This is a genomic window from Sulfitobacter aestuariivivens (assembly GCF_014763045.1).
Classification (GTDB): domain Bacteria; phylum Pseudomonadota; class Alphaproteobacteria; order Rhodobacterales; family Rhodobacteraceae; genus Sulfitobacter; species Sulfitobacter aestuariivivens.
Window position 1 is genome coordinate 1,006,495 of the sequence record NZ_JACTAG010000001.1, and the last position, 455,643, is coordinate 1,462,137.

Here is a 455,643-nt window from a genome sequence, read left to right on the forward strand (position 1 = left end):
TTTGGCATGACGGCTTGATATCGGACATCGTATTCGCCGAAAACACAGACCGCCTACCATGTCATATGAGCCCCCAATCCTTCACATGCTCTGCGGCAAGCCAGCCTCTGGCAAATCAACACTTACGTCAAAACTTTCACGCGTGCCCGGAACTGTCTTGATCTCGGAAGATGTGTGGTTGAGCGGGCTATATTCTGATCAAATGCACACTGTCGCGGACTATGTGCAGTACGCAAGAAAACTGCGTGCGATCATGGGACCTCACGTCGGCGGGTTGTTGCAGGCGGGCGTATCTGTGGTCTTGGATTTTCCGGCCAATACTGTGGAGACCCGCAAATGGATGCACGGCATTCTGCAGCAGACAGACGCGGCCAACAAACTGCATGTTCTGGATGTACCCGATGAGGTCTGCCTTGAACGACTGCAGGCGCGCAACAAAAGTGGAAAACATCCGTTTTCGGTGACCGAAGACCAGTTCCGCCAGATCGTCCGGCACTATGCCCCCCCGACGGCTGACGAAGGGTTTGATATCGTTCTGCACAGGTGGGACGGCTGACATTATCTGTCGCGGCGCAAAGACGCGCCCGGGGCCGCATTGGCTGACATCTTCTCTATACGCGCCGAAGCGCCAGCACCGCATTCATCCCGCCAAACGCAAACGCATTGCTAAGAGCGACGGTCACCTTAGCCTCGCGCGCCTCGTTCGGAACCACGTCGAGCGCGCATTCGGGATCAGGTTCCTCGTATCCAATGGTTGGGGCCACGATCCCGTCGCGCAGCGCCATGATGCAGGCCAAAAGCTCAACCGCGCCGGTGCCGCCGATCAGATGACCATGCATGGACTTGGTTGACGATATCATCAACTGATCCGCGTGTGGCCCAAAGACATCGGCGACAGCGGCGCATTCGGTCTTGTCATTGGCCGCGGTGCCGGTGCCGTGTGCGTTGATATAGCCAACGTCATCACCGTTAATCCGTGCGTCTGCCAGCGCACCCGACATCGCGCGCGCGGCACCGGCCTTGGAGGGCATGACGATGTCCGCCGCATCCGAGGACATGGCGTAACCTGCCACTTCGCACAGAATTTCGGCACCGCGGGCGCGCGCATGCTCCATCTCTTCAAAGACGAAAATACCGGCCCCTTCGCCCTGGACCATGCCGTTGCGATTGGCAGAAAACGGGCGGCAGGCATCGCGGCTCATCACGCGCAGGCCTTCCCATGCCTTGACCCCGCCAAAGCACAGCATGCTTTCCGACCCCCCTGTGATCATCGCTGGGCTCATCCCGGATCGCACCATGGCAAAGGCCTGCGCCATCGCGTGATTGGACGAAGCGCAGGCGGTGGCCACGGTAAAGGACGGCCCTTTGAGGTTCCATTCCATGCTTACATGGCTTGCTGCGGCGTTGTTCATCAGCTTGGGGACCACAAAGGGATGCACCCGGTTTTTCCCCTCCTCGTAGACCAGCCGGTAATTGTCATCCCAGGTCGATACGCCACCGCCCGCGGTGCCCAGCACGACACCAGACCGCGCGGCCAGTTCCCCCGAGAAGGTGAGGCCTGATTGTTCGATCGCCTCCTTCGCTGCGGCCAGCGTAAACTGGGTGAAGCGGTCGTAGAGGGAGATCTGCTGCCGGTTATAGCGCCCTTCGGCCTCAAAACCGCGCACCTGGCCGCCGATCTGGATCTGCAGACGATCAACATCGCGAAAATCCAGTTGGCCTATGCCACAGACACCTTCGCGCATGGCCTGCAGCGTGTCGGGCACCGAATGTCCCAGCGCGTTGATTGTGCCCGCACCGGTGATGACGACGCGCTTCATTTGTCTTGCTCGGCCTTCAGTCGCTCGATCCCGGCGATGATGCTGGCGACATTAGTAATGTCAAAGTCTGACTCGGCCGGGTTGTTCGCGTTGAATGGCACATTGATGTCAAAGGCCTCTTCTATGGCGAAAATGCTTTCGACAAGGCCAAGGCTGTCGATTCCCAAATCCTCGGGCGTACTGTCCAGCGCGACATCCGCAGGCTCAAGCAAAGCCTGTTCGGCAATGATGGCGATGACCTGATCCTTGGTGTCCATGGCAACCTGCTCCGGCTTGGCTGAGTTGCGCTTGATTTAGTCATCCTTGTCGGATTTGAAAACAGCCTTTCGCAGGGCCGCGACATCGCGCAGCAACTTGGGCAAACGGCGCTGTGCCTTGTAGATGTCCATCTGCCGATCCATCGCAGTGGCCGGGTAGCCAAGCATGGTCCGGCCTGCCGGTACATTCGACAGCACTTTAGAGCCCCCTCCGACAATCACACCATCACCGACAAAGATATTGTCACTGACCCCGGTCTGGCCGCCCAGCACCACATTATTGCCAATGACCGATGACCCCGCGACCCCCGCTTGCGCGCATAGCAGCGTATTGTCACCAACAACGGCGTTGTGGCCCACTTGAACAAGGCTGTCGATCTTTGTGCCGTTGCCCACGCGCGTATCGCGCACGGTCCCGCAGTCGATGGTGGAATTCGCGCCGACTTCTACGTCGTCGCCGATTGTCACGGACCCCAGCGAGTGAATGCGATGCCAGCCTTGCGCCTTGGCGTCTCCCTGATCCCCGAGAGTGGCGCGCGCGGCCTCGACCGCACTTTTCTCGGGCGTGACGAAGGAAAAGCCATCCCCGGCGATACGCACACCGGGTTGCGCAATAAAGCGATCTCCGATGCTGACCCGGGCCCCGATGCTCACGTGTTCACGCAAGAACGCCTGCTGCCCTAGCGTGCTGTCCCATCCGATGAAACAATGAGGGCCAATGACACTGCCATCACCAATCCTGGCGCCAGCCGATATCACGCAGAAAGGACCGATGCTGACGTTGTCGCCGATGTCGACGGCGGCATCGACTACTGCTGAGGGATGTATGCCCGGCGCAAATCCCTGTCCCTGATCAAGCATCTCTGTCAGCGAAGACATCGCATAGCGGGGCCGTTCTGGCATGAGCGCCGCACGCAGTCCCAAGGCTTGCCAATCGGCCTCTGCCCATAAGAGCGCGGCACGCGCATCCCCTTCAGGAATGGCCTGCGCGAACTTGGGCGTCATGGCAAGTGCGAGATCATCCGGTCCCGCGCTTGCAGGCTCGGAAAGTCGGGTGATGCGCATGGCTGTGTCGCCCACCGCAGGGACACCCAGAGCTTTGCCGAGTTCAGCGATTGTGTAGGCCATGGTTGCATCCCCGGTTCAGACGGGGAAAGGATTAGCTGCCCAAGCCGCCCAAGACCACCCCTGCTTTGGTCAGCGCCGACCAGATCCGCGCATCCCGCCCGTAGATATCGGCACGATACTCAGTATGGCCACGCGCATTGGTTACCGCAGTGCGGTAGATCAAATGAACCGGAACAGGATCGACCAGGTTTATCTTGATCTCCCGCCCGGTGTTCAGGGCCGATTTGAAGGCGGCCTTGGGATCGGACTCTTGGACTGCCAGCAATGCATACGCAAAATCAAAGGGTTGCGCGAGGCGGATACAGCCGTGGCTGAACGCACGCACATCGCGGGAAAAGAGGCTCTTGGCGGGGGTGTCGTGCAGGTAAATGTTATATTTGTTGGGAAACATGAATTTGACCAGACCCAGCGCATTGGAACGACTGGGCGGCTGGTGCATCGCATAGGGAAAATTGCGTTCAGTGTACTGACTGAAATTGATCGATGACCGGCTGACCTTGCGGCCGCGGCGATCTGTTATCACCAGGTGGCTCGCCGCGTTCGGGTTCCGCTTCATCGATGGCAGGTATTCCTTGGTCACAATCGACCGTGGGACGAACCAGCTTGGGTTCACGATCATATGTTCCATCACGTCCGAAAATTCCGGTGTGACCCGGTCTGGGTCACGCGCACCGACAACGGAGCGGGTGTAGAACGTCACCTTGCCGTCATCTATGATCTTGGCCGAAAAGTCGGGGATATTCACAAGAATATGCCGTTTGCCACGGTCCGTATTGAACCAGCGTTCGCGTTCAAGCGCGACCATGACGGATTGCAGGCGCTTTTCGACGCTGGTGTTGATCTGCGCCATGGTTGCAGGGCCGACCTTGCCGTCCGGGTTCAGGCCGTGCGCAATCTGAAATTCGATGACCGCGTCTGTGATGGCCTGATCATAGACCATTGTGTTGGACCGCGGCAGATACGCCATCGCATAAAGGCGGTTGCGCAGGGCAATCACGGGTTGCCCTTTGTCGCCGCGCTCAAGCGATTTTCCAGGCACCTTCGGCCCCCAGCCGCCCCTGCTGAGCAGGGCTTCCATCTCGACCTTTTCCTTGAGAAGGGCGTTGTATTCCATGCTGCGTGGCGGCAGCGCACGGAAAAAAGCGGCAGGACGCGCATTTGCGAAATCGGTCAGATAGGCGGTGCGGTCTCGCTGCGGGATCTCGCGTTTGATGGCGCTGTCAATCCGCTTGGGATCGGCGATGATCCCGGTCTGCATATCGCGCGCGAACTGAACGAAAACGCGGCTCATCTCAACTTCGGCCAGTCCCCGGTCACGCGCGGTGCGCACGGCACTCAGGCGCGCGATCAGGGCGGCAGGGTCATAACGGCTGACCGGAAGGCCGTGATCCGCAGCACCCCTGATGGCCCGAAGTAGCTCAGCCCGACGCATGCGATCCGCCTCGCCCGGGCCAGTCCAGATCGGCGCAAATTTGTTGGCTCTGTAAAACGCCGCGATATCGTCATCCCGCGCGGCAGCCTCTGCCACCGCCTGTTTGAAGGCCGTGACCTCTGCGACAGCAGGTGTTGGGGCGACATAAAGCCAGACCCCCAGAACAAGTGAAGAAACGGCCAGAATGCTGCCACGTCTTGCCCGGATGCCTGTCATCGATTTCCCCTTAAATGCGCGATTTACTTGCTATGTCTCAAGTGTTCCGGACCATTGAACGCATGTCTAATCACAATGACGTCTGGCGGTGTTTCGGACCCCCATACACCGCAAACTGGTGCGAAAAAAGCACCCTATTTCCGAACCGGCGATTAACAACTCATCACGCATTGCGCAAAAATTCGCCGAAATTTGCATATTCATGGAACCTTTCTGATTCAGCACTTGGTTCAAGAATCACGCTATGCCATAAGAATGTTGCATCTGGGGATGAGATGAAGTGCCCGTGTAACATCACGGGTCACACAGGCAGACGACGGGACGAGAAACCATGGCAGGCAATAGCTCTTCGGGCATGACCCGGCGCGCCCTCTTGGGTGCATTCGCAGCAACAACCATCACGGCAGCTCCGACATTTTCCAACGCAGCAGGGTTCCTGCGCGGCGGCGGTGATATTCGCCGGATCCGGATGTATTCCGGTCGTACCGGTGAACGGATCGACATGATCTACTGGATCGAAGGCAAATACATCAAAGACGCGGTGAAGGAAGTGAACTACTTCATGCGCGACTGGCGCACGGATGGGGTCAAGTCTATCGACCTGCGCACAGTAGACATCATGGCAGCCGCCCATAACCTGCTGGATGTGAACGAGCCATATATGCTCTTGTCCGGCTATCGCAGCCCGAAGACAAACGCGATGCTGCGGTCACGGTCGCGTGGAGTCGCCAAGAATTCCCTTCATATGCGCGGTCAGGCTGCTGACCTTCGGCTTTCGTCGCGGTCTGTCGGTCAGATGGCCAAGGCCGCGGCGGCTTGCCGTGGCGGCGGTGTGGGCCGGTATTCCGGCTCCAACTTTGTCCACATGGATTGCGGTCAGGTGCGGACCTGGGGCGGATAACAGTCCGATACTCGGTCTCAGATTTTGATCTAAGCGCCGCCATGGCGCTTTTTTCTTTTGTACCTGCTTGGTCGCCGACCGCGTTCACGGCGCGGCAGACAGATTGAACTGTGCCAGCGCCTCCTCTGTTGAGATGACCTGCACATCCAGCACACCAGGCCCGTGACTGACCTGCGCCAGCAGATGCTGCCCAAGCCTGACTTCAGAGACCCCATCGCTTGTCTCGATTGTCACCTGCCCGCTAAGCTGAGCACCGGCTTCCAAGATCAGGGCAAGTGTATCTTCAGCCGGATCGAAGTCGGTGATCTCCGTCACCTGCGTGTCATTCAACGCGGTGTAAATGCTGATCTGATCCGCCCCCTCACCCCCGGTAATTGTGCTGCCGTTGTCCACAAAGATCGTATCATCACCCGGCCCGCCATCAACCTGGCTGATGTTGGCGCTTTGCAGGCCCGGCAAATCGAAATCGATGATCTCGTCATCCCCCGCGCCGCCGATATAGACGTCGTTCCCGCCATTGCCCCACATCACATCGTCACCAAGCCCGCCCAACAGGGTGTCATTGCCGTCATCCTTGAATCCAATCGCCGGATCAGCATCATCCCCGACAAGGGTGTCGTTCCCGCCATTTCCCGCGATAACGTCATTGCCGCCCAGACCATTGATGAATTCATCCGCCGACGCGCCCTGAAGGATGTCAGTTGCATCAGTTCCCTCGATCACGGTGGCGCCTGTTGTTTCTGGTGGCGTCTCTGCGTCTGGTCCATCCTCGTCACCGCTGTCGCCTGAGCCCATCAGTCCGGCCAGGCCGATGAATCCGGCCAATAGAACAAGAATTTCCATAACAACGCCTAATCACTAACAACGGGCGAACCGTCTCAGGAAACCACAATCGTGTCCAGTTTGACGGCAATTGGGGCGGGTATTCCTACACTTATGGTCGAAAATCCGCAGGAATGATACCTTCTGTCCAGCGATCGTGGTCAATCAAGGATGGGGTACAGGCTCAAAAATTAGGGGAATGGCGGACCATAGAGGATTCGAACCTCTGGCCTCTGCCTTCGGAGGGCAGCGCTCTATCCAGCTGAGCTAATGGTCCACGCCACCGCTACATAGCCAGAGCGTCCGCGTGCCGCAATGGCAAAGTCAGGCAAAAAGCTCGTGCGCAAGCTCAAGCGCGTCGACCAGCACATCAACCTCATCCGTGGTGTTATAAAGCCCAAAGGATGCGCGACACGTGGCGGTCACGCCGAAATGCTCCATCAACGGTTGGGCGCAGTGGTGCCCTGCCCGCACGGCCACCCCTTTCTTGTCAAGAATTGTAGAGATGTCATGGGCATGGGCCGCGCCATCCAGCGTAAAGCTGAATATCGCCGCCTTGTCCGGCGTTGTCCCCTGAACCTGCAGCCAGTTGAGACCGGCAAGCTTTTCGGTCGCATAGTCGCGCAGGCGATCCTCGTGGGCTGCAATGTTCTGCATCCCCAGATCCATCATGTAATCCAGCGCCACACCCAGCCCAATGGTCTGTACAATCCCTGGTGTTCCTGCTTCGAACTTCATCGGCGGGTCGTTATAGCTGATAGTGTTCTTTGCGACCTCGCGGATCATGTCGCCACCTCCAATAAACGGGCGCATTTCTGCCATACGTTCCTTGCGGATGTAGATCGCGCCCGAACCGGACGGACCATAGAGCTTGTGCCCGGTGATCGCATAAAAATCACAGCCAAGATCGGCCACATCCACCGGCATGTGCACTGCAGCCTGCGAGCCGTCAACCAGCACCGGAACGCCCTTCTCATGGGCCGCAGCGGTGATTGCCTTTACATCAACCTTTGTGCCTAACACGTTGGAAAGATGCGTGATTGCCACCAGCTTGGTTCTTGGACCAATGGCATCGATCACAGATTGCGTATCCAGCGCCCCGGTGCTGTCCACATCAACCCACTTGAGCACGACGCCCTGACGCTCGCGCAGAAAGTGCCAGGGGACGATGTTTGCGTGATGCTCCATCACACTAAGCAGGATCTCATCACCGGCTTGCATCCTGGGCATGGCCCACCCGTAGGCGACGGTATTGATGCCCTCGGTGGTGCCCGAGTTCAGGACAATCTCATCCTCAGACGCGGCCCCGAGAAAGCGAGCAATTGTGCCGCGTACGGCCTCATATTTGTCAGTTGCCAGATTAGAAAGGTAATGCAATCCCCTGTGAACATTGGCATATTCATAAGAATAGGCCTGCGTGATTGCATCAATCACGACCTGCGGTTTCTGTGCGGACGCGCCGTTGTCCAGATAGACCAACGGTTTGCCATTCACCTCGCGCGAGAGGATCGGAAACTGTGCCCGGATTGCATCAACATCATACATTAGCTTGTGTTCCCTGGGCCAACACCCCGATGAAGGCCAGCAATATGCCCAGCCCCAAGACAAGTCCGATCAACCCCACAACCACAACAACCAGCGCGTGCCCGTAAGACGTCAGATTGAGCGCGGTCATCAAGAATGTCAGCAGCACCCATACCCCCCACGCAAAGACCACCAAGGTTGCAAGGGCTGCAAGGGTGGGCGAGAATACGCTGAGAAGGATGATCACCAGCTGCAACCCGGTGCGCAGAACCTGCAACCAGACGACCAGTGCGAGTAGATCAATCAGCCGGCCATTGCCCCCCATCGCCATCCCGGCCCAGTAAAGCGCGTGGATATAGATGACCATCATGCCCGCGATCAGCACAAAGGCCGCAAGCGGTGTGCTGAAATAGCTTGGTAGTTGCTGATCCGGTCCGGCGGTTGCCATCAACAGCTGCAGGAACACCGCGTTGAAAGCTGCCACAAGGGCCAGCGCTGTCCACAGCACATCGCGACTGAACCCCAGAGCAAGGATCGCCTTGCCCGCGGCAGCAGGATCCCGAAAAGTCAGCTTTGCCAGATCGATGATATCCTGAGGTGTCATGCCGCCCCCCGGCCTGCGCCAATAAGCCCGGCGACCCAAAACCAGATGAACACGATCATCCAGAGCAATCCGACGCCGCTCATCTCAATGCCGGGCCCGATAAAGCCTGCGGTGAGACCCCAGAGCAGCATCAGTGGAGATGACGCCAAAAGCGCCCAGAAGAGCGCCAATCGTGCCCCAAAGGCACTTTGCTTGCGGCCAAAGGCACGCGCAATCAGGTGGCTGACAAGGCCAATAGCGTAGAAAATCAGGGGCGCGATGAAAAGCCACGCAAGCAACGTGGCGCCCAGCATCATTGGCAGATCCGTCTCCATCACATGTGCCTCACGCGCCAGACGCGGCATCTGTGCGACAAAGACCATCAAGCAACCGATCATCAGGTAGATCAGCGCACGGTCTTCGCGTTCCCCCTGCCCCAGAATACGACGCACGACGCGGCCGGGACCGCGATAGGTCGCAACGATGTCAGATGTCGCCGCCATTAGGTACTGTGCCGCTCCAACCAGCCAGCAAGGCGCGCGTTGATCTCGTCGCGCAGCTCTTCGGCGGCAATCTCCTCCACGGCTTCGGCAAGGAAAGCGAGCGTCAAAAGATCTGTTGCTTCACGGCGCGAAACACCACGCGCGCGCAGATAAAAGAGCGCCTCTTCATCGATTGCGCCAGAGGTCGAACCATGTGAACAGGCCACGTCATCGGCGTAGATCTCAAGTTCCGGCTTGGCCAGAAACTGGCTGTCGCCATCAAGAAGCAGCGACTGGCTGATCTGATACCCGTCCGTTTTCTGGGCGCCTTCCTTGACAAGGATTTTACCCTGAAACACGCCGGTTGCCCCGTTGCGCAAGACTTTCTTGAACACCTGACGGCTTTCGCAATTCACCGCATCATGGGTGATAAATACTGTGTCATCGTGGTGAAATGCGCCATCGCCGACACAGGCCCCGGCCACATGGGCAGAGGCGTCATCGCCCGTCAGTTCGATCACACATTCGTTCCGGGTCAGGATGCCGTTGACCGTGAGCGTGAAGCTCTTGAATTCCGATTCCGACCCAAGGCGTGCAAAGATGTGCGTGGCAGCACGGCGTTCGTGGTCGCGGCCCTGTGCGCGGACATGGGAAAAAGAGGCGCCATCTGCTACCTCGACTTCCATCACTTTGTTGAACCGCGCCGCTGCCGGGCCGTTCTCCACAACGGTCAGGTCGGTGCCGGGATCCATCTTAATCAGGTGATGCAGGATCGCATCAGAAATTTCTGATTCATGGCGATAAATCAGGCTGACAGGTTTGCTGGGCCTGCCGGTCACATGGATAAGCACGCCATCCGTTGCAAAGGCTGTATTCAACGCCGCAAGGGGTCTGACCACCGGGGTCTGTCCGTTCTTTTCCAATGCACCATAGAGGTCTTGCGCCCAGTGCAGATCGCTGGTTGCCTCAGCCAGACGTTCGATCTTGATCCCTTCAAGGGCCAGATCGTCAGAGGCGGTCGGATCAAAAACGCCGTCCACAAAGACGACCTTCAGCCGGTCCAGCGCATCAAAAAGTGGTGCCTCATCATGGACAAATACCGCAGCGGGTTCCGGCGCGGGCTGGGTCAATGTATCGGGGCGGGTGAATTTCCAATATTCGTCCCGACGATGCGGTATGCCCATTGTAATCAAGCGGTTAAGCGCGTCTTCTCGTGCGGTGACGGACCATCCCTCGCCGGGCATGGCGTGCCCTTTGATTAAGGCCTCGGTCGGCGTTTCCTGTGCGGCAGCTTCGCCCATTACGCGACCTCCGCAAGGATGTCGGCATAACCGTTATTCTCCACCTCAAGCGCCAGCTCCGGCCCGCCGGATTTGACGATCCTGCCGTCCGCCATGATGTGCACGACGTCCGGTTTGATGTGATCGAGAAGGCGCTGGTAATGGGTGATCACCAAAAAGCCGCGCCCACTTGAACGCAGTGCATTCACGCCTTCGGCCACCAATTTCATCGCGTCAACGTCCAGGCCGGAATCGGTCTCATCAAGGATGCACATCCTTGGCTCCAGCATGGCCATCTGCAGGATTTCATTGCGCTTTTTCTCGCCGCCGGAGAAACCCATGTTGACGGGTCGCTTGAGCATATCGGCGTCGATTTTCAGCTCCTTCGCTTTTGCACGGATCACCTTGAGAAAGTCAGCGGCAGACATTTCCTCTTCGCCGCGCGCCTTGCGCTGCGCATTCACGGCAGTGCGCAGGAACGTCATGTTGCCCACACCGGGGATCTCAACGGGATATTGGAACGCCAGAAAAAGACCCGCTGCTGCGCGCTCTTCGGGCTCAAGCTCCAACAGGTCCTTGCCCTCAAGCGACGCCGACCCTTCTGTCACCTCATATCCGTCCTTGCCGGACAGCACGTAAGACAGCGTGGACTTGCCAGAGCCGTTCGGCCCCATAATCGCATGTACCTTGCCTGCCTCGACCTCCAGATCGACGCCTTTGAGGATCTGCTTGTCCTCTTCTTCAAGTTTCACGTGCAGGTTCTTGATGCTCAGCATTTTTAGCTCCTAGGGGGTATTCTGTATCATTCGTTAACGCACCGAACGGGACGTCGGTATTGCGTCGGTATTTCATCGGTATCGCGTCAGTTTCAGGGTGTGGGTTCCGGGTCGCGTTAAGAATTTCGTTTGCAGAGTTCCAATCAATCCGTCGTCCGTCACCCCACGGACCCTTCCAATGAGATCGCAACCAGCGCCTGCGCTTCCATAGCAAACTCCATCGGCAACGCCTGCAAAACGTCCTTGCAGAACCCGTTCACGACCAGCGCCACGGCCTCTTCTTCGTCCATCCCGCGCGAGCGGCAATAGAACATTTGGTCGTCATCCACTTTGGAGGTCGTCGCCTCGTGTTCGACCCGTGAGGAGTTATTCTTGACCTCGATATATGGCACAGTATGCGCCCCGCATTTGTCGCCGATCAGCAGGCTGTCGCACTGCGTGTAATTGCGCGATTCCTTGGCCTTGGGGTGCATGGACACCAACCCGCGATAAGTGTTCTGCGCCTTGCCCGCCGAAATCCCCTTGGAAACGATGCGCGACTTGGTGCGCTTGCCCAAATGCACCATCTTGGTGCCGGTGTCGGCCTGCTGCATGTTGTTGGCAATGGCGATGGAATAGAATTCACCCTGACTGTCATCGCCCCGCAGGATGCAGCTGGGGTACTTCCACGTCACCGCAGAGCCGGTCTCAACCTGCGTCCACATGACCTTGGCGCGGTCGCCCCTGCAATCGGCACGTTTGGTGACAAAGTTATAGATGCCGCCCTTGCCGTTTTCATCGCCGGGATACCAGTTCTGCACTGTGGAGTATTTCACCTCTGCGTCTTCTTCGATGATGATCTCGACGACGGCCGCGTGCAATTGGCTCTCGTCGCGCTGGGGGGCGGTGCAGCCTTCAAGATAGCTGACGTATGATCCCTTGTCCGCGATGATGAGCGTCCGTTCGAACTGGCCCGTGTTTTCCGCGTTGATACGGAAATAGGTGGAAAGCTCCATCGGGCAGCGCACGCCTGGCGGGACGTAGACAAAGGAGCCATCCGAGAAAACGGCCGAGTTCAGCGTGGCGTAGAAGTTGTCAGAGACGGGCACGACGGTGCCTAGATACTTTTTCACCAGATCCGGGTGATCCTTGATCGCCTCGGAAATCGAACAAAAGATCACGCCAGCCTTCTTCAGCTCTTCCTGAAAGGTCGTGCCGACGGACACGCTGTCAAAAACCGCATCAACCGCAACCTTGCGGCCTTCTGCCGGCGCGTCTTCGGCCCCTTCAACCCCGGCAAGGATCATCTGTTCCTTCAGGGGAATACCCAGTTTCTTATACGTTTCCAGCAACTTGGGGTCGACGTCATCCAGCGACTTGGGCTTTTCCGCCATGCTGACGGGGCGGGCGTAATAATACTGATCCTGAAAATCGATTTCCGGATAGTCGACCATTGCCCAGTCGGGTTCTGTCTTGGTCAGCCAGCGCTCATAGGCCTCGAGCCGCCAGTCCGTCATCCACTGCGGTTCTTCGTTTTTCGACGAAATCAGCCGCACGATATCGGGGGTTAGGCCCTTGGGCGCATATTCCATCTCGATGTCCGTGGACCAGCCGTATTTGTACTTGCCCCCAACTTCACGCACGGCATCGACGGTGTCCTGATCGACGCCTTCCTTGACGACATTTCCTTCGACAATTGTATCCACGGTATCGATCCTCATGCTCAGGCCGCGCGGGCCTCGTGTTTCTTCAGCTTGGCGGCCCACGCATCGGCAAACCGCAAGACATCGTCTTGTGTCGTTTCCAGCCCCAGCGACACGCGAATGGCGCTGGAGGCTTCGCTCTCGTCATAGCCCATGGCCTGCAAAACCGTGCTTGCCTTCACCTTGCCAGATGAGCACGCCGACCCGGCAGAAATCGCAAACCCGGCGAGGTCCATTTGCATGACCTGCGTCTCGCCTTTCCAACCGGCGGTGACAAGACAGGAGGTATTGGGAAGACGCGGCGCATCTTTCCCTACTAAAATAGTCGTGTTTGACGCAGCCTCAAGGGCGCTTTCCATCAAATCGCGCTTTTCTGCAACAGCCTCCCAATGGCCTGCCGCAACGTCGTGTGCCGCGGCCTCAGCGGCGGCGCCAAAACCTGCAATGCCGATCACGTTTTCTGTCCCGGAACGGCGGCCCATTTCCTGACCGCCCCCTTTCAATCCGGCACTGATGTCCACCCCCTGCTTGACGACAAGCGCGCCAACGCCTTTGGGCCCGCCAATCTTGTGGGCAGAAACGCTGGCATATTCGCACGGCGTATCCCGATAGGAAAAAGGCACCTTGCCAAAGGCCTGCGTCGCATCACAAAACCGATGAGAGACCTCCATTTCGCCCGCGAATTCAGCAAAGACAGGATGAAGCGGCTGTAAAACGCCCGTCTCGGCATTTGCGGCCGTCAGGGCAAACAAGCCGCGCGCGGCGCGACCAAAGCCCGGTTCGCCACGCTTGGCGCGTTGTGCGTAGAATCCAAATCCGGACACCAGCGCCCCGTTGAAAACCCCATCGCGCCCGATAAGCGGTGCGCCGGTATGCGGGTCATCGTGCAATGCATAGGTCTGTCGCAGAACGGCATCATGCTCCAAAGGAGAGCAGGCCGCTTCGTCCCAAGGCTGGGCAAAAACAAGGTTGATGGCCTCGGTCGCGCCAGAGGTAAAGACGACCTCGGCGGGATCACACGCCAGGGCCGTCGCCACCTGCGCACGCGCACGTTCCACCAGTGCCTTGGCCGCGCGTCCTTCTGCATGCACCGACGACGGGTTGCCCACCACATCCATCGCCGCCAGCATGGCCACGCGCGCCTCTGCGCGCAGAGGCGTGGTCGCATTATGATCCAGATACACTCTCATCTGCAGGCCCGAAATATCCCGGGGTTTGGGGCAGCGCCCCAACAAGGAATAAAATCGTGCCGCGCGGCAGGCGCGCCCTTGGGATCACGCCTCATGCCTCGTCCACCACGTCAAAAAGCACGGGCACGGCGGGGCATGGCACCAGTTCGTTGGCAATGACATCCGACAGACGGGTCTGGTGCAGGAACACATAGACATGCGCACTCAGCCCCTCCCACAACCGGTTGGTCAGTGACTGCGCGCGACTGCCCGACAAGGCACCGGAAGCGCCGGCACCCTTGTGCATGGCGTCAACCGTCTCATCCACAGCGGCCAGAATATCAGACACCCGGATCTCCGCCGCGGGACGCGCCAGACGATATCCCCCGCCCGGTCCGCGCACGGATGTCACCAGTTCCGCGCGCCGCAGTTTGACAAACAGCTGCTCCAGATACGGTAGAGAGATCGACTGCCGCTCCGCAATATCGCCCAGCGATACCAGCCCCCCGCCCCGCTGCAGCGCGATGTCTGCAAGGGCGACCATGGCGTACCGGCCTTTGGTGCTGAGTTTCATCGCTTTTCACCCCGGGGCGCGCCGCGATTGATTGACGCGGGCGCACGAAATACGTACATGCAGGTCTCCGCCCCGGCGCAGTCCGGAGAGGAACAGATTAGAACCGTTCTAAAGTGCCTTAGCGAATAGGTCAACTATTCGCCGCAGGCCAGGAACCGCCACAGATGGAACCCGCATGCCAGAGGTAATCTTTCCCGGACCAGAAGGCCGCCTTGAAGGCCGCTATCACCCCCAGAAAGAGCGGGACGCGCCCATCGCCATCGTGCTTCATCCGCATCCCCAGTTCGGCGGGACGATGAACCACAAGGTTGTCTACAACCTGCACTATGCCTTTTATAACATGGGCTTCACCGTCCTGCGGTTCAATTTCCGCGGCGTGGGTCGCAGCCAGGGCGAATACGATCAGGGCATTGGTGAACTGAGCGACGCGGCCTCGGCACTCGATTACCTGCAGTCGATGAACAACAACTCCAAGCATTGCTGGGTTGCGGGCTTTTCGTTCGGGGCCTGGATCGGGATGCAGCTCTTGATGCGCCGGCCCGAGATCACCGGGTTCATCTCGGTCTCGCCGCCCGCAAACATGTATGACTTCAGTTTTCTCGCGCCCTGCCCCTCGTCAGGTCTGATCATCAACGGCACCGCAGACCGCGTCGCGCCGCCGCCCGATACGGTGAACCTTGTCAACAAGCTGCACGAGCAAAAGGGCATCACGATCACGCATCAGGAAGTCGAAGGGTCCGGACACTTCTTCGAAGAACCGCATATGGAAACGCTGATCGATTCGACAACCGAATACGTCAAGCGCCGCCTGACCGAGACCACGCGCTAAGGGGCACCGGACATGGCAGACACCCCACTGATCCAGATGGCCCACAAACTGGCGGAGGATTGCCTCAAGGTTCAGGCCGAGATTGGCGATGACCGTCTGTTCATGGAACTTGGCGAAGCCATCGGTACGTCATCCCAAACGCTGGAAGAAGCGTTCCTGACAGCCGTGCGGACCCAGATGGCGAATGAAAAAGCCCGGCATTTTCTGGCGGAGAAACTCAAGGCCCACCGGGACGGAAAGCCGACTGAGTGAGCACCCGGCTGGACCGCCAGATTGCCTTTCTCAACGAAGCGGACAAGCTGAAATCGGTCGTGCGGGGCACGACGCTGTGTGATGCCTCGCGCTATGAAAATTCGGCTGAGCATTCGTGGCATCTGACACTTTATGCGATGGTGTTAGCGGATCAGGCCGGACCGGATGTGCAGATTGACCGGGTGATAAAGATGCTGATCCTGCATGATCTGGTGGAGATTGACGCAGGCGATAATCCGATCTTTGGCTCTCATGATCCTGCGGCCGTCGAAGTGCAGGAGCAAGCGGCGGCAGATCGCATTTTCGGGCTTCTTCCGAATGACTTAGACAATGATCTTCGCGCGATCTGGGAAGAATTTGAAGCCGCAAAGACACCGTCTGCACAGTTTGCAAAATCGCTTGACCGGTTTCAGCCGCCAATGCAGAACCTGCAATCGGGTGGCGGCAGCTGGGTGACGTATGACGTCACCGAAGACAAGATTGCCGAAAAGGTTGGCGCCAAGATCAAGATCGGCGCGCCCCGCCTTTGGGACTATGCCCGCACCCGGATCGCCGCGTGGTTTTCGGCTCAGTCCTGACCGGCCATGTGCAGCGCCTCTGCGGCACCTTTGGGATTGATGAACAACGCTTCGTGCCCATCCATCACCTGGACCAGACGGAAAATACCCAGCCGCTCTGACAGGCGCGGGTGCCAGCCCAGTGAATGAGGCATCGCCGCGTCATTCAGCCCGTTGATGTAACTTTTCCCCACCTCCCAGTTGCCCGGCGCGGACTTCAGGCTGATCTTGTCTGCAAAGGTGGCATGCGGATGCGGGTTGAGCTTGTCATAGGCGTTTTGTGCCAGATTGCCGTCACCGTCGCTGAAGAACCCGTCGCGCCAGATTGGATAGGGCACCGAAAACCCGCCTGATCCGCCTGCCTGCGCAAGATCTGAAAAGAGCTGAGCAAACGGGGGCGGGACCAGATCGTCGAGGGATTCGCCATCGTGCGGAACAAAGGCATTCCAATAGACCAGCCGTTTGATCCGATCGGGCATCCGGTCATAGACGCCCGAGATGATCATCCCGCCGTAGCTGTGTCCCGCCAGAACGATGTCCGTCAGATCGTGGGCGGCGATATAGTCCGCTATCGATCCGATTGCCGCGTCCAGCCCGACGGATTTATCTTCCCCTGCCCCGTTGCCCAGAATTGTGGGTGTGTGAACGGACCATCCCATCCCTTCGAGATGTCCCGCGACGTCTGCCAGAAGGGATCCGTCATGCCACGCGCCATGTACCACTACGTAAGTCGCCATCTCATTCTCTCCTGTAACCTTCCGGCAGCGTGAGGAACTGTCAGGGACCTGTCAAATAGCACCCCTTTCGGTATGCAATTGTATACAGACTTTCCCTTGGCGATTGGATGGGATAGAGCGGGGCAAGCCAAACAGCCAAGCGAGTATCACGCATGTCCAAGATCAAGGTAGAGAACCCCATTGTCGAACTCGACGGGGACGAGATGACCCGCATCATGTGGGACTTCATCAAGAAAAAGCTGATCACGCCCTATCTTGATGTGGATCTCAAGTACTACGACCTTGGCATGGAGTCCCGCGATGCCACCGATGATCAGATCACCATCGACGCGGCAGAAGCGATCAAGACATATGGGGTCGGGGTGAAATGCGCAACGATCACCCCGGATGAGGCGCGGGTCGAGGAATTCGGTCTCAAGAAAATGTGGCGCAGCCCCAATGGCACCATCCGCAACATCCTGGGCGGCGTGATCTTTCGCCAGCCGATCATCTGCAAGAACGTGCCCCGACTTGTGCCGGGCTGGACCAAGCCCATCGTGGTGGGCCGCCATGCCTATGGGGATCAATACCGCGCGACGGATTTCAAATTTCCCGGCAAGGGCAAGCTGACGCTCAAGTTCGTTGGCGAGGACGGGACGGAGATCGAGGAAGAGGTTTTTGACGCGCCGGATTCGGGTGTGGTCATGGCGATGTACAACCTTGATAAATCCATCATCGACTTCGCCCGTGCCTCGCTCAATTATGGTCTGAATCTGGGCTGGCCAGTCTATCTGAGCACCAAGAACACGATCCTCAAGCAATACGATGGTCGGTTTCTTGAGCTGTTTCAGCAAGTGTTCGATGAAGAGTTCAAGGACAAGTTCGACGCCGCCGGCATCTGGTACGAACACCGGCTGATCGACGACATGGTTGCCTCTTCGCTCAAGTGGTCGGGCGGGTATGTCTGGGCGTGCAAGAACTATGACGGGGATGTGCAGTCCGACACGGTGGCGCAGGGTTTTGGATCACTTGGGTTGATGACCTCGATCCTGATGACGCCGGATGGCCAGACGGTCGAGGCCGAGGCGGCCCATGGCACCGTGACACGCCACTATCGCCAGCACCAAAAAGGCGAGGCGACATCGACCAATTCGATCGCGTCGATTTATGCCTGGACGGGCGGGCTGAAACATCGCGGCAAGCTTGACGGTAATGACGCGCTTATCAGCTTTGCCGAGACGCTGGAGAAGGTGGTCGTGGACACGGTCGAAAGTGGCCACATGACCAAGGACCTCGCCTTGCTGGTGGGCCCCGATCAAGGGTGGCTCACGACGATGGGTTTTCTGGAGAAGGTGGATGAGAACCTGAACAAGGCGTTGGCGGGCTAAGTTCAGGCCGCGCAAAGGGATGCTGCGGGCGCAAACGGCGTGATCTCGCAGTTTGTGGCGGTGAAGGTGCAGAAACTGCCCTTGGGCACTTCGATCCAGTCACCGCTGCTTGTGTCGTAGGGTTCAGACACCACGGCCCAGCCCTGCCAGTCCGGGTACCAGCGATAAAAGAGCGACGGCGCCAGCGTGTCAGAGGCGTATCGCACGGCATAGAGCACCTCACCATCCGACAGGGCGGCGGTGCAGCGCATGTGGGGTTCTTCGCCTGCCTCGCGTGAGAGATGTTCAAAGCGGGCAATGGCCGCGGCAAGCGCGCCCTTGGGATCGGTATCCAACCCCAGACCGCAGGCCACGAGAAAGAGCGCCTCGCTGTCGGAGGCCCCTTTGCGATCCGCATAAAGGCTGTCGGGGATCAGCATGTCGGCGGCCTTGCGGAACCGGCTGAAGCCGCCGACCTGACCGTTGTGCATAAAGCTCCACCGCCCCTGCACAAAGGGATGGCAGTTGTTGCGGCTGGTCGCGGATCCGGTCGAGGCGCGCACATGGGCCATGAAAAGACGCGCCTGTACCTGATCGGCAAGAGCAAGCAGGTTGGGATCTGACCAAGCAGGATAGACATCACGATAGAGCCCAGGGGTCGGGCGTTTGTCATACCACGCCAAACCAAAGCCATCGGCATTGATCGCCGTTTTGCACTTGTTGGCTTCGCGCGATTGCTGGATCAGCGAATGTTCGGGCGCTGAAATCATCTGGCTGAGAAACAATGGTGCGCCCTGCCACGCAGCCCAGCGACACATGCTTAGTGGCCCCGGTTATGGGTGCGCGCGTACAGGGTGGCGATGATCCGGCTGGCGGTCTTTTCGAAAAGACAGGGCACGATGGCGTGAACCAGCGCCGCACCCGCCGCTGCAAAAAGCAGGCCGGAGAATTTAAGAGCGAAGGCCATGTGCTGAAAAAAGGTCTCATCCACTTTTGCGGGATGGTCGAGGAAGATGCGTGCGATCATGTCGGGGCTCCAGTTTTGGTGGTGATGACAGAATGCCCTGAGCAGCGGGTGATTTTATCCCAAAAATGCTGAACGTTCTGTTGATTGCGGTACGTTGTCCCGCTAATTCTCTATTTATGTGGAACATTGATGATGCAGACCGCCGAATCCTGAACGCTTTGCAACGGGATGCGGCACAATCGCTGGACCAATTGGGCGAAACAGTGGGCTTGTCACGCAATGCGTGCTGGCGCCGCGTGCGCGCGCTGGAAGACGCGGGCGTGATTGCGGCGCGCGTTGCTTTGCTGGACCCGGCCAAACTGGGCTTGGGCCTGACGGTATTCATGCAAATCCGAACGAATGCCCACGCGCCGGACTGGCTTGCCAAATTTTCGACTGCGACCCGGTCGATGCCCGAGGTGTTGGGGGTCTACCGGATGACCGGCGATCTGGACTATCTTATCCGTGCCCGGGTGGCGGATATGGCAGATTATGATCGGCTGTATCAGCGGCTGATCAAGAAAGTCCCGTTGAGCGACGTGTCGGCAAGTTTTGTCATGGAAGAGATCAAGGAAACGACGCACCTGCCGTTGTAGGTTGACGGAACCCCAAGGGGTTCGACGCGTTGACGTCACATGAATGACTTTCTTAGCACGCTTTGGGGCAGACTGCCTGCCCCGCTCCGAGACCAGCTTGAAGGATATGCCACAGGGTTTTGGGAGGTGCTGCCTCAGCTGATCCTGTCGGTGTTTTTTCTGGTCTTCGTTTGGTTTGTGGTCCGGCTGGTCAATTGGCTGGTGCCAAAGACCCTGCGGCGTGCGCGGATGCGGCGGTCGCTGATCGATGTGGTCATGATGCTGTTGACGGTCAGCATTTGGCTGTTTGGCGTATTGGTCGCGGTGACAATCGCCTTTCCCACGATCACCCCGGGCCGCGCCTTGACGGCGCTTGGTGTGGGGGGCGTGGCCATCGGTTTTGCCTTCAAGGACGTTTTCGAGAATTTCCTTGCCGGTGTGCTTTTGCTGATCCGCGAGCCCTTTTCCATCGACGACTATATCGAATGCGAAGACATCGAAGGTCAGGTCGAAGAGATCACCATTCGCGACACCCACGTACGGCAAACCGATGGACAGCTGGTCGTGGCGCCCAACGCGATGTTTTTCAAGAACCCGGTGACCATCCGCACCGCAAAGGACGTGCGCCGCACCACCATCATTTGTGGCGTGGCCTACGGCGAGGACGTGGACGAAGCCCGCGACGTGATCGCAAAAGCCGTACGCGGCGTAGATACGGTGCGCGATGACATACGCGACGTAGAAATCTTTGCCCAGGAATTTGCCGACAGTTCGATCAATTTCGAGGTGACCTGGTGGACCGGTTCACGGCCCATCGACATCCGGTCGTCGCGCGACAAGGTGGTTTCAGCCGTGAAACGGGCACTGGATGATGCCGGGATCGAGATCCCCTTCCCCTATCGTACGCTGACGTTCAAAGAGCCGCTCACCATGAACAAGGGCAACGAAGGCCAAAGCGACCCGACGCCCGCTGATAGCGACTGACGCTTTCGGGGTGGCCTTTGCTGCGGCTGCACGGTATGGCCGCGACAAATCCTTACAAGGCTGAACCCATGGACCTGCGCAACATCGCAATCATCGCACACGTCGACCACGGCAAGACCACACTGGTGGACGAATTGCTTAAGCAATCGGGCACCTATCGCGAGGGTCAGGCGACCACCGAGCGTGCGCTTGACAGCAACGATCTGGAACGCGAGCGCGGGATCACCATCCTGGCCAAGGCGACATCCGTGGTCTGGAAAGACACGCGCATCAACATCGTTGATACCCCCGGCCATGCCGATTTCGGCGGCGAGGTGGAGCGTATTCTGAGCATGGTCGACGGCGTTGTGCTGCTGGTGGATGCCGCCGAAGGGCCGATGCCGCAGACCAAATTCGTGACCTCAAAGGCGCTGGCCCTGGGGCTGCGGCCGATTGTTGTCCTTAACAAGGTCGACAAGCCCGATGCGGAACCTGACCGCGCGCTCGATGAGTGCTTTGATCTTTTTGCCAATCTGGGTGCAGATGATGATCAGCTGGACTTTCCCGCGATGTATGCCTCAGGCCGCTCTGGTTGGGCCGATATGGAGTTGGACGGCCCGCGTGAGGATCTTTCAGCGTTGTTTGATCTGGTCGTCGAACACGTCCCTGCCCCGGCTCAAATTGCTGCGCGCGATGAACCGTTCCGGATGCTGGCGACCACACTGGGTGCGGACCCCTTTATTGGCCGGATTCTGACGGGCCGTGTCGAATCCGGCACCTTGAAAGCGGGTGAAAGCGTCAAGGCGCTAAGCCGTGACGGCACGCTGATAGAAAACTTTCGCTGCACCAAGATTCTTGCGTTTCGGGGTTTGTCGCAACAGGCCATCGATCTGGCCGAGGCAGGCGATATCGTCACACTGGCGGGCATGTCAAAAGCCACCGTGGCCGACAGCATCGTAGCCCCGCAGGTGACCGAGGCGCTGCCCGCGCAACCGATCGATCCTCCGACGATTTCTGTCACTTTCGGGATCAACGATTCCCCGCTTGCCGGGCGCGATGGCAAAAAGGTGCAGTCGCGCGTCATCCGTGAGCGGTTGATGAAAGAGGCCGAAAGCAACGTGGCAATCAAGATTGCCGATACGCCCGGCGGCGAGGCGTTTGAGGTCTCTGGCCGGGGCGAGCTGCAGATGGGCGTTTTGATCGAGAACATGCGCCGCGAGGGTTTTGAGCTGAGTATTTCGCGTCCGCAGGTTCTGTTTCAGGAAGACGAGCACGGCAATCGGTTGGAGCCTATCGAAGAGGCCACCATCGACGTGGATGACGAATATTCCGGCGCGGTGATCGAAAAGATCACCGGCGTCCGCAAGGGCGAACTGGCTGAGATGAAACCTGCCGGGGCGGGCAAGACGCGTATCGTGGCGCATGTGCCATCAAGGGGACTGATCGGATATCACGGCGAGTTCTTGACCGATACGCGGGGCACAGGCGTGCTGAACAGGGTGTTTCATGGATGGGCGCCACACAAGGGCCCGATCCCGGGGCGCCGTGCCGGTGTGTTGATTTCCATGGAAAACGGCACCTCGGTCGCCTACGCCCTTTGGAACCTCGAAGAGCGCGGCAGGATGATGATCGGCGCGCAGGCGGATGTGTATACCGGCATGATCATCGGGGAACATTCCCGGGAGAATGATCTGGAAGTGAACCCGCTGAAGGGCAAGAAGCTGACCAATGTGCGGGCATCTGGCACGGATGAGGCAGTGCGTCTGACCACGCCGATCACCTTGTCGCTGGAAGAGGCGATTGCGTATATCGACGATGATGAACTGGTTGAAGTGACGCCCAATGCAATCCGGCTGCGCAAGCGCTATCTCGATCCGCACGAGCGCAAGCGGATGGCGCGCGCCGGGTGATGCCGCTGGACTGAAGGGGCCAGCCCCTTCAGACTTCCCCGGGATATTTGGGGCCAACGGAAGATGAGGGTCAGTCGGTGGTCTCGACGATCATCAATTCGCGTTCGGACGCGCCGCGTGCATGGTTTAGGGCTGCCTGATAGGCGTCTGAATGATAGCACTTTTCTGCTGATTCAACGTCCGGGAAGCGGGCCACGACATTGCGCGGGCGATCCTTGCCCTCAAGTTGCACGTAGCGGCCGCCCCGGGCGATGAAGGTGCCGCCGTGGGCCGCGATGGCCTCAGTCGCGCCAGCGGCGTATCTGGCGTAGGCCTCTTCATCGGTCACGGTGACATGTGCAATCCAGAGTGCGCCCATTGGTTTATCCTTTCACGACGGTTTCGGCAGCCGCAATGGCGGCGTCAGCGTTTTCGGCGGACGGCCCGCCGCCCTGTGCCATGTCAGGCCTGCCGCCACCGCCCTTGCCGCCCAACTCTGCCACGGCGGCCTTGACGATGTCGACAGCTGAGAGCTGATCTTTTAGGTCATCGGTCACACCCGCAGCCACGGCGGCCTTGCCGCCGGTGTCCGCGATCAGCAGCACAGCACCGGAGCCGAGGTTAGACTTGTGTTCGTCCACCAGCGCGGGCAGATCCTTGCCAGTGACGCCTTGCAGAACCTGAGCGGTGAATCTGATGCCGCCGACGTCCTTGGCCTCGGGCGTAGACGTGCCGCCGCTCCCTGCCATTGCAAGCTCGCGACGCAATTGCGCCACCTCGTTGCTGAGCGACTTGCGCTCCTCCAGCAGTGCTTTCACCCGGTCGGGGACATCGGCCGCTGTGGCCTTGAGATCAAGCGCTGTTCTGGCAAGCAGGTGGTCTTGACGGCGCAGGTAGTCAAGCGCCGCCTGCCCGGTCAATGCTTCGATCCGGCGCACGCCCGCACTGCTGGCACTATCGCCCAAGGTGACGAAAGCCCCGATATCGCCTGTTCGGGTTACATGGGTGCCGCCGCAGAGCTCCAGCGAATAAGTGTTCTTGTCAGCGCCTTTGCCCGAACCATCCTGGCGGCCCATAGAGACTACCCGAACCTCATCACCGTATTTTTCACCGAACAGGGCCTGTGCGCCAAGCGCGCGTGCGTCATCAGGGGTCATGATGCGCGTCTCGACCGGGGCGTTCTGGCGGATGTAGGCGTTGACCTCGGCCTCGACCGCTTCCAGTTCCTGCAGGGACAGGGCTTTGGCGTGGCTGAAATCAAAGCGCAGGCGGTCTGACGCATTGAGCGAGCCGCGTTGTGCCACGTGATCGCCAAGGGCCTCGCGCAACGCCTCGTGCAGCAGGTGCGTGGCGGAGTGGTTGGCGCGAATGTCTGTGCGGCGCGCGTGGTCGACTTCCAGTACCGCCGCCTGGCCGGCTTCGATGGTGCCTTCTTCGACGGTGCCGATATGAGCGAATACGCCCGCTGTCTTGCGGGTATCGCGTACACGCAACAGGCCGGTTTCCGTGCGGATGGTGCCCGTATCACCAACTTGACCGCCGGATTCGGCATAGAAGGGTGTTTGGTTCATGGCAATGTGGACGTCGTCACCTTTTTGCGCGGAAGCCACCGAGGCGCCACCGGAAACGACCGCGACGATCTGGCCCTCTGCCGTTTCCAGCTCGTAGCCCAGAAAGTCGGTTGTCCCATGCTGATCGGCCACGTCAAACCAGACGGTGGCATCCGCCGCCTCGCCAGAACCGGCCCATGCCGCCCGCGCCTTGGCCTTTTGTTCGGCCATGGCTGCATCAAAGCCATCGGTATCCACGCCGCGGCCCTGTTCGCGCAGGGCGTCCTGGGTCAGATCGAGGGGGAAGCCATAGGTATCATAGAGTTTGAAGGCGGCGGCGCCGGGTAGATCTGCGCCTTCGGTCAGGCCGCTAACCTCGTCCTCCAGCAGCTTCAGGCCGCGTTCCAGCGTCTGCTTGAACCGGGTTTCCTCGAGGTGCAGGGTCTCCGTGATGAGAGGTTGGGCCTGGCCCAATTCCGGGTAGGCCGCGCCCATCTGACCCACAAGCGTGGGTACGAGCTTGTACATCATCGGATCTGTTGCGCCTAGTAGATGCGCGTGGCGCATGGCGCGGCGCATGATCCGGCGCAAAACATAGCCACGGCCCTCATTTGAGGGCATGACGCCATCGGCGATCAAGAACGACGTTGAGCGCAGGTGATCAGCAATCACGCGGTGATGCACGTTTTGATCTCCGTATGGGTCGACATTCGAGGCATCTGCCGACGCCTCGATCAGGCTGCGCATGAGGTCGGTGTCGTAGTTATCATGCTTGCCCTGCATCAATGCGCCGATGCGTTCGAGCCCCATACCGGTGTCGATGGACTGCATGTCCAGCGGGATCATGCTGCCGTCTTCGAACTGCTCATTTTGCATGAAGACGATGTTCCAGATCTCGATAAAACGATCGCCATCTTCGTCGGGGCTGCCAGGGGGGCCGCCGGGAATATGATCGCCATGGTCGTAGAAAATCTCAGTACAGGGGCCGCAGGGACCAGTGGGTCCCATGCGCCAGAAGTTATCGTCCGTTGGGATGCGAATGATGCGATCATCAGGCAGGCCTGCGACCTTTTTCCAGATGTCGGCGGCCTCATCATCGGTGTGATAGACGGTAACCAACAGGCGGTTGCCGTCGATGCCGAAGTCTTTTGTCAGCAGTTCCCAAGCAAAGGCGATCGCCTCGGCCTTGAAATAATCGCCAAAGCTGAAGTTGCCCAGCATTTCAAAGAACGTGTGGTGTCGCGCGGTGTAGCCGACGTTGTCCAGATCGTTGTGCTTGCCGCCTGCCCGCACACATTTCTGCGCAGTTGTCGCGCGCTTGTAATCGCGTGTCTCAACGCCTGTGAACAGGTTCTTGAACTGGACCATGCCGGAATTCGCGAACATCAGTGTCGGATCGTTGCGTGGCACAAGCGGGCCTGACGCCACAACCGCGTGATCCTGTTTGCCAAAATAGGACAAGAAGGTAGAGCGGATGTCATTGAGCGTCTTCATGGGGCAAGCCTTTCGGGGCATTGGTGTTCCGGTGAGATACCCCTGCGCGCCCGCGCTGTCCACAGGGTGCTGAATCGAAAAAGGACGCACGGGGTACATGCGTCCTTTGGAAGGTCTTTGGGAGGAAATCAGTGGCGGGTCAGGCCTCCAGAATGTCCACGTCGTCGTTGTCGGACCCGCCAAAATCCAGCCCGTGTGCGGCGCGGATCTTATCTTCGATCTCATGCGCCATGGCATCGTTGTCCGCGAGGAAAGCCTTGGCGTTTTCACGCCCCTGCCCGATACGTTCGTCGCCATAAGAGAACCACGAACCGGATTTGTCGACGATGCCAGCCTTGACACCCATATCCAGAAGTTCCCCCATCTTGGAGATGCCTTCGCCGTACATGATGTCAAACTCCACCTGCTTAAAGGGCGGTGCGACCTTGTTTTTCACGACCTTGACGCGGGTGGCGTTTCCGACGACCTCGTCGCGGTCCTTGAGCGCGCCGATGCGGCGGATATCAAGGCGGACGGAAGAGTAGAATTTCAGCGCGTTGCCGCCCGTGGTGGTTTCGGGAGAGCCGAACATGACGCCGATTTTCATGCGGATCTGGTTGATGAATATTACCATGCAGTTTGAGCGCGAGATGGAGCCGGTGAGCTTGCGCATGGCCTGGCTCATCAGGCGCGCCTGCACGCCCACAGAGCTGTCGCCCATGTCGCCTTCCAGTTCCGATTTCGGTGTCAGGGCCGCGACGCTGTCCACGACCACCATGTTCACGGCACCTGAGCGCACCAGTGTGTCGGTGATCTCAAGCGCCTGTTCGCCCGTGTCAGGCTGCGAGATCAGCAATTCATCGATGTCCACGCCCAGTTTGCGGGCATATTGCGGATCAAGCGCGTGTTCGGCATCGACAAAGGCACAAACGCCCCCCGACTTCTGCTGCTCAGCCACGCAATGCAATGTCAGCGTTGTTTTGCCGGAGGATTCCGGCCCGTAGATTTCAACGATCCGGCCCATGGGCAGGCCGCCGATTCCCAGCGCGATATCCAACCCCAAAGACCCGGTCGAACTTGCCGTGATATCCTGAACGGCCCCTTCCGCCCCCAGCTTCATGATCGAGCCCTTGCCAAACTGGCGTTCGATCTGTGCCAGCGCACTATCAAGCGCCTTTTGCTTTTCAGCTGATTTCTTATCGTTCATTTTCAAAAGCTCTGCCGTTGCCATGTGCCTATCCTTTAGTGTCATACCGCCCTTGCCTGCGCAATCGCGCATTGGGCTGCTCTGCTGTTTTGTTCCTCTAATGTTCTCTATGGGGTCAAAAGGGGAACATATCAATCATTTTATTTCATTGGGTATCTTTTGCCGCTGCCGGTTAAGAAGTAGTTTACGGCAGCGATACTCTTGCTCAGATCCGAAAGGCGTTTCTCAAGTGCTTGTTTTTTTTAAAGAACGCCTTGCCTTTTTGTCGGTGCCCAAGACCGGGACCACAGCTTACGAGGTGGCTTTGGCCGCGCGTGCGGATATGGTGATCTCAGAACCCCCGATGCTCAAGCACGCGCCGGTGTACCGGTACAACCGATTCCTGCGGCCGATGTTCAAGAATGTCTGCGATGCGGAGATGGAGCTGATGGCCGTCATGCGCGAGCCGGTCTCCTGGCTGAGCAGCTGGTATCGTTATCGCCGCCGGCCCTTCATGAAAGACAAACCCAACAACACCTACAACGTCAGCTTTGACGATTTTGTTCTGGCATACATGAAGGGGGACCGGCCCGGTTTTGCCGATGTCGGCAGTCAGCTGAACTTTATGAAGACGCAGCCAAACGGAACCGGCATCACGCACCACTTTCGATATGAAAATCAGGCACGGCTACAAGATTTTCTGCAAGATCGGCTGGACGTGGCGCTTTCTCTGACGCAGGAAAATGTATCGCCGCGGATGGATATCTCTCTGAGCCCTGACGTGGCGCATCGTTTTCGCCGCAAATTTGCAGATGAATTCGCGCTTTATGACAGCATTGAATGAAGCTCAGTGCAGCTGATCGTGCACGGTGTCCGTCAGATCGCTAAGCGAAAACGGTTTGGGCAGGAACACCGAATTGGGGATTTTTGTCTGCGCTTCATCAAAACTGCCCTCTGCATAGCCTGATACAAAGACGACGCGAACGTCGGGCCGATTTTTCAGGGCCTCGCGCACCCAACTGGGTCCATCCATGCCGGGCATGACCACATCCGTTACAAATACATCGATGGCAAGCGCGTCATCTTCAAGGGTCTTGAGCGCGGCTTCGGCAGACTCCGCTTCCAGAACCGTATAGCCGCGCAACCGCAGGGCCCGGCTCGCAAACGCCCGCACCGGCGCTTCATCTTCCACGAGCAGGATGACCCCATCGTCGTGCTTGGCGCGGGACGGCGCCGCCGCCTTGGGGATGCGGTTTTGCGCAGGTGCTGATACTTCAAGCGCAGGGAAATATAGGGTGAATACCGTTCCGGTGCCCAACTCCGAATCCATAAAGATAAAGCCGCCGGTCTGCTTGATGATCCCGTAAGCCGTGGACAGACCAAGGCCCGTCCCCTCACCCGTTCGTTTGGTCGTGTAGAAAGGTTCGAACACCTTCTGTCGTTTTTCGGGCGCGATCCCCGCACCGTCGTCCGACACTGTAACAGTGACATATTCACCCGGCGGCACACTGACCCTGTCGCGCGACATCGGCTTTTCCAGTGTCACGCATTCGGTGAGGATTTTGATCTCACCACCTGCAGGCATCGCATCACGTGCATTGACCACAAGGTTCATCAAGACCTGTTCCAGCTGACGCTTGTCCGCACGAATGGGTTTTAGCACCGGATCGTGGCTGAGGGTCAGTGTAATTTTCTCGCCCACGAGGCGGTTCAGCAAATGAGTGAGATCGGCCATCGTGTCGCGCATGTCCACCGTTTCGGGCCGCAAGGTCTGCTTGCGCGAGAAGGCCAGCAACTGACCAACCAAAGCCGCCGCGCGGTTGGCGTTCTGATTTATCTGGACAAGGTCCCCATAGTCCGGATCCCCCTGATCATGCCGCAGCAACAACAGATCGCAATGCCCCGCTATGGCCGTCAAAAGGTTGTTGAAGTCGTGTGCGACACCACCCGCAAGCTGACCGATGGCCTGCATTTTCTGACTTTGAACAAACTGCGCCTCAAGGGACTTCAGCTCTGTCGCGTCATTAAGAACCGCGATCAGAGAAGGTTCTCCTTCTTCGGTGATGCGGTTGAGGGTTACCTGAACGAAGACTTCCTTGTCCGTTCGCGTCAACCTGAGAAATTCGGATTTTTGCGCCAGACGTCCGGCAACCGTATCTGCAAGCCAATCCGCGATGGACCGCCCCAGCCCTTCCATCAATTGCGACAAATGCACCTCTTCGGCAAGCTGCACGCCAATCAATTTGGACGCCATGCGATTGTAAGACTGAACCGATCCATCCGGCGCGACCTTGATCAGCGGTACGGGCATGTCCTGAAAAACCTGCCATCCCTGTTGCAGATCGCCCCCAGCCGGTCCGGGCAGGAAATAGAGGGCGCGCCGTCCGGCCCCGCCGGGTGTCTCGGCCACAAGGACCTTTTGCCGCCCCTCGGCTGTGGTGATTTCATTCAGGCTGCCCTGCTGTACGGGCAGGGACGGAAAGATCTTTTCGAGCGACTTGGCCCGCGACCCGATCAGGGCACGCGCGCCGTCATTCATGTAAAGCACCGTGTCATTGCGCCCGACCATGACCATTGGCAAACCGTTCGTCTCTGGCCCGCGCGGCATCTGCCGACGCTCGACCTGCTCAATCCGCCAGACAAACGCGTCCTGCGCCATATTTTGCACCGAGATGCGCAGCGGCGGCCCACGCACGGCAATATCTTCCTGCGCGGACCCGGAGGCCTGAGCACGTTGTTGAAGGCGAAACAGAATGCTGCCCGGGTTGGCAAGAGTATCGCCAAGCGCCGCAGTCAGCGTTTCCGCCTCTGGCTTGGCGAAGGTGTCAAGCGAGGCTGCGTTGCGAGAGGTGATCGTGCCTTCCGACGTGGTGATAAATCCTGGCGTCGCATCCTTGGCCATGAAAAGCGCGACCGCATCAAGGCCCGCGGACCGGACCGCCCTTGCGCGCGCATTCAGGATCCAGAACGCGCCCGACATGACGAGAAGGGTCATCGCGACGCTCAACAAACCCAAAGTCAGGCTGCGATTGGGGCTGATCAGGGCAAAGACGGTGACGGCGAAAGCCACCAGCAATAAAAGACGCAGGCGGCCCTGCGCCTTGCCGGCCATGGCGCCCAGCCGATCTTGCTGATTTTCAATGTCTTCTGACAAACCAGTCCCCGCTTGCACGAATCGTCAGGCCATTACGCGCAATAAGGGTTAATCAGCCTTTAATCACGGCCGATCAGCACGCCTAAGTTGAAAATACAAAATACTACTCTCGCGTCAAGTGCGCTGTGAAAAAGCCGTCTCCTTGGGACGTGACCCCAAAGCGGCGTTGGAACGGCGATGCCCAGCCGGCATGCCTGTCAAGAAACGCGGCGACGCGGTCTTCATTCTCGGATGCGAGGACAGAACAAGTGGCATAGACCAGTGTTCCCCCGGACGAGAGCAGAGGCGCGGTCGCATCAAGAATGTCGTCCTGTATCTGCGTCAGGGCGGTCAAACGGTCAGGTGTCAAAAGCCATTTGCCTCCGGGCGCGCGCCGCCACGCACCGGAACCCGAACAGGGCGCATCGCATAAGATCACGTCGTAAGGCGCTGTTTTTAGAACCTGATCGTGATTCAGGATTGCAATCGAAGTACCTGCCCGATTTGCCCGCTCGGGCAGATCGGTCATGCGATTTGGGTCGGCATCATGGGCATACACGCGCCTGCTTGTCTGGGCGGCAAGCGCAAGTGCTTTGCCACCACCGCCAGCGCAATAATCCAGTACCTTTCGACCTGCAGGGATGGCATCCACCACGGCCTGGCTTGCGCCGTCCTGAAGCTCTACCAGGCCTTCCTTGAAGACACTTGTCTGCTTGATCCGGCGCGCGCCCTGCGTGACCGTCAACGCGGTCGGTGACAGCGAATTTCTTTCGGTATCAACGCCTTCCAAGGCGAGCTTTTCAGCCGCTTGCAAAACTGTGGTCCGTGCCACATTGACCCGCAAATGCACAGGAGCACGGGTTTGAAGGGCCTGCGCGGTCGCGGTTGTATCTGCGCCCAGCGAGGCCTCGAAGAGCGGCACAAGCCAATCGGGCAGGTTCAGCGCGGTTGACAGATCGGCAGGTGGGCCGGGAAAGGCGCGCTCTTTATCGCTGAGAGGGGGAGGCGCATGACCTGCGCCATCGAACAGGGCAGACAGGTCCGCGCCCTGCTGATGCAAAAGGCCGATCATCAGGGCGCGTCCGTCTTGCCCCTGGCCGAAATGCGCCGCCGTCCTGCGACAACGCAGGACATCAAAGACATGATCCCGCACCGCGGCCCGGTCCTTGGAGCCCGCAAATCGGCTGTTCCTTGCCCAGCGGGTCAACGCTTGTTCTGCGGCGCGGCCCTGGGACATATCGTCGAGAATTTCAATCGCTGCCGCGACCCGCGCACCGGGCGTCACGGCGTGTGAACCACTTTAATAAACGATCTTATCCCATTGATCATAATCCGTTATCCAACCCGGTAGTTTGGGCTTTCACGGGTGATCTGAACGTCATGGACATGGCTTTCCTTGAGACCGGCACCGGTGATTTTTACAAAATGGCAATTCTTGCGCATCTCTTCGACGGTTGCACAGCCGGTATAGCCCATCGCCGCGCGCAGACCGCCCACCATCTGATGCACGACGGCTGCCGCACTTCCCTTGTAGGCGACCTGCCCTTCGATGCCTTCCGGCACGAGCTTGTCAGAGGCTGCGTCTTTCTGGAAGTACCGATCGGCAGAGCCGCTTGCCATGGCACCGAGCGAGCCCATACCACGGTAGCTTTTGAAGCTACGGCCTTGATAAAGAATGACTTCGCCCGGGGATTCGTCGGTGCCCGCAATCATCGAGCCGACCATGGCGCAGGAAGCGCCAGCGGCAATCGCCTTGGCGAAATCGCCCGAGAACTTGATGCCGCCATCGGCAATGACGGGCGTGTCGCCTGCCGCTGAGGCGCAATCCATGATCGCAGTCAGTTGTGGCACGCCGACGCCCGCAACCATGCGTGTCGTGCAGATGGAGCCAGGGCCAATGCCCACCTTGATCGCGTCCGCGCCTGCGTCGATCAGCGCGCGCGTGGCTTCGCTTGTGGCGACGTTGCCGGCCACGACCTGCACCTCGTTGGATAGTTTCTTGGCGCGGGTCACAGCGTGAGCCACGCCTTCGGAATGTCCATGGGCGGTGTCGATGACAATCATATCGGCCCCCGCATCCACCAGGGCCTCCGAGCGCTCAAAGCCAGCGTCGCCCACCGTGGTGGCCGCCGCAACGCGCAGACGCCCCAGCATGTCCTTGCAGGCCGTCGGGTTCAGGACGGCTTGTTCGGTGTCCTTGAGGGTCAGAAGCCCGGTCAGTTTGCCGGACTTGTCGGTCACCAGCAGCTTTTCGATGCGGCGCGCCTTCATCAGGCTGATCGCCTCGTCCCGGTCGGCGGGTTCCATCAGAATGGCCAGATCATCGGAGGACATCATGACCGAGACCGGGGTCTTGTCGTCAGAGGCAAACCGCATGTCGCGGTTGGTGACGATGCCCACGACCCGGCCAGCGCCGTCTACCACCGGAAATCCGGTGACGTTATAGCGCGCCTGCAGCGCTTTGGCGTCAGCCAGCGTCTGATCGGCGGTCAGCGTGATAGGGTTATAGACGATGCCGGATTCAAAGCGTTTGACACGCCGGATCTCGCGCGCCTGTTCTTCGATGCTGAGATTGCGGTGGACCACGCCCATGCCGCCCGCCTGTGCCATCGCGATGGCCATACGCCCTTCGGTCACCGTGTCCATGGCCGAGCTGAGAAGCGGAATGTTCAACCCGATGCTTTTGGTCACGAAGGTGCGTGTGTCCGCCGTTGAGGGCAACACGGAAGAGGCCCCCGGCACCAGTAGTACATCATCAAAGGTGAAGGCCTCACGAATCTCCATTTTGCTCTCTCCGGCATGGGTTCATTTGGCAAGTTCCTATCTCACGGACGGCAGGAGATGGAAAGGGGGTTTGTCAGCGCGGTCTTGCGTTGCGCGAGGGGTTGCGGAAAGGTCGCTGCAAAGGGAGGCTTTGGATGATGGATCACGGGTATGAAAAAGGCAGACTGGACCTGCCATTTGTGGGCATCTCGACCTTCGGGAAAAGGCCCTATGTCGCCGATTGGGCGGCGCTGGATGCGGATGTGGCCATTTTGGGCGCGCCTTTTGATGCGGGCACCCAATGGCGCAGTGGTGCGCGGTTTGGGCCGCGTGGCGTGCGCGAGGCGTCAACGCTTTTCAGTTTTGGCCATGCGGGGGCCTATGACCATGAGGATGACGCGACCTATCTGCCGGGGGATGTGAACATTGTCGATATCGGTGATGCGGACATCGTTCATACCGATACCGATGCCAGCCATGCCAACATCGAAGCGGGGGTGCGCGCAATCCTGGACGCAGGCGCCCTACCCGTGGTGATCGGTGGCGATCATTCGGTGAATATTCCCTGCATTCGGGCGTTTGAGGGGCAAGGTGACATTCATATTCTGCAGATCGATGCGCATCTCGATTTTGTCGATGAACGCCATGGTGTGCGGCACGGGCATGGCAATCCGATGCGCCGTGCTGCTGAGCAGGATTTTGTAACCGGCCTGACGCAGGTGGGTATCCGCAATGTCAGCTCCACTGCCAAGGAAGGCTATTCAGATGCCCGTGCGATGGGGTCTGATATCATTTCCGTCCGCCAGGCGCGCGAGATGGGAACGCGCGGGGTATTGGAACATGTGCCGGTGGGCGCACGGGTGTATGTGACGATTGATATCGATGCGTTTTGCCCCTCGATCGCCCCGGGAACGGGCACCCCGTCGCATGGGGGGTTCTTGTATTACGAGGTGCTGGAGCTTTTGCAGGCTGTGTCCGAGCGGCACGAGGTGGTGGGCATTGATCTGGTGGAAGTGGCACCGGACTATGATCATAGCGGGTCCACAACGATTCTGGCGGCACAGATTCTGCTGAACTTTCTGGGTTTCATCTTTCACGCACGCGCGCAGTTGTGACCTTATTGAGCGGGCAAGCCCGCATTTGATTTATTTGGGAATGAAGGACGCTGTCCTTCAAACTACCTGGGAATATTCTGGCCAGAAAAAGAGCCCTTGGCGGCGCAGATGTTTGCTGGGGTGACGTTGTTGGGCTGTTGTCTTTCCCAACGCGCGTTATGGTGCGCGAAAGTGCATTGAGGACAAGACGATGAGCAGCGATCCTTTGGTGATATTCACCCCCTCCGGCAAGCGCGGCCATTTTGCCGTTGGCACGCCGATACTGACAGCCGCGCGGCAGCTTGGGGTCGATCTGGACAGTGTATGTGGCGGGCGAGGAATTTGTTCCAAGTGTCAGATCACGCCGGGGTTTGGTGAATTTCCAAAGCACAAGGTGACGGTCAGGGACGGGGCGCTGTCTGAGTGGAACAAGGTTGAGCAGCGCTATCAGGACAAACGCGGGTTGAAGGAAGGGCGGCGGCTGGGGTGTCAGGCCACGGTGCAGGGCGATGTGGTCATCGATGTCCCGCCTGAGAGCCAGGTGCACAAACAGGTCGTGCGCAAACGGGCTGAGGCGCGTGATATTGTGCTGAACCCATCCACCAGGCTGTTTTATGTTGAGGTTGCCGAACCTGACATGCACGACCCCTCAGGGGATCTGGAGCGGTTGCAGAATGCGTTGCGCGATCAGTGGGCGTTGGAGAATGTCACGGCTGATCTGCATATTTTTCAGCAGATGCAGCCTATTTTGCGCAAAGGGGCGTGGAAGGTGACCGTTGCGGTCAATCTGGGAGATGCCGAAAACCCGGCCCGGATTATGCATATCTGGCCGGGGTATTATGACGGTACGGTCTACGGGCTGGCGGTTGATCTGGGCTCCACCACCATTGCGGCGCACTTGTGTGATTTGCAGACCGGGGAGGTTGTCGCCTCTTCCGGGGTGATGAACCCGCAGATCCGCTTTGGTGAGGATCTGATGAGCCGGGTGAGCTATTCGATGATGAACGCCTCTGGCGCGGATGAAATGACCCGGGCAGTACGCGAGGGCATGTGTGCCTTATTCGAACAGATTGCCGAGGAAGGCGGGATTGACCGTGGGCTGATCGTGGATGCGGTCTTTGTGTGCAATCCGGTGATGCACCATCTGTTCTTAGGCATTGATCCTTTTGAGTTGGGGCAAGCGCCCTTTGCGCTGGCCACCTCCAATGCGCTGCGGTTGCGGGCCGTTGATCTTGATCTGAATATTCACCCTTCTGCGCGCGTCTATCTGTTGCCGTGTATTGCGGGCCATGTGGGGGCGGATGCGGCAGCGGTTGCACTGAGCGAGGCGCCGGATAAATCCGAGGATCTGGTGCTCGTGGTCGATGTCGGCACCAACGCGGAGATCTTGCTGGGGAACAAGGAAAAGGTGCTCGCCTGTTCCTCGCCCACCGGCCCGGCGTTTGAGGGGGCGCAGATTTCGTCCGGTCAACGGGCCGCACCCGGCGCGATTGAGCGGGTGGAGATTGACCCTGCCACCAAGGTTGCGCGATTCAAGGTGATCGGGTCGGATCTGTGGTCGGACGAAGACGGATTTGACGACGCGATCGCCACGACCGGGGTGACCGGTATTTGCGGATCAGGTATCATCGAGATGGTGGCCGAGATGCGCATGCAAGGCATCGTGGACGCGCCGGGGCTGATTGGCACGGCCGAGCAGACGGGCTCGGCCAATGTGTTCGCTGACGGGCGCACCAATTCCTACCTCGTTTACGACGGCACTGCCGCAGGCGGGCCGCGGATCACGGTCACGAACCGGGATATCCGTGAGATCCAGATGGCCAAGGCCGCGCTCTATTCCGGGGCGCGTCTGCTGATGGACAAGTTCGGCGTCGATAAGGTGGACCGAGTGGTTCTGGCGGGGGCCTTTGGCGCGCACATCTCGACCAAGCACGCGATGGTGCTGGGGATGATCCCGGATGCGCCACTGGATAAGGTCACCTCGGCCGGCAATGCAGCGGGTACAGGTGCGCGGATTGCGCTGCTCAATACCGCCGCACGGGGCGAGATTGAGCAAACCGTGCGACAAATTCACAAGATCGAAACCGCGATCGAGCCGCGCTTTCAGGAGCACTTTGTGAATGCCTCAGCCATCCCTAACGCGGTGGAGCCCTTTCCGATCCTCAACAGCATTGTTACCCTGCCAAATGAGACCTTCAACACAGGGGGCGGCGGTGAGGCCGAGGGCGGCGGGCGCAGAAGGCGGCGGGCGCGTTAACTTGTGATCCGGAGGCACTTTGGTCAGGATATGTGCAACACTACCCGAAAGGCCTTCTGAAATGAAACGATTGATCCCTTCCCTGCCAGAAACACCTGATCTGGGCGATGTGTTCAGAGCGTTCCCGACCAACGTGGTGCAGATCCTGCAACTGGACGATGCGATCATGTGTGACCCGGCGGCGATCAATCAGGGAGATCGTGAGCTGATTGCGGCCTATGTCTCAGCGCTTAATGCCTGCCAGTTCTGTGCAGGCGCGCATCTGAATGCGGCAGAAGCGTTCGGCATCGAACGCACGGTTCTGGACGAGTTGCTGAACGATGTGGAGACAGCGCGCGTCGACACGGCGCTGAAGCCTATCCTGCGATATGTCGGCAAGCTGACCCAGACACCCTCGCGGCTGACCGAGGCGGATGCGCAAGCGGTCTATGCCGCTGGCTGGTCCGAAGAGGCGCTATATGATGCGATCAAGGTGTGTGCGCTCTTTAACTTCATGAATCGGATCGTGGAGGGCACGGGCGTAAGCGCGGATGTCAGCGGCAGCAGGCCAGTCACCGAGGCGGACAAGAAAGAGCGGCGGGCACGGCGGTACACCGACTGGGCGCGTGCTGAAGGTTTGATGTCATGAGTGCGGATAACGCCGATCAGGTGGCCTTCTGGGGCGGCAACGCGGGTGAGAAGTGGGCGGCGTACCAGGGGCAGATGGATGCGCAATTGCAACCTGTTCTCGACGGGGTGCTTGACCGCGCAGACCTGCAGGCGGGACAAAATGTGCTTGATGTGGGCTGTGGCACCGGGGCGAGCACTTTGCAGGCCGCTTCGATGGTCGCACCGGGCGGACATGTGCTGGGCGCAGATGTATCAGAGCCGATGCTGGCACTGGCCAAGACGCGCGGCGATGGGGTGTCAAATGCGGCGTTTGCCGAAGCTGACGTAGCTGTCCATGATTTTAAAGCGGGGCATTTCGACCGGGTCATTTCCCGCTTTGGCGTCATGTTCTTTGCTGATTCCGTTGCGGCCTTTGCCAATATCGCCGGAGCCATGAAACCCGGTGCGACACTGACCTTCGCAAGCTGGGGACAGATTGACCGCAACCCCTATTTTACCGTGCCCGCGCAAGCCGCCAAAGCCCTGTTGGGACCTATGCCCAAATCCGACCCCGATGCGCCCGGCCCCTTTGCGTTTCGGGACATCGACAAGGTCGAGGGCATCCTGCGCGACGCAGGTTTTGCAGATGTGTCGGGCGCGGCGAATGATCTTGTGCTATCTCTGCCGGGTGGCGCATCCGAACTGGCGCAGTTGAGTTGCGAGATCGGATCGGGCGCGCGCGCGCTTGACTATTTCGAGAGCGACGCCGCCACCGCAGCCCGGCTGCAGGCCGACATTACCGAGATCTACGCGGGCTTCCCAAACGAGGCCATTCCAGCGGAAATCAACTATTTCACGGCGACCAAACCCTGATCCGCCTGGGCCGTTCTGCCCTTGACGCTGTCATGGCAGAGGCCTATCCCATGCAAGGCTCAGGCGGGTATGGTGAAAAGGTATCACGGCAGCTTCCCAAGCTTTAGTTACGGGTTCGATTCCCGTTACCCGCTCCAGCTACTCCCTTGTCTGATCCAGACCGGGGCGATGGCGCGCCAGCAGCGCTTTGATTGCGGGCCAGCGTGGCAGGACTGATGGGCATTGACGATGCCCCTACCCCAGTAACACATCCCCAAACTCTTCGCGCAGGTTGCGTTTGAGCACCTTGCCGGTTGCATTGCGAGGTAGTTCATCCTTCCAGACCACCTTGTCCGGCACCTGCCAAGTGGCGATCTTGCCGTCGAATATTTCCAGAATCTCCGCCTCGGTCGGGTTCTGACCGTCGGCATTGACCACAATCAGCACGGGGCGCTCGTCCCATTTTGCATGACGCGCCCCAATGACGGCGGCATCGGCCAGTTTCGGATGCGCAATGGCGATATTCTCCAACTCGACAGAGCTGATCCATTCACCGCCCGATTTGATGATATCCTTGGACCGGTCGCGAATGGTGACGTATCCGTCGGCGTCCATTGTCGCCACGTCTCCGGTGTCAAACCAGCCGTTGCGCAGTGTTTGGTCGCGGGTCTTGCGGAAATAGCTGTCGAGAATCCAGTGGCCGCGTGTGACCAGATCACCCTGTGTTTCGCCATCGTGAGGCAACGAATTGCCATCATCATCCCAGATGTCCAGATCCACGCCGAACACGGGCCGCCCCTGATTCTCGCGCAGACTGTGCTGTTCGTCGATAGGCAGGTCGAGGTGCTTGGCCAGAGGTTTGTTCACTGTGCCCAGCGGAGACATTTCCGTCATGCCCCAGGCGTGAATCAGCTCAACGTCGTACTCTTCACGGAAGGTCGTGATCATCGACGGCGGACAGGCAGAGCCACCCACTACCGTGCGCTGCAAAGTGGCCAGATCGCTGCCCGCCGCCTTGGCCGCGCCCAAAAGGCCCAGCCAGATCGTCGGAACACCCAGGGCCACTGTGACCTTGTAGGTGTCGATGTGTCCTACGAGGGACGGACCATCAAGGCCAGGTCCCGGCAACACGATCCGTGCGCCAACCATGGCGCAGGCATAGGGCGATCCCCAGGCATTGACGTGAAACATGGGCACGACCATCAGCACCACATCGGCTGCCGAAAAGGCAATCGCGTCTGCGAGATTTGAGGCAAAGCTGTGCAACAACGTGCTGCGGTGGGAATAAAGCACACCCTTTGGATTTCCCGTGGTTCCTGATGTATAACAGAGGCTTGAGGCGGTGTTCTCATCCAGTTCGGGCCACTGGTAGTCCGCATCACCCGTGGCGAGCAGATCGTCATACGCGCGGATGCCGGGCAGCGCATTTGCAGCATCACCCACCTCCGCCTCCATCAGCACGATATGTTCCAGATGCTCAAGCTTGTCGCGGATAGCGGCGACCAACGGCACAAAGGTTGCATCGATGAACAGCACTTTGTCTTCGGCGTGATTGAGGATGTAGACCAGCTGTTCGGGGAAAAGGCGCGGGTTGATCGTATGGCAGACAAAGCCCCCGCCCGAGGCGCCAAAGTAGATCTCAAGGTGGCGCCGGTTGTTCCAGGCGATCGTGCCACACCGCGCCTGTGGCTCAATCCCCAGATTGGTCAGCGCCGAGGCCAGCAGCCGCGCGTTGCGTCCGACCTGCCCCCAGGTTGTGTCTTCGACACCACCGCCGGTGTTGACTGAATGGATGGCCCCATCACCATGATAGGTTTCCGCGTGGGTTATGAGGCTGGAAATCAGCAGGGGTTGGGTCATCATTTGGCCAAGCATGGTCGGTCCTTCAATTGGGGGGCAGAGCATCTGACCAAACTGGACAAAGCGGCGCGGTCTTGCAAGCACTAGGCATCCCTTCTACGCAAGGGACATGACGTTACCCTACCACACCCCGTTGAGTGCCGATTTGCAGATATCGCTAGGGATTGACCCGCCGCAGCCGCTGGCGATGGCCGATCAGGTGCGCTTTTCTGAGCTAGACGTGCTGAACCACGTCAACAACGCGGTCTATATGGAATGGTTTGAACGCCTGCGCATCCGCTATACGCAGGACTGGGGGTTGTCTGGATATGATAGCCCTGACGATCCGCGGATCGTGATCCGGTCAGGCACCATTCACTACCGCCAGGAAATGCGGATGGATGAGGATTACGTGACCACCTGCGGCTGCACAGCCTTTCGCAACACTTCCTTTTCGCTGTGCCAACAGCTTTGGGCGGGGGGCACGCTGCGTGCAACATTTGACTGTGTACTGGTTCTGCTGATGCCGGATGGGTCGGGGCGATTTGTCATTCCCGACGGGCTGCGCGACCGGTTTCAGACAATCGATAAGGCGCGGCCTGAAGGCTGAGAAAGGAAACAGATCATGAGCACCACCATTCGCCCCCTCACAGCAGAGGATCGGTCCGACTGGGACCGACTTTATCAGGGCTATGCCACTTTCTACAAAGTTGATCAGACCGCTCAGATGCGCGACACCGTCTGGGGTTGGCTGATGGATCCCGCGCATGGCAGCAAGGGATTGGTCGCCGAAGACGCGCAGGGCGCGTTGATCGGGTTGACGCACTATCGTCCTTTCGTCAGCTGCCTCAAGGCCTGCATCAACTGCTTTCTGGATGATCTCTTTGTTGATCCGGCCGCACGCGGCAGCGGGGCGGCGGACGCGCTGATTGCGGCCGTAGGTGAAGTGGCGCGGGCCAACAACTGGAAGGTGGTGCGCTGGATCACGGCCGATGACAATTACCGCGGGCGCGGGGTGTACGACAAGATCGCAGATCGCACCATGTGGATCACCTATGACATGAATCCTGAATGAATTTTCTGCAGATCACGTCGCTGCTGATCGTTCTCGCGGGCGGCTTTGGGGCGATTAACTATCTGTTTTTGAAGCTGCCTTCGGCTATTGGTATTCTGGTGGTGTCGCTGGTGGCATCCTTTGGGTTGCTGGCGCTTGATCTGATCTGGCCCGGTTTGGCGATCGCGGACACGGTGCGAGGGATCGTGCTGGGCATTGATTTCTCAGAAGCCCTTCTGGAAGGGATGCTGGGCCTGTTGCTTTTTGCCGGAGCGCTGCACGTCAAGCTGAGAGATCTGCGGCGTGAGTGGATTGTGGTCTTTCTGATGGCGACGCTGGGAATTGCCCTGTCCACAATGATCGTCGGTTTGGCATTTTCATGGCTTACGGGCATGCCACTGCTGCTGGCGCTGGTCTTTGGCGCGTTGATATCGCCCACCGATCCGGTAGCGGTGTTGGGTGTCCTTCGCGAAGCGGATCTGCCCAAATCACTGGAAACCAAGATTGCCGGTGAGAGCCTGTTCAACGACGGCGTTGGCTATGTGGTGTTTCTGGTGCTGGTGGGCCTTGCCTTTCCCGGGGATGCACATCACGGCGAAGCCGACAGCCCGCTGGTGGGCGCGGCGACGCTTTTTGTGCAGGAAGCCGTTGGCGGGGCGGTGCTGGGGCTGGTGTTGGGCTGGCTCACCTTCCGGGTCATGCGGCGGATTGATGATTATTCGCTAGAGGTCTTGCTCACGCTCGGGCTGGCCTTTGGCGGCTATGAGCTGGCGGTCTGGCTGCACGTTTCTGCGCCTATCATGGCAGTTTGCGCGGGCTTGCTGATCGGAGATGTTGGCACGGCACAGGGTATGACGGAGGAGACCCGGCGTTATGTCGATGCCTTCTGGAAGCTGATCGATGAGATCCTCAACGCGGTGCTCTTTCTGTTGATCGGGTTCGAGGTTTTTGCGATCGCCTTTGAGGGGGATCTGCTGCTGACCGGGCTTGCGACCATTGTTATTGCCTTGGTGGCCCGCTTTGCTGCCGTGGCCATCCCTATCATCATGCTGCGCCCGTTCCGTACGTTCAATGACGGGGTGACGCGGATCATGACCTGGGGCGGGCTGAAGGGCGGAATATCGGTCGCACTGGCGTTGTCACTGCCCGAAGGGGAATTCAAGCCACTGATCCTGACTTGCACCTATATCGTGGTCGTCTTTTCGATCATCGTGCAGGGCTTGACGGTGGGCCGGCTGGCCAATCGTGTGGGCCGTGCGCCGGATCTGATGTGATCCGATAGGCCGGGCCGAGGCCCGGATTCTATTTGTTTTATTGAGGCGCTGCCTCAAACTCCGGGAATATTTTGGCCAGAAAAAGAAGCTATTCCCGGTGAGTGTGGATGTAGTTGACCAGCGCGGAGGTTGAGCTGTCCTTGCCAGTGGCGGGGGTCTCGCCTTCGACGATGGGTTGAAGGGATGTCGCAAGTTCCTTGCCGAGTTCAACGCCCCATTGGTCAAAAGAATTGATGCCCAGGATCACGCCTTCGACAAAGACCCGGTGTTCATAAAGGGCGATGATCTGGCCCAGCGTGTAGGGGTCAAGGCGCGGATACATCAGCGTGGTTGAGGGGCGGTTGCCGGGGAAAACGCGATGTCGGGCCTGGCGTTCGAGTTCTGAACCCGTCAGGCCTTTTGCCTGCATCAGTTTGCGGGCCTCTGTAAGGGACCGGCCCCGCATCAGGGCTTCGGACTGTGCCAGGCAATTGGCGATGAGCAGCGTGTGGTGATGGGCAAGTTCGGGTTCGTGACCATTGGCGGCGATCATGAATTCGCACGGGATGACGCGCGTGCCCTGATGGATCAACTGATAGAAGGCGTGCTGGCCGTTGGTGCCTGCAGCCCCCCAGACGACCGGGCCTGTGTGGGTGTCGGCATCGGCACCGTTCATCTGCACCGATTTGCCATTTGATTCCATTTCCAATTGCTGGAAGTAATCTGGCAGGTAGCGCAGGCGTTGATCATAGGGCAGCACAGCACGGGTGGCATGGCCGCAGATCTGGTTGTGCCAGATGCCCACGAGCGACAGCATTATCGGCATATTCTCTAGGGGTTCGGCCACTTGAAAATGGCGGTCCATCGCCTGCCCACCGCGCAGGAAGGCATCAAACCCTTTCGGTCCGATGGCGATCATCAGCGACAGCCCGATGGGCCCCCACATGGAATACCGCCCGCCGACCCAATCTTCGAACCCGAAGACCCGATCAGGGTCGATGCCGAAGGCTTCTGTCTTGTCTTCGGCGGTGCTGAGAGCGGCGAATTGCGTTTTAGGGTCACCGCCATGGTCCAGCATCCAAGCCTTGGCGGTGCGGGCGTTGGTCATCGTCTCAATCGTCGTGAATGTCTTGGAAGCCACGATCACCAAAGTGGTCTTTGCATCCAGCCCCTCCAGAGTGTCGGCGATATGTGCGCCATCCACGTTGGAGACGAAGTGGCAGCGCGGCCCGTCGTGGTAGGGATGCAGCGCGGCCACAGCCATTGCCGGACCGAGGTCAGAACCGCCGATGCCGATGTTGACGACATCCGTGACGCCACTGTCCCGCACCTGGTCGGCAAAGCTGCGCATCCGCGTCAGCGTGTTACGCACGCCGGGCATGACATCGACGCCCTCCACGATCACTGGCGCGCCGTCGAGATTGCGCAGGGCGGTGTGAAGAACCGCGCGGTCTTCGGTTTCGTTGATGCGGGCACCGCTGAACATGGCGTCGCGCTTGGCGGAGACACCGGTGGTTTCGGCCAGTTTGATCAGATCGGCGCGGGTGTCGCGGTCGATGTTGGTTTTGGAATAATCAAACCGCATGTCCTGCAGCTGGATCGAAAAAGCATCGGCCCGGTCCACGTCTTCGAACAGCGCGAGCAAGGGGCGGTCAGCGATGGCCTTGTGGCGGCTTTTGAGGGCGTCCCAGATCTCCATCAGGCGGCCCAGTGCACGTCGGCACCTCCCAGAACGGCGGCGATTGGGGCCTCAAATGCAGGCAGCCCCTGGGCACGTTCCAATGCCGCACGCTTGTCATCGCCAAAGATCACAAGGTGTTTCGACATCGCCCCGTCGAGCACATGCGCGGGCAAGGTCACGCGCGCGATCTCTTGTTGCGGGGCCGAGATTGGGCAAAGCAGCGGTGCATCCTGCGCCATTGCCGCCGCGAGTCCCTCAGCACCCGGGAACAGCGAGGCGGTATGCATGTCCGCCCCCATGCCGAGCATGAGAAGCGAAATGGGGATATTGGGGCCGAGCGTTGCGGCGACCTGTGCGCTGCCGTCAGCCGCATCTGCACCATCTTGATAGAAGGGCACGAATGTTGCCGCCGCGGCCGGCCCGGTCAACAGACGGTCCTTCACAAGGGCGGTATTGGACATCGGATGATCCTCGGGCACCCAGCGCTCATCGGTTAGCATCACATGGACCCGCGACCAGTCGAGATCGATGCCACTGAGCATGTCAAAGATGGGTCCGGGCGTGGTGCCCCCGGGCACGGCGAAAGAGGCAAAGTCATGCGCCAGAAGACACTTCTTGATCTCGCTGGCCAGAACGTTGGCAACGTTCAGGGCCAGCATCTCGCGATCTGCATATTCGATCAGGTTCATGGGCTGACCTCGCGCCAGTCGCGACCATCACGCCGCATCAGTTCAAATGCATCGGTCGGCCCGTCAGAGCCGCTGTCGTAGGGTTTGGGTACATCATGGCGCAATTCCCAGCCTTCGATGATGGGGTCGGTCCAGGCCCAGGCGGCCTCGACCTCGTCGCCTCGCATGAAAAGGGTCTGATTGCCCCGGATGACGTCCATGATCAGCCGCTCATAGGCGTCGACATGGTCAGCGCCGTCCTCGCCCAGGGCATCGGCAAATGTCATGTCCAGCGGTACATCGATCAGGCGCATACCGCCCGGTCCCGGTTCCTTGATCGTAACCCCAAGGGTGATCCCTTCGTTGGGCTGCAGGCGGATCGACAGCACGTTGCGGTGACGCCCGGCGTCTTCGGCAAAGATGGAATGGGGAGTGTCCTTGAAAACAACTGTGATCTCGGAGGACCGTGCAGACATGCGTTTGCCCGTGCGCAGATAGAACGGGGTGCCCGCCCAACGCCAGTTGCTGATGTGGGTCTTGAGCGCCAGAAAGCTTTCGGTGCGCGACTTGGCATCGCCAACGGCCGTCCGGTAGCCCGGATGTTCGGATTCTTCCATCGGCACTGCCTGATACTGGCCACGCACGATCTCGTAGGATTCGACAGGATCAAGCGCGCGAATGACCTTGAGCTTTTCGTCGCGCACCGCGTCGGGGTCGAACCGCGCAGGTGGTTCCATCGCAATGAGACACAAAAGCTGCATCAGGTGATTTTGCACCATGTCCCGCATCGCGCCTGATTTATCGTAATATTCACCCCTGCCCCCGACACCGACGGTTTCGGCCACAGTGATCTGGATGTGGTCGACATACTGGCTGTTCCACAAGGGCTCGAACAACATGTTGCCAAAGCGCACAGCCATCAGGTTCTGGACCGTTTCCTTGCCAAGATAATGATCAATCCGGTAAATCTGGTGTTCATCAAAATAGGCGGCCAGTGTGGCGTTCAGATCCCTTGCCGTCTCAAGGTCCCGGCCAAAGGGTTTTTCAACCACGATCCGCGCGTCTTCGTCCGCCATGCCCCATTGTTGCAGCCGTTCTGCGAGATCGCCGAAGAGTGCGGGGGATACGGAGAAGTAATAGGCCTCAACCCGGCCCTTGCCCTTCATCGCCTCCTGAAGATCGGCCCACCCGGTCTCGCCCCGGGCATCAATGGCGATGTAGCCAATCAGCTTGAGAAAGGCATCGCGGGCATCGCATTCTTTCGCCAGATCACCGCCAAATTCGTCAATCGCGTCGGACACCATTTGCCGATACGCATCCGTATCCATGTCAGAGCGCGCCGCGCCGATGATGCGCGCCGCGTCTGGCATTTGCCCCGCACAAAAGCGCCGGAACAGTCCCGGCAGGATTTTGCGGCGCGCCAGATCGCCCGTACCCCCGAAAATCACGAGGTCAAAGGGATCAACCGGTATGACGCGTGAAACCATGAAGACGATCCTGTTTTGCTGCCGATTGGCCAATGTTAGCGCAAACATACGGCTTTTTTGCCGGTTCACAAGAGTGTGCGTGGCTGCACTTGGGCTTTCCTTCAGTACAACACTAGCTTAGCACACTGGACAGCAATCACAGGCATCAGACAAGGACCAATCATGAAGGATATGGCCAGCACCAAAGCTTTGGCAAACCGAGGCAAATTCCGCGACCCGCTGGTCACTGCCCAGGGCGAGGCGCGGGCAACTGTCGCACTGAGCAATCCGCAAACGCTTTGGTTCAATACAGGCACCTTGTGCAACATCGAATGCGTCAACTGCTATATCGAAAGCAGCCCGACCAATGATGCGCTGGTCTATATCACCGCCGATGAGGTGCGGGATTATCTGGACCAGCTTGAGGTGCGTAACTGGGGCGTATCAGAGATTGCCTTCACGGGCGGTGAGCCGTTCATGAACCCGCAAATGATTGAAATTACAGAGGCTTCGCTGGCGCGGGGGTATGATGTATTGATCCTGACCAATGCCATGCGCCCGATGATGCGAAAGCCTATGCTGGAAGGGCTCAACAGGCTGAATGCTGCGTATCCCGGCAAGCTGACGCTGCGCATCTCGGTGGATCATCACCGGGCAGATGTGCACGATGCCGAACGGGGTGAAGGATCGTTCGAAAAAACCCTGACGGGCATGAAATGGCTGCGCGACAACGGGTTTCGCATGGCGGTTGCGGGACGGTCAGTTTTTGCAGACAGCGAAGCGGAAAGCCGGGCGGGGTATGCCGCATTTTTTGCCGAACACAACTTTAATATCGACGCGCAAAACCCTGGCATGACAGTTCTTTTCCCGGAGATGGACGAAGGCATCGAGGTGCCCGAAATTACCACTGCGTGTTGGGGAATACTTGATACATCACCCGATGCGGTCATGTGCTCAAGCTCGCGCATGGTGGTCAAGCGCAAGGGGGCTGAAAAGCCTGTGGTGCTGGCGTGCACCTTGCTGCCCTACGCGCCTGAGTTCGAGCTGGGATCGACGCTGGAAGAGGCCGAGCGCGACGTGGCCTTGAACCATCCGCATTGTGCAAAATTTTGCGTTCTGGGCGGGGCAAGCTGTTCGGCGTGAAATGCTGAAAATCCACGTCGGTGTTACATCGGTATTACGTCGGTATTTCGTCAGCGCTCAGGTCAGTGTGACGACATGCCCCTGTGCGGGGTCAGCCCTGCCTGCGGCCAGGGCCGCATAGACAGGTTCTGCTGCGGGCAGACCCTTGTGCACTGTGACATCCATCCAATCTGCGGCGTCTGCGGCGATGCGCTGCCAGGCGGTGGTGATCTCGCGCTCCACCACGCCGGGGCCCCATTCCTTGCGACGCTTGGCAATCTGGGCGGGGGCAAAGAAGAATTGGGGTTTGACGCCGGGCAAATCCTGCTTGGGCGCAAATTTGTCCCAATGGCTGATACCAACAGCAGCCGAATGTTTAAGGTGGTCCGCCAAGGCCGCGTGCAGCGCCAGTTTGACCTCTCCGTTGCCGGACATGTCGACATAGACCGAAGGCACCTTGGCGATGTCGTCAATCTGATCATAGCTCAGCACCTGATCGCAGGCGTTAAGGCCTTTCACGAAATCCAGATTTCCGGCTGAGGTGAGACCGACAATCTGGACCGGGTGGTCCTGATCTTCGGACAGATATTTGCACAGACCAAGCCCGGTTTTGGACGAAGCCGATCCGACGATGACCTGTTTGGCACCAAAAAAACCATTGTCCCGCAACCAATCCGCAAGCAGCCATGAGGTGGCCAGAAGCGGCTGCAACAGCGCGCGCAGGTGATCCTCACCCGGCGTGTTTTCCCTCACGGGCATATAGCGATTATAGACCGCCGGCAGTTGCGCGCGATGATCTGCCGTGTCCACAATTGCGCCACCGGAGGTCTGGCGCGGCGTGATGACCAGCTCTTCCGCCAGCGGATAGAATCCATATAGCCGCTTGCCCACCGGAAGATCCGAACAGTGGCTTTCGACGACTTCAGCAGTGCCCCAGACCGGTACCAGGCCGTGCCCTTCCGTACCGCTTGGAAAAAACTGCCAATAACCGATGGCAAAGCCGGACGCGGCATAAGTTACATTGTTGGCGGTCAGCGCAAAACTTTGCAGACGCAGTCGAGACTGCCCTTCGGCAAGAGCGGGCGGGGTCACATTCTCAAGCCGGGTGCGCGTGATGGCGTTCTGGTCGATCAGCAATTGTTGCATCGGCTTGGCGCTCCTTTGGACGGTTTTGGGGAGCGTCGACCAGATTGGCCCTCATCACAAGAGACACGCCACGTCACGGGCAGCTAGAAAGTCACCACGTCCTCGCAACGGCTCGACCTCGATGAGATCGATCACGCCTTGATAATAATGCCCGCAGGTTTTGGATCTCTGGTTGCCCGCCGAGGTATGCGCTGCCGTGGCTGAGGTGCTCCCTATTAATTCTGCAATATATCAGTGCAGCGTAAATTCGCCCACCTGATTGCGCCATTCACCGGGGCCGATCAATTTACGGTGGGTAAAGCGCACAGAATGCAGCGGCCCGTCCAGTTCCTTTTGCCAGAATTCGACAAACTCAAAGAGTTTCGGGTGGTCTGGTGCCAGATCGTAGTCTTGCCACACATAGCTGTTCAGCACGTGCGTATAGTCGGGCATATGGTAAAAGAATTCCGCTGTGGTCAGCCCGTATCCCTTCAGCATCAGCTCTGTTTCTGATTGGGGCATTTGCGCCTCCGTTTCTGCCTGCACTATCAACATCCTGTCACAGCAGAATTACTTTTCAATGAAAACAATATGTTGGCACTCTAACCCGTTGGCTGCCAATGCATTATGGTCACAGGCATTGCACCCGATATGGCGTTTCTGATAGAGTTTCAGACAACATATAGCGTGTCCAGAAAGACCGAGCAGATAACGTGAACGACACCCCTGAACCTCCTGAAAACGATGATGAAAACCGGCCCGAACGCCCTGTGTTCGATGGCCCGTCTGTCAGCATCGAACATGAGATGCGTACATCCTATCTGGATTACGCGATGTCCGTCATTGTCAGCCGGGCGATCCCCGATCTGCGTGACGGTCTGAAACCGGTCCACCGGCGCATCATATATTCGATGTATGAAAAGGGGATCACCCACGACAAGAGCTATCGCAAGTCGGCCAAATCGGTCGGTGATGTGATGGGGTCGTACCACCCGCATGGGGACAGCGCGATCTATGACGCGCTGGTTCGCATGGCGCAGGATTTCTCGATGTCGCTGCCGCTGATTGATGGTCAGGGCAACTTTGGCTCTATGGACGGCGATAGCGCGGCCGCGATGCGCTATACCGAATCCCGTCTGGCGCGCGTCACGCAGTTCATGACCAATGATCTGGACAAAGATACTGTTGATTTCATTGATAATTATGACGGTAAGGAAAAAGAGCCTGCCGTTTTGCCGGCGCGTTTTCCGAACATGCTGGTCAATGGCGCAGGCGGAATCGCCGTGGGCATGGCGACAAACATTCCACCCCACAATCTGGGCGAAGTGATCGATGCTACGCTGGCATTGATTGAAGAGCCTGATCTGACGTCCGAGCAGTTGATTGATTACATCCCCGGGCCTGATTTCCCCACGGGTGGCATCATGTTGGGCCGGTCCGGGGCGCGCAAAGCCTATCTTGAGGGCCGCGGCAGTGTGATCATGCGCGCCAAGACCCGGGTTGAGGAAATCCGCAAAGACCGCTGGGCCATCATCATTGATGAGATCCCCTATCAGGTGAACAAATCGGTCATGATCGAAAAGATCGCCGAGCAGGTGCGCGAGAAGAAGATCGACGGTATCGCCCATGTGCAGGACGAATCCGATCGCAACGGCGTGCGCGTGGTGGTCGAGCTCAAGCGCGATGCGACCGCAGAGGTGGTGATGAACCAGCTGTTCCGGTTCACGCCGATGCAGACCTACTTCGGGTGCAACATGCTGGCGCTGAACGGCGGTCGCCCCGAGACGCTGACGCTGCGCCGTTTTCTCACTGCTTTCATAGACTTCCGCGAGGATGTTGTCGCACGTCGGATGGCCCATCTGCTGCGCAAGGCGCGCGAGCGGAGCCATATTCTGTGTGGTCTGGCCGTGGCGGTGACCAATATTGATGAGATCGTACAGTCGATCCGGTCGTCAGCCGATGCGGCTGAGGCGCGCGAGAAACTGATGACCCGGCGCTGGCCTGCCGCCGACATTCTGCCCTACATCAAACTGATCGATGATCCGACCCATACGGCCAACGAGGACGGGACCTACAATCTGTCCGAGACCCAGGCGCGGGCGATCCTTGAGTTGCGCCTGCAGCGCCTCACGCAGATCGGCGTCAAGGAAGTCACGGACGAATTGGAAGAGTTGGCGGGCAAGATAAAGGAATACCTTGAGATCCTCGCAAGCCGCGAGCGGATCATGGCTATCATTGCCGATGAGCTGCAAGAAGTGAAAGACCAGTTTGCCGTGCCGCGCCGCACTGAGATTGTCGACTGGTCCGGTGACATGGACGACGAAGACCTGATTGCGCGCGAGGACATGGTCGTGACGGTCACATCGGGCGGCTATATCAAGCGCACGCCGTTGGCCGATTTCCGCAGCCAGCGGCGCGGGGGCAAGGGTCTGGCAGGGATGCAGACCAAGGAAGAGGACGTGGTCACCACCCTCTTTGTCGCCAATACGCACACGCAGCTGCTGTTCTTTTCGACCGATGGAATGGTGTACAAGCTCAAGACTTGGCGGTTGCCTCAGGGTGGGCGCACGGCCAAGGGCAAGGCCATCGTCAATATCCTGCCCATTCCGACGGGGGTCTCTGTTGCCGCGATCATGCCGGTCGACCGGGACGAGGAAGAATGGGACGATCTGCAGGTGGTCTTTGCGACATCGGCTGGCACGGTGCGTCGCAACAAGCTCAGCGATTTCACCAACGTTATGCGCAACGGCAAGATCGCGATGAAGTTCGAGGGCGAGCACGAGGGTACGACCCTGATCAACGCGCGGATTGCGTCCAACGATGATGACGTGATGCTGGTGACTGACGCGGGCCGCGCGATCCGTTTCCCGGCCACCGATGTACGGATTTTCAACAGCCGCAGTTCGGTCGGGGTGCGGGGCATTAAGCTGGGCGATGCCGATAAGGTCGTATCGATGTCTGTGATCCGTCACTTTGATGCGGAATCACCCGAGCGCGTTGCCTATCTCAAACAGCGTCGCCTGATGGCCGGTGTGACTGACGAAGAACCAGTGGATGACGACGAGGAAATCGTCGCCGCTGGTCAGCTGAACCCTGAACGCTACGCCGAGATGTCGGCGGCCGAAGATCTTATCCTGACGATCACCTCAGGTGGCGCGGGCAAGATCTCCTCCTCGCATGACTACCCTGTTCGCGGACGCGGCGGCTTGGGTGTGACAGCCTGGACCAAGGGAATGGCGCATGGCCCGATCATCGCCTGCTTCCCGGTTGAGATGTCGGATCAGATCATGCTGGCCACCTCAAAGGGCCAGTCGATCCGTGTGCCTGTCGATGGCATTTCTTTCCGCTCGCGCAGTGCGGGCGGTGTCAAGGTGTTCAACACCGGCAAGGCTGAGGAAGTGGTTAGCGTTGCCTGGATCGCCGATCAAGGCGAAGCCGATGGCGAGCCTGAGGCAGACGACGCCGACGCATAAGCGCACGATGTCTGGTAGAAATGTGAAACGCCCCGGGTACTCTCCGGGGCGTTTCTGTTTGGTGCGGGCGGTCTGTCCCTACCGGCGGGCCGCACCGTTTGTTGCGTTGTCCCCTTGTGATGAGACTGCGCAGGCAACGTGCGCACCTGCAAGCAACACGTATAACGGGAACCGAGTTCCAGCGGCAAAGCGCCTGCTGGCTGTCGGCGTCGGAGGAAATCCGCAAAGACCCGCAGCACCGCAGGCGGCAAGCCGCAGATTGCGCCCTGCCCCGTCGGCCAGCATCGGCCGACGATCAGAGGTTGTAGAGGGCTCCGAATTTTTCTGAGAGGTACGCCAGCAGGGGTTCTTCGCTTGGGGCCTGCCCGCTGGCGCGTTCGATCACCTCGCGCGGCTCATAGAGGCCGCCATGGGTTTGCAGGTTGTCGCGCAGCCAGTTGGTAGCTGTCGATGTATCCCCTGCCGCCAGATCTGCATCCAATGTCGGCACAGCGTCCCGCAAGGGGCCGTACAAACATCCGGCATAGACATTGCCCAGACTGTAGGTGGGGAAATACCCAAAGAGCCCGACCGACCAATGCACATCCTGCAACAAACCGTTGGCGGGTGTATCGACGGCAAAGCCAAAGTCCGCTTCGAAACGGTCGTTCCAGGCCGCTTCAAGATCAGTGACGGCAAGATCGCCCGCCATCAGCGCCCGTTCCAGATCAAAACGCAGCATGATGTGCATGTTATACTGCAGCTCGTCCGCTTCGGTTCGGATGTAGCCGTCCGAGACGCGGTTCACGATGGCATAGAAGGTATCGGCATCCGCCACACCAGAATCGCCAAAGGCGGCATTCATCTGATCAAACAGCCAGCCAGTGAAGGCGCGGCTGCGCCCCAACTGGTTTTCGTAGATGCGGCTTTGGCTTTCGTGAACGCCCATCGACACGCCGCGCCCGAGCGGGGTCAGCAGGTAGTCGCGGTTGATATTCTGCTCATAGCTGGCGTGGCCGACCTCGTGAATGGTGGAGTAAAAGCAGTTGAAGGGATCCGCAGGGTTGGTGCGCGTGGTGATGCGCACATCCAGCCCCGAGCCCGATGAAAACGGGTGCACGGCCTTGTCTACGCGGCCCATGGACATGTCATAGCCAAAGGTTTTGGCCAGTTGCCGGGTCAACTTCATCTGCGTCGCTTCGTCAAAGGTGCCTTCAAGCTGTGGCGGGGGCGTTGCCTCGCGCACGGCTGCGCGCAGTTCGGTCAGTTTGGGGCGCAGGGCGTTGAAGATCGTGGCAATATCATCACCTGTGGTGCCCGGCTCGTAATCCTGCAGCATGGCGTCATAGATATCGCCTTCGCCTGCCAGCGCCTGCCCCTCTTCGCGTTTCAGCGCAATCACGTCGGACAGCGTCGGCAGAAAGGCCGCGACATCGTTGTCACTGCGCGCTTCGGCCCAGATGCCCTGCGCCTCTGAGGTGACGCGCGCGATCCGCGCGGCCAGCGCGGCCGGAACCTTTGTGGCGCGGTCGAAATTGCGGCGGATATGGCGCAGGTTGGCATGGCCGACGGCATCGAGGGTGGTCTCGTCGATAAATTCAAGCCAATCGGCGATGCGTGGGTTCAGACGGCGGGCATGCAACACGCCTTCGATGGCGGCCATTTCCTCGCCCCGCTGGGGGGCGGCACCGCGTGGCATCATGGTTTCCTGATCCCAGCCCAGTCGGCCAGCGATCTGGCTCAGCGCTTCGGTGTCGCGCTGGTAGGCCATCAGTTCATCATATGCAGACATGTCAGGATCCTTTGATCGAGGTGGCAACGGGATAGCCCGCGAGGAACCGCGCACGGATGATCAGCACCCACAGCACGACGGCCAGCCCCTGATGCACCAGCGCGATGTGTACAGGGGCGGCATAAAGCACCGTGGTGATGCCCACGACGATCTGCAGAGCAAGAGCAGCCATCACCGCGTTGAAGGCAAAGCGGGTGGCGGCATGGGCAGATTTGCGCCCCCTGAGCCAGACCACCACGCCAAAGATCGCCAGCAGGTAGCCCGCGATGCGGTGGATGAACTGCACCAGTCCGGGGTTTTCAAAGAAATTGCGCCACAAAGGCTCGATGCTGAAGGCATCGGGGGGAAAGAACTGCCCTTGCATGAGCGGCCATTCGGGGAAATAGCGGCCCGCGTCGATGCCTGCAACCAAAGCGCCGATCAGGATTTGCAGGAAAGCAAAGTGCATAAGGCCCGTGGCCATCGAGAAAGGCTTGGCCTCCTTGGCGCGGCGGGCCTGCATCAAATCCGGCTCTGAGCGGCCCAGCAACAGGGTGTACCAGGTGATGAAGCCAAGGATGACAAAGGCGAGACCAAGGTGCGTGGCAAGGCGGTAGCTGGCCACATCTGTGGTGCCTTCGCCCACGGTCACGCCAGAGGCGACCATCCACCAGCCGATGGCCCCTTGCAGGCCGCCCAGCCCCCCGAGCAGCAGCAAGCGCCCGGTCCAGCCGACAGGGACCTGCTTGCGTACCCAGAACCACAGAAAGCCAAGGGCCCAGACCAGCCCAATGACGCGGCCCAGTTGGCGGTGGCCCCATTCCCACCAGTAAATCACCTTGAAATCAGAGAGTTGCATCCAAGAATTCTGCACCTGGAATTCGTCAATGGCCTTGTATTTGTCGAACTCTGATTGCCAGTCCGCCGCGTTCATCGGCGGCAAGGCACCCGTGATCGGGCGCCATTCGGTGATTGAGAGACCTGAATCGGTCAGGCGCGTCATGCCGCCCACCGCGATCATCACAAACACCAGCGCAAAGAGCACCATCAGCCAGATGCGGATGGCCCCGCGCGCGCCGCCCCGACCCCGGTCAATCAGGCCGGGCTGGGCAGCCGGACGCTGGTGTTCCTGGGCGGCGACTTCTTCAAAGATACTGCGTGGTTTTTGTGCCATGGGATGTCTCGTTGCAGGGTGCCCGATAGGTAGGACAAGTGGTGCGGAAGGTCTAGCGGGTTAGCGCGAGTGTATCTTCTGGCCGGAGATATCCCGGGGAGCGCGAGGGGCAGCGCCCCTCGCCCTGATCGGACGCCCCTTGGGGCGTTCGACATACAAAATCTCCGTACCCACGCGCTAGTCCCGCTCTTTCCAGCGCACCATCTGGCGCATCATGCCGTGCAGCATTTGCACGTCGGCACGTGTCAGCGGCAGGCGCGACCACATGTTGCGCAGATTAAGCTTCATCGAGGCGATTTTATGATCCGGAAAAAAGAACCCCGCTTCTTCGAGGCGTTCTTCATAGTGACGGCCAAGGGCTTCTATCTCTTGCCCGTTGGCCCAGTCGGTGCCGGCCATTTCAACGGTCTGGTGTACAATATCAGCCGTCGCGCGCCGCCATTCGTAGCCTGTCAGCAGCACGCATTGCGCAAGATTGAGAGAGGGAAAGGCCGGGTTCACCGGGACCGAGATGATCGCGTTGGCGCGGGCGATGTCGTCGTTTTCGAGCCCTGCGCGTTCGGGGCCGAAGAGGACCGCGACACGCTGACCTTCAGAGATGCGGCGCGCGGCCTCGGCCATGGCGGCTTCGGGTGCGAAGACCGGTTTGGTCAGATCGCGATCACGCGCGGTTGTCGCAAAGACAAAATCGCAATCGGCCACGGCGTCAGGCAGATCTGCACACAGCCGGGCCTCGTCCAGCAGGCGCCCGGCCCCCGATGCCATCGCGACCGCCGCCGGATTGGGCCAGCCGTCGCGGGGGGCGACGATGCGCATGTGATCAAGGCCGAAATTCCACATCGCACGGGCCGCAGCCCCGATGTTTTCACCCATCTGCGGGCGGACGAGCACAAAGGCGGGGATGGTGGGATGCAGCGCGGGATCAGTCATGGCGGCCTGATACGCCTGTGCTGCCAACGCCGCAAGTCGCGTCAAACGACGCCGCGTGCGCAGCAAGTGTTTTCCTTTGGCGCCGCCATCGGCTAGTCACCCTCAAAGACCGCCCGAAGGACGCGCCCATGGACGACCCAAACCAGCCCCCCGAACAGCCGCAGACCTATCTGATCACCCCGCCTGAAATCGGGCTCAGCACCTTTCCCGACCAGTTGGCGCGGGTGCTGGACGCCCACGAGGTCGCCTGCGTGCGCATGGCCCTGTCGAGCACGGATGTGGATGCGCTGGCGCGCGCCGGGGATGCCTTGCGCGAAGTCGCGCATGCGCGGGACGTGGCACTTGTCATCAGCGACCATCTGCTGATGGTGGATCGCCTGGGTCTGGACGGGGTGCACCTGAGCGACGGAGCGCGCACCGTGCGCCATGCCCGCAAAGAGCTGGGCGAGGATGCCATTGTCGGCACGTTCTGCGCAGGGTCGCGCCATGACGGTATGAATGCGGGCGAAGGTGGGGCGGATTACGTCAGCTTTGGCCCGGTGCAGGCCAGCCCGCTGGGCGATGGCAGTTTTGCCGAACTGGACCTCTTTCAGTGGTGGTCGGAAGTGATCGAAGTGCCTGTCGTCGCCGAAGGGGCGCTGGACGAGGCCATGATCCGCACTTTGGCCCCCTACACCGATTTCTTTGGCATCGGCGACGAAATCTGGCGCGCGGATGATCCGATTGTCGCGCTCAGCACCCTTTTGGCGGCAATGGACTAGGCGCGGGGCCTCAGAGGAACACCCGTTCGATCACCCACCAGGTGCCGATGATCGCGATGATCAGAGATCCCACGATCGAGATCGCGCGAAACATCACTGAATGTTCGCGCACCAGCACGTCTTCGCCGTCCAGTTCGGCATACCATGCCGCCCGCAGCGCCAGCCAGATCAGCAGCGCGGCCATGGCGATGACCGTGAGCTGACCCAGTTCCACGCCGATGTTGAAACCGATCAGCGCCGGAATGAACTGCCCTTCAGGCAGGCCAAAGTCGCCCAGCACTGACGCAAAGCCCAAACCATGCAGCAACCCGAAGCCGAAGATCACGAAGGGTCGCCATCGGCTGAGGTGCGACAGAAAGATGTTTTCGACCGCGACGTACACAATGGAGGCGGCAATCAGCGGCTCGACGATCGATCCCGGCACGTTGACCCACCCCAGCGCCCCCAGCGCCAGTGTGACCGTATGGGCCAGTGTAAAGGCGGACACCTGCCACAACAGCGGGCCCAGTTGGGTCGACAGCAGGAAAAGGCCCAGAACGAACAGGATGTGGTCGAGCCCCTTGGGCAGAATGTGATCGAACCCGACAGGGATATATTCAACAAATGCTTGCCAGCCGCTTTGCGCGCCGCCGCCGTCAAATGCGATTTCAGGCGAGGTGTCGCCGCCATCAAGATAGCCGGTGAAGGGGGCATCGACCCCTTGCTGGCGCACCACAATGGCCCCGGCCCCGTCAGGCCAGGTAACGGTCAGCGCGCGCGCATCTGCCGCCACATCCCCTTGCAGGGTCCAGGTGGAGATACGGGCCAGTTCGATATCCACATCGCCCGGTATCTCAAGATTGGAGGATTTCAATGCGACCGGCGCGCCGTCGACGCGAACCAGCGGCAGGGCATTCCATTGATCCAGCAAGGCAGGCGCGCGGTCGATGATCTCTTGCGCAGAGAGGGCGCGCAGGCTGTCGTAATCCGCGACGTTTTCGGCGTCATCGGTGTCTTCCAGCCCGTCAAGATCAATCCCTGCGAGCAACGCCTCAAGGTTCAGCCGCATGACCACATTCAACGTCTCGCCGTCTCGGGAAATATCCGCGATGGTGGGCTGCAGTTCGTGCGCCTGCGCGCGCGGTATCGTGAGCAGCAGCGCACTTGACAATGCCAGCAGCAACGTCAGCTTTGTGAGTACCCTTGAGAGAGTGTTCGTCATGAAATTTTCCCGCCTGTTTGCGCCTGTTTTCTGTGTCTTGGCAGCACTGCCTGCCGTTGCACATGAATTCTGGATCTCGCCAGAGAAATATCAAGTCGCACCGGGCGCTGCAATCCGCGCGCACTTTCGAAACGGGGAAAGTTTCAAGGGCAACACGTTGAGCTTTTTCGACCGCTCAAGCGCGCGGTATGAAGTGGTATTCAGTGGCAATCCGGAGCCTGTTCTTGCACGCGCAGGCGACTCCCCCGCTCTTGCTGTCGACGCGCCAGACAGCGACGGCTTGATGGTGGTGCTGCACGAGACGACGCCCTCCAAGATCACCTACAAGACCTGGGAGAAATTCGCCCGGTTCGCGGCGCACAAGGACTTCCCCCAAGCGGAGGCCGATCACGATGCCGCAGGATGGCCCCGGGAGAACTTCAAGGAAAGTTATACCCGTCACGTCAAGTCCCTGGTTGCCGTGGGGGATGGTGCGGGCAGTGATGCGCATTACAAGATGGCGACGGAATTCGTGGCGCTGACAAACCCATATGACGCGGGATTCGACGGCACCATGCACATCGCGCTTTATGATCAGGATGCACGGCGGCCCGATGCACAGGTCGAGGTGTTTGACCGTGCCCCGGGTGGGGCGGTCACGGTCACCCTACACCGTACCGATGCCGCAGGCGAGGCGCGCATTCCGGTGTCGCCGGGCCATGAGTATCTGTTTGACGCCGTCATTCTGCGCCCCTCGCCCGAGGCCGGCAATTATGACAACGCACCGGTCTGGGACACGCTTTGGGCAGCGCTGACCTTTCGCGTGCCTGAATAGGGCCCCGCCCTTTGTCAGGCTTGCACCTTCCCGCTTCAAAGGCGAAAAGGCGGGCCATGACATCCTCTCCAGATATTCTGTGCATCGGGTCAGTCCTGTGGGACATCATCGGCCGGGCTGAAACGCCGATGCGGCAGGGCTCTGACATGCCGGGGCGGATCACGCGCCTGCCGGGGGGCGTGGCGCTGAACATCGGGATGGCGATGGCGCGGTTCGGATTGACGCCTGCCCTGTTATCCGCCGTGGGGCGCGATGCAGAGGGGGATGATCTGATCAGGGCCTGCCAGATGCGTGGGTTGGTGACGGAATACATCTATCGCTCTGATGATCTGCCGACAGACCGTTACATGGCTGTAGAAGGATCAAATGGTCTGATTGCCGCCATTGCGGATGCGCATTCACTGGAAGCGGCGGGTGACAAGATCCTGCGTCCGCTGTCGGATGGCAGCCTGCCTGCCCCCTATACCGGGGCCGTGGCGCTGGACGGGAACCTGACGCTTGATCTGTTGGGGCAGATGGCGCGGTCACCGCTTTTGGCGGCAGCAGATTTGCGGGTGGCACCCGCCTCGCCCGGCAAGGCGCAACGATTGGCCCCGTTCATGCAGGCACGCCGCGGGACGCTTTATGTGAACCTCGAAGAGGCGGGATACCTGTGCCAGACGACCTTCGAGACCTCGGACGCCGCAGCGGCAGGATTGTTGCAGCGCGGGGCGGTGCGTGCGGTCGTGACAGATGGCGGCAATCCGGCGACGGTGGCGTATGACAAAACCATCGTCACGCAGACCCCGCCCCCTGTTATGGTTACCCGGGTCACGGGCGCGGGCGATACCTTTATGGCCGCCCATATCTCAGCCGAGATAAGGGGGGCGGCGCCGGATGCCGCATTGCGCCAGGCCTTGCAGGCCGCCGCCGCCTACGTTTCAGGAGAGACCAAGATATGACCACCCTGCCCCTGCATTTCAGCACCGAGGTCGCGAAAGCGCGCGACGCAGGCACGCCCATCGTCGCGCTGGAAAGCACGATCATTACCCATGGCATGCCCTATCCGCAGAACCTCGAGGTTGCCCTACAGGTGGAAAGGGATGTGCGGGATGCCGGTGCGGTCCCGGCCACGATCGCCGTGCTTGACGGGCGTCTTCACATCGGGCTGGACGACGATCAACTCAGCACTTTGGCGCAGGCCAGCGGCGTGGCCAAGCTCAGCCGGGCGGACATGGCCGTGTGCATCGCCTCGGGCGGGACCGGTGCCACAACCGTGGCCGCGACGATGATTGCGGCTGATCTGGCGGGTATTGCCGTTTTTGCCACCGGCGGGATTGGCGGCGTGCACAAGGGGGCCGAGGACAGTTTTGATATCTCTGCCGATCTGATGGAACTGGCCCAGACGCCTGTGACAGTGGTCGCCGCCGGGGCCAAGGCGATACTGGACGTGGCCAAGACACTGGAAGTGCTGGAAACGCAGGGCGTGCCGGTGATCACGGTCGGGCAAGACAGCTTTCCCGCGTTCTGGAGCGCGTCATCGCCGCTGAAATCCCCCCTGAGGATGGATCACCCTGCCGAGATCGCCGCGGCGCATCGCACGCGGGCCGCTCTGGGTCTGCCCGGTGGGCAGTTGGTCGCCAATCCGATCCCGGCTGAGGCCGAGATACCCGCCGCCGAAATGAACCCGGTGATCGCCCAGGCGCAGCGCGATGCGCAGGCCCATGGGATCGTCGGCAAGGGGGTGACTCCTTACCTGCTACAACGCATTTATGAGCTGACCAAAGGGGCGTCTTTGACCGCCAATATCGCGTTGGTGCGCCATAATGCCCGTCTGGGTGCTGAAATTGCGATCTCTTTAGCGGGTAATGCGCGCTAAATCAGCACCTTGCCATTGTCCCCTGAGGCCAAACCCCCTAGCTATACAGCGATATCTGTTGCGGAACCGCGCTTGCCATGAACACCCCCTTTGATCCCGAGACACCGCCCCGGCGCAGCCTGATCGGCGGCCTGCGTGCGTCCTTTCTGACAGGGCTGGTCGTGATCGCCCCGGTGGGGCTGACGATCTGGCTGATTTGGTCGGTCGTCGGCTGGATCGATGGTTTTGTGCTGCCGCTGGTGCCGCAGGCCTACCATCCCGACCGGCTGATACAGGATTTGCTAGGGTTAGATCCGTCCGTCCAGATCAATGTACGCGGCCTGGGCGTGGTGATTTTCCTGATCTTTACGATCATCGTGGGATGGTTGGCCAAAGGTCTTATTGGACGCAGCCTGATCCGCACGGCGGAAAGCGTGGTAGAGCGGACCCCGGTGGTGCGCACGATCTATTCCGGGATCAAGCAGATATCCGAGACTATCTTTGCCCAGTCCGAGCGTAGTTTCGAGACCGCCTGCCTGATCGAATACCCGCGTCGGGGGATCTGGGCGCTTGGCTTTATCTCGACCAGCGCGCGGGCCGAGATCGCCGCCAAGACCGACCCTTCGGGGGAGATGGCTTCGATTTTCTTGCCGACCACGCCAAACCCGACCTCCGGCTTTTTGCTTTTCGTGCCGCAAAAGGATGTGATTTTGCTGGACATGACCGTGGAAGACGCAGCCAAACTGGTGATCTCCGCTGGCCTTGTTTACCCACAAGAGCGAGAAGAGAACGGCGCGACGGAACCCACGTTGCTTGATATCGGGGCCAAGGACCGGCTGGTTGCGGCATCGAAAGAGCGCGCAGAGGCCGATGACGGTGTTGCAACGAAAGAACACGGGACCTGACCGGACAAAAGCTGTGCCTTAGCCGAACATCTCGTCCAGATCGATTGAGGATCGGACCCCCAGATCGCCGCCACTTTCTGCCAGAAATTTCTCCGCCGCTGCATATCCTGCGTCGTGCAGATGTTTGATGACAGCACCGTTGGGCACCAGTTTGGTCGCCACTGACAGTTTTGCCATCAACGCATCGTCGGCAATCATGTGTACCCGGACGCGGCTCATCCGTCCTTCGGGCATTGTGCCGTCATCAAGCAAGCGCTGCACGAACTCGATCGCACGCAGTTCCCGCAGCAGGCTGGAATTGAAGCTGATCTCGTTGATCCGGTTCTGGATCTGCTGCGGGGAGCGCGGCATATCTTCGCGCTCCAGCGGGTTGATGTTCACGATGACGATGTCGTCGGGCAGATCGTTGCCAAAAAGCGGGAATAGTGCCGGGTTTCCGGTATACCCCCCATCCCAGAATGCCTCGCGCTGACCTGTGTCCGGATCATCCAGTTCGACCGCCTGAAAAAGCGTCGGCAGGCAGGCCGAGGCCATGATCGCCTCTGCGCTGATCTCGTCACCCTTGAAGATCTTGATTTTGCCGTTGCGCACGCGCGTGGCACAGATGAACAGCAGAGGTGCCACCGAATTGCAGACACGGTCATAATCAAAGCGCGCGACGATGTCCTGCAGGGGATTGCGATAAAAAGGACCGTAGGCATAAGGCGATATCATCTGGCTGAGCGCATCGGCGGCTGAGAAATGCCAACTGTATTCCAGTGCCTTGCTGAACATCTCAGCACCAAAAGGGGCCAGCCAGTGGGTCATGCGCATGTCGTCGACACCCGCAACCTGCCCCCAGAGCCAACGCAGATTCTCCTGCGCGCCATCCCGGCCATTCTGGACCATCCCGGCCTTGAGCGCCGCCCCGTTCAGCGCGCCGGCCGACGTGCCGGAAATTCCGCAAATCTCGATGCTGTCATCCTGCAAGAGCCGCTCAAGCACGCCCCAGGTAAATGCCCCGTGCGCGCCGCCACCCTGCAGGGCCAGATTGATCCGTTTTTTCTTTTTTGCCATGAGGCAGAGCTAGCGCGCAACACTTCCAAAGCAAAGTGCAATCGCTCACACTGTTTGGTTGTGCTTGGGATTGTTTTCTCGCATTGCTAGAGCAAAAGCAGAGGCAAGGAAGAAATCATGACGGAACAGGTTGATGTATGCATTGTCGGTGCCGGACCTGCAGGATTGCAGGCGGCGTATCTTTTGCGCAAAGAAGGGCTGTCGGTCCGTCTTTTGGAGCGCGGCAAGGGCGTCAGCGGATTTTTCCGACGTTTTCCGCGCCATCGGACGTTTATCTCCATCAACAAAGTACATACCGGGCTGGCAGATGAAGGCGCGCGGATGCGTTATGACTGGAACAGCCTGATCAACGATGAAGGCCTCAAGGTTGGCGACCGCACGACGCGCTATTTCCCCAAGGCCGATGAATACGTCAGCTACCTCGAAGACTTTGCCGGCCCGCTGGAAGACTGCATTTCCTATGAGGCTGACGTGTCGCGGGTCAGCAAGGCGGGCGATACTTTCACTGTCGAGACAGCCGATGGACGTGCTTTCCGCGCCGGTCATGTGATTGTCAGTACCGGGGTGACGCGGCCCTGGCTGCCAGAGGTCGAAGGCATTGAACTGACCGAAAATTACATGACCTTTGACACCACACGGTCACGGTTTGACGGCAAGCGGGTGCTGATCCTGGGCAAAGGCAATGCGGCATTTGAAAGCGCGCAGAAAATGCTGGAGCACGCGGCGGCCATTCATGTGATGAGCCCGAACCCGATCAAGTTTTCGTGGAACACCCACTTTGTCGGTCACGTGCGCGCCGTGAATGTGGAGTTCATGGACACCTATCAGCTGAAATCGCAGAATGCGGTCGTCGATGCCGCCCCCCGGAAAATCGAGCGGGACGGAGACGAATATGTGGTGACGGCCACCATGACCGCCGCCGAAGGGCACGAGATTGTGCTGCGCTACGATCATGTCATCTGCTGCACGGGGTTCCGGTTCAACCCGGATATTTTTGATGCCGATATCCGCCCCGAGTTGCGCCATTTCGACAAATTCCCGGCCATGACCGCCCAGTGGGAAAGCGAAGAGACACCGAACCTGTGGTTTGCGGGCACCCTGATGCAAAGCCGGGACTTCAAAAAGACCATGTCGGGTTTTGTGCACGGGTTTCGCTACAACATCGCGGCCTTAGTGAAATTCATCGCCGGTCGCGAGGCACAAACATCCTTTCCCACGAGCACCGCACCCGTCGAGGGCACGCCGCTGATCGATCTGATCATCGACCGGATCAGCCTGTCACCTGCCCTGTTTCTCCAGCCGGGTTTTCTGGGCGATGTGATCCATTTGTCGGGTGCGACAAGCGGGACGCATTATCAGGACGTGCCGGTGCAGTGGGCCACGCAGGAAAGCGACGTCATGGGTCAGGACAGCCTGTTGATCACGCTTGAGTTTGGCAATTTCGGTCAAACCCCAACCCATGTGAAGCGCGCGCATTCCGCTTTCCAAGGTGATCCCGATCCGTTCATTCACCCGGTTCTGCGGCACTACCGCGACGGGGAATTGGTGGGCACGATGCACCTGTCGGATCACCTTGATTCCGATTGGCGGCGCGCGGCAGACAAGGAAGCCGGTGCCGGGACCGTTTCGGCAATGACCTTTGCCGATCTGGGGCAGACGCTGCCGATTCCGGAAGTTGCGCGACAGCAGATACAGTCGTTCCTGGCAGAACAGGGACTGGGCAGGCAGATGGCGGCGGAATAGCCGCCACCCCGTCTGTCAGAGCGCCGTCCAGCCGCCATCGACGCTGATTGCGGTGCCGGTGATCTGTGCGGCGGCGTCCGAGCACAAGAAGGCACAGGTGCCGCCCATCTGTTCGACGGTGGCAAATTCCTTGCTGGGCTGGCGCTTGAGCATGACGTTCTTGATCACGTCCTCGCGGGACATGTCGTATTCCTTCATTGTGTCAGGGATCTGTGCCTCGACCAGCGGGGTCAACACATAGCCCGGGCAGATGGTGTTGGCGGTGATCGGTTCTTCGGCTGTTTCAAGTGCGGTGGTCTTGGTGAGGCCAACGATGCCGTGTTTAGCCGCGATGTAAGCAGATTTGTAGGGCGACGCCGTCAGCCCATGGGCTGATGCGATGTTGATCACGCGGCCCCATCCAGCCTTGCGCATCTTGGGCAACGCGGCCGCGCTGGTGTGAAAGGCAGAGCTGAGGTTGATGGCGATGATGGCGTCCCACTTTTCGGGGGGAAAATCGGGGATCGCGGCAACGTGCTGGATCCCGGCGTTATTCACAAGGATATCGCAATCGCCCGCCTTTGCGATCAGTTCGCGGCATTCGCCCCCCTGAGACATGTCGGCCTTGATATAGCGCGCGTTGACCCCGGTTTCGCTGGCGATTTCGCTGGCGATCGCATGGTCCTCTTCCTTGTTGGTGAAGGAATTCAGCACGACATTTGCACCAGCCCGCGCAAGCTCCCACGCGATCCCCAGTCCGATGCCCGAGTTGGATCCGGTGATGATGGCGGTTTTTCCGCTGAGATCGATGGTGAAGGCCATTGGGTGCTCCTTTGCGAATTGCTGCGTGCGCATCATGACGTGCCGCACCTGCAAAGGAAACGCACAATCAGGTGTGATGGTTCAAAGATGACGTTTGCGCGGGGTACGCCCGCGTGCAATACAAGCCGACAGCCTGGCGCGCTGTGATCATCCGAATGGCCGCCCCACCGATAAGCACCGGGCACAAAGCCAAAAAAAACGCCCGCACGAAGCGGGCGTTAAGTTATTGAGGCAGGTTTCATACAGGCAAGAAACCTATCGAGCAGTGCCCTCTTTATAGAAGATGTCCGCCGATCCGCCAAGCTAAAAGTTTGAACTGGCTGGATTCCCCCGGTAACACTTGGCCCAATAAAACAAGGGCAGAGCAGGATTGTTGCGAAAATGGTGATAGATTTTTTCCAAATGGCACGGGGCGTTGCGGCCATTTCTTCACTGATTCTCTGTGGTGCGCTGGCCCAAGCGGAGCCTCAGCACGGGATATCTATGTATGGTGACCCTGCTCTGCCACCGGATTTTGTGTCGCTCCCTTATGTGAACCCCCAGGCGCCCAAGGGCGGTAACATCACCTTGGGCAACACCGGGACGTACGACAGTCTGAACCCATATGTGCGCAAAGGCAGCGTGCCGTGGCAGCTGCGGTTCTTCACACACGAGAGCCTGATGGGCCGCTCGTGGGACGAACCATTCACGTTATACGGGTTATTGGCCGAATCGATTGAGACCCCCGAAGACCGCAAATGGGTCGAATTCACGCTGCGCGAGGGTGCCCGATTCTCTGATGGGACGCCTGTCACGGTCGCGGATGTGATCTTTTCCTACGAACTTTTGGGCACCGAAGGGCACCCGCGTTACCTTGGCCTTTGGCAACAGATTGAGCGCATTGAGCAAACCGGGCCGCGGACCGTGCGGATCACCTTTAACACCGACAATCGCGAACTGGCGTTGCTGGCCGGCATGCGCCCGATCCTCAGCAAGGCGCAGTGGGAGGGCAAAGATTTCGCCAATGCGCCGCTGGGCGAGGTCCCGTTGGGCACCGGGCCCTATGTCGTTTCAGACTATCAGGCCGGGCGACAGGTGACGCTGACGCGCAATCCTGACTATTGGGGGGCGGATGTGCCCTATGCCAGGGGGCAGTACAATTTCGACAGTATAACCATCGACTTCTACGGCGATGCCAATGTGCTGTTCGAGGCCTTCAAGGCGGGTGAGATATCGGCTGTGCGGGAATTCAACGCGGAAACATGGGCCACGCAATACGATTTCCCCGCTATCGATGCCGGTGACGTCGTCAAATCAACCTTCCCGCACCAAAAGCCCTCGGGCATGACTGGTTTCGTGATGAACACACGCAAAGCACCGTTCGATGACTGGCGGGTACGCGATGCGCTGATCACCGCGTTCAATTTCGAGTACATCAACGAGACTCTGACAGGTGGCGCGCTGCCCCGGATCAGTTCGTATTTCTCGAACTCCGTGCTGGCGATGGAACCAGGGCCGGCGGAAGGCAAAGTGGCAGAGTTTTTGGCTCCTTTTACGGATATCCTGCCCCCCGGCGCGCGGGACGGATATGCGCTGCCGCAAAGCGACGGCACGGAACGCAACCGCAAGGGCATCCGCACAGCGATGGCGCGTTTGCAAGAGGCGGGGTTCAGCGCCGAAGGGGGAACGATGCGCGCTTCAGACGGCTCGCCCCTGGCCTTTACCATCCTGCTGGAAAAGGGCAGCCGCGAAAATCTTGCCATCGCCGAGTTGTATCAGCAGGGCCTCAAGCGCCTTGGCATCGAGGTCATCATCGAGACGGTGGACAATGCTCAATATCTTGCGCGCACGAATGCGTATGACTTTGAGATGACCTATTTCCGTCGCGCCCTGTCGCTGAGCCCGGGCAATGAACAGCGGTATTACTGGGGATCAGAGGCAGCGGATGCAGAGGGCTCGCGCAATCTGATGGGCGTGAAATCCGCCGCCATCGATCAGTTGATCACCGATATGCTGACGGCCACAGAATCCGAGGATTTCACCGCCGCAGTCCGCGCGCTTGACCGGGTATTGACGGCGGGCCGCTATGTCATCCCGTTCTGGCAATTCAACGAAGGGCTGATCGCCCATGACGCGGCCATGAGGTATCCCGACTACATTCCTATTTACGGCGATGGGTCGGAATACATGCCGCATGTCTGGTGGTACGAGACCCAATGATGTCACAAAACCGTAACGAAGCCTGAGTACGCGCAGATCATGAATATCCTTGTCCTGTGTACCGGCAACTCTGCCCGGTCGATCCTTCTTGAAGTCCTGCTGAATGAGCTGAGCGATGGCCGCGTGCGGGCCTATTCTGCGGGCAGTCAACCTGCCGGGCAGGTCAATCCGCACGCGCTGCGGCTGTTGGCCGAGAGGGGTCATGATACCCACGGTTTGCGCTCCAAGAGTTGGGATGTCTTTGGCGCGGCGGATGCGCCTGTAATGGATGTGGTGATCACCGTCTGCGGCTCTGCTGCGGCAGAGACCTGTCCGATCTGGCCCGGCGCACCTATGCAAGCGCATTGGGGGGTCGAGGATCCGGCAGCGGTGCCGGACAATGCAGCACCCGAGGCCTTTGCCACGGCCTACGGCATCCTGCGCCGCCGGGCAGCGGCTTTGCTTGCCAAACCGGTTGAGACGTTGGACAAGGCGGCCTTGAAAGCCCACCTTGCAACCGCAGGAGCGACCCCATGATCCGCCGTCTTGCCGCCGAAGGGCTGGGCACCGCCCTGCTGCTGATATCCGTGATCGGGTCGGGCATCATGGGTCAGACGCTGGCCGATGGGAACATTGCCATCGCGCTGCTGGCCAACGCGATTGCCACGGGGTGCATGCTTTATGTGATCATCACCACGCTTGGGCCCATTTCGGGGGCGCATTTCAATCCGGCGGTCAGCCTGGCCTTTGCGCTGCGCGGTGAACTGCCTTGGGACGAGGTGCCGGGCTATATCATCGTGCAGATTGTCGGGGGCGTTCTGGGGGTCTGGGCCACGCATCTGATGTTCGCGCAGCCGGTGCTGCAGCTTTCCGAGACCATGCACCGTACGGGCGGCGCGCAGTGGTTTTCCGAATTTTTCGCCACCTTCGGGTTGCTGATGGTGATCTTTGGGGGCCTGCGCGCCCGGCCCGAAGCCGTGCCGACATTGGTGGCGCTTTATATCACCGGGGCCTATTGGTTCACCGCCTCGACCAGTTTTGCCAACCCTGCTGTGACCGTTGCTCGGGGCTTTTCGGACACGTTTGCGGGCATCAATCCGGCGCATATCCCGGCCTTTATCATCGCGCAGCTGCTGGCAGTGGGCATTGGTCATTGGATCCTGCGGGAGCTTTTCGGCCGCGATCAGCCGTGATCTTGCGCGCGCCCTCGTGCTGAGGTAGCGCGGAGGCATGCCGATGGACGCCGACCCTTTCAACCTTGCCGCCTATGTGTTGGCTGCAGGTGCGGCACATCCCGACAAACCTGCATTGAGTCTGGTCGGGGGCGACAAACCCGAACACTGGACTTTCGGCGATCTGATCCAGGCAGTGCGCGGCACTGCGACGGGGCTTTTGCAGCGGGGTCTGACACCGGGGGATCTGGTGCTGATGCGGCTTGGCAATACGCCCGACTTTCCACTGGCCTATCTGGGGGCAATCGCCGCTGGGCTGGTGCCGGTGCCGACCGCCGCGGTGCTGACCGAAGCCGAAGTGGCGCGTATCATCGACACGCTGCGCCCGCGCTTCATTCTACGGGACCCGGATGTGGCCTGCCCGCCAGCAGCAAACGTGCTGTCGCTGGATGGGTTGCGCGCCATGCGCGATCTGCCGGCCGCCGCGTGGCATATGGGCGATCCCGAAAGGTTGGGGTATGTCATCTATACGTCTGGTACTTCGGGCAAGCCGACGGCGGTCATGCATGCCCATCGCGCGATCCGCGCGCGGCGGATGATGTTTGACGGCTGGTATGGTCTGCGACCGGATGACCGGGTGATGCATGCAGGCGCGTTCAACTGGACCTATACGCTGGGCACGGGTCTGCTGGACCCCTGGACAGTGGGGGCCACAGCCCTGATCCCTGAACCGGGTACGGCACCTGCCAATCTGCCCGCGATAATGGCCGCAGAGCAGGCCACGATCTTTGCCGCAGCGCCGGGTGTTTACCGACAAATGCTCGCGGCGCCGGGCACAATCGAAGTCCCTACCCTGCGACATGGTCTGAGTGCGGGCGAAAAGATGTCAGCCGCCCTGCGGGATCGCTGGCAAGACGCGACTGACACCCCTGTCTTTGAAGCGTTTGGCATGTCCGAATGTTCAACCTTTATCTCTGGCAGTCCCGACGCCCCTGCAGACGGGGATGCCGTGGGTCGTGCCCAACCGGGCCGCCGCGTGGCGATCCTTGGGCCGGAGGGGCCAGTGGCAGACGGCACGCACGGTACGATCGCCATCCACCGCAGTGATCCGGGCCTGATGCTGGGGTACTGGGGCGCACCTGATCAGACCGCCGATAGATTTCAGGGCGATTGGTTCCTGACCGGGGATCAGGGCGTCCGGGATGCGGCGGGCCAGATCACCTATCTGGGCCGCAACGACGACATGATGAACGCAGGCGGTTTTCGCGTCTCGCCATTGGAGGTTGAAGCGGCATTGGCCAGCATGCCAGGGATTGAGGCCATCGGTGTGACCGAGGTCGAGGTTAAGGCAGATGTGCGGGTGATCGCGGCTTTCTATGCGGCACCAGCCCCACTGGACGATGACGCGCTGCGCGGATATGCCCGAACCAAGCTTGCGCGGTACAAACAGCCGCGCCTTTACATTCACCTGCCCAAGCTGCCCACAGGCGCGAACGGCAAACTGCTGCGCCGCGCCCTGCGTGCCGCCTTTGAGGCTGAAAACCATGGCTGACCCGATCAAGCTTGATATCATGTCCGACCCGATCTGCCCCTGGTGCTTTATCGGCAAGGCGCATCTGGACCGGGCTCTTGGCGATCATCCGGACCATCCCTTTGTGATCGAATGGCATCCCTTTCAGCTGAACCCGGACATGCCCGCTGCCGGCATGGACAGGCGTGCCTATCTTGAGGGCAAGTTCGGAGGCAAGGACGGGGCTGTGCGCGCCTATGCCCCTGTGGTGGAACATGCCCGAAAAGCAGGCGTCGAGATCAACTTTGAAGACATGAAGCGCACGCCCAATACGCTGGATGCCCATCGCCTGATCCATTGGGCGGGCATCGAGGGGCGCCAGACAGCCGCCGTATCAGCGCTGTTCAAGGCCTATTTCACCGATGCGCGCGACATCGGCGACCCGGAAGTGCTGGCGGATATTGCCGACAGTATCGAGATGGACGCCGCTGTGGTCACACGTTTGCTGGCAACCGACGAAGACAGGCAAGCCATCCGCGACCGCGACGCCCACAGCCGCACGATGGGTATCAGTTCTGTCCCGACCTTTATCGTGGCCGGAAAACACGCTGTGCCGGGGGCCCAACCACCCGAGCTTTGGTCCTCTGTGATCGCTGATCTTGCCGGTGCAAACGCCGGATAGCGGCCTTTTGGCAACAGCTGCGCCCACCGGCGTGTCAGGGCTTTTGCCATGCTGCAGGTTATGACCTAGGGTCAGGATGTTACGGGACGTCAGATCCCGAATGAATAAAAATAAGCGCAGGCAGGTGCTCATGACACGCGACGACACATCACCCGATGCGGTGACATCCAAACCGATTCCACGCATCGCCAAGATCATTCTAGACGGGCCGTTGGGCTGGACCATATCTATGCCCCGCACTTCATTGGCCGAAGCCGACATTGTTCGCGCTGTGTGGCGCAACGAACAGGGCACCGCAGAATGAGCTTCATGTCCCCGATCCGCCACCGTGCCGTGCTGAGCTATGGCGCATTTGACACCTTCGGACTTCAAGACGTTGAATTTTTACGAAAACTGTCGCGGCTGGGCGATGATGTGATCATCGGATGCAATTCGGATGCGCTTTGCGATCTGCAGGGCCGGCCCGCAAGACGGTCATTTGAAACGCGCAAGGCGATGCTGGAAAGCTGCCGTTACGTCAGTCGCGTGATCTGTGCTGAAAGCCATTCTCAACGGCGAACGGACATCGTAAATTACAATGTATGCGTGTTCGCGATGGCGGATGTCTGGCAGGGAGCATTTGATGATCTCCTTGATATTACACAAGTTATTTATTTGCCAAGGGCCGAAAATCGCGATGACAGGCCCCCGGTCTCACTAATCGAAAATACATGCGCAGGTTGATCGTTTAACAATTGCAACATCCGCAACCATAGGTTACGACTGACGCCAGTCCGCGTCACATTATGACGCGCGAAGTCGGAGTTTTCGTGTCTTCTAAATCTGCTGAATATTCCATGAGCCGTGCGGAATTTGTCGCACTGGTCGCAATGATGTTTGCAACGGTCGCCTTTTCAATGGACGCCATGCTGCCGGCACTTCCTGAAATTGCCGCCGAATTGTCACCGCTGGATCCAGAGCGCGCGCCGCTGGTGCTGACAACATTCTTTTTTGGACTGGGTTTGGGGACGTTCCTTGCCGGACCTCTGTCGGATACTTTTGGGCGCAAGCCGGTGATGATATTTGGTGCCGGGCTTTACATTGCAGCCTCTGTGGTGGCCTGGGCCAGCACATCGCTTGAGCTGATGCTGGTGGCCCGTGCGGTGCAGGGATTGGGCGCATCCGGCCCCCGTGTGGTGGCAATGGCTGTCACGCGCGATTTGTTCTCGGGGCGTGAAATGGCGCGGATCGTGTCGTTTATCATGATGGTATTTGCGCTGGTGCCCGGATTTGCCCCGGCCATGGGTGTCGGGATTATCTCGGTGATGGGATGGCGCGGGATCTATGTGGCTTTTGTCATTTTTTCGTTCTTCACGGTGATCTGGATGGTGCTGCGGTTGCCAGAAACCCTGCCTGAAGAAAACCGGCGCCCTCTGTCCATTACAGCTATCTTCAGTGCTGCGCGCTATATCTTCGGATTGCCGGTCGTGCGCCTGTCTATCGTGGTTCAGACGCTGTCGATGGCGGTGCTGATTTCGATGTTGATGCTGGTCCAGCAAATCTATTCTGAGACCTATGGGCGGGCAGATACCTTTGCCTATTGGTTTGGCGCAACGGCGCTGATCTCGGCCAGTGCGAGCTGGATCAATGCGGTACTCGTCGTGCGGCTTGGCATGCGCCGTCTGGTGACCTTTGCCCTTGGCGCGCAAATCCTATTGTCGTCAGTTTTGCTGGGGTTTGGTCTGACCACCTTGCCTGAGCCCTATGGGTTTGCGGTCTTTGTTTTGTGGCAGATCAGTCTCTTTTTGCAGGCGGGTTTGACCCTTGGCAACCTCAATGCCATCGGAATGGAACCGCTGGGCCATGTGGCGGGCATTGCGGCCTCGATCATTGGCGGCGTGTCGACGATGTTTGCGGCGTTGATGGCCGCGCCCGTAGTGTTGCTGTTTGATGGCACTGTGATGCCGCTGGCGATGTTTGTGGTCACCCTGTCGCTGGCAGGTTTCGGATTGATGCTGATGCTGGCGCGGGTCGAGACGCGGCAAAAGACCTTCAGGCGCAGATGATCGTCACATCCACATCGGTGTAGATGACACCGGAAATGCGGCGCGTTACCTCGCCCGTGCGGCCAATTTCGCGGTAGCCAGTGGGGCAGATTTCTAACGCACGCGCCGCGATGGCGCCGGAAGAAACCGGGGTGATCCCCAGCGCGTTGCTGCGGGTCAGCCTGAACTGATAGACCGGTTTTCCCGTCTCTGTCTGGCCGATCTCGCGCGGGGCGCGGTCACTTGTCTGGGGCAGGTCACCGCAGGCGACAAGCCCTGCGCACAGTGGGATCATAAGATACTTCAACATAGCTAGCCCGCCTTTGCCTTGCGCTGCTTTTCCTTGGCAATGACGTGTTCGGCCAGATCGCGCGCGATGGCAAAGGCACCCTTGATCTTGTCGGCGTCTTTCTTCCAGTCGCGGCGCACGACGATCTTGTTGTCACGCACCTTGGCCAACCCGCGCTGATCTTCGATGAACTTCACCAGCCCTTCGGGGGAGGCGAATTTGTCATTGTGGAATTGAATGGTAGCGCCCTTTGGCCCGCCATCCAGTTTTGCAATGCCAGCGCGCTTGCACATCGCCTTGATGCGCACAACAAGCATCAGCGTGTTGACCTCACGCGGGAGCCTGCCGAACCGGTCGATCAGTTCGGCGGCAAAGCCTTCAAGCTCGACCTTGGTGCTAAGCTCGGACAGCCGGCGATAAAGACCCAGCCGCACATCGAGATCGGGCACGTAGTCTTCGGGGATCAGCACGGGAACACCCAGATTGATCTGCGGGGCCCATTGATCATCAGCGGCTGACAGCCCCTCCATCTCACCCGCCTTGATCTTGGCGATCGCCTCTTCCAGCATGCTTTGGTAAAGTTCGAACCCCACATCGCGCATCTGGCCCGATTGTTCTTCGCCCAGAAGGTTCCCTGCCCCGCGAATATCGAGGTCCTGCGAGGCCAGCGTAAATCCCGCCCCCAGCGTGTCGAGCGAGCCCAGAACACGCAGGCGTTTTTCGGCAGTAGGTGTCAGACGGGCGCGCGGTTTGGTGGTCAGATAAGCATAGGCACGGGTTTTGGAGCGGCCCACCCTGCCCCGGATCTGATAAAGCTGCGCCAGACCGAACATATCGGCCCGGTGCACCACCATGGTGTTGGCGGTGGGGATATCGAGGCCGGATTCAACAATCGTGGTGGCCAGCAGGATGTCGAACTTGCCATCGTAAAAGGCATTCATGCGTTCGTCCAACTCTCCGGCGGCAAGTTGACCGTGCGCAATGACATAAGAGAGTTCCGGCAGTTGGGATTTCAGAAAATCCTCAATCTCAGGAAGATCCGAGATGCGCGGGACCACATAGAACGACTGCCCGCCGCGATAATGTTCCCGCAGCAAGGCCTCGCGCAGGGTGACGGCGTCAAATTCGCTGACATAGGTGCGGATGGCCAGACGGTCGACGGGTGGCGTGCCGATGATCGACAGGTCGCGCACGCCCGTGAGCGATAGCTGCAGCGTGCGCGGGATGGGTGTGGCGGTCAGCGTGAGAACGTGAATGTCGGTGCGCAGCTGTTTGAGCCGCTCTTTGTGGGTCACACCGAAATGTTGTTCTTCGTCGATGACCAGCAGGCCGAGATTGTGAAAACGAATGCCCTTGGCCAGCAGCGCGTGGGTGCCGATCACGATGTCACAGGTGCCGCGTGCCATGCCATCACGTGTGGCGTTCGCCTCTTTCTGGGACACAAAGCGCGACAGTTGCCGCACCTCGATGGGAAAGCCGCGAAAGCGTTCGGCAAAGCTTTTGTAGTGTTGCCGGGCAAGCAGGGTCGTCGGTGCAATGACTGCAACCTGCACGCCGGACATGGCCGCCACAAAGGCCGCGCGCATGGCAACCTCGGTCTTGCCAAATCCCACATCGCCGCAGACCAGCCGGTCCATCGGGTTGCCTGATGTCAGATCCTCCATCACCTCGCTGATGGCGCGCAGTTGATCGTCCGTTTCCTGATAGGGAAAGCGGGCCGAAAACGCGTCCCACATGCCCGGGGGCGGCTCAAGGATCGGGGCCTTGCGCAGGGCCCGTTCGGCGGCGATGCGAATGAGCTTATCCGCCATCTCGCGGATGCGTTCCTTGAGCTTGGCCTTTTTGGACTGCCACGCGCCGCCACCCAAGCGGTCGAGCAGGCCTTCCTCGTGGCCGTACCGCGACAGCAGCTCGATATTCTCAACGGGCAGGTAGAGCTTTGACTTTTCGGCATATTCCAGCACGAGGCACTCGTGCGCGGCCCCGGCGGCGGTGATCACCTCAAGCCCGTGATAGCGCCCGATGCCGTGATCCACGTGCACGATCAGATCGCCGGGGCTGAGGCTTGTGGCTTCGGTCAGGAAATTCTCTGCCCGGCGTTTGCGTTTGGGCGCGCGGATCAGACGGTCGCCCAGCACGTCCTGCTCAGAGATCACAGTGAGACCTGGCGCTTCAAACCCGTGCTCCAGCGCCCAGACTGCCAGATGCAGGCCCCGTTTGCCGATGCGTATGGCGTCACGGATGGGGATCGCTTCGGCCAGTCCTTCGTCTTCGATCAATCCCGTCAGGCGTTCCCGCGCGCCCTCCGAATAGCTTGCGATCACCACCGGGCCAGCTTCAAGCTTTGCTTTCACATGGGTCGCCAAAGCGCCGAAAAGGCTGATATTTTCCTGCTGACGTTCAGGCGCAAAGTTGCGCCCGATCCGCGCACCTGCGTCCAGCACGCCCGGGCCTGTGGGTTGGGGCAATTGGTTGAACTGGACCATTCGGTGATCCACCGTCGCCTGCACCCAGGCGTCATCCGTCAGATACAGCCCTTCGGGCGGTGCGGGTTTATAAACCGTGTCCATTCTGGAGCGGCTGGTCATCGCCAGACGACGGGTTTCATACTGATCCGCCACGCTCTCCCACCGAGCCAGCCGCATCGGCGTCAATTGATCATCCTGGGTGATCGTGGCCTGCGGCAGATACTCAAAGAGAGTTTCCATTTCGGCATGAAAAAACGGCAGCCAGTGTTCCGCCCCCTGATGCTTGCGCCCGGCCGATATGGCCTCGTAAAGCGGATCATCGGTGCCGGCCGCGCCAAATTCGATGCGATAGTTTTGACGAAACCGCGTGATCGCGGCCTCATCAAGGATCACCTCGCTGACCGGCGCGAGTTCCACCAGATCAAGCTTTTCCGTGGTGCGCTGGGTGGCAGGATCAAAGCGGCGGGCGCCGTCCAGCACATCGCCGAAGAGGTCCAACCGCACAGGCCCCAGATCGCCGGGGGGATAGATGTCGATGATCCCACCCCGGATGGCATAGTCACCGGGTTCAGTCACTGTAGGGCTTTGCACGAAGCCCATGCGCACCAGAAACTGGCGCAGCGCATTTTCGTCGATGCGGCTGCCCACCCGCGCGCTGAAGGCGGCATCGCGCAGGATCGCGCGTGCAGGGACCCGTTGGGTCGCGGCATTGAGGGTGGTCAGCAGGACAAAGGTGTCGGGCATGCCGTGCACAAGGGCGGCAAGCGTCGCCATGCGCCGGGCAGATATGTCGGCGTTGGGTGACACCCGGTCATAGGGCAGGCAATCCCAGCCCGGAAAGGTCATCACCGGCATATCGGGGGCGAAGAAGGCCAGTGCTGCCTGAAGGGCGGCCATCCGCTTGTCATCACGCGCCACATGCAGCACAGGCGCATTGCGAGAGCCGATTTCGTTCAGGATTGCCTTGGCATCAAAGCCCTCTGGCACCCCGGAAAGGATCAACTGATCGGCCATTGCCGCCTCATGTGGCGCTTTGGGGGTTGGTGTCAATACGGCAGACCGCAAAGCCTTTGCTTTTTCGCTCAAGGGATGGGGCCGGGTTGACATTGGGCCGGCACTGGCGGCACAAAACCCTATGGGGCCTGCGACCGCCCCGTGAGGCCAAGGCCCAAGGATCGCATCCTGAACCTCTTGAAAGGATGCCTTGTCATGCCCGCTCCAAACGAAATTACCGTTCCCCAACTTCTGCGTCTGATCGGCACGCCGGAATGCCCGGTGATCGTGGATATTTCCATTGATCCCGACCACGACGAAGACCCCTATCTGATCCCCGGATCGTTTCGCCATCCGCACACGGATATTCCGGGTCTCAAGGCGCGGCTGGGGGGACGGGCCTGCGTCGTGACCTGCCAGCAGGGCATCAAGCTGAGCCAGGGTCTGGTCGCGCGTCTGCGCGCGGACGGGCTGGCGGCGGAATACCTGTCGGGCGGCATGTATGGCTGGCGGGATCATCCGCAGATGACGCGGATCCCGGCAGAAGCGATCCCTGCCCCGGTGGATGGCGCGACCCTGTGGGTCACACGGCACCGTCCCAAGATCGACCGCATCGCCTGTCCCTGGTTGATCCGGCGGTTTGTGGACCCCGAGGCGCGGTTTCTTTTCGTCTCACCCGAATGGGTGACAGGGGTTGCGGATCGCTATGCTGCCACGCCTTTTGATATCGAGGATGTGCCGTTCTCGCACAAGGGGCCCCAATGCACCTTCGACACGATGCTGGACACCTTCGCCCTGCACTCAGCGCCGCTGGACCGGCTGGCAACAGTGGTGCGCGCGGCAGATACCAATACCCATGACGCGTCACCGCAGGCGGCAGGGTTGTTGGCGATTTCCGTGGGCCTGTCACGTCAATACAAGGACGATCAGGCACAGCTGGAGGCGGGTATGGTACTTTACGATGCCCTCTATCGCTGGGCGCGCGATGGGGTGGATGAAGGGCATGACTGGCCCACGGGGCGCAGTTCATGAGCACACCGGGTTGGGATGAGATGACCCGCGTCTATGGCAAGATCGGGATGCTGTCCTTTGGCGGCCCGGCCGCGCAAATCGCACTGATGCACCGCGAGCTGGTAGAGGTGCGCGGCTGGCTCAGTGAACAGGCCTATCTGCGGGCGCTGTCGCTGTGCATGCTGTTGCCCGGACCCGAAGCGATGCAACTGGCAACCTATGCAGGCTGGCGCATGCGCGGCGTGCCAGGCGGGTTGCTGGCCGGGCTGTTGTTCGTGGTGCCGGGTGCGATTGTCATTGCCATTCTTGCATTGGGGTATGCCTATGTCGGTCAGGTCCCGCTGGTGCAGGCCGCGTTTCTGGGCATCAAGGCAGCGGTGATCGTGGTCGTCTTTCAGGCATTGCGCAAGGTTGCGGGCAACGCGCTGGTCGGGGGCACGGGCTGGGCGCTGGCGCTGGGGTCCTTCGTAGCACTTTTTGTCTTTGGGCTGCCTTTCCCGTTGATCATTCTGATCGCCGCCGGGATTGGTTTCGCACAGGTCCCGCGACAGGTCTCAGCCCCGGCGCATATCCCACAGCGCCCCGCAAATCCGCTTGCGACCGTTGCGGTATGGGCGGCACTTTGGGCGGCCCCCTTGGTGGGGGTCTGGGCCGCGGGTCAGGAGTTTCTGCTTCAGCTAGGGCTCTTCTTTTCCAAGCTGGCCATTGTGACCTTTGGCGGGGCTTACGCGGTACTTGCCTATATGACCCAGACCGTCGTTCAGGATTACGGGTGGATCACAACGGGCGAGATGATCGACGCCTTGGGCCTGGCTGAAACGACACCGGGGCCGCTTATTCTGGTGACAGAATTTGTGGCGCTGCTGGCCGGATTCGCGCACTCTGGCATCGCGGGAGCGATTGCCGCAGGAATGCTGGCGCTCTGGGTCACGTTCACGCCCTGCTTTTTGTGGATTTTCCTTGCGGGACCGTATCTTGAGCGTCTCGCAGCCCAGCCGCGCCTTTCTGGTGCGTTGCAGGGCATCACGGCAGCTGTGGTCGGGGTGATTGCAAATCTGTCGCTGTGGTTTGCGCTACACGTGCTTTTTGACCGCGTAGATCCGGCAGTCCTGCTGGCCCTGCCCGCCCCGGATCTGAGCAGTTTCAATCCGGTAGCGGCCCTTTTGACAGGGGGTGCGGTAGTCCTGATGCTGGGTTTCAATTGGGGGTTTGTCAGCACGATGGGCGTGCTGGCGCTGGCTGCATCGGGATTGGCGGCGCTTTAACCATTGCCCCCTTTTCACTCCCGGCAAAAGGCGTATGCTGAAACTGCCCAAGGGCCAACCCGGAGAACGCGATGAGCCGCAGCATTGACTATGGCAACCTGATGCATGACGCCATGCGCGGTCTGATCCGCAAGGTGCTTCAGGATGTTTCGGACAACGGGCTGCCGGGCAATCACCACTTTTTCATCACCTTTGACACGGCGCACCCGGATGCCGAACTGGCCGACTGGCTGTCGGACCGGTATCCCGGCGAAATGACCGTGGTCATGCAACACTGGTACGACAAGCTGGAAGTGGGCCAGGAAGGGTTTGCTGTCACGCTGAATTTCGGCGACGCGCCAGAGCCGCTTTATGTCCCCTACGATGCCATCCGTACCTTTGTGGATCCGTCTGTGGAATTCGGCCTGCGGTTTGAACAGCAGGAAGGCGATGGAGAAGACGCGGCAGTCACCGCAGCGCCAGAGCTGGCGCAGATAGATGAGGCAGAGCTGGAAGTCGCCGAAGAAAAGGCAGCGGAAGCTCAGATCGTTTCGCTCGATTCCTTTCGCAAATAGACCTGTTAGCGCCACCGCCTGATTGCACCCCTTTCGTCAGGGCGGTACACCGATTGCAATGCCACGTTCAGGAGCCCGCCCCATGGCCGATACCCGCACCGAAACCGACAGCTTTGGCCCTTTGGAGGTCCCCGCAGACAAGTATTGGGGCGCGCAGACGCAGCGGTCGATCATGAACTTCCCCATCGGTTGGGAGCGCCAGCCGACCGCGATCGTCCGCGCCTTGGGCGTGATCAAGAAGGCCGCGGCATCGGTCAATCTGGAATTCGGTGATCTGGATGCGGACCTGGCCCCAGCCATACAGCAAGCTGCACAGGAAGTGATCGATGGCAAGTTCGATGACAACTTTCCGCTGGTGGTCTGGCAGACCGGGTCCGGCACGCAATCGAACATGAACGCCAACGAGGTGATCTCGAACCGCGCAATCGAGATCATGGGCGGAGAGATGGCCAGCAAATCACCCGTACACCCCAATGATCACTGCAATATGGGGCAATCGTCCAACGATACCTTCCCGACGGCCATGCATGTAGGCATCGGCATGATGGCGCGCGATACGCTGTTGCCGGGCCTGCGCAAGCTGCACGCAGCCTTGGAAGCCAAGGCGGAAGAATTCAAGGACATCATCAAGATCGGCCGCACCCACACGCAGGACGCAACGCCCCTGACGCTGGGTCAGGAATTTGGCGGCTATGCCCACCAGATGGCCAAGGGTATCGCGCGCGTCGAATCCTGCTTGCCGGATATCTATGAACTGGCCCAGGGGGGGACAGCGGTGGGTACCGGGCTGAACACGCGCAAAGGGTTTGCAGAGAAGGTCGCGGCAGAGATTGCCGAGATCACCGGCCTACCCTTCGTGACCGCGCCCAACAAGTTCGAGGCACTGGCGGCCCATGACGCGATGGTGATGTTTTCGGGCGCGTTGAAGACGGTCGCGGCCTCCATGTTCAAGATCGCCAACGACATGCGGCTTTTGGGTTCTGGCCCCCGCTCCGGTCTGGGCGAGCTGATCTTGCCCGAGAATGAGCCGGGAAGTTCGATCATGCCGGGCAAGGTGAACCCCACGCAGGCCGAGGCGCTGACCATGGTATGCGCGCATGTGATGGGCAACGATGCCGCGGTCGGGTTTGCCGGCTCGCAGGGGCATTTTGAGCTGAACGTCTACAACCCGATGATGAGCTATAATGTGCTGCAATCGATGCAGCTGCTGGGGGATGCGGCGTCCAGTTTCACCGACAACATGGTTACCGGCACGCGCGCTAACGAAGAACGCATCGATAAGCTGATGAAGGAAAGCCTGATGCTGGTGACGGCGCTGGCACCAACCATCGGCTATGACAATGCGACCAAGGTCGCAAAGACCGCGCACAAGAATGGCACGACGCTGAAAGAAGAGGCGATTGCCCTGGGATTCGTAGACGCAGAGACCTTTGATCGCGTGGTACGGCCAGAGGATATGATCGGACCGAAGTGAGCGAGAAACCCATTAACCTCAACAAGGCGCGCAAGACCCGGGCAAGAGCTGCCCGATGCAAGCAGGCCGATGAGAATGCCATCAAGTTCGGCCAGTCAAAAGCCGAAAAAGCTACTGATAAATCCGACGCGGAGCGGGTGATGCGGCATCTGGACGGACACAAGCGCGAGACATGAGCGGGCGGCCGGTCAAACATTCGGTTACCCTGCACGGTCATCGCACATCGATCTCGCTTGAAGATGAATTCTGGCAGGTATTTCGCGATCTGGCCGCAGAAAGACGCATGCCAATCAATGCACTGGTGGCCGAGATTGACGCAGAGCGGGGCATCGAGATGGGGCTCGCCTCTGCCATACGGCTTTACGTGCTGCGCGCCTTAAGAGATCGTTTACCTTGATCGGATCGAATGGGGCATGCGATTTTCTGGCTCCCCTCTCACCTCGAATGAATGGCTGATTGACCTCTTTGGATCTCGCGCGGCAAAAAGCGGTGGCGTGGTCAGACGCAAAAGTCGGGACATCGAACGGTATGTGGGCGGCCGCGAATTCGAGCAGGAACTGGCAAGACGTGGGTTTCACGCCATCGAGAACGCGGGCCAAACAGTGATATTTTGCAATCAAGAATCCATTCGCCGGATCCGGTGATCGTTTTCTTTGAAAGAAAACGGTCGGAAACTTTGAAAGTTTCCGATCTTAGGTTTCAGAGGATGTGCCTTACGCCACCGATGCGCGGTAGATCTGGTCGATGTTTGCCCCTAGGGCCGCATTGAATGCGTCATCTGACATCGACACGTTCAATCCTTCGGTCAAGGCCCTGCTGAAGCTCGCAATCATCGATCCGTTCTGCGCCAGCTTTTTGCTTGCCTCATCCGTTGAATACCCCCCCGAAAGTGCCACCACGCGCACCACTTTGGCCTGGCTTGCGACGCTGTCGTAGAGGTTGGCCTGTTCCGGCAGGGTCAACTTGAGCATCACCAGCTCATCCTCGGCCAGCGTTTCGATCTGGCGCGCCAAAGCGTCTCGCAGCATGTCTTCGGCGGCCGACTTGGTGTCTGAATGAATGTTCACTTCAGGCTCTATGATCGGGACCAGCCCTGCCGCGCAAACCTGCCGCGCCACGTCGAACTGCTGGGCCACCACGTCGTTGATCCCGCCTTCATTGGCATCATGAATGACAGAACGTTCCTTGGTGCCAAAGATGCCCTTGCCCGCCGCGCGCGCCAGCAAAGCATCAAGATCGGGCATTGGTTTCATCAGCTGAACGCCATTGGCCGTCTCTTCCAGTCCCTTGTCGATCTTGAGAAACGGCACGATACCCCGGTCCCGCCACAGCAAATCTGCTGTCGGTGTGCCGTTGATCTCGCTGTCCATGGTGCGTTCAAACAAGATCGCGCCGATGACCTTCCGGGCGGTGAAGTCATCCGCAAGAATGATCCGCGCCCGCATCTCGTGCATCTTCTGAAACATCTCTGCGTCGCCGTCATAGTCTGTCGGCTCGACGCCATAAAGACCCAGCGCTTTGGGGGTGGAGCCACCGGATTGGTCCAGCGCAGCGATGAAACCCTTGCCGTCTTTCATTTGCGCCAGTTGCTCTGTGTTCCTTGCCATCCTGCGGCCCCCTTGTATTTTGATTCTGTTGATCCGGTTTTTAGTCGAAAGGCGCTAGCGATGCTACCGCCGGGTCAGTCTAAGCCAGATGCCGTCGGCTGCGCGCACTGTCAGATGAGCCACCGGTCGGGGCACCTTGTCGGTGACAGGTGCAACCCGGAAATCCCGCAAGATACGCGACAGGATCAATGGCCCCTCGACCATCGCAAATCCGGCCCCGGGACACACGCGCGCGCCAGCAGAAAACGGAATGTATGCCGTGCGCTGGCAGGTCTGGCCGTTCTCGGTCTGCCAGCGCGCAGGGTCAAATCCATCCGGGTTGTCCCACAGTCGTTCATGGCGGTGCAGATGCCAGGGGCTCAGCACCAACTGGCTGCCCCGTCTGATCCGCCGATCCCGAAAGTGTTCCGGGCAAGACGCCTGGCGTACCATCATCGGCACCGGCGGGTAGAGCCTGAGCGCCTCGCGGAAGACGTCACGGCTGATTTTGAGTTTGGCCATGACAGAAAAATCACAGGTCTCAAGCACCTGCGCCTCGTCGGCCAGCTGGTCCTGCCAGTGAGGATGCGTGGCCAGCAGATAGAGCGCCCAGGCCAGAGCCGAAGCGCTGGTCTCGTGCCCGGCCAGAAAGAAGATGGCGACCTGATCGACCATCTCTTGCGCGTCAAAACAGGCACCTGTTTCGGGGTCTTGCGTTGTCATGATCTTGGTGGCCAGATCATCTGGTGCCGTGCCATTCTCGATCGCGGCCCGGCGCGCCTGTGTCAATTCGGTGATCAGCGCCCGGATGCGGGCTGCACTGCGGGTCGTGTCTTTGCGAAAAAATCGCGGCATCCAGCGCGGTAACGGAACAAATGCGGCGAGGTTCAGGATCGGTTGCGTGCGTTGATACGTACGGAATTCCTCAAAGACAGCACGGGCGGTCGCGTGCCCGATCGGGATCGAAAACAGCGTCCGAAAGATCACATCCGCAGCGGCATGGCTTGTCTCTGCCTCGATCTCGATCACCTGGCCATTGTGATCGTTCAACCGCGCAACAGCGTCCTCAGCTGCATCCCACATGGCAGGGAAAACCGTGCGCAGGCGGCCACCCTCAAAGGCAGGGTCGATGATACGCCTTTGTCGATGCCACGTCGCGCCATTGGTCAGGAAAACCGAATTGCCCAGCAACGGCCTCAGCCCCTCGCCGATCCTGTCTGACTTGGGGAAATCCTCCGGGCGGTCTTTTAGCACCGTCTGCACCAGCTCGGGTTGATTGATCAGATAGCTTTGAAAGAACGGGGTCTTGAAGGCGGCCATCCATGCCCGGTAAAGTCGCGCAGGCTGCGCACTGAGGATATCTGCGCGAAAGAGGCGCGCATAGCGCCAAAGCGATACCTGATCGGGGCGGCTGGGGGGTTTGGGTGGCAGCAGGGTCATGCCGCCACAGAGGTGAATTTGCTGACCGCGTGATCTATGCGCGACCGCGAGGGCACGCGGCCTGCATAGCGCGCGCCCAGGGTCTGCGGGCCGGCGGTGATTTGAAAATAGTCGTAGTCCTTGGGCCGGTCGAAGGCGCAGAGGTACTGGAAATGCAGCCGGAAAAAGCGCCAGCGCAAGGCCTTCCAGCGGGCGGGGCTCAGCGTCTGGGTGAAGGCCGCAGAGAACACCAGGGGCCAGCGCTTGTCGGCGGGCGCGACGCCGGACACGGCGACGGGATCACACAGCGCAAAAGCGCAGCCGTCGCCAGGGGCAGTCACATCAACCCAAGCGAGGGTGTCCTGAGCCGACAGGTAACGCAGATCGGCGCGCAGCCGGTGTGCGTCGGGCAGGAACGACACCATCGGCACCACCTGCCCCAGGCTGAGAAAAGCCAGCGCAGGGCCGTTTGCGGGCACCCTGCCCGCGCGGATCAGATCGGCCAATATGCTGACACCCAGATGCGCGCCCGATGAATGGCCGACCACCAGCACCTCGTCGACGTCCGTCTCGAGCGCGGCGGCCACGGTATCTGTGAAAGCGGCGATGCGCGCCTCAAGCTCGGGTGAATTGGCCCCGCGCGATGCGGCGGAATAGGAATAATCGTGCATCAGGTAGTAGGCAAAAAATCTGCTGTCCTTGCCCTTGAACCACCGCAACAGCCAGATCGCCGCCGCGGCCCCAACCACAGAGCCCAGAACAGGGTGGACCGGTGACAGGAATGCATAGATCACTGCCAACAGGAGGAGTGCAAGCAGTGCTTGGCCCAGCAACATTCCCACCGGATAAAGGGCTGCGATGACCGGGCCTTTGCGCAGTTTCATCAACCGCCACAGCGTGCCAGAGGCGGCATAGATCCACGCGGTGCGGATCAGTTGCAGGTAGGTCGCGGGAATTGATGTGTCCATGCTGTCGCGGACGATATCCGACCAGACCAGCACGTCGACATCCGTAGTGACCTTTGTGCCGTCGATCTGCGCTTGGACATGCCAGCCGTAGTGCCCATCGCCCCGGCCCGGTGACAATGCGATGTCATAGCCCGAAATTGCAGCCTGAGCCGCGCCTTCCTTGCGGTAAAGTTCGCGGTAGCGGCGCGGATGAATTGGGTCGTAGCCGGGGATGTAGAACACCCGACGCCGTTTCACTGCGCTATCACTGCTCTTGCCCATGGTCTGTCCTCTGGACGCAGCATAGCTTTGGTTTCGGGCAAGAGTAAGGCTTAACTAGCCCAGCGTGGCGAGGGCCGGAAAGGTTTCCAGCAGCCAGAACGCAAACCACGAAAAGGCCCCTGTGACCATCGCCACACCCACGATCAACAAAAGCCCGCCCATGATCCGCTCAATCAGCTTCATGTGGCGTTTGATGCGATTCATCACGCCCATGGCGCGGGTGATGAACATCGCTGCCAGCAAAAACGGAATGCCAAGGCCCGCGGCATAGATGCCCAGCAACAATGTGCCACGTGTGACCGACGCCTCGGATGCGGCAAGCGACAGGATCGCGCCCAGTTGCGGGCCGATGCAGGGCGTCCAGCCAAAGGCAAAGGCAAGGCCCAGCACATAGGCACCAAAGCTTGATCCGCCCTTGTCGCCGGCATCCATCCGCGCTTCCTGATCCAGAAACGGGATGCGGAATACGCCCAGAAAATGCAGACCGAAGATGATGATCACGACACCTGAGATTTGTGCGAAAAGCGTCTGATTTTGCAGAAAAAAGGCGCCAAATGCAGAAGCCGTGAACCCGAGGATCAGAAAAACCGTGCTCAGCCCCATCACAAAGAAAAGCGCCGCAATCACCGCGCGCCGACGGGCGGCGCGTTCAGACGACATATCCTGAAGTGATACCCCCCCCATATAGGCCAGATAAGGCGGTACGATAGGCAACACACAGGGCGACAGGAATGATATCACCCCAGCCAAAAGGGCGACCAGCATGGCGGGCGCAAGGCTCGCGTCGATCAGTTCAATACCAAACATACTCTCCCCCTTAGACTGCCACGGGGCCCACGTCACCTGCTGGGTGGTCACAACCCTGTGGACGGGGTGTAACATCCACGATATGGCGCTGCCCATGACTGAGGAACTGGATGCCACCGGGCTGTTGTGCCCCCTGCCCGTGCTGAAGCTGCGTAAGCGGCTGCAGGGTGTTGCGGCAGGCGACTGCGTGCGGCTGCTTGCAGATGATCCGGCCGCGATTGTAGACGTGCCTCATTTCTGCGCTGAGAGCGGTCACCAATTGGTTGAGACCGGGGATCAGGGCACCGCACAGGTCTATCTGGTGCGCAAGGCAGGCTGAGACAGGCGAAGGGCGGACCGATGGCCGCCCCTGCACATGTCGAAATTTGTCAACGTGACCTGGGTCTAGCTGCCCAAAGACCACCATCCGCGACGCTTTTTCTTCGGCTTTTCAGACGACTCCTGCGCGGCAGGCGCCTCCTGCGCAACAGGTGCGACAGGCTCTGGTGCCGGTGCGGTGACCGCCTCTGGTGAGGCATCGGCCATCGCCTGCGGCTCTGCCGCGACGGCCTCTGGTACCGCCTCTTTCGCCTTGGGTTTTGCGCGGCTTCGGGTGGCCCTTTTCTTTGGCTTTTCCTCTGCTGGTGCGGCGTCATCGGCCTTGGCATCTTCAGCTGCCGGTGCTGCGTTATCGACCTTGGCGTCATCAACCTTGGCGTCTTCAGCTGCCGGCGCTTCCTCCGCGGCGGTCTCTGCTTCTTTCGGCTTGCGGCTGCGCGAACGCGTCCGCTTTTTCGGCGCATCTTCTTCTACCGGCGCATCCTCAACTGCCTCTGAGGTTTTGGCATCTGTGTCGCTGACCGCTTCGGCCTCTGCGTCGGCCTTGGGCTTTCGCGACCGGCTGCGGCTGCGCTTGGGCTTTTCCTCAGTCTTGGTCTCGCCTGTGTCCTCGGGCGTGGCGTCCTCTGCTGGCGCGTCCTGCACGGGGTCGCCGTCACCGGCATCATTCGTCTGGGTCTCGCCGTTTTGCTGATCGCCATTTTGCTGTTCACCGGCACCCTTGCCCCGACGCCGCCGACGACGACGACGTTTCTTGGGCTTGCCCTCGCCATCGGTGTGCTGGCGTTCTTCACTATCGCTCTCTGGTGGCAGGTTATCTACGGTCTCTGCCTCATCCTCGTCGATCTGATCCATGATCGATGTATCGACGGAAACCACATGTTCGACGGCCTTTACCACCCGTGTTGCGGTCTTGAACTTTTCAAGGCTGAAATCGGGGCTAATCAGCATTGGATCACCCTCAATCCGCACGGACATGCCATAGCGCGCTTCGATGTGCGCGATATGCTCGCGTTTCTGGTTCATCAGGAAGTTGGCGATGCCCACAGGCGCCTTGACCAGCACCTCGCGGGACCGTCGACGGGTGCCTTCCTCTTCGATCTGGCGGATGATCGACAGCGCGAGGTTGTCGTCAGACCGGATAAGCCCGGTACCGTGACAGGCATGACAGGGCTGTGTCGTCGCCTCGATCATGCCGGGACGCAGACGCTGGCGGGACATTTCCATCAGGCCAAAGCCGCTGATACGACCCACTTGAATGCGCGCGCGATCGGTCTTCAGCTTGTCCTTCATGCGCTTTTCAACAGCGGTGTTGTTCTTGCGCTCGTCCATGTCGATGAAGTCGATGACGATAAGGCCTGCAAGGTCGCGCAGACGCAGCTGGCGCGCGACCTCGTCAGCCGCCTCCAGATTGGTCTTGGTCGCAGTCTGCTCGATCGAGCCTTCCTTGGTTGCCCGGCCAGAGTTCACGTCAATCGCGACCAGCGCTTCGGTCACACCGATCACGATGTAGCCGCCCGAAGGAAGCTGCACGGTCGGATTGAACATTGCGCTGAGATAGCTCTCGACCTGATAGCGCGCGAAAAGCGGCAGCCCCTCTTCGTAGCGTTTCACGTTCTTAGCGTGGGACGGCATGATCATCTTCATGAAGTCCTTGGCGATGCGATAGCCGCGCTCGCCCTCCACCATGATCTCATCAATCTCGCGATTATAAAGATCGCGGATCGAGCGTTTGATCAGATCGCCTTCCTCGTAGATCTTCGCGGGCGCGATGGATTTCAGCGTCAGTTCGCGGATCTGCTCCCACAGGCGTTGCAGGTATTCATAATCGCGCTTGATTTCGGCCTTGGTGCGTTTGGCACCTGCCGTGCGCACGATCAGTCCAGCGCCCTGGGGCACTTTAATTTCGTTCGCTATCTCTTTGAGTTTCTTGCGATCCGCGGCGTTAGTAATCTTGCGAGAGATGCCGCCACCGCGCGCGGTGTTGGGCATCAGCACACAATAGCGACCGGCCAGTGACAGGTAGGTTGTCAGGGCTGCACCCTTGTTGCCGCGCTCTTCCTTGACGACCTGCACCAGCAGGATCTGGCGCACTTTGATAACTTCCTGGATCTTGTAGCGCTTGGGCCGGGGTTTGCGCGCAGGACGAATATCTTCGCTGTCGTCCTCATCGGCCACAGATTCGATCGTTTCGTCCTTGGCAGAGGCCTTGCTGCCTTTCTTGTCGCCGGTATCGTCGTCGTCGTCGTCCGCGCCGGCAGTGTCATCCGACGCAGATGCGTCTTCTGTCTCTGCGTCCGCGTCGTCTTCTTCGCCGACAGCTGGTGTGTCCACAGGGGTCTCTGGCACGCGTTCCATGGGAGAGGACGCTTCGTCTTCACTGACTTCGACTTCGTCGTCGTCGGTCAGGTCGACAGTTTCCATCCCGTTGATGTCAGATGTGGCGACAGCATCATCTGATGTCGTCTCTTCTGCCTTGGCCTTGGATCGGCTTCGGCCACGCCCGCGCGTCCGCTTGGGTTTGGGGTCTTCATCATCCTTGGCGGCCTGCGCTTCGGCATAGGCGCGATCTTCTTCCAGCAGCGCCTGCCGGTCAGCGACGGGGATCTGGTAGTAATCGGGGTGTATTTCCGAGAACGCGAGGAAGCCATGGCGGTTGCCGCCATAGTCCACAAACGCCGCCTGAAGCGACGGTTCAACCCGTGTTACTTTTGCGAGATAGATGTTGCCAGCAAGCTGGCGTTTGTTTTCGGATTCAAAGTCAAATTCCTCAACCTTGTTTCCGTCCACCACCACGACGCGGGTCTCTTCCGCGTGGGTGGCATCGATAAGCATTTTCTTGGCCATGTTTCCATATTGCACAATCGCCTCGACCCGCGGCGCCCTGGGGGTGCTGCGGCGTGAAACGTGTGACTTGTCAGGGCGATATGAGACGCGGGGCAAACGGGGCCGCATTGGGCCCTGGATCGTCTGCTCATGCATTCTGCGCGCGTCATCGCGGTTCTTCTCCGACGGTGAGCACATCTGTGCCCCCATCCGTTAATGTACTGACCGATCCAAGGGGCATGCCCCGGGATGGCATCAGCAGTTCTTTGGCCCAAAAGGGCCCAATCGGCCTGTCTGCGACCCATAATCGGACCTGTCAGACAGCGAAACTCTTGCGGCGATACGTGACGCAAATGCGCGTCACTATGCCTGTCTCCTAGTTAAGGGCTTTGGGGGGCAAATGACAATGGGCAATCGGGCACACGCGGCGGCAATTGCGTAAAAAGCAGCGCGCTCCGGTTGACAACGGTAAGGACTGCGAGGACATTCTGCGCTCCAAAGAGCCCCCGTGCCGATTGCTGCCGCTTTCGGCAGGTGGGTCGCCACCGATCCGAAGGATATTCAATGCCCGTTTTTCTGCGCTCTGCCTTGTGCCTGTCTTTGCTGGCTGTCGCTGCCTGTGATGAGATTGCCGTTGCAAACGATCCCGAAGCGCTGGCGGATCTGCGGGGTCAGAAAAGCTGTGTGCGGGCCGTGGTAGACGAGACCGGGGCGGACGGGGTGGCGATCAACACGACAATCCCGATCATCGAGACGAATTATTTCATCGTTGACGTTCCAAACGCCAAAAGCTGGTCCTGCGTGACAGATGAAAACGGCCGCGCGACGCAGATTGCTGAGATCAACCGCTAAGCGGCTTGGTTCCAGCGGTCACAGATAATCGGACCGCTGCAGCCCGTACTTGGCCATCTTTTCGTTAAGCGTGCGTCGCGGCAGGCAAAGTTCATCCATCACGCTGGCAATCGACCCCTTGTGCCGCCGCATGGTGTTGTCGATCAGCATGCGTTCGAATGCTTCGACATATTCCTTGAGCGGCTTGCCCTCGGTGGTCATCACCGGCTGCATCTCGTCATGATCGCTCATCAACAGGGACGCGATTGTGCCTGACCCGCGCCGGGACTGCAGCACGGCACGTTCGGCCACGTTGATCAGCTGGCGCACGTTACCCGGCCAGGGCGCCTGCAACAGCTGAGCGGCCTCTTGCGCCGACACCTGCGGCGCGTCGCAGCCATATTCATCGGCAAACTGATCGCTGAGCCGGGTAAACAGCGTCAGGATATCCTCACCCCGCTGCCGCAGCGGCGGCACCGTGATCCTGAGTGCGGCCAGCCGGTAGAACAGATCGGACCGCAGCGCGTCTTCTGATGTGCGCCCGGCTTCCTGCAGATTGGAGATCGCCACGATCCGCGTCTCGGCCGGGGTCCCCTGTTCGTTAATCACGGACAGTAACCGCGCCTGCAGTGTCTCACTCAGCGCTTCAACGTCTTCCAGCACCAGCGTCCCGCCGCGTGCTTCTTCGATGGCGGGCAGTTGTGCATCTTCGGGCATCATCGGGCCAAACAGACGCTTGCTCAGCGCGTCTTCCTCGAACGCACCGCAGCTGACCAGCACAAATTTCTTGCCCGCACGTGATCCAACAGCGTGCAGCGCATGCGCCACGAGGGTCTTGCCGGTGCCGGTTTCCCCATCAATCAGCACGTGACCATCGGCCTGCCCCAGATCAAGGATATCCTCGCGCAGCCGCTCCATCACCGGGGACTGCCCGATCAGCTTTTTCATCAGCTGCCCGCCATCGCTGAGCTCGCGCCGCAGCGCGCGGTTGTCCATGACCAGCCGCCGCGCGGTGGTGGCTTTCTTGGCCAGCTCCGACATCCGGTCAGGGTTGAAGGGTTTTTCCAGAAAATCAAACGCCCCCACGCGCATTGCCTCAACCGCCATGGGCACATCGCCATGCCCGGTGATCATGATCACCGGCAAAGCGCTGTCATTGCCCATCAGCTTCTTGAGAAACTGCATCCCGTCCATGCCCGGCATCTTGATGTCTGAAATGACGATCCCGGGATAATCGGGGCCGAGATTTTTAAGCGCGTCTTCCGCGCTGGCGAAAGTTTCGGTGTCGTAGCCCGACAGCGCCAGCCATTGGCTGATCGACTGCCGCATATCCTGTTCGTCATCGACGATCGCGATTTTCATTGCCTGAGCCATGTCTTACTCCGCCGCTTCAATGTTGGCGCCGTCCTGATGGATCGGCAGTTGCATTTCAAAGACCGCGCCACCGGTCGACCCGTTGCGCGCCCTCAGCCTGCCCCCAAGGTCGTTCACGATGCCCGAGGAAATGGCAAGCCCCAGCCCGACACCGTCGCCGGGCTGCTTGGTGGTATAAAACGGCTCAAAGAGCGCATCGAGGTCTTCGATACCCGGGCCGTTGTCGCGCACCGTGAGCGTCGCGGTTTCGCCAGCTGCTAACATAATGTCCACCTGAGGGTTTCGTTCCGATTTGGTGGCGTCCAGCGCGTTGCGCAAGAGGTTGACCATCACCTGTTCGATCCGCATCCGGTCGCCCATGACCAGCACGGGGTCCTCGGGAAGGATTCGGCTGATCTGGACCTGCCGCTGGCGTAACTGAGGCTCCATCATCGACAGGCTGGAAGCCAGCGCAGCTCCCATATCCACAGGCGATAGCGCCTCCTGCCCCTTGCGGGCGTAGGATTTCAGCTGCCGCGTGATTGCCCCCATCCGCTCAATCAGATCGTCAATGCGCCCAAAGGACGACAGGGCCTCGTCCGGGCGGTTGCGGCGTAGCAAAAGCCGCGCCCCGGCAAGGTAAGTTTTCATCGCCGCCAGTGGCTGGTTCAATTCGTGACTGACCGCCGCCGACATCTCGCCCAGAGCCGCCAGTTTGCTGGACTGCTCAAGCGTTTGTTCGGCCACGGCGAGCGTCTCTTGCACGCGTTTTCGTTCGGCAATTTCCCGCTGCAGGGCGACGTTCAATGCGCGAAGTTTGGCCGACTCGCGCTGGAAGATCGCCAACCGCCCCGCCGTGCGCCGGCTGAGGAAATAGAACGCCAGCGCCAGCAGAATCGCAAAGCCCATCATCTCGAGCGCCAGCACCGCATTCACCCGTTCGCGCACACTTTGATAGGTGGTGAAGCTCACCATCTTCCAACCCCGGAAGGGGATCCGGTTTTCCAGCCGCATCACCGCTTCACCCTGCAAATAGGCGTCGGGGGGGAGCGCGGTCCAGTCGGCGGTGGCTTTGATCGCCCGCTCGATGGCAGACTGCGGAGAGTCGCTGGCCAGCGCCTCAGGCTCCGTCATACCGCGCCAGCGTGGTGCTGTCGCAAGAATGATCTCGCCTGTGCTGTCCATGACGATGACCGCATCCGAGATCCCCGCCCAGGCCCGTTCAAACTTCTGCAGATCGACCTCAACCGCGATCACCCCCAGCGTCGTGCCCCTGTCCTGAATCCGGCGCGAGTAGACAAAGCTATAGCCGCCGGTGTCGCGCCGGATGGCCGTAAAGATCGTTGCACTGGACCGGATCGCATCCACGAAATAAGGCTCAGACCGGTGGCCTGATCCTAACCTGTTGCGATCGGTTGCGGCCACAGTGCGCCCGTCATTGTCAAACAGCATCAGCGACGCTGCTCCGATCTCGTCCACAAACGAAATCAACCGCTGGGTGGACAGGGAATAATCCGCCGACTCCAGCGCATTGATCAGCGTCGGGTCCCGCGCGAGAAGCTGCGGGACAATCGCGTTTTGACGCAATTCCGCCAGCAGATTGCCACTGTAAAGTGCGATGCGCAGTTCAGCCCTGTCGCGCGTGGTGTCCGTGAACCTGTCTGTCAGCAGCTTGTTAGTGACAGAGATGGTGACAACCGCCAGCGTGACAAGCACAGCCATGGCCAGTCGCAAACGCCACGAACTTCGCAATTCCGGTTTGGAGGGAGGGGGCGCGTCCATGCCGGTAATCTAGCCCGGCCTGCATCCACCCTCAAGTCACGCGGTCGTCAGCGCCCCTGCCAATGCGCGAAAGAGCGCCTGACCGTCCGTCCCGCCATGGCCAGCATCCGCCGCCCGTTCAGGATGCGGCATCATGCCCAGAACGCGCCGGTTCTCGCTGAGAATCCCCGCGATGTCGTCCTGCGCCCCGTTGGGATTGTCGGTGTAGGTAAAGGCAATCCGGTCGTCATCATGAAGCTGCTGGATCGTGGTTTGATCGGCAAAATAATTGCCATCGTGATGTGCGATCGGGATGTCGATCACATCGCCCGCATTGTAGCCGTTGGTATAATCGGACTGTGACGTCTCCACCTTCAGCCCGACAGTTTTGCAGATGTACTTCAGACCCGCATTGCGCAGCAGCGCGCCGGGCAAAAGTCCGGTCTCTGTCAAGACCTGAAACCCGTTGCAGATCCCCAGAACATAGCCACCGCGATCTGCATGGGCCGCGACCGACTTGCAGATCGGCGAATGTGCTGCAATCGCCCCGCAACGCAGATAATCACCATAAGAAAACCCACCGGGAATACCAACAATATCAATGCCCTGCGGCAAGGTGCTGTCCTTGTGCCAGACCATCTCCACATCCGCACCAGCGGCCTTGAAGGCCACCGCCAGATCGCGATCACAGTTGGAACCGGGAAAAACGACGACGGCCGCTTTCACGCGCCCATCTCCACCGAGTAGGATTCAATGACCGTGTTCGCCAGAAGCTTTTCGCACATGCGCGTCACGTCGGCCTCCGTGGCTCCGTCATCGAGATCAAGTTCGATCACCTTGCCCTGTCGCACGCCGTTCACACCGTCAAACCCCATTGCTCCCAGCGCATGGCGCACTGCCTCGCCCTGCGGATCCAGAACGCCGTTCTTCAGCATCACATGTACCCGTGCCTTCATGTTCCTGCCCCCTGCTTCATCTTTCCAATAAACTCAACACCAACGTCTGCCTCAGTTGATCAACGTCGGTTTGGTGATCGGCGTGGCCGTCTTGGGCATGACGCCCAACCGCTTTGCAACTTCCGTATAAGCATCCGTCAGCGACCCCAGATCGCGCCGGAACACATCCTTGTCGAGCTTCTCATTGGTCTCGATGTCCCACAGGCGGCAACTGTCCGGGCTGATCTCGTCAGCAACGATCAGCCGCTGAAAATCGCCGTCATACACCCGGCCCACCTCGATCTTGAAATCGACCAACCGAATGCCGACCCCGTACATCAGTCCGCTCAGGTAGTCGTTGACCCGCAGGGCAAGGCTGAGGATATCTTCCATGTCCTGCTGGCTGGCCCAGCCAAAGGCAGCGATATGCTCTTCGGTCACCAGCGGATCGCCAAGGCTGTCGTCCTTGTAGCAATATTCCACGATGGGTCGCGGCAATTGCGTGCCTTCCTCGATCCCCAGGCGCTGGGACATCGTCCCGGCGGCATAATTGCGCACGATCACTTCCAGCGGCACGATCTCGACCTGGCGCACAAGCTGTTCGCGCATGTTCAGCCGCTTGATGAAATGAGTAGGCACGCCGATATGGTTCAACCCGGTCATGAAAAACTCGCTCAGGCGATTGTTCAACACGCCCTTTCCGTCGATCACATCTTTTTTCTGCGCGTTGAAGGCAGTCGCATCGTCCTTGAAATACTGCACGATCGTGCCCGGTTCGGGGCCTTCGTACAGAATTTTCGCTTTGCCTTCGTAGATTTTCTTGCGCCGGGCCATGGGCGTCCTTTCGCATATGCCGGAAATGCCCCGGCACTTTGCGCTTCTCTTAGTCTATGCCCTATGCCGCTGCAAGCCGCACGACCCTTGCACAGACGCCACAGGGCGCGCATATCTATAGCCAACACCCTATCCCAACACGGAGCGAGCAGATGAGCACCTTTGACGACCGCGAAAACGCCTTTGAGAACAAATACGCCCACGACAGCCAGATGCAGTTCAAGGCCGAGGCGCGCCGCAACAAGCTTCTGGGTCTCTGGGCGGCCGACCTGATGGGCAAATCAGGCGACGATGCGGATGCTTATGCCCGGGAAGTCATCAAGGCCGATTTTGAGGAAGCGGGCGATGAAGACGTCTATCGCAAGGTTTCAGGTGATCTGGGCGATTTGGCGGATGAGTCCACGATCCGGTCCAAAATGATTGCATTGATGGCCGAAGCCAAAGCGCAGGTCATGTCAGAAGTAAAAGACTAACAAGGTATTACGCGCCTGTCTTCATGCACCACATGAAGCCGGGCGCGGAAACTTCCAAAGTTTCCGACCGTTTTCTTTCAAAGAAAACGATCCCCGGCGCGACGCACTGCGCCTGCCCTCATAATCATCTTGAAGATTATGAATTTGCCGATCCCATCTTGACGTGAAACGGGACAGTATCCCTACACGTCCGGAGCACGGCCCATGACCAACCCCTTCATCGACCTTTTGGCCCAAAAAGGCACGCTATTGGCCGACGGCGCCACAGGCACCAATCTTTTCAACATGGGCCTGATGTCGGGGGATGCACCTGAACTGTGGAACACGGATGAACCAGCCAAGATCACGACCCTCTACAAAGGAGCCGTGGATGCGGGCAGCGATCTGTTCCTGACCAACAGCTTTGGGGCCAATGCGTCGCGTCTCAAACTACACGGTGCCGAAAAGCGCGTGCATGAACTGGCCCGCGTCTCTGCCGAACTGGCCCGAAACGTAGCTGACAAGGCAGAGCGCAAGGTGATTGTCGCCGGTTCCGTCGGCCCTACCGGCGAAATAATGGAACCTGTCGGCACCCTTTCGCACGCCCTCGCGGTCGAGATGTTTCACGAGGCCGCCGATGGCCTCAAGGCGGGCGGCGCCGACATCGGCTGGCTGGAAACGATCTCAGCTCCAGAAGAGTACAGGGCGGCTGCCGAAGGGTTCGCACTGGCCGGTCTGCCCTGGTGCGGCACCATGAGCTTTGACACCGCCGGGCGCACGATGATGGGCCTTACCTCGGAAGGTATGGTCGATATGGTCGATGGCCTGGAAAACGCGCCGCTTGCTTTCGGCGCCAATTGCGGTACCGGCGCGTCCGATCTGCTGCGCACTGTGCTGGGGTTTGCCGCCAAAGACCCCGCGCGCCCGATCATCGCCAAGGGCAACGCAGGCATCCCCAAATACCACGATGGCCACATCCACTATGACGGCACGCCCGAACTGATGGGCGATTACGCCGTCATGGCCCGCGACTGCGGCGCGTCCGTTATTGGCGGATGCTGCGGCACCATGCCAGCGCATCTGGCGGTAATGCGCGACCGTCTCGACAGCACCGAAAAGGGCGAGGCCCCCTCGCTGGATCAAATCGTCGCCGCCTTGGGCGATTTCTCTTCAGCAGGGGATGGCACCGGCGAAGATGTTGCCCCCAAACGCGAGCGGCGTGGGCGGCGTCGGTCGTAAATCCCGCATCCGTCAACTATCAGGCAGATGCGCGGTCAATGCCGCACCGTATCTGCGCTTAAGTGCTTCCAGGTGAGCCTGGATATTGTCCGAAGGCGTAAGATCGAATGCATCCTTCATGTCGCGAAGCGCCGCTTCCGCCGGCTTTTCCAACTGAACACCGCCTTCCAGCTGGGCAATTGCGGTCGGCCGGTCGTAGACCAGTTGCTCGAGACCGAAGTAGCCTGCCCGCAGGCCAATTGACAAAAAATCCCTGAAGTCGTTCCCGATCAGAAGATTCGGCGCATCGAAGTGCATCGGCACGGTCATCACGACCGGCGTTCCGACATCACCCAAATCTGCCAGGCTGAAATGCACACCATTCCCCCCAGTCGATCCGAAGGTACGGCAACAGCGCGGCGTCGCATCATATCCCGACGGGTTGCCGTCCAAGGTCAGAAAAAGCCCCAGAAACTCGTCAGCATAGGGATGCCTGTCGAAAATTTCAGACAGAACGTGAAGGTCTGGATCAGTCATCATGGCCCCTGCCCCAATATGTTCAAGTGACTGATACTTTACCTTTTAGCGGCCAAGCATTCAAAAAAGTTCTGCCTGCATGTCGCTTCTCTGAAACGCAGTCTCGCGATCTTTGCGTCGCGCGCCGTCTGGGCATCATGCTTACCCTACCCAAAAAGCGACATCTGCGCCCCTTCCAGAACAGGCGCGCGAAACAAATCACACCGCATCGGTGGCGCGCTCTTACGCAGCCCCAGTCGCTTGGCGGACACGTCAAACCGTTGCGCTACCATCTCGGCATAAGGGCCCTCGCCGCGCATCCGGGCGTGCCAGCGCGCATCATATTCCTTGCCGCCATGCATCTCGCGCAAGCGCGACATGATCCGCCCGGCGCGGTCAGGATAATGCGCCGCCAGCCACTCCTGCACCAGCGGCGACACTTCCCGCGGCAGACGCAGCATGATCCAGCTGGCCGTGCGTGCGCCTGCGTTCCGGCCAGCGGCAAGAATCGCCTCAAGCTCCGGATCGGTCAAGGCCGGTATCATCGGCGAGGCCATGATGCGCACCGGCACCCCCGCGGCACTCAGCCGCCGGATCATCTGCAGGCGGCGCTCAGGCGCGGGCGCGCGCGGCTCCATCAGACGTGAAAGTTTCGCATCAAGCGTGGTGACAGACACCCCGACCCGCACCAGCCCCCGCCGCGCCATATCACCCAGAATATCAAGGTCGCGTTCTATCAGACTGCCTTTGGTGACAATCGCCACCGGGTGGCCTGCATCCGACAGCACCTGCAGACAGGCGCGCATGATCCCCTGATCCCGCTCAATCGGCTGATAAGGATCGGTGTTGGTCCCGATGGCAATTGGCGCGACCTTGTATTTCCGCGCCGCCAACTCGCGTCGCAGCACCGCAGGTGCCTCTGGCCGCGCCACAAGCCGCGTCTCGAAATCAAGCCCCGGCGACAGCCCCAGATAGGCATGCGTCGGGCGCGCAAAACAATAGACGCATCCATGCTCGCACCCTCTGTAGGGGTTGATCGACCGATCGAACGGCAAATCAGGCGACCTGTTGTAGGTAATCAGACTGCGCGGGCGCTCCACACTGATCTGCGTGCGCAGTACCGGCAACTCTTCCTCAACCGCCCAGCCATCATCTATCAGCGTTCGGGTATGCCGTTCAAACCGGCCCGCATGGTTGCTGCCTGCCGCACGCCCCTTGATCTGATATCGCCGTCTTTCATCGTCCATTCCTCAAACTAGAACAAATAGGGAACACTCACAAGGGCAACCCCCTAATCCCTTGTGGAGCCACCTGAAAAGTGCGTGGCAAATCTGCCAAACGCGTCGCGCAACAATCGGCCAGTGTCGCAAAAACCCTAACGTCAACGGGTGAACCGTGACAAAAGGAATCTAGTAAAGACACACCTGCGGCAAAAGCAGAAGGAAGACCCCATGTCAGATGAAGACGATATCATCCTGTCCGAACTTGATGACGAAGAGCTTGTCGCGCAGATGTTTGACGACCTCTACGATGGCCTCAAAGAGGAGATCGAAGAAGGGGTGAACATCCTGCTGGAACGCGAATGGGCACCCTACGATATCCTGACCAAGGCGCTTGTCGGCGGGATGACAATCGTGGGCCACGACTTCCGCGACGGGATCCTGTTTGTGCCCGAGGTGCTGCTGGCCGCCAACGCGATGAAGGGTGGCATGGCCATCCTCAAGCCGCTGCTGGCCGAAACCGGCGCGCCCCGCGTCGGCAAGATGGTGATCGGTACGGTCAAGGGCGACATCCACGACATCGGCAAGAACCTTGTCGGCATGATGATGGAAGGCGCGGGCTTTGAAGTGGTCGATCTCGGCATCAACAACGCGGTCGAAGCCTATCTTGAGGCGATGGAAGCCGAAGGGCCTGACATCCTCGGCATGTCCGCCCTACTGACAACCACGATGCCCTACATGAAGGTCGTGATCGACACGATGGTCGAACAGGGTATCCGCGATGATTATATCGTACTGGTCGGCGGCGCCCCCCTGAACGAAGAGTTTGGCAAGGCCATTGGCGCTGACGCCTATTGCCGGGATGCCGCTGTGGCGGTGGAAACCGCAAAGGAATGGATGGGGCGCAAACACAATTCCATGCAATCCGCCTGATCTGGTATCGCGCATCGTCGCAAGAGGCCCTGCGCGGACGTGCGGGGCCTTTTTTCGTGGGACACCATTGCCTATCTTGGCAGGGAAAGGACACCACATGCCATTCTTGAACCTCCTCGTGATCTGGCTGGCCGTCCTGATGGCCGCGGCAGCCACAGTCTGGCTCTTCACCCTGGGCGGGCCGGGGTTGATGGTCGCCGCCATCCCTGCGCTTCTGATCGCCGCTGTTGCCATTCGGGTATTGCGCCGATGACGCTGTCAGACACCGCCCTGACCGAAGACGGCCTGCCTCTGAAGACCCGACAGGGTCGCATTCTCCTGATTGCCTGTGGTGCGCTGGCGCGCGAAATTCTAGACCTCAAGCGCCTGAATGGCTGGGATCATCTCGATCTGACCTGCCTTCCCGCCAAATACCACCTCTACCCAGACAAGATCACCGATGCAGTGCGCGCAGCGGTGGCCAAACACCGCGCCACATATGACGATATCTTTGTTGTTTACGCAGATTGCGGTACCGGTGGTCAGCTTCAGACCGCCTGCGCCGAACTTGGCGTCAAGATGATAGCAGGCCCACACTGCTACAGCTTTTTCGAAGGCAACGGCCGGTTCGCCGCCCATGACGACGAAATCACGGCCTTCTACCTGACGGATTTTCTTGTCCGCCAGTTTGATGCGTTCATCATGAAGCCCATGGGCCTCGACCGGCACCCGGAACTGCGCGACATGTACTTTGGAAACTACGAAAAACTGGTCTACCAAGCCCAGACGAAAGACGACGATCTGCTTGAAAAGGCAAAAGCCTGCGCAGCAAAGCTCAACCTGACATTCGAATATCGCTTCACTGGATACGGCGATTTGGCCAACGCGCTGAAAACCCTCTGACAATATCTTCTGGCTGAAAATATCCCGGGGGTTTGGGGGCTGCCCCCCGATCAGGCCTGCGCTACAGCCAATTCCCTTATCCGTTCGATCATCGCCCGCAAACCATTTGACCGTTGCGCTGACAGATGATCATTCAACCCAAGGCGGCCCATCTCTGCCCTTGCATCGACGGCCAGCACCTCATCAGCCGTCAAACCGTTGTAAAGCGCGCGCAGGATGGCGATCAGGCCCGAGACGATCATCGCATCGCTGGCTCCGTCAAAGTGCAGCCGTCCGCCGGAAAAATCCGCATGCAGCCAAACCTGACTGGCACAGCCATCCACCTTGGTGGCCGGTACCCGCAACGCCTCGGTCAGCTGGTCCATGGCCTTGCCCTGATCAATCACATGCCGATAGCGGTCTTCCCAGTCCTCCAGGAACTCGAAATCCTCAACCAACTCTTCGAAGGCGTCTGTGGCCATGGGGCGTCCCGTCCTGCAGCAATCAGCCCGCCACACGTAAGAGCCTGATCTCAAAACGTCCAGCCCCCTTCCCAAGTCCCCCGTCATGAGGTAGTCAAATGGCATAAGAAAAAACGCGAGCGGACCTCATGCGCAGAACGTTATCCCTCCTTCTGGTCACATCGCTGACCCTGGCGGCCTGCGGGTCCATTCGGGACAGCCGCATTAACCCCCTAAATTGGTTCGGACGCGGACAGCCCGCGCCGGTCCAGCAACAGGCTGAGCATACCAATCCCCTGATCCCGGCACGCGGCGGACTTTTTGCCAATCGGCGCGCGGCGGTCGAAGATTACGCGGGCATTCCCTTCGAGCAGGTGACCGCTTTGACAGTTGAGCGGATCCCGGGCGGCGCGATTGTGCGCGCGACCGGACTTGCAGCACGCCAGGGCATCTACGCGGTGCAACTGACTCCTGCAAATGACGATGAAGAGCCGGTCAACGGTGTTCTGACCTACCGTTTGGAAGGGGTGCGACCCCAGCAACCCACCGCCGTCGGCGCGGTGCCCACGCGCGAGGTGATTGCAGCGCGCAGGCTCACCGATCAGCAACTGCGGGCGGTCAGCCAGATCCGTGTCGAAGGCCAGCTGAACGCGCAGGTCGCCCGCCGCTAAGCGGAACGCACCCCCTTGATACCGGCACATTTCGATTGGTCGGAATGCGTTTACTGAAGTTTTGCAGGCCGGGCGGCCCTAGTGTACTTGGCCCCTGGACGCATCATTCCCGATTCCGTAGATCAGGCAGCAGCGGTGACGATAATCTCAACCGTGAAGTCCGGGCGCGCAAGCTTCGCCTCACCACAGGCCCGTGCTGGTGCCGCACCCTCTGGCACCCAAGCGTCCCAGACCTCATTCATTTCAGCGAAATCAGTCATGTCGTCCAGCCAGATCACCGCCTGAAGAATGCGGGATTTGTCACTGCCTGCCTCGGCGAGCAGCGCGTCGATCTTATCAAGGCAATCCTGCGTTTGCTGGGCCACGCTTGCGCCGGCGGTTCCCACCTGCCCGGCCAGATAGATCGTGCCATTATGCATGACGATCTGGCTCATACGGGTGGTTGTGTGGTGACGTGTGATGTCGCTCATCGTGCTCTCCCTTGAATTCAAACCTCGACCACGGCAACATCGTTGCCGTTGGTGGTCAGCGCGATTTTTCCATCGCACAGCCGCAGCGCATCCTCGCCAAAGACATCGCGCCGCCAGCCCTTCAAGGCCGGCACATCGCGTAGCCCCGCCGAGATCCCGTCAAGGTCGGCCGCTGAAGCAATGAGTTTGGCGGCAACGCCGGTGCTTTCGGTCTTGGCCTTCAGCAGCACCCGCAAAAGATCCGCCAACGCAGGGTTAACCTGCAGCTTGTCGCGGCTGCGGTCGGGTTTGGGCATGTCCTCGGGTTGGCAGGCCACACCTGCCGCGATGGCCGCCAGAATGCCATCCGCCACGGGGCCTTTGCGGCCCTCGCGCAGCAACAGGCGCGCGCGGCCCAGTTCCTCGTGGGTCTTGGGTTTTAGGCTTGCCAACTCCACCAACGCGTCGTCCTTGAAGACCCGGTTGCGCGGCACATTGCGTTCTTGTGCATAGGCTTCGCGAAATGCCGCCAGTTCCCGCACGATGGCCAGAAACTTGGGGCTGTTGGTCCGCGTCTTGACCCGTTTCCAGGCATCCCGGGGGGCTGTGACATAGGTGTCTGGGTTGGTCAGGATCTCAAGCTCTTCCGCCACCCAGCGCGCGCGCCCGGTCTCTTCCAGCTTGTCACGCAGAAATTCGTAGATCTGGCGCAGGTGCGTGACATCGGCCAGCGCGTATGTCTTTTGCGCATCGCTCAGCGGGCGGCGGGACCAATCGGTAAAACGCGATGACTTATCAACACCTTCGCGCGCGATCTTGCGCACCAGCGTCTCATAACCCACCTGATCGCCAAAGCCACAGACCATCGCCGCGACCTGGGTGTCAAAGAGCGGCGCGGGGATCACATCTGCGTCGACACAAAAGATTTCGAGATCCTGCCGGGCGGCGTGGAACACCTTGACCACGCCGGTGTCCCGGTAAAGCGCATAGAGCGGATCAAGCGAGATGCCCTGCGCCAGCGGATCCACCAGAACCGCGCCGCTGTCATCCGACCCCGGCATGGCAAGCTGCACCAGGCACAGCTTGGAATAATACGTCCGTTCGCGCAGAAATTCGGTGTCCACGGTCACATAGGGATGGGTCGCGGCCTCTGCGCAGAAAGCAGCAAGATCGGCGGTTGTCGAGATGGTTTTCATGAAGGTCTAAGGAAATCTCTTGGGCCGGAATGGCATGGGGTCACCGTTACAGCACCAGCGCCGCTTTGACCAGTTATGCGTGCAAAAGAACCGGCGTTCTGTCGCCAGCGGCAAAGCGTCGCAAGACGGCAGGATACAGCCGGTGTTCAAGGGTCAGAACCCGCGCCGCAAGGCTATCGGGCGTATCGTCAGGGGCGACCTTAAGCACCGCCTGACCTAGCATCGGCCCGTTGTCCAGCGCGGCGGTCACCTCATGCACCGTGCAGCCATGCTGCGCATCCTGCGCCTCCAGAACCCGCGCATGGGTGTGCAGCCCTTTGTACTTGGGCAAGAGTGACGGATGAATGTTCAGCATACGCCCGGCCCATCCGTCGATGAACCCCGCGGTCAGGATGCGCATGAAGCCTGCCAGACAAATGATGTCGGGCGCGTGTGGTGCAAGGGCCGCGTTAAGGGCCGCCTCAAATGCCGGGCGATCTGCGCCGTAAGGGCGGTGGTCCACAACCTCTGTCGGGATACCTTGCGCGCGGGCCCAGGCAATGCCCCCCGCATCCGCATTGTTAGAAAGAACAACAGCCGGGCGTGCGGGGTGATCCTCCACCATGTCCGCCACCAGCGCACGCATGTTCGATCCGCCGCCAGAGACAAAGATCGCCACACCTTTGGTCAAATCAGCGCGCCCTTGTAGCGCACACCGTCACCCGGCACGATCTGGCCTATCTCAAAGGCCGCGTGATCGTCGGATGCAAAGGCCGCCTTGGCCTCCGCAACCCGGTCTGCGGGCACAACCGCGACCATGCCGACCCCTGCATTGAAGGTCTTGAGCATCTCCGCTTCGTCCATCCCCCCCGTTGAGGCGAGCCATCCGAACACTGGGGGCAGATCCCAGGCGCCAAGATCAATCTCAGCCCCCAGCCCCTCGGGCAGCACCCGCGGCAGGTTCTCTGTCAGGCCGCCACCGGTGATATGCGCCAGCGCGTTTACCGCCTCTGCGCGCAACGCCGCGACAGCACCTTTGACATAAAGCCGCGTCGGGGTCAGCAGCGCGGCCCCCAATGTACCGGCCCCCCACGGACACGCCGCGTCCCAGCCAAGACCACTGTTTTCGACAATCTTGCGCACCAGCGAATAGCCGTTGGAATGCACACCGTCACTGGGCAGCGCGAGCAAGACGTCGCCCGCCGTCACCGCGCGCGGCAATGCCGTGCCGCGCTCCATCGCCCCTACAGAGAACCCCGCCAGATCGAAATCACCTGCCGCATACATGCCCGGCATCTCTGCGGTCTCGCCCCCGATCAGGGCGCAACCAGACTGCGCGCACCCGGTCGCGATGCCCTCGATGATCGCAGTGGCCTCGTCAAGCTCCAGCTTGCCGGTGGCAAAGTAGTCGAGAAAAAACAGCGGCTCGGCCCCCTGACACACCAGATCATTGACGCACATGGCGACCAGATCAATCCCGATGGTCCCCAGATTGCCGGTATCAATGGCAATCCGCAGCTTGGTCCCCACCCCATCCGTGGCGGCCACCAGAACCGGATCGTCAAAACCGGCTGCCTTGAGATCAAAGAGCGCCCCAAAACCGCCCAGGCCCGCCATCGTGCCGGGGCGTGCCGTGCGCTTGGCCGCTGGTTTGATCCGTTCAACCAGCGCATTGCCTGCATCGATGTCCACGCCCGCGTCCGCGTAGGTGATGCCGTTTTTCGATGATGTCACGCCCTGCCCCCACTTGGCTTGGTTCCTGTCTGGCCGAGGGGTTAGTGCATCGCCGCAACCAGCGCAACGGTTTGGCTTGACGAAGACGCATGTGCCGCATACCCAAGCGCCGTGGCGGGCCTGTAGCTCAATTGGTTAGAGCAGAGCGCTCATAACGCTTTGGTTGCGGGTTCAAGTCCTGCCGGGCCTACCATATCCGCTCCCACCGCTGACCGCGCCGATTGACGGGTGCCCCAAAAGGTCGCGCACGATTGCCCTGCCCTGCCCAACTTTCAGGGGCGGACGTGCGGGTATACACCGACAGCCTGACTGGCGGGCCGCGCAAATCGCGCAAGCCACGGAATTCATGCGCGAATTGACGGCTTTGATAAGAAGTGCAAATGTTAACTAATTTTCAAGCCTCTGATCTCCTGCCAAAAGGAATTTGAAATGAAATACACCATCCTTCCCCTCTCGCTGATCAGCCTCGGACTGGCCACACCAGCCCTATCAGATATCGTACAGAACGATGATGTGATCATTCGTTCCGAACTTTGCGTCGGAAACAGCGACTGTGTGGATGGGGAGCAATTTGGAAGTGAAGAAATAAGGGTAAAAGGCACTACCCCCGAAATCCTCTTGTTCGACACGAGCCCTGACGCGGCCAATCAATGGAAAATTACAGGTGATAACGGAGTTGGAAACGGCTTTTCGATCGGTAACGCAGCCCAGTTCTCAACCCCCTTTTCCATTAATCAATTCGCTCCCTCCAACTCGATCTTCGTCGCGGGGAACGGTGATATCGGGTTCGGCACCAGCTTGCCCGGCGAGGAACTGCACGTGACCGGAACCAGCCCGAACGTGAGATTGGAAGACATCCTTAACACTCCATACACATGGGATGTTGGCGGGAACGACGGTAGTTTCTTCGTCGAGGACGTCATAGCAGGGTCTCTTCCCCTCCGCATATTTCCCGGTGCGTCAACCGGTAGCTTCACGTTGAGGAGCGACGGAAGTGTCGGCCTTGGCACCGAAAACCCAACCACCGCGCTGCACCTGCGCCGCTCCGACAACACGGCTGCCCTGTTGATCGAGGAAACGGGCGCAGGCACGCTGGGGCAAATGACGCTGCGCAACAACGGGATCACGTTTTTCTCGCTTGAAGACACCTCAATTGCCGACGCCCCCAACTCTGGCCGGGCATGGAATTTCCAGAACCAGGCTGGCACCTTCCGCGTGACCACGGCCCCCGGTGGCCCCGGTGACATCGAAATGATCCTGACCCCTGACGGCGACATGACGATCGAGGGCGAGCTGACCACCGCGGGTGGCACCTGCGGCGGCGGCTGCGATGCGGTGTTCTCGGAAGATTACGATCTGCCCAGCATCGCCGAACATGCCGAAGCGATGTTCACGCTTGGCCATCTGCCAAACGTCGGACCCACGATCGAAAACACACCGATCAACGTCTCGGACAAACTGGGCCGCATGCTGAACGAGCTCGAGCATGCGCATATCTATATCGCAGAGCAGGAAAACCGGATCGCTGCACAAGAGGATCGGATTGCAGCGCTTGAAGCGAAGTTGGATGCTTTGCTGTCAAAGTGACCATTTCGAGAGACTGACGGCGCGGCCAAGATAGGCCCGCCGGACCCTCAAACGTTCCGAACACAGGTGGACTGAGAATCCAATGCGCAAAGCCGCCCGAGAACAGCCGGGACGATGTTGCCAGGCTTTGTTCTGTCTTCTGGCGCGAGGCAGCGCGCGCCAAATGAAAGTTCTGAATGCCTATCGCATCACTGAGCACCAGATGGACCCGCTCGATCCGAGGCACCCAAAGTTAGACTTCAGCAGACTCTGGTTGGCAGACGTAAAAGTAGAATTTTCTATGCTGATAACAGCAGTAAGAACACTGATGCTCAAAGCGACCGTGGAAGGGCGTATCACCTCAAGAACAAGGCATCTGAATGATGAAAGAAGGTACATTTTTGTTCCAGCTCCTCTTGTGTGTGCATTCGTGCATTGGGGCACATTGATGTCACTCGGCAACAGATAGCGAATAGTGGCGCTCGGAACTGATGATTGCCCATATCTGAACAACACTTCCGCATTTGTTTGGCAGATTTGGGGTAATTTTGGGGCACGGCGTCAATTTCAAATAGCCGCCAGACGTTCCGGCTCCACAAGCTTTTGGCGGGACTGAAATTGATGCTGGCGGGTTTTTGACCCTGTATCGGCTGCTCACATGCAGTCGTCGCTCCCATCAGACGCGTTTTGCCGGGCACCCGCCTTGAAACCAGGCAATGCCGTTGTTGCTGGAGCGATGGCAGATCGACAGAGAATAGACCGTCCGTCGCAGCGGCTTGTAAGCGATGTGAACTTGGTCGCAGGTTGAAAATAGAAGGGCCAAACCGGGCCAGTCGGTCATGTCTTCGACCGCAATGTTATGCCCGGTTTCCGGACGATCATATATCCGCTGGCACTGTAAGTGATAATGTCGAGGGAACGAGCCAATGCCAAAAAAATTTGACCCATATTTAAAAGATGCGCATAATTTAACCAATTATTATTAAGAATTTTGATGCCCACCACCGATAGGAATTTGTCATGAAATGCACCGTTCTGCCGCTCTCACTGATCAGCCTCGGACTGGCCACACCAGCCTTATCAGACATCGTACAAAACGATGATGTAATCATTCGTTCCGAACTTTGCGTCGGAGGCTTATCCTGCGTGGATGGGGAGTCATTCGGAGCTGAAGAAATCAAAATCAAAAACCCAAGCCCGAACATCTTGTTCTTCGACACCACCACCGACGCCCCAAATCTATGGAGGTTGGATGGAGATAGCTCTGTTGGGAACACTGATTTCTTTTCGATCACAAACACAGCCGCGGGTGGCTCAATCCCCTTCTCCCTTGCCCCCACCGCTCCCCTTCACTCACTGTTCGTTTCAGCAAACGGTGATGTCGGGTTGGGCACGAGCTTGCCCGGCGAGGAACTGCACGTGACCGGAAACACCCCGAACGTGAGATTTGAAGACATCTTTAACACTCCATACACATGGGATGTTGGCGGGAACGACGGTAGTTTCTTTGTCCAGGACGTCACAGCAGCGTCTATTCCATTTCGCATACGAGCCGGTGCGCCAAACAATAGCGTTAGGATCATGAGCGACGGAAGTGTCGGACTTGGTACCGGATTTGCCGCCGCTGCCCTGCACGTGCGCCGCTCCGACAACACGGCTGCCCTGTTGATCGAGGAAACGGGCGCAGGCACCCTGGGTCAGCTGGCGCTGCGCAACAACGGGATCACCTTCTTTTCGCTTGAAGACACCTCAATTGCCGACGCCCCCAACTCGGGCCGGGCATGGAATTTCCAGAACCAGGCTGGCACCTTCCGCGTGACCACCGCACCCGGTGGCCCGGGCGAGATTGAAATGATCCTGACGCCCGCCGGCGACATGACGATCAAGGGCGAATTGACCACCTCTGGCGGGACCTGCGGCGGCGGCTGCGACGCGGTATTCTCGGAAGACTACGCGTTGCCCAGCATCGCCGAACATGCCGAAGCGATGTTCACCCTCGGCCACCTGCCGAATGTCGGCCCGACACTTGAGAACACACCGATCAACGTCTCGGACAAACTGGGCCGGATGCTGAACGAGCTCGAGCATGCGCATATCTATATCGATCAGCTGCATTCGGACATCGAAGACCTGAAAACGGCGATGGCCGAACGCGACGCGCTGCGCGAAGAACAACTGAACAAATTGCTTGCCCTTCTGGACAGATCTCAGAAAGATTGAGAAGTTAGTCTGGATTTCCTTACCATTCAGCATGGAGATACTCACGATGAAACGTTGTCTTATCGCAGCCGCCGCATTTGCACTGAGCCTGGCCCATCCCGCGCAGGCCGCCGATCTGGTTCAGACAAACAACACCAACGCGGTGTGGTTCGAAAACTGGACCGGGCTTTCCAAGGCGTTGATGCGGGTCGCCACGCCGGAGGGCGACATATCCGATGTGCGCGCTGACCGGGGCACTCCGGTCTACCAGCTGTCGGCGAATGCCGTCGACGGCGTCTATCGTTATGAGTTGCGCGCCGCCACCGAAGAGATGGTCAAGAACCGCGATTACCAGAGCGGCGACCTGAATGGCGGCGACGAGGAATATATACCCGAGCAATTGTACATCACCGGTCACTTCGTGGTAGAACGTGGCGCTATTATTGGTGAAATGGAAGAGGAAGAGGGGGATAACTGACAGATACCCCCGCTACTGCTTGCGCCTAGAAGCCGCGCGTTATCGCATCCAGAGAGGGTGCGCGCCCATCATGACCATGTCGCGCCTGGCGCGGTGAGAGCTTAGCGGTGTCAGATCGACGGCGTTGCAGAAGGCGCAATTGCACGTGACGTGCGCCCGCCTGCCTTTCCGACTATCAGAGCCATGGCGGGTCTGCATGCCATTGTCGATGGCGCGTCCGAGACTTGCGCTGTAGGCGCTGATCTGCCGGTCTGGCTGAGCGCTTGGCGCTGTGCCTCACCTGTTTGCAGGCCTCTACCGCTGCGGGCTCACATACCAGTTGACCGTCATGCCCACCACGCTATCGCCCGCCGCGTCGGTGATATCGACCGTGACGTCAAACGCCACCTTGCCGTCGTCCTTGATCGCCTGCATCAATTCGCCGCCGGGGCGGGAGGTTCTGGCCTGCGCGGTCAGTTTGCCTTTTGCAACCTTAAGGAACTTGATGTCAGCCGTCGCCGCGACTGGGCGCATTTCCAGGATGACCGGTGCCAGTGCCCCTGCAACGGCAGCCCCGGACGCGGCTTCGCCCAAGGCAAACATCGCAGCCGCATGCATGCTCTGGATGTGGTTCGAGGTCTCGTCACGCTGCTGCAACTCGGCGCTCGCCTGCCCATCTGAGATGTCCAGCAGGTCGACACCCACATAAGTCGCGAAGGGTACCGCAGTGCTGAGGTGGGCTTTGATCATGTCATAGGGGGTCATGCTGGCTCCTGTATTTGGTGGGCCAAGGGTCGCAACTCAATGATGCGGATGCAATGTGGACGCTGCGGCATACGGCGCGGGATCGTTCAGCCGGATCGGGGACACATCCTGCCGATCAGCGTCCGATCACGATATCGGCGCGCAAGCCGCCAAGCTCCGGCGCCTCGCCCAGACGCAAGACGCCGCCATGGGACCGCGCGATATCGGTCGCAATGGCCAGCCCCAGACCCACGCCGCCGCCCTTGTCCTGATTGCGCGCCTTGTCCAGCCGCGAAAACGGCCGGGTTGCCTCGTCACGGCGGGCCTCAGGGATACCGGGGCCATCATCCTCAACCCGGATGCGCAGGGTCTTGTCGCTCAGCATCACGGAAACTTCGGCCCGGCCGCCGTAGCGCACTGCGTTCGAAATAAGGTTATCGATCGCACGTCGCATCGCCACCTTGCGCAGTTTGACCGTGCCCTCTCCCTCGCCCTGCAGGGGTTTCAGCGTGACCAGCCTGCCCCCGCGCTGCGCTTCTTCGACGATTTCCCTGACGAATGCATAGGGCGCGACACGCTCAGGCTCCCCCTCTGCGGCACCGCGGGCGAAATCAAGGAATTCATCCAGCATCCGTTGCATATCGTCCACATCGCGCAGCAGGGGTTCCGCTTCATCCTCGTCCATCATCGACAGGCCCAGCCGCATGCGTGTCAGCGGGGTCCGCAAGTCATGGCTGACCCCCGACAGCATCAGGGTGCGCTGTTCAATATGCCGCTCAATCCGTTGGCGCATATCGATAAACGCGTTGCCTGCCGCGCGTATCTCAACAGCTCCTGAGGGGTTGAAGGGCTCGTGCCGGCCACGGCCAAATGCCTCAGCGGCGCGTGCAAGACGTTTGATCGGGCGCAGCTGGTTGCGCAAATAGATCGAGGCGATGAATGTCAGCAGGACGCCGAAAAAGACCGTATAAACAAACAGCTGGTGCGGGTTGGCCGCCGAGATGCGGCGGCGGTCGAATTCAAGCCGCAGCGGCCCCTTATCACTCTGTACGTAAAGCGCCACGCGACGGTTGTTGCTCAGATCCACCGCACGCAGTTCCCCAAGCACCTCAAACAGTCGGTCAGTCAGCACAATGCCGGAATAATCGTACCAGTACCGCTGGTTGCGCTGGGGCACCTCATCAGCGGTCACCGGCATCGCAGTGATCTCAAGCGGGCCTGTCTGGTCCACGACAGACTGCAGCACCGCGTCGCGCGACGGTGCGGCGTCAACAGCGGCCATCACCATGGACAGTTCGCGCAGAACCGTATTGGTCATCTGCAATGTAACGCCTTCGAAATGACGCTGCGCAAAGATCACCGTGACCACCAATTGCAGGAAGACCACCGGCAACAGTAGGATCAGGGCGGCACGGCCATAGATGCCGCGGGGCACATAACGTTTGAGCCAGACAAAGGACATGGGCTAAAGCGTAAGCCACAGCGCTTGCAAAAGGTCAAACCATGCTCCCCCCTGACGACTTTGATCCGCCGATCGGCGTGGCTCAGCAGCTCGAACCCGGCCTGCGCCGCGTTCTGGCCCCCAACCCGTCGCCCATGACCTATCGCGGCACAAACACCTATCTGCTGGGCACCAGCGACATCGCCGTAATCGACCCGGGCCCCGACAGCCCCGCGCATCTTGAGGCGATCCTGAACGCGCTGCAGCCCGGGCAGCGGATCAGCCACATTATCGTCACCCATACGCACCTCGATCATTCCCCATTGGCGCGCCCGCTGGCGCAGCGCTGCGGCGCCCCGGTGCTGGCCTTTGGCGACGCACAGGCAGGCCGGTCGCAGATCATGCAAAACCTGGCGGAACGCGGGCTCATGGGCGGTGGCGAAGGGGTGGATACCGCGTTCCGCCCGGATCAGCGGCTGGCTGATGGCGCGTGCATCACCGGCGCCGACTGGGAGCTGTCTGTCATCCACACGCCCGGCCACATCGGCAATCATATCTCGCTGGGTTGGGGCACCGCCTGTTTCACCGCCGATCACGTCATGGGCTGGGCATCCTCGCTTGTCTCGCCCCCTGACGGAGACCTCACGGACTTCATGGCCTCCTGCGCGCGGCTGCAGACGCACGACTGGCGGGTGTTCTACCCCGGTCATGGCGCCGCGGTCACCGATCCTGCAAAGCGGCTTGACTGGCTGATCTCACACCGCACCGCCCGCGAAGCCGCGTTGCTGGAGGCCCTCAGCCACGGCCCCGCAGACGCGGCAACGCTTGCCAAGGCGATCTATACCGACACCCCACCGGCCCTTCTGGGCGCGGCCACGCGCAATGTGCTCGCCCATCTGGTTGATCTGACAGGCAAATCCGTGGTCCGCCCGGACACAGAACTGCACGCAACCGCGACATTTCGATTGCGCTGAAATCCAACCGCCAAAAATACGCATTTCTGAGCCAAAACCCTCTGGACGCGCCAAAACCCCACTGCTATATCGCGCAAACCGTTCCGGCGTAGCTCAGCGGTAGAGCAGTTGACTGTTAATCAATTGGTCGTAGGTTCGATCCCTACCGCCGGAGCCATTTCCCCCGACCCGCCCATGCCAGCACCGCACACAAGCATGCGGCGCGCAATTCTGGATAATTCCTAATGATTGTCTCGTGGCAGGCTCTTTCGTGCGATATCGCGGTAGTTGGGGGCGTCGCGCAGGGTCATGCCCTTGTCAAAGGGTTGCACCAATTCGCGGAAATATTGTTGCCAGGGCGATTGGCTGTCGGGCACCTGATAGCCGCCCGCTTCCATCAGATCGCGGGCGCGTTCCTTGAGGATCTCGTCATCCACCAGAATGTCCGCGCTGCACTTGCGCAGATCGATGCGGATGCGGTCTCCGGTCTGTAGCAGCGCCAGACCTCCGTTGTCCGCGGCCTCAGGCGCCGCGTTCAGGATCGAGGGCGACCCAGAGGTGCCCGATTGCCGCCCGTCCCCGATGCACGGGAGCGCCTCAACCCCTTGTTTCAGCAGGTACGCGGGCGCCCGCATGTTCACGACCTCGGCCCCGCCGGGATAGCCCTTGGGCCCGGCCCCGCGCATCACGAGAACACAGCCCTCATCGATGTTTTCCGCCGGATCATCGATGCGGTGGTGATAGTCTTCGGGGCCGTCAAATACCACGGCCCGCCCCTCAAAGGCGTCCGGATCATCGGGATTGCTGAGATAGCTCTTGCGAAACGCCGGGCTGATCACTGAGGTTTTCATGATCGCACTGTCAAATAGCGTGCCCTTGAGGTTGATGAAACCCGCCGCCTTGACCAGCGGATCCTCCACCGGTTTGATCACATCCGGATTGCTGCTGCGCTGGTCCTCGCAATTGTCGCCCATCGTGTGCCCATTGGCCGTGACGACGTCGGGATGCGGCAACAACCCGGCCCCGATCAGATGCCCGGTGACGGCGGGCACCCCCCCCGCGCGGTGGAAGTCCTCGCCCAGATATTTCCCCGCTGGTTGCAGATTGACCAGCAAAGGCACGGCATGGCCATGTGCCTGCCAGTCATCGTTGGTCAGGTCGATATCCAGATGGCGTGCGATCGCGTTGAGGTGAATGGGCGCGTTCGTCGATCCCCCCAAGGCAGAGTTGATCACGATCGCATTCTCAAAGGCCTCGCGCGTCATGATGTCCGAGGGGCGCAGATCTTCCCACACCATGTCGACAATGCGCTTGCCCGTTTCATAGCTGATCTGCCCGCGTTCGCGGTAGGGTGCGGGGATCGCCGCGGCACCGGGCAATTGCATACCCAGAGCCTCAGCCAGAGAATTCATCGTGGTGGCCGTGCCCATGGTGTTGCAATACCCGACCGACGGCGCAGAAGCTGCGGCGATTTCCATGAACTGCGCATCGTCGATCTCGCCCGCCGCCAGCTTTTCCCGGGCCTTCCAGATCACTGTGCCGGACCCTGCCCGTTCGCCGTCGAACCAACCGTTCAGCATCGGCCCGACCGACAGCGCAATGGCCGGAATATTCACCGTCGCCGCCGCCATCAGCAAGGCCGGCGTGGTCTTGTCGCACCCAATCGTCAGTACGACGCCATCAATCGGATACCCAAACAGCGCCTCGACCAGCCCCAGATAGGCCAGGTTCCGGTCCAGCATGGCCGTCGGGCGCTTGCCGGTCTCCTGAATGGGATGGACAGGCAGTTCCATCGCGATCCCGCCTGCCGCAATGATGCCGTCACGGGTCCGTTTGGCCAATTCCAGATGATGCCGGTTGCAGGGCGACAAATCGCTGCCGGTCTGGGCAATTGCAATGATCGGTTTGCCCGATTGCAGCTCGTCGCGCGTCAGCCCGTAGTTCAGGTACCGTTCCAGATAGAGGGCCGTCATTTCCGGATTATCAGGGTTGTTGAACCAAAGGCGCGACCGCAGGTCGGAGGGGGTGATTTTGGCCAAGGCGTATGCCTCCTGAAACTGTCTGAGGGGTTCGGCTGCATTCAACCACCCTCTGCCCCGATTTGCCAGTGGCTCAGGCCCAGCACCGCCGCATTCTTTCGGGCGCGCGCCAATTGATCGCAAACGCGCCCGGCAGGGACACATTTCCCTTCAGGCGCGCAGATCAAACCACTAGGCTATACACACCCCCCTGCAAGAAGGCCCTTATGACCCCCGACACACCCATTCACCTGCACACCGACCCTCTGCACGTCACCATCCTGCCGAGGGGCGCGGCGCTTGTGGGCGTCCGCCTGTCGGGTCAGACGCGCAATCTGGTGCTTGGCTTTGCGGATCCGGCAGACCACAGCGCCTGCCTGATCTTTGCCGGGCCGCTTGTCGGGCCCGTCGCCAACCGGATACGCGACGGGCTGGTCCGGATCGACGGCACCACCCACCGGATGCCCCGCAATGAAAACGGGCGCACGACACTGCATTCCGGGCCGGATGGGCTGCACGCGCAAAACTGGCAGGTAACGGACCACCGGCCCGACATGGTAACACTGAAATGCACCCTCGCGGACAGGCACGGCGGCCTGCCGGGCAACCGACGGATCACCGCCCGCTATGCGCTGTCGGGCAGCACACTGCGCCTGACCATCACAGCGACCACCGATCAGACCACACCGATCAACATCGCCGCACACCCGTACTGGAACCTCGATGGCGCAGCGGATGTCTCGGGCCACAGGCTATCCGTCGCCGCGCAAAGCTATCTGCCGGTGGATGCAGATAACCTGCCCACCGGAGATACTGCACCGGTCGAGGGAACGCCGTTTGACTTTCGCCAGCCCTTCCCGGTGCCGCTGACCCCGGCTCTTGATGTGAACTACTGTCTGGCCGCGCAGATGTTGGACACCCCCCGCCCCGCCGCGGTCTTGCGTGGTGCAAACGGCCTCAGCCTGAGCATCGCGACCACAGCGCCGGGCCTGCAGGTCTATAACGGCGCGCACCTGCCTACCGGTGCGCCGGCCACGTCAGATTTCCCCGATCTTGCCCCCTTTGCCGGGATCGCGCTGGAACCACAGCACTGGCCCGATGCGATGCACCACGCCCACTTTCCGGATATCCTTCTGAAACCCGGCGGAACCTACCAACAGATCACCGAGTTCTCCTTCTCGACGGCATAATTCATCACCGAATCGCCATGATTGCGCCCTGCCCCCGGCAGGAATGCACGCAAGGCTCTCTGGTGGGGGATGTGCCAACCGGGCGTTCGCGTCCAGAGCCAAGGAGCAGGTCACATGACCGATGCCAACCAGACCCCAAGTCCGTCCAAACAGGCGGCCCAGGACGACGACAGCGCGCGCAAGGTGCAAGACACCCGCCCGCCAGAGCCTCAGCCTCTCATCACCGATTACGCCAGTTTGTAGGCGTGACAGACCCCACCTGAGGCCTTAGGTTCGGCCCATGACCGAACCGATCTCATCAATCCGAAACCTTGGCCCCGCCTACGAGGCTGCCTGCGCCAAGGCCGGGATCCATACCGCCGAAGAGCTTCGCACACTCGGGGCCGATCAAACCTACGCCCGCTTGCTGCGCACCGGTATGAAACCGCATTTCATCGGATACTACGTGTTGGTGATGGGCCTGCAGGGGCGGCCATGGAACGACTGCAAAGGCGCTGAAAAGACCGCCCTGCGCGCGCGCTTTGACGCGCTGAAGGCCGACAACCCCGCCAGCACCGACAGCGAATTCGAGCGCCTGATGAACGTGATCGGCGTGCGCGAGGCATGATCGTCAGGAACCCCCTGCACCCCCGCGCGTTGACCCGTCATGGATGAAACGCGCACAGACATTCCCGACGCTCTGAATGATCACCCCCATGCGCGCGACCTCGCCCGCTTGCGGCGGTTGGCGATGAATATGGACAGCGCCTTCAAATTGCCCATCGTGGACGTGCGCGTCGGCTGGGATGCGATCCTTGGCCTTGTGCCGGGCGTTGGGGATGCGCTGGCCCTCCTGCCATCGGCCTATATTATCCGGCAGGCCCACCGCATGGGCGCCCCGACACCGCTTTTGGCCCGCATGGGCATCAACACAGGGATCGACCTTGCGATTGGCGCCATCCCGGTTGTGGGTGACCTGTTCGACATCGGCTGGAAATCAAAACTGCGCAATGTCGGACTTCTTGAGGATCATCTGCAAAAAGAACTTGCGCGCGCGGGCCCTGCCTTTGGCATCAGCGACCAGCCTGCAGACGCGACCCCGGTACCGCCGCGTGACTGACCGGATCGTCACCATCTGAAACGCAAAAGCCGGGTCATCAGACCCGGCTTTTTCAGTCTAGGCGCGTGAACCGCGGGCGATCAGCCCACCAGTTCCAGACCTGAGAAGAAATACGCAATCTCAGTCTTGGCCGTCTCCGGCGCGTCAGAGCCGTGAACAGAGTTTTCACCAACGCTCTCGGCGAATTCTGCACGAATGGTGCCGGGTGCCGCATCTGCCGGGTTCGTTGCCCCCATCACTTCACGGTTCTTGGCAATGGCATCCTCGCCTTCCAGAACCTGAGCCACGATCGGTGCCGATGCCATGAACTCGCACAACTCATCATAAAACGGACGCTCTTTGTGCACGGCATAGAATTCGCCCGCCTGCGCCTTGGTGAGATGAATGCGCTTGGACGCAACCACCCGAAGGCCTGCATCTTCGAATTTCTTGACAATCGCACCGGTCAGGTTGCGCTTGGTGGCATCGGGTTTGATGATAGAAAACGTACGCTCAAGGGCCATGGGGCTTGCTCCTCTGGGGTGTTGAATTTGCGCCGCTCCTAACATGGGGTTTGCGCCATGAAAAGGCGCGACTTTGCCCGACCACAACCGCCGCCCCGAAGGCCAGGCATAGGCCCCGCCTTTCATCCCAACGCGCACAGCTGACACCGGGGCACATGATCCCCCTGCGCGCGCAAATCCCATGATTGACCTCCGCCCCGCGACAAGAGATACCGCGCGCATGTTGCAGATCACGAACATCAACTATTCCGTCGAAGGCCGCCCTCTCTTTGAGGAAGCCACCGCCGTGATCCCCGATGGCCATAAAGTCGGCCTCGTGGGCCGCAACGGTGCGGGCAAGACCACCCTTTTCCGCCTGATCCGCGAAGAACTGACGCTCGACGGCGGCACCATCTCGCTGCCCTCACGCGCCAAGATCGGCGGCGTCGCCCAAGAAGTTCCCTCCTCCGACACCTCGCTCCTCGACACCGTCCTGCAGGCCGATACCGAACGCGCCGCCCTGCTGGCCGAAGCGGACACGGCCACCGATCCCGCCCGCATCGCCGACATCCAGGCCCGTCTGGCGGATATCGACGCCTGGTCTGCCGAAGGTCGCGCCTCCTCGATCCTCAAGGGCCTCGGCTTTGAGGACAAAGAACAGCACATGCCCTGCTCCGCCTTTTCGGGCGGCTGGCGCATGCGCGTGGCGCTGGCCGGAGTGCTTTTTGCCCAGCCCGACCTGCTGCTGCTGGACGAACCCACCAACTACCTCGATCTGGAAGGCGCGCTCTGGCTCGAAAGCTATCTGGCCCGATACCCCCACACGGTGATCATCATCAGCCACGACCGCGGCTTGCTGAACCGCGCGGTGGGCGGCATCCTGCATCTGGAAGAAAAACAGCTCACCTACTACCAGGGCCCCTACGACCAGTTCGCCCGCCAACGCGCTGAACGGCGCGCCCAACAGGCGGCGATGGCTAAGAAACAACAGGCCCGCCGCGCCCATATGCAATCCTACGTGGACCGCTTTCGTTACAAGGCCGACAAGGCCAAACAGGCCCAGTCGCGCCTCAAGGCCATCGAAAAGATGGACATGATCACGCCCCCCGAAGAGGCCGCGCGCAAGGTTTTCACCTTCCCCGAGCCCGAGGAACTGTCCCCGCCCATCATCACCATAGAAGGCGGCGTCACGGGCTATGCAGAAGACGTCCCCGTCCTCAGCCGCCTCAACCTGCGCATCGATCAGGACGATCGCATCGCGCTGCTGGGCAAGAACGGTCAGGGTAAATCGACCCTGTCAAAATTGCTCTCGGACCGCCTGCCGCTCTTGGCGGGCAAGCAGGTCAAGTCCTCCAAGCTGCGCATCGGCTTTTTCGCCCAACACCAGGTCGAAGAGCTGATCGTCAACGAAACGCCGCTTCAGCACATGACGGCGGCGCGCCCCGGCATCATGCCTTCGAAACTCCGCGCCCAGCTGGCGGGCTTCGGCCTTGGCCCCGAACAGGCCGAAACCGAGGTGGGACGCCTCTCGGGCGGTCAAAAGGCGCGCCTTTCGCTCCTGTTGGCCACGCTGCACGCCCCGCACCTCCTCATTCTCGACGAACCGACCAACCACCTCGACATCGAAAGCCGCGAGGCGCTGGTCGAAGCGCTGACCGCCTACTCCGGTGCCGTCATTCTCGTCAGCCACGACATGCACTTGCTGTCGATGATCGCCGACCGGCTATGGCTTGTCTCGGACGGCACTGTCACGCCCTATGACGACGACCTCGAAGCCTACCGCACGATGCTGCTGAGCACGCCCAAACCGGCCTCCAGAGCCTCGAAGCCGAAAGCGGCCACAAAACCCAAGCGCGCCAGCCGCGAAGACGTGCTCGCCCTGCGCTCAGAGGCCCGAAAAGCCGAAGCACGGGTGGAAAAAATCAACGCGATGCGCGATAAACTGGCCAAGAAGCTCGCAGACCCTGCCCTCTACGAAGACACCAAGAACGGCGAACTCGACGTCTGGAATAAGAAATACGCCGAAGTTATGGACGCGCTGGAACGCGCCGAAGCCATCTGGATGACCACATTGGAAAAACTGGAAAAAGCCTCAGCCTGATCTTCACCCTTTGCAAAAATACCTCGGGGGAGTTTGAGGGGGCAGCGCCCCCTCATCAGCAAGAATAAAATCGAACGCGGGCCTGCCCGCACAACCGGATCCCTCAATGCCCCTTGATACCGCCTATATGATCACCGCCCTCGTCACCATGTTCGTGGTGGTCGATCCGATCGCAATCGCGCCGCTCTTTGTGGCCCTGACCCCCGGCATGACCGCCGCGCGCCGCCGCCGCATTGCTTGGCGCGCCTGCCTGATCTCCGGCATCGTGCTTTTGCTGTTCATTTTCACCGGCGAAACGGTCCTGCGCTTTATTGGTATCTCCATGCCCGCCTTCCGCGTCGCGGGTGGCATCCTGCTCTTCATCACGGCCCTCGACATGCTCTTTGAACGCCGCACCAAGCGCCGCGAGGACCGCGCGGAAGAAGACGAACATGATGATCCTTCCGTCTTCCCTCTGGCGATTCCCCTGATCGCGGGGCCGGGCGCCATCGCCTCTGTGATCCTGCTCACAAGCGAAAAGCCCGGCGTCGAGGGCCTGCTGACCGTCAGCGTCATCACCCTGCTGGTGTTGGTCGTCATGGCCCTGACCCTGCAGGCCAGCAGCTATCTTGAGCGTGTGATCAGCAAGACGGTAATCACCGTCATCACCCGGCTGCTGGGCATGTTGCTGGCTGCCCTGTCGGTGCAGTTTGTGCTTGACGGCCTGCGCGCCTACAGTTTCGGCGCCGCCCCCACCTGACAAGCGCGCCCCGCGTGCCTATATCGGCATCAGGAGGCCGCGACCCATCATGGAACCCTTTGAAAGCGATCGTCTGATCTATCTTATCGTGCTTCTGGCGATGGTGGCCGGCTGGTTCTTCATGAACAACCGCATCAGCATGAACAAGACCCTGCAATACGCTGCCATCTGGGGCATGATCTTTATTGGCGGCGCCGCTGCCGTAGGCCTGTGGGAAGACATCCGCCGCGACGCAGACCGCGCCCAGATCGGCGTGACGCGCGAAGGCACGATCATCGTGCCGCGCGCTTTTGACGGGCATTACTATCTCTCCGCCGCCGTGAACGGTGCCAATGTGCGCTTTGTGGTCGATACCGGTGCGACCGATCTGGTGCTGACCCAGGACGACGCCGCTCGCGCGGGCCTCAACCCCGAAACACTAGCCTACCAGGGCCGCGCCAATACCGCCAATGGCGAAGTGCGCACCGCCTATGTCCGCCTCGATGAGGTCCGGCTGGGCCCTGCGTCGGACTATGACGTGCCCGCCGTGGTGAACGCCGGTGAGATGAACCAGTCCTTGCTTGGCATGGGGTACCTGCAACGCTGGGGCCGGATCGAGATTGCCAATAACGAGCTGATCCTCAGCCGCTAGACCCCCCGCTCAGGTTTCCGCCTTCTTTTCCCAACTGCCACTCTCTTCGGACCAGTATTGCGCCGATGCGCCCGCGTCCTTGAGCACTCTCCACTGAGCCCGCGCCCCCTCCAATGCGGCCTCATCATTACCATCAAACAGAATGCACACCCGCTCATGGGCCGCGACCTCTTCGGCTGTGATCTCGGCCCCGCCAACCGACATCAGGCAATCGGGCGCATTGGGCGCCGCCGCCGATGTCGTCAGCAGGATTGGCTGATCCGCATCATGCGGCCCCCCCGCCAGCCCATGCGGCAAAAATCCGTCATCGGGCCCGCGCCACAGCGCCACATCCAGCGCCTGCATCTGCGCCATATCCTGCCCGCGCACGACAACGGTCCAACCATTGGCGCGCGATTTGCTCGCCAGCATCATCAGCGTCTCCGCCAGGGGCCGCCGAGTCAGATGATAAAAGAACGCAGCTCCCATCAGCCGCTCACGACGACTCGAAACGGTCTGAAATCAAACGGTTGAGCGTCGCCACACCCCAGCCGGTCGCGCCAACCGGGGCCAGCGTCGTCTCGGATTTGACCGACGCAACACCGGCGATATCTAGATGGATCCATGGCACCCCGTCCTTGACAAAACGCTGCAGGAACTGGGCCGCTGTGATCGACCCTGCCGCGCGCCCGCCAATGTTCTTCATATCCGCGATCCGGCTTTTCAACAGCTTGTCATAGCTTGGTCCCAGCGGCATCCGCCACGCGCCCTCGCCCTCTGCCGCCGCAGCTTTCAGGAAATCCTTGCACAGATCATCATCATTGGAAAAAACGCCCGCGTTCTCATGCCCCAGCGCAATGATCATTGCGCCCGTCAAGGTCGCCAGATCGATCATCGCCGCTGGCGCGAACCGATCTTGGGCGTACCACATTACGTCACACAGCACCAAACGCCCTTCGGCGTCCGTATTGATCACCTCAACCGTGTCCCCCTTCATTGACGTGATCACATCGCCCGGACGCACCGCATTACCTGACGGCATGTTCTCCACCAGCCCCACAAGGCCCACAACATTGGCCTGTGCCTTGCGCCGCGCCACCGCCCGCATGACCCCCGCCACGACGCCGGCGCCGCCCATATCCATCGTCATGTCTTCCATGCCCGCCCCGGGCTTGAGGCTGATGCCGCCGGTATCGAACACAACGCCTTTGCCAACCAACGCCAGCGGCGCGTCGCCCTTCTTGCCACCGTCCCAGCGCATGACCACCACCTTGGACGGGCTGTCAGACCCCTGCCCCACACATAAAAGCGTTCGCATTCCAAGTTTTGCGAGCTCTTCTTCATCCAATACGTCAACTTTGAGACCTAGTTCGGACATCGCCGACAGTTGATCGGCAAAGGCCGTCGTGGTCAGAACGTTGGCTGGCGCATTGGTCAGATCGCGGGTCATGAACGCGCCCTCCGCAATGGCCATCAAGGGACCTGCCTCCGCCTCCGCGGCGTCGGGTTTGCTGCACATGATCGTCACAGCCCCCTCCCGCGCAGATGGCGCGCTCTTGTGCGCGTTGAACTCATAGTCCCGCATCACCAGCCCGAAGGCCAGCTCAGCAGGCCGGCGCAACGTGCCGGCCAACGCCAGCACATCCGTGGTCCCGCGCACCCGCGCCAGGGCAACCCCGGCCCGCCGGGCCAGATCCACGTCCGCGTTGCGCGGCAAATGCACCACATCAACCGCCTCTGCCGCCAGACCGACAGGATAGGCCAGCGTGCGTACGTCACCGGGCTTTGTCTCGGCAAACCCATTGCCCTCCACCAGCCGCAGTAACGCGCCCTTTGTCAGCCGGTTCACCCGCCGCCCGGCCTTGTCCAGCTTGCCCCCCGGCTCTGCAAACACAGCAATGCGGCCTGGCTGATCCGCAATCGTGTCGATGTCTGTTTCGACAAATGTAACGGGGGTCAGTTCTGTCATCACGTGGGCTTCCTTTTCTGCTGATCCCAGACCTAGCCCGCGATGCCGCCTATGACCAGATATCAGTTTTCCCGCCGCGCAAATTGCAGTAAGTTATCCCCAATCGCCGCAAGGCCACGCCTCGAGGAACGACGTTGAGCAGAGTAGACCGCTACATGCTGGCACAGCTGCTGGTACTCTTCGGCTTTTTCGCGCTGGTTCTGGTCGCCCTGTTCTGGATCAACCGGGCCGTTGTCCTGTTTGATCGGCTGATCGGCGACGGTCAGTCTGCCTTTGTGTTTCTGGAGTTCACCGCCCTCGGCCTGCCCCGTCTGATCACAACCGTTCTGCCCATTGCGGCCTTTGCCGCAGCCGTCTACGTGACCAACCGGATGAGCAGCGAATCCGAACTGACGGTCCTGCAATCAACCGGCTCCGGCCCCTGGCGACTGGCGCGCCCGGTGCTGATTTTTGGCCTTTGTGTCGCGGTGATGATGACCCTGCTCAGCCATTTCCTTGTCCCGCTGGCCCAATCGCAACTGAACCAGCGCGAGACCGAGATCAGCCAGAACGTCACCGCCCGCCTGCTGACCGAAGGCACATTTCTCCATCCCACAGAACAGGTCACCTTCTACACCCGCCAGATTGATGCCGACGGCGTCTTGCGCGACGTCTTCCTGTCAGACCGCCGCGATCCGGCTGTGGGCGTGATCTATACCGCGGCTGAGGCGTATCTTGTGCGCAACGGCGAGGGCACGACGCTGATCATGGTCGACGGTCTGGCCCAGCGGCTCAACACCGATGACAAACGACTGGCTACGGCCAACTTTCGCGACTTCTCCTTTGATATCTCGGCGCTTGTAAACACTGATCCCGACAAGGATCTGAGCATCGCGCATATGACAACCCCCGCCCTGATCGGTGACTGGGACGCGCTGGCCGCGCGCACCGGTCAAAGCAAGGGGTTCATCGCCGAAGAAGTGCACGCCCGCTTCGCCCAGCCGCTCTTTTGCATCGTGGCGGCCATGGTCGGCTTTGCCACGCTGCTGCTGGGAGGGTTCTCACGCTTTGGTGTGTGGCGCGAGATCGTGATCGCTTTTGGCCTGTTGATCGCCATCGATGGCATGCGCGGTGTATTGGTCGATCCGGTGCGCGATGACGCAAGCCTCTGGCCGCTGATGTATGTGCCCACCACTTTGGGCGCGCTTCTGGTGCTTGGCATGCTGTACCAGGCCGCCAACCCCAACTGGATGCGCCGCTTGCGCCGGACAGAGGCCGCGCCATGATCCTGCATCTTTACTTTGCGCGCCGCTTTGCCATGACGTTCCTGATGATCACAGCCGTGCTCTTTGCGCTGGTCATGCTGGTAGATGCTGTCGATCAGGCCCGCCGGTTCAGCGACTTTGATGTCGGCTGGCAGGACATCCTGCGCCTGACGCTGCTGAACACCCCCCAGACCATCAACCTGATCCTGCCCCTGATCGTGATCCTTGCCACGGTAGCCCTCTTCATCTCGCTGGCGCGGTCCTCCGAACTGGTCGTGACGCGCGCGGCGGGGCGCTCCGGCCTGCGGACGCTGATCGCGCCCATCATCGTCGCCCTGATCATCGGCGTGCTGGCCGTTAGCATGCTGAACCCCATCGTCGCCGCAACCGGCAAGCGCTACCTGCAACTCTCAGAAGGATTCCGGGCCGGAGGCGCCTCTGCCCTGTCGATCAGCGATGAAGGGCTCTGGCTGCGTCAGGGCAGCGCAGAAGGCCAGACCGTCATCCGCGCATGGCGGTCCAACGCGGATGCGTCGGTGCTTTACGATGTTACCTTCATATCCTACGCGCCAGACGCGGGCCCCATCCGCCGGATCGAGGCCGCCAGCGCCGCCCTGCGCGACGGCGCATGGTCCCTGCGTGACGCCAAAAGCTGGCCACTTGAGGCTGGCGTGAACGCAGAAGGCACCGCAGAAAACTTCGAGACCTTGACGATTGCCTCGTCGCTGACACTGGACCGCATCCGCGAAAGCATTGGAGAACCGGCCGCCGTGTCGATCTATCTTTTGCCCGAATTCATCCGCCAGCTTGAACAGGCAGGCTTCAGCCCACGCCGCCACAAGGTCTGGCTGCAGGCCGAATTTGCCCGCCCCTTCTTTCTGGTGGCAATGGTGCTGATCGCCAGCGCCTTCACCATGCGCCACGCCCGCAGCGGCGGCACCGGTGTGGCGGTGCTGACGGCTGTGCTGTTGGGCTTTGGCCTCTACTTCATCCGCAGCTTTTCGCAAATCCTCGGCGAAAACGGGCAAATTCCGATCCTGCTGGCCGCCTGGTCTCCTCCGGTTGCCGCGACCCTGCTCGCCCTTGGCCTGCTCTTGCACATGGAGGACGGTTAAGCGATGCGGCTCATCTGGCTGATTTGTGCGCTTCTGATGGTGCCGCTCGCGGTGCTGGCACAGGACGTACCGCCGCGCCCGGCGGTGCTGGTGGCCGATCAGGTCTTTATCACGCGCGACCGCACGCTTGTGGCCCGCGGCAATGTCGAGGCGTTTCAGGGCGAAACCCGTCTACGCGCTCAGGCCATCCGCTACAACCAGCAGACCGGATCGTTGGAAATTGACGGTCCGATTGTCCTGCAGGACGGGGACGACCAGATCATTCTTGCGGATGCGGCCCAACTGGATCAGGGCCTGCGCAATGGCATCCTGACCGGCGCGCGGCTGGTTCTGAACCAACAGCTGCAACTGGCCGCACAGCAAATCAACCGCGTCGATGGCCGCTACAGTCAGCTTTACAAAACCGCCATAACCTCTTGCAAAGTCTGCGCGAACGGCAAACCACCACTGTGGCAAATCCGCGCCCGGCGCGTGGTGCACGATCAACGCGAACAACAGCTTTACTTTGACGAGGCACAGTTCCGCATCCGCAATGTGCCGGTCTTTTATCTGCCTCGCCTGCGCTTGCCGGATCCGACGCTCAAACGCGCGACGGGCTTTCTGACACCGTCGTTCCGCACCACGTCGCAACTGGGCACGGGCATCAAGATCCCCTATTTCATCAAGATCGGCGATCATCGCGATTTGACGCTCACACCTTACTTTTCCTCGGCCACCAGTACGCTGGAACTGCGCTACCGGCAGGCATTCGTGCATGGCCGGATCGAATTCAACGCCGCCATTTCGGACGACGACCAGCGCCCCGGCGAAACGCGCGGATACGTCTTTGGCTACGGCACCTTCGACCTGCAACGCGACTACAAGCTTTACTTCGCCATCGAAGCCGTGGGGGATCGGTCCTATCTCACCGAATACGGCTACTCCGACCGCGACCGCTTGCGCTCGGAACTCACTGTCAGCCGCGCGCGCCGCGACAAATGGGTGCGCGGCAGCCTGATCAATTTTGAGACCCTGCGCGATGGCGAAGTGAACGACAACCAGCCAACGCTGGTGCTTGTCGGGGAATACGAACGCCGGATGTTTCCTGAAACCGTCGGGGGCGAGCTGCGCTTTGCCTTGCAGGCTCACAGCCACCGCCGGGGATCGGACGTGGACAGCGATGCCGATGGCGACGGCGTGGTCGACGGGCGCGACGTGGCGCGGATCAATGGACAGGTGGAATGGCTGCGCCGCCACACCTTCGCCTCCGGACTGGTCGCCGATGCACGCGCTGGCATCAACTTTGATGTCTTCGATATCACGCAGGATGCCACCGTTGCGCAGAACCACTCGGATCTGTCGACCGAAGCCGCCATCGCCCTGCGATACCCGATGCTGCGGCGCACCGGGTCTGGCGTGGTCCAGATGCTGGAACCCGTGGTTCAGCTCGCCTTTATTGGCGGCAACCGCCTGCCTATTCCCAATGACGAAAGCACCCGCGTCGAATTTGACGAGGGCAACCTGCTGGCGCTCTCCCGCTTTCCGCGACCAGACCGGCGCGAACGCCACGGGGTGGCGGCCGTCGGGCTCAGCTGGGCCCGGTTCGACCCGGCGGGCTGGGACGCCCACCTGACCGTCGGTCAGGTTTTTCGTGAACGCGCTGATCCGGCCTTTACCGACAGCTCCGGCCTGGGGGGCAAGGCGTCTGATATCCTGCTCGCCGGTCAGATCGCGAACGCAGGTGGCCTGTCCCTGACCGGTCGCGGTCTTTTTGACGATCAGCTCAAGGCAACCAAGGCCGAACTGCGCGGCGACTGGAAATTCAGCCGTGGCCGACTGGGCGGCTCCTATGTCTGGCTCGATTCCGATCCGGCCGAAGATCGCCCCCAGGCGATCTCGGAATTCACCCTCGATGGCGCCTACAAGATCAATCGCCAATGGACCGCCAGCGCCGACTGGCGCTACGATACCGCCGATGATCGCGCGGCAACGGCGGGACTTGGCCTGACCTACAACAACGAATGCGTTTCGGTCGACCTTTCGGTGCGCCGCCGGTATTCCACATCAACAAGTGTTGAGCCCTCAACCAATATCGGGTTTAACATCGGCCTGAGGGGCTTTGCCGCCTCCAACGGAACAGAAAGATTCGAGCGCTCATGTCGGAATTAAAGCCAACGCCCTTCGCCCTGCTGATCCGGACCCTCGCGGTGCTGTCGATTGCGCTGCTTCTGGGGCACACGGCCGCAGCCCAAAACCTCTTCGCCCCGGTGGCGCGCGTCGACAGCGCGGTGGTGACCGAATACGAGGTGCAGCAGCGCCAGCGCTTCCTGCAGTTGCTCAATGCGCCCGGGTCCGACCGCGAAAGCGTCATCGACGCGCTCATTGATGACCGTCTGCGGATCGCGGAAACATCCCTGCTGGGCGTTGAGCTCCCTGCTGAGGCACAAGCCCAGGGTCTGGCCGAATTTGCTGCCCGTGCGAACCTGACAACCGAAGAGTTCGTGACCGCCCTCGGTCAGGCGGGCGTCGATCGGGAAACCTTTCGCGATTTCGTCTCAACCCAACTGATCTGGCGCGACCTGATCCGGGCACGTTATTCAAGCCGGGTCTCCATCACCGATGACGACATTGATCGCGCACTGGCCCAAAGCCAATCGGGGTCCGGCGTGCGGGTGCTGCTGTCCGAAATCATCATCCCCGCACCGCCCCAGAACGCCGCACGGGTCAACGCGCTGGCGGATCAGATCTCACAAACCCGCTCAACGGCTGAATTTTCCTCCTTCGCGCGCCGCTACTCTGCCACAGCATCGCGCGGGCGCGGCGGGCAACTGCCCTGGACCCCGCTTGAACAATTGCCCCCCTCTCTGCAGCCCCTGATCCTGCAACTGGCGGTGGGTCAGGTCACGCCTCCTCTGCCCATTCCCAACGCTGTCGCCTTGTTCCAACTGCGCGGGATCGAAGAAACCGGCGCACCCGCACGCGAATATTCAGAGATTGAATATGCCGCCTACTACATCGCGGGCGGACGCTCCGAGGCCGCCCTGGCCGAGGCCGCCAAAGTGCGCGCGCGCGTCGACACCTGCAATGATCTCTACGGCATTGCTCAGGGCCAGCCCGAAGAGGTGCTGGAACGGGGCACCAAAGCACCGGGCGACATCCCTCAGGACATCGCCATTGAGCTGTCGAAACTTGACCCCGGCGAAAGCTCAACCGCCCTCACGCGCTCAAACGGTGAGACGCTGGTGTTCCTGATGCTGTGCAAGCGCACCGCCGCTGCCAACGCAGAAGTTGATCGCGAAACGGTCGTGTCCTCCCTGCGCCAGCGCCAGTTGCAAGGCTACTCGGAACAGCTGCTGGAAAATCTCCGCGCCAACGCCCGCATCATTCGCCAATGACCCAAACCCCGTTGCCGGTGGTGATTTCCTGCGGGGAACCGGCAGGCATCGGCCCCGAAGTGGTCGCGCGCGCCTGGGCGGCCCTCGCAGATACAGTGCCAATGGTTTGGCTGGGCGATCCGCGCCATCTGCCCACAGACATCCCCCACCGGATCGTCGATACCTGCGCCGAGGCCCCGGCGATTTCCGCCACCGCGCTGCCGGTGCTGGCCACCGATTTTGGCAGCGCTGCCACCCCCGGTGTGCCAAACCACACCCACGCCCCGCATGTCATCGACGTCATCGCCAAGGGCGTCGCTCTGGTGCGCGACGGACAGGCCACAGCGCTCTGCACAGCCCCTATTCACAAAAAGGCGCTGATGGACGGCGCTGAATTCGCCTATCCCGGCCATACCGAATATCTTGCCGCCCTTGCCGGGGTCGATAACGTCGTGATGATGCTGGCCTCTGACCAATTGCGCGTCGTGCCTGCCACGATCCACATCGCGCTTGATCAGGTGCCAACAACGCTTACCTCCCAAAGCCTGCGCCGCACCATTGAGATGACCCATGCAGGCCTGCGTGATCTTTTCGGCATCGCCGTCCCACGCCTCGCCATTGCAGGGCTCAACCCCCATGCAGGCGAAGGCGGCGCCATGGGCCGTCAGGAACGGGACTGGATTGCGCCACTCATAGACCAGATGCGCAACGAGGGCTTTGATCTGCAAGGTCCACAGCCTGCCGACACGATGTTCCACGCCGCCGCCCGCGCGCGCTATGACGCGGCGATTGCCATGTATCACGATCAGGCCCTGATTCCGATCAAGACGCTCGATTTCGACCGCGGCGTGAACATCACCCTCGGGCTGCCCTTCATCCGTACCTCGCCTGACCACGGCACCGCCTTTGACATTGCCGGCAGCGGCGTGGCCAACCCCACCAGCATGATCGAGGCGATCCGCCTCGCCCACCGTCTGGCCCTGTCATGAGCGCCATCGACACCCTGCCGCCGCTGCGCGATGTCATCGCCACCCACGGCCTGTCAGCGCGCAAATCACTGGGTCAGAATTTCCTGCTGGATCTCAACCTCACAGCCAAGATTGCCCGGCAGGCCGGCGATCTGACACAGTGCGACGTGCTCGAAATCGGCCCCGGACCCGGCGGTCTGACCCGCGGCCTGCTGTCTGAGGGCGCGCGCCATGTGCTCTGCATCGAAAAAGACAGCCGCTGCCTGCCGGCCCTGCACGAGATTGCGCAGGCCTATCCGGGCAGGCTGACGGTTCTGGAAGGCGACGCGCTTGAGATCGACCCGCTGGCCCATCTGACACCCCCCATAAGGGTCGCCGCCAACCTGCCCTACAACGTGGGCACCGAATTGCTGGTGCGCTGGCTGACCCCGCCCGCATGGCCCCCTTTCTGGCAAAGCCTCACCCTGATGTTTCAGCGCGAAGTCGCGGAACGGATCGTGGCCGCCCCCGGCTCCAAAACCTACGGACGGCTTGCGATCCTTGCCCAATGGCGCGCGGACGCACAAATCGTGCTAAATCTGCCGCCCGGCGCCTTCACGCCACCGCCCAAGGTGTCCTCCGCCGTGGTCCACCTCAGCGCCCTGCCTGAGCCGCGCTTTCCGGCAGATGCCGCCATCCTCAGCCGCGTCGTCGCCGCCGCCTTCAACCAGCGCCGCAAGATGCTGCGCGCCGCCCTCAAGGGCGTGGCCCCCGATATTGAGGATCACCTGCACGCCGCTGGCATCGCCCCCACCGAACGCGCCGAACAGGTCCCGCTCGAAGCCTTCTGCGCCCTCGCCCGCAGCCTCGCGACCACATGAACCGCCGCCACATCCTGCTGGGGGTGCCCGCCCTCATCACCGCCTGTTCTCTGCGGGACGGCCCACCCAATCCCGGCACGCGGCAGGATATAGACGCGCTGGCCAGCGCCATCACAGACCTCAGCCCCGCGATCGATCCTGCCGAAGCCCGCCACGCCGCCGATCTGGCCTATGCCGAAACCCACAACCTTGCCGCGACTTACCAGATCACCGGCCCGCCGCTCTTGCATAACGCCCAGGTCAACGCCGGACAAAAACCCCGCGGCCTCTGTTGGCACTGGGCTGAAGATCTTGAAAAACGCCTCTCGACCGTGGGCTACCGCACCCTGCGCATGCACCGCGCCATCGCAAACGCGGACAATCCCCTGCGTATCGACCATTCCACCGCCATCATCGCTCCCACGGGCGCGCGCTGGCACGCTGGTATCGTGCTCGACCCCTGGCGCCACGGCGGCACCCTGCACTGGGTCCGCGTCGCCGATGACACCAAATACAACTGGCAAGACCGCGAAACGGTGCTCCGCCGCCACGGACGCATCCGATACGTCAAACAGGGCGCAGACACCTGACCCCGCCCTTCACCCTTGCAAAAATACCTCCGGGTGTCTGAGGGCAGGCAGCCCTCATCCGCCAGCCCCCGTGCTGGCGGCCCCGCCTCACCAGAACCACACCGGTTAAAGAAAAAAGGCCCCGCATCCGCGAGGCCCCTGTCCTATTCTGCCGCTTCGGGCTGGTCGTCGCTGCCACCACCGCCCTCTTGGTCAGCATCCGCCACCTTCGGCTTGCGACGTGGCTGACGCTTGGGCTTGGGTTTCGGCGCACTCTCGGGCGTCTCCACCAACCCGCTCTCCTCGTCGGGCGCATCCGCATCTGCGACATCGGGCTGCGGCTCAAGCGCGGGGTCATTGCGGCGGCGGTTGTTGTTGCCGCCCTGCTGGTTCCCGCCACCCTGATTGCTCTCCCGCTCCTGCCGCTCGGCCCGCTCGCGATCCCGCTCGGCCTGGCGCTCGCGGTTCTGACGCTCCTGTTCTTCGCGTTTCGCATCCATCTCGCGCTGTGCCTCTGACAACATGCGCAGATAATGCTCTGCGTGTTGCTGGAAGTTTTCCATCGCCACACGGTCATTTGAAAGCTGCGCATCCCGCGCCAGCTGGTTGTACTTGTCGATAACCTGCTGCGGCGTGCCGCGCACCTTGCCCTCGGGCCCGTTGCTGTCAAACACGCGATTGACGACATTGCCGCCCTGGTTCTGCCGGTTGCGGTTATTCTTAGACCGGCCCCGTGATCTGGTAGACTTCATGAAATACTGTCAGCCTTTGATGCTGTGGATTGGGTGACCCGAACCGGCGTAGCAGCGCCTTTGTTTATCCGGGCATTCAATATGTTGGGCTTAAAGCCGCGCGGGACCGCGTGAACGCATCCACCGCTGCAACACCCTTGATTAAGCATGGCGTGCAGCGCGCGGCAAGTGAAAATTCGTGCAGATGCGCGAAAAACGGCGCATTCCCGACCCTTTATGCCGGGTCTGAGGCCGTAATGACACGCGCACGGCCATCCAGATCCTGCGCCAAGGTCACGCGTCCCCAACCCGCATCGCGGAAAATCTGCTGAACCGCATCACCCTGCTGCCAGCCGATTTCCACCATCACGTGACCCGCTGCAGTCAGATAGCCCTGCGCCTGGCCCGCAATCACACGATAGGCAGACAACCCGTCCGCCCCATCGGTCAACGCCATCGCAGGCTCGTGACGGGCCAGTTCGGGGGCTACCTGCGCCATCTCTTCTGCCGCCAGATAGGGTGGGTTGGACACGATCAGATCAAAGCGCCCCTCGACGGCCTCGAACCAATCCGATTGCAGGATTTCCGCGCGTCCGGCCACCTGGTGCAACACGGCATTGGCACTGGCCTGCAGGCACGCGGCCTCTGACATATCAACACCCACGCCGCGCGCCTCCCCCCGCTCCGCCAAAAGCGTCACCAGAATGCACCCTGAACCCACACCAAGATCCAGCACACGCTCAAAAGGATCGGCAAGTGCCAGCTCAATCAGGGTCTCCGTCTCGGGTCGCGGGTCCAGCACGTCGGCACTGACCTTGAAGTCGCGCCCGTAAAACGCGCGCTGCCCCACCAGATGCGACACCGGCACCCGAATGGCCCGCAGCGCGATCAGATGCTCGAACCGCTCGGCAATCTCAGGCGCAATTTCCTCAGGTGCGATCAACGTAATGCGTGCCGCGTCCACCGACGCTGCATGGGCCAACAGCAACCGCGCGTCGCGCGCCGGGTCCGGCACCCCGGCCGCGCGCAACCGCGCGGCGGCAGCCGCCATCGCCTGCGCCGCCGTCGGCGCGCTCATGCGTTCATCTCGGCCAGCGCGCGCGCCTGCGCATCTGCCGTCAATGCGTCGACAATCTCGTCCAGGTCCCCCTGAAGGATCGCCTCCAGCCGGTATAGCGTCAGATTGATCCGATGATCTGTCATGCGCCCTTGCGGGAAATTATAGGTCCGGATCCGCTCCGACCGATCCCCCGATCCCACCTGCGACGCGCGATCAGCCGAACGTTCCTCGTCTACCCGGGACCGCTCCATGTCATAGAGCCGCGCCTTGAGCACCTGCATCGCCTTGTCGCGATTGCGGTGCTGGGATTTCTCGGACGATGTCACAACAATCCCGGTCGGCAAATGCGTGATCCGCACCGCAGAATCGGTCGTGTTCACATGCTGCCCGCCAGCACCGGAGGACCGCATGGTATCAATGCGCAGGTCATTTGCGTTGATCTCGATATCCACGTCCTCGGCCTCAGGCAGGACGGCAACGGTCGCGGCTGAGGTATGAATGCGCCCCCCGCTTTCGGTTGTCGGCACACGCTGAACCCGGTGCACGCCGCTCTCATACTTCAGCCGCGCAAACACATCTTTTCCGGTGATATGGGCCACCACCTCCTTGACCCCGCCAAGTTCGGTCATCTGCTCTTCGATCAGGTCAATCTTCCAGCCCTTGCTTTCCGCATAGCGCTGATACATCCGCAACAGATCAGCAGCAAAGAGCGCTGCCTCATCCCCGCCCGTACCGGGACGGATCTCAAGCATTGCAGGCTTTGCATCCGCCGCATCCTTGGGCAACAGCGCCAGTTGCAGGGCGTCTTCCACGCGCGGCAGGGCCTCTTTGATCTGCGGCAACTCCTCGCGCGCCAGCTCTGCCATTTCGGGATCGGCCAGCATCGCCTCGGCCTCTTCCAGATCGCTCAGCAACTGCTTGTAGGCGTCAATCTGTTCAACCACCGGCCTCAGGTCGGCGTATTCCTTGGCCAATGCCGCAAAATCCGCCCCGTCCGAGCCAGCCGACATCGACGCTTCCAGAAACTGAAAACGCTGCGAAATCTGCTCAAGACGGTCCATCGGGATCATGGCATTGCTGTCGCTGATGCCGGGGCTTTGGTCAAGGGCGAAACCCGTGCTATACTCGCCTCATGAAACGCATGATCGCCCTTTGCACTCTGATCGCCCTACCCGCTGCGGCAGATGTCACATCGCCTTCGGGCAAAACCGTCGATTGCTACTGCACCGATGCAAATCGCAACCGCATCGAACTGGGCGAAACCATCTGTCTGCAGGTCGATGGCCGCATGTTCATGGCGCAATGCCAGATGTCGCTGAACGTCCCGATGTGGCGCGAAGTGCAGGAAGGCTGTCTGTCCTCAGCGCTGGACGGCCCGCTTGAGCCGTTCCAGTCTGGCAGCATTGACGCCAAAATCCCGGCGTCCAAATCGTAAGCGCGCATGCATCTTGATCAGATCACCGTCCTGCTCGATGGTGGTGAAATCGGGAAAGCCCCACCATTTGGTGCGCGTGATATAGGTGATCCGCCCCTCCTCGACCGATCCTGCCAACCGCTTGGTGCCCGCATCGGCCATCATCAGGCCATCCAGCTTTTCCAGCAGCCCCTCTGACGCCGGGATGATCCGAATGGCGCGCCCGTCGCGGGTCTTGTCTTCGGTCGCTGTGACCGGCTGATGCTGCGCGTCTGCGTCCACCGGTTCCAGCCGCACATAGGCCGCCAGCGCCACCACAACGATCAACAAGATCCAAAGCCACATGCGCACGCCCTTCCATTTCACCCTTTTAAAAATACCTCTGCGCCTCGGCTCAGCGATATGAAACGCCCGGCAGGACACACAACATCTCGTAAAGGATGTTGGCCCCCGTCAGCGCCGTGTTCCCGGATGTATCATAGGGGGGCGAGACTTCAACCAGATCGCCCCCCACGATATTGAGCCCCCTGAGCGCGCGGATCAGCTCCATCGCCTGCGGCGTTGTCAGCCCACCAATTTCCGGTGTTCCGGTGCCGGGGGCATAGGCGGGATCAAGGCTGTCGATATCGTAAGTCACGTACACCGGCCGCTCCCCGATGTCCCGCCGGATCTCGGTGCCAAGCCCGCTCAGGCTCTTGCCCCAAAGCTCATGCGCCGGGAACTGCTGAAAGCCCCAGCCGGCCGCTTCGGCAAAATCCTCCGACCCATAGCCCGTGCCCCGCAGCCCGATCTGATAGGTCTTGTCGGGCTGAATCAACCCTTCCTCCCAGGCGCGGCGAAAGACCGTGCCATGCGCTTCCTTCTCGCCGAACATCGTGTCGTTCACATCCGCATGCGCATCGACATGAACAAGCGCCACAGGCCCGTGCCGCTGCGCCATCGCGCGCAAGATCGGCAGCGTGATCGAATGATCCCCCCCAATCGCCAGCGGCATCACGTCATAGGTCAGGATCTCGCTATAACTCTCTGCAACGATACGCAAACTATCCGAAAGCGAAAACGTGTTGATCGCCAGATCCCCAATGTCCGCCACCTGCAGACTGTCATAGGGTGCCGCCCCCGTGGCCAAATTATAGGGCCGGATCATCGCGGACTCAGCGCGCACTTGCTTGGGCCCGAACCGCGTGCCTGATCGCCAAGACGTGCCCACATCCAGCGGGATCCCCAGCACCGCCACATCCAGACCTTTCAGATCATTGGCCGAGGGCAGCCGCATGAACGTATTGGGCCCCGAAAACCGCGCCAGATCATTGCCGGAAATCGGCTGGTTCTTGTCGCTCATGAGGTGCGCATCCGGTGGCCCAGCAGACACAGCAGCTCCGTCGCCACATGCGCCCCCGCCACCGCCGTCGCCCCGGTGGTGTCATAGGGCGGCGAGACTTCGACCACATCAGCGCCGACGATGTTGATCCCCGCCAGATCCCGCAGCATGATCGCCGCCTGTGCCGACGTCAGCCCGCCCCAGACCGGCGTGCCCGTCCCCGGCGCATAGGCCGGATCCAGCGCATCGATATCCCAGGTCAGGTAGCAGGGCCTGTCGCCCAGAATGTCCTTGATCTGGCGCACCGTTTCTACCGGCCCCTGCTCGTGCACGCGCCGCGCGTCGATGATATTGACCCCCATCGTGTCCTCATTGGTGGTCCGGATGCCCACCTGAACAGAAGTCGCCGGGTCCACGATCCCTGTCTTGACCGCCTTGTAAAACATCGTGCCATGATCGATGCGATCCAGATCGTCATCTGCCCAGGTGTCCGTATGGGCGTCAAACTGCAGCAGACTGATGGGCCCGTATTTCTCTGCATAGGCTTTGAGAATGGGATAGGTGATATAGTGATCTCCCCCCAGAACCACGCTGGCCACATCCGCATCCAGAATGCCTTTGATATGCGCCGTCAGTGCATCAGGAAAGGCCGCGATATGCCCGTAATCAAACGCCAAATCGCCATAGTCGATGATAGCAAATTCGCTCAGGACGTCGAAATCCCACCCATAAGGCGGATCAGGGGCCTGCAGGCTGGACGCCTCGCGGATTGCCCGCGGCCCAAGGCGCGTGCCGGGCCGATTGGTCACCGCCTGATCAAACGGCACACCTGTGACAGCAATATCAACGCCGCTCAAATCCTTGGTGTACCTGCGCCGCAGGAACGACGTCGCCCCGCCAAATGTCAGCTCGAAACTCGGGCCCTTCAGATCATCGCGCGTAAACGCATGATCAATCTCGCGGCGCGCGTCCTCCAGCGCCATCAGCGGCCCCCGACGGGCTGCGCGATCTCCACCACGCGGGCAAAAAACGACGCGCCAACCGGGCTGATTTCATCGTTGAAGTTGTATTTGGGGTGGTGCAGGCCCCCTGTGCCCTCGCCGGTACCGACAAACAGATACGCGCCGGGCCGTTCCTCCAGCATATAGGCAAAGTCCTCGGATCCCGCGACCTTGGGAAAGGCCGCATCGACCTTGGCCTCGCCCACAACCTCCTGCGCAACCTGCGCTGCAAAGGCGGTCTCGGCCTCGGCATTCACGGTCGCCGGATAGCCAACCTCATAGTCCAGTTCAGCCTCAACCCCATAGCTGGCCGCCTGGCCTGCCACGACCTCTTCCATACGGCGGCGGATCAGCGCCTGCACGTCCTTGTCAAAAGTCCGTACGGTCCCGTTTATCATCGCGGTATCCGGGATGATATTGCTGGCCGTCCCCGTATGGACCTGCGTGACCGAAATCACCTTTTCCTGCGCCGAATGCACATTGCGCGAGCTGATCGTCTGGATCGCCTGCACCATGCCCGCGGCCGCGACCACCGGATCGGCCGTTTCATGCGGCATTGCCCCGTGCCCGCCGCGGCCCTTGATGTGGATTGTGAACATATCCACCGCCGCCATGATCGGGCCGGGGGTCGTCATGAACTTGCCAAACTCAAAATCCGGCACGTTATGAATGCCATAGACTTGGCTGATGCCAAAGGTGTCCATCATGCCTTCCTGACACATGACCTCGGCCCCGCCGCCGTCTTCCTCGGCGGGTTGGAAAATCAGCGCCACGCGCCCTGAAAAATTCCGTGTCTCCGCCAGATACTTGGCCGCCCCCAGCAGCATCGCCGTATGCCCGTCATGGCCGCAGGCATGCATCTTGCCCGGATGGGTCGAGGCATATTCAACCCCCGTCTCTTCGGGGATCGGCAGCGCATCGAAATCGGCGCGCAAGCCGATTGTATCGCCCGCACCCTGCCCGTTGATAATCGCCACCATCCCGGTTTGCGCGATCCCCTCATGCAGCTCATCCACGCCAATTTCTTCCAGCCGCTCCTTGATAAAGGCGGCGGTCTTGGGGCAATCGAAACTCAGCTCCGGGATGGTATGCAAGTGCCGCCGCCAGGCGGTCATGTCGTCGGCAAGGGCGGCAATTCGGTTGATGACGGGCATGGGGTGGACTCCTGACATGGGTTGCGGTCAGGTCACATCAGACACCACCAGAGGGCACACTGCAATGGCCGACGATCTGATCCATGACCAAAATGCCGGGATAGAACGCCTGCTGGAAATCATGCGCCGCCTGCGCGATCCCGACACCGGCTGCCCCTGGGACATCGAACAGGATTTTGACAGCATCGCGCCCTATACCATTGAAGAGGCATACGAAGTTGCCGACGCCATCCAGCGCCGCGACTGGTCAGAGCTTGAGGGGGAATTGGGCGATCTGCTGCTGCAATCGGTCTACCATACCGCCATGGGCGAAGAGGCCGGCCATTTCACCTTTCAGTCGGTGGTGCGCAACATCTCTGACAAGATGGTCGCACGGCATCCGCATGTCTTTGGCTCTGAGTCCCGCGACAAAAGCGCCGAACAGCAAACCGCCGACTGGGAGGCGATCAAGGCCGCAGAACGGGCAGACAAGGCACAGCGCGGCACCCTTGACGGCGTTGCAATTGGCCTGCCCGCCCTCTTGCGCGCGCTGAAGCTGCAAAAACGGGCGGCGCGCGTCGGTTTTGACTGGCCCTCGACAGATCAGGTCATCGACAAGATCACCGAAGAGGCCCGCGAACTGGTCGAGGCCCGTGATACCCTGTCCCAGACCGAGATCGAGGAAGAGTTTGGCGATCTGCTGTTTGTCATGGCCAACCTTGGCCGTCATCTGGGCCTCGACCCCGAAGCGGCCCTGCGGGCCGCCAACGCCAAGTTCACCCGCCGTTTTGAAGCGGTCGAGGCACGGCTGAAAAGCCTCGGCAAAACGCCGTCCGAGAGCGACCTTGCAGAAATGGATGCGCTTTGGGACGCTGTCAAAGCGGAAGAACGCGCATAGCGTTCGACACCGACGAAATACCGACGTAATACCGACGCAACACCGACGTGCCTATCAGCCCCTGACCGGAGCCCTCATGCCCCCTCGCAAAATCATTATCGACACCGACCCCGGACAGGACGACGCCGTCGCCATCCTGCTCGCCCTGGCCAGCCCCGAAGACCTCGACGTGGTGGGCATCACCTGTGTTGCAGGCAACGTGCCGCTTGATCTGACGTCTAAAAATGCACGTATTGTCTGCGAGTTAGCAGGCTTTCCTCATGTGCATGTTTACGCAGGTTGTGACCGCCCCCTTGGTCGCGAACTGGTCACAGCCGAGCACGTGCATGGCAAGACCGGCCTCGACGGCCCCACGCTGCCAGATCCCACGATGCCCCTGCAGGATCAGCCCGCCGTCGATTTCATTATCGAAACCCTCAATTCCGAACCCTCGGGCACCGTCACCCTTTGCCCGCTTGGCCCGCTTACGAATATTGCGACAGCCCTTCAAAAAGCACCTGAAATTGCCGACAAAGTGCAGGAGATCGTCCTCATGGGCGGCGGCTATTTCGAGGGGGGCAACATCACGCCGACAGCGGAATTCAACATCTACGTCGATCCGCAAGCCGCTGATATCGTATTTAAATCGGGCATTCCAATTGTTGTGATGCCGCTTGATGTCACCCACAAAGCACTGGTCACCAAACCTCGCAACGACGCTTTTCGTGCGCTGAATACGCCAGTGGGGACCGCCGTGGCCCAGATGACCGATTTTTTCGAACGTTTCGACAAGGAAAAATACGGCTCCGAAGGGGCACCGTTGCATGACCCCTGCGTCACCGCCTATCTGATTGATCCTTCTATGTTTTCTGGCCGTCACATCAATGTCGAGATTGAAACGAGTTCAGAGCTCACCATGGGCATGACCGTCGCCGACTGGTGGCGTGTCACCGACCGCGCCCCCAACGCCACCTTCATGGGCGACATCGACGCCGACGCCTTCTTTGCTCTGCTCACAGAAAGGCTGGCCCGCCTATGAGCGCCGCCCTCACCCTCGGCAAACCGGAGCACCTTGACAAGATCTTGCCCCTCATCACGGCCTTTCATGCCGAAGAAGGCATTGAAACTACTCACGAAGATCGCCAAGCGGGCATCGCGCCACTGCTTGATGGCATCCCTCACGGGGCTGCCTATCTGATCGGCCCGCCCCGAGCACCCATCGGCTATATCGTGGTCTGTTTCGGGTGGTCGGTCGAATTCGGTGGGCTCGATGCCATCATCGATGAACTCTACATCCGCCCCGGTGTGCGCGGGCGTGGCATTGCCTCCGAAGCCCTCATTGCTTTGCCCCGCGCGCTCTCGCAATATGGCCTGCGCGCGCTGCATCTCGAAGTCGACAAGACCAACACCGCCGCCATCAAACTTTACCGCCGCGCAGGCTTTCAACCACGCGACAATTACATGTTCATGTCACGCTCGTTATGAAAATACCCTTTGACAACAGCTATGCAGCGCTGCCGCCGGCCTTCTACACCCGTCTTAATCCGACGCCGGTGAAAGACCCCAAATTGATGGCCTGGAACGCCGATCTTGCCGCCGTGCTGGGCATTGAAACAGGCGATCTTGCGGAAGCCGCACAGGTCTTCGCGGGCAACACCATCCCAGACGGGGCCGCCCCGCTTGCGCAGCTTTACGCGGGCCACCAGTTTGGCAATTTCTCACCGCAACTGGGCGATGGCCGCGCGATCCTGCTCGGCGAGGTGGTTGGCGCGGATGGCATCCGCCGCGATATCCAGCTCAAAGGCTCCGGCCCCACGCCCTATTCCCGTATGGGCGACGGCCGCGCCTGGCTGGGCCCGGTGCTGCGCGAATATGTCGTTTCCGAGGCCATGCACGCCTTGCGCATCCCCACAACCCGCGCGCTCGCAGCAGTCACCACCGGTGAGCAAATCTGGCGCGAACAAGGGGCCCTGCCGGGCGCGATCGTCACCCGGGTCGCGCAAAGCCACCTGCGGGTCGGCACGTTTCAGGTCTTCGCCCATCGCGGCGAGACAGCGCATCTCAAAACCCTCACCAGCTACGCAATCCAGCGCCATTACCCCGACGCGGCGGGGCCCATGGATCTGCTGCGCGCCGTGTCCATCGCGCAGGCGGAACTTGTCGCAAAATGGCTCTCTGTCGGCTTTATCCACGGCGTGATGAACACCGACAACAGCAGCATCGCGGGTGAAACGATCGACTACGGCCCCTGCGCCTTCATGGATGCCTTCCACAACGGTCGCGTGTTCTCATCCATCGATCAACAGGGCCGTTATGCCTACGGGAACCAGCCCAACATTGCGGTCTGGAACATGGCCCAACTGGCGACCTCCCTGATCCAGCAGATGGACGACAAGGACGCCGCTGTCGAAGAAGCCACTGCAATCGTTCACGCCATGCCCGACCTGCTCGAAACCGCCTGGCTTGCCGCTTTTGCCAACAAAATCGGCATCGCCACGCCGCAAGACGGCGATCTGGCCCTGATCCAGCGGCTATTGGGCCTGATGCAAGAGGACGGCGCCGATTTCACCAACACCTTCCGCGCCCTTTCCACACCCCGAGCGCGCGATCACTTCACAAACCGGGACGCCTTTGATGCCTGGGCCACAGACTGGCAGGCGCGGTTGGCATCCGAGACCGGGACCCGCGCCCGGATGAACGCCGCGAACCCTGTTGTGATCCCGCGCAATCACCGCATCGAGCAGATGATCGAAGCCGCCGTGGCAGGGGACATCACCCCGTTCGAACGTCTGAACACAGCGCTGGCCACCCCCTTCACCGAAACCGACCCGGACCTGCACCGCGTGCCCACGACGGATGAAATCGTCCCCGCAACCTTCTGCGGCACCTGAATTTCACCCTTTTTCAAATACCTCTGCGCTTCGCAGGCTGCCGGGGCCTGCGGTTGATCAGGTAAATGCCCCCTGCCACCAACACCAGTGCCCCCCAGACCGACGGGGCCACATCTTCGGACAGCAGCAGCCACCCCAAGATCACGGAAAATACCGGCGACAGAAAACTGAACGAAGCGACAGAAGACGCAGGATAGATCGACAACAGCCAGAACCACGCCAAAAACCCCAAACTGGCCACCGCGATGATCTGAAACGCCATGCCCGCATAGTGAATCAGCTCAGGCTCGCGGATCAGCGGACCAAAAAGCGGCGACAGCAACAGCAAAATGGGGGCGGAAATCGTCACCTGAAAGATCAGTTGCTGCGCAGGCGGCACCTTGGACAGCGGGGTCAGACGCACACATAACACAATGCCCGCCCACAAGAATGAGGACGACAGCGCAAGCAGATCCCCGGTCCAGCTCGCCTGCCCGCTGTCGCGATCCATCAGGGCAACGGCAACGCCGGTCATCGCCATGACAAGGCCCGCGGTCTTTGTGCGGGTCAGCCCTTCCCCAGGAAAGACGAAATGCGCGATCAGGGCCATCCAGACCGGCATGGAATAAAAGATCACCGAGGCCCGGCTGACGGTCGTGATATCAAGTGCGATAAATAAGCATAAGAATTCTATGGCAAAAAGCACCCCGGACAGGATACCGCCAAACCACGCAGCCTTTGGGATCTGCAGGCTGACCCCGCGCAGATACATCCACAAAAGCAGCACAACCACCGCCCCGGCAGAGCGCATCCCAGCCGAAAACACCGGGCTGAACCCGCCGCCTGTGACCTTGATCACAACTTGATTGAACGCAAGATTCAGCGCGAACAGGATCAGGGCAACAGCCCCGAAAAGATCAATGTGCGATTTGCGGTCCATCCGCGCAGTCAGTCGGTCTTGGGCACCAGGGTCAATGCGCAAAAGCCTGCCAAGGGCAGAAAACACACCAAATTCCCCTGCGATCCGGAACAAAACCTGTCACTCTGCCCTTAATCCAATAGCAAACAGGGGATTTTCAGATGTCTTTGATGAAAACGTTGGCCAAAGTGGCCGTTGGCGTGGCCATGGCCAAAGGGGCCAAGTCCATGATGAACAAAAGCAGCAGAACAGGGTCAAGCGGCGGTGACCTGGGCGGCCTTTTGGGTGGTCTGGTCAAGAACGCGGGCGGTTCGCAGCGCCATGGTGGTGCCCACAGCCCGGGCGGCGGGCTGCAAGACATGCTTGGCGGTATTCTGGGCGGTGCCACGGGCAGCAGCCGCACAGGCGGTGCGGCAGGTGGGCTGGGCGGTCTGCTGGAACAGCTCGGCGGTGGTTCATCCGCAGCGGGGGCCGGTGCAGGTGGGCTTGGCGGTCTGCTGGGCGGTCTGGCTGGCGCTGTGGCGGGGGGCAACAATGACCTTCTGTCCGGCACCGACGAAACGTTGCGGCGCAGACCCGAAAAGCCCAACGCCGATTTCGGGGCGGTGCTGAATTCCCAGTTCGACGACACCCCGGTAGAGCCTATCGAGCCCTCCCGCGACCAGGAAGCGGCCGCAGCGCTGATGCTCGCGGCGATGATTCAGGCGGCCAAGTCGGATGGCACCTTCGACGAGGCTGAGCGTGACAAGCTACTGGGCCAACTTGGCGATGTGGATGCCGAAGAGGCGGCCTTTGTCAGAAAGCAGATGCAAACAGACGTCAGCGCAGATGACCTTGTTCGCCAGACGCCACAGGGCATGGGAAAGCAGATCTATGCGATGTCACTGCTGGGCATCGACCTCGATACTCAGGACGAGGCGCAGTATCTGCACAAACTGGCGCAGGGCTACGGGCTCCAGCCTGCCGAGGTGAACGATATTCATAAGGAAATGGGCGTGCCCAGCCTCTATACCTGAGGCGGCATTCCCCAGATCAGACAACTACGCGCGGCAGATCCACCTGCCGCGCGTCTTTTTTTGTCAGGCTGCTTTCTGACCGCCCGGTTTGCCGCCACCGCGTCTGCGGCGACGTCCTCCACCCGGCTTGCCATTATTGCCACCGCCGCCTTGCGGGCGATTGCCTCCGCCATCGGGGCGTCCGCCGCCACGACGGCCACCCCGCCCTTTCGGCTTGTCAGGGATTTCCGACGGCTCCCACGGACGGCCCGAGGTCACCGGGATTGATTTCCCCATCGTCTTTTGAATGTCCTTCAGCTCGCCCATCTCGTCAGGCGCACAAAAGGCAATCGCCGCCCCATCCTTGCCCGCCCGCGCCGTCCGGCCGATACGGTGGATGTATTGATCAGGCACATTCGGCAGCTCATAATTGTAGACGAATTTCACGTCCGGAATGTCCAGACCGCGCGCAGCCACATCTGTGGCAACCAGCACCGTGATCGCGCCAGACTTGAACCCTTCGATGGCGCGGTCGCGCTGACCCTGGCTTTTGTTGCCGTGGATCGATGCCGCATCAAAGCCAGCCTTTACCAGCACCTTCATCAGCTTTTCACAGCCATGTTTCGTGCGGCCAAAAACCAGCGCGCGTTCGCCCACGTGCTCGCCCAGCAGTTCGATCAGCAGATTGGTCTTTTCCGCCTTGGCGATGAAATGCAGCTCTTGCGTGACCTTGTCGGCCGCCTTGCCCGGTGGTGTGACTTCGACCCGGATCGGCCGATCAAGATAGCTGTTGGCAATCTCGTTCATCAGCTTGGGCATGGTCGCTGAAAAGAGCATTGTCTGCCGCTCTTTCGGGATCAGCGCCGAAATCTTGCGCAGGTCATGGATGAACCCCATGTCCAGCATCTGATCTGCCTCGTCCAGCACCAGAAAGGTGGTCTGATCCAGTCGTACGGCCTTGCGGTCCAACAGGTCCAAAAGCCGCCCCGGCGTGGCCACAAGCAGGTCGGTGCCGCGCTCAAGCCGCTTGATCTGCGGGTTGATGTTTTGCCCACCCACGACCATCAGCGCCTTCAAAGGGGTGTCCTGACAGTAGCCACGCAGGTTCTCCATGATCTGCTGGGCCAGTTCCCGCGTGGGCGCCAGCACCAATCCGCGCACAGTACGCGGCGCGGGTCGGCCTTCCATCTCCAGCATCTGCGCCACCAGCGGCACACCAAAGGCGGCGGTCTTGCCGGTGCCGGTCTGGGCCAGCCCCATCACGTCGCGCCCGTTCAGCGCGTGCGGGATGGCTTGTTTCTGAATCGGTGTAGGATCTTTGATCCCCATCTGAGTGAGCCGCGCCACCAGTTTCGGCGGCAGGTCCATCATTGTAAAATCGGTCATATTCTTCTTTCCGGCGCGACACCCCTTGGTCTCGCGCAAAATTCTCGCAACCCCAACATGGGGCGGCATCATGGGTCACGTGCAGCAGATCGCAGGAAAACGGCACAATGCCGCGAACCTGTCTGCCAACGTCTGGCCCCACGCGTGATTTTGGGAACAAGGGCGGCCTTGAAAGCCGGTATGCCTGGATCGGGGTGACCCATCGGCACCGGAACTGCTCACGCGGCAGAAGGCGTCGCCTGTTTGTGCACATGGGCCCCGGATGCGAATAAGTCAACCTCCCGCGCCAGAACCCGGTAGCAGAGCGGCGCAATTGTCGCTAAACCTGCGACGCATTCGACCAAAGGCAGCTGTCCATGACCAAATCCATCATCAAGCGTTGCGAAGCCAGGGGCATGCGCATGACCGGTCAGCGCCGCATCATCGCGAAAGTCATCGAAGACAGCGATGATCATCCCGACGTCGAAGAACTGTTCAAGCGCGCGGTGTCGGTCGATGACGGCATTTCGATCGCCACGGTCTACCGCACGGTCAAGCTGTTCGAAGAAGCGGGCATTCTGGATAAGCTGGAATTTGGCGATGGCCGCGCGCGCTACGAAGACGCGGAACGGGATCACCACGACCACCTGATCGACGTAAACTCCGGTGAAGTGATCGAATTTGTCGACGCCGAGATCGAAGCATTGCAGGAAAGGATCGCCCGCAAGCTGGGATACGAGCTGCGCGGTCACCGGCTGGAACTCTACGGGGTGCCGAAGAAGGAGGGTTGAGGGTCGGCTTGGCGGGACTTTCCCGACTTTCGCTGCTGCTGTGCCAACGGCGGCTTCGGGTGAGATGCGCAAGGTCACAAACGGTGGTTATCGCCGGTGCCAGAAATGTATGAGTTTTCGCCGCGACTAGCTCGCAAACAACAGTTTGGACGAACTCCAGTTGAGTTGCTATCGTGAGAGATGCTGGCTGGAGGATCGAGCAACTTGAAACTTTTATTGGATTTCGTAGCGAACCCAGACAATGAATGGATTTGGCACCTTGTACAGGCCACGCTCGTCATTATCGGCTTCTACCTGGTTTCGAGACAGCTCCGCCTTGCACGGGATCAAAATTCCATCTCTCACTTGAACTACTTTCGTGAGGTCTGGAACTCCGAGCCGTTGTTGCGCGCTCGATTGGCGGTTGCTGAGAGAACTGTTCTAGAATCATCCGATTTTGAGGGATACGAGGACGTACTGGTGACGTTCATGGAAGACCTCGGCGCAGCAATCAGCGTAGGGCAGGTCAATACTGAGCATGTGTGGAGGTATTATAGCTATTATATTGATGGCTATTGGCTACTGCTCAACCCGAAAGTCACCTATTATCGCGAGCGGACCTCTGATCCGATCTACTTTGAGGGATTTGAGGAGCTTCACAATCTTTCGGCGAGAGTCAGCCGTCAGCACGGTACGTTTCCGATGCTTGAGTCCTATCTTTCGTCCTTTCGAAAGGAGGAAATCAAAACAGTGCGATTCCTGCTAGGGAGCGACTTGTTGCCCGATAATCCTGTCCAGTAGGTTTTTGCCGCGTGTGACAATAACCCCCTGCCAAAACGCCCCGATCAAAAACGGTCGTTTTTGTCACTGGCGGCGATGCTCCCACAAACATTGAAAAATCTTGTGCCACAAACCCTTGGCGAAACTCGGTATGATTCTGTCACGTTTTTGCCGTCGGCAAGAAGAGCGGACATTGGTGCGCCGTGCAGCATCTAGAACTTTGGGCTCAGAGCGGACCTGCGTAATTCCTCCCCAGCCCGGAATCAAGGACGCGTGCCGACGTCGGGAAGCGCCATTCCCTCCCACGGGCTGACGCTTTGGTTGGGCTGATCGCGTCGCACCTGGCTCGCGCCCAGTTGAACAATAAAGCGCCCAGGATCATCTGTCAGGGGCGCCACCCCAGGGGCTGGCCCTGCCCGGCGCGCAGGGCGTGTGTGGCACTGCCGGCACGGGTGCGCAAACCCGAAAGTGCACCCTCCTGCCTTACCGCCTTGGGTTCCGCCCTTCCGCCTGCTATTCCCCCGATACACGTCAAACCTGAAAGCCCCCCATGTCCGACCGCGACCGCCCCCTGCTTGCCGTTCTGATCGATGCCGACAACGTGCCCGCCAAACATGCGGCCAAGATCATGCGCGAGGTTGCCTCCATCGGGGAACCAGCCCTGCGCCGCGTCTATGGGGATTGGTCCAATGAACAGCTCAAGGGCTGGAAGGACCCGATCCATCACCTTGGCCTTGTGGCCCATCAGGAAACCGCCAATTCACGCGGCAAGAACGCCACCGACATTGGCCTTGTCATCCACGCCATGGACATCTTGCATTCGGGCAAATTTGACGCTTTCGTGATCGTATCCTCAGACAGTGACTTTACGGCGCTGGTCAACCGGCTGCGCGAGGATGGCCTGACCGTGATCGGCATCGGAGAGGCCAAGACTCTCGATGGGCTGCGCAACGTCTACAACCGTTTCATCCTGATTGAGAACATCCCAGACCCGGACGCCCCCGCAGATACGCCGCGCAAGAGCACGGCAAAAGCTGCCAAGGCGCTCCCGCTGTTCCGCGAGGCTTTCGACAAGATCGACAGCGAGGATGACTGGTACAATCTGGGCCAGATCGGACAAGCTATTCAGGCCCGCCACCCTGATTTCGACAGTCGTACCTATGGGTTTGGAAAACTCAGCGCACTCGTGAATGCGCTGGACAAGCTGGAGACGAAAAAAACGGGCAACCGCCTCTTGGTGCGGCTCAAGGCTTAGACCGACCCAACATCGCGGGTAGTAGCACGCTCAGCACCAGCAGTCGCGAGATGTGGCAGGCCGCAACAAACCCCGGCACCACGCCGATGATCACGCCCATGACGATCATCGTCTCAAGCCCGCCGGGCGCAAAGGCCACCAGCACGTGCGCCAGCGGCATGCCAAGCGCCCAGGCCACAGGAATCGCACCTGATACTGTCAGCACGGCGGCGATGCCGGTGGTGGTAAGCCCCGCTGCCAACCCACCCGCCAGCGCCTTTAAAGTCATGCCGGAAAACCGCGTGCCAATGAGCGCCCCGAACACCAGATAGGCCGGCAACACCAGCCAGTCCGGCGGCACACCCGGTGCCCATCCCGTCAGATGACCAACCCCTGAGGTCAGCATCGCCCCCAGCAACAGCGCCGCTGGCACCCGAAGGTGCGCAATCACCCGCGCCACCAACAGGGCTGTGGCAAAGACAACCAGCAGCGTCAGCAGCGGCATGATCTCTCCCTGCGGCGCGATGGCGCCGTTTACATCGACGCCCATCCACAGGGCGACAAAGGGAACCACGATGGACAGGCACAACAGCCGCACAGATTGCACGATGGACACCCGTGCAACATCCGCCCCACTTTCCTGCGCGTAGGCAACGACAAAGCTCAGGTGGCCGGGCGACCCGGCCAGCAGGGCGGCCCTGTGATCAAAGCCGAACTGGCGCACCAAAACGCGGCGGCAGATCAACAACATCATCCAGATCAGGACCACAACGAACAAGACCGCCAGCGGCCAGCGGATCATCGCCCCCAGCGCATCGCGATCAAACCCGCTGCCAACGGCAACGCCCAGCACGACGAAACAAACGTCGCGCAGACCCGGCGCAATCTCGACCCGCAATCCCGCAAGCCCGGAAAGGCTGACTGCAACCGCAGGCCCCAGCAGAATGAACACCGGGGCAGACCCCAGCCAGGCCAAAACCGCGCCAAGGGTGGCGATCGCCAGTGTGACGGTCGTCCGGACACCGATGTGACGGTCATTCAATCCCTGCATGACCCTTCGCTATCACCCGCGCCAAAGACTGGCCAGCGCCCTTGCACGCGGTGCCTAAAACGGTCAAGGCAGGTGCACTGATTTTCCAGCACAAGGGCCGGCCATGGACAATCTGAGAGGTGCCGCACTGATGGTTCTGTCCATGCTGGGCTTTGCCATCGAGGACACGTTTATCAAGCTGATGGCAGGCGCGCTGCCCGTCGGTCAATTGCTTGTCATGCTGGGCTGTTGTGGTGGGGCCGTCTTTTACCTTGCGGTCAAGGCGCAGGGGGACCGCATCCTGGTCCCCGAATTGCTGACCATCCCGATCCTGCTGCGCGCCATTGGGGAATTCATCGGCACGCTTGGCTTTGTCTCGGCGATCATGTTGACACCCATCTCAACCGCTTCGGCCATTCTGCAGGTCACGCCGCTTGTCGTCACCCTGGGGGCCGCCCTGTTTCTGGGCGAAACCGTTGGGTGGCGCCGTTGGGCCGCGATTCTGGTGGGGCTTTTTGGCGTGCTGCTGATCATCCGCCCCGGCATGGACAGTTTTGAGCCGCTGTCCGTGCTGGCCCTGATTGGCGTCTTTGGTCTCGCGATGCGTGACCTTGCCACCCGCCGGGTGCCAGCCAGCACCAGCACCATGCAGCTTAGCTGCATCGGATTTCTGGCCATTGTGCCGGGCGGCGCCGGGCTTATGGCTGTCACCGGCACGCCCTATGTCATGCCCGACGTCCAGACGTGGATCTATTTCACCAGCGCCTTGTGTATCGGCCTTCTTGCCTACTACGCCATCGTGGCCGCGATGCGGGTGGGCGACATCAGCTATGTGACCCCCTTTCGCTACACGCGCCTGCTTTTTGCGCTGATCGCGGGCATGATCGTTTTTCGCGAACGGCCCGATGCGCTGATGCTTGTCGGTGCGGCAATCATTGTGGGATCGGGTATCTATACTGTCTGGCGCGAACGCAAAGTCGCGCAGCGTGCCGCCGCGAGCCTTTCCAAGCCCGCCCCGTCGCGCTAAACGTCGCCTCAAATCAATCCTGCTAAGGACGCACGCATCATGAGCACCATCATCGACATCCACGCCCGCGAAATCCTCGACAGCAGGGGTAATCCGACGGTCGAGGTCGATGTGATCCTCGAAGATGGCACCATGGGCCGCGCGGCGGTGCCTTCAGGCGCCTCCACAGGGGCCTACGAGGCCGTAGAGAAGCGGGATGGCGACAAGGACCGCTACATGGGCAAGGGCGTGCTTGAAGCCTGCGCTGCCGTCAACGGCGAGATCGCCGAGGCGCTCGTGGGCATTGATGCCACCGAACAGGTCGAGATCGACGAAACCATGATCGAACTCGACGGCACCGACAACAAAGAGCGTCTGGGCGCGAACGCGATCCTGGGCGTGTCTCTGGCGGCGGCAAAGGCAGCGGCGGATTACTGCACTCAACCGCTTTTCCGTTACGTCGGCGGGACCTCTGCCCGGGTGCTGCCCGTGCCGATGATGAACATCATCAATGGCGGTGAGCACGCGGACAACCCCATCGACATTCAGGAATTCATGATCATGCCCGTCGCCGCGGACAACATCCGCGAGGCCGTGCGCATGGGCGCGGAGGTGTTCCATACGCTCAAGAAAGAGCTTTCCGCGGCAGGCCTTGCCACCGGTGTCGGTGACGAGGGCGGCTTTGCACCCAACATCAGCTCCACCCGCGACGCGCTTGATTTCATTCTGAAGTCCATCGAAAAGGCGGGCTACAAGCCAGGCGATGAAATTCATCTCGCGCTTGATTGTGCCGCGACAGAATACTTCAAGGATGGCGCGTATGTTCTTGCAGGAGAAGGTAAAACCCTCAGCTCAGATGAAAATGTCGATTATCTTGCGGCCCTCGTCGCCGACTACCCGATTATCTCGATCGAGGACGGCATGTCCGAAGACGACTGGGACGGCTGGGCAGCGCTGACCGCGCGGCTGGGCGACACCGTGCAACTGGTGGGCGACGACCTCTTTGTTACGAACCCGGCGCGCCTTGCGGATGGTATCGCGCGGAAGTCGGCAAATTCCATGCTTGTAAAAGTCAATCAGATCGGCAGCTTGACCGAAACACTTAAAGCGGTCGACATGGCCCATCGCGCCGGTTTCACCAACGTCATGTCGCACCGGTCAGGCGAGACCGAAGATGCCACCATCGCGGATCTGGCGGTGGCCACCAACTGCGGACAGATCAAGACCGGTTCGCTGGCCCGGTCCGACCGTCTGGCCAAATACAACCAGTTGATCCGCATCGAAGAGATGCTGGGCGAAACGGCGGAATATGCCGGTCGTTCCATCCTGCGTGGCTGACAAGATCACACTAAACGCGGCGACGACCGCAGCTGATCTGGCAGCGGTTCGGGACCTCTGTTGGGCCTACCGCGATCTGCTTGAAAAGCTGTCGCCCGTTGACGCCGCCATCACGCGCTTTTTCTATCCCGAGGACAAATACACTACGCTGATGAACACTCTGGCTGAGGTGCACGCACGCCCAACCGGACTGATCGTGCTGGCAAAGATCGGCGATAGGCCCGTCGGGTGCGGCATGTCCCACGCGCTGGATACCACTACGTCCGAGATCAAGCGCGTCTTTGTCACCGAAACCGCACGCGGGCGCGGCGTTGCGCGCATGATATGCTATGCGCTTGAGGATCAGGCCCGCCGGGATGGATTTGCCCGGCTGGTGCTCGATACCTCGGTCGCGCTCAAACCGGCCCAGCGGCTTTATGAAACCCTCGGCTTTCAGCGCTGCGGTCCCTACCAGCCCACGCCAAAGGACATGCTGCCCAAGCTCGTCTTCTTTGAAAAGCAGCTTTAGCCGAAGCGGTCGGGACGATAGGGCGCGATCAGCGCCTGCTGGGCATTGCTCAGCGCGGCACCCAACACCTGTGCCGACAGTATCTCGGCAACCACCGGGGCAAGCGTGATCCCTGAATGCATCACAGCGGTGAAAAGCCCCTCGGGTCCACAGGCGCCGACGACCGGCAAACCATCCTGCGGCACCGGACGCTGGGCCAGGGCCACGTCCTGCCAGACTAATTTTGTCCCCGGCAACATCGCCTGCAAGCGCTCCAGTGCCGCATCAGCAAGCTGGTCGGGTCTGGCCCAGATGCGGTTGGTGTCATCTGCCTGATTCGACACCGCGGTCGGCATCACGATCTGGCCCTCGGGGGTTTGCCGGAATTCCCCTGCGGGGGCCACGCAGATGTGGCTCAGCGTCGGCGCAATCGGCGCTGTCCGAAAGATCACCCCGGGCCGGTCCAGCATCGGTAGGGCCACGCCCAACGGCGACAACAAATCCGTGCTCCCGTTGCCGCCAGCCACCACGACCGCATCGGCGGGCAAATCCCCACCGGGTATGCGCAGACCGCACACCCGACTGCCCTTTGCCAGAATGCCCGAAACGCGACACCCTGTCATCACCCGCGCGCCGGACGCCTTCAAAAGCGCTTGCGTCAAGGAGCCCGGCTCCGCGGCGGCCTCGTCCTCAAACAGAATGGCCCGATCGGCTGCCTTTACCTGCGGTTCCAGCCGCGCCAGCTCCGCCCGGTCCACAATCCGCGCGTGATAGCCCAGCGCCCGCAGATCGCGCTCTTGCGCCTCAAGGGCCTCACCCTCTTCCTCCCAACACAGGCACCCCGACCAGTAGACCGGCACGTCAAGAACACGACAAAGCTGCCGGTAGGCCTCGATGCTGGCCGCCCGCAACGCAAAATGCGCCGCATCCGCATAATAGCTCGCGTTGATCCAGCCAAAAGACGCCCCTGTCGCCCCCGCGGCTGGGCCTGCGGCATCAACAATCGTGACCTGAGCCCCCTGCCTGCCCAGCGCATAGGCAAGGCTGGCCCCAATGATCCCTGCACCGACAATTGCAACCTGCATATGGCCCCCTTGGCATGCCCCGGACCCCACCCTAAGCTGCGGTCATGACAGCGCAAGAGATCATCGACCATCTCGCCCTCGCACCGCATCCGGAGGGCGGCCATTATCGCCAGACATGGGTCGCGGAAAACCCGGGCCGTCCCACAGGCACCTGCATCTATTTCCTTCTCCGTGCAGGCGAAAGCAGTCATTGGCACCGGGTTGATGCCACCGAAATCTGGCTTTTTCACGCAGGTGCACCGCTGATCCTGTCGATATCTGAAACCGATGCAGGCCCCGCAAAGGACCATATGCTGACCCCGAATCTGGCAAAAGGCGCGCCGCAACTGATCGTGCCGGAAAACCACTGGCAGGCCGCGCGCAGCACGGGCGACTGGACTCTGGTCAGCTGCACGGTGTCCCCCGGCTTTACCTTTGATGGCTTCACCCTGGCCCCCCCTGGCATGGAGATCCCGCAATGAACCGCCGCTTGATGGTTTACCTCGCACTCGTACTGATCGTCGGGCTTTATCTCTATGATCGCGAGACCAGCACCGAAACTGTCCTCCCCGCCACCGTCACCGGTGTAGAGGCGCGCGATGATGCCGCCGGGCCCGAAATCTGGCACATCACCGCGCAAATCGGCGACCAGCGCGTGGTCTTGTCCCCGCTACAGGCCCGGCCCGATCTGTCCCCCGGCGACCGCATCTGCGTCACGCGCATCCAGCGGCCGGATCAGCCCGATGAACTGCGCCGCGCAAACGCAGGCGCAACCTGCTAGCGGGATGGATCACACCGCCTTCATCGCCTCGCTCAGCCCACAGGACAAGACCGCCCTTCACGCACGCTCTGACCAGCGCGGCCTGCGACATTTGGCAGGCCACCTTGGCGTCCTTATCGCGATGGCGCTCTATGTGGGCCTTCAACTGCCGCTTTGGCCCTTGATGCTGCTGCCCTACGGCATCACGCTGATGTTTCTCTTTACCCTGAGCCATGAATGCACCCATGCCACGCCCTTTGCCCACCCGCGCCTGAATGACATTGTCGGCCATGCGGTATCGCTGCCGCTGCTGCTGCCGTTCACATGGTTTCGATATTTCCATCTGGCGCATCACAAATACACCAACGATCCCGACCGCGACCCGGAACTTGCCGGTGGTGGCCGCCCCCAAACATGGCGCGCCTATCTGATCTACCTAAGCGGCTGGGGCTATTGGTCAGCCAATGCCCGCACTTTGTGGCAACACGCCCTGGGCCGGGTCACAGCCCCCTACTTGCCCGTTCGCAAACACCCCGCCATCATCCGCGAGGCACGCATCCTGCTGGCCTGCTACGCCCTGCTGGCGCTGTCGCTGTTCATCAGCCCGCTGGCCCTGACCCTTCTGGTCCTGCCCGCCCTGATCGGCCAACCGTTCCTGCGCCTGTACCTGCTGGCAGAACACGGCCACTGCCCACCGGTGGCGAACATGCTTGAAAACACCCGCACGACCCTGACCAATCGCATCGTGCGCTTTCTGGCCTGGAACATGCCCTATCACGCGGAACACCACGCCATGCCGATGGTGCCGTTCCACGCCCTGCCCGACCTGCACGAACGGGTCCAGGCGCACCTGAAATCAGTCTCGGACGGCTATGCCAGCTTCACGCGCGACTACGCGCGGGAACTGGGGCGTTAGGGTAGGCTGACCGTCCCGCCCCCGACCGCCGCGCGCACCCCGGTGGTCCCGGGGCAAGAGGTCGGCAATCCGCGTGCCACGCGCACGGCAAGAAACCCAAAGGCCTGCGCCTCCAGCATATCGCCATCCAGCCCGATCTCCTCGACCGGGGCGACAGGGCAGTCAAGCGACACCGCCAACATCTGCATCAGCACCGGATTGTGCCGCCCGCCGCCTGTCACCAGCACGCGCTCAGGCGGCGTTGGGCAATGCTGCATCGCCTCGGCCACCCCAGCAGCGCACATGGCGGTCAATGTGGCCGCAGCATCGGCATCTGACAGCTCCCCCACAAGATCGACCATTTCGGCAAAGTCATTACGATCGAGCGATTTGGGCGGGATGCGCGCGAAATAGGGCTCTGCGAGAAAGAGCTCCAACGCGCCCTGCGCCACAGTCCCCCGGGCGGCCAGACGCCCGCCTTCATCAAAGGTTCTGCCAAGACGCGCCTGCATCAGATCATTCAGCGGCGCATTGGCAGGCCCGGTATCAAAGGCCAGCAAGGCGCCGTCCTGCTCAGGCCGGTCCAGCGCCGGATCAACCCACGTGAGGTTCCCGACACCGCCAAGGTTCAAGAACCCAACAGGTGCCACAAGCCCCGCGAACCGCGCACAAGCGTGATGAAAAAACGGCGCCAGCGGCGCGCCTTCCCCGCCAAGCGCCACATCCGCCGTGCGAAAATCCCAAACGACCGGCACGCCCAACGCAGCAGCCAAGGCCGCCCCATCCCCCACCTGCAACGTCCCTTGGGCCTTGGGCGCATGGGCAAGGGTCTGACCGTGAAACCCGATCAGCTCTGCCCCCGACAGATCGCACAACGCTTTAAGATGTGCGGCATCAACGACCTCTGCCGCCGCATCCACTTCGGCCCCTGCCCATTTGCCCAGACCGGCCCGGATCACGGCGCGCTCAGCGTCGCTATAGGGCCGATACCGCGTCTCACCAAAGCCCTCAATCTCATGTCCGTCGGTGCGCACAACGGCGATATCCACACCATCCAGCGAGGTGCCCGACATCGCGCCGCAGGCATTCACCACCCCCGTCTTCCCGATCCGCTTTTGTGCGGCCTTATTCATGGCCTTTTCCTTTGCCCCGCTGCCCCCTATAGAGTGCCCCGCAATACGCACATGAGGCAAGCCATGACCTACCACCCCAAATCGGACTTCATCCACACGATGATGGAGCGCGGCTTTCTCGCCGATTGCACCGATTATCAGGGGCTGGACGAGGCTCTTTTGAAGGGCGCGCAACCCGGCTACATCGGCTTTGACGCCACGGCGAAATCGCTGCACGTGGGCAGCCTCATCCAGATCATGATGCTGCGCTGGCTGCAAAAAACCGGCGGCAAGCCGATCACCCTGATGGGTGGCGGCACCACCAAGGTGGGCGATCCGTCGTTTCGCGCCGACGAACGCCCGCTGATGGGGCCGGAACAGATCGATGCGAATATTGCGGGTATCAAAAAGGTCTTTTCCGCCTACCTCACCTACGGTGATGGTCCGTCAGATGCGCTGATGATCAATAACGCCGAATGGCTGGATGATCTGAACTACCTTGATTTTCTGCGCGACATCGGGCGGCATTTCTCGATCAACCGCATGCTGTCCTTCGAGTCGGTCAAATCCCGGCTCGACCGCGAGCAATCGCTGTCGTTTCTCGAATTCAACTACATGATCCTGCAGGCCTATGACTTTATGGAACTGCACCGCCGCTATGGCTGCATCCTGCAGATGGGCGGCAGCGACCAATGGGGCAACATCGTCAACGGCATCGACCTCACCCGCCGGGTGATCGATGGCGAAGTGTACGGGCTGACCTCGCCCCTGCTGACCACCAGCGACGGCAAGAAGATGGGTAAATCGCAGTCCGGCGCGGTCTGGCTGAACCCTGACATGCTGTCGCCCTACGAATTCTGGCAATTCTGGCGTAACACCACAGACGCGGACGTGGGCCGGTTCCTCAAGCTCTACACCGAAATGCCGGTCGACGAATGCGACCGTCTGGGCGCGCTCGAAGGGTCCGAGATCAACGAAGCCAAGGTGCGTCTCGCCAATGAAGTCACCACGCTCCTGCACGGGGCTGAGGCCGCGACAGCCGCCGAGGCCACCGCGCGCGAAGTCTTTGAAAAAGGCGGTGTGGGCGACGATCTGCCCACGCTGACAATCGCACCAGCCGATCTGCCCCTGTCCATCGTACAGGCCATCGTGCGCTCCGGGCTGGCAGGCTCAGGCAAGGAAGCAAAACGGCTGATCGCGGAAAACGGCGCACGGATCGACGACCAGCCGCTGACAGACGCGGGCCTGATGCTGGACGCCGGCGCGCTGTCCTCTCCGATCAAACTGAGCGCGGGAAAGAAACGGCACGCGCTGGTGACACTGGGCTAGCTTTCCGGCATCCCGGCCCGGCGCAGGCCCTCGAAATAATACTCTGTCCCGGGTGTATCGACATAGCGACTGCCTGAGCGCACCGATGCGATTGTCGCATCGGGCAGAATCGCGCGGTGTTCTTCCAGCGCGGCACGTGCTTCTGCATCGCGCCCCAACTGGGCAAGAGCGGCAATACGCCAGCGATGCGCGGCAGTGTAGCCCGGCACCGCCGCGATTGCCTGCTCGCTGAAATCAAGGCCTTCCTCGAACCGACCTAGCTGGATCAGGCATGACCCTTTGCCGCTGATCGCGGCGACAGCCAGATTGTTGAAACGGGCAAATGACAGAAAACGGTCAAAACAGGCCAAACCCTGCGTAGGTTGCCCGGTGAACTGATAGATAAAACCCGCGCAGATCAGCGCATTGGGATCAAATGGCATATCCCGCATGAACGTTGCAATATCCGCGCGTGCCTTGGCCACATCCCCATCCCGCACATAGGCACCATAGGCCCGAATGACGCGCGACGACGATGCAGCCCCGCCCAATTCTTCTGCCTTCTCAAAGGCCTGTGGCATTTCGGGTTGAATGTCGGCCAGCAGATCGGTGAACCCCTGAGACCCGGCTGTCGCCGACAGGGCAAGAAACACCTCGTAAGGCAGACTGCTGGTGGGACTAAGCGCAATCGCGTGGCGCAGATCCTCGACCGCGCGGGCAAGCGACGCGCGGTCCGCAAAGCTGGAGGACGTCGCCCGCAACACCCAATCCCGCCAGGTGCGGTCTTGCGGCGCCAGCGCGTTCACCCGCCCCAGCTCCCGCTCAATGATCAGGGCATAAATCCGGTCGGCAATGTCCGCCGATGTCCTGTCCTGCCAGTCAAAGGCATCGTCCATCCGGCCATCATACTTGCCACGCCACAGCCGCTGCTCTTTGCGATCTTTCAGATGCACATCCAGCCGCATCCGGTCGCCCTTGATCCTCAAACGTGCATGCAAGGCATAGCTCGCCCCGTCCGGCTGGGCCTGTATCGTCGCCATCAATCCACGCGTGCCCCCCAGGAAACTCTCCAGATCATGGGTCAGACCATCGGCCAGGTCGCGGGCATCGTCGCTCTCAGGATGGCAGGCTGCGGGCACGATGGCCAGATGCGGAAAACCCGACCGCTGCCGCTGGTTCAGCGCCGCGCCCCCAATGGCCCCGCCACGGGTCCAGATCCGAACCGGGCGTGTGATGTTTTTGAGATCAATGGTGCCCGCGTCATCGAAAGCGGGCTGCAACGTCCCGTCCAAGACACCATAAACCGCATCAGACAGGCTCAGCCCCCCCGGATTGATTGCCGCTTCCAGCCGCGCGGCCACGTTCACCCCGTCACCAAAGACATCTTCGTCCATCACTGTCACATCGCCCAAATGCACACCAATTCTGATCTGAATGTCACGCTCCAGCACCATCTTGTCCTGCAGCCGCATAGCGCATGTAGCCGCCTCGGTCGCGCTGGCGAATGTCACGATCCACCCGTCGCCCATGTTCTTGACGATCCGCCCCCGGTATCCCGCCACAACGGGCGCAAACACCTCCTGTCGGATGCGTCCCAGGGACGCAATTGTGCCGGTGGCATCCGCACCCATCATGCGCGAATACCCCACCACATCGACAGCCATGACCGCAACAAGTGTCTGTTCCATCGCCCCCCCTTCGCGCACTCTAACGGGACCCCGATGAGGTTGGCCACCCATGCGCTGCGTGCTTGCCAGCCCGCACCGGCACAGCTAGCCATTAATCCAGCCGTTTCCGCAAAAGGAGCACCCGACGTTGACTTCTCAGAAAGACCTGATGGCCGCAGGCGCGTGGTATTCCTGCCTTGATGATGAGCTTGAAGGCCTTCGAATGCGCGCCCGCAACGCGGTCCATGCTCACAATCACCTGCCCCCAGGTGATCGGCAAACCCTCAGCGCGCCCTTGCGTGCCCTCTTTGCCGCTGTAGGTCCCGACTGCCTGATCGAAGCGCCGTTTCACTGCTCGTACGGGATGAACATCCACCTTGGCCGGGCTGTCTACATGAACGCGGGCTGTGTCATCCTCGACAGCGCCCCGGTGCATATCGGCGATGGCACCATGATCGGCCCCCTGACCCAGATACTCTGTGCCGAGCATCACAAGAACGCCGATGAAAGGACCAAAGGTATGGAAATCGCCCTGCCCGTCACCATCGGACGCAATGTCTGGATCGGCGCGGGGGCGATCATCCTGCCCGGAGTAACGGTGCATGATCAGGCCATTGTCGCAGCGGGCGCGGTGGTCACCCAGGATGTAGAAGCTGGCCAAACGGTCAAAGGCGTGCCAGCACGCCGCTAGCCTTCGGCCTTTTCCTCAAGCGTCAGCCAGTCTTCCTCCGCTGCCGCCAGCTTTTCCTGCCTCTCAACCAAGGCCTTCGTCGCCTTGTCGAACTTCAGTGGCTCGCGGGTGAAAAGTTCCGGATCGCTCAATAGTTCTTCCAGCTTGGCAATCTCAGCCTCCAACCGCGCAATTTCGGCGGGCAAGGCCTCAAGCCGATGCTTTTCCGTAAAGCTAAGCCCGGTTTTGCCGGCCTTCTTTGGTGCCTGCCCCGCCGCCGGTGCGGGCTTTGCTTTTATGACACTTTCCGAAAAATCATCCTGTTGCCGCTGGCTCAGATAGTCTGACCAGCCGCCCGCATAGACCGTCGCGCGCCCGTCGCCTTCCATGGCGATTGTCGTCGCCGCAACACGGTCCAGAAAATCACGGTCGTGACTGACCAGCAAAACCGTCCCGTCATAGGTCCCCAGCAATTCCTGCAACAGATCCAGCGTCTCGATGTCCAGATCATTCGTCGGTTCGTCCAGCACCAGCAAGTTCGAGGACCGCGCCATGATCTTGGCCAGCAACAATCGCGCCTTTTCCCCACCGGACAGGGACCGCACAGGCGCGCGCGCCTGCGCCTCATTGAAAAGAAACTCCTTGAGGTAGCCCACAACATGCTTTGGGACGCCCCGCACCAGCACCTGATCCGCTTTGCCGCTGACCCGCATCTCCGGATCGCCCGTCAGACTGTCCCAAAGCGACATGTCGACATCAAGCTGCGCACGCGCCTGATCGAACAGCGCCAGTTCCAGATTGGTGCCCAGTTTGATCGTCCCGGTGTCCGGTTCTTCTTTTCCGATCAGCATGTTAAGAAGTGTTGTTTTGCCAACACCGTTAGGGCCAACCAGCGCAATCCGATCGCCGCGCTGCACCGTCAAAGAGAAATTCCTGACGATCTCCTTGTCATCAAAGGCTTTGAAAATCTCAGTGGCCTCAATGACCTTGCGCCCCGACTTCGGCCCGGCCTCCAACGCCATCGCTGCTGTGCCCTGCCGGGTGATCTGCGCAGCCCGCTCAGCGCGCAGATCCTGCAATGCCCGCACGCGCCCCTGATTACGCTTGCGCCGCGCCGAGATCCCCTCGACCGCCCACCGCGCCTCCGCCTTGATCTTGCGGTTCAGCTTGTGGCGCTGCGTGTCTTCCTCTTCCCAAATCTGATCGCGCCAGGCTTCGAAACCGCCAAAGCCAATTTCCTGACGACGCACCATTCCCCTGTCAATCCAGAGTGTTGCGCGGGTAAGCTCACGTAGAAATGCACGGTCGTGGCTGATGATCACAAAGGCCGTGCGCGTCTGCTTTAGCTCAGCTTCAAGCCAGGCAATTGCCTCGATATCCAGATGGTTCGTGGGCTCATCCAGCAGCAGCAACGCAGGCTCCGTCGCCATCAGCCGTGCAAGCGCCGCGCGCCGCCGCTCGCCGCCACTGGCCGTCGCCACAGGACGCGCGGGATCAAACTTCAGCCCCTCGCCCGCACGCTCGACCTTGTACATTTCTCCGGGTTCCAAGCCATCGGCGGCAAAATCGCCCAGGGTTTCAAAACCCGCCAGATCGGGATCCTGCTCCATATAGCCAACTGTGACGCCGGGCCCGGCGATGACATCGCCTCGATCGGCCTCTGCCAGTCCCGCCATCACCTTCATCAGGGTGGATTTGCCCGACCCGTTGCGCCCCACCAGCGCCAGCCGGTCGCCGGGCTGGACCACAAGGGACAGATCATCAAAGACCGGATCGCCCCCAAAGGTCAGCGAAATATCGGTAAGTTGCAAAAGAGGTGCGCGCGCCATGCCCGCCAGCTATCGCCCGCCGCAAGCAAGGTCAATCACCCCTCTTTTTCTGGTAGTGGGTCAGCTTGAAATTTCTTAAACCAACGCCCGCAACAACCGCTTTCGTGCCGCGGGAATCGCCCCAATTTCAACCCCGGTAAACACATGCAGCGTGTTCATCTGGTGATCGACAACCGCATGATCACTGACCCATCCCCCCATCATCAGATAGGTGCGCAGCAAGGGCGGCATCCGCAGCATCGCCTTTTTCGCGTCAGGCTTGCGCCGCAGACGTGCAGCAAACCGGAAGACATCAGGCGCCTTGACCCGCGGCAGCCATCGCTTGGGCGCCAGATGCCGCGCCTTGAGCATCGCAAAGGTATCAAGGAAGGGTGCGGTCTCGACCCCCGCAAAGGACGAACAGCCAAACAGCATCTTGACCTCATGTGTGTCGACAAATGATGTCAACGCCGCCCAGGCCAGCCGCAGAATGTCCGGATCGTTCCGGTCAGGATGGATGCAAAAGCGGCCCAACTCCATCATCAGGCCGTCATAATGCGCCAGCGCGCTTAACTCATAAAACTGCGCGGCATAGCTTTGCGGCAATTCAGCACCGGTCAATGCCGTCATGCGAAAACAGCACACCACGGCATCACTCGCCGTCTCACGGATCAGAATATGCTTGCTGGTGGCATCAAAGGGATCAACGTCCAACGACGTCTCAAGCTCAAAACAGAGCGCCCGCAGGCGCTGCGCGGCCTCAATATCCCCGGCGCACCGGGCCTCAGCTGCCGTGTACCGTCCTTTGGAAAGCGCGATCATGGTCTCACCTCACCCCTGTCGCGCAGGCTTACCCAGCGCAGCGAGAGTACCAAAACATGCCGCTCAATGCGACGCCTTCAGCCCTGTAGTGCCGCAGGATTGAACCGGCCCAGATTGCCCAGCAACTGCCGGATAAAGCTCTTGTCGCTCACCGGCGAAGAGGTCACGCGCCGCTGCAGGGGCACGACATTTCCGTCTTCCAGCCCGAACGTTTCGATATTCTGGACAACACCTGCACTTGAAAAGCTTATCGCAACAACCTGGCGATCAATCTCGCGCGGGGCCAGCGGACCAAGCGCGCGGGTGCGCATACGCACATAGTAATACCCGCCATCGTTCAACACACCCGCTGACGACGGCACGCCGATCTTCTCCTCGACAGAGCTTCGGGTATCACTGCCGACAACGATCTGCTCAAGGTCTTCCGAGGGCGGCACATAGCCATGGTTTTTGAATGCAGGCGCACAGGCCGAAAGTCCGATCGCTGCACAAAAGACAGCGGTCCGCAGCGCTTTGGCGCCTATGTAGTGGGTGGTGCGCATATGTCTGCCCTCTTGCCCTTGGACCTTATGGCTTTTATTTCGCATACACCAAGGCACCCCTCCGGTTCAAGAAACGAAAGTGAGCGACTGATGTCTCGCCTCCCCCCCAGTGACACCGCGATCCGCGTTGCAGATCTCAAACAGAACGCGGAAAAGACGTTTTCAGTGCGCCCTGACGCAGCGGCCCTAAGCCAGATCGCTGGGGATCTTGCCCTTTCAGCCCTGCGCAAAGTGCGCTTTGAAGGGCGCCTGAAGCCGCTTGGCCGCACAGACTGGACCCTTGAGGCCCAGTTGGGGGCCACGGTCGTGCAGCCCTGCGTGGTCACCCTCGACCCTGTGACCACACGGATCGACACCCCGGTCGTCCGGCATTTTGTTCAGGACTTTGTCCTGTCTGACGACCCCGAAACAGAAATGCCCGATGATGACACAACAGAATCGCTGGGCCCCTGGATTGATCCCGCCGAGGTGATGAAAGAGGCGCTGGCCCTTGCTGTTCCCGACTATCCGCGCAAGGACGCCGCGGCGCTGGGGCAGATGGTCTATGCCGAACCCGGTACCGCGCCAATGACCGACGAAGACGCCAAGCCCTTTGCGGGGCTGGCCAACCTCAAGGACCAGTTGATCAAGCCCAAAGAGTAACCGCGCAGCGCACCATAAGATCGGACTTGCAAACCACAGGATTAGCAGTATTTTGCCGCCCTCCCCCCAATTTAGGTTGGACATTGCAGGGACGCTCGCCTAAAGCGACGTCACCCCCGCTTACGGGACAGATAGAAACATGGGCACGCCCCGGGATCGCCCGGGCTTTGCCCCCCAGACAAAGGCACCAGACATGGCTGTCCAGCAGAATAAAGTTTCCAAGTCGCGCCGTAACAACCGCCGCGCACACGATTCGCTTGTTGCCGCGAACCCGAACGAATGCACCAACTGCGGCGAACTCAAGCGCCCGCACCACATTTGCGCGGCCTGCGGTCACTACGATGACAACGAAGTTGTCGCACTGACAGAAGAGATCGACCTGGAAGACGACGCGGCATAAGCTAAGGTCATCGCAATCGCAGACTTCGAAAGGCATTCGCACCGATGACGGCCGAGACCGATCACAGTAACGCGAACGCCGGACGCACCCTCATCTCAATTGATGCGATGGGGGGGGATCAGGGCCCGGCAGCAGTCGTTGCCGGGTGTTCTTTGTCTGCAAAGGCCAATCCCGATATTGCCTTCATCCTGCACGGGGACAAGGCGCAGCTTGATCCGCTGGTGGCCAAGCGGCGCGAACTTGCTGACCTGTGCGAGGTCCGCCATGCGCCAGACGTCGTCACCATGGACGACAAGCCCAGTCAGGTCGTGCGGACGGGCAAGGACACGTCGATGTGGTCAGCGGTCGAATCCGTGCGTTCGGGCGAAGCGTCTGTGGCGGTGTCTTGTGGCAACACTGGCGCGCTGATGGCGGTCTCGATGATCCGCCTGCGCAAACTGCCCGGCGTGAACCGCCCCGCCATTGCCGTGCTCTATCCGTCTTCGAACCCTCAGGGGTTCAATGTGATGCTGGACGTCGGCGCGGACATCCGTGCAGACGCCGATGACCTCATGCGCTTTGCCCTGATGGGCAATTCCTATGTGCGCAACGGCATGAACATCGCCCGCCCCCGGGTCGGCCTGTTGAACGTCGGTACCGAAGAACACAAGGGCCGCAGCGAACTCAAAGTAGCCTACGATCTGATTCGCGATCAGGCCCCTACGGCAGAGTACGAATTTGTAGGCTTCGTCGAAGGCGGCGATATCTCAGGCAACCGTGCCGACGTGATCGTGACCGATGGCTTTACCGGCAACGTCGCGATCAAGACCGGCGAAGGCACCGCCACCCTCGTGGGCAACCGCCTGCGCGAGGCTTTCAAATACTCACCCCTCTCTCGCCTTGCGTCCCTGCTTGCCTATACGTCGCTGCAACGCCTGAAGAAAAAGATCGATCCGCGGCGCGTCAATGGGGGCGTCTTTCTGGGCCTCAACGGCACGGTGGTCAAATCTCACGGATCGGCCGACGCCACCGGCGTCTCATCCGCCATCAAGCTGGCCGCCCAACTGTCGCAGAACCGCTTTAACGACAAGCTGGCCGCGCGGGTCGCCGCCGCCCTTCCAGCCGAGGAAAAAACAGAATGACCCTGCGTGCTGTCGTCATAGGCTGCGGCCATTACCTGCCCTCCCGCGTTGTCGAAAACGCCGAATTTGAAAAGACGCTTGATACCGATGACACCTGGATCCGCTCCCGCTCCGGCATCGAACGCCGCCATTTCGCCGCTGAGGGCGAAACCACCTCGCAAATGGCGGCCGCTGCCGCACGCCGCGCGCTAGAGGATGCAGGCCGTGATATCAGCGATGTCGATGCTATCGTGCTCGCCACCTCGACCCCGGATCTGACCTTTCCGTCGGCGGCCACCATGGTGCAGGCCGAACTGGGCATGCAGCAGGGGTTTGCCTTTGATATTCAGGCGGTTTGCGCCGGTTTTGTCTACGCACTCAGCAATGCCAACGGGTTGATTGCATCCGGCCAGGCAAAGCGCGTGCTTGTCATCGGCGCGGAAACCTTTAGCCGCATCATGGACTGGACCGACCGCGCCACCTGCGTGCTCTTCGGGGATGGTGCAGGCGCGCTGCTGCTCGAGGCACAAGAAGGTGACGGCACGCCCGCAGACCGCGGTGTGCTGTCCACCGACCTCAATTCAGACGGGCGCTACCGTGACCTGCTTTACGTCGATGGCGGCGTCAGCACGGGCACCACCGGGCAGTTGCGCATGCAGGGCAATCAGGTGTTCCGCCATGCGGTTGAAAAGCTGGCCGCGACGGCCAATACCGCCATGGAACGCGCCGGGGTCACGGCGGACGACATCGACTGGGTTGTCCCCCATCAGGCGAACATCCGTATCATTCAGGGCACCGCCAAAAAGCTGAACCTCCCGATGGAGCGTGTGGTGGTCACGGTACAGGACCACGGCAACACCTCTGCGGCCTCCATTCCGCTGGCCCTGTCGGTGGGCCGCGAACGGGGCCAGATCAAGCAAGGCGACCTGATCGTCACCGAGGCAATCGGCGGCGGATTGGCCTGGGGCGCTGTCGTCCTGCGGTGGTAAGTCCCTGCCGGCGCGGATTTCTATCGCCGAAACCGTGGGTTGCGGGCCATTCTTGTTGACTCGGAAAAACCCGCCAGCCTATGTTGGCTGAAACATGGGGGACATTATGTCTGATAAGACTTTGACGCGCATGGACCTGAGCGAAGCGGTTTTCCGCGAAGTGGGTCTGTCGCGCAACGAAAGTGCGCAATTGGTAGAATCCGTTCTGGACCAGATGTCCGATGCGCTTGTGGCCGGTGAACAGGTCAAGATTTCTTCCTTTGGCACCTTTTCCGTGCGTGACAAGACCGCACGCGTGGGCCGCAACCCCAAAACCGGTGAGGAAGTGCCAATCAACCCCCGCCGGGTTCTCACATTCCGCCCCTCCCATCTGATGAAGGACCGCGTCGCAAGCGGCAATAAATCCTGATCTGATGGCCAAGTCGCCCGAAGCGTTTCGCACGATCTCTGAAGTTGCCGAGTGGCTGGGCATCCAGGCCCACGTGCTACGCTTTTGGGAAAGCAAGTTTTCTCAGGTCAAGCCGATCAAACGCGCCGGGGGCCGTCGCTATTACCGTCCGACCGACATGCTGTTGCTGGGCGGCATCAAGCGGCTTTTGCACGACGATGGGCTGACCATCAAAGGGGTCCAGAAAATCCTGCGCGAAGAAGGGATGAGCCACGTGGCAGATCTGTCCCAACCGCTTGATGATCTTACGATTTCCCAGCTTGATGACGCCCCGGCCCCAACGCCGGAACCCGAACCCGTCGCCGAGGAAAAAGGCGTCGTCCTCAGCTTTGAGACGCCCGCAGAAGACGCCCCCGCTCCGGTGATGGATGCAGGCACCGATCTTTTCGGTGATGCCCCGGAACCCGTTGCACCGCCGCAGGACAGCGCGCCAGCGCCTGTCGACGAGATGATGGAAGACGCGCCCGCCGCAGCAACAGAGGAACTTCCCGAGGCCGTCGATCCAGAGCCTGCCCCAATCGAAGCGGCCGATGCCGAGCCTGAGCCGATGACCGAAGCACTAGTGGCCGATGACATCGCGCCCGCGTCGGACGACGCGACCGAGGCCGTCACACCTACCGCAGACGAACTTGCGCCATCTGAACAACCGGTGCCCTCCTCCGCCCTGCCCGCCTTTTTGCGCCGCCCCCTGGATGAGCCCGCGCAGCCGACAGATCCGGCACCGGATATGGACCACAGCGCAAGCACCGCTGAGCCCGAGCCAGAGCCAGACGCCCCTCAGGCCCCAAAACCGCGCGACATCGGCATGCCGCAGGTGCAGTCCGAGGCGGAAATTGAAGCAGACCCCGGCATCCTGTCCCGCGTCCACGGCCTGCGCCATGTCAGCGGCAGCCAGGCCGCTGCAATGGCCCCGCTGCTGGATCGTCTGACCCGTCTGCGCGATTCCATGGCGGCCCGGCGGCGTGGCGGTGGCGCGCCTACACCACCCCCAGCCTGAACCAATGATGGACGCGGCGATTGCCTCTTGCACGCGGGGCAAGATCGGTTATGTAGCGCCCATAGTCGGGCTATGGCGCAGCCTGGTAGCGCGTCCGTCTGGGGGACGGAAGGTCGCAGGTTCGAGTCCTGCTAGCCCGACCATCACACAAATCGCCCGCACCTTTGGGATGCGGGCGTTTGTCATTGTGAAAGGTGCGACCCCATGAATGGCGTGATCCCCAACCAACAGCTCTCGGCCATGATCGACGCGGGCGCGATTGCCGCAACACCCCCGGTGACCCCTGCGCAAATTCAGCCCGCCAGCCTTGACCTGCGCCTCGGATCCAAAGCCTATCGTGTCCGCGCCTCGTTCCTGGCCGGAAAGGGCAAGACAGTCACCGACCGTCTGGCCGAGTTTCAGATGCACGAAGTCGATCTGAGCAACGGCGCCGTGCTGGAAAAAGGCTGCGTCTACGTCGTCCCGCTGATGGAACGCCTTGCCCTGCCCGACGATCTGTCCGCCGTGGCCAACGCCAAAAGCTCGACCGGGCGACTTGACCTGCTGACCCGCACGATCTGCGACGAAGGCACAGAATTTGACCGCATCGCGCCTGGGTATCACGGGCCGCTCTATGCCGAAATCTGCCCGCGCTCTTTCTCTGTTCTGGTTCGACCGGGCATGCGGCTGAATCAGATCCGCTTTGGTCGCGGCGATGCCGTACTGGACGACGATGCCTTGCGCACCCTGCACGCGCAAACACCACTGGTCGACGGTGACGCCGTCATTGACGAAGGCCTTGGCTTTTCCGTCGATCTACGTCTGCCCGATACCACCCTTGTCGGCTACCGCGCCAAACCGCACACCGGCGTGATCGATCTCGACAATATCAGCCACTACGACCCCGCCGAATACTGGGAAGAAGTCCACACTTCAAACGGTCAGATCATCCTTGATCCGGGCGCCTTCTACATCCTTGTCAGCCGCGAAGCGGTGACAATCCCGCCCGCCTATGCCGCTGAAATGGCACCCTTTCTGGCGATGGTCGGCGAGTTTCGTGTGCATTACGCAGGATTCTTCGACCCCGGGTTCGGCTATGCCGACGCAGGCGGCGCAGGCTCTCGCGGCGTGCTCGAAGTGCGCTGCCACGAGGCCCCCTTCGTGCTGGAACACGGACAGGTCGTCGGCCGTCTGGTCTATGAAAAAATGATCGAGGTTCCCAGCCAGCTTTATGGCGCTGACATCGCGTCAAATTATCAGGGTCAGGGCCTGAAACTCTCCAAACACTTCAAATCGGGCTAGAACCGCGACATCCTGCGCGCGGTCTTCAATCCTTGCTGTGCCCGCCGGGCCTGCTGGCGCTCTGCGCGCATCTGCTTGCGCTCTTGCGGTGTCATGTCCTGCGGTGTCTTCACCGGCTCCCCCCGCGCGGCCTTGCGGCGGTCCGCCACCTGCCCCGCCTTGTCGAACCCTGCGCGCATGCCGCGGCGGATCAGTTGGTTCATCACCTGACGGATGACCATATTGATGATGCGATTCATGTTCATGGGTTTGCCCCTTTGCTCTGCCTTGTGCCTGTTATAGCAGATAATACGGCAACAATCAGGCCACCCGACGTGAAATCGAAGTTTTGGTTAACGCCCCGCTATTCTTCGAACATCTCGCTTTGATTGACGTCCGCGTCCTCTTCCTCCTCGCCATCACCCAGCACGGGTACCGTACCGGGCGGCGGTCGGTTCTCCAGCAATCCGGCTGAACGCAATTCCTTGAGCCCCGGCAGATCGCGCGCATTCTCCAACCCGAAATGATCCAGAAAGTTCTGCGTCACCACAAATGTCACCGGCCTGCCCGGCGTCATCTTGCGCCGCCCAAAGCGGATCCACTCGAGCTCCAGCAATTGATCCACCGTCCCGCGCGAAACGGAAACACCGCGAATTTCCTCGATCTCGGCGCGGGTTACGGGCTGGTGATAGGCAATAATCGCGAGCGTCTCGATCGCGGCACGACTCAGCTTGCGCACCTCAACGGTTTCCTTTTGCATCAGGAACCCCAGATCAGCCGCCGTGCGCAAGGCATAGCCATCATCCACCCTGACCACCTGCACGCCGCGCCCTTCGTAGCGCTTGCGCAGATGCACCATGGCTTCGGCGGCGTCGCAGCCATGCGGCATACGGGTCTCAAGCTCTTTCAGCGTGATCGGTTCTGAGGTAGCAAAAAGCACCGCTTCGATCATACGTTCCTGTTCCGCCATCGGCGGGGCCTCGAACAGGCTTTCTTCTTGCTCTTCCGTCTCTTCTGACACGCAGTTAATCCTTTTTGCGCAGCTGGATCGGGGCAAACATCTCTGATTGCCGGATTTCCAGATGGCCTTCTTTTACCAGTTCCAGCGAGGCTGCAAAGGTCGATGCGGTAGCCGACCGGCGGCGTACCGGGTCCGCTTCCCACCCTTCAGGAAGAAAGCTCATCAAGTCGCCCCATTCGCCTGCATACCCAATCAATCCGCGCATCCGCTCCAGCGCCTGTTCCATCGTGAACACCGCGTCACGGTCCATCACGAAAGGTCTGAATTCATCGCGGGTGCGAATGCGCGCATAGCCCTGCATCAGGTCCAGCAACGTTGCCGTATAGGTCACACGCCGCACCCGCGTCATGTCTGTGGTCTGCCCGCGCGCAAAGAAATCCCGCCCCAGCTGATCGCGCCCCATAAGCCGGGCCGCCGCATCGCGCATCGCCTGCAAACGCTCAAGCTGAAACGCCAGATGTGCGGCTAGTTCCTCGCCCGACGGGCTGTCCTCTGTCGGATCAGGCGGCAACAACAGCCGTGACTTGAGAAACGCAAGCCACGCCGCCATGACCAGATAATCCGCCGCCAGTTCCAGCCGCAGCGACTTGGCCTTTTCCACAAAGGCAAGGTACTGCCGCGCCAGGTGCAGGACCGAAATCTTGCGCAGATCGACCTTCTGGGTTCGGCTGAGTGTCAGCAACAGATCCAGCGGCCCTTCAAAGCCATCCACATCCACGATCAACGCTTCGGCGGCCAGCCTGTCAGCGACCGAAACCGCGTCTTCTTCGAATGTGGTCTCAGCCATGCAAAGCTCCACCCGTAAGCGCGTCAAATTCGGCGCAGAGGGCGGAAATGTCAACATCTGTTGGGGTTTTGCGCGCCTTCATTGCCCGCTGTGCCCGGGCCATACCGCGCGCGTCCAGCGTGCCTGCCGCCTCCACCACTTTGATCCGGTCGGCAAGCGGCGCATTGCAATAAAGCGCGATATCACACCCCGCAACAATCGCCGCACGGGCGCTGTCGGCGGGGGCCGCCTGAAGCGCCTTCATTGAGATGTCATCGGTCATGATCAGCCCGTCAAACCCGATGTCATCGCGAATGATCCGCATCATGTCCGGGCTCAGCGTTGCGGGCCTTGGATCAATGGCGTCAAACACCAGATGCGCGGTCATCCCCATGGGCAGATCATTCAGGGCGTTGAACGGCGCAAAATCAATGTCATCCAGTACCTGCCGCTCCGCGCTTACTGTCGGCAGATCGAAATGCGTGTCGAGCGCGCTCAGCCCATGGCCGGGCATGTGCTTGATCACCGGCACCACGCCCCCTTCCAGCATCCCGTCCGCCGCCGCGCGACCCAAATCCGCCACGCGGGCCGGGTCGCTGCCCAGACACCTGTTGCGCAGAAACGGATGCGTATGCGCGCGCGCCACGTCCAGCGTCGGGGCACAATTGCTGTCGATGCCAAGGGCGTGCAATTCCGCTGCAATCACGCGGTACATGCAGTAAAGCGCCCGCTCCGCCCTGTCCCCCGCAGCCTCAACCACATCAAAGGGCGCAGGCCAGTCACGCCAATGGGGCGCACGCAGCCGCTGCACCCGCCCGCCTTCCTGATCCACAGTGATGATCACATCGCGGCCCACGCAATCGCGCATGTCGTCACACAGCGCACGGACCTGATCCGGCGTGTCAATATTGCGGGCAAACAGGATAAATCCGAAGGGATCGGCCTCGCGGAAAAAGGACTTTTCGTCAGGTGTCAGCCGAAGCCCATCGGCGTCGATAATTGTCGCGCCAAAAGGCGCCATCACCGGGTCACGACAGGGATGCAATCCGCGTTTTCAGCCACAAGTGCCGAACAAAAACGCCGCGCATCGGCGATGTCTTCGAACCCCATGGCGCGCAAACGATAGAACACCCGACCGCCACTGGTGGCCTTCTGCACCACACGCTTCTTGCCAGCCAGATAGGTGCCGAACCGGGTGTTCAGCTGATCCCATTGTTCACGCGCAACCGCTTCACTGTCAAAAGCGCCAAGTTGCGCAAGCCGCGTGCCCACTGGCACGCTTGCCGCATCAACGTCGGCCAAAGCAGGGTTGGTTGCGACACCACTGGCAGAGACCCGCACGACCTGCGCGCGCTGGCTGGGCCGCTTTTGCGGTCGCAGGGATTGGCGCACACCAGGGGCATCCAGAACTGCGGCAGCCACCGTGACGGGCTGCGGCGCATCTTCCAGCGCTTCGGCCACAGCACTTTCAACCAGCGCGGCAACAGACGTGTCCCGTGTCACTGGCGTTTCGGTCAGGGGTGCGATCCCGTCGGTCAGTTGTGCCACCAGTTCTTCGACGTTGCCAGATTGCAGGGCCGCCGTGATATCGGGCGTGGCCGGTGCGGCAACCTGTGGCGTGGGTGCAACCATTGCGGCTGGCACAATCTGGTCCTCAGCGGTCAGATCGACAGGACGGGGTGCCAGACGCAGTTGATCCGCCGGCGCCGCTGCTGCCCCTTCCGCCGCAACGGCATTGACGGACAGCCCCTGATTTTGCGCCAGTTGACCACCGGGGTCTTCGGGACGCACGCGCATGTCGCCTTCGGCGGCGCGCACTACCGGAATGCCACTGACATCGCGCACCAACAGCTTGTACCCCCAGATACCGATGCCCACGACCAACGCCAAAGACACCAGCGCGCCCGCAGCATTTGTAAAAGATATCAACTGATTGGACGCCGTGTTTGACGCGGTCTCATGAATGTTTGCATCATCGTAGCCCCCCGCCACGGGGGAGGATGTGAAATCTGCCATCTGTGCCTCTTTGCCCGCGTTCGTATCGCGCCGCGGGTCTGGTCCTGAAGTTCGCCTGTGTCGGCGCGCCTGTGCTGTTACCGCATCTCTTGCGCCGGTGTGACCCCAAGAATACCAAGACCGGCTGCAATTACAATCGCCGTGGCCCGCGCAAGAGCGATTTTTGCCTGCGATGTGGCCGCATCGTCTTCCTGAATGAATCTCAGCGACCCATCCTCATTCCCACGGTTCCAGAGTCCGTGAAATTCTCCTGCCAGTTCATACAGATAGAAAGCCACCCGGTGCGGCTCATTCGAGCGCGCGGCGGTCTCGACCAGCCGGGGCCATTCGGCCAATTTCCGCAACAAGGCCAACTCCGCTTCGTGATCCAATTTCGACAGGTCAGCGGCCCCAAGCGTTGCATCGTCCACCGCAATCCCGGCCTCGGTCGCCTTGCGCAACACCGATGCGACCCGCGCGTGGGCGTATTGCACATAAAAAACCGGGTTCTCACGCGACTGTTCCAACACCTTGTCGAAATCGAAATCCAGCATCGCATCGTTCTTGCGCGTCAGCATCACGAACCGGGTCACATCAGCGCCCACCTGATCGACCACATCGCGCAGGGTCACAAAGGTCCCTGCCCGCTTGGACATCTTGAACGGCTCCCCGTTTTTGAACAGTTTCACCAACTGCGTCAGCTTGATATCCAGCGACACCTGACCATCAGACAAGGCCGACACCGCCGCCTTCATCCGCTTCACATAGCCCCCATGATCCGCGCCGAAAACGTCGATCAGCGCGTCAAAGCCGCGCTGCACCTTGTCATAGTGATAGGCGATGTCGGGCGCAAAATACGTCCAGCCGCCATCCGACTTCATCACAGGCCGATCCACGTCGTCGCCATGCGCTGTGGATTTGAACAGCGTTTGCTCGCGCGGCTCCCAATCTTCGGGCTTCTTGCCCTTGGGCGGCTCCAGCACGCCTTCATAGATCAGGCCCTTGTTCTTGAGATCTTCCAGCGCCGCCTCGATCCGGCCCGTGCCGTACAGCGACTTTTCGGAGTAAAACACATCTATCTCGACGCCCAACGCGGCCAGATCAGCCTTGATCAGCTCCATCATGGCGTCGGTCGAAAAATCCCGCACGTTCGCCAGCCAGACGCCCTCGTCCTGATCCAGATAGTCGGCGCCAACCTTTTCCTTCAGCGCCTGACCCACGGCAATCAGATAATCACCGGGATAGGTGCCATCCTCGAACGCGACCTCCTGACCATGGGCCTCAAGGTACCGCAGGTACACCGACCGCGCCAATACATCGACCTGCGCGCCGCCATCGTTGATGTAATATTCCCGCGTAACATCGAACCCGGCGAAATCCAGCAGGCTGGCCAGCGCATCGCCAAAGACCGCGCCCCGCGTATGTCCCACGTGCAAAGGCCCCGTAGGGTTTGCTGAGACATATTCGACATTGACCTTCTGTCCCGTGCCAAGGTCCGCACGACCGAAATCAACACCCTCTTTCAAAACGCCGGCGGCGATCCCCTGCCAGACTGACGGGGCCAACCGCAGGTTCAGGAAACCGGGGCCCGCAACCTCGGCCGAGGTGACGCGCGCATCCATCGACAACCGCTCTGCCAGCGCCTGCGCGATATCGCGCGGCTTCATGCCTGCCGGCTTGGCCAACACCATGGCGGCATTGGTCGCCATGTCGCCATGGGCGGCATCGCGTGGCGGCTCGGCGGTGATCGGGTCGACGTTCAGGCCCTCAGGCAGCACACCATCGGCCACCATCCCCTCAAGAGTGGTCAGGATCAGGCTGCGGATCTGGGCGAATAGGTTCATGGCGGCGTTCCTTGTTGGATGCCCCATGTATCATGCGGACCGCGCCAGTCAATTGACTGCGCGGGGCCTGCACATCTCAGTCCAGATGAAAGGTCGTGCTCTTCAGGTTCTGCGCCGTGCCGCTCCCCAGATGGATCAGCATGCCAAGGGCCGCACCCGGGTGCGCTGCTGGCACCGACAGCGTATGCACGCGCACGCCCTTGGCGTGCACTTCTGCCGCCACGGCCTCACCCGCACGCGCCACCGCACCACACAGCCCCTGCGCGTTCAGCGCCAGCGGATCGCCTGGGCGCGCTACAACAGTCGCAAGAGTTCCCTTTCCGGCGACGAGCCCCCGCAACGTGGTGCGTAGCACCATGGACAGGGCGCGCATCTGTGCCGAGATATCGACGGGCCGGGACAGCGGCATCAGGTTGACCACCAAAGTGATCGGTTCATCCGCCCAGGCGTCTTTCAGCAAGCTCAGCTTGTCCGTCTCACCGTCCGCGATGACCAGCGGTTCGATCCGCTCAGGATGCGCAACCGCCAGCCGCGCCAGCCTGTCGGTCCTGCTGTCGATCGCCACCACCCGACCGCCAGCACGCGCAAGTGCGGCGGCAAGATCGGGCCCTAGCGGCTGGCCGGCATTCAAGATGATAATCACGGGGTCAGGGTGCGCTCTGAAGGACAAAAAGGGGACAACCACAAAATGGGATAACCCCTTGTTAACACAAGCAGGACGCCAGAAAAAGTGGCGGCCCTATATTCCCGTCAGGCGTGCATGTTCCTGCAGCGCAAACCGGTCCGTCATGCCCGCGATGTAATCGGCCACCATTCGGGCCAACGCCGTCTTGTCCTGCCCTGCGTCCTCGATCTGGCGCGACCAATGGCGCGGCAGCATTTGCGGGTCTTGCAGGTACAGCGGGAAAAGCGCCTCAACCACCTGCGTGACCTCTGCCCGTTTGCGCATTACGGACGGGGCCCGGTACATGCGGTGAAACAGGAACTGGCGGATTTCGCGCAGTGCAGCCCACATCGTGTCTGAAAACCGAATGACCGGGCGGCCCAGATGCCGGATGTCCCGTGCACTGCCCGCACCAGACGCGGCCAGCAGATCGCGCGATGTCTCAATCACATCGCCCACCATCACGCCAAAGACCCGGCGCAGCGCCTCGTGCCGCCGCCGGTAGCTGTCCAGGTCCGGATATTTCTGATCCACGTCCGCATAGGCCCGCCCCACCAGCGGCAACCCGGCAATGTCATCGTCGGAAAACAGCCCCGCACGCAAGCCATCCTGGAGATCGTGATTGTTATAAGCGATATCGTCGCTCAGCGCGGCCACCTGCGCCTCGGCACTGGCATGGGTATGCAGTTCCAGATCAAGCTGCGCATCGCATTCCGCCAGCGCATAGGGCAGATCGCCTGTCACGGGCCCATTGTGCTTGGCAATCCCCTCCAGCGTGTCCCAGGTCAGGTTCAGCCCGTCGAAATCAGCGTAGTGACGCTCCAGCAAGGTGACGATCCGCAAGGTCTGCGCGTTGTGATCGAACCCGCCATAGGGCGCCATCAACGCATGAAGCGCATCCTCACCCGTGTGGCCAAAGGGCGTGTGTCCCAGATCATGGGCCAGCGCCACCGCCTCGGTCAGCTCGCCATTCAGCGCCAGCGCCCCTGAAATCGTCCGCGCAACCTGTGCCACCTCGATCGAATGGGTCAGGCGGGTGCGAAAATAGTCGCCCTCGTGCTCAACAAAAACCTGCGTCTTGTGTTTGAGCCGCCGAAACGCGCTCGCATGAATGATCCGGTCCCGGTCGCGCTGATAACACGAGCGGAACGCGCTTTCCTCTTCCGCGACCTGCCGTCCCTTGGCTGTGGCCGGATCAGAGGCAAAAGGTGCGCGCATTGGGGCGATCCCTTGTGGCCTGTCCTGCGTCTTTCTATATGTGAAGGGCGCGAAGATGGAAACCGACGCGCGCACCGACACAATACCGACGTGATACCGACGTCATACCGACGGTCCCAAACCCGGGAGAAAACCAATGAACCTGCCCCCCTCCGTGACCCCTCGCGCGTTCGAACGTTTGTCGGAAATCGGTGCCGCAGACGATGGCAAAGCCCTGCGCGTCGCAGTCGAAGGTGGCGGCTGTTCCGGCTTTCAATACGAGATTGCCCTGGATGAACCCAAAGACGATGATCTGGTACTTGAAGGCGAAGGTCAGAAAGTCGTGGTCGACAGCGTCTCCCTGCCCTTCCTCACCAATGCGGTCATCGATTTCACCGAAGAGCTGATCGGGGCCCGCTTTGTGATCGAAAACCCCAATGCTACTTCCTCCTGCGGCTGCGGCACCTCCTTTTCAATGTAGCCCTGTGGGCCTAGCCGCCCGTGCAAAGCTTTCAAAAAACGCCTCGAACCGGTCCGATGACCCTTCCGCCGCAACCAGTACCTCGTGCCCCTGCGGCCCCAGCAGCGGCAGCACATAAGGCCGCATCTGTCCCCAGTCCGCACGCCGTGCATCGCCAAGATCAAACATCGCCTCCGACATCGCCCGCAGCGCCCCCTGCGGCAGATAGGCGCGCTGGAACCGGGGCGGCCCCTCAGGAACCGTGCTGCCAAACCCATCCCGGCCCGCGACCTCCATCGCCCAACCTGTCACCAGATACTCGTGATAGGCATCGTTCAGTTCGCCCGGCCCCCCGCTCGTAACGCCGATATCTTCATGCGCGCCTGCCACTGCCTTTTCCCATACGGGGCTTGGCGTCTGACCGGCAAACCGCAGCGCGGTACAGACCTCGGCCAGCAAATCGGCATTCTGATCCAGATAGGCCAGCAGCGCGGCATGCTGCAGGCTGGTCAGCGCGCCGCTGCCCAACTGCGGATCACGCCGCCCATACTCCGACAGGTAAAAGACAATATGGGTCAGTTCATATGCGGCCTTCTTGTTCGGCATCGCAAACGTATCTGAACGGCTGATGAACCGGTGCAGTCGCGCATCAAGTCCTTCGTCCGGTGCCCCCGCATCACGGCGCGCGAGCAACCTGCGCGCCTCTGCGCGCTGCAAATCCGACAGCTCGGCCTCTGCCAGCCCCTCGCGTGCCACCCAGACCGACAGTTCTGCCCCCCTGCTGCCGGTTAGCCCCAGATCCTCCAGATCAAGGCAAATGGACAGCAGGAACCGGTAATATTGCGGAAAGAACTGCATACGCTGCTGTATTTGTTCGTAAAACTGCTCGAAAGGTGTCAGCGCCTCTGGCGTTACGGGCGTGTCCGTGGCCGCAAGGATGCCCAGGAATTCCGCGTTCTCTTTCAGCCAGAACACATCATCCGGCAACCGCCTGTCGCGCGCAAACCCGGTGGTCAAACGGCAAAGTTTCGCGGATTTGTCCTGCCGCAGGCGCGGCGCAAGTGTCACGATATTCGACATCAGATCCTCCCGGGAATGCGGTCAGGCGACATACCCACGTGCCGCCTGACCTTTTCAGTTCAGTTCAGCAACTGGTGGTGAACATTTGAACGCCGTCACCATCGCGTGTCGTCGTCTGCGGTCCCTCAATGCAGCTTGTGGTGAACATCTCGACCCCCTCACCGGCCATGGCCGCCGTTCCGGTCGGCGCGGATCCCGAGGTGAAAAGTGCTGTTCCTTCCCCCTCAAAAGTCCCGCAGGACACCGGTGCCGAGCCCGAGGTGAACATCTCGACCCCATCGCCCATCAACGTATCCGATGCACCGGGCGCTGAGCCGGATGTGAACATCTCAACGCCAGCCCCTTCCATAAGGCTGGTCCGATCGTCGGCAGCGGTGGTCAGTGCGGTGCGAAGCTGTGTGTTTGCGTTCATTGGTTGTCCCCTAATGGTTGATTGCAAGTTCAGGTTGTAGTGCCGCCACGCTTGCCCGTTTAGGACGATCTGCCAAATGGAAATTTTCACCAACGCCGGAACCGCGATGCTTATCCACATCAGCAGCGCCCCCCAATCCGCCCGCTTTGCAAAATCCCGCCGGGTTACCCACACGCCAAATTTTTCTTATCCACACCCAGCAAAATTGCTAAGGTTGTGCAGGCTGCCACGCATTCTTGCTTAAATTGCATTCTAATAATCCGAATCAACCGGCCGATGCAGGTCATCCCTTGCCCCGCCACGGCACGACACGCTAGCTATGCACAATCGGCAACAAGAGGCCCTAAGGCATGAAAATCGCCACCTTCAACATCAATGGCATCAAGGCCCGGGCCGCCGCCCTGCCCGAGTGGCTTGATGACGCGCAGCCAGACGTTGTGCTCTTGCAGGAAATCAAATCGGTTGACGAAGCCTTCCCGAGCGCGCTCTTCGAAGAGCGCGGCTATAACGTTGAAACCCACGGCCAGAAATCCTTCAATGGCGTGGCGATCCTCTCCAAGCACCCGCTCGAAGACGTCACGCGCGGCCTGCCTGGCGATGACAGCGACGACCAGGCCCGCTGGATCGAAGCCACTGTTATGGGCGCGCACACCGCGCTGCGCGTCTGTGGTCTTTATCTGCCGAACGGCAATCCCGCCCCGGGGCCAAAGTTCGACTACAAACTCGCCTGGATGGAACGCCTGCACGCCCGCGCCCAAGCGCTCTTGTCCGAGGAAACCCCCTTCCTGATGGCGGGCGACTACAACATCATCCCGCAAGCCGAGGACGCGGCCAAACCAGACAGCTGGCGCGAGGATGCGCTCTTTCGGTCAGAATCGCGCGCGGCCTGGCGCAAGCTCCTGAACCTGGGCCTGACAGAGGCCTTCCGCGCCCGGACCCCCGGCCCGGGCCACTACAGCTTCTGGGATTATCAGGCAGGCGCCTGGAATCGAAACAATGGTATCCGCATCGACCATTTCCTGCTCAGCCCGACCATCGCCGACCTGCTACGCGACGTGCAGATCGACAAAGAGGTGCGCGGACGCGACAAACCTTCCGATCACGTCCCCGTCTGGGTCGACCTCGACCTCTGAGGCCTCCATCTCTGGGCCGGAGCCGCCTTCGCTTGTGAACAGGGCGTCGGAACAGGGCGCGGTTGCCAAGAAAAATCGCGGAGGGTCCGGTGCCTGCACCGGAAACCGCTATTTTACTTGGGAAGCGGGCGCGGTTCTGACAGACCGGTGATCAATCGAAGACGGATCCGGCATTTCTGGGATGGTGAGCCTGAAGCGATCGGCCCCCAGAAACCCGCCTAAAGACAATGCGCAAAATCAATGAATCGAATGCGGCGCAGCCGCGCATTTTGACAGCACCCGCCTCACGCTTCCAGTTCGGCGTCCCAGTACAGAAAATCCATCCAGCTGTCGTGCAGATAGTTCGGTGGAAACTTGCGCCCCATGTTGCGCAGTTCTTCTGCCCCCGGCTGACGCGGCGGCTTGCGCAGCGACAGCCCGGTCCGGTGCAGCGGCTTGGCCCCCTTGCGCAGGTTGCAGGGCGAACAGGCCGCAACCACATTCTGCCACGACGTCACCCCGCCCGAGGCGCGCGGCACCACATGATCAAACGTCAGATCCCCCCTTGCGCCGCAATACTGACAGCAGAATTCGTCCCTCAGAAATAAATTAAAGCGCGTGAAGGCCACGCGCTTTTGAGGTTTCACATAGTCTTTCAACACGACCACCGACGGTATCCTGATCACCGTCGAGGGGCTTCGGACCACATCATCATATTCGGCAACGATATCGACGCGGTCCAGCCACTTGGCCTTTATTGCTTCCTGCCAGGGCCACAGCGACAGCGGATAATAGCTAAGCGGCCTGTAATCCGCGTTCAGCACCAGCGCCGGTTTGTGCTTCAGCGCTCCTGGCGCGCGCGTAAATTCGGTTCTGAAATCTCCGTCCATTGAAGTCCGGTCTCCTGCCCGCTTTTTTTCGACTATATCTCGTGGTTTTGCGCTGGCAAGCCCAAGCTGCACCACAAGATGTGCCGACTCTGCATCGCGCAGAAATGCGACAGTCTAGTGACAGTCAACCGGGCCCGGTCAAAGGCTCAGCTTGTCGCGCATAAAGGCCAGCGCCACGCTCAGCCCATCAGGTGCGATGCCGTGGCCCGTTCCCTTCATCACATGCGCATAGACATCCTGCCACCCGGCCTCCTGCAGCGCCTCGGCGGCCTGCGGCAAGGACTGGGGCGGCACCACATCGTCCGCATCCCCGTGCACCAGCAGAACCGGCGGGCGCACCACCACCTCATCCGCCAGCGTTTCGGGTGACAGCAACCGACCTGAAAACGCCACGATGCCCGCCACCTCATCCTCGCGCCGGGGTGCCACATGTAGGGCCATCATCGTGCCTTGGGAAAAACCGAAAAGGACGACCTGCTCGGGCAACACATCCTCATCGACCATCAGCGCATCCAGAAAAGCGTTCAGATCGGCCACCGCCTGCATCATGCCACGCTCTGATTCCTCTTCTGAAGATCCATCAATCCAGGGGATCGGAAACCACTGAAATCCATTGGGCATCCCCGGCACATTTTCAGGCGCGTCCGGCGCCACAAAAAGCGTATCCGGCAGGTGTTCGCCCAAAGGATCAGCCAGGCCAAGCAGGTCCGCACCATTGGCGCCATAGCCGTGCAGGAAAACAACCACCGACCGCACATCCCCCGACACGCTTGCGCGGCGCTCTGCCTTCAAAACCCTCGTCATCACAACCCTTCCCTCTGCTTGATCACCCGGTAGTAGGCAAAGAGCGCCCGCGCCGCAACCGACCGCCAGGGCGACCAGGCCTGTGACATCTCGTCCAGCACCTCCGGCTTTGGCCGGTCTGCCAGATCAAAGACATGCTGTGCGGCGACCTGCAGCGCCAGATCCCCCGGCGGAAAGGCGTCCGCCCGCCCCATGCAGAACATCACATAGACCTGCGCCGTCCACGGTCCGATCCCCGGCAGGGCGCACAGGCGCGCGATGGCATCCGCATCGTCAAGCGTTTCAAGCGCCTCATAGTCAAGATCCGCCGCTGCCAGCGCTTCGGCATAGCGCGCCTTGGGGCGGCTGAACCCGGCGGCGCGCAACCCGTCCTGTCCCGCCGCCAGAACCAATTGAGGCTGATACAGCCCAGCCACCTCGGCCCGTTCACGTATCGCGTTGGCAGAGGCGACACTGACCTGCTGCGAGATGATGATCTCGATCAGTCCCCGAAATCCCGGAGGCTTCAGCCGTAGTGGCAAAGGGCTGGTGCGCTCCAACACCGGTCGAAAACGCGGTTCAGCCTGCGCAAGCCACGCGGCCCCTTCGGCCAGATCCTCAGCTGTCTTTATGCGTCGGTGCTCTGCCGTCACAAGCCTGCCACCCAATCAAGCGCTGCCTCGGTATCGCTCACGACCCTCGCCCCTGTCGGCAAGGCCGGACGCTCAACCAATATGATGTCCATGCCCCGTGCCAAGGCGGCATCGACCTTTGGTCGGCTGGCGATCCCCCCCAGGTTGCGACACAACAGCGTGTCCACCTGCAGCTCTTCGAACAGCGTGCGTTCGGTTTGCAGATCAAACGGCGGGTCGCCAAAAACCAGCGACACAAACGGATAGGGCGCGGGCCGGTCATGGGGGCTGGTCTGCCTGAGAAAAAGAACCTCACCCGGAAAGGGTGCGCAGGCTGGCAAGCTGGCCCAACCACAGGCGGAAAAGACCCGCGCGCCCGGCCTTATAGCCGTCATTGCAGCCTCAACTGACGCCGTTGCACGCATCTTGAAGTCGCACAGGACATCCCACGCGGGGCGCTGGTAGGACAGGAACGGCTTGCCCGCAGCACAGGCGGCTCTGAACCCCAGCGCGCTCATCTGCGCGTCAAAGCCATGGCTTGCATCCAGCACCGCATCCGCCTGACTGACCGCCTGCGCAACCGCCGACGGATCATCAAGCGATATCAGATCGCAGGGCACCGGCATCGGGTTGGGCCCGCGCGGCGGCTCGGACACCACTGCGCGCACCTCTGCCCCGCGCTCAAGGGCCGCTTGCGCCATCCGGCGTGCCTCGACGCTGCCTGCCAATACCAAAAGTCTGAGACCATTCCTCATGGCCGCGAACACTACGCACGGTCACGCGGGGCGCAAGGGGTTGCCCCCGCCCGGACGCAGGCGTAGGCCTTTGCGCAAGAGGATATGAGACCGATGATCGACGACAAACGCGCGAAACGAAACGTGGCCGTACTGGTCGCCGCCCAGGCCGTTCTGGGCGCGCAAATGCCCATGCTCTTTGTGGTGGCAGGCCTTGCCGGCACGTCGCTGGCAACCAACGTCTGCTTTGCAACGCTGCCGATTTCGATGATCGTGCTTGGATCGATGCTGTCCGCCACGCCGGTCTCTGCTGTCATGCAGAAATTCGGCCGTCGCACAGGGTTTTTTCTGGGGGCAATCGGCGGCGCGCTCGGCGCTGTGGTCGGTGCATACGGTCTGTATGTGTCGTCCTTTCCCATCTTTCTGGCAGGCTCCTTGCTGACAGGCGTCTACATGTCCGCGCAAGGCTTCTACCGCTTTGCCGCCGCGGATACCGCGTCTGATGCCTTCCGCCCCAGGGCGATCTCCTATGTCATGGCAGGTGGCCTGTTGTCCGCCGTTATCGGCCCCCAGATGGTCAAGCTCACTGCCGACGCCTACGTGGTCCCGTTTCTGGGCACCTACGTGGCGGTGATCGGCATCAATATCGTCGGCAGCCTATTGTTCCTGTTGATCGACATCCCCAAACCCGAAGCCCCCACGCAGGACAGCCCCATCGGCCGCACCCGCCTTGAACTGATCAAGACACCGCGCATTGCCGTCGCCATCATCTGTGCCACCGTGGCCTATGCCCTGATGAACCTTGTGATGACCTCAACGCCGCTGGCGGTTGTGGGGTGTGGCCTGTCGGGTGATTTGCTGCCGCTTTCTGAAACCGAAGGCATGACACTGGCCGAGCAGCGCAAGCGCTTTGTCGATCTGGCCTCGAACGTGGTCAGCGGGCATGTACTGGCCATGTTCGCGCCAAGCTTTTTCACCGGTCACCTGATTGCCCGTTTCGGGGTCGAGCGGATCATGGGCCTGGGCATCCTCATTCTGGGGGTTGCGGGCATCGTCGCGCTGCAGGGCGTTCAGCTTGAGAATTTCTATATCGCGCTGATCCTACTGGGCCTTGGCTGGAACTTTGGGTTCATCGGGGCCACCACCATGCTGACCAGCGCCCATGCGCCCCACGAACGGGGCCGAATGCAAGGGCTGAACGACCTGATCGTCTTTGGCGGCGTGACTTTTGCCTCGCTGGCATCGGGCGGCTTGATGAACTGCTCGGGCGGATCGGCTGTCGAAGGCTGGGCGGCCGTGAACTGGGCGATGATCCCTTTCCTGGCACTCGCGGGGGGATCCCTGATCTGGCTTGTTACGCGCCCCAAACCTCAAGCGGCGTAGCCCTACCAGCGGCCCGTCACAACGCGCCAGCCAAGCCAGCCCCTGTCGGCCTGCGCAGGATCGGGCAATTGTCCGCGCCCCACGCGACCGGGATTGCGTGCCGCCGCCTTCAGCACCGCATCCGCCTGCCCAATGTGCCAAAGCGCCTGCGCGGCAGGCTTTGACACGCGCGCCCGACCTTTGCGTGCGCGGGCCAGCCGATCCAGCGCGCGCTGCGCCAGTGCCGCGACACCCTCGGGCGTGCCATCCAGCAACGGCACACGATTGCGCGCCTCAAGTTCGGGAATGGCGCGCAGCCAGGTTGCCACGCCAGCCGCATAGGCCGCATCGCGGATCACCAGCTCATCCGCCACGCCCAGCCTGCGCGCAGCAACCCATGTAAGATTGCCAGAGGTCTGATCAATGTACCGGTCAAAATGCGCGTCATCTTCAAAAGCATCCCGGTAGATATCCCATCGGCGGGCTGCTGCCAGCTCGTCCAGCAGGGCGGCATCCTCCGGCCCGATTTCGCGCGCCAGCGGGGTTGCCACTTCGTGCCGCCGCACGGGCCCTCCCTGTTCAATTTCCTCGCAAACATCCCGCCACCACTGCAGGCGCATCTCGGCGATCATCGCCTCCTGAGTGACCCAGGGCGCGCGCGCGACCTCAACGTTAAAGGCATAAAGCGGGAACAGCACACGCCGCGCCGCCACGGGTGCGGCCATCGCCGCGCGAAACCGCGACGGGTCCGCCCGTTCAACCAGTGCCGCACAGGCGTTCAGGTCCGCGTCAAAACTCACGCGGGCCGCACGACACTCAGCAGATAACCGTATTCATCCCGGTGCGCGCGCCAGCAGGCGGCTTCTTCCTCTGCTTGGTCCAGCACAGCTGCCACATCCGCATCCGCGCCGGGGCGCAGGTCTGAAATCCGCGCGTCGATGGGCGTGAAATAGTTCTCCCAGGCCTGATCCGACAGGCGGCGCGTCTCAAGTACCTCGTATCCTGCCGCCGCGATCCGCGCGGCAACCCCGGCCTCATCGGTCATGGTGGGGTATTCGCGCGCCCAATTGGCACGCGCACGCTCTGACGGGGTATCTGTGAACCAGCATGCTTCGGTAAAGGCAATGGCCCCGCCGGGCCGCAACACCTTGCGCCAGGCGCTCAACGCCTCGGTCACGCCCATGAAATAGACCGCCCCTGCGCACCAGATCAGATCATAAGTGTTTGCGATCGCCTTCATGTCCGCCTTCAGCACCGTCACCCGCGCGTCCCCTGCCCAGCGCGCCCGCGCGGCCGCCACAAAATGCGGCGTCACATCCAGTGCCGTGACATGCCCCTCGGGCGCCACCTCCAGCAGGGCCGCGATATCCGCGCCCGGGCCGCAGCCCACATCTGCCATTTCTGCCGATGACCCCGTGCCGGCAATAGCCACAGCCCAGGCTACATCCGCAGCCTCCCCCGGGCCCTCGCGCGGCAAATCACGGTGCAGGGCAAAAAACGCGTCCATACTCATGGCTTGAGATCCCTGATCAACTTCCACCGGATCGCATCCAGCAGCGCCTCGAACGAGGCATCAACGATGTTGGCGCTGACCCCCACAGTAGACCAGCGATGCCCCTGCCCGTCCTCGCTGTCGATGATGACCCGGGTCACCGCCTCAGTGCCGCCTTGCGTGATGCGCACCTTGAAATCGACCAGCCGCATATCTTCCAGCATCGCGGAATACTGCCCAAGGTCCTTTGAGAGCGCCTTGGAAAGCGCATTCACAGGCCCGCGATCCGACCCGGTTTCATCCATGCTCTCACTCACCGACAGGCGCTTTTCGCCGTCGACTTTCACGACAACCACGGCCTCGGACAGGCTGACCATTTTGTTGTACTTGTTCTTGCGTCGCTCCACCGTCACCCGGTAGCGCTTGACCTCAAACAGATCGGGCATCCGGCCTAGCGCGGCACGTGCCAGCAGCTCGAAACTGGCCTGCGCGGTGTCGTATGAATAGCCTTCCGTCTCGCGCGCTTTCACCTCATCAAGGATCAAACCGAGCGCCGGATCGCCCTTGTCCACCTGCAACCCCGCCTCGACCAACCGCTTGCGCAGGTTCGATTGCCCGGCCTGATTGGACATCGGCACAACGCGCGCATTCCCGACCAGCGCAGGGTCGATATGCTCATAGGTCGTGGGGTCCTTGGCAATCGCACTGGCATGCAGCCCCGCCTTGTGCGCAAAGGCGGACGAGCCCACAAAACCCGCCTGTTTGTGCGGCACCCGGTTGAGGATCTCATCCAGCATCCGGCTGGTGCGCGTGAGCCCCGCCAGCGCCGCCATCGTCACACCAGTCTCAAAGCGAGACGCATAAGGTTCCTTCAGCAACAGGATCGGAATAAGCGCGGTCAGATTCGCATTACCGCACCTCTCACCCAGCCCGTTCAGCGTGCCCTGTATCTGCCGCGCGCCCGCATCCACAGCAGCCAGCGCACAGGCCACGGCGTTTTCAGTGTCGTTATGGGTGTGGATGCCCAGATGATCACCGGGAAGACCCGCGGCAATGACCTCGCCCGTGATGTGGCCTACCTCATGGGGCAAGGTGCCGCCATTGGTGTCACATAGCACAATCCAGCGCGCGCCTGCATCATGTGCCGCCTTCAAACACCGCAGCGCATAGGCCGGATTGGCCTTGTAGCCGTCAAAGAAATGCTCTGCGTCAAAAATTGCCTCGCGGCCCTTTGCGGTCAGGTGGCGGATGCTGTCGGAAAGCAGGCCAATGTTCTCTTCCAGATCAATGCCCAGCGCCGTCTGCACATGAAAATCATGGGTCTTGCCCACCAGGCAGACGGATTGCGTGCCCGCATTCATCACCGCCGCCAGTACATCGTCATTGTCTGCCGACATACCGGGCCGTTTGGTCATACCAAAAGCAGTCATTCTGGCCCGCGTCTTGGGCGCGTTATCGAAAAAGGCCGAATCCGTCGGGTTCGCCCCCGGCCATCCGCCTTCGATATAGTCCACGCCCAACGCGTCCAGCGCCGCCGCGATCTCGCGCTTTTCGTCAGACGAAAACTGCACGCCCTGCGTCTGCTGCCCATCGCGCAGGGTGGTGTCGTAGAGGGAGAGGCGTTCTTTCATGACAAATCCCCTACCCGTAGGGCGGGGTTTACCCCGCCACCCGCCAATGGCGGGCTAAACCCCGCCCTACGCGTCTCTTCAGAGCGCCCCCACCCAAAAACCCGTCCGTGCACATTGCACGAACAGCCCCCGACCGCCCCCGTCAGACCAAAGGCATGCTTGCGGCACGACGGCGGGGGCGTCACCCCCACCCGCGGCCGGGGGCCGTTCTGTGTTTGAAGTCGGGCGCTCATTCAATCGCCTCCAGCTTGGCAAAGTCAAAATCGGCTGTACCGACCAGATCGACCGTTTCCTGTTGCATGCGCACTTCAACGCCTGCCTTCTGGAGCATGGCCTTGATCGCATCCACCTTCGAAAAATCCTTGGTCTCTTTTGCCGCGATCCGTTCATCTTGGAGCCTTCGGGCGTAGGGTGCCAATGCCTCAGAAGTTGAGTCGCTCCACCTCGACCAATCAAACGCCGCCTCTTTCTCATCCAAAATGCCCAGAAACCCGAGATCGACGTAGAGTTGATCGGCGGCGCGGGGGTCACTTTGCTGAGCCTCGGCGGCCTCGTTCGCAAGGTGATCTAGGTGCGACAAAGCGCCATGGGAATTTAAATCATTCGCGAGAGCGGAGACGATTTCAGCGCTAGGCTCCCCATCGCTTGTCTTTGATCTGTCGCGGTATTTCGCCACCATCTCGTGGTAACGTCTCAGCTTATGCTCCGCCTCTTCCCGCTTCTTCTCGGTCCAGTCCATCGGCTTGCGGTAATGCGTGCTGAGCATCACAAAACGGATCACCTCCCCCGGCACTCCCTGATCCAGCAAATCCCGCACGGTAAAGAAATTCCCCAGAGACTTGGACATCTTCTTGCCCTCGACCTGTAGCATCTCGTTGTGCATCCAGACGTTGGCAAACCCGTGCCCAGCACACCGCGACTGGGCAATCTCGTTCTCATGGTGCGGAAACTGCAGATCGTTGCCGCCCCCATGGATATCAAACGACGTCCCCAAAAGCTCGGCTGCCATGGCAGAGCATTCGATGTGCCACCCGGGCCGCCCCCGCCCCCAGGGGCTGTTCCACCCGGGCAGATCAGCGTCCGAAGGCTTCCACAGGACAAAATCCATCGGATCTTCCTTGTAGGGCGCCACCTCGACCCGCGCGCCCGCGATCATGTCGCCAACCGACCGGCCCGACAGCTTGCCGTAGTCATCGTATTTGCGCACCCGGAACAGAACATGCCCGTCTTTTTCATAGGCGAAATCATCCGTAATAAGCTGTTCGATCAACGCCACCATCTGGGCAATATAAGCCGTTGCCCGCGGCTCATGATCCGGGCGCAGCGCCCCCAGCGCATCCATGTCGTCATGATACCACTGAATGGTTTCATCCGCCCGGTCCGCAATCAACGCTTCCAGCGTGCCGTCCGCCCCAGCCGCCTTGCGCTTCTGCGCGGTCTCATTGATGCGGTCATCCACATCCGTGAAATTGCGCACATAGGTCACGTGATCCGCGCCATAGACGTGCCGCAGCAGACGGTAGAGCACATCAAACACCAGCACGGGGCGCGCATTGCCCAGATGGGCGCGGTCATAAACCGTGGGGCCACAGACATACATCCGCACGTCGTTTGCATCGATGGGGGTAAAATCCTCCTTCGACCGGGTCGCGGTATTGTAGAGCTTGATGTCCGTCATGGCGGCGTCCTTACGCAGGTGTTGCGCGGGCTTTGCACACTTTGGTCAGATTGGAAATGACATGAACGGTGCCCGCGAGAGAAGTCTCAGCAGGGAATGCAGCAGATAATGCAGATCGTCTTGGTCATGACACACCCATAACACCCGTTTGCCGCCCCGCCAACCCATGCTTACACATGCACGGCCCCCTTTCTCTGGCCACACCTCTTCCCCGCCGGAGGCCGCACACCGCACGCCACACCCGAAACACCAGAGATTGACGAATCGCGCATCCTCTGCGCCCCTGCCGCAAAGCCCAATCGGAGCAACGCCATGACCCATCCCTCCAAACGTATCAGCGGCTTGCTGGGCGGTGGTTCTGACGGGTGGGGCGTGTTCAACCGCGCGCGCAGGATGATCGCCGACGGAATCGATGTCACCGAACTGACCATCGGCGAACACGACATCCGCACGGCGGCGCCCATCTTGCAGGACATGCACCGCGCGGCCATGGCGGGCCACACGGGATATGCCGCTGTTCCCGGCACAAATGCCCTGCGCGACACGGTCGCCGCGCGCGTCGCCGCACGCACCGGCGTCCCGACCACCCGCGATAACGTCATGATCACGCCGGGCGGGCAATCGGCCCTTTTCGCGGCCCATGCCGCCGCCTGCGATCCAGGCGACATCGCGCTCTACCTTGATCCCTATTATGCCACCTACCCCGGCACCCTGCGCGGGGTCAGCGCCGAACCGGTCTGCATCCGGACCCGCGCAGATGACGCCTTTCAACCCCGCGCTGCCGATATCGCCGCCAAGGCAAATGGCGCGCGGTCCCTGCTGATCAATTCGCCAAACAACCCGACCGGTGTGGTCTATTCCCGCACCACGCTGGAAGGCATCGCCGCAGTCTGCCGCGACCATGACCTCTGGCTGATTTCGGACGAGGTCTATGACACGCAGGTCTGGGAAGGCGAGCATATCTCTCCCCGCACTCTTCCCGGCATGGCCGAGCGCACGCTGGTCGTGGGCTCGATGTCAAAATCCCACGCCATGACCGGATCGCGCTGTGGCTGGATCGTCGGCCCCGAGGCGGTCATCGCCGATCTGATCAATCTTGCAACCCACACGACCTATGGCGTGCCGGGCTTCATTCAGGACGCGGCGGTCTTTGCCCTTGACCAGGGCGAGGCGCTGGAGGACGAGATTGCCGCCCCCTTCCGCCGTCGCCGCGCGCTGGCGCAAAAGGTACTGGCCGGACAGAACGCGATTTCCCTCGTGCCCGCACAGGGGGCCATGTACCTCATGCTGGACGTGCGCAGTACGGGACTAAGCGGAGAAGCCTTTGCAGACGCCCTGCTGGATGCCCACCACATTGCCGTTATGCCCGGCGAAAGCTTTGGGACCGCCGCCGCAGGTCATCTGCGCGTCGCCATGACCATCGAAGACACCGCGTTCGAGGCCGCGCTGCAAACACTCGTGCGATTTGCCGAAGAAAAGGCCGGCGCGCAGTAACGCACCGGCCTCTGACCAATTCAGGCAGTTAACCTTCAGAACCGATAAGATGCCCGAATGTTGAATGTTGTGGCATCCACATCCGCGCCCGGCGTGCCGCCAACGTCGTCAAAACGGTGCTCCAGCAGTTCCGCACCGATCGAATAGCTGTCGCTGACACGGTACGTCAGCCCCAGGCCCAGGAACGGCCCGGTCTCGTTGCCCACGGAGGTATCGGCCCGCGCCATCCCCGCTGTCGCATAGATCAGCGTATTGCCCAGATCATAGCCGCCCTTGAACTTGAGCCGCGCCACGGAATCGATGCTTGCGGCCCCGCCGTTCAGATCAATATCGGTCTTGTCGTAATCCAGCTCTGCACCGACGACGAAATTGCCAAAGTCATAATCATAGCCGATGTGCACGCCATAGGTGTTGTCATCGCCCAACAGCCCGGCATCCCCGTCGACATCCGCATAGCCCAGCTGCAGCCCGCCGTAAAAACCTGTCCAGTCCGTTCCCGCGATCACCGGGGCCGGCGCGATCACCGGGGCTGTCACAATCGGATCTGCGAGGGTACCGGCCATGGCTGTGGTTCCAAGGCCAGCGGCAGTCAGGGCGCTGGCAAGCGTAAGTTTGAGGTGCGTATTCATCGTTTGCTCCTTGAGTTTCCCGGTCACCGATGCTGGTGACGGCACGTTTCATACCAAACAGATAGGCAGCGTTTCTGAGATGTCCCGTCACGTGCCTGTGATGGGCTGAATGCTGCAAGATCGCGCGCCACTCACAGGCTGGTTCCCGCGCAATCCGCGAAACTGACAGCCTGCGGCGAAAAAGTCGCAAACGGACCCGCGCGTCGCAAACAGAACAGAACGCAGCGCCCCTCTTTCGCAGGATTTCAACCAGTTAAGGGAGCAGCCATGCATTCGGAAAGATGCATCGTAACACGTCACATCCGCACCATCGGGGCGGAACGGGGACGCGCGGCACGGGGCCGCCCTGCTGCGCACTAGCAGCCCCTTTCCCCTTTCCAACACGGACCTGACATGACTGACCAATCCCCCACCCGTACCGGAGGCCGCGCCGCCCGCCGTGCTGCCCGCGCCGCCCCTCTTGCCGATCACCTGCGCCCCATTCGCCCCGGAATGACCGGCGGCCAGTACAAACCCCTGTCCGACGCTGATATGGCCGCCATCCACGCCGCCGCGCTACAGGCACTGGAAGAAATAGGCCTCGTCGATGCTCCAGAAAGCGGCGTGGCTTACCTGACCGCTGCCGGTGCGGTCCTGGGGGATGACGGGCGCATCCGCTTTCCCCGCGCTCTGGTCGAAGACACGCTAGCCCGCGCCAACCGCAGCGTGACCCTGCACAGCCGGGACGGCAAACATGATCTCGAACTCTCGGGCGCGCGCGTCCACTACGGCACCGCAGGGGCCGCAGTGCACATGGTGGACGTCGAGGGGCGCAACTACCGCGAATGCGGCATTCAGGATCTGCATGACGCCGCCCGCATCTGTGACCGGCTCGACAACATCCATTTCCTGCAACGCCCCATGGTCGCCCGCGACATCCTCGATAACCGCGAAATGGATCTCAACACCGTCTACGCCTGCAGCGCGGGCACCACCAAACACATTGGCACCTCCTTTACCGATCCCGCCTATGTGCCCGCCGCGCTTGAGATGCTGCACCTGATCGCAGGCGGCGAAGACAAGTGGCGTGAGCGGCCTTTCATGAGCAATTCCAACTGCTTCGTCGTGCCGCCTATGAAATTTGCCACCGAATCCTGCCAGGTGATGGAGGCCTGCATCGAAGGCGGCATGCCCGTGCTTTTGCTGTCTGCGGGCATGGCCGGGGCCACGGCCCCCTCGACGGTGGCAGGCGCAATCGTTCAGGCCTGTGCGGAATGCCTCGCTGGTCTGGTCTATGTGAACGCCGTCAAACCGGGCCACCCGGCGGTCTTTGGCACATGGCCCTTTGGCCTTGATCTGCGGTCCGGCGCGATGACGGGCGGGTCCGGCGAACAGGCGCTGCTGACCGCGGGCTGCGCGCAGATGCACAAGTTCTACGGCGTCCCGGGCGGCGCGGCGGCGGGCATCGCCGACAGCAAATTGCCCGATATGCAAGCCGGATGGGAACAGATGTGCTCCAACGTGATGGCCGGGCTTTCGGGGCTGAACATGGTCTACGAGGCCGCAGGCATGCATGCTTCCCTGCTGGGCTTTTGCCATGAAAGCCTGATCCTGGGCGATGATCTGATCGGTCAGGCGCTGCGCTGCGTGCGCGGCATCGAAGTGAATGACGAAACCCTCGCCCTCGATCAGATGCGCGAGGTCTGCCTTGGCGGTCCGGGCCATTACCTTGGCACCGAACAAACCCTCAGCCGCATGGAATTAGATCATGTCTATCCGGCACTTGGGGACCGGACCTCACCCAAGGAATGGGCTGAACTGGGCAAACCCGACCTTCTTGAAAAAGCCACCGCACGCAAAGAGGAAATCCTCAGCGACCGCGCGGCCGCGCGCTTTGCGCCGGATCTCGATCACGCCATTCGCGCAGCCTTCAACATCCATCTGCCTGCATAGCGCAGAAAAAGAGGCCCGGCGCTGGGGCTGCCGGACCTCACGATGCTTGTGCGGGGGCCAGGTTGAGGTACATCAGCCTGATTGCTGCCATGCCCCCGCTGGCATCGGTTCGTTATCCGTCCGTTGGTGCCACGGGCATCACGCCCGCCTCTTCGGCGGCGACCACTTCGCTGTCATCCAGCGCGCCGTCCGCATTGAGATCCATGGCCGAGAATTGCTCGGCTGTGACGTCAGGATAGACCGCCTGCACCTCCGTTACGCTCAGCAGGCCGTCGCCATTGGCATCAAGCTCTGCCGCGCCGGACCCCATCGCATAGACGGGCACGCATAGCGTGGTCAGAGCGATTGCTGTCAGTTTTTTAAGTTGTGTCATCTCGGGTACTCCCCTTTTGGGTTATGACAATTACGAAAGCGTCTTGCGCCTTCACCCTGTCAGACGCCTGAAAGCGGCCCTGCGTCCACGCCTGCAGATGCCGCGCGGCGCTCTGCCGATGGCCCGCTGCCCAATCAGCGGTGCCTCGCGCAAAAAGCCCTCAAAGCCCCAATCGGCGGAAATTCCCTCACTGGTTGTATGATCCGGGATCGGCCAAGCTGGATCAAAACAGATGAGGCTCCCATGACAGAGACAGTATTCATGCCAACACTCCTGCCGCGCCTGCAAAGGCGCGCGCGCCGCCTGTGCCGCACCCGCGACGACGCCGAAGATCTTGCACAGGAGGCCGCCCTGCGCCTGCTCCAGCGTTTGGCCAAGAACAACGACGTCGACCGCCCCGAACATTATGCGATGATCCTGCTGCACAACCTCGCCCGGCAGAACTGGCGCCAGCGACAAGAGACGGAGGAACTGGCCGATGACATGGCCCAAACCGCCCCCGCCGCGCCCGGGCGCATCGCCTGCGCCGAACTGCGCGCGGCCATCGCCGGTCTGCCCTGCGAACAGGCCGATCTGATGGCGCGCCTGCTGGAGGGGGAATCCAGCCCCCGCGCCATCGCACAGCAAACCGGCCTGCCCCTTGGCACAGTGATGTCCCGCCTCGCCCGCGCCCGCGCCCGCCTGCGCAAAGAACTGGACGTCGAAGGCTCTGTCGAGGAACTCCTTTGAATCAGCCCCGAGGACCCGCGCGCGCCGCTTCCCCTTCATCTTTCCCCTAAACTCACTCTTTCCTCACATCCCTGCGCTACCGCACGCGACTCCAGATGCATTCAGCTGCAAAGCCTCATCCTCCTGAAAGAAAAAGAGGAGAGCCGAAGCCCTCCTCATCGTTTCGCCGTTCACGGGGGTCTTTGCGCAGCAAAGGCACGCTCCCCTGACCGAATCTTCGCTTGCGAAGGTGGAGTCAGCCCTCATCCTCCTGAACGAAAAAGAGGAGAGCCGAAGCCCTCCTCATCGTTTCGCCGTTCACGGGGGTTTTTGCACAGCAAAGGCACGCTCCCCTGACCGAACCTTCGCTTGCGAAGGTGGAGTCAGCCCTCATCCTCCTAAAAGAAAAAGAGGAGAGCCTAAGCTCTCCTCATAGTTTCGCCGTTCAAGCTCAATATGTTAACCGCTCGGTATTTATTTGCCTGCGGCCTGAACGTCGTCCAGAGCGAGCGCACCCACTCCGTGTCCGTTGCAAAGCCTCCGGCTTTGCAACGAGGCGGTGGCAGTTGCTCGCTTGCGAGCAATGAGAACCGCCCCGGTAACCATTCTGGGCGCCCTTAATCGCCCCTTTTCTCGTCGGGGCGGGCGTCGCCGCCCAGCCCCTACGCCTCCCCCTCGGGATGCGATACTGTTCAGCTACACCCGGACGTCCCGCCGCAGGTGTTGCACTTCATGCAGGTGCCGTTGCGCACCAGGGTGAAGTTGCCGCATTCGCCGCAGGCCTCGCCCTCGTAGCCCTGCATCTTGGCCTTTGTGCGCGCATCCATCGGTGCCGTCGCCGCAGCCACCGCTGTGGTAGAGGCCATTGCGATGCTCGCCCCGCCGTCTGATACGCCGGCGGAAATCGCCTCGATCGCCGTGCCTGCGTCCAGTCCGCCGTTCATCACGACAAGGCCCTGTGGCGGACGGTTGCGCAGATATCCGGTGGAACTGATCTGCTTGAGCACCTCCAGTGACTTGGTCGCAGCGCGCTCTGACAGCTCACTGACATTGGCGACGTTTTCTTCCTCTTCGCCCTTTCCCAGATCGTCAAAGGTCGCACCTTCGGGCTTCACATGCGCCAGATCGGTCCGATCCAGATAGCTCACGGCCAGTTCGCGGAAGATGTAGTCCAGGATCGACGTGGCATTCTTGATGCTGTCGTTGCCGTTGACCAGACCCGCAGGCTCGAACTTGGTGAAGGTAAAGGCATCCACGAACTCTTCCAGCGGCACGCCGTACTGCAGACCAACCGATACCGCGATGGCAAAGTTGTTCATCATGGCGCGGAAACCCGCCCCTTCCTTGTGCATGTCGATGAAGATTTCACCCAGTTTGCCGTCTTCGTACTCGCCGGTGCGCAGATAGACCTTGTGGCCCCCCACGATCGCCTTCTGGGTATAGCCCTTGCGCCGTTGTGGCATCTTTTCACGGTGCGACTTGACGATTTCCTTGACCACCACCTTTTCGATGATCTTTTCCGCCAGCACCACAGCCTTTTCCTGAAGCGAGCCGCTTTCCAGCACCTCGGCCGCGTCGTCATCATCCTCGACCAGTGCCGCCGCCAGCGGCTGGCTGAGCTTGGAGCCGTCGCGGTAAAGCGCGTTGGCCTTGATGCCCAGCGACCAGCTGAGTTCATAGGCTTTCTGGCAATCCTCGATGGTCGCATCATTGGGCATGTTGATCGTCTTCGAAATCGCCCCCGAGATGAACGATTGTGCCGCAGCCATCATGGTGATGTGGCTGTTCACCCCAAGGAACCGCTTGCCCTTCTTGCCGCAGGGGTTGGCGCAGTCAAAGATGCCGTAATGCGCTTCTTTCAGATGCGGCGCACCCTCCAGCGTCATGGTCCCGCAGACGTGATCGTTTGCCGCGTCAATGTCGGCGCGCGAAAAACCCAGCGACTTTAGCAAGTCGAATGTCGGGTCGTTCAGCTTCTCGGCAGGAATGCCCAGCACACCGGTGCAGAACTCTTCGCCCAGCGTCCACTGATTGAAAACAAACCGGATATCAAAGGCTTGTGCGAGGGCCGCATCGACCTTGGCCAGCTCATTGGGCCCAAACCCGTGCCCCATCAACGTGGTGTGGTTGATGCCCGGCGCATTGCCGATGGTGCCGTGACCGACCGCATAGCTGATGATCTCTTCGATCTGCGCCGAACCGTAGCCCAGCTTTTCAAGTGCTGCAGGCACCGACTGGTTGATGATCTTGAAATACCCACCCCCGGCCAGTTTCTTGAACTTCACCAGCGCGAAATCCGGTTCGATCCCGGTGGTGTCGCAATCCATGACCAGACCGATGGTGCCGGTGGGCGCAATGACAGTCGCCTGCGCATTGCGATAGCCATGCAGCTCGCCCAGCTTCAGCGCCTCGTCCCAGCACGACTTGGCCACATCGACCAAACCCGCCTGCGGGCAGTTGCCATGATCCAGCGCGACCGGCTTGACGCTCAGCTTTTCATAGCCGGTCTCGTTGCCATAGGCCGCATTGCGGTGATTACGGATGACCCGCAGCATGTGGTCCGCGTTCTTCTCATAACCCGGGAACGTCCCCAGCTCGCCCGCCATCTCGGCAGAGGTCGCGTAAGACACACCGGTCATGATCGCCGTCAGCGCACCGCACAGCGCACGGCCTTCGTCGCTGTCATAGGAATAGCCCATGTTCATCAGCAAGCCGCCGATGTTCGCATAGCCCAGACCCAGCGTGCGGAAATCATAGCTGCGCTGTGCAATTTCCTTGGACGGGAACTGCGCCATCATCACCGATATTTCCAGCGTTACGGTCCACAGACGCGAGGCGTGCATGTAATCCTCGACCTGGAACTGACCATCTTTCAAAAAGGTCAGCAGGTTCATCGACGCCAGATTACAGGCCGTGTCATCAAGGAACATGTATTCAGAACAAGGGTTTGAGCCCCGGATCGCACCATCCTCGACGCAGGTGTGCCAATCGTTGACGGTGTCGTGGTACTGGATACCGGGATCGGCACAGGCCCAGGCGGCGTGTCCGACCTGCTCCCACAGATCGCGGGCGCGGATGGTCTTGGTGACCTTGCCATCGACACGGTCGATCAGTTCCCAATCGGCGTCCTTTTCAACTGCCGTCAGGAAAGCGTTCGTAACACGAATGGAATTGTTTGAGTTCTGACCTGAAACGCTGGAATAGGCCTCGCTGTCCCAGTCGGTGTCATATGTCGGAAATTCGATGCTGGTGTGACCCTGCTTGGCGTAATCCAGCACGCGCTTGACATATGTCTCGGGGATCGCAACCTTCTTGGCGGCGCGAATTGCGTCTTTCAACTGGTTGTTTTTGCTAGGATCATAGGCGTCTACCTCTGCCCCGTCCCAAGCCTTGATCGCCGCGAAAATGCCGTTCAGCTTTTCTTCGTGCATTTTAGAGCCGGCGACGATGCTGGCCACTTTCTGCTCTTCGATGACCTTCCAGTTGATGAAATCCTGAATGTCAGGGTGATCGGCATCCACGATCACCATCTTGGCCGCCCGGCGCGTGGTGCCGCCGGATTTAATGGCGCCCGCTGCCCGGTCACCGATCTTGAGGAACCCCATCAGGCCGGACGATTTGCCGCCCCCTGACAGACGCTCGCCCTCACCGCGCAGCGATGAAAAATTGGTGCCTGTCCCGGATCCGTACTTGAAAAGACGCGCCTCGCGGACCCACAGGTCCATGATGCCGCCGTCGCCCACCAGATCGTCAGCGACAGACTGGATAAAGCAGGCATGCGGCTGCGGATGCTCGTAAGAAGATTTCGACCGGGTCAGCTTCCCTGTCTTGTAGTCCACATAATAGTGACCCTGCGCTGGCCCATCGATGCCGTAGGCCCAGTGCAGACCGGTGTTGAACCACTGCGGGGAATTCGGTGCGGCGCGCTGAGAGGCCAACATGTGGCGCATCTCGTCGTAGTAGGCCTGCGCGTCTTCTTCGGTGGTGAAATAGCCGCCCTTCCAGCCCCAATAGGCCCAGGCGCCCGCCAGCCGGTCAAAGACCTGCTTGGAAGAGGTTTCACCGCCCATGGTCGCCCCTTCGACGGGCACGGAGCGCCACAAAAACTCCGGCACGCCCTTTTCGCGGACTTTTTTCATCTCGGATGGCACGCCCGCCTTGCGGAAATACTTTTGTGCGATGACGTCGCTGGCAACCTGGCTCCAGCTCGAGGGGACTTCGACATCATCAAGTTTGAAGACGACGGATCCGTCCGGATTGCGAATCTCAGAAACGGTGGTGATGAAATCAAGGTCCGCGTAGGCGTCTTGCCCGGCTTTGGTGAATTTACGTTCAATCTTCATTATAGCTGCCCCATACTCAGCGATTTTTACCAAGAGCCAGACCCTTCATTGCAGGTCGCCTCCACCTTCATTGCCGTGAAAAACACAGAACTGCGCAGTGACAACGCGGGGTGTCCCGGTGTCTCATTTGCAGCTTCAGAGCCCGATTTGTGGTCGTTCGCCTGTCCCTGTGCTTTCGATGCGCCCTCTGAGCGTTTACCACTACATGTTGTGGCGCCATCGTCGGCCTACACAACCTGACGTATCGGAACCCATCCGGTCAACGATTTTTTTTGATAATTTTTCCGAAGAAAGTGTTGACGTGACGCAGGGTAGCCAAAGTCCGCCCGGCGCCGCGATTCATTCAACCTTTATCCCCAAATTCGCCCGCAGTCAGCGCCACCGGCGGCAGCGCGAATAATCAAGCCAAGCGGCACCTTTAGGTATCCGACCTCACCCATCACTTGAAATTATCCACATAAACGGCCTGCCCTAGGGGGTCGTTTTCGTTAAGAAAGATTAACGGAAAAAAAGTTGAACGAGGCGCGCTGCACCCCGCGCCCGACACCCAATCGTTGCAAATTTGACGCCCCCTACGGTCACCCCTGCCACAATCCGCCCGCCTGACCACCAGATATGGTGTGTCATTGATTCGAAACATACCGGGTTTATGATTCGCGCCGGGCCCGCCGCCGCCTTCAAACCGCACGGTGCTCGATATTCAGGCAAGACATAACGCAGACACCGGCCTTGCCGGTCTCTCACAACAAAATGCTGGTGAAGTGGTCGGAGCGAGAGGATTCGAACCTCCGACCCCCTGTACCCAAAACAGGTGCGCTACCAGGCTGCGCCACGCTCCGACTGGCGCTTCTTTAGCAGATGTGCGTCGATTGAAAAGCCCCTATCGGTGCTTAACAGGGCCAGACAGCATCGCTAGGATCAAACGAGGGGTGGCGAACCTCACTGCCTTCGGTGATCCCAAGCTGCCGCGCCAGCCCGCCATTGATTTCCAGCACCGTCGTCAGGTCCGTCCCGCCAAAGATCCCAGTTTCATCAAGAGGGACGGCCTCATGGTGAATATGCTGCACCACGCCCCTGGCATCGATAAAGATCATATCAAGCGGGATCAGCGTGTTGCGCATCCAAAAACTCAGCGCTTGCGGATATTCGTAAATAAAAAGCATCCCGGAACTGACGGGCAGCGAAGGCCGGTTCATCAATCCGACGCGGCGCTCTTCAAAATCGTCGGCAATTTCGACATTGAACCGGGCCAGACCCCACTCGCCGCGTAGATGCACGGTTTGATCGCGGCAGGCCTCTTGCGCAGCCAGCGGGGCCGCACCAAAGAACGACAAAACCAGAGCCGCTAGTCGTCCGCGCCATCCTGATTTGTCAGAACCGTTTCCCATGCCTGTACCTCGGCGGCCATTTCGCCGCGTTTGCCCTTGATCACCCGCATCGCCAGCGCCTCGCCGGGTTGCAGGTCGGACAGACCGGACTGGCGCAGCACCTCGATATGCAGAAACACATCTTCGCGCCGTCCAAAGATGTTTGCAAATCCAAAACCCTTGGCCTTGTCGAACCATTTCACCCGTGCCGGCTCAAGCGGCACGTCGGCGACAGCGCTGTCATCCAGTCCGACAATGTCCGCCAGCGCATTCGCCTGCGCCCCTTCGGGCGGCTGGATCGCCAGAACATCTGTCGCCTGCACACCCCGATTGGTTTCTTGTGCATGCAGTTCAATTCTTGCGCCATCCGCGACCGAACTCTGGCCAAAATTCCGCAACACATTTACATGCAACAGAATATCCGGCCCGCCTGTATCGGCCACCACGAATCCAAACCCCTTGACCGGATCAAACCATTTGACCACGCCCGACAGTGTCTTCTCGGAAACAGCGCCGGTCTCGGCGCCCGCTTCAGTTTGTTTACTTTGCTCTGACACTCTTATCCCTTGGTCAGTTCGTGTTTCCTTGACGGGCGCGCCGCCGACCTCTTGCGGTTGAAGTCCGATGTGGCGGATCCGAATGATCCGTACCAATGATCTGGCATACCACTCACGGGTTCAATCGTGTTACCACCCAATCGGCGGACGCATGCGTGCGTGCCCACTGGAACCTATTATGTAGGCGGAATTCTCCATCCGCCCAAAATTCAATCTCAACTGGGACCACCCTGTACCCCCCCCAAAACGGGGGACGCGGCGGGTTGGCCCCATGCTGCGCTGTTACCTTGGCAACTTCCGCCAACAAATGCGACCTGCTTTTAAGCGGTCGCGACTGTTTCGACGCCCAGGCCCCCAGCCTGCTTTTCAGCGATCGGCTGTTGAAATAGGCATCCGCCTGCGGCCCGTCCTCCCGGCTCACCATGCCACGCACCCGCAACTGGCGACGCAGCGATTTCCAATGAATGACGAAGGCCGCCTTACCCGACGTGTCCAGCTCGTCTGCTTTGGTACTCTCGTAATTGGTGTAAAAGACAAACGCATCAATCTCAATCTCTTTGAGCAACACCATACGCGCATTTGGCAGCCCTGTCGCGTCCACCGTGGAAAGCGCAATGGCATTGGGATCATTCGGCTCGGTCTCGCTGGCGTCATCCAGCCAGCTTTGTGCGAGCACAAAGGGATCATCGCCTGCAAAGATGCCGGTGCGCTTTTCCATGATCAAAAAACCCAGTCCCTTTGCGCCGCTCTTCCTAACGACGCCTCACATTAGCGCTATATTATATTACATACCCCAACAACCCAAACGTCCTGTCAGGCAGTTTCGCGCGCAACGTTAAAGTTGTGCTCTTAGAGCCACCATCGCCAGGCAGGTCGCCCGCGACAGAGCCAGATCAACCCGGCCTTGATGGTCGCGCTGCAATCACCTACACAAACTGGAATTATGAACTAAGGACGGGACCCAGCGATGACAAATGCGTTGATGCAGGGAAAGCGCGGTCTGATCATGGGCCTGGCGAACGACAAATCCATCGCCTGGGGCGTGGCAAAGGCACTGGGGGAAGCGGGCGCTGAGCTGGCGTTTTCCTACCAGGGTGACGCGCTCAAGAAACGGGTCGATCCGCTTGCCGCACAGCTGGCCAGTGACATCGTCCTGCCCTGCGACGTCGGGGACGAAGCCTCCATCGACGCCCTGTTCGACGCGCTGAAAGAGCGGTGGGACAAGATTGACTTCGTCGTGCACGCCATTGGTTTTTCGGACAAAAATGAACTTCGCGGGCGGTATGTCGACACCAGCCGCAGCAATTTTACCATGTCCATGGATATCTCGGTCTATTCCTTCACTGCGGTGATGCAGCGGGCCGAAAAAATGATGTCGCCCGGCGCGTCCGCACTCACGCTGACGTATTACGGTGCTGAAAAGGTCATGCCGCATTACAACGTGATGGGCGTCGCCAAAGCCGCGCTTGAAGCGTCGGTCAAATATCTTGCCGAGGACCTCGGCAAAGACGGCATTCGTGTCAACGCCATCTCCGCCGGACCAATCAAAACCCTTGCAGCATCAGGTATCGGCGATTTTCGCTACATCATGAAGTGGAACGAATATAATTCGCCGCTCAGGCGCAACGTCACGACCGAAGACGTGGGCAAAGCGGCACTTTTTCTGCTTTCGGACCTCGGATCCGGCACCACCGGAGAGAATCTGCACGTCGATGCAGGCTATCACGTCGTGGGCATGAAGGCCGTGGACGCGCCTGACATGGCCAAGGAATGACGGTTTCGCTGACGCTGGGCGCGGTTTTGGCGTTCAACGCCGCGCTGCTGCTGGCGATCCTCAGCCCCGGCCCCTCCCTGCTTTTTCTCACCCGCCAGACCCTGACCAACGGCCGCCGCGCCGGAGTCCTGACGGCGCTGGGGCTTGCCCTGATGGCAGCCCTGTGGACCTTGGCCGCGCTCTTGGGGGTGCAGACCCTCTTCACGCTCTTTCCCTGGGCCTATGCCGCGATGAAACTGGCTGGCGCGCTTTACCTGATCTGGCTCGCGGTCCAGATGTGGCGCAACGCGGCCCGCCCCCTCACCAGACAATCCAAACCGGTCGCGGATCGACGGTCCTTTCTGTCGGGCATGCTGGTGAACCTTGCCAACCCGAAATCGGTCTTCTTTGCCGCGGCGGTGATCGTGGTGATCTTTCCCGCCGAACTTAGCGCTGCAGACAAGGCGCTTATCTTCGCCAACCACCTCGCGATAGAGCTAATCGTCCAACCCGCCCTCGCGCTGCTGTTGGGCACCCCACTTGTGCGCACCCGATACCTCACCTTGAAACCCCTGTTCGACCGCGCGGCCGGCACCATTCTGGGTGTGCTGGGCCTGCGCCTGCTACTGGAGAAATAAATGACGGACCGCCTGCCCCACGAAAAAGGATTTCACATCTCCTGGGACCAGATACACCGCGACAGCCGCGCGCTGGCGTGGCGCCTGGACGGCCGCGGCCCGGACGATGGCGCCTGGAAGGCCGTGGTCGCGATTACCCGGGGTGGCATGGCGCCGGCCATGATCGTCGCGCGCGAACTGGATATCCGCACCGTCGATACGATCTCGGTGATGTCCTATCACTCGGGCGGCGGCAAGGCAGATCAGCGGCGCGAAGCCAGAGTGTTGAAGTCCCCCGATACCGCGATGATGGGCGATGGCACCGGCGTGCTGATCGTTGACGACCTTGTCGACAGTGGCAAAACCCTCGAACTGGTCCGCGACCTCTATCCACAAGCGCATTTCGCGACTGTTTACGCCAAACCCGAAGGCGAACCGCAGGTCGATACCTTTATCACGGGTGTCAGCCAGGACACCTGGATCTTCTTTCCCTGGGATATGGCACTGCAATACGTCGAACCCTACCGAGGACAGGACTGAGGCACCAAAACAGATCTTAACCCTCCGGGGGGGAATGTTAGAGCCAGAGAAAAAACAAGCCTGTTGCTTTCTCTGGCCATAACTCTTCCCCGCCGGAGGCTCCCACACTCGAAATCAGGACCCGGCAATGATACTTCCGCGCACCGCCACAACGTTCGCCCCCCCCGTGATGGAAGCGCGACGCTGGCTTGAGGGTGTCTCATTTTCCGCTGACCTTCCGTTGATCAATGTCAGTCAGGCGGCCCCGGTCGACCCACCCCCGGCGCCCTTGCGCCAAGCGATGGCGGATGTTGCTCTGACACGCGATGACGCCCACCTTTATGGCCCTGTTCTGGGGCTTCCTGAACTGCGAACGGAACTGGCCGCACAGGTAGCGGCCCACTATGACGGATCAGTTGAGGCGCGTCAGACGGCGATCACCTCTGGCTGCAACCAGGCCTTTGCAGCCGCGATCGCCACGCTCTGCGCCGAGGGGGATGAGGTCATCCTGCCAACGCCATGGTATTTCAATCACAAAATGTGGCTGGATATGTCCGGGGTTCGCGCGGTTGCCCTGCCGACCAAGGCCGACCTGCTGCCTGATCCTGAGATGGCTGCGGCAAGGATCACCCCCCGCACACGGGCGATTGCGCTGGTCACCCCCAACAACCCCGGCGGTGTCGAATACCCGGCAGCCCTTGTTCAGGCCTTTTTTGACCTGGCGCGCGAAAACGGACTGGCGTTGATCGTCGATGAAACCTACCGCGACTTTGACAGCCGCTCCGGTCCGCCACATCTGCTCTTTCAGGACCCGCAGTGGGATGACACGCTGATCCACCTTTATTCCTTTTCCAAGGCATACCGGCTGACCGGCCACCGTGTGGGCGCGATCGTCACCAGTCCCGCGCGGCTGGCCGAAGTGGAAAAGTTCCTCGACACCGTCGCCATTTGCCCCGGCCAGATCGGCCAGCATGCAGCCTTCTGGGGGATGCAGCACCTGTCGCAATGGCTGGCCGGAGAGCGCGATGAAATCCTGGCCCGCCGCGCTGCTATTCTGGACAACATGCCCAAGCTTGAAGCCCACGGCTGGGCCCTGCTGGGTCTGGGCGGCTATTTCGCCTATATGCGCCACCCCTTCGACATCTCATCGGGCGATCTTGCCCCACTGCTGGTCAGGAAAGCGGGCATCCTCTGCCTGCCGGGAACCATGTTCTGCCCCTCCGATGACACCTCCGGCGCGCAGCAGCTTCGCATCGCCTTTGCCAACCTGGACACCGCGGGCATTGTCACGCTTTTCGACAGGCTTGCGGCCTTCACCCACTCCGCATAGACAACACCAAACGCAAATCCCGAGGGAGCCGTCATGGCCAAGAGTATGAGCATTTCCAGAACCGCGATGTGGATCCTGATGGGCCTGCTGATCCTCGCCCTTGGTGGCTTTGGTGCTGTCAATCTGTCGGGCAATATCCGCACCATCGGCACGGTCGGCGAAAAATCGATCCCGGTCGATCAATATGCGCGCCAGCTCAGCCAGCAAATCCGCACCATCGAAGCACAGACCGGAGAGCCGCTGCCCTTTGCACGCGCCCAGGAAATCGGCCTTGATCGTGCCGTGCTGCAACGCCTTGTCCGCGACCGCGCCCTGGACAATGAAACGGCAAAGCTCGGCCTGTCGATTGGCGACACCGCCCTGCGCGAAGACATTCTGCAGATCGAGGCCTTCCAGGGTCTCGACGGGGAATTTGACCGCGAAGGGTATCGGTTTGCCCTGCAGCAGGCAGGTCTGAGCGAATCCGAATTCGAAGTCACGCTGCGCGAAGAGGCCTCCCGTTCGCTTTTGCAAAACGCAATTGTCGGCGGCGTCGAAATGCCGAACGCCTATGCCGAAACACTGGTCAAGTTCATCGCGGAGCGCCGCGATTTCACCTGGGCGCGGATGGATGCAGCGGCACTGGAAACACCGCTTGCCACCCCCGATGATGCCGCGCTGCGCGCCTATTATGACGCTAATCCAGACCTCTTCATCCTGCCGCCCACCAAAAAGATCACCTACGCCTGGCTCAAGCCCGAGGCGCTGATCGATGAGGTCGAAGTGCCCGAAGAGCAGCTGCGTGAAGAATATGACAATCGCGCTGACCAATACATCAAGCCTGAGCGCCGGCTGGTCGAACGTCTGGTCTTTGCCGATGCCGACAGCGCCGATCAGGCCGCTGCCGCTTTGGAAGTCGGCGGCACAACCTTTGAGGCGCTGGTCGAAGAGCGCGGCCTTCAGCTAAGCGATGTTGACCTTGGCGATGTCGGGCGCTTGGAACTCGACGCTGCGGGCGAAGCGGTCTTTGCCGCTGATGCCGGTGATGTCGTCGGCCCCCTGCCCAGCGATCTTGGTCCGGCGCTTTTCCGGATCAATGGCGTATTACCTGCGCAAAACACCACCTTCGAAGAGGCCCGCGAGGCGCTTGCGACCGAGCTGGCCACCGCAGGCGCAATCCGCGCCGTTGAGGCGCGCGCGCAGGACCTTGACGACCAGCTGGCCGGTGGCGCCACGCTCGAACAGATGGACGCGGAGAACAAGATGGAACTCGGCACCATCGACTGGACACCACAGACTGACGCTGGCATTGCCGCCTACCCCGATTTTCGGCAGTCCGCTGCAGCACTCAGTGCTGAGGATTTCCCCAAGATTAAGCAATTGGACGACGGCGGCATCTATGCCATGCGCCTCGACGAGGCTTTGCCCGAACGCCCCAATCCCTTTGAAGAGGCAAAGGCCGACGTCCGCGCCGCGCTGATCGCAGAGCGCACGGCCGAAGCCCTGACCGCGCAGGCAGAAGCGCTCCTTCCCGACCTTGGCGAAGACACCGGTTTCGACGCCGCAGGCCTGACCCCGGTGACCGAAGAGGGACAAACCCGCAACGGTTTCATCGCGGGCGCGCCCGAGGGGTTTATCGATCAGGTCTTTGAAATGACGCCCGGTGATACCCGGATCATCCCCGCAGCAGACGGCGCTGTTTTTGTCGTGCGTCTGGACGAGGTAACATCGGCAACCGAAGGCGATGAAAACGCCGCATTGCTTGATCAGATATCCACGCAGATCAACCAGACGCTGGCCACAGATGTGTTCAACATCTATTCAGACGCCATCCTGCTTGAGGCCGGACCGCAGATTGACCAGCGCGCGCTGCAGGCGGTACATGTGAACTTCCCATGATCCCATGCCCCTGACCCCCAGCTTCGACGCTTTCGAGACCGCCTATTCGGCAGGCGAAAACCAGATCGTCTATACGCGGCTGGCCGCCGACCTCGACACGCCAGTGTCCCTGATGCTCAAGCTGACGGGGGCGGCTGAAAACGCCTTTGTGCTCGAATCCGTGACCGGTGGCGAGGTGCGCGGGCGCTATTCCATCATCGGCATGAAGCCGGATCTGATTTGGCGCTGCCGGGGCACAGCATCGGCCATCAACCGGGCCGCCCGCTATGATGCCGACAACTTCGAAGACATGCCCGGGCCACCGCTTGATGCCCTGCGTGCCGTGCTGGCCGAAAGCAGGGTCGCCATCCCCGATGATCTGCCACAAGCCGCCGCCGGCCTCTTTGGTTATCTCGGCTATGACATGATCCGCCTGGTGGAACATCTGCCGGACGTGAACCCCGACCCGCTTGGCCTACCGGACGCTCTCATGATGCGTCCGTCTGTTGTCGCCGTGCTTGACGGGGTCAAGGGCGAGGTCACCATCGTCTCACCCGCATGGGTCTCGGACGGACAATCCGCACGCGCGGCCTACGCTCAGGCAGCCGAACGCGTGATGGATGCCGTGCGCGATCTCGAACGCGCCATGCCTGCCACATCGCGCGATTTGGGCGACGCCGCCGAGCCCCCCGCGCCCGTCAGCAACTTTGCCAAAGACGACTACAAGGCGGCCGTGGAAAAAGCCCGCGACTACATCGTGGCAGGTGACATCTTTCAGGTCGTGCCCTCGCAACGCTGGGCCCAGCAATTCCCGCAGCCGCCCTTCTCGCTCTACCGCTCACTGAGGCGCACCAACCCCTCGCCGTTCATGTTCTATTTCAATTTCGGCGGCTTCCACGTGGTGGGTGCCTCTCCGGAAATCCTCGTGCGGGTGTTCGGCAACGAGGTCACCATCCGCCCCATCGCAGGCACCCGCCGAAGGGGCGAAACACCGGAAGAAGACCGCGCCCTTGAGGCCGAATTGCTTGCCGACGAAAAGGAACTGGCCGAACACCTGATGCTGCTCGACCTGGGCCGCAACGACGTGGGCCGCGTTGCCAAGATCGGCACCGTGCGCCCTACGGAAGAATTCATCGTCGAACGCTACAGTCACGTGATGCACATCGTCTCAAACGTTGTGGGTGAATTGCATGACGACAAAGACGCGCTCGACGCCTTCTTTGCGGGCATGCCCGCAGGCACCGTGTCGGGCGCGCCCAAGGTCCGCGCGATGGAAATCATCGACGAGTTGGAACCCGAAAAACGCGGGGTATACGGCGGCGGCGTCGGGTACTTCAGCGCAGGCGGGGACATGGACATGTGCATCGCCCTGCGGACTGCTGTGATCAAGGACGACACGCTTTATATTCAGGCCGGCGGCGGCGTGGTTTATGACAGCGACGCCGAAGCCGAATACATGGAAACCGTGCACAAATCCAACGCCATCCGTCGCGCGGCCGCTGACGCCATGCGCTTCGAGGGCAAGGGCAACTGATGCCCCCGCGCGCTGCTTTCAAGATCGCGGGCCAGCCCATCGCGCCCGGCACGGCAAAGCACGTCGATCTGCCCGTCTCCACCCTCCCCGACCACACGCCCGTAAATCTCAGCGTCGAGGTCCATCACGGCAAACGCGCAGGTCCCACCGTCTTTGTCTCTGCCGCGGTGCACGGGGACGAAGTCATCGGCGTCGAGATCGTGCGCCGCCTGCTCCGGACACCTCAGCTCAAGAAGCTCAAAGGCACGCTGCTGGTCATTCCGGTCGTGAATTCCTTCGGTTTTCTCAACCGCGCGCGCTATCTGCCCGACCGTCGCGACCTCAACCGCTGTTTTCCCGGCTCACCCACCGGATCGCTGGGCGCGCGGCTCGCGCATATCTTCCTGCAAGAGGTCGTGCTGCGCTGCGACTTTGGCATCGATCTGCACTCCGCTGCCGTTCACCGCACCAACCTGCCGCAGGTCCGCGTCTCGCCTGCAGACAAAAAGACCCACGCCATGGCCCAACAATTCGGCGCCCCTGTCATCCTGACATCCGCGCTGCGTGAGGGCAGCCTGCGCGCGGTGGCCGCAGAACACGGCACCCCGGTGCTGCTCTATGAAGCGGGCGAAGGCCTGCGGTTCGACGAATTGGCCGTGCGCGCAGGCGTGGCGGGCATCCTGCGCGTGCTGCGCGGGGCCGACATGCTGCCCGCCAAAGGTATCGCCAAACCCAAGGCCGCACCCCATGTATGCACCACCTCAACCTGGCTGCGCGCGCCCGCGGGCGGCTTGCTGCGCACCTTCCGCGCCGAGGGCGAAATGGTCGAAGAAGGCGATGTGCTGGCCACGGTATCGGATCCCTTCGGCCACGAAGATACCGATCTTGTCGCCCCCAACGCCGGCATCCTGATCGGCCGCGCCATGCTGCCGGTCGTCAACGAAGGCGACGCGGTTTTCCACCTTGCCAAGCTGAGCCCAAAGGCGGCAGAAGACACCGTCGACGATCTGGCCACCCAACTGGAAAGCGACCCGCTTTTTGACGAAGACGAAATCATCTGAAAATCACCCGTTGCGCCAGAGCACGCGCGTAATGCAGACATGAACACGCCGACGCCCGCGCAACTCCATCCCGACCCGCGCCGGGCCATCGCCAGCGGCGCGCTCAGGGCCAAACAGTAGTCCGAACGCCAAAGCCGCCGTTACCAACGCCCTCGCGACGTCCAAGCCATGCCGAATGCGTCAGATGTCTGATTTGAGCCCAACTTGCATTTTTTCGGCAACGCGGCGAATGTCTGAAACGGAAAAGGGAGCTAAGTTTGGTAAATACACCAGAAACCCGACCAACTGGATGGCCACCCGAAGTTGGCCACTATACCGCAAAGTATCCTGAAGGGGTAATAGACGAGTTCGGATACCGGTATTTTCTTCCAGCCAATGAATTTGAAGTTGTAAGTAGTACAGAATTAACCGTTGGATACGCTGGCTGTGACGGAATCGAATTTAGGCTAAGGGCTAGTTCACCCGGCGTATGGGCGTACCATCCAATGGAAGAACGCTATCAACTTCTGGGCCACGAAATTGCCGACGTAGTGACAGGCTGGTTGAATGGAACGGTTCAGGTTTAGGGGACATTTACGTGACCAGAACAGACCGCTGCTATGTCCGCGAAGCGCCCACCCCAATCCGCACCGGGCGATCCTTAATCGCCCCTTTACCAAAGCGACCGTACGCCGGATTAACCCGCCTGTTCACCGCAAGAATACCGACGCAATACCGACGTGATACCGACGTGATACCGACGTGATACCGACAGCGCATGTGCCAGTTAACTAAGGGTACAGCGCGCAATTTGCGGGTAAGTGGCCAAATCAGGGAATAAGGTGTTGCGCGGCTTCATTCTGCGTGCGTCAGCACCGCCGAAATCGGGGCCAGCGCCACTTTGCCAGCCCGGTCCTGCAGCCCCCACAACAGTAGCGCCGAAATGGTATCGGGCCGCATCCGGCCCAGCATGACCACCGCGCCTTCCTGCCCGGCCTTGAACGCCGCCTGATCCAGGAAACGCCGGATCACGGTGGCAGACTGGCCCTTGCTGTCAAAGTCGCGAAAGACCGGTTCGGCCGGCACCCCTTCCTTGCGCGCCAGCTTGGGCATGGTGTTCAGCCCCCGGTCCTGCGTCAGCAACCCATGGCCACTTTGCATCAGGATCGACGTCACCTGATCTGCCACCGGACGGCTTGATTGCAGACCGCCCCGGGTGCCTTCCAGCACGCCGACAACCTCTGGCAGGGTCGGCAAGACCGCGCCAAGGGTCGTCTCAGCATCGGCAGGCTGGGCACCGGCAGGCAAGTCGATCATGGCCAGTACCTCGAACCCTTCGGCGCGGTAGGTGGCAACGCGGTCAGCTGCATCGCGCAGCGTGCTGTCAACCGCAAAGCTCAACGGATAGGGAAAGCTGCGCAAGGCCGCGATCCCGGCGGTACCCGTAACCGGAGAGCTGCCATCGTCAATCAGAACGATGGACATCAGCGGCTTTCCCTCAGGATTTTCAAAGGCTTGCGCATATCGCGCGACAGGTCGCGGATCGGCGGGCGTTTCTTCCGGCGCCTCTACGACAACTTCGGCGGTGTCGCCGTCATCGACCTGCCCCAACGTCGTGCTGCTGGGGCGACGGATGGCGACCGTGCTGGTGTTGCGTTCCGTCAGGGGAACCGTTGGCTGGCCGATCGCGGGCCGCACGGCACCGCCATCGCTGTCAATTGCCACATCCGTTGCGGGACCCTCGACGGGCGCCGGAACCGGCGCAGGGGCGGTCGTGTCGGGTTGCGGGGGTTGCTCTGTCGATGGCGTGACGACACTTGGTGGATCCAGCGGCTGCACGTCCGGTGCCGGGCTCAGTGCTGCGATTTGAGTGTCCTGCAAGGGCTCGGCCGCCGGGGCCTCGGGCGCCTCAGGTGCGACGGTGACGGCGCTTTGCTCTGCCACAAGTGGCACTTCACTTTGTGCGGCTGGTGCATCCTCCGGCTCAGCCTGTGTTCCCGCGTCCGCAATCGGTGTTTGGGTGGGTGGGGTCGGTGACACCTCCTCCGGCGTTGTGGCAGGGGCATCAGCCACCTCCGGGTCAACGGGCGCGGGTGGATTTGCAGGGGCGGTTGTTATGTCCGGCACATCCTGCGCCTGCGGCACCAAGGGGGCAATGGACTGCGGTGACGGCTGTACCGGTGCCTCCGCAACCACGCCCATGTCGCTCTCTTCCGAAGCCGCGGTCGGGGTCTCCAGTTCCTCCGTACCGCCCGTCTCAGGCGCAACTGGCGGGCGGGTTGCCTCCTGATCCAGCACGATGGTGTCGCTGGCGGGTGCCTGCACCGGTGCCGTGGCCTCTGTCGGGGCCGTGACACTGGCGCTTTCCTGTGTCGGGGGCAGAACCGTCACAACGGTTTCAGGCGCTTTGTCCACACTCGGAGCCACGTCGGCGACCTGCGGTGTTACCGGCAACATCGGAGGCGGCGCCAGTGCGGAGGCCACACCAACGACAATCAGCCCCAACAGGCCGCCCCAAAGAATGCCACTCAGAAATCCGCGTGCCATATGCACTCTCCTGCTCTGCCGCCCTGTCCGCACGCCGGGGATGCGATTTGGCCCCGGTGTCCGGTCCGCTTGCGCCCCTTGACGCGCACGGTCAAGCCTGAACATGTATGGCCGTGATATACCCCGTCCTTGCGGGGTAGCTCTAGCCCTAATGCCCTGCTCTTGGACAAAGAATTGCCCCGTGTTGCTGCTTATCGATAACTACGACAGCTTTACTTACAACCTTGTACATTTCCTGGGCGATTTGGGCGCAGATGTCGCGGTACATCGCAATGATCGGCTGACTGTCGCCGATGCGCTGGCCCTGCGCCCTGCCGGTATCCTGTTGTCACCGGGCCCGTGTGATCCCGATCAGGCGGGCATCTGCCTTGAGCTGACACGTGCCGCGGCAGACGCCCACATCCCGCTCTTGGGGGTCTGTTTGGGCCACCAGACCATCGGTCAGGCCTTTGGCGGAAAGGTCGTGCGCGCAGACGACATTGTTCATGGCAAACTGGGCCAGATGCACCACGACAGCACCGGCGTTTTCGCAGGCCTGCCGTCGCCTTTTGCAGCGACGCGCTATCATTCGCTGGTGGTCGAACGGGACAGCCTGCCCGCCTGCCTCAAGATCACAGCCGCCTTGCAGAATGGTACGATCATGGGCCTGCAACATCGTGACTTGCCGATCCATGGCGTGCAGTTCCACCCGGAATCGATCCGATCAGAGCACGGGCACGCCCTGCTGCAAAACTTCCTGAACGACATGAAGGTGCCCGCATGAGCGACACGCTAAAACCCCTCATCGCCGCCGCCGCCGCAGGCCCGCTCAGCGCCGATGAGGCGCGCTTGGCCTTTGAGATCCTCTTTAACGGTGAAGCCACGCCAAGCCAGATGGGCGGCCTGCTGATGGCGCTGCGGACACGTGGCGAGACGGTCACGGAATACGCCGCTGCCGCCAGCGTCATGCGCGCCAAGTGCAATGCGGTACAGGCCCCCGACGGTGCAATGGACATCGTGGGCACCGGTGGCGACGGCAAAGGCACGCTCAACATTTCAACCGCAACTGCGTTTGTTGTGGCAGGTGCGGGCGTGGTGGTGGCCAAACACGGCAACCGCAACCTGAGCTCGAAGTCGGGCGCGGCGGATGCGCTGACCCAGATGGGTATCAACGTGATGGTGGGGGCGCGGGTTGTGGAACAGGAACTGTCAGAGGCCGGCATCGGCTTCATGATGGCTCCGATGCATCACCCGGCCATCGCCCACGTGATGCCCACCCGGTCAGAGCTTGGCACGCGCACGATCTTTAACATCCTTGGGCCCCTCACCAATCCGGCAGGTGTCAAACGCCAGCTGACCGGGGCGTTTTCGCGTGATCTGATCGTCGATATGGCGCAGACGCTCCTGACGCTGGGTTCAGACAAGGCGTGGCTGGTACATGGTTCGGACGGCACGGACGAATTGACCATCACCGGGGTCAGTTGGGTTGCCGGGCTGGCGGACGGCAACGTGCGCGAATTCGAGGTGCATCCCGAAGACGCGGGCCTGCCTGTTCACCCGTTTGAGGCCATTGTCGGTGGAACGCCAGAAGAGAACGCGCGCGATTTCAAAGCTTTGCTGGACGGCGCACCATCGGCCTACCGTGATGCGGTGCTGCTGAACGCTGCGGCGGCCCTTTTGGTGGCAGACGCCGCAAGCGACCTCAAGGCGGGGGTCGAGATGGCCCGCGAGAGCATCGATTCAGGTGCTGCCCGCGACAAGATCTCGCGCGTTGCCGAGGTCAGCCAACGCAAATGAAGCTGGACCTGTCACGGTTGGGCGACTGGGGCCAATTGCCCTTCTTTGCAAATGTTCTTCCCGGTATCGAAGACGCTTTGGACCGGGAAACCCGCGAAATCCTGCCACCGCGTGGTAGCATCTTTGCTGCATTGGAAGCGGTCTATCCGGATGATGTGCGGGTGGTCATTCTGGGCCAGGACCCCTACCCGACGCCCGGACATGCGCACGGTTTTGCGTTTTCCGCCTCAAAAGAAACGCGCCCGCTGCCTCGGTCGCTGGCAAATATTTACAAGGAAATGCGCGCGGATGTGGGGGCGGCTCCGAAAGATGCCGACCTTCGATACCTCGCGGACGAAGGCGTTCTGTTACTCAACACCATCCTGACCGTGCCTGCAGGCCAACCAAAAGGGCACGCAGCACTCGGCTGGCAGATGTTATCTACCCAAATCTTTGCACGCCTCTCGGATGGCCCACGTGCCTATTTGCTGTGGGGGGGCGTTGCACAAAAGGCCGCAGCAGCGGTCGACAGCACCCAAAATCTCAAGATCATGTCCCATCACCCCGTCGGCATGTACGGCAACCTCAATTTTGTCGGCTCCCGTCCGTTTTCGCGTACCAATGACTGGTTGCAGGCACGAGGTGAGACCGCCATAAACTGGGCCAACAAGTGAAAAGCACGTCATGACACAAACCGTTCTCGACAAGATCAAAGCCTACAAACTTGAGGAAGTGGCAGCCGACAAAGCCGCCAAGCCCCTCAGCGCGCTGGAAGCAGAGGCCCGGGCCGCACCGCCAGTGCGCCCTTTTGCAGATGCGCTGCATCTGGCCTCTCGCGAGGGGTACGGTCTGATTGCCGAAATCAAGAAAGCCAGCCCCTCCAAAGGGTTGATCCGCGCGGATTTCGATCCGGCTGGATTGGCGGCTGCCTATGCCGCCGGCGGTGCGACCTGCCTGTCCGTCCTGACCGACACGCCGAGCTTTCAGGGTGCCAAGGACTTTCTGCCTCAAGCCCGGGCTGCGTGCGACCTGCCTGTCCTGCGCAAGGATTTCATGTACGACCCCTATCAGGTGACAGAGGCCCGCGCGCTTGGCGCCGATTGTATATTGATCATCATGGCCTCGGTGTCTGACACACAGGCGCTGGAGCTTGAGGCCGCAGCATCCGAATGGGACATGGATGCGCTAATTGAGGTGCATGACGCCGAAGAACTGGAACGCGCTGGCCATCTGAAAAGTCGGATGATTGGCATAAACAATCGCAATCTCAAGACGTTCGAGACCACTCTTGATACCACACGCCAATTGTCCAAGCTGGTGCCCCATCACCGGATGATCGTATGCGAATCCGGTCTGTCCACCTCGCAGGACCTTGCGGATATGGCCCATTTCGGCGCGCGGGTCTTTCTGATCGGGGAAAGCCTGATGCGGCGGGACGATGTGGAATCAGCTACGCGCACTTTGCTGGCCAACCCGCTGACCGCAGGAGGCATGTGATGCCACTCACACATTTTGATGCCAAGGGCGACGCGGTCATGGTTGATGTCACAGACAAGGCGGTCACCGACCGTATCGCTGTCGCTGAAAATCACATTAGGATGCGGCGCGATACCTTTGATATCATTATGGAAGGTCGCGCAAAAAAGGGTGATGTACTGGGTGTGGCACGGCTTGCCGGGATCATGGCGGCAAAGCAAACGGCCAGTCTTATACCTCTGTGCCATCCGCTGCCGATCACCAAGGTGGCACTTGATTTGCACCCTGACGTCGATCTGCCCGGGATTCGCATCACCGCGACTGTCAAAACCACGGGACAGACCGGTGTTGAGATGGAGGCACTTACTGCCGCTTCAGTGGCAGCCCTGACAGTCTACGACATGACTAAGGCAGTCGATAAAGAAATGGAAATCAGTGGCTTACGGGTCATACTTAAGAACGGCGGCAAATCAGGCCGTTTTGAAGCGACGTGATTTCTGTCGCCGAGGCGCTTGAAGACGTTTTGCGCCTTGTCTCACCTCTTGATGTCGAAGAGGTCCCGTTGCGTGATGCTGCCGGCCGGGTCTTGGCACGCGATGTCCGTGCTCTGCGCACCCAGCCTCCGTTTGCCGCGTCTTCGATGGACGGCTATGCGTTGAACCGGGCCGAGGCAGAGCCTGACGCGCTTTTCAAGGTCATTGGCGAGGCAGCCGCAGGACATGGATTTGACGGATCCGTGCGCGCAGGTCAGGCGGTGCGCATTTTTACCGGCGCCCCGGTACCAGATGGCGCCGACATGGTTGTTATTCAGGAAGACGTCACCCGGCGCGGCAATCTGATAACACTGGGTCACGGCATCGACCAAAAGGACAACATCCGGCCTGCCGGTGGTGATTTCAGCGCTGGCGACCCGTTTACGGCACCGGCTGTACTGCGCCCGTCTGATGTCGCTCTGCTGGCGGCCATGAACGTCGACAAGGTACCCGTCACGCACAAACCCGTGGTCGCCATCCTTGCGACCGGTGATGAACTGGTACAACCCGGCGAAACACCGGGCCCGGACCAGATTATCGCCTCAAACAGCTATGGCCTGGCCGCGATGTGCGAAGAAACAGGCGCCGCGGTGCGACTGCTTCCTGTTGCCCGGGACAATGCCGCTTCGCTCACTCAGGCGTTCACGCTGGCGCGAGACACGGATCTGATCCTGACCATCGGCGGCGCCTCTGTCGGAGATCACGATCTGGTTGGACAGGTAGCAGGCGATCTGGGGCTGGAGCAATCGTTCTACAAAGTTGCGATGCGGCCGGGAAAACCCCTGATGGCCGGGCGATTGGGGGACGCCGCGATGATCGGCCTGCCGGGCAATCCTGTGTCGGCCATGGTTTGTGGCGCAATCTTTGTCACCCCCGTCTTGCGCCGGATGTTGGGACTTGAGCAACTGCACACGCCCACCAAAACCGCCGTGCTGGCCGATCCCCTGCCCGCCAATGGTCCGCGCGCCCACTACATGCGCGCACGCCTGACAGATGGCCAAATCCGTGCCGCAACCCGTCAGGACAGTTCCCTGCTGACAGTGCTTGCCTCTGCGAACGCGCTGTTGATCCGTCCGCCCGATGATCCCGCCCGGGCCAAGGGCGATGTCGTGACCTATATGGCTCTTTGAAAGAGTTGACACAAAACGGGAACATCTCTAGAACAAACGCAAACAAATGTTCTGAGAGGCCACCCCATGCTGACCAAGAAACAACTCGATCTGCTCGCGTTTATCCACAAGCGGGTGCAACGTGACGGGGTGCCGCCAAGCTTTGATGAAATGAAGCTGGCGCTGGATTTACGTTCCAAATCAGGCATACATCGTCTGATCACGGCTCTGGAAGAACGCGGGTTCATCCGCCGACTGGCACACCGTGCACGCGCGATCGAAGTGGTCAAGCTGCCTGAAAGCCTTGGCGGTGCGCCCAGCATGGGATTTACGCCCCGCGTGATTGACGGGGACCGGCCTGACACGCCGCCACCTGCCGCCGCCATGACGCCGCAAACGGGCGGCGCCATCGAACTGCCAGTCATGGGAAAAATCGCTGCCGGTGTCCCGATCGAAGCCATCAGTGAGGCGTCGCACAGCGTCAGTGTACCCGGCGGGATGATTGCCGGTTCCGGTGAACACTATGCGCTTGAGGTCAAGGGCGATTCGATGATCGACGCCGGGATCAACGATGGTGATGTCGTGGTGATCCGCGAAACCTCTGTTGCCGACAATGGTGACATTGTGGTGGCCCTCGTCGAGGATAGCGAAGCGACCCTGAAACGGTTCAAGCGCAGCGGGACGTCCATTGCGCTGGAAGCCGCAAATCCGGCTTATGAGACCCGGGTGTTGCCCTCCGACAAGGTGAAGGTTCAGGGCCGGCTGGTCGGATTGATCCGCACATATTGAGCCAAGGTCAGGGGCCGTTTTTGCCCCGGCCAGTGTGTCCACAAACGCTCTCCCGCGAGATCGCGTGCTGTAACCATGCGCCACCCGTCAGCATCAGACGAAAGCGCTACCGACCCGGTTTCTTTGAGTGTCTGTGGATCGAACGTCAGACAGGCCGCCGCCTTGTTCGGCGGCACCACGACAGATGTCACAACCACCTGCCCCGCAGTGCACCCATCAAAAGCTGCCACAGCGCGTTTGCCAGAGAGGTGGATCACGCGCCCATCTGCCCAACGCGCCGCTGCCTCTTCCTGACGAACGCCATCGCCATCATTTTCCAGCCAGTTCCGGGCCACGAATCCAGTTGATTTTTCTCTGCTCAGCGCCCGGCCATTTGCTGTCATGACGCCTACGAGGGTCCCCTGATCTGCAATCAACACTTCAGGGCGTCCGACCCCTTGCCAAAGCAGAAAGGCCAACGCCATTGTCGGCACCCCAAGCAGTCTTAGTCGGCCCTGCCAAAGCACAAGGACCAGAAATCCAAGACAAATCAGCGGTAAAACCCAACCGCCCGGCCCCGGCACATACCCCCGCGCGCCATCAACTGCGGCAACCGTATCAGCAACGCCCAGTATCCAGTGCAGGCCCCATCCCATTACCTGTAGCGGGATGACTTCCAATCCAAATGGAGCTACCACCGCTGCCAGCACCGCGGCGGGTATCACCAGCAGCCCCATCAACGGAACGGACAACAGATTTGCAATCAGCCCATAGTGCGCGATCGCGTTGAAATGCGCCGCTGCCACCGGTGCGGTCGCGATGCCCGCGACTGCCGAAGATATGATGGTTGCCAATACGGGTCTCAGCCAGCGCGGAATATGAGCCACCTCGAGATCGCGCAGCCAGCCAAAGACAGCGACAAGTGCCGTCGTTGCAGCAAAGGACATCTGAAACCCCGGACCCAGAAGGCTTTCTGGCCGCAAAACCAGAACAATCGTCGCCGCAACCGCAACCGCTCTGAGCGAAATGGCCCGCCGACCGATCAGCAAGGCGGCCAGGGCAACGGTAACCATGATGTACGCGCGTTCCGTCGCCACGTTCCCACCGGACAAGGCAAGATAGCCGGTCGCGGCGATCAGCGCGCCGATGGCGGCAATCCCCTTGGTCGGCCAATGCAATGCCGTGAAGGGATGAGAAGCCAAAATTAACCGCAGGGCGGCCAGCACCACCGCACTCAGCAGTCCCATATGCAAACCTGATATGGCCAGAAGATGCGCGAGGTTGCTCGCGCGCAGATCATCAAGCGCGTTTTGAGAGATCCCGCTGCGGTCGCCCGTGGTAATGGCGGCAGCAAAGCCACCGACGTCGCCACACAAGATCGTCTGGATGTGTGCGGAAATCGTCATTCGGATACGAAAGACCATCAGTTCTGCATGGGCCTCTTGCACCGGTTCGGCGACCAACAGGGGCACACGGGTATATCCGACAGCCCCCAGTCGCGCAAACCAGGCATGACGTTGAAAATCGAAACCGCCGGGTTCAACCGGTCCCGCAGGCGGGGACAGATGGGCCGTCGTCATGACCCTTAGCCCCGGTTTCGGATTGGTATCCATTGCCGCGTCGCCGTGCAGGGAAATGCGGACCCTTTCAGGCGATCTGTGCGCCGGAACCCTGTCGAGCCGGACTTGATCAAGTGTCAGCCGCACCGCATCGGACTGGCTGCGGTCAATGGCGACAATGCGACCGTCCACGGCGCCGTAGTATCGCCATTCAAGCACAGGTCCGCCCACATGATGCGCACGCGCACCTGCCAGCAGAAACCCGACCAGGACAAGCGCAAGTCCCGTAACAAACGGCCTGACACTTTCGCGGCAGATGCGCGTGCCCGAAAGCAATATACCGCCCCCAAGGATCACCACGAGATAATGCAGGGTGCCGGGTTCGGTGCGCAGGGAAAAATAGGCCCCGATTCCTAGGGCGAGGCAAACCGGAACCCAACCGATCATTGCGCCCCGCTGCGCCAGCAGCGTCGCTTCGATCAGCGTCGCATACCGTCTGAGACTTTCCACATCGGCCCCGCAATCTGGCACTCATATCCAGAGCGGCAGCTTAAGAGGCCTTGGTTATCAAATGGTAAACGACATCAGTCTGCAGTGCACTGCAATGACGTGCTGCAAGGCAGCATTTGCAAGGGCCGGGGAGCACACCAGCAGGCTGCCGCCAATGCCGTGAGGGGACCCCACCAGGCGGGTCTTGGCACCCGACAAAGACTGCATGGCGCATTAACGTGATGTAATCCAATTCAGAAACCGACTTCTGTAGCCCTGGGTAAGCGCGTTGCGACCGTTTGTTGTCTGCAAATCCCCCCCATGGTTCGCCCGCGTGGAATTGACGCCGCAAATGCAAAATGATAGCTCTGCGGCCAAGAGCCGTGACAGGCCCTGCGGCAGCGAAAATCAAGGTGCTGATCGGAATGTCACGCTTCTTAACGGGCCTCACCTTTGCGGCCTTGGCAGGGCGCAAGGTGACAGCGTCGACTTTGGGCCCGCGGTTCAGTCTGAACCCGGTCATCCCCTGCCCGATCAACCGTGTTGCGTTCGACACTTCGGCGGCTTCAGCCCGTCTGAACGCGGTACGAAAAACCAGTGGTTCGGCTGAACGGGCCGCAGGAAAAGCGGGAACAGCCCGCGTAAACATAGAGGGAAGGGACATCATGGCCGACAGCACGAAATCCGCAACACTTACAATCGGTGGCAAAAGCTACGAGCTGCCTATTCATGCGCCCACAGCCGGTCCGGATGTGATCGATATTCGCAAGCTTTACGGGCAGGCGGATGTCTTTACCTATGACCCCGGCTTTACCTCGACGGCGGCCTGCGACAGCACGATTACCTTTATCGACGGTGAAGAAGGCGTATTGCTGCATCGGGGGTATTCTATCGGCGATCTTGCCAGCAAATCGCACTATCTCGAAGTCTGCTATTTGCTGCTGTACGGGGAGCTGCCATCCCCCAAGAAGTTGGAAGATTTTGAAAGCCTGGTGACCAATCACACCATGCTGCACGAACAGATGATCAATTTCTTCCGTGGGTTCCGGCGTGACGCGCACCCAATGGCGATCATGACCGGTGTGGTTGGTGCGATGTCTGCGTTCTATCACGACAGCACCGATATTTCTGACCCGCATCAGCGCGAGGTCGCAACCATCCGCCTGATCGCCAAGATGCCCACGATCGCAGCGATGGCTTACAAGTATACAATCGGTCAGCCGTTCGTGTATCCGCGCAACGATCTCGATTATGCTTCGAATTTCCTGCGGATGTGCTTTGCCGTACCGGCAGAGGATTATGTGGTCGATCCGATCCTGAGCCGCGCGATGGACCGGATCTTTACCCTGCATGCCGATCATGAGCAGAACGCATCGACATCAACGGTACGCCTCGCGTCGTCGTCAGGTGCTAACCCGTTTGCCTGTATCGCGGCGGGAATTGCCTGCCTGTGGGGTCCCGCCCATGGCGGCGCAAACCAGGCCTGTCTTGAGATGCTCAAAGAGATCGGCACCCCGGATCGCATCCCTGAGTTCATTGCCCGCGCCAAGGACAAGAACGACCCCTTCCGGCTGATGGGCTTTGGTCACCGGGTCTACAAGAATTTTGACCCCCGAGCGACAGTGATGAAAGAAAGCGCCGACGAAGTGCTTGAGCTTCTGGGCGTTGACAACAATCCCATCTTGCAGGTCGCCAAGGAGCTTGAAAAAGAAGCGCTGAGCGATCCGTATTTTGCAGACAAGAAGCTGTTTCCGAACGTGGACTTCTATTCGGGCATTATCCTCGAGGCGATGGGCTTTCCCACGTCGATGTTCACGCCAATTTTTGCGCTGGCCCGGACGGTCGGATGGATTTCCCAGTGGAAAGAGCAGATCAGCGATCCGCAGCTCAAGATCGGCCGGCCTCGGCAGCTTTACCTGGGTGAAACACAGCGGGATTATGTTGATATCGAAAACCGCTGATATACTTGCGAAAAATCATTCTAAACGCCCCGCACTGCCGGGGCGTTTTTCGTTGCCGTGACGAAAACTGAAAATTCGATTCGCATTCAGCTCTTCCCCACGTCGCTCACCAATAGAGGTGTCTGCAGCCAATTGTTTCAACTTGAGGTTTCCAACTCTGGCCTGCGGTAGCCGAAAACATGGCGAAAGTGGGGCATTGTTTCTATGAAATTGACAATGATCGCGCTTTTCTTGACCTGCGCGCGCCGCGCCCGGTACGGTCATCGTAATGTACCATCTTAAGGGTTGTGAACGTGTTACTATTGATTTCTTTAGCTCTACCACTTGCGCTTGTCGGGTTCGTTCTGGACGACGACGATGATGAAAACGGCAACGACATGCCCGCCGCCGATCAGGAAGGCACCATGGGTGACGACAGCATGATCGGCACCGATGGCGATGAATTGCTGCGCGGCAATGGCGGCGATGACATCCTTCAGGGACTTGACGGTAATGACACGCTCTTTGGCAACTCAGGCGAAGATGTTCTGGTTGGCGATAGCGGCGAGGATATGCTGTGCTCGGGCACCGGGGATGACTTTGTGACCGGCAACTTCGGTGAAGACACGATCGAGGGCCAGGGTGGCAATGACTGGGTCAGCGGTGATTACAGCAACGATCTGGTCTACGGCAACGAAGGCGACGACACGGTCATGGGCGGTCGCGGTCAGGACGTGCTGGGTGGTGGCGACGGAAACGACGTTCTGTATGGCGGAATTCTGGCGGGTCTGCCCCTGAGCACTGATCAGTTGGTGGATCTTTCTGACGGCGCTTCGCTGGCCGATGTGCTGGCTGCAGAAGGGCAAGCCCTGAACATGCGCGACGACGAGCGTCAGGACGAAGTCTATGGCGGCAACGGGGACGACACGCTGTTCCTTGGCGGTATGGATAATGGTTATGGCGGTTTTGGCGCCGATACCTTTAACATCATGGCGGATCACGCCGGGCCACCCATGAATGTTGCCACGATCGCGGACTTCAACGCGCAGCAGGACAGCATCGGTGTGGTGTTGAACAACGGTGCAGACGCCGAGATCACCGTCGCTGACGATGGCGAAGATGCGGTTATCTTGGCAGATGGCCTGGTCATCGCTGTCGTGACGGGCGGTGCCGGCACTGTGTCTGCTGACGACATTGCGATCATGAACGAAACGTCAGCCGCGAATATGCTGGACCCACACGCAGCGGTCGCTTGATCGCTGCGCTTTTTATTTGACGAGTATTGCTGCGCCCTATGGCTTGGGCGCGGCACCCCAAAAACATTTTTGACGTAAGTGAGTTTGTTCGCATGGGCAAAAAACCAACACACGGCGCCTCGGGCGCAGATTGGCATAACGCCAAAGGCCTGCTGACCCACACCACATCGCGTGATGAAGGCCTGCAATGTGCCCTGGTGCCCGATGCGCGCCACGACAGTGATCAGATCGCGGTGGTGTACGACAAGGGCGACACACCGCCCGAGATAACGATCAGAGCGGTTTCAGGCTCTGTTCACACGGTCATGGCTGATGGCATTGCCGTTGCCGTTGTCGCCAGTGCCAGCGGTCCTGCCCCATCGGCAGACGACGTGCTGCTGGTCGAACGGTCGCGCTAAGCGGAGACGCTTAGCGCCCTTCGAATGACGCGGCGCGCTTTTCGGTAAAGGCCAACACACCCTCTTTGAAGTCGCGTGATTTTCCGCATTTGCCTTGCTCGCGGGCCTCAAAGGCGAGTTGCTCTTCCAACGTGTTGTTCCACGATCCCCGAATGACCTCCTTGGCGGCGGCGTAACTGGCGGTCGGGCCTTTTGCCAGATGTGCTGCCTTTGCGCGCCAGTGCGCGTCAAAATCAGCGTCTGACACGGCTTGCCAAATCATGCCCCATTCATCGGCCTGCCGGGCGCTGATCTTGTCGGCAAAAAGGGCCGCACCCATGGCCTTTGCGGTTCCCATCGTGCGGGGCAGAACATAGGTGCCGCCGGCATCGGGTATCAGACCAATGCGACTGAACGCCTGCATGAAATAGGCACTGTCGGCTGCGAAAACCACATCACAGGCCAGCGCCAGATTGGCACCAGCCCCTGCAGCCGGGCCATTTACCGCTGCTACTGTTGGCACCGGGCAATTCACGATGGCACGCAGCATTGGTTGGTATTCATCGCGCAAGGTGCGCTCAAGATCGACGCTGGCCGCAGTCGCGCGGTCCCCAAGGTCCTGACCCGAGCAAAAGGCGCGCCCTGCCCCGGTCAGCACCACAACACGGGCTTCCTTGCCGCCCTGGGTCACCGCATGGGCCAGTTCCGCGCGCATCTGGGTTGTCAGCGCGTTCATCTTGTCCGCTCGGTTCAGGGTAATCACCGCAACGCCGTCCGTCACGTCATAGAGAATGGTCTGATATTCCATGGGTGTGCTTCCTTGCGTCCGTTCAGCTTGGGACAAGACATATCAAAGTCACGCGCACGGGCCAGCAAAACCGCACGTCAGCGATTGAGAATGTCCCTGAGCCGCGCTTCTTCCTCGGCCGACAGCGGCGCTTCGGCCTGACGGGAGGCTTTGGAGCGGCCTCGCAGATAGACAAACCCCATGCCCCCTGCCAACAGCAGCATCAGCGGCCCGGCGCCCCACAGCAGCCAGTTGGCCCCCCGCATGTCCGGGTTCAGCAGCACATATTCGCCATACCGATCGACAATAAAATCTATCGCTTCGGCATCACTGTCGCCTTCCACCAGCCGCTCGCGCAACAGGATACGCAAGTCGCGGGCAAGGCTGGCGTTGCTCTCGTCAATGCTTTCGTTCCGGCAGACCAGACAGCGCAGGCCCTTGCTAAGCTCGCGCGCACGTTCTTCCAGCACGGGATCATCCAGAACCTCGTCCGGTTGCACGGCCAAAAGCGGGGTGGCCAGCAACATCAAGACAAGGATCAAACGTTTCATTCCGCCGGCACCGCCTGCGCGCGGGTCTTGCGGGCACCCGCCGCAACACGGAAACGGCGGTCTGTCAGGCTGAGCACGCCGCCAAGGGCCATCAGCGCACAGCCGATCCAGATCCAGTTGGTCATCGGCTTGATGTAGGTCCGCACCGTCCAGCCGCCGCCCTGTTGCTGATCACCGATCACGACGTAGACATCACGCGCGAGGTTGTAGTCGATGGCCGCCTCAGTCGTGGGCATCTGCGCGACTGGATAGAACCGCTTTTCCGGCTTCAACTCTGCAATGACCGATCCCCCTTGCGACAAGGTGATATCGGCCATCGTGGACAGGTAATTAGGCCCCTGCACTTCCTGCACATCATTCAGGGTCAGCGTGTATCCTGCGACGTCAAAGGGCGCATCGATCTGCGCAACGCGGATGTCATCCACAGCCCAGGCGGTCAGGCCAGCAACCCCGGCCATGGTCACACCCAACCCGGCATGGGCCGTCGCCTTGCCCCAGTCGGCCCGTGGCAGGCGCCCCACGCGGCGCCAGTCCCATGCCGCCCGCTGCGCCAGTTCCACCACGACACCAGCCACCAGCCATGCGCCAAGGAACATGCCCATCGGCCCCAGCAGGCTGCGGCCCGACTGCATGGCGTAGGCCAGCCCTGCGACCGCCAGTGCCAGCACGAAGGCATAGCGCAACGGCCAGGCGGCGCGCATAATTCGCGCGCGCTTCCAGGGCATGGTCGATCCGATGGGCAGGATCAGTCCCAGGGCGACCATAAAGGGCGTAAACGCTGCGTTGAAAAAAGGAGGTCCGACGCTGAGTTTGCGATCAAAAAACATCTCGGCGACCAGCGGCCACATGGTTCCAACAAATACCACAAAGCACGCCACGGCGAGCAACAGGTTGTTCACCAGCAAAGCGGATTCGCGACTGACCAGCCCAAAGACACCGCGTGCCTCCATCGCGCCTGCGCGCAGGGTGAACAGGATCAGCGCGCCGCCCATAAAGAAGGCAAGGATCATCAGGATGAAAACGCCGCGTTCAGGATCATTGGCAAAGGCATGCACGGACGTCAGCAAGCCGGACCGCACGATAAAGGTGCCGATCAGCGAAAATCCGAAGGCGAGGATCGCCAGCAGGATAGTCCAGCTTTTGAGGCTCTCTCGTTTTTCGACCACGATGGCGCTGTGCAACAGGGCTGCGGCCAGAAGCCACGGCATGAAACTTGCATTCTCAACCGGGTCCCAAAACCAGAAACCGCCCCAGCCCAGTTCATAGTACGCCCACCAGGACCCCAGCGCTATGCCGATGGTCAGGAAGACCCAGGCAGCCAAAGTCCACGGCCGGACCCAGCGCCCCCAGGCGGCATCCACGCGCCCTTCGATCAGGGCCGCAACCGCAAAGCTGAACGCCATGCTGAGACCCACATAACCCAGGTACAGAAAGGGCGGGTGGAAGGCCAAACCGGGATCTTGCAAAAGCGGGTTCAGATCACGCCCGTCAAAGGGCGGGATCGCCATGCGATCAAACGGGTTGGACGTAAAGAGAATGAACGCAAAGAAGGCAACGGCGATGGCGGATTGCACAGACAGCACCCGAGCGCGCAAAGTAGGCGGCAGATTACCGCCAAACCACGCGGCCATCGCACCGAAAAGCGTGACAATCAGCACCCACAGCAGCATCGACCCTTCGTGGTTTCCCCACGTGCCGCTGATTTTGTAAAGCATCGGCTTGGCCGAATGGCTGTTGGCCACGACCAATGCGAGCGAGAAATCAGAACGGATAAACGCATACATCAGCGCGCCGAAGGCCAGCGCCGTCAGCGCAAATTGCGCACCAGCCGCAGGTTCGGCAACCGCCATCCAGCCCGGCCACCGCTTGTGCGCACCAATCAGCGGCACCAGCATCTGCACAATGGCAACGCCGAAGGCCAGGATTAGGGCGAAATGTCCAATCTCAGTGATCATGGCTTGGACTATAGGGGGCTAAGCGCCCCCTTGCCATGCCTTGAAATCACAATTCGGTGGCTCAGGCTGCGGCCCGTCGCCACGCCTCAAGTGCCGGATTGTCGTTGGGCAACAGGGCAGCCATCGTCAGCCGCGCATCATCGCCGGTATCGGCGGCCTTCACGCTGTCAAAACGCAACGCGCGGATCGCCTTGATGTTGTGCAGCACCTGCGGCACATGCGCCATAGTGCCGACGATTTCGCGCTGGAATTTCTGCGCCTTGATCTGATGACGCGCGCCAAAGTAAAAACTGACAATGACACCCAGCAACCACCACATCGGTTCGGGAACCAGTGCAATCCCCTGCATCCGCTCCGAAAACCACAGCGGGTTGACCATTGCCGAGATGAACAGACCCAGCGTACCTAATGCCAGCATCGGCCTCGGCAAACGGTTGAGCCCATCAACAAAGCGGTCAAAATAGCCCTGACGCGCCACGGCAAATTCCGCCCCGAATTGGGTCATGGCCTGGCGCTGAATACCCGCACTGCGCACTGCCCCGGCTTCGGTGTTCTCGCGAAAAATCTCGACGGTTTCCCGCACCACGTTTCTGTCGCTGCCAAACAGCAGCCCGAACATTTTGTCGATCATCCCCATTCCGAAACCCTTTCCCGAAACGCTGCCGTGCTCAGATGGTATGGTTTTGAGATGAATTCCTCGGCCCGTTTGATCCACCCGCCTTTGCCCCCTGCCCGGTTGCGCGCATATTTGCGGCTGGCGGGGCGTCTGTCGGCCAGCCGGAAGTAGTAGTTCCGCCGCGCGATCCCATACGCGTCAACAAAATGCGCCGGGGCGGTTCGCATCGCGGCTCGTACCGCTGCCAGACTTTGCGGGCCCAGGGATCCATCAACCGCAATCTCGAAATCCATTTGCCGCAATAGCCGCTGAAGGATCCGCACCGCATTGCTGCCTGCGTTGACATACATGTCAAATACGCTTGGTTGCAGCCTATCGGGAAGTTCCGCGATGCGAGGTTTTTCAAAGTAATGAATGATGAAGATATCCGTGGCCTGCGCGCGGGTCAGACGGCGCACATCATCCACCTCAACCCGTCCGTCACCGGTCAGATCCAAACCCAGTCGTCGCATCGTATGAATGGTGACGCCGTAATTCGTCGCCCCGCCGGGATCATCGGGATCGTTTACGAATCCGCCCTCTCGCGCCACAATGTCCGTGGCGATCTCTTTGACCGTCTGCATAGCAATTGTTCCTCACGATTTCTGTGAGGCATGAGGTCAGAAATGGGTTAACTTCCAGGTGCGGCAGCGTGCGCTGTCAGCTGTCAGCTGTCAGGCTCTTGATAGACACCCTGCGCCTTGAGCGCGTCCACCACTTCGGACGGCATGTATGTTTCATCGTGTTTTGCAAGTATTTCAGTGGCTTCAAAGACGCCGTTGATATAGCGTCCCGTTCCCACCATGCCCTGATTTTCCTCAAAAAGATCAGGCAAAACACCGGTAAAAGTCACCGGCACTGAAGCACCGCCATCGGTTACGCTGAATCGCACTGTTTCACTTTCGCCGCGCACGAGGGAGCCTTCTTCCACCAGCCCGCCGATGCGAAACACTTCGGTTTCGGCGGGGGGTTCGGCCACGATCTGGGACGGTGCGCGGAAAAAGTTGATGCCATCGCGCAAAGCATAGCCGATCAGCACGGTAGAGAGTGTCAATGCAACAACCGCTACCGCGATGATCTGGATACGTCTTTGTTTCTTCAGGCTTTTCATGTCACTCTACGACTGGCTTAGGGAAACAGCGGGGCCATCATCAGCCCTTGCGTCTCAGGTAAACCTAACATCAGATTGGCGTTCTGCAATGCCTGGCCACTTGAACCTTTGGTTAGGTTGTCCAATGCGGCAGTGACAATGGTACGCCCTTCGATACGGTCCGCAGACACACCAATATGGCAAAAATTCGATCCGCGCACGTGCCGGGTGCTTGGGGTTTCACCAAAGGGCAGAACTTCAAGAAAGACTTCATGCTCATAGTCCTTTTCAAGAGCATTATGAACAGCTTGCGCATCACCTTTCACGTAACAGGTCGCCAGAATACCCCGGTTGGCTGGGATCAAATGGGGGGTAAACTGGACCTTCACGGCGCGGCCAGCCAGCGCCGAAAATTCCTGATCAAACTCACCCAGATGGCGGTGTGTGCCGCCAATGGCATAGGCGTGATACCCCTCCGACAACTCCGCATGCAGCAGGTTTTCCTTCAGCGCGCGCCCCGCGCCGGATACGGCGCATTTAAGGTCGAGGATGATATCATCGAGGTCAATTATCCCCTGTGCAATCAACGGCCTTAGCGCAAATTGCCCTGTCGCCGCATTGCAGCCCGTTCCGGCCACCAGCCGTGCGGTGGTGATTTCGTTGCGGTAGAACTCAGTCAGGCCGTAAACGGCCTCTTTCTGCTGCTTCAAGGCGGTGTGAGGGTTGCCATACCATGTTTCGTAGTCCGCGGGGTCGCGTAACCGAAAGTCGGCAGAAAGATCAACGATCTTAAGGGTTTCCGGCAATTTCGAGATGACCTCTTGCGAGGTTTTGTGGGGCAGCGCGCAAAAGCACAGGTCGATCGCAGAAAAATCGATCTGGTCCATTTTGACCAGATCGGGCAAATCAAGATGGCGCAGGTGGGGAAAGACCTGCGACAGGCGTTGGCCAGCTTTAGAGTTACCCCCTAACGCCTTGATTTTCATGCCAGGATGTTCAGATATCAACCGGATAAGCTCGGCCCCGGTGTAGCCCGAGGCGCCAAGGATGGCGATGTTTTTGGTCATGTCGGTATTCCGTCGGTATGACGTCGGTATAACGTCGGTATTTTTCAGATTCAGGCGGCAGCAAAGTCGATCTGTCGTCGGAGAAACTGGGTCGCACGGGAGCTGACGCGGGCAGGATCACCTGTCGTCAGATACGCTGTTTCACCGGTGCCTGCCATGTTCGGATGCCGCTCAAGATAGTCGGCTAGGCTGTCCGCCACGAGATTGGCCTGCGAAAAAACAGAGACGTCTTTACCCAGTGCGGTCTGGAACGCCTCCTGCATCAGCGGGTAATGTGTGCAGCCAAGAATTGCGGCCTCAGGTTCGGGCATCTTGCGCTTGAGCGCATCAACATGGCTGCGCACCAGCGCTTCGGCGAGGATGAAATCCCCGTCTTCGATGGCATCGACGACGCCGCCACAGGCCTGCGCTTCGACGTCCACCCCGATGGCCCGAAATGCCAGTTCGCGCTGAAACGCACGGCTTGCGACTGTGGCAGGCGTGGCAAAGAGAGCCACGTGTTTCAGCGCCACTTCGCGCGGGGGCGAATTGTCGCCCCACTGCCGTTCGGTCATCGCCTCGATCAGGGGCACAAAAACACCCAACACCCGCTTGTCCTGAGGCACCCAGCTTTCCTGCATGCGCCGAAGCGCAGCAGCAGAAGCGGTGTTGCAGGCCAGAATCACCAGATCACAGCCAGCATCAAACAGTCGCTGTGTTGCGGCAACAGTCAGATCGTAGATATTGTCTGCTGTACGCACGCCGTAAGGTGCATTGGCGCTGTCTGCGAGGTAGACAAATTCGACGTCAGGCAACCGCTGCTGAACGGCATCAAGTACCGTCAGCCCGCCCAGACCTGAATCGAATATTCCAACCGCCATTTGTCCCGCACTCAGTTGTTGGCACGATGCCTTTACTCAAACTCGAACCCCAGTTCGGACGCGCCGATGGGGTTCGGGGACAACTCATAGGTGGCTTTTCGCAGGAAATCCATCATCCCTTTTGCATCTCCCGAAAGCGGGTCCAGAAGGTCACGGGTGAGCGGACTGCCGATGCTAACACGGACGGCTGTATCGACGCGCTTGTTGAATTCCTTGATCAACAGACCCATGCGCAGGGTGGCATGCAGATGGCTGGCAATCTGGAACAAGCGGCTGGTATGGCCATGAAAATAGACCGGCAGCACGGTTGCACGCGATTTGGCGATCATGCGGGCCGTAAAGCTGCGCCAGGCAGGGTCAAGGGGATATGACAGGGGGCGGGCCGCCGTGCTGACTGTACCACCCGGAAAGACACCAATTGCCCCGCCCTGCGCCAGATAGGACAAAGCCCGTTTGCGGGTGACAAGATTTGCCGCGATGGCGTCGCGGCTGCCGTCAAAGGAGATGGGCAGCAGATGATTGTTGAGATCCGGGGCACGGGCAAAAACCGCGTTGGCCATGATCCGAAAATCGTCGCGGATTTGACCCATCATGTGCCCGAGCATAAGCCCATCAAGTATCCCGTAGGGATGATTTGCGATCAGAATGATCGGCCCGGACCTTGGCAGATTGTCCAGGCTGCCCTGCACAATGTCGAGCGATAGGCCGTACCGCTCTGCCATCACATCGAAGAATCCGCGTCCCATTGCAATGTCGCACTGATAACCAGCCGCTCGCCTCAGCACGGCCCGGCGGCCAGTGCTGTTTTCCAGCAGGCGGATCATGGTGCGCCCCCCTTTTGTTTGGGCGGACCAGGCATAGCTGAGATCCCGAACGGACAGGTTTCTGGAGGGGTCCATATTGCGTTTTCCCGTGCTGTCTGCAAAACCGCCTAGCACGCCAATGCGACAGTTAGGTTACGCTTATTCCGCGGCCTTGCGGGTTTCCGCCCCGCCTGCTCTGATCACGCTCAGCAATTCCTCGCGGCGTTTTGCGGCCTTTGCCTCATTCTCTTGTTTGACCGGGCCGAACCCCTTGATCTGCAGCGGCAATGCGGCAAGCGCCACCACTGCTGCACGGGTCTGGTCATCCAGCTTTGGCAAGACTTCGGTCATGTCGGCGCGATATTGTTTGATCAGCGACCGCTCCATCCGGCGCTCAGCGGTGTAGCCAAACACATCAAGCGGAGTGCCGCGCAGCTTCTTCAAGCGGGCGAGCAGGCGCATCGGTGTCTCGAGCCATTCGCCGAATTCCCGCTTGGCCGGGCGTCCGTTTGGCCCCTGGCGCGACAGGATCGGTGGCGCAAGGTGGAAGGTCATTTTCAGATCCCCATCAAATTCGGCCTTTGCCTTGTCGCGTGTCGACAACAACAGGCGGGCAACTTCGTATTCGTCCTTGTAGGCCAATAGTTTATGGTACCCTTTTGCCACGGCCTCTTTCACCTCTGGGTCGGTGATACCGTCAAGCATCCGCATGTAGCGTTTGGCCAATCGCTTGCTTTGATAATCCGCCAGATGCGCCGCGCGGAACGCGATTTTGTCATCCAGAGTTTTGGGCAGATTAATCACCTTGGTTTCGAGAACCTTGGCCGCGTCTTGCGGGTGCTCGACCGCCCAACGCCCCAGTTCAAACGCGCGCAAATTCCGTTCAACCGCCGCACCATTGAGGCGGATCGCCTCTTGCAGCGCCTCCAGCGTCAGGGGCAACAGCCCGCGTTGCCAGGCCGCACCCAACATCATCATGTTGGAAAAGATGGAATCGCCCAGCGTTGCCTTGGCCAGATCGGAGGCATCGAACATGGCGACCGCATCTTTCAGCCGTGCCTCTAGTGCCAGTGAAAGGCGGTCATAGGGCATCTGAAAGTCTGTATTGCGGGTAAAATCGCCGGTGATGATTTCGTGGCTGTTGACCACGGCGCCGGTCCGACCCGCCTTCGTCAGGCCCAGGGTTTTGTGACCGGCAGAAACCACCAGATCGCCACCAATCAGCGCGTCTGCCTCACCTGTGGCAACACGAATGGCCGAGATGTCCTCGGGCTGGTTCGCAATGCGGCAGTGGATGTGGACGGCGCCGCCTTTTTGGGCAAGACCGGCCATTTCCATCATGCCAGCACCCTTACCATCCAGATGCGCCGCCTGCGCCAGAAGCGCACCGATTGTCACGACCCCGGTGCCGCCGACCCCGGTAATCACGACGTTGTGGGTCCCTTTGATGACTGGCAGATCAGGTTCGGCAAGATCGGGTATCGTGATGTTTGTCGTCGGGTCCTTGCGGATTTGCGCACCCTGAAGTGTCACAAAGGACGGACAAAAACCGTTGACGCAGGAAAAGTCCTTGTTGCAGGAGGACTGATCAATGGCGCGCTTGCGGCCAAGTTCGGTTTCCTTGGGCACGATGGACACGCAATTGGATTGCACTCCGCAATCGCCGCAGCCTTCGCAAATTTCTTCGTTGATGAAGACCCGTTTGTCAGGATCCGGGAATAGGCCCCGCTTGCGGCGGCGGCGCTTTTCGGCAGCGCAGGTCTGGATGTATACAATAGCCGATACACCTTCGACGGTCTCAAGGCGCTTCTGAACATCCATCAGTTCCGCGCGTTCGTGAATGTCGACACCTTTGAGCGCGTCAAAGTTCACATCTTCCTTATCATCGTAGACGACCGAGAGATGCTTGACCCCCATCGCTTTGAGTTCGGCGACGATCCGTTCCGGGCTCAGATCGCCCTCGTTACCCTGCCCGCCGGTCATGGCAACGGCGTCGTTGTAGAGGATCTTGTAGGTGATGTTGGTGCCTGCCGCCAATGCGGCGCGGATGGCCTGAACGCCTGAGTGGTTGTAGGTGCCATCGCCGAGGTTCTGGAACACATGGGCGCGGTTGGAAAACGGCGCCTCGCCGATCCAGTTGGCGCCTTCGCCGCCCATATGGGTGTATCCGAGCGTTTCGCGGTCCATCCATTGGACCATGAAATGACAGCCGATACCGGCGTAGGCGCGTGCGCCCTCGGGCACTTTGGTTGAGGTGTTGTGCGGGCAGCCTGAACAGAAGTATGGCAACCGCGCGGCGATATCTTCTGCGTTATCAGCGCGTTGCGCTTCATCCAGCGCCTCAAGACCGGCACGGATTCCATCGGTTTCGCGGCCTTCCTCCAGCAGGATGCCACCCAGTTTCTCGGCGATGAGGACCGGGTTGAGGTCGCCGCGCGTCGGGAACAGTTCCTCGCCGTGCTCCAGCCCCGCACCGCCGCCCTTGTACCAGCCATAGACGCGGCGGTGGGTGTCAGAAAAGAGCGCTTCTTTGATCTGCACTTCGATCAGCTTGCGTTTTTCTTCTATCACAACAACCAGATCGAGGCCCTCGGCCCAGTCATGGAACCCGCGCATGTCCAGGGGGAAGGTCTGGCCAACCTTGTAGGTTGTGATGCCAAGGCGCTCGGCTTCGTTTTCGTCGATGTTCAGAAGCGAAAGCGCGTGCTGCAGGTCCAGCCAGTTTTTTCCCGCCGCGACAAAGCCAATCTTAGCGCCGCGCCTGCCCCAGATACGCTTGTCCATTTTGTTGGCATGGCTGAAGGCCTCGGCCGCAAAGCGCTTGTAGTCGATCAGGCGGGCTTCTTGTTGGTGGCGGTCATCGACCAGCCGGATGTTGAGCCCGCCCTGGGGCATGTCAAAGTCAGGCGTGACAAGCTGCATCCGGTTAGGATCGCCATCCACAACGCTCGTGACCTCGATCGTGTCTTTCATCGTCTTGAGGCCCACCCAGACGCCCGCGAACCGTGAAAGCGCCCAGCCATAGATGCCGTAATCAAGGATTTCCTGCACACCTGCCGGGGACACGACCGGCATATAGGCATCGACCAGAGCCCATTCGGATTGGTGCAGCACGGTAGAGGATTCCCCGGTGTGGTCGTCCCCCATTGCCATCAGAACTCCACCCTGCGCGGAGGTGCCTGCCATGTTCGCGTGACGCATGACATCGCCCGAACGGTCCACGCCGGGGCCCTTGCCATACCACAGGCCAAAGACGCCGTCATACTTGCCTTCGCCGCGCAGCTCAGCCTGCTGGCTGCCCCACAGGGCAGTCGCGGCAAGATCCTCGTTCAGGCCGGGCTGGAATGTAACGTTGTGCTGCGCAAGCTGTTTTTCCGCGCGGCTCATTTGCAGGTCGACCGCGCCCAGGGGGGAGCCGCGGTAGCCGGTGACGTACCCTGCCGTGTTCGCCCCTGCGGCCTTGTCGCGTGCAGATTGCATCATCATCAATCGCACAAGTGCCTGCGTGCCGTTCAACAGCACCGGGCTTTTGTCCAGATCGAACCTGTCGTTCAGAGAAATCTTCTGCGTCGTCATGGCGGGCCTCCCTCAAGACATAGATAAGGTGTCTTGGCTTGAGTATATAGGTCATTAATGCTGACCTGTATAGAGGATAGCGCGGATGGCGTCCGCGCCCAATTGGTCAGCTGCTGCGAGACTATCAATTTTTCCTGTCTTCTTGGTGCTGCCAGATCCAATGCACCTGCGGGTTTCTGTCCCTGCACGTCCGAAATACGCGTCCAATTCCGGCGGTTGACTGGCATCTGCGTCCCGCGTGGCAGGGACCTTGGTCAGCGCGTCCGACCTGATCTCCCCTTTATTTCCGCGCCAGATACGATAGGACCATGACAACCAGAGAAAGACCTTGCGATGGATTGGGACAAACTCAGAATATTTCACGCTGTGGCCGACGCGGGCAGCCTTACGCATGCGGGCGACAAGCTGAACCTCAGCCAATCTGCGGTCAGCCGCCAGATCCGGGGGCTGGAGGAGCAACTGAACACCAACCTCTTTCACCGCCACGCCCGCGGGCTGATCCTGACCGAACAGGGTGAGCTATTGTTCGACGCCACAACAGCCATGACAAAACGTCTTGATGCCGCAGCCGCGCGCATTCGGGACAGCGAAGAAGAGGTATTCGGTGAGTTGCGCGTCACCACAACGACCGGGTTCGGCACGCTGTGGCTGGCGCCGCGTCTGCCCAAGCTTTATGAGAAGTACCCCGACCTCAAGGTCGATCTGATGCTTGAAGAGCGCGTGCTGGATCTGCCGATGCGCGAAGCGGACGTGGCAATCCGCATGAAGGAGCCCAGTCAGGCGGATTTGATCCGCAAGCGTCTGATGACGGTGCGCATGTCGCTTTATGCAACAGAAAAATATCTGGCGGAAAATGGCACCCCTCAGCGGATGGAGGACATGTCAACGCATCGGTTGATCTGCCAGAACATTGATAGCGATCAGGTCAGTGCGGGCGTGACGATGGTTCAGCAGTTGATGCTGAACGATGTGCGGTCCTTGTTGACGGTGAATAACTATTTCGGTGTTTTACAAGGGGTTTTGCACGATTTGGGCATCGGGGTCTTACCGGATTATGTGGTACAGGATTTCCCCGATCTGGTGCAGGTTCTGCCCGATGCTGAGTCGGCAGATGTGCCCGTTTTTCTGGCCTATCCGGAAGAATTGCGTCAATCCAAGCGTGTCTCTGCCTTCAAGGACTTTGTTCAGGACGAGATAATTACGTATCGCAAGCAGTTGCGGGAAAAGGAAAAAGGCTGAGGTATGCGTAGAACGCATAGCGGGCATGTCCTGATACAACCCTGTTTTTTCTTGATCGGGGCCAGCGCGGTTCCTAAGTGAAGTTCATGAAGACTGGTGGCCTCACGGCCGACCGCTTCATACCTCCCTGTTGGACTTGGCCGAGCTTCGTGCTCGGCCTTTTTTTGCGCTTTACTCGGCAGCTTTGGTCCGTCGGAAATTAGCCATTGTTCATGAGGGCATCTATCAGGCACCCTGTTGCAAGAAATTTCGGGGGCGTCACATGACACATATGATCAGACTGATCCAGATAACTTTGATGTGTCTGATGGTGATGTCGGGCACCCAAACCCACGCTCAGGTCATGCTGCCGGGAACAAATGCTTCGGAAAGTGCCGTTACCCTGCCTGACCCCTTAACGACGGAAGCCGCGAATGCGTTGATTTCGCGGCTGTCGGACAGCGAGGTTCGGTCTTTGTTGCTCGATCAGCTCAATACCCAGGCAACAGAGGAGGCCGAGGCCGCGTCAGCCGGAGAATCCGAGTTCGTTTATCACGCAACGACGGGTGCATGGTCATCAGTAACCACGCCTATTGAGCGGCTTCCGCTGCTCTACACCGGACAGGCGACAGCTTTTTCCAACTTTTTCGACCGCATCGGTGGCGGCTTGGGTTTGGTCAAGCTGCTGGGTTACATGATTGTGGTTTTTGGTATCGCAGCGGCTGCAGAGCTTGTTTTTCGCAGGCTGACCCGGGGGTGGCGCATCTTGCCGCCCACAGATGCCGACAACATGACCCTGCGCGAAACGCTGCAATTGCTCAGCCAGCGCCTGACCACACAGGTGATCGCGGTGGTGATCTTTGTTCTGGTGGCGCGCACAGTCGGGCGGACCATATTACCCGACAATTTAGTGCCTGTTGTGCAGCTAGTCGGCATGTACCTGATCGGCTTTCCACGCCTTTTTCTGGCTTGGGCCTTTTTCGTGTTTGCGCCGCTGAACCCGGAATATCGCCTTTTGAACGTGACCTCCAAGGAGGCCAAGGCGCTTTGTTTTCATAATTTCTGGATCGCTGTGTTGCTGGGCTTTTCTGCGGCGATCCTGATTTTTAACGCCGACAACGGCGTGCCCATGGGGGAGACCCGATTGGGTTTCTGGCTGAGCCTGTCGCTGCATGTCTATCTGGTCTGGGTGATCTGGAAGTATCGCGATGCCATGGTCAGCATGATGCGTGGCTATGACCCCAACGTCACTCCGATGGAGAACCGCGTCGCGCGACTTTACCCCTGGTTCGCGATCGTGCTGGTGGTTCTGATGTGGTGGGTTGTGAACATTGTAGTCAGCTATGAAAACTTTGCCTTGCTGGCCACAAATCCGCAGTACAAGACCATGACATTACTACTCTTTGCGCCACTTCTGGACACGGCCATCCGGGGGATCGTGCGCCATGCAACCCCTGCCATGAAAGGGGAAGGTGCTGTGGCCGAACGCGCCTATCACTCGACCAAACGGACCTATGTACGCATTGGGCGCGTGGTGGTTTTTGGCCTTGTCTTGCTGGCGATTGCCGATTTCTGGGGCATGACACCGCAGGCCATCGCCACTGCCGGGGTGGGCGCACGGCTGGCCGCGGCGGTGATCGAGTTTCTGATCATTCTGTCTTTTGGCTATCTGCTTTACGAGGCGGTTTCTCTTTTCATCAACAGCAAGCTGGCGGCGGAAATGACCGCCAGCGGTTTTGATCCGGAAACGCAGGAAGTGGGCGGCGACGGCGGTGGCGCAGGCGGTTCGCGGCTGTCAACCGTGTTGCCGCTTATTCTGCTGGTCTGCCGGTCAGCCATCGTGGTGATCTTTCTCTTGCTGGCGCTCGGCAATATCGGGATCGACACCACACCGCTTCTGGCGGGTGCCGGCATCGTTGGTCTGGCCATCGGTTTTGGCGCTCAGAAACTGGTGTCTGACGTGGTTTCGGGTGTGTTCTTTCTGATCGACGACGCCTTTCGCACCGGCGAATATGTCGAGGTTGACGGCACTATGGGGACGGTCGAAAAGATTTCAATCCGGTCGATGCAGCTGCGCCACCACAAAGGCCCCGTTCATACGATCCCCTATGGCGAGATCCCCAAGATCACCAACTATTCGCGCGACTGGGTGATCATGAAACTGCGCTTTACTGTCCCCTTTGACAGTGATCCCAACCAGATCAAGAAAATCTTCAAGAAGATCGGTCAGGAGCTATTGGAAGTGCCCGAGTTTCAGGAGGATTTCCTTGCCCCGTTCAAATCACAGGGCGTGCTTGAGATCGACGATGTGGGCATGGTGATCCGCGGTAAGTTCATGTGCAAGCCGGGCACTCAGTTCATGATCCGCAAGGAGATTTACAACCGCGTCTCAGCCGCCTTTGCCGAAGCAGGCATTGATTTCGCCCGCCGCGAGGTGCGCGTGGCGTTGCCCACAATGGAGCAGGGTCAGGAGCTGACAGAAGAAGACAAAGCAGCGATTGCTGCGGCCGCCACCCAGGCGGCGCAGGAGCAGATTGCCGATCCTGGCAAGGAGTCGCGCTGAAGTACGCGAAAAGGGTCTCACCAGCCTGCACTTTTCGGACGATGAATGCCAACGCCACACTCAGGGGCGGCGTTGAGAAGGACATTTTTCCAAATTTTTGTTCATTTTTTACAATATCTTGAGTTCGCTTTTCGGTACGTTCCGCAAAATTTTTTTGGAACCTTTCGAATTGAACCACCGTTCTTTTCCCAATCACCGCGACCGAAGCGGTAACTGACACCTTTTGAATGGAGTAAATCATGACACGCAACTTTCTGATGACCTCGACAACAATCGCCACACTGATCGCTGCCCCTATGGCAATGGCCTCTAACGACAGCGCGTCAGATCTGACCGGCAACTCACCAGCCATCACCGAGGGTGGCCAAGCCAATGCTGTTGGGTCCATCAGCAATGGCGACAAGGACGTGCCGCTGACACGCCAAGGTATCGGCATTGCCGAATACGACCCCACCAGCATGTCCGTCACCACGGCCCAGTACAACGCGCTGGTGAATGCCATTGGTGGCGAGCTCACCACAACAGACGACGTGTTTCTGGGTGATATCACCGAGGTCACATTTGACGGCCAGGGTAACCCAGAAGTGGTGGTCGATCTGATCGAAGACGTGAAAATCGACGCCGAGACATTGGTTCTGACACTGCTGCCGGAATCGATGATGATGATCGATGGCACGCTGGTCCTCGATACCACAATCGACGAGCTGTACCTCAAGGCGCAGGATGGCTCCAAGCGTGATGACGAAACGCGCACGACCGTCATCGTGATGTAACGATCCAAAGACCTGCCAGCGCTTCAACTGCGTCTCGCTGGCGACATTTTCGGGCGGCCCTTTGTTTTGAAGGGTCGCCTGATCTTATTTCGGCGCAAGCACCCTTTCCCCTCTTCCCATCCTCCTCTAAGAGATGCGCAAAAGCACTCTGGGGACTGCCATGACCGAGCCTGCCATCACAGACGAATTGATTGCCGCGCATGGGTTCACGCCTGACGAATACGCCGAAGTGAACAGCATCCTGGGACGCGCGCCCAATTACACCGAGATGGGCATCTTTTCCGCCATGTGGAACGAGCATTGTTCCTACAAATCATCAAAAAAGTGGCTGCGGACGCTGCCAACCGAAGGCCCTCAAGTGATCTGCGGCCCCGGAGAAAACGCCGGTGTTGTGGATATCGGCGATGGTCAGGCGCTGGTCTTCAAGATGGAAAGCCACAATCACCCCTCCTACATTGAACCCTATCAAGGGGCGGCCACGGGCGTTGGCGGCATCCTGCGCGATGTCTTCACCATGGGCGCGCGGCCCATTGCGTCGATGAACGCTTTGTCCTTTGGCCGCCCAGAGCATCCCAAGACGCGCCAGCTGGTCCACGGAGTTGTGGCGGGCGTGGGTGGCTACGGCAATTGCTTTGGCGTGCCTTGTGCGGGCGGCGAAGTACGCTTTGACGCGGCCTATGATGGCAATTGTCTGGTGAACGCATTTGCGGCGGGCCTCGCTGATGCGGACAAGATCTTTTATTCGGCGGCGTCCGGCGTGGGCATGCCAGTGGTCTATCTGGGCGCCAAGACCGGCCGCGACGGTGTCGGCGGGGCGACCATGGCGTCGGCCGAATTCGACGACACCATTGAGGAAAAGCGGCCCACGGTGCAGGTGGGCGACCCCTTCACCGAAAAGCGCCTGATGGAGGCCACGCTTGAGTTGATGGGTACCGGTGCTGTCATCTCCATTCAGGACATGGGGGCGGCAGGCCTCACCTGTTCGGCGGTGGAAATGGGCGACAAGGGCGGGCTTGGCGTCAAGCTCACCCTTGAGGATGTGCCACAGCGCGAAGAGAACATGACCGCCTACGAGATGATGCTTTCCGAGTCTCAGGAACGCATGCTGATGGTCCTCAAGCCCGAGCTTGAGGCAGAGGCGCGTGCGGTGTTCGAGAAATGGGATCTCGATTTTGCCATCGTGGGCGAGACCATTGCCGAGGACCGGTTTCTGATCCTGCACCATGGGGAGGTCAAGGCAGATCTGCCGCTGAGCAAGCTTGCCTCGACCGCGCCGGAATATGACCGACCCTGGGAGGAAACCCCGCCAGCTGCGCCGTTGGATCTGTCCTTTCAGATCGATCCGATCGAGGGCCTGAAAGGGCTGATCGGCGACCCGAATTATGCCCACAAAGGCTGGGTTTTCGAACAATACGATACGATGGTCATGGGGGATACGAACCGCACCCCGGGTCTGGGCGCAGGCATCATGCGGGTGCACGGCACGGACAAGGCCATCGCATTTACCTCTGACGTGACACCGAGATATGTCAAAGCCAACCCGTTCGAGGGCGGCAAACAGGCGGTTGCAGAGGCGTATCGCAACCTGACCGCCGTGGGGGCCAAGCCGCTGGCGACAACGGATAACATGAACTTTGGGAACCCTGAAAAGCCAGCAATCATGGGCCAGTTCGTTGGGGCCATCAAAGGCATCGGCGCAGCGGTCTCGGCCCTCAATATGCCGATCGTGTCTGGCAATGTCTCGCTTTACAATGAAACCGACGGGACGGCGATCCTGCCAACACCGACCATCGGTGCGGTGGGGCTGATTGACCACCCCGCGCACATTATCGGGGACGCGGTGCGTGAGGGTCATGTCGCCCTTGTTGTCGGCCACACCACGGGCCATCTGGGCCAGTCTGCGCTTTTGGCGCAGGTCCGCCCTGATGATGCTCAAGGCGATGCGCCTCACGTTGATCTGGAGGCGGAAAAAGCCCACGGCGATTTCATCCGCGCCAACCGCTCCAGTATCGCGGCCTGTACTGACCTGAGCGACGGCGGCCTTGCGCTTGCGGCGTTCGAACTGGCGGAAAAGTCGGGCCTTGGCGTCACACTTGATACGGAAGACACGGCCCGGCTGTTTGGCGAGGATCAGGCGCGGTACCTGATTGGCTGTTCGGCTGAACAGGCTGAAGAGCTACGCGCTGCCGCCCGGGTTGCTGACGTCCACGTCGAAATCGCTGGCAGCTTCGGCGGCGACACCGTCACCTTTGGCAGCGCGAGCGCGCCACTGGCGGACCTGAGCGCCATCTATCGGTCAACCTTCGCCGACACCTTCGCCTGAACCTTTGTTTTGGTCGGCTCACAGCGCTGATCCAGGCGGTAGTGCGGCGAAGATGCTCAGTTTTCCAGCGACGCGATCAGGCGGACTTTTTCCCCCTGATCATCACCACGTGAAATCACTGCGGCCAGTTCTTCCAGTGATGCAATCGAATGACCGGCCCGAAAGCTGTCCACATGGGGCAGCATTGCGCGAATGCCTTCCGCCTTGGCCGCAAACCCATCCCAGCGCAGCAGCGGGTTCAGCCAGATCAGCCGACGGGCCGTAAGGTTCAGGCGTTGCATCTGTCGGGTCAGGTTGTCCACTGCGCCGCGATCCAGACCATCAGTGATCAGGAGGACAACCGCACCCTGCCCCATCACCCGGCGGGACCAGTTGCGGTTGAAGCTCTCCAGACAATCGCCAATACGCGTCCCGCCTTCCCAATCTTGTGCCTCGGCGCCTGCAGCAGTCAGGGCGGCATCCACATCGCGGGTGGCAAGGTGGCGGGTGATATTGGTCAGCCGGGTGCCAAAGGTAAAGGCATGGACCTGCGCCCACCCTGCCCCTCTGGCATTTGACACCGCGTGCAGGAAATGGAGGACCACGCGGCTGTATTGGCTCATTGATCCGGAGATGTCGCATAGAACCACCAGATTTGGATACCGCAGACGGGGTTTCTTGAACGAAAGCGTCTGCATCTCGCCTCCTTTGCGCAGGGCTGCGCGCAGGCTGCGGGCCGCATCAATCCTGCCATGTGCTGCAGCTTGCGTCCGGCGGGACGGCAACGGCTTTACCGGCAAGGTCAGCTTGGCCAGCATGCGCTTGGCCTGGGCCATTTCCTCAAGGTTCATCTGTTCGAAATCCAGCGTTTTCAGACGCTCTTTCGATGACATGGTAAAGCTCGCGTCTACCTCGATCACCGCGTCCTCTTCCTCTGGCGGGGGGGTGTCTATGTCCGGCGCTTCTGCGCCGTCCAGCAGTGCTTCGGCGGCGCGTTTTTCGGCGGCTTGTGCAGGTCGATCCTCTTGCACGCCGCGGATTGCGGGCAGCATCGCCGCCATCATGTGTTCCAGGTAGCGGGGATCGCGCCAATAGAGCCTGAAGATCTGGGCAAAGACGCGCCGGTGTTCGGGACGGTTTACGAAACACGCATGCAGCGCCCAATAAAAATCGCGCTTGTTGCTGAAGCCCGCAGCCTCGATCGCGCGAATGGCATCAATCACCCGGCCCGGCCCGATGGGCAGCCCGGCACGGCGCAGCGCGCGCGCGAAATGCGTGATGTTCGCCGACAGCTTGGGATCGTCCGGCAATTGCAGCGGAAGGTGTTCTGCCATTCAGGTCCGATTGGGGGCCAGCCCCCAAACCCCCGGGATATTTTCAGCCAGAAGATAAATCATGCTGGTTCCAGCGTTGCGCGGGCCTGATCGAGGATGCGTTTGGCTTCTGAGCCCTGAAGCTTTGCAATATCGTCCTGATACTTCAGGATCGCGCCCATCGTGTCGGCGATGACCTCGGGGCTTAGGGTGATCATATCAAGTGCCAGCAGGCACTTGGCCCAGTCGATGGTTTCCGCCACGCCGGGCTTTTTGAAAAGGTCTTCGGTTCTGAGGTGTTGGACAAAGGCCACGACCTCGCGGCTGAGGGCTTCGGCAGCCTCGGGAACCTGAGCGGAGAGGATCTCCATTTCGCGGGTGAAATCGGGGTAGTCGACCCAATGATAGAGGCAGCGGCGTTTGAGCGCGTCATGGACTTCGCGCGTGCGATTGGAGGTCAGGATTACGATCGGGGGTTCCGGCGCTTTGATCGTCCCCATTTCAGGAATTGTAACCTGAAAATCGCTGAGCGCTTCGAGCAGGAAGGCCTCGAACGGGGCATCAGTGCGATCCAATTCATCAATCAGCAAGATCGGCGCACCGCGTGGGTCTGGCCGCATGGCCTCCAGCAGCGGGCGTTCGATAAGAAATCTGTCACTGAAGAGGTCCGCCGTGAGCTCATCTGTGGAGGCGCCCGAGGCCTCTGCGGCGCGAATGGCTACCATTTGGGCCGCAAAGTTCCACTCGTAAACCGCTGAGGCCGCGTCAAGACCTTCGTAGCATTGCAGCCGGATCAGCTTGCGGTCCAGACCGGTGGCCAAGGCCTTGGCGATCTCTGTTTTGCCCACACCCGCTTCACCTTCAAGAAACAGGGGACGCCCAAGCTTGAGACTGAGAAAAACCACCGTCGCCAGATCGCGGCCGCAGACATACCCCTGTTTGCCCAACATGGACTGGACGGCGTCGATAGTGGACAGATCTGGCATGATGGCTCCCTTTGATGCCCTGCAAGAGGTGCATCTTGTCCGCCCGGGGTCAAGTCATCGCCATGGCCGAATTGTCACGTGTGCCGTGGGCCAAAGGGGGCAAGATTGACGGGATTCATGCTGCCGGGCATAGTCTTAACGAATAAATATAAGGTTCGGCGCATCCTGCGTGAGGGCCAGAGGCGGACATGAGACAGAAAATAGAAACCCTCCAACCGGATGTGGCGTGCTGAAATGCGCATCACGGCTGTCACCTGCGTAAAGAATGAAGGGCCGTTCTTGCTGGAATGGATCGCCTTTCACCGCGTGATCGGGGTCACAGATTTTCTTTTTTACTCAAACGATTGTACGGATGCGACCGATTTGCTGCTGGACCAGTTGGCAGCGCATGGGATCGTCGCGCATCTGCCCAATCCGGCAACCAACCGTAATTACCAGATGCAGGCCCTGAAAAAGGCGCGGCGGCACCCACTGATCCGGAAAGCTGATTGGGTCTGGGTCGCGGATGTGGACGAGTTTCTCAATATTCATGTAGGCGATCATACAATCCCGGCGCTGATCGAGGCTTGCGGCGATCCTCAGGCCATATCCGTGACATTTCAGTTCATGGCCAACAATGGGATTGATGCCTTTGAGGACATGCCGGTGATCACGCAGTTTTTGCACAGCCATAACCCCGATATCTGGGGGGCGGACATAGCGATAGAGGTCAAGTCGCTGGTACAAAAAGGTTTTCCGCTGGATTACTTTGGCGCGCATCGCCCGTTTCATGACGACAGCATGGCGCAGCCCAGATGGACCGATGGCGCTGGCAGGCCGGTACCGGCGGTTTTTCGTAAGGCCGCGAACAAGCGCCGGATCCGCGCTTTTCCTGCCAAGGGTGCCCGCCGTTTTGCGACCCTGAACCACTATGCGCTGCGATCTTTGGACAGCTACCTCGTCAAGAATGACCGGGGCGACGTGAACCGCGAGCACCGCACCTTTGACGATACGTACTGGCGCGAACGCAATGACGCGGCGCATTTTGACGACAGCATCCTGCGTTACGAGGCCCCTTTGCGCCAAGAGATGGACCGGCTGAAGGCGCTGGACGGCGTGGACGCCTTGCACGCACAGGCGGTGCGGCTTCATCGTGCCAGGCGGGATGAGTTGCTGGCACAAGAGAGCTATTGCCAGATGCAAGATCAGCTACGATCTGCCCCCCCTTTTGCCGCTGCTGAAACGGCCATTCGCGCTGAACTGGGGATGGCATGACGCGACTGCGCATTGTCAATCTGGCCTTACCCAAAACCGGAACCACAACGCTGACGGATGCTTTGCGTAAAGCCGGGCTGCGTGTGGCAGACTGGAAAATCAGGCCCGGCCAAAGTACACGAACTGACATTCCGCGCATGCATGTGGGCAAAGTCATGTATGAGGATTATTTTGCCTCTGGTAACCCATTGGCGCGGCTTGACGAATTTGATGTCATCAATGAGATGTCAGCGGTGCGCGAGGATCGCTCGTTCTGGCCGCAGACGGACCTTGCGTTGCTGAAGGCCATCGAACGGCACTATCCGGGCGTAAAGTTCGTGCTGACCACGCGGGATCCGGAAAAGACGGCCAATTCGATGATGCGGTGGAATAATCTGGGCAAGCGACGGCTGCCGCAGGCGGATGTTCCGGGCTTGCCGCGGGGGTTTGGGCGAAGCGAAGCCGAACTGACACGCTGGATTGAGGGGCATTTTCTTTTTTGCAGGCGCCTCTTCGGCAGTGCGGATAATTTTCTGGAGTACGATATCGAAGACGCGGACGCGCCCGAGCGGCTGGCGCGCTACCTTGGTGTTGACTTGCCGTGGTGGGGCCAAAGCAATGTGGGCAAGACCCCACAAGCGGACCGGATAGGCGAATGAAGCTGACCTTGTTCATCGGCCCGGCTGAGCAAGCTGCGATGCGCCTGCGTGTGATGCTGAAGGACAAGGCCGACCGTTTGGCAAAGCTGGGTGTTGTTGCGCCTGACTGGAACCATGTACGCCTTTATGCGGCATGCGCCGCGCCCGATGCTGTCGGTGTCCTGCGATACAAGCGCGGGTTGGAAAGTCCGCTGGTTCAGCAAACGTTGAGTGCGGAGTTTCACGCGCGGATGGAAAAAGATCTGCCTCATATCAAGGCCCGGCATGTCGTCTTGAGTGCTGCGCAACTCGGCAGTCTTTTGCACCGACCGGCTGAGATTGAAAGGCTGAAAGGCCTGTTATCCCAATATTTCAATCATATAAACGTCGTTGCTCATGTTTCACATCAAACGCGGATGATGTGCATGCAATATTCATCCGCTGTGATGGAGGGCCGACGTCAGACATTGGATCAGGAGCTGGCGTTGGCCCGACAATCGGATTGGTGGTCAGGTGCCTTAGCGTATGACGCACAGTCGGCCCCTGATTTCGGTATCTTCCCGGATGTGGAACGGCCACCCTTCTGGCTTGACTACGTCGCGCTGCAGCGTTTGTGGGAAGGGGCGTTTGGCGCAGGTTCAGTGACCCTTGCCCCCTTTGATCTCAGTCACCTGATGTCGGACCGTGGGACAGATGCTTTGTTCAGTGCACTGGGGTTGGATCAGCCTTTGGGCAAGACAAAGCCTGGGCGGATTTCTGGTGAAGAATCTGCGGCGACGCTGGCGCGGATGCGTCAGTTCAACGACGTGCTGATCGCCTTCCAGAAAGGTCGCGACATTTCATGTCCTCGGGCATTGTGGCAACAAATGCTGGCGTCGCTGCGCGTCCCTGGCGCGCCGATCGATCCGGGCAGTCTGCATGCCGTTTCAGAACATTTTGCCCGGGACAATGCCGACCTGATCAGACAGTTTCCCGCATTGCGTGACGTTCTGACCGCCCCGGAAAAGCAGCCCGAATGGCGCGAGGCAGACGCTCAGTTCGGGTTTCGCGCGACACAATATCTGACCGCCTACGCCCACGGTATCAGCAAACACAGCACACCGATGGCAGACAAAAGGGCACAAGCGCAGGCTGCCGAACAAGCCGCTCGAAAATTCGATGCCCTATTGACGGAAAAGACAACAAACACCGCCGAGCGCGCCGCCAACACAAATATTCTGAATAAGGTCAAAGTGAACTACCAGATGGTCCTTGGCTCTCAGTTTCGCCCACACAACAATTTGGGCGCCGTGAACGAGGAAGAATTGAGCGCGGCTTTTAAGCCAGCCCCGTCGCGTCCCTTGCAGGCCGGATCGAGCGGCAATGTCATTGTGGCCTGCATGAAGAACGAAGGCCCCTATATCGTTGAATGGATTGCTTATCACCGGGCCATCGGGGTCGATCATTTCCTCGTCTACACAAATGATTGCGACGATGCGACCGACGCCATTCTGGGACGGTTGCAGGAATTGGGGCATGTGACGCACCGCAGCAACGAGGGATGGAAGGGCAATTCGCCACAGCAATACGCCCTGAACCAGGCGATCCGGGAACCTGTGGTGCACCAAGCGGACTGGATCGCGCATATCGATGTGGATGAGTTCATCAACATCCGCACAGGGAACGGCACGCTGTCCGATCTTTTTGCCGCGGTGCCGGATGCGACAAATATCGCGATGACCTGGCGGCTTTTTGGACACAACGGTGTGACGGATTTCAGGGACGATTTTGTCATCGAACAATTTGATGCCTGCGCGCCGAAATTCTGCCCAAAGCCTCATACGGTCTGGGGGTACAAATCCATGTTTCGGAATATTGGGGCTTACGAAAAAATATCGTGTCATCGCCCTAACAAGTTATCCGAAGCGTTTGAAAGCAAAGTAAAATGGGTCAATGGTTCGGGGCAGGACATGACCCGTGATGCAGCACGCAATGGCTGGCGGTCGTCCAAATCCAATGTGGGGTATGATCTGGTCCAGCTTAATCACTACGCGCTGCGGTCGGCGGAATCCTTTCTGATCAAGCGTCAGCGCGGCCGCGCGCTGCATGTCGATCGTTCCATTGGGATCAACTATTGGATTCGGATGGATTGGTCAGATTATCGCGATATCACCATCAAACGAAATGTTCCGCGCGTGCGGGATGAATACGACCGTTTGATGCAGGACGATAATTTGCGTGATCATCACAAGGCAAGTGTTGTCTGGCACAAGCAAAAGGCTGCGGAGCTGCGCCAGATGCCGGAGTTCAGAGACCTTTATGCCCAGGCGCTGGCAGTGAAGCTGACCGAAACCGAACGTGTCGCCTATGCCTTGGCCCTCGACATGGAGACCTGAGAGATGGCAGTGACCCAGACCCCGGCAGGTGCCAGGCGATTCGTCAGATCGCGTGGTATGCGCTTTCCCCGTCATCCTGACATCATCAAAGGCCGGGTGCGTAAGCTGTTGCGTACAAACGCTTATGAACAAAAGGAAACCGAGGCCGCACTGCGCGTTGTGCGCGCAGGGGACACGGTTTTGGAACTGGGCGGTGGCATTGGATATATGTCCACGCTTCTCGCCACCAAACGCCCGATCAGATCGATACACTCCTTCGAGGCAAACCCCCATTTGATCCCCTATATTCGCGAGGTTCACGCCGCAAATGGGGTGACGAATGCCCACGTCACCAATGCCATCCTTGGCCCGAACGAGGGCGGCATCGATTTTTATGTGCGCGATCCCATGCTGGGGTCATCCCTGGCGGTGCTGGAAGGCGAAGTAGACCCGCCAAGCGTCAAAGTAGACGTGCTGGATGCGAAACAGGTTTTCAAAGACATCAAGCCCACCGTGCTGATCTGCGACATCGAAGGGGCGGAGGCGGATCTGATACCGCATCTTGACCTCAGCGGGCTGCGCGCCGCGGTTCTTGAGACGCATCCCCAGTGGATCGGCCCCAAGGGGATCAATGCGGTGATGCAGGCCTTCATGGATGCGGGATTGGCCTATTACCATCGCGGGTCACACGGCAAGGTGCTGTGTTTCCGGACGGATTGGTAACGTGTCTCATCTGGGCTTGCTTTGTGTCCGCAACGAGGCCGCGTTTCTACTGGAATGGCTTGCCCATCATCGGGCCGTAGGATTTGACGATTTTGTTGTCTTTTCAAACGATTGCGATGATGGAACGGACAAGATGCTGGACCGTCTGGCGGCCCTTGGATGGCTGTCACATGTGCGCAATGACGGACCCTATGATCAGGGCGGCATTCAGTTTACCGCGATGAAGCGCGCCGCAAAGCTGGATCGCGTCCGGGCAGCAGACTGGCTTTTGGCCCTGGACGTGGACGAATTTGTCAACATTCACGCGGGCGATCACACGTTGAACGCGCTGCATGATGCGCTGCCCGAGGCGACGGCAATCACGTTAACTTGGCGGCTTTTTGGAAACGCGGGGCATGTACGCTTTACCGATACCCCGATGACCGAGACCTTTACGCGCTGCGCACCGGTCAAGATGTACTGGCCCTGGCGGGCGGCGATGTTCAAGACGCTGTACCGCAATGACGGAACGTACGGGAAACCCGGGGTGCACCGGCCCCGCGCGCCTGATCGTGCGCGATTGGACGCAGCGCGGTGGTTTGACGGCAGTGGCCGCCCCCTGCCCGACCCTTTCAAGACCAAGCGCATCTTTTCGCCGTTCGGGCGTGACAACTACGCTTTGGTTCAGCTCAACCACTACCCGCTTGGTTCGATGGAAAGCTTTGTTTTGAAAGCCGACAGGGGGCGCGCGGTTCATGCGGACGACATGCTAGGGCTGGATTATTGGACAGAGCGTAACTGGACCACGGACGAGGATCACAGCATCGGCGCGCTTGCCCCCCATCGGGCGGCGATTTTGGCGGAACTGAAGGCGGACACTGTTCTGGCCGATCTGCATCAACATGCCGTGGCCTGGCGCAAGGCACGGTTTGAGATCTTGATGCAAGACGAACCTTACCGCGCCCTTTTCGGTCGTCTGATGATGACGCCACCTGCGCGTCCGCTGACCCGTGCCGAGGCCGATTTTCTGATCGACCACGGCACGCGTGCAAGGCTCAAACCGCGCTGAACACGCACCATATGCACATGTATTCTCCGTAATTTTGCCGCATTAAATCGCTATGCGTCGCGCAAGTCGCCTGAAAACAAGGGGCGACACTTGTACTTGAGGACGTGGCAATGACCGATCAGACGCCATCACTGGAGACCTCTCTGGCCGAGCTGAGCAAGCCGGACTGGATCCATGCGGTATCCCAGATCGTTGAGGAAGACGGGTATTTTCAACAGCTTGGCGCCCGCCATTTCGCTTCCTTTGTCGAGGAAGGGACCACGTTGCTTGTGACCTTCGAGACCATTCAGGGCATGCATGCACTGTCTGCGATGGCACAGCCTTTTGGCTGGGAAATGTTGCGCGATTACGGGTGGTCGCATCTGTGCGTTGCCAGCGACGGAGACACCTGGTTTCGCGACCCGGATGTCTATGCCTATTTCGACCGGCTGGTGGATGACGGGTTCTTTGATGAGTTCGAAAAGGTGATATTCTACGGTGCTGGCCCTTGTGGCTATGCGGCTGGGGCGTTTTCCGTAGCCTCGCCACTGGCGCAGGTTGTGTTGATCCAACCGCAGGCCACACTTGATCCACGGATCGCCGATTGGGATGATCGATTTGTCGATATGCGCCGGACAGACTTTAGCTCGCGCTACGGATACGCGCCCGACATGCTGGATGCGGCCGATCAGGCCTTTGTGCTTTATGATCCGCGCGAGACGCTGGATGCGATGCATGCCGCGCTCTTTACCCGGCAGAATGTGATCAAGCTGCGGATGACCCACATGGGGGCCGCGCTGCAGACCGATCTGATGGAGATGGATCAGCTGGCCCCACTGTTGCTGGCTGTCGAGGCCGGTACGCTGACGCCTGCCAGCTTTGCGGCCCTTTATCGTGCGCGGCGTGACTATCGCCCCTATCTTCGGAATGTGCTGATGCGCCTTGAAACCCTGGACCGGCCTTTGCTGGCCGCAGCATTGTGCAGAAATGTAACCTCCCGCATCCAGCGCACAGGCGGATTCGCCAGAAGATTGCGTGATCTTGAAGCGCGGTTGGCCGAGGAAGGCTAGAACGCAGCTTTGCAACGTGCTAGCCGCGATGCATGACAGATACGCTTTCCATCCGCCGTCCTGACGACTGGCACCTGCACTTGCGCGATGGCGATATGCTGCGCGCTGTTTTGCCCCACACGACCGCTCATTTTGCCCGCGCAATCGTCATGCCCAATCTCGTGCCGCCAGTTGTCACGTCGGACGACGCCCGCGCCTATCGGGATCGGATCATGGCCGCGTTGCCCGAGGAAACCAGTTTCACGCCCCTGATGACACTTTACTTGACCGAAGACACCGAACCGGGCGATGTCGCGCGTGCCCATGCCGAAGGTTTGATTACCGCCGTCAAGCTTTACCCCGCCGGGGCCACAACCAATTCCGCAAGCGGCGTCACCGATTTCGACAAGGTCGCGCCTGTGCTGGACAAGATGGCCGATATTGGCTTGCCGCTGTGTACCCATGGGGAAGTGGTGGATGGCGACGTCGACATCTTCGACCGCGAAGCCGTATTCATTGACCGGGTGCTTGATCCGCTGCGCAAACGTCATGCAGGATTGCGGGTGGTGATGGAGCATATCACGACCGCGCAGGCCGCCGATTACGTGCGCGCGCATGACAAGGATCTGGGTGCCACGATCACTACCCACCATTTGGTCATCAACCGCAATCATATCCTCGCCGGTGGCATCAGGCCGCATTATTACTGCCTGCCAGTTGCCAAACGCGAAGAGCATCGTCTGGCCTTGCGCGCAGCCGCAACCTCTGGCGATGCACGGTTCTTTTTGGGCACTGATTCCGCGCCGCATACGGACGCCAACAAACTGCTGCCCTGTGGCTGTGCCGGGTGTTTTACAGCCCCCAATACACTGTCGATTCTCGCAGAAGTATTCGAGCAAGAGAACGCACTTGACCGCCTCGAAAGCTTTACCTCGCTGAATGGTCCGGCGTTTTATGGCCTTCCTGTTAACGAAGCGATGATCACGCTGACAAAAGGCGATCCGGTGAGCTATCCGGGCCGTGTCGATACCTCAGACGGGCCCGTCACAGTTTTTGACCCGGGCATGGATCTGCATTGGCACGTGGCCCTGTGATCTTCACCCGCGACGCATATGAGGCGGCGGCGGGTATCGTCTATGAGCACCTGCAACCCACCTTGCAGCACAACTGGCCCCTGCTGGCCCAAGAACTGGGCTGCGAGGTTTGGCTGAAGCATGAGAACCAGACGCCGCTGGGGGCCTTCAAGGTGCGTGGTGGGCTTGTTCATATGCGCCGGCGCAAGGAAGCCGGAAAGCTCAATGGTGTCATCACAGCGTCGACTGGCAACCATGGCCAGTCCATTCCCAATGCGGCCCGGATCGAAGGGATCGCGGCAACGGTCGTGGTGCCAAAAAACAATTCTGCCGAAAAGAACGCAGCGATGCGCGCGCTGGGGGCGCGCCTGATTGAAGTGGGTGATGATTTTGCCGATGCGGTGGCCTATGCGCGGCAACTGGCCCGGGACGAAAACCTCGACATGATCCCCAGTTTTCATGAGGATCTGGTGCTTGGCGTCTCAACCTATGCGCATGAGCTTTTTTCCGCGGCGGGCGCACTGGATGTGGTTTACGTGCCCATTGGTTTGGGGTCTGGTATCTGCGGTACGATGGGCATGCGTGACATGCTGGGGTTGAAAACCAAAGTTGTGGGTGTGGTGGCCAAAGGGGCCAACACCTACGCATTGTCTTATGAAGCGGGAAATGCCGTTCCCACGAACCGCGCTGAAACCTTTGCCGAAGGTGTGGCTGTGCGCGAACCCAATCCAGAAGCCGTGGCATTGATCAACGCAGGGGCAGACCACATCGTCGAGGTTACTGATGCGCAGATCCAAGACGCCATGCGTCTGATCTTTCGGGCGACGCACAATATTGCCGAAGGTGCGGGTGCGGTGGCGTTGGCGGCTGTCATGGCCGAGACTGCGCAGTTGGACGGGCAGCGCGTCGGCGCGGTGCTGAGCGGCGGGAACATCGATGCGGCGAAGTATGCCGCGATCCTTTCAGGCCAGATGGACGCGGGAAGATCCTCGCGCTAGAAGGCGACATCTGAGCAACCAAAGTGAGCCCGCAGCGATGATTCCGTCCTCCTACCCGTCTGCCGAAGAAATCGCGCGCCTGTCTGCGCGCATGTTGCTGGAAATCGGCGCGGTGCACTTTAACGCCAAGGACCCTTTCACGCTGGCGTCAGGACTGCCGAGCCCGACGTATATCGATTGTCGCAAACTGATCTCTTACCCGCGTATTCGCTCGACCCTGATGGACTTTCTGACCGTCACCGTGATGCGCAACGCAGGATTTGAGGCTTTTGACAACATTGCGGGCGGCGAAACAGCAGGCATTCCCTTCGCGGCACTTGTTGCGGAACGCATGGCGCTGCCGATGACATATGTGCGTAAAAAGCCGAAAGGGTATGGCCGCAACGCCCGGATCGAGGGCGCAATGACCGAAGGGGAACGCGTTTTGCTGGTCGAAGATCTGACCACGGACGGCGGATCCAAGCTGAGTTTTGTGGATGCGATTCGCGAGACCGGCGCCACCTGCGGACATACAGCGGTGATCTTTTACTATGATATCTTTCCGCAGACCGAAAAGACCCTTGGGGATCATGGCGTTGCACTGCATCACCTGTGCACCTGGTGGGATGTTCTGGCGGAAGCCAGGGCACAAGGTACGTTTGACGAGGCGACACTGACCGAGGTCGAAGCCTTCCTCAACGCGCCGAAAGAATGGCAGGACACCCGCAAGGGCTAGCTCTTTTCCGGTACTGGATGTTGACGGATTGCCCCTTGCTGAGGCAAGATGTGGTGTGCGCTGGGTTGTCCACAAGACATCCACAAAAACATACAATTTGCGCCAAACCGGCTCGCTGGCTATCACAGCAGCGGGACAATCGGGTGAGATATAATGAACGAGATAACATCGCTTAACGCGAACGGTATCGCTGTGCAGGCAGCGGAGACCATGCCGCATTCCATTGAGGCTGAGCAGCAGCTTCTGGGGGCGATTCTGACCAATAACGATGTCTATGATCGCGTCGCCGCGATCATTGGGCCCAAACATTTCTATGACCCCGTACACGCGCGCATTTTTGACATCGCCAGCCAGCGCATCGCCAAGAACAACCTTGCCTCGCCGGTGACCCTGAAGGCGTTCATGGAAGACGATGAAGGCCTCAAAGAGCTGGGCGGACCGGCCTACCTTGCACGCCTTGCCGGGGCCGCGATTTCCGCCTTTGCCGTGCGCGATTATGCGCAGATGATCTATGATCTTGCGACGCGCCGCGAGCTGATACAGCTGGGCCGCGATATCTCTTCCAAGGCGGCCAACGTCGATGTCGCGTCAGAACCCAAAGAGCAGATTGTCGAGGCGGAACAAGCACTTTATTCGCTGGCTGAACAGGGCCAGGTAGAAAGCGGTTTCCAAAGCTTTCTCAAGGCCGTAACGGACGCTGTTAATGTCGCTAATGCCGCGTACCAACGCGATGGTGGTCTCTCTGGTGTGTCCACCGGATTGATTGACATGGACAAGAAGCTTGGTGGTTTGCATCGGTCTGACCTTCTGATCCTTGCGGGCCGCCCCTCGATGGGCAAGACATCACTTGCCACCAATATCGCCTTCAACGTCGCGAAAGCCTACAAGCGCGGTGTGCTGCCAGATGGGTCAGTGGGGGCCGTGGACGGCGGTGTTGTCGGTTTCTACAGCCTTGAAATGAGCGCCGAACAGCTGGCTGCGCGTATCCTGTCGGAAGCGGCTGAGATTCCATCCCAGCAGATCCGTTCGGGCGACATGTCAGAAATCGAATTCCGCCGGTTTGTGGATGCGGCCAAGGCGCTGGAGGCCTGCCCGCTTTTCATCGATGACACGCCCGCATTGCCGATCAGCCAACTTGCTGCCCGTGCACGACGCCTCAAGCGAACGCATGGGTTGGACGTGTTGATCGTGGACTACCTGCAACTGGTGCGCGGGACCGGACGGTCTGAGAACCGCGTGAACGAAATTTCAGAGATCACCATGGGCCTCAAGGCCATTGCCAAGGAATTGGACATCCCGGTGATCGCCCTCTCGCAGCTGAGCAGGCAAGTGGAAAACCGCGAAGACAAGCGGCCCCAACTGTCTGACCTGCGGGAATCAGGCTCCATCGAGCAGGACGCCGACGTCGTGATGTTTGTTTTCCGCGAGGAATACTACAAGGAGCGGGAAAAACCCGGCGATCACGATCTGGAAGCCATGGGAAAGTGGCAAGAAGAAATGGAGCGGCTGCATGGCCGGGCCGAAGTGGTTATCGGCAAGCAGCGTCATGGCCCCATCGGCACGGTCGACCTGAGCTTTGAGGGTCGGTTCACACGGTTTGGCAACCTTGTGCAGCCCTGGCAGCAAGGGGCGGTCGACGAGCAGGAATTCTGATGGAGCGGCGCGGGTTTCTGGCAACAGGGGCCTGTGCCGCCGTCACGCCACGCGACACGTTGATGGCCGCCACCAGCGATCTTTTCGTTCCTCCGGAAGAATCCCCGCACGCCTTTACGCTGATGATGTGGCCGGTCAGCAATCGGGTTCATCCGGACCCCGTTTTTCGCGATATCCTGCAACAGACGGTCGCAGATATCGCCAATGCCATTGCCGATTTTGAGCCTGTCGTGATGCTTGCGGCAAAGGCCGATCACCCGGAGGCGCGCAAGTTATTGAGCAGCCAGGTGTCCTTGTGGGACATCCCTACCGAAGACCTTTGGGCCCGGGATGCCGGCCCGCTTTTCGCCTTTGAGGGCGACGCATTGGTCGTCAGCCATATCACGTTCAACGGCTGGGGCAGAAAGCAGGTGCACCAGCGCGATGGGAACATCGCGGCTGCGGTCGCTGATCGCCTTGGTTTGCGTTTGATCGACAGCGGTTTGGTCGGCGAAGCAGGCGGTGTCGAGCATGACGGGCATGGCTTGCTGATGGCGCACAAGAGTTCCTGGCTGAACCCGAACCGCAATCCCGGACTGGACCTTGACCAGATCCAAGCCCGCCTTTTGCAAGCTTACGGGGCCAAACGCATGATCTGGAGCGAGGGCGTCTTCGGAGAGGACATTACCGACTATCACATTGATAGCCTTGCGCGGTTCACAGGACCTGGTCGGGTATTGATCAACCTGCCCGCCTCCCCCGATACCAGCGACCCCTTTCATCTTGCAGCACTGGACACGCACGCTGCGTTGAAAGCTGCAGACCTGCAGATCAAGGTAATTTCTGAGCCCCGCAAGCGCCGCATAGATCATTTTGACTTTGTTGCCTCTTACGCGAATTTCTATGCGTGCAACGGCGCGGTCCTTGTCGCCGAATTCGGCGATCCCGGGGCGGATGCAGCCGCTGTGCAGGTGCTCAGACAGCACTACCCGGGGCGCGAGGTCATCACACTGAACGTTGATGCGTTGGGTGAGATTGGGGGCGGCATCCATTGTGCGACCCAGCAGGTGCCCTCCTGAACTGGCTTAACCGTCATGCCACTGCGTTGCAGGCGCTTGCCGCCGTGATCACCACTCTGGTCGCGGTGGCTGCCCTTGTCGCCATCCCGATGCAGATCAATGCCAGCGCCAGACTGCAAAACGAGCAATCGGCCCGCGATATCTATCGGGCGTTTCTGGCGCTATCGGTCGAACAGCCCGCCTTTGCCGAGCCTGACTATTGCGCGTTGAGCAAGACCACCGACCAGCACACCGCCTACCGCTACTACGTTGAATTCCTGCTTTACACCGCCGAACAGGTGACCGAGACGTCCAAAAGCTGGGAACCGGCGATGCAAAACCATCTGAAGGTTCATATGCCCTTCATGTGCAACACCCCTGGCTGGCAAGGGGAAGAGGCGCCAATTGCCAAGCTTATTGGTGAGATGCGCACGATCTACTGTCCGATTCCGGTGTGTTAGTCCTTAGCTGAGTGCAGCGCGTGTGATTTCATCGGGCGTCAGGCCATAGCGGTCTGCCATGCGCGTTCGGGCAGAAACCAACCGAGGATCGTCAGGTGCCATGCCCAAGGTCCGGATGAATTCGATGCGCTGTTGCGCCTTGAGCGCCTCGCGATCAATGTCCGTGCCCATGATCCGGTCGATGATCTGCCCGCCGGGGCTGACGTGGAACCACTTTGAAAAGTCACGAAAGTGGTGCTGGTTGTGCAGGCGCGTCACGTGTCGTTCCACTGCGGTCTTCGGGACAGTCAGATGGGCGGTCATGTGGAACCATTCATAGCCCAGAAATGTCAGCACACCGCCTGCGGGTACAATGGCAACGGCGATCCATAATGAGTGTGGTATGCTGGCGAGGCTCAGAAGGCCCCAAAGCAAGGCAAAATTCCCCACCAGCATCGGGATTGCCACCCAGACAGGTACGAAAAAGAGTTTCTGGTTGGTTGGGAAATCGTGATGCCCGTAATGCGCACGATAAAGCAGGTCAAAGGCCCACTGCCGCCGGGGCGGTTTGAGATGAAAGACATACCGGTGCAGGTTGTATTCATTCAACATTTGCGCCAGCACGCCAAACGGCACCAGGCACCAAACCCACCAGGGGGCCGCCACCGCAAGCGTCACAAAGGCCGCCGCGCAGGCGATGGCCATGATCACCACACTGGGATGCGAGAACATGATCCTGAGACGTGTCATGTCTGCACATTACAGCATCTCGCTGCCCCGCTGAATATCAGAATTACAGGACCTTGCGTAAGCGCAACCGCCGTCTGACTTGCAGACAGCGGTGGCGTGGCACCTAGCGGAGCCGTACGCCGCGCGCCTCAAGCTCTGCCACCTGATCGGCCGGGAACGTGTGATCCTTGCCCAAACGCAATGACTTCAGCTCCTTCAGCTCCATCAGGGGTGACAGGTCCGTCACGGCGGTTTCTGTGAGATCCAATGACCGCAGTGTGGCCACCTGTGCCAGTGCCGAAATATCGGTGACGGCGGTCCGGTCAATCGACAACGACTCTAACCGCGTCAGTTGGCCAAGCGCTGTGATGTCTGAAACCTTGGTCCGTCCCAATCCGATGCTTTGTAGCGCTGGCGCTGTTCCCAATGGGGTAATGTCGGCGACCTCAGTGCGGCTGAGATCGATGCTCCGCAACCGTTTCTTGCCCGCAAGCGGGGAAAGATCAGTGATGGACGTGCCCGGCGCATCCAATTGTTCAAGTTGATGCAATCCGGTCAGAGACCAGATGTTGGCCACCATAGTGTCGGCGATCATAAGGCGCATCAGGCGCGGACTGGCAGAGAGCGGGGAAAGATCCGCGACTTTGGTGCGTCCAATGCGCAAGTCCATCAGATTTGGCGCACCTGCGATCGGAGACAGGTCGTTGATGCCGCTCGCATTGGCTTGGAGGAGGGCGATATTGCTCAGACCGGCCAGCGGGGACAGGTCTACGATGTCGGTATTGCCGATCTGGAGCTCTTTCAGCGCAGGCAGCCCGGCAAGCACTGTGAGGTCAGTAACCTTTGTGCCGTTGATCGAAAGCCGTTCAAGGCCTTTGATCGCGCTCAGTAGCGTCAGATCAGAGAACTCGCCCCCGCCTATAGTCAGTGTATCAAGCCCGGTCAGCGTCGAGAGAGGTGTAAAATCGGGTACGGCCTCTGCGTTCATCACCAGTTGTTTCAATCCGGTCAAACCCGCCAACACCGACAGATCTGCCGTCTGCGCCTTCAGGTCAAGATCATCCAGCCACACCATCTGGCTGAGCGCGGTCAAATCGGAAATTTCGCGCGCATCAAGTGCCAGGCTTTTGATGCCCGGCAAATTGATCGCAGCGTCTGGAATAGCTGTCAGCCCCTTAATTTTGAAATTGAGAGAGGAGCATCCGCGTTCGACACATTTGTCCACAGTACTTGTCACCTTTTCGGACACCTCGTCGGCAGTAGCAGTGCTGGCAAAAAATGCGAGTACACAGGCGGTCAATTTCAAGTTGATAGTCATCGCTTACCTTTCAAAAATGAACTTCCATATTCGAGCCGACATCTGGCATGCGATTGAAATCAATACTTTCCTATATCGCCCGGCACGTGTAAATCGACCTTCCGAGGATGCCGCCCCGGAAGGTCGATCGTCAAGTGTTTGGCGACATAAGCCGCCACGCTGGACGTCTGCTATTCGGCGGCGCTGCGCGTTTCAAAGGTCAGCCCCTTGGCGGTGCCTTGCGCGAACCCGGGCCAATAGGAATGATCTTCCTTGAAAGTGCCGTCTTCATCGACGGACCACACACCGTCATTGGCATTAACGACCAACTCAAGAAACTCAGAATTCTTTCCTTCTTTGAGCGCTGCATCAAGCCACGCGGTCACGAAATGCTGGGCGATGTTGTTTGAGCGTACCGTGTCCCAGACCGGATCCGAATAGTGCTCTGAGATGTTGAAGCCCTTGTCCGCGTTGTCGTAGAAGCTTTCCTTGGGCGCGGACATTGGCGCGCCTGAATTATGGCCGCCGTTGATGTAGGTCAGCAGAGCGGTGTCAACGCCAGTGACCCCTTCCCAGATCGCGCGCACACCATTTTCATAAAGCGACACGTCATCCTGTGACCCGGCAATAAACAGCATCGGAATGCGCACACCGGACAGGCCTTCGGCATCCCAGAAACCGGTATTCATGCCCCAGGGGCCAATGGCGACGGCTGTTTTGATCCGCGGATCAGGCAGTGCCTCGTGGGTTTCAGAGCCAGCCTGATGAATGCCCAGCGTGCCATGCGGCCCGCCCCATGGGTAGCCGACAGAGGCTTCGGTCACACCGCCACCGGCGGTGATGATGGCACCATAGCCGCCCATGGAATACCCGATAAGGCCGGTATTGCCAGCGTCATACAGGCCGGCCATTGCACCACCCTCGCTCGCCATGGCGGCCATCTGGTCCAGTACAAACAGCTGATCCAGCGACCGGTTCACAAGTGTTGACCCAAAGGCCGCCTGCGTGCGGTAGGTGCTGTCGGTGTGATCGATGGATGCGACCACATAGCCCTTTGAGGCAATGTTTTCCGCCAGATGCGACATCAAAAAACGGTTGCCCGGATAGCCGTGGCTGATCAGCACGAGGGGGAATGGCGTGTCGGTCTCTACCGCTGCAACATCGCGCATCGCCTTGCCTTCAATGCTCACCTCGGTGGTGCCATCGCGCAGGAAAGCCTTGAGCGTCGTACTGCCCTCGCCCCCGTCCGCTGCTGGGTACCAGACTTCCACGACGAGGGGGCGGTCATAGCGCGGCCATTCGGTGGGCTTCTCCGCAGCGGGATCAATCGCCAGGATATCGATCTGATCGGGGTTGGTCATTTCCAGCGTTCGGACCCCCACCGCGTGGGTTCCATAGGCGGCCAGTTCGGGCGCACTTGGCAATTGTCTGTCGATACGATTTTCGGCCAGTGCTGCGCCGCCTGTCGTCACCGCGATTGCGAATGTCAGTGTGCGTGCAATTGTCATGGTTTCTCCCCTTTTGTTAGTTTGAACCTAGTCCGGTTACCCTTCGGTCTCAAACGATCAGCAGATTGACGTAACGTGATTGGCATCCGGCGGGGAACTATGCGGTAATGGTGCCATGCGCTTTATTATCGTTCTGCATGCCGCAATCTGGCCGCTGTTCGTGTCCGCCCAAGACATGGAGGTCGACCTCGAATTGTTCCTCGCTGTGGATGTGTCGCGGTCCATGTCGCCGGAAGAGCTGGACATACAGCGGCGCGGTTATGCCGAGGCATTGACAAGCCCCGAGGTTACCGCCGCCCTGCAGTCGGGACCACTGGGCCGCATCGCATTGACCTATGTGGAATGGGCCGAAAATCACGCCCAGCGCGTGATTGTCCCCTGGACGTTGATCGAAAAGACCGAAGACGCGGCTGCAATTGCTGCACGCCTGACGGCATCATTTGACCCAAGCCTGCGCCGCACCTCCATTTCAGGGGCGCTGGACCACGCGGCAAAAGCGTTTGATGGCAATGGGTTTGCCGGCCTGCGGCAGGTCATCGATATATCGGGCGACGGGCCGAACAATCAGGGGCGCCCCGTACTTGAGGCCCGCAGTGACGTGCTTGGCAAGGGGATCACCATCAACGGCCTGCCGCTGATGACCGAGGATGCGTTCAGCAATATCTGGGGCATTCCTGATCTTGATGTCTATTATGCGGAATGTGTGATCGGTGGTGTCGGCGCGTTTGTCATCCCTGTCCATGGGTGGGCGCAATTCCCGGATGCGGTTCGCCGCAAGCTGGTGCTGGAGATCGCCGATCTTACGATTGCACCGCGCGTGTTCCTTGCGCAGGCCACTCCGGAATACGATTGCATGGTGGGCGAAAAGATGTGGCGACAGAACCGCAGTTACTTTGACATCCCCTGATGTGCTGCATTGCTTGACCTCTGCCGCGATCCTGTCAAAAGGCGGTCATGAGCACTGCGACACTGACCATTGACATTGATGCGCTGATTGCCAACTGGCGCGCGCTGGACCGCATGACTACGGTCGAGACGGCGGCCGTCGTCAAAGCCGATGCCTACGGGCTGGGCATCGCACCGGTTGCACGTGCGCTGGCGGATGCTGGCGTGCGCCAGTTTTTCGTGGCTGTGGCCGAAGAAGGACTGGCCCTGCGCCGTGCCATCGGTCCCGGCCCCGCAATCAGTGTTTTTTCCGGCCATATGCCCGGTGACGCGGATATGCTGAACCAGGCAAGCCTTACCCCAATGATCAATTCCGTCGACCAGCTTTTGACCCATGTTGAGGCGTTGCCCGGTCATGCCTTTGGCGTCCAGCTTGATACCGGCATGAACCGCCTTGGGATGGAACCTGCGGAATGGTCCGCACTGCGCGACATCGCTTTGGCTCAAAACCCGACGCTAATCTTGTCGCATCTGGCATGTGCGGACACGCCGGATCATCCGATGAACGCGCACCAGCTTGCGGTGTTTTCGGAAATGACCGCCGGTGTTGACGCCCCCCGGTCGCTTGCGGCGACGGGTGGCGTGTTGCTTGGGCCTGAATACCATTTCGATCTGACCCGTCCGGGTGTGGGTCTCTATGGGGGGTTGCCCTTTGTGGATGCGCGCCCGGTGGTCACACTGGACGTACCGGTCATTCAGGTGCGCGACGTCGTGGCTGGCGAAAGTGTAGGCTATGCCAATGCTTTTGTTGCTGCGGCACCACTGCGCGTGGCCACTGTGGCCGCAGGCTATGCTGACGGGCTTATTCGCGCGATGGGCGCTGGGGCAACGTTTACGCACGCCGGAAAGAAGCTGCCCGTTCTGGGCCGTGTGTCGATGGACCTCATCACTGTGGATGTCACAACTCTGCACGACATGCCTGAACACCTGCAATTGATCGGCGCGCATCAATCGGTCGATACCGTTGCCGGATTTGCGGGGACCATCGGATACGAAATTCTGACATCTCTTGGTGGGCGCTATGACCGTGTCTATCACGCCGATTGAACGCCGGAGGCACGGACGCCATGGAAACCACTGTTCTGAAATGGCTTAATCTATCGCTGATGGTACTTTATCCGGTCGCGTGGTTTGCGCCACTGATGCGCGCGGGGCTGCTGCCGCTCTTTTCGCTTGATGAAATTTCGGTCATCACCGGGCTACAGTCCTTGTGGAAATCCGATATCTTTTTGGCGCTTGTCGTGACCCTTTTTGCGCTCTTTGCGCCATATCTCAAAACCATCGGCATTGCCTTGCTGCACTTTGGCCTGCTCAGCCGCAAGACATTGCCCGTGTTGAATATTCTTGGCAAACTGGCGATGGCGGATATCTTTCTGATTGCGCTTTACATCACACTGACCAAAGGCATTGGCGTCGGGCGCATCGAAGTGGCCTGGGGGCTGTACCTCTTTACGGCCTGCATTCTGGCGTCGATCCTGATCAGTTGGCGCACCGAAAAAACAGGCGCAATGCCCCGTCCCTGACACCATATTTGCGCCCCCGTGAGCCCTGTCCCATGCAGATTCGGACCAGAAATTCCCCGTGTTCGGGAACTTTTACCGTTTACGATGACTTTACCTGCAGATCGGCAAAGAATTGCCAGCAGTTTTCCCTGGGGGGACTAGAGTCATGAATTCAATGCGTAATATCACAAATATCCTTCAATTCGTTATGCAGCGCCTGGCTGTTGTCGTGTTTGTTGCCGCAGCACTTGCGCTGCTTGTTGCGACAGCGATGGCCGCTTTTGGGAATTGGGCCTGGATTTCGATCCCGATGCAGTATCAGGGGGCACCGGTCGAAAATGCGGGCATGTACGCCCAGATTGGCCTGACCGCGCTGGCAATCAGCCTGTGTTTCTTCCTGCCGTCGAGCTCGCGGGTGATGCAGCTGGAAAATTCACACCGTCAATTCTCCGTTGGTATGCAGGATGTTGCGCGCGCTTATGCAGCAGTTCACGCTGCCGATCGAAAGCAGAATTTCCAGCTGAGCTCTGAGTTTGACGCCGTGCGCGAACGCCTTGCCTATCTGCGCGATCACCCTGATCTGAGCACGCTTGAGCCAAAGGTTCTCGAGATTGCAGCGCAGATGAGCCACATGTCTGCCGAATTGGCTGAAGTGTATTCCGACGACAAAATTTCCCGCGCCCGCAGTTTTCTTGAGCAGCGGCAAGAGGAGATTGATCTATTCAACAGCCGCCTTGATCAAGCCAAAGGCATCTCGACCGAGATGAAGCAATGGGTACATGAGGTCGAACTGGAAGAGAGCGTCTGCGCCGCCCAACTTGAACGTTTGCGCGAAGAGATGGCAACCATCCTGCCAGAGCTTGGAATTGAGAAGACTGTTCAGACCCTCGATATCGAACTGGATCAGGGAAGTGAAACAGACGAAGATGAAATCGGCTTTGCAGCGCAGGAAAACACCGTGATTGAGATGTCACAAAAAGCGGCCGAATAACCGAAGGCTGGCGGGCCGCCGTCACCACCATACGAAAAGGGCAATCTGTCGCCAGATTGCCCTTTCCTCATTCAGGCCCCTGCGCCAAAAGGGGACATGGCTAAATCACCCACCACATTCACCTGTACTGCTTGCGGGGCTTCATACAACAAATGGTCCGGCAGGTGCGACGGGTGCGGGGAATGGAATACGATCCAGCAAGATCAGGGCATATCTGCCGGTCCGCCCAGCAAATCGCTTGGCGCCAAACGCGGGGCAGCCATCCATTTGACCGATCTCGCCACACAGGAAGCCCCCCCTCCGCGAAGCCAGTCCGGTATTGGCGAACTTGACCGGGTGTTGGGTGGCGGTCTGGTGCCAGCGTCGGCGACGCTCGTAGGGGGGGACCCGGGTATCGGCAAATCAACCTTGCTGCTTCAGGCCGCCGCGCATTTTGCGCGTGCCGGGCTCAAGACGATCTATGTCAGCGGCGAAGAAGCTAGCGCACAGGTGCGGATGCGTGCGCAGCGTCTGGGCCTTGCGGATGCACCCGTGAAGTTGGCCGCGGAGACCAATCTGCGCGATATACTTACCACGCTTGAAGCCGAACGCCCGCAACTGGCGATCATTGATTCGATCCAGACTATGTGGGCCGATAACGTGGAAAGCGCACCGGGATCTGTCAGTCAGGTGCGCGCTGCGGCGCACGAATTGACCAGCTTTGCCAAACGGCGCGGCGTGTCGGTCATCTTGGTGGGCCATGTGACCAAGGATGGTCAGATTGCTGGCCCGCGCGTGGTCGAGCATATGGTCGATACCGTGCTCTATTTCGAAGGCGAGCGCGGGCATCAGTTCCGTATCCTGCGCAGCGTCAAAAACCGTTTCGGTCCCGCAGATGAGATCGGCGTGTTTGAAATGACCGGCGCGGGGCTGGCACAGGTCACCAATCCTTCGGCCCTGTTTCTGAGCGAGCGCGGCCAGCCCGCCGCCGGGTCAGTGGTGTTTGCGGGCATCGAAGGCACCCGCCCCTTGCTGGTCGAACTGCAGGCGCTTGTGGCGCCCTCCCCGCATTCACAGGCCCGCAGAACGGTTGTCGGATGGGATGGCGGCCGCCTTGCCATGATCCTGGCCGTGCTCGAGGCACGCTGTGGCATCCCTTTTGCGGGGCTTGATGTGTATCTTAATGTCGCAGGGGGTATGAAGATCTCTGAACCGGCCGCCGATCTTGCGGTTGCAGCAGCACTGCTCAGCGCACGCGAAGATGTAGCTTTGCCCGCCGAAACCGTCGTTTTCGGCGAGATCAGCCTCTCTGGCGCGCTGCGACCCGCCAGCCAGACGGAAAATAGGTTGAAAGAAGCGCAAAAACTTGGTTTTACCTCCGCAATCGCGCCTCAGGGCGGGAAACCGGCGGGCAGTTCAGGTATGACACTCAATACCATGCGCGATCTGACCGGATTTGTGGGTGAAATATTTGGGGCCGGTTAGCCCTCTGAAAGAAGAAGGCAAAGCGCGCATGGAAGGTTTTACCATCATTGACGGTGTTGTGGCACTGGTCATCGTCCTGTCCGCATTGCTAGCCTATGGGCGCGGTCTGGTCCGCGAAGCCATGGCGATTGTCGGCTGGATTGCTGCCGCCATCGTGGCGTTTCTTTTTGCGCCGCGCGTTGAACCGCTGGTGCGCGAATTGCCTGTCGTGGGCGAATTTCTGGCTGACAGCTGTGAATTGTCGATCATCGGGGCCTTTGCCCTTGTTCTGGCAATCACCCTGATCATCGTGTCGTTGTTCACGCCGCTGTTTTCATCCATCGTCCAGCGATCCTTTCTGGGTGGTATCGATCAGGGCCTTGGTTTTCTCTTTGGCGTCGTGCGTGGCATATTGCTGGTGGCGATTGCCTTCTTTGTCTATTCCACGGTCATCAGCACCGAAGAGATCACCATGGTGGACGACAGCCGCTCTGCGCAGGTTTTCGGCCGTTTTGTCGGACAGATCGAAGACCGCAATCCCGAACAGGCGATGGGCTGGGTTCAATCCCGATATGAAGAGCTGGTGGGCAACTGCGGCGAGTAAGCTGCGCCGTCCTTCCCAAGCCGTCCATTCGAACAACCGACCTGCCGATCTGCCTGATTGCGGGCATCGAAATAGTGCGGAAACGACGCAGGTGCCATTTCAAGCGCATATGGCTTCTGCGATGGGGTGACACTGCCCTCCGATGTCCCTACATAGTGCCCACACCCTTAGCTGGATTCGGAGCTGCCACCCCCGTGCCCAAGAACGTGTCCAAGATCATGCCCCCCGCCCATCCGTTCGACAGCTCGTATCTGGGCGAGGACGCCGATAGCGATAAGCTGAAAGAAGAATGCGGTATATTCGGTGTTGTCGGGGTGACGGACGCAGCCAACTTTGTAGCCCTCGGCCTTCATGCGCTGCAACATCGCGGACAAGAGGCTGGCGGCATCGTTAGCCATGATCCGGACGCGGGATTTCAGTCAGCACGGCGCTTTGGTTATGTGCGCGACAACTTTACCTCGCAAAAGGTGATGGAAACCCTGCCCGGGGAACTGGCCATTGGCCATGTGCGCTATTCCACCGCAGGCTCCAAAGGGCAAACCGCGATCCGCGATGTGCAGCCCTTCTTTGGCGAGTTTGCCATGGGTGGTGCCGCAATTGCGCACAACGGAAACATCACCAATGCCAATACCCTGCGGCGCGAACTGATCGAACGCGGCTCTATCTTTCAAAGTTCGTCTGACAGCGAATGCATCATTCACCTGATGGCGCGTTCGATGGGGCGCAACATCCCCGACCGCATGGAAGAGGCGCTGCGCAAGGTCGAGGGCGCATTTTCCGTTGTCGCCATGACCCGCACCAAGCTGATCGGGGTGCGCGATCCGTTGGGCGTGCGCCCGCTTGTGCTGGGCAAGGTCGGCGATGGATATGCGCTTAGCTCTGAAACCTGCGCGCTGGATATCATCGGTGCAGAGTTCGTGCGCGAGATAAAACCCGGAGAGATGGTTGTCATCACGCCCGAGGGCGTCAAGAGCCACTTCCCCTTCCGCCCCCAGCCGTCGCGGTTTTGCATCTTCGAACACGTCTATTTCTCCCGTCCCGACAGTATTTTGGGCGGGCGCTCTGTTTATGAGACCCGCGAGGCGATTGGGCGGGAACTGGCGAAAGAGAGCCCAGTGGATGCTGATATCGTCTGCCCGGTGCCCGACAGTGGCACGCCTGCCGCCATCGGCTACAGTCTGCAAAGCGGCATCCCCTACGCCATGGGCATCATCCGCAATCAATACATGGGCCGCACCTTCATTGAACCGACAGAGCAGATCCGCAACATGGGTGTGCGTCTCAAACTCAACGTGAACCGCGCGCTGATCCGCGGCAAGCGGGTCATTCTGGTCGATGACAGCGTTGTGCGGGGCACGACAAGCCGCAAGATCAAGGAAATGATCCTGGATGCAGGTGCCAAGGAAGTTCATTTTCGCATCGCGTCACCGCCCACCGCATGGCCATGCTTTTACGGGGTCGACACGCCGCAGCGCGAAAAGCTGCTGGCCGCCACCATGTCCGAATCCGAAATGCGCGAGCATCTTGCGGTCGACAGTCTGAAATTTATCTCGCTCGACGGTCTTTACCGCGCAGTTGGAGAAGCCGAAGGGCGCAACAACGCCTGCCCGCAATACTGCGATGCATGCTTTTCGGGCGACTATCCGGTCATTCCCGCCGACAAAGTCGACGAAGGCTTTGAGATGAAGACTGCTGCCGAATAGGTCTGCTGTCGCTTTCTGACACCAGCCTGTGTCATGGTCCGTTGATGATCAACACGCCCAATCCCTTTCGTTCCCGCATCGCGGACTGGCCTGAACCGGCACGAACTGCGTTTGATCAGCTGCGCCAGATTTTTCTTGAATGTGCAGACGCAGTACAGGTTGGCCCACCAGAGGAAAGTCTTAAACGGGGCCAACCGGCCTGGCGGCCGCTCAAACCCCGGACAGGATCGACCGCGCGCATTGACTGGCATGCTGACGCCGCTGATCTGTTGTCGCTGTATGTGGACTGCAAGACCGATCTGGCCGTACGGATGCGAGCGCTTTATCCCGATCTGCCCGTCAACGATGGTCAAAGGCATCTGGCGATCGACCTGCACGCACCGGTTCCCACGCAGGCGATTTCCCATCTGGCAGAAATGGCATTCACCTATCATCTGGCGAAGAAACAATAACGCACCGCACGTAAGCATTTTTTGGCCGACGGTGCCGTTCACCCCTTTAACATGGTCTTTCGCATTGTTAGCTGCACTGCAGCATAGAAACAGGCAGACTGCGCTGCGGCGCAGAGAGGACATCATGACGACCGATAGTGACGGGACGCAGACGCCTCCCGAAGTGGTCAAGGCGGCCACGCAACAAGTACGGCTTTCGCGCATCACGCTGATTGGCGTGTTTGGCAGCACAGAGGCGCCTGGCGCTTTGATCCGGGGGCCTGACGGCAAGATTGACCGCGTCACAGTGGGCGATGTCGCCTCCGGTGGTCGTGTTGCGGCGATTGGCGAAGACCGGGTCGTGATTGCGAAGGGCGGCAAGACGACTGTCCTCAAGCTGCCCGAAGTCTGAAATTGCCTGCTTGACGGCAGGCCGGACGCGGTGCAAAGCGCGAGCCATGACAAAGACAGCATTGATCACCGGCGCCTCACGCGGTCTGGGCGCAGCCCTGGCCGAGGCGCTTGCACCTGGTCACCACGTGATCGCCGTGGGCCGCACCACCGGCGCGCTGGAAGAACTCGACGACCGCATCAAGGCCAAAGGTGGATCCGCCACGCTTGCGCCGATGGACATCACCGTACCTGATGCCATGGCAACCCTTTGCCGTGGAATTCACGACCGCTGGGGCCATCTGGACCTGTGGGTTCACACAGCAATCCATGCCGCCCCGCTTGCGCCTGCCGTCCATGTCGACGCCAAGGACATGGCCAAATCCGTTGCCTGCAATGTCACCGCCACTGGGACCCTGATCGCCTATGTTGCCCCGCTGTTGGGGCAGACAGGTCAGGCGGTATTCTTTGACGACCCGCGACAGGGCGAGAAGTTCTTTGGTGCCTATGGGTCCACCAAGGCCGCGCAAATCGCCCTTGCGCGCAGCTGGCAACAAGAAGCTTTGAAAACCGGGCCAAAAGTCCACGTGGTCACACCGCACCCCATGCCCACCGCCACACGCGCGCGGTTCTTTCCAGGAGAAGACCGCAGCACGCTCCATGATATCCACGCGCAGGCGGCTGCGGTTTTGGCGCAACTCTAGCCTTTCACCCTTTTGTCAAATACCTGCCATCGCTTGCCGCCTGCGGGTCCCTCTCCTATCAAGGGAAAAAAGGGACCGGCATGCGCATTCTCATCACCAATGACGACGGCATCAATGCGCCGGGGCTCAAAGTGCTCAAGGCCATTGCCGAAGAGATTGCCGGCCCCACGGGAGAAGTCTGGACCTGCGCGCCTGCTTTTGAGCAATCCGGCGTCGGTCACTGCATTTCCTACACGCACCCCTTCATGGTCGGTAAAATGGATGACCGCACCTTCGCGGCAGAAGGCTCACCCGCCGATTGCGTGCTGGCCGCCTTGCACGACGCGATGACCGCCGCACCGCCCGATCTGGTGCTGTCTGGTGTGAACCGGGGCAATAACTCGGCTGAAAACACGCTCTACTCCGGCACAATCGGCGCCGCGATGGAGGCCGCTCTGCAAGGTCTGCCCGCCGTTGCGCTGTCGCAATACTACGGTCCCGGCAACCGGGATCTTGAGGATCCGTTTGAGGCATCCGCCCAACATGGCGCAGAGGTGGTCAGGCGCATTCTGGACAACAGCCCGGCGGAAAAAGAAGGATACCGCCTGTTCTTCAACGTGAATTTTCCTCCCGTCGCCGCAAAGGATGTCAAAGGCATCCGGCTTGCCCCGCAAGGGTTCCGCGAGGGGCTGGGCTTTCACACGCAACCCCATTTGGCGCCGTCGGGGCGGCGGTTCTTGTGGATCACCGGAGGCGATCAGCAAAAGCGCAAAACGGCTGCGGATGCTGATGCAGCCGTTAACCTTGAAGGGTATATTTCCGTCACGCCCATGCGTGCGGACCTGACCGATCACTCCGCCTTGAGCACGCTGAAAGGGATCAGTAGATGAGCCAGGCGGCGGGTTTCGATGCGGAGCGGAAAATGCAATTCCTTTATGCGCTCCGCTCAAAGGGGGTGACGGATGCCCGCGTGCTTTCGGCCATGGAGGGGGTTGATCGCGGCCCCTTCATTCGGGGTCTCTTTTCAGAACGCGCCTACGAGGACATGCCTCTGCCTATTGCCTGCGGGCAGACGATCAGTCAGCCCTCGGTCGTCGGTCTGATGACACAAGCGCTAGAGGTGACCCCGCGCGACAAGGTGTTGGAAATCGGCACAGGATCAGGTTATCAGGCCGCCATCCTCAGCAAGCTTGCGCGGCGGGTTTATACCATCGATCGACATCGCAGGCTGGTCCGCGAAGCGCGCGCAATTTTCACGGCCCAGGACCTGACGAACATCACTGCCATCACTGCCGATGGCAGCCACGGCCTCGCAGAGCAGGCCCCCTTTGACCGCATCATCATTACCGCCGCTGCCGAAGACCCGCCCGGCCCCCTGCTGGCCCAACTGAAAGAAGGGGGCATCATGGTGCTGCCCGTTGGCCAGTCGGACGCCGTCCAGCACCTTATTCGCGTGCGGAAAACCGCCGATGGGCTGGAATACGACGAATTGCGGGCTGTCCGCTTTGTTCCTTTGCTAGAAGGGTTGGGCAAAGATACATAAATACTGTAGAGTGCGCGAAAATCCCGGATGAACACGGGGTGGCAGTGATGAGGACATGCAGATGCGTCATAGTTTGAAGGGCCGCCGTGGGCGGCTTGCGGTGCTGGCAGGCAGCAGCGCGGTTGTGTTGGCCGGGTGCGCGGGGCAACCGCTTGATTTTGATCTGCGTGGTCTGAACGGCGGGTTCACCACGGCCCAAGCCGCAACCGCACCACTTGCCGCACGTCCCGTTCCTGACAACCGCGGCGTCATTTCCTATCCAAATTATCAGGTGGTTGTCGCCAAGCGTGGCGACACGCTGGTCGATGTGGCCACGCGTGTCGGTGCGAATGCGAACGCGCTGGCCAGCTACAACGGTATTGCCACGAATGTGCCTTTGCGTCAGGGCGAAATCATCGCGCTGCCCGACCGCGTCGCGGAACCATCACCGGCAACGGGTGCCAGTGGCACAGGACCCATCCAGCCGGTCGACATCAGCACGCTTGCGGGCAACGCCATCGACAGCGCTCCGGCGACGCCGGCTGTGCAAACCGCCGCCCTGCCCTCTGCACCTGCGACAAAACCCAAAGGACAGACCGGCAAGGAACCCGTCCGCCACCGTGTGGAACGGGGTGAGACGGCCTATACCGTCGCGCGACTTTACAGCGTGCCGGTCAAAGCGCTGGCAGAATGGAACGGGCTTGGCTCAGATTTCGCGATCCGAGAAGGTCAGTTCCTGCTGATCCCCGTGCCCCAGCAAAACCCGCCCAAGCGGGCCACCGCAGCTGCATCTCCACCCGAAACCACACTGCCAGGTGTTGGCAGCCCGACGCCGACACCTCCCTCAGCAGCCAAGCCGTTGCCGGATGACAAGACCGCAACACCGGCCCCTGCGGCCACCACCCAGCCCAGCAAACCAGTGGCCGACGTGGGCCAGACCACCAGACCTGCCGCGACGGGCAAGTTGCTGCCCCCCGTTCAGGGCAGCATCATCCGCGCCTACGCCAAGGGCAAGAACGAAGGGATCAACATCAAGGGCGCCCCCGGCGCCGCCGTGAAAGCCGCTGACGCCGGAACCGTCGCTGCGATCACCAAAAGTGCCGAAGGCGTGCCCATCATCGTGGTGCGCCATGGCGGCAACCTGTTGACGGTCTACGCCAACGTGACCGACGTCAGCGTCGCCAAGGGCGATAGCGTGAGCCGTGGACAGTCAATTGCAAAGCTGCGCAGCGGCAATGACGCCTATGTCCATTTTGAAGTCCGCGAGGGTTTTGACAGCGTCGATCCCGGCCCGTTCATCAACGGCTGATCAATGGGCGGGGCCCCTAGCCTGCGTTGACCTGCACGCCTTTGCGCCCTGCAAGATCTACAAAGTACTGCCAGGCCACACGACCTGATCGGGCGCCACGGGTGGCCTGCCATTCGATGGCTTCCGCCCGCAAGGTGTCATCGTCGATACACACATCATATGCATCACAATATCCCCGGATCATCGCCAGATATTGATCCTGATCGCAAGGGTGGAACCCCAGCCAAAGGCCGAACCGGTCGGACAGTGACACCTTTTCTTCCACCGCCTCTGAGGGGTTGATGGCAGAGCCGCGCTCGTTCTCGATCATGTCGCGTGGCATCAGGTGCCGCCGGTTCGACGTGGCATAAAGGACCACATTGTCAGGGCGCCCTTCGATGCCACCATCAAGCACCGCCTTGAGCGATTTGTAATGGGCATCGTCATGACCAAAGCTCAGGTCATCACAAAAAAGGATAAACCGCTGCGGTGCTCCGCGCAAAAGGTTCAGCAATCTCCCGACAGAAGGAAGATCCTCGCGCTGCAATTCGACGATGCGCAGCGCCTGGGAACTTGCATGAACCGCGCCATGCACCGCCTTGACAAGGCTTGACTTTCCCATGCCTCGGGCGCCCCATAGCAAGGCGTTGTTCGCAGGCAACCCATCCGCGAATTGCCGCGTATTTGCCAACAGCGTGTCGCGGGAACGGTCCACGCCGATCAGCAGATCCAGCGGCACCCTTGCAACCTTTTCTACAGGCTCCAGCCGGTCAGGGTCGGTGTGCCAGACAAAGGCCGCAGCCGCATCAAAATCAGGTGCATCCCGCGGGGCCGGTGCCATCCGTTCGAGCGCTGCGGCGATGCGATCCATCGGATCGGTGGTCATTTCCGATCCTCGTCCTCATCACCCATTTCAGCGATGGTCGGATCTTCGTCCTCGTCATCGTAGTACCCATCTGCGCGCAGTTGTGCCTCGCGCTTGGTCTCTACCCGCTTGACCAGCTGAATGGAGATTTCATAGAGGCCATAGACAACGACAAAGAGGATAAGCTGCGTGATCACGTCGGGCGGTGTCACCAGCGCGGCCAACACCAAAATGCCGACCATGGCGTATTTGCGCACATTCCCCAGACCTTCAGCACTGACCAGACCGGCCTTACCCATCAATGTCAGCAACACAGGCAGTTGAAAGCACAGGCCAAAGGCCATGATAAATTTCAACGTGATATCAAGGCTTTCGTTGACTTTCCCGTTGAAGGTAATCGTGGCGGCGTTGGACTTTTCCACCGCCTCTACCGCGCCATTTGTCGCGGTTGAGACGATATTGGTCAAAAACGAAGACGCATCCGCAAACCCCAACAGAAACGTCATCGCCAGCGGCGTGACGACCAATTGCGCAAAGGACGCCCCCAAAAAGAACATCGCCGGGGATGCGATCAGGAAAGGCAGAAAAGCGTTCTTTTCCTGCCGGTAAAGCCCAGGCGCCACAAACCGCCACATCTGAAAGCCGATCACGGGAAACGCCAAGGCAAAGCCGCCGACCATCGATACCCGGAACAGCGTGAACAGGTATTCCTGCGGCGCGGTAAATTGTAACGCAGGGTTTTCATCGCCCAGATCTCTGAGCGTCTGCACCACTGGATTCAGCAGAAAATTCATCACATGTTCGGCGATGAAATCCCCCTGAATGGGGATGAAAAAGAACGTGATGGCCACCAGCAACGCCAGAACCGACCGGATCAGCCGCGTGCGGAGCTCTGCCAGATGCTCTATCAGCGGTGCAGAGCTGGCTTCGATCTCGTCGGTGTCGTCACTGGTGCTCATGTGTCACTCTTCTTGGCCGGAGCCTCTTTTGGTCGCGCTACCTCTGCAGGAGCTTTCAGTTCGGCTTCTGCTGCATCTGCCTTGGCCAGCGCCTCGGCCGCCTCGCGCTGTTTGCGTTCTGCGGCGGCGCGCGCGGTCGCGGCTTGAATTTTCTTGATGTCCTCGGCCCGCTTGGCCGCCAGCTTGCCCGTTTCGCTATCCGGATCGATGTCCGTCAGAGATGAGGCCGCCGATTTGACCCCGTCCATTGCCGATCCAAGCGGATTGGTCGCCGCCTTGAGGGATTTGTTGATCCCGCTGGTGACTTCGCGCACACCGCTTTCGTCGGCCGCATCATTCATTGCCTGACTGAATTCGCGCGCCATGCCCTTGGCTTTGCCCACGAACTGACCCACGCGCCGAAACAGCACGGGCAGGTCTTTGGGCCCCACAACAATAAGCGCCACGATGCCAATGACCAGAAGCTCTGACCAACCTAGATCGAACATCGGTGCTTACACCTGATCCTTGTCGGCCTTGAGGTCTGTCTTGGGGTGCGTGCCCATATCAGTATGCTCTGGCAGGTCTGCCGATTTCACGTCCTCGACCTGCTTCATCTCTTCCTCGCCCTCATTGATGCCCTTCTTGAAGCTCGTGATGCCCTTTCCGACCTCACCCATCAGCGAAGAAATCTTGCCGCGCCCAAAAAGCACCAGCACAACAACCGCAATCAGCAAAAGGCCCGGCAGGCCAATGTTTCCAAGTCCCATGATCGTCTCCCATAGCGTCTGGCCCTTCAGAGGGCGGAACAATTCAGCCGCCCTTTTACGCGCTCGCTGCGATGCCGCAAAGGGGGCGCAGCGGGGAAACTGCACGCCCGGCGGCTCAGAATCGGAAATTCTGGCGCTTGCGTCACTCAACTGACAGGTTTATGTCAGTTGTACCGCGCTATCAGGGTCGCACCACATGACACACAAGGAAAAAATCATGTCACAGACCCAGAACATTATCGCCGAAATCGTCACCTTCAGACTGACCGAGGGCAGCGACCCGCAGGCATTTGTCGCCGCCGCACGCGCAATCGAACCCATGCTGCACGCCGGAGGGCATACCTTGTCCCGCACGCTTTCACGGGATGCAGACGGTCTGTGGACCGATCATATCATCTGGACCTCGGCTGAGGCGGCCAAAGCCATGGCCGAAAAGATCATGAGCGCACCAGACGCCGCCCCGATGATGCAAATGATCGACCCCGAAGGTGTTGTGATGCGCCACGCGGAAATCTTCCACTTGCAGGAGTAGCATGCGCCGCTCAGACCGCCTTTTCGATATCATCCAGATCCTGCGCGACGGTAAACTGCACCGCGCGCGGGACATCGCGGCACGTCTCGAAGTCTCGACCAGAACCATTTACCGCGATATGGATACGCTTGTGGCCTCAGGCATCCCGGTCGAAGGGGAGCGCGGTGTGGGGTACATGATCACCGAAGCGATCTCGCTGCCCCCTCTAAATCTGTCCCCCGCCGAGCTTGAGGCGCTCAATCTCGGGCTTGCCGTTGTCGCACAGGCTGCTGACGAGGACCTGAAAGCGGCGGCAAACACGTTATCAGACAAGATAGATGCGGTCCTGCCGACCTCCACAATCGCGGAAGCGGACGCATGGAAGTTTGCCGTCTACCCGTTCGCCGATGCCGCGCGGAACCTCACGCATATGCCCCTGCTGCGGGCCGCCATCAAGGCGCGCCAGAAAGTGCGGCTGACTTATACCTCGCGCAAAGGCGACGTCACCAGCCGCGTCATCCGCCCCCTACATATGGAGTATTGGGGCAAGGTCTGGACGGTGACCGCGTGGTGCGAGAACCGTTCCGATTTTCGCGTGTTCCGGCTTGATCTGATGGACGCCGCCGAGGCCCTGCCAGAGCTCTTCGTCGATGAACCAGGCAAACGGATCGAAGACTACATGCCCTGATCTATTTCACCCTTTTTCAAATACCTTAGCGCAGTTTCTTCAACCGCCACCCCGTCTGCGGCGGCAGAAAGGCCTCGATGCTTGCCTGCGCAACCACAATCGTCTCGCCCCCGGCATCCACGTTCAGACCGCCCTTTACGGCGTGTACCTCCGCGCGTCCGCGTGGCAAAGTATTTGCTAAGACCGCGACATCCACCTTGTCAGGTTCCTGAACGCCGACGGTCACCTGAACACGCATCTGATCGTGGGTCATTCCGGTGGCACCAAAGATCGGCAAAGACGAATGGCGAAAGGCATCTTCGATCGCCCGTGCGGCAGCTTTCGTGTAATCTTGCCCGTGCAGATCGTTGCCCATGCCCATTTCAATGATCAGCCGCTGCTCACCCATCTGACTTCTCCATCGCAAAGCCCACGCTCAGGGCGACATTGGCCATAATGGTCGGGTTCCCTTCACCCTCAGGGCGCGGCACATCCAGCCCGCCCTTGGTGACATGTACATCCACATCGCCATAGGGAAAGACCGCTTTCAACGCATCCGCATCGACAGCGTCAGGTACCTGTACACCCACATCCAGGCGGATCTGCATATCGGTTTTTTCAAAACCGAAAAGCTCTGCCAGGTTGATCGAATTGTGCCACAGTGCATCCTGAACGGCACGCTTGGCGGCTTGGGTATAATCGCCACGCCGCAGGGATGACCCCATGCCGAATTCAACCAATAACGTTCGCATCACTCTGCCCCCCTTGGAAACACAAAACACTTGTCCCGGCGAATGGTCAGCCACATCACCGCACCAGGTTCAGGCAGAAATACGTTCGGCACTGTCGCCTTCAGGACGGTGCCGTCGTAATCCATCCGAAACTCCACCAGGCTTTCGTTGCCCATGAAACGCGCCCGTTCCACAACCGCGCGGGCCGCCGTGCCATCGCTGGGGGTCGGCGCTGGCCCTTTACCGCCCCTGTCAAAATCAATGCGCACATGTTGAGGGCGGAACACGATCTCAACCGAGGTGCCATCCGGCACACCAGGGGCAAGGAAACGACCAAAGGGTGTCTGGGCCAGGGCGCCTGAAACCTCAGCGCGCAGAATGTTTGCATCGGAAAAGAAGGCCACCGCGGCCCGGTCGATGGGGCGAGTATACACGTTGTAGGGAGCACCTTGCTGCACGATTTTGCCATCGCGCATCAAGGCGATCTCATCTGCCATACGCATTGCCTCGTCCGGCTCGTGCGTGACCAGTAGTACGGCTGTGTCTTCTTCCTTGAGGATTGACAGGGTTTCATCCCGGATGCCATCGCGAAGACGGTTATCGAGCCCTGAGAAGGGTTCATCCATCAACATGATCCGGGGCTGTGGAGCCAATGCGCGGGCCAACGCGACGCGCTGCTGCTCGCCACCTGACAGTTGGTGCGGATACCCATCAATGAAGCGCCGAAGTTCCACCCTGTCCAGAAGCGCTTCGACCCGGGCGCGCCGCTCTGCCTTGCTCCCGGATTTTAGACCAAAGGCCACGTTTTCTGCCACGCTGAGATGTGGGAAAAGTGCAAAGTCCTGAAACATGAGGCCGATCTCACGGCGTTCCGGCGGCACCCGAAACACCGTGTCGCAAATTAGCTTGCCGTCAACGTGGATGGTCCCGCTGTCCTGCATTTCAACGCCGGCAATCATGCGCAGGGTTGTTGATTTCCCGCATCCCGATGGCCCCAGAAGGCACGTCACCTGCCCTGGCATGATCTGCAGGGATACGTCGTCCACCACCGCGCGGCCCGCATAAACGCGGCGCAGGTTCTTGATTTCAAGGCGGGGGGCTGGCACGGCCATAAGTATCCGATAAAATCACTCGGATACCAGCTATCAGCGGCGGCGCATCCCCGCAAGAGACGCCGCAAAGCCAACTGCAAGCACGCAGATGCAGATCGCCAGCAATTGTTCGTACTTGTGACCGTCAGGCAGGATTGCCGCGAAAAGGCTCCATCCACGACCGAAATACATGGTCGCGCCAAGCAGTGCCGCGCCAAAGGAAACCACATAGGCCCACAAAGCGATGTCACGTTGCCAGATAAGGCCAATCAACAGGATTGGTGTCAGGAACATTGATGCCGTCCCCGACACCGCCACGGCATCAAAGAGCGTTGCATTACCCAAGAGCGTCAGCGCGGCCCCTGCCCCCATAAACAGCACCATGACCACCCGGCCACCCCCAAGCGTGCGCGGAGCGATCCGCAGTTCCTCGACCACCAGCCGTGCTGAAGACGCAAGTGCGGAATCGAGCGTGCTGAGCGCCGAAATCAACAACGAGAGCATTAATGCCAGAAAGACCCATGTGGGAAACATCAGGCTCCACGTCCCGATCAGTTCACCCTCGTACACCGCGCCGATGAGGCTGGCCTGGATACCGAAAAAACCGAACCCGATGATACACAGCGTCGAGATCCAGAACGCGTGAATGAAAGATGTGCGCGTGGTCACCTCATCCGCCAGAAAACCTCGATCCATCATCACGGGGTCGTGCGCCGGATAGGAAAAGACCTGCAAGGCGGCCACTGCCAACAAAATCCAACCGTTGTAGGCCCCCGCCGTTCCAGGCGCTGTCAGAACCGCACGGAGCGAAAAACCCGGGGCTGACACCAGCGCGACAAACGCAACGCCGAATACCAGCAGAAACACACTCATCTGTGCCACATCGGTGCGCAACGCCGCCGACAATCCACCCCAAGCAGAGTAGGCAAGGCCAACCACCGCAACCAGCACAATGGCTGTCGGGCCACTTCCAGTCAGGACCGCATTGAAGATCAAACCGACCACCAAAAGGTTGGCGAAAACCTCTGATAACAAGCGAAGCGCGATCACCAGATTGTAGCACCCGTTGCCCGCAGCCCCGAAATGCACGCCCAGCCAGTCCTGCATCGACCGCGCACCTCGGCGCCGCAATCTGCCGACGATGAAGCCTCCCGTCAGGAAGGAACCATAGTAGGCCGCGTAGGCCAGCGTGCCGGCAATACCGTAGAAATATCCCAGGATTGCGGCATTCATCAGGGATCTGGCAAAAATCCAGGTCGTGACTTGGCTAAGGACCAACATCCAGAGCCCCGGTGCCCGCCCGGCGGCGTCAAGACCGCCAAAGAACCCCTCCACGCTGGTGCGGCGTGGGGCGACAAGAAAGCTTAGCAGGACAATCGCGCCGAAGATGGCAATGAGAACAGCAGGTTGCACAGATCGGCCCTCACATAGCTTGCAACTGCACCTTTACGGAGATGACGATGATCTGCCATGCGCAATCGCAGGCGTTGTCGGGATTGTGATGGGGTTAGTCGGCGGGGCGCAGGTCAAACCCGGCGTCGGCCACATCGACGCCGTTCACCTGCAAAACCACGCGATGCGGGCCGGGGTGCAGCGTAAAGGTTGTCGCATCGCCTTTGAGGCGATGGTTCTTCTTCAATTCGAGCGGCGTGCCCTTGGTCACTTTGGCAACTTTCAGTTTGAAGACCTTTTGCGCTGTCTTGCCCTGAGGCCGTGCGAACATCAGGCGATAATCAACGATCACCGGAAGATCCTGTTCAGCCTTCAGGATGCATGCCACCGGCAAGACATCCCCTATTTTGTAACTTTCAGCCCCCAGAGTAAGCGCGGCACGGACGGGCACATCCCCGCGATATCCCAGATGGCTCAACGCCCCCTGATGCCCCTGCTTGACCAAGGTGCGTAGCGCGTGCCGCGTCATCCAGCCCAATTCGACGCTGTTCTGACGCTTTGCTTTTGCCCATTTTTTCATTACCTCCAACACCAATTCCGGGTGGGTTTTCGTGATATCGTTCAAATGGTTGGCGACCGATCTTGTTACATATCGCGTCGGATCGGCGTGCAGTTTATCTAAGAGCGGCATCGTTTGGGCGGTCGTCAGGGTGACAGCCTTGGCCCATGGCAGCTTGGGGCGGGTCCCTTCGCTGACCAACCGTCGCACATGATAGTTTTCGTCACTTGCCCACACCGCGAGGCGTGACAGTGTCTGCTCGGGCCAGTGGTTCAAAAATGGGCGAATGTAGAATTCCATTGAAAACCGCTGGGTCGCTGCGTGCAACAGGTCAAGCGCCCGTTCGCGGTGTTCTCCTAAGCCGTGACGTACGGCAAGAATACCGGGCAACCCATGGATAAAATGGCCAAAATCATCATCCGACTTTGCCGGCGACAAGGGCATTGGCATCGCCGCCTCCAGCTGGTGCGCTAAGGTGGGAAAATCTTCGGCCAACTGCGCCTCAAGACAATCGGCCATCCACTCCATCCGAGCGAGGAGTTCGCGGTTTTCAAATCCTGACAGCGCCTCGCGGATGAACCTCTCCGGATCGAAATTCGGCACGCCAGCGGCATATTCAGCCGCCAGGCGCCCGACCGTTTCCGGGTTAAAAAGGTGATCTTTGAGTGAAAATTTCTCTGCCATCACATGGTTATGTTCGTGGCACCACCATCCAGGAGCAGATTCTGCCCGACAATGAAGCCCGCATGCTGCGAGCACAAGAAAGCGCAGGCCGCGCCGAATTCTTCACGGGTACCATAGCGACCGGCAGGGATTGTCGATGCACGCTCCGCACGGGCCTCTTGCAGGGTGATCCCTTTTTGTTTGACCACCCCGCCATCCAAGGCATCTGCACGGTCGGTTGCGTGGATGCCAGGCAACAGATTATTGATCGTCACCCCTGACCCGGCAACCTGCCGCGAGGTCCCGGCAACATAGCCCGTCAGACCGGTTCGGGCGGAATTGGACAATCCCAGCACCCCGATGGGCGCGCGCACGGATTGTGACGTGATATTGACCACGCGGCCCCAGCCCCGGTCCATCATGCCGGGCACCAATGCTTTGATCAAAGCGATCGGTGCCAGCATGTTCGCGTCAAGGGCAGCGATGAAATCTTCGCGGTCCCAGTCGTGCCACATGCCAGGGGGCGGGCCGCCAGCGTTATTGACCAGAATATCAACACCTTGTGCGGCGTCGATCACCTGTGCCTGACCGTCAGGTGTGGCGACATCAGCCGCGACCGTGGTGATCTGAATACCGTGCGCCTGGCGCAGTCGCTCAGCGGAGGCCTCAAGCGCGTCTACGCCCCGCGCGTTCATGATCAGATCGACGCCTGCATGGGCCAAAGCCTCAGCGCAGCCCAACCCCAAACCTTTGGAAGACGCGCAAACCAGCGCCTTTTTGTCTTTGATCCCCAAATCCATCTCACGACTCCCTGTAATGTGTTCCCCAAGACCTATCACGCCCGGTCTGCGATGCCAGCAAAACACCGCATCGTTGACCCGGCCACGACACAATTCTACCCTAGCCCACTTCAGATCAATAAGTTCGCGTATCAGAGGTTCCATGGCCCACTCCCGCTCCGCACAAGCCCAAAGCGTGCCTGTCCTGCTTGCTGCGCACATGAAGGCCACGGATGGGGCCAACATGGGCGATGGGCTGTCTTTTGCATCTGATCTGGTGCTCGATGACGTCTATGAACTTTTGCCGGGCAGTGAACCGGTGCGGCTGTCGGTTGCGGCCACGTCCGAGAAAACCTTTCGTGTGGCCGAAAACACTGCAACCGGTGATCCCGGCGCGAAGATCGTTTTTGACAGCACACTTATGTTCATGTCGCCTGATGGAACCACACAAGAGGCGCTTTTGCTTGTCGAAGTGGACGGAGATGGAGGTGCCGCCGGTGTCTACCTCTTGCCACTCGTCCCGCTGATCCCGCGCACAGAGTATCGTCTGGTTGGTATCGACACAGACAATCAATTACGGAAATTTGCGGAAGTAGCTTGTGTCTCGTTTACGCGCGGCACCCATATTACCTTGGGCTCGGGCAAACAGTGCAGGATCGAAGATTTGCGGGTGGGTGACCGGGTTCTGACACGTGATGACGGCGTTCAGCCCATACGCTGGATCGGACAGGGAACTGTGCGTGCGTTGGGTGACATGGCACCGATCCGGATCGCGGCCGACACGCTGAATAATGCCAACGACCTGATTGTCAGCCCCGAGCATCGTTTGTTCATTTACCAGCGCACTGATGAGGTTGGCGTTGGCCGCTCAGAGTTGTTGGTGAAGGCTCGGCATCTGATCAATGGCGACACGGTGAGCGTCCAGGACGGTGGATTTGTTGATTATTTTCAACTGCTTTTCGACAGTCACCAGATCATCTATGCCGAAGGCATTGCCGCAGAAAGCATGCTGATTGATACCCGTACGAAAGCAGTCCTGCCGGACGATCTTGCCGCGGTTATGGGCGAGGTGATCCCTGGCCATACCGACCTGCCCCATGCGGGACTGGACGTACACGAGCAACTGCTGGACCGACCCGATGCGGCAGACCTGCTGCGAAAGGCAAGCACGCGGTAGGGTGGGCAACCTGGCGACCCTACGCGCAACTTGCGGCGTCGTCTTGGCCTCGCTATAGCCTCTGACATGTTGGATACCACCCAAAACCGCCCCGCTCTGCCGCCTGAAATCGCGCGTCGCCGCACGTTCGCGATCATCAGCCACCCAGATGCGGGCAAGACCACACTGACAGAAAAATTTCTGCTATTCGGTGGGGCCATCCAGATGGCCGGACAGGTGCGCGCAAAAGGCGAAGCACGGCGCACACGCTCTGACTTCATGGCGATGGAAAAAGACCGCGGCATCTCAGTCTCAGCCTCGGCGATGTCATTTGATTTCGCGTCCAAGGGCACCAATTTCCGGTTCAATCTGGTGGACACGCCCGGACACTCCGATTTCTCTGAAGACACCTATCGCACGCTGACCGCCGTGGATGCCGCCGTAATGGTCATTGACGGTGCCAAGGGGGTGGAAAGCCAGACCCAAAAGCTCTTTGAAGTATGCCGGATGCGCGATCTGCCCATCCTTACCTTCTGCAACAAGATGGATCGAGAAAGCCGGGACGTCTTTGAGATCATTGACGAAATTCAGGAAAACCTTGCCATTGACGTGACCCCGGCAAGCTGGCCCATCGGGGTCGGACGCGACTTCATCGGTTGCTATGACATCCTGCGCGACCGTCTGGAACTGATGGACCGCGCCGATCGCAACAAGGTTGCTGACAGTATCGAAATCAACGGGCTGGATGATCCACGGCTTGCCGAACATGTGCCCGGCCAATTGCTTGAAAAGCTGCTCGAAGATCTTGAGATGGTGCGCGAACTGATGCCCCCGCTTGATCCTGCGCTGATGGCCGAAGGGTCGCTCACGCCGATCTGGTTCGGCTCCGCCATCAACTCTTTCGGGGTCAAAGAACTGATGGACGGCATCGCTACATTTGGTCCCGAACCGCAGATCCAAAAGGCCGAACCACGGCAGATTTTACCAGAGGAAACAACGGTTTCCGGCTTTGTCTTCAAGGTACAGGCAAACATGGACCCCAAGCATCGCGACCGTGTGGCGTTTGTCCGCCTTGCCTCCGGCCATTTTGAACGTGGCATGAAGATGACCCATGTGCGCACCAAGAAACCAATGGCAATTTCGAATCCGGTGATGTTCCTCGCCTCTGATCGTGAACTGGCCGAGGAAGCCTGGGCCGGCGACATCATCGGCATTCCCAACCACGGCCAACTGCGCATCGGTGACACCCTGACAGAGGGAGAAATGCTCCGGGTCACGGGTATCCCGTCATTCGCGCCGGAACTGCTGCAAGGCGTGCGCGCAGGCGATCCGTTGAAAGCGAAGCACCTGGAAAAAGCCTTGATGCAATTTGCCGAAGAAGGGGCTGCCAAGGTCTTCAAACCGTCCATCGGCTCAGGGTTCGTTGTAGGCGTTGTCGGACAGCTTCAGTTTGAAGTGCTCGCCTCCCGGATCGAACTTGAATACGGGCTGCCCGTTCGGTTCGAACAGTCCCAATTCACCTCAGCCCGTTGGGTGAATGGTGACAAGCAAGCCGTTGACAGGTTTACGGAAAATAACAAACAACACATCGCGCACGATCACGATGGCGATATCGTGTACCTCACCCGCCTGCAGTGGGATATCGACCGGGTCGAGCGGGATTATCCAGACGTGAAATTGACCGCGACGAAAGAGATGATGGTCTGATGATGCATGGGGCGTGTAGATGACCGACGCGCCCACCTGGGGCCTCAGCGCCACGATCCTTGCTCCTTTCGCTGACACCCTGCGTTTCGCCGCCTTTCATCTGGAGGCAGGCGCGCATCGTCTCTACATCTACCTGGATCAACACGATTCCGTTGCATTCGATGCGCTCAAATCCCATCCCAAGTGTCGGGTGACGACATGCGACACCGCCTATTGGAACAATCACCAGCACGGTCGCCCCAAAAAGCACCAGGTCCGCCAGACCATGAATGCCACGCATGCCTATGCCCGACGCGCGGAGGTGGACTGGCTGATCCACATGGACGTCGACGAGTTTCTCGTCTCTGATCGCCCCATTGGCGAAACCCTTGCCGTCCTGCCACATGATGCTCTTGCCGCGCGTGTGCGCCCCATGGAACTGCTGTCCGGTGGCACGTCCGCGTTCAAGCTCTTTATCCCTCCGGGACCGGGGCGCGCGCAAACTGTCAGAGATTTATATCCGACGTTCGGTGCGCATACCCAAGGCGGCTTTCTCAGCCATCTGGCGGGAAAAGTTTTTGCGCGCACTGCGCTGGACGACGTGCGTATCCAAATTCACAATGCCTTTCAGGCCCAAAAGGCAATCGACACCGTAGACTTGCCGCAAGACACCATTGCTCTCGCTCATTGCCACGCTGGGACTTGGGACGCTTGGCTGGCCGCGTATCGCTACCGTTTGGCACATGGCTCCTACCGCGCGGAACTTGCCCCCAATCGGGCGCGCGACAAAGGTGGGTTGACCTTGCACGAAGTGTTTCAGACCCTCGAAACAAAAGATGGCGAGGCTGGCTTGCGCGCGTTTTTCGACGAAGTTTGTGCCGATACGCCGCGGCTGCGCAGGCGACTGGACGATAAAAACCTCCTGCGGATGGCCAATCTTGATCTGGATGATGCATTGTCTACGCATTTCCCTCACGTAACCCTTTGACGCGCCAAGTGTTTGACGCCTCACCCGTAACTTGCTAAGTGCGGCCATACATGTTGCGGTTGCGAACTGCCCAGGGCCATACGGGCCGACATGATCGCTGCCGCGGGCCAAGTAAGTGTCCGCAAACCACGGACACATATGACAAAATTCTCTGATCTGAAGCTCAGCCCAAAAGTGTTGAAAGCCATCGAAGAGGCTGGATACGAATCCCCCACCCCCATCCAAGAAGGTGCGATCCCCCCCGCTCTGGAAGGTCGTGACGTTCTGGGCATCGCTCAGACCGGCACGGGCAAGACCGCCGGTTTCACGCTGCCCATGATCACCATGCTGGCACGCGGCCGCGCACGGGCCCGTATGCCCCGTTCGCTGGTGCTGTGTCCGACCCGCGAACTGGCGGCACAGGTGGCGGAAAATTTCGACACCTATTCCAAATACGTCAAGCTGACAAAAGCCCTGCTGATCGGCGGCGTATCGTTCAAGGAACAGGACACGCTTATCGACAAGGGTGTCGACGTGCTGATTGCGACGCCTGGGCGCCTGCTGGATCACTTTGAGCGCGGCAAGCTGATCCTGAACGACGTCAAGGTGATGGTGGTGGACGAAGCCGACCGGATGCTCGACATGGGCTTTATCCCCGACATCGAACGCATCTTTGGCCTGACGCCGTTCACGCGCCAGACGCTGTTTTTCTCTGCCACGATGGCACCGGAAATCGAGCGGATTACCAACACGTTCCTCAGTAACCCCGAGCGGATCGAGGTTGCCCGGCAGGCCACAACCGGCGAGAACATTGAACAGGGCGTCGTCATGTTCAAAGGCTCGCGGAAAGATCGCGAAGGCTCTGAAAAGCGTAAGCTGCTGCGCACATTGATCGATGGCGAAGGCGAGAAATGCACAAACGCGATCATTTTCTGCAACCGCAAGGTCGATGTTGATATCGTTGCCAAGTCTTTGAAAAAGCATGGCTATGATGCCGCTGCGATCCACGGCGATCTGGATCAAAGCCAGCGAACACGCACACTGGATGGCTTTCGCGCCGGCGAATTGCGTTTCCTCGTTGCCTCAGATGTGGCCGCCCGCGGGCTTGACGTTCCAAGCGTTTCTCACGTCTTCAACTTCGACGTGCCCAGCCACGCCGAAGACTATGTGCACCGCATCGGCCGCACAGGTCGCGCCGGCCGCGATGGCAAGGCGATCATGATCTGTGTACCGCGTGACGAGAGAAACCTCTCAGATGTGGAACGCCTGGTGGAAAAGGAAATTCCGCGCCTGGACAACCCTCTGTCGCTCGGCAAACCTGACGATATGTCGAAGCCGGAGGCAGAAACTGCGCCAGACGAAATGCCCAAGCGCAGCCGCTCCAGAAGCCGCAAGAGGGACGAGGCACCACAAGAGCAGCCCGCAGTGCCTCAGGAGGCCACTCAGGAGCAATCCGCGCCTGAACCCAAATCGAAGCCAGAAGAAAAACCCAAGCGCGAACGCAACGAGCGCAGGGGCGGCAAAAACCGCAACGATGATCGCGGCGGCAGCAAGGTTGTGGGACTGGGCGATCATCTGCCTGATTTCATCGGCCTGAGCTTTGAAGAGCGTGGCTGAGCTGAGCTGATCATCCACACCACCTCAAAGCGCGGACCAGTCCAAAGGTTGTGAATTGCATATTTAGGGAACATTGAAATGGGGTGAATACACCTCTTTCAATGTTCATCAAATATGCATCAACCAGGTTGCACGGTGGACCGACGCCAAAGGCTTGGCGATTAGCTCAATCGGCTCACCACCACAGTCACTTCCGGTTTCTTCCCGATCTCGTTCTGCGCTGACTGCCGCACGACTTTCTTCAGACCATTGTGCATCGCATCGTCGTCGCGCAAGGTCTTGGCGTTTGCACGGCCCAACCATTGGCTAAGGTCTTCCTCCAAGACGTCCATCAGGGGTGCATTGGATGTGCCAATTTCGGGCAGGCCCATCATGTCGACCCACGGATCACCCAAAGGCTCATCCTCTTCATCCACGATCACGGTCACAGTGACGTGTCCATTAAGCGCCATACGAATACGGTCTCGCACCACACCATCCAACGCGCCTACCTGAACAGAGCCGTCGAGATAGGTTCGGCCCGTTTCGACCCATTCGGCTACCTTGGGTTTGTTGCCCGACAGATCGATCATCATGCCGTTAACCGCCAGCACGCCTTTCATGCCCTTGGCATCGGCCACTTTCACATGTTCGCGCAAATGACGGTGTTCCCCGTGCATCGGGATCAACACCTGCGGTTTCACGATGTCGTGCAAAGTTTCCAGATCTGGCCGATTGGCGTGCCCGGATACATGGTAAAGGCCCGAACTGTCGTCAACCACATCAACGCCCATTTCCGAGAACTGATTAATGATCCGGATCACGCCACGCTCGTTGCCAGGAATGGTCTTGGATGAAAAAAGGAACAGATCCCCTTCCTTCATCTCGATCCCCTGATACTTGCCCCGGGCCAGTTGCGCCGATGCCGCGCGTCGCTCACCCTGAGAGCCTGTGACCAGCAGCATCAGATTCTCACGCGGAATATTTCGTGCCTCTTCCGGCGGTATCGTTCCGGGGAAGTCTGTCATCACGCCGGTTTCGGCCGACGCCTCAACCATGCGCTTCATCGCGCGGCCCAGCAGCACAATGGAGCGTCCTGCCCGTTCGCCCGCCTCTGCCAGCGTCTTCACGCGGGCCACGTTGGAGGCAAAGGTTGTCGCGACCACCATGCCGCTTGCACTGCTCACCAGCTTTTCAATCTCAGGCCCGACTGAGGCTTCCGACCGTCCCGGGTGAGTAGAAAACACATTGGTCGAGTCGCAGACCAGCGCCTTGACGCCATCCTTGCAAACGTCTTCCCAAAGTGCGGGGTCAAAGGGCTCCCCCACACCTGGCGTCAGGTCGATCTTGAAATCTCCTGAATGGATGACCCGGCCCTGAGGTGTGTCGATCACCATGGCGGAGGATTCCGGGATCGAATGCGAAATCGGCAGGAAGCCCACCTGAAACGGGCCGGCGCCCTGCTGATGTGGCCAGGGACCAACGGTCTGAACGGCGTCCTCGGGGTGCCCATGCTCGCCCATCTTGCGCCGCGCAATATTCGCGGTAAATGTCCGCGCAAATATCGGTGCCTCAAGATCCTGATAGGTATGCGCCACGGCCCCGACATGGTCTTCATGCGCGTGGGTGATAAATATCGCCTCGATCCGGTCGCGGCGCTCTTTCAGCCAGGTGATGTCCGGCAGGATCAAATCCACGCCGGGGCTACTGTCCATATCGGGAAAGGCCACACCCAGGTCCACGACAATCAGGCGCTCCTTACCGGGTCGTCCATAGCCATAGACATAGGTATTCATGCCAATTTCACCTGCCCCGCCAAGGGGTAGGTAGATCAAACGTTCACTACTCATATTATGTGTTGTTGTCCTTGTTGTATTGATAGATCACAGTCAACCCGTGCATGGTCACGTCATCTTCGATGACGTCAAATAGGTCTACGGTCTGGGCAAACAATGGGGCCAGACCGCCTGTGGCGATGATCTTCATCTGCTGCTCTCGTTCCGCCTTGATGCGGGCGCAGATTTCTTTCACCAATCCGACATAGCCCCAAAAGATGCCGGATTGCATGCAGGCCACGGTATTGGTGCCTACTACACGCTGTGGCTTGGTGATGTCCACATGCGGCAATGCGGCAGCTGCCATGTGCAATGCCTCAAGTGACAAATTCACACCGGGTGCGATCACGCCGCCCACGTAGGCCCCATCCCGCCCCGCCACGTCGAACGTTGTGGCCGTGCCGAAATCCACCACAATCAGATTTCCGCCATGCCGGTCAAAGGCCCCGGTGGCATTGACGATCCGGTCCGGACCGACCGTGGTGCCTTGATCGACCCGGGGCTCGACCGGCAGCATACAATCTGGTTTGCCCACCACATAAGGGCGGCAACCATAATACTGGTCGGAAAAAACCCGCAAATTGAACACGACGCGCGGCACAGTGGACGAAATGATCACATCCGTGATCTCGGGCTCAATCCGGTGATGGTTCAGCAGGGTCGAAAACCACGTAAAATAGGCATCCGACGTCCGCGCATGATGTGTAGAGGTGCGGAAAGTACATAGAAATTCCCGCCCATCCCAGATCGAGAATACCGTGTTGGTGTTGCCGCAATCAATGCACAAAAGCATATCAGACCCTTCCGTTAGAAAAACACATCCGCCGCGGTGATCTTCACCCGGCCCTTGGGCGTCGCCAGAACAAGACTACCCTGAAGATCTACATCCTCAAAGATGCCCCGCGTTTCATCCCGCATGCTGCGCGCCGTTATGACTTCGCCCAGACGTGCCGCATGAGCCAGCCAAGCGCGGCGAATTGGGGCGAACCCGTGGGTCTGAAACTGACTTTCAAGGACCGCATATTCCGCCGCCAGCACGTCCAGAAAGGGCGCCGCCTCAAGTTCCAGACCCAACACACCGGCCACGCTCACAGGGGTTACCGCCCCGGCCTCAACCTCATGTGCGCCGGGTGCATGTCTCAGATTGACACCGATGCCGATCGTCAGGTGATCGCCCACACTTTCCAGCAGGATCCCGGCCACCTTGCCACCTTGCAACAACACATCATTGGGCCATTTCAACGCAAAGGCGTCTGGCTGTCCCGTCATTGCACCAAAGCTGCGATAAAGCGCCAGAGAGGCCACGAAGCTGCGCAATGCTGCGACGCCGGGGACCTCGACGCGGCGCATGACCAGCGTCGCCGCAAAATTTCCGCGTGGTGTTGACCAATCGCGGCCACGACGCCCCCGAGCGGCGGTCTGCTCATGTGCCAATATCCAGGCAGGGCCTTGCAAGGTAGGCAGCATCCGCGCGGCTTCTGACAGGGTGGAATCAAGACTATCAAAGACGAACCGCCCATAGCCCACTGGCCACGGCACCGCCTTTTCACCCTTTTTCAAATACCTGATACCCGCAGCCTCAACACGCGCCTCAATTCACAAGTGTCGCTGCCGCCGCCTGCGCCGCCCCTTCGACGCCGAACATGCCCGCCACGCCGACAACCATGATCAGTGCGCTTGCGATCAGGAAGCCGGCCAGCAGGGACGACCCACCCGTATCAAGGGTGTCGGACTGTTCTTCACCAAAGTACATGTAGAACACGATCCGCAGGTAATAATAGGCCCCGATCACCGATGCGATCACGCCCAGCACCGCAAGCCAGACCAGACCGGCCTCGTAGGCGGCTCGCAGAACATAAAGCTTACCAAAGAAGCCCAACATCGGCGGAACACCGGCCAGCGAAAACAGCAGCACCAGCATCGACAACGCGCGGCCCGGATTTTGCCTAGCATAAAGGTTAAGCGATGAGATATCTGTCACCGGCACGCCGTCCTTTTGCATCAACATGATGAACGCAAAGGTGCCGACATTCATGGTCACATAGATCGCCATGTAGACCAGCATCGCCTGCACACCCAAGACGGTTCCCGCCGCAAGACCCATCAGCGCATAGCCCATATGCGCGATAGAAGAAAACGCCATCAGGCGCTTGATATTGGTCTGTCCGATGGCTGCAACCGCCCCAAGAAACATCGACAACACAGAAAGTAACGCCACGATCTGCTGCCAATCACCCACTGCCTGCCCGAACCCGTCGTGCAGGACGCGCGCGAAAAGGCCCATCGCCGCAACTTTTGGCGCGGTGGCGAAGAATGCCGTGATCGGTGTGGGCGCGCCTTCATAGACATCCGGCGTCCACATGTGAAATGGCACGGCAGAAACCTTGAAGGCCATGCCAGAGATCAGGAACACCAACCCAAAGAGCAGACCAAGCGACGTCTCACCCGATTGCGCGGTGGTAATGATGCCGGAAAAGAGCGTGGTTCCGGCATACCCGTACACCAGCGACGCACCGTAAAGCAGCAGACCCGACGAAAGCGCGCCTAGAACAAAATACTTCAGTCCGGCTTCGGTCGACTTCACGCTGTCGCGCCGCAGGGACGCGACTACATAAAGGGCAAGCGACTGCAGCTCCAGCCCCATATAAAGCGCCATCAGATCGCCAGCGCTGACCATCATCATCATGCCCACAGCCGACAAGGCTACCAACATCGGATATTCAAACCGCAGGATACCACGCGCGCGCATATATCCTTCGGACATGACCAGCACCGCAGCGGCACTCAGCAGGATGGTGATCTTGGCGAACCGCGCAAAACCGTCATCGTTGAACATGCCGTTGAACGCCGTTTGGGTACCTTCACCGGTCAGGCCAATCCATGCCGCAAGCACCACGAACAACGCTGCCGTTGCCCAGACCAGCGCCCCCGCCATCTTGTCCTTGGTCGTATAGACAGCCGCCATCAACCCCAGCATGGCAAAGGCCGAAAGGATGATTTCGGGCAGGATGATATTCAGATCAGCGGAAATCATGGGTGTTTCCTTTAGTTCGAAGCGTCAGCGGTCTGGACGGCTTCCATAGCCGCCGCCTTCGCTGCGTCGTAATTGTCGACCAATGCGGCCACGGACGGCCCGATCAGATCCAGGACCAATGCGGGATAGACACCCAGAAGGATCGTCATCACCACCAGTGGCGCAAAAATCCACTTTTCGCGCGCAGTCATGTCCGTGATAGACTTGAGGCTCTCCTTGATCAGATCCCCCATCACCACGCGGCGATAAAGCCAAAGCGCATAGGCGGCTGAGAAAATCACGCCGGTCGTCGCCACAGCCGCCACCCAGGTATTGACCTGGAATGTCGCCATCAGGGTCAGGAATTCGCCCACGAACCCGGACGTTCCCGGCAAGCCCACATTGGCCATCGTGAACAGCATGAAGATCAGCGCATAGGCTGGCATCCGGTTGACCAGACCGCCATAGGCATCAATCTCGCGCGTGTGCATCCGGTCATAAATCACGCCCACGCAAAGAAAGAGCGCACCTGAGATAAAGCCGTGGCTCAGCATCTGGAAGATTGCCCCATCTACGCCTTGCTGATTACCCGCGAAGATCCCCATCGTGACAAAGCCCATGTGCGCGACCGAAGAATAGGCAATCAGTTTCTTCATGTCCTCCTGCACCAGCGCCACGAGCGACGTGTAGACGATCGCGATCGCGCTGATCCACAGGATGAAATCCGTCATCACCTCGGCACCGACCGGGAACATTGGCAAGCTAAAGCGCAGAAAGCCGTAGCCGCCCATCTTGAGCAGGATCGCCGCCAGCACCACGGACCCCGCCGTGGGCGCCTGCACGTGCGCGTCCGGCAGCCAGGTATGCACCGGCCACATCGGCATCTTCACCGCAAAGCTAGCAAAGAATGCAACAAACATCAGCGTCTGCATCCCCCCCACGATGGTGATTCCGAGCACCGAGAATGTCTCGGATGCAAAGGTGTGGGTCAGCAGGGCAATCTGCCCTTCCTGACAGGCCGCGATGCAGGTTGAGCCGGTTTCGGCAAACATGCCGACCATCGCCACCAGCATCAGAACAGATCCAAGGAAGGTATAGAGAAAGAATTTGAAGCTGGCGTAGATCCGCTCCTTGCCGCCCCAGATACCGATGATCAGGAACATGGGGATCAGACCTGCTTCGAAGAACAGGTAGAACAGCACCAGATCCAGCGCCATGAAAACGCCCAGCATCAGGGTTTCCAGCAGCAGGAATGCAATCATGTATTCCTTGACCCGGTGAGTGACATCCCAGCTTGCAGCAATCACCAGCGGCATCATGAAGGTTGTCAGCATGACAAAAAGCACGCTGATGCCATCAACACCCAGACGGTACTGCATCCCCAACAGCCACTCGGATTCCACCACGAACTGGAAATCAGTGTTGCTTGGGTCAAAATTCACCAGCACGAACAGCGAAATGAGAAACGTCACGCTGGTTGTCAGCATCGCCAGCCACTTGGCATTGCGCTGTGCAGCTTCATCATCGCCACGCAAAAAGACAGCGAGGATCAGCGCTGCGAACGCAGGCATGAATGTGATGATGGAAAGAAGATGCGTATCCATTAGAAAATCTCACCCCACCAGGCCAAGAACAGACACACAGGCAACATCACGATCAAAACCGCGATCAGGATCGCCCCGAAATACATGGTTGCCACAAAAAGAAAGCTCCCACCGGTCACGATCCCCACTCGTGCAAACGCCCGAGTGGTCTTGTTTTCGTCACCAAGATAGAACGCGGAAAGCGCCATAACGGCAAAGCAGACCCCTGCAATGATGTAGAATTCTGTCGGCATCAATTGGCCCCTCCGGTCATCGTCATCCAGGTGATCAGCACCGCAATCCCGATCACCATCGCGAAGGCATAGGTAAAGATGTAGCCGGACTGCAGTTTGCCAGCCATGCGTGTGAAGAACGGGATAATGCCCATCGCCACCCCATTGAGCGTCCCATCGATCACATTGCCATCACCGCGCTTCCACAGGAACCGGCCGATGGCCTTGGCTGGCTGCACAAAGATGGCATCGTAGAGTTCGTCAAAGTACCACTTGTTCTTGAGAAACAGGTACAGCGGCAACTGGTTTTGTGCCAAGCGCCCGGGCAGTGTCGGGTTCCAGATGTAGAACCACATGGCCATGACAAAGCCCAGCACCATTGCGATGAACGGGCTCACCTTGACCCACTTGGGGGCCGCGTGGGCCTCGTGCAGCACATGATTTTCCGGGCCAAAGTACAGCGCACCCTCGCCCGGCTGGCCGCCGAATTCGTCATGGTGCCCGCCGTGATCGCCTTCATCGCCGTGATCCCCCGACCCTTCACTATCGTCCGCGCCATCGGCATGGGTGTCGCCCGCCTCGCCCTGCGTGGCCAGCGGAATGTCATAGAAGGCGGCGACGTACTTGTGATCGCCAAAGAACGGCTTGAACCAGATCATCCCGGCAAAGATCGCGCCCACGGCCAGCACGCCCAGAGGCACCAGCATGGTCATCGGACTTTCATGGGCATGCTCGTGCGTGTGCTTGTCGCCACGCGGCTTGCCATAGAACGTGAGGAACATCAGCCGCCAGCTGTAGAAACTGGTCATTGCCGCAGCAATCACCAGCAGCCAGAAACCATACATGCTGCCCCCACCCCAGGCGCTTTCGATGATCGCGTCCTTGCTGAGGAATCCGGCAAAGCCGATGTGCGTCAACGGAATACCGACCCCGGTAATCGCCAGCGTGCCGATCATCATCGCCCAGAAAGTATAGGGGATCTTTTTGCGCAGGCCGCCATAGTTCATCATGTCCTGCTCGTGATGCATCGCATGAATGACTGACCCCGCGCCAAGGAACAGCATCGCCTTGAAGAACGCGTGCGTGAAGAGGTGGAACATCGCCGCAGAATACATGCCCACGCCCGCCGCCACGAACATGTAGCCCAACTGCGAACAGGTGGAATAAGCAATGACACGCTTGATGTCGGTCTGCACCAGACCCACGGTCGCGGCAAAGAACGCTGTGGTCGCCCCGATCACGGTGACAAACATCATCGCTTCAGGCGCAAACTCCATCAGCGGCGACATCCGGCAGACAAGGAAAACCCCTGCCGTAACCATGGTAGCGGCGTGAATAAGCGCTGATACAGGCGTCGGGCCTTCCATGGCATCCGGCAACCAGGTGTGCAGGAAAAGCTGCGCCGATTTGCCCATCGCGCCCACGAACAGCAAGAAGGCGATGACATTGGCAGCATTCCAATCGGCCCACAGGAAGGTCATGGTCTGATTGGCCAGATCCGGTGCGGCGGCAAAAATATCGTCAAACCGGATGCTGTCGGTCATCAGATAGAGCGCAAATATCCCCAGAGCGAAGCCAAAATCGCCCACCCTGTTCACCACAAAGGCCTTGATCGCCGCAGCATTGGCAGAAGGTTTGCGGAAATAGAATCCAATCAGAAGATAAGACGCGACGCCCACGCCTTCCCAGCCAAAGAACATCTGCACAAGGTTGTCTGCTGTCACCAGCATCAGCATCGCAAAGGTGAAAAAGCTCAGATAGGCAAAGAAACGGGGGCGATAGCTCTCGTTTTCCTTGAAGTTATCGTCATGTGCCATGTAGCCGAAGCTATAAAGATGCACGAGGCTCGAGACGGTCGTGACCACGATAAGCATGATCGCCGTCAGCCGGTCCAGCCGAATCGCCCAGTCGGTGCTCAGCGTGCCGGATTCTATGAACCGCAGGATCTGGATTTGCTCGGTCGGGCCCTCAAAGGTCAGGAACACAACCCAGCTAAGGATCGCCGCAAGAAACAGCAGCCCCGTGGACACCCACATGGCGGCCTGTTCACCGATCAGCTTCCATCCAAACCCGCAAATCAGCGCGCCCACCAACGGGGCAAAGAGGATTGTGGTTTCCATCTGCCCTACCCCTTCATCACGTTGACGTCTTCGACGTCAATGGTGCCACGGTTACGGAAGAAACAGACCAGGATCGCCAGACCAATCGCCGCTTCAGCCGCCGCAACTGTCAGTACAAAGAGCGTGTAGACCTGCCCCACCAGATCCCCGAGGAAGCTGGAGAACGCCACGAAGTTGATGTTCACCGCCAAAAGCATCAATTCGATGCTCATGAGCAGGATGATCACATTCTTGCGGTTAAGAAACAGCCCGAAGATGCCAATGACAAACAGCGTCGCCGCAACTGTCAGGTAATGTTCAAGTCCGATCATTGTTCATCCTTGGTTCTGAAGTCCTGATCACCGCAGAGACGCGAGGCGACAGACGGCCTTGCAGCTTCCCATGCCTCGCAACGGTGGGCCATTTGCGCGCGGTGGAAGCCCTCGGCACTAGCAGGAAGTTTCCAGGAAAATCCAGCTTCTATCGCGGCAGCGTATATTTCTGTGTCCAGATACTTAAGATCGCCAATCGAGGCAGGCTTGTAGAATCCCCCGCTATGCGTGTGCACATGTCCCGAATGGCCAGGGCGCCATATCAGCGTATCGCTCTGCTCATCCCATCCTACGACCTTGAGCGGGGCAAAGGTCACATCGGCCAGCGCCGGAAAGGCGGGCATAGCTGCCAAGTGCGACAGCGACACTGCAGCAATATAGAGGCTTCTCCGTCCGATCATGTCGTCCCTCGGTTCCTTGCCCGTTTGGCCGGGCTTCTAGTCCTTGTTCGCCCCGACTTCCACCGGGATTGCCGCGCTTAGCCGATAAAAGAATAGCCGCCAAGAAGTACGATCAGAATGACCACCAACGCGACGATTGTATTTCTCGACATCTTGTTTCCTTCAGGCCTGAGCCCTTTTTTTTCTCGCAGCGCTCAGCAGCTGCCGTTCCATTTGCATCCCAGCAGGTTACCCAATCCGCGGGTATCAGGCAGCCAGTCTGCATTCCCACCCAACCCCAAATCGGGCATTTGCCACCCAACCCCACTCAGGCCGCGCCAGACATAAACAACCAGACAGATGCCAATCACCATGAGGATCAGATTGGTGACCATTCTCACAACCCCTGCCCGGGTTTGACGTCCTTAAGCTCCATCGCCTTGGCCGGATCCCGCATCATCTGTTCGATTGGGTTTTGGCGTTTGACGTCCTGACGGTGGCGCAGCGTCAGCACGATAGCACCGATCATGGCCACAAGCAGGATCAGCCCCGCAAGTTGAAACAGCAAAAAGTAGTCGTCGTACAGGATCAGACCCAGTGCTTCGGTGTTAAACCGGGTTGGGTCTGTGACCTGTGCGCGCAGTCCCTCAGCGGCATCGGATTGCTCCCAGGCCCCGAAGGCCATGACGAACTGCATCAGAATCACCAGCCCGATCAGCAAGGCCAGGGGCATATAGCGCGCCATCTCTGCCTTCAGTTCGGCAAAATCGACGTCCAGCATCATCACCACGAAAAGGAACAGGACGGCGACCGCGCCCACATAGACGATGATCAGCAGCATCGCGACAAATTCCGCGCCCAGTAGGACAAAAAGGCCCGCCGCCGACAAGAAAGACAGGATAAGCCATAGCACCGAATGCACCGCATTACGGCTGACCACGGTGAAAAGCCCACCGGCGATCACGCAGATTGCAAACAGATAGAAAGTAAAGACGATCATGTGTCTTTGTCCTCATCTTCGTCCAGAACCTGTTGCGCCAATTCCAGTGCGCGGGTCATAGCGGGGATGCCCGCAAAGGCCGACATCTGTCCAATGGTCTCGACAATGTGCTGCTTGGTGGCGCCGGCTTCTACCGCGTGACGCACGGTCTGACGCAGGGCGATATCGTTCTGCGCACCCTGCATGGTCAGACCCGCCAGCGTCAGCAACAGGCGGGTACGTGCATCCAGACCGCCGGTGTTCACCGTATTGCCGAACATCATTTCCATGACGTCCTTGGGCATGGTGCCCATCATCTTTTCAAACCCTTTGGGCGTGAAGGCATCCATCGCCGGAAAGGACTTCGCCATCTCCTGCGCCTGTTTCATCATCTGTTCAAAGGGGTTCTGATCACTCATCGGTAGGGTGCGTCCATTTCAAGGTTGCGCGCAATCTCGGCTTCCCAGCGTTCGCCATTGTCCAAAAGCTTTTCCTTGTCATAGTAAAGCTCTTCGCGGGTCTCGGTGGAAAACTCGAAATTCGGGCCTTCGACAATTGCATCCACAGGACAGGCTTCCTGACAAAAACCGCAGTATATGCATTTTGTCATGTCGATATCATAGCGAGTGGTCCGCCGGCTGCCGTCTTCGCGTGGTTCTGCATCAATGGTGATCGCCTGCGCAGGGCAGATCGCTTCACAAAGCTTACACGCAATGCAGCGTTCTTCGCCGTTGGGATAGCGGCGCAACGCATGTTCACCCCGGAAACGAGGGGAAAGCGGCCCTTTTTCATGCGGATAGTTGATCGTCACCTTTGGGGCAAAAAAGTACTTCATCCCCAGGGCAAAGGCCTTGGCATAGTCCTTCAGCAGGAAGTAGCCAGCGGCGCGGGAATAGTCGGTTTGGGTCATATCAGCCCCCTACTGTCCAGCGCGCATAAACGCCCCAGAACCATTCGAACTTGGCCGCAAAGGCCACAAAGACGACCCAGGCGAGCGACATCGGCAAGAACACTTTCCAACCCAGCCGCATCAGCTGGTCGTAGCGATAGCGCGGTGTAATCGCCTTCACCATGGAGAACATGAAGAATACGAACAGCATCTTGATGAACATCCAGAAGAAGCCATCCGGCAAGAAGCCGACCGGGCTGAGCCAGCCACCGAGGAAGAGCAGCGATACCAGCGCACACATCAGCACCACGGCGACCAGTTCGCCGATCATGAACAGCAGAAACGGCGTGGATGAATATTCAACCTGATAGCCCGCCACCAGCTCCGATTCCGCTTCAGGCAGGTCGAAGGGTGGGCGATTGGTCTCTGCCAGCGCAGAAATGAAGAACAGGAACAACATCGGGAAATGCGCCAGCCAGTACCAGCTAAAGATGCCGCCCGCCCCGTCTTGTGATTGCACAATGGCCGACAGGTTCATCGACCCTGCAGAGATGATGACACCGATGATGATCAGACCAATGCTGACTTCATAGGAAATCATCTGCGCCGCAGAGCGCAGCGAGCCAAGGAACGGATATTTCGAATTGGATGCCCACCCCCCCATGATCACACCGTAAACCTCAAGCGAGGAGATTGCGAAGACATAGAGAATGGCCACATTTATGTCCGACAGCACCCAGCCTTCGTTGAAGGGGATCACCGCCCAGGCGATCAGCGCCATCACCAGCGACACCATTGGCGCCAGGAAAAAGACCGCCCGATCCGCACCGGCGGGCACGACAACCTCTTTGACCACGTATTTCAGAAGGTCAGCAAAGCTCTGCAATAGGCCAAAGACACCCACCACATTGGGCCCGCGCCGCATCATTACGGCGGCCCAGATCTTGCGGTCGGCGTACATCAGAAAGGCCAACGCGGCCAAAAGCGGCAGCATGATCAACAAGACCTGTCCGACAAGCACCAGACCGATGCCGAGGCCCGTGTTGGTAAAGAATTCGGTCATGCGTCCCTCACACCGTCGGTATGCCGCGTTCGAAGCACTCTGCGGCTACGACTTCGGCATCTATTGTCTTCAGCCCGCGTGGCAGGCTTGGCGAGATTGTGTAAACAGCATCGCCGCGGAATATGCCAGCCTCTTCCGCGACATTCGTGCGCACATGGCGGGCAAAACCATAGCCGCGGATCAGCGTATATTGCGCCGCTGCGCATTCGGCATAGTCCGCCACATCTGCCCGGCTCAGCGCTTTGGTCATCGCGACATTGAACTGCACCAGATCGCCGTCCAGCAAGACCGTCTCTACCCCCTTGTATTCAGGGATAAAATCCTCAGCCGTGGGCACCGGTTCAACACAGGCACCCAAGGCGAAAGGCAAAATCATCAGCCCCGTCCTCACTCCGCTGCCATGGGTTGGGCACGGCGCGCGGCGGCGTTGGCCGAAAGCTCAGCCATCAGCTGGCTGGCGCGGGCAATCGGGTTGGACAGATAGAAATCCGCAATCGCATGGTCAAAGGCGCCCTCGCCCATCTCACCGGCCTCAGGTATGGCCCATTCGTTTTCAGCAACCTGATCCACATCTGCCAGATGCGGCACCGCCTTGACCAGCGCGCGGCGCAGGGCCGCGATGGAATCAAACGGCAGTGTTGCGTCCAGCTCGGCGCTAAGCGCCCGCAGGATCGCCCAGTTCTCTTTTGCCTGACCTGGCGCGAACCCGGCACGCTGCGCAACCTGTGGCCGGCCTTCGGTATTCACAAAGAGCCCCGGCTCTTCCGTGTAAGCCGCGCCGGGCAGAATGATGTCAGCACGATGTGCGCCCCGATCCCCATGGGATCCCTGATAGATCACGAATGCACCGGCCGGAATGTCGCCTTCGTCAGCACCCAGATTGTAGATCACCTCGGATGCGAGCACTTCGGCCACACCTCCGTCGCAGGTGGCATCGACGTCCAACGCACCGACACGGCCCGCCGCCGTGTGCAGGATCAAGAGCTTGCTGCCCCCCGCCTCCGCAGTGCGCATCGCCTTGGCCAACACCGCGGCACCGTCCGGCCCGGTCAGCGCGCCCATGCCCAGAATTGTAACGCCGCGCTTTTCCTTCTTGTCGGCATGGTCTTGCTTGGCCAGATCTGCCAGCGCCTCGCGGCCTTCGCCAAGGGCAATGACGTCATAGCTGAAATCAGCCGGAGCGCCGATCCGCGCAATGGTGGCACCTTTGGTCCACGCTTTGCGGATGCGTGCATTCAGCACTGGGGCTTCGACCTCGGGGTTGGTGCCGATCATCAGGATCATCTCGGCATCGTCGATATCCTCAATGGTTGCCATCCCGACATAGCCTGACCGGTTCCCGGCAGGCAGTTTGGCCCCATCTGTTCGGCAATCGACAACGCCGCCCTGTCCTTCGATCAGCATCTTGAGCGCAAATGCCGCCTCGGTAGACACAAGATCGCCGACAAGCCCGCCAACCTTCTTGCCTTTCATCGCCGCCGCCGCCGCCGCCAGCGCCTCGGGCCAATCAGCTTTACGCAGCTTGCCGTTTTCACGGATGTACGGCGTGTCGAGCCGCTGACGCCGCAGACCATCCCAGACAAAACGCGTCTTGTCGGATATCCACTCTTCGTTCACGCCATCATGGTTGCGTGGCAGAAACCGCATGACTTCGCGTCCCTTGGTATCGACGCGAATGTTGGACCCCAGCGCATCCATTACATCGATGCTTTCTGTTTTGGTCAGCTCCCAAGGGCGCGCGGTAAACGCATAAGGTTTCGAGACCAGCGCACCGACAGGGCACAGATCAATGATGTTGCCCTGCATGTTGCTATCAAGCGTTTCGCCCAGATAGCTGGTAATTTCTGCATCCTCGCCGCGGCCGGTCTGGCCCATCTTGTGCACACCGGCCACTTCGGTGGTGAAACGCACGCAACGGGTGCATGAAATGCAGCGGGTCATATGGGTTTCAACCAGCGGGCCCAGATCAAGGTCTTCGGTGGCGCGCTTGGGCTCACGGAAGCGGCTGAAATCGACACCGTAAGCCATCGCCTGATCCTGCAAATCACATTCGCCGCCCTGATCGCAGATCGGGCAATCGAGCGGATGGTTAATCAGCAAAAACTCCATCACGCCCTCACGGGCTTTCTTGACCATGGGGCTATTGGTCTTGACGACCGGCGGCTGACCCTCCGGCCCGGGGCGCAGGTCGCGCACCTGCATCGCACAGGACGCGGCGGGCTTCGGCGGACCACCCACAACTTCCACTAGGCACATCCGGCAATTACCAGCGATCGACAGCCGCTCGTGATAGCAGAACCGGGGCACTTCGACACCCGCCTGTTCGCAGGCCTGAATGAGCGTCATCGCCCCCTCCGCCTCGATTTCCTTGCCATCGATAATGATTTTGCGGATGTCGCTCATATGTTTACTTCGCTCTTAACAGGGAACCTATGCGGCTGCCCTTCTGAATCTCTGCGTTTCCAAGCGCACAATAGCTTTGCGGGTCAGAAGTATCGACCCCCCTTGCCTTGAAAAATGCCGCCCCACGGGCCTTCATACGGTCTTTTTCCACATCACTGTCGGTATAGGCTTCGATCTCGGCATCAGAGTAGCCCATTGCCTTTGCCTGTTTCTCAAGTCCACGCACATAGGACACGGCTTTGAACAGGCGCGCGCTGATCTCGGGGCATTCTTTGCGAATCCTGTCCGCTATCCCAAGATCCAGCAGCGCGTCATCGATTTCAGCCACCTCGCGAAGTGGCGGTTTCGCTGCCGCAGTACCGGCCAAAAGACTGATCCCTAAAAGGGCAGCAATCATGGTACGCATCTTTACTCTCCTCAATGGTGCGGGGGCATTGCCCTGTCTGGGAAGTGGGATGTGCGCGGGTTGATATGCAATATCAATGCCGGATTGGCGTCACGGTTGCAAAATATCGCTTAGGTATCTTGCGCTTGCGGGCAGGTTCCCTGAAAGACGATTGCGTCATCTGCAATCGTCAGTTGCTCGGGCGGTGTTTCGGGCCCCACCGTCCAGTCGATGTCAGAGCTGCCGTAGTTCTCAACGCAATAGGCGATCCCCTCATAGCGACCTGCGGCACGGGCCCCGTCGAGCGAGCGACTGACATCGCGAACACGTACGGTGAAAACGTCGCGCTGCTTGTCGACCTTTGATACCTTGGCGCGGAAATACTGGCCGTCAAAAGCAATGCGGTTGTTGTTGTTGCTGCACGCCGTGGTTGCCAGCGCGGCAACAAGCATAGTGATGCTCAATGATCTTATCATTTTTGAACCCTTGAATGTGTCGGCCGTAATGAGGGGGCCTTGTCGATCACGACGATTGAATCGTGGATATGCACCCCACCAACTTCCGCCGCCATTTCAGGCACGCGAAGCTGTTTTTTGCCGTGATACCATCTGTGCATATCGTCGATCACCCCTCGCACCGTGTTAAAGAAGTTTTCGGACGCGCGAAACCCACCGCCGAAACGAGGATAGTAGGCCGTGTGCAAATCCTCGATCATGTAAGTCCCGTTTTGTGACAACAACGGGTAGAGGATGCGCAGGGTTGCGTCGATATGATGCATTCGGTGGCTGCCATCGTCGAGCACCACATCTATGCCGCCCATCTCCTCTACGACCCGGGCCAAAAAATCCGGATCATCCTGACTTCCAATACGCACCATCCCCGACTGCCCATCGTACTGTGCGCAGTCGGGATTTATGTCGATCCCGCAGATGACGGCGTCAGACCCAAAGTATCGGCGCCACATCTGAAGCGAGCCGCCATTATTCACCCCGATCTCAAGAAACTTTATCGCACTGCCGCGGTATTGGCGAAAATAGCGATCATAGAGCGGAAGATAATGGTGCCATTTGTGCACCTTCACGCCCTCATTGCCGGCATAAATCTCTAACAGCTCGCCGTCGAAACCGTAGCGATCTCTGATATCGGCGGCGACATTACCATCCTCAGGGAACCGAAACTTCTTCATGGTACTGCTCCTGATGCAAGGCGGGCACTATGCTGCGCCCTGCCCCGTGCACTGCACCCTTGGCACCTCTATTCCGCCAAGCCTACAGACAATCGCGCTCTCAACACACCCATTGCCGGATAAGCGAGGTGCTCTCTTCGGACGGGATCATGTTACACAAGGTTAACCGCAGGTCCTTGGCTTCGAATGCAGCGGCCTCGAATACAGGGTTTTCCGTCCACCAAAGTGCACCAACAATCAGCACGGCAAAAATCAGCAGAAATTTGTAAGCAAAATCCACGATGAAGGCGGCCAGTACGGCAACAAGGCTCCAGACAGCAAAGGCCACGATGCTTCTGCCATCAACATCAACGCCATGGATACAGGCCATATAGCTCGCGATGACGCCGATGACGGCAAATGTCACACCCACCACACCGATGGGGCTGCGTCGGGCCACCACGGTCTCGCGGGGCAAGCCGCCGGTCAGGCCGGGGTCATCACTCCGCCGCAACTGCGCTCACCCTTCCGGTCCGCTTGTGCTTGATCCGGTCCTCAATCTCATCTCGGAAATGGCGAATAAGGCCCTGAATGGGCCAGGCCGCCGCATCGCCCAATGCACAGATCGTGTGTCCCTCAACCTGTTTTGTGACGTCAAGCAGCATGTCGATTTCTTCAACTTCTGCATCGCCCGTCACCAAACGCTCCATCACGCGCATCATCCAGCCTGTGCCTTCACGGCAAGGCGTGCACTGGCCGCAGCTTTCGTGCTTGAAGAACGCAGCCAATCGCCAGATCGCTTTGATCACGTCCGTATTCTGATCCATCACGATCATGCATCCGGTGCCAAAGCTGGACTTGTTTTCGCGCATCCAGTCGAAATCCATGATCGCACCGTCAAGCGCATCGCGGGGCAGCACCGGGCACGACGCCCCGCCGGGGATGATGGCCTTGAGATTATCCCAACCGCCCCTGATCCCGCCACCGTGCTTGTCGATCAGTTCACGCACCGGCAGCGACATTTCTTCTTCAAAAACACAAGGCGTGTTCACATGGCCGGTGATCGCAAACAGCTTGGTTCCCGCATTATTGGGGCGGCCAAAGCCTGCGAACCATTCTGCCCCGCGCCGCAGGATTGTCGGCACCACGGCAATCGATTCAACGTTATTCACCGTTGTCGGGCATCCATATAGCCCGGCCCCGGCCGGAAACGGCGGCTTCATGCGGGGCATACCCTTCTTGCCCTCAAGGCTTTCCAGCAGTGCTGTTTCTTCCCCGCAGATATAGGCCCCGGCCCCATGGGTCAGATAAAGATCGAAATCCCAGCCCGACTTGGCCGCGTTCTTGCCCAGCAGGCCCGCGTCATAAGCTTCATCTATCGCTGCCTGCAGCGCTTCACGCTCGCGAATATACTCGCCGCGGATATAGATATAGCAGGCATGGGCGTTCATCGCGAAACTGGCGATCAGGCACCCTTCGATCAGCGTGTGCGGATCGTGCCGCATAATTTCCCGATCCTTACAGGTAGCCGGTTCGGATTCGTCAGCATTCACAACCAGATAGGCAGGCCGACCATCGCTTTCCTTTGGCATGAAGGACCACTTGAGGCCCGTGGGGAAACCAGCCCCACCACGGCCGCGCAGGCCGGATGCCTTCATTTCATCGATGATCCAGTCGCGGCCCTTTTCAATGATCGCCGCAGTGCCATCCCAATGGCCACGTCCCTGCGCACCTTTCAGGCTGCGGTCATGCATCCCGTATAGGTTGGTAAAGATGCGATCCTTGTCTGCAAGCATGTCTGCTTTCCTACTTTTTTGGCTGGCCCCCTTATGGGCCGGCAACTATTTCTTCTCGTCCTGCCGGACTTGCCACATCTGATAGACCACCACCATAGCCCAAAAGAAAGCGGCCAGTGCGGCGAAATCAAAAAGAAACACGAAACGCGGTGGCAAACCCAGTCGCGGGCCCAGCATCTGCACCGCAAGCCAGATCAGCATGGTGCCTGCGATCACCAACCCGACCAGACGACCCTTTCGGGCCAGGGGCGTATCTTTTTCGCGCGCAACCACTTTCTTTTACTTCTTCTTTTTCTTCGAGAAATCTGTCTCGCCGCCCGCAGCAAGAGTCTTGGCCTGATCAACCCAGTCATCACGCCGGATCCGTCCTTTGAAGGTCAGACGGGCGTCGACCCAATTGATCTCTTCGTCACCCCAGTTCGCGATCTGATCGAAATGCCAAAAGCCCAGTTCATTCAGCGTCCCCTCAAGCTTGGGGCCGACACCGCTGATCAGCTTCAGATCGTCAGGGCCCCCATCGCGGGGGGTCACAAGGATCTCAGGTTCGCGTTCATCCGCATCTGAATTTGACGGATCCCCTGCCCTGGACTTTTCTTCAATGACCTTACCCGGCCCGGCCTGACCGGGGTTCTCATACTTCCACTCTCCTTTGCGGGTGGCCAGATCATCCTGTCCAGCAAGCGCCTTGGAAGGTTTGACAGCCGCATTTGCCGCGCCTGCATCCACCAGACCGACCGGTGTCGTGTCCACTTTCTGCGCAGAGGGGGGTGCTTCTGGCGTGCCATTCGGGCGATCCGCTGTTGCTGCTGCCTTAGCAGCCTGCGCCCCTTGGGTGCCGGCGCGCACCGCCTCGAGATCTTGGCGCGCTGTGCCCGCTGAGCATATAAAGCGGGCCAACACCGCCCCCAGCACCAGTGCAACGATGCCAGCTACAAAAATTGACGGAACGATATCCCAGTCACCGATCACCATCAGCATTGCCATGACGGCAATTCCGGCAAGCACTGCGATGCCCCAACATGTAATGGTGCAACTGCTGTTTTGTGGTTGATCGGTCATGTTAAATTCCTCTTACTGGGTGAGCGTTTGGGCCTATTCCTTGTTGCGTTTGTCCTTTTTTGCACGTTCGGAGAATTCGGTCGCTTCTCCCCGTGCCAGTTTTCCGGCTTGATCAACCCAGTTGTCCCGGCTGACCCGCCCCTTGAAACCCTGAAGGTTCTGATCGACCCAGGCGACTTCTTCGGCGCTCCATCCGGCGATCTGATCGTAGTGGTAAAACCCCATCCCGTTGAGCATCGTCTCAAGCTTGGGGCCGACGCCCTTGATCAACTTCAGATCATCCGCCCCGGTGTCGCGGGCGCTGGTCAGCGTCTCGGGCGGTGTCCCTGCATCGGCGGTCCCACTTTCGGCCTTCACGTCGTTTTCCTGCGCAGGCGCTACCGCGCCCGATTTGGGGCGCGCAGCGGCTTTTGCAGCCGGGGCTTCGCCGGGCACCTCAGCATGTTTGTCCGAGGACGCGCCCACATCGCGCGGTGCGGGCGCATCGGTCTTGCGGCGTCCGCCTTGCGCACCGTCCGGCCCGCTGGGTGGCATCATATCATCGCGCTGCGCCGCTGCGGACGGCTCGTCTGATACATTAGCCGCTTTGCCCTGCCATGGTGTCAGCAGCGGGACTTCGGTGCCGTCGATCCGCTTGACGGTATCGCCGATATCCGTCGCGAGCTGAACTGAGGCGTTGTACTGCGTGCGTCCGCTTTCGTGCTCGGTCAGGCTGGTCAGGCCCTTCTCGGGCTCAGACGAATAGCGCCCGTTTTGCGGCCCCGGTACAGGCACCTTGCCCGCGCCTAGATCGCTGATCAGTTGGCGCAGCTTGTCGGCGGTCAGATCTTCATAATAATCCTTGCCGATCTGGGCCATGGGCGCGTTCGCGCAGGCCCCGAGGCATTCAACCTCTTCCCAAGTGAACTTCCCATCGTCGCTCAGCTGATGCGGGCGCGCTGCAATCAGTTCTTTGCAGACCCCGACCAGATCTTCGGCCCCGCAGATCATGCAGGTCGTGGTGCCGCAAATCTGGATATTCGCCACGGAACCAACGGGTTGCAGCTGGAACATGAAATAGAACGTCGCGACCTCAAGCCCGCGAATATGCGCCAACCCCAGCATATCGGATACATGTTCGATGGCAGGACGGCTAAGCCAGCCCTCTTGCTCCTGCGCGCGCCACAGCAAAGGGATGATGGCCGAGGCCTGACGGCCTTCAGGAAACTTTGTCAACTGCGCCTCGGCCCATTTCTGGTTGTCAGGCGTAAAGGCAAAGGCATCGGGTTGTTCATGGTGCAAACGGCGGAGCATGGTCAGTTCGCTTTCTTCAGAGTGTCGAAGCCTTCGAGTTCATCAAAGCAGTTTCGGCACAACAATTTGATCTTGGCGTGTGCTTCGGTTGTGTCGTTCCATTCGTTGCCATTGGCCAACCGGAATTTCTCGCACCCATCGCACCACGCATTGACGGCATTGTTCTCGTCCATCAGCCAATTTACGCCGCGTGGGCTTCGATCGGTCAGGCCATCCAGGAGATGCCGGCACACGTATGCGGCCTGCACTTGCCCATGACGGGCGCATTGAATAAGACCGATTTCACTCACCGATCAATCTCCCCGAACACCACATCCATCGTCCCGATGATGGCGGCCACATCGGCCAACTGATGCCCTTTCGAGATATGATCCATCGCCTGCAAATGCAGAAAACCCGGTGCACGGATTTTGCAACGGTATGGCTTGTTGGATCCATCCGCCACCAGATACACGCCGAATTCCCCCTTGGGGGCTTCGACACAGCAATAGACCTCGCCTTCAGGCACATGGAACCCTTCGGTGTAAAGCTTGAAATGATGGATCAGGCTTTCCATGTCCGTCTTCATTGCCGTGCGCGACGGTGGTGTGATCTTGCCACGGGCCAGGATATCGCCCTTGCCCTCTGGCGCGCGCAGTTTCTCAATCGCCTGCAGGATGATCGAGGTTGATTGCCGCATCTCCTCCATCCGGCAGAGGTAGCGGTCAAAGCAGTCGCCATTGGTGCCCACGGGCACCTGAAAGTCGAATTCATCATAGCATTCATAGGGTTGCGCGCGCCGCAGATCCCAGGCAAGGCCGGTGCCTCGCACCATCACTCCGCTGAACCCGAAGTTGAGGATGTCCTCTTCGGTCACCACGCCAATATCGACGTTGCGTTGCTTGAAGATCCGGTTTTCCGTCAACAGCGTGTCGATATCGCCGATCATCTTGGGGAATTCATGTGCCCATGTCTCGATGTCATCGATCAGCGCATCGGGCAGGTCCTGATGGACGCCACCGGGCCGGAAGTAGGCCGCGTGCAGGCGGGCCCCGCAGGCCCGCTCGTAAAAGATCATCAGCTTTTCACGCTCTTCAAACCCCCAAAGCGGCGGTGTCAACGCGCCCACATCCAGCGCTTGCGTGGTAATGTTGAGCAGGTGATTCAGCACACGACCGATCTCGGAATAAAGCACCCGGATCAGCGAGGCGCGGCGCGGCACGGGCGTGTTGGTCAGCTTTTCGATGGCCAGGCACCAGGCGTGTTCCTGGTTCATCGGTGCCACGTAATCCAGCCGGTCGAAATAGGGCAGATTCTGCAGGTAGGTGCGGCTTTCCATCAGCTTCTCGGTGCCGCGGTGCAACAGCCCGATATGCGGGTCGCAGCGTTCCACCACCTCGCCGTCCAGCTCCAGCACCAGCCGCAGAACCCCATGTGCTGCGGGGTGTTGCGGACCAAAGTTGATGTTGAAGTTGCGGATCTTCTGTTCACCCGTCAGGGCGTCGTCGAAACCTTTGGAGCCGTCCATCATGGTCTTTACTCCTTCTCGAGGCGCGCCGCTGTGCGGAACACCTTCGTCAATAATTTCCAGGCCCCGTCCACATGGACAAAGCCAAGGTGATCTTCGTAGCGCAGCGGTGGTACATCCACGGTCAGATGCACACGCGCAATGTCACCCCCCGCCTGATCGATGGCAAGAATCTCATATCCCGCCTTGCCCGGAAAGGGCGTGCGCCCACGCACGCGCTCCAGATAGGCGCTCTTGTCCCAAAAGGTCGCGGCACCCTCTTCGATCAAGGTCATCTGGAAACGCTTGTGGCAGAGGCTTTCAAACACCTCGGCCCTCGCAAAGTAAACCGCCTCGCAATAGGCCACCGCAACGGCATGCAGATCTGCGTCGATATGGGCGTTTCCGTCCATCACAGTTTCTCCAGTTCCTGCAATTTCAGTCCCATCCACCACAGCAGCGCAATCGTGCCGAAGGGCACGAGGCACGCCGCCGCCCAATACTTATTGATGCCAAAGAACGGCAGCAGCTTGACCATGGGGATGGCCGTCAGCGCTGAAAGGATCAGCCACCAAACACCCCCCATCAGGATGCCTCCCTGCGGATCCGGGCCGCGCCGCCGATCCAGGCCAACACGTAACCAACGACAGCAGAAACGGAACCATATAAAAGCAGCCCCCGCGCGCCCTTGTGTTCGTTGTCTTTGCCGATCATGCCTTGAAATATCTCTTCGAAATAGTTTGCAACTGGCATGAGAACGATGAAAGGCGCGGCGAAAACTCCGGCAGCCATAAGGCGCCCCGTGAAAGATGGTGCTTTCCAGCCGATGCCAATGGCGACGGCGACAACCAGGCCCAAAATCAGAACCCGTTGAACGCTCATGGGAAGGGCGTCCATCACGAGGCTTCGTCCTTTTTCTCATCCCCCGGCAAGATGTATTCCGCGCCCTCCCAGGGCGACATGAAATCAAATTGCCGGTATTCCTGCACCAGCTTCACGGGTTCATAGACCACGCGCTTTTCGACCTCGTCATAGCGCACTTCGGTATATCCCGTGGTCGGGAAATCCTTGCGCAACGGATAGCCGCGAAAACCATAGTCCGTCAGGATACGGCGTAGATCCGGGTGACCTGAAAACAGAATACCGAACATGTCGAAGACTTCGCGCTCAAACCAGTTGGCGCTCGGATGCACATCTGTGATCGACGGAACCATATCCTTTTCGCGCACCGCAACGCGCAGACGAATGCGGTGGTTCTGGTACATGCTCAGAAAATGGTAAACCACATCGAACCGTTTTGAGCGGCCTGTGTGATCCACTGCCGTCACATCCACCAGTGTGGAGAACCGGCAGGTCGCATCGCCTTTTAGAAACTCCACCAGACCGTTGATATTGGCCAGCGTCACGTCCATGTTCAGTTCGCCGCGCACAACCTCCCAAGACAACACGCAGTCGGGTCTTTTGGCCTCGATATAGGCACCAAGTTCCTGTAATTGCTCACTCATCTGATGATCGTCCCCGTCCGGCGCATCTTGCGCTGCAATTGCAGGATACCATACAACAACGCCTCTGCCGTGGGCGGGCAGCCGGGCACGTAGATATCCACCGGCACGATCCGGTCACAGCCGCGCACAACACTGTAGGAATAGTGATAATAGCCGCCACCGTTGGCACAGGACCCCATTGAAATCACGTAGCGCGGCTCGGGCATCTGGTCGTAGACCTTCCGCAGCGCGGGCGCCATTTTGTTGGTCAGCGTACCCGCCACAATCATCAGATCAGACTGGCGCGGGCTGGCCCGCGGAGCGGTGCCAAAGCGTTCCAGATCATAGCGCGGCATGGAGGTGTGCATCATCTCGACCGCGCAGCAGGCCAGACCAAAGGTCATCCAGTGCAAAGATCCGGTGCGCGCCCAGTTGATGATGTCCGCTGTGGAAGTGACAAGGAAACCCTTGTCCTGCAGCTCTGCGTTCAATTGCTGGGTGGCCACATCACGGTCCATCCCGGCCTTGGCTGTAACAGGCGTAGGGTTATCGGTCACTGCCATTCCAGTGCCCCCTTCTTCCATTCGTAGGCGAACCCGATTGTCAGCACGGCTAAGAACACCATCATCGACCAAAAGCCCACCATCGAGATATCCTTGAATGCGACCGCCCAGGGGAACAGAAATGCGATTTCAAGATCGAAGATGATGAACAGGATCGCAACAAGGTAGAACCGCACATCGAACTTCATGCGCGCATCATCAAACGCATTGAATCCACATTCATAGGCAGAGACCTTCTCAGGGTCCGGGTTGCGCACCGCGATCACCAACGCGGCGACCACCAACACAACGCCGAAGCCTACGGCAACGGCCAGAAAAACAAGGATCGGCAGGTATTCCCGCAGCATTTCGTCCAAGAGGGAGCTCCTTTGGGATGGGCACCTTGCACGTGAGGCAAAGTCACCGGCTGAACAGACGTCGGTTTGGGTTTAGCGGTGGGGAGCCAGAGGGTCAACGGGAGGTGCGCGGAAAACGGGTGCACGAGCTGCCGGATCAGCCACAATTCATCCGTTGATCCGGGGAAAGTGACGGCAACCCGATCTTAAGACCTGATCTGTAGCGATGGGACATGCCTATTACCCCTATGCGCGCTCGTGCAACACCTCCTGCTCCGTTTCAGTCGCTTGGGTCGCGCGTATCCATCCTGCATGTCGTCATTGTGGGGCTTTCGATGGTCATGACCATCGGCGCCTGGTCGTTTTCCAAAAAGCAAATCGAAACCCGCAATCTTATGCGCTTCGAAACCGCGCGCAATTCGGTGGTCGAGCTTATCCATGATGGCATGCGACGGTACGAGGATGCGCTATGGGCCGGGGTGTCGGCGATGGAATCCCATGGCGGTGACATGACGCTGGCGCAATGGCGCTCGTTTGCGCAGGCCCTGCGGGTTGATGAGAAATATCCCGGCATCAATGGCATCGGTGTCATTCACTTTGTCGGGCAGGAAGCACTTGCGGGCTATCTGGCGCAACGTCGCGCCGAAAGGCCTGAATTTGTTTCTTTCCCGGATCATGATGGCCCGATCCGAATGCCAATTTCATTTGTTGAGCCTGAAAGCGCAAATGCCGCTGCCATTGGTCTTGACGTCGCCCATGAGGCTAACCGCAGAACTGCGGCCTTGCTTAGCCGTGAAACCGGGCGTGCGCAAATTTCAGGGCCGATAACCTTGGTTCAGGACGCGGCCAGCACACCGGGTTTCTTGTTTTTCGCGCCCTATTACGCCGGACCGGCGCCGGGTACGGTGCGCGAGCGTCGCGAACAGATCATCGGTAGTGTCTACGCGCCTTTTGTCGTGCACAAACTGATGGCGGGATTGCTGGCCAAAGATCGCCGCGACATTCATTTCAGCATCACAGACGCCGGACAGATGATCTATTCAGAGCTCGGAACGGATGAACACCGGAACGATCCCGAGCCCATGTTCGCTGAAACCGTATCGATGCAGCTTTATGGACGCGAATGGGTGGTCGACATCCGGACCAATCTCGCGTTTCGCACCAAGAACACTTATGCGCAGCCTTGGGTCATCCTCGCAGGTGGTCTTATTATTGAGGTGCTGATCATCTCGATGCTGCTATTGATGTCGCGCGGGAATGCCCGCGCAATTGCCTATGCAGAAAAGGCCACGCTTGCCTTGCGCGAAAAGACACGCAAGCTCAACGCGACCAACAATGAGTTAGAGCAGTTTGCCTATGCCGCCTCACATGATCTCAAGACCCCGATCCGCGGCATTGGCGGCCTGGCAGAGATGCTGCGCGAAGATCTTGCAGACTACCTCGCCTCACCTGAGGCCAACCCTGAGATTGCAGAAAACCTTGATCATATCGATGAGCGTGTCGCGCGGATGACGGATCTGACGAACAGCATCATGGCGTTTGCCCGTGTTGGCACCGTGATCGAAGCGCAGAAAAGCCTGAACCTTGCGGAGGTGATATCAACACTCGCCCTCGATTTCGGTTTGCAGGATGATCAGTTGGAGTTTGAGGGTGAGATACCCTTGATCGAAGCCGACCCCGTTGGATTGCGCCGTATCCTCGAGAACCTCGTGGGCAATGCGATCAAGTATCACGACGGGGTCAAACCACTTGCTGTCAAAGTCAGAGCACGGGCAAAGCAGGATCGGCTGTATTTCGAGGTCATCGACAATGGGCCAGGAATAGAACCACGCTTCCACCAGCGCATATTCGATGTCTTTCAGACCCTTCGCCGGCCCAATGGCCCTGAAAGCACTGGCATTGGACTGGCGATCGTCAAGAAACTTGTGGAAATGCACGGTGGAACCATCACACTTAAGTCAAACTTGGGCCACGGTGCCGCATTCTACTTTGATTGGCCTGCTAAACAGGATGCGGTGGACATATCAGCGGCTCTGCCGGAAGCGGCCTGAGGTTGCCTGCCCAGAAAGTCGTGGCCATTAAGAATTGTTAATGAAAGCAGAAAACGCGAAGTCTAAATCCGGTAGGGTCAGAACACAAAATCTTACAGATTAGGGATCCTTCACCGACCACGATGGCGCGCGCTTTTCAAAGAACGCGCCTATTCCCTCAGCTGCTTCTTGAGTTTCCCAACGCGCAGCGAGCGCCTCTATTGTGCGGGCCACGACCTCTGTGTCAATCTGAGGCCCAAGATCACGCGCCAAAGCCTTAGCCGCCGCCACCGCGCCGGGAGCACACCTAAGATACGGCACGACTTCGCGCTCTATCGCGGCATCAAGCTCTTCGTATGGCACGGCGCGTGCCAGAAGGCCAAGATCAACAGCCTCCTCCGCATCAAAAAGCCTCGCTGACATGAAAACACGGCGCGCGCGCCCTTCACCCATCCGCGCCAGAACATATGGCCCAATCGTTGCCGGGATTATCCCCAGCCGCGTCTCGGTGAACCCCATTTTCAGGCTATCGACCCCGATCGCCACATCACACACAGACGCCAAGCCGACGCCGCCGCCAAAGGCATTCCCTTGAAGCTTGCCAATAACGGGCTTGGGCAATGTGTTGAGCGCGCCAAGCATTGTCGCCAGTTTACCAGCCTCCGCTGACCGGGTCGCAGCATCCATGTCACGTTGCGCGCGCATCCATTCCAGATCCCCCCCCGCGCAAAAGCTTTTGCCAGCACCGGTCAGCACCACAACGCGAACGGCGTCATCAAGGGCAAGGTCCTGAGCTGCCTGTGTCAGATCGGCAAGCATCTGTGCAGACATCGCGTTGTGTTTTTGCGGGCGGTTAAGCGTCAAGGCCGCCACGCCACGCGCATCGGTCTCAACGGTTAGGGTCTCGTACATCACCTGTTTCCTTCTCCAAACCGGGCACCTGTCTGACCTGTACTCGCCATTTCAGTAGGGTCTCTTCCGTACAGCCCAAAAACGGTTTTTTGGCCGGCGACGATCACCAGCCCAGCCGATCTTGCCCCAAGACTGCCACTAAAGTGTAAGGCAACACGGTCATCGGGACATGTCCCGACCAGGGCCGGCCTGGCGCAACCACGTGACGTCGTTCAAGCCCATCAACTGCACTGCACCGAAGCAAATGCCATCTCAGCCCCGCATGGCCTGCGCCAAAGCCGCGGCGTCTTCGAGGATGGTCTGATCCAGTCCGGTCTCGTACCCCAGTTGGACCAGATGCGCATTGACAGCTTCGGTCGCTACATTTCCCGCGGCACCGGGCGCGAAAGGACAGCCGCCCAGACCACCAACAGCCGCATCGAACACCCGCACGCCAAGTGAAAGCGACGCGTCAATGTTACCAAGCGCACGCCCGTTCGTGTCGTGATAGTGTCCAGCCAGACGCCCAACGGGCACAACGTCGCGCACTGCCAGCAACATGCGGGCGATGCTGTCAGGGGTGCCAGCGCCAATTGTGTCCCCCAGACTGATCTCGTAACAACCCATCGCGAAAAGCCGATCCGCAACCTCAGCCACCGATGAAGGGGCCACGGGCCCGTCATAGGGGCATTCCACCACGCAGGACACGTACCCGCGAACGGGCAAATCAACGTGCCGGGCTTGCGCCAACACAGGCTCGAATCGCGCCAGGGATTCGGCGATGGACGCGTTGATGTTCTTCTGACTGAACCCCTCGGAGGCTGATCCAAAGACCGCGATTTCATCCGCTCCTGCGGCGACCGCATCTTCGTAACCCCGCATATTTGGCGTCAGTGCGGCATACCGCACGCCATCTGCCCGCTTGATCCGCGCCAAAACATCACCCGATCCCGCCATTTGCGGCACCCATTTTGGACTGACAAAGCTGGCGCATTCGATCCGGCCAAAGCCTGCGTCTGACAATCGGTCAACCAGGGCAACCTTGTCGTCCACGCTGATATCGCGCGTCTCGTTTTGAAGGCCGTCTCGCGGGCCTACTTCGAAAATTTCACATCGTCCCAAGCTCATTTGGATTCCCCCCCTGTATGGACCGCATCATTCCACAGGCCACGGCGCATAGAAATCCCGATCATAAATTCCGTCGCCCTGCGGAAGGGCCTGTCGAAACGCCGCGCGCGCTGTAATGCGTTCGTACCAGGCCGCCACTTGAGGGTGCTGATCCAGTGTTACGAAGAAACGGGACATGTAAACCGCCTGACCTACGGAAATGTCCGCCGCCGAAAAACCTGATGTCAGCAAATAGTCGCGCCGCTCTATTGGTGTGGAAAGCCGCGCCTCGATCGCGTCATAACATTTGGCCACGCGCGCGGCCTCAAGCTTCATGACAATCGGACTGCGCATGTGATCTTCGCGCAGCGCGACATGCTGCTGGGTCAAGGCGGCGGTGTGCTGGCTGAGCGTTTCGGAAAAATGCACCCAGACCAGCCACGCCATCCGATCCGGGCTTTCAGGGCTGCGGCCCAGGCGGTCAGGACTGAACCTTTCGCAAAGATACTGCGTGATCGCGCCAGTTTCGAACATGCGTTCGCCGTCAATTTCAAGCGCCGGCACGCGCCCGGCCGGAGACAGCGTGAGATAGTCAGGGTCGCGCAGTGTCTTGTCGAATGCCCGCAAATGAACGCGAAACGGCACGTCCATTTCATGCAGCAACCACAGCGATCGCATTGAGCGGGTTTGCGGCGCGTGGTACAACGTGATCACGCGGCGTCCTCTGCTTCTGCCTCGAGCCGCACCAATGCCGCCCCGGCTTCAACCTGATCACCCGGAGTGGCGAGAACCTCCGCGACAACACCGTCGCGGGCCGCGAGCAACGCGTGCTCCATCTTCATGGCCTCGAGTACTGCGAGCCGATCACCCTTTGCAACGCTTTGCCCGACAGATGCGTCGATGGCCCGGACAAGGCCTGGCATCGGTGCTTCGATCACATTGCCATCGCCCGCTGCACCACTGGCCTGTGCCAAGGGATCCAGCAGGTCAAATGCGATACCATAGCTGTCAAAGACGGTGATCACCCCTTTGTTCTGCACCACATTTGGGGCCAATTGCCCCCCAACGGTCCAGCGCCCGGCAAGCCGCGTTGCTTCGATCTCTAGCTCGCCAACTTGCCAAAGCTGAAGATCCGGTGAAATGACCCGCACCTTCAAAAGCTGTGGTTCGCCATCTCGTCCAAGCGTCACCTGCCGCCGCAAAGGGCGCCACAGTACAAAACCGGCTTGAGGGCCGGGTTCCATCAGATCGAGTGCTGCCATCGCAGCCAGCACAAAATGCCGGGGCTCGACCAAAGGCGGCGCCGTGAGCGCATCAATGTCACGCGCAATAAGACCCGTGTCGACATCCCCCTGCCCAAAGCCCTCGTGACTGGCCAAAGCGCCCAAAAATGCCAGGTTCGTCACCGTTCCCGCAACTTCTGTGGCTTGCAACGATGCGCGCAGGCGTGACAGGGCGACGTCACGATTTGGGCCATGCACAACAACTTTGGCGATCATCGGATCGTAAAACGGGCTGATGGTGTCACCAGCACGCACGCCAGAATCCGCCCGCGTTTGAGACGCAAACGCCAGATGGGTCAACGTACCCGTTGCAGGCAGGAAGCCTTTGGGCACATCTTCGGCATACAGGCGCGCCTCGAACGCGTGGCCGCGAATGTGCAAATCGTCCTGTGTGGCGGGCAAGGCTTCGCCCGATGCGACCCGCAATTGCCATTCGACAAGATCGACACCGGTGATTGCCTCGGTTACCGGGTGCTCCACCTGCAACCGGGTGTTCATTTCCATGAAAAAGAAGCCATCGGTTGACAGCCCTCCTTCTCCGTCAACGATGAACTCAACCGTGCCTGCACCCGCGTACCCGATGGCCTCCGCCGCGCGGACGGCGGCCGCCCCCATCGCGTCCCGCATTTCTTTTGTCATACCCGGCGCTGGCGCTTCTTCGATCACCTTCTGATGCCGACGTTGCAGCGAACAATCGCGCTCAAAAAGATGCACTGCCCGGGTACCGTCGCCAAAGACCTGCACTTCGATGTGGCGCGGCTTGGTTACGAATTTCTCAATCAACACGTCTGGGTTGCCGAAGGCCGTCTGGGCCTCTGAGCGTGCACTGTCCAACGCGGCCTGAAACTCGGCGTCTTTCTCGACCAGGCGCATCCCTTTGCCGCCGCCGCCCGCTACTGCCTTGATCAGCACCGGATAGCCGACCTTCTCCGCTTCCTTACGCAGCAGCCCATCGTCCTGATCTTTTCCGTGATAACCAAGGACAACGGGTACACCCGCCTCCTCCATCACCTGTTTGGCCGCATCCTTAAGGCCCATTGCCCGGATGGCGCTGGCCGACGGACCGATGAAGGTTAGTCCGGCCTTCTCCACCGCCTCAACGAAATTGGGATTCTCGCTCAGAAACCCGTAGCCGGGATGGATCCCTTGTGCGCCCGTGTCCAAAGCCGCCTGAATGATGACGTCGCCTTTAAGATAGCTTTCAGAAGGGGCGGAGCCGCCAATGTGGACAGCATTATCGGCCATCGCCACATGCTTGGCATCGGTGTCGGCATCGGAGTAGACCGCAACTGTCCGTACCCCCATGGCACGCGCAGTTTCCATGACGCGGCAAGCAATCTCGCCTCGGTTGGCAATCAGGATGCAGTCAAACATCTGGCGTCTCCTCGAGAATCTCAATCAAATCAGAATGCTCCGACACTATCTTCACATCCGGAACACGCCAAAGCGTGTCTCCCGAATGGGCGCGTTCAAGCTTGCGCTGAGGCTCAGCGCCAGTACATCCCGTGTTTTGCGCGGGTCAATAATGCCGTCATCCCAAAGCCGCGCAGTTGCATAAAGCGGATGCGATTGTTCTTCGAACATGTCGATAGTGGGTTGTTTAAAAGCGGCCTCTTCATCCTCTGACCACGACCCGCCTCCCCGTTCAATCGCGTCGCGTTTGACGGTCGCCAGTACGCCCGCCGCTTGCGCGCCACCCATGACGCTGATCCTCGAGTTCGGCCATGTCCACATAAAGCGCGGGCTGTAAGCCCTTCCGGCCATGCCATAATTTCCCGCTCCAAAGGAACCCCCCACCAGCATTGTGATTTTGGGAACTTCGGTGCAGGCCACGGCTGTCACCATCTTGGCCCCGTGACGTGCGATACCTTCATTTTCGTATTTGCGACCCACCATGAACCCTGTGATGTTCTGCAGGAATACCAGCGGAATGCCACGCTGACTGCAAAGCTCCACGAAATGCGCGCCCTTCTGTGCAGCTTCTGAAAAGAGCACGCCGTTGTTTGCAACGATCCCCACAGGGCATCCTTTGACATGCGCAAACCCTGTCACCAGCGTTTCGCCAAAGCGCGCCTTGAATTCGTCAAACCGACTGCCATCCACTACCCGCGCGACAACCTCGCGGATGTCATATGGTGTGCGCAGATCGTGCGGGACCACGCCCAGTATCTCGTCGGGGTCATAGGCTGGTTCTTCGATACTGGCCCATTCGACAGTGTGGGGCTTTGCGCGATTTAGCTGGCCCACCGCGCGCCGCGCCAGCGCCAGTGCATGGGCGTCATCTTCGGCCAGATAGTCCGCCACCCCGGAAAGCCGGGTGTGCACATCCCCACCGCCAAGGTCTTCTGCGGTCACCACCTCACCTGTCGCAGCTTTGACCAGGGGCGGACCTGCCAAAAAGATCGTGCCTTGTTCCTTAACGATGATCGTCACATCAGACATGGCAGGCACATAGGCGCCGCCCGCCGTGCACGAGCCCATCACAACAGCGATCTGCGGGATGCCCTTGCCGCTCATTCGGGCCTGGTTGTAAAAGATGCGCCCGAAATGATCGCGGTCGGGAAAAACTTCATCCTGGTTGGGCAGGTTCGCGCCGCCACTATCGACAAGGTAGACACAAGGCAGGTTGTTTTCCTCAGCGATCTCCTGCGCACGCAGGTGTTTCTTGACCGTCATCGGATAGTAGGTACCGCCTTTCACAGTCGCGTCATTGCAGACGACCATGACCTCATGCCCCGCGACCTGCCCGATGCCGGCAATAACGCCCGCTGAAGGCGCAGCACCGTCGTAAAGTCCATGCGCCGCCAGCGCGCCCACCTCCAGGAATGGGCTGCCGGGATCCAGCAAGTTCGCAACCCTTTCACGCGGCAACATCTTGCCCCGGCTTTCATGGCGAGCGCGAGATTTTTCGCCACCGCCCAATGCGGCGACATCTGAAGCCTCAGCGATTTTCGCCAGCGCCTCGATATGGGCGTCGCGGTTGGCCTGAAAAGCCTCAGATGACGGCAATGCCTGAGATGTCAGTTTCATATGTGTTCCTCAACTTCCTGCGCGGCCCGCGCTCTGAGCTCTTTGCGGATAACCTTGCCTGTCACCGTCATCGGCAGCGCATTCACAAACTCGATCTCCCTTGGATATGAATAGCTTGCGAGCCGTTCTTTTACCCATTCCTGCAACGTTTTGGCGTCTACCTCAGCGCCAGTCTTGCGCACGACATAGGCCTTCACCACCTCAGTACGCAGCGTATCAGGCTTGCCGACGACCCCGCAGGTTGCCACATCGGGATGGGTCAGCAGGCAATCTTCGATTTCTGCCGGTCCGATGCGGTAGCCAGCGGATGTGATGACGTCATCCTCGCGTCCGACAAACCGCAGAAAGTCATCTTCCCAAATCCCGCGATCTCCGGTGATCAGCCACTCGCCGCGAAACTTCTCTGCCGTGGCATCAGGACGCCCCCAATACTCCAACATCATGGAGGCCGAGCCCCGGCGCACCGCCACATCACCTTCTGCATCCGTCACATTGCCCTGACCATCGATTACCGCAACGGTATGCCCCGGCACTGCTTTGCCAATGCAGCCCGCGCGCGCAGCGAACGCGGCACCACATGAGGACGCGACCATATTGCATTCTGTTTGGCCGTAGAACTCATTTATATTCAAACCAAAGGCTTTCCGGCCCCAGCCAAGCATCTCGCCCCCCAGCGGTTCGCCACCACTGGCCACACTGCGCAATCCTGCAATTTCGGCATCCGCTGCCTTCAACATGCGCAAGGCGGTAGGCGGGAAGAAAATATTTCGGACCTGCCCCAAGCGCACGATCTCAGTGCACCCTTCGGGCGTGAATTTCGTCATACGGGCCGCGACGACAGGAACGCCCAGCGCCAGCCCTGGCATCAAGACATCAAAAAGCCCCCCGATCCACGCCCAATCCGCAGGCGTCCACAGGCAATCGCCCTTTTGGCCCAGCAAGTCATGACTCATGGCGACGCCCGGCAAATGCCCCGTCAGCACCCGGTGGCCGTGCAGGGCGCCCTTGGGACTGCCTGTTGTGCCGGAAGTGTAAATGAGAACCGCAGGGTCTTCTGGTCCTGTGTCTGCGAAAGAGACAGGCGCGCCGCCCTCCCTTACGTCACCAACCATCCAGGGTTCAGCCAGATCGCCCAAAAGATCGACGCCCTCGCGGTCTGTCAGCACAATATCGCACCCAGCATCCCCGACCCGCGACCCCAGCGCGTCCCGCTTGAAGAGCTTGAACAAAGGTACTGAAATTGCACCGATTTTCCAGATCGCCAAATGTGCCGCTGCGCACCACGGCGATTGGCTGAGCAATACACCCACACGGTCACCTCGACCTACCCGGGTCAGCAGGGCGCGGGCCAGTCCATCGGTCATTTCAGAGAGGGCACCAAAGCTCACATCGCGGCGGTTTTTTCCGGTCAGGTCGATGATTGCTACCGAATCTGACGGCTGCGCAAGGCATTGCGCCGCCATGTTAAGGCGCGCAGGCACATCCCAGCTGCCATCGTTATGAAGGCCCGGCAAGAACATCAACTGCGATACTCAGGGTTTTCGAACCCAAACCGCGTTCCGGCTTTCCAGGCCGTTCGATCGTTTCCGTCGTTGGGGTATCCCCCCGCTGCCTGCAGCATCCGCGCCAGATGCAGGGCGTTCCATGTCATGATCGTCGTATTGCGCTGGGTAAAATCGTTGTCGAACCCCACACGACCGCCATCGTCGGTCTCATCACCATAAGAGGGGCCCGGCCCCGCCTCCCCGATCCAGCCGCAATCGGCCTGCGGCGGGATGGTATAGCCAAGGTGGTTCATGGCGAACCCCAGCGTCATCGCGGTGTGCTTGATCCCGTCCTCGTTGCCCGTAATCACGCAAGCCGCCACCTTGCCATAGAACACAGACTGCCCCTTTTCGTTCAGCTCACCGCTCATCGCGTAAAGCCTTTCAATCAGGATACGGCAGACGCTCGATTCCTCTCCCAGCCACAAAGGCGTACCGATGATCAGAATGTCCGCGCCCAGAACCTTTTTCCACAGGTCCGGCCAATCGTCGCGATCCCAGCCGTGTTCCGTCATGTCCGGGTATACTCCGGGCGGCACCTGATGGCTGAGCAGATGTAAGTGTTCGACTTCAACGCCTTGTTTTTCAATAATTTTGGCAGAAGCATTCAACAGAAGTTTGGTGTGGCTCTCGTCCGGCACACGTTTCAGAGAGGTATTGATATAAAGCGCCTTCAGCGGTGCATTCATGTTCAGTCTCTTCCAATAATTTCGGTCGACCGGAGCAACCTAACGGTCTACCCGGCCCAGAACCAACGCCTGACGGCCGGTCAGCTCTAGCATGCATGCGATTGTCGCGGGTCCTCCACCAGTACCGCCTTGCCACTGGCTGCGTTCGAATTCGCAGGCAGCATCGCGGAAGGCGATCCATGCCAGTTGCATGTCGCGCAGCGCGTCGGCCTGAACGCCTAGCGTCGGTCCGACGTCTGCGTCCCGCGCCTTAGCATCTGCCATTCTGATCTGATAGTTTTGGTTGAGCACTTTGTCCCAAAACGCCAGTTCCCGATCCAGACACCCGTTCATTCCGTATGTGGTTCCACCTTCGGGGGTCGCCATGCAAAGATCGGCAGAGGTACCGATGCAGGCTTCGCGCGCAGCAAAGTCGCTTGCTGTCTCCAGGCATTCCCGGGTGGCAATGTCTGAATAGGGCAGATCTTGCGCCCAGACCGGCGCCGCGACAAAGGCGCAAACAAGTGCAATCGCCTTCACGCCATTGCCGCCATCATCTCGCGCCCCACCAGCATGCGGCGGATTTCCGAGGTGCCCGCGCCAATCTCCATCAGCTTGGCGTCGCGAAAAATACGCCCCACGGGGTTGTCGCTGAGATACCCCGCTCCTCCCATGGCTTGCACTGCCTGATGCGCTTGCTTCATTGCCTCTTCTGAGGCGTAAAGGCAGCACGCTGCCGCATCGGCGCGCGTCACGTCACCCCGATCACAAGCCTGTGCAACGCTGTAGACATAGGCGCGCGCCGAATTCATTGCCGTGTACATGTCTGCCATCTTGCCCTGCATCAGCTGGAAATTCCCGATGGGTTCACCGAATTGCCGGCGCTCCGCCATGTAGGGCATGATTTCGTCCAGACAGGCCGCCATGATGCCCAGACCGATACCCGCAAGCACGACGCGCTCATAATCAAGCCCTGACATCAGCACGGCCACACCGCGCCCCTCTTCGCCCAGCACGTTCTCAAAGGGCACTTCGCAATCGTCAAAGATCAATTCAGCCGTGTTGGATCCGCGCATGCCCAACTTGTCGAAATGCGGCGAGGTCGAGAACCCCTTCATCGACTTTTCAATCAAGAAGGCCGTAATCCCCTTCGATCCCGCATCGGGGTCCGTCTTGGCATAGACCACCAGCGTTTCGGCATCCGGTCCGTTTGTGATCCAGTACTTGTTGCCTGAAAGGCGATAGTGGTCATTGCGCTTTTCGGCGCGCAGTTTCATAGACACCACGTCGCTGCCCGCCGATGGCTCTGACATCGCCAATGCGCCCACATGTTCGCCCGAGCAAAGCTTAGGCAAAAACTTTGCCTTCTGCTCTGGCGTGCCATTCAACCTGATTTGATTAACGCAAAGATTGGAATGTGCGCCGTAAGACAACGACACTGAGGCCGATGCACGCGCAATTTCCTCGACTGCGACGGTATGGGCGACATATCCAAGTCCTGAACCGCCAAAATCTTCCTCGACGGTCATGCCGAGCAGGCCCAGTTCGCCCATCTCGGTCCAAAGTTCGGACGGGAAGTCGTTGTCGGTATCGATCTGCGCCGCCATTGGCTTGACACGTTCTTGTGCCCAGCGGTGCACCATGTCGCGCAGCGCCTCTACATCCTCACCGAGATCGAATTTCATGCTGGCTGTGAACAATGCAGGTCTCCCTCAGGATCGAATTTATTGAACGCTTGTTCATTACCTACCGCGCCCTGCCTATTGCGTCAAGATAGCGCAGACCAATGCGGAACCCACCAGTTGCAATGAGCGTTCTCTTCGCAACGAAACCCATAGTAATGAAAGCAGGAGATCATGACAGACACATTGAAAAAGGAATTCTGGGACCGCCTGGAAGATACCCGCACAGGCATGTTGAGTGCTGAGGGCGCGCGCGCCGTGCCGATGAGCCACTATGTGGATGACGATGATTCTCCGCAAGCGATCTGGTTCATCACGGCAAAAGGCACGGATTTGTCCAACGCCGCAGCCACGGGCGAGACCGCGCAATATATCGTATCCAGCAATGACGAGCAGCTTTATGCCCGGATCGATGGCCGCATCAGCGTATCAAACGACCCGCAAAAGCTGGACGAGATGTGGAATGCCATCGCGTCTGCCTGGTTCGACGGCGGCCAGCAGGATCCCGACGTGCAATTGATCCGCTTTGACCTTACAGAAGCAGAAGTCTGGGCCACAGGCGGCAGTCTCAAGTTCCTATTTGAGGTGGCTAAGGCTCATATGACTGACAGCAAGCCCGACATGGGCGAGCACGGCACCTTGCATTTCGCCAGCGCGGCCTGAGATCGACATCATTATCCGGCGCAGGATGACCTGTGCCGGGTCACTCTGCCCGAATAGCTCCGTTACCTTACCCCGGCCTGATACCGCGCACCGACTTCGGATTTTATGATGCGTGCGATCAAACTGCAGTCTTCGATTGTAAATGTAAGCGGCACCCGCATATCCACAATGCCTGCTAAAACACGATCGCTTTGAGGCATTTGCGGTGACTGAACGTATCGCCATGAATCATAGCGGCTGGTAAATCCGTGTGGTTCCGCCCCGCCGAACCATTTCAGTTCCACCCCACGCTTGGCACAGCGTGCGATCACGTCCTTCACCGCCGTTTCTGACCAATCCAACAAAAGAAATTGTATTGACGACCCGACAATCCGCTCTGTTTCGGGGCGCTCCACAATCGTCAGACCAGGTGTCTCGCGCAATCCCTCTTCAATCTTGAAATACCGCTCGTTCCAGCGCTCGCACTGGCGCTCAAGATGTTGCAATTGCGGGCGCAAGATCGCCGCACGCAGATTGTCCATACGGCCAGAGATGTTGGGAGTTTCATACCGAATGGTTTCAAAAACCTCTCTCGGAGGCCCGGCATCGTGCCGCTCAAAAAGCATGTAGGACCCTGACAACATGATTGCGCGCGCCGCTACCTCAGCGTCATCGGTGACGAACAGCCCCCCTTCGCCTGCGTTTACATGTTTGTATGTCTGACACGAGTAACACCCGACCAGGCCTTGCGTGCCGGACAACAGGCCATTCCACGCAGCCCCCATTGTGTGTGCACAGTCTTCGATCACGGTAATCCCTGCCGCATCGCAAATTGCCATGAGCGCTTCCATGTCGGCCAGATGCCCGCGCATATGGCTCAGCAGCAGCACGTCAGCCTGATCTGCTTTGGCAGCCAGGTCTTCCAGATCAATGACAAGCTGCTCCGTTACCCCGACAAAGACCGGCACTGCGCCAACGGCGGCAATCGCACCAGGCACCGGAGCCAGCGTAAAGGCGTTCGTCAGCACCCTGTCACCCGGCTTGACGCCGACCGCCCGGAGTGCGGTCGCCATCGCATAGCCACCAGATGCGACTGCAAGACAATACTTCTTGCCCATCTGTGCGGCGAATTCCTGTTCAAGCAGCGCGGTTTCCGACACCTCGCCGGGTGCCGTATTGTAACGATGCAGCCGACCACTGCGCATCACAGCCAAAGCAGCCTCAATACCGGCCTCAGGAATGGGCTCTTGCTGGGTAAAGCTGCCTTTGAAGACTTCGGTCACGCCGCCTCTCCTATCAGTCGGGTAACGATCCCCGGCAAATCAGAATATGCGTGCAACAGCGCCTCAGGCTCAAGCGCGGCCATATCGCCACCAGCGGGGCCGAATGTGACCAAGACGCAAGGCACACCGGCAGCCCGTGCCGTATTGCGATCGGTGTCGCTGTCACCAATCAGCACACATTTCTGCGGATGCCCCCCTGCGCGGCGCGCTGTCTCAAAGAGGTGCTCAGGGTCAGGCTTTTTCACCGCCAGGCTGTCGGCCCCCAAGAGGGCTGCAAACGCATCCCGCACGCCAAGGCGGGCCAAAAGGGTTTCCGCCAGTTTTTCAGGTTTATTGGTGCAGATGGCGACGCCATAGCCTGCGTCGGTCAACGCCGCAACGGCGTCCATTGCACCGGGATAGAGCACGGTGTGGGTGTCTATATCTCGCGCATAAGCTTCTAATAGTACGGGATAATAACTGTCGATGGCAGCCTGATCCAAAGCACGCCCCATGCGTTGCATCCCAAGTGTCAGCATTGCCCGCCCGCCCCTCAAGGCGGTTCCTGCATCTTTGGCCGGATCCAGCAAATCACCAGCACCCATCTGTCGAAAACACACATTGGCCGCAGCGATCAAATCACCGCTGGTGTCAGCCAATGTGCCATCCAGATCGAATACAACTGTTTTCACGTCCGCTCTCCTCATTGGCGGAACCCCGCACTGCGATGTTGCAAGCCGCAACCTTGTTTGATGGGCCCAAGCCTTGCGCCTTTGTGCGAAGCGCGTAAAGAGAAAGCAAGGTAGAGCGCAAAGAGAACCCCATGAAAACAGCCCTGATCATCCTGGCCGCAGGCAAAGGTACCCGGATGAATTCCGACATGCCAAAGGTGTTGCATCCGGTTGGCTTCGCGCCGTTGCTAGAGCACGCGATGGCATCCGGCGCTCCTCTGGAGCCTGCGCATACGGTCGTGGTGGCAGGGCATGGTCTGAACGATGTACGCGCCGCAGCTCTGACCTATGATGATACCTCTACCGTGGTAGAGCAGACAAAACAGCAAGGCACGGCCCATGCGGCCGCTCAGGCGCGGGAAACGCTTTCAGGGTTCGATGGGGCCGCGCTTGTCCTTTTCGGCGACACCCCGTTCATGAAGGCAGAAACCCTGCAAAAAATGACAGCCGCGCTTGAAACTCACGACCTGGTCGTTTTGGGCTTCTCGCCCGCCGATACAAAAAAATATGGCCGTCTTATGATGGACGGTGACGCGCTTGAGCGCATTGTCGAATTCAAGGACGCGACTGAGAAAGAACGGGCCATTACTCTGTGCAATGGTGGTGTAACTGCCTGCAGATCGGAGCTCCTCTTTGAGCTGATTTCCCAAGTTGGCAACAACAACGCAGCGGGCGAATACTATTTGACGGATATCGTCGGCCTTGCACGTGCCCGTGGTCTCACCGCTACGGTCGTGACCTGTGATGAGGAAGAGACGCTTGGCGTCAATTCCCGCGCAGATCTGGTCCAGGCAGAAGCGATTTTTCAGACCCGTGCCCGCGCGGATCTGATTGAGAATGGCGTGACACTGATTGCCCCGCACACCGTCACTTTGGCCCGCGATACGGTGATTGGCCGTGACACCACAATTGAACCTAACGTTGTATTTGGCCCCGGAGTCACAGTCGAAAGCGGTGCCACGGTCCGGGCTTTCTCGCATCTGGAAGGGTGTCACGTGTCCCGCGGCGCCATCGTGGGCCCATACGCGCGTCTGCGCCCCGGTGCGCAGCTTGCCGAGGATGTCCGAGTGGGCAACTTTGTCGAGGTAAAAAACGCCGAGATTGCCGCTGGTGCCAAGGTCAATCATCTGAGCTACATTGGCGACGCGACGATCGGCGCCAAATCAAACATCGGCGCCGGCACGATCACCTGCAACTACGACGGCGTGATGAAACACCACACGCACATCGGCGAAGGTGCATTCATTGGCTCCAACACCATGCTGGTGGCCCCTGTCTCTGTTGGCGATGGCGCAATGACCGGCAGCGGGTCGGTGATCACTTCTGATGTGGAACCCGATGCGCTGGCGCTTGCGCGCGCGCCGCAAGTGGAAAAACCCGGCATGGCACGCAAATTGTTCGAAATGTTAAAGGCCAAAAAGGCCAAACTTGAGCGAGGCAGCTAAAAATGTGTGGAATTGTTGGGGTCCTCGGCAATCACGAAGCAGCGCCGATCCTTGTTGAGGCGCTAAAAAGACTCGAGTATCGGGGCTATGATTCCGCCGGGATCGCGACCGTGAACAATGGCACCCTCGCGCGGCGACGCGCCGTTGGCAAGCTGGTGAACCTTTCCGATCTACTGGTCCACGAACCGCTCGCGGGGAAGTCCGGTATAGGACACACCCGCTGGGCCACTCACGGTGCCCCGACGGTCAGTAATGCCCACCCCCATCAGGCCGGCGGGGTCGCGGTCGTGCACAATGGCATCATCGAGAATTTTCGCGAATTGCGCGCGGAACTGGCTGAGGCAGGTGTCACATTTGTGACAGAGACAGACACCGAAACCGTCGCCCTGTTGACCCAACATCACATAGAGGCCGGCCTCACCCCTGTAGAGGCCGCTACCAAAACACTTGCCCGCCTTGAGGGCGCTTTTGCCTTGGCTTTTCTTTTCGATGGCCACGATGATTTGATGATCGCCGCACGCAAAGGATCCCCGCTTGCAGTGGGCTACGGCGAAGGGGAAATGTTCGTAGGCTCTGACGCAATCGCGTTGTCCCCCTTGACCGACCGCATCAGCTATCTGGAAGAGGGCGATCACGCGATCATCACGCGGTCATCGGTTGCAATCTATGACGTCAACGGTGCGCTCGCGAACCGTCCGGTCAAGACGATCCAAATGGACACAACCCGGATCGATAAAGGCGGCTACAAACACTTCATGGCCAAGGAAATCGCCGAACAACCGGGCGTGATCAATACCGTACTGCAGAATTACCTGAGCGACACCGGCGAGATTACATTGCCGGGCGACGGCATTGATTTCTCGGATGTGGACCGGATCACGATGGTGGCATGCGGCACTGCCTATCTGGCATGTTTCACCGCCAAATATTGGTTCGAGCAGATCGCGCGTCTGCCTGTCGAAGTCGATGTCGCCAGCGAATTTCGATACCGGGAACCACCCATACCGGCAAAAACGCTGGCGGTCTTTGTCAGTCAGTCGGGCGAAACCGCCGATACTCTCGCCGCCCTGCGGTATTGCGATGGCAAAGCGGACATGATTGCCTCCGTCGTCAACGTACCCGAGTCTTCAATTGCGCGAGAAAGTGATCTTGCGCTGTCAATCCACGCCGGTGTTGAGGTAGGCGTGGCCTCGACCAAAGCCTTCACCTGCCAGTTGACGGTGCTATTCCTCCTGGTTTTGAAGGCAGCCCGGGATCGGGGCAAGCTAACAGATGCCGACCTAGAAAAGCACATCGCAGATCTGCGCACACTGCCAGGGATCATAAACACCGCGCTGGCGCAAAGCGGTAAGATGCAAGCCACTGCGCAAAAGCTTTCGCATGCCAGCGACGTCCTGTTTCTTGGGCGCGGTCAGATGTATCCGTTGGCACATGAAGGCGCTCTTAAATTAAAAGAAATCAGCTATATACACGCCGAAGCTTATGCATCAGGAGAACTAAAGCACGGCCCGATCGCGCTGGTAGATGAGAGCGTTCCGGTGATTGTCATGGCCCCCCGTGACGCGCTTTTCGACAAGACAGTATCGAACATGCAGGAAGTCATGGCACGCAAAGGCAAGGTGATCCTGATCTCGGACGCGCAAGGGATCGCCGAAGCAAGCGATGGGGTGTGGTCCTCTATCGAGATGCCGTCCGTGGCCGAAGCTCTGACGCCGATCCTCTATGCCCTCCCCGCGCAGTTATTGGCCTATCATACGGCTGTGGCCAAGGGCACAGATGTTGACCAGCCGCGAAACTTGGCAAAATCCGTCACGGTTGAGTAATGGCAAAACAATTCGACACCCTTTCGGACGCGCATCAGGCCTTTATCGGCGATCAACAGATTTTCTTTTGTGCAACCGCTGCCGACGAAGGGCGGGTCAATGTCTCGCCCAAGGATATGGCATCGCTCCGCATCTTGGGCCCGAACCGCATCATCTGGCGCAACCTGACGGGATCGGGAAATGAGACGGCAGCACATCTGGCGCGCATAAACCGGATGACGTTGATGTGGTGCAGCTTTACCACCCGGCCTTTGATCCTGCGGATCTATGGCAAGGCACGCACTCTGCACGCAAAGGACGCAGATTTCGCCGCACTGAACGCGACCTTCCCCGAGACCTTCGCCGCCCGACAGATTTACGATCTGACGCTCGACATGGTGCAAACCAGTTGCGGCTACAACGTGCCGTTCTTCGAACATCAGGGTCCGCGCGACACTTTGGAAAAGTGGGCTGAAAACAAAGGTCCCGACGGCATCAAAACCTATTGGAAAGAGCGCAATCAGCACAGTATCGATGGTCTGCCAACCAATTTGCCCGGGCCGGACGATGCATGAGCCATACCTTAAGGAACTGCAGGACCGCGCGGACCCAGACCGCGCTGAAGATATGCGCCGCTATCACAAAATCGACCGGACCTATCTGGGCCTGTCAAATCCCGTCCTCAATGATCTGACGAAAGATTGGCGGCGCACGCTTGATGCCGCAACCCGTGTCGCCATCTCGGACGGGTTGTGGCGGACAAATATTTACGAGGCCCGGCTCGCTGCGGCAAAGTTGCTGACTCAGGCGCGTATACGCCCCGATGACACCCCTGCCTGGAACCTGATCGCAAGCTGGTGCCCGGATTTCGACAGCTGGGCCATCGCCGATCACGCCTGCATGGCTGGCCAAAAACGGCTGGTGGCAGATCCTGTTCGCCTTGATACCGTAGAGCCGTGGATACGCTCAGATCATATGTGGACCCGTCGCGCCGCACTTGTTTCCACCCTGCCCTGGACCAAACAAAACCACCCAAAGCCCGTAGAACTGTCAGCACGCGACCGCATTCTGGGATGGGCTGCCGAATTGGTGCCCGACCGCGACTGGTTCATTCAGAAAGCCATTGCATGGTGGTTGCGCGAACTTTCAAAACATGATGCTCCGCGCACGCGCGCTTTTATTGATGCCTACGGTGCACAGATGAAGCCTTTTGCTGCCAAGGAAGCGATGCGCTTTCTTAACAAGACCTGAGGTTGGGCGCGTCAGCTACAAGGACAAGGACCATAGGCCTCAGTTCGCTGTCGCGCCTTGCTTCGCTCGCGTGCGCACCCTGAGACGGAATTCCTGCCCGCCCAAGTCACATCTCAGCCCTCGGCAAAAACGCGACATATACACAGGGACTTCGCACCAAGCTGACGCGAACGGATCATCCCTCCAGCGCAACTTCCACCTCGGTCAGGTCCGTCAGGGATGCCTCGATGATCCGCATCGCCGCAAGAGACAGTTGGCTGCCAGCCGTATCCGGACCCTCCAAAGGAAGAAGTGTCACAAGGGATGATTTTCCATTGGCCGGATTGGTGACCCGCCCTTGCTGTTCGCTGTCAACCAACGGCGTCTTCATCCACAAACCGGGCTCCGTCGGGCTGCCAAGTGCGGCGACGGTGGTCCCTAGTGATTTGGTGGGTACCTCAGCCGGTGCGGCGGCTGCCGTGCGCTGCTCTGGTGTTGTGGTGTCCAGCGCTTCGGCCGTCTGAGCGGACGGTGGCGGTGGTGGCGCTGCGGTTTCCGGCGCCAACCCTGGTGCGCCCTCAACTGCCGTACTGGCAGACGGATCAATCGGGACGGCAACCGTCGTTTCAGTCCCGCCCGTGCCGAAACCGCCTGCCATGTCGCCACATCCCGTCAGCGCCAAAAGCGCTGCGCTCATTGTCATCATCATTCTCATGGTTCCAAGACTAACGGGGTGGCCCACCCGCAGCAATCTGAGAAATGCCGCTTGTGCCGCCTTTGCCGGACGATTACCTAAAAGGCATGACCGCACCACTCATCGATCCCTTTGCCCGCGCCATTACTTACCTGCGCGTTTCGGTTACGGACCGTTGCGATTTCCGGTGTGTATACTGCATGTCCGAGAACATGACGTTCCTGCCCAAAAAGGAGCTTCTGACACTCGAGGAACTGGATCGTCTGTGCTCGACATTCGTCGATCTTGGTGTGGAAAAACTGCGCATCACAGGTGGCGAGCCGCTGGTCCGCAAGGGCATTATGACCTTTTTCCACAGCATGTCGCGGCATCTGGATGCGGGCACTTTGAAAGAGCTCACGCTCACCACTAACGGCAGCCAATTGGAACGGTTTGCCGATGATCTCTATGCCGCTGGCGTGCGGCGCGTGAACGTCTCGCTCGATACGCTGGACGATAGAAAGTTCGCTGACATCACCCGCTGGGGCCGCCTGCCCCAGGTTCTGCGCGGCATTGACGCCGCCTTGCGGGCCGGATTGAAGGTCAAGATCAACGCGGTAGCGCTGAAGGGCTTTAACGAACAGGAATTGCCCGCAATCACCAGCTGGTGCGCCGATCTTGGCATGGATCTGACCTGGATCGAGGTCATGCCGATGGGCGATATCGGCAACGAAGACCGGCTGGATCAATATTGGTCGCTGCGCGACGTACGCACAACCTATGAGCAGCATTTCACCGTTACTGATCTGGCAGAACGTACAGGGGGACCTGCCCGCTATGTTCAGCTGGCAGAAACCGGACAAAAGATCGGCTTTATCACACCGCTGAGCCATAATTTCTGCGAAAGCTGCAATCGCGTGAGGATCACCTGTACCGGTGAAATATACATGTGTCTTGGGCAAGAGGACGTAGCCGATTTGCGCGCCCCCCTTCGCGCGCACCCGGACGACGATGCGCCACTTCGCGAGGCCATCGTCGCCGCCATCGCGCGCAAGCCCAAGGGCCATGATTTTGATTATTCCCGTCAGAAGCTTGACGGACAGATGCCCCGCCACATGAGCCACACAGGCGGCTGAGCCCAGTGGCGCGGCCCCTTCTGTACAGCGCATGGGTTGCGGCCAGCATAGCGCTGGTCCCCTTCTTTGCGCGCCGTGAAATAGCCAAGCTGCGTACGGCAGGGGTTTCGGTAGAGCGTGCGCAGGAAAAACTGGGCTATCCAACGGCAGAGCGTTCCAGAGGCGGCCCTTTGATCTGGTTCCACGGTGCCTCGGTCGGGGAAAGCCTGTCTGTGCTGGCACTGATCAGACGCATGGGAGAGATACTGCCCCGCGCGCAGTTTTTGATGACCTCGGTGACAGCGACCTCTGCCAAACTCGTCGGCAATCGCCTGCCGTCCCGAACAATACACCAATTCGCGCCACTTGATGCTCCCGGTGCAACCAAACGTTTTCTGCGCCACTGGCGACCAGACGCAGCGCTTTTCGTGGAAAGCGAGCTGTGGCCTCAACTGTTGCGCCGAACCCATGAGGGCGGTGCGCGTATGGCATTGATCAATGCACGCCTGTCAAAGGGCAGCGTCAGTCAGTGGAAAAAATTTCCGAGCGTTTCCAAATACATGCTCGACGTCTTTGATATTATCCTGACGCAAAACACTGCGATGGCGGGTACCATGAAAGACCTCGGCGCACCGTCTGATCGTATCCGACCGGGTGTGAATCTGAAGTCCATGTCAGATCCGCTGCCTGTTGACACATCCACGCTGACAACCATGCGCGACGCGCTGGCCAATCGTCCGGTCTGGGTCGCCTCCTCCACGCATCCGGGCGAAGAGGAAACCGTGCTGGAGGCCCACAAGGCCTTGCTAAAGACCCAACCGGATCTTCGCCTGATCCTTGCCCCCCGTCATCCCGAACGGGGCACACAGGTGGCCGACCTGATCGACAGATCCGGCCTGACCCACAGCCAACGCAGCACGGGTGGCGCACCGGGGCCGCAAGTTTACCTGGCTGATACGCTGGGTGAACTCGGCACGTGGTACGCGCTGACCGATATCGTGTTTCTGGGCGGCTCACTACGACCCATCGGGGGTCACAATCCTTTTGAAGTCGCCCAAGCCGGGGCCTTTGCACTGTCGGGTACGCACGTCACGAATTTCGCCGAAACATTCGATGAGATGCAGGTCGCCGGTGCCGCACGACTGGTGGCAGACACGGCCGATCTGACCACCCAGATTGGCAATCTGTTGTCGAATGATCAGGATCGCGCGATGGCCTGCAAGGCCGCCAAAGCCTATAGTGCGTCAAAAGAGGATCAACTCGATCAGATTGCGCAACAGCTGATCACCGCACTGGAGCTCAGCCCATGACCCCCGTCGACATCCGTACCGTGCAGGTCATTGCACCCAACTTCAAACGCCGGATATCCGGAGTGACTTCAACTGTCATCCGGCTGGTACCGGTGCAGGCAAAGAACATCGCAATCGCGGCCTCCGGTCCCGTCCTGCCCTCGCACGTACCTCAGGTGCCGCTGCGCAGCCTTTTGACGATGCCGCGCCGGGGACCAGGCGGTGCGCGGGTCTGGCACGCCCGGCGCAATCTCGAGATGATCGGCGGACTTGCCCTCAAATTTCTGCTGGGCAAAAAGCTCAAGCTGATCTTCACCTCGGCCTCTCAACGCGAACACACCGGGTTGACCCGTTGGTTGATCAACCAAATGGACGCCGTGGTGGCCACATCCGACAAATCAGCCTCGTATCTTCAGGTACCGGCACAGGTCATCATGCACGGCATAGACGCCAATGATTACAAGCCCGTCGCCGACCGGGCGGCGCTGCGGGGCGACCTGGGGTTGCCTGATGGCAAGCTGATCGGCTGCTTTGGCCGTATCCGCGCGCAAAAGGGCACCGACGCATTTGTGGACGCGATGATAAAGGTGCTTCCCGATCATCCTGACTTCAACGCATTGGTCATGGGGCGCGCCACGGCTCAGCATGAGGCATTCCTGACCGATCTCAAGGCAAGGGTGTCGGACGCCGGCCTTTCAGACCGCATTTACTTCAGGGACGAAGTCCACGGCGACACACTGGCGGCGCATTTTCAGGCGCTTGATCTTTACGTAGCGCCGCAACGCTGGGAAGGCTTTGGCCTGACCCCGATCGAGGCGATGGCCACAGGATGTCCCGTTGTCGCCACCCGTGTTGGGGCATTCGAAAAGCTGGTCAAAGACGGCGAAACGGGTTTGCTGGCGCCCCCTGACGACATTCCCGCACTCTCATCGGCGGTCGATGACGCTCTTTCAGACCGCGAACGGCTCTCCCTATGGCGCGAGGCGTCAAGGGCGCATGTCCTGCAGGACTACACGCTTGAGCGCGAAGCGGCAGAATTGATTGCCCTTTACCGCCGTCTGCTAGAGACGACCTGAATCCCCTATTGTCGATCCGGCCGGTCCCACTTTCACCCTTTTGAAAATACCTCAGCGCGTCATCCGCCGCAGGCATTTGACGCCACTGAATTGCGCAATACAACCAAAACACACGACCTCACGCCGCAGGCATCCGTTGCTCTACAATTCCTGCCCACCAAGAACACCCCGCCGGGATCGCGTCGTCATCAAAATTGTATTCGGGATGATGCACCATCGCCGTATCGCCATTGCCGACAAGAATATAAGCTCCGGGACGCTCTTCGAGCATAAAGGCAAAATCCTCGCCCCCCATAACCAGCGGTGCCTCATCGCATTGCCCAGAAACAGACCTGGCGACATCTGCCGCGAACTGGGTCTGAGCGTCGTGATTGACCATCACCGGATAGTTACGCTTGTAATCAACCCGCGCCCTTGCGCCAAAAGTCGCAGCGATGCCCTCGCAGATCTCCGTCACTCGCTTTTCCGCCAGATCGCGCAGCTCGTTTGAGAGCGTGCGAACCGTGCCCATCATTTTTACCCGTTGCGGGATCACGTTGAACGCCTTGGAGGAACTCTCAATCGATGTGATCGACACTACGATGTTCTCAATCGGGTCCGCATTTCGGCTCACAATCGTCTGCAAAGCTGTGATCGTCTGTGCCGCGACGACCATGGTATCGATGGTCTCGTGCGGTTTGGCCGCATGGCCCCCCAACCCCTCAATCTCGATATCCAGCAAATCAGTTGCAGCGAAAAATGGACCGGGACGAATGGCGAATGACCCCAATGGCCGTCCAGGCCAGTTGTGCATGCCATAAACTTCCTGAATGCCCCAGCGGTCCATCAAGCCGTCGTTACACATTTCCCGGCCACCCCCACCGCCTTCTTCCGCAGGCTGGAAGATAACCACGGCTGTGCCGTCAAAATTGCGCGTCTCTGCAAGATACTGCGCCGCCCCCAACAGCATTGCCGTATGCCCGTCATGGCCGCAGGCGTGCATGGCATTAGGTGTCTTTGACGCATACGTCAGCCCGGTTTGTTCGTGAATGGGCAGTGCGTCCATATCCGCGCGGAGGCCTATCACCTTTCCCGACGACGTGTCTTTTCCCCTGATCACGCCCACGACGCCTGTCTGTCCAATACCTTCAACGACCTCATCACAGCCAAAGGCGCGCAGTTTCTCAGCTACCGTCGCAGAGGTACGGTGTGTGTCGAACAATATCTCGGGATGTTCATGCAGATCACGGCGCCACGCAGTAATGTCTGCATGGAGTTCGGCGAAACGGTTCTTGACAGGCATCGGGTTTTCCTTTGATGGGCTTGGTGTTTGTGCGACGCATTGCGCGGCAAAAATCGTTGGACGTCTGTTCATCCAGTAGTCGGAACGGACGACGCTTCTTACTTGGCAGGCATCCGGGTTTCGACCATTTCGGCAAACCAGGAACACCCCGCAGGAATAGCTTCGTCATTGAAATCATATTTGGGATGGTGGACGGTTGGCCCGTCGCCATTACCGATCATCATGTAGGCACCAGGCCGCGCGTTGAGCATATAGGAGAAATCCTCTCCTGCCATGATGGGCGGGGTATCGCGCCAGACGCCCGGGGTGATCTTCTCAGCCACATCCGCTGCGAAGATTGTGTTTTCGGCATGGTTCACCGTGATGGGATAGCCGCGCTCATACGTGATGTCCGCAGTACATTGATAGGCCGCCGCAGTATGTGTGACGACCGCGCGCAGCCTCTCTTCCGCCAGATCGCGCACACCGTCCTCCAGCGTGCGCACAGTGCCGCGCAGGCGCACCTTTTGTGGCAGCACATTGTGGCTGTCGGTGTCACTGCGCAGGGTACAGACCGAAACGACAACCTGTTTGACCGGATCTACATTACGGCTGGCGATGCTTTGCAGCGCAACCACGACATGTGCGGCAGCCAGATTGGTATCAATGGCTTCGTGCGGGGCCGCGGCGTGGCCTCCCTGCCCTTCGATATAGATGTCGAATTCGTCTGCGGCAGCCAACAACGCGCCTTCCCGGATTGCGAATGCGCCCACGGGGTAATCAGGCATATTGTGCATGCCGTAGACTTCCTGGATTTGCCAGCGATCCATCAAACCCTCTTTGACCATCTCGTTGCCGCCGCCACCGCCTTCTTCGGCAGGTTGAAAGATCAACACGACCTTGCCGTCAAAGTTCTTTGTTTCTTGCAGGTATTGCGCCGCCCCCAGCAGCATCGCGGTATGGCCGTCGTGGCCACAGGCGTGCATCTTGCCGGGGGTTTTGCTGGCATAGTCAAGCCCGGTTGCTTCCTCGATCGGCAGCGCATCCATGTCTGCGCGCAATCCAATACAACGGCCCGACGTGTTGGTCTTGCCTTCAATCACTGCCACGACACCGGTTTGCCCGATCGCTGTCGTGATGTCCGTAATTCCAAAATCGCGCAGCTTGCCTTCGACAAACTTCGCTGTCTCGTGTACGTCGAACATCAGCTCGGGATATTGGTGCAGATGACGCCGCCAGCCCGCTATTTCGGCATGGGTTTCGGCAAATCGGTTTTTGATCGGCATGTCAGGTTCTCCTATCGGCGGGGTCAGAGACTTGGGCCCAGCCGCATCGCAGAGCCATCGGTGAATCGGCTCAAACGGAATCTGCCCAGATCATGCCCCACCGCATCGCCAGTGACCAGTGCTGCAAGGATTTTGCCCATCGCCGGACCGATCCCAAATCCGTGGCCGGACATCCCGGTGCCGATCACCAAACCGGGAAGAGACGCACACTGATCAACAATCGGCACAATGTCAGGCATCGTGTCGATCATTCCCGCCCAGGCCGCCTTGAGCCGGACGGGGCCCAGTGCGGGAAACATCTCTTCGAAATCGCGGCGCAACTTTTCGATCCTGCGCCTGTTTGGGGTCGGGTCAAGCACCCGCATCCGCTCAAATGGTGTTTCCTGATCTGGCTCCCAGCTTCTTGCTGTGCCCCAGGCATCGGGAAATCCCGGCGGAGCGGCAGGATAGATCATTTGGCCGAAGGGACTGTGTCTGAGCCGTGGCAAAAACTTCGGCAGCGCCCGAAAGGCATCAGGACCAACGTAGAGTTCTGTCAAATCAGGCGGGGCGAGAGTATAGCCGCCATCCAAGCGGCGGCGCAGCGCGACGTCGCGGCCAGCCGTTGCCCCAGCACAGATATCTGCCAGCGGCTCGGTTGCAGCGACGTTCTCACGGACGGAGAGCTGCGGGATCGACACCCCATGATTGCGCAGGAAAAGCGAGGACCACGCGCCACCGGCAAGCACCACCGAAGAGGCAGCAATACGTCCCGCCTCCGTCACCACGCCGACCACGCGCCCGGCCTCCAGATCCAAGCTGCGCACCGCGCAGTTCTCGACAATCTGAACCGATTCCCGCACCGCAATCCCCGCTATCGCAGGGACTGCGACCCAGGGTTCAGCGCGCATGTCAGAAGACGTGATCATCGCGCCGGCGTAGTCGCCCGCAAGATTGGGAAACATCTTCCTTGTTTCCGCAGGCGATACCACTTTGGTATCAACGTTGTGCGCGTGGGCGTGGGTCAGCCAGGCCTCGAACCTTGCCAATTGTTGGGCGTCCGATGCCAGATAGCTGATCCCCTCTTGGCGCAAACCGATATCAATATTGGTCTGTGCCGCAAGCGATTTCCAAAGACCGATCGCTTCGACCATGATCGGCAACTCATCCGGATCGCGCCCCTGCTGGCGAATCCACCCCCAATTGCGGGAAGATTGTTCGCCCGCGATGCGCCCCTTTTCCAGCAAAAGAACCTCATGCCCAGCGCGCGCTAGGTAAAGTGCTGTACACACACCGATAACCCCGCCACCGATGACGATGACATCGGCCCGCGCCGGCGGCGGACCGGGAAAGGTGACAGGTGTATCCAGGCTGATCGGAAAGCGTATCACAGTCCGCGTGTCTTTTGCCTGCCGCCGAAATCCGTCACCCTAGGAGGCGCTGAAGCAGCTTTTTCATAAAGTCGTGCCCCGCGTTGAATTGCGCGACGGTCACAAACTCATCTGGCTGGTGCGCTTGTCCGATGTCGCCGGGGCCGCAGATCACGGCCGAATAACCAGCCTCCTGAAACTGACCGGCCTCCGTGCCATAGCTGACCTTGTGAGCAGCGTTATCGCCGGTAAACTGTCGCACCAGTGTTTCCGCCTCGCCGTCTTTTTCGGGCTTCAATCCGGGCACATCGAATTTGGGTGTCACGCGAATGTAAGTTTCTGGCACCACGGCCTGCATCTGCTTTTCGACCTCAGCGACCTTCTTGAGATAGGCCGCGCCCCATTTGTCCTTGTCCTCGCCCGGAACAACTCGAAAACCCATCCCGAAAGTACAGTGTTTGGCAGTGATGTTTTCGGCTGTGCCGCCGCTGATCATGCCGACATGCGCAGTGGTGAAAGGCGGGTCAAACATCGACGCGATCTCAGTCGGTTTGCGCGCCATGTTTTCCGTGTTTACGTCATTGGCCCACTCGATAAGCTTGGCGCCTGCCATGATCGCATTGACGCCGGTGTGCATGATCGAGGAATGGACCTCGAAACCGACCACTTCGGTCAAAAACCCGGTGCCGCCCTTATGCCCAGTGACGGCTTGCATCATCGATGGTTCGCCGACAATCACGGCGGACCCTTTGGGCAGCACCGGCTGCATAGCCTTGATCATGGGAGGGGCGCCCGTGCAGCCGACCTCTTCGTCAAAGCTGAGCGCTATCTGCAAGGGACGCTTGATGCCCGCGTGATGCGCCTCGACCAGCGCCCAAAGCGCCAGCGCGTCAAAACCCTTCATATCACAGGTGCCACGCCCGAAATACTTGCCGTCCCGTTCGACCACCTCGAAGGGGTCGCTGTTCCATGGCTGGCCATCGATCGGCACCACGTCAGTGTGACCCGATAGGACAATCGCCCCCTCCTCCCACGGTCCGACATGCGCGAAGAGCGCGTGTTTGGGCTGATCAGGGTCGATGTAGCGATGACTGTCGATACCATGGCTGTGCAGGTAGTCCGCAACCCAGTCGATAAGGGGAATGTTAGTGTCACGGCTGACAGTGGGAAAGCTGATGAGCTTGGTCATCAGATCCAATGGGGAAAGACGGTCAGCCATTGCTAATCCTTTCGAGAGAAAGCGTTTTCTTTCTAAGAAAACGGGGCGAAATCTTCAGAGGATTTCGTCACCACACTTTTACCGTTCAATATCCACTGTCTGTCGTCAGCACCAGATGACCCGGTTCAACCTCTTTGTACTGAGAGGGTGCCGCCTCATAGCTGACCGGATGAATGGGCGAGGGGATCGGTTTGAAGTTGAGATCCTTTTCGTCCTTGCGTTGGCGCGGATCGGCGATCGGCACCGCTTTCATCAGGGCTTGTGTGTAAGCATGTTGCGGATTTTCGAAGACCCGGTTGCGCGGCCCTAGTTCCACGATGCGTCCCAGATACATGACTCCCACATAATGGCTGACCCGCTCAACCACCGCCATGTCGTGGCTGATGAAGAGAAAACTCAACTCCATCTCGGACTGGAGTTCCATCATCAGATTGAGGACCTGCGCCTGCACGGACACATCCAACGCAGAGACCGCCTCGTCCGCGATGATGAGCTTGGGATTGAGCGCAAGGGCGCGGGCAATAGCCACCCGCTGACGTTGGCCACCCGAAAGCTCATGCGGGAAACGTCGCATGAAACTGCGCGGCAACTCGACCCGGTCAAACAGCATTTCAACGCGTTCCTGTACTGCGGCACCCTTAAGCGTGTCGTAGTTGTGGATCGGCTCGGCCACCTGATCGGAAAGCTGCATCTGCGGATTAAGAGATGCAAATGGATCCTGGAAAATCATCTGCATATCCAACCGGGCCGTGCGCAGATCACGCGGGGAAAGCGCCATAATGTTCTTGCCATCAAGATCGATTTCCCCCTCCTGCGGCTCAACCAGACGCAGGATAGACCGTCCGGCTGTGGACTTGCCGCAGCCGCTTTCGCCCACAAGGCTCAGCGTCTGCCCCTTGTTAATGGAAAACGAAACGTCTTCGACCGCATGCACATTCGCCACCGTGCGGCGCAAGAAGCCCCCGGTGACCGGAAACCGGGTGGTAAGGTTCTTTACCGTCAGCAACACGTCCTCAGTACCAGGTATAGGCGCGATTGATTTCTGATCGCGGCCCAGCAGCTTCATGGGTTCGGGATATTGTTTGCCGCGCATCTCACCCAATTTGGGCACGGCGGCCAGCAATGCCTTGGTGTAGGGGTGCTGTGGGTTCTCGAAAATTTCTTCGACCGTACCTTCTTCTACCTTGTTGCCTCGGTACATAACGACAACGCGGTCAGCCATCTGCGCCACGACGGCCATGTCATGCGTAATGAACATGACGGCCGTTCCCGTCTCACGCTTGAGACGGTCCATCAGCGCCAAAATTTCCGCCTGGATGGTCACATCAAGCGCTGTGGTAGGTTCATCGGCAATCAACAGCCGTGGCTCACATGCCAGCGCCATCGCAATGACAACGCGCTGACGCATCCCGCCAGACAATTCGTGCGGATACTGCTGCAGCCGCCGCTCCGGTTCCGGGATCCGTACCTGCTTGAGCAACGCCAGTGCACGCTCGTTCGCCTCCGCCTTGTTCATCCCCTTGTGGAGACGCAACCCCTCGGTCATCTGCTTGCCGACGGTAAACACGGGGTTGAGGGCCGTCATCGGCTCCTGGAAGATCATGCCGATTTCATTGCCGCGAATACGGCGCATGGTCGTTTGTTCGGCGTCGGCGAGATTAATCTCGCCCCCCTCGAGACGATCAAACAGCAGCTCGCCACTTGCGATATCGCCGCCGCCGTACTCCACAAGGCGCATCAGGGACAGCGATGATACCGACTTGCCAGAGCCCGATTCCCCCACCACGCAGACGGTTTCCCCGGACCGGATATCGAAACTGACGTTTTCGACCCCCACGACGGGGCCGTCCTTGGTCTGAAATTCAACACGTAGCCCCTTGATCTGGGCAATCGGCGGCGCCTGGGTCTGGTCGAGCAATGCATGTCCCCCTTGTCGTTCCCGCCGACGCTACGGCGCGCACCCCTGCCTGTCAAACGCAGCACGAAGGTTTCTGCACTGACCTGTCGTCAGCGAAACGAGGCAGTGCCACATGTTTGTGCACGAACCCTGCGACACAAAATTGTCCACAGGTCACCTCCTTACAAGGGTTGCATTATTCTCAAAAAGTGTTTCGATACACCCATGCGCTTTGGGGGAGTATCGCGGCGCGAATGCAAAATCATGTATTTCTATGCAATTGCGCGGCGTTCCTAATGTCCCTCGAAACGATAAAATGAGTAGTCCGGCGGCGCCGTACTGTGAAAACAGGCACCTTTAAGGTGTCCAACAAGGAGTAAGCTATGAAAATGAAGACCCTATTGATGGGCGCGATTGCCTCGACGGCCTTTGCCCCCTTCGCACTTGCGGATGGCCATGAAGGCGAACGCGGGCGCGATGGTGACGTAAAGATCATCTATTGGCAGGCGCCCTCCATCCTGAACCCGTTCCTATCGGGCGGTACCAAGGATGTTGAATCCGCTTCCCTGATCATCGAGCCTCTGGCGCGCTATAACGAGAAAGGCGAGATGCTGCCTTTCCTGGCGTCCGAAGTGCCAACAGTTGCAAACGGCGGCGTTTCCGAGGATCTGACACAGATCACCTGGAAGCTCCGGGACGACATTGTGTGGTCGGACGGGTCCCCGTTTACATCGGCTGACGTGAAGTTCACGGCCGAATATTGCATGCATCCCGAAGGTGGTTGTGCCCAGGGTGCCAAGTTCGACGGCGTGACCAGCGTGGAAACACCTGACGATCACACGGTTGTAGTGACCTTCAACGAGCCCAAGCCAAACCCCTACGGTCCGTTTGTGGGCGGCGAAAGCCCGATCATTCAGGCAGCACAGTTTGCTGATTGCCTTGGTGCCAAGGCGCCCGAGTGTACAGATGCGAACTTTGGTCCCATCGGCACCGGTCCTTTCGTGGTGACGGAATTCCGTCCCAATGACGTGATCACAATGGCGGCCAATGAAAACTACCGCGAAGAAGGCAAGCCTGCCTTTGCCTCCCTGACCTTCAAAGGCGGCGGTGATGCAACGGCAGCGGGTCGTTCGGTGCTGGAAACAGGCGAATTCGACTATGCCTGGAACCTGCAACTGGCACCTGATGTCATCGCGAAGATGGAAGAAGGCGGCAAAGGTGTGGCCATCGCAGGTTTCGGCCCACTGGTGGAGCGTCTGGAAATGAACCTGACGAACCCATCGCCTGATCTGCCTGAAGGTGAACGCTCGACCGTGGCACACCCGCATCCGTTCCTGTCGGATGAAAGAGTGCGTCGCGCCCTTTCCATGGCGATCGATCGTGCGCTGCTGACCGAAGTGGGCTATGGCAAGGCCGGTGAGCCAACCTGTAACCTCGTCCCTGCCCCGGCGATCTATAACTCGGACAACACCGAGTGCCTGACGCAGGATCTGGACGGTGCCAAGGCGCTGCTGGATGAAGCAGGCTGGACCGACAGCGATGGCGACGGCGTGCGCGACAAGGACGGTGTGAAACTGTCGATCCTCTATCAAACATCGACCAACGCCGTGCGTCAGGACTTCCAGGCGCTGATCAAGGACTGGTGGCAGCAGATCGGTGTTGAAACCGAACTGCGTAACCTCGACGCTTCCGTGTTCTTTGGTGGTGACCCAGGCTCGCCTGACACGTTCCAGAAGTTCTATGCGGACGTGGAAATGTACGCCAACACGTTTAACGGCACAGACCCGCAAACGTATCTCTCGGCCTATCGTTGCGGCAACGAGCCCAAGCCCGACAGCCAGTGGCAGGGTGAGAACATCAACCGGTTCTGCGATCCTGAGTATGACGCGCTGCTGGACGAACTGGCCCGGACTGGTGACATCGACAAGCGCGGCGAAATTGGCCGCAAGCTGAACGACATGATCACCAAGGACAGCATGGTCATCGTGCCGCTGGTCAACCGTGCCCGTGTCTCGGCCCATTCCAATTCTCTGGGTGGCGTTGTTCTCAACGTCTGGGACTCCGAGCTTTGGAACGTTGCGGACTGGTACCGTAAAGGCGAATAAGGTGGCGGCGGGGTGACCCCCGCCCTACCCAAACTGCAGGGCGGCTACCCCGCCCTGCACCTCCTACATTAAGACCGCTGAACAAAGGCGCCGCACCTGATGCTGACCTTCACTATCCGACGATTGATCCTGTCAATCCCGACACTTTTGTTCATCAGCCTTGTCATTTTTGGCCTGCTTCAACTTGCTCCCGGTGATCCGATGGCGCAGGTCCCGCTGACCGTACCGCCGGAAGTGAAAGAAAAGATGCGCGAAGCGCTGGGGCTGGGTCAGGCCTGGTACATCCAGTACTGGAAGTGGTTGGTGCAGTTCTTCTGGATTGAACCTCAGGTCCTCATAGACCACTGGTTCGGCACCTCATTTGCAGAAGGCAAGCAGCGCGTGCTGAGCTGGCAGACCCGGTCACCGGTGATGGACATCGTCGTGCAGCGCATCCCTCAGACGCTTTGGGTCGTCGGACTTGCCTATGTGGTCGGCATCGCCATCGCGATCCCTATCGGCATCTATTCCGCTTACCGGCATTATTCGGTCTTTGATCAGGCCGGCACCTTTGTGACGATGATCGGCTTTTCCATTCCGCCTTTCTTTACCGGCCCGCTGCTGATCGTAATCTTTTCGGTCTATCTGGGGTGGCTGCCGTCTATCTATGACACCCTGCACGTGGTCAACGACTGGCAAAGCTTCAAGGTGCAGGTGATGCAGATGATCATGCCTGTGATGGTGCTGGCGCTTCAGACCACTGCGCAGATCAGCCGATATATGCGGGGCGCGATGCTGGATAACCTGAACCAGGATTACGTCCGCACCGCCCGCGCCAAGGGCCTGAAAGAGGCGACCGTGGTGATGGTGCATGTGGTGCGCAACTCGATGATCCCTGTCGTCACAGTGATTGCTCTTGGCATGCCGGCAATTTTCGGCGGCGCCATCATCACCGAGAATGTCTTCAAGGTGAACGGTATTGGTCAACTGCTGCTGACATGGCTTTTTGCCAACGACATTCCGGGTGTGATGACCCTGACCTTCATTTTTGCCATCCTTATCGTGTTCTTCAACTTGATCGCCGACATCCTTTACGGCCTGCTTGACCCGAGGATCCGCTATGACTGAGCAACCTATCCCCGCAAGCCCTGTCGAGGCCGACATCGAAACTTTTGGCGCGCTTGTCGACACAGAGCCGCAGGCCCCGCCACGCAGTCAGTGGAAAGACGTCTGGGATCAGTTCCGCAAGCACAAAGGGGCCGTCTTTGGCGGAGGCTTCCTGATCTTCATTACGCTGGCCGTGGTGCTGGGCCCCTACATCTGGACCCTGGAGCCTACCAAACTTGATATCCGCAACAAGGACTGGCGGCCAATCTGGACGCTCATTTGGGATGGCGACGCCAAGGCGGGCCTCGCTCATCCCTTTGGGACCGACCAGTTGGGCCGCGATATCCTGAGCCAGATGATCGCGGGCGGTCGGGTCTCTATGGCCGTGGGCTGGATTGCCATGTTGCTGGCGCTGGTCATCGGCACCGCAATCGGCGTGGCTGCGGGCTATTTCAAGAAGCTGGATTTCTGGCTGATGCGCTTTACCGATCTGGTGCTCAGCTTGCCGATCCTGCCGCTGGTGCTGCTGGCCGTGACCCTGTTCCGCCAGCCGCTCAATAGTTTCTTTGGCAGTCCCGAAGCGGGTATGTTTGTGCTGATCGTTGGGGTCATCGGCCTGACATCATGGATGCAGACGGCGCGGATCGTACGTGGCGACATTCTTGCCTTGAAAGAGCGTGAGTTCATCCTTGCGGCACGGTCCATCGGCACAAAGCCGGGCAAGATTATCCGCCGGCACCTGCTGCCCAATGTGATTTCGCCCATTATGGTCTCGGCCACACTTGGTCTCGCGACAGCGATCATTACGGAGTCGGCACTTTCCTTCCTTGGGGTGGGTTTTCCATCTGACTTCCCCACCTGGGGCAAGCTGCTGGCTGACGCCGTTCCGCGCATGCAGGAGTTTCCCGAGCGGGTCTTGCTTCCGGGCATCGCGATCTCCTTGACAGTGCTGGGCGTGAACTATCTTGGCGACGGGCTGCGCGACGCGCTGGATCCACGGATCCGTGGCCGGTAGCAGGGTGCCCCCCAGCCAGAACCCGTTAATGTCGAAATAAGGACCCCTGATCCAACGTCCCCCGGTGGGGCGACCATTGGTCTTAGGTATTTGGAAAAGGGTGAAAGGTGTTTTGGTTTGCGCCTGCATGCCAGAACGTTGTTCTTGGATGCCCGCCCTCAACACCTCGACATTCACTTGATTGTGACGAACCCGCACGCCAGATGGAACAACGTTCGCATATTTGAAATGTTGCCATGTTTGACACCTTCGGCTTTGAAAACCTGACCGCCCCTCAGGCATCGGTCTATTTTGCGCTTGCGCTAGGGCTGACTTTTGGCGCGCTGGCACAGGTCACGCGCTTTTGCTTTCGTCGTGCATTGATCGGTGAAGATCGACGGCAGGCTGCAGGTGTGTGGCTGACCGCGTTGGCGGTATCTATGCTGGGGACGCAGGCCGCGGTGGGACTGGGCTGGATCAGCTTTGCAGAACATCGGTTCATGATATCCGACGTGCCTGTTCTTGCCATTGCCGTTGGTGGCCTGCTGTTTGGCGCAGGGATGGTGCTGACACGTGGCTGCATCTCTCGATTGACCGTGTTGACGGGGTCCGGCAACCTGCGGGCCGCCAGTGTCCTGATCGTTTTTGCCGTGGTGGCTCATGCCACCCTCAAAGGGGTGTTGGCTCCTGTGCGGATAGCGCTTGGCAGTGTGACTGTCGATTTTGGTGAAGCAGTGAACTTGGGCGCCCTGCCCGGTGGCGTATGGTTTTGGGGCGGACTTATTGTCGTAGCTGCACTGGTATTCGCTGCACAGTCGGGAAATCGCGTAGGGCATATGGTAATGGCAGCGGCCATTGGACTGCTGGTACCACTTTCATGGGTCGGCACCGGCCTGGTTCTTTACGATGACTTTGACCCCATCGCGATGGAAAGTCTGTCTTTCACGGCCCCGGCGTCAGAAGCGCTGTTTTGGACAATTGCCAATACGTCTGTGCCGGCAGGTTTTGGCACGGGGTTGCTGGGCGGTGTGTTGTTGGGTGCGTTGGCTGCCAGCCTTCTTTCCGGAAAGTTCGCTTGGCAAAGCTTCAGCACGCCGCGTGAAACGGGCCGGTATATGGTCGGTGCAGCGCTGATGGGCGTGGGCGGTGTACTGGCGGGCGGTTGCACGCTGGGCGCGGGCCTGTCGGGCGTGCCGACGCTGTCGGCCGCTGCGGTGCTTGCGCTAATGATGATCGCCACCGGCGTGCTGACGATGAACGCGTTGCTCAATCGTCCGCGCGCCGCAACCGCCGCAGAAACCACCACACAAGGGCTACAACCGGCAGAGTGATCAGTGCCGTTAAAACCGCTTTGGGCATGCCAAGCGGCACACTTGCGGGCGCGATCAGATAGGCCATCAAAGATACTGCGTAGTAGCTGACTGCGACCACCGACAGGCCTTCGACCGTGCGCTGCAACCGCAGCTGCAGGTCCGATCGGCGGTCCATGCTGGCAAGGATCTCCTGGTTTTGAGCTGATCTTTCCACATCAACGCGTGTGCGCAACAGGTCAGACGCCCTTATAGATCGTTCCGACATCGCTTTCAGACGGGTTTGCGAGGCGTTGACCGTGCGCATGGCGGGCTCGAACCGGCGCATCATGAATTCACCAAATCCCTGTCGGCCCAAAAAACGCGCTTCGCGCAATACGCTAATGCGTTGATTGACCAGCGCTTCATAGGCGGCCGTCGCGGCAAACCGGTAGGATGTGGCCGCGTCCAGTTGTTCCAGCGATACCGATACATCCAGCAACTGGTGCAGTGTTTCTTCGACCCGGCTGGTAGAGCCGCGCATGGTTGCTGTCAGTTCGCGCAGCTGTGTGTCGAGCGCGTTCAGCTCATCCGCGATATTGCGTACCGTCACAAACCCCAGCATCGACATGGTCTTGTAGGTATCGATTTCGCACAGTCGCTGCACGATGCGCCCCACCCGCCGTTTGCCCGTACCGGGGCTGACAAAGACTGCAAACCGCAGGTGCCCCGCAGAATCGACGCGGAAGTCGCTTGCGATCACTGCCGCATCATCAAGCACGGACGCAGCCGCCAGGCTTTCGGCGACAAACCAGTCTTTCAGCGAAGGTTGAATTTCTGCATCTGTCTTCGGACGTGTCATGATCCGCAGCAGACCCGATGTAATGCGCTCCTGTGGCAGGGCGTCCTGCCATTGGGTCGGGAAGACCTCGAATGTGGCCGGATCGAAGGGCCGGTCGCTCAGCCCACTCAAGAAAACCGTGTACGTGGCAAACTCTGTATGTTGTTCCCACTTTAGCTGGTATTTGCCAATCGGCCCCGCGTAATGTGTCGCCCCCTGTTCGGGCCCTGGTGCGCCATAATGCTCAAGAAGGGCCGCGAGTTGCGCCAGGCTTTCTTCGCGGTTCGCAGGCTCTGACGTGCTTTTGACAGCCAGATAGGCCACCATGGCCGGCGCGCAGACAACGGGAAACGGTCGGGCATGTAATTCCGACGTCATGCGGAAACGTTGCGGATGGTCTGCGATCGGGGCCATAGCGGTTCTCTTCTGGCGGTGTTTGCCTTGAGATAACACAAAATATCCACGTGACCAGAATAAAATTTTATAAATCAATGTGTTAAAGTGTACGCCTGTATACCGTTGGATTATCGGGACCGGGAAACTGGCCCCCCACGACAATCGCCCTAGGTTCAAGGCCTTGCGAAAACAGCGGTGGCGGGACCGGAATAGTGAGCGAAAAAAGCGAAGAAAAACAGTCTGACAGCAGTCGGGATCTGACACAGGGACCGATCTGGCGGGCGTTGACGGCGATGTCGGCCCCGATGAGTTTCGGCATTTTTGCTGTGCTCAGTGTCGGATTGGCCGATGCCTATTTCCTGGGCCAAATCGGTGGGGCGGCCTTGGCCGCCGTCGGTTTCATCTATCCGGTGACAACGGCAATCACGTCATTGTCGATTGGGCTTAGCGCCGGGGCAAACGCTGCTCTCAGCCAGGGCGTTGGGGCTGGGGATGATGCTGAAGCAACGCGCCGGTTAGGTTTGCATGCCATTGGCCTGGGTCTGGGCCTGTCTCTGCTGACAGCAGCAGCGGTCTGGTTGGTTTATCCATGGCTCTTCATTGCGCTGGGTGCGGGCGAAGAGGTTTCAGGCAATATCGCGCAGTATATGCCCGTCTGGGCCATGAGCTTTCCATTCCTTGTTACAATGATGATTGTAAATGCGGTCTTTCGCGCGCATGGCGACAGCCTGACGTCGGCCTGGATCATGGTGCTCGCGGCCGTGGTGAATGTCGGGCTGGACCCGTTGCTGATATTCGGCATGTGGGGTCTGCCAGAACTTGGGGTGCAGGGCGCTGCGATTGCAACTTTGGTCGGTCGGGTCGTTGCCGTTTTGCTGGCGCTCTATATTGCCTGGCGGCGGGGCCTGCTGGGTTGGTGTGGTGCGCTGCTCGACGGCCTTATGGCGTCGATCCGAAAGATCCTGCACGTGGGCCTGCCCGCCGCATTTTCCAACGCGATAAACCCCGCTGGCATGGCGCTGGTAACTGCCGCTGTAGCCACGATTGGCGAAACCGCCGTTGCAGGCTTTGGCGCGGCGACCCGCGTGCAGAGCATGGCATTGGTGCCCCTTCTGGCGCTGTCGTCAGGTATCGGGCCAGTGATCGGCCAGAACTGGGGTGCAGAAGAAAAGGATCGCTCACGCGCCGCAACAACCTTGGCCTTTTGGTTCTGCGTGGGCTACGGCGCTTTGGCTGCAGTTGTACTTGCTGTCTTTGCTGCGCCTATTGCTGGGGTGTTCACGTCTGGCGAAGAAGACATGGCATTTGCTGCAACGTACCTGCGCTGGGTCGGCTTTTCACTATTCGGCTATGGCATCCTGGTTGTCGGTAACGCCGCGATGAATGCGCGCGACAAGGCGGTATGGTCCATGAGCCTCAGCCTGTCGCGCATCCTTTTGCTCTATCTGCCGCTGGCCTGGATCGGCGCCGTGACCATTGGTTTCGCGGGCGTCGTCGCTGCGGCAATTGTCGCCAATGTACTGAGTGCATGGGCGACGCTTGTTGCCGCAAAGGCTACATCGCTGTTGAAAGTGGAAACGGTATTGATCGATGGACCGCGCAGGATCTTGCCCAGCCAAAGGCACGCTTAGGTTCCTTGGCGGTTCCGGATGAGCCAGTGCTCGTGCGGTGCCGAACTTTACAAAATCCCGCATCCAAATTGACACAAAAACGCCCCACCGATACTGGCGGGGCGTTTGCTGATCAGATCGGAAATTTTCAAAATTTCCGATCGTTTTCTTTCAAAGAAACCGCCTAATCGATCAGCGGCAGGAGCTTGTCCAGACTTGCCTTCGCATCACCATAGAACATCCGCGTGTTGTCCTTGAAAAACAAAGGATTTTCGATGCCGGAATACCCCGTGCCCTGCCCTCTCTTTGAGACAAAGACCGTCTTGGCCTTCCAGCATTCCAGCACCGGCATCCCGGCAATAGGACTGTTGGGATCGTCCTGCGCCGCCGGGTTCACGATATCGTTCGAGCCGATAACAATGGCCACGTCCGTATCCGGGAAATCATCGTTGATCTCGTCCATCTCCATGACGATGTCATAGGGCACTTTCGCTTCCGCCAGCAGCACGTTCATGTGCCCCGGCAGGCGCCCAGCGACGGGGTGAATGGCGAAACGCACATTCTTGCCTTTCGCCCGCAACTTCTTGACCAGATCGCTCACCGCGCCCTGCGCCTGCGCCACGGCCATGCCGTACCCCGGAATGATGATCACGCTATCGGCTTCGTTCAGCGCCTGCGCCACGCCATCGGCCTCGATCGCGACCTGTTCGCCTTCCACGGCCATCTGCTCACCCGCAGGGCCACCAAAGCCGCCCAGAATGACACTCACGAACGAGCGGTTCATCGCTTTGCACATGATGTAACTCAGGATTGCACCTGACGAGCCCACAAGCGCGCCCACGACAATCAGCAAATCGTTGCCAAGGCTGAAACCGATCGCCGCCGCTGCCCAGCCGGAATAGCTGTTCAGCATGGAGACAACCACGGGCATGTCCGCCCCGCCAATGCCCATGATCAGGTGGTACCCGATAAAGAGCGCGGCCAGCGTCAGCAGGAAAAGCGGGAAAAACCCGCCAGAGCCCAAGTACCAAATCAGCGATATCACAGAAATCGCAGCCGCTGCGATGTTCAGAAGATGCCCGCCGGGCAGCTTTTCAGCGGCGGTATTCACGCGGCCAGCCAGCTTGCCATAGGCGATCACCGACCCCGTAAAGGTCACCGCACCGATCCAGATGCCCAAAACCAATTCGATCCGCAAAATGGTGATCTCTGCTCCGGTCTTCTTGGCCACGATCGCCGCGAACCCTCGGAACTGATCTGCGACTTCCTTGGCAGCCCCCGAAAGCGCTCCATAGCTTTCCTGCGGGAACGGCAACTCTGCCGTCGCGAACGCGCTGGCAACGCGGCCAATCTCAATATGCGCATTGAGGCCGACAAAAACCGCCGCCAGACCCACAAGCGAATGCATCGCCGCGACAAGCTCGGGCATCTGGGTCATCTGCACCCTGTTGGCCAGTTGCATGCCGATAAACGCACCACCTGCAATCAGGATGAGCGACATCAGCCACAGACCTGCCCCCGGTCCAAGCAGAGTGGCAACAACCGCCAGCGCCATGCCGACGATACCATACCAGATCGCGCGTTTGGCGCTTTCCTGATTTTTCAACCCGCCAAGGGCGAGAATGAAAAGTACTGCTGCGACCACATAAGCCGCTGTTGTGAAACCAAATTCCATCTACCCGGTCTCCTTCAAGATTTCTGGAACATGGCAAGCATGCGCCGGGTGACAAGGAAGCCGCCAAAGATGTTGATGCCCGCCATGAACACCGACAAAGCAGCAAGGATCATCACCAACCACGAGCCCGATCCGATTTGCATCAGCGCCCCCAGAATGATGATCGAGGAAATTGCATTGGTCACCGCCATCAATGGGGTATGCAGCGAATGCGCGACGCCCCAGATAACTTGGAAGCCGATAAAGACTGAAAGCACGAAAACAATGAAATGCTGCAGAAAGCTGGGCGGCGCGACCAGCCCTACCGCAAGCATTGCAAGCCCGCCTGCGGCAATCAGGGTGACCTGACTGCGGGTCTGCTGTTTGAATGCAGCTGTCTCTGCAGCAGCTTTCTCTTCCGCAGTGAGCTCTTTCGGTGCCTCCTTTTTTGGCGCCGCCGCGATGGCCGCCACCTTGGGCGGGGGCGGTGGGAAGGTCACTTCGCTGCCATGCGCAACCGTCGCGCCACGGATCACGTCATCTTCCATGTCATGCACGATCACACCGTCTTTTTCTGGCGTAAGATCGGTCATCAAGTGTCTGATATTCGTTGCATAAAGTGAAGAGGACTGCGCCGCCATCCGGCTCGGGAAATCGGTGTATCCGATGATCGTCACACCGTTGTCGGTCACGATCTTTTCGGCCATCACCGTCAGCTTGCAGTTACCGCCCTTCTCTGCCGCCAGATCGACAATCACAGAGCCGGGCTTCATCGCCGCGACCATGTCTTCGGTCCACAGCTCAGGTGCTTCGCGGTTAGGGATCAGCGCTGTGGTGATCACGATATCGATGTCGGGTGCCAGTTCGCGAAACTTGGCAAGCTGTGCTTCGCGGAATTCGGGGGAGGATACAGATGCATACCCACCGGAGGCCGATCCATCCTGCTGTTCTTCCTCGAAATCAAGGTAGACGAACTCGGCACCCATCGACTCGACCTGTTCGGCCACTTCGGGACGAACGTCAAAAGCATACGTAATGGCGCCCAGAGACGTCGAGGTCCCGATTGCGGCCAGACCGGCAACGCCCGCGCCCACGACCAGAACTTTCGCCGGGGGCACCTTGCCTGCCGCCGTGATCTGACCGGTAAAGAAGCGGCCAAAGTTGTTACCTGCCTCAATCACCGCGCGGTAGCCCGCGATATTTGCCATAGAGGAAAGCGCGTCCATCTTTTGTGCACGACTGATGCGGGGGATCATCTCCATCGCGATGACGGTTGCGCCCGTCTTGGCCGCCGATTTCATCTGCGCTTCGTTGGCACCGGGGTTGAAGAAGGAAATCAGTGTCTGACCTTCGCGCAGTCGCTTCATCTCTGTTGCATCGGGCTGGCGAACCTTCGCGACCACGTCAGCTGCTTTCCACAGCGCGGCAGCTGTCTTGACGACTTCGACGCCGGCTTCCTTGTAGTCGGCATCCGCAAACCCGGCTTTCGACCCTGCTCCGGTTTCGATCAAACAATCATGACCCAGCTTCTGCAATTGCAGCGCTGAGTCCGGCGTCATCGCGACGCGCGCTTCGCCTTCAAAAACCTCTTTCGGTGTCCCGATTTTCACGAACATCCCCCTTCATGATGAGAGGCCGCGCCGCCAAGGCGGGCCATTTCGCGTGTGCAGCATTTACCGGGTCAAATGCAGGTAAACAAGCCGCACGCTTGGTCACTTGTGCCATCGGAGGCCGATTTCAAAGCCAACGACGGGTTTTTTCGGTATATTTGATGAATTCCTCGCCGAAATTTTCTTTCATGCGCGCCTCTTCCGGCGCAATAAAGCGTCGCACCAGAATCACCGCAAAGAGCAGCAGCAAGATCAACGCAGGCCAGGCCCCGTGCCCCAGAATGACTCCGGCCAGAACCATGACATCGCCCAGATAGATTGGATTGCGGCTGAATGCGAAGGGACCGCCGGTGATGATCCGACTGGGCACCTGATGCGGCACAACTGTTGTCTGGTGCGTGCGAAACGCCCAAATCGCCCATCCCATCAGCGCCAGCCCGCCCCAGAACAGCACGCCCGAAAGGATGCCTTGCAACGGAAATCCGATGGTGCCGCTTGGCCAGATCCAGACCTGCAGCCACACCAACGCGATGAAACTGACCAGCCAAACCGGTGGCAGATCCAACATCTGCCGGGCGCTCAGCGTTTCGCTCTCATGCCAGGCCATTGGTCCCCCGTTCCGATACTGCCACACCACGATAAGACCGGACCGGACGCGTCACTGCAACCAAAGATGACGCGGCGTGGCGCTTGCATGCTGTCGGGGGCTCGCTAGTCTGCAGCTCTCATACACGGGAGAGCACACATGGACCTCAGCGGCAAACACGCACTTATCACCGGGGGTGGAACAGGCATCGGTCTTGCGATTGCCCGCGACCTTGAAGCCAAGGGGGCGCATGTGACCATTACGGGCCGCCGTCAGGAAGTGCTGGACGAGGTGGCGGGCCCCAACATGACCGGGATGGCCATGGATGTGCGCGACGAGGCCGATGTCGTGGCCAAGATTGCCGCCGCTGTTGAAAAGTACGGCCCCATCCAGATCTGCATTCCCAATGCCGGCATCGCCGAGGGCAAGGCTGTGCACAAGACGTCGATGGAATTTTGGCGCAACATGATGGCCACCAACCTCGACGGGGCGTTTCTGACGATCCGCGAAAGCCTGACCTCCATGCGCCAAACCGATTGGGGGCGCGTTGTTGCGATCAGCTCCATGGCGGGTCTGCGCGGATTGCCGGGGGCGGCGTGCTATGCGGCCTCCAAACACGGAATGATCGGTCTGATCAGGTCGCTGTCAGAAGACTACATCGGCCAGCCCTTCACCTTCAATTCTATCTGCCCCGGCTATGTTGACACGCCCATTGTCGATCGCAACACAACCTCCATCGCCCAACGCGCAGGGGTCAGCGAGGAACAGGCGCGGGGCATGATGGTCAAGGCGAACCGACACCAGCGTCTGATCGCGCCTGAAGAGGTCGCAACCGCCGCCGCCTGGCTGATCGGACCCGGGTCCGAAAGCGTCAACGGCCAGAGCATCGAGATTGCCGGCGGCCAGATGTAAGCGGCGCTACCAGATGCGCTGATACATCTGCACGATTTCGTCCTGCGTTGGTACACGAGGGTTATTCTGGGGCGAGCCTGACGCCAGTGCTTGTTGCGCCATGAGGTCGAACTTGTCGGGGTCTGCCCCATGTCCAAGGCTCGATGGCGAAGGCACTTTGAGGTCGGCATTCAATCGCTCAAGGTTCTCGACCAGCATGGCACAGGCCATTGCATCGCTGTCTCCGTCGCGCGCCCAGCCCATCACCCGTGCGCAGGTGGCATAGCGCCCCTGTGCCGCATCGACTGAGAACCGCGTGACCTCTGGCAGCAGCATGGCGTTGGACAGCCCATGAGTCACATGAAAATGCGCACCAATGGGACGGCTCATTCCGTGAACCAGCGCCACTGAGGCGTTCGAGAACGCCATACCTGCCTGTGAGGCCGCCAGCATCAACGCTGCGCGCGCCTCTGCATTGTCGGGCTCGGCGCACGCGGTGCGCACATGGTTCGCGATGGCGGGCATAGCGGCAAGCGCAAAGCTGTCGGTGTAGGCAAAGGCCTTGCGGCTGACGTAGGCCTCAATTGCGTGCGTCAGGCTGTCGACGGCAGTATCGGCTGTGATACGCCACGGCTTGGTGCAGGTGAACGTCCAGTCAATCAACGCCACAGTCGCCACACAGGCCAGACCCGAGAGGTTGTATTTCTCGGTCTCAGCCGTGTCGGTAATGACGCACCAGCGCGTCAGCTCTGACCCGGTCCCCCCGGTGGTGGGGATCGCGATGACCGGCGGTCCGCATCGGTCGATCTGGTGCGGAGCTTTGTAATCGCGCACGTGGCCTGGGTTCACGCTCATGAAGCTGATGGCCTTGGCCACGTCCATCGGGCTGCCCCCGCCAAAGCCGATGATGCAGTCGAAATTGTCGGCCCGGTAGGCTGCAAGCCCCTCATCAACGCAGATATCTGTCGGGTCTTCGACAACTCCATCAAAGACGGTCCATGCCACACCCGCCACATCCAAAACATCCGTGACAGTATGAACATGGCCCAGCGTGATCAGCTTCTTGTCAGTCACAATCAAAGGGCGCGACAGCCCCAGTTGCTGCATGACTTCGCCCACTTCGCGGGCGACGCCGCCGCCAACCCGAATGATCCGCGGGGATTGAACGCGCCCGATGTCACCGTGTTGCATCTGCACTCCTGTCTGCGCCACCAGATCTGCGATGGACCTGCCGTTAACGCGCCGTTAAGATCGGCAGCCTAGGAAAAATACATGTCCTTTTCCAATCAAACCCTCCTGCCCTTCAGCGTCACCTTCTTTACCGCGCGTCTAGCCAATCGCGACAGCATGCTTCTGACCGACGAAATCAGTGCTCTGCGGGCCGCAACGCGCCGCACGATGCTGCGCTATCCTTTCACCATCGATGCCATCGCGGTTTTGCCTTCAGCGATCCATACAATCTGGCACTTGCCACCGGGTGATAGCAATTTCGCTTTGCGCTGGCGGATGCTGAAAACGCATTTTTCCAAGGCGATCCCGGACACGTTGTCACGAACGCCCGCACAAAGTCGGGCGCGCGCGAAAGGCATTTGGCAGACCAGCATTTGGGAACACCCGATCAAATGTGCGCGGGACTTCGACACGCATGTCCAAATGATCCACACCAGTCCGGTTATCGCAGGCCTGTGCAAAACACCTCAGGACTGGGCCTATTCGTCTGTGCATCGGCAGTCGGTGATAAGACCATTCGTACCAGAGACGCCGCGCATATCTCGACCGGCGCCAAATCCCATCATAGCGCGTACGTTTCACCATGAAGGCTTTGCACCCCACCCTTGATCGGGCTCTTCTTGGACGATGTGGGGAATCGCCCGCTAGACGGCCTTCAATGCTGGCCTGTCGCCACGTGCGGCCCAATCATGCACCGCTTGACCGAATGCAGTGAACAACTTGCATGAAACCGGATCCTTGTCGGCGTTCCATTCAGGATGCCATTGAACCGATAGTGTAAAGCCTGGTGCCCCCCTGACGTAGATCGCCTCTGGCGTGCCGTCGTCGGCAAATCCATCCATCACGATCCGCGCACCCGGATCCTTGATCCCTTGCCCATGCAATGTGTTGGTCCGCACCTTCACATCGCCCATAACCTCGTGAAAGACGCCTCCGTCGGTAAAGGTCACGTCGTGGCGCAGCTCAAACTTTTCTTCGAGCGTCCCATCGGGCGGCATCCGGTGATTCATGCGCCCCGGCAGATCGCGTATTTCGGGATAAAGCGTGCCGCCCATAGCAACGTTGACTTCCTGAAAACCGCGACAGACCCCAAAAAAGGGCTGCCCCCGCTCGACGCAGGCGCGGACAAGCTCAAGAGCTATTGCGTCCCTTTTGCGATCAAATTCACCATGCGCTTCAGTGGCTGCCTCACCGTATTCCTCGGGATGCACATTCGGGCGCCCACCGGTAAGAAGGAAACCGTCGCACACCTCCATGAGCTCTTGCACTGATACGTGATCAGGATCGGCAGGAATGATCATCGGCATACAACGCGACACCTGCGTGACCGCGTCGGCATTCATCGCGCCGCCTGCATGCACGGGATATTGATCGTTCAGCAAATAGGAATTGCCGATAATGCCAACGACGGGACGGGCCATGATCCACCTGTATGTGTTGCCTTTCGCGAAACATAGGCGCTGCGCAGACCAATCTCAACCAATCTGTCTGCGGTTCAGATCTCGCCTGTCAGTCCGGACGCCTCGATGCCGGCCAAAGCGGCGGCAGCATCGTTGTCTGAGGTGTCTCCGGTCACGCCAACAGCGCCGACAATGCGGCCCCGTTTGTCTCGTACCAAAACGCCACCTGGTACCGGAATGACCTGGCCGCCATACACCCCATTCACAGCAGCCATGAAGTACGCCTGATCTTCTGCTCGTTTCATCTGTGCTGTTCCCGCCATGCCCAGCATGATGCTGCCAAAGGCCTTGCCGTGGGCAATCGCAAAGCGACCGGGGGCCGCGCCGTCTTCGCGCTCAAACGCGATGACATGCCCGCCACTGTCCAGAACGATGACCGAGAGCGGTTTAAGCTCCGTCTCTCGACCGTGGGCAAGCGCCTTGCGAATGATGGTGCGGGATTTGTTGAGTGAAATAGCCATGTTGTGTCCTTTGGTTAATCCGTTCAGCGCACATCAGCCCGCCGCTTTGAGTTCCAGACGACGCGCATGCAATACCGGTTCTGTATATCCCGAAGGTTGCTCACGCCCTTTCAGCACCAGATCGCAGGCCGCCTTGAAGGCAATCCCATCAAAGTCTGGCGCCATTGGCTGGTAAAGCGGATCGCTGTCATTCTGGCGGTCAACCACGGCCGCCATTTTCTTGAGCCCCGCCACGACCTGATCCTCGGTGATCACGCCGTGATGCAGCCAGTTGGCCAGCGCTTGCGCAGAAATTCGGCACGTTGCGCGGTCTTCCATCAGGCCGACATCGTTGATGTCCGGCACTTTTGAGCAACCCACCCCCTGATCAACCCACCTCACAACGTACCCCAGAATTCCTTGCGCATTGTTCTCAATTTCGCGGGTGATCTCTGTGTCGCTCAGGTTTCGGTCGTCCATGACGGGGATATCAAGCAGATCTTCGAGCGTACCGCGCGCGCCACCGGCCTTGAGTTCCTCCTGCCGGGCCAACACATCTACGACGTGATAGTGCGTCGCATGTAGCGTTGCTGCCGTGGGCGAAGGCACCCAGGCGCAGGTGGCACCCGCTTGCGGATGACCGATCTTTGCCTCAAGCATTTCCGCCATCCGGTCCGGCATGGCCCACATACCCTTTCCAATCTGGGCCTTGCCCTTGAGCCCGCAGGCCAGGCCGATATCCACATTACGGTCCTCATAAGCCGCAATCCATGCAGCATTCTTCATCTCGCCTTTAGGCACCATCGGCCCGGCTTCCATAGAGGTATGAATTTCGTCTCCGGTCCGATCCAGGAACCCGGTGTTGATAAAGGCAACCCGGTGCTTGGCGGCGCGGATACAGGCTTTGAGGTTGGCCGATGTGCGACGCTCTTCGTCCATGATGCCCAGCTTCACCGTGTATTTTGGCAGCCCCAGAACTGCCTCGACGTGGGTAAAGATCGCATCCGAGAAAGCCACTTCCTCTGGTCCATGCATCTTGGGTTTTACCACATAGACGGAACCCGCAATCGAATTGCCTCCATCACGCTGCAAATCATGCATCGCAATCAGCGTGGTCAGCATGGCGTCCATCAGCCCTTCGCCAATCTCCAGCCCATCGCGATCCAAAATGGCAGGGTTGGTCATCAGGTGCCCGACATTGCGCACCAGCATCAGCGAACGACCCTTGACCGTGATGTCACTGCCGTTTGCGCCAGTGTAGACGCGGTCAGGGTTCATTTTTCGGGTCATCGTCCGGCCGCCCTTCTCAAAGGTCTCTGCAAGATCGCCCTTCATCAGACCCAACCAGTTGCCGTAGGCCACAATCTTGTCTTCTGCATCCACGGCCGCGACGCTGTCTTCGCAGTCCATGATGGTCGAGAGTGCGGATTCCAGCACCACATCAGACACATGCGCCGGATCATCTTTGCCAATGGCGTGGTTTGCATCAACTTGAATTTCGATGTGCAAGCCGTTGTTTATCAGCAGAATCGCTGCAGGTTTGGCGGCGTCTCCCTGATGGCCAACAAACTGCGCCGGATCAGCCAGCGCCGGGACAAGCGCGCCATCCGCGACGCGGTATCCAGCAACATCTGCATGACTGCCTTCGGCAAGGGGCACCGCTTCGTCGAGAAACGCCTTGGCCCGCGCGACAACCCGCGCGCCACGAGCAGGATCATAGCTCCCGCCCGCGGGCAGGTCGCCAAGCGCATCCGTGCCGTAAAGCGCGTCATACAAACTGCCCCACCGCGCATTTGCCGCGTTGAGCGCAAAGCGGGCATTGGTAATCGGCACGACCAGCTGAGGTCCCGGGACAGCCGCGATTTCCGGGTCCACATTTCGGGTCTCGATCTCGAAGTCCGGCCCTTCTTCAACCAGATATCCGATTTCCTTCAGAAAGGCGGTATAGGCTTCAGCATCGTGGGTCTGGCCCTTTCGCGCCAAATGCCACCGGTCAATTTCCTGCTGGATCTCATCACGGCGTGCCAACAAGGCACGGTTCTTGGGGCCATACTGGTGCACAAGATCAGAAAATCCCTGCCAAAAGGCACCGGGGTCAACGCCGGTTCCCGGCAGGGCCTGTTCTTCGATAAAGCTTTGCAGCCCGCTGTCTACCTGCAAGCCTTCCCGCTCGATCCGATCTGTCATGGCCCATCCCTCCCTAATGTCGCTGTAATTTACGGCAGACTTACGGTGATAGTACAAGGGCATCAAGCGCATTGGTAATATTTTTTTACCAATTTAAGCCTTCGTCGCTTTGCACCGGTGCGAACAATAGCGCACATCAACCCAGTCGCGCGCCCATTTTCGCCGCCAACTAAAGGGTTTACCACACGCCGCGCAATTCTTCACCGGCAGATCGGCCTTTTTCCGCATTTTGGCTATTTCCAACACCTTTCACACAAAAAAGGCGGCACCTACCAAGCAGGAGCCGCCGTTTCAGTATTGATCACCAGCTTCAGTCGCTGACGGTGACGCCGCCTTGATACGCTGTTGCGCCGCTGTCTGCGGTGCTCAGCATGGAGACGCCAACGATGCCGATCAGCATCAGCGCGCCAAATATCATGGCGCCCTTGATTCCCCACAACGCGGGGGCATGGCGACTTTCCTGCTTTTCGATGTTTGTGTCGGGTGCCGACATGTGTTTCTCCTTCGGATGAGATTGATGCAATGACCCGACTTGCGGGCCTGCTGTTGCAAACCTAACTTGCGGCAGAAGCAAAACGTTCCAGATCGACAGGATTTTCGATGAAAGACGCGGCCCCCCAGACCATTTATCTGTCCGACTATTCACCCTTCGGGTATCTTGTTGACAGCGTCTCGCTGATCTTTGATCTCGCCCCTCACACCACCCGCGTGAAAAGCCGGATCGCCTTCCGTCCCAACCCTGATGCGACCGACGGCACGTTTTTTCTGCACGGCGAGGCCCTGACCCTGATCAGCGCAACCATCGACGGCGCGCCGGTCTCACCCGACATCACCCCGCAGGGCCTTATTTGTGCCGTACCGGATGCCCCTTTTGTCTGGGAATCTGAGGTTGAGATTGATCCGGCGAACAATACTGCACTTGAAGGGCTCTATATGTCTAACGGCATGTACTGCACCCAATGCGAGGCCGAAGGGTTTCGAAAAATCACCTACTACCCTGACCGCCCCGACGTCATGGCCATCTTTGACGTCACCATCAACGGCCCTCATCCCGTCCTGCTGAGCAACGGCAATCCGGTCAAGAGCGCCCCAGATACCGCCCAATGGCATGATCCCTGGCCGAAGCCTGCGTATCTTTTCGCGCTGGTCGCCGGTGATCTGGTCGCGCATTCGGACAGTTTTACAACAATGGAAGGCCGTCACGTCGCATTGAATCTCTATGTACGTCCCGGTGACGAGGGGAAATGTGACTTTGGGATGCGGGCGCTCAAAGCGTCGATGAAATGGGACGAAGATGTTTATGGCCGCGCCTACGATCTCGACCTTTTCAACATCGTGGCAGTTGACGACTTCAACATGGGCGCGATGGAAAACAAGGGTCTGAACATTTTCAACTCTTCGGTGGTGCTTGCCAGCCCCGAAACATCCACCGACATGAATTTTGAACGGATCGAGGCGATCATCGCGCATGAGTACTTCCACAACTGGACCGGCAATCGGATTACGTGCCGCGATTGGTTCCAGCTGTGCCTCAAGGAAGGTCTGACGGTATTCCGCGACAGCCAGTTCACCTGCGATATGCGCAGCGCGCCGGTCAAACGTATCTCAGACGTGATTGACCTGCGCGCCCGCCAATTTCCCGAAGATCAGGGGCCACTGGCCCATCCGGTGCGCCCTGAAAGCTTTCAAGAGATCAACAATTTCTACACGGCCACTGTGTACGAAAAAGGTGCCGAGGTTATTGGTATGCTCAGGCGCCTTGTGGGCGATGCTGCCTATGCCCGCGCCCTTGATCTCTACTTTGATCGGCATGACGGCGACGCGGCCACCATCGAGGACTGGCTGCAGGTCTTTGAGGACACAACCGATCGGGATCTGTCGCAGTTCAAACGCTGGTACACCCAGGCAGGCACACCGCATCTACATGTGAGCGAAAGCTTTGAACTGGACACACTGACACTCACCTTACGGCAGGAAACACCGCCATCAGCAGCAACTCCCGCGCCCGCACCGCTCGTGATACCGATTGCATTGGGTCTGATTGGCCCCGACGGGGAAGAAGTACTGGACACCCGCGTGCTCGAGATGACCAAGGCTGAGCAAAGCTTCCGCTTCACCGGGCTAGATGCCCAACCCATTGCGTCGATCCTGCGCGGATTCTCCGCCCCCGTGATCCTGCATCATGATCTGTCAGATGCGGATCGGGTTCACCTGCTGGCCCATGATACCGATCCGTTTAATCGCTGGGAGGCCGGTCGCACTTTGGCGCGCAAAGCTTTGCTGGGGATCATCGAGCGCGGCACGCAGGTCGATGCCGCCTATCTCAACGGGCTACGCGCCGTGATCACCGATGAAAGGCTGGATCCGGCGTACCGGGCGTTGATGATGGGCCTGCCGAGCCAGTCAGATCTGGCCAGTGCCCTACACGAGCGGGGCCAGACGCCAGACCCGGCGGCCATCCATTACGCGTCAGAGGCCATGCGCGACATCCTCGCCAGTCATCTGGCGGACGACCTGCAAGCGCTTTATCACGCCCATCAGGTGTCAGAGCCCTATCAGCCCGACGCCGACCAATCGGGTCAGCGTGCCTTGTCCAACGCAATGCTGAGCCTGATCAGCCGCACAGACGGCGCTGCACTTGCCATGCGCCAGTTTCAGGGCGCGGACAACATGACCCAACAGCTTGCCGCACTTGCCTGTGGCATCCGCGCGGGACAGGGCGACGAGATGCTGGCGCACTTCGAGGCCCAGTGGAAAGACGATCGGCTGGTCATGGATAAATGGTTCGGTCTGCAGGTGCACGAAGCGGCGCCCGAAAACGCCGCTGCTGTCGCCAAGAAGCTGACCGAGCACCCCGATTTCAACTGGAAGAATCCCAACCGCTTCCGGTCAGTTTTTGGTATGCTTGCAATGCACCATGCAGGCTTCCACCATGCGTCCGGCGCGGGTTACCGGCTGCTTGCGGACTGGCTGATCCGGCTGGACGCGGTGAACCCACAGACAACCGCACGGATGTGTTCGGCGTTTCAGACGTGGCGCCGCTATGACCCGGATCGCCAGGCGATTATCAAGGAACAGCTTGACCGGATCTTGGGGACGGAAGGTCTCAGCCGCGACTCTGCTGAGATGCTCACCCGCATCCGTGGCACCGATTGACCTTGGACGATTTCACCTACCAGCGCTCGGGTCGGTCCTGGGCCGGGTTGATCGTGATCGGTGTAGTCTGGTGCGTTCTGCTGGTGCTCTATGGGTGGTTTGATGCGGCCTGGTGGATCGTTTTGGCACTGGCCGCCTTTACCATCCCTGCGGTGCTTGATCTCTTGCATGATACGCAAAGTGGTTTGCGGCTGAGCGATGACACACTGTCGTGGTTCACGGGCAAACGGGACGCCGATGTTGCGCTGTCACAAATTCACCACGTCCGCCTGGACACGCGGCTTGATTTTTCCGTCCGCGCCAGTCTTGTCCTTAAATCAGGCCGCAAACTGCGCCTCCCCTTTGAGGCAACACCCCCCCACGAGGCGTTTGAGAAAGCACTGCAAGCCCGCGGCATGAAAGTGGAACGCCACCATTTCCAGCTGTTTCAGTGAATTCCGCCTAAGGCTTCGCTCTTGGGCGCGTGGCGTCAAGCGGCTTGCAATAGGTCTGACGCCGCAGCCAGCCTGACATGTCGCGCCGCTTTGACGCGCTGTGCATCGGGCCCCAATCTGCCGTGACACCCTGTCCGCGTCGGCCCTTGTAGCCATGAATCACACCGTCGCGCGGAACGGTATGGGCCATGATCCGAATGGCACAACTGAGGTTGGCGGGCCCATTCTTGAGGGCCGCACCGGTTCCAACCCGACAGTTATACCCCCGCGCCGTACCCGGCAGGATCTGCAACAGGCCATACCATTTGCCCCCACCACCGACGGCCCAGGGCTTGTAGGTGCTCTCGTGCTTTGCCAGCGCGGACATGAATCCGACCCAGAAGGCACGCCTCTGCGCTTCCGGCGCCGATTGATACGCGGGGCACCAGGTTTCAATGTCACGCGGCACCAGATCGACCAGCGGCTTTCCATGATCCTTGAGCGCGGAGAGCGCGGCGCGGGTCCACAGGACATTCCCCGCCATGTGCTGCCAGCGCGTTCGAGGCACATCGCCGCTGCGTGCAGGCGGGCGCAGGTCGCCTAGCCCATCCAGAGTGATGACCGGTGGGCTGCTGCTCTCAAGGCGCGGCAGGGGCACTTCCAAACCAGAGAATCCGACAGTCCCCGACACTGGCACAGTCCGCGCCTGTGGGCGCAACTGTTCAAGCGTCTGGGCAGACGTCATCGCTGGCACTATTCCCAGCATCAAAGCAAAAACCGCGCGTTTCATCACAAAAACATGCACCTTTTGATCGGCTGAATGCAAGTTAGCCGGGGTTTTTCGCGCATTGCGGGAACGATTGGCGCGATATCGCTTAAACGTGGGCAAGATTGCGTCGGTCATTAACGATTATGTCCTGATTGCCGCAAGTCGACCGGAATGGACGCGCAAACTCCGCGATATCTTCGTGCCCGCGCCACGCTTACGCCCCAAATCTCGATCACTTTGATGGGAACGAGTGAACGATGTGTACGAGACATTTATGAAAGCCTTGCGCGACATTTTGCAGACCAAACTGCGCCCCTTGGTAGGGCTGCTGCCTAAACGTGTGCAGCCGCTCCATATGCCTGCCCGCGTGACGCCCCAGCGGGCCATCCTGCGGCGTGCGCCCGTTGATATCTCCGATGATCTGGCGCAAACCTTGCTGCAAATTTCGTGCCCGGATCCCACCACCGAGGACAAGCTGCGCGATGGACATATTGCGATGGGCCAGCGTCTGGCCCGGCAAGAACGCTGGGGCGAACTGTCAGCACTGATCCGCAAATCCGATATTGGTCGCAATATGACGCCCGGCGCGATGCCCGCGGCCGATCTTTTGGCATACGGCGCGCGCGCCGACGTCGTCCTTGCGGTGGAGCATGCCCTGTTTGACGGCAGCCCGCCGAGTGATGCCCCGCTGCTGGCCGGAATCGAAGCCCTTGAACATGTGCTCGCAGAACACGAAGGCGATCCGGTGATCTCCTCTATTGTCGCGCAATCTCATATGGATATCGGCTGGGCATGGCGCGGCACCGGCTGGGACGCCGAAATCCCCGACCGTAACCATGCAGCTTTCGCAGCACACTTTGACCGCGCGGGCGACATCCTGTCACCGTTCTGCCCCAACACCCTGCAGTCTCCGCTGCTGGCAGCCAGCTGCTGTGCGTTGCTGGGTGGCACGGACGCAGGGCGCCGCCGCGTCGCAGATCGGTATGAGGCGCTGATCGATCTCAACCCCCAAAACCCCCGCCCGATGCGGGCGATGGGTAATCACCTGTTGCCGCGCTGGTACGGCTCTTACAAGGAACTGGAGCTCGAAGCCCACCGCACCGCAGCCCGGGTCATGGAGACGTGGGGGGCGGGTGGCTATACTTGGGTGATGTTCGACGCGATCAGCTTTGACGACGAAGCCTGCGCAAACCTTGATCTGACATTTTTTATTGAGGGGCTGCGCGACATCCTTGCCCGCCACTCTGATCCTTATACCGTGAACTTGCTGGCCTCATATTGTGCCAATGCGATCGGGCAGGTGTATTCTGGCGACGACCGTGCCGATCACAATCGCAAGGTGATCGCCGGATGCGCGCGCTGGATCATACGTGACCACATGACGGAATTGCATCCAATGGTCTGGGCCCATGCTGCGCAAGGGTTCGACAACAGTCTGCATGTCCGCTCGCCAGCTAATTTTGCCGATTCCGGGCGCAAGGACGCAATGCGCATCATCACCAGGCTGTTCAGCCGCGAAATCGCAGCAGGTAAAAGGGTCGTCTTTACAGAATCTGGGCCTGAGGCAATGGCAGGTGGCGCGTGAACCAAAGCCCCTGCCGGGGGATTTCAAAAGCCAGAAAACACCGCCGCGGATAGGGGCGGTCTGTGATGCTGCCTGACAGAACCAGACCAGCAGCTTGCACCTGATCGCGCCGCCTCCCTCTTGCAGCATATGCGCCGCTGGCCTAAGACCGCAGCCAACAGCCGATGCCGCACGAGGTTCCCATGCTCGATCTGACTTACGACACCCCCAAACCCAAGCGTATCGCCGGGGCCAAGCACGACTGGGAACTGGTCATCGGCATGGAGGTACACGCGCAGGTCTCCTCCAACGCGAAACTTTTCTCGGGGGCGTCCACCAAATTTGGCGCAGAACCCAACTCAAACGTCGCCTTCGTGGACGCAGCCATGCCAGGCATGCTTCCCGTGATTAACGAATACTGCGTAGAACAGGCCGTGCGGACAGGGCTGGGACTGAAAGCCGAGATCAATCTGAAATCCGCCTTCGATCGCAAGAATTACTTCTACCCGGATCTGCCACAAGGCTATCAGATCAGCCAACTTTACGAGCCCATCGTTGGCGAAGGTGAAGTCCTGGTCGAAATGGGCGACGGCACAGCACGACTGGTGCGGGTCGAGCGCATCCACATGGAACAGGACGCGGGCAAATCGATCCATGACATGGACCCCAACATGTCCTTTGTGGATCTCAACCGCACCGGTGTCTGCCTGATGGAGATCGTCTCGCGACCCGACATCCGCGGCCCCGAAGAAGCCGCCGCTTACCTCACCAAGCTGCGCCAGATCCTGCGCTATCTGGGCACGTGCAATGGCGACATGCAGTCGGGTGCCATGCGGGCGGACGTCAACGTCTCAATCTGCCGCCCGGGCGATTACGAGCGCTATGAGGAAACGCAGGACTTCTCCCATCTGGGCACCCGCTGCGAGATCAAGAACATGAACTCCATGCGTTTCATCCAGCAAGCGATTGAAGTCGAGGCACGCCGCCAGATCGCGATCGTCGAAGGTGGCGGTACGGTCGATCAGGAAACACGGCTTTATGACCCCGACAAACAGGAAACACGGTCGATGCGCTCCAAGGAAGAGGCGCACGACTACCGCTATTTCCCCGATCCTGATCTGCTGCCGCTGGAGATCGAACAAGACTGGGTCGACAACATCGCCGCCAGCCTGCCCGAACTGCCGGATGCCAAAAAAGCGCGTTTTGTGCGCGATTTCGGGCTCAGCGACTATGATGCCTCCGTGCTGACCGCCGATCTCGATTCTGCAGGCTACTTTGAAGACGTAGCACAGGGTCGCGATGGAAAGATGGCTGCAAACTGGGTCATCAACGAACTTTTCGGCCGGTTGAAGAAAGACGAAAAAGACATCGCGAACAGTCCGGTCAGCCCGGCACAACTGGGCGGCGTGATCGACCTGATCGCCTCCGATGCCATCAGCGGCAAGATCGCCAAGGATCTTTTTGAAATTGTCTACACCGAAGGCGGAGACCCAGCCGCGATTGTCGAAGACCGTGGCATGAAGCAGGTCACAGACACTGGCGCCATTGAGGCTGCCGTGGACGAGATCATCGCAGCCAATCCCGATCAGGTCGCCAAGGCACAGCAGAACCCCAAACTGGCCGGATGGTTCGTGGGTCAGGTGATGAAAGCCACTGGCGGCAAGGCAAACCCAAAAGCTGTCAACCAACTGGTGGCCAAGAAACTGAACGGTTGATCAACCTCAACCCCGCGTACCATCGGAGCGTCGCAATGCAATCCCCCCACCGTTCCGCGTCGATGGTTGTCCGCCCCGACTGGATTGATTTCAACGGTCATCTGAACATGGCCTATTACAACGTCCTGTTCGATACGGCGGTCGATCAACTGTACCCCTGGATCGGTTTCGGGCCTGACTACCAAAAAACGGGCTGCACCACTTATGTGGCCGAATTCCACGTCTGCTATCTGCGCGAACTGCACAAAAATGACGAGGTCTATGTCACATTCCAGCTTGTTGATTTCGACACCAAGCGGTTCCATTCGTATCAGGAGCTTTGGCACAAGGATGGCTGGCTTGCAGCGACCGCCGAAGGGCTGACACTGCACGTGGATCAATCCGGTCCGCGCGTCGCACCCATGCCCGACGCCATTCTGGCGAAACTGACTGAAATGCAAAGAGCCCAAGCCCACCTGCCCCGGCCTGAGCGCGTAGGCCGCAAGATCGGAATCAAGCGATAATCCCTCTGCGCCTGCCCGCCAGGTCAGTCGGCGCACAACCAGCGCTGCCCCTTTTATCCGACAGCAGCTTTTGCTAAACCGCCGCCAATCCAACCCAAAGGCCATCCCATGCCCCGTTATGAGTACAAGGTTGTTCCCGCCCCTACCAAGGGCATAAAGGTCAAAGGGGTGCGCGGGCCGGAAGCCCGATTTGCCCATGCCATCCAAGAGCTCATGAATGGTCTTTCAGGATATGGCTGGGAATATCAGCGCGCTGAAACTTTACCATCGCTTGAGCGCGCTGGCCTGACAGGCACCACGACGGAATGGCGCAACATGCTGGTATTCCGGCGGTTGCGCGAAAATGAGGCCGACGCGTTTCAGCCCGAACTGCTGCCTGCCCCGGACAACGCCCAACCCGCGACGGCGGAGCCCGACGTCCCCGCAGAAACGCCGACTGAGACGCGCGCCGAACCCCCTCTGAAGGAAACGGGTTCGGCTAGCGCGAATACCTTTGCCGGTGATGAAGCAGAGGCTGAAAAAACACCCGACAACGACGCGAAGGATGTAGACGCCGCCGACGAGGGCGACGTGACTTTTGCTGACAAGAAGAAGCCGCAAAAAAACGCTGAAACAGAGACTTAAGCGCCGCGCTTAAACATCTAAATCCAATGCCAGCGCGTGGATCCGCCCCAACAAATCCGGCCCAAGTGCCGCATGCACCGCGCGATGCCGCGCAACCCTGCTCATCCCCTTGAAGGTGGCGGATCGAATGCGCACATTGTAATGGCTTTCGCCGCCCTCCTGATATCCGCCGTGGCCACGATGACTTTCACTATCATCGACCACCTCCAGTTCGCTTGGTGCCAGGGCATCTTGCAGCCGGGCAATAATCTCTTCGGTCTTGGTCATTTTTTGGCCGCACCCCCTTCAATCTCGCTCTGCCTCGTCTAAACTGACCGGCCTGAGTCGGAAAGGTCCCTATCCATGCCCAAGTCTGATCCCTTCGGTTTTGACATGTCTGTGTCGTCTGCCAAGAAAAAGAACCCACGCGGTCGACGGGGGATGTCTGGTGCGTCCGAGACGTCGACCCGCATCTGTGATCATGAGAGCTGCGAAGAACCCGGAAAATTCCGCGCGCCCAAGGCCCCGGACGTGCTGGACGACTATTTCTGGTTCTGCCAGCAGCATGTACGTGAATATAATTTGAAGTGGAATTTCTTCGACGGCACGACAGAGGCCGAGATGAACGCCCAACTGTCAGAAGACAAGGTTTGGGAACGCAAGACAAAGCCACTTGGCGATCCTGAAGCCCGCGCATGGGCACGGCTTGGCATCGAGGACCCGCATCAGGTGTTGGGCAAGAACGCCACGCAAAATCCCGGTCGCAATGGCGGCTCTGCGGGCCGTCGCCTTCCCCCCACAGAACGCCGCGCCATAGAGATCCTTGAGGCCAAGGACAACTGGACCAAGCCAGAAGTCCGCAAGGCCTACAAGGCGCTTATCAAGGTACTGCACCCGGACATGAACGGCGGGGACCGCTCGCAAGAAGAGCAATTGCAGGAAGTTGTCTGGGCTTGGGACCAGATCAAGGCAAGCCGCAACTTCAAAGACTGACGCAACGCCGCAGGTTTCGGGGCTGGCGCGTCAGGCTCTGTATTCTTTGGTTCTCTCTCAGGGGAAAGTCGTCCGCGTGGCGATATCGCAAGAAACGGACCGGACCTTTGGTGATGCTAGACCCGGTGCCGCTTGCCTAACCTCGCGCGGGCCTTGCGCGCATGGCCATTGCGATCAGGTGAATGCCCAGCACGCTTGCGGCCCAGGGCAATAAAACACCCCCCTTGCTGGTGACCATCTCGACCACGAAAATCGGCGCGATGGCCGCCATGCCCGAGATCGACACGGCCAGATCCCGCAGACCGAGATCTGCAATCAAGGCTTCTACCGGCAACAGCATCACGGCAATGACGGCCCCCATTAGTGTCGCCCCTACAAAGGTCAGCGCCGCAATCCCCAGCCCCCAAAGCCCTGACCGGCCAAATCCACCGGCCAACAAAAGTCCCGCCACAAAGGCCCCCGCCGCGGCACAGCGGCAGAATCCCAGATCGCCGCGAAAGGTCGGATCAGCCTGCGTGATGGCTGCCGCGACCAATCCTCCTGAAACCCCGATGGCCGCCGCCACGCTGAACCGCTGCTGGATGGATGTTATGCTCATGTCGTTCTCCTGTTCATGATGCATCCATTATGGCGGTCGCGTGTGCAGCCACTTGGGGTTGTTTTCGCAGTCCTTGTGCAGACCGGAACGGGGAAATTTGGACTAGGCAAGTCATGCGCACCGGGCCATTCTGCATGCACTGGGGGACAGAACATGACAGACTACCAATATGACCTTGGCCGATACACGCGGCCCGTATCCACACCAAGCGCAGAGGCCCAGGTGTGGTTTGATCGCGGCCTGAACTGGACTTTTGGCTTTAACCACAAAGAGGCGATCGCCTGCTACACGCGCGCCGCGCAAGCGGATCCCACTTGTGCGATGGCAAATTGGGGTTTGGCCTATGCCGCGGGGCCCAACTACAACATGCCATGGTGTCTTTACGATGAAGACGGCCTTGCTGATGCACTGGCGCAAGCCTTCGATGCCACTCAAAACGCTCTGTCGCATAAATCGCATCTCACCGCTCCCGAGGTGGCATTGGTTGAGGCATTGAACGACCGCTATCCACAACGCGAGGTCGCCCCGTTGGAGGTCATGGAAAGCTGGGATCAGGCCTTTGCAGATACAATGCGCCGCACCCACGCAAAGTTCCCTGAAGATATGGACATTGCTGCATTGTTTGCAGAGAGCCTGTTAACCCTGACGCCATGGCAAATGTGGGATGTCGCGCGCGATCAGGTGGCAGACGGTGCGGCCACAGTGGAATGTCGGGACGTCCTTGAGACGCAGATGGCGCGCCCCGGCGGGATGGAACACCCGGCCGTTCTGCATCTCTACATTCACCTGATGGAAATGTCCCCGACCCCCGAAAAGGCTCTGCCTGCCTCTGACGCACTGCGCAGGCTTGTGCCTGATGCAGGTCATCTTGTGCATATGCCCACGCATATCGACGTGCTGTGCGGCCACTACGAGAACGTTGTGCGCTGGAATGAGGCAGGGATCGAGGCGGATTTGAAGTATTTCGAGGCCGAAGGTGCCTTCAACATCTACACCGGGTATCGCCAGCACAACTACCATTTCGTCATCGCCGGTGCCCTTTATATGGGGCAGTTTGCCCCCGCGATGCGGGCGGTTCAGGGGATCAGGGCAACAACACCCGATGCGTTGATGCAAATCAAATCGCCGCCCATGGCCGACTTTTTCGAAACCTACATGAGCTTTGAGCCGCACGTTTATATCCGTTTTGGCATGTGGGACGAAATCCTCACCCTGACTGCGCCAGATGACGTGGACACTTATTGCTTCACCAATGCCATGCTGGAATATGCGCGCGGATTGGCATTATCGGCGCTAGGCCGGGTAGATGAAGCCGAAGCGCAGGTGGCCGTCTTCGAAGGCGCTGCGGCGCGCGTGCCCGAAAGCCGCCTGATGCACAATGTCACGGGCGTTGACCTGCTGGATATCGCACGTGCCATGCTGGAGGGGGAACTGGCCTATCGCAAGGCTGACTACGACGCTGCCTTTGCGGCGTTGCGGCGCGCGGTCACATTGGATGATGCCCTGCCCTACGATGAGCCATGGGGCTGGATGCAGCCAACGCGTCACGCGCTTGGCGCGCTATTGTTCGAACAGGGCCACCATGCAGAGGCTGAAGATGTCTTTCGCCAGGATCTCGGGCTTGCACCCGGCCTGCCCCGCGCCTGTGTGCACCCTGATAACGTATGGGCCCTGCGCGGGCTGCATGATTGCCTGCAGGCGCAGGAAAAAACGGCCGAGATGGCTCACATCAAATTGCGGCTTGATCTTGCCGAGGCACGTGCAGACAGACCCGTGAAAGCCGCCTGTGGATGCGCACAGGTTGCCATGGCAGCAGGCTGAACCATTTAACTGGACTTAAGGGTGAACAAACCAATCAGCCAACCCTTGCACCGCTCGTACGAATGAGGCACGAGAGGCGGATAAACATCGCCGCAAGGCGACACGAACAAAGGACCAGACCATGGCGGACGGCGCGTTGGACATCGACATGAAACCCACTCAGGAAATCAGTGTACGCGATGTATTCGGCATCAACACGGATATGAAGGTCAAGGGTTTCGCCGACCGCTCGGACCGTGTGCCCGATCTGGACAGCACCTACAAGTTTGATCCTGACACGACGCTGGCCATCCTTGCCGGCTTCAGCCACAACCGCCGGGTCATGATCCAGGGCTACCACGGCACGGGCAAATCGACGCACATCGAACAGGTCGCGGCGCATCTCAACTGGCCCTGTGTGCGCGTCAATCTTGACAGCCACATCAGCCGGATTGATCTGATCGGCAAGGACGCGATCAAACTGCGCGATGGCAAACAGGTCACCGACTTTCAGGAAGGCATTCTGCCCTGGGCCCTGCGCAACCCAACAGCGATCGTATTCGACGAATATGATGCGGGCCGCGCTGATGTGATGTTTGTGATCCAGCGCGTGCTTGAAGTCGACGGCAAGCTCACGCTGCTGGACCAGAACAAGGTGATCGAGCCACACCCCTACTTCCGCATTTTCGCTACGGCCAACACTGTCGGCCTGGGCGATACGACGGGCCTTTATCACGGCACCCAGCAGATTAACCAAGGTCAGATGGACCGTTGGTCGCTGGTGGCGACGCTGAACTACCTCAGCATCGACGCAGAGACGGCCATCGTTCTGTCAAAGAACCCGCACTATAACACCGCCGAAGGCCGCAAAACCGTCAAACAGATGGTGACGGTTGCCGATCTTACGCGGACAGCTTTCATGAACGGTGAGCTTTCTACCGTCATGTCCCCGCGAACGGTGATCGCATGGGCTCAAAACGCCGAAATTTTCCGCAGCGTCGGCTATGCCTTCCGCCTCAGTTTCCTCAACAAATGTGACGAGCTTGAGCGTCAGACGGTGGCCGAATTCTATCAGCGCCTGTTTGACGAAGAACTGCCCGAAAGCGCGGCGAGCGTAAGTCTGGGATGATCGGACGGGCCGAGATAACAGCGGCCAGCGACCGGGTGCGGTCCCACATCCGCCGCACGCCTGTGCTTTCGCTCGAAACGGGCGCGTTGGGGCTGGATCATCCGCTGAAGCTCAAGCTTGAGCACACGCAGATCACCGGCTCTTTCAAGGTGCGTGGCGCGTTCAATTCGCTGATGGGCGCTGATCTGCCCGCCGCCGGCGCGGTAGCCATCTCAGGCGGCAATCATGGCGCCGCGGTTGCCTATGCAGCGACCTCTCTTGGGGCCAAATCAACGGTCTTTGTACCCGCTCAGATTGCCAAGGAAGTAAAGCTGGCACGGATGCGCCATTTCGGCGCAGAGGTCATCGTGACCGAGGGCAATGTTGACGACGCCGTGCGCGCATACGCGAATTATGCCAAAGAAACCGGGGCGTTGGCGGTGCATCCCTACGACAGCCCCGGCACCATTACCGGTCAAGGCACCCTCGCACTTGAAATGGACGCGCAGCTGAACGGTATCGACACGGTGCTTGTTGCCGTGGGCGGCGGCGGGCTGATTGGCGGGGTCGCAGCATGGTTCGGTGGCCACGCCAAGGTCGTCGCGGTAGAAACCAAACTGACGTCCACTCTTGATCAAACCCTCAAAGGCACGCTGTCTCCGAATTTCAGTGCCAGCGGCATCTCAGCCAGTGGGCTTGGGGCGTCCAGCATCGGTGATCTGAACATCGACCTCATCCGGGCCCATGTCGCCGAAAACGTGGTCGTGGCTGACGCGGATGTGATAGAAGCCGGACGCCGCCTTTGGGGCGCAACGCGGATGGTCTGCGAACCCGGCGGGGTCACCGCACTGGCCGCTCTGACATCTGGCGGTTACGTACCGGCAAAAGACGAACGCGTCGCGGTTGTGATATGCGGAGGCAACGCAGAGCCGAACTGGTTCGAAGGGGATGCAGTATGAGCAAACCATCTGACAATCCTGCAGACGCGTTCAAAAAAGCCCTTGCCGAAGCCTCCAAGGTGATGGCGAACGATCCTGATCTGACTGTCAGCTATTCGGTGGACCCATCGGGCTTGTCCGGTGACAGCATGCGGCTGCCGCAGGTATCACGCCGCATGACCCGTGAGGAAGTGCTTCTGGCGCGCGGCACAGCGGATGCGCTCGCGCTGAACCGGCGTTATCACAATGGCCAGACCCATGCGAAATATGCGCCACAAGGCGATATGGCGCGCGATCTTTATGAAGCAATGGAAACGGCCCGCTGTGAAGCCGTTGGTGCCCGCGACATGCCCGGCACTGCGGGCAACATCGACGTCAAGATCAAGCACGAAGCGCTGCGCAAAGGCTATGATCAGGCCAAACAGGCCTCTGACGTGCCGCTGGCGACGGCCGCAGGTTATCTGGTGCGGCATCTGGCAACCGGGCGCGATCTGCCCCCGGGCGCTGAAAACGCCATGGAGCTGTGGCGCGGATTCATTGAGGATCAGGCCGGTGGCACACTGGAAAACCTAGATGATATTCTGGAAGACCAGTCTGCTTTTGCCAGATTTGCCCGGCAGATGATCTCTGACCTTGGGTATGGTGATCAGTTGGGTGATGACCCCGACCAGCTCGACGAAGATCAGGATGACGAGGCCGAGGAAGGCAGCGAAGAAGAGCAGGATCCGGACAGCACCGGTCAGGATGACCAGGACGACGAAGAGGCCGAAGGGTCGCCCGAGCAGTCTCAGGATGAGCAGCAGGATGCGAGCCAGGCGCAGGTCTCCATGGATGACATGGCTGATCAGGAGTTGGGCGAAGAGGCAGACATGCCCGAAGGCGACGCCCCGATGGAGCCGCCCGCCCCCCAACATGTGTCGGACGCGGACCCGAATTATCTGGTCTACATGGACACCCATGACGAGGTGATCGGTGCCGAAGAACTGGCCGAACCGGTCGAACTGGAACGCCTGCGCGCTTACCTCGATCAGCAGCTGGAGCCTTTGAAAGGTGCGGTCAGCCGGCTGGCGAACAAGCTGCAACGCCGGTTGCAGGCGCAGCAAAACCGGGCATGGGAGTTTGATCTTGAAGAAGGCATGCTGGATGCAGGCCGATTGGCACGCGTGGTGGCAAACCCGACAACACCGCTGAGCTTCAAGGTCGAAAAAGACACAGAGTTCCGCGATACATGCGTGACACTCCTGTTGGACAATTCGGGCTCCATGCGGGGGCGTCCCATTTCGATTGCCGCTATCTGCGCGGACGTACTGGCGCGCACGCTTGAGCGGTGCAATGTGAAGGTCGAGATCCTGGGCTTTACGACCCGCGCCTGGAAAGGCGGACAGGCCCGCGAAGCCTGGCTGAACGACGGCCGCCCGGCCCAGCCCGGCCGTCTGAACGATCTGCGCCACATCATCTACAAATCTGCCGATGCCCCCTGGCGTCGCACCCGGCCCAATCTGGGGCTGATGATGAAAGAAGGGCTGCTGAAGGAAAACATCGACGGCGAGGCGCTGGAGTGGGCGCACCGCCGTATGATGGCGCGTCACGAGGCCCGCAAGATCCTGATGGTGATCAGCGACGGCGCGCCTGTAGACGATTCAACCTTGTCCGTAAATCCCGCAAACTATCTGGAAAAACACCTGCGCGACGTGATCGCGATGGTAGAGAAACGCAAGGCGGTCGAGCTGCTTGCGATCGGTATCGGCCATGATGTGACCCGGTATTATGACCGCGCGGTTACGATCACGGATGTAGACCAGCTGGCGGGGGCCATGACCGAACAACTGGCCGCACTCTTTGACAGTGATCCCCGCGCCCGGGCCCGTGTCATGGGCATGCGCCGCGCGGGCTGAGCCGTCGGAATTGCATATTTGAGGAATATTGAAAGGGGTCCATGTACCAGTCCTTTGAAGTGAGCGCCCGCCCTGAGCAAGGTCCGCCCCGGCTGTTAGCATTGCGTGCCGAGATGCAAAAAGAGGGGCTGGACGGGTTTGTGATACCGCGCGCAGATGCGCATCAGGGTGAATATGTGGCCCCGCGTGATGAACGCTTGGCCTGGTTAACGGGATTTACAGGGTCCGCGGGATTTTGCGCGGCATTGGTTGAGACTGCCGGTGTGTTCATCGATGGTCGGTACCGCACCCAGGTCAAGACGCAGGTAGCCGAAGCCTTTACCCCTGTGCCGTGGCCAGAGATCTCCTTGGGCGCATGGTTGAGAGAGCAGTTGCCGCAGGGCGGCGTGGTTGGGTTTGACCCCTGGTTGCACACACCGGGTCAGATCGCCCAGACCGAAGCTGTGCTTGAGGGGTCCGGTGTCACTCTGCGTCAAAGCACCAATCTGGTTGATCGGATATGGGCGGACCAACCGGCGCCGCCGATGGCGCAGGCCAAGGTACATCCGCTGCAATTTGCTGGAGAGAGCCACGCAGAGAAACGACACAAAGTGGGAGCGGTGCTGCGGGACGCAGGTCAGGCGGCGGCGGTGATCACCCTGCCCGACAGCCTGTGCTGGCTTTTGAATATCCGCGGCAGTGACATTCCGCGCAATCCGGTGGTTCATGGATTTGCGGTTTTGCACCAGTCAGGCGTGGTCGATGCCTTTGTTGCGGCGGCCAAGGTCGGAGGGCTTGATGATCACCTGGGCGATGAGGTTTCAGTGCGTGATCCGTCGGAATTGCTGAGCTATCTGGATGGCCTTGACGGTCCCGTGCGACTGGACAAATTGTCGGTGCCGGTCGTTATCGCCGACAGATTGGATGACAGGAAGGTATGGGGCGATGACCCTTGCGCCCTTCCGAAGGCGCGCAAGAATGAGGCTGAGATTGCGGGCGCCGCCGCCGCGCACTTGCGGGACGGGGCGGCGCTGGTGGAAGTACTGTGCTGGCTTGAGGGACAGCCCCCGGGCACAGTTACCGAGACGCAGGTGGTCACGCAGTTAGAGACAGCACGGCGGCGCGATAATGCGTTGCGAGATATCTCATTCGAAACCATTGCCGGCACCGGCCCCAACGGTGCGATCATGCACTACCGCGTCACCGAAGAGACGGACAGCATTCTGCAGGAAGGTCAGTTGCTGGTGTTGGATTCAGGCGGTCAATATCTCGACGGCACCACCGACATCACCCGCACAATCCCGATCGGCGCGCCGCCGCCAGAGGCCAGCGCGGCCTTCACAAGGGTGTTGGCGGGCATGATCGCCATGTCCCGCTTGCGCTGGCCCGTTGGGTTGGCGGGCCGGGACATCGAATGCGTGGGGCGCCTGCCGCTCTGGATGGCGGGGCAGGACTTTGATCACGGGTTGGGTCACGGCGTCGGCGCGTATCTGAGTGTGCACGAAGGGCCCCAGCGCCTGAGCAGGCTGAGCGATGTGTCCCTTGAGCCGGGCATGATCCTGTCGAATGAGCCGGGCTATTACCGCGAAGGCGCATTTGGCATCCGCATCGAGAACCTGCTGGTGGTGCGCGATGCGCCAGAATTGGAGGGGGGGGATGCGCACCGCAAGATGTTGCAGTGGCAAACGCTGAGCTTTGCGCCAATCGACCGCCGCTTGATTGTCACAGAGATGCTGGACACCTCCGCACGGGATTGGCTGAACGCCTACCATGCAGGGGTTGCAGAAAAGATCGGTCCCCGTCTATCACCAGATGCAAAACTGTGGTTGGATGCCGCAACGGTGCCAATCTGATTTCAGGCGCACCACCAAAGAAGGGGCGCGTTCATGGCCGATCATATCACCATCACTAAGGCTGACGGCACCTGGTCAGTGCGCGCAGGCGGCGCCGTTCTTGGCGAAACCAATGATGCATTGGAATTGCGTGAAGGTGACTATGATCCGGTGATCTATTTCCCGCGCGGTGACATCGCGATGGCCTTCCTCGACGCGACGGAAAAAACCACCCACTGCCCGCACAAGGGTGATGCAAACTACTTTTCCGTCGTCACGAAGAGCCGAAAGCTGGAAAATGCGGTCTGGTCCTACGAGAACCCGTCCGAAGACGTCGCCGAGATCAAGGGCCACCTTGCCTTCTATCCGATTGACGAAGTAGCAGTCGAACAGATCTGAACCTGTTTCACCGTCAGGAATGTTCCTCGGCTGCCGTTGCGGCCAAGGCCCGGTTGTAGGCTTTCAGCGCATCGACGTGAAAGAGAGCGCCCAAAAGCTCGGGCGGCGCATTCGGTGACAACGTCACAACAGGGATAAACCGTTCAACCGATTGATCAAAAATGGGCATCGCGACTTCAAGCGTGGCCGTTCCATCAACGTATGTTCCGTCATTAATCAACTCCCAACAGCGCGCTTCGGGGGCGGCTCGCGGATCATCGGGACGCCGCATGATCCGCGCCACCGCGAACATCGAAAGCAGATACGCCTGTGGCCCTGCAGCCAGATGAATACCGCGACGTTCGATCTGTGTAAGAAAGAAGCTGCGATCCACAATGCGCGACGCCAGCGCCGTGGACATGCTGACCGCAACCATCACGGCAAGCCCGGTCTGCCAGTCGCCGGTCAGTTCAAAGACAATAAGCGTGGTTGAGATGGGCGCCCCCAGCACCGCCGCCGCAACCGCCCCCATGCCAGCAAGGGCATAGAGAGACGACGAGCCTGAGACATCGGGGAAAACCCCCGTTGCAATCAGGCCAAAGCCTAGCCCCGTCAGCGCACCAATCATCAAGGACGGGGAAAACACCCCCCCTCCCATGCGCCCGCCAAGTGTGATCGACACCGCAGCGACCTTCAGCACGGCAAAGACAATCGCTTCGTGCAGGGCCAGTTGACCGGTAAGGGCCATCGACGTGGTCTCGTATCCGACCCCGATGATATGGGGGAACCACAGGGCAATGATGCCCAAGATCATGCCCGCGATCGTCGGCCGCAGCCAGCGGGGCAAGCCAGTTCGGTCCTGTACATGATTGCCGAAATCCTCAGCCCAGAAGATCGCGCGCATCAAAAGCACGGCAACAAGACCACAGGTCAGACCCAGCAGCAGAAAAGCGGGCAGTTCGGCGTAGAACTGCAGATCCCCGTAGGTCGGCAGGGCAAATTCCGTCACCCCGCCATATTCGAGGCGGTTGATCACAGTGCCTGCAACGGATGCAATCACGATGGGGGCAAAGGCATGCACCGCAAAGTGCCGCAGCACCACTTCCAATGCAAAAAGCGCGCCTGCAATGGGGGCGTTGAAGCTGGCAGAAACACCTGCTGCAACAGCGCAGCCCAAAAGGTCCCGGCCGGTGATGCCATCAGCATTGATCCACCGGTTGACCTTGGTTGAAATAACAGCGGCAAGATGGACAACGGGCCCCTCGCGCCCTGATGATCCACCCGTGCTGAGCGTGATCATTGACGCCAACGCCGAGGCAAGGCCCGCCCGCGTTTCCACCCGACCATCATGGATCGCCGCACCAAGAATGACATCCGCCACAGATCGGGCCCGGCCATCCTTGGTAAAGACATGCAGGATCAGGCCCACGACCAATCCGCCAATCGTGGGAATGACCACAACCCAGTACCAATCGAGACCGGTGATAAAACTGTGAAGATTCTGAACGTCTTCGGTGCCGTAAAGCCAGGCCTGCAGCGCCTCGATCCCCTTGCGGAAAAACAGCGCGGCAAAGCCTGCCGCGATCCCGATCACCAGCGCAATGAACCAGAAGGTGACCTTGTCCGGCCCTTTCTTGCGCAACACCTTCAGCCCATGCCTGCACGATGCCATGGCCATGGTCAGTTGTTGTGACAAAAAGGAAGGGGTGGGGTCAGCCATGGAACAATGATCAGTCCGCTGGCAGGTGCGGGTCAAGGCACTGATCTGAAGAATGCGGGCGAATGGATTGTTTTTCCCGCATTTTCGATCTCAACCTGCCAAAAGAGCCTCAGCCGCTGCGCGGGCGGCATCGGTGATTACATCTCCAGAGAGCATCCGCGCAACTTCATCAACACGTTCGGGTGCTGACAGCGGCATGACGGTAGAGGTCGTCACGCCCTTGCGCACGGCTTTCTCAACCCGCCAGTGGTGCGTGCCAAGGGCTGCAACCTGAGGCGAATGGGTGACAACCAGCACCTGCCCCCCCTGAGCAAGATCGGACAGCCTGCGCCCGACCGCATCTGCAGTCGCCCCGCCCACGCCGCGGTCGATTTCATCAAAGATCAGCGAAAGGCCTTCCTGTCCTTGGGTTAGACACACCTTCAAGGCCAGCAGAAACCGGCTCAACTCCCCCCCTGAGGCAATTTTGCCCAGTGGCCCGGCCGGCGCGCCTGGATTTGTTGCCACCGTAAATGATACCTCGTCGATGCCGTCTGCTCCTGGGTCTGAGGCTGTGATCTGTGTCGAGAAAACGGCGCGCTCCATTTTGAGAGGGGCAAGCTCTGCGGTGACGGCGGTGTCAAGCTGCCGGGCTGCCTTTTGTCGCGACATGCTCAGGGTTTCGGCCGCTTTATCATAGGCCGATTGCGCCTCTCTGACAGCGGCCTCAAGGGCTGCCTGTTCGGCCTCGCCTGCATCCAGCGCCTCCAGTTTTGACCTCAGCGTGCTTGCGAATCCCGCCAGATCGTCCGGGGCCACCTCATGTTTGCGCGCCAGCGCGCGGATTGCGAACAACCTCTCCTCTGTTTCCTCCAGGTCGATGGGATTGAATGACATCGTCTCAATAGCATCGGTAACGCCTGACATCGCCTCGTCCAGTTCGACCATGGCGCGATTGAGCGCTGCCATCGGCGCCTCCAGAGTTCCCTCGGCCTTGTCCGCAACACCGTCCAACCACCGCAGTGCGTCCCCAAGAGTCGTTTCCGCCCCGCCCTGCCCCAGCAGCTCGTAAGCGTTGACCACGTCACTGCGGATCTTCTCAGCGCCCTGCATGAGCCTGCGGCGGGTATCCAGCGTGGCCTCTTCGCCCTCTTGCGGATCAAGCTGATCAAGCTCAGCGACCGCGTGGCGCAGATATTCCTCTTCGGCCTTGATGGCATCGCGCGCTGTTGCTGCCTGCGCTGCCGTCTTTCGCGCAGTCCCCAAAGTGGCCCAGGCCTTGCGCACCTTTGTGCGCTGAACATCATTTCCCGCAAAAGCATCCAGAATGGCGCGATGACCCCGCGGGTTCAGCAGTCCACGATCGTCATGTTGGCCGTGTAGTTCCACCAGCGTTTCGGACAAAGCACGCAAGACCTCGCCTGAGCACCGACGGTCATTCACCCATGCCGTCTTGCGCCCGTCTGCTGTGTTCACCCGACGCAGGATCAGTTCTTCGCCGACCGGAAGACCCGCGTCTTCAAGAACAGCCACCGCAGGATGCCCCGCGGGCAGATCGAACCAAGCAGTCACCTCGCCCTGATCCGCCCCCTGACGCACAAGATCTGCACGACCGCGCCAACCCAATACGAACCCCAAAGCATCCAGCAAAATAGACTTGCCCGCGCCGGTCTCCCCGGTCAGCACGTTGAGACCAGGCTCGAACGCAAGCTCAAGCCGGTCAATGATCAGCATGTTCGATATATCAAGCCCGCGCAGCATCTTGATCTGTCCGTAAGATGGGCAATCTGCCCACCGGGGCTATAGCCACGCGCCCTTGATGGTCTGCCGATAGATCGCGGCCAGCCAATTGTCCTTGAAGAAGGCGGGCTCGAGCCCCTGACCGGTCAACAACTTGTAGCTGTCGGCATACCAGTCCGTGGACTGGTAGTTATGGCCCAGAATTGCCCCCGCCGTCTGCGCCTCTTCGTTCAGGCCCAGCGACAAATACCCTTCGACCAGACGATGCAGCGCCTCGGCCGTGTGGCTTGTGGTCTGGAACTCTTCGACCACGACACGGAAACGATTGATCGCAGCGGTGTAGTGGTCCCGGCGGAGGTAATATCGGCCGATCTCCATCTCTTTGCCCGCCAGATGGTCGAATGCGAGGTCGAATTTCAGAATCGCCGATTTGGCATATTCGCTGTCGGGATATCCTTCGATCACCTCACGCAGGCTTTGCAGCGCCTGAAATGTCAGGCCCTGATCGCGACCCACTTCGTCGATCTGATCATAATAGCTGAGCGCCAGCAGATATTGTGCATAGGCCGCATCGTCATCATCGGGATAAAAATCGATGAACCGCTGCGCAGAGGACCGGCTGTTGGGGTAATCCTGATCCTGATGGTACGAAAACGCCTGCATGATCAGCGCGCGCTTGGCCCATTCAGAATAGGGATAGAGGCGCTCGATCTCAGCGAAATAGAAGGCAGCCTGATCTGGCTGACGCCGGGTGAGTTCGAATTCACCACGCTCAAAAATCTGTTCAGCCGAATAGGTTTCAAGCGGAATTTCTTGTGGGTTAAAGAAACTCCCGGTGGTCCGGCCCGCATCGCGACTGCCACACGCCGAAAGCGCTGCGACAATCGCCACCGCACCGATCACCCGCATCCGCGCCTTCGCACCGTTCATGCCTGCACTCTTTGCTGCGTCACGTCCTGCGTCCCGTTCGTCCATCTTCATGCCTTGCTAACACAATAGAATGCATTGCAAAACGCTGAATGCACCTTTTGTGTCGGCTGTGTTGCGACATATTCCACGTCCCTGCGGAGCGTTGCCAAAGGCATACAATGCCGCCCACCCAAGCTCAATGGCAGGCAAGCGTTGGTTTGCATGTGAAAGAGAGCCTGATCAGGCGACTTGCGGGATCTCATCCCACACCAGGCCAGAACCCGGCAGGCGCGCGACCATGGACGCGTCGCATTCAACCATCCGCACAGCGCCCGGTGTGGCGAAAAGTTTGCGCAACAAGGTGTTGGTCAACGAGTGACCCGCACGGTTGCCTTTGTAGTGACCCAGCAAAGGACCACCGGCCAACGCAAGATCACCCAGCGCATCCAGCATCTTGTGGCGCACAGGCTCATCGGCGTGGCGCAAGCCACCGGGGCTGACCACCTTATCACCATCAAAGACCACGGCGTTCTCGCCGGAGTTGCCGCCAAGTGCCAGACCATTGGCCTGCATCGCATCCACATCTGCCTGACGGCAGAAGGTGCGGCTGTCACACAGCTCGCGCGCGAAAGAGCCATTGTTCATTACCAACGACTTTTGCTGATGCCCGATTGCGGCATCTACAAAATCGATCTCGAAATCAATCCGAAGCGTGTCGGACGGGCTGATGGATGCTGTCGCATCACCGTCGGTTACCGTCACGGTTTCAAGAACTTCAAAGGCCATGACAGGCGCGGAAAGGCGGCGCAGGCCGCGCTGAACAAATCCGCGCACGAAAGGAATGGCAGAGCCGTCAAGGATCGGGACTTCGGGACCGTCAATCTCAACCAGCGCATTGTGAATGCCACATCCCGCCAGCGCGGCCATAAGATGCTCAACCGTGGACACTGAAAGGCCCGCGGCATTCTCAAGCTTGGTGCACAGAGGCGACCGGTTCACGGCGTCCCACCGCGCAGGGATCAAACGATCCCCAAGCGAGATGTCGATCCGCTTGAACCAGATACCATGGTACGCACCGGCCGGACGCACTGTCACCGTCGCAGCCGCACCGGAGTGCAGGCCTTTGCCGCTGAAGCTGATCGGTGATTTGATGGTCGTCTGCACGGGTCGCACCTCTGATTGAATTAGACTTGTGTCTAACTTGATCCAACAAGTAGGGGGCGGTCTGTTAGCGTGCAACACAACCTTTGTAACGGTCTGAAACATGTTGTGGCCAATCGCGCACAAATACGCCGACCCTCTGCGAAGTCTTTGACCATAAAGGAAAAAGAGCCACCTTTCGGCGGCTCTTATCTAAATTATTGTGACCACGTCAGGTCTGATTTCGACGTTCAGTGCCCCTTGTTACAGACTGATCCGGCGCTGATGAAACGGGAGGTTGCAGCCCTCAGTTCGCCTGACGGCGCAGGAATGCGGGAATTTCGATCCGCTCTTCGTCGGCATTAACGTCCTGTTGTGGCTGTGGTGCTGCGGCCGAGGCGCGGTTTTGCACCGGCGGCTGCTGACGGACCGGGCGCGGCTGTTGCTGCTGCGCTTCGCCGTCACCCTGACCTGTCATCCGATTGATCAGAGAGTTGATGCCGAACCGGGGTTTCTCGCCCTGGCTTTGTGCGGCTGCGGGCTGTGGCTGAGGGGCGGCGGCTTGCTGCTGCGGCGCACTGCGCTGTGCTGCGGCGCGCAGACGTTCCATTGCCTCGGGGGATGGCGTGCCGGGTGCCGGCGCGCGTGGGGCCACATATTCTTCGGGCTCTGCTTCCAGGCTTTCCTCGCGACGCGGCTCGAATGCGGCGACCTGAGGCTGGTACGCAGGAGGCGGCAAGTCGTCGTCGACCTGTGCGACCTCGGCCTGCTGAGGCTCCATTTCTTCAAAGAGCGTGGGCGCCCGCGCCGCTTCTTGTGCAGGTTCAACCTGCGTTGATGCGGCAACGGCCGCTTCGGGTGCGGGCGCGTCGTCCTGCACTTCGCTCGGCTGGCTCAGGGGCTGGCTTAGCGACCGGCGCGGTACGGGCATTTCGGTGTTCACATCCGTCGCGTCAATGCCGGTGGCGACAACGCTGACGCGCATCAATCCGCCCAGACCTTCATCCAGCGTGGACCCGACGATGATATTCGCCTCTGGGTCCACTTCCTCGCGAATGCGGTTGGCGGCTTCGTCCAGTTCGAACAGGGTAAGATCTTCGCCGCCTGTGATATTGATCAGCACGCCCTTGGCACCGCGCAGGCTGATTTCGTCCAGCAGCGGGTTGGCAATGGCCTTTTCGGCGGCCTGAATGGCGCGATCTTCGCCATCGGATTCGCCCGTGCCCATCATCGCCTTGCCCATCTCGTCCATGACGGCGCGGACATCGGCAAAGTCGAGGTTGATCAGGCCCGGACGGACCATCAGGTCGGTCACGCCCTTCACGCCCTGGTACAGCACGTCGTCAGCCATTGAGAAGGCTTCGGTAAATGTCGTTTTTTCGTTGGCCAGACGGAACAGGTTCTGGTTGGGAATGATGATCAGCGTATCGACCACCTTTTGCAGCGCTTCGACACCGTCCTCGGCCTGGCGCATCCGCTTGGCACCTTCAAACTGGAACGGTTTGGTCACGACACCAACGGTCAGAACTCCGAGTTCGCGCGCAGCCTGTGCGATAATGGGCGCGGCCCCGGTGCCGGTACCCCCGCCCATGCCCGCGGTGATAAAGCACATATGCGCGCCAGCCAGATGATCGACGATCTGCTCGATGCTTTCTTCGGCAGCCGCGGCACCAACAGACGCGCGGGCGCCTGCCCCCAAGCCTTCGGTCACCTTGATGCCAAGCTGCACCTTGTTGTCCGCGCGCGCCTGCTGCAGCGCCTGCGCATCGGTGTTGGCCACGACAAAATCAACGCCATCCAGCTGCTTTTCGATCATGTTGTTGACCGCGTTACCGCCTGCGCCGCCGACACCAAAAACGGTGATCCGTGGCTTGAGGTCTTCCTGACCGGGCATCGAGAGGTTGAGTGTCATGTGCTGTCCGCCTGTTCTGTTGTCCTGCGTCCCACAGGTTTTTACGTGCTAAATTCCGACAATCTTAACGTCTGCCACCCGTAGCGTCACCCAAAAAACGTCAAAATTCTACCAAATCTGGGGATAAAGCCGGGTTCTCTACGCGAGATTTCGCCAAACCGGGCAAATCTTGCGATTCTCCTGTCGCTCACCACAACAAGCAGCACCGCCGCACGGCCACGCGCCGCGCGATTCGGGTCTTTTGTGTCAAATGTCGGAACCTGCTCGTCCCGGTACCGCTGTTCTTGTGTTCGTGGTCTTTTGCCACACGTGCGATTTCTCAAAGATAGCGCTGAACGGATGCTATGTCACCCTACCAATTGTCGCGAAACCACTTTACCGCGCGTTTCAGCGACCGCTGAGGATAGCGGTCCGCCGGAATGTCAAAATCCCACCATTCATCCTGCGGATGGGCAGCGAAAAGCGCCAGTCCAACGGCAGAGGCAAAACTGGGGCCCGTCGCCGCCTGCGGCAGACCATGGACGCGCAAGGGCCGTCCCAGACGCACCTGTTGGCCAAGGATCTTGCTGGCCAGACCGTCCAGACCCGGTATCTGACTACCGCCCCCGGTCAGAACGATCTGCTGGCTTGGCAGGTGATCAAAACCGGCGGCATCAAGCCGCACGCGTACTTCTTCAAGTATTTCCTCTACCCGCGGGCGCATGATCCCGATGAGTTCCGCCCGCGACGCCGTCCGGCGGTCATGTTCATAATCTCCGGTGTCCCCCCCGATTTCGATCATTTCACGGTCATCCATGCCAGTCGCATGCACGCCACCGTAAAACGTCTTGATCCGTTCGGCGTTTGCGGTGGGCACCTGCAACCCCATCGAGATATCCGAGGTTACGTGGTCCCCCCCCATGCGAACGGCATCGGCATAGATCATGTGCTTTTTGATAAAGATCGACACGCCTGTAGACCCGCCACCAAGATCGATGCAGGCCGCACCCAGTTCCTGTTCATCTTCCACCAGCGCGGAAATACCCGAGACGTAGGATGAGCTGGCGATCCCCGCCAGTTCCAGATCACAGCGCTTGATACAGTGCGCCAGATGCTGGATCGCGGCGGCGTCCACCGTCAGCATGTGCAAGTCCACCGACAATTCGTTGCCCAACTGCCCGCGTGGGTCGGCAAGGCCAGACCGATGATCCAGCGCAAAGTTCACGGGCTGCGCATGCAGCACCTCGCGCCCTTCGCCATATTCGGGCACATCGCATGCAGCGAGCACCTGTGCCACGTCCTGTTCAGACACCATGTCGCCTTCAAGATCGATCTGCGCATCCAGCCCATAGCTGCGCGGCTCCGCGCCGGAAAAACATGCAATCACATGGTCCACACGGATGCCAGCCATCTTTTGCGCAGCCTGCAACGCGGTGCGGATCGCCCGCTCGGTTTCGCCCATCGCGCAGATCTCGCCAAAGCGGACCCCGCGCGACCGGGTTGTCGCCGCCCCGATGACCCGAAAATTGGACTGCCCCGCCAGCGACCCAATCTCGCCCGTGTCATCCAGTTCACCCGAGCTGTCAAAACGCAGAACCAGACAGGCGATCTTGGAACTGCCCACATCGAGAATGGCGACCACCCCGCGCTGCATAGCAAGCTTGCGCATATGACGCATTGAGCGTTGGCTGTCGTATAGATCCATCGTCTTGTCCCGCCTCAGATTAAGGGCCCAAAGTTAGTCTTCGGTGCCTTGTTTGATATCCCACCACGCTTCGGTGGCGTCTTTCGTCATGCGCACAGTCGGCCGATGCGCCAGCCTCAAATCCACCCGCGCCACATCCCGGCTCAGAACGTGTTCAGCCTTTTCCAGGGCGATTACCCGCTCAAGCGCCTGCATCGCTTTTTCCTCGGGCAGAAGAATGCGCTGCTCGCGGTCCAGGACGATATCCCAGCGCCGATTGCCCATGCGCACCACACCTTTCAGCCGGTCCCCCAGAACGGCGGCTGTCTGATGCAGCGCCAGCGCTTCGGGTACATGGCGCGCGGCGCCCTCGCCTGCGATCAGGGGTAGACCCGGAAATTCAGCGCGGGCCGCAATGGCCGAGACATGCGCGCCGGCTGCATCGACCAGCACCAAACCGTCTTCGTTCCGCCAGATGGCCACAGGAACGCGCGGCGTGATATCGACCTGAAGCACACCGCCCGGACGAATGCGGACATTCACCGATTTCACGCCATTCAGCGTTTTGATCTGCTTGCGGATCGCTGTGAGGTCCAGATCGAAGGAGCTTTGCGGGAAGTCCAAGGGCACAGCCGTACGGATGTCTGCGGCCAGCGTCCCGCTGGCCCCGTCGATTGCCATCAGCTTGACCATGAATTCAGGACGTTCCTCGATACTGGCACGGGCATCGGCAACGCCTTCAGCAATGGCTGCGCGTCGGTCTGGGTCGGCCAAATAGACCGTCCCCGCCAACAGCGTAACGCAGAACGGCACACCAACGCGCAGGCCAAAGCGAAACGCAGGTGTCAGCATCAACCGTTGCATCCGCCATGCCCAGCGCGAGGGCGCGGGATCGGACCTCGCGTGATCGTTCCGGTCGCGCCTTAGCGAGAACATGAAGCGTCCTCCACCATCCAAGCGCACAGCTGTCCAAAAGTGATGCCGCAGGCCTCTGCTTGCTCCGGAGAAAGTGACGTGGGCGTCATGCCGGGTTGCGTGTTTGTTTCGAGCAGGATCAGACCATCGACGCCGCGGCTCTCGTCCCAGCGGAAGTCCGTGCGGCTGACACCCCGGCACCCCAGCGCGTTGTGCGCCCGCACAGCGTAGTCCATGCAAAGGTCGAAAATCTCTGCCGGGACATCGGCGGGAACCACGTGGGACGATCCGCCTTCCTTGTACTTGGCATCGTAATCGTACCAACCGGTCGTGATAATGTCGGTGACGGTCAGCGCGCGCTGCCCCATCACGGTTGTCGTCAGCTCGCGACCCGGTGCATAAGTTTCGACCATGACAAAATCGGGCATGTCATCGTCCAGCTGCGGCGGGCCGTTGTTTTCCGCGTTCACAAGATAAACGCCGACCGACGACCCTTCATTGTTTGGTTTGACGACATAGGGTGGCGGCATCACGTGCGCAGCACGCACATCCGCCTTTGAGCGGATCACGCTTTCAACAATCGGCAGGCCCGCGTGACGGTAAACCTCTTTTGAGCGTTGCTTGTCCATCGCCAGCGCCGAGGCCAGCACGCCGGAATGCGAATACGGAATGTTCAGCCATTCCAGCAGCCCCTGCACACAGCCGTCTTCACCCCAGCGCCCATGCAGGCAATTGAGAACAGTGTCGGGCTTGAGGTCCAGCAGAACAGCACAAAGGTCGCGGCCCGCATCGACCTCGACCACATTGTAGCCACCATGTTCCCGCAGTGCTGCAGCGCAGGCTGTGCCCGTGGACAACGACACCTCGCGTTCTGCTGAGGGCCCGCCCATTAATACCGCCACTGTCGGGGTTGTCCTGCTCGACGTACCCACCGGAGTGCCTTACTTTCCCGGAGCCTTTTCGGCCCTCGTTATAATGTCAGAACCCGTCGTTTTGGCCCTGCTGCATGACGTCGGTAATGTGTCGGTATCACGTCGGTATTGGGACCGATCTTACCGCTCAAATTCGCCCACGCGCATGATTTCCCATTCTAACGTGATACCGCTTGAATCGTAAACCTTTTTTCGCACCTCTTCGCCCAGCCCTTCGAGATCGGCAGCGGTCGCCGTTCCGGTATTGATCAGAAAGTTCGGGTGTTTCGGCGACATCTGCGCGCCGCCCCTTGTGGCCCCGCGCAACCCCGCATCATCGATGACTTTCCAGGCTTTCAGGTCGTGCACATCGTCCGCCGCCCCGGTTGAGCTGAAACCCGCCGGATTGCGAAAGGTGCTGCCCGCGCTTCGGTCCTTGGTGGGCTGGGTTTCGTCCCGTTTCCGCAATTGTTCCTCCATGCGCGCGTGCAACGCTTCGGGCTCCCCCGCAGGCGGGGCAAAGGTGGCCGATACGATGACCGCGCCCTCTGGCAGGTCGGTCTGGCGATACCGGAAATTCAGGTCATCCGCCGTGAGCGTGATCAGCGTCCCTGCCCGCGTGACGGCCTGCGCATAGACAAAGAAATCTGCGGTGTAGCAGCCATAGCAGCCTGCGTTCATCCGCACTGCCCCGCCGACCGCGCCGGGGATCGTGCGCAGAAAACTAAGGTCCAGGCCAGCATCCGCCGCCCTGCGCGCCACATGCGCGTCCAATGCGGCCGCACCGGCAGTGACGTGCTCCCCGTCGATCGAGATCGAATTGAAGCCGCGCCCCATGCGGATCACGATCGCCCGGATCCCGCCGTCGCGCACAATCAGGTTCGACCCCACACCCATGGGAAAGACCGGAACATCTGCCGGCAGCGCGTGCAGAAATTCGCTCAGATCATCGACATCGGCAGGCTGAAAAAGCACATCCGCAGGTCCGCCCACGCGCAACCACGTCAAATCGCTGAGCGCACGGTGCGGCGTCAGAGTGCCGCGCACCGCTGGCAACGCGCTGATATCGATCTGCATGTCCTAATCTCCGACCCGGCTTTCCACCCATGCCCGCGTGACGCGGCTGACAAACCAGCCGGCCCCAAAGGCAGACAGCCCGTAGAACACAACGGCCAGCTGCGCAACAACCGCGTTCAGTTCGGTCGGTTTCGCCTGAAGGCCAAGGTACATCCAGACCTGATTAAGCGTCAGCCCGGTGACCAATACCCCCAAAAACAAGACAAGACGGCGGCGGTACCCGCAAAGGATGCACAACACCATCCAGGCAATAAGGACCACGACAAGGCCAGCAACCAAAGGCGTCATTCGACGGGCCCTTTCGCGCCAGCAAGGCTGCGCCGCATCCAGCGACCCAGATAGATCACCGGCCAGCGCAGAACCGAACAGGCCGCTGCAAAGACCAACAGGCCGATCCACGGTCCGTGCTCAGCCGTAATAAGACCCAGAATGGGGATGCCCACGGCAATCAGGATATAGGCGTTGCGCCAGTGATGATCCTTGCTGGGGGTCATGGCAATAATATTGGCGATCACCCCCCACAGGCAGGCAAGGACGATAGACGTGCTCATTGAGATATCCCTTTCTTTGAGGCGAATTCACGCGGCAACTGCGGATTCTGACCCCGCGCCTTGGCCCAGATATATTTCAACGGATTGCGAAACATGGAGACAAAGGCAAAGACCGCCAGCAAGCTGAAGATCCAGCCAAACTGCAGACCTACCAGCACGATCAGCACCGGTGCCGCCAGCAACAGCGCGATGCCGGGAAAGTACTGATGCCGCATGGGCAGCATTGCCACCACGACGCTGGCGAAGACCCAGCCGATTGAAAACCAGACCAGCATCATATCACGTCTCCCTGCCGCGCAGCATATTTAGAGTGCACCGGGTGCCACCAGAAAACGCAGGGTGTTTGTATCAATCTTGACCCGCTCGCGGCGATAAAGGGCGCGGGCCAGTTCCACGATATTGGGATAGGCCGAGATTACGGCCACCGATGCCAGCAGCGCCATGAACCAACCGACCTGCATCCCGATGGAGATCAGGATCGGGAGGGCCGCCAACAGCAAAAGCGCGCCCACAAGGCTACGCTGGTGCAAGGGTAGTCTGACCACGGCGGTCGCGGCCAGAACCCAAGTAATGGATATCCAGAAAATTGGTGTCATTGCTCTTTGCCTCTCTGTTCTTTCGTTGGACGCTGCGGGCTCTTTACCGGCCCGCTTTGCGTCAGGCTGCGGCGTCTTTCAGCGCCTGCAATTTTTCCGGCAGCCCGTTGGCCCAGGCACTGATCGTACCGGCACCCAAACAGACGACCATGTCACCCGGACGGGCCTGTTCGTTGACAAGCCGCGCCAGATCACGCTCGTTTTGCACCGCACGCGCGTGCCGATGCCCATGACGGATCAGCCCCGCAACAAGGCCGTCGCGGTCTGCCCCTTCGATCGGGTCTTCGCCCGCGGCATAGACATCCGCAATGCCCACCACGTCTGCGTCATTGAAACAGGCGCAAAAGTCATCGAACAACCCCGACAGTCGGCTAAAGCGGTGCGGCTGGTGAATGGCGATTACGCGCCCGTCGGTTGCCTGACGCGCCGCCTTGAGCACGGCAGCGATTTCAACCGGGTGATGGCCGTAGTCATCAATGATGGTCACACCATCAACTTCGCCCACCTTTGTAAAGCGGCGGTTAACGCCGCCAAAGGCCTTGAGCGCGGCGCGGATTTCCTGCGCCTTCATGCCCAGATGGCGCGCGACCGCAACAGCCGACAGTGCGTTTGAGACGTTGTGGTCCCCCGGCATCGGCAGTTCGCAGTCTTCAATGACGATATCTTCGGTCTGAAGCTGAATGTCGAAATGAGCGATGCCCCCTTCGTAGCGCAGGTTCACGGCGCGTACGTCGGCCTGTGCGTTGAAACCATAGGTGATGACGCGCCGGTCGCTGATCTTGCCGACGAGGCTTTGCACCTCAGCATGGTCCGTGCAGCAGACGGCCAGCCCGTAGAAAGGGATGTTGCTGACAAATTCCAGGAAGCCCTGGCGCAGGGTGTCGAAATCGCCCCAATGCTCCATGTGCTCGGGGTCAATGTTGGTGACGATGGCAATCGTTGCGGGCAAGCGGTTGAAAGTGCCGTCGCTTTCATCGGCCTCAACCACCATCCACTCGCCGTCGCCCATCCGCGCGTTTGAGCCATAGGCGTGGATGACACCCCCGTTGATCACGGTAGGGTCGATGCCGCCGGCCACAAGCAATTCGGCGACCATCGTTGTGGTGGTGGTTTTGCCATGCGTGCCCGCGACCGCGATATTGGATTTCAGCCGCATCAGTTCGGCCAGCATTTCAGCCCGACGCACGACCGGCAGACCTCGCGCCCGGGCCGCATCCAGTTCCGCGTTGCCCCTCTTGATCGCGGTCGAGATCACAACAACTTCGGCATTCTCGATGTTTTCGGCCTTTTGGCCTTCGAATATCGTGGCGCCCAGCCCGGCCAGACGGTCCGTGATCTTGGACGCTCTGAGGTCCGAGCCCTGCACGGTATACCCATGGTTGAGCAACACCTCGGCGATGCCCGACATACCAATTCCGCCGATGCCGACGAAATGGATGGGGCCCACGTCGGTAGGCAGTTTGGTGGCAGCAGCATTCATGTCCGACTTCCTTTTTGCGCAAGGTCCTGCACCATCTGGGCAAGGGCCTCTGCGGCTTCGGGTTTGCCCAGTGACAGGGCAGCGAGCGTCATTTGCAACGCCCCATCAGGATTGCCAAGTATCGATTCAATCTGTGCCGTGACGTTCTCTGGCGTGGCTGTGTCTTCGGGCACCATGATGGCAGCCCCGGCCTCGACCAGTCCACGCGCATTGGCGGTCTGATGGTCGCCGGTGGCGGCGGCAAAGGGGATCAGGATCGAGGGGCGGCCGATGCAGGATATGTCCGCAACACTTGAGGCGCCTGCCCGGCTGATCACCAACTGCGCTTCGGACATGCGGCGCGGGACATCCTCAAAGAAGGGCTGCACATCGGCGTCGATCCCGGCTTGCGCATAATAATCCGCCACCCGCTGGCCGTCTTCCTCGCGGGCCTGGTGACTGACGCGGATGTTCTTGATCATTGCCATGGGCAACCCGGCAATCGCGGGCGGCACCACATCGCTGAGGATCCGCGCGCCTTGGGAGCCGCCCATCACCAACACCTCCATCGGGTAATCACCGGGGGGGATATAGCTTGCCCCCGCCCGGTCCAGCACCGTGCTGCGAACAGGGTTGCCAACGTGTACGCCCTCAACGCCATCCGGCAACTTGGTGGGCCATGTACCGCAGGCGACCGCGTCGACCCGCGGGGCAAAGAGCGCATTGACCCGGCCCAGTACGCCGTTTTGCTCATGGATCATCCGGGGGCGCCTGAGCAGCGTGGCGGCGGCAAGTGCGGGGATCGACGGATACCCGCCAAAGCCCACGACCACAGCAGGTTTTTCGCGCATCATCCGCATCACGGCGCGGATCACACCGGCACCGATCTTGAATGGCACCGTTGCCTTGGCCAGGGCACCGCCACGCGCAAAGGTGGCAGAGCGCACCTGGGTGATCTCGACGTCAGTCGGAAAATTGCCGGTGTAGCGCGCGCCGCGCGCATCGGTGCTCAGCTTTACCCGCCAGCCACGCGCCAGCATCACCTCGGCCAGGGCCTGCGCGGGGAACATGTGCCCCCCCGTGCCGCCGGCTGCGATGATCAGAAGTGGTGAAGCCATGTAATCGACCCTTACCGCGCCCTGTTGCGCCCCAGTATATCAGAAAGCTGTCCCTGTGGCCGAGATCTTGTAAATGCCAGCAACATGCCGACCGCGATCCCGGACGCGATGACCGAGGATCCACCGTAGCTCACGAATGGGAGTGTCATGCCTTTGGCGGGCAACAGGCGCACCGCGACACCCATGTTGATCATCGCCTGTACACCGAACATGCACGCCAGCCCGGTTCCCGCAAGACGAATGAACGGGTCGCGTTCGCGCACGAGACGCAGCAAAGACCGCACCACAACGACCGTGTAAAGCGCGATGATGCACAGCACCAGAACCAGCCCGTATTCCTCTGCCGCAACCGCGATGATGAAATCCGTATGCGCGTCAGGCAACGACCATTTCACCTGCCCCTCGCCCACGCCGACACCAAAAAGACCGCCCTCGCGGATCGCGTTGGTGGCATAGCCCAGTTGCGTTGTCGGATCGACTTCGACGCTGAGAAACCCGTCAATGCGGCGCGCGAAATGCTCAGAATGGGCATAGGCCACTGTGCCTGCAATGATCACAAGGCCCGCCATGCCGACCAGCAGGACCATGGGCGCCCCGGCCACGAAATAGATCACGCCCCAGCCAAAAAGCACCAGACAGGCCTGTCCAAAATCGGGCTGCATCGCCAGCATCAGCACAATCGCAATGCACAGCGCAAAAGACCATGTGCGCCCGGGCGGGCCGTTGATTTCCATCGACGCCGCCATCATCCAGGCGGCCACGACCATGAACCCTGGTTTGAGAAACTCTGATGGCTGGATCGACGCAAAGCCCAGCGAATACCAGCGCACCGCCCCCTTGCCAAAATCCGTGCCAAAAAAGGGCAGCAAGGCAAGCGCCACAAAGGCCGCGAGAAAGCCCAGTACCGCCAGACGCCGCACCAGAACGGGTGACATCATGGACGTCAGCATCATTGCAACAATCGCCAGCCCCCCAAAGAAGGCCTGCCGTTGCACGTAATGAAAAGGTTCGAACCCGTTCTTGGCGGCCAGCGGCACAGACGCCGCCAGACCCAGCAAAAGCCCCACACCAAACAACATCAGAACACAGGACATCGCCCAGCGATCCACGGTGCGCCACCATTTCGGGAGAATCGGTTCGCCGCCCCGTACAACCGGGACTGCGCCATAGACCATTTCTGTCATGGACTTCTGCCTTACACTGCCTCAACGCCCCATTTTTCGGGGTCTGATGCAAAGCATAAACAGAAAGCAGCCGCGAATCTACTGATTTTATGGGCGCAACCTTGCGTTCAGGTGTGCGCTGCCTCGGCCTTCATCTCGGCGATCCGTTCCAGCGCCTCTTCGCGGGTGTTGCGGATATTGGGGCGAAAGTCCTGGCTTTCGGCACGGCGGCGGATATCAGCCTCTGTCTCAGATCCTGGGGCATAGCGGACAGAGCCCAGCGAAAAGGCTTCATTCAGCCGTTTGCCGCGTGCCGCATATTGCACCCAGGCGGGTGACTGGATGCGGGTGCCATCGTAGTTGACCAGAAAGTACCACTTTTGCCCGGTTTTTCCGACCTCGCTTTCGATGAAATCATAGACGTCGTTCACATCCGTCGAATGTTCGAACGACATGCCAGAGAAATCAGCATACATGATCTGTTCCTGCGGCATGAATTCAAGCCGCCACTTCAGGTCAGACAGCGTGAAGCTATGTTTGTGCACAACTTTGGTTCGGCGCTTTGACGGCAGGGATTTCAGCCGCTCGATGGCGCTTTCACGATCATAAAAGAGATTAGGATCAAAGGCTTCTGTCCCGGCGTCGCGTTCGATCTGGCGGCGGGTAATCTCAGACGCATCAAAGCGCACGCTGCCCATGGAATGGGCAAGGTTCAATTCCTTGCCTCGCCGCGAAAATGCAAACCACGCAGAATTGTCGATGCGCGCTTCGCAATAATTCACCAGAAAGAACCACAGGCTTTCGCCGGTCTGGGCGATCTGCTGTTCGATGTGGTCGTAAAAGAAGTTCACATCGACGGAATTGGCCAGCGTGCAGTTCTGGAAACTCACTTCCATGATCTGGGTGTCGTGGTGGAACTGGACCCGGCCTTCAAGGTCTGCTGCGGTCAGTGTCTGTTTCGTCATCGCAAAGTCCCGTGTCGCAAGATCAATCCATGAGGGTGACCTAAGGGAAGCGAAAACAGTATACAATTGTACACATTGCCGCACCGCAGCGTTTTTTGCCGCGGCGCGTTAAGCTGGCGGGCCAAACGCAGCGCTTTATGCGGCGCGGTGCGTGCCGCGAATGGGATAGTCATTGGCGCGGATAAACTTGATCCCGTTCGCAATCCCTTCGAGGTCAGGCCGCGCAAAAGGCGCGTTAGAGACATCCAATATCTGCACCTCGCCTTGGGCATTTACCACAAAAAGGCCCGGTTCCGGGAACGGGCGATCCGTTTCCTTGGCACTTCGCGGATCCGAGACGTAGAGGCCAAGCCGTGCCATCTGTTCGATGCTCAGCGCATAACCCAAGGGCAGGCTGAACCCGGTCTCTTCCTGCATAGCTTGCGCCTTGTCTTCCGGATCGCCCGAGACGGCTACGATGTCGACGCCTTGGTCAAAGAATTTCTCTTTGATTTCATCAAGTTTCGACAGGTACCTCTTGCAGATCGGACAATGCAGCCCGCGATATACCACGATCAGTTGCCAGTCATGCGCGCCATTGGGGGCCCCAAGGCGCAGGGTGCCGCCGCCAAGTTTGGGGATGTCCATTTGGGGAAAGGCCTGCCCGGCCGCGAGAGGTGTCATTACTTTTCCTTTCATCTGTGCAGGGCGAGAGATAGCAGTTGCTGGGTCGGACCCAACCCCTTTCACAGCTTCTTGACCACAGGCTGGGAAACAGGCAAGGCCGCGCCATGCAGGTTGATACGGCAATCATAGGGGCAGGCGCCGCGGGCATGATGTGCGCCGCATATGCTGGCGGGCGCGTTCTGGTGGTAGATCATGCCAAGGCCCCAGGTGAAAAGATCCGCATCTCCGGCGGGGGGCGGTGCAATTTCACCAATCTTTACTGCACGCCAGAAGCATTCATCAGCCAGAACCCGCATTTCTGCAAATCCGCGCTGGCGCGGTATACTCAATTTGATTTCATTGAATTGGTCGATGCGCATGGCATTCCCTGGCATGAGAAAACACTGGGTCAGCTGTTTTGCGACACTTCGGCCAAGGACATCATCACGATGCTTCGCAAGATGATGGACGACGCAGGCGTTCAGCTGCATTTGCAAACCAGTGCCGCCAACTTTGCAAAGCATAACGATCTGTTCACGTTCGACCTGATTGCCCCTTCCGGCACGATCCCTGTCACCGCGCGCCATCTGGTCATCGCCACGGGGGGAAAATCCATTCCAAAGATGGGCGCGACGGGGCTGGCATATGACATTGCGCGCCAGTTCGGGCTGCCCGTCACCAACACCCGCGCCGCCCTTGTCCCCTTTACGTTTCCCGATGGGCGTTTTGCACCGATTTCCGGGGTGTCTGTCCCCAGCACCGTGACGGCAGGCGGCGCCACGTTTGAGGAGGCCCTGCTTTTTACTCATCGCGGTCTATCGGGGCCCTCTGTACTGCAGGCATCATCCTATTGGCAGGAAGGGGCACCGATCGCCGTCAACCTGACCCCTGCGCAAGACCTTTTTGACACCTTGCGTGCCCTGCGCCAGCAGTCTGGCCGTCGCAACCTGACAACCGAGCTATCGCAGCATCTGCCTGCGCGTCTGGTGGCGCATCTGTCGCAAGAGCTGAACATCGAGGGCAATCTGGCCGATTGGTCAGACAAGCGCCTTCAAGACCTGTGCGACACGTTGAAAAACTGGCAACTGCACCCCAGCGGGACCGAAGGCTATCGCACTGCAGAGGTCACCCTGGGCGGGGTCGATACCGACGCCCTGCACGCGCGGAGTATGATGAGCAACGACGTGCAAGGCCTTTATTTCATTGGTGAAGCTGTCGATGTGACAGGCTGGCTGGGCGGATATAACTTTCAGTGGGCCTGGTCGTCAGCCATGGCCTGCGCAAGGGATTTATCGGGCTAGTCTGCGCCTACCCCTGACCGATGGCCTTTTTGACCTGGTTTGTGAAATCCTCGCCGCGGCGTTCAAAGCTGTCATATTGATCAAAACTGGCCGCCGCCGGTGCCAGCAACACGACATCGCCCGGCTCAGCCTCGGCAACGGCGCGGGTCACGGCGGTTTCCATGGTGCCGCAGACTTCAGTATCGACTGTCAACTGCATGGCAAAGGCAGCAGCTTCGCGTCCGATCACATAGGCCTTGCGCACCCCGCCCGAGGCATCGGCCAGACCGTCAAGCCCGCCATCCTTTTCCAGCCCGCCGCAGATCCAGCGGATGTTGCGGAAGGCCGCGAGCGCCTTGGCAGCCGAGTCCACGTTTGTGGCTTTGCTGTCATTGACGAACCGGACACCGTTCGCCTGAGCGATGGTTTGCGACCGGTGCGGCAACCCGGCAAAGCTGTGAAACGCGGCCTCGATCACCTTTGGCGCCAGCCCCAGCGACCGACAGGCGGCATAGGCGGCACAGGCGTTCTGGTGATTGTGGTCCCCTGGCAGGCCCGCCACCTGACGCAAATCAATTGAAGCCACCTGCGCGCCACGGCGATATTCTGACAAAAACCCCTTGCGGGCAAAGACATCCCACCCCGGCCCCGTCAGTTTGCGCGTGACGCTGATGCGAATGACCCGGTCGTCGCTGGCCGCTTCAGCAAGCTGACCGGCCAGAAACAGCCCCTCCCGCTCATCCACACCGATGATGGCGCGGTCGGGCCCACCTTCGGCAAAAAGGCGGCGTTTGGCAGCGAAATAGCCGCCCATGCCGTTGTGACGATCCAGATGATCGGGGCTGAGGTTGGTGAAGACCGCAATGTCGGGCGTCAGGCTGCGCGCCAGTTCAGTTTGATAGCTGGACAGCTCCAGCACGACCACATCCCCGTCAACGGCCGGATCCAGATCAAGCACCCCGCGGCCAATATTGCCTGCCAGTTGCGCTGACCGTCCCACGTGTTCGAGAATGTGATGGATAAGCGCAGAGGTGGTGGATTTGCCATTTGATCCCGTCACCGCGATCACCCGGGGGGCGACATCGAATTTATCCCAGGCCAGCGTCGCAAAACTTTGAAAGAACAGGCCAATGTCATTGTCGACCGGAACGCTTGCGGCAAGGGCTGCAGCCACGACCGGATTGGGTGCGGGATAGAGGTGGGGAATGCCGGGACTGACGATCAGACGCGCGATCCCCTCAAAATCCTCTGCGCCTTTCAGGGATCGCACGGTGAACCCCTCCTTTTCGGCGACGGCGCGTGCCTTGGGATTGTCATCCCAGCAAAGAACCTGCACGTCCCCTGCCCTGAGTGCGCGCGCGGCCGACAGGCCCGAGCGCCCAAGCCCAAGCACTGCAACCTTCTGTCTTTCCAATCCCTGAACTGGAATCATCCAACGCCCCCTGATAGTGCTGAGCCCTTAATGGGGCCAAGAACGGCCCATCACAAGGCGGAGCCGTCCTTTTGCGCCCTGATCTTCCTTCCCTGTTGCGCCGGATCACCGACGACGCCTTTGCCGAAAATGACTGGGGCGCTCCCGCCGATTACATCCCCGAACTGGCCCGCATCAAGCCGGCACAGTTTGGCATCGCTGTCGCACCCGCCACGGGGGACGTGATGACCGCCGGGGATGCAACAACGCCGTTTTCGGTACAATCGGTCACCAAGGTTTTCACCCTGGCGATTGCCCTGGGCAGGTCAGGTGATCAACTATGGAAGCGGGTCGGGCGCGAACCATCGGGGCGTGCGTTCAATTCGATCATGCAGCTTGAGCAGGAACAAGGCCGTCCGCGCAATCCCTTTATCAACGCAGGTGCGATTGTCACCACCGATCAGGTGCTGGACCAGCGCGAACCCAAGGAAGCCCTGGCTGAAATCGTGCGCTTTGTGCGTGCCGCGGCTGGAAACGAAGACATCCATATCAACGACCGCGTCGCCGCCTCAGAGGCCGCCCATGGCCATCGAAACGCCGCGCTGGCACATTTTCTGGCGGCTTACGGCAATCTCAGAAACACCCCTGAACGCACGCTGGGGACGTATTATCACCACTGCGCCATTGAAATGAGCGCCCGTGATCTGGCGCTGGCGGGGCGGTTTCTGGTCGATGCCCCGGGTCTGCCGCGTCTGATTTCGCGCACCCGCATCCGGCGGATCAACGCCCTGATGATGACCTGCGGCCATTACGACGGGTCGGGTGATTTTGCCTATCGGGTTGGCATTCCGGCAAAAAGTGGCGTCGGCGGCGGGATCCTGGCTGTTGTGCCGGGGATTGCGTCAATCGCGGTGTGGTCGCCGGGGTTGAACCGCTATGGCAATTCGCTGCGTGGAACACACGCCCTGGCGCAACTGAGCACCGCGATGGAGTGGAGCGTCTTTTGATCGCCTAGGGCGGATTCATCTGACCTTCAGCGTCGCCAGTCCGATCATCGCCAGAATCAGCGAGATGATCCAAAACCGGATCACGATCTGCGGCTCTGCCCAGCCCTTTTTTTCATAGTGGTGATGGATCGGGGCCATCAGGAAAACCCGCTTGCCGGTCCGTTTGAAATAAAGCACCTGAATGATCACGCTCAGGGCCTCGACCACAAAAAGGCCGCCTACGATAGCCAGCACCAGTTCATGCTTGGTTGCCACAGCAATCGCGCCAAGCGCCCCGCCCAGCGCAAGGGATCCGGTGTCGCCCATGAAGACCGCAGCAGGCGGCGCATTGTACCACAGAAAGCCAAGCCCGCCGCCAAAAAGCCCCGCACAGAAAATCAGGATTTCACCTGTGCCAGGCACATAATGCACGTCCAGATATTCGGTGAAATCGACCCGTCCGACCGCATAGGCAATAACCCCCAACGTACCAGCCGCGATCATCACGGGCATAATGGCCAGCCCATCCAGACCGTCGGTCAGGTTCACCGCGTTGGCCGCACCGACGATCACGATGATCGCGAAAGGAACAAAGATGAAGCCCAGATTGATCAGCGTGTCCTTGAATACGGGCAAGGCCAGTTGATACTGCAGTTCTTCGGGGTGATATTGCGCGGCCCAGTAACCGGCGATAGCTGCGATGATAAAACCTATTAATAACCGCACCTTGCCAGATACACCTGATGTGGTTTGCTTGCTGACTTTGGCGTAGTCGTCTGCAAAACCAATCACCGCAAAGCTCATCGTGACAAAGAGCACCAGCCAGACAAACGGGTTGTCCAGCCGCGCCCAAAGCAGCGTTGACGTCAGCAGCGCGCCCACGATCAAAAGCCCGCCCATGGTCGGTGTGCCTGCTTTGACGAAATGCCCCTCGGGGCCGTCATCGCGGATGGGCTGACCTTTGCCCTGGGTGCGACGCAACACAGAGATCAGCGGCTTGCCAAAGAGAAAGCCAAAGATCAGCGCCGTCATGAACGCGCCCCCCGCCCGGAAGGTGATGTAGCGAAAGAGGTTAAAAAAGTCGCCACCATCCGACAGCAGGGTCAACCAATAGAGCATGTATCGCGTCCTAACTCATCATCTTGGGGTCTGCGCCCCTTCAGGCCTCATCAACCGGATGGCCCATTTTGTGTATCGCGTCAACGATTGTCCCCAGTTTCATGGACAGCGACCCCTTCGCCAGTACCACGTCACCGCTGTCAAGAAGCCCGCGCAGGCCGCGCAACATCTCGTCCGAGGTTTCTGTCCACCTGCCGCGCTGATGTTCCGGCAAGAGATCATGCAGCGCCTTCATCAGGGGCCCAATGCAATGGATCACATCCAATTCCCTGGTCGCGTCCAGATGGGCGAGCCCTGCATGAAGTGCTATAGCATCGTCTCCCAACTCTTTCATATCGCCCAGAAAAGCGATCCTGCGCCCTTTGCTAACGCGCCCAATGTTGTGCTGCACTTCTGAGGCCGCAAGCACCGCCAGCGAGGCCGCCATCGACGTGGGGTTGGCGTTGTAGCTGTCATCGATCAGATCAAGCGACATATGCGTCTCGACCGGGTCCAGCACAATAGTTTCTCGTACGCCGCGCCCCTTGTAGGGCGACCAGCGCCCAAGCGATTGTGCCGCCAGCGCCATGTCCGCCCCAAGCGCATGACAGACCGCCAGCGCGCCCAGCCCGTTCATGGCAAAGTGCCGCCCCGGTGTTGCAATCTTAAAGAGCAGCGGCGCGTCCTCATAGGTGGCCTGAACGACAGTGGTATCTTGCTGCACCTGGACGCTTTTCATTTTGAAATCAAAGGCATGTTCGCCAAACGTAATGTCGCGGAGGCGACAGTCGTGTGCCTTGGCCAGAAGGATCGGGGCGTGTTCAATATCGGCGTTAATCACGGCACCCCCGCCGATTGGCAGTCCTTCAAAGATGGACGCCTTCTCGACGGCAATACCGGCCACGTCATCGAAAGCCTCAAGGTGCGCCGCCGCGACGGTTGTCACCATCGCCACATCAGGACGTGCCAGACGGGCAAGTGGCGCGATTTCACCGGGATGGTTCATGCCGATCTCGATGATCGCAAAGTCGGTGTCGGCTGGCATCCGCGCAAGGGTCAGCGGCACCCCCCAGTGGTTGTTGTAACTGGCAACTGAGGCATGTGCGCGGCCCTGATCGCCCAGCATGGCCAACAGCATTTCCTTGGTTGACGTCTTGCCCACACTGCCGGTCACGGCGACGACCTTGGCATTGGTCCGGTTCCGCGCAGCGGTGCCCAGCTTTTCAAGCGCCGTCAGAACATCCTCGACGATGAGCAGCGGTGCGTCTGGTGCCACATCCTCCGGGATCCGGGACACAAGGGCAGCTCCGGCCCCTTTCTCAAGCGCCTGCGCCACAAAATCATGGCCGTCCCGCACATCCTTGAGGGCCACGAACAAATCGCCCGTCTCAATCGTGCGGGTGTCGATGGACACGCCATTGCAGGTCCATGCCCCCTGCACGCGCCCTTGCGTTGCCTCTTGCGCTTCTGTGCTTGTCCACAAACTCATGCCAGCCCCCCATCCAGTGCCGCGACGGCGACGCTGGCCTGCTCCACATCATCGAAAGGCAGGACGTCCGTGCCGACAGTCTGCCCGCTTTCATGGCCCTTGCCCGCAATCAGCAGGGCGTCGCCTGGCTCAAGCATATCAACGCCGCGCAGGATCGCCTCTGCCCTGTCGCCAACCTCGGTCGCGCCGGGTGCGCCTTCCAGCACGGCGGCGCGAATGGTGGCAGGATCTTCGGTGCGCGGATTGTCATCCGTGACGATCACAACGTCTGCATGTGCCGTGGCGGCGGCCCCCATCAGCGGACGCTTGCCCGCATCACGGTCCCCGCCCGCGCCCACAATGGCAATCAGCCGCCCCATTACATGCGGACGGATCGCTTTCAAGGCGGTCGCCACCGCATCAGGCGTGTGGGCGTAATCGACAAAGACCGCCGCCCCGTTGCCCCGCGTCGCGGCAAGCTGCATCCGACCCCGGACAGTTGTCAGATGCGGCAGGGCGTCAAACACATCGGCAGGCTCACCACCACAGGCGATGACCAGACCGGCCGCCAGCAACACGTTGTCGGCCTGAAACCCACCAATCAACTCAAGCCGCTTTTGATAGGCTTTGCCGCGCCATTCAAACCGCAGGTCCTGTCCAGTGTTATCCAGTCGCTGGCTTGTAAGATGCAAATCTCCGCCATCCCGCCCAACAGTGATCACGGTACAGCCTCGCGCCTTGGCAATAGCGGCCATGTCGATGCCTTTGGGATCGTCCATGTTGATCACTGCCGTGCCGTCCTCGGGCAGAACGCGGGCAAAAAGGCCGGCCTTGGCGTCAAAATACGCCTCAAAGGTCTCGTGATAATCCAGATGGTCCTGGGTAAAGTTCGTGAACCCGGCAGCGGTCAGCGTGATCCCGTCAAGTCTGCGCTGATCCAGCCCGTGCGAGGACGCCTCCATCGCGGCGTGGGTAATGCCACCCTCTGTCACCGCATCCCGCAGCGTGCGGTGCAGCGTGATCGGTTCGGGCGTGGTATGCACAAGCGGTGCGGCCCACGCCCCTTCGACGCCGGTGGTGCCAAGGTTGACGGCGGCAAACCCCATTTCGATCCAGATCTGGCGCACAAACGTGCTGACAGAGGTTTTGCCATTGGTGCCTGTGACGGCCACCATTGTTTTGGGTTGCTGCCCAAACCACAGCGCCGCGGTGCGCGCCAGCGCCTCGCGCGGTTGTTCAGAAACGATCAAGGCGGCCCCAGCCGCGCTGACAGCGTCGCCCGCAATCCGCGCGCCCATCGCATCTGTCAGAACAGCCACCGCGCCCTTATCAAGGGCACCTTCCACAAAGGTCGCGCCATGCACCTCAGAGCCGGGCATCGCCGCAAAAAGCGTGCCGGGTTTGACGGTGCGGCTGTCCACTTCGAGATGGTGCAGATCGGGATTCTCACCGCCCCGGGCCATCAACCCCAAGGAATTCAACGTGGTAGTGGTGGGGCTGCCCATGGTGTGCCAGTTCCGGCTTAGTTGCTGCTGATCAGCGTTACCACGGGCTCTTTGTCGGGTTCAACAGCGGGGCGCAGTCCCAACAGGGGGGCGATGCGGCGGATCATCTCTGCGGCGACGGGCACCGCTGTCCAACCCGCTGTGCGACGGGGTTTGTCGCCAGAGGTTTCCACCGGTTCATCCAGCGTCACGATCAATACATATTTCGGGTCATGCGCGGGGAACATGGACGCAAATGTCGCGATCACCTTGTCTTTGTAATACCCGCCACGGCGCTTGGGTTTGTCCGCCGTGCCCGTCTTGCCGCCCACGAAATAGCCGGGCACCTCGCCAAAGCTGGCGGTCCCTTCGGAAACGACCTTGCGCAACATGCGCCGCCCGTCTGCAGCGGCGCGTGCAGACATCACACGCGGGCCAAGCTGCGGGCCGGTTTGCTTCATCAGCGTCGGCTTGACCTGAAACCCGCCGTTGGCAATGGCCGCATATCCCGCAGCCAGATGCATCGGGCTGGAACTGAGGCCATGACCATACGAGATCGTCACAGTTGACAGATCGGTCCACCGCTTGGGCAACAGGGGTTTGCCGCCCGAGGCCTCGACAATCTCGAATGGCGTCGCCTCAAAGAACCCGAGGCTTTTTAGGAACGCCTGCTGCCGCTTTGCCCCGATCTGAAGGGCCATCCGGCCGGTTCCCCGATTAGAAGATTTCACGATGATGTCCGAAACGGACAGAGGCCCGTAGTTCTTGCCGCGAAATTCGCCGATCTTGAAGCCCCCGACCTTGAAGGGACCCTTGGTGTCGATCACCGTGCGCGCATTGACCAGCCCCAGATCAATGGCCTGCACGGCGGCAAATATCTTGAACGTGGATCCCAGTTCATAGACACCCTGCACCGACCGGTTGAAGAGCGGCGTGTCAGAAGCGTCACCTTCGGTCAGAGGCCGCGGGCGGTTGTTGGGATCAAACGTCGGCAACGACACAACGCTTATCACCTCACCGGTCTTCACATCCATCAGCACCGACGTCGCACCCTTGGCGTTCATCAGTTTCATGCCGCCATAAAGCACGCGTTCCGCCGCGGCCTGTACGGTCAGATCAAGGGAAAGTTGCAACGGTTTATTCCCGTTAGCCGGGTCGCGCAGATAGTCGTCAAAGTATTTCTCGGCCCCTGCCACGCCAATGACCTCGGCGGCGTGAACGCCTTCCTTGCCATAGGACGCGCCGCCCAGAACGTGGGCGGCCATGGTCCCGTTGGGATAAAGCCGCATGTCGCGAGGCGCGAACAAGAGGCCGGGATCGCCGATCTCGTGCACGGCCTGCATCTGCTCTGGGCTGATTTTCTTCTTGATCCACAGGAACTTGCGCTTGCCTGTGAAGTCCTTGATCAGGCGTTCTTTTTTAAGGTCGGGGAATACCGCGACCAGTTTTTCCGCCGCCGCCTCGGGGTCCACCATATTACGGGGCTGCGCATACAGCGCGTGGGTTTCAAAGTTCGTAGCCAGAATGTTGCCATTACGATCCACGATATCGGCGCGCGAGGCCGAGATGACGGCGCCCGGCGCGTGGGCGCGTGGCTCGACCGGGTCAGTTGTCGCCAAAAGGCCCATGCGGGCACCAATAACGGCAAAGGCGCAGAAAAAGAACACGCCCAAAACCAGCAGACGCCCTTCGGCACGCAGGCGGGACTGGTCGCGCATCTGCTCGTGACGGATGCGCTTGTTTTCCCGCTCGATCGCGTCGGGGTTTTCGCCCTTCTGACGGGCGTCAAGGATACGGGCCAGCGGGCGGAGCGGGGTGCGGATCATAGCGGCTCTACCTCTTTGCCATTCATGGTTGAGACATCGACCGGGTCGGTGATCGGCAAGGGCGGTGGGGGCGGATACGCCACCTGATCAAGCTGCCCGAACTGGTCCGGATGCAGCGGCAAAAGGCCCAGCCGGTCGAAGTTGATATCTGCAAGATCCCGCAACCGATCGGGACGGTTCTCATAAGCCCATTCCGCCTTAAGCACGGCCAGCCTTGAATGGGCGGTGCGAATGCCCTCGCGCAGCTTGTCCGCTTCGGAGAGCGCCTGTTGGGTCGCGTAATTCTCGCGGTAGGCCCAGAACGCCAGGCCGATGACGGCCAGAGAGGTCAACATGTATAAGATCGCACGCATCAATTCAGTCCTTTGACCATCGGCATGCCGATGGATTTGGCGTCAATATCTCCAGGTGGGGCGTCGGTGCGGATCCCCACCCGCAGCTTGGCAGACCGGCTGCGCGGATTTTCTGCCAGTTCCTGCGCGTCCGGGCCAATCGCCTTGCGTTTTTCCACGCGAAACTGGGGGGCTTCGCGGTGCTGTTCTGGGGCGTAGCGGTTGGCGTTGCCCCCGCTGCCTGAGCGGGCCGTGAGAAAGCGTTTGACCATGCGGTCCTCAACCGAATGAAAGGTGACGACCGCTAGTTTTCCGCCCGCCTTCAAGGCACGCTCTGCCGCCATAAGACCCTGAAAAAGCTCGCCGTATTCGTTGTTTACTGCGATGCGCAGCGCCTGAAAGCTGCGGGTCGCGGGATGCGACTGACCCGGTTTGGCACGCGGCAGGCACCCTTCTATGAGGGCGGCCAGATCCAGCGTCGTGGTGATCGGGGCCTCAGCGCGCGCGCGCCCAATGGCTTTGGCAATGCGGCGGCTGGCGCGCTCTTCGCCATATTGAAACAGGATGTTGGCCAACGTTTCTTCGTCCGCGTCATTGACCAGATCAGCGGCTGAGGGGCCATCCTGTGACATCCGCATGTCCAGCGGCCCGTCTTTCATGAAGGAAAAGCCGCGTTCGGCCTGATCCAGCTGCATGGATGAGACGCCAAGATCCAGTACGATGCCGTCAAGGTCCTGCGCGTAGTCATCCATCCGCGAAAACACGCCCTGCTGCATGGTGATCCGGTCGCCATACTCCGCAGCCCAGTCTGCGGCCATCTCAAATGCCAGAGGATCACGATCAACGGCGATCACACGCGCAGCGCCCGCGTCAAGCAGCCCGCGCGTATAGCCACCGGCACCAAAAGTGCCATCCAGCCAGATACCGTCAATCGGTGCCACAGCCGCCAAAAGCGGACGCAATAATACAGGGACATGAGGTGTACGAGTGTCATCAGGGGCCGCAGCAGCCATCGTGATCTACTCCCCCGGGGTGCCATCCAGAAAGACCAGCGGATCAAAGTCTTCCGGCAAGTCGTTGACCCACGCGCCCTCTTCGGTCTCGTAGGTTTCGGGCTTCCAGATTTGAAAGGTGTCGCCGGTGGCGAAAAAGAACGCCTCGCCGTCCAGATCGATCTTTTTGCGCAGCTTTGCAGGAAGAACCAGGCGCCCCGTTTCATCCACATTTGTCGGGAACGATTGCCCGTGAAAGAGACGTTGCAGCGCTTTGCGGCCGACGCTGGCACGCGGCAGCGCGTCAATTTTCGCGTCCACCTCGTCAATGGCTTCTATTGTGTAGCATTCCAGGAAATTGCGCTTGTCGTCGCCGTAGACGATGACCAGCTCAGGGGCCTCGCCGGGCTTCCAGTTCGGATCACCGGCCTCCAACACACGCCGAAAAGAGGCTGGGATAGACACCCGCCCCTTCGTATCGACCTTGTGTTGGCTTTCGCCTCTGAACCTGCGGCTCACTATTCTCTGCCTTTACTGCCCCGCCCCTGGCGGGACCCTGCCTGCGCTCTTGCGCCTTACTCGTCCTTCGCGCCCCCGCGATCCGTAGAATTGTCCTCTTTTCGTCTCACCCCTGAGACGCCCCCCTTTGACCACAATCCATGCGCTGGATGTGGAAACGGCGGGTTGATCTGCTGCCACTGATCAACCCGCCGCCCTCGTCCCGCATGTGGCGGGGAAGTCCGACTGCGCGCGCCACCTGGGGGGATGTCTGCTCGCCCGCGCGCCGGATCTCTTTGTTCGTATGAAAGCGAGGTGCCTGTATGAAACCTGCTAGGTTTTATTTTTATGTGGGGTCGTTTGGTGCCCCGTGTCCCGTTCTCATCCGATGCAATAGGGATGCCATGGGAATTGATGGGCTGTCTACACTTTTCTTTGGTAATACCATACTTTATTGGATTTAAGCACGCAGAAAGTCAGGATCATATGTATCTTGACCCTAAGTTAATCGCTCAATTTGTGCCATAAGGTCAATAAGCAACAACATCTAGTGCAAACTTACGATTTGCAGAAAATTCCCTCATTTTCCCAGAAATTTTATGCTCGGCGGCGGTCGAACTTAGATGTTCCCCTCTTGTTCCACAGCAAACCTGTCCAGATCAAGCAAAAAGTGGCCATTTCCCCTCAAAATGATTCGGATGCGCCCTGTGCCTGACACCCTGCCCCGACACATGCCCATCATTTCCCATGCCGTGTCCCACGATTTCCCACAGGTCCTAAACGCCTGTCCGGTACGGCAGCGTCCCGCCCATCACGCTCAGTCGCAGCCGCTACGCAAGAATGCGCGCGCCGATTTGCGGGGTTTGGCAACAACGCGCCACAGGTCGGCGTCAGCGGTGCCATAGTCTTGCGTTGTCACGGGATGCCATCGCAAGAGATGAAAACGATTAGGGGCAATTGCCCCAAAATCGCCCGAAAGCAGCTAAATTCCTGACCTCAATCCCGCTTAGTTCTGACAGACCCACTGAGTGTGCCCCCGCTCAGTCCTGAAATAAGCCCCTGCCCCCGGGGCCCGTAGACAAGGACGAACCTGATGACGATTGCCTCGGCACTCGAGCGCTATCTTTTGCAGCTTGTTAATCAAGAACGTGCAGAACATGGCCTGAATCCCCTGACACTGGAACTGAACCTCAATACCTCTGCGGATGCCCATTCGCGCTGGATGACGAACGCCGACACCTTCAGCCATACCGGGGTCAATGGCTCCAGCTCGCGCGGGCGGATGGAATCGGCCGGTTTCGAACTGAACGGCACCTGGTCGACCGGTGAAAATATCGGCGCGCAGTCCGTCATGGGATCCGACAGCTATTATGACGAGGTGCGCCTGATTCACGAAGGGCTGATGAACAGCCCCGGTCACCGCGCCAACATTCTGGACCCCGACTATACCCATGTCGGTCTGGGCATCACCGTCGGTCCTTTAACATATGGCACAGCGGGCTCGTATCAGTCGGTGCTGGTCACGCAGAACTTCGGTAACACCGGCGGTCGGACCGATCACGACCTGATGGGCACGACCAGAAACGACAACATGAACATGGGATCAGGTGACGATCATGCCATCCTCGGTGCCGGGCATGACATTGCCCAGGGACAGGCCGGGAATGATACGATTGTTGCCGGCAGCGGGAATGACAGCGTCGCGGGTGGCACCGGCCATGACCGCATCAATGGCAATGACGGGAACGATGTTCTGCGTGGCCATGACGGCAATGACCAGATCGCCGGGGACGCAGGCCACGATTTCCTGATCGGAGATGGCGGCCATGATACTCTGAACGGCGGGACTGGAAACGACAGCCTGAGCGGCGGCAATGAAAATGACCTGCTGATTGGCGGGGCCGGGTTTGACGCGCTGCAGGGGGGTGCAGGCAATGACACCATGATAGGCGGCGACCAGGCCGATAACCTCTTTGCCAGTACGGGCGACGACGTACTGCGCGGCGGCGACGGCTTTGACAGGCTGTTCGGCGACTTTGGCAATGACACGCTGGAAGGCGGGGCAGGCCCCGACGCGCTTTTCGGGATGAGCGGCAATGACGTGATGTACGGTCAGGCCGGCGACGACCGCAACTATGGCGGCGGCGGCAACGATCTGATCATCGACGGACAGGGCAATGACCTGCTGGAGGCCGGAGCAGGGTTTGATACCCTTAACGGCGGACAGGGCGATGATCAGCTGTTCGGCCGCTTCAACGCGGACACCTTCGTGTTTGAGGATGTCGCTGGTGGTTTCGGCAATGACACCATCGGGGATTTTGCCGCCGACAACCGGTTTGAGCGGATCGACCTGAGCGATGTGGCCTCGATCACCGACCTCAACGACCTTCTGCGCAACCACGCGACCCAAGTGGGCGAGGACGTCTTGATATCCGCCGGGCAGAATGCCTCCATTCTGCTGCTGGATGTCTCACTGAACCAGTTGGATCAGACAGACTTTACCTTCTGAGCAAGTCTGAACAGTCATCTGCTGGCAAAAAAGGGCCCGCCGAAAGGTGGGCCCCTGTTCGTTCACATTGGCAGACTCACGCCCTGCGTCAGGTCAGGCCATGCCGCCCTTGATCAACCCCTCGGCGATACGCGCATAGGCATCGGCCATAGGGCTGTCTCCTGCGGCGATCGGCGTTCCGCTATCGCCCGCCAGTCGCGTGTCCAGATCAATCGGCAGGTTGCCCAGCAGGGGCACCCCCATCTTCTCGGCCTCAGCTGCTACACCGCCGCTGCCGAAAATATCCGCCTCGTGCCCGCACGACGGGCAGACATAGCTGCTCATGTTCTCGATCAGGCCCAGCACCGGGGTTTTCAGTGTGTTGAACATATCAATCGCCTTGCGCGCATCAATCAGTGCCACATCCTGCGGCGTGCTGACGACAATCGCACCGGTCAGTTCCGATTTGGTGCACAGTGTCAGCTGCACATCGCCCGTGCCCGGCGGCAGGTCGACCAGAAGCACATCCAACTCTCCCCACTCCACTTGCCCCAGCATCTGCTGCAAAGCGCCCATCAGCATGGGGCCGCGCCAGACGACGGCCTTGCCCTCTTCCATCATGAAACCGATGGACATCAGCGTCACGCCATGGGCATGCAGCGGAATGATCGTCTTGCCGTCCGGGCTGGCCGGGCGTTTGTTGACACCCATCATCCGCGGCTGGCTGGGGCCGTAAATGTCGGCATCCAACAAGCCCACCTTGCGGCCCTGCCGGGCCAGCGCCACGGCGAGGTTCGAGCTGACCGTCGATTTGCCCACACCGCCCTTACCCGAGGCAATCGCCAGAATGCGCTGCACGCCACTGGGCTTTGTCGGCCCTTCCTGCGGTTTGGGATGCCCGCCGATCTTGAGACTGGGCGGGTTGGCAGGTTTGGCGGCAGGCCCATGGGCCGTCAGGGCAACTGTGGCCGACGCCACGCCTGGAAGATCAGCGACAACGCGCTCTGCTGCATCCCGCAGTGGCCCCATGGCTTTGGCGACGTCAGCGTTGGGCGCCTCTATCACGAAACGTACCTTATCGCCATCGACGGTCAGCGCGCGCACCAGATCATGGTCAATCAGGCTCTTGCCGTCGGGCAATGCCACCCGTGCCAATGCGGCTTCGACATCTGACTTTGTGACAGGCATGGTCCCTCTCCTTGCAACGGTTCCGCAGTTTTCCCTGAAATGGCAGGTTCTGCCCAAAGCACAAGGGGGCGCGGCATTTTGCGGCCCTCCGTCGGAAGGCGCAGAATGTGGACCTCAAGTCACTATGCAATTGCTGCATAGCAGCATTGCAAAGGAAATCATTGTGCATCCGCAGCATTTGCCCCATATCCAGTGCATCGGACAGCTTGAACAAGGCAGTCCTGGAAATGATCCAGACCGGTTTTCTCCTCCCTTAACCGGATCTGTTTTCAGCGGCGACACCCCCTCCCTGGTGTCGCCGCATTTTTTTTCGCTTATTGGCAGACCATTGAATGCAAGCTGGACGCGCGGTGTTCATTGTGGGATTTAATTGCCATGTAAACAATACGTTACGTCAATCTCATCCATGCCATCAGTGCATAACGGGTTTGCGCCGATGCATGTTGTAAGGCGGCGGAAAGAACGTATTTGTCCATTATCCGAAACGGACAACTAGAATTTAAGAGGCGCCAAAATGGCATATCTGAACGTTACGAACGCACCCGCTGCAACCTTTTTCGCTCGCGTCGGCACCGCAATCGGTGCCCTCACGGATCGCTACAAGCAACACCGCCTGTACCGCGAGACCTACAGTGAGCTCAGCAACCTGACCAATCGCGAATTGGACGATCTTGGCCTGCATCGTGCAGACCTGGACCGCGTCGCACGCGAAGCGACCTGGGGCTGACATTCGAGATTTGGCTGCCCGCATCGCCTCCCCGATGCCGCAGTCAATACCCTGGTCCGCACATTCCTCCCCTTTTGCGGCGGACCCGACACAGACCCGAGGCACACCACCTCCCTTTGCTTTGGGCTGCGCAAAGAGCGGCGGCACCCACCTCCCTGGGTGTCGCCGTTTCTTTTTCTAAGAAGAAAAATCGATTTGTGCGCCACAAGACTGAAACGGTGCCTTACGAGGTCAGGGCAGGATAGGTATTTAAAAAAGGGTGAAATCCAGAGGATCGCCCTGTTTTCACCCTTTTGAAAATACCTGTGCGGGCGCTGTCGCCGGGAACATTCCCCTCAGAAGGGCACGTCGTCGCATCCCGTCAGAAACCGGGAGACCACGTTCTTGATGCCTGCTTTTTCAAAGTCGACCTCCAGCTTGTCGCCCTCGATGCCGATGATGCTGCCATAGCCGAACTTTTGGTGAAACACCCGCTCGCCCATCACGAAACTGCTGACCGCGTTGAGGTCGATCGTCATGTTGCGGGTTTCCTTGGGCTGGCTCATGCCGCGCTCTCCCGCACGGGCCTGCAGGCGCCGCCATCCGGGGGAGTTATAGACATTCGCCTCTGCGGCCGCCTCGTGAAGGTTGCTTTTGGGCATCGCCGCGCCATAGCCGCCGCCGTAAAGGCCAGGGGGCGTCAGGACTTCGACGTGTTCTTCGGGCAATTCATCGATAAACCGCGACGGCATGGCCGATTGCCATTGCCCAAAGATCATGCGGTTGCCGGCAAAGGAAATCGTGCAGACCTGTTCGGCGCGCGTGATGCCGACGTAGGCCAGCCGGCGCTCTTCTTCCAAGCCCTTGATCCCGCTTTCGTCCATCGACCGCTGTGACGGGAAAAGGCCGTCTTCCCACCCCGGCAGGAAGACACCGGGAAACTCCAGCCCCTTGGCCGCATGCAGGGTCATGATCGACACTTTCTCGCCCTCGCCTTCCTGTTCGTTGTCCATGATCAGGCTGACATGTTCGAGGAACCCTTGCAGGTTTTCAAACTGCTCCAGCGCTTTGACAAGTTCCTTTAGGTTTTCCAGCCGCCCCGGTGCTTCGGGTGTCTTGTCATTTTGCCAATGCCCGGTATAGCCGCTTTCATCGAGGATAACCTGCGCCAGTTCCACATGGCTGATCTCTGGCGGCGCGTATGCCATCCGCACAGGGCCTTGTTCGTCATCGATCAGATCATCGTCCTGCACCACCTCAATGCGGGGCCCGCGCAGCTGGCTGTTCCAGCGATCAATGCCGTCGATCAGCAGCCGCAGTTGTGCCGCGCCTTTGCCACTCAGCCCGCCATCTGCCAGAAGGATGCGCGCACCTTCCACAAGGTTCACGCCGTTTTGCCGCGCGGTGACCTGAATTTTCTGCTGCGCCTTGTCGCCCAGCCCCCGTTTGGGCGTGTTTACGATCCGCTCGAACGCCAGATCGTCATCGGGCGAGGTCACCACACGGAAATAGGCCATGGCATCGCGAATCTCCATCCGCTCGTAGAACCTTGGCCCGCCGATAACCCGGTAGGGCAAACCTATGGTCAGAAACCGATCCTCGAAGGCGCGCATCTGATGGGACGCGCGTACGAGAATTGCCATGTCATCCAGGCTCATCGGGTCCATGCCGCGCGTGCCGCGCTGCATCGCCTCGATTTCGTCGCCGATCCAGCGGGCCTCTTCCTCGCCGTCCCAGTGACCGATCAGGCGTACTTTCTCCCCCTCTGTGGCCTCAGTCCAGAGTGTCTTGCCCAACCGCCCTTCGTTCCCGGCAATCACGCCAGAGGCGGCGGCAAGGATATGCGGCGTCGAGCGGTAGTTCTGTTCCAGCCGCACCACATGCGCGCCCGGGAAATCAGTTTCAAACCGCAGGATGTTGCCCACTTCGGCCCCGCGCCAGCCATAGATCGACTGATCGTCATCGCCCACACAGCAGACATTTTTGTGCCCTTGCGCCAAGAGCCGCAGCCAAAGGTACTGGGCCACGTTGGTGTCCTGGTATTCGTCCACAAGGATGTAGCGGAACCAGCGTTGGTATTGTTCCAGCACGTCCGCATGGGTCTGAAAAATCGTCACCATGTGCAGCAGCAGGTCGCCAAAATCGACCGCGTTCAGTTCTTTCAGGCGCTGCTGGTAATGGTCGTAAATCTCGGTTCCGCGGTGGTTATAAAGCCCCGCATCTGCCGCAGGTACTTTTTCCGGCGTCAGCGCACGGTTCTTCCAGCCATCAATAATGCCCGACAGCATGCGCGCAGGCCAGCGCTTGTCATCGATGTTTTCTGCCGCGACCAATTGCTTGAGCAAGCGCAACTGGTCATCGGTATCAAGTATGGTGAAGTTTGATTTTAACCCCACCAGTTCGGCGTGCCGCCGCAGCAGTTTCACGCAGATGGCGTGAAACGTGCCCAGCCAGGGCATCCCTTCCACCTGCTGTCCCAGCATCTGGCCCACCCGGTTTTTCATCTCGCGCGCGGCCTTGTTGGTAAATGTCACCGCCAGGATCTCGTTGGGCCGGGCGGTGCCGGTATTCAGCAGGTGGACAATCCGCGCGGTCAGCGCGCGGGTCTTACCCGTGCCCGCACCCGCCAGCATCAGAACCGGACCTTCGAGTTTCTCAACCGCCTCGCGCTGCGCGGGGTTGAGCCCGTCAAGATAGGGCTGTGGCCGGGCGGCCATCGCGCGGGAAGACAACGACGCCCCTTCAAAGGCGTCCATTTCGTCAAAACTGCTCATGTCCTTCCATAGCGCGATTCCGCGCCCTCGAAAAGCCCGCGTTCGCGCAATGTTCCGCAGATCTGCCTGACGATCCCGAACCTCAGCTTATTGCGGGCCTTGACCCACCGCAGGACCGCCTGATTTGACAGCCCCGCCCGCTTTGCCCCTTATGCCGCAATGGACTTGCACGCCCGATACCCTGCCCTAAGCGACCTGCGCATCCGCGCCAGACGACGCTTGCCAAGATTTATCTGGGATTACCTTGACAGCGGCACGGGCGATGAAAAGACAAGGGCACGCAACCGCAGCGCACTGGATCGGATTGGCATGATGCCTGCCGTCCTGGGCGGCGAGATGACACCGGATCTGTCGACCACCCTTCTGGGCCATACCCATCCCCTGCCCTTCGGGATTGCGCCTGTTGGCATGTCCGGGCTGATCTGGCCCGATGCCGAAGGACATCTGGCCCGGGCGGCCGCAACCCACGGGATACCTTATTGCCTGTCGACGGTAGCGGCTCAGAGCCCCGAAGATGTCGGACCCCACCTTGGCGATCACGGTTGGTTCCAGCTTTATCCGCCGCGCGACCCGGCGGTGCGCGCCGATCTGCTGGAGCGCGCGCGCTCAGCCGGGTTTTCGACGCTGGTGCTGACCGTTGATGTTCCTGTCGCCAGCCGCCGCGAACGGCAGACCCGCTCTGGCCTGACCCACCCGCCGCGCCTGACACCGCGTCTTTTTGGCCAGGTTGCCCTTCGGCCCGCCTGGGCGCTGGCCACCATACGGTCCGGCATGCCGCGGATGCGCACGCTGGAAAAATATGTCGACGGGAAAATGGCGCATCTGCCGCCGACGGCACACGTGGGCTATCTGCTGCGCACCGCGCCCGACTGGGACTATGTGGGCTGGTTGCGCGATCACTGGGACGGGCCGTTCATTCTGAAAGGCATATTGCGCCCTCAGGATGCAACCAAGGCACAGCAGGCCGGGATAGATGCGATTTGGGTCTCAAACCATGCCGGGCGCCAATTCGATGGCGCCCCCGCCAGCATCGACGCCCTGCCTGCGATCCGTGCAGCGACCAACCTGCCGCTGATCTTTGACAGCGGGATCGAGACAGGTCTCGATATATTGCGGGCCCTTCGGCTTGGTGCTGATTTTGTCATGATGGGCCGTGCCTTTCACTATGGCCTGGCCGCATTGGGGCCCAAAGGTATCGACCATCTTATCGACGTGCTACGGTACGACCTGCTGGCCAACATGGGGCAGTTGGGCAGCCGCACGCTGCGAGATCTGCCGGACCACTTTGACCTTAATGCCATACAGCCTGTCGTATCTGACACCTGACGATGCGCCCCGAATAGTTACAAATCCGTCATACTGGGTATTGCGCTGCAGCGCAGCATCCCTAACATGCCGCCACATTCCGCAAGGTAAGGACCCCTAATGCCCGATTTCGCCAAGATCCTCATCGCCAACCGGGGCGAGATCGCAATCCGCATCATGCGCGCCGCCAACGAGATGGGAAAAAAGACGGTAGCGGTGTATGCCGAAGAAGACAAACTGGGCCTGCACCGCTTTAAGGCGGATGAAGCCTATCGCATCGGCGAAGGTCTGGGCCCGGTGGCCGCCTATCTGAGCATCGACGAAATGATACGTGTCGCCAAGGCGAGCGGCGCAGATGCGATTCATCCCGGCTATGGGTTGTTGTCCGAAAACCCCGAATTTGTCGACGCCTGCGAACAAAACGGTATCACCTTCATCGGTCCGCGCGCTGAAACCATGCGCGCCCTTGGGGACAAGGCCAGCGCGCGCCGGGTTGCGATGGCCGCAGGCGTACCGGTGATCCCGGCCACCGAGGTGCTGGGCGAGGATATGGCCGCCATTCGCGCGCAAGCCCAAGAGGTTGGCTATCCGCTGATGCTCAAGGCGTCCTGGGGCGGCGGCGGACGCGGAATGCGCCCGATCGCGTCAGAAAGCGAGCTTGAGGAGAAAGTGCTGGAGGGCCGCCGCGAGGCAGAAGCCGCCTTTGGCAATGGCGAGGGCTATCTGGAAAAGATGATTCTCAAGGCGCGCCATGTGGAGGTGCAGATCCTTGGCGACAAACAAGGTGACATCTACCACCTTTATGAACGCGATTGCTCTGTCCAGCGCCGCAACCAAAAAGTCGTTGAGCGCGCCCCTGCCCCCTACCTCAGCGCGGACCAGCGCGCCGAAATTTGCGAGTTGGGCCGCAAGATCTGCGTGCATGTAAATTACGAATGCGCCGGCACCGTTGAATTTCTGATGGATATGGCTGACGGCAAGTTCTACTTCATCGAGGTGAACCCCCGTGTGCAGGTCGAACATACCGTTACCGAGGAAGTCACGGGTATCGACATCGTGCGCGCCCAGATCCTTATTGCCGAAGGCAAGAGCATCGCCGAAGCCACTGGAAAGCCGGACCAATCCGCCGTCACCCTGACCGGTCATGCGCTGCAGACCCGGATCACGACCGAAGACCCGCAGAACAACTTCATCCCCGATTATGGCCGCATCACTGCCTACCGGTCTGCCACCGGGATGGGCATCCGTCTGGACGGCGGAACAGCCTACGCAGGCGGTGTGATCACCCGCTATTACGACAGCCTGCTGACCAAGATCACCGCCAAGGCCCCCACACCCGAGATGGCGATCGCCCGCATGGACCGGGCGCTGCGCGAATTCCGCATCAGGGGGGTCTCGACCAACATCGCCTTTGTCGAGAACCTGCTGAAACACCCGACGTTTCTGAACAACGAATACCACACTAAGTTCATTGACGAGACGCCCGAACTGTTCCGTTTCAAACGCCGCAAGGACCGGGGCACCAAGGTGCTGACCTATATCGCGGATATCACCGTGAACGGGCATCCCGAAACCAAGGATACCCCACGCCCCCCCGCGCATCTGCGCGATCCCAAGCCGCCCCATGCCAGCGCAGAGGCGCGTATGGGCACACGTAACCTGCTGGAACAAAAAGGCCCGCAGGCGGTCGCCGACTGGATGGGCAAGCAACGGCAGCTCCTGATTACCGACACCACCATGCGTGACGGGCATCAGTCGCTCTTGGCCACGCGCATGCGCAGCCATGACATGATCAAGGTCGCCCCCGCCTATGCCGCCAACCTGCCCCAGCTTTTTAGCGTTGAATGCTGGGGCGGTGCCACCTTTGATGTGGCCTACCGATTCTTGCAGGAATGCCCCTGGCAGCGTCTGCGCGACCTGCGCGCCGCCATGCCCAACCTGATGACCCAGATGCTGCTGCGCGCCTCGAACGGTGTGGGCTATACCAACTATCCCGACAACGTGGTGCAGTTCTTTGTGCGTCAGGCGGCCGAGACCGGCGTAGACGTCTTTCGCGTGTTCGACAGCCTCAACTGGGTCGAAAACATGCGCGTCGCCATGGATGCCGTGATCGACGCAAACAAGGTCTGCGAAGGCACGATCTGCTACACCGGCGATATCTTTGACCCCGACCGCGCCAAATATGACCTGAAATATTACGTCCAGATGGGCAAGGACCTCAAAGCCGCCGGCGCCCACGTGCTGGGGCTCAAGGACATGGCCGGACTTCTGAAGCCCGCACAGGCCCGCGTGCTGATCAAGGCGCTGAAATCCGAGGTCGGCCTGCCCATCCACTTTCACACCCACGACACCGCAGGTATTGCCTGCGCCACGATCCTCGCGGCATCCGAGGCCGGCGTCGATGCCGTCGATTGCGCCATGGACGCGCTGTCGGGCAATACCTCGCAAGCCACCCTTGGTTCTGTGGTCTCGGCCCTGCAGCACACCGACCGTGACACCGGGCTGTCGATGCAGGCAATCCGCGAAATTTCCGACTATTGGGAAGAGGTACGCGGCCAGTACGCGGCCTTTGAGACCGGCATGCAGGCCCCCTCATCAGAGGTCTACCTGCACGAAATGCCCGGCGGCCAGTTCACCAACCTCAAGGCGCAGGCGGCCAGCCTTGGCCTGGACGACCGCTGGCCCGAAGTCGCCCGTACCTACGCGGACGTGAACCAGATGTTCGGCGACATCGTCAAGGTCACGCCATCGTCCAAGGTGGTGGGCGATATGGCCCTGATGATGGTGTCCCAAGGCTTGACCCGGGCGGATGTCGAAGACCCCGGCACCGATGTGGCCTTCCCAGAGTCAGTCATCGACATGATGCGCGGCAATCTGGGCCAACCTCCGGGCGGTTTCCCCGATACGATCGTCAAAAAAGCCCTCAAGGACGAACAGCCCAATCTCGCACGCCCCGGCAAGCATCTTGAACCCGTCGATCTAGAGGCGACCCGCGCCGAGCTGTCCAAAGAGCTTGAGGGCAAAGAGATCGACGACGAAGACCTCGCAGGTTATCTGATGTATCCAAAGGTCTTCCTCGACTACATGGGCCGCCATCGTCAATACGGCCCGGTCCGCACCTTGCCCACGCAGACCTTCTTTTACGGCATGGAACCGTCCGAAGAAATCAGCGCCGAGATCGACCCCGGCAAGACGCTGGAGATTCGCATGCAGGCGGCCTCCGACACCAACGAGGACGGCGAGGTGAAGGTCTTTTTCGAACTCAACGGCCAGCCGCGCGTGATCCGCGTACCCAACCGCCTTGTCAAGGCCACCACCCTGCAGCGCCCCAAGGCCGAAGTGGGCAACGACAACCACATCGGCGCGCCCATGCCCGGTGTCGTCGCCTCAGTCGGCGCCGTTGTCGGTCAGGAGGTGCACGCAGGCGATCTGTTGCTGACGATCGAGGCCATGAAAATGGAAACCGGCATCCACGCCGAACGCGACGCGGTGGTAAAGGCGGTGCACGTGCAGGCCGGCGGCCAGATCGACGCGAAAGATCTGCTGGTGGAGTTGGAATAGGCTATGGCAACACCGCCTCGAGCGTGAGGTCCGCCATGCGAGATGTACTAACTCCCAGACAGTTTAGAGCCACCGGCGCTTAGCAGGTCAGGCCCCAGCACGGCGCAAGGATAGGTGCAGAGTTGACCGGCAGCCCTACTTGGGGGAGGTTGGCTTAAGCCTATTTGGAACGGAATAGTTTTGCCACAGAGATTCTTTATTGTTGGGGCGCAAAAAGCTGGAACCACTGCTCTCCAAAAGTATCTATCCAAACACTCGCAACTTTCGCTCTCGGCAAAAAAGGAATTTCACTTCTTTGACAATGAGAACCATGACTGGGAACGCCCCTCTTACAAGGTGCTGGAATCCGGCATGGGCGAACGAGAATGACGTCGAATGGCATTACATCGATCCCGGCAAACCCCAGCAGAACGCCTTCATCGAATCCTTCAACGGCAGCCTACGCGACGAGTTGCTGAACGAAGAATGGTTCGACAGCTTGGACGACGCCCGCCGCAAGCTGGCACTCTGGCTGTACGACTACAACAATGTCAGGCCGCACTCATCACTGGAGAACAAAACACCCGCCGAAGCGCGTCGTGCGCTTGAGAAATTTGAGGGCTCCGCGCCCAACGCGCTTGCCCAAATCGACGACGAAGAATATGAAAACCAGATCCGCAGACTCTCGCTATGAATGAGGGGGCCGCGGGGGGCAGGTCACCGGGGATGTTCGCTGCTCCTTGCTTGTGCCGAAGTGACGACGGAAGAGCAACCTTTCCACTTTCTAGGTGAAGCCATCTTTGGCGGGAAACGCACATGATGGCAGATTGCTGGCAGGCAGAGAAGTTCTCTCGCACGTGGAGTATTATAGGACCGCTATCTGCCCGTCGCATTGCGTGAGGCGAATTTCGGCTATGAGAGGAAAGGCTCTATCCTGCCATTCCCTGCGCAGTGCACCAATCGCAGCTGACCTCGTTAAGCCGCTCATCTGGCTGGCAAATTCATCGGCAGTTTCGCCAGATATCCGGCAGGACTGCCTCTCTGCCCACAAGGATCTCTTTCCTCCTATTTGGTCTTCCTTACCCTGATATCCGAATTGCTGTCTCTGCCATCTTGTGACCAGGGATATGGACGCTATCGATTTGATTTGGTTTGATTATCTGGGATAAATTTACGCAAACGGTACAGAACCAAGAAAATCTGCGAATATTCCCGATACGCCCCGGCGATCAGGAAGACCTACCAAAATCGAGTGCGATACGGACCGCGACCACTACCACCAAATTCAGATACCTGATGACGCTGCTTGCGCCATATGGCTTTTGGAACGGTAGACAGTTGTGCCTTTGGGAATGTGACCCATGTGCTGCCGCGTCGCTTCTCAAGCGCTTTTAACAATCAGTTCAGCGCGGCTGCCTGCCAGCACCACTTTCGCATTTGGCAGATCGTTGCCTTGTGCACGTGCAACAGCATCGTTTTCAGCCAGCCCGTAGTGCAGCCAGCGCGCGATAAGCCGGCGGCGCAATTCATCCATCGGCACCGACAGCATCATTGAGACATCCCAAAACGGGTGGAGCGTCGACCAAGGCTGGCGATCCAACAGCAGATAGTTGCCCTCAACCACCACCGTTTGAACGTCAGGGCCCACCATCCCGGCACCGGCAATGGCACAATCGCGCGCGCGGTCAAAGACCGGATAGGCAACGTGATCTTCGGTGGCAAGGGCCTGCACCAACCGGACAAACCCTAACGCATCAAAGGTTTCGGGCGCGCCTTTGCGGGGCAGCAGGCCCATCGGCTCCAGCAGGCGGTTATCCAGATGAAATCCATCCATTGGCACAAGGGCTGCGGTTTGCCCGGTGTCCTTCAGCGCCGTCACCACTGCCTCCGCCAGGGTGGACTTGCCACTTGCCGGCGGCCCCGCAAGAGCGACAAGTCTGCGACGGCCCTTGGCCGGTCTGGCCAGGATGTCGTCGCACAGCGTCTCGATATCGGGTGTCCAGTTTGTCATCGGGAGGGCTTTCGCAGGGAGCGTGACAGCACCCAATCAACTCCGATTGGGATCGTCAAGGCACCCTTTGACAGCCATCCTGAAGCGCCATCAGGACGCAACCGCCCCAACCCCGGTGCGTCGGCTTAGCCGTCCACTTAGGGGATCAGCACATCGCTGCGCCGGAAGGTTGCCGTATCCATGCTCAGATCGTCATAAACGATCTGGATGTCGATCTTCTCAACGGCCTTTAATCGCAGCGACAGGTATGGCAGTCCGTCTTCGTCAAGAATGGCGTTCGGCGTGGCGTATTCAGTGTGGCAGGGCGGCAGGGGCCAGTTCTGCATCGGCTCGTCATTCACGGATATGGCCATCGCCGAGAGACCGCACCGCCAGCCCCACAGATGGGTCACGTAAAGCAGATCCTTGCCATCAAATTCACGAACCGCAACCCAGCTGTTCTTGGTGGCGTTCAGGATCGGCTTGATTTCTGTCGCTGTCGTGAATTTGCCGGAGGGGGTCTGTGGTTCTGCCACCAATCCTGCAGGTACCACCGCCATGTTGAACTGGTTGGTTTCAGCGATCACTGGCGCGGCAGGTGCGGGTGCAGGTGCAGGTGAAGCAGCAGGTGCTGCAGGGGCCGCTGGCTGCATTTGATCTGATGTGCCATCCAGCAACCCAATGCCACCGATGACCACGCCGGACCCGATGGTGGTGTTTTCGCCCGTGGAAACGGTGGGGCTGTCTGTGCTGGACGCTTCTGCCATAACGCTGGGGCTTTCGGGCGCTGCGACGGGTGCAGGGGCCGGGGTCGCCAACGCCTGAGCTGTGCTGCCGCTGCCACCAACCTCACCGTCGGCCGAATTCATCCCGGCAGCGATCATTGCAAAAACGAAATCAATCATTCCAAAAATCCTTTTCAGGCCAGTCCAAATGCCGCCTTTTGCCAGTTCCGCTTCGCCCCTATAGTGAGCTTAAAAGACCAGCAGGCGCAAATCGAGTATGGCACGCAAACCGCAGCCCCCGCAAACATTCAACGTCGTCATTGTCGGCCAAAGAGGGCGATTGGCCTATGAAGCCCTGATTTTTGCCGCGTCTTTGCGACACAGTGACCCCGGTTTTAATGGCCGCCTGCTGATCGCAGAGCCGCAACCCGGGCCCCTTTGGCCCGACGATCCGCGCATTCAGAATACCGAAATTCGCGACGCGTTGACAGATCTGGGCGCGGAATTCATCCCCTTCGAAAGCCATCATTTCGGCGCACAGTACCCTTACGGCAACAAGATTGAGATGCTGAGCGCCCTGCCCCAGGACCAGCCCTTCGTTTTCATGGACACGGACACGTTGATCACCGGACCTCTCAGCACCGTACCCTTCGATTTCGAGCGCCCCGGCGCGTCACTGCGGTGCGAAGGTACCTGGCCTGTCCCGCAGATTTATGGCCCCGGATACACGGGTCTGTGGAAATCACTTTATGACAAGTTTGGCCTCGACTTTGAAAGCTCGCTCGATCTCAGCCAGCCGGACGAGTACTGGCGGCGATACCTTTATTTTAACGCGGGCTATTTCTTTTATCGCTGCCCGCAGGCGTTTGGCGCGCGGTTCCTCGAATACGCGCTTGCCATCCGCGACGACCCCCCTGTTGCACTTTGTGCGCAGTCGTTTGATCCCTGGCTTGATCAGATCGCGCTGCCCCTTGTAATCCATGCACTTGGCGGCGGGCGGGACGCCCTGCCACCGGGGCTGCTGGACGGCGAAATCTCTTGTCATTACCGCCTGTTGCCGCTGCTTTATGCACGCGAAAGCGACAGAGTGGTCGAGGTGCTGGAAGAGGTAACCGCCCCCAACAAACTGAAAAAGGTGCTTAAAGGACACGACGCGATCAAGAGGATGATCTATCAGGGGCGCGGACATAAGGCGCGCGCCCTATTTGACCGCGAGAACCTGCCGCGCAAGGAACAGGCGATCCGAAACCGGATCAAGAAAAACGGGTATTGGATGCGATAAAGCGCGAGCGCGACCAATGCCGCGCGATCCTGAAACCTTCGCCTCGAGATCGGATCAGTCACGGGTGCACCGGCAAGATGTTCCTAGCTAGGTTGTCCTTTGGGCAATAACGTCCACCTCCCTGCCGGATCACTTGTGTGCCGCAATTCAATCCCCTAACCATGTGCCAAATCCAATCCAGGGAGATACACGATGAACGACGGCCCCACCTACGGCTTTGACACGCTGCAAATCCACGCCGGTGCCCACCCTGACCCGGCCACGGGCGCACGGCAGACACCGATTTACCAGACCACCGCCTATGTGTTCCGGGACGCCGAACATGCCGCCGCACTCTTTAACCTGCAGGAAGTCGGCTTCATCTACTCTCGCCTGACAAACCCGACCGTTGCCGTATTGCAAGAACGCATTGCGACGCTTGAGGGTGGCGTTGGCGCGGTGTGCTGTTCTTCGGGACACGCGGCCCAAATCATGGCGCTGTTTCCGCTGATGGGGCCGGGCAAGAACATCGTTGCGTCCACAAGGCTTTATGGCGGTACGGTGACGCAGTTCAGCCACACGATCAAGCGCTTCGGATGGGAGTGCAAGTTCGTGGATTTTGACGATCTCGACGCGGTCAAAGCCGCCATTGACGATGACACGCGCGCCGTCTTTGGCGAAGCGATTGCGAACCCCGGCGGCTATATCATGGACGTGCGTGCCATTGCCGACGTCGCAGATGACGCAGGAATTCCGCTTATCATCGACAATACGTCGGCCACCCCCTTCCTTTGCCGCCCGATTGAACTGGGCGCGACCTTGGTGGTGCACTCCACTACCAAGTATCTCACTGGCAACGGCACTGTGACAGGGGGCTGCGTTGTGGATTCAGGCACCTTCGACTGGTCCGCAAACGACAAATTCCCCTCGCTCAGCCAGCCAGAACCTGCCTATCACGGGCTCAAATTCCACGAGACGTTCGGCAATCTGGCCTTCACCTTTCACGGCATCGCTATCGGCCTGCGCGATCTCGGCATGACCATGAACCCGCAAGCGGCGCATTATACATTGATGGGCACCGAAACCCTCAGCCTGCGGATGGAGCGGCACGTGGAAAACGCCGAGAAAATCGCGGCCTGGCTGGAAAAGCACGACGCGGTTGAGGAAGTCACCTATGCTGGCCTGAAATCCTCACCCTATTTCAAGCGGGTCAAGAAAGTGTGCCCCAGAGGGGCGGGTGCGCTTTTCACCGTCCGCCTGAAAGGGGGCTATGACGCCTGCGTGAAAATGGTCAATGCGCTGGAGATTTTCAGCCACGTCGCCAACCTTGGGGATGCGCGTAGCCTGATCATTCACTCGGCCTCTACCACGCACCGCCAGCTGACGGCAGAACAACAAGAGGCAGCCGGCGCAGGCCCGTCTGTTGTGCGCCTGTCTATCGGCACGGAAGATGCGGACGATCTGATTGAAGATTTGGATCAGGCTTTGAACAAGGCCGGCAAGTAAGTCCGGCACGCGCCGGGGCGGCTGTTATGGCAGCCCCGGGGCGATGGCAAATACCATCGTGACCTGCGCGGTCACGTCCACTTCACCCGTTGCGATCGCATCGCCCATGCTGCCACGTGGGGCCGACATCTCCATCATGGGCGCGGGGCGCGATACATTGCTGTGTTCTGTCATCCGCAGCACTGTCCCAAGTGCCAACCCAGCGGCATCAGCCAGTTCACCTGCGCGTTCCATTGCATCGGCGACGGCAGCGGCACGTGCGCGGGCCTTGGCAGGGGCTGGGTTCTGCAGTCCGAAGCTCAACCCGTTGAAGTCATTGGCACCTGTTTCTATGACACCGTCCAGCATGGCGCCCAGCTTTGCCAGATCGCGCACACGCACCTTGACGGTGTTGCCCGCGCGATAGCCAACAATCTGAGGCGGCTGGTCGGAAGAGACCGATCGGTTGTTCTGCACCGGATGCAGAAAAAATCCGTCGGTCTGGCGGTCGCGTGCCGCGACCCCAAGCGCGTCAAGCCGGTCGATGATCACAGCGACCTCTTGAGAAACATTGTCCATTGCCTCTTTCGCCGTTGCTGCGGTTTTTTGCACCCCCAAGGAAATCTGCGCCATGTCTGGTGCCATTGAAATGCGGCCTTCCCCGGTGACGATGATGCCCTGCTCGGGTTCTTGCGCAGCCGCCGCTGCGGCCCACACCAACCATGAAATTGCAATGATACTCAGAACTCGCATCGCTCTCCCTTTCGTTTCAGCGCTGACTTACCAAACTAGCACAGTTTGAAGACGCTTCCACAAGGCGAACAATGGCGTGCGACCCTTTCCCTGAGCAAAGGTTCGCGCTATTCTTTCTGAGACTGACGCCAATCTGTTAACCCATTTCACCCCATGGTAAACTGAGCGCGATGAAGCCAAACTTTACTCTGTCTCTGTCCTTTGAAGGTATCCGGCTTCTGCATCGCGCAGCCGGTGGCTGGCGCATTGTCGGTGAAGTGGCGCTTGATGCGACAGACATGGGCGCGGAACTGGCCGTTTTGCGTCGCACCGCCACTGCGCTGGAACCCGGCGGCCTGCGTACCAAGCTGTTGTTACCGGACGGACAAATCAAATACCTGACCATCGATACGAAAGGGATGGACGAACAGGCCCGCGTCAGCGCTGCAAGAGCGGCACTTGAAGGCGCGACGCCCTATGACGTCGATGATCTGGTGTTTGACCTGTCTGCAGACGGTGACCAAAGCCACATCGCAGCCGTTGCCCGCGAAACCCTGACCGAAGCAGAAGCCTTTGCCGTCGAAAATCGGTTCTATCCGGTTTGTTTTGCCGCAGCGCCGGAAAACAGCGCCTATCTGGGAGAGCCGTTCTTTGGCCCGACCCGCAGCGCATCGCAATTGCTGGATACCGGGGAAGAGGTCGAACCTGACGGGATCGCCGTTGTGGTGATTGGTGACGTGGAAGACGTAGCAGACGCATCTGAGATCGAGACCGCGGACACTGCAGTTACCGGGCTGGATCAGACGCCTGAGCCTGTAAACGATGCTGTGGACACCCCGGCACTTGAAGAACGCGTGACCTCCGTTGATTATGGCAACGCGGCACCAGAGCAAGAACAGGACGGCCAGATATCGCCTTTGGACGCGGCCGCCCAGCGACAGCCAGACGTTCCGGTCAAGCCTAAATTGGGCGCCGCGACCCGTATCACGGCACCCAGCCCCGCGACGTCGCCCCCCGCCCCGACACCGGGCTTTTCAAGCCGACGAGGCACAATTCCCGACGCCCCGGGGCGGCAAGAGCCCCTCGTTGCAGCACCAACCCTGCAAACAGAAACCGACGTCGCGGCGGCGCCAACAACTCAGGCGGACGCACCGCCATCACCCGATAGCTCGTCTTTGCGCGCTGAACCGATCGTGGCAGCAGTTGCAAGTGCCGGGGCACCAGTGGCTGGCTTTCTCAGCCGTCGCCGGGCGCAGGCAGGCGCGGCGATCCAGCGGCGGTTGAATTTCCAAAGACCGGCGATTGCAGGTACGGCTCCGGTCGTTGCAGAACCGCGCACAGAAGCAGAGCGGATGACCGTCTTTGGCGCGCGTCATGAGGATGATATCGGGGGCAAGCCCCGTTATTTGGGGTTGATCCTGATTACGGCCCTGCTGGTATTCCTGGCCGGGGTTGCAGCCTGGGCTTCTGTCTTTTTGGACGACGGGCTCAACCTGTCGCGTTTGCTCGGCAATCGTGAAACTGTTGCCGCCACCACACCTTCGCCTGTCGCCTCCGAAACCGAGACCCCGATGATCGTCGAGGTGGAAGATGACGTGGAACCGGTCGTCACGGCCTCTCTCAGTCCCGCCTTGACCGAAGAAGACACAGCCGTTCTGGATGCACTTAGTACCCCGGTCGTGCCACGCGACATCGCCCTCTCGCCTGAGGAACAGGAAGCGAAATACGCGGCTACCGGGATCTGGCCCGTGGCCCCGCAGGTGCCACCCGATCCCGCCGGTCTGATTGATATCGATGACCTTTACATGACCAGCATTGATCCCGTCAGCACGTCCAACGATGCCATCGCCCTGCCCGCTGTCAGCGGTTTTGCCACTGACACAGCCCTGAGCAACGTGCCGGCACCGCTTGCCGCGGGAACCTTGTTTGCGTTGGACGACAGCGGCCTTGTTGTGCCGACTGCGCAAGGGGCCATTAGTCCCGATGGCATTACGGTTTATCTGGGCAGACCGCCCGCCGTGCCGCCCACGACACCAACCCGGTTTCGCGCGATACCCACCGATGATCGCATCCGCGAGGCACTGGCGGCCTTCCGTCCGCAAACACGCCCTGACGATCTGGCAGAGACTACAGAGCGGGCACAACTGGATGGTCTGACCCGGACCGAACTGTCAGAACTCCGGCCGCAGCTGCGCCCCCGGTCGGTTCAAGAGCTGGCCCAAGCGAACGCGCTGGCGGAAGCAGAAGCCGCGGCAGCGACAGCCGCCGCCGCTGTTGCGGTCACGCCGCAAGACACGGAACAGGCGGTGCAGGCTGCCATTCAGGCCAGCGCTTTTCAGAACCCTACGCGCCTTGCCATCAAAGCCTCAACGCGCCCCGATGTGCGCCCCAGAAACTTTGCCCGCATCGTGCGGCGCGCGCAGCGCACGCCCCAGCCCCAGGCCGACCGCGAAACCCGCGTTGCAGCGGCGGCAACCATCGCACCGCGCACGGTATCGCCTAAGATCCCTTCCAAGACATCCGTTGCCAAACAAGCCACGGTGCGCAACGCGATCAACCTGCGAAAGGTCAATCTGATCGGCGTCTACGGCAAACCGTCGAGCCGGCGCGCGTTGGTACGGTTGGGCAATGGACGGTACAAGAAAGTCGTGGTCGGCGACCGCATCGACGGTGGCCGGGTGTCTGCGATCGGAGACAGCGAGCTGCGGTACACCAAAGGGGGCCGCAATCTGGTGTTGAAAATGCCAAGTGGGTGATGTGCCGAAGACCGCCCAAGACGGTCTATGGGAGACGCTGTCTCCCAAACCCTCTGGGAATATTCTGGCCAGAGAAAGCAGGCGACCCGGATCAGGGATCGCCTTTTTTGTTGACATAGAAGATGGTTAGCCGACTTCCTTCAGATCACCGCTGTCGATCTGCTCTTGTTCGATGCTTTCGAACAGGGCTTTGAAGTTGCCTTCGCCAAAGCCGTCGTCACCTTTACGTTCAATGAACTCAAAGAAGATCGGGCCGATCACAGTTTTGGAGAATATCTGGAGCAGTATCCGTGTTTCTCCGCCGTCCACCACCCCTTCGCCATCGATCAGAATGCCGTGTTTTGCCATCCGGTCCAGCGGTTCCTGATGACCGACGACCCGGTCTTTGCTGAGCGTGTAGTAGGTCTCGGGCGGACCAGGCATAAACTTCAAACCATTGTCTGCAATGGCATCCGTTGAATTGTAGATGTCGCGCGCGCCCACCGCGATGTGCTGGATGCCTTCGCCGTTATACTTCTTAAGGTAGGCCACGATCTGACCCTTCTCGTCGCGGTCCTCGTTGATCGGGATCCGGATGCGACCGCAGGGCGAGGTCAGAGCGCGCGACGTCAAGCCGGTATATTTCCCTTCGATGTCGAAGAAACGGATCTCACGAAAGTTAAAGAGATCGCCGTAAAACTTGAACCAGACATCCATGTTGCCCTTGAACACATTATGCGTGAGGTGATCGAGGTAGTAAAAGCCAACGCCCTCGGGCTTGGATTGCGCGATCCAGTCGTATTCCCAGTTGTAGGGTGACGTGTCGTAATACTGATCCACGAAATAGATCAGCGACCCACCGATGCCCTTGATCGCGGGCACATCCAACACCTTGCCGGTGCCGGTGTACTCTTCCGCCCCTTTTGCCACGGCATGCTTCAAGGCGGCCTGCGCATCCACGACCCGCCAGCCCATTGAGGGCGCGCAGGGGCCGTGTTCTTCGACGAACCTGGCGGCGAAACTGGCAGGCTCTGCGTTCAGCACATAGGTGATGTCGCCCTGCTGCCAAAGTTCGATGTTCTGTGTTTTGTGATTCGCCACATGGGCATATCCCATCTTTCGAAAGACCACGCGCAGCTCTTCCCGGTCGGCGTGGGCAAACTCAACAAATTCAAACCCATCGGTGCCGGCAGGGTTGTCGGATGTGATTTGCGATTTCGGGGCGTCGTGCGGGAAAGGGCCCATGCGAATGTCTCCTTGAAGGCATGAAACTGTTGTTAATCCTGTAAATAGAGCAGTACGGGTGCAATTTCTGCGCAATCTTACGCGCCCATATGGACATTAGTGCGGCAATTATTCATGATCGGGCGTGAACATGCGCAAAGGACGCATCATGCTGGACAACACAGACATTCGCCTGCTGGCCGCGCTGCAAAAGGACGCGCATTTGACCGCACAGGATCTGGGCGCCACGCTGAACCTGTCGCCCAGCCAGGCCGGACGCCGCCGTCAGCGGCTTGAGACGGAAGGATACATTGAAGGCTATACCGCACGTCTGGATGCGGTAAAGCTAGGCCTGAATGTACAAGGCTTTGTTCAAGTGCACCTGGGCGAGCACGGCCCGGAAAATTCGCGCAGTTTCGCGCGCCTGCTTGCGACCCGGGCAGAGATCGTCAGCGCATGGACCATGACAGGGGATGCGGATTATCTGCTCAGGGTCTATTGTGGGGATCTGCCCAGCCTGAACCGCCTGATCCACGAGGTTTTGTTGGCCCATCCTGCTGTAAGCCGTGTCCACAGTCAGATCGTGATGGACCAGTTAAAGCGGGATGCGCCACTACCGACGTGAGGGGGTGCTTGCGCCTGCGTTAAATAAACACATAGATGGGGACACACACCCATCCGACGGAGACCCCGATGGAAGGATTTCTCTTTCAAGCGACCATTTATCTGGCCACGGCTGTCATCGCCGTGCCCATTGCCGCGCGCTTAGGTCTTGGGTCGGTCCTGGGATATCTTGCGGCTGGTATCCTGATCGGGCCAGTCACCGGACTTGTGGGATCAGAAACCAAAGATTTACAACATTTTGCCGAATTCGGCGTTGTGATGATGCTGTTCCTCATCGGGCTTGAGCTTGAACCACGCGCACTGTGGGACATGCGGCACAAATTGCTGGGGTTGGGCGGCGCGCAGGTCGTCCTGTCCACAGCTGCGCTGATGGCGATTGCGATGGCCTATGATGTGCCGTGGGGCACGGCGATGGCGATCGGTCTGGCGCTTTCGCTGTCCTCTACCGCTATCGTGTTACAAACCCTGTCCGAAAAGGGGCTGATGCAAACGGGCGGCGGGCGATCTGTCTTTTCGGTGCTGTTGACGCAAGACATCGCGGTGATTCCCATCCTCGCCTTCCTGCCGCTGCTGGCGGTGGCGCTGCCCCTGCCCGTGGCGGTGATGCCTGACGGCTCTCTGACGCTGGACACCGAAGAAGCGCAGGAAAGCCACGACGGTGGCCATGGCGGCGAAGAAAGTCATGGAGCAGAGGCGGCGAATGCTGCCATCGATCTTGTGCAAAGCCTGCCCGCATGGGGCATCACGCTGGTCACGATCGGGGCCATTGCCGCGATCATCATCGTCGGTGTGTTCTTTACGCGTCCGGTCTTCCGGTTCATTCATTCGGCCAACCTGCGTGAAATGTATACCGCCCTTGCCTTGCTGATCGTGGTCGGGATTTCGTTCTTGATGACGGTCGTGGGCCTGTCCCCGGCGCTTGGTGCCTTTCTGGCGGGCGTGGTGCTGGCGTCTTCCGAATTCCGCCACGAGCTTGAGACCGATCTGGAGCCCTTCAAGGGGCTGCTGCTGGGCCTCTTCTTCATCACAGTTGGTGCGGGGATCAACTTTGAGCTTTTGTTCGAAAACTGGGCCGCGATCATTGCGATGGCTTTCCTGGTGATTTCAGTCAAATGGGTGATCCTCTACGGGCTTGCACTGGCCTTTCGCATCAAGGGCCGCGACCGCTGGCTGTTTTCGCTGGGGCTGGCACAAGCGGGTGAGTTTGGTTTTGTCCTCGTCAGCTTCTCTGTCGCCACCAGCGTCATGCCCACCGACATTGCCGAGACCCTGTTGCTGGTCATTGCCCTGTCGATGCTGATCACACCGCTGCTGTTCATCCTGTACGAAGTGATGAGCCGCCGCTTGGAAGAGGCAGGCACCCTGCCCCACGACGAGATCGACGAAGAAGGCCCGGTCATCATCGCGGGTGTGGGTCGCTTTGGTCAGATTGTGAACCGGCTGGTACAGGCAAGCGGGTTTCAGACAGTCGTACTGGACCATAACCCTGAAACCATCGCGGTCATGCGCCGCTTTGGGTACAAGGCGTTTCTGGGTGATCCATCGCGCCCGGATATCCTGCGAAAGGCTGGGCTGAGCGAGGCCAGAGTTCTGGTTGTCGCACTTGATGACAAAGAGGCGGCCTTGCGGCTCATTCAATACGCGCGCAAACAGCGGCCCAACATTCATATCGTGTCGCGGGCGTTTGACCGCACATCTGTCTATCAACAATATCAAGCCGGTGCCGATAGCATTGTGCGCGAGCTGTTCGACAGTTCCCTGCGCGCGGGGCGCTATGCGCTGGAAAACCTCGGACTCACCGAATTTGAAGCCTCAGAAGCCGAGCAGACCTTCTATGCCCACGATCGCGCCGCCCTGAAGGAACTGGCGGCACTGTGGAAACCGGATGTGCCGCCAAGCCAGAACAAAGAATACATCGCGCGCTCAAAAGAGCTTGAAAAAGACCTCGAAGCGGCGATCCAATCCAGCAGCGCCGAAAGCGAACCCAAGCGGGCCTAACTGTCGCTGACACCCGCTTGCGCAAATGTCGCCATGCCCGCATGGCAGGCCATCGCAACCTTAAGGATCGCAATTGCCGTCGCTGCCCCCGAGGCCTCACCAAGGCGCATCCCCAATTGCAAGAGCGGCTCTTTTCCCAATGCGTCCAGCACCTTGCCATGCGCGCCTTCCGCGCTCAGGTGGCCCGCCACAGCATGATCAAGGGCACCAGATTGGGCTTTTTCCAAACATAGCGCCGCCGCGGAGCAGATAAAGCCATCAAGGATGACAGGGATGCGTTCCTGCCGCGCCCGTGCGATGGCCCCTGCCATGGCCGCCAATTCGCGCCCGCCCAATCGCTGCAAGGTGTCCAGGCCGTCGCCTTGCCCGCCATGCAGGGCGACACCTTCGGCGACAACCTTTGTCTTCAGGGCCAGACCTGCGTCATCCACGCCTGTGCCGCGACCAGTCCAGTCGGCAGCGTCCCCGCCAAGGATCGCACAGGCCAGCGCGGCGGCGGACGTGGTATTGGCAATTCCCATTTCCCCGACCACCAGCACGTCCGCATCCGGGTTTACCTGGTCCCATCCAGCCCTGAGCGCCTTGACGAATGCGGCCTCATCCATCGCTGGCGCGGTGGTGAAGTCTGCGGTCGGCTGATCAAGGTCAAGCGCCACCACATCCAGCGTTGCCCCATTGGCGCGCGCGATCTGATTGATCGCCGCGCCGCCGTGCTGGAAATTCAGCACCATCTGTTCGGTGACTTCGGCTGGAAAGGCAGAGACACCACGTGCGGCCACACCGTGGTTTCCCGCAAAGACAATAACCTGAGGCGTCGTGATCTCTGCATTTTCACCGCCGCGCCAACTGCGATACCATATCGCCAGATCTTCCAGACGGCCCAAAGCGCCGGGTGGTTTTGTCAACTGAGCGTTGTGATCTGATGCGGCGGCTTGGGCTGCGGCATCGATTGTCTCTTGCGCCGCAAGCACAGCGCGAAATTCAGAAAGGGTTGCAAAGGTATCGCTCATGAGAGGCCCTGTTTTTGGAGATTGTCTTTCCGCCCTCTCTAGCCGTAGCGTGGCCCCGGCGAAAGAGCCGGAGGGGCAGATAAATGCGCGTTACCGACATCGGCGAATGGACAAAGATTTTTCGGCCCGGAGACATGGTGCTGGCCTTGGCGTTGCTGACCCGTTTGCCCTTTCCGCACACACCTTCTGCTGCCCGGGCCCCTGCTGCTGCAGCCTGGGCGTACCCACTGGTCGGGGTGGTGGTGGGCCTGCTGGCGCTCGCCGTCGGATGGGCGGTGCAATGGCTGGGCGCGACGGCACCAATCACCGCAATGGTCGTCTTGGCGACAGGCATCGTGGTGACCGGGGCCATGCACGAGGACGGGCTGGCCGACTGCGCCGATGGGTTCTGGGGCGGCTGGACTGTGGCAAGGCGGCTGGAGATCATGAAAGACAGTCAGATCGGCACCTATGGTGTGATCGCACTGGTAATGTCGCTGCTCACCCGCTGGTATGTGCTGACAATGCTCATCGACAAGGGCGCGCTGGTGGGCGCGGTGCTGGTGTCTGCAGTCATAAGCCGTGCTGCAATGGTGGGCGTGATGCATTGGCTGCCCAACGCGCGCAAGATCGGGCTTTCGGCGCAGACCGGGCGGCCAGCGGGGGCGCCAACGGTTATGGCGCTGGGGATTGCGGTGGTGGCGGCTGTGGCCGCCCCTACGGTGTCGATGTTTTGGCTGCTGATCTTTGCAGCGCTGGTGACGGTGGCCGCTGGGCGCGTCGCGCGGCGCAAGATTGGGGGTCAGACGGGGGATGTGCTGGGGGCAACACAGCAGGTGGTGGAGATCACCGTGCTGGTGGCCTTTGATGTGATGATTTCAAGCTGGTGATTTGAGAAGAACTGCTTTGCGGGAATGTGCTGCCGTCATAAAGCAAGCGTCAATGACAGCTTTCTCGGCGCCAAACAGGGTCCGTAAAGGACGGCGGAAAACCCGTTCTGGCACTGCCTTAAGGATTTTGCGCATTACGGCGGCGATCGAGACATCGGAGAGTGGCCTGCCGCGAGGTGCCCAAACAACAGCGGGTTGCCTGTCGCACGCGGCAACCCTGCGAGAATGTCCAACGACCAGATGGATAACGGAACGCGGTGAGGTTTCCCGGATGATGGGATTTTCGACGGCTGCCGCCCGGGCTGGATCGTCCACAAGCCCTTTTCGACATCTATCTCGTCCCAGATCGCAAACCTTACGGCACCGGTACGTGACGCCATCAACGCTTGGAACTCAACGGCTCGCGCGCTTGTCCCTTGGCGGGACTGCAATTCTTGGTACCAGGGTGCTGCGTCACTGAGTTGCTATGCCGGGTAGTTTTGAGCGCCTGTCAGCTATGTTGGTACAGACTGTCATTTGGACGCTGTCATGTAATTGATAAGAAGGGAGCCACCCCTAGCATATCGATAAGACATCAAAGATGGACCGGAACCAGAAGCCAGGCTGAGTGACATTTAATTTGCTCAAGCAAACGAAGACCAAAAGGACTGTCCATAGACAGTAAATATGAAGGCACGTCAGAGGACGGCAAGCCGCAGTCGTCGGTCGTCAGAGCTACATTCTCTCCCTCACCATAAGCGGCATCTTCCGGTCTTGCCCCTACGCGCTGAGACCGATCAAAGCGATGCCGAACACCATGATCACGGCCGCTCCCACGCGCCGCTTCCAATTACCCTCTTTCAGGAGAAAATAACCGATCAGCGTTGCAAAGATTACGGATGTTTCGCGCAGGGCCGATACAGCGCCCAAAGGAGCGAAGTTCTTGGCGTAGAGGACAAGACCGTAGGCCGTCATGGAAACCATACCTCCGGCGATTCCCACGATCCAGATGCGCAGCGGCAAGGCGCTCAATGTCTGCCGCCTGCGATAGCCGGCAAACGCGGCGATAAAGACATGCAGGAACGCGCCCCACGCCCAATAGCTCAGCGTGTTGCCCGACAGGCGCACACCGACACCATCAACCAGCGAATAGACGGAAATGCAGAAACCGGTTCCCAACGATAATGACATGGCCGTGGCGCCAACGCCTGATCGCAGCGCTTTCCAATTGCTCAGCACTATGCCGACACTGATCAAACCTATTCCGGTCCAGACCAGAGGCGGCAAGACCTCACCCAGCAGCAACCAGGCCCAAAGGGACACAAGGGCCGGTACGCTGCCCCGCGCGATGGGATAGACGACGCCAAGATCCCCGTGATGATAAGCACGTCCCAACAGATAGAAATATGCAAAGTGCACAAGCGTGGAGAGGCCGATGTAGACAAAGCTTTCAGCGCTCGGCAGCGGGAGCACGACAATCATCACCGTGCCGGGCAAAACGTGACCCAGGGCGACAAGACCCAGGGTTGCGGTGCGGTCCGCTGCGGTTTTGATAATTGTGTTCCAGACGGCATGCAGCAAGGCTGCCGACAGGATAAGAGCCACGATGAACGGGGTCATTGTATTCCTTATAGGATTCGAATCCAAAGTATCGGACTTCGTTTCGGTCACCAGCCTTAAAAGCAGCTTGTGCAAATTCAGCGCTCGGGGGTGCAGCCGACCTTGCGCCAAGGATCTGCGGCCGATCCCGTATGATCAACAGCACAACCCGCCACGCGTCTTTAGGCTGCCAGCGGGAAGTCGGGTCACGCGTCCAGCGGAAACATCGGGCGCGGCACAACCATGTAATCCAGTGATCCGTAGTTGAGCGTGCACAGCGCACCGCTGTCGCAAACGATGATCCGCCCGGCAATCGGAGCGAAAGCCGCCCGAAAATGCTGCATGGACTTGAGCACAACGACCGCTTTGCGTGCCGGATCAATGCCGAAAGTTTCGAATTGTTTGAGATCCAGCATCTGATGCGGAATCGTCACGATCAGGATATCGATCCCGGCCACGTGCAACACCGCGGTCGGGCCAAAGCTGCGTTCCAAGCCGCCAAGGATCGGACCACTGCCAACGACACGCCCATCGCCGGTCCATTTCACGATGCCGGTGACGGTCAACGGCCCCCCGCCAAACTCTGGCGCGGTTTTTCCACCGATGGACAATGTGACCTCGACACCCAAAGTTTGCGCATTCAGATACGCCGCTGCCGCCGGATCGATCAGGGGGCCAAAGCACGCGTTGTCCACGCCCGCCTCTATCAACGCAGACAACAGGCCCGTTGCATCGCCGTAAGCGCCGGAACCGGGGTTGTCCGCATAATCTGCCACGATCAATGGCCCAGCGGTGGCATTCCACTTCCGGGCCTCCTCCGCCGCTTGGGCACTGTCCATATAGGTATTGAGCACCTCAAAGCGTCGCGCCCATATGTCATCGGCCAGCGTGTTTCCGATCTTTTGATGCGCCGCGCAATCTCCGTCGCATGTAACCAGAACCGTTGGGCCCACTTCGGCAATATCTGCACAGGGGAACGCGCCATTGATGCTGATGGCATAGACGCCCTTTCGGGTCTCAAAGGCGCGGGCCAGAGCGTGCCGTTCGATCATCGGGCCAAGGTCGGTACGCCCGCCATTTGCCTCCTCCAACATGGGTTGGTGAAAGCGCAAAGTGCAGGGGTGGATGTCACCCGTCATGGTGCGGTTCAACAGCTCGGCTGCACGCCGCCCCGTGGCACGGACGTCGACATGAGGGTAGGTCGTGAAGGACACCAGGATTTGCGCCAGATCACACATCTGCGTCGTGACATTGGCATGCGGGTCCAGCGTGACGGCAATGGGCACATCCGGGCCGAGTATCGCGCGCATACGCCGCAAAATCTCTCCCTCGCCATCCTCACAAAAGTCAGTGACCATTGCGCCATGCAGCATCAGAAACACGCCGTCCCACTGCGCGTTGGCCGCGGCAATCAGCGGTTCTGTCAGCACATCAAACGCGGCGCGCGTTACCTTGCCCCCCGGCCCCGCAGCGGCACTGATGACATGGTGCACCTCCCAATCGTAGTCACGCCCGACATCAAGCAGCCCGGCCAGCTCCGTGTTCTTGTCGCCCCGTCTTGCAATCGCCTGATCGCCTTGCAGAAGATATCGATCCTCAAAGCTGCGCACCGTTGTGGGATACACATTGAACGTATTGGTTTCATGGGACATTTCAGCGCTCAAAACTTTGAAGCTCAAGATCGTTTTCCCTTGGTCTTTGGTTTGTAAGGCGCGGTTTGAGCTACATGGCCCGTAAATTTTCCGTAAAGCTGGGCAATCCTGTTCATGCGGGCCTCGACCTCTGGACCAAGTTCCATGAAAACACCGTTAACGAGAAGGTTCGCAAGGCTGGCCATCTGAGCGGTGGATTCCCAGAACAGGTTGAACGAGGTCGGCACCACGAAAATCTCATCGGCAACGCTATGGCCCCAATCGCAATAGGGATCGGTGATCAGGGTCACCGGAATACCTGCCGCCTTTGCCTCTGCAGCCAGCAGCGGCGCGTTCTTGGAATAGCGGCGCGCCTCGAACATCACGAGGGCGGTGTCCGTGTTATCTGTCGCCAGCAGATCGGCAAAATTGCCGCTGGCAAGATCAAGCAACTGCACCTTGTCCCGGAGGTATTGCAACTGATGCGCAAACACTTCGGCGATGCCGCGCTCGGTCTGAAATCCGACGACGAAAACCGACGGTGCTGTGGCCAGTCGCTTGACCACGCGCTTCCATTCCGGCGTGTAGGCTGCCTCATAGACCGCAACGAGGGCCGCCATTTCCAGTTCCAGACCGCGGGTCAATTGATCTTCTCCGGCCAGCGTCCGTTCTTGAAGGTCGCGCAGCCGGTCCTTGATCAGCCAAGGTTGGTCGCCCATGTCGCTGCGCAGGTTCAACTTGAGGTCCTTGAACCCATCATAGCCAATTGCGCGGCAAAAACGCCCGACCGTTGGCTCACTGACCTTGACCTTGGCCGCGAGGCTGGCGGCTGTTTCAAAAGGCAAGGTCCCGAATTCCGCCAGCATATAGGTCGCTAGGGCCCGATCCGCCTTGGATGTGGACAAGACCGCATCGCTCAGACGTTCACGCAGCGTTTTTGTCATGACCCCCTCCCTATTCGCTCATTTGATCGGTGCAATTTTCACAAAAGTCTCGCCGGTGACAAGGCAGGTGCAAAATCCTGCGATTGCGTGCCGGGGCGCCCCGTAGCGATCAATTCGGTGGTCAGTACAGCCAAAGCGGGTGCCATCATGATCCCGAAACCACCCTGCCCCGCCAGCCAGAAGAAATCCGGGACCGCAGTGTCATAACCGACCACCGGCGTTTCATCCGCCACAAAGCTGCGCAGGCCGGCCCAACTGTGTTCGATCTTGGTGATTTTGAGTGTCGTCTCCCGCTCGATCCAATCGGCAAGTTCTGCGATGTCCATATCGTCAGGCCAGGCGTCGTGGGGGTCCGTCGGGGTGGCATCGCCGGGGGAGGCCATGAGCATGCCGCCTTCAGGCTTGATGTAGGCACCTGAGACGGCGAAATCGACGGCTGGCAGGGCCGCGCATGTGATATCCGCCGGCGGCTTGATGATAATCGCGGTACGCCGCTTTGGCACAAGCCCGATTGACCGTGCACCGGCCATTGCCCCGATCTGATCCGCCCAGGCACCTGCAGCATTGATCACGATGCCAGCTAAGAAACTGGTCCGGACCGTCTGAACAGTCCAGATCCCGTCTGCCCGTGTCATCGCCGTGACAGCCTGCCTTGTCTCAACCAGGGCGCCGCGCGCCTTTGCCCCCTTGAGGTAAGACGAATGCAAGCTCGACACGTCGATATCGGCCACGTTGGCCTCGAAAACCGCCTGTTCCACCCGGTCGGGCCGCAAGAATGGGACCATGGCGCAGGCATCGGCGACGCTCATGCTGGAAACTTCCTCTCCCGGTTCCGAAAGGCCCAGCAGGGCGTCAAGCGCGCGTGCGTCACCCCCCTGCGCCACCGTCAGACATCCACGCGGCGTCAAAAGCGGCGTTTCACAGAATCCATCAGGTGGTACACGGAAGAAGGCAGCACTTGCGATATTCACCTGTCGCACAACCGAGTTGCCATAGTTTCTGGTAAAGAGTGCCGCCGATCGTCCTGTCGCATGGAATCCCGGGGCGTCTTCTTTCTCCAGCAGCAGCACCTTGCCGTAGGGCGCAAGCTCATGGGCTGCCGAGGCACCCGCGATCCCCCCTCCAATGATCAGAAAATCGTAGATCACCGAACCTGCCTTTCGGACAGCACATTGACGAAACGGGTTGCCGGGCCCAAAGGACACCCCTTTGATCCACATTGCAAGAAAAACTAAAATAGTTGACTCTCTGAAAGTAATATTTCTTACTTTGGCCAACTCGTGGGAAGTTCCAATTTCAAATTCACCGGCCGTGCTGTTGCGGCATTCAGCATACGCGGATCCTCGGTTTGGCTGTCAGCCGAGGTCTGTACATGGCCACAAAGGAAGTCTGCTGCTCGCTCCCCACTCCAAAGTAACTGGCACATCGGCCCTGTAACTTCAGGCATATGCCCGACCGCAATCGCGGCGACGTATGACCTGAGACGATACTGAAAAATGGGCAAGAACGCCCGCGCGGTCCCCGCTTGGATACGCACCGAACAACCAACAAGGAGACACCAATGAAGAAAATTCTGTTATCAAGCGCGGCACTTTCTGCCTTTGCAGGGGCCGCGATGGCTGCCTGCCCGGCTGTGACTGTGTCGGACCCCATGGGCATCGCCGCCGGGGCATTCCCGCAGCAATACGAACTGACTGAATTCCAGGGACTTGCTGATTGTTCGATGGATATGTCTGAAAACCCTGATATCGGCGCGATGAACGCCCGTATCCGCGGCAACCCCGAGATGCCTGCATTGGCGATGCGTCTTCCATCCGAACCGCTGGTCGTTGCCCCCTATGACACGATCGGCAGCTACGGCGGCATGTTCAATGCGCTGTCAAACGCGACCGAAGCAGGCACGTCCGACTTTATGTCGGTGCGCCACGTGAACCTTGTCCGCTTTTCCGACGATCTGACGACGATCGTGCCGCACGTCGCAAAAAGCTGGGCGTGGAACGATGACTACACACAACTGACGTTTGTTCTGCGTGAGGGTCACAAATGGTCGGACGGCCAACCGTTCACCGCCGAAGATGTCGCGTTCTGGTACGAAAATCTGAACATGGACACAAACGTGATCGAGGTTCCCAAAGCATGGTTGCTGGCGGGCGGCGAGAAGATGACGGTCGACGTTGTCGATCCGCTGACCGTGCGGTTCAATATGCCAGCGCCAAAACTGGGCTTCCTCGCACACTTTGCAAACCACTACGGGCAGGGCTTCCAGCCCAAGCATTTCCTTGGCCAGTTCCACCCGGACATCAACGCGGACGCCGACTCGCTGGCGCAATCGTTCGGCTTTGAAAATGGCTATGACGCGATCAAGGCCTATTACGGCAGTTCCGACTGGATGGACACACCGACACCGATGCTGGCGCACCCCGACAAGGTCGCCAATCTGCCATTGGATGCGGCACCTACCCTTGAGAGCCACATCGTGATTGGCGAGACCACCGAGGGACGCCAGTTCGTTGCGAACCCTTACTTTTTCCAGGTCGATACGGCGGGCAATCAGCTTCCTTACATCAACGAGATGGACGAAATCTTTGTTGGCGAAAGCGAAGTGCGGCTGCTGAAGCTGGTCAACGGTGAGGTTGATTACAAGGCCCAGGCGCTGCAAACCGATTATGTGCCTCTGCTGATGGAAAGTCAGGAGAAAGGCGGCTTTGTCGTCGATCTGAAACCTGACATCACCATGCCGACCTTCGCCTTCAACGTCACTTCGGAAGACCCGGAAAAACGCAAGGTGTTTGGTGATCTGAAGTTCCGCCAAGCGATGTCTGTCGCGATGAACCGCGATGAGATCAACGAAGTTGCGATGTTCGGTCTTGGGACGCCGCAGCAATATGTCGGGTTCTCGCCTTCCCCTGATTTCATCACAGCGGAATGGACCGAGTATTTTACCCAGTATGATCCGGCGATGGCAAAGACCCTGCTGGACGAAATCGGCGTTGTGGACACGGACGGCGATGGCATGCGCGAACTGCCAAACGGGGACGCGTTGACGCTGAACCTGCAGGTTGCCACCCAAGGCATGTCAATCAAGATCGTTGAACTGGTTGGTCAAAGCTGGCGTGAGGTCGGCATCAACAACACGGTCAAAGAGGTCACGACGGACGAATATCGGTCGGCCCAATCCTCGAACCAGCTTGATGTCACCATGTGGGAAAAAAGCGTTCCGCTGACCACTGTTCTTGGCAACCCGGAAATCTTCATTCCGCCATTCGACAACTACTTCAACATGCGCACTGCGATGTTGTGGGGCGAATGGGTCGAATCCGATGGCACAGCGGGTGTGGAACCCCCCGCCTATGTGCTGACGATGATGGAAGATATCAACGCATTCCAGGCAGCCGCCGTGGGCTCGCCTGAATCGGATGCCTTAGGTCTCAAGCTGGTCGAGAACATGACCGGGAACCTGCTGTTCATCGGCACGGTGAAAGAGCAAAAACCGATCTATCGCGCGGCAGCGCTCAAGAACGTCCCACCATTCAAGACGGCCTCGTATGCCTACTACAGGACATACCCCTACCGTCCCTCGCAGTGGTTCCTGGACGAATAGACGATCCACACAATGAAACTGTCGCGGGCTGCAAAGCCGGCCCGCGACGCTGACAAGACAAACCCGCGCGGTCTGTCTTTGGTGCGGGGGCACGCAATCTGATGGTTCAATTTCTACGATTTGCGGGCATCCGTGCGGCCCTTGCCTTTGTGACACTCTGCCTTGTGTCGTTCGTCGTGTTTTCCCTGATGGAACTGGTGCCCGGCGATTGCGCTGAACGCTACCTTGCCTTCAAAAACAGCCAGGGCGCGCAAATTTCCATTGCCGATATCGAAGCCGAACGAGTGCGGCTGGGTCTGGACCGGCCATTCTTTGAGCGATGGGTCAAATGGATCTTCAACGCCTTTCAGGGAGAGTTCGGCGATAGCTGCATTCTGCGCCTGAACATCAACCAGCTGTTGGGTCAGAAGGTCTGGTTGAGCATCGGCATCTGCCTCGGCTCCCTTTTTCTGGCCTATGCCATCGCGATTCCGGTGGGTATTGTTGCCGCCACATCGCGCAATCCGTTTCTGAACAACGGCCTGCGTCTGGTCAGCTACCTTGGCCTTGCCTTGCCGAACTTTCTGCTGGCGCTGATGATCATGCTGTTTGCGACGGTCATGTTTGGCAACAGCCTGACGGGCCTCTTTTCTCCCGAATACCGCGACGCGCCTTGGGATGCGGCCAAGATCAAGGATTTCTTGGGTCACGTCTGGCTGCCCGTGTTCATTCTTGGCTGGTCTGCCACGGCCTTTGCCATCCAGACGGTGCGTGCCCTGATGTCGGACGAGATCAGCAAGCTTTACGTCACGGCGGCTTCGGCCCGCGGTGTCACCGGGCGCAGGCTGCTGATGCGATACCCTGCGCGTCATGCGCTTAGCCCAATCATCAACTCGCTCGGCTTCGATCTGAACCGCATCTTTAACGAATTGCCCATCGTCGCCCTGATCCTGACCCTGACCGAAGCAGGCTCGCTTCTGATCGAGGCGCTGGCCCGTTCGAACGACCAGCAGTTAGCCGGAGCAATCATCTTTTTCCTCACGGGAAGCATCATCGCCATCAACTTCATCACCGATATCGCGTTGGCCATCTTCGATCCGCGCATTCGCCGCAGCATATTGGGATAACAGAAATGACTGAAGCCAACATCTACGATGCCGCAGTGGATCAATCCGCCAAAGATGCCTATTTCACCGCCTCCCAAGGGCAATTGATCTGGACCCGGTTCAAAAAACAGAAGGCCGCGATGGTCGGCGCATGGGTGCTGGTGGCCTTGATCCTGTCGGGCCTCTTTGCGCCTTTCCTGACGCCCTATGACCCCACCATCGCAGGCCGCGACAAAGACTATCTGAACGGCGCGCCCACCATCCCGCAGTTCTGCGACGACAACGGCTGCTCATTCCGCCCCTTCGTCTACGCGCTTGAGCGCGAACGCTCTGCCGCGACGAACTTCAGGTGGGTCACCACGATCAACACTGATGAACGCAAGTATGTGCAGTTCTTTGTCGAAGGCTCTGAGTACACGTTGTTTTTCATGACCTTCGACACGCATCTTTTTGGCATCGAAGACGGATACGTCCACCTCTTTGGAACAGACTCGACCGGCAAAGACATTTTCTCGCGGACGTTTCACGCCATCAATACGTCGCTGGCGGTCGGCACCATCGGCGTTCTGATCGCCTTTGTGCTCGCACTTGTCATTGGCGGGATATCGGGTTTTTACGGCGGCTGGGTGGATAGCATCATCCAGATGGTGACGGACGCGGTGCGCACCATCCCCGCCATCCCCCTGTTCATGGCGTTGGCGGCGTTCATCCCCGACACTTGGAGCGCGGAAGAGAGGTTTTTCTTTATCTCGATCATCCTCGGCTTCATCGGCTGGCCGACACTGGCGCGACGTGTGCGGACGCATCTGTTGACCGAACGCAATCAGGAATACGTGCTGGCAGCCCAGCTGTGCGGCGCGTCCTCGGGCCATGTGATCCGCAAGCACCTGCTGCCCAGCTTCACCAGCTATATCATCGTCGATCTGGTGATTTCCTTTCCCTACATGGTGCTCTCTGAGACCGCGCTCAGCTTTATCGGGCTGGGGCTCAAAGACCCTGTAAACTCGCTTGGCGTGATGCTTCAGAATGTCACCAGCGCGGATGTCCTGCTGAACTACCAATGGTATTTCATCCCCGTCATTTTCTTCATCATCCTCGTGATGGCCTTCGTTTTTGTCGGTGACGGTCTGCGTGACGCGGCAGACCCCTACGGAGACACCAAGAAATGAGCCGCCTGATCGATGTCGAGAACCTGACCCTGCAATTCGATACCGACGAAGGCCGCATCACGGCGGTCGACAATGTATCGTTCAGTCTCGAGGCGGGCGAAGTCATGGGGCTGGTCGGTGAAAGCGGATCGGGCAAATCCGTGACGGCAAAATCGCTAATGAAGCTGAACCCGCGCAACGCCATCTACGGCCCCGACACCAAGATCACCTTGCATCTGGAAGACGGACCCGTTGACGTGATGTCCCTGCAAACCGACGCTGAAATGAAGATCGTGCGGGGCGGGTCGATTTCTCTGATTTTTCAGGAACCAATGGCCAGTTTCGCCCCCGCCATCTCCATTGGCGACCAGATGGTCGAACAACTGATGATCCACACGGATTTCTCCAAGGCGCAGTCCAGGGAGCTGTCTGTCGAAATGCTCGACCGGGTCGGCATCTCCGATCCCGGCACGCGGTTCGGCCAATACGCCTTTGAACTGTCTGGCGGCATGCGCCAGCGTGCGATGATCGCCATGGCGCTGTCGACCAAGCCAAAACTGCTGATCGCTGATGAACCGACCACCGCGCTTGACGTGACCATTCAGGCGCAGGTGATTGATCTCATGAAAGACCTCGTGACCGAGTTCGGCATGGGGATCATTTTCATCACCCATGATCTGGGTGTGATTGCCCAGACCGCCGACAAGGTCGCGGTGATGTATCTGGGCAAGCTGGTCGAACAGGGCAGCGTCCGCGATGTGATCCGCCGCCCGGCGCATCCCTACACGCGCGGCCTACTGGCGGCCTTGCCTACGCTGGACGACATCGACGCCCCCCTGACACCGATCCCCGGCGACATCCCATCACCCTTGGAACGGCCCTCAGGCTGTGTCTATCACACCCGCTGCCAGGAGGTTATCGGCGCGCGCTGTTCTGTCGAGGCACCGCAGTTCATGACAGTCGATACGAACCACGCCGCGGCCTGTCATATCCATGATGCAAATGAGGGTGCCGCATGAGCCAGCCTACCTTGATAAGCGCGCAGGGCCTGTCGGTCCATTATGCGCTGCGCGGCGGCCTCATTGGCCCCAAACCTTATGTGGGTGCCGTCGAGAACGTCGATATCGAGATCGCGGCAGGCAGTTTTTTCGGCCTGGTCGGCGAATCCGGTTCGGGCAAGACCACGCTGGGCCGTGCCATGCTGCGCGCGGCGCCGATCAGCAGGGGCGATGTGCATTTTGATGATGGTGAGGTGTCTTATTCCCTCAAGGACTTGGGCAAACAGGACCTCAAAGACTACCGCAAACGCGCCCAGCTGATCTTTCAGGACCCCTATGCGGCGCTCAGCCCCCGGATGACCGTGCGCGACATCATTGCAGAACCTCTCGAAGTGATGGGTCTGACCAGTTCACGTACTGAGACGGACGAACGCGTGCGCGAAATCGCCGCCAAATGCCGTCTGAACGTCGAGCACCTGCGCCGATTCCCACACGCTTTTTCAGGCGGACAGCGCCAGCGCATCTCGATCGCGCGCGCGCTGGTGTCGGGCCCGAAATTCATTGTGGCCGACGAAAGCGTGGCGGCCCTTGATGTGTCTATCCAGGCCGACGTTCTGAACCTGCTCAAGGCAATCCAGGAAGACATGGGGCTGACGTTTCTGTTCATCAGTCACGATCTCAGCGTGGTGGCGCATGTCTGTGACCATGTTGCCGTGATGTATCTGGGCCGAATCGTCGAAACCGCCCCGACCCGCACGCTCTTCTCGACCCCACGCCATCCCTATACGACTGCCCTGTTGTCGGCGATCCCATCGCTCGACCCCGATGACCGTGGCAAGGTTCAAAAGCTCGAAGGCGAAATCCCATCGCCCACCAACCCACCGCCGGGCTGCAAATTTCAAACCCGGTGCCCCCACGCAATCGATCTGTGCCGCACTCAGGAACCATCGCTTGAACATGCAGGAACAGAGCATCGCGTTGCATGCCACCGGTGGCAGGAAGTCGGTGGCGAGGCCAACTAGCGTATCGCAGGCTCGAAGAAGAGAAAAAGGGCTCAGAGCTGTCTTCGGAGCGCGTGCAACATCAAAACCCATAAGATCTGGTCGACCATCCCGATCAGAGAATTAGCCAGCAATGCAAACCGGTGCAGCTCAGTCGATCCGCATAGTATTTCAAATCAGTCGGCATCGACGCAGACAAGCCTGCGCTGAATGTCGCGTTCCTCGTTAATTATGAACATTTCCTGCACCACAAATTTGGGCGTCAAAGGAAGTGTCCCGTGAGTCCGTAAAAATCCAACGTCCGCAATTGTCGCTCATCCACAAATCGGATGTTTCGGCGCCCCATCGGTTCACACCGGCCGCAACGATGGCATAGTTTGAGCCCCAGATCGACACGTTGGATCGCGACGACGTGATCGTGCCTAAGCCCCTGATCGCACAGGCTTCTAATTGATTATTTCAATTTTTTACGACCACTTAACGTCCAACAAAAAATCCCCCAAAACGGGTCTGGTCCTACTTTCTGATATGGTCTTGGATGCATTTGGAAAGGGTGCCGTCATCAATCGGCTTGGTCAGGATCGGCGTGCTACGCAACTCGACGGGAAGTTCGACCTGTGATCCGTAGCCGGTCGCAAATGCGAAGGGGATTCCGCGTTTTTTAAGCAACAACGCAATCTCGAAGGAAACGGTGCCGCGTAGATTCATGTCAAGAACAGCAAAGTCATAGTCGGTTTTCTGAGCCAATGCCAAACCTTGTGAAAGCGACGAGGCGGTCTCGACTGTCTCAGCCCCCAGGCGCGATATGCTTTCGACCATGTCCATCGCAAGCACGACGTTGTCTTCGACCAAAAGAATGGATTTACCGCTTGCTGCTCTGTCTATGGTGGCCACTGTTCCCACAAGTTTTGAGGATGTTTCCTCATGAAGTTCGACCAGTACGTCAGAAGGCAGTCCAAAGGAAAACTTCAGGCCCGCCTCATCGAACTCAAGCTGCGCGTCGCCGTCCATCTCATAGGGAATAGCCTTTTCGATAAGTGATCGACCAAAGCCGTGCCGCGTGGGCTCCGCGACCCTGGGGCCATTGATTTCCTGCCAGTTGAACCGAAGTCGATCACCCTCCAGCGACCACTTCGCACGCACCACGCCGTCATCAACTGACAAGGCGCCATACTTTACGGCATTTGACACAACTTCATGGAGGACCAGCGCAATGATGGGTGCTACGTCGGCGCGCAACCCAACCAAGGGTCCCGCCAGCAATACCTGTGAGTTATCGGCGCTGAGGTACGGGGCGAGCTCTGTTTTCAGGATGCCGCGCAGTGATACGCCCTTCATGGTGTTTGACACCGCGAGGTCGTGCGCTGCCGCGAGCGCCGCGATGCGCTGCTCAAGGGCCAGCGCGTAGCTTTCAAGCGATGCGGACGACGCCTTGGCCTGGCGCGACAGGGACCGGATCAGGGCGAGGATATTTTTGACGCGATGGTTAAGCTCCGCAATCATCAAATCCTGTTGCCGCTGATGGGTGACAAGATCCTTGTGGCGCATTAACTGCAGGCGTTCACCCTTGGCAGAGATCTGCGTCAGCAGGATTTGCACCTCCTGTGCCGCCGCCAGATCTGGCTCTTCCCACGGGTCGCTGGTGCCTCTGTGCTCTTCGACATAGGCATCGAAGGACCCACGCGGTGTAATTCGGGGGCCAAGAGGACCCGGCTCCATGGTCTTTTCCGGTTTTCCGGCCCAATCCACACTTCTGATCTTTTCGTCCCGGAAGAAGAACAGCTGCAACGGATAGGCGGCCGTCGCCCGCACCAGCAGTGCGCCCGCCGAATGCCCCAAATCCTCGCCGTTGATTAGGTTACACTGCGCAAGGTTAGACCAGGCGTTTACAACGTCTTCGTTGTCGATGTCGTGTTTGCTGATCGCATTGATGGCGTCGTCAGACGGGGTGCTGCCATGTGTGAGTGTCTTGCCGTCATACTTGATCGCAAGACCGTCGCAAGCGATCACGCTCATCAGGATTGGCGCGAGATTTGGGAACGAATTCAACAGGTCGGTTGTCGCATCGGTCTCGGCCACAATCCGCTTACTTGCATCGGCAGCTTGATGGCGTCGCATCGATTTCTCGAGATCGATCCGTTGCTTGATCAGTAGCGAGATAATCAGACCGAACAATTCGGCTGCGATGCGAATGTCCGAAGAAACGATCTTTGGGCTTTCATGATGGCACGAGAACATCCCCCACAGCCGCCCCTCAACGACAAGACCGATCGTCATGGTTGCGGCCACGCCCATATTACTGAGGTACTCGACATGAATGGGTGAAATGCCGCGCAAATGGGCAAGAGAAATATCAAGCGGTGCGGCGTCTTTTTCATGAGAAAGGATCGCAATGGGCGTCTGGTTCACATCGACCAGCATCCGTACCGGGCACTTGACCTGCAGGGCGCGCGCTTGTTCGGGGACATCCCATGCTGGATAGCGCAGCCCCAGAAAGCTGGTGACATCTGGGCCGCGGCTCTCTGCCACGATCTGCCCGTCGCCGTTTGGCTCATACCGGTACGCCATGACACGGTCGAAACCGGTGAGTGCTGCCAATCCGACCACACACCTGTCCAATAACTTTGGAATGTCCTGGTTGGGATCTGTCGCCGCCAGGTATTTTTGCATCTCGTCGATGGCGGACTGTCCCGACCTGGGGTCATGGTCTTTCGCAGGTTCCAGCTCAACGACCGCCATGTGCTCAGGATTGACATGCAGGTAAACTTCGAACGATCCCTGATCAATCGTATACAAACCGGCCCTTTGCCGCTGCTTCTTGATTGTGGACATGCTGGCGAGATTACGCAGATCGTGGACAAGTTGATGGCCAAGAATCTGTTTAAAGCTGTTCCCCAAAATGCCCTTGGGATCGGTATTCAGGTACTCTGTCGTGTTCTCGCTGCAATGGCTTATCGTCGATAGATTGGCTGGCCCGGCAAGAAGCACGCCAAAGGGCTGGATGCGACCCGGCGTATGGATCGGTTCAAGATCGCATGTGTTGAGATCAAAGTAGGTATCAGAATGGTTGGGAAAGTCTTCCATCAGAAGTGTATGCACCAGCTCAGTCTACTGTGTATCGAACGCGAGAGCCTGAGCAGACTACTCCCATTGGGCGATAACGGGCCAGTGTTTGAACCAAAAAAATCTGCAAGCATCCGGTTTGCAGGCGCACCCGTGCGCTATTATCGACGGGCAATGGACACGCGTCATTAACCTATGACATGTTTTTAGTCTTACTTCGCAATTTTACTCGACGTAACACAGGTCGCGCGGCCAGTTCTTAGTCCCCGGCAACAGCATGGATTGCTTCCAGTAATTGTGCAGGTTCATAAGGTTTTGCAAGTGAGACGGCATTCACCCCTTCGGGCATACCTCTGACAATACTGGACAGGATCACGACCCCCGGTTTCCGTGCATTTTTGGCAACAATGTTTTGGCTGATTTCCACAACGGTATGTTGAAGCATATGCACATCAATAATGATGCAATCAGGTGGGTTTGCGTCCTTCTTCTCCAAGGCCGAATAAAGCGAAAATTCGTCCCTGTAGGTCGACACGTCGATGTTCCAAGACTGCAAGATTGCAGCGATCGAACGGCAAGTATGCATTTCCTTGGCAACCACAGCGACACACTTTACTGCGGCTTGATCTCTTGTTGACTTGGCGATGGAACCGCTCTTCTCTTGTATTTCCAGACAAGGCCACAAGGCCTCTGGATCACGGTACAACGCCACGTAGCCCGTTCATATAAGTGAAGAATGCTTAGATGGCAGAGGCAGTTAGCCAGACGCTTGCTTGAGCCTGATAAGGTCTGCCAACCGATCTGCGCCCAGTTTTTCCCGCAACTTCTTGCGATGCACATCGACCGTTCTTGGGCTGATTTCAAGTTCACGCCCGATCGTTTTGTTTGTCTCACCCAAGACAACCAGTTCGAACACCTCGCGTTCGCGTTTGGTCAGCCGGTCAAGTCTTTCGTTTGCGGCGTCTCGGGTCATGCTGTTAGGGCCCGAAAACGGCCTGTACCGCAGCGAAAATTCGATGGATTCGGTCAGTTCGCCTTGCGTAAATGGCTTCTCGATCATGTCCGCAGCACCCGCCCTGATCGCTTTGACCGCCATCGGGATATCACCGTGCGCTGTGATGAAAACAATCGGGATAGAGATATCCCGATCAGACAGCTCTTTTTGAAGCTCAAGACCGCTGATGCCAGGCATACGGACATCCAGAACCAGACAGTCAATCCGGTCCAGGTCCGCCTCCTCCAGAAAGTGTTCTCCGGAAGGGTGCTGAGATGTTGCGTAACCGAGTGCTGAAAGCAGCACGGATGTCGACGCCAGCACGGATCTATCGTCATCGACGATTGCCACACATTTTCTAGTGCTCATTGCCCCCCTCCGTCTGACCAAGTGGGATAGCAAACGTGAAACGCGTGCCGTCGCCAATTTCTGCGGCCCAGATGCGACCGTGGTGATCTTCAATTGTCGATCGACAGAGTGACAGACCGATCCCCATGCCGTCCGACTTGCTGGTTCGGAAAGGCTCAAACAGGTAGGGTAGGATATTCGGGTCGATCCCGGCCCCGGTGTCCTCGATTGAAACCTCAAAATTCTCGTCGTCGGTAATCTTTGATGTCACTGCAAGTCGCCGCTCCTCCATCCCTTCCATCGCTTCGACGGCGTTTCTGACCAGGTTGAACACCACCTGTTCGATCTGAACCTTGTCGGCATAGACCGACGGGGCGTCAGGGCTCAGATGAAGATCAAGGTGAACGCCACCTTGCCTGCTGCTGGTCAGCGCGAGCCTGACGGCCTGCTCAAGCATATCGTTGCCGTCAAATTCCAGCTTTCGTTCAAAGCCGGGTTTCATCAGGTTTCTAAGGTGGTGGACAATCTGACCCGCGCGTTGGGCTTCCGTCACAGCACTTTCCATCAGCTCAATCACGCTGTTCTTCTGATCCTCGTCAGGATTCTTGAGCAGAAGTTGAGACGCAGACACATAGTTGCTGATAGACGTCAGCGGCTGGTTGAGCTCGTGCGCGATTGCTGCCGCGAGCTCCCCAAGCGATGCAGACCGCGCCGTATTAAGAAGTTGGTTCCTGAGGTCCGTTTGCGCCCGTTCCATCAGGGACGCCGTATCCGCAAGCCGCTGCGCTTTTTTCGACGCAAGCAACGCTCTCAGAGACGGCAGCACAACCGAAAGCGCAAGGTGGTCGGTTTGGCTGAACGGCTTGCTTTTGGATGCGACGGTCTGTTCCCAACGGCTGAAAGAGGCACGCGGCTCCAGGATCGGCAGTCCGTCCTTGTCAAATCCTACGGCCTTTTTTGGCGCGCCCGCCCAGGACACCACATTGTTGAAGCGTTTGCGCCCAAGCACCAGATAGTCATTGCGTTGTGCGTCAAGCGACAGGAAGGCGCATCCAACCAGGTCATCCCCCATGTTCTGACCAACAACCGCGCTGATATCATCGGTGATAAACACATCGTCATGCGTCTTTTGATGGAGCATCGAAAGATCGACCTCATCACCTGTCCAGTTGTCAAGCGAATGCCACACCCCGTCGATAAAGGCAGCCAAGGCATCAACCGCAAAATGGTGCGCCAGCTTGGCGGCCATATCCTGAAGCTCAAATGTTGGCGTTTCGGTATGCGCAAAGGAATAGGCCAGTTCCTGCGTGCGGATGATCTGCCGGTCGCGTTCAGCGCGCAGGATGTTTTCCAGCAGAAGCTCTAGAACTTGCGAAGAAAGTTCTGCCGAATGCAGTTCTGTCGCGCTCAGCAGCTTCGGCGTGCTGTGGTGACATACCATCAGCCCCCAAAGCGTGTCGTCGACAACCAAGGGCAAAACAAGCGTTGCTGCCACCCCCATGTTGCGCAAGTACGTCAGATGTATCGGAGAGACCGCCCGCAGTTTTGAATAACTCAGATCAAGAGCGGCGCTTGGGACAAGTTGACTGATCGGTGCGTCCACATCTGCAATGATGCGAATGCGATTGAGAAGAAACTGCTTTCTTGCCGGTTCCGGAATATCAGACGCCGGGTAGTGCAGCCCGAGATAGCGGTCGGACAATTCGGTCTCTTCCGCGATCACTTCGCCGTGCCCGTCCGCGTGAAACCGATAACACATCACGCGGTCATAGCCTGTCTAACGCCGCAACATCCGCGTCGCGGCCGCCACAAATTCATCGACACTCTCAAGGGTCCGCAGTTCGCTGATGACATCCCGGCGGGCCTCTATCACGGAGTTCTGGGCTTCAAGATCGTGCAGAAAGAGCTCTACGAAGAATTGTCCATCATCCCGATAGATCTGCGAGAAAAGCTTTGAGGTTTTGCCGTCAGATCGTTTCACAACAAGTGAGGTCGGTCGCGCCAGTATCTCGCCGGGCCGTTCGGGCGCGTCAACAAGAGCGCTGTCTATCGATTGCTGTTGGATCAGTATGTCAATCGGTTGTCCAAGCAGGGCATCGATCTGCCATCCAAGTGCCGCGTCCACGTTGTCACTGACGTGCGTGATCTTCCGCGTTGCACTGTTCATCACAATCAGTCAACCGAAGGTCTGTATCGCGCCAATCAGGTGCAATTGCTCTTTGTCACAGTTTGTTCTGTCGGGTGGCGAGTACGTCATGGTCCACGTCGTATGGCAGGGTCAGTGCGTCTTAACCTATCATATAGGTAATAAACACTTAGTCCCGAGAAAGCCATCCGCAACGAGAAAATGGGTTATTGAGCGACGGGTTGAGTGAATAAGCGTTTATTATCAGACGGTACAGTCATTTCCGAACCTCTGCCGGCGTTATGAGGATCAAAGAACAGCACGCACATTTCGACGGTTCGTTAGGTACTCGACGCCAATCGCCGGGCCGCCTTGCTTCTCGTAAATTAGGGTCATGAAAAGGCATATCGAGGCCCCAGTGACGCCCGGACCAGAAACATCTCGTGAGACCCGCCAAGCGCCGGGCGCGGAAGATATCGTGATCACAAGGGGGCCGCGCGCAAGGCAGACGCCCGATGTTTCGCCGCTGTACCGCTTGGCGCAAAAGGACCGGGACTGGCTTCTGAGCCAGCAGCACGTCCGGCGCATCCTGATCGATGGCGAAAACCTGAACACCATCCAGAATGCGTCGGGGATGGTTTATCTGATCGAAACCGGCTGGCTGGCAGAATGCGAGTTCCTGCGGAATGGCCGCCGGCAGATCCTTGATTTCTACCTGCCGGGCGATCTGATCGTGTCCTCGGACAAATTCTCCGATCTGCGGGGAAGATGCATCGAATCCATCGGGCCCGCCTCCGTTCTGGTGTTTGATGTCTCTGCGGCGCAGCCTGACCCGCGACTGGAGAACATCGAAAAGCAGGTTTTGACCTTGCGGGCAGAGGCGTTTGGCAACCTCCTCGTCAACGTCGGGCGCAGAAGTGCAATGTCACGTCTGGCCCATTTCCTGCTGCGCACTGACGCAAAACTGCGCGTGCGACCTGATGGAGATGAGAGCATCACCGTACCCTCTTTCGTGACCCAATCGGACATTGCTGATCACCTTGGCATCTCAACCGTTCACACCAACAAAACACTGGCCAAACTCCGGCAAGCGGGCTTCGTCTCTCAACCTGGTCAGGCGATAGCGCTCCTCTCTCGCGAGCGCTTGGAACAACTGCGCGAATGACTTGAACGCATCTTCACTCAGGTGCGACCAAGGCCGCTATTTGGACGCGTCTGCCTTGTGGGGAATTCTTCACTCTGTCGTCTTGTACGACAAAACGCCGCGACGTTAACCTGACGAGCACGCCAATCGACATCCAGTCCGTCACCCCGAGACCCCATTTCCCTAACCTATCATGCCAAGCGCCCGACCGTTCTGCATCGCGCCAATGAACAGAAAACAGCTGTGACGGGCCCACCGTCAGGCTGGTCGAAAATTCAGCGTAGTTGGCGCTCATAGATCAGCTCGCTCAGATCATTCAGGATCCGGTATAGGATCGGCCTGAGCCGGGCGGCCTTATCCTCTCGGTAGATCCACGGCGGAGTTTCATCCAGGTAGGTTGACTGGGCCAGTTCCATTTGAATGGCGTGAATGTTTTCTTCAGGTCGCCCGTAGTGGCGGGTCGTGAAGCCACCCTTGAAACGTCCGTTCAGAACGCAGGAATAGGATGTGGCCGCGCGGCACCTTGTGTGCACAGATTTTTCCACAGACGCCGCGCAGCTTCTGGATGAATTGGTGCCTATGTTGAAGTCCGGCAGGGTATCGTCAAAGAGATAGGGTATAACCGACCGAATGGAGTGGCAATCGTACAAGATCGCGACACCATATTTGTCCCGCACGCGCTCCAGCTCGGCGGCTAGGGCGGCATGATAGGGTTGATGATAAAGCGCCTTGCGCCGGGCGATTTCGCGGTCATCCGGTTCCTTGCCATCGTGATAGATCGCATCTCCGTCGAAATCCGTCAGCGGACAAAGCCCGGTTGTGTTCAATCCAGGATAAAGGCTGACATCATCCGGTGCCCGATTGACGTCGATGACATATCGATGGATAGGTGTTCTGACACGTGTCAGATCAAGCCCCAGATCGCTGTAAAGTTGGTGAATATGCCAGTCGGTGTCCGCCATCGCCCGGCCGGTGTCGTTCAGACAGGCGCTGACATCAGAGGGAATATCGGTGCCGGTGTGCGGCAGCCCCAGAACAATCGGGCTGTTGCCTTGCGTCACTTCGATCACACGATCAGCTCCCCTCTCATCCCTGCACCCCTACGGACGGATCCGCCAGCCACAGCTTGCCATGTTTGCCGAAGCGGCACCAGCAGCCCAGAACCGCACCATCAATCCTTGCGCGAACGACAAGTGAAACGCACCTGATCCGCCAGACTAGCCCGCAGCAGACCGGATCAGTTCTGATGTTGCCCACGCACGTAATCCATCACGGCGCTCCGCACCGACATCTCTCCTCGCTGGCGGGCGTCTTCGATGACCTTGCGCACTTCATCAAGGTTGCAACGGCGCAAAAGGCTTTTCACCGGCCCGATGGACGCCGGTCGCATCGAAAGCGAGCGAAAACCCATCGCCGCAAAGCACAGCGCTTCGACAGGCCGCCCTGCATCCTCACCGCAAAACGACAGGTCCGTGTTCGTCTCAGCGCAGCGGGCCACAATGCCCTCAAGGAAAGTCAGAAAACTGACATTCAGCGTGTCATACCGGCGGCGCACACGTTCATTTTCGCGATCCGCCGCAAAGAAGAATTGCTTGAGGTCATTGCCCCCCACCGACAGAAACTCGACCTCTTCGAAAAAGACCTGGGGCGCGAACGCAAGGCTCGGTGTTTCCAGCATCGCCCCGATTTCGATCCGTTCCGGCAGCACATGGCCCAGACGTTCCTCCCGGGCGCGGGTCTTGTCCACCTCTGCCCGCGCGGCGCGAAATTCCTCAAGCTGGGCGATAAACGGAAACATGATCGTCAAAGGTCGCCCTGCCGCCGCCCGCATCAACGCCTGCAACTGCATCCGCATGATGCCCGGTTTATCTAGCCCCACGCGGATCGCCCGCCACCCCATTGCAGGGTTGGGTTCATCCGCAGGCTTCATATAGGGCAGCACCTTGTCAGACCCTATATCGAGCGTGCGAAACACCACTCTCTTGCCGTCGGCGGCATCCAACACTCGCGCGTAAAGCGCTGAAAGGTCAGACCTTTTAGGCATTTGGTTGCGCACGAGAAACTGCAGTTCCGTCCGGAAAAGCCCGACACCTTCCGCGCCAGAGCCCTTAAGCGACGGCAGATCAGCCATCAGGCCCGCGTTCATGTGCAACGATACGATGCTGCCGCAGCGCGCCTGTGCCGGTTCATCCCGGATAGACGCATAGCGTTCCTGAGCAGCGGCATGCATTGCGATCTTGTCGCGAAAGGCCGTGGCCACCGTGTCGTCCGGCCGCAGGTGTACGATCCCCTGCTCGCCGTCCACCATGATGTGATCGCCATTGAGCGCCTCATTCGTCACGCGCCCCGCATTCACGATCAGCGGTATCGCCAGCGCACGTGCCACGATTGCGGCATGCGAGCCGACTGATCCACCCTCCAGCACGATCCCCTTCAGGCTGCGCCCGTAATCCAGCAATTCGGCAGGGCCGATATTGCGGGCCACCAGGATCGGATCAGAGGGCAGTTCTGCCCCGGTATCCGCCCCCTGCCCTGTCAGGATCCGCAGCAACCGATTTGACAGATCATCAAGATCTGACAGGCGTTCGCGCAGATATCCGTCTGTCGACTGGCTCATCCGGGCGCGGGCAAGCGATTGTTCCTTTTCAACGGCCGCCTCTGCCGACAAGCCGCTTTTGATGTCCTCGCACATCCGCCGCATCCAGCCCTTGGAGTTGGCAAACATCCGGTAGGCCTCGATCACCTGCTGCTGGTCCTTGTCGCCCTGCGCCATGGTCAGCATCTGATCGACAGAGATGCGCAACTGATCCACCGCCTCGGTCAGGCGCTGCTCTTCCACCGCAGGATCGTCCGCAATCGGGTTCGACACGACAACTCGGGGCTCATGCAGCCAGACATGGCCCTCGGCCACACCTTCCTGACCCACGACACCGCGCACCAGGACCGGTTGCGAGTGCCGGGCAGACATCGCGGCCCCCTCACCCACAAACGCCCCAAGCTCAGTCATCTCGGCCACAACCATTGCGACCACTTCCAGCGCATAGATCTCATCGGCTGAGAATTCGCGTGCAGACTTCGACTGCACCACCAGGACGCCCAGTTTTTCACCCACGCGCTGGATCGGCACGCCCAGAAAGCTGGAAAAAATCTCTTCACCCGTCTCCGGCATATAGCGAAATCCGGGATACTGCGGCGCATCGGGCGTGTTGATGACCTGCCCGCGCTTGGCGACACGACCCACAAGCCCCTCGCCCATCTTCATCCGGGTCTGGTGCACCGCATCCGGGTTCAGGCCCCGCGTTGCACAAAGCTCAAGTGTTTCGTCGTCGCGAAACAGATAGATCGAACAGACCTCGCAGCCCATCGATGTGGCAATAAGGTCCGTGATCTTGTCAAGACGGGCCTGACCCGCCTCGTCGTGGGCCATCGCGTCACGCAAACGGCCCAAAAGCTTGCGGCTCTCTGTTTCATAACGCTCTGCCATGATGGCTGCTGTCACTTATCCTGCGATCCCGCCCCGGCGGCGGTCAAAAAACAGCTTAGACCACAAGCTTTGCCGGAACAAAACGTGTATTGCGCGGACCTGTGATCTTTTCTCCCGTCTTGCGTGTCCCTTGCCTGTTCAGACCCGCATAAGAACGTGAAGGCGATGAGGCTTCCAAGACTGTATTGATCGGTGCCTAGGCCGCCTTGTCGAGCTCGAAAGCATCATGCAGCGCCTGCACGGCCAACTCCATGTACTTGCGGTTGATCAGGACTGATATCTTGATCTCCGACGTGGTGATGACCTGAATGTTGATCCCTTCATTCGACAGAACGTCGAACATCTTGGCGGCAACACCGGTGTGGCTGCGCATGCCGATACCCACAACCGACACCTTGGCCACATCCTTGTCCGCAATCAGATCGTGGAAGTTGATCGTCCCGTCGGCCTTGGCCTCTGCCATCGCCTTTTCCGCTCGGGCCACCTGATCGACAGGGCAGGACCATGTCATGTCCGTACGCCCTTCTTCAGAGATGTTCTGCACGATCATGTCGACGTTCACACCCCCATCGCTGAGCGCGCCGAAAATGGCCGCGGCGATGCCGGGGCGGTCAGCAACACTGACCAGCGTCATCTTGGCCTCATCGCGTGAAAAGGCCACACCGGCCACGACATTGCTTTCCATGATTTCCTCCTCATCGCACACCAGCGTGCCCGCATCGTCCGATTGTTCTTCGAAACTCGACAAGACTCGCAGCTTGACCTTATAGCGCATCGCCAGCTCAACCGAACGCGTCTGCAACACCTTCGCCCCAAGCGAGGCAAGTTCCAGCATCTCTTCGAACGCAATCTTGTCGAGCTTGCGCGCCTTGGCGCTGACACGCGGGTCGGTCGTATAAACGCCATCAACATCGGTGTAGATATCGCACCGCTCGGCCTCAAAAGCGGCGGCAAAGGCCACTGCGGTTGTATCAGACCCGCCCCGCCCCAGCGTCGTGATACGGCCCTCGGGGCTCACGCCCTGAAAACCCGCCACCACAGCCACCTTCATACCTTCGGCAAATTTCGCGTTGATGTTCTGCGGGGGAATATCCTCGATCCGCGCCGCCGAATGCGCCGACGTCGTCTGCACCGGCACCTGCCAGCCCTGCCAGCTGCGCGCCGGCACATCCATCTCCTGCAAGGTCAGCGCCATCAGCCCGGCCGTCACATTCTCTCCTGAGCTGACAACCGCATCATACTCGCGCGCATCATAGAGCGGCGAGGTCTCACCGACCCACCCCACCAACTCATTGGTCTTGCCCGACATGGCGGAAACGATGACGATCACGTCATAGCCCTTGGCCACTTCCACGCCCACGCGCTTTGCCGCGCGGCGGATCCGGTCCAATGTGGCCACCGACGTGCCACCAAATTTCATTACCAGAATAGGCATCAACCCTCGCCCTTTGCAGTCCCGGGCCATTTACGCCGCCCCATGGACAAGAACAAGCCCCGGCATCTTCTGGCCTTAAATATCCCAGAGCGCGAGATTGGTATCGCACCCGACTTGGCGAAGCCAAAATCAATAGAACAGCTTGCGGCAAAGCCGCTCAATGCTGTCAAAACGCGTGTGCGCGCCCGTCCCAGGTCTCGAAACACCCGGTTGTCGCAATCGACAGATGATCAAACCGCGCGACCAACCCGCGCACCGCGTCATCAACCGTGATATCTGCAGTCTTTCCGCCCATATCCGTCTGCACCCAGCCGGGATGATAGATGCCAACGGCAATTGCGTCGGTCTTGAGATCGCTCGCAAGGTTGCGACCCAGATTGAGCACCGCGGCCTTGGACGCCCGATAGATATAGCTGCCTCCCGGCGCATGGGTCGAAGAGGCCATCTGCGACGAAATAATGGCGATCTTCGCACCCGGTGCCGCGCGCAAATTCGGCAGCAGCGTCTGGATCGTCAGGAAAACGCCCGTCACGTTGGCCGCAAAGGTCTGTGCCCAAAGATCCGCACCATAACCATCCTCCAGCGCATGGCCC

General features: G+C 59.7%; 430 protein-coding genes, 6 tRNA genes and 2 pseudogenes (1 of these 438 only partly in view). 201 read left to right on the plus strand and 237 right to left on the minus strand.

All coding sequences use genetic code 11. The features are described from left to right. Window positions 1-85: 85 nt before the first annotated feature. Window positions 86-556, plus strand: a complete 471-nt coding sequence (locus H9Q16_RS05010; protein ID WP_343067820.1) for a P-loop nucleotide/nucleoside kinase family protein — start codon at window positions 86-88, stop codon at window positions 554-556. 55 nt (window positions 557-611) lie between these two features. Here the strand turns inward: H9Q16_RS05010 and H9Q16_RS05015 are convergent, their stop codons facing one another. The 4 genes from H9Q16_RS05015 to H9Q16_RS05030 are packed head-to-tail and all read right to left on the minus strand — an operon-like array spanning window position 612 to window position 4,853. Further along, window positions 612-1,820 (minus strand): beta-ketoacyl-[acyl-carrier-protein] synthase family protein, encoded by a 1,209-nt coding sequence (locus H9Q16_RS05015; RefSeq protein ID WP_191074247.1) that lies wholly within the window; start codon window positions 1,818-1,820, stop codon window positions 612-614. Beyond that, entirely contained in the window at window positions 1,817-2,077 is a 261-nt protein-coding gene (locus H9Q16_RS05020) for an acyl carrier protein (RefSeq protein WP_191074248.1), read from the minus strand. Before H9Q16_RS05020 ends, H9Q16_RS05015 begins: the two co-directional genes overlap by 4 nt. Before the next feature lie 36 nt (window positions 2,078-2,113). After that, entirely contained in the window at window positions 2,114-3,205 is a 1,092-nt protein-coding gene (gene lpxD / locus H9Q16_RS05025; protein WP_191074249.1) for a UDP-3-O-(3-hydroxymyristoyl)glucosamine N-acyltransferase, read from the minus strand. A 31-nt stretch (window positions 3,206-3,236) separates the two neighbouring features. Next, a complete protein-coding gene (locus H9Q16_RS05030) occupies window positions 3,237-4,853 on the minus strand; it encodes a L,D-transpeptidase family protein (protein WP_191074250.1) in 1,617 nt (538 codons plus the stop codon). A gap of 331 nt (window positions 4,854-5,184) precedes the next feature. Here H9Q16_RS05030 and mepK point away from each other — a divergent pair, with 331 nt between their 5' ends. Next, entirely contained in the window at window positions 5,185-5,754 is a 570-nt protein-coding gene (gene mepK, locus H9Q16_RS05035) for a peptidoglycan L,D-endopeptidase MepK (RefSeq protein ID WP_191074251.1), read from the plus strand. An 84-nt stretch (window positions 5,755-5,838) separates the two neighbouring features. Here mepK and H9Q16_RS05040 read toward each other — a convergent pair whose 3' ends face one another. The 10 genes from H9Q16_RS05040 to iscR form a co-directional block, all read right to left on the minus strand. Further along, entirely contained in the window at window positions 5,839-6,597 is a 759-nt protein-coding gene (locus H9Q16_RS05040) for a calcium-binding protein (protein ID WP_191074252.1), read from the minus strand. A 179-nt stretch (window positions 6,598-6,776) separates the two neighbouring features. Then, window positions 6,777-6,853: transfer RNA gene (locus H9Q16_RS05045), tRNA-Arg, on the minus strand. Between the two features lie 47 nt (window positions 6,854-6,900). Beyond that, entirely contained in the window at window positions 6,901-8,121 is a 1,221-nt protein-coding gene (locus H9Q16_RS05050) for a cysteine desulfurase (RefSeq protein ID WP_191074253.1), read from the minus strand. Next, window positions 8,114-8,704 carry a YIP1 family protein gene (locus H9Q16_RS05055; protein ID WP_191074254.1) on the minus strand — a complete coding sequence of 197 codons (591 nt, stop codon included), beginning with the start codon at window positions 8,702-8,704 and terminating at the stop codon, window positions 8,114-8,116. The genes H9Q16_RS05050 and H9Q16_RS05055 overlap by 8 nt, the downstream gene beginning before the upstream one ends. Continuing rightward, entirely contained in the window at window positions 8,701-9,186 is a 486-nt protein-coding gene (locus H9Q16_RS05060) for a YIP1 family protein (protein ID WP_191074255.1), read from the minus strand. The genes H9Q16_RS05055 and H9Q16_RS05060 overlap by 4 nt, the downstream gene beginning before the upstream one ends. Next, window positions 9,186-10,466: a SufB/SufD family protein gene (locus H9Q16_RS05065; protein WP_191074256.1), complete on the minus strand. Its 1,281-nt coding sequence runs from the start codon at window positions 10,464-10,466 to the stop codon at window positions 9,186-9,188. Before H9Q16_RS05065 ends, H9Q16_RS05060 begins: the two co-directional genes overlap by 1 nt. Beyond that, entirely contained in the window at window positions 10,466-11,221 is a 756-nt protein-coding gene (gene sufC / locus H9Q16_RS05070; RefSeq protein ID WP_191074257.1) for a Fe-S cluster assembly ATPase SufC, read from the minus strand. The genes H9Q16_RS05065 and sufC overlap by 1 nt, the downstream gene beginning before the upstream one ends. Window positions 11,222-11,379: 158 nt before the next feature. Beyond that, complete coding sequence (gene sufB / locus H9Q16_RS05075; protein ID WP_191074258.1) at window positions 11,380-12,921, minus strand: Fe-S cluster assembly protein SufB; 1,542 nt, start codon at window positions 12,919-12,921, stop codon at window positions 11,380-11,382. A 2-nt stretch (window positions 12,922-12,923) separates the two neighbouring features. Next, window positions 12,924-14,093 (minus strand): cysteine desulfurase family protein, encoded by a 1,170-nt coding sequence (locus H9Q16_RS05080; protein WP_191074259.1) that lies wholly within the window; start codon window positions 14,091-14,093, stop codon window positions 12,924-12,926. 91 nt (window positions 14,094-14,184) lie between these two features. Further along, entirely contained in the window at window positions 14,185-14,646 is a 462-nt protein-coding gene (iscR, locus tag H9Q16_RS05085; RefSeq protein ID WP_191074260.1) for a Fe-S cluster assembly transcriptional regulator IscR, read from the minus strand. A gap of 175 nt (window positions 14,647-14,821) precedes the next feature. Here iscR and H9Q16_RS05090 point away from each other — a divergent pair, with 175 nt between their 5' ends. Genes H9Q16_RS05090 through H9Q16_RS05100 form a run of 3 tightly spaced genes read left to right on the plus strand, consistent with a single transcriptional unit; the run spans window position 14,822 to window position 16,305 of the window. Beyond that, window positions 14,822-15,475: an alpha/beta hydrolase gene (locus tag H9Q16_RS05090; RefSeq protein WP_191074261.1), complete on the plus strand. Its 654-nt coding sequence runs from the start codon at window positions 14,822-14,824 to the stop codon at window positions 15,473-15,475. Window positions 15,476-15,487: 12 nt separating this feature from the next. Beyond that, complete coding sequence (locus tag H9Q16_RS05095; protein WP_191074262.1) at window positions 15,488-15,727, plus strand: hypothetical protein; 240 nt, start codon at window positions 15,488-15,490, stop codon at window positions 15,725-15,727. Continuing rightward, window positions 15,724-16,305 carry an HD domain-containing protein gene (locus H9Q16_RS05100; protein ID WP_191074263.1) on the plus strand — a complete coding sequence of 194 codons (582 nt, stop codon included), beginning with the start codon at window positions 15,724-15,726 and terminating at the stop codon, window positions 16,303-16,305. The genes H9Q16_RS05095 and H9Q16_RS05100 overlap by 4 nt, the downstream gene beginning before the upstream one ends. Here the strand turns inward: H9Q16_RS05100 and H9Q16_RS05105 are convergent. After that, window positions 16,296-17,021, minus strand: a complete 726-nt coding sequence (locus H9Q16_RS05105) for an alpha/beta fold hydrolase (RefSeq protein WP_191074264.1) — start codon at window positions 17,019-17,021, stop codon at window positions 16,296-16,298. The two genes, H9Q16_RS05100 and H9Q16_RS05105, sit on opposite strands and share 10 nt — an antisense overlap. Window positions 17,022-17,173: 152 nt before the next feature. Here H9Q16_RS05105 and H9Q16_RS05110 point away from each other — a divergent pair, with 152 nt between their 5' ends. Then, window positions 17,174-18,388, plus strand: a complete 1,215-nt coding sequence (locus H9Q16_RS05110; RefSeq protein WP_191074265.1) for an NADP-dependent isocitrate dehydrogenase — start codon at window positions 17,174-17,176, stop codon at window positions 18,386-18,388. Window positions 18,389-18,390: 2 nt separating this feature from the next. Here H9Q16_RS05110 and H9Q16_RS05115 read toward each other — a convergent pair whose 3' ends face one another. Beyond that, entirely contained in the window at window positions 18,391-19,185 is a 795-nt protein-coding gene (locus H9Q16_RS05115) for a class II glutamine amidotransferase (protein WP_191074266.1), read from the minus strand. Between the two features lie 2 nt (window positions 19,186-19,187). Further along, window positions 19,188-19,394: a DUF6356 family protein gene (locus tag H9Q16_RS05120; protein WP_191074267.1), complete on the minus strand. Its 207-nt coding sequence runs from the start codon at window positions 19,392-19,394 to the stop codon at window positions 19,188-19,190. Window positions 19,395-19,510: 116 nt separating this feature from the next. On the opposite strand from H9Q16_RS05120, the gene H9Q16_RS05125 reads away from it, so the two are divergent. The 3 genes from H9Q16_RS05125 to typA all read left to right on the plus strand — a co-directional run bounded on the left by H9Q16_RS05125 (window position 19,511) and on the right by typA (window position 22,821). Beyond that, window positions 19,511-19,969 (plus strand): Lrp/AsnC family transcriptional regulator, encoded by a 459-nt coding sequence (locus H9Q16_RS05125; protein ID WP_191074268.1) that lies wholly within the window; start codon window positions 19,511-19,513, stop codon window positions 19,967-19,969. Between the two features lie 39 nt (window positions 19,970-20,008). After that, window positions 20,009-20,932, plus strand: coding sequence for a mechanosensitive ion channel family protein (locus H9Q16_RS05130; protein WP_191074269.1), 924 nt, complete (start codon window positions 20,009-20,011; stop codon window positions 20,930-20,932). Window positions 20,933-21,000: 68 nt separating this feature from the next. Continuing rightward, window positions 21,001-22,821 carry a translational GTPase TypA gene (gene typA / locus H9Q16_RS05135; protein ID WP_191075163.1) on the plus strand — a complete coding sequence of 607 codons (1,821 nt, stop codon included), beginning with the start codon at window positions 21,001-21,003 and terminating at the stop codon, window positions 22,819-22,821. A gap of 70 nt (window positions 22,822-22,891) precedes the next feature. On the opposite strand, the gene H9Q16_RS05140 is transcribed toward typA, so the two are convergent. The 3 genes from H9Q16_RS05140 to recA all read right to left on the minus strand — a co-directional run bounded on the left by H9Q16_RS05140 (window position 22,892) and on the right by recA (window position 27,054). Continuing rightward, window positions 22,892-23,179, minus strand: a complete 288-nt coding sequence (locus H9Q16_RS05140) for a DUF1330 domain-containing protein (RefSeq protein WP_191074270.1) — start codon at window positions 23,177-23,179, stop codon at window positions 22,892-22,894. A 4-nt stretch (window positions 23,180-23,183) separates the two neighbouring features. After that, window positions 23,184-25,844, minus strand: coding sequence for an alanine--tRNA ligase (alaS, locus tag H9Q16_RS05145; protein ID WP_191074271.1), 2,661 nt, complete (start codon window positions 25,842-25,844; stop codon window positions 23,184-23,186). 139 nt (window positions 25,845-25,983) lie between these two features. After that, window positions 25,984-27,054 (minus strand): recombinase RecA, encoded by a 1,071-nt coding sequence (gene recA, locus H9Q16_RS05150; protein ID WP_191074272.1) that lies wholly within the window; start codon window positions 27,052-27,054, stop codon window positions 25,984-25,986. 205 nt (window positions 27,055-27,259) lie between these two features. On the opposite strand from recA, the gene H9Q16_RS05155 reads away from it, so the two are divergent. Beyond that, the gene (locus H9Q16_RS05155) at window positions 27,260-27,853 is read left to right on the plus strand and encodes a gamma-glutamyl kinase (RefSeq protein WP_191074273.1); all 594 of its coding nucleotides are present in this window, start codon (window positions 27,260-27,262) and stop codon (window positions 27,851-27,853) included. A 3-nt stretch (window positions 27,854-27,856) separates the two neighbouring features. On the opposite strand, the gene H9Q16_RS05160 is transcribed toward H9Q16_RS05155, so the two are convergent. The 3 genes from H9Q16_RS05160 to guaB form a co-directional block, all read right to left on the minus strand. Further along, on the minus strand, window positions 27,857-30,121 hold the full coding sequence (locus tag H9Q16_RS05160) for a PAS domain-containing hybrid sensor histidine kinase/response regulator (RefSeq protein ID WP_191075164.1): 2,265 nt from the start codon (window positions 30,119-30,121) through the stop codon (window positions 27,857-27,859). Between the two features lie 145 nt (window positions 30,122-30,266). Next, complete coding sequence (locus H9Q16_RS05165; RefSeq protein WP_191074274.1) at window positions 30,267-31,427, minus strand: RsmB/NOP family class I SAM-dependent RNA methyltransferase; 1,161 nt, start codon at window positions 31,425-31,427, stop codon at window positions 30,267-30,269. A gap of 50 nt (window positions 31,428-31,477) precedes the next feature. Next, complete coding sequence (gene guaB / locus H9Q16_RS05170) at window positions 31,478-32,926, minus strand: IMP dehydrogenase (protein ID WP_191074275.1); 1,449 nt, start codon at window positions 32,924-32,926, stop codon at window positions 31,478-31,480. A gap of 134 nt (window positions 32,927-33,060) precedes the next feature. On the opposite strand from guaB, the gene speB (H9Q16_RS05175) reads away from it, so the two are divergent. The 5 genes from speB (H9Q16_RS05175) to H9Q16_RS05195 all read left to right on the plus strand — a co-directional run bounded on the left by speB (H9Q16_RS05175) (window position 33,061) and on the right by H9Q16_RS05195 (window position 37,854). Continuing rightward, window positions 33,061-34,020 (plus strand): agmatinase, encoded by a 960-nt coding sequence (gene speB / locus H9Q16_RS05175; protein ID WP_191074276.1) that lies wholly within the window; start codon window positions 33,061-33,063, stop codon window positions 34,018-34,020. Between the two features lie 190 nt (window positions 34,021-34,210). Then, window positions 34,211-36,256: an ASKHA domain-containing protein gene (locus H9Q16_RS05180; protein ID WP_191074277.1), complete on the plus strand. Its 2,046-nt coding sequence runs from the start codon at window positions 34,211-34,213 to the stop codon at window positions 36,254-36,256. Between the two features lie 61 nt (window positions 36,257-36,317). Beyond that, entirely contained in the window at window positions 36,318-36,884 is a 567-nt protein-coding gene (locus tag H9Q16_RS05185; RefSeq protein WP_191074278.1) for a carboxymuconolactone decarboxylase family protein, read from the plus strand. Beyond that, a complete protein-coding gene (locus H9Q16_RS05190) occupies window positions 36,881-37,717 on the plus strand; it encodes a class I SAM-dependent methyltransferase (RefSeq protein ID WP_191074279.1) in 837 nt (278 codons plus the stop codon). Before H9Q16_RS05185 ends, H9Q16_RS05190 begins: the two co-directional genes overlap by 4 nt. 63 nt (window positions 37,718-37,780) lie before the next feature. Then, window positions 37,781-37,854: transfer RNA gene (locus H9Q16_RS05195), tRNA-Gly, on the plus strand. A gap of 97 nt (window positions 37,855-37,951) precedes the next feature. On the opposite strand, the gene H9Q16_RS05200 is transcribed toward H9Q16_RS05195, so the two are convergent. Continuing rightward, window positions 37,952-39,571: a long-chain-fatty-acid--CoA ligase gene (locus H9Q16_RS05200; RefSeq protein ID WP_191074280.1), complete on the minus strand. Its 1,620-nt coding sequence runs from the start codon at window positions 39,569-39,571 to the stop codon at window positions 37,952-37,954. 94 nt (window positions 39,572-39,665) lie between these two features. Here H9Q16_RS05200 and H9Q16_RS05205 point away from each other — a divergent pair, with 94 nt between their 5' ends. The 3 genes from H9Q16_RS05205 to H9Q16_RS05215 are packed head-to-tail and all read left to right on the plus strand — an operon-like array spanning window position 39,666 to window position 41,863. Continuing rightward, on the plus strand, window positions 39,666-40,145 hold the full coding sequence (locus H9Q16_RS05205; protein WP_191074281.1) for an acyl-CoA thioesterase: 480 nt from the start codon (window positions 39,666-39,668) through the stop codon (window positions 40,143-40,145). Window positions 40,146-40,160: 15 nt separating this feature from the next. Then, window positions 40,161-40,610, plus strand: a complete 450-nt coding sequence (locus tag H9Q16_RS05210) for a GNAT family N-acetyltransferase (protein ID WP_191074282.1) — start codon at window positions 40,161-40,163, stop codon at window positions 40,608-40,610. Next, window positions 40,607-41,863 carry a cation:proton antiporter gene (locus tag H9Q16_RS05215; protein WP_191074283.1) on the plus strand — a complete coding sequence of 419 codons (1,257 nt, stop codon included), beginning with the start codon at window positions 40,607-40,609 and terminating at the stop codon, window positions 41,861-41,863. The genes H9Q16_RS05210 and H9Q16_RS05215 overlap by 4 nt, the downstream gene beginning before the upstream one ends. A gap of 88 nt (window positions 41,864-41,951) precedes the next feature. Here H9Q16_RS05215 and pgi read toward each other — a convergent pair whose 3' ends face one another. From pgi to zwf, 3 genes are read right to left on the minus strand one after another with little or no spacing between them, the layout of a single operon-like run. Next, entirely contained in the window at window positions 41,952-43,541 is a 1,590-nt protein-coding gene (gene pgi / locus H9Q16_RS05220; RefSeq protein ID WP_191074284.1) for a glucose-6-phosphate isomerase, read from the minus strand. Further along, window positions 43,541-44,212, minus strand: a complete 672-nt coding sequence (gene pgl / locus H9Q16_RS05225; RefSeq protein ID WP_191074285.1) for a 6-phosphogluconolactonase — start codon at window positions 44,210-44,212, stop codon at window positions 43,541-43,543. The genes pgi and pgl overlap by 1 nt, the downstream gene beginning before the upstream one ends. Next, window positions 44,209-45,678 carry a glucose-6-phosphate dehydrogenase gene (gene zwf / locus H9Q16_RS05230; protein WP_191074286.1) on the minus strand — a complete coding sequence of 490 codons (1,470 nt, stop codon included), beginning with the start codon at window positions 45,676-45,678 and terminating at the stop codon, window positions 44,209-44,211. The genes pgl and zwf overlap by 4 nt, the downstream gene beginning before the upstream one ends. Window positions 45,679-45,840: 162 nt before the next feature. Here zwf and H9Q16_RS05235 point away from each other — a divergent pair, with 162 nt between their 5' ends. Further along, the gene (locus tag H9Q16_RS05235) at window positions 45,841-46,800 is read left to right on the plus strand and encodes a radical SAM protein (RefSeq protein ID WP_191074287.1); all 960 of its coding nucleotides are present in this window, start codon (window positions 45,841-45,843) and stop codon (window positions 46,798-46,800) included. Window positions 46,801-46,857: 57 nt separating this feature from the next. Here H9Q16_RS05235 and H9Q16_RS05240 read toward each other — a convergent pair whose 3' ends face one another. Then, window positions 46,858-47,925 (minus strand): DUF2855 family protein, encoded by a 1,068-nt coding sequence (locus H9Q16_RS05240; protein WP_191074288.1) that lies wholly within the window; start codon window positions 47,923-47,925, stop codon window positions 46,858-46,860. A 231-nt stretch (window positions 47,926-48,156) separates the two neighbouring features. Beyond that, on the minus strand, window positions 48,157-48,426 hold the full coding sequence (locus H9Q16_RS05245) for an usg protein (RefSeq protein WP_191074289.1): 270 nt from the start codon (window positions 48,424-48,426) through the stop codon (window positions 48,157-48,159). A 191-nt stretch (window positions 48,427-48,617) separates the two neighbouring features. On the opposite strand from H9Q16_RS05245, the gene gyrA reads away from it, so the two are divergent. Then, window positions 48,618-51,377 carry a DNA gyrase subunit A gene (gyrA, locus tag H9Q16_RS05250; RefSeq protein WP_191074290.1) on the plus strand — a complete coding sequence of 920 codons (2,760 nt, stop codon included), beginning with the start codon at window positions 48,618-48,620 and terminating at the stop codon, window positions 51,375-51,377. Between the two features lie 295 nt (window positions 51,378-51,672). Here the strand turns inward: gyrA and H9Q16_RS05255 are convergent, their stop codons facing one another. From H9Q16_RS05255 to H9Q16_RS05265, 3 genes are all read right to left on the minus strand, one after another. Then, on the minus strand, window positions 51,673-53,148 hold the full coding sequence (locus H9Q16_RS05255; protein WP_191074291.1) for a carboxypeptidase M32: 1,476 nt from the start codon (window positions 53,146-53,148) through the stop codon (window positions 51,673-51,675). A gap of 1 nt (window position 53,149) precedes the next feature. Beyond that, window positions 53,150-54,301, minus strand: coding sequence for a heme A synthase (ctaA, locus tag H9Q16_RS05260; RefSeq protein WP_191074292.1), 1,152 nt, complete (start codon window positions 54,299-54,301; stop codon window positions 53,150-53,152). 177 nt (window positions 54,302-54,478) lie between these two features. Beyond that, the gene (locus tag H9Q16_RS05265; protein ID WP_191075165.1) at window positions 54,479-55,231 is read right to left on the minus strand and encodes an RNA methyltransferase; all 753 of its coding nucleotides are present in this window, start codon (window positions 55,229-55,231) and stop codon (window positions 54,479-54,481) included. Window positions 55,232-55,359: 128 nt separating this feature from the next. Here H9Q16_RS05265 and H9Q16_RS05270 point away from each other — a divergent pair, with 128 nt between their 5' ends. Then, window positions 55,360-55,992 carry a thiamine phosphate synthase gene (locus H9Q16_RS05270; RefSeq protein ID WP_191074293.1) on the plus strand — a complete coding sequence of 211 codons (633 nt, stop codon included), beginning with the start codon at window positions 55,360-55,362 and terminating at the stop codon, window positions 55,990-55,992. 10 nt (window positions 55,993-56,002) lie between these two features. On the opposite strand, the gene H9Q16_RS05275 is transcribed toward H9Q16_RS05270, so the two are convergent. Next, window positions 56,003-57,193, minus strand: coding sequence for a HupE/UreJ family protein (locus tag H9Q16_RS05275; RefSeq protein WP_191074294.1), 1,191 nt, complete (start codon window positions 57,191-57,193; stop codon window positions 56,003-56,005). Here H9Q16_RS05275 and H9Q16_RS05280 point away from each other — a divergent pair. From H9Q16_RS05280 to H9Q16_RS05295, 4 genes are all read left to right on the plus strand, one after another. Beyond that, window positions 57,192-58,007, plus strand: a complete 816-nt coding sequence (locus H9Q16_RS05280) for a DUF4198 domain-containing protein (RefSeq protein ID WP_191074295.1) — start codon at window positions 57,192-57,194, stop codon at window positions 58,005-58,007. The two genes, H9Q16_RS05275 and H9Q16_RS05280, sit on opposite strands and share 2 nt — an antisense overlap. 56 nt (window positions 58,008-58,063) lie before the next feature. Next, window positions 58,064-58,948, plus strand: a complete 885-nt coding sequence (locus H9Q16_RS05285) for a PfkB family carbohydrate kinase (RefSeq protein WP_191074296.1) — start codon at window positions 58,064-58,066, stop codon at window positions 58,946-58,948. Then, window positions 58,945-59,865, plus strand: coding sequence for a pseudouridine-5'-phosphate glycosidase (locus tag H9Q16_RS05290; protein ID WP_191074297.1), 921 nt, complete (start codon window positions 58,945-58,947; stop codon window positions 59,863-59,865). Before H9Q16_RS05285 ends, H9Q16_RS05290 begins: the two co-directional genes overlap by 4 nt. A gap of 77 nt (window positions 59,866-59,942) precedes the next feature. Further along, window positions 59,943-60,749 (plus strand): DUF502 domain-containing protein, encoded by an 807-nt coding sequence (locus H9Q16_RS05295; RefSeq protein ID WP_191074298.1) that lies wholly within the window; start codon window positions 59,943-59,945, stop codon window positions 60,747-60,749. A gap of 18 nt (window positions 60,750-60,767) precedes the next feature. On the opposite strand, the gene H9Q16_RS05300 is transcribed toward H9Q16_RS05295, so the two are convergent. Beyond that, a complete protein-coding gene (locus H9Q16_RS05300) occupies window positions 60,768-61,805 on the minus strand; it encodes a patatin-like phospholipase family protein (RefSeq protein ID WP_191074299.1) in 1,038 nt (345 codons plus the stop codon). Between the two features lie 117 nt (window positions 61,806-61,922). Between H9Q16_RS05300 and H9Q16_RS05305 the strand changes: the two genes are divergently transcribed. After that, window positions 61,923-63,548 (plus strand): NAD(P)-binding domain-containing protein, encoded by a 1,626-nt coding sequence (locus H9Q16_RS05305; protein ID WP_191074300.1) that lies wholly within the window; start codon window positions 61,923-61,925, stop codon window positions 63,546-63,548. A gap of 15 nt (window positions 63,549-63,563) precedes the next feature. Here H9Q16_RS05305 and H9Q16_RS05310 read toward each other — a convergent pair whose 3' ends face one another. Then, on the minus strand, window positions 63,564-64,337 hold the full coding sequence (locus tag H9Q16_RS05310; RefSeq protein ID WP_191075166.1) for a 3-hydroxybutyrate dehydrogenase: 774 nt from the start codon (window positions 64,335-64,337) through the stop codon (window positions 63,564-63,566). A gap of 495 nt (window positions 64,338-64,832) precedes the next feature. Between H9Q16_RS05310 and H9Q16_RS05315 the strand changes: the two genes are divergently transcribed. The 8 genes from H9Q16_RS05315 (at window position 64,833) to H9Q16_RS05350 (ending at window position 71,936) form a co-directional block, all read left to right on the plus strand. After that, on the plus strand, window positions 64,833-66,548 hold the full coding sequence (locus H9Q16_RS05315) for an extracellular solute-binding protein (RefSeq protein ID WP_191074301.1): 1,716 nt from the start codon (window positions 64,833-64,835) through the stop codon (window positions 66,546-66,548). 39 nt (window positions 66,549-66,587) lie between these two features. Further along, window positions 66,588-67,064, plus strand: a complete 477-nt coding sequence (locus H9Q16_RS05320; RefSeq protein WP_191074302.1) for an arsenate reductase ArsC — start codon at window positions 66,588-66,590, stop codon at window positions 67,062-67,064. Beyond that, window positions 67,061-67,720 carry an aquaporin gene (locus H9Q16_RS05325; RefSeq protein WP_191074303.1) on the plus strand — a complete coding sequence of 220 codons (660 nt, stop codon included), beginning with the start codon at window positions 67,061-67,063 and terminating at the stop codon, window positions 67,718-67,720. Before H9Q16_RS05320 ends, H9Q16_RS05325 begins: the two co-directional genes overlap by 4 nt. Window positions 67,721-67,757: 37 nt before the next feature. Then, window positions 67,758-69,251, plus strand: coding sequence for a class I adenylate-forming enzyme family protein (locus tag H9Q16_RS05330; protein ID WP_191074304.1), 1,494 nt, complete (start codon window positions 67,758-67,760; stop codon window positions 69,249-69,251). Further along, window positions 69,244-69,891 (plus strand): DsbA family oxidoreductase, encoded by a 648-nt coding sequence (locus H9Q16_RS05335; protein ID WP_191074305.1) that lies wholly within the window; start codon window positions 69,244-69,246, stop codon window positions 69,889-69,891. The genes H9Q16_RS05330 and H9Q16_RS05335 overlap by 8 nt, the downstream gene beginning before the upstream one ends. A gap of 130 nt (window positions 69,892-70,021) precedes the next feature. Next, on the plus strand, window positions 70,022-70,195 hold the full coding sequence (locus H9Q16_RS05340) for a hypothetical protein (protein WP_191074306.1): 174 nt from the start codon (window positions 70,022-70,024) through the stop codon (window positions 70,193-70,195). Next, a complete protein-coding gene (locus H9Q16_RS05345) occupies window positions 70,192-70,614 on the plus strand; it encodes a nucleotidyl transferase family protein (protein WP_216859295.1) in 423 nt (140 codons plus the stop codon). Before H9Q16_RS05340 ends, H9Q16_RS05345 begins: the two co-directional genes overlap by 4 nt. A 113-nt stretch (window positions 70,615-70,727) precedes the next feature. Continuing rightward, window positions 70,728-71,936 carry a multidrug effflux MFS transporter gene (locus H9Q16_RS05350; RefSeq protein ID WP_191074308.1) on the plus strand — a complete coding sequence of 403 codons (1,209 nt, stop codon included), beginning with the start codon at window positions 70,728-70,730 and terminating at the stop codon, window positions 71,934-71,936. On the opposite strand, the gene H9Q16_RS05355 is transcribed toward H9Q16_RS05350, so the two are convergent. Then, the gene (locus H9Q16_RS05355; RefSeq protein ID WP_191074309.1) at window positions 71,923-72,225 is read right to left on the minus strand and encodes a hypothetical protein; all 303 of its coding nucleotides are present in this window, start codon (window positions 72,223-72,225) and stop codon (window positions 71,923-71,925) included. The two genes, H9Q16_RS05350 and H9Q16_RS05355, sit on opposite strands and share 14 nt — an antisense overlap. A 2-nt stretch (window positions 72,226-72,227) precedes the next feature. Next, complete coding sequence (mfd, locus tag H9Q16_RS05360) at window positions 72,228-75,686, minus strand: transcription-repair coupling factor (protein WP_191074310.1); 3,459 nt, start codon at window positions 75,684-75,686, stop codon at window positions 72,228-72,230. Window positions 75,687-75,881: 195 nt separating this feature from the next. On the opposite strand from mfd, the gene H9Q16_RS05365 reads away from it, so the two are divergent. From H9Q16_RS05365 to H9Q16_RS05390, 6 genes are all read left to right on the plus strand, one after another. After that, entirely contained in the window at window positions 75,882-76,697 is an 816-nt protein-coding gene (locus H9Q16_RS05365; protein WP_191074311.1) for a chromate resistance protein ChrB domain-containing protein, read from the plus strand. Continuing rightward, entirely contained in the window at window positions 76,694-77,941 is a 1,248-nt protein-coding gene (gene chrA / locus H9Q16_RS05370) for a chromate efflux transporter (RefSeq protein WP_191074312.1), read from the plus strand. Before H9Q16_RS05365 ends, chrA begins: the two co-directional genes overlap by 4 nt. A 71-nt stretch (window positions 77,942-78,012) precedes the next feature. Then, window positions 78,013-78,495 (plus strand): SspB family protein, encoded by a 483-nt coding sequence (locus H9Q16_RS05375; protein ID WP_191074313.1) that lies wholly within the window; start codon window positions 78,013-78,015, stop codon window positions 78,493-78,495. Between the two features lie 82 nt (window positions 78,496-78,577). Beyond that, window positions 78,578-79,969 (plus strand): class II fumarate hydratase, encoded by a 1,392-nt coding sequence (gene fumC / locus H9Q16_RS05380; protein ID WP_191074314.1) that lies wholly within the window; start codon window positions 78,578-78,580, stop codon window positions 79,967-79,969. Further along, a complete protein-coding gene (locus H9Q16_RS05385) occupies window positions 79,966-80,145 on the plus strand; it encodes a DUF4169 family protein (RefSeq protein WP_191074315.1) in 180 nt (59 codons plus the stop codon). The genes fumC and H9Q16_RS05385 overlap by 4 nt, the downstream gene beginning before the upstream one ends. Then, window positions 80,142-80,366 carry a ribbon-helix-helix domain-containing protein gene (locus H9Q16_RS05390; protein ID WP_191074316.1) on the plus strand — a complete coding sequence of 75 codons (225 nt, stop codon included), beginning with the start codon at window positions 80,142-80,144 and terminating at the stop codon, window positions 80,364-80,366. Before H9Q16_RS05385 ends, H9Q16_RS05390 begins: the two co-directional genes overlap by 4 nt. Before the next feature lie 316 nt (window positions 80,367-80,682). Here H9Q16_RS05390 and H9Q16_RS05395 read toward each other — a convergent pair whose 3' ends face one another. From H9Q16_RS05395 to H9Q16_RS05410, 4 genes are all read right to left on the minus strand, one after another. Continuing rightward, a complete protein-coding gene (locus H9Q16_RS05395; RefSeq protein WP_191074317.1) occupies window positions 80,683-81,576 on the minus strand; it encodes a fructose bisphosphate aldolase in 894 nt (297 codons plus the stop codon). Between the two features lie 63 nt (window positions 81,577-81,639). Continuing rightward, a complete protein-coding gene (locus H9Q16_RS05400) occupies window positions 81,640-82,995 on the minus strand; it encodes a cytochrome P450 (RefSeq protein WP_191074318.1) in 1,356 nt (451 codons plus the stop codon). After that, complete coding sequence (locus H9Q16_RS05405; protein WP_191074319.1) at window positions 82,992-84,203, minus strand: hypothetical protein; 1,212 nt, start codon at window positions 84,201-84,203, stop codon at window positions 82,992-82,994. Before H9Q16_RS05405 ends, H9Q16_RS05400 begins: the two co-directional genes overlap by 4 nt. Before the next feature lie 54 nt (window positions 84,204-84,257). Beyond that, a complete protein-coding gene (locus H9Q16_RS05410; RefSeq protein WP_191074320.1) occupies window positions 84,258-85,010 on the minus strand; it encodes a cytochrome c biogenesis CcdA family protein in 753 nt (250 codons plus the stop codon). A gap of 94 nt (window positions 85,011-85,104) precedes the next feature. Between H9Q16_RS05410 and H9Q16_RS05415 the strand changes: the two genes are divergently transcribed. Then, on the plus strand, window positions 85,105-85,329 hold the full coding sequence (locus H9Q16_RS05415; RefSeq protein WP_191074321.1) for a sulfurtransferase TusA family protein: 225 nt from the start codon (window positions 85,105-85,107) through the stop codon (window positions 85,327-85,329). Between the two features lie 65 nt (window positions 85,330-85,394). Here the strand turns inward: H9Q16_RS05415 and H9Q16_RS05420 are convergent, their stop codons facing one another. Then, on the minus strand, window positions 85,395-88,175 hold the full coding sequence (locus H9Q16_RS05420; RefSeq protein ID WP_191074322.1) for an Rne/Rng family ribonuclease: 2,781 nt from the start codon (window positions 88,173-88,175) through the stop codon (window positions 85,395-85,397). A gap of 543 nt (window positions 88,176-88,718) precedes the next feature. Between H9Q16_RS05420 and H9Q16_RS05425 the strand changes: the two genes are divergently transcribed. Further along, on the plus strand, window positions 88,719-89,006 hold the full coding sequence (locus H9Q16_RS05425) for a hypothetical protein (protein ID WP_191074323.1): 288 nt from the start codon (window positions 88,719-88,721) through the stop codon (window positions 89,004-89,006). Window positions 89,007-89,024: 18 nt separating this feature from the next. Here H9Q16_RS05425 and H9Q16_RS05430 read toward each other — a convergent pair whose 3' ends face one another. From H9Q16_RS05430 to purC, 5 genes are read right to left on the minus strand one after another with little or no spacing between them, the layout of a single operon-like run. Continuing rightward, on the minus strand, window positions 89,025-90,359 hold the full coding sequence (locus tag H9Q16_RS05430; protein WP_191074324.1) for a sigma-54-dependent transcriptional regulator: 1,335 nt from the start codon (window positions 90,357-90,359) through the stop codon (window positions 89,025-89,027). Between the two features lie 3 nt (window positions 90,360-90,362). Then, window positions 90,363-92,120, minus strand: a complete 1,758-nt coding sequence (locus H9Q16_RS05435; protein ID WP_191074325.1) for a sensor histidine kinase — start codon at window positions 92,118-92,120, stop codon at window positions 90,363-90,365. 36 nt (window positions 92,121-92,156) lie between these two features. After that, entirely contained in the window at window positions 92,157-92,825 is a 669-nt protein-coding gene (gene purQ, locus H9Q16_RS05440; protein WP_191074326.1) for a phosphoribosylformylglycinamidine synthase subunit PurQ, read from the minus strand. Continuing rightward, entirely contained in the window at window positions 92,822-93,055 is a 234-nt protein-coding gene (gene purS, locus H9Q16_RS05445; protein WP_191074327.1) for a phosphoribosylformylglycinamidine synthase subunit PurS, read from the minus strand. The genes purQ and purS overlap by 4 nt, the downstream gene beginning before the upstream one ends. A gap of 51 nt (window positions 93,056-93,106) precedes the next feature. Then, window positions 93,107-93,868 carry a phosphoribosylaminoimidazolesuccinocarboxamide synthase gene (gene purC / locus H9Q16_RS05450; RefSeq protein ID WP_191074328.1) on the minus strand — a complete coding sequence of 254 codons (762 nt, stop codon included), beginning with the start codon at window positions 93,866-93,868 and terminating at the stop codon, window positions 93,107-93,109. 152 nt (window positions 93,869-94,020) lie between these two features. On the opposite strand from purC, the gene H9Q16_RS05455 reads away from it, so the two are divergent. Then, a complete protein-coding gene (locus tag H9Q16_RS05455; protein WP_191074329.1) occupies window positions 94,021-94,341 on the plus strand; it encodes a DUF1476 domain-containing protein in 321 nt (106 codons plus the stop codon). A gap of 204 nt (window positions 94,342-94,545) precedes the next feature. Then, window positions 94,546-95,559 carry a betaine--homocysteine S-methyltransferase gene (gene bmt, locus H9Q16_RS05460; RefSeq protein ID WP_191074330.1) on the plus strand — a complete coding sequence of 338 codons (1,014 nt, stop codon included), beginning with the start codon at window positions 94,546-94,548 and terminating at the stop codon, window positions 95,557-95,559. A gap of 12 nt (window positions 95,560-95,571) precedes the next feature. Here bmt and H9Q16_RS05465 read toward each other — a convergent pair whose 3' ends face one another. Both H9Q16_RS05465 and H9Q16_RS05470 read right to left on the minus strand, forming a co-directional pair. Next, window positions 95,572-96,078 (minus strand): hypothetical protein, encoded by a 507-nt coding sequence (locus H9Q16_RS05465; RefSeq protein ID WP_191074331.1) that lies wholly within the window; start codon window positions 96,076-96,078, stop codon window positions 95,572-95,574. A gap of 143 nt (window positions 96,079-96,221) precedes the next feature. Then, window positions 96,222-97,301, minus strand: coding sequence for a PA0069 family radical SAM protein (locus H9Q16_RS05470; RefSeq protein ID WP_191074332.1), 1,080 nt, complete (start codon window positions 97,299-97,301; stop codon window positions 96,222-96,224). A gap of 204 nt (window positions 97,302-97,505) precedes the next feature. Here H9Q16_RS05470 and H9Q16_RS05475 point away from each other — a divergent pair, with 204 nt between their 5' ends. The 3 genes from H9Q16_RS05475 (at window position 97,506) to H9Q16_RS05485 (ending at window position 99,089) form a co-directional block, all read left to right on the plus strand. Then, on the plus strand, window positions 97,506-98,207 hold the full coding sequence (locus tag H9Q16_RS05475; protein WP_191074333.1) for a corrinoid protein: 702 nt from the start codon (window positions 97,506-97,508) through the stop codon (window positions 98,205-98,207). Between the two features lie 97 nt (window positions 98,208-98,304). Next, the gene (locus tag H9Q16_RS05480; protein ID WP_191074334.1) at window positions 98,305-98,460 is read left to right on the plus strand and encodes a hypothetical protein; all 156 of its coding nucleotides are present in this window, start codon (window positions 98,305-98,307) and stop codon (window positions 98,458-98,460) included. Further along, complete coding sequence (locus tag H9Q16_RS05485) at window positions 98,457-99,089, plus strand: DUF1638 domain-containing protein (protein WP_191074335.1); 633 nt, start codon at window positions 98,457-98,459, stop codon at window positions 99,087-99,089. Before H9Q16_RS05480 ends, H9Q16_RS05485 begins: the two co-directional genes overlap by 4 nt. A gap of 50 nt (window positions 99,090-99,139) precedes the next feature. Here the strand turns inward: H9Q16_RS05485 and H9Q16_RS05490 are convergent, their stop codons facing one another. After that, complete coding sequence (locus tag H9Q16_RS05490) at window positions 99,140-99,550, minus strand: SufE family protein (RefSeq protein WP_191074336.1); 411 nt, start codon at window positions 99,548-99,550, stop codon at window positions 99,140-99,142. A gap of 128 nt (window positions 99,551-99,678) precedes the next feature. Between H9Q16_RS05490 and H9Q16_RS05495 the strand changes: the two genes are divergently transcribed. Continuing rightward, complete coding sequence (locus H9Q16_RS05495) at window positions 99,679-100,200, plus strand: hypothetical protein (RefSeq protein WP_191074337.1); 522 nt, start codon at window positions 99,679-99,681, stop codon at window positions 100,198-100,200. A 122-nt stretch (window positions 100,201-100,322) separates the two neighbouring features. Here H9Q16_RS05495 and H9Q16_RS05500 read toward each other — a convergent pair whose 3' ends face one another. The 4 genes from H9Q16_RS05500 to purM form a co-directional block, all read right to left on the minus strand. Then, window positions 100,323-100,670 (minus strand): RidA family protein, encoded by a 348-nt coding sequence (locus tag H9Q16_RS05500; RefSeq protein WP_191074338.1) that lies wholly within the window; start codon window positions 100,668-100,670, stop codon window positions 100,323-100,325. Window positions 100,671-100,687: 17 nt separating this feature from the next. Beyond that, entirely contained in the window at window positions 100,688-101,845 is a 1,158-nt protein-coding gene (rnd, locus tag H9Q16_RS05505; protein WP_191074339.1) for a ribonuclease D, read from the minus strand. Window positions 101,846-101,918: 73 nt separating this feature from the next. Beyond that, window positions 101,919-102,515 carry a phosphoribosylglycinamide formyltransferase gene (purN, locus tag H9Q16_RS05510; RefSeq protein ID WP_191074340.1) on the minus strand — a complete coding sequence of 199 codons (597 nt, stop codon included), beginning with the start codon at window positions 102,513-102,515 and terminating at the stop codon, window positions 101,919-101,921. After that, the gene (purM, locus tag H9Q16_RS05515) at window positions 102,512-103,558 is read right to left on the minus strand and encodes a phosphoribosylformylglycinamidine cyclo-ligase (RefSeq protein ID WP_191074341.1); all 1,047 of its coding nucleotides are present in this window, start codon (window positions 103,556-103,558) and stop codon (window positions 102,512-102,514) included. The genes purN and purM overlap by 4 nt, the downstream gene beginning before the upstream one ends. A 116-nt stretch (window positions 103,559-103,674) precedes the next feature. On the opposite strand from purM, the gene H9Q16_RS05520 reads away from it, so the two are divergent. From H9Q16_RS05520 to H9Q16_RS05535, 4 genes are all read left to right on the plus strand, one after another. Then, window positions 103,675-103,751, plus strand: a tRNA-Ile gene (locus H9Q16_RS05520). Window positions 103,752-103,987: 236 nt separating this feature from the next. Further along, entirely contained in the window at window positions 103,988-105,145 is a 1,158-nt protein-coding gene (locus H9Q16_RS05525; RefSeq protein ID WP_191074342.1) for a hypothetical protein, read from the plus strand. Between the two features lie 1,560 nt (window positions 105,146-106,705). Then, complete coding sequence (locus H9Q16_RS05530) at window positions 106,706-107,344, plus strand: hypothetical protein (protein ID WP_191074343.1); 639 nt, start codon at window positions 106,706-106,708, stop codon at window positions 107,342-107,344. A 31-nt stretch (window positions 107,345-107,375) separates the two neighbouring features. Further along, a complete protein-coding gene (locus H9Q16_RS05535; RefSeq protein WP_191074344.1) occupies window positions 107,376-107,801 on the plus strand; it encodes a hypothetical protein in 426 nt (141 codons plus the stop codon). Between the two features lie 294 nt (window positions 107,802-108,095). Here H9Q16_RS05535 and H9Q16_RS05540 read toward each other — a convergent pair whose 3' ends face one another. Together H9Q16_RS05540 and H9Q16_RS05545 are read right to left on the minus strand one after the other, a co-directional pair. After that, window positions 108,096-108,545, minus strand: coding sequence for a DUF4442 domain-containing protein (locus tag H9Q16_RS05540; protein ID WP_191074345.1), 450 nt, complete (start codon window positions 108,543-108,545; stop codon window positions 108,096-108,098). A 115-nt stretch (window positions 108,546-108,660) separates the two neighbouring features. Then, window positions 108,661-109,986: an ATP-binding protein gene (locus tag H9Q16_RS05545; protein WP_191074346.1), complete on the minus strand. Its 1,326-nt coding sequence runs from the start codon at window positions 109,984-109,986 to the stop codon at window positions 108,661-108,663. 41 nt (window positions 109,987-110,027) lie between these two features. On the opposite strand from H9Q16_RS05545, the gene H9Q16_RS05550 reads away from it, so the two are divergent. Together H9Q16_RS05550 and H9Q16_RS05555 are read left to right on the plus strand one after the other, a co-directional pair. Beyond that, window positions 110,028-110,939: an MBL fold metallo-hydrolase gene (locus H9Q16_RS05550; protein ID WP_191074347.1), complete on the plus strand. Its 912-nt coding sequence runs from the start codon at window positions 110,028-110,030 to the stop codon at window positions 110,937-110,939. An 82-nt stretch (window positions 110,940-111,021) separates the two neighbouring features. Beyond that, window positions 111,022-111,096, plus strand: a tRNA-Asn gene (locus tag H9Q16_RS05555). Between the two features lie 64 nt (window positions 111,097-111,160). Here the strand turns inward: H9Q16_RS05555 and H9Q16_RS05560 are convergent. Next, window positions 111,161-112,957 (minus strand): IlvD/Edd family dehydratase, encoded by a 1,797-nt coding sequence (locus H9Q16_RS05560; RefSeq protein WP_246455473.1) that lies wholly within the window; start codon window positions 112,955-112,957, stop codon window positions 111,161-111,163. A gap of 206 nt (window positions 112,958-113,163) precedes the next feature. Here H9Q16_RS05560 and H9Q16_RS05565 point away from each other — a divergent pair, with 206 nt between their 5' ends. The 4 genes from H9Q16_RS05565 (at window position 113,164) to H9Q16_RS05575 (ending at window position 115,225) form a co-directional block, all read left to right on the plus strand. After that, window positions 113,164-114,126, plus strand: a complete 963-nt coding sequence (locus tag H9Q16_RS05565) for an aldose epimerase family protein (RefSeq protein ID WP_191074349.1) — start codon at window positions 113,164-113,166, stop codon at window positions 114,124-114,126. 114 nt (window positions 114,127-114,240) lie between these two features. Further along, on the plus strand, window positions 114,241-114,369 hold the full coding sequence (locus H9Q16_RS20745; protein ID WP_281403093.1) for a hypothetical protein: 129 nt from the start codon (window positions 114,241-114,243) through the stop codon (window positions 114,367-114,369). A gap of 37 nt (window positions 114,370-114,406) precedes the next feature. Beyond that, window positions 114,407-114,733, plus strand: a complete 327-nt coding sequence (locus tag H9Q16_RS05570) for a TfoX/Sxy family protein (RefSeq protein ID WP_191074350.1) — start codon at window positions 114,407-114,409, stop codon at window positions 114,731-114,733. Window positions 114,734-114,772: 39 nt separating this feature from the next. Further along, the gene (locus H9Q16_RS05575) at window positions 114,773-115,225 is read left to right on the plus strand and encodes a DUF4112 domain-containing protein (RefSeq protein ID WP_191074351.1); all 453 of its coding nucleotides are present in this window, start codon (window positions 114,773-114,775) and stop codon (window positions 115,223-115,225) included. Window positions 115,226-115,305: 80 nt separating this feature from the next. Here the strand turns inward: H9Q16_RS05575 and ndk are convergent, their stop codons facing one another. Continuing rightward, window positions 115,306-115,728, minus strand: a complete 423-nt coding sequence (gene ndk / locus H9Q16_RS05580) for a nucleoside-diphosphate kinase (protein ID WP_191074352.1) — start codon at window positions 115,726-115,728, stop codon at window positions 115,306-115,308. A 220-nt stretch (window positions 115,729-115,948) separates the two neighbouring features. Between ndk and H9Q16_RS05585 the strand changes: the two genes are divergently transcribed. From H9Q16_RS05585 to H9Q16_RS05595, 3 genes are all read left to right on the plus strand, one after another. Next, window positions 115,949-117,808: an ABC-F family ATP-binding cassette domain-containing protein gene (locus H9Q16_RS05585; protein WP_191074353.1), complete on the plus strand. Its 1,860-nt coding sequence runs from the start codon at window positions 115,949-115,951 to the stop codon at window positions 117,806-117,808. A gap of 106 nt (window positions 117,809-117,914) precedes the next feature. Next, on the plus strand, window positions 117,915-118,547 hold the full coding sequence (locus H9Q16_RS05590) for a MarC family protein (protein ID WP_191074354.1): 633 nt from the start codon (window positions 117,915-117,917) through the stop codon (window positions 118,545-118,547). Between the two features lie 49 nt (window positions 118,548-118,596). Continuing rightward, window positions 118,597-119,178 carry a retropepsin-like aspartic protease family protein gene (locus H9Q16_RS05595; RefSeq protein ID WP_191074355.1) on the plus strand — a complete coding sequence of 194 codons (582 nt, stop codon included), beginning with the start codon at window positions 118,597-118,599 and terminating at the stop codon, window positions 119,176-119,178. A gap of 9 nt (window positions 119,179-119,187) precedes the next feature. Here the strand turns inward: H9Q16_RS05595 and H9Q16_RS05600 are convergent, their stop codons facing one another. Then, window positions 119,188-119,646: a DNA polymerase III subunit chi gene (locus H9Q16_RS05600; RefSeq protein WP_191074356.1), complete on the minus strand. Its 459-nt coding sequence runs from the start codon at window positions 119,644-119,646 to the stop codon at window positions 119,188-119,190. A 7-nt stretch (window positions 119,647-119,653) separates the two neighbouring features. Continuing rightward, window positions 119,654-121,126, minus strand: a complete 1,473-nt coding sequence (locus tag H9Q16_RS05605) for a leucyl aminopeptidase (protein WP_191074357.1) — start codon at window positions 121,124-121,126, stop codon at window positions 119,654-119,656. A 134-nt stretch (window positions 121,127-121,260) separates the two neighbouring features. On the opposite strand from H9Q16_RS05605, the gene lptF reads away from it, so the two are divergent. Genes lptF through H9Q16_RS05640 form a run of 7 tightly spaced genes read left to right on the plus strand, consistent with a single transcriptional unit; the run spans window position 121,261 to window position 129,235 of the window. Further along, window positions 121,261-122,391, plus strand: coding sequence for an LPS export ABC transporter permease LptF (lptF, locus tag H9Q16_RS05610; RefSeq protein WP_191074358.1), 1,131 nt, complete (start codon window positions 121,261-121,263; stop codon window positions 122,389-122,391). Further along, window positions 122,388-123,485: an LPS export ABC transporter permease LptG gene (gene lptG, locus H9Q16_RS05615; RefSeq protein WP_191074359.1), complete on the plus strand. Its 1,098-nt coding sequence runs from the start codon at window positions 122,388-122,390 to the stop codon at window positions 123,483-123,485. Before lptF ends, lptG begins: the two co-directional genes overlap by 4 nt. A 3-nt stretch (window positions 123,486-123,488) precedes the next feature. Then, complete coding sequence (locus H9Q16_RS05620; protein ID WP_191074360.1) at window positions 123,489-125,633, plus strand: LPS-assembly protein LptD; 2,145 nt, start codon at window positions 123,489-123,491, stop codon at window positions 125,631-125,633. Then, window positions 125,621-126,859, plus strand: a complete 1,239-nt coding sequence (locus tag H9Q16_RS05625; protein WP_191074361.1) for a peptidylprolyl isomerase — start codon at window positions 125,621-125,623, stop codon at window positions 126,857-126,859. Before H9Q16_RS05620 ends, H9Q16_RS05625 begins: the two co-directional genes overlap by 13 nt. Continuing rightward, on the plus strand, window positions 126,856-127,827 hold the full coding sequence (gene pdxA / locus H9Q16_RS05630; RefSeq protein WP_191074362.1) for a 4-hydroxythreonine-4-phosphate dehydrogenase PdxA: 972 nt from the start codon (window positions 126,856-126,858) through the stop codon (window positions 127,825-127,827). The genes H9Q16_RS05625 and pdxA overlap by 4 nt, the downstream gene beginning before the upstream one ends. Next, window positions 127,824-128,666: a 16S rRNA (adenine(1518)-N(6)/adenine(1519)-N(6))-dimethyltransferase RsmA gene (gene rsmA, locus H9Q16_RS05635; RefSeq protein ID WP_191074363.1), complete on the plus strand. Its 843-nt coding sequence runs from the start codon at window positions 127,824-127,826 to the stop codon at window positions 128,664-128,666. The genes pdxA and rsmA overlap by 4 nt, the downstream gene beginning before the upstream one ends. Further along, the gene (locus H9Q16_RS05640) at window positions 128,663-129,235 is read left to right on the plus strand and encodes a hypothetical protein (RefSeq protein ID WP_191074364.1); all 573 of its coding nucleotides are present in this window, start codon (window positions 128,663-128,665) and stop codon (window positions 129,233-129,235) included. Before rsmA ends, H9Q16_RS05640 begins: the two co-directional genes overlap by 4 nt. Before the next feature lie 143 nt (window positions 129,236-129,378). Here H9Q16_RS05640 and H9Q16_RS05645 read toward each other — a convergent pair whose 3' ends face one another. From H9Q16_RS05645 to prfA, 3 genes are all read right to left on the minus strand, one after another. Further along, window positions 129,379-129,966 carry a DUF4167 domain-containing protein gene (locus tag H9Q16_RS05645; protein WP_191074365.1) on the minus strand — a complete coding sequence of 196 codons (588 nt, stop codon included), beginning with the start codon at window positions 129,964-129,966 and terminating at the stop codon, window positions 129,379-129,381. A 214-nt stretch (window positions 129,967-130,180) separates the two neighbouring features. Then, window positions 130,181-131,023 (minus strand): peptide chain release factor N(5)-glutamine methyltransferase, encoded by an 843-nt coding sequence (prmC, locus tag H9Q16_RS05650; protein ID WP_191074366.1) that lies wholly within the window; start codon window positions 131,021-131,023, stop codon window positions 130,181-130,183. After that, window positions 131,020-132,075, minus strand: a complete 1,056-nt coding sequence (gene prfA / locus H9Q16_RS05655; RefSeq protein ID WP_191074367.1) for a peptide chain release factor 1 — start codon at window positions 132,073-132,075, stop codon at window positions 131,020-131,022. Before prfA ends, prmC begins: the two co-directional genes overlap by 4 nt. A gap of 62 nt (window positions 132,076-132,137) precedes the next feature. Here prfA and H9Q16_RS05660 point away from each other — a divergent pair, with 62 nt between their 5' ends. Next, on the plus strand, window positions 132,138-132,440 hold the full coding sequence (locus H9Q16_RS05660) for a hypothetical protein (RefSeq protein ID WP_191074368.1): 303 nt from the start codon (window positions 132,138-132,140) through the stop codon (window positions 132,438-132,440). On the opposite strand, the gene H9Q16_RS05665 is transcribed toward H9Q16_RS05660, so the two are convergent. Genes H9Q16_RS05665 through H9Q16_RS05680 form a run of 4 tightly spaced genes read right to left on the minus strand, consistent with a single transcriptional unit; the run spans window position 132,366 to window position 135,895 of the window. After that, the gene (locus H9Q16_RS05665) at window positions 132,366-132,764 is read right to left on the minus strand and encodes a DUF1499 domain-containing protein (RefSeq protein WP_216859296.1); all 399 of its coding nucleotides are present in this window, start codon (window positions 132,762-132,764) and stop codon (window positions 132,366-132,368) included. The genes H9Q16_RS05660 and H9Q16_RS05665 overlap by 75 nt on opposite strands. 49 nt (window positions 132,765-132,813) lie before the next feature. Further along, a complete protein-coding gene (gene speB, locus H9Q16_RS05670; protein WP_191074369.1) occupies window positions 132,814-133,761 on the minus strand; it encodes an agmatinase in 948 nt (315 codons plus the stop codon). Then, window positions 133,758-134,723 carry an agmatinase gene (gene speB, locus H9Q16_RS05675; RefSeq protein WP_191074370.1) on the minus strand — a complete coding sequence of 322 codons (966 nt, stop codon included), beginning with the start codon at window positions 134,721-134,723 and terminating at the stop codon, window positions 133,758-133,760. The genes speB (H9Q16_RS05670) and speB (H9Q16_RS05675) overlap by 4 nt, the downstream gene beginning before the upstream one ends. Continuing rightward, window positions 134,723-135,895: a M20 aminoacylase family protein gene (locus H9Q16_RS05680; protein WP_191074371.1), complete on the minus strand. Its 1,173-nt coding sequence runs from the start codon at window positions 135,893-135,895 to the stop codon at window positions 134,723-134,725. Before H9Q16_RS05680 ends, speB (H9Q16_RS05675) begins: the two co-directional genes overlap by 1 nt. Window positions 135,896-135,959: 64 nt before the next feature. On the opposite strand from H9Q16_RS05680, the gene mazG reads away from it, so the two are divergent. The 4 genes from mazG to H9Q16_RS05700 all read left to right on the plus strand — a co-directional run bounded on the left by mazG (window position 135,960) and on the right by H9Q16_RS05700 (window position 139,642). Beyond that, window positions 135,960-136,772: a nucleoside triphosphate pyrophosphohydrolase gene (gene mazG / locus H9Q16_RS05685; RefSeq protein ID WP_191074372.1), complete on the plus strand. Its 813-nt coding sequence runs from the start codon at window positions 135,960-135,962 to the stop codon at window positions 136,770-136,772. A gap of 76 nt (window positions 136,773-136,848) precedes the next feature. Next, a complete protein-coding gene (locus tag H9Q16_RS05690; RefSeq protein ID WP_191074373.1) occupies window positions 136,849-137,790 on the plus strand; it encodes a nucleoside hydrolase in 942 nt (313 codons plus the stop codon). Next, window positions 137,787-138,236 (plus strand): GNAT family N-acetyltransferase, encoded by a 450-nt coding sequence (locus H9Q16_RS05695; RefSeq protein ID WP_191074374.1) that lies wholly within the window; start codon window positions 137,787-137,789, stop codon window positions 138,234-138,236. The genes H9Q16_RS05690 and H9Q16_RS05695 overlap by 4 nt, the downstream gene beginning before the upstream one ends. Beyond that, the gene (locus H9Q16_RS05700) at window positions 138,233-139,642 is read left to right on the plus strand and encodes a protein adenylyltransferase SelO (protein ID WP_191074375.1); all 1,410 of its coding nucleotides are present in this window, start codon (window positions 138,233-138,235) and stop codon (window positions 139,640-139,642) included. The genes H9Q16_RS05695 and H9Q16_RS05700 overlap by 4 nt, the downstream gene beginning before the upstream one ends. A 13-nt stretch (window positions 139,643-139,655) precedes the next feature. On the opposite strand, the gene H9Q16_RS05705 is transcribed toward H9Q16_RS05700, so the two are convergent. After that, on the minus strand, window positions 139,656-140,561 hold the full coding sequence (locus tag H9Q16_RS05705; RefSeq protein ID WP_191074376.1) for a DMT family transporter: 906 nt from the start codon (window positions 140,559-140,561) through the stop codon (window positions 139,656-139,658). A gap of 140 nt (window positions 140,562-140,701) precedes the next feature. Here H9Q16_RS05705 and H9Q16_RS05710 point away from each other — a divergent pair, with 140 nt between their 5' ends. Then, the gene (locus tag H9Q16_RS05710) at window positions 140,702-141,556 is read left to right on the plus strand and encodes a tellurite resistance TerB family protein (protein WP_191074377.1); all 855 of its coding nucleotides are present in this window, start codon (window positions 140,702-140,704) and stop codon (window positions 141,554-141,556) included. 63 nt (window positions 141,557-141,619) lie between these two features. On the opposite strand, the gene H9Q16_RS05715 is transcribed toward H9Q16_RS05710, so the two are convergent. Further along, entirely contained in the window at window positions 141,620-142,921 is a 1,302-nt protein-coding gene (locus H9Q16_RS05715) for a DEAD/DEAH box helicase (RefSeq protein WP_191074378.1), read from the minus strand. Between the two features lie 356 nt (window positions 142,922-143,277). On the opposite strand from H9Q16_RS05715, the gene H9Q16_RS05720 reads away from it, so the two are divergent. The 3 genes from H9Q16_RS05720 to H9Q16_RS05730 all read left to right on the plus strand — a co-directional run bounded on the left by H9Q16_RS05720 (window position 143,278) and on the right by H9Q16_RS05730 (window position 145,705). Continuing rightward, window positions 143,278-143,691, plus strand: a complete 414-nt coding sequence (locus H9Q16_RS05720) for a Fur family transcriptional regulator (protein WP_191074379.1) — start codon at window positions 143,278-143,280, stop codon at window positions 143,689-143,691. A gap of 204 nt (window positions 143,692-143,895) precedes the next feature. Further along, on the plus strand, window positions 143,896-144,471 hold the full coding sequence (locus H9Q16_RS05725; RefSeq protein WP_191074380.1) for a hypothetical protein: 576 nt from the start codon (window positions 143,896-143,898) through the stop codon (window positions 144,469-144,471). A 529-nt stretch (window positions 144,472-145,000) separates the two neighbouring features. Continuing rightward, complete coding sequence (locus tag H9Q16_RS05730; RefSeq protein WP_191074381.1) at window positions 145,001-145,705, plus strand: NYN domain-containing protein; 705 nt, start codon at window positions 145,001-145,003, stop codon at window positions 145,703-145,705. Here H9Q16_RS05730 and H9Q16_RS05735 read toward each other — a convergent pair. After that, window positions 145,695-146,735, minus strand: coding sequence for an AbrB family transcriptional regulator (locus H9Q16_RS05735; protein WP_191074382.1), 1,041 nt, complete (start codon window positions 146,733-146,735; stop codon window positions 145,695-145,697). The genes H9Q16_RS05730 and H9Q16_RS05735 overlap by 11 nt on opposite strands. A 103-nt stretch (window positions 146,736-146,838) precedes the next feature. On the opposite strand from H9Q16_RS05735, the gene H9Q16_RS05740 reads away from it, so the two are divergent. From H9Q16_RS05740 to H9Q16_RS05750, 3 genes are read left to right on the plus strand one after another with little or no spacing between them, the layout of a single operon-like run. Next, window positions 146,839-147,741: a DMT family transporter gene (locus H9Q16_RS05740; RefSeq protein WP_191074383.1), complete on the plus strand. Its 903-nt coding sequence runs from the start codon at window positions 146,839-146,841 to the stop codon at window positions 147,739-147,741. Between the two features lie 39 nt (window positions 147,742-147,780). Next, complete coding sequence (gene eno, locus H9Q16_RS05745; protein WP_191074384.1) at window positions 147,781-149,058, plus strand: phosphopyruvate hydratase; 1,278 nt, start codon at window positions 147,781-147,783, stop codon at window positions 149,056-149,058. Then, window positions 149,051-149,566 (plus strand): GNAT family N-acetyltransferase, encoded by a 516-nt coding sequence (locus H9Q16_RS05750; RefSeq protein WP_343067794.1) that lies wholly within the window; start codon window positions 149,051-149,053, stop codon window positions 149,564-149,566. Before eno ends, H9Q16_RS05750 begins: the two co-directional genes overlap by 8 nt. Here the strand turns inward: H9Q16_RS05750 and H9Q16_RS05755 are convergent. Then, window positions 149,563-150,630: an NAD(P)/FAD-dependent oxidoreductase gene (locus H9Q16_RS05755; protein WP_191074386.1), complete on the minus strand. Its 1,068-nt coding sequence runs from the start codon at window positions 150,628-150,630 to the stop codon at window positions 149,563-149,565. The genes H9Q16_RS05750 and H9Q16_RS05755 overlap by 4 nt on opposite strands. A 44-nt stretch (window positions 150,631-150,674) precedes the next feature. Here H9Q16_RS05755 and H9Q16_RS05760 point away from each other — a divergent pair, with 44 nt between their 5' ends. From H9Q16_RS05760 to H9Q16_RS05770, 3 genes are read left to right on the plus strand one after another with little or no spacing between them, the layout of a single operon-like run. Next, window positions 150,675-151,091 carry a cupin domain-containing protein gene (locus H9Q16_RS05760; protein ID WP_191074387.1) on the plus strand — a complete coding sequence of 139 codons (417 nt, stop codon included), beginning with the start codon at window positions 150,675-150,677 and terminating at the stop codon, window positions 151,089-151,091. Continuing rightward, window positions 151,088-151,390: a hypothetical protein gene (locus H9Q16_RS05765; protein WP_191074388.1), complete on the plus strand. Its 303-nt coding sequence runs from the start codon at window positions 151,088-151,090 to the stop codon at window positions 151,388-151,390. Before H9Q16_RS05760 ends, H9Q16_RS05765 begins: the two co-directional genes overlap by 4 nt. A gap of 4 nt (window positions 151,391-151,394) precedes the next feature. Beyond that, window positions 151,395-152,285, plus strand: a complete 891-nt coding sequence (locus H9Q16_RS05770; protein ID WP_191074389.1) for a fatty acid desaturase — start codon at window positions 151,395-151,397, stop codon at window positions 152,283-152,285. Here the strand turns inward: H9Q16_RS05770 and H9Q16_RS05775 are convergent. After that, the gene (locus H9Q16_RS05775) at window positions 152,282-153,397 is read right to left on the minus strand and encodes an anhydro-N-acetylmuramic acid kinase (protein ID WP_191074390.1); all 1,116 of its coding nucleotides are present in this window, start codon (window positions 153,395-153,397) and stop codon (window positions 152,282-152,284) included. The two genes, H9Q16_RS05770 and H9Q16_RS05775, sit on opposite strands and share 4 nt — an antisense overlap. A 63-nt stretch (window positions 153,398-153,460) precedes the next feature. Here H9Q16_RS05775 and tyrS point away from each other — a divergent pair, with 63 nt between their 5' ends. Further along, window positions 153,461-154,705, plus strand: a complete 1,245-nt coding sequence (tyrS, locus tag H9Q16_RS05780; RefSeq protein ID WP_191074391.1) for a tyrosine--tRNA ligase — start codon at window positions 153,461-153,463, stop codon at window positions 154,703-154,705. On the opposite strand, the gene H9Q16_RS05785 is transcribed toward tyrS, so the two are convergent. Further along, a complete protein-coding gene (locus H9Q16_RS05785) occupies window positions 154,702-156,372 on the minus strand; it encodes an adenylate/guanylate cyclase domain-containing protein (RefSeq protein WP_191074392.1) in 1,671 nt (556 codons plus the stop codon). The genes tyrS and H9Q16_RS05785 overlap by 4 nt on opposite strands. 127 nt (window positions 156,373-156,499) lie before the next feature. On the opposite strand from H9Q16_RS05785, the gene H9Q16_RS05790 reads away from it, so the two are divergent. Continuing rightward, window positions 156,500-157,042 carry a sugar O-acetyltransferase gene (locus H9Q16_RS05790; RefSeq protein ID WP_246455476.1) on the plus strand — a complete coding sequence of 181 codons (543 nt, stop codon included), beginning with the start codon at window positions 156,500-156,502 and terminating at the stop codon, window positions 157,040-157,042. Here the strand turns inward: H9Q16_RS05790 and H9Q16_RS05795 are convergent. The 3 genes from H9Q16_RS05795 to H9Q16_RS05805 all read right to left on the minus strand — a co-directional run bounded on the left by H9Q16_RS05795 (window position 157,039) and on the right by H9Q16_RS05805 (window position 160,193). Beyond that, window positions 157,039-158,850, minus strand: coding sequence for an ABC-F family ATP-binding cassette domain-containing protein (locus H9Q16_RS05795; protein WP_191074393.1), 1,812 nt, complete (start codon window positions 158,848-158,850; stop codon window positions 157,039-157,041). The two genes, H9Q16_RS05790 and H9Q16_RS05795, sit on opposite strands and share 4 nt — an antisense overlap. A 75-nt stretch (window positions 158,851-158,925) precedes the next feature. Beyond that, on the minus strand, window positions 158,926-159,651 hold the full coding sequence (locus tag H9Q16_RS05800; RefSeq protein ID WP_191074394.1) for a GNAT family N-acetyltransferase: 726 nt from the start codon (window positions 159,649-159,651) through the stop codon (window positions 158,926-158,928). A gap of 77 nt (window positions 159,652-159,728) precedes the next feature. Continuing rightward, window positions 159,729-160,193, minus strand: coding sequence for an outer membrane protein assembly factor BamE (locus H9Q16_RS05805; RefSeq protein ID WP_191074395.1), 465 nt, complete (start codon window positions 160,191-160,193; stop codon window positions 159,729-159,731). Between the two features lie 90 nt (window positions 160,194-160,283). On the opposite strand from H9Q16_RS05805, the gene H9Q16_RS05810 reads away from it, so the two are divergent. From H9Q16_RS05810 to H9Q16_RS05845, 8 genes are all read left to right on the plus strand, one after another. Then, window positions 160,284-160,835 carry a YceD family protein gene (locus H9Q16_RS05810; protein WP_191074396.1) on the plus strand — a complete coding sequence of 184 codons (552 nt, stop codon included), beginning with the start codon at window positions 160,284-160,286 and terminating at the stop codon, window positions 160,833-160,835. Window positions 160,836-161,028: 193 nt separating this feature from the next. After that, on the plus strand, window positions 161,029-161,235 hold the full coding sequence (gene rpmF, locus H9Q16_RS05815) for a 50S ribosomal protein L32 (RefSeq protein WP_191074397.1): 207 nt from the start codon (window positions 161,029-161,031) through the stop codon (window positions 161,233-161,235). A gap of 44 nt (window positions 161,236-161,279) precedes the next feature. Then, window positions 161,280-162,356, plus strand: a complete 1,077-nt coding sequence (plsX, locus tag H9Q16_RS05820) for a phosphate acyltransferase PlsX (RefSeq protein ID WP_191074398.1) — start codon at window positions 161,280-161,282, stop codon at window positions 162,354-162,356. Then, a complete protein-coding gene (locus H9Q16_RS05825; RefSeq protein ID WP_191074399.1) occupies window positions 162,353-163,324 on the plus strand; it encodes a beta-ketoacyl-ACP synthase III in 972 nt (323 codons plus the stop codon). The genes plsX and H9Q16_RS05825 overlap by 4 nt, the downstream gene beginning before the upstream one ends. A 106-nt stretch (window positions 163,325-163,430) precedes the next feature. Continuing rightward, window positions 163,431-163,733, plus strand: a complete 303-nt coding sequence (gene ihfA, locus H9Q16_RS05830; RefSeq protein ID WP_191074400.1) for an integration host factor subunit alpha — start codon at window positions 163,431-163,433, stop codon at window positions 163,731-163,733. 4 nt (window positions 163,734-163,737) lie between these two features. Then, the gene (locus H9Q16_RS05835) at window positions 163,738-164,769 is read left to right on the plus strand and encodes a MerR family transcriptional regulator (protein ID WP_191074401.1); all 1,032 of its coding nucleotides are present in this window, start codon (window positions 163,738-163,740) and stop codon (window positions 164,767-164,769) included. A gap of 66 nt (window positions 164,770-164,835) precedes the next feature. Beyond that, a tRNA-Pro gene (locus H9Q16_RS05840) sits at window positions 164,836-164,912 on the plus strand. 61 nt (window positions 164,913-164,973) lie between these two features. After that, the gene (locus H9Q16_RS05845; RefSeq protein ID WP_191074402.1) at window positions 164,974-166,050 is read left to right on the plus strand and encodes a 2'-deoxycytidine 5'-triphosphate deaminase; all 1,077 of its coding nucleotides are present in this window, start codon (window positions 164,974-164,976) and stop codon (window positions 166,048-166,050) included. Here H9Q16_RS05845 and H9Q16_RS05850 read toward each other — a convergent pair. From H9Q16_RS05850 to H9Q16_RS05885, 8 genes are all read right to left on the minus strand, one after another. Continuing rightward, complete coding sequence (locus H9Q16_RS05850) at window positions 166,047-166,295, minus strand: hypothetical protein (protein ID WP_191074403.1); 249 nt, start codon at window positions 166,293-166,295, stop codon at window positions 166,047-166,049. The genes H9Q16_RS05845 and H9Q16_RS05850 overlap by 4 nt on opposite strands. Window positions 166,296-166,393: 98 nt before the next feature. After that, complete coding sequence (gene scpB, locus H9Q16_RS05855) at window positions 166,394-166,999, minus strand: SMC-Scp complex subunit ScpB (RefSeq protein ID WP_216859361.1); 606 nt, start codon at window positions 166,997-166,999, stop codon at window positions 166,394-166,396. Between the two features lie 55 nt (window positions 167,000-167,054). After that, window positions 167,055-167,837 (minus strand): segregation and condensation protein A, encoded by a 783-nt coding sequence (locus H9Q16_RS05860; RefSeq protein ID WP_191074405.1) that lies wholly within the window; start codon window positions 167,835-167,837, stop codon window positions 167,055-167,057. After that, window positions 167,830-168,837 carry a beta-N-acetylhexosaminidase gene (gene nagZ, locus H9Q16_RS05865; protein WP_191074406.1) on the minus strand — a complete coding sequence of 336 codons (1,008 nt, stop codon included), beginning with the start codon at window positions 168,835-168,837 and terminating at the stop codon, window positions 167,830-167,832. Before nagZ ends, H9Q16_RS05860 begins: the two co-directional genes overlap by 8 nt. Then, window positions 168,837-169,832, minus strand: coding sequence for an SPOR domain-containing protein (locus tag H9Q16_RS05870; RefSeq protein ID WP_191074407.1), 996 nt, complete (start codon window positions 169,830-169,832; stop codon window positions 168,837-168,839). Before H9Q16_RS05870 ends, nagZ begins: the two co-directional genes overlap by 1 nt. 77 nt (window positions 169,833-169,909) lie before the next feature. Next, window positions 169,910-171,655: an arginine--tRNA ligase gene (gene argS, locus H9Q16_RS05875; protein WP_191074408.1), complete on the minus strand. Its 1,746-nt coding sequence runs from the start codon at window positions 171,653-171,655 to the stop codon at window positions 169,910-169,912. A 76-nt stretch (window positions 171,656-171,731) separates the two neighbouring features. After that, entirely contained in the window at window positions 171,732-172,298 is a 567-nt protein-coding gene (locus tag H9Q16_RS05880) for a hypothetical protein (RefSeq protein WP_191074409.1), read from the minus strand. A 96-nt stretch (window positions 172,299-172,394) separates the two neighbouring features. Next, window positions 172,395-173,537 (minus strand): deoxyguanosinetriphosphate triphosphohydrolase, encoded by a 1,143-nt coding sequence (locus H9Q16_RS05885; RefSeq protein ID WP_191074410.1) that lies wholly within the window; start codon window positions 173,535-173,537, stop codon window positions 172,395-172,397. Window positions 173,538-173,673: 136 nt separating this feature from the next. On the opposite strand from H9Q16_RS05885, the gene H9Q16_RS05890 reads away from it, so the two are divergent. Beyond that, window positions 173,674-173,997 (plus strand): HesB/IscA family protein, encoded by a 324-nt coding sequence (locus tag H9Q16_RS05890; protein ID WP_191074411.1) that lies wholly within the window; start codon window positions 173,674-173,676, stop codon window positions 173,995-173,997. On the opposite strand, the gene H9Q16_RS05895 is transcribed toward H9Q16_RS05890, so the two are convergent. Both H9Q16_RS05895 and H9Q16_RS05900 read right to left on the minus strand, forming a co-directional pair. Next, on the minus strand, window positions 173,989-175,056 hold the full coding sequence (locus H9Q16_RS05895) for a DUF6902 family protein (RefSeq protein ID WP_191074412.1): 1,068 nt from the start codon (window positions 175,054-175,056) through the stop codon (window positions 173,989-173,991). The genes H9Q16_RS05890 and H9Q16_RS05895 overlap by 9 nt on opposite strands. Window positions 175,057-175,120: 64 nt before the next feature. Then, the gene (locus H9Q16_RS05900; RefSeq protein ID WP_191074413.1) at window positions 175,121-175,468 is read right to left on the minus strand and encodes a DUF6749 family protein; all 348 of its coding nucleotides are present in this window, start codon (window positions 175,466-175,468) and stop codon (window positions 175,121-175,123) included. Window positions 175,469-175,818: 350 nt separating this feature from the next. Between H9Q16_RS05900 and xth the strand changes: the two genes are divergently transcribed. Next, window positions 175,819-176,601: an exodeoxyribonuclease III gene (gene xth / locus H9Q16_RS05905; RefSeq protein WP_191074414.1), complete on the plus strand. Its 783-nt coding sequence runs from the start codon at window positions 175,819-175,821 to the stop codon at window positions 176,599-176,601. Between the two features lie 284 nt (window positions 176,602-176,885). On the opposite strand, the gene H9Q16_RS05910 is transcribed toward xth, so the two are convergent. The 4 genes from H9Q16_RS05910 to H9Q16_RS05925 form a co-directional block, all read right to left on the minus strand. Further along, complete coding sequence (locus H9Q16_RS05910; protein ID WP_191074415.1) at window positions 176,886-177,470, minus strand: HNH endonuclease; 585 nt, start codon at window positions 177,468-177,470, stop codon at window positions 176,886-176,888. A 138-nt stretch (window positions 177,471-177,608) separates the two neighbouring features. Then, window positions 177,609-178,274, minus strand: a complete 666-nt coding sequence (locus tag H9Q16_RS05915; protein ID WP_191074416.1) for an alpha/beta hydrolase — start codon at window positions 178,272-178,274, stop codon at window positions 177,609-177,611. Beyond that, complete coding sequence (locus tag H9Q16_RS05920) at window positions 178,274-178,921, minus strand: DNA-3-methyladenine glycosylase family protein (RefSeq protein ID WP_216859297.1); 648 nt, start codon at window positions 178,919-178,921, stop codon at window positions 178,274-178,276. Before H9Q16_RS05920 ends, H9Q16_RS05915 begins: the two co-directional genes overlap by 1 nt. Further along, the gene (locus H9Q16_RS05925) at window positions 178,903-179,640 is read right to left on the minus strand and encodes a precorrin-6A/cobalt-precorrin-6A reductase (protein WP_191074417.1); all 738 of its coding nucleotides are present in this window, start codon (window positions 179,638-179,640) and stop codon (window positions 178,903-178,905) included. Before H9Q16_RS05925 ends, H9Q16_RS05920 begins: the two co-directional genes overlap by 19 nt. A gap of 93 nt (window positions 179,641-179,733) precedes the next feature. Here H9Q16_RS05925 and H9Q16_RS05930 point away from each other — a divergent pair, with 93 nt between their 5' ends. Beyond that, on the plus strand, window positions 179,734-181,002 hold the full coding sequence (locus H9Q16_RS05930; RefSeq protein ID WP_191074418.1) for an MFS transporter: 1,269 nt from the start codon (window positions 179,734-179,736) through the stop codon (window positions 181,000-181,002). Between the two features lie 2 nt (window positions 181,003-181,004). On the opposite strand, the gene H9Q16_RS05935 is transcribed toward H9Q16_RS05930, so the two are convergent. From H9Q16_RS05935 to cysS, 4 genes are all read right to left on the minus strand, one after another. Next, window positions 181,005-181,781 (minus strand): squalene/phytoene synthase family protein, encoded by a 777-nt coding sequence (locus tag H9Q16_RS05935; protein ID WP_191074419.1) that lies wholly within the window; start codon window positions 181,779-181,781, stop codon window positions 181,005-181,007. Then, window positions 181,778-182,494, minus strand: a complete 717-nt coding sequence (locus H9Q16_RS05940) for a class I SAM-dependent methyltransferase (RefSeq protein WP_246455478.1) — start codon at window positions 182,492-182,494, stop codon at window positions 181,778-181,780. Before H9Q16_RS05940 ends, H9Q16_RS05935 begins: the two co-directional genes overlap by 4 nt. Further along, window positions 182,491-184,104, minus strand: coding sequence for a citramalate synthase (cimA, locus tag H9Q16_RS05945; protein ID WP_191074420.1), 1,614 nt, complete (start codon window positions 184,102-184,104; stop codon window positions 182,491-182,493). Before cimA ends, H9Q16_RS05940 begins: the two co-directional genes overlap by 4 nt. A 229-nt stretch (window positions 184,105-184,333) precedes the next feature. Continuing rightward, complete coding sequence (gene cysS / locus H9Q16_RS05950; protein ID WP_191074421.1) at window positions 184,334-185,782, minus strand: cysteine--tRNA ligase; 1,449 nt, start codon at window positions 185,780-185,782, stop codon at window positions 184,334-184,336. Window positions 185,783-186,094: 312 nt separating this feature from the next. Here cysS and H9Q16_RS05955 point away from each other — a divergent pair, with 312 nt between their 5' ends. Then, window positions 186,095-187,276: a pyridoxal phosphate-dependent aminotransferase gene (locus tag H9Q16_RS05955; protein WP_191074422.1), complete on the plus strand. Its 1,182-nt coding sequence runs from the start codon at window positions 186,095-186,097 to the stop codon at window positions 187,274-187,276. Window positions 187,277-187,311: 35 nt separating this feature from the next. Here H9Q16_RS05955 and H9Q16_RS05960 read toward each other — a convergent pair whose 3' ends face one another. Next, on the minus strand, window positions 187,312-187,905 hold the full coding sequence (locus H9Q16_RS05960) for an outer membrane protein (protein WP_191074423.1): 594 nt from the start codon (window positions 187,903-187,905) through the stop codon (window positions 187,312-187,314). Between the two features lie 393 nt (window positions 187,906-188,298). Here H9Q16_RS05960 and H9Q16_RS05965 point away from each other — a divergent pair, with 393 nt between their 5' ends. Beyond that, window positions 188,299-189,837, plus strand: a complete 1,539-nt coding sequence (locus tag H9Q16_RS05965; RefSeq protein ID WP_191074424.1) for a trimethylamine methyltransferase family protein — start codon at window positions 188,299-188,301, stop codon at window positions 189,835-189,837. A 112-nt stretch (window positions 189,838-189,949) separates the two neighbouring features. On the opposite strand, the gene H9Q16_RS05970 is transcribed toward H9Q16_RS05965, so the two are convergent. Continuing rightward, window positions 189,950-190,210: an EF-hand domain-containing protein gene (locus H9Q16_RS05970; RefSeq protein WP_246455481.1), complete on the minus strand. Its 261-nt coding sequence runs from the start codon at window positions 190,208-190,210 to the stop codon at window positions 189,950-189,952. A gap of 243 nt (window positions 190,211-190,453) precedes the next feature. Between H9Q16_RS05970 and H9Q16_RS05975 the strand changes: the two genes are divergently transcribed. Then, on the plus strand, window positions 190,454-190,939 hold the full coding sequence (locus tag H9Q16_RS05975; RefSeq protein WP_191074425.1) for an RNA polymerase sigma factor: 486 nt from the start codon (window positions 190,454-190,456) through the stop codon (window positions 190,937-190,939). 671 nt (window positions 190,940-191,610) lie between these two features. Here the strand turns inward: H9Q16_RS05975 and H9Q16_RS05980 are convergent. From H9Q16_RS05980 to pdxH, 5 genes are all read right to left on the minus strand, one after another. Next, window positions 191,611-195,261, minus strand: coding sequence for a vitamin B12-dependent ribonucleotide reductase (locus tag H9Q16_RS05980; RefSeq protein WP_191074426.1), 3,651 nt, complete (start codon window positions 195,259-195,261; stop codon window positions 191,611-191,613). Window positions 195,262-196,023: 762 nt separating this feature from the next. After that, window positions 196,024-196,100: transfer RNA gene (locus H9Q16_RS05985), tRNA-Pro, on the minus strand. Window positions 196,101-196,151: 51 nt separating this feature from the next. Continuing rightward, entirely contained in the window at window positions 196,152-196,649 is a 498-nt protein-coding gene (locus H9Q16_RS05990) for a DUF192 domain-containing protein (protein ID WP_191074427.1), read from the minus strand. Next, window positions 196,607-197,122 (minus strand): cold-shock protein, encoded by a 516-nt coding sequence (locus H9Q16_RS05995; RefSeq protein WP_216859363.1) that lies wholly within the window; start codon window positions 197,120-197,122, stop codon window positions 196,607-196,609. Before H9Q16_RS05995 ends, H9Q16_RS05990 begins: the two co-directional genes overlap by 43 nt. Window positions 197,123-197,297: 175 nt before the next feature. Further along, window positions 197,298-197,903: a pyridoxamine 5'-phosphate oxidase gene (pdxH, locus tag H9Q16_RS06000; RefSeq protein ID WP_191074428.1), complete on the minus strand. Its 606-nt coding sequence runs from the start codon at window positions 197,901-197,903 to the stop codon at window positions 197,298-197,300. A 249-nt stretch (window positions 197,904-198,152) separates the two neighbouring features. Between pdxH and fabI the strand changes: the two genes are divergently transcribed. From fabI to H9Q16_RS06035, 7 genes are all read left to right on the plus strand, one after another. After that, on the plus strand, window positions 198,153-198,959 hold the full coding sequence (gene fabI / locus H9Q16_RS06005) for an enoyl-ACP reductase FabI (protein WP_191074429.1): 807 nt from the start codon (window positions 198,153-198,155) through the stop codon (window positions 198,957-198,959). Beyond that, on the plus strand, window positions 198,956-199,576 hold the full coding sequence (locus H9Q16_RS06010; RefSeq protein WP_191074430.1) for a LysE family translocator: 621 nt from the start codon (window positions 198,956-198,958) through the stop codon (window positions 199,574-199,576). The genes fabI and H9Q16_RS06010 overlap by 4 nt, the downstream gene beginning before the upstream one ends. After that, entirely contained in the window at window positions 199,577-200,095 is a 519-nt protein-coding gene (gpt, locus tag H9Q16_RS06015; protein ID WP_191074431.1) for a xanthine phosphoribosyltransferase, read from the plus strand. It abuts the gene before it with no gap. A 127-nt stretch (window positions 200,096-200,222) separates the two neighbouring features. Beyond that, a complete protein-coding gene (locus H9Q16_RS06020) occupies window positions 200,223-201,404 on the plus strand; it encodes an aminotransferase (RefSeq protein ID WP_191074432.1) in 1,182 nt (393 codons plus the stop codon). A gap of 33 nt (window positions 201,405-201,437) precedes the next feature. Continuing rightward, window positions 201,438-203,282: a peptidyl-prolyl cis-trans isomerase gene (locus H9Q16_RS06025; RefSeq protein WP_191074433.1), complete on the plus strand. Its 1,845-nt coding sequence runs from the start codon at window positions 201,438-201,440 to the stop codon at window positions 203,280-203,282. Window positions 203,283-203,286: 4 nt separating this feature from the next. Further along, entirely contained in the window at window positions 203,287-204,795 is a 1,509-nt protein-coding gene (trpE, locus tag H9Q16_RS06030) for an anthranilate synthase component I (protein ID WP_191074434.1), read from the plus strand. After that, the gene (locus H9Q16_RS06035) at window positions 204,795-205,835 is read left to right on the plus strand and encodes a succinylglutamate desuccinylase/aspartoacylase family protein (RefSeq protein ID WP_191074435.1); all 1,041 of its coding nucleotides are present in this window, start codon (window positions 204,795-204,797) and stop codon (window positions 205,833-205,835) included. The genes trpE and H9Q16_RS06035 overlap by 1 nt, the downstream gene beginning before the upstream one ends. Window positions 205,836-206,669: 834 nt before the next feature. Here the strand turns inward: H9Q16_RS06035 and H9Q16_RS06040 are convergent. After that, window positions 206,670-208,361 (minus strand): divergent polysaccharide deacetylase family protein, encoded by a 1,692-nt coding sequence (locus H9Q16_RS06040; RefSeq protein WP_246455483.1) that lies wholly within the window; start codon window positions 208,359-208,361, stop codon window positions 206,670-206,672. Between the two features lie 181 nt (window positions 208,362-208,542). On the opposite strand from H9Q16_RS06040, the gene H9Q16_RS06045 reads away from it, so the two are divergent. The 7 genes from H9Q16_RS06045 to lexA all read left to right on the plus strand — a co-directional run bounded on the left by H9Q16_RS06045 (window position 208,543) and on the right by lexA (window position 214,023). Then, window positions 208,543-209,124, plus strand: coding sequence for a glutamine amidotransferase-related protein (locus H9Q16_RS06045; protein ID WP_191074437.1), 582 nt, complete (start codon window positions 208,543-208,545; stop codon window positions 209,122-209,124). Then, a complete protein-coding gene (trpD, locus tag H9Q16_RS06050) occupies window positions 209,121-210,137 on the plus strand; it encodes an anthranilate phosphoribosyltransferase (RefSeq protein ID WP_191074438.1) in 1,017 nt (338 codons plus the stop codon). The genes H9Q16_RS06045 and trpD overlap by 4 nt, the downstream gene beginning before the upstream one ends. Continuing rightward, window positions 210,134-210,790 (plus strand): uracil-DNA glycosylase, encoded by a 657-nt coding sequence (locus H9Q16_RS06055; protein ID WP_191074439.1) that lies wholly within the window; start codon window positions 210,134-210,136, stop codon window positions 210,788-210,790. Before trpD ends, H9Q16_RS06055 begins: the two co-directional genes overlap by 4 nt. A gap of 10 nt (window positions 210,791-210,800) precedes the next feature. Then, window positions 210,801-211,613 carry an indole-3-glycerol phosphate synthase TrpC gene (trpC, locus tag H9Q16_RS06060; RefSeq protein ID WP_191074440.1) on the plus strand — a complete coding sequence of 271 codons (813 nt, stop codon included), beginning with the start codon at window positions 210,801-210,803 and terminating at the stop codon, window positions 211,611-211,613. Further along, window positions 211,613-212,086 (plus strand): cyclic pyranopterin monophosphate synthase MoaC, encoded by a 474-nt coding sequence (gene moaC, locus H9Q16_RS06065; RefSeq protein WP_191074441.1) that lies wholly within the window; start codon window positions 211,613-211,615, stop codon window positions 212,084-212,086. Before trpC ends, moaC begins: the two co-directional genes overlap by 1 nt. After that, window positions 212,083-213,255 carry a molybdopterin-binding protein gene (locus tag H9Q16_RS06070; protein WP_191074442.1) on the plus strand — a complete coding sequence of 391 codons (1,173 nt, stop codon included), beginning with the start codon at window positions 212,083-212,085 and terminating at the stop codon, window positions 213,253-213,255. The genes moaC and H9Q16_RS06070 overlap by 4 nt, the downstream gene beginning before the upstream one ends. 66 nt (window positions 213,256-213,321) lie before the next feature. Continuing rightward, on the plus strand, window positions 213,322-214,023 hold the full coding sequence (gene lexA, locus H9Q16_RS06075) for a transcriptional repressor LexA (RefSeq protein ID WP_191074443.1): 702 nt from the start codon (window positions 213,322-213,324) through the stop codon (window positions 214,021-214,023). Here the strand turns inward: lexA and H9Q16_RS06080 are convergent. Then, a complete protein-coding gene (locus H9Q16_RS06080; RefSeq protein ID WP_191075173.1) occupies window positions 213,987-216,008 on the minus strand; it encodes a ComEC/Rec2 family competence protein in 2,022 nt (673 codons plus the stop codon). The genes lexA and H9Q16_RS06080 overlap by 37 nt on opposite strands. A gap of 707 nt (window positions 216,009-216,715) precedes the next feature. Between H9Q16_RS06080 and H9Q16_RS06085 the strand changes: the two genes are divergently transcribed. The 3 genes from H9Q16_RS06085 to H9Q16_RS06100 all read left to right on the plus strand — a co-directional run bounded on the left by H9Q16_RS06085 (window position 216,716) and on the right by H9Q16_RS06100 (window position 219,644). Beyond that, the gene (locus tag H9Q16_RS06085; protein ID WP_191075174.1) at window positions 216,716-218,011 is read left to right on the plus strand and encodes a citrate synthase; all 1,296 of its coding nucleotides are present in this window, start codon (window positions 216,716-216,718) and stop codon (window positions 218,009-218,011) included. A 293-nt stretch (window positions 218,012-218,304) separates the two neighbouring features. Beyond that, the gene (locus tag H9Q16_RS06095) at window positions 218,305-219,246 is read left to right on the plus strand and encodes a hypothetical protein (protein ID WP_191074445.1); all 942 of its coding nucleotides are present in this window, start codon (window positions 218,305-218,307) and stop codon (window positions 219,244-219,246) included. Window positions 219,247-219,338: 92 nt separating this feature from the next. Further along, complete coding sequence (locus tag H9Q16_RS06100; protein WP_191075230.1) at window positions 219,339-219,644, plus strand: hypothetical protein; 306 nt, start codon at window positions 219,339-219,341, stop codon at window positions 219,642-219,644. 10 nt (window positions 219,645-219,654) lie between these two features. Here the strand turns inward: H9Q16_RS06100 and H9Q16_RS06105 are convergent, their stop codons facing one another. From H9Q16_RS06105 to H9Q16_RS06150, 10 genes are all read right to left on the minus strand, one after another. Further along, window positions 219,655-220,431, minus strand: a complete 777-nt coding sequence (locus tag H9Q16_RS06105) for an enoyl-CoA hydratase-related protein (protein WP_191074446.1) — start codon at window positions 220,429-220,431, stop codon at window positions 219,655-219,657. A 77-nt stretch (window positions 220,432-220,508) separates the two neighbouring features. Further along, on the minus strand, window positions 220,509-220,961 hold the full coding sequence (locus tag H9Q16_RS06110; RefSeq protein WP_191074447.1) for a cytochrome c-type biogenesis protein: 453 nt from the start codon (window positions 220,959-220,961) through the stop codon (window positions 220,509-220,511). Continuing rightward, window positions 220,958-222,916, minus strand: a complete 1,959-nt coding sequence (locus H9Q16_RS06115) for a heme lyase CcmF/NrfE family subunit (protein WP_191074448.1) — start codon at window positions 222,914-222,916, stop codon at window positions 220,958-220,960. The genes H9Q16_RS06110 and H9Q16_RS06115 overlap by 4 nt, the downstream gene beginning before the upstream one ends. A 61-nt stretch (window positions 222,917-222,977) precedes the next feature. Next, window positions 222,978-223,553: a holin family protein gene (locus H9Q16_RS06120; RefSeq protein ID WP_191074449.1), complete on the minus strand. Its 576-nt coding sequence runs from the start codon at window positions 223,551-223,553 to the stop codon at window positions 222,978-222,980. Beyond that, entirely contained in the window at window positions 223,544-224,155 is a 612-nt protein-coding gene (locus H9Q16_RS06125) for a holin-associated N-acetylmuramidase (RefSeq protein ID WP_191074450.1), read from the minus strand. Before H9Q16_RS06125 ends, H9Q16_RS06120 begins: the two co-directional genes overlap by 10 nt. A gap of 83 nt (window positions 224,156-224,238) precedes the next feature. Next, window positions 224,239-224,682, minus strand: a complete 444-nt coding sequence (ccmE, locus tag H9Q16_RS06130; RefSeq protein WP_191074451.1) for a cytochrome c maturation protein CcmE — start codon at window positions 224,680-224,682, stop codon at window positions 224,239-224,241. Between the two features lie 17 nt (window positions 224,683-224,699). Further along, complete coding sequence (gene argC / locus H9Q16_RS06135; RefSeq protein WP_191074452.1) at window positions 224,700-225,728, minus strand: N-acetyl-gamma-glutamyl-phosphate reductase; 1,029 nt, start codon at window positions 225,726-225,728, stop codon at window positions 224,700-224,702. Between the two features lie 50 nt (window positions 225,729-225,778). Continuing rightward, window positions 225,779-226,588 carry a glutamate racemase gene (gene murI, locus H9Q16_RS06140; protein WP_191074453.1) on the minus strand — a complete coding sequence of 270 codons (810 nt, stop codon included), beginning with the start codon at window positions 226,586-226,588 and terminating at the stop codon, window positions 225,779-225,781. A gap of 32 nt (window positions 226,589-226,620) precedes the next feature. Further along, a complete protein-coding gene (locus H9Q16_RS06145) occupies window positions 226,621-227,487 on the minus strand; it encodes a lysophospholipid acyltransferase family protein (RefSeq protein ID WP_191074454.1) in 867 nt (288 codons plus the stop codon). Between the two features lie 63 nt (window positions 227,488-227,550). Continuing rightward, a complete protein-coding gene (locus H9Q16_RS06150) occupies window positions 227,551-230,967 on the minus strand; it encodes an indolepyruvate ferredoxin oxidoreductase family protein (RefSeq protein ID WP_191074455.1) in 3,417 nt (1,138 codons plus the stop codon). Between the two features lie 333 nt (window positions 230,968-231,300). Between H9Q16_RS06150 and H9Q16_RS06155 the strand changes: the two genes are divergently transcribed. The 4 genes from H9Q16_RS06155 (at window position 231,301) to purL (ending at window position 237,844) form a co-directional block, all read left to right on the plus strand. Further along, window positions 231,301-232,206 carry a LysR family transcriptional regulator gene (locus H9Q16_RS06155; protein ID WP_191074456.1) on the plus strand — a complete coding sequence of 302 codons (906 nt, stop codon included), beginning with the start codon at window positions 231,301-231,303 and terminating at the stop codon, window positions 232,204-232,206. A 271-nt stretch (window positions 232,207-232,477) separates the two neighbouring features. Further along, on the plus strand, window positions 232,478-234,748 hold the full coding sequence (locus tag H9Q16_RS06160) for a mechanosensitive ion channel family protein (protein WP_246455485.1): 2,271 nt from the start codon (window positions 232,478-232,480) through the stop codon (window positions 234,746-234,748). 239 nt (window positions 234,749-234,987) lie between these two features. Continuing rightward, window positions 234,988-235,521: a hypothetical protein gene (locus H9Q16_RS06165; RefSeq protein ID WP_191074458.1), complete on the plus strand. Its 534-nt coding sequence runs from the start codon at window positions 234,988-234,990 to the stop codon at window positions 235,519-235,521. A gap of 160 nt (window positions 235,522-235,681) precedes the next feature. Beyond that, window positions 235,682-237,844 (plus strand): phosphoribosylformylglycinamidine synthase subunit PurL, encoded by a 2,163-nt coding sequence (gene purL, locus H9Q16_RS06170; RefSeq protein ID WP_191074459.1) that lies wholly within the window; start codon window positions 235,682-235,684, stop codon window positions 237,842-237,844. A gap of 56 nt (window positions 237,845-237,900) precedes the next feature. On the opposite strand, the gene H9Q16_RS06175 is transcribed toward purL, so the two are convergent. Together H9Q16_RS06175 and H9Q16_RS06180 are read right to left on the minus strand one after the other, a co-directional pair. Next, the gene (locus H9Q16_RS06175; RefSeq protein WP_191074460.1) at window positions 237,901-239,157 is read right to left on the minus strand and encodes a vWA domain-containing protein; all 1,257 of its coding nucleotides are present in this window, start codon (window positions 239,155-239,157) and stop codon (window positions 237,901-237,903) included. Between the two features lie 59 nt (window positions 239,158-239,216). Continuing rightward, window positions 239,217-240,122 (minus strand): AAA family ATPase, encoded by a 906-nt coding sequence (locus H9Q16_RS06180; protein ID WP_191074461.1) that lies wholly within the window; start codon window positions 240,120-240,122, stop codon window positions 239,217-239,219. A 234-nt stretch (window positions 240,123-240,356) separates the two neighbouring features. On the opposite strand from H9Q16_RS06180, the gene H9Q16_RS06185 reads away from it, so the two are divergent. From H9Q16_RS06185 to H9Q16_RS06240, 12 genes are all read left to right on the plus strand, one after another. Beyond that, complete coding sequence (locus H9Q16_RS06185) at window positions 240,357-241,376, plus strand: glycosyltransferase family 2 protein (protein WP_191075175.1); 1,020 nt, start codon at window positions 240,357-240,359, stop codon at window positions 241,374-241,376. Next, the gene (locus tag H9Q16_RS06190; protein ID WP_191074462.1) at window positions 241,373-242,014 is read left to right on the plus strand and encodes a sulfotransferase; all 642 of its coding nucleotides are present in this window, start codon (window positions 241,373-241,375) and stop codon (window positions 242,012-242,014) included. Before H9Q16_RS06185 ends, H9Q16_RS06190 begins: the two co-directional genes overlap by 4 nt. After that, complete coding sequence (locus tag H9Q16_RS06195; protein WP_191074463.1) at window positions 242,011-244,368, plus strand: glycosyltransferase family 2 protein; 2,358 nt, start codon at window positions 242,011-242,013, stop codon at window positions 244,366-244,368. Before H9Q16_RS06190 ends, H9Q16_RS06195 begins: the two co-directional genes overlap by 4 nt. Window positions 244,369-244,425: 57 nt before the next feature. Next, a complete protein-coding gene (locus H9Q16_RS06200) occupies window positions 244,426-245,070 on the plus strand; it encodes an FkbM family methyltransferase (protein ID WP_191074464.1) in 645 nt (214 codons plus the stop codon). Between the two features lies 1 nt (window position 245,071). After that, complete coding sequence (locus H9Q16_RS06205) at window positions 245,072-246,118, plus strand: glycosyltransferase family 2 protein (protein WP_343067798.1); 1,047 nt, start codon at window positions 245,072-245,074, stop codon at window positions 246,116-246,118. A gap of 110 nt (window positions 246,119-246,228) precedes the next feature. After that, window positions 246,229-247,167, plus strand: a complete 939-nt coding sequence (locus tag H9Q16_RS06210; RefSeq protein WP_191074466.1) for a phosphoadenosine phosphosulfate reductase — start codon at window positions 246,229-246,231, stop codon at window positions 247,165-247,167. Between the two features lie 32 nt (window positions 247,168-247,199). Next, on the plus strand, window positions 247,200-248,240 hold the full coding sequence (pyrC, locus tag H9Q16_RS06215) for a dihydroorotase (RefSeq protein ID WP_191074467.1): 1,041 nt from the start codon (window positions 247,200-247,202) through the stop codon (window positions 248,238-248,240). Next, window positions 248,222-249,217 (plus strand): threonine dehydratase, encoded by a 996-nt coding sequence (locus H9Q16_RS06220; protein ID WP_216859299.1) that lies wholly within the window; start codon window positions 248,222-248,224, stop codon window positions 249,215-249,217. Before pyrC ends, H9Q16_RS06220 begins: the two co-directional genes overlap by 19 nt. 37 nt (window positions 249,218-249,254) lie before the next feature. After that, window positions 249,255-249,932 (plus strand): orotate phosphoribosyltransferase, encoded by a 678-nt coding sequence (locus H9Q16_RS06225; RefSeq protein WP_191074468.1) that lies wholly within the window; start codon window positions 249,255-249,257, stop codon window positions 249,930-249,932. A 153-nt stretch (window positions 249,933-250,085) separates the two neighbouring features. Next, window positions 250,086-251,585: a replicative DNA helicase gene (locus H9Q16_RS06230; RefSeq protein WP_191074469.1), complete on the plus strand. Its 1,500-nt coding sequence runs from the start codon at window positions 250,086-250,088 to the stop codon at window positions 251,583-251,585. Continuing rightward, window positions 251,585-252,643 (plus strand): agmatine deiminase family protein, encoded by a 1,059-nt coding sequence (locus H9Q16_RS06235; protein WP_191074470.1) that lies wholly within the window; start codon window positions 251,585-251,587, stop codon window positions 252,641-252,643. Before H9Q16_RS06230 ends, H9Q16_RS06235 begins: the two co-directional genes overlap by 1 nt. Further along, window positions 252,616-253,083 (plus strand): hypothetical protein, encoded by a 468-nt coding sequence (locus H9Q16_RS06240; protein ID WP_191074471.1) that lies wholly within the window; start codon window positions 252,616-252,618, stop codon window positions 253,081-253,083. The genes H9Q16_RS06235 and H9Q16_RS06240 overlap by 28 nt, the downstream gene beginning before the upstream one ends. 3 nt (window positions 253,084-253,086) lie before the next feature. On the opposite strand, the gene H9Q16_RS06245 is transcribed toward H9Q16_RS06240, so the two are convergent. The 3 genes from H9Q16_RS06245 to H9Q16_RS06255 all read right to left on the minus strand — a co-directional run bounded on the left by H9Q16_RS06245 (window position 253,087) and on the right by H9Q16_RS06255 (window position 256,596). Beyond that, entirely contained in the window at window positions 253,087-253,812 is a 726-nt protein-coding gene (locus tag H9Q16_RS06245; RefSeq protein ID WP_191074472.1) for a sterol desaturase family protein, read from the minus strand. A 103-nt stretch (window positions 253,813-253,915) separates the two neighbouring features. Then, the gene (locus H9Q16_RS06250) at window positions 253,916-255,109 is read right to left on the minus strand and encodes a leucine-rich repeat domain-containing protein (RefSeq protein ID WP_191074473.1); all 1,194 of its coding nucleotides are present in this window, start codon (window positions 255,107-255,109) and stop codon (window positions 253,916-253,918) included. A gap of 170 nt (window positions 255,110-255,279) precedes the next feature. After that, window positions 255,280-256,596 (minus strand): alpha/beta hydrolase family protein, encoded by a 1,317-nt coding sequence (locus H9Q16_RS06255; RefSeq protein WP_191074474.1) that lies wholly within the window; start codon window positions 256,594-256,596, stop codon window positions 255,280-255,282. A 115-nt stretch (window positions 256,597-256,711) separates the two neighbouring features. On the opposite strand from H9Q16_RS06255, the gene H9Q16_RS06260 reads away from it, so the two are divergent. The 13 genes from H9Q16_RS06260 (at window position 256,712) to H9Q16_RS06320 (ending at window position 268,119) form a co-directional block, all read left to right on the plus strand. Further along, window positions 256,712-257,503 carry a DUF1194 domain-containing protein gene (locus H9Q16_RS06260; protein ID WP_191074475.1) on the plus strand — a complete coding sequence of 264 codons (792 nt, stop codon included), beginning with the start codon at window positions 256,712-256,714 and terminating at the stop codon, window positions 257,501-257,503. Between the two features lie 47 nt (window positions 257,504-257,550). Beyond that, window positions 257,551-258,588 carry an alanine racemase gene (alr, locus tag H9Q16_RS06265; protein ID WP_191074476.1) on the plus strand — a complete coding sequence of 346 codons (1,038 nt, stop codon included), beginning with the start codon at window positions 257,551-257,553 and terminating at the stop codon, window positions 258,586-258,588. Window positions 258,589-258,608: 20 nt separating this feature from the next. Continuing rightward, complete coding sequence (locus H9Q16_RS06270) at window positions 258,609-259,064, plus strand: paraquat-inducible protein A (RefSeq protein ID WP_191074477.1); 456 nt, start codon at window positions 258,609-258,611, stop codon at window positions 259,062-259,064. A gap of 145 nt (window positions 259,065-259,209) precedes the next feature. Beyond that, window positions 259,210-260,034 (plus strand): DNA repair protein, encoded by an 825-nt coding sequence (locus tag H9Q16_RS06275; RefSeq protein ID WP_246455488.1) that lies wholly within the window; start codon window positions 259,210-259,212, stop codon window positions 260,032-260,034. A 96-nt stretch (window positions 260,035-260,130) separates the two neighbouring features. Then, complete coding sequence (radA, locus tag H9Q16_RS06280; RefSeq protein WP_191074478.1) at window positions 260,131-261,498, plus strand: DNA repair protein RadA; 1,368 nt, start codon at window positions 260,131-260,133, stop codon at window positions 261,496-261,498. Between the two features lie 28 nt (window positions 261,499-261,526). After that, the gene (locus H9Q16_RS06285) at window positions 261,527-262,081 is read left to right on the plus strand and encodes a CvpA family protein (protein WP_191074479.1); all 555 of its coding nucleotides are present in this window, start codon (window positions 261,527-261,529) and stop codon (window positions 262,079-262,081) included. Between the two features lie 218 nt (window positions 262,082-262,299). Next, on the plus strand, window positions 262,300-263,784 hold the full coding sequence (purF, locus tag H9Q16_RS06290) for an amidophosphoribosyltransferase (RefSeq protein ID WP_191074480.1): 1,485 nt from the start codon (window positions 262,300-262,302) through the stop codon (window positions 263,782-263,784). Between the two features lie 44 nt (window positions 263,785-263,828). Then, the gene (locus H9Q16_RS06295; protein ID WP_191074481.1) at window positions 263,829-264,236 is read left to right on the plus strand and encodes a DUF1801 domain-containing protein; all 408 of its coding nucleotides are present in this window, start codon (window positions 263,829-263,831) and stop codon (window positions 264,234-264,236) included. A gap of 124 nt (window positions 264,237-264,360) precedes the next feature. Beyond that, window positions 264,361-264,627 (plus strand): type II secretion system protein N, encoded by a 267-nt coding sequence (locus tag H9Q16_RS06300; protein WP_191074482.1) that lies wholly within the window; start codon window positions 264,361-264,363, stop codon window positions 264,625-264,627. 46 nt (window positions 264,628-264,673) lie between these two features. Next, window positions 264,674-265,309 (plus strand): SDR family NAD(P)-dependent oxidoreductase, encoded by a 636-nt coding sequence (locus H9Q16_RS06305; RefSeq protein ID WP_191074483.1) that lies wholly within the window; start codon window positions 264,674-264,676, stop codon window positions 265,307-265,309. Window positions 265,310-265,389: 80 nt separating this feature from the next. Continuing rightward, window positions 265,390-266,178 (plus strand): 5'/3'-nucleotidase SurE, encoded by a 789-nt coding sequence (gene surE / locus H9Q16_RS06310; protein WP_191074484.1) that lies wholly within the window; start codon window positions 265,390-265,392, stop codon window positions 266,176-266,178. Further along, window positions 266,175-266,831: a protein-L-isoaspartate(D-aspartate) O-methyltransferase gene (locus H9Q16_RS06315; protein ID WP_191074485.1), complete on the plus strand. Its 657-nt coding sequence runs from the start codon at window positions 266,175-266,177 to the stop codon at window positions 266,829-266,831. Before surE ends, H9Q16_RS06315 begins: the two co-directional genes overlap by 4 nt. 61 nt (window positions 266,832-266,892) lie before the next feature. Beyond that, window positions 266,893-268,119, plus strand: coding sequence for a LysM peptidoglycan-binding domain-containing protein (locus H9Q16_RS06320; RefSeq protein WP_191074486.1), 1,227 nt, complete (start codon window positions 266,893-266,895; stop codon window positions 268,117-268,119). A gap of 16 nt (window positions 268,120-268,135) precedes the next feature. Here H9Q16_RS06320 and H9Q16_RS06325 read toward each other — a convergent pair whose 3' ends face one another. From H9Q16_RS06325 to tatA, 4 genes are read right to left on the minus strand one after another with little or no spacing between them, the layout of a single operon-like run. Next, on the minus strand, window positions 268,136-268,984 hold the full coding sequence (locus H9Q16_RS06325; protein ID WP_191074487.1) for an ATP-binding protein: 849 nt from the start codon (window positions 268,982-268,984) through the stop codon (window positions 268,136-268,138). Continuing rightward, on the minus strand, window positions 268,981-269,922 hold the full coding sequence (tatC, locus tag H9Q16_RS06330; RefSeq protein ID WP_191074488.1) for a twin-arginine translocase subunit TatC: 942 nt from the start codon (window positions 269,920-269,922) through the stop codon (window positions 268,981-268,983). Before tatC ends, H9Q16_RS06325 begins: the two co-directional genes overlap by 4 nt. Further along, window positions 269,919-270,410, minus strand: a complete 492-nt coding sequence (gene tatB, locus H9Q16_RS06335) for a Sec-independent protein translocase protein TatB (protein ID WP_191074489.1) — start codon at window positions 270,408-270,410, stop codon at window positions 269,919-269,921. The genes tatC and tatB overlap by 4 nt, the downstream gene beginning before the upstream one ends. Before the next feature lie 6 nt (window positions 270,411-270,416). Continuing rightward, the gene (tatA, locus tag H9Q16_RS06340) at window positions 270,417-270,671 is read right to left on the minus strand and encodes a twin-arginine translocase TatA/TatE family subunit (protein WP_191075178.1); all 255 of its coding nucleotides are present in this window, start codon (window positions 270,669-270,671) and stop codon (window positions 270,417-270,419) included. A gap of 217 nt (window positions 270,672-270,888) precedes the next feature. On the opposite strand from tatA, the gene H9Q16_RS06345 reads away from it, so the two are divergent. Next, window positions 270,889-271,203 carry a hypothetical protein gene (locus H9Q16_RS06345; protein WP_191074490.1) on the plus strand — a complete coding sequence of 105 codons (315 nt, stop codon included), beginning with the start codon at window positions 270,889-270,891 and terminating at the stop codon, window positions 271,201-271,203. A 1-nt stretch (window position 271,204) separates the two neighbouring features. Beyond that, on the plus strand, window positions 271,205-271,870 hold the full coding sequence (locus H9Q16_RS06350) for a helix-turn-helix transcriptional regulator (RefSeq protein WP_191074491.1): 666 nt from the start codon (window positions 271,205-271,207) through the stop codon (window positions 271,868-271,870). Between the two features lie 25 nt (window positions 271,871-271,895). Here H9Q16_RS06350 and H9Q16_RS06355 read toward each other — a convergent pair whose 3' ends face one another. From H9Q16_RS06355 to H9Q16_RS06380, 6 genes are all read right to left on the minus strand, one after another. After that, entirely contained in the window at window positions 271,896-272,258 is a 363-nt protein-coding gene (locus H9Q16_RS06355; RefSeq protein ID WP_191074492.1) for a Lin0512 family protein, read from the minus strand. After that, window positions 272,251-272,601 carry a Lin0512 family protein gene (locus H9Q16_RS06360; protein ID WP_191074493.1) on the minus strand — a complete coding sequence of 117 codons (351 nt, stop codon included), beginning with the start codon at window positions 272,599-272,601 and terminating at the stop codon, window positions 272,251-272,253. Before H9Q16_RS06360 ends, H9Q16_RS06355 begins: the two co-directional genes overlap by 8 nt. Then, entirely contained in the window at window positions 272,601-273,692 is a 1,092-nt protein-coding gene (locus tag H9Q16_RS06365) for an ABC transporter ATP-binding protein (RefSeq protein ID WP_191074494.1), read from the minus strand. The genes H9Q16_RS06360 and H9Q16_RS06365 overlap by 1 nt, the downstream gene beginning before the upstream one ends. 33 nt (window positions 273,693-273,725) lie before the next feature. Then, window positions 273,726-275,084 (minus strand): sodium:proline symporter, encoded by a 1,359-nt coding sequence (locus H9Q16_RS06370; protein ID WP_191074495.1) that lies wholly within the window; start codon window positions 275,082-275,084, stop codon window positions 273,726-273,728. Window positions 275,085-275,178: 94 nt separating this feature from the next. After that, window positions 275,179-276,306, minus strand: coding sequence for a hypothetical protein (locus tag H9Q16_RS06375; RefSeq protein WP_191074496.1), 1,128 nt, complete (start codon window positions 276,304-276,306; stop codon window positions 275,179-275,181). Next, window positions 276,306-277,085 carry an SDR family oxidoreductase gene (locus H9Q16_RS06380; RefSeq protein ID WP_191074497.1) on the minus strand — a complete coding sequence of 260 codons (780 nt, stop codon included), beginning with the start codon at window positions 277,083-277,085 and terminating at the stop codon, window positions 276,306-276,308. The genes H9Q16_RS06375 and H9Q16_RS06380 overlap by 1 nt, the downstream gene beginning before the upstream one ends. A gap of 142 nt (window positions 277,086-277,227) precedes the next feature. Between H9Q16_RS06380 and H9Q16_RS06385 the strand changes: the two genes are divergently transcribed. The 4 genes from H9Q16_RS06385 to H9Q16_RS06400 all read left to right on the plus strand — a co-directional run bounded on the left by H9Q16_RS06385 (window position 277,228) and on the right by H9Q16_RS06400 (window position 282,490). Next, complete coding sequence (locus H9Q16_RS06385) at window positions 277,228-278,241, plus strand: Hint domain-containing protein (protein WP_191074498.1); 1,014 nt, start codon at window positions 277,228-277,230, stop codon at window positions 278,239-278,241. A 66-nt stretch (window positions 278,242-278,307) separates the two neighbouring features. Further along, window positions 278,308-279,927 carry a peptide chain release factor 3 gene (locus H9Q16_RS06390; RefSeq protein ID WP_191074499.1) on the plus strand — a complete coding sequence of 540 codons (1,620 nt, stop codon included), beginning with the start codon at window positions 278,308-278,310 and terminating at the stop codon, window positions 279,925-279,927. A gap of 19 nt (window positions 279,928-279,946) precedes the next feature. After that, entirely contained in the window at window positions 279,947-280,894 is a 948-nt protein-coding gene (locus tag H9Q16_RS06395) for a glycosyltransferase family 2 protein (protein WP_191074500.1), read from the plus strand. 138 nt (window positions 280,895-281,032) lie between these two features. After that, on the plus strand, window positions 281,033-282,490 hold the full coding sequence (locus H9Q16_RS06400) for a DEAD/DEAH box helicase (protein WP_191074501.1): 1,458 nt from the start codon (window positions 281,033-281,035) through the stop codon (window positions 282,488-282,490). 161 nt (window positions 282,491-282,651) lie between these two features. Here H9Q16_RS06400 and H9Q16_RS06405 read toward each other — a convergent pair whose 3' ends face one another. The 32 genes from H9Q16_RS06405 to H9Q16_RS06560 form a co-directional block, all read right to left on the minus strand. Then, window positions 282,652-284,319, minus strand: a complete 1,668-nt coding sequence (locus H9Q16_RS06405; protein WP_191074502.1) for a ribonuclease J — start codon at window positions 284,317-284,319, stop codon at window positions 282,652-282,654. 1 nt (window position 284,320) lies between these two features. Continuing rightward, window positions 284,321-285,097, minus strand: a complete 777-nt coding sequence (locus tag H9Q16_RS06410) for a type III pantothenate kinase (protein WP_191074503.1) — start codon at window positions 285,095-285,097, stop codon at window positions 284,321-284,323. 14 nt (window positions 285,098-285,111) lie between these two features. Beyond that, complete coding sequence (locus tag H9Q16_RS06415) at window positions 285,112-285,864, minus strand: biotin--[acetyl-CoA-carboxylase] ligase (protein WP_246455492.1); 753 nt, start codon at window positions 285,862-285,864, stop codon at window positions 285,112-285,114. 31 nt (window positions 285,865-285,895) lie between these two features. Continuing rightward, on the minus strand, window positions 285,896-287,338 hold the full coding sequence (gene nuoN / locus H9Q16_RS06420) for an NADH-quinone oxidoreductase subunit NuoN (protein WP_191074504.1): 1,443 nt from the start codon (window positions 287,336-287,338) through the stop codon (window positions 285,896-285,898). A gap of 11 nt (window positions 287,339-287,349) precedes the next feature. Next, entirely contained in the window at window positions 287,350-288,921 is a 1,572-nt protein-coding gene (locus H9Q16_RS06425) for an NADH-quinone oxidoreductase subunit M (protein WP_191074505.1), read from the minus strand. Further along, window positions 288,921-289,154 carry a hypothetical protein gene (locus tag H9Q16_RS06430; protein ID WP_191074506.1) on the minus strand — a complete coding sequence of 78 codons (234 nt, stop codon included), beginning with the start codon at window positions 289,152-289,154 and terminating at the stop codon, window positions 288,921-288,923. The genes H9Q16_RS06425 and H9Q16_RS06430 overlap by 1 nt, the downstream gene beginning before the upstream one ends. Further along, complete coding sequence (nuoL, locus tag H9Q16_RS06435; RefSeq protein WP_191074507.1) at window positions 289,154-291,253, minus strand: NADH-quinone oxidoreductase subunit L; 2,100 nt, start codon at window positions 291,251-291,253, stop codon at window positions 289,154-289,156. Before nuoL ends, H9Q16_RS06430 begins: the two co-directional genes overlap by 1 nt. Before the next feature lie 5 nt (window positions 291,254-291,258). Next, on the minus strand, window positions 291,259-291,564 hold the full coding sequence (gene nuoK / locus H9Q16_RS06440; protein ID WP_191074508.1) for an NADH-quinone oxidoreductase subunit NuoK: 306 nt from the start codon (window positions 291,562-291,564) through the stop codon (window positions 291,259-291,261). Beyond that, window positions 291,561-291,965 carry a hypothetical protein gene (locus H9Q16_RS06445; RefSeq protein ID WP_191074509.1) on the minus strand — a complete coding sequence of 135 codons (405 nt, stop codon included), beginning with the start codon at window positions 291,963-291,965 and terminating at the stop codon, window positions 291,561-291,563. The genes nuoK and H9Q16_RS06445 overlap by 4 nt, the downstream gene beginning before the upstream one ends. Before the next feature lie 194 nt (window positions 291,966-292,159). Next, complete coding sequence (locus H9Q16_RS06450) at window positions 292,160-292,339, minus strand: hypothetical protein (protein WP_191074510.1); 180 nt, start codon at window positions 292,337-292,339, stop codon at window positions 292,160-292,162. A gap of 2 nt (window positions 292,340-292,341) precedes the next feature. Further along, window positions 292,342-292,944, minus strand: a complete 603-nt coding sequence (locus H9Q16_RS06455; protein ID WP_191074511.1) for an NADH-quinone oxidoreductase subunit J — start codon at window positions 292,942-292,944, stop codon at window positions 292,342-292,344. After that, window positions 292,941-293,342 carry a carboxymuconolactone decarboxylase family protein gene (locus H9Q16_RS06460; RefSeq protein WP_191074512.1) on the minus strand — a complete coding sequence of 134 codons (402 nt, stop codon included), beginning with the start codon at window positions 293,340-293,342 and terminating at the stop codon, window positions 292,941-292,943. The genes H9Q16_RS06455 and H9Q16_RS06460 overlap by 4 nt, the downstream gene beginning before the upstream one ends. After that, window positions 293,339-293,833, minus strand: a complete 495-nt coding sequence (gene nuoI, locus H9Q16_RS06465; RefSeq protein ID WP_191074513.1) for an NADH-quinone oxidoreductase subunit NuoI — start codon at window positions 293,831-293,833, stop codon at window positions 293,339-293,341. Before nuoI ends, H9Q16_RS06460 begins: the two co-directional genes overlap by 4 nt. Window position 293,834: 1 nt before the next feature. After that, window positions 293,835-294,875 (minus strand): NADH-quinone oxidoreductase subunit NuoH, encoded by a 1,041-nt coding sequence (gene nuoH / locus H9Q16_RS06470; protein WP_191074514.1) that lies wholly within the window; start codon window positions 294,873-294,875, stop codon window positions 293,835-293,837. Window positions 294,876-294,882: 7 nt separating this feature from the next. After that, the gene (locus H9Q16_RS06475; protein ID WP_191074515.1) at window positions 294,883-295,251 is read right to left on the minus strand and encodes a hypothetical protein; all 369 of its coding nucleotides are present in this window, start codon (window positions 295,249-295,251) and stop codon (window positions 294,883-294,885) included. A gap of 11 nt (window positions 295,252-295,262) precedes the next feature. Further along, entirely contained in the window at window positions 295,263-297,278 is a 2,016-nt protein-coding gene (nuoG, locus tag H9Q16_RS06480) for an NADH-quinone oxidoreductase subunit NuoG (protein WP_191074516.1), read from the minus strand. Window positions 297,279-297,282: 4 nt separating this feature from the next. Next, window positions 297,283-297,684: a DUF5333 domain-containing protein gene (locus H9Q16_RS06485; RefSeq protein WP_191074517.1), complete on the minus strand. Its 402-nt coding sequence runs from the start codon at window positions 297,682-297,684 to the stop codon at window positions 297,283-297,285. A gap of 110 nt (window positions 297,685-297,794) precedes the next feature. Continuing rightward, complete coding sequence (locus tag H9Q16_RS06490) at window positions 297,795-298,127, minus strand: hypothetical protein (RefSeq protein ID WP_246455494.1); 333 nt, start codon at window positions 298,125-298,127, stop codon at window positions 297,795-297,797. An 8-nt stretch (window positions 298,128-298,135) separates the two neighbouring features. Next, on the minus strand, window positions 298,136-298,849 hold the full coding sequence (locus H9Q16_RS06495) for a class I SAM-dependent methyltransferase (RefSeq protein ID WP_191074518.1): 714 nt from the start codon (window positions 298,847-298,849) through the stop codon (window positions 298,136-298,138). Between the two features lie 100 nt (window positions 298,850-298,949). Further along, entirely contained in the window at window positions 298,950-299,342 is a 393-nt protein-coding gene (locus tag H9Q16_RS06500; protein WP_191074519.1) for a hypothetical protein, read from the minus strand. Beyond that, a complete protein-coding gene (nuoF, locus tag H9Q16_RS06505; RefSeq protein ID WP_191074520.1) occupies window positions 299,329-300,624 on the minus strand; it encodes an NADH-quinone oxidoreductase subunit NuoF in 1,296 nt (431 codons plus the stop codon). Before nuoF ends, H9Q16_RS06500 begins: the two co-directional genes overlap by 14 nt. A gap of 45 nt (window positions 300,625-300,669) precedes the next feature. Further along, entirely contained in the window at window positions 300,670-300,897 is a 228-nt protein-coding gene (locus H9Q16_RS06510) for a DUF5337 family protein (protein ID WP_191074521.1), read from the minus strand. 6 nt (window positions 300,898-300,903) lie between these two features. Beyond that, a complete protein-coding gene (locus H9Q16_RS06515) occupies window positions 300,904-301,683 on the minus strand; it encodes an NADH-quinone oxidoreductase subunit E (RefSeq protein WP_191074522.1) in 780 nt (259 codons plus the stop codon). A 33-nt stretch (window positions 301,684-301,716) separates the two neighbouring features. Further along, window positions 301,717-302,976 (minus strand): NADH-quinone oxidoreductase subunit E, encoded by a 1,260-nt coding sequence (locus tag H9Q16_RS06520; protein ID WP_191074523.1) that lies wholly within the window; start codon window positions 302,974-302,976, stop codon window positions 301,717-301,719. Between the two features lie 2 nt (window positions 302,977-302,978). Further along, window positions 302,979-303,149: a hypothetical protein gene (locus tag H9Q16_RS20520; RefSeq protein WP_216859300.1), complete on the minus strand. Its 171-nt coding sequence runs from the start codon at window positions 303,147-303,149 to the stop codon at window positions 302,979-302,981. Window positions 303,150-303,262: 113 nt separating this feature from the next. Continuing rightward, window positions 303,263-304,483: an NADH-quinone oxidoreductase subunit D gene (locus H9Q16_RS06530; protein WP_191075181.1), complete on the minus strand. Its 1,221-nt coding sequence runs from the start codon at window positions 304,481-304,483 to the stop codon at window positions 303,263-303,265. A gap of 8 nt (window positions 304,484-304,491) precedes the next feature. Continuing rightward, window positions 304,492-304,875: a nuclear transport factor 2 family protein gene (locus tag H9Q16_RS06535; RefSeq protein WP_191074525.1), complete on the minus strand. Its 384-nt coding sequence runs from the start codon at window positions 304,873-304,875 to the stop codon at window positions 304,492-304,494. Beyond that, window positions 304,875-305,048: a hypothetical protein gene (locus H9Q16_RS06540; protein ID WP_191074526.1), complete on the minus strand. Its 174-nt coding sequence runs from the start codon at window positions 305,046-305,048 to the stop codon at window positions 304,875-304,877. The genes H9Q16_RS06535 and H9Q16_RS06540 overlap by 1 nt, the downstream gene beginning before the upstream one ends. Further along, window positions 305,048-305,359: a hypothetical protein gene (locus H9Q16_RS06545; RefSeq protein ID WP_191074527.1), complete on the minus strand. Its 312-nt coding sequence runs from the start codon at window positions 305,357-305,359 to the stop codon at window positions 305,048-305,050. The genes H9Q16_RS06540 and H9Q16_RS06545 overlap by 1 nt, the downstream gene beginning before the upstream one ends. Continuing rightward, on the minus strand, window positions 305,359-305,967 hold the full coding sequence (locus tag H9Q16_RS06550) for an NADH-quinone oxidoreductase subunit C (protein ID WP_191074528.1): 609 nt from the start codon (window positions 305,965-305,967) through the stop codon (window positions 305,359-305,361). Before H9Q16_RS06550 ends, H9Q16_RS06545 begins: the two co-directional genes overlap by 1 nt. Continuing rightward, window positions 305,964-306,509 carry a NuoB/complex I 20 kDa subunit family protein gene (locus tag H9Q16_RS06555; RefSeq protein WP_246455496.1) on the minus strand — a complete coding sequence of 182 codons (546 nt, stop codon included), beginning with the start codon at window positions 306,507-306,509 and terminating at the stop codon, window positions 305,964-305,966. Before H9Q16_RS06555 ends, H9Q16_RS06550 begins: the two co-directional genes overlap by 4 nt. After that, on the minus strand, window positions 306,500-306,865 hold the full coding sequence (locus H9Q16_RS06560; RefSeq protein WP_191074530.1) for an NADH-quinone oxidoreductase subunit A: 366 nt from the start codon (window positions 306,863-306,865) through the stop codon (window positions 306,500-306,502). Before H9Q16_RS06560 ends, H9Q16_RS06555 begins: the two co-directional genes overlap by 10 nt. A gap of 212 nt (window positions 306,866-307,077) precedes the next feature. On the opposite strand from H9Q16_RS06560, the gene H9Q16_RS06565 reads away from it, so the two are divergent. Next, entirely contained in the window at window positions 307,078-308,895 is a 1,818-nt protein-coding gene (locus tag H9Q16_RS06565) for a sensor histidine kinase (protein ID WP_246455498.1), read from the plus strand. A 99-nt stretch (window positions 308,896-308,994) separates the two neighbouring features. Here H9Q16_RS06565 and H9Q16_RS06570 read toward each other — a convergent pair whose 3' ends face one another. The 9 genes from H9Q16_RS06570 to H9Q16_RS06610 all read right to left on the minus strand — a co-directional run bounded on the left by H9Q16_RS06570 (window position 308,995) and on the right by H9Q16_RS06610 (window position 319,097). Beyond that, window positions 308,995-309,786 carry a crotonase/enoyl-CoA hydratase family protein gene (locus tag H9Q16_RS06570; protein ID WP_191074531.1) on the minus strand — a complete coding sequence of 264 codons (792 nt, stop codon included), beginning with the start codon at window positions 309,784-309,786 and terminating at the stop codon, window positions 308,995-308,997. A 252-nt stretch (window positions 309,787-310,038) separates the two neighbouring features. Continuing rightward, window positions 310,039-310,893 carry a hydroxymethylglutaryl-CoA lyase gene (locus H9Q16_RS06575; RefSeq protein ID WP_191074532.1) on the minus strand — a complete coding sequence of 285 codons (855 nt, stop codon included), beginning with the start codon at window positions 310,891-310,893 and terminating at the stop codon, window positions 310,039-310,041. Between the two features lie 27 nt (window positions 310,894-310,920). Further along, on the minus strand, window positions 310,921-311,586 hold the full coding sequence (locus H9Q16_RS06580; RefSeq protein WP_191074533.1) for a glutathione S-transferase N-terminal domain-containing protein: 666 nt from the start codon (window positions 311,584-311,586) through the stop codon (window positions 310,921-310,923). Then, on the minus strand, window positions 311,583-313,529 hold the full coding sequence (locus H9Q16_RS06585; protein ID WP_191074534.1) for an acetyl/propionyl/methylcrotonyl-CoA carboxylase subunit alpha: 1,947 nt from the start codon (window positions 313,527-313,529) through the stop codon (window positions 311,583-311,585). Before H9Q16_RS06585 ends, H9Q16_RS06580 begins: the two co-directional genes overlap by 4 nt. 51 nt (window positions 313,530-313,580) lie before the next feature. Further along, entirely contained in the window at window positions 313,581-315,185 is a 1,605-nt protein-coding gene (locus tag H9Q16_RS06590) for a carboxyl transferase domain-containing protein (protein WP_191074535.1), read from the minus strand. After that, complete coding sequence (locus H9Q16_RS06595) at window positions 315,182-316,705, minus strand: AMP-binding protein (RefSeq protein ID WP_191074536.1); 1,524 nt, start codon at window positions 316,703-316,705, stop codon at window positions 315,182-315,184. The genes H9Q16_RS06590 and H9Q16_RS06595 overlap by 4 nt, the downstream gene beginning before the upstream one ends. Beyond that, window positions 316,705-317,418: a flavodoxin family protein gene (locus H9Q16_RS06600; RefSeq protein ID WP_191074537.1), complete on the minus strand. Its 714-nt coding sequence runs from the start codon at window positions 317,416-317,418 to the stop codon at window positions 316,705-316,707. The genes H9Q16_RS06595 and H9Q16_RS06600 overlap by 1 nt, the downstream gene beginning before the upstream one ends. 39 nt (window positions 317,419-317,457) lie before the next feature. Further along, on the minus strand, window positions 317,458-317,937 hold the full coding sequence (locus H9Q16_RS06605) for a lysozyme inhibitor LprI family protein (protein WP_191074538.1): 480 nt from the start codon (window positions 317,935-317,937) through the stop codon (window positions 317,458-317,460). Beyond that, the gene (locus H9Q16_RS06610; RefSeq protein WP_191074539.1) at window positions 317,934-319,097 is read right to left on the minus strand and encodes an isovaleryl-CoA dehydrogenase; all 1,164 of its coding nucleotides are present in this window, start codon (window positions 319,095-319,097) and stop codon (window positions 317,934-317,936) included. Before H9Q16_RS06610 ends, H9Q16_RS06605 begins: the two co-directional genes overlap by 4 nt. A 156-nt stretch (window positions 319,098-319,253) precedes the next feature. Between H9Q16_RS06610 and H9Q16_RS06615 the strand changes: the two genes are divergently transcribed. Beyond that, entirely contained in the window at window positions 319,254-319,742 is a 489-nt protein-coding gene (locus tag H9Q16_RS06615; RefSeq protein ID WP_191074540.1) for a pyridoxamine 5'-phosphate oxidase family protein, read from the plus strand. 62 nt (window positions 319,743-319,804) lie between these two features. On the opposite strand, the gene H9Q16_RS06620 is transcribed toward H9Q16_RS06615, so the two are convergent. After that, a complete protein-coding gene (locus H9Q16_RS06620) occupies window positions 319,805-321,004 on the minus strand; it encodes an aminotransferase class I/II-fold pyridoxal phosphate-dependent enzyme (RefSeq protein ID WP_191074541.1) in 1,200 nt (399 codons plus the stop codon). After that, a complete protein-coding gene (locus H9Q16_RS06625; RefSeq protein ID WP_191074542.1) occupies window positions 321,001-321,675 on the minus strand; it encodes an HAD-IA family hydrolase in 675 nt (224 codons plus the stop codon). The genes H9Q16_RS06620 and H9Q16_RS06625 overlap by 4 nt, the downstream gene beginning before the upstream one ends. Before the next feature lie 131 nt (window positions 321,676-321,806). On the opposite strand from H9Q16_RS06625, the gene glmU reads away from it, so the two are divergent. Genes glmU through H9Q16_RS06645 form a run of 4 tightly spaced genes read left to right on the plus strand, consistent with a single transcriptional unit; the run spans window position 321,807 to window position 326,212 of the window. Further along, window positions 321,807-323,159, plus strand: coding sequence for a bifunctional UDP-N-acetylglucosamine diphosphorylase/glucosamine-1-phosphate N-acetyltransferase GlmU (gene glmU, locus H9Q16_RS06630; protein ID WP_191074543.1), 1,353 nt, complete (start codon window positions 321,807-321,809; stop codon window positions 323,157-323,159). Between the two features lie 2 nt (window positions 323,160-323,161). Next, the gene (gene glmS, locus H9Q16_RS06635) at window positions 323,162-324,982 is read left to right on the plus strand and encodes a glutamine--fructose-6-phosphate transaminase (isomerizing) (protein WP_191074544.1); all 1,821 of its coding nucleotides are present in this window, start codon (window positions 323,162-323,164) and stop codon (window positions 324,980-324,982) included. Next, the gene (locus H9Q16_RS06640; RefSeq protein WP_191074545.1) at window positions 324,982-325,536 is read left to right on the plus strand and encodes a pyridoxamine 5'-phosphate oxidase family protein; all 555 of its coding nucleotides are present in this window, start codon (window positions 324,982-324,984) and stop codon (window positions 325,534-325,536) included. The genes glmS and H9Q16_RS06640 overlap by 1 nt, the downstream gene beginning before the upstream one ends. Continuing rightward, window positions 325,529-326,212 (plus strand): DNA alkylation repair protein, encoded by a 684-nt coding sequence (locus tag H9Q16_RS06645; protein WP_191074546.1) that lies wholly within the window; start codon window positions 325,529-325,531, stop codon window positions 326,210-326,212. The genes H9Q16_RS06640 and H9Q16_RS06645 overlap by 8 nt, the downstream gene beginning before the upstream one ends. Before the next feature lie 175 nt (window positions 326,213-326,387). Here the strand turns inward: H9Q16_RS06645 and H9Q16_RS06650 are convergent, their stop codons facing one another. Next, window positions 326,388-326,888 carry a hypothetical protein gene (locus H9Q16_RS06650; RefSeq protein WP_246455500.1) on the minus strand — a complete coding sequence of 167 codons (501 nt, stop codon included), beginning with the start codon at window positions 326,886-326,888 and terminating at the stop codon, window positions 326,388-326,390. Window positions 326,889-326,992: 104 nt separating this feature from the next. Between H9Q16_RS06650 and moaA the strand changes: the two genes are divergently transcribed. The 3 genes from moaA to H9Q16_RS06665 are packed head-to-tail and all read left to right on the plus strand — an operon-like array spanning window position 326,993 to window position 330,344. Further along, complete coding sequence (gene moaA, locus H9Q16_RS06655) at window positions 326,993-328,000, plus strand: GTP 3',8-cyclase MoaA (protein ID WP_191074547.1); 1,008 nt, start codon at window positions 326,993-326,995, stop codon at window positions 327,998-328,000. A gap of 5 nt (window positions 328,001-328,005) precedes the next feature. Then, on the plus strand, window positions 328,006-329,289 hold the full coding sequence (locus H9Q16_RS06660) for a glycosyltransferase N-terminal domain-containing protein (protein ID WP_191074548.1): 1,284 nt from the start codon (window positions 328,006-328,008) through the stop codon (window positions 329,287-329,289). Continuing rightward, window positions 329,286-330,344, plus strand: a complete 1,059-nt coding sequence (locus tag H9Q16_RS06665; protein WP_191074549.1) for a glycosyltransferase family 4 protein — start codon at window positions 329,286-329,288, stop codon at window positions 330,342-330,344. The genes H9Q16_RS06660 and H9Q16_RS06665 overlap by 4 nt, the downstream gene beginning before the upstream one ends. 118 nt (window positions 330,345-330,462) lie before the next feature. On the opposite strand, the gene H9Q16_RS06670 is transcribed toward H9Q16_RS06665, so the two are convergent. From H9Q16_RS06670 to H9Q16_RS06690, 5 genes are all read right to left on the minus strand, one after another. Beyond that, window positions 330,463-331,626: a M20 aminoacylase family protein gene (locus H9Q16_RS06670; protein WP_191074550.1), complete on the minus strand. Its 1,164-nt coding sequence runs from the start codon at window positions 331,624-331,626 to the stop codon at window positions 330,463-330,465. A gap of 98 nt (window positions 331,627-331,724) precedes the next feature. After that, window positions 331,725-332,891, minus strand: a complete 1,167-nt coding sequence (locus H9Q16_RS06675) for a M20 aminoacylase family protein (RefSeq protein WP_191074551.1) — start codon at window positions 332,889-332,891, stop codon at window positions 331,725-331,727. A 23-nt stretch (window positions 332,892-332,914) separates the two neighbouring features. After that, on the minus strand, window positions 332,915-334,258 hold the full coding sequence (locus tag H9Q16_RS06680) for an NAD(P)/FAD-dependent oxidoreductase (RefSeq protein WP_386260556.1): 1,344 nt from the start codon (window positions 334,256-334,258) through the stop codon (window positions 332,915-332,917). 37 nt (window positions 334,259-334,295) lie between these two features. Next, the gene (gene argE, locus H9Q16_RS06685) at window positions 334,296-335,459 is read right to left on the minus strand and encodes an acetylornithine deacetylase (RefSeq protein ID WP_191074553.1); all 1,164 of its coding nucleotides are present in this window, start codon (window positions 335,457-335,459) and stop codon (window positions 334,296-334,298) included. A gap of 85 nt (window positions 335,460-335,544) precedes the next feature. Then, window positions 335,545-337,377, minus strand: coding sequence for an ABC transporter ATP-binding protein (locus tag H9Q16_RS06690; protein WP_191074554.1), 1,833 nt, complete (start codon window positions 337,375-337,377; stop codon window positions 335,545-335,547). 362 nt (window positions 337,378-337,739) lie between these two features. Here H9Q16_RS06690 and H9Q16_RS06695 point away from each other — a divergent pair, with 362 nt between their 5' ends. The 4 genes from H9Q16_RS06695 (at window position 337,740) to H9Q16_RS06710 (ending at window position 342,872) form a co-directional block, all read left to right on the plus strand. Then, window positions 337,740-339,461 carry a peptide ABC transporter substrate-binding protein gene (locus tag H9Q16_RS06695; RefSeq protein ID WP_191074555.1) on the plus strand — a complete coding sequence of 574 codons (1,722 nt, stop codon included), beginning with the start codon at window positions 337,740-337,742 and terminating at the stop codon, window positions 339,459-339,461. Between the two features lie 99 nt (window positions 339,462-339,560). Continuing rightward, complete coding sequence (locus H9Q16_RS06700) at window positions 339,561-340,568, plus strand: ABC transporter permease (protein WP_191074556.1); 1,008 nt, start codon at window positions 339,561-339,563, stop codon at window positions 340,566-340,568. After that, window positions 340,561-341,562, plus strand: a complete 1,002-nt coding sequence (locus H9Q16_RS06705) for an ABC transporter permease (protein WP_191074557.1) — start codon at window positions 340,561-340,563, stop codon at window positions 341,560-341,562. The genes H9Q16_RS06700 and H9Q16_RS06705 overlap by 8 nt, the downstream gene beginning before the upstream one ends. 236 nt (window positions 341,563-341,798) lie before the next feature. Next, window positions 341,799-342,872, plus strand: a complete 1,074-nt coding sequence (locus H9Q16_RS06710; protein ID WP_191074558.1) for a YeeE/YedE family protein — start codon at window positions 341,799-341,801, stop codon at window positions 342,870-342,872. Here H9Q16_RS06710 and H9Q16_RS06715 read toward each other — a convergent pair. Beyond that, window positions 342,808-344,085 carry a DUF3422 family protein gene (locus H9Q16_RS06715; protein WP_191074559.1) on the minus strand — a complete coding sequence of 426 codons (1,278 nt, stop codon included), beginning with the start codon at window positions 344,083-344,085 and terminating at the stop codon, window positions 342,808-342,810. The genes H9Q16_RS06710 and H9Q16_RS06715 overlap by 65 nt on opposite strands. Window positions 344,086-344,279: 194 nt before the next feature. On the opposite strand from H9Q16_RS06715, the gene H9Q16_RS06720 reads away from it, so the two are divergent. Next, window positions 344,280-345,698, plus strand: coding sequence for an MATE family efflux transporter (locus H9Q16_RS06720; protein WP_343067799.1), 1,419 nt, complete (start codon window positions 344,280-344,282; stop codon window positions 345,696-345,698). A gap of 163 nt (window positions 345,699-345,861) precedes the next feature. On the opposite strand, the gene H9Q16_RS06725 is transcribed toward H9Q16_RS06720, so the two are convergent. The 3 genes from H9Q16_RS06725 to H9Q16_RS06735 all read right to left on the minus strand — a co-directional run bounded on the left by H9Q16_RS06725 (window position 345,862) and on the right by H9Q16_RS06735 (window position 349,548). Next, complete coding sequence (locus tag H9Q16_RS06725; protein WP_191074560.1) at window positions 345,862-347,352, minus strand: NAD(P)(+) transhydrogenase (Re/Si-specific) subunit beta; 1,491 nt, start codon at window positions 347,350-347,352, stop codon at window positions 345,862-345,864. Window positions 347,353-347,366: 14 nt separating this feature from the next. Next, on the minus strand, window positions 347,367-348,941 hold the full coding sequence (locus tag H9Q16_RS06730) for a Re/Si-specific NAD(P)(+) transhydrogenase subunit alpha (RefSeq protein ID WP_191074561.1): 1,575 nt from the start codon (window positions 348,939-348,941) through the stop codon (window positions 347,367-347,369). Window positions 348,942-349,068: 127 nt separating this feature from the next. Further along, window positions 349,069-349,548 (minus strand): methyltransferase family protein, encoded by a 480-nt coding sequence (locus tag H9Q16_RS06735; RefSeq protein WP_191074562.1) that lies wholly within the window; start codon window positions 349,546-349,548, stop codon window positions 349,069-349,071. Between the two features lie 138 nt (window positions 349,549-349,686). On the opposite strand from H9Q16_RS06735, the gene H9Q16_RS06740 reads away from it, so the two are divergent. Beyond that, window positions 349,687-350,439 (plus strand): SDR family NAD(P)-dependent oxidoreductase, encoded by a 753-nt coding sequence (locus tag H9Q16_RS06740; RefSeq protein WP_191074563.1) that lies wholly within the window; start codon window positions 349,687-349,689, stop codon window positions 350,437-350,439. Window positions 350,440-350,445: 6 nt separating this feature from the next. Here H9Q16_RS06740 and H9Q16_RS06745 read toward each other — a convergent pair whose 3' ends face one another. Continuing rightward, complete coding sequence (locus tag H9Q16_RS06745) at window positions 350,446-351,609, minus strand: iron-containing alcohol dehydrogenase (RefSeq protein WP_191074564.1); 1,164 nt, start codon at window positions 351,607-351,609, stop codon at window positions 350,446-350,448. An 81-nt stretch (window positions 351,610-351,690) separates the two neighbouring features. On the opposite strand from H9Q16_RS06745, the gene H9Q16_RS06750 reads away from it, so the two are divergent. Then, window positions 351,691-352,257 carry an REP-associated tyrosine transposase gene (locus H9Q16_RS06750; RefSeq protein ID WP_191074565.1) on the plus strand — a complete coding sequence of 189 codons (567 nt, stop codon included), beginning with the start codon at window positions 351,691-351,693 and terminating at the stop codon, window positions 352,255-352,257. 35 nt (window positions 352,258-352,292) lie between these two features. Here the strand turns inward: H9Q16_RS06750 and H9Q16_RS06755 are convergent, their stop codons facing one another. The 5 genes from H9Q16_RS06755 to H9Q16_RS06775 form a co-directional block, all read right to left on the minus strand. Continuing rightward, window positions 352,293-353,069: a gamma-glutamyl-gamma-aminobutyrate hydrolase family protein gene (locus H9Q16_RS06755; protein WP_191074566.1), complete on the minus strand. Its 777-nt coding sequence runs from the start codon at window positions 353,067-353,069 to the stop codon at window positions 352,293-352,295. A gap of 74 nt (window positions 353,070-353,143) precedes the next feature. After that, on the minus strand, window positions 353,144-353,569 hold the full coding sequence (locus H9Q16_RS06760) for a GlcG/HbpS family heme-binding protein (RefSeq protein WP_191074567.1): 426 nt from the start codon (window positions 353,567-353,569) through the stop codon (window positions 353,144-353,146). A gap of 33 nt (window positions 353,570-353,602) precedes the next feature. After that, window positions 353,603-355,735, minus strand: a complete 2,133-nt coding sequence (locus H9Q16_RS06765) for a malate synthase G (RefSeq protein ID WP_191074568.1) — start codon at window positions 355,733-355,735, stop codon at window positions 353,603-353,605. Between the two features lie 93 nt (window positions 355,736-355,828). Next, the gene (locus H9Q16_RS06770) at window positions 355,829-355,963 is read right to left on the minus strand and encodes a DUF2256 domain-containing protein (RefSeq protein ID WP_216859303.1); all 135 of its coding nucleotides are present in this window, start codon (window positions 355,961-355,963) and stop codon (window positions 355,829-355,831) included. A gap of 82 nt (window positions 355,964-356,045) precedes the next feature. Further along, on the minus strand, window positions 356,046-356,228 hold the full coding sequence (locus tag H9Q16_RS06775; protein WP_191074569.1) for a hypothetical protein: 183 nt from the start codon (window positions 356,226-356,228) through the stop codon (window positions 356,046-356,048). A gap of 107 nt (window positions 356,229-356,335) precedes the next feature. On the opposite strand from H9Q16_RS06775, the gene pepN reads away from it, so the two are divergent. Then, window positions 356,336-358,891: an aminopeptidase N gene (pepN, locus tag H9Q16_RS06780; protein WP_191074570.1), complete on the plus strand. Its 2,556-nt coding sequence runs from the start codon at window positions 356,336-356,338 to the stop codon at window positions 358,889-358,891. Between the two features lie 2 nt (window positions 358,892-358,893). After that, window positions 358,894-359,325, plus strand: a complete 432-nt coding sequence (locus H9Q16_RS06785) for a hypothetical protein (protein ID WP_246455502.1) — start codon at window positions 358,894-358,896, stop codon at window positions 359,323-359,325. A 7-nt stretch (window positions 359,326-359,332) separates the two neighbouring features. On the opposite strand, the gene H9Q16_RS06790 is transcribed toward H9Q16_RS06785, so the two are convergent. Beyond that, window positions 359,333-360,094 carry a transglycosylase SLT domain-containing protein gene (locus tag H9Q16_RS06790; RefSeq protein WP_246455505.1) on the minus strand — a complete coding sequence of 254 codons (762 nt, stop codon included), beginning with the start codon at window positions 360,092-360,094 and terminating at the stop codon, window positions 359,333-359,335. A gap of 229 nt (window positions 360,095-360,323) precedes the next feature. On the opposite strand from H9Q16_RS06790, the gene H9Q16_RS06795 reads away from it, so the two are divergent. From H9Q16_RS06795 to H9Q16_RS20590, 4 genes are all read left to right on the plus strand, one after another. Beyond that, complete coding sequence (locus H9Q16_RS06795) at window positions 360,324-361,658, plus strand: hypothetical protein (RefSeq protein WP_343067800.1); 1,335 nt, start codon at window positions 360,324-360,326, stop codon at window positions 361,656-361,658. A gap of 182 nt (window positions 361,659-361,840) precedes the next feature. Next, window positions 361,841-363,352: an Asp-tRNA(Asn)/Glu-tRNA(Gln) amidotransferase subunit GatB gene (gene gatB / locus H9Q16_RS06800; RefSeq protein ID WP_191074572.1), complete on the plus strand. Its 1,512-nt coding sequence runs from the start codon at window positions 361,841-361,843 to the stop codon at window positions 363,350-363,352. 35 nt (window positions 363,353-363,387) lie between these two features. After that, window positions 363,388-363,855: a thioesterase family protein gene (locus H9Q16_RS06805; protein ID WP_191074573.1), complete on the plus strand. Its 468-nt coding sequence runs from the start codon at window positions 363,388-363,390 to the stop codon at window positions 363,853-363,855. 108 nt (window positions 363,856-363,963) lie between these two features. Beyond that, window positions 363,964-364,479, plus strand: coding sequence for a hypothetical protein (locus tag H9Q16_RS20590; RefSeq protein ID WP_246455507.1), 516 nt, complete (start codon window positions 363,964-363,966; stop codon window positions 364,477-364,479). Window positions 364,480-364,488: 9 nt separating this feature from the next. On the opposite strand, the gene H9Q16_RS06815 is transcribed toward H9Q16_RS20590, so the two are convergent. Then, window positions 364,489-364,746, minus strand: a complete 258-nt coding sequence (locus H9Q16_RS06815) for a BolA family protein (protein WP_191074574.1) — start codon at window positions 364,744-364,746, stop codon at window positions 364,489-364,491. 75 nt (window positions 364,747-364,821) lie between these two features. On the opposite strand from H9Q16_RS06815, the gene H9Q16_RS06820 reads away from it, so the two are divergent. After that, window positions 364,822-365,451: a J domain-containing protein gene (locus H9Q16_RS06820; protein ID WP_191074575.1), complete on the plus strand. Its 630-nt coding sequence runs from the start codon at window positions 364,822-364,824 to the stop codon at window positions 365,449-365,451. A 136-nt stretch (window positions 365,452-365,587) separates the two neighbouring features. Here H9Q16_RS06820 and H9Q16_RS06825 read toward each other — a convergent pair whose 3' ends face one another. After that, entirely contained in the window at window positions 365,588-366,049 is a 462-nt protein-coding gene (locus H9Q16_RS06825; protein WP_191074576.1) for a hypothetical protein, read from the minus strand. A 153-nt stretch (window positions 366,050-366,202) separates the two neighbouring features. On the opposite strand from H9Q16_RS06825, the gene H9Q16_RS06830 reads away from it, so the two are divergent. The 6 genes from H9Q16_RS06830 to H9Q16_RS06855 all read left to right on the plus strand — a co-directional run bounded on the left by H9Q16_RS06830 (window position 366,203) and on the right by H9Q16_RS06855 (window position 374,000). Beyond that, the gene (locus H9Q16_RS06830) at window positions 366,203-367,870 is read left to right on the plus strand and encodes a hypothetical protein (protein ID WP_191074577.1); all 1,668 of its coding nucleotides are present in this window, start codon (window positions 366,203-366,205) and stop codon (window positions 367,868-367,870) included. A gap of 121 nt (window positions 367,871-367,991) precedes the next feature. Further along, the gene (gene cobS, locus H9Q16_RS06835) at window positions 367,992-368,978 is read left to right on the plus strand and encodes a cobaltochelatase subunit CobS (RefSeq protein ID WP_191074578.1); all 987 of its coding nucleotides are present in this window, start codon (window positions 367,992-367,994) and stop codon (window positions 368,976-368,978) included. After that, window positions 368,975-369,916, plus strand: a complete 942-nt coding sequence (locus tag H9Q16_RS06840; protein WP_191074579.1) for a serine/threonine dehydratase — start codon at window positions 368,975-368,977, stop codon at window positions 369,914-369,916. Before cobS (H9Q16_RS06835) ends, H9Q16_RS06840 begins: the two co-directional genes overlap by 4 nt. Then, window positions 369,913-371,790, plus strand: coding sequence for a cobaltochelatase subunit CobT (cobT, locus tag H9Q16_RS06845; protein ID WP_191074580.1), 1,878 nt, complete (start codon window positions 369,913-369,915; stop codon window positions 371,788-371,790). The genes H9Q16_RS06840 and cobT (H9Q16_RS06845) overlap by 4 nt, the downstream gene beginning before the upstream one ends. Before the next feature lie 41 nt (window positions 371,791-371,831). Continuing rightward, entirely contained in the window at window positions 371,832-373,622 is a 1,791-nt protein-coding gene (locus H9Q16_RS06850; protein WP_191074581.1) for an aminopeptidase P family protein, read from the plus strand. Between the two features lie 33 nt (window positions 373,623-373,655). Further along, window positions 373,656-374,000 (plus strand): DUF427 domain-containing protein, encoded by a 345-nt coding sequence (locus H9Q16_RS06855; protein ID WP_191074582.1) that lies wholly within the window; start codon window positions 373,656-373,658, stop codon window positions 373,998-374,000. 13 nt (window positions 374,001-374,013) lie between these two features. On the opposite strand, the gene H9Q16_RS06860 is transcribed toward H9Q16_RS06855, so the two are convergent. From H9Q16_RS06860 to H9Q16_RS06945, 18 genes are all read right to left on the minus strand, one after another. Beyond that, the gene (locus tag H9Q16_RS06860; protein ID WP_191074583.1) at window positions 374,014-375,699 is read right to left on the minus strand and encodes a chloride channel protein; all 1,686 of its coding nucleotides are present in this window, start codon (window positions 375,697-375,699) and stop codon (window positions 374,014-374,016) included. A gap of 90 nt (window positions 375,700-375,789) precedes the next feature. Continuing rightward, window positions 375,790-377,439, minus strand: a complete 1,650-nt coding sequence (gene recN / locus H9Q16_RS06865) for a DNA repair protein RecN (RefSeq protein ID WP_191074584.1) — start codon at window positions 377,437-377,439, stop codon at window positions 375,790-375,792. A 39-nt stretch (window positions 377,440-377,478) separates the two neighbouring features. Next, entirely contained in the window at window positions 377,479-378,348 is an 870-nt protein-coding gene (locus tag H9Q16_RS06870; protein ID WP_191075188.1) for an outer membrane protein assembly factor BamD, read from the minus strand. Window positions 378,349-378,567: 219 nt separating this feature from the next. Further along, window positions 378,568-379,491 (minus strand): UDP-3-O-acyl-N-acetylglucosamine deacetylase, encoded by a 924-nt coding sequence (gene lpxC, locus H9Q16_RS06875; protein WP_191074585.1) that lies wholly within the window; start codon window positions 379,489-379,491, stop codon window positions 378,568-378,570. A gap of 283 nt (window positions 379,492-379,774) precedes the next feature. Continuing rightward, the gene (gene ftsZ / locus H9Q16_RS06880) at window positions 379,775-381,379 is read right to left on the minus strand and encodes a cell division protein FtsZ (protein WP_191074586.1); all 1,605 of its coding nucleotides are present in this window, start codon (window positions 381,377-381,379) and stop codon (window positions 379,775-379,777) included. A 352-nt stretch (window positions 381,380-381,731) separates the two neighbouring features. Next, window positions 381,732-383,036: a cell division protein FtsA gene (gene ftsA, locus H9Q16_RS06885; protein WP_191075189.1), complete on the minus strand. Its 1,305-nt coding sequence runs from the start codon at window positions 383,034-383,036 to the stop codon at window positions 381,732-381,734. A gap of 60 nt (window positions 383,037-383,096) precedes the next feature. Then, window positions 383,097-383,978 (minus strand): cell division protein FtsQ/DivIB, encoded by an 882-nt coding sequence (locus H9Q16_RS06890; protein ID WP_191074587.1) that lies wholly within the window; start codon window positions 383,976-383,978, stop codon window positions 383,097-383,099. Next, window positions 383,966-384,847: a D-alanine--D-alanine ligase gene (locus tag H9Q16_RS06895; protein ID WP_216859305.1), complete on the minus strand. Its 882-nt coding sequence runs from the start codon at window positions 384,845-384,847 to the stop codon at window positions 383,966-383,968. The genes H9Q16_RS06890 and H9Q16_RS06895 overlap by 13 nt, the downstream gene beginning before the upstream one ends. A gap of 162 nt (window positions 384,848-385,009) precedes the next feature. Then, entirely contained in the window at window positions 385,010-385,945 is a 936-nt protein-coding gene (gene murB / locus H9Q16_RS06900; RefSeq protein WP_216859306.1) for a UDP-N-acetylmuramate dehydrogenase, read from the minus strand. 3 nt (window positions 385,946-385,948) lie between these two features. Beyond that, window positions 385,949-386,233 (minus strand): hypothetical protein, encoded by a 285-nt coding sequence (locus H9Q16_RS06905; RefSeq protein ID WP_191074589.1) that lies wholly within the window; start codon window positions 386,231-386,233, stop codon window positions 385,949-385,951. After that, the gene (locus H9Q16_RS06910) at window positions 386,230-386,496 is read right to left on the minus strand and encodes a DUF2484 family protein (RefSeq protein ID WP_191074590.1); all 267 of its coding nucleotides are present in this window, start codon (window positions 386,494-386,496) and stop codon (window positions 386,230-386,232) included. The genes H9Q16_RS06905 and H9Q16_RS06910 overlap by 4 nt, the downstream gene beginning before the upstream one ends. After that, a complete protein-coding gene (locus H9Q16_RS06915) occupies window positions 386,493-386,774 on the minus strand; it encodes a DUF2484 family protein (protein WP_191074591.1) in 282 nt (93 codons plus the stop codon). The genes H9Q16_RS06910 and H9Q16_RS06915 overlap by 4 nt, the downstream gene beginning before the upstream one ends. Before the next feature lie 27 nt (window positions 386,775-386,801). Further along, a complete protein-coding gene (locus H9Q16_RS06920; protein ID WP_191074592.1) occupies window positions 386,802-387,092 on the minus strand; it encodes a DUF2484 family protein in 291 nt (96 codons plus the stop codon). 61 nt (window positions 387,093-387,153) lie between these two features. Then, window positions 387,154-388,572: a UDP-N-acetylmuramate--L-alanine ligase gene (gene murC, locus H9Q16_RS06925; protein WP_191074593.1), complete on the minus strand. Its 1,419-nt coding sequence runs from the start codon at window positions 388,570-388,572 to the stop codon at window positions 387,154-387,156. Then, window positions 388,569-389,669 carry a UDP-N-acetylglucosamine--N-acetylmuramyl-(pentapeptide) pyrophosphoryl-undecaprenol N-acetylglucosamine transferase gene (locus H9Q16_RS06930; protein ID WP_191074594.1) on the minus strand — a complete coding sequence of 367 codons (1,101 nt, stop codon included), beginning with the start codon at window positions 389,667-389,669 and terminating at the stop codon, window positions 388,569-388,571. The genes murC and H9Q16_RS06930 overlap by 4 nt, the downstream gene beginning before the upstream one ends. An 11-nt stretch (window positions 389,670-389,680) precedes the next feature. Next, window positions 389,681-390,853 carry a putative lipid II flippase FtsW gene (gene ftsW / locus H9Q16_RS06935; RefSeq protein ID WP_191074595.1) on the minus strand — a complete coding sequence of 391 codons (1,173 nt, stop codon included), beginning with the start codon at window positions 390,851-390,853 and terminating at the stop codon, window positions 389,681-389,683. Window positions 390,854-390,960: 107 nt separating this feature from the next. Then, window positions 390,961-391,797: a hypothetical protein gene (locus tag H9Q16_RS06940; protein ID WP_191074596.1), complete on the minus strand. Its 837-nt coding sequence runs from the start codon at window positions 391,795-391,797 to the stop codon at window positions 390,961-390,963. Between the two features lie 135 nt (window positions 391,798-391,932). Further along, on the minus strand, window positions 391,933-392,460 hold the full coding sequence (locus H9Q16_RS06945) for a redoxin domain-containing protein (RefSeq protein WP_191074597.1): 528 nt from the start codon (window positions 392,458-392,460) through the stop codon (window positions 391,933-391,935). Between the two features lie 107 nt (window positions 392,461-392,567). Between H9Q16_RS06945 and H9Q16_RS06950 the strand changes: the two genes are divergently transcribed. After that, window positions 392,568-393,743, plus strand: a complete 1,176-nt coding sequence (locus H9Q16_RS06950; RefSeq protein WP_191074598.1) for a BaiN/RdsA family NAD(P)/FAD-dependent oxidoreductase — start codon at window positions 392,568-392,570, stop codon at window positions 393,741-393,743. 7 nt (window positions 393,744-393,750) lie between these two features. Here the strand turns inward: H9Q16_RS06950 and murD are convergent, their stop codons facing one another. Continuing rightward, entirely contained in the window at window positions 393,751-395,154 is a 1,404-nt protein-coding gene (gene murD / locus H9Q16_RS06955; RefSeq protein ID WP_191074599.1) for a UDP-N-acetylmuramoyl-L-alanine--D-glutamate ligase, read from the minus strand. Between the two features lie 71 nt (window positions 395,155-395,225). On the opposite strand from murD, the gene H9Q16_RS06960 reads away from it, so the two are divergent. Beyond that, window positions 395,226-396,140 carry a glutaminase gene (locus H9Q16_RS06960; RefSeq protein WP_191074600.1) on the plus strand — a complete coding sequence of 305 codons (915 nt, stop codon included), beginning with the start codon at window positions 395,226-395,228 and terminating at the stop codon, window positions 396,138-396,140. A 15-nt stretch (window positions 396,141-396,155) separates the two neighbouring features. Here H9Q16_RS06960 and mraY read toward each other — a convergent pair whose 3' ends face one another. Genes mraY through mraZ form a run of 7 tightly spaced genes read right to left on the minus strand, consistent with a single transcriptional unit; the run spans window position 396,156 to window position 403,838 of the window. Next, window positions 396,156-397,238: a phospho-N-acetylmuramoyl-pentapeptide-transferase gene (mraY, locus tag H9Q16_RS06965; protein WP_191074601.1), complete on the minus strand. Its 1,083-nt coding sequence runs from the start codon at window positions 397,236-397,238 to the stop codon at window positions 396,156-396,158. Window positions 397,239-397,278: 40 nt separating this feature from the next. Beyond that, window positions 397,279-398,706: a UDP-N-acetylmuramoyl-tripeptide--D-alanyl-D-alanine ligase gene (locus tag H9Q16_RS06970; protein WP_191074602.1), complete on the minus strand. Its 1,428-nt coding sequence runs from the start codon at window positions 398,704-398,706 to the stop codon at window positions 397,279-397,281. Continuing rightward, window positions 398,703-400,190 (minus strand): UDP-N-acetylmuramoyl-L-alanyl-D-glutamate--2,6-diaminopimelate ligase, encoded by a 1,488-nt coding sequence (locus tag H9Q16_RS06975; RefSeq protein ID WP_191074603.1) that lies wholly within the window; start codon window positions 400,188-400,190, stop codon window positions 398,703-398,705. The genes H9Q16_RS06970 and H9Q16_RS06975 overlap by 4 nt, the downstream gene beginning before the upstream one ends. A 17-nt stretch (window positions 400,191-400,207) precedes the next feature. Further along, window positions 400,208-401,995, minus strand: a complete 1,788-nt coding sequence (locus H9Q16_RS06980) for a peptidoglycan D,D-transpeptidase FtsI family protein (protein ID WP_191074604.1) — start codon at window positions 401,993-401,995, stop codon at window positions 400,208-400,210. Continuing rightward, window positions 401,992-402,348, minus strand: coding sequence for a cell division protein FtsL (gene ftsL / locus H9Q16_RS06985; protein WP_191074605.1), 357 nt, complete (start codon window positions 402,346-402,348; stop codon window positions 401,992-401,994). Before ftsL ends, H9Q16_RS06980 begins: the two co-directional genes overlap by 4 nt. Then, on the minus strand, window positions 402,348-403,340 hold the full coding sequence (rsmH, locus tag H9Q16_RS06990) for a 16S rRNA (cytosine(1402)-N(4))-methyltransferase RsmH (protein ID WP_191074606.1): 993 nt from the start codon (window positions 403,338-403,340) through the stop codon (window positions 402,348-402,350). Before rsmH ends, ftsL begins: the two co-directional genes overlap by 1 nt. Before the next feature lie 6 nt (window positions 403,341-403,346). After that, window positions 403,347-403,838, minus strand: a complete 492-nt coding sequence (gene mraZ, locus H9Q16_RS06995; RefSeq protein WP_191074607.1) for a division/cell wall cluster transcriptional repressor MraZ — start codon at window positions 403,836-403,838, stop codon at window positions 403,347-403,349. Between the two features lie 1,072 nt (window positions 403,839-404,910). Between mraZ and H9Q16_RS07000 the strand changes: the two genes are divergently transcribed. Next, window positions 404,911-406,326, plus strand: a complete 1,416-nt coding sequence (locus H9Q16_RS07000) for a CAP domain-containing protein (protein ID WP_191074608.1) — start codon at window positions 404,911-404,913, stop codon at window positions 406,324-406,326. A 93-nt stretch (window positions 406,327-406,419) separates the two neighbouring features. Here H9Q16_RS07000 and H9Q16_RS07005 read toward each other — a convergent pair whose 3' ends face one another. Further along, window positions 406,420-407,493: an Mrp/NBP35 family ATP-binding protein gene (locus tag H9Q16_RS07005; protein ID WP_191074609.1), complete on the minus strand. Its 1,074-nt coding sequence runs from the start codon at window positions 407,491-407,493 to the stop codon at window positions 406,420-406,422. On the opposite strand from H9Q16_RS07005, the gene H9Q16_RS07010 reads away from it, so the two are divergent. Next, the gene (locus H9Q16_RS07010) at window positions 407,492-407,863 is read left to right on the plus strand and encodes a hypothetical protein (RefSeq protein ID WP_191074610.1); all 372 of its coding nucleotides are present in this window, start codon (window positions 407,492-407,494) and stop codon (window positions 407,861-407,863) included. The two genes, H9Q16_RS07005 and H9Q16_RS07010, sit on opposite strands and share 2 nt — an antisense overlap. A 144-nt stretch (window positions 407,864-408,007) precedes the next feature. Then, entirely contained in the window at window positions 408,008-408,220 is a 213-nt protein-coding gene (locus H9Q16_RS07015) for a DUF1127 domain-containing protein (RefSeq protein WP_191074611.1), read from the plus strand. A 335-nt stretch (window positions 408,221-408,555) separates the two neighbouring features. Here the strand turns inward: H9Q16_RS07015 and H9Q16_RS07020 are convergent, their stop codons facing one another. After that, window positions 408,556-410,973: an ATP-dependent helicase gene (locus tag H9Q16_RS07020; RefSeq protein WP_191074612.1), complete on the minus strand. Its 2,418-nt coding sequence runs from the start codon at window positions 410,971-410,973 to the stop codon at window positions 408,556-408,558. Between the two features lie 159 nt (window positions 410,974-411,132). Here H9Q16_RS07020 and H9Q16_RS07025 point away from each other — a divergent pair, with 159 nt between their 5' ends. The 4 genes and pseudogenes from H9Q16_RS07025 to H9Q16_RS07040 all read left to right on the plus strand — a co-directional run. Beyond that, window positions 411,133-412,299, plus strand: a complete 1,167-nt coding sequence (locus H9Q16_RS07025) for an alpha-hydroxy acid oxidase (RefSeq protein WP_191074613.1) — start codon at window positions 411,133-411,135, stop codon at window positions 412,297-412,299. Between the two features lie 99 nt (window positions 412,300-412,398). After that, window positions 412,399-415,839, plus strand: a complete 3,441-nt coding sequence (locus H9Q16_RS07030; RefSeq protein WP_191074614.1) for a pyruvate carboxylase — start codon at window positions 412,399-412,401, stop codon at window positions 415,837-415,839. A 180-nt stretch (window positions 415,840-416,019) separates the two neighbouring features. Beyond that, window positions 416,020-416,208, plus strand: coding sequence for a sulfotransferase (locus H9Q16_RS07035; RefSeq protein WP_216859307.1), 189 nt, complete (start codon window positions 416,020-416,022; stop codon window positions 416,206-416,208). Then, a pseudogene (locus H9Q16_RS07040) lies at window positions 416,192-416,512 on the plus strand (integrase core domain-containing protein); the annotation flags it as partial. The gene H9Q16_RS07035 and the pseudogene H9Q16_RS07040, both read left to right, overlap by 17 nt. Before the next feature lie 687 nt (window positions 416,513-417,199). Here H9Q16_RS07040 and H9Q16_RS07045 read toward each other — a convergent pair. Then, on the minus strand, window positions 417,200-417,829 hold the full coding sequence (locus H9Q16_RS07045) for a nucleoside triphosphate hydrolase (protein ID WP_191074615.1): 630 nt from the start codon (window positions 417,827-417,829) through the stop codon (window positions 417,200-417,202). Window positions 417,830-417,966: 137 nt separating this feature from the next. Beyond that, the gene (locus H9Q16_RS20595) at window positions 417,967-418,713 is read right to left on the minus strand and encodes a hypothetical protein (protein ID WP_246455508.1); all 747 of its coding nucleotides are present in this window, start codon (window positions 418,711-418,713) and stop codon (window positions 417,967-417,969) included. Between the two features lie 97 nt (window positions 418,714-418,810). On the opposite strand from H9Q16_RS20595, the gene H9Q16_RS07055 reads away from it, so the two are divergent. Both H9Q16_RS07055 and H9Q16_RS07060 read left to right on the plus strand, forming a co-directional pair. After that, window positions 418,811-419,815, plus strand: coding sequence for a hypothetical protein (locus H9Q16_RS07055; RefSeq protein ID WP_191074616.1), 1,005 nt, complete (start codon window positions 418,811-418,813; stop codon window positions 419,813-419,815). A 192-nt stretch (window positions 419,816-420,007) separates the two neighbouring features. Then, the gene (locus H9Q16_RS07060; protein WP_191074617.1) at window positions 420,008-421,300 is read left to right on the plus strand and encodes an O-acetylhomoserine aminocarboxypropyltransferase/cysteine synthase family protein; all 1,293 of its coding nucleotides are present in this window, start codon (window positions 420,008-420,010) and stop codon (window positions 421,298-421,300) included. A 24-nt stretch (window positions 421,301-421,324) separates the two neighbouring features. Here the strand turns inward: H9Q16_RS07060 and H9Q16_RS07065 are convergent, their stop codons facing one another. After that, window positions 421,325-422,032, minus strand: coding sequence for an SIMPL domain-containing protein (locus H9Q16_RS07065; RefSeq protein WP_191074618.1), 708 nt, complete (start codon window positions 422,030-422,032; stop codon window positions 421,325-421,327). A 170-nt stretch (window positions 422,033-422,202) separates the two neighbouring features. Here H9Q16_RS07065 and H9Q16_RS07070 point away from each other — a divergent pair, with 170 nt between their 5' ends. After that, window positions 422,203-424,767, plus strand: a complete 2,565-nt coding sequence (locus H9Q16_RS07070; RefSeq protein WP_191074619.1) for a hypothetical protein — start codon at window positions 422,203-422,205, stop codon at window positions 424,765-424,767. A 126-nt stretch (window positions 424,768-424,893) separates the two neighbouring features. Here H9Q16_RS07070 and hppD read toward each other — a convergent pair whose 3' ends face one another. Then, window positions 424,894-425,991, minus strand: coding sequence for a 4-hydroxyphenylpyruvate dioxygenase (gene hppD, locus H9Q16_RS07075; protein WP_191074620.1), 1,098 nt, complete (start codon window positions 425,989-425,991; stop codon window positions 424,894-424,896). A gap of 148 nt (window positions 425,992-426,139) precedes the next feature. Here hppD and H9Q16_RS07080 point away from each other — a divergent pair, with 148 nt between their 5' ends. After that, entirely contained in the window at window positions 426,140-426,595 is a 456-nt protein-coding gene (locus tag H9Q16_RS07080) for an Lrp/AsnC family transcriptional regulator (protein WP_191074621.1), read from the plus strand. A 68-nt stretch (window positions 426,596-426,663) separates the two neighbouring features. Continuing rightward, window positions 426,664-428,592, plus strand: a complete 1,929-nt coding sequence (locus H9Q16_RS07085) for a cation:proton antiporter domain-containing protein (RefSeq protein ID WP_191074622.1) — start codon at window positions 426,664-426,666, stop codon at window positions 428,590-428,592. On the opposite strand, the gene cobT (H9Q16_RS07090) is transcribed toward H9Q16_RS07085, so the two are convergent. Further along, window positions 428,589-429,602 (minus strand): nicotinate-nucleotide--dimethylbenzimidazole phosphoribosyltransferase, encoded by a 1,014-nt coding sequence (gene cobT / locus H9Q16_RS07090; RefSeq protein ID WP_191074623.1) that lies wholly within the window; start codon window positions 429,600-429,602, stop codon window positions 428,589-428,591. The two genes, H9Q16_RS07085 and cobT (H9Q16_RS07090), sit on opposite strands and share 4 nt — an antisense overlap. An 83-nt stretch (window positions 429,603-429,685) precedes the next feature. Here cobT (H9Q16_RS07090) and cobS (H9Q16_RS07095) point away from each other — a divergent pair, with 83 nt between their 5' ends. Next, window positions 429,686-430,471, plus strand: coding sequence for an adenosylcobinamide-GDP ribazoletransferase (gene cobS / locus H9Q16_RS07095; protein ID WP_246455516.1), 786 nt, complete (start codon window positions 429,686-429,688; stop codon window positions 430,469-430,471). Between the two features lie 759 nt (window positions 430,472-431,230). Here the strand turns inward: cobS (H9Q16_RS07095) and H9Q16_RS07100 are convergent. The 4 genes from H9Q16_RS07100 to H9Q16_RS07115 all read right to left on the minus strand — a co-directional run bounded on the left by H9Q16_RS07100 (window position 431,231) and on the right by H9Q16_RS07115 (window position 435,772). After that, window positions 431,231-432,070: an EamA family transporter gene (locus tag H9Q16_RS07100; RefSeq protein WP_191074624.1), complete on the minus strand. Its 840-nt coding sequence runs from the start codon at window positions 432,068-432,070 to the stop codon at window positions 431,231-431,233. A 185-nt stretch (window positions 432,071-432,255) separates the two neighbouring features. Then, a complete protein-coding gene (locus tag H9Q16_RS07105; RefSeq protein ID WP_191074625.1) occupies window positions 432,256-433,728 on the minus strand; it encodes a M81 family metallopeptidase in 1,473 nt (490 codons plus the stop codon). Further along, the gene (locus H9Q16_RS07110) at window positions 433,725-434,624 is read right to left on the minus strand and encodes a MurR/RpiR family transcriptional regulator (RefSeq protein ID WP_191074626.1); all 900 of its coding nucleotides are present in this window, start codon (window positions 434,622-434,624) and stop codon (window positions 433,725-433,727) included. The genes H9Q16_RS07105 and H9Q16_RS07110 overlap by 4 nt, the downstream gene beginning before the upstream one ends. Before the next feature lie 38 nt (window positions 434,625-434,662). After that, window positions 434,663-435,772, minus strand: a complete 1,110-nt coding sequence (locus H9Q16_RS07115) for an FAD-dependent oxidoreductase (RefSeq protein ID WP_191074627.1) — start codon at window positions 435,770-435,772, stop codon at window positions 434,663-434,665. Between the two features lie 413 nt (window positions 435,773-436,185). Here H9Q16_RS07115 and H9Q16_RS07120 point away from each other — a divergent pair, with 413 nt between their 5' ends. The 5 genes from H9Q16_RS07120 to H9Q16_RS07140 all read left to right on the plus strand — a co-directional run bounded on the left by H9Q16_RS07120 (window position 436,186) and on the right by H9Q16_RS07140 (window position 442,478). Beyond that, window positions 436,186-438,225, plus strand: a complete 2,040-nt coding sequence (locus H9Q16_RS07120) for an ABC transporter substrate-binding protein (protein WP_191074628.1) — start codon at window positions 436,186-436,188, stop codon at window positions 438,223-438,225. 101 nt (window positions 438,226-438,326) lie between these two features. Next, the gene (locus H9Q16_RS07125) at window positions 438,327-439,331 is read left to right on the plus strand and encodes an ABC transporter permease (protein ID WP_191074629.1); all 1,005 of its coding nucleotides are present in this window, start codon (window positions 438,327-438,329) and stop codon (window positions 439,329-439,331) included. Window positions 439,332-439,336: 5 nt separating this feature from the next. Next, on the plus strand, window positions 439,337-440,479 hold the full coding sequence (locus H9Q16_RS07130) for an ABC transporter permease (protein ID WP_191074630.1): 1,143 nt from the start codon (window positions 439,337-439,339) through the stop codon (window positions 440,477-440,479). Then, entirely contained in the window at window positions 440,476-441,477 is a 1,002-nt protein-coding gene (locus H9Q16_RS07135) for an ABC transporter ATP-binding protein (protein WP_191074631.1), read from the plus strand. The genes H9Q16_RS07130 and H9Q16_RS07135 overlap by 4 nt, the downstream gene beginning before the upstream one ends. After that, the gene (locus H9Q16_RS07140) at window positions 441,474-442,478 is read left to right on the plus strand and encodes an ABC transporter ATP-binding protein (RefSeq protein WP_191074632.1); all 1,005 of its coding nucleotides are present in this window, start codon (window positions 441,474-441,476) and stop codon (window positions 442,476-442,478) included. Before H9Q16_RS07135 ends, H9Q16_RS07140 begins: the two co-directional genes overlap by 4 nt. 495 nt (window positions 442,479-442,973) lie before the next feature. Here H9Q16_RS07140 and H9Q16_RS07145 read toward each other — a convergent pair whose 3' ends face one another. The 6 genes and pseudogenes from H9Q16_RS07145 to H9Q16_RS07165 all read right to left on the minus strand — a co-directional run bounded on the left by H9Q16_RS07145 (window position 442,974) and on the right by H9Q16_RS07165 (window position 449,029). Beyond that, a complete protein-coding gene (locus H9Q16_RS07145; RefSeq protein WP_191074633.1) occupies window positions 442,974-445,556 on the minus strand; it encodes an HWE histidine kinase domain-containing protein in 2,583 nt (860 codons plus the stop codon). A 223-nt stretch (window positions 445,557-445,779) separates the two neighbouring features. Then, complete coding sequence (locus tag H9Q16_RS07150; protein WP_191074634.1) at window positions 445,780-446,232, minus strand: response regulator transcription factor; 453 nt, start codon at window positions 446,230-446,232, stop codon at window positions 445,780-445,782. A gap of 45 nt (window positions 446,233-446,277) precedes the next feature. After that, window positions 446,278-446,883, minus strand: a complete 606-nt coding sequence (locus H9Q16_RS07155; RefSeq protein ID WP_191074635.1) for a response regulator transcription factor — start codon at window positions 446,881-446,883, stop codon at window positions 446,278-446,280. Continuing rightward, window positions 446,873-447,619 (minus strand): sensor histidine kinase, encoded by a 747-nt coding sequence (locus H9Q16_RS20750; protein WP_281403117.1) that lies wholly within the window; start codon window positions 447,617-447,619, stop codon window positions 446,873-446,875. The genes H9Q16_RS07155 and H9Q16_RS20750 overlap by 11 nt, the downstream gene beginning before the upstream one ends. A 93-nt stretch (window positions 447,620-447,712) precedes the next feature. Beyond that, window positions 447,713-448,627, minus strand: a pseudogene (locus H9Q16_RS20755) (GAF domain-containing protein); the annotation flags it as partial. Window positions 448,628-448,639: 12 nt separating this feature from the next. After that, on the minus strand, window positions 448,640-449,029 hold the full coding sequence (locus tag H9Q16_RS07165) for a hypothetical protein (RefSeq protein ID WP_191074637.1): 390 nt from the start codon (window positions 449,027-449,029) through the stop codon (window positions 448,640-448,642). A 352-nt stretch (window positions 449,030-449,381) separates the two neighbouring features. Here H9Q16_RS07165 and H9Q16_RS07170 point away from each other — a divergent pair, with 352 nt between their 5' ends. Further along, window positions 449,382-450,152 carry a Crp/Fnr family transcriptional regulator gene (locus tag H9Q16_RS07170; RefSeq protein WP_191074638.1) on the plus strand — a complete coding sequence of 257 codons (771 nt, stop codon included), beginning with the start codon at window positions 449,382-449,384 and terminating at the stop codon, window positions 450,150-450,152. Between the two features lie 254 nt (window positions 450,153-450,406). On the opposite strand, the gene hutG is transcribed toward H9Q16_RS07170, so the two are convergent. From hutG to H9Q16_RS07190, 4 genes are all read right to left on the minus strand, one after another. Then, window positions 450,407-451,201 (minus strand): N-formylglutamate deformylase, encoded by a 795-nt coding sequence (gene hutG / locus H9Q16_RS07175; RefSeq protein WP_191074639.1) that lies wholly within the window; start codon window positions 451,199-451,201, stop codon window positions 450,407-450,409. 167 nt (window positions 451,202-451,368) lie between these two features. Beyond that, window positions 451,369-453,615: a phosphoenolpyruvate--protein phosphotransferase gene (ptsP, locus tag H9Q16_RS07180; RefSeq protein ID WP_191075194.1), complete on the minus strand. Its 2,247-nt coding sequence runs from the start codon at window positions 453,613-453,615 to the stop codon at window positions 451,369-451,371. A gap of 196 nt (window positions 453,616-453,811) precedes the next feature. Next, the gene (locus tag H9Q16_RS07185; RefSeq protein ID WP_191074640.1) at window positions 453,812-455,050 is read right to left on the minus strand and encodes an aspartate kinase; all 1,239 of its coding nucleotides are present in this window, start codon (window positions 455,048-455,050) and stop codon (window positions 453,812-453,814) included. Between the two features lie 166 nt (window positions 455,051-455,216). Then, window positions 455,217-455,643, minus strand: the 3' portion of a protein-coding gene (locus H9Q16_RS07190) for an SDR family NAD(P)-dependent oxidoreductase (protein ID WP_191074641.1). It continues 218 nt past the right edge of the window; only the last 427 of its 645 coding nucleotides appear in the window; its start codon lies beyond the right edge, outside the window — the gene reads right to left on this strand; the stop codon is at window positions 455,217-455,219.

What these genes read in the sequence shown, in the direction of transcription:
- H9Q16_RS05395 (WP_191074317.1), bottom strand. Translation starts at nt 81,576, where the DNA reads ATGGCAAGGAACACAGAGCAACTGGCGCAAATGAAAGACGGCAAGGGT.
- H9Q16_RS07100 (WP_191074624.1), bottom strand. Translation starts at nt 432,070, where the DNA reads ATGACCCCGTTCATCGTGGCTCTTATCCTGTCGGCAGCCTTGCTGCAT.
- H9Q16_RS20595 (WP_246455508.1), bottom strand. Translation starts at nt 418,713, where the DNA reads ATGATTGATTTCGTTTTTGCAATGATCGCTGCCGGGATGAATTCGGCC.
- argE (WP_191074553.1), bottom strand. Translation starts at nt 335,459, where the DNA reads ATGGCTGACCGTCTTTCCCCATTGGATCTGATGACCAAGCTCATCAGC.
- ftsL (WP_191074605.1), bottom strand. Translation starts at nt 402,348, where the DNA reads ATGCGTGCGATCTTATACATGTTGACCTCTCTGGCCGTCATCGGCCTG.
- surE (WP_191074484.1), top strand. Translation starts at nt 265,390, where the DNA reads ATGCGCATTCTCATCACCAATGACGACGGCATCAATGCGCCGGGGCTC.
- H9Q16_RS05575 (WP_191074351.1), top strand. Translation starts at nt 114,773, where the DNA reads ATGGATGAAACGCGCACAGACATTCCCGACGCTCTGAATGATCACCCC.
- H9Q16_RS06950 (WP_191074598.1), top strand. Translation starts at nt 392,568, where the DNA reads ATGCAGGTTGATACGGCAATCATAGGGGCAGGCGCCGCGGGCATGATG.
- H9Q16_RS05585 (WP_191074353.1), top strand. Translation starts at nt 115,949, where the DNA reads ATGTTGCAGATCACGAACATCAACTATTCCGTCGAAGGCCGCCCTCTC.
- H9Q16_RS05345 (WP_216859295.1), top strand. Translation starts at nt 70,192, where the DNA reads ATGAGCTTCATGTCCCCGATCCGCCACCGTGCCGTGCTGAGCTATGGC.
- H9Q16_RS05565 (WP_191074349.1), top strand. Translation starts at nt 113,164, where the DNA reads ATGACCCCCGACACACCCATTCACCTGCACACCGACCCTCTGCACGTC.
- H9Q16_RS05095 (WP_191074262.1), top strand. Translation starts at nt 15,488, where the DNA reads ATGGCAGACACCCCACTGATCCAGATGGCCCACAAACTGGCGGAGGAT.
- H9Q16_RS05795 (WP_191074393.1), bottom strand. Translation starts at nt 158,850, where the DNA reads ATGGCGCGCGCACCTCTTTTGCAACTTACCGATATTTCGCTGACCTTT.
- H9Q16_RS05090 (WP_191074261.1), top strand. Translation starts at nt 14,822, where the DNA reads ATGCCAGAGGTAATCTTTCCCGGACCAGAAGGCCGCCTTGAAGGCCGC.
- sufB (WP_191074258.1), bottom strand. Translation starts at nt 12,921, where the DNA reads ATGAGGATCGATACCGTGGATACAATTGTCGAAGGAAATGTCGTCAAG.
- H9Q16_RS06195 (WP_191074463.1), top strand. Translation starts at nt 242,011, where the DNA reads ATGAAGCTGACCTTGTTCATCGGCCCGGCTGAGCAAGCTGCGATGCGC.
- H9Q16_RS06615 (WP_191074540.1), top strand. Translation starts at nt 319,254, where the DNA reads ATGACAGACACATTGAAAAAGGAATTCTGGGACCGCCTGGAAGATACC.
- H9Q16_RS05455 (WP_191074329.1), top strand. Translation starts at nt 94,021, where the DNA reads ATGAGCACCTTTGACGACCGCGAAAACGCCTTTGAGAACAAATACGCC.
- lptG (WP_191074359.1), top strand. Translation starts at nt 122,388, where the DNA reads ATGATCCTGCATCTTTACTTTGCGCGCCGCTTTGCCATGACGTTCCTG.
- H9Q16_RS05620 (WP_191074360.1), top strand. Translation starts at nt 123,489, where the DNA reads ATGCGGCTCATCTGGCTGATTTGTGCGCTTCTGATGGTGCCGCTCGCG.
- H9Q16_RS05535 (WP_191074344.1), top strand. Translation starts at nt 107,376, where the DNA reads ATGGAGATACTCACGATGAAACGTTGTCTTATCGCAGCCGCCGCATTT.
- prfA (WP_191074367.1), bottom strand. Translation starts at nt 132,075, where the DNA reads ATGATCCCGATGGACCGTCTTGAGCAGATTTCGCAGCGTTTTCAGTTT.
- H9Q16_RS06400 (WP_191074501.1), top strand. Translation starts at nt 281,033, where the DNA reads ATGACAAAATTCTCTGATCTGAAGCTCAGCCCAAAAGTGTTGAAAGCC.
- H9Q16_RS07065 (WP_191074618.1), bottom strand. Translation starts at nt 422,032, where the DNA reads ATGCGAGTTCTGAGTATCATTGCAATTTCATGGTTGGTGTGGGCCGCA.
- H9Q16_RS05040 (WP_191074252.1), bottom strand. Translation starts at nt 6,597, where the DNA reads ATGGAAATTCTTGTTCTATTGGCCGGATTCATCGGCCTGGCCGGACTG.
- H9Q16_RS05900 (WP_191074413.1), bottom strand. Translation starts at nt 175,468, where the DNA reads ATGAACGCAAACACACAGCTTCGCACCGCACTGACCACCGCTGCCGAC.
- H9Q16_RS05340 (WP_191074306.1), top strand. Translation starts at nt 70,022, where the DNA reads ATGACACGCGACGACACATCACCCGATGCGGTGACATCCAAACCGATT.
- recA (WP_191074272.1), bottom strand. Translation starts at nt 27,054, where the DNA reads ATGGCAACGGCAGAGCTTTTGAAAATGAACGATAAGAAATCAGCTGAA.
- H9Q16_RS06225 (WP_191074468.1), top strand. Translation starts at nt 249,255, where the DNA reads ATGATTCCGTCCTCCTACCCGTCTGCCGAAGAAATCGCGCGCCTGTCT.
- H9Q16_RS05330 (WP_191074304.1), top strand. Translation starts at nt 67,758, where the DNA reads ATGCCGATGGACGCCGACCCTTTCAACCTTGCCGCCTATGTGTTGGCT.
- H9Q16_RS05210 (WP_191074282.1), top strand. Translation starts at nt 40,161, where the DNA reads ATGAGCACCACCATTCGCCCCCTCACAGCAGAGGATCGGTCCGACTGG.
- ihfA (WP_191074400.1), top strand. Translation starts at nt 163,431, where the DNA reads ATGTCTGATAAGACTTTGACGCGCATGGACCTGAGCGAAGCGGTTTTC.
- H9Q16_RS06735 (WP_191074562.1), bottom strand. Translation starts at nt 349,548, where the DNA reads ATGGCCTGGCATGAGAGCGAAACGCTGAGCGCCCGGCAGATGTTGGAT.
- H9Q16_RS05770 (WP_191074389.1), top strand. Translation starts at nt 151,395, where the DNA reads ATGGATCACACCGCCTTCATCGCCTCGCTCAGCCCACAGGACAAGACC.
- H9Q16_RS07125 (WP_191074629.1), top strand. Translation starts at nt 438,327, where the DNA reads ATGGTTCAATTTCTACGATTTGCGGGCATCCGTGCGGCCCTTGCCTTT.
- H9Q16_RS06970 (WP_191074602.1), bottom strand. Translation starts at nt 398,706, where the DNA reads ATGAGTTTGTGGACAAGCACAGAAGCGCAAGAGGCAACGCAAGGGCGC.
- scpB (WP_216859361.1), bottom strand. Translation starts at nt 166,999, where the DNA reads ATGGCGGAACAGGAACGTATGATCGAAGCGGTGCTTTTTGCTACCTCA.
- H9Q16_RS06250 (WP_191074473.1), bottom strand. Translation starts at nt 255,109, where the DNA reads ATGACTATCAACTTGAAATTGACCGCCTGTGTACTCGCATTTTTTGCC.
- radA (WP_191074478.1), top strand. Translation starts at nt 260,131, where the DNA reads ATGGCTAAATCACCCACCACATTCACCTGTACTGCTTGCGGGGCTTCA.
- H9Q16_RS06185 (WP_191075175.1), top strand. Translation starts at nt 240,357, where the DNA reads ATGCGCATCACGGCTGTCACCTGCGTAAAGAATGAAGGGCCGTTCTTG.
- H9Q16_RS05845 (WP_191074402.1), top strand. Translation starts at nt 164,974, where the DNA reads ATGAATGGCGTGATCCCCAACCAACAGCTCTCGGCCATGATCGACGCG.
- ccmE (WP_191074451.1), bottom strand. Translation starts at nt 224,682, where the DNA reads ATGAAAAGCCTGAAGAAACAAAGACGTATCCAGATCATCGCGGTAGCG.
- H9Q16_RS06150 (WP_191074455.1), bottom strand. Translation starts at nt 230,967, where the DNA reads ATGACGACGCAGAAGATTTCTCTGAACGACAGGTTCGATCTGGACAAA.
- pgi (WP_191074284.1), bottom strand. Translation starts at nt 43,541, where the DNA reads ATGGAGATCTGGGACGCCCTCAAAAGCCGCCACAAGGCCATCGCTGAC.
- H9Q16_RS05800 (WP_191074394.1), bottom strand. Translation starts at nt 159,651, where the DNA reads ATGATCGCGCTTTCCAAAGGACGGTACACGGCAGCTGAGGCCCGGTGC.
- H9Q16_RS06595 (WP_191074536.1), bottom strand. Translation starts at nt 316,705, where the DNA reads ATGTTCTTGCCGGGCCTTCATAACGATGGCAGCTGGGATGTGCCTGCG.
- H9Q16_RS05335 (WP_191074305.1), top strand. Translation starts at nt 69,244, where the DNA reads ATGGCTGACCCGATCAAGCTTGATATCATGTCCGACCCGATCTGCCCC.
- rsmA (WP_191074363.1), top strand. Translation starts at nt 127,824, where the DNA reads ATGAGCGCCATCGACACCCTGCCGCCGCTGCGCGATGTCATCGCCACC.
- H9Q16_RS06710 (WP_191074558.1), top strand. Translation starts at nt 341,799, where the DNA reads ATGTTTGACACCTTCGGCTTTGAAAACCTGACCGCCCCTCAGGCATCG.
- H9Q16_RS06860 (WP_191074583.1), bottom strand. Translation starts at nt 375,699, where the DNA reads ATGGCTGACCCCACCCCTTCCTTTTTGTCACAACAACTGACCATGGCC.
- H9Q16_RS05300 (WP_191074299.1), bottom strand. Translation starts at nt 61,805, where the DNA reads ATGGCAAAAAAGAAAAAACGGATCAATCTGGCCCTGCAGGGTGGCGGC.
- H9Q16_RS06515 (WP_191074522.1), bottom strand. Translation starts at nt 301,683, where the DNA reads ATGACCGATCAACCACAAAACAGCAGTTGCACCATTACATGTTGGGGC.
- H9Q16_RS07060 (WP_191074617.1), top strand. Translation starts at nt 420,008, where the DNA reads ATGAACGACGGCCCCACCTACGGCTTTGACACGCTGCAAATCCACGCC.
- H9Q16_RS06815 (WP_191074574.1), bottom strand. Translation starts at nt 364,746, where the DNA reads ATGACCAAGACCGAAGAGATTATTGCCCGGCTGCAAGATGCCCTGGCA.
- H9Q16_RS05965 (WP_191074424.1), top strand. Translation starts at nt 188,299, where the DNA reads ATGACTGACCAATCCCCCACCCGTACCGGAGGCCGCGCCGCCCGCCGT.
- mazG (WP_191074372.1), top strand. Translation starts at nt 135,960, where the DNA reads ATGGCCGACGATCTGATCCATGACCAAAATGCCGGGATAGAACGCCTG.
- H9Q16_RS05955 (WP_191074422.1), top strand. Translation starts at nt 186,095, where the DNA reads ATGACCCATCCCTCCAAACGTATCAGCGGCTTGCTGGGCGGTGGTTCT.
- H9Q16_RS05400 (WP_191074318.1), bottom strand. Translation starts at nt 82,995, where the DNA reads ATGACCCTGCTGCCACCCAAACCCCCCAGCCGCCCCGATCAGGTATCG.
- eno (WP_191074384.1), top strand. Translation starts at nt 147,781, where the DNA reads ATGAGCACCATCATCGACATCCACGCCCGCGAAATCCTCGACAGCAGG.
- H9Q16_RS07080 (WP_191074621.1), top strand. Translation starts at nt 426,140, where the DNA reads ATGCTGGACAACACAGACATTCGCCTGCTGGCCGCGCTGCAAAAGGAC.
- mraY (WP_191074601.1), bottom strand. Translation starts at nt 397,238, where the DNA reads ATGCTCTATTGGTTGACCCTGCTGTCGGATGGTGGCGACTTTTTTAAC.
- purF (WP_191074480.1), top strand. Translation starts at nt 262,300, where the DNA reads ATGCCCCCCGCCCATCCGTTCGACAGCTCGTATCTGGGCGAGGACGCC.
- lexA (WP_191074443.1), top strand. Translation starts at nt 213,322, where the DNA reads ATGCTGACCAAGAAACAACTCGATCTGCTCGCGTTTATCCACAAGCGG.
- H9Q16_RS06545 (WP_191074527.1), bottom strand. Translation starts at nt 305,359, where the DNA reads ATGGACGCCCTTCCCATGAGCGTTCAACGGGTTCTGATTTTGGGCCTG.
- H9Q16_RS05475 (WP_191074333.1), top strand. Translation starts at nt 97,506, where the DNA reads ATGTCAGATGAAGACGATATCATCCTGTCCGAACTTGATGACGAAGAG.
- H9Q16_RS05200 (WP_191074280.1), bottom strand. Translation starts at nt 39,571, where the DNA reads ATGCTTGGCCAAATGATGACCCAACCCCTGCTGATTTCCAGCCTCATA.
- H9Q16_RS06105 (WP_191074446.1), bottom strand. Translation starts at nt 220,431, where the DNA reads ATGGAATATCAGACCATTCTCTATGACGTGACGGACGGCGTTGCGGTG.
- purL (WP_191074459.1), top strand. Translation starts at nt 235,682, where the DNA reads ATGACCGAGCCTGCCATCACAGACGAATTGATTGCCGCGCATGGGTTC.
- speB (WP_191074369.1), bottom strand. Translation starts at nt 133,761, where the DNA reads ATGAGCGACAAGAACCAGCCGATTTCCGGCAATGATCTGGCGCGGTTT.
- H9Q16_RS07120 (WP_191074628.1), top strand. Translation starts at nt 436,186, where the DNA reads ATGAAGAAAATTCTGTTATCAAGCGCGGCACTTTCTGCCTTTGCAGGG.
- H9Q16_RS05730 (WP_191074381.1), top strand. Translation starts at nt 145,001, where the DNA reads ATGTCCGACCGCGACCGCCCCCTGCTTGCCGTTCTGATCGATGCCGAC.
- iscR (WP_191074260.1), bottom strand. Translation starts at nt 14,646, where the DNA reads ATGAAACTCAGCACCAAAGGCCGGTACGCCATGGTCGCCCTTGCAGAC.
- H9Q16_RS06430 (WP_191074506.1), bottom strand. Translation starts at nt 289,154, where the DNA reads ATGCCGACAGAATTCTACATCATTGCAGGGGTCTGCTTTGCCGTTATG.
- H9Q16_RS06555 (WP_246455496.1), bottom strand. Translation starts at nt 306,509, where the DNA reads ATGGCAGTGACCGATAACCCTACGCCTGTTACAGCCAAGGCCGGGATG.
- H9Q16_RS05825 (WP_191074399.1), top strand. Translation starts at nt 162,353, where the DNA reads ATGACCCTGCGTGCTGTCGTCATAGGCTGCGGCCATTACCTGCCCTCC.
- H9Q16_RS05305 (WP_191074300.1), top strand. Translation starts at nt 61,923, where the DNA reads ATGACGGAACAGGTTGATGTATGCATTGTCGGTGCCGGACCTGCAGGA.
- H9Q16_RS06085 (WP_191075174.1), top strand. Translation starts at nt 216,716, where the DNA reads ATGGCCGACAGCACGAAATCCGCAACACTTACAATCGGTGGCAAAAGC.
- H9Q16_RS07020 (WP_191074612.1), bottom strand. Translation starts at nt 410,973, where the DNA reads ATGAGCAGTTTTGACGAAATGGACGCCTTTGAAGGGGCGTCGTTGTCT.
- H9Q16_RS05910 (WP_191074415.1), bottom strand. Translation starts at nt 177,470, where the DNA reads ATGGACGGAGATTTCAGAACCGAATTTACGCGCGCGCCAGGAGCGCTG.
- H9Q16_RS05270 (WP_191074293.1), top strand. Translation starts at nt 55,360, where the DNA reads ATGGACGACCCAAACCAGCCCCCCGAACAGCCGCAGACCTATCTGATC.
- H9Q16_RS05755 (WP_191074386.1), bottom strand. Translation starts at nt 150,630, where the DNA reads ATGCAGGTTGCAATTGTCGGTGCAGGGATCATTGGGGCCAGCCTTGCC.
- H9Q16_RS06840 (WP_191074579.1), top strand. Translation starts at nt 368,975, where the DNA reads ATGATCGGACGGGCCGAGATAACAGCGGCCAGCGACCGGGTGCGGTCC.
- H9Q16_RS05785 (WP_191074392.1), bottom strand. Translation starts at nt 156,372, where the DNA reads ATGGAACAGACACTTGTTGCGGTCATGGCTGTCGATGTGGTGGGGTAT.
- H9Q16_RS06725 (WP_191074560.1), bottom strand. Translation starts at nt 347,352, where the DNA reads ATGGAATTTGGTTTCACAACAGCGGCTTATGTGGTCGCAGCAGTACTT.
- H9Q16_RS06770 (WP_216859303.1), bottom strand. Translation starts at nt 355,963, where the DNA reads ATGCGGAAAAAGGCCGATCTGCCGGTGAAGAATTGCGCGGCGTGTGGT.
- H9Q16_RS05315 (WP_191074301.1), top strand. Translation starts at nt 64,833, where the DNA reads ATGTATGGTGACCCTGCTCTGCCACCGGATTTTGTGTCGCTCCCTTAT.
- H9Q16_RS06365 (WP_191074494.1), bottom strand. Translation starts at nt 273,692, where the DNA reads ATGGCCGTGCCAGCCCCCCGCCTTGAAATCAAGAACCTGCGCCGCGTT.
- H9Q16_RS05215 (WP_191074283.1), top strand. Translation starts at nt 40,607, where the DNA reads ATGAATTTTCTGCAGATCACGTCGCTGCTGATCGTTCTCGCGGGCGGC.
- H9Q16_RS06320 (WP_191074486.1), top strand. Translation starts at nt 266,893, where the DNA reads ATGCGTCATAGTTTGAAGGGCCGCCGTGGGCGGCTTGCGGTGCTGGCA.
- trpC (WP_191074440.1), top strand. Translation starts at nt 210,801, where the DNA reads ATGACACAAACCGTTCTCGACAAGATCAAAGCCTACAAACTTGAGGAA.
- cysS (WP_191074421.1), bottom strand. Translation starts at nt 185,782, where the DNA reads ATGACGGACATCAAGCTCTACAATACCGCGACCCGGTCGAAGGAGGAT.
- H9Q16_RS05930 (WP_191074418.1), top strand. Translation starts at nt 179,734, where the DNA reads ATGATCGACGACAAACGCGCGAAACGAAACGTGGCCGTACTGGTCGCC.
- H9Q16_RS07130 (WP_191074630.1), top strand. Translation starts at nt 439,337, where the DNA reads ATGACTGAAGCCAACATCTACGATGCCGCAGTGGATCAATCCGCCAAA.
- moaC (WP_191074441.1), top strand. Translation starts at nt 211,613, where the DNA reads ATGCCACTCACACATTTTGATGCCAAGGGCGACGCGGTCATGGTTGAT.
- cobS (WP_191074578.1), top strand. Translation starts at nt 367,992, where the DNA reads ATGGCGGACGGCGCGTTGGACATCGACATGAAACCCACTCAGGAAATC.
- H9Q16_RS20520 (WP_216859300.1), bottom strand. Translation starts at nt 303,149, where the DNA reads ATGGACGAGAACAATGCCGTCAATGCGTGGTGCGATGGGTGCGAGAAA.
- H9Q16_RS07085 (WP_191074622.1), top strand. Translation starts at nt 426,664, where the DNA reads ATGGAAGGATTTCTCTTTCAAGCGACCATTTATCTGGCCACGGCTGTC.
- H9Q16_RS05805 (WP_191074395.1), bottom strand. Translation starts at nt 160,193, where the DNA reads ATGCGCACCACCCACTACATAGGCGCCAAAGCGCTGCGGACCGCTGTC.
- H9Q16_RS07015 (WP_191074611.1), top strand. Translation starts at nt 408,008, where the DNA reads ATGGCATATCTGAACGTTACGAACGCACCCGCTGCAACCTTTTTCGCT.
- H9Q16_RS05495 (WP_191074337.1), top strand. Translation starts at nt 99,679, where the DNA reads ATGCGCAGAACGTTATCCCTCCTTCTGGTCACATCGCTGACCCTGGCG.
- bmt (WP_191074330.1), top strand. Translation starts at nt 94,546, where the DNA reads ATGACCAACCCCTTCATCGACCTTTTGGCCCAAAAAGGCACGCTATTG.
- tatB (WP_191074489.1), bottom strand. Translation starts at nt 270,410, where the DNA reads ATGTTCGATCTAGGTTGGTCAGAGCTTCTGGTCATTGGCATCGTGGCG.
- H9Q16_RS06255 (WP_191074474.1), bottom strand. Translation starts at nt 256,596, where the DNA reads ATGACAATTGCACGCACACTGACATTCGCAATCGCGGTGACGACAGGC.
- nuoN (WP_191074504.1), bottom strand. Translation starts at nt 287,338, where the DNA reads ATGATTTCCGCTGATCTGAATATCATCCTGCCCGAAATCATCCTTTCG.
- H9Q16_RS05180 (WP_191074277.1), top strand. Translation starts at nt 34,211, where the DNA reads ATGAGCAGCGATCCTTTGGTGATATTCACCCCCTCCGGCAAGCGCGGC.
- H9Q16_RS06530 (WP_191075181.1), bottom strand. Translation starts at nt 304,483, where the DNA reads ATGGACGGCTCCAAAGGTTTCGACGACGCCCTGACGGGTGAACAGAAG.
- H9Q16_RS06565 (WP_246455498.1), top strand. Translation starts at nt 307,078, where the DNA reads ATGCCTATTACCCCTATGCGCGCTCGTGCAACACCTCCTGCTCCGTTT.
- pepN (WP_191074570.1), top strand. Translation starts at nt 356,336, where the DNA reads ATGAAAGACGCGGCCCCCCAGACCATTTATCTGTCCGACTATTCACCC.
- H9Q16_RS05120 (WP_191074267.1), bottom strand. Translation starts at nt 19,394, where the DNA reads ATGATCGCACGCATCTTCCTCGACCATCCCGCAAAAGTGGATGAGACC.
- H9Q16_RS05435 (WP_191074325.1), bottom strand. Translation starts at nt 92,120, where the DNA reads ATGGACGCGCCCCCTCCCTCCAAACCGGAATTGCGAAGTTCGTGGCGT.
- H9Q16_RS06115 (WP_191074448.1), bottom strand. Translation starts at nt 222,916, where the DNA reads ATGATCACTGAGATTGGACATTTCGCCCTAATCCTGGCCTTCGGCGTT.
- H9Q16_RS05890 (WP_191074411.1), top strand. Translation starts at nt 173,674, where the DNA reads ATGAACCTGCCCCCCTCCGTGACCCCTCGCGCGTTCGAACGTTTGTCG.
- murB (WP_216859306.1), bottom strand. Translation starts at nt 385,945, where the DNA reads ATGCAGATCGATATCAGCGCGTTGCCAGCGGTGCGCGGCACTCTGACG.
- H9Q16_RS05975 (WP_191074425.1), top strand. Translation starts at nt 190,454, where the DNA reads ATGACAGAGACAGTATTCATGCCAACACTCCTGCCGCGCCTGCAAAGG.
- H9Q16_RS06650 (WP_246455500.1), bottom strand. Translation starts at nt 326,888, where the DNA reads ATGAGCGCAGCGCTTTTGGCGCTGACGGGATGTGGCGACATGGCAGGC.
- H9Q16_RS05715 (WP_191074378.1), bottom strand. Translation starts at nt 142,921, where the DNA reads ATGACCGATTTTACAATGATGGACCTGCCGCCGAAACTGGTGGCGCGG.
- H9Q16_RS06915 (WP_191074591.1), bottom strand. Translation starts at nt 386,774, where the DNA reads ATGATGCTGGTCTGGTTTTCAATCGGCTGGGTCTTCGCCAGCGTCGTG.
- H9Q16_RS06350 (WP_191074491.1), top strand. Translation starts at nt 271,205, where the DNA reads ATGCGCCGCTCAGACCGCCTTTTCGATATCATCCAGATCCTGCGCGAC.
- pdxA (WP_191074362.1), top strand. Translation starts at nt 126,856, where the DNA reads ATGACCCAAACCCCGTTGCCGGTGGTGATTTCCTGCGGGGAACCGGCA.
- H9Q16_RS05760 (WP_191074387.1), top strand. Translation starts at nt 150,675, where the DNA reads ATGACAGCGCAAGAGATCATCGACCATCTCGCCCTCGCACCGCATCCG.
- H9Q16_RS06325 (WP_191074487.1), bottom strand. Translation starts at nt 268,984, where the DNA reads ATGACCACCGATCCGATGGATCGCATCGCCGCAGCGCTCGAACGGATG.
- nuoH (WP_191074514.1), bottom strand. Translation starts at nt 294,875, where the DNA reads ATGACCGAATTCTTTACCAACACGGGCCTCGGCATCGGTCTGGTGCTT.
- H9Q16_RS06760 (WP_191074567.1), bottom strand. Translation starts at nt 353,569, where the DNA reads ATGGCTATTTCACTCAACAAATCCCGCACCATCATTCGCAAGGCGCTT.
- H9Q16_RS05545 (WP_191074346.1), bottom strand. Translation starts at nt 109,986, where the DNA reads ATGTCCTTTGTCTGGCTCAAACGTTATGTGCCCCGCGGCATCTATGGC.
- H9Q16_RS06120 (WP_191074449.1), bottom strand. Translation starts at nt 223,553, where the DNA reads ATGGGGATGATCGACAAAATGTTCGGGCTGCTGTTTGGCAGCGACAGA.
- H9Q16_RS06055 (WP_191074439.1), top strand. Translation starts at nt 210,134, where the DNA reads ATGAAGCTGGACCTGTCACGGTTGGGCGACTGGGGCCAATTGCCCTTC.
- H9Q16_RS06315 (WP_191074485.1), top strand. Translation starts at nt 266,175, where the DNA reads ATGAGCCAGGCGGCGGGTTTCGATGCGGAGCGGAAAATGCAATTCCTT.
- H9Q16_RS05285 (WP_191074296.1), top strand. Translation starts at nt 58,064, where the DNA reads ATGACATCCTCTCCAGATATTCTGTGCATCGGGTCAGTCCTGTGGGAC.
- H9Q16_RS06670 (WP_191074550.1), bottom strand. Translation starts at nt 331,626, where the DNA reads ATGCCTGTCAAGAACCGTTTCGCCGAACTCCATGCAGACATTACTGCG.
- H9Q16_RS05885 (WP_191074410.1), bottom strand. Translation starts at nt 173,537, where the DNA reads ATGCGCGCACCTTTTGCCTCTGATCCGGCCACAGCCAAGGGACGGCAG.
- H9Q16_RS05940 (WP_246455478.1), bottom strand. Translation starts at nt 182,494, where the DNA reads ATGAGTATGGACGCGTTTTTTGCCCTGCACCGTGATTTGCCGCGCGAG.
- H9Q16_RS05405 (WP_191074319.1), bottom strand. Translation starts at nt 84,203, where the DNA reads ATGGGCAAGAGCAGTGATAGCGCAGTGAAACGGCGTCGGGTGTTCTAC.
- H9Q16_RS06570 (WP_191074531.1), bottom strand. Translation starts at nt 309,786, where the DNA reads ATGTACGAGACCCTAACCGTTGAGACCGATGCGCGTGGCGTGGCGGCC.
- H9Q16_RS06080 (WP_191075173.1), bottom strand. Translation starts at nt 216,008, where the DNA reads ATGATCGGTTGGGTTCCGGTTTGCCTCGCCCTAGGAATCGGGGCCTAT.
- H9Q16_RS07005 (WP_191074609.1), bottom strand. Translation starts at nt 407,493, where the DNA reads ATGCCTGTCACAAAGTCAGATGTCGAAGCCGCATTGGCACGGGTGGCA.
- H9Q16_RS06750 (WP_191074565.1), top strand. Translation starts at nt 351,691, where the DNA reads ATGTCCTTTTCCAATCAAACCCTCCTGCCCTTCAGCGTCACCTTCTTT.
- nuoF (WP_191074520.1), bottom strand. Translation starts at nt 300,624, where the DNA reads ATGCTTGCAGACAAGGATCGCATCTTTACCAACCTATACGGGATGCAT.
- H9Q16_RS06665 (WP_191074549.1), top strand. Translation starts at nt 329,286, where the DNA reads ATGACCCCCGTCGACATCCGTACCGTGCAGGTCATTGCACCCAACTTC.
- H9Q16_RS06460 (WP_191074512.1), bottom strand. Translation starts at nt 293,342, where the DNA reads ATGAGTGATCAGAACCCCTTTGAACAGATGATGAAACAGGCGCAGGAG.
- H9Q16_RS06890 (WP_191074587.1), bottom strand. Translation starts at nt 383,978, where the DNA reads ATGTTCTCGCTAAGGCGCGACCGGAACGATCACGCGAGGTCCGATCCC.
- nuoI (WP_191074513.1), bottom strand. Translation starts at nt 293,833, where the DNA reads ATGACCCAAACCGACTATTCCCGCGCCGCTGGCTACTTCCTGCTGAAG.
- H9Q16_RS07030 (WP_191074614.1), top strand. Translation starts at nt 412,399, where the DNA reads ATGCCCGATTTCGCCAAGATCCTCATCGCCAACCGGGGCGAGATCGCA.
- H9Q16_RS05740 (WP_191074383.1), top strand. Translation starts at nt 146,839, where the DNA reads ATGGACAATCTGAGAGGTGCCGCACTGATGGTTCTGTCCATGCTGGGC.
- pyrC (WP_191074467.1), top strand. Translation starts at nt 247,200, where the DNA reads ATGACAGATACGCTTTCCATCCGCCGTCCTGACGACTGGCACCTGCAC.
- gpt (WP_191074431.1), top strand. Translation starts at nt 199,577, where the DNA reads ATGACGGACCGCCTGCCCCACGAAAAAGGATTTCACATCTCCTGGGAC.
- H9Q16_RS05695 (WP_191074374.1), top strand. Translation starts at nt 137,787, where the DNA reads ATGAGCGCCGCCCTCACCCTCGGCAAACCGGAGCACCTTGACAAGATC.
- H9Q16_RS06745 (WP_191074564.1), bottom strand. Translation starts at nt 351,609, where the DNA reads ATGCAACACGGTGACATCGGGCGCGTTCAATCCCCGCGGATCATTCGG.
- cimA (WP_191074420.1), bottom strand. Translation starts at nt 184,104, where the DNA reads ATGAAAGAACGCCTCTCCCTCTACGACACCACCCTGCGCGATGGGCAG.
- tatC (WP_191074488.1), bottom strand. Translation starts at nt 269,922, where the DNA reads ATGAGCACCAGTGACGACACCGACGAGATCGAAGCCAGCTCTGCACCG.
- H9Q16_RS06410 (WP_191074503.1), bottom strand. Translation starts at nt 285,097, where the DNA reads ATGCTTTTGTGCATTGATTGCGGCAACACCAACACGGTATTCTCGATC.
- H9Q16_RS06755 (WP_191074566.1), bottom strand. Translation starts at nt 353,069, where the DNA reads ATGGCCCGTCCCGTCGTTGGCATTATCGGCAATTCCTATTTGCTGAAC.
- ftsW (WP_191074595.1), bottom strand. Translation starts at nt 390,853, where the DNA reads ATGACAGAAATGGTCTATGGCGCAGTCCCGGTTGTACGGGGCGGCGAA.
- H9Q16_RS07165 (WP_191074637.1), bottom strand. Translation starts at nt 449,029, where the DNA reads ATGAACAGTGCAACGCGGAAGATCACGCACGTCAGTGACAACGTGGAC.
- trpE (WP_191074434.1), top strand. Translation starts at nt 203,287, where the DNA reads ATGCCCCTGACCCCCAGCTTCGACGCTTTCGAGACCGCCTATTCGGCA.
- H9Q16_RS06405 (WP_191074502.1), bottom strand. Translation starts at nt 284,319, where the DNA reads ATGAGTAGTGAACGTTTGATCTACCTACCCCTTGGCGGGGCAGGTGAA.
- H9Q16_RS06705 (WP_191074557.1), top strand. Translation starts at nt 340,561, where the DNA reads ATGACTGAGCAACCTATCCCCGCAAGCCCTGTCGAGGCCGACATCGAA.
- H9Q16_RS06010 (WP_191074430.1), top strand. Translation starts at nt 198,956, where the DNA reads ATGACGGTTTCGCTGACGCTGGGCGCGGTTTTGGCGTTCAACGCCGCG.
- H9Q16_RS05065 (WP_191074256.1), bottom strand. Translation starts at nt 10,466, where the DNA reads ATGGGCGAAGCTGCCGCACAGGAAACGCCGACCGAGGCCTTAATCAAA.
- H9Q16_RS06385 (WP_191074498.1), top strand. Translation starts at nt 277,228, where the DNA reads ATGGCCCACTCCCGCTCCGCACAAGCCCAAAGCGTGCCTGTCCTGCTT.
- H9Q16_RS06305 (WP_191074483.1), top strand. Translation starts at nt 264,674, where the DNA reads ATGACAAAGACAGCATTGATCACCGGCGCCTCACGCGGTCTGGGCGCA.
- mepK (WP_191074251.1), top strand. Translation starts at nt 5,185, where the DNA reads ATGGCAGGCAATAGCTCTTCGGGCATGACCCGGCGCGCCCTCTTGGGT.
- H9Q16_RS05765 (WP_191074388.1), top strand. Translation starts at nt 151,088, where the DNA reads ATGAACCGCCGCTTGATGGTTTACCTCGCACTCGTACTGATCGTCGGG.
- H9Q16_RS05470 (WP_191074332.1), bottom strand. Translation starts at nt 97,301, where the DNA reads ATGGACGATGAAAGACGGCGATATCAGATCAAGGGGCGTGCGGCAGGC.
- H9Q16_RS06260 (WP_191074475.1), top strand. Translation starts at nt 256,712, where the DNA reads ATGCGCTTTATTATCGTTCTGCATGCCGCAATCTGGCCGCTGTTCGTG.
- H9Q16_RS06495 (WP_191074518.1), bottom strand. Translation starts at nt 298,849, where the DNA reads ATGAAGAAGTTTCGGTTCCCTGAGGATGGTAATGTCGCCGCCGATATC.
- argC (WP_191074452.1), bottom strand. Translation starts at nt 225,728, where the DNA reads ATGACCAAAAACATCGCCATCCTTGGCGCCTCGGGCTACACCGGGGCC.
- H9Q16_RS05020 (WP_191074248.1), bottom strand. Translation starts at nt 2,077, where the DNA reads ATGGACACCAAGGATCAGGTCATCGCCATCATTGCCGAACAGGCTTTG.
- H9Q16_RS05290 (WP_191074297.1), top strand. Translation starts at nt 58,945, where the DNA reads ATGACCACCCTGCCCCTGCATTTCAGCACCGAGGTCGCGAAAGCGCGC.
- H9Q16_RS06910 (WP_191074590.1), bottom strand. Translation starts at nt 386,496, where the DNA reads ATGAGCACGTCTATCGTCCTTGCCTGCCTGTGGGGGGTGATCGCCAAT.
- H9Q16_RS20750 (WP_281403117.1), bottom strand. Translation starts at nt 447,619, where the DNA reads ATGGAACGGGCGCAAACGGACCTCAGGAACCAACTTCTTAATACGGCG.
- H9Q16_RS05735 (WP_191074382.1), bottom strand. Translation starts at nt 146,735, where the DNA reads ATGCAGGGATTGAATGACCGTCACATCGGTGTCCGGACGACCGTCACA.
- H9Q16_RS06455 (WP_191074511.1), bottom strand. Translation starts at nt 292,944, where the DNA reads ATGATCGTCTTTACTTTCTATCTGTTTGCAATCTGCGTGATCGCCGGT.
- H9Q16_RS05080 (WP_191074259.1), bottom strand. Translation starts at nt 14,093, where the DNA reads ATGAGAGTGTATCTGGATCATAATGCGACCACGCCTCTGCGCGCAGAG.
- typA (WP_191075163.1), top strand. Translation starts at nt 21,001, where the DNA reads ATGGACCTGCGCAACATCGCAATCATCGCACACGTCGACCACGGCAAG.
- H9Q16_RS06285 (WP_191074479.1), top strand. Translation starts at nt 261,527, where the DNA reads ATGGAAGGTTTTACCATCATTGACGGTGTTGTGGCACTGGTCATCGTC.
- H9Q16_RS06210 (WP_191074466.1), top strand. Translation starts at nt 246,229, where the DNA reads ATGACCGATCAGACGCCATCACTGGAGACCTCTCTGGCCGAGCTGAGC.
- H9Q16_RS05660 (WP_191074368.1), top strand. Translation starts at nt 132,138, where the DNA reads ATGAAACGCATGATCGCCCTTTGCACTCTGATCGCCCTACCCGCTGCG.
- H9Q16_RS06980 (WP_191074604.1), bottom strand. Translation starts at nt 401,995, where the DNA reads ATGATCCGCACCCCGCTCCGCCCGCTGGCCCGTATCCTTGACGCCCGT.
- H9Q16_RS05375 (WP_191074313.1), top strand. Translation starts at nt 78,013, where the DNA reads ATGAGCCGCAGCATTGACTATGGCAACCTGATGCATGACGCCATGCGC.
- H9Q16_RS05430 (WP_191074324.1), bottom strand. Translation starts at nt 90,359, where the DNA reads ATGGCTCAGGCAATGAAAATCGCGATCGTCGATGACGAACAGGATATG.
- H9Q16_RS06275 (WP_246455488.1), top strand. Translation starts at nt 259,210, where the DNA reads ATGAATTCAATGCGTAATATCACAAATATCCTTCAATTCGTTATGCAG.
- H9Q16_RS06855 (WP_191074582.1), top strand. Translation starts at nt 373,656, where the DNA reads ATGGCCGATCATATCACCATCACTAAGGCTGACGGCACCTGGTCAGTG.
- H9Q16_RS05420 (WP_191074322.1), bottom strand. Translation starts at nt 88,175, where the DNA reads ATGGCCAAGAAAATGCTTATCGATGCCACCCACGCGGAAGAGACCCGC.
- H9Q16_RS06945 (WP_191074597.1), bottom strand. Translation starts at nt 392,460, where the DNA reads ATGACACCTCTCGCGGCCGGGCAGGCCTTTCCCCAAATGGACATCCCC.
- H9Q16_RS06165 (WP_191074458.1), top strand. Translation starts at nt 234,988, where the DNA reads ATGACACGCAACTTTCTGATGACCTCGACAACAATCGCCACACTGATC.
- H9Q16_RS05595 (WP_191074355.1), top strand. Translation starts at nt 118,597, where the DNA reads ATGGAACCCTTTGAAAGCGATCGTCTGATCTATCTTATCGTGCTTCTG.
- speB (WP_191074370.1), bottom strand. Translation starts at nt 134,723, where the DNA reads ATGGCGCTGGAGGACGCGCGCCGCGAGATTGATCATGCGTTTACGCGC.
- H9Q16_RS06345 (WP_191074490.1), top strand. Translation starts at nt 270,889, where the DNA reads ATGTCACAGACCCAGAACATTATCGCCGAAATCGTCACCTTCAGACTG.
- H9Q16_RS06375 (WP_191074496.1), bottom strand. Translation starts at nt 276,306, where the DNA reads ATGGCAGAGAAATTTTCACTCAAAGATCACCTTTTTAACCCGGAAACG.
- mfd (WP_191074310.1), bottom strand. Translation starts at nt 75,686, where the DNA reads ATGGCCGATCAGTTGATCCTTTCCGGGGTGCCAGAGGGCTTTGATGCC.
- H9Q16_RS06190 (WP_191074462.1), top strand. Translation starts at nt 241,373, where the DNA reads ATGACGCGACTGCGCATTGTCAATCTGGCCTTACCCAAAACCGGAACC.
- rnd (WP_191074339.1), bottom strand. Translation starts at nt 101,845, where the DNA reads ATGAAAACCATCTCGACAACCGCCGATCTTGCTGCTTTCTGCGCAGAG.
- H9Q16_RS06175 (WP_191074460.1), bottom strand. Translation starts at nt 239,157, where the DNA reads ATGGCAGAACACCTTCCGCTGCAATTGCCGGACGATCCCAAGCTGTCG.
- H9Q16_RS06600 (WP_191074537.1), bottom strand. Translation starts at nt 317,418, where the DNA reads ATGAATGCACCGCTGAAGGCGCTTTATATCAATACCTCTCTGAAACGT.
- H9Q16_RS06270 (WP_191074477.1), top strand. Translation starts at nt 258,609, where the DNA reads ATGGAAACCACTGTTCTGAAATGGCTTAATCTATCGCTGATGGTACTT.
- tyrS (WP_191074391.1), top strand. Translation starts at nt 153,461, where the DNA reads ATGACCTACCACCCCAAATCGGACTTCATCCACACGATGATGGAGCGC.
- H9Q16_RS05625 (WP_191074361.1), top strand. Translation starts at nt 125,621, where the DNA reads ATGTCGGAATTAAAGCCAACGCCCTTCGCCCTGCTGATCCGGACCCTC.
- zwf (WP_191074286.1), bottom strand. Translation starts at nt 45,678, where the DNA reads ATGGTTTCACGCGTCATACCGGTTGATCCCTTTGACCTCGTGATTTTC.
- cobT (WP_191074623.1), bottom strand. Translation starts at nt 429,602, where the DNA reads ATGAGCGATACCTTTGCAACCCTTTCTGAATTTCGCGCTGTGCTTGCG.
- H9Q16_RS06940 (WP_191074596.1), bottom strand. Translation starts at nt 391,797, where the DNA reads ATGACGAAACAGACACTGACCGCAGCAGACCTTGAAGGCCGGGTCCAG.
- alaS (WP_191074271.1), bottom strand. Translation starts at nt 25,844, where the DNA reads ATGAAGACGCTCAATGACATCCGCTCTACCTTCTTGTCCTATTTTGGC.
- sufC (WP_191074257.1), bottom strand. Translation starts at nt 11,221, where the DNA reads ATGCTGAGCATCAAGAACCTGCACGTGAAACTTGAAGAAGAGGACAAG.
- H9Q16_RS06450 (WP_191074510.1), bottom strand. Translation starts at nt 292,339, where the DNA reads ATGGTCACCAATCTGATCCTCATGGTGATTGGCATCTGTCTGGTTGTT.
- H9Q16_RS06585 (WP_191074534.1), bottom strand. Translation starts at nt 313,529, where the DNA reads ATGTTTGACTGCATCCTGATTGCCAACCGAGGCGAGATTGCTTGCCGC.
- pdxH (WP_191074428.1), bottom strand. Translation starts at nt 197,903, where the DNA reads ATGGAAAAGCGCACCGGCATCTTTGCAGGCGATGATCCCTTTGTGCTC.
- H9Q16_RS05140 (WP_191074270.1), bottom strand. Translation starts at nt 23,179, where the DNA reads ATGGGCGCACTCTGGATTGCACATGTCACCGTGACCGATGAAGAGGCC.
- H9Q16_RS05860 (WP_191074405.1), bottom strand. Translation starts at nt 167,837, where the DNA reads ATGGCTGAGACCACATTCGAAGAAGACGCGGTTTCGGTCGCTGACAGG.
- H9Q16_RS05015 (WP_191074247.1), bottom strand. Translation starts at nt 1,820, where the DNA reads ATGAAGCGCGTCGTCATCACCGGTGCGGGCACAATCAACGCGCTGGGA.
- H9Q16_RS05640 (WP_191074364.1), top strand. Translation starts at nt 128,663, where the DNA reads ATGAACCGCCGCCACATCCTGCTGGGGGTGCCCGCCCTCATCACCGCC.
- ndk (WP_191074352.1), bottom strand. Translation starts at nt 115,728, where the DNA reads ATGGCCCTTGAGCGTACGTTTTCTATCATCAAACCCGATGCCACCAAG.
- H9Q16_RS06475 (WP_191074515.1), bottom strand. Translation starts at nt 295,251, where the DNA reads ATGATTTTGCCTTTCGCCTTGGGTGCCTGTGTTGAACCGGTGCCCACG.
- H9Q16_RS05680 (WP_191074371.1), bottom strand. Translation starts at nt 135,895, where the DNA reads ATGCCCGTCATCAACCGAATTGCCGCCCTTGCCGACGACATGACCGCC.
- H9Q16_RS06540 (WP_191074526.1), bottom strand. Translation starts at nt 305,048, where the DNA reads ATGGGGGGTGTTTGGTGGCTGATCCTTTCAGCGCTGACGGCCATCCCC.
- H9Q16_RS05320 (WP_191074302.1), top strand. Translation starts at nt 66,588, where the DNA reads ATGAATATCCTTGTCCTGTGTACCGGCAACTCTGCCCGGTCGATCCTT.
- H9Q16_RS06695 (WP_191074555.1), top strand. Translation starts at nt 337,740, where the DNA reads ATGAAAATGAAGACCCTATTGATGGGCGCGATTGCCTCGACGGCCTTT.
- ftsZ (WP_191074586.1), bottom strand. Translation starts at nt 381,379, where the DNA reads ATGACACTCAACCTCTCGATGCCCGGTCAGGAAGACCTCAAGCCACGG.
- H9Q16_RS05030 (WP_191074250.1), bottom strand. Translation starts at nt 4,853, where the DNA reads ATGACAGGCATCCGGGCAAGACGTGGCAGCATTCTGGCCGTTTCTTCA.
- H9Q16_RS06155 (WP_191074456.1), top strand. Translation starts at nt 231,301, where the DNA reads ATGGATTGGGACAAACTCAGAATATTTCACGCTGTGGCCGACGCGGGC.
- H9Q16_RS07110 (WP_191074626.1), bottom strand. Translation starts at nt 434,624, where the DNA reads ATGACAAAAACGCTGCGTGAACGTCTGAGCGATGCGGTCTTGTCCACA.
- H9Q16_RS06870 (WP_191075188.1), bottom strand. Translation starts at nt 378,348, where the DNA reads ATGAACGGTGCGAAGGCGCGGATGCGGGTGATCGGTGCGGTGGCGATT.
- H9Q16_RS06425 (WP_191074505.1), bottom strand. Translation starts at nt 288,921, where the DNA reads ATGGATACGCATCTTCTTTCCATCATCACATTCATGCCTGCGTTCGCA.
- H9Q16_RS05850 (WP_191074403.1), bottom strand. Translation starts at nt 166,295, where the DNA reads ATGAACATGAATCGCATCATCAATATGGTCATCCGTCAGGTGATGAAC.
- H9Q16_RS05710 (WP_191074377.1), top strand. Translation starts at nt 140,702, where the DNA reads ATGTCTTTGATGAAAACGTTGGCCAAAGTGGCCGTTGGCGTGGCCATG.
- murC (WP_191074593.1), bottom strand. Translation starts at nt 388,572, where the DNA reads ATGAATGCTGCTGCCACCAAACTGCCTACCGACGTGGGCCCCATCCAT.
- H9Q16_RS07170 (WP_191074638.1), top strand. Translation starts at nt 449,382, where the DNA reads ATGAAAAGGCATATCGAGGCCCCAGTGACGCCCGGACCAGAAACATCT.
- H9Q16_RS06035 (WP_191074435.1), top strand. Translation starts at nt 204,795, where the DNA reads ATGCCCCCGCGCGCTGCTTTCAAGATCGCGGGCCAGCCCATCGCGCCC.
- H9Q16_RS06805 (WP_191074573.1), top strand. Translation starts at nt 363,388, where the DNA reads ATGCAATCCCCCCACCGTTCCGCGTCGATGGTTGTCCGCCCCGACTGG.
- H9Q16_RS07045 (WP_191074615.1), bottom strand. Translation starts at nt 417,829, where the DNA reads ATGACAAACTGGACACCCGATATCGAGACGCTGTGCGACGACATCCTG.
- H9Q16_RS05835 (WP_191074401.1), top strand. Translation starts at nt 163,738, where the DNA reads ATGGCCAAGTCGCCCGAAGCGTTTCGCACGATCTCTGAAGTTGCCGAG.
- H9Q16_RS06295 (WP_191074481.1), top strand. Translation starts at nt 263,829, where the DNA reads ATGATCAACACGCCCAATCCCTTTCGTTCCCGCATCGCGGACTGGCCT.
- H9Q16_RS06590 (WP_191074535.1), bottom strand. Translation starts at nt 315,185, where the DNA reads ATGAAACTGACATCTCAGGCATTGCCGTCATCTGAGGCTTTTCAGGCC.
- H9Q16_RS06675 (WP_191074551.1), bottom strand. Translation starts at nt 332,891, where the DNA reads ATGCCGATCAAAAACCGATTTGCCGAAACCCATGCCGAAATAGCGGGC.
- nuoK (WP_191074508.1), bottom strand. Translation starts at nt 291,564, where the DNA reads ATGATCGGACTTGAACATTACCTGACAGTTGCGGCGACGCTGTTTGTC.
- H9Q16_RS05050 (WP_191074253.1), bottom strand. Translation starts at nt 8,121, where the DNA reads ATGTATGATGTTGATGCAATCCGGGCACAGTTTCCGATCCTCTCGCGC.
- H9Q16_RS06775 (WP_191074569.1), bottom strand. Translation starts at nt 356,228, where the DNA reads ATGTCGGCACCCGACACAAACATCGAAAAGCAGGAAAGTCGCCATGCC.
- H9Q16_RS05530 (WP_191074343.1), top strand. Translation starts at nt 106,706, where the DNA reads ATGAGCGACGGAAGTGTCGGACTTGGTACCGGATTTGCCGCCGCTGCC.
- H9Q16_RS06740 (WP_191074563.1), top strand. Translation starts at nt 349,687, where the DNA reads ATGGACCTCAGCGGCAAACACGCACTTATCACCGGGGGTGGAACAGGC.
- H9Q16_RS05540 (WP_191074345.1), bottom strand. Translation starts at nt 108,545, where the DNA reads ATGACCCCCTATGACATGATCAAAGCCCACCTCAGCACTGCGGTACCC.
- H9Q16_RS05265 (WP_191075165.1), bottom strand. Translation starts at nt 55,231, where the DNA reads ATGACTGATCCCGCGCTGCATCCCACCATCCCCGCCTTTGTGCTCGTC.
- H9Q16_RS05600 (WP_191074356.1), bottom strand. Translation starts at nt 119,646, where the DNA reads ATGGGAGCTGCGTTCTTTTATCATCTGACTCGGCGGCCCCTGGCGGAG.
- H9Q16_RS06020 (WP_191074432.1), top strand. Translation starts at nt 200,223, where the DNA reads ATGATACTTCCGCGCACCGCCACAACGTTCGCCCCCCCCGTGATGGAA.
- H9Q16_RS05425 (WP_191074323.1), top strand. Translation starts at nt 88,719, where the DNA reads ATGCCCGTTTTTCTGCGCTCTGCCTTGTGCCTGTCTTTGCTGGCTGTC.
- ctaA (WP_191074292.1), bottom strand. Translation starts at nt 54,301, where the DNA reads ATGGCACAAAAACCACGCAGTATCTTTGAAGAAGTCGCCGCCCAGGAA.
- H9Q16_RS05525 (WP_191074342.1), top strand. Translation starts at nt 103,988, where the DNA reads ATGAAATACACCATCCTTCCCCTCTCGCTGATCAGCCTCGGACTGGCC.
- H9Q16_RS05895 (WP_191074412.1), bottom strand. Translation starts at nt 175,056, where the DNA reads ATGTCGAATATCGTGACACTTGCGCCGCGCCTGCGGCAGGACAAATCC.
- H9Q16_RS05645 (WP_191074365.1), bottom strand. Translation starts at nt 129,966, where the DNA reads ATGAAGTCTACCAGATCACGGGGCCGGTCTAAGAATAACCGCAACCGG.
- H9Q16_RS07155 (WP_191074635.1), bottom strand. Translation starts at nt 446,883, where the DNA reads ATGAGCACTAGAAAATGTGTGGCAATCGTCGATGACGATAGATCCGTG.
- cobS (WP_246455516.1), top strand. Translation starts at nt 429,686, where the DNA reads ATGCGCGTTACCGACATCGGCGAATGGACAAAGATTTTTCGGCCCGGA.
- H9Q16_RS06100 (WP_191075230.1), top strand. Translation starts at nt 219,339, where the DNA reads ATGGGCAAAAAACCAACACACGGCGCCTCGGGCGCAGATTGGCATAAC.
- H9Q16_RS05105 (WP_191074264.1), bottom strand. Translation starts at nt 17,021, where the DNA reads ATGGCGACTTACGTAGTGGTACATGGCGCGTGGCATGACGGATCCCTT.
- gatB (WP_191074572.1), top strand. Translation starts at nt 361,841, where the DNA reads ATGCTCGATCTGACTTACGACACCCCCAAACCCAAGCGTATCGCCGGG.
- H9Q16_RS05280 (WP_191074295.1), top strand. Translation starts at nt 57,192, where the DNA reads ATGAAATTTTCCCGCCTGTTTGCGCCTGTTTTCTGTGTCTTGGCAGCA.
- ptsP (WP_191075194.1), bottom strand. Translation starts at nt 453,615, where the DNA reads ATGGCAGAGCGTTATGAAACAGAGAGCCGCAAGCTTTTGGGCCGTTTG.
- H9Q16_RS07135 (WP_191074631.1), top strand. Translation starts at nt 440,476, where the DNA reads ATGAGCCGCCTGATCGATGTCGAGAACCTGACCCTGCAATTCGATACC.
- H9Q16_RS06715 (WP_191074559.1), bottom strand. Translation starts at nt 344,085, where the DNA reads ATGGCCCCGATCGCAGACCATCCGCAACGTTTCCGCATGACGTCGGAA.
- H9Q16_RS05490 (WP_191074336.1), bottom strand. Translation starts at nt 99,550, where the DNA reads ATGGCCACAGACGCCTTCGAAGAGTTGGTTGAGGATTTCGAGTTCCTG.
- H9Q16_RS06445 (WP_191074509.1), bottom strand. Translation starts at nt 291,965, where the DNA reads ATGATCGGACGGAGAAGCCTCTATATTGCTGCAGTGTCGCTGTCGCAC.
- H9Q16_RS06825 (WP_191074576.1), bottom strand. Translation starts at nt 366,049, where the DNA reads ATGAGCATAACATCCATCCAGCAGCGGTTCAGCGTGGCGGCGGCCATC.
- H9Q16_RS05325 (WP_191074303.1), top strand. Translation starts at nt 67,061, where the DNA reads ATGATCCGCCGTCTTGCCGCCGAAGGGCTGGGCACCGCCCTGCTGCTG.
- H9Q16_RS05235 (WP_191074287.1), top strand. Translation starts at nt 45,841, where the DNA reads ATGAAGGATATGGCCAGCACCAAAGCTTTGGCAAACCGAGGCAAATTC.
- H9Q16_RS05590 (WP_191074354.1), top strand. Translation starts at nt 117,915, where the DNA reads ATGCCCCTTGATACCGCCTATATGATCACCGCCCTCGTCACCATGTTC.
- H9Q16_RS06200 (WP_191074464.1), top strand. Translation starts at nt 244,426, where the DNA reads ATGCGCTTTCCCCGTCATCCTGACATCATCAAAGGCCGGGTGCGTAAG.
- H9Q16_RS06640 (WP_191074545.1), top strand. Translation starts at nt 324,982, where the DNA reads ATGGCAAAACAATTCGACACCCTTTCGGACGCGCATCAGGCCTTTATC.
- H9Q16_RS20590 (WP_246455507.1), top strand. Translation starts at nt 363,964, where the DNA reads ATGCCCCGTTATGAGTACAAGGTTGTTCCCGCCCCTACCAAGGGCATA.
- H9Q16_RS07000 (WP_191074608.1), top strand. Translation starts at nt 404,911, where the DNA reads ATGACGATTGCCTCGGCACTCGAGCGCTATCTTTTGCAGCTTGTTAAT.
- H9Q16_RS07070 (WP_191074619.1), top strand. Translation starts at nt 422,203, where the DNA reads ATGAAGCCAAACTTTACTCTGTCTCTGTCCTTTGAAGGTATCCGGCTT.
- moaA (WP_191074547.1), top strand. Translation starts at nt 326,993, where the DNA reads ATGACCGCACCACTCATCGATCCCTTTGCCCGCGCCATTACTTACCTG.
- H9Q16_RS06025 (WP_191074433.1), top strand. Translation starts at nt 201,438, where the DNA reads ATGGCCAAGAGTATGAGCATTTCCAGAACCGCGATGTGGATCCTGATG.
- glmS (WP_191074544.1), top strand. Translation starts at nt 323,162, where the DNA reads ATGTGTGGAATTGTTGGGGTCCTCGGCAATCACGAAGCAGCGCCGATC.
- H9Q16_RS05245 (WP_191074289.1), bottom strand. Translation starts at nt 48,426, where the DNA reads ATGCCCCAATCAGAAACAGAGCTGATGCTGAAGGGATACGGGCTGACC.
- H9Q16_RS06145 (WP_191074454.1), bottom strand. Translation starts at nt 227,487, where the DNA reads ATGGACCCCTCCAGAAACCTGTCCGTTCGGGATCTCAGCTATGCCTGG.
- H9Q16_RS06245 (WP_191074472.1), bottom strand. Translation starts at nt 253,812, where the DNA reads ATGACACGTCTCAGGATCATGTTCTCGCATCCCAGTGTGGTGATCATG.
- H9Q16_RS06180 (WP_191074461.1), bottom strand. Translation starts at nt 240,122, where the DNA reads ATGCCAGATCTGTCCACTATCGACGCCGTCCAGTCCATGTTGGGCAAA.
- H9Q16_RS06575 (WP_191074532.1), bottom strand. Translation starts at nt 310,893, where the DNA reads ATGAGCTTGGGACGATGTGAAATTTTCGAAGTAGGCCCGCGAGACGGC.
- recN (WP_191074584.1), bottom strand. Translation starts at nt 377,439, where the DNA reads ATGCTGCGCGGGCTTGATATATCGAACATGCTGATCATTGACCGGCTT.
- H9Q16_RS05275 (WP_191074294.1), bottom strand. Translation starts at nt 57,193, where the DNA reads ATGACGAACACTCTCTCAAGGGTACTCACAAAGCTGACGTTGCTGCTG.
- H9Q16_RS05485 (WP_191074335.1), top strand. Translation starts at nt 98,457, where the DNA reads ATGACGCTGTCAGACACCGCCCTGACCGAAGACGGCCTGCCTCTGAAG.
- H9Q16_RS05060 (WP_191074255.1), bottom strand. Translation starts at nt 9,186, where the DNA reads ATGGCGGCGACATCTGACATCGTTGCGACCTATCGCGGTCCCGGCCGC.
- xth (WP_191074414.1), top strand. Translation starts at nt 175,819, where the DNA reads ATGAAAATCGCCACCTTCAACATCAATGGCATCAAGGCCCGGGCCGCC.
- H9Q16_RS05970 (WP_246455481.1), bottom strand. Translation starts at nt 190,210, where the DNA reads ATGACACAACTTAAAAAACTGACAGCAATCGCTCTGACCACGCTATGC.
- H9Q16_RS06300 (WP_191074482.1), top strand. Translation starts at nt 264,361, where the DNA reads ATGACGACCGATAGTGACGGGACGCAGACGCCTCCCGAAGTGGTCAAG.
- H9Q16_RS06160 (WP_246455485.1), top strand. Translation starts at nt 232,478, where the DNA reads ATGATCAGACTGATCCAGATAACTTTGATGTGTCTGATGGTGATGTCG.
- H9Q16_RS06395 (WP_191074500.1), top strand. Translation starts at nt 279,947, where the DNA reads ATGACCGACGCGCCCACCTGGGGCCTCAGCGCCACGATCCTTGCTCCT.
- ftsA (WP_191075189.1), bottom strand. Translation starts at nt 383,036, where the DNA reads ATGCGTCATATGCGCAAGCTTGCTATGCAGCGCGGGGTGGTCGCCATT.
- H9Q16_RS06125 (WP_191074450.1), bottom strand. Translation starts at nt 224,155, where the DNA reads ATGCAGACGGTCAAAGAGATCGCCACGGACATTGTGGCGCGAGAGGGC.
- H9Q16_RS05295 (WP_191074298.1), top strand. Translation starts at nt 59,943, where the DNA reads ATGAACACCCCCTTTGATCCCGAGACACCGCCCCGGCGCAGCCTGATC.
- nuoG (WP_191074516.1), bottom strand. Translation starts at nt 297,278, where the DNA reads ATGAGCGACATCCGCAAAATCATTATCGATGGCAAGGAAATCGAGGCG.
- glmU (WP_191074543.1), top strand. Translation starts at nt 321,807, where the DNA reads ATGAAAACAGCCCTGATCATCCTGGCCGCAGGCAAAGGTACCCGGATG.
- H9Q16_RS07025 (WP_191074613.1), top strand. Translation starts at nt 411,133, where the DNA reads ATGGACTTGCACGCCCGATACCCTGCCCTAAGCGACCTGCGCATCCGC.
- H9Q16_RS05130 (WP_191074269.1), top strand. Translation starts at nt 20,009, where the DNA reads ATGAATGACTTTCTTAGCACGCTTTGGGGCAGACTGCCTGCCCCGCTC.
- H9Q16_RS05775 (WP_191074390.1), bottom strand. Translation starts at nt 153,397, where the DNA reads ATGAATAAGGCCGCACAAAAGCGGATCGGGAAGACGGGGGTGGTGAAT.
- H9Q16_RS06920 (WP_191074592.1), bottom strand. Translation starts at nt 387,092, where the DNA reads ATGACACCAATTTTCTGGATATCCATTACTTGGGTTCTGGCCGCGACC.
- H9Q16_RS20745 (WP_281403093.1), top strand. Translation starts at nt 114,241, where the DNA reads ATGACCGATGCCAACCAGACCCCAAGTCCGTCCAAACAGGCGGCCCAG.
- H9Q16_RS06975 (WP_191074603.1), bottom strand. Translation starts at nt 400,190, where the DNA reads ATGGGCAGCCCCACCACTACCACGTTGAATTCCTTGGGGTTGATGGCC.
- H9Q16_RS06040 (WP_246455483.1), bottom strand. Translation starts at nt 208,361, where the DNA reads ATGGCACGCGGATTTCTGAGTGGCATTCTTTGGGGCGGCCTGTTGGGG.
- H9Q16_RS05720 (WP_191074379.1), top strand. Translation starts at nt 143,278, where the DNA reads ATGACCAAATCCATCATCAAGCGTTGCGAAGCCAGGGGCATGCGCATG.
- H9Q16_RS06765 (WP_191074568.1), bottom strand. Translation starts at nt 355,735, where the DNA reads ATGACAGATCGGATCGAGCGGGAAGGCTTGCAGGTAGACAGCGGGCTG.
- H9Q16_RS05570 (WP_191074350.1), top strand. Translation starts at nt 114,407, where the DNA reads ATGACCGAACCGATCTCATCAATCCGAAACCTTGGCCCCGCCTACGAG.
- H9Q16_RS06390 (WP_191074499.1), top strand. Translation starts at nt 278,308, where the DNA reads ATGTTGGATACCACCCAAAACCGCCCCGCTCTGCCGCCTGAAATCGCG.
- H9Q16_RS06790 (WP_246455505.1), bottom strand. Translation starts at nt 360,094, where the DNA reads ATGAAACGCGCGGTTTTTGCTTTGATGCTGGGAATAGTGCCAGCGATG.
- H9Q16_RS06895 (WP_216859305.1), bottom strand. Translation starts at nt 384,847, where the DNA reads ATGGGCGGGCCCTCAGCAGAACGCGAGGTGTCGTTGTCCACGGGCACA.
- H9Q16_RS05115 (WP_191074266.1), bottom strand. Translation starts at nt 19,185, where the DNA reads ATGTGTCGCTGGGCTGCGTGGCAGGGCGCACCATTGTTTCTCAGCCAG.
- H9Q16_RS06535 (WP_191074525.1), bottom strand. Translation starts at nt 304,875, where the DNA reads ATGGACGGAAACGCCCATATCGACGCAGATCTGCATGCCGTTGCGGTG.
- H9Q16_RS05185 (WP_191074278.1), top strand. Translation starts at nt 36,318, where the DNA reads ATGAAACGATTGATCCCTTCCCTGCCAGAAACACCTGATCTGGGCGAT.
- speB (WP_191074276.1), top strand. Translation starts at nt 33,061, where the DNA reads ATGATGGATCACGGGTATGAAAAAGGCAGACTGGACCTGCCATTTGTG.
- tatA (WP_191075178.1), bottom strand. Translation starts at nt 270,671, where the DNA reads ATGGGACTTGGAAACATTGGCCTGCCGGGCCTTTTGCTGATTGCGGTT.
- H9Q16_RS05870 (WP_191074407.1), bottom strand. Translation starts at nt 169,832, where the DNA reads ATGGCAGATTTCACATCCTCCCCCGTGGCGGGGGGCTACGATGATGCA.
- murD (WP_191074599.1), bottom strand. Translation starts at nt 395,154, where the DNA reads ATGATTCCAGTTCAGGGATTGGAAAGACAGAAGGTTGCAGTGCTTGGG.
- guaB (WP_191074275.1), bottom strand. Translation starts at nt 32,926, where the DNA reads ATGGAGATTCGTGAGGCCTTCACCTTTGATGATGTACTACTGGTGCCG.
- H9Q16_RS05240 (WP_191074288.1), bottom strand. Translation starts at nt 47,925, where the DNA reads ATGCAACAATTGCTGATCGACCAGAACGCCATCACGCGCACCCGGCTT.
- H9Q16_RS05390 (WP_191074316.1), top strand. Translation starts at nt 80,142, where the DNA reads ATGAGCGGGCGGCCGGTCAAACATTCGGTTACCCTGCACGGTCATCGC.
- H9Q16_RS05110 (WP_191074265.1), top strand. Translation starts at nt 17,174, where the DNA reads ATGTCCAAGATCAAGGTAGAGAACCCCATTGTCGAACTCGACGGGGAC.
- H9Q16_RS05810 (WP_191074396.1), top strand. Translation starts at nt 160,284, where the DNA reads ATGTCTCGCCTCCCCCCCAGTGACACCGCGATCCGCGTTGCAGATCTC.
- H9Q16_RS05925 (WP_191074417.1), bottom strand. Translation starts at nt 179,640, where the DNA reads ATGAGGAATGGTCTCAGACTTTTGGTATTGGCAGGCAGCGTCGAGGCA.
- H9Q16_RS05605 (WP_191074357.1), bottom strand. Translation starts at nt 121,126, where the DNA reads ATGACAGAACTGACCCCCGTTACATTTGTCGAAACAGACATCGACACG.
- pgl (WP_191074285.1), bottom strand. Translation starts at nt 44,212, where the DNA reads ATGAACCTGATCGAATATGCAGATCGCGAGATGCTGGCCCTGAACGTT.
- nagZ (WP_191074406.1), bottom strand. Translation starts at nt 168,837, where the DNA reads ATGGCGCCTTTTGGCGCGACAATTATCGACGCCGATGGGCTTCGGCTG.
- H9Q16_RS05010 (WP_343067820.1), top strand. Translation starts at nt 86, where the DNA reads ATGCTCTGCGGCAAGCCAGCCTCTGGCAAATCAACACTTACGTCAAAA.
- H9Q16_RS06485 (WP_191074517.1), bottom strand. Translation starts at nt 297,684, where the DNA reads ATGCGTACCATGATTGCTGCCCTTTTAGGGATCAGTCTTTTGGCCGGT.
- H9Q16_RS05990 (WP_191074427.1), bottom strand. Translation starts at nt 196,649, where the DNA reads ATGGGAAACGGTTCTGACAAATCAGGATGGCGCGGACGACTAGCGGCT.
- H9Q16_RS05690 (WP_191074373.1), top strand. Translation starts at nt 136,849, where the DNA reads ATGCCCCCTCGCAAAATCATTATCGACACCGACCCCGGACAGGACGAC.
- H9Q16_RS06355 (WP_191074492.1), bottom strand. Translation starts at nt 272,258, where the DNA reads ATGGGTGAGCAGCGGCTGATCATTGAAATGGGCATGGGCAACGATCTG.
- chrA (WP_191074312.1), top strand. Translation starts at nt 76,694, where the DNA reads ATGAGCACACCGGGTTGGGATGAGATGACCCGCGTCTATGGCAAGATC.
- prmC (WP_191074366.1), bottom strand. Translation starts at nt 131,023, where the DNA reads ATGAGCGCGCCGACGGCGGCGCAGGCGATGGCGGCTGCCGCCGCGCGG.
- H9Q16_RS05665 (WP_216859296.1), bottom strand. Translation starts at nt 132,764, where the DNA reads ATGTGGCTTTGGATCTTGTTGATCGTTGTGGTGGCGCTGGCGGCCTAT.
- H9Q16_RS05125 (WP_191074268.1), top strand. Translation starts at nt 19,511, where the DNA reads ATGTGGAACATTGATGATGCAGACCGCCGAATCCTGAACGCTTTGCAA.
- H9Q16_RS06380 (WP_191074497.1), bottom strand. Translation starts at nt 277,085, where the DNA reads ATGGATTTGGGGATCAAAGACAAAAAGGCGCTGGTTTGCGCGTCTTCC.
- H9Q16_RS05500 (WP_191074338.1), bottom strand. Translation starts at nt 100,670, where the DNA reads ATGAGCGACATCACACGTCACCACACAACCACCCGTATGAGCCAGATC.
- cobT (WP_191074580.1), top strand. Translation starts at nt 369,913, where the DNA reads ATGAGCAAACCATCTGACAATCCTGCAGACGCGTTCAAAAAAGCCCTT.
- trpD (WP_191074438.1), top strand. Translation starts at nt 209,121, where the DNA reads ATGAGCGACACGCTAAAACCCCTCATCGCCGCCGCCGCCGCAGGCCCG.
- H9Q16_RS05355 (WP_191074309.1), bottom strand. Translation starts at nt 72,225, where the DNA reads ATGTTGAAGTATCTTATGATCCCACTGTGCGCAGGGCTTGTCGCCTGC.
- H9Q16_RS06230 (WP_191074469.1), top strand. Translation starts at nt 250,086, where the DNA reads ATGAACGAGATAACATCGCTTAACGCGAACGGTATCGCTGTGCAGGCA.
- H9Q16_RS05410 (WP_191074320.1), bottom strand. Translation starts at nt 85,010, where the DNA reads ATGTTTGGTATTGAACTGATCGACGCGAGCCTTGCGCCCGCCATGCTG.
- H9Q16_RS05055 (WP_191074254.1), bottom strand. Translation starts at nt 8,704, where the DNA reads ATGACACCTCAGGATATCATCGATCTGGCAAAGCTGACTTTTCGGGAT.
- H9Q16_RS06550 (WP_191074528.1), bottom strand. Translation starts at nt 305,967, where the DNA reads ATGAGTGAGCAATTACAGGAACTTGGTGCCTATATCGAGGCCAAAAGA.
- H9Q16_RS05480 (WP_191074334.1), top strand. Translation starts at nt 98,305, where the DNA reads ATGCCATTCTTGAACCTCCTCGTGATCTGGCTGGCCGTCCTGATGGCC.
- H9Q16_RS06905 (WP_191074589.1), bottom strand. Translation starts at nt 386,233, where the DNA reads ATGACGCCTTTGGTTGCTGGCCTTGTCGTGGTCCTTATTGCCTGGATG.
- H9Q16_RS05350 (WP_191074308.1), top strand. Translation starts at nt 70,728, where the DNA reads ATGAGCCGTGCGGAATTTGTCGCACTGGTCGCAATGATGTTTGCAACG.
- hppD (WP_191074620.1), bottom strand. Translation starts at nt 425,991, where the DNA reads ATGGGCCCTTTCCCGCACGACGCCCCGAAATCGCAAATCACATCCGAC.
- H9Q16_RS05465 (WP_191074331.1), bottom strand. Translation starts at nt 96,078, where the DNA reads ATGATGACTGATCCAGACCTTCACGTTCTGTCTGAAATTTTCGACAGG.
- H9Q16_RS06850 (WP_191074581.1), top strand. Translation starts at nt 371,832, where the DNA reads ATGTACCAGTCCTTTGAAGTGAGCGCCCGCCCTGAGCAAGGTCCGCCC.
- H9Q16_RS05160 (WP_191075164.1), bottom strand. Translation starts at nt 30,121, where the DNA reads ATGGCCGGCAAGGCGCAGGGCCGCCTGCGTCTTTTATTGCTGGTGGCT.
- H9Q16_RS05980 (WP_191074426.1), bottom strand. Translation starts at nt 195,261, where the DNA reads ATGAAGATTGAACGTAAATTCACCAAAGCCGGGCAAGACGCCTACGCG.
- plsX (WP_191074398.1), top strand. Translation starts at nt 161,280, where the DNA reads ATGACGGCCGAGACCGATCACAGTAACGCGAACGCCGGACGCACCCTC.
- purC (WP_191074328.1), bottom strand. Translation starts at nt 93,868, where the DNA reads ATGGCCCGGCGCAAGAAAATCTACGAAGGCAAAGCGAAAATTCTGTAC.
- fumC (WP_191074314.1), top strand. Translation starts at nt 78,578, where the DNA reads ATGGCCGATACCCGCACCGAAACCGACAGCTTTGGCCCTTTGGAGGTC.
- H9Q16_RS06235 (WP_191074470.1), top strand. Translation starts at nt 251,585, where the DNA reads ATGGAGCGGCGCGGGTTTCTGGCAACAGGGGCCTGTGCCGCCGTCACG.
- rpmF (WP_191074397.1), top strand. Translation starts at nt 161,029, where the DNA reads ATGGCTGTCCAGCAGAATAAAGTTTCCAAGTCGCGCCGTAACAACCGC.
- murI (WP_191074453.1), bottom strand. Translation starts at nt 226,588, where the DNA reads ATGGCGGTTGGAATATTCGATTCAGGTCTGGGCGGGCTGACGGTACTT.
- H9Q16_RS06110 (WP_191074447.1), bottom strand. Translation starts at nt 220,961, where the DNA reads ATGAAACGTTTGATCCTTGTCTTGATGTTGCTGGCCACCCCGCTTTTG.
- H9Q16_RS07055 (WP_191074616.1), top strand. Translation starts at nt 418,811, where the DNA reads ATGGCACGCAAACCGCAGCCCCCGCAAACATTCAACGTCGTCATTGTC.
- H9Q16_RS05550 (WP_191074347.1), top strand. Translation starts at nt 110,028, where the DNA reads ATGCTCCCCCCTGACGACTTTGATCCGCCGATCGGCGTGGCTCAGCAG.
- H9Q16_RS05415 (WP_191074321.1), top strand. Translation starts at nt 85,105, where the DNA reads ATGACTGAGGAACTGGATGCCACCGGGCTGTTGTGCCCCCTGCCCGTG.
- H9Q16_RS06645 (WP_191074546.1), top strand. Translation starts at nt 325,529, where the DNA reads ATGCATGAGCCATACCTTAAGGAACTGCAGGACCGCGCGGACCCAGAC.
- H9Q16_RS06820 (WP_191074575.1), top strand. Translation starts at nt 364,822, where the DNA reads ATGCCCAAGTCTGATCCCTTCGGTTTTGACATGTCTGTGTCGTCTGCC.
- H9Q16_RS07140 (WP_191074632.1), top strand. Translation starts at nt 441,474, where the DNA reads ATGAGCCAGCCTACCTTGATAAGCGCGCAGGGCCTGTCGGTCCATTAT.
- H9Q16_RS05915 (WP_191074416.1), bottom strand. Translation starts at nt 178,274, where the DNA reads ATGACGAGGGTTTTGAAGGCAGAGCGCCGCGCAAGCGTGTCGGGGGAT.
- H9Q16_RS06930 (WP_191074594.1), bottom strand. Translation starts at nt 389,669, where the DNA reads ATGGCTTCACCACTTCTGATCATCGCAGCCGGCGGCACGGGGGGGCAC.
- alr (WP_191074476.1), top strand. Translation starts at nt 257,551, where the DNA reads ATGAGCACTGCGACACTGACCATTGACATTGATGCGCTGATTGCCAAC.
- rsmH (WP_191074606.1), bottom strand. Translation starts at nt 403,340, where the DNA reads ATGGCTGCTGCGGCCCCTGATGACACTCGTACACCTCATGTCCCTGTA.
- purS (WP_191074327.1), bottom strand. Translation starts at nt 93,055, where the DNA reads ATGAAGGCACGGGTACATGTGATGCTGAAGAACGGCGTTCTGGATCCG.
- argS (WP_191074408.1), bottom strand. Translation starts at nt 171,655, where the DNA reads ATGAACCTATTCGCCCAGATCCGCAGCCTGATCCTGACCACTCTTGAG.
- H9Q16_RS06520 (WP_191074523.1), bottom strand. Translation starts at nt 302,976, where the DNA reads ATGCTCCGCCGTTTGCACCATGAACAACCCGATGCCTTTGCCTTTACG.
- H9Q16_RS05190 (WP_191074279.1), top strand. Translation starts at nt 36,881, where the DNA reads ATGAGTGCGGATAACGCCGATCAGGTGGCCTTCTGGGGCGGCAACGCG.
- H9Q16_RS05255 (WP_191074291.1), bottom strand. Translation starts at nt 53,148, where the DNA reads ATGTCTGCATATGATGAACTGATGGCCTACCAGCGCGACACCGAAGCG.
- H9Q16_RS05705 (WP_191074376.1), bottom strand. Translation starts at nt 140,561, where the DNA reads ATGGACCGCAAATCGCACATTGATCTTTTCGGGGCTGTTGCCCTGATC.
- fabI (WP_191074429.1), top strand. Translation starts at nt 198,153, where the DNA reads ATGACAAATGCGTTGATGCAGGGAAAGCGCGGTCTGATCATGGGCCTG.
- H9Q16_RS06360 (WP_191074493.1), bottom strand. Translation starts at nt 272,601, where the DNA reads ATGCGAACGTTATTGGTTGAATTCGGCATGGGGTCATCCCTGCGGCGT.
- H9Q16_RS05365 (WP_191074311.1), top strand. Translation starts at nt 75,882, where the DNA reads ATGCCCGCTCCAAACGAAATTACCGTTCCCCAACTTCTGCGTCTGATC.
- H9Q16_RS07010 (WP_191074610.1), top strand. Translation starts at nt 407,492, where the DNA reads ATGGTCCCTCTCCTTGCAACGGTTCCGCAGTTTTCCCTGAAATGGCAG.
- H9Q16_RS05205 (WP_191074281.1), top strand. Translation starts at nt 39,666, where the DNA reads ATGACGTTACCCTACCACACCCCGTTGAGTGCCGATTTGCAGATATCG.
- H9Q16_RS07185 (WP_191074640.1), bottom strand. Translation starts at nt 455,050, where the DNA reads ATGCCTATTCTGGTAATGAAATTTGGTGGCACGTCGGTGGCCACATTG.
- H9Q16_RS06830 (WP_191074577.1), top strand. Translation starts at nt 366,203, where the DNA reads ATGACAGACTACCAATATGACCTTGGCCGATACACGCGGCCCGTATCC.
- H9Q16_RS05700 (WP_191074375.1), top strand. Translation starts at nt 138,233, where the DNA reads ATGAAAATACCCTTTGACAACAGCTATGCAGCGCTGCCGCCGGCCTTC.
- H9Q16_RS06700 (WP_191074556.1), top strand. Translation starts at nt 339,561, where the DNA reads ATGCTGACCTTCACTATCCGACGATTGATCCTGTCAATCCCGACACTT.
- nuoL (WP_191074507.1), bottom strand. Translation starts at nt 291,253, where the DNA reads ATGGAAACCACAATCCTCTTTGCCCCGTTGGTGGGCGCGCTGATTTGC.
- lpxD (WP_191074249.1), bottom strand. Translation starts at nt 3,205, where the DNA reads ATGGCCTACACAATCGCTGAACTCGGCAAAGCTCTGGGTGTCCCTGCG.
- H9Q16_RS05960 (WP_191074423.1), bottom strand. Translation starts at nt 187,905, where the DNA reads ATGAATACGCACCTCAAACTTACGCTTGCCAGCGCCCTGACTGCCGCT.